389 protein-coding genes, 3 tRNA genes and 3 pseudogenes (2 of these 395 running past the window's edge) are annotated in these 461,373 nt (G+C 74.3%); 196 read left to right on the top strand and 199 right to left on the bottom strand.

Annotated features, from left to right (window positions below; genetic code table 11):
- On the top strand, positions 1–166 hold the 3' portion of the coding sequence (locus tag ACA361_RS11360; protein ID WP_375011816.1) for a glucokinase. It extends 794 nt beyond the left edge of the window; 166 of the gene's 960 nt are visible here — the last part of the coding sequence; its start codon lies off the left edge, out of view; it ends in the stop codon at positions 164–166.
- A complete protein-coding gene (gene eda / locus ACA361_RS11355) occupies positions 163–792 on the top strand; it encodes a bifunctional 4-hydroxy-2-oxoglutarate aldolase/2-dehydro-3-deoxy-phosphogluconate aldolase (protein WP_375011815.1) in 630 nt (209 codons plus the stop codon). The genes ACA361_RS11360 and eda overlap by 4 nt, the downstream gene beginning before the upstream one ends.
- A gap of 36 nt (positions 793–828) precedes the next feature.
- Here the strand turns inward: eda and ACA361_RS11350 are convergent, their stop codons facing one another.
- The 3 genes from ACA361_RS11350 to ACA361_RS11340 are packed head-to-tail and all read right to left on the bottom strand — an operon-like array spanning position 829 to position 3,298.
- Positions 829–2,067, bottom strand: a complete 1,239-nt coding sequence (locus ACA361_RS11350; RefSeq protein ID WP_375011814.1) for a peptidase M28 — start codon at positions 2,065–2,067, stop codon at positions 829–831.
- A gap of 41 nt (positions 2,068–2,108) precedes the next feature.
- Complete coding sequence (locus tag ACA361_RS11345) at positions 2,109–2,549, bottom strand: DUF1707 domain-containing protein (protein ID WP_375011813.1); 441 nt, start codon at positions 2,547–2,549, stop codon at positions 2,109–2,111.
- A gap of 2 nt (positions 2,550–2,551) precedes the next feature.
- The gene (locus ACA361_RS11340) at positions 2,552–3,298 is read right to left on the bottom strand and encodes a PadR family transcriptional regulator (protein ID WP_375011812.1); all 747 of its coding nucleotides are present in this window, start codon (positions 3,296–3,298) and stop codon (positions 2,552–2,554) included.
- 496 nt (positions 3,299–3,794) lie between these two features.
- On the opposite strand from ACA361_RS11340, the gene ACA361_RS11335 reads away from it, so the two are divergent.
- The 4 genes from ACA361_RS11335 (at position 3,795) to mug (ending at position 8,972) form a co-directional block, all read left to right on the top strand.
- Entirely contained in the window at positions 3,795–6,569 is a 2,775-nt protein-coding gene (locus tag ACA361_RS11335) for an aconitate hydratase (protein WP_375011811.1), read from the top strand.
- Between the two features lie 152 nt (positions 6,570–6,721).
- Positions 6,722–7,660 (top strand): aldo/keto reductase, encoded by a 939-nt coding sequence (locus tag ACA361_RS11330; RefSeq protein WP_375011810.1) that lies wholly within the window; start codon positions 6,722–6,724, stop codon positions 7,658–7,660.
- Between the two features lie 35 nt (positions 7,661–7,695).
- On the top strand, positions 7,696–8,415 hold the full coding sequence (locus ACA361_RS11325; RefSeq protein WP_375011809.1) for a sulfite exporter TauE/SafE family protein: 720 nt from the start codon (positions 7,696–7,698) through the stop codon (positions 8,413–8,415).
- Positions 8,415–8,972, top strand: coding sequence for a G/U mismatch-specific DNA glycosylase (gene mug, locus ACA361_RS11320; RefSeq protein ID WP_375011808.1), 558 nt, complete (start codon positions 8,415–8,417; stop codon positions 8,970–8,972). Before ACA361_RS11325 ends, mug begins: the two co-directional genes overlap by 1 nt.
- Positions 8,973–8,978: 6 nt before the next feature.
- Here mug and ACA361_RS11315 read toward each other — a convergent pair whose 3' ends face one another.
- The 8 genes from ACA361_RS11315 to idi form a co-directional block, all read right to left on the bottom strand.
- Positions 8,979–9,593 (bottom strand): Uma2 family endonuclease, encoded by a 615-nt coding sequence (locus ACA361_RS11315; RefSeq protein WP_375011807.1) that lies wholly within the window; start codon positions 9,591–9,593, stop codon positions 8,979–8,981.
- Between the two features lie 103 nt (positions 9,594–9,696).
- Positions 9,697–10,137: a hypothetical protein gene (locus tag ACA361_RS11310; RefSeq protein ID WP_375011806.1), complete on the bottom strand. Its 441-nt coding sequence runs from the start codon at positions 10,135–10,137 to the stop codon at positions 9,697–9,699.
- A 250-nt stretch (positions 10,138–10,387) separates the two neighbouring features.
- The gene (locus tag ACA361_RS11305) at positions 10,388–11,029 is read right to left on the bottom strand and encodes a class F sortase (protein ID WP_375011805.1); all 642 of its coding nucleotides are present in this window, start codon (positions 11,027–11,029) and stop codon (positions 10,388–10,390) included.
- Between the two features lie 6 nt (positions 11,030–11,035).
- The gene (locus ACA361_RS11300; RefSeq protein WP_375011804.1) at positions 11,036–11,860 is read right to left on the bottom strand and encodes a hypothetical protein; all 825 of its coding nucleotides are present in this window, start codon (positions 11,858–11,860) and stop codon (positions 11,036–11,038) included.
- An 89-nt stretch (positions 11,861–11,949) separates the two neighbouring features.
- Positions 11,950–12,708 carry a carbohydrate ABC transporter permease gene (locus ACA361_RS11295; RefSeq protein ID WP_375012011.1) on the bottom strand — a complete coding sequence of 253 codons (759 nt, stop codon included), beginning with the start codon at positions 12,706–12,708 and terminating at the stop codon, positions 11,950–11,952.
- A gap of 74 nt (positions 12,709–12,782) precedes the next feature.
- The gene (locus ACA361_RS11290; RefSeq protein WP_375011803.1) at positions 12,783–13,694 is read right to left on the bottom strand and encodes a carbohydrate ABC transporter permease; all 912 of its coding nucleotides are present in this window, start codon (positions 13,692–13,694) and stop codon (positions 12,783–12,785) included.
- A gap of 37 nt (positions 13,695–13,731) precedes the next feature.
- A complete protein-coding gene (locus tag ACA361_RS11285; protein WP_375011802.1) occupies positions 13,732–15,033 on the bottom strand; it encodes an ABC transporter substrate-binding protein in 1,302 nt (433 codons plus the stop codon).
- Between the two features lie 90 nt (positions 15,034–15,123).
- On the bottom strand, positions 15,124–15,702 hold the full coding sequence (gene idi / locus ACA361_RS11280; RefSeq protein ID WP_375011801.1) for an isopentenyl-diphosphate Delta-isomerase: 579 nt from the start codon (positions 15,700–15,702) through the stop codon (positions 15,124–15,126).
- 163 nt (positions 15,703–15,865) lie between these two features.
- On the opposite strand from idi, the gene dxs reads away from it, so the two are divergent.
- Positions 15,866–17,776: a 1-deoxy-D-xylulose-5-phosphate synthase gene (gene dxs / locus ACA361_RS11275; protein WP_375012010.1), complete on the top strand. Its 1,911-nt coding sequence runs from the start codon at positions 15,866–15,868 to the stop codon at positions 17,774–17,776.
- A gap of 76 nt (positions 17,777–17,852) precedes the next feature.
- On the opposite strand, the gene ACA361_RS11270 is transcribed toward dxs, so the two are convergent.
- Both ACA361_RS11270 and ACA361_RS11265 read right to left on the bottom strand, forming a co-directional pair.
- The gene (locus tag ACA361_RS11270; RefSeq protein ID WP_375011800.1) at positions 17,853–18,101 is read right to left on the bottom strand and encodes a hypothetical protein; all 249 of its coding nucleotides are present in this window, start codon (positions 18,099–18,101) and stop codon (positions 17,853–17,855) included.
- A 94-nt stretch (positions 18,102–18,195) separates the two neighbouring features.
- Positions 18,196–18,498, bottom strand: a complete 303-nt coding sequence (locus ACA361_RS11265) for a hypothetical protein (RefSeq protein WP_375011798.1) — start codon at positions 18,496–18,498, stop codon at positions 18,196–18,198.
- Positions 18,499–18,736: 238 nt separating this feature from the next.
- On the opposite strand from ACA361_RS11265, the gene ACA361_RS11260 reads away from it, so the two are divergent.
- Positions 18,737–19,831, top strand: a complete 1,095-nt coding sequence (locus ACA361_RS11260; protein WP_375011797.1) for a hypothetical protein — start codon at positions 18,737–18,739, stop codon at positions 19,829–19,831.
- 16 nt (positions 19,832–19,847) lie between these two features.
- Here the strand turns inward: ACA361_RS11260 and ACA361_RS11255 are convergent, their stop codons facing one another.
- From ACA361_RS11255 to ACA361_RS11235, 5 genes are all read right to left on the bottom strand, one after another.
- On the bottom strand, positions 19,848–20,213 hold the full coding sequence (locus ACA361_RS11255) for a hypothetical protein (RefSeq protein WP_375011795.1): 366 nt from the start codon (positions 20,211–20,213) through the stop codon (positions 19,848–19,850).
- A 71-nt stretch (positions 20,214–20,284) separates the two neighbouring features.
- A complete protein-coding gene (locus tag ACA361_RS11250; RefSeq protein WP_375011794.1) occupies positions 20,285–21,631 on the bottom strand; it encodes an FAD-dependent oxidoreductase in 1,347 nt (448 codons plus the stop codon).
- 113 nt (positions 21,632–21,744) lie between these two features.
- A complete protein-coding gene (locus ACA361_RS11245) occupies positions 21,745–23,226 on the bottom strand; it encodes an amino acid permease (RefSeq protein WP_375011792.1) in 1,482 nt (493 codons plus the stop codon).
- Between the two features lie 153 nt (positions 23,227–23,379).
- The gene (locus ACA361_RS11240) at positions 23,380–25,464 is read right to left on the bottom strand and encodes a 3-hydroxyacyl-CoA dehydrogenase NAD-binding domain-containing protein (RefSeq protein ID WP_375011791.1); all 2,085 of its coding nucleotides are present in this window, start codon (positions 25,462–25,464) and stop codon (positions 23,380–23,382) included.
- Positions 25,461–26,663 (bottom strand): thiolase family protein, encoded by a 1,203-nt coding sequence (locus ACA361_RS11235; protein WP_375011790.1) that lies wholly within the window; start codon positions 26,661–26,663, stop codon positions 25,461–25,463. The genes ACA361_RS11240 and ACA361_RS11235 overlap by 4 nt, the downstream gene beginning before the upstream one ends.
- Positions 26,664–26,811: 148 nt before the next feature.
- On the opposite strand from ACA361_RS11235, the gene ACA361_RS11230 reads away from it, so the two are divergent.
- Positions 26,812–28,563: an AMP-binding protein gene (locus tag ACA361_RS11230; RefSeq protein ID WP_375011789.1), complete on the top strand. Its 1,752-nt coding sequence runs from the start codon at positions 26,812–26,814 to the stop codon at positions 28,561–28,563.
- Here ACA361_RS11230 and ACA361_RS11225 read toward each other — a convergent pair.
- The 4 genes from ACA361_RS11225 to ACA361_RS11210 all read right to left on the bottom strand — a co-directional run bounded on the left by ACA361_RS11225 (position 28,481) and on the right by ACA361_RS11210 (position 32,790).
- A complete protein-coding gene (locus tag ACA361_RS11225; protein ID WP_375011788.1) occupies positions 28,481–29,722 on the bottom strand; it encodes a sensor histidine kinase in 1,242 nt (413 codons plus the stop codon). The genes ACA361_RS11230 and ACA361_RS11225 overlap by 83 nt on opposite strands.
- A complete protein-coding gene (locus tag ACA361_RS11220) occupies positions 29,722–30,378 on the bottom strand; it encodes a response regulator transcription factor (RefSeq protein WP_375011787.1) in 657 nt (218 codons plus the stop codon). The genes ACA361_RS11225 and ACA361_RS11220 overlap by 1 nt, the downstream gene beginning before the upstream one ends.
- A 41-nt stretch (positions 30,379–30,419) precedes the next feature.
- Positions 30,420–31,313: an SMP-30/gluconolactonase/LRE family protein gene (locus ACA361_RS11215; RefSeq protein WP_375011786.1), complete on the bottom strand. Its 894-nt coding sequence runs from the start codon at positions 31,311–31,313 to the stop codon at positions 30,420–30,422.
- Positions 31,314–31,377: 64 nt separating this feature from the next.
- Positions 31,378–32,790 (bottom strand): arylsulfotransferase family protein, encoded by a 1,413-nt coding sequence (locus ACA361_RS11210; RefSeq protein WP_375011785.1) that lies wholly within the window; start codon positions 32,788–32,790, stop codon positions 31,378–31,380.
- Positions 32,791–32,986: 196 nt separating this feature from the next.
- Between ACA361_RS11210 and ACA361_RS11205 the strand changes: the two genes are divergently transcribed.
- From ACA361_RS11205 to ACA361_RS11180, 6 genes are read left to right on the top strand one after another with little or no spacing between them, the layout of a single operon-like run.
- A complete protein-coding gene (locus ACA361_RS11205) occupies positions 32,987–33,505 on the top strand; it encodes a hypothetical protein (protein ID WP_375011784.1) in 519 nt (172 codons plus the stop codon).
- On the top strand, positions 33,502–34,554 hold the full coding sequence (locus tag ACA361_RS11200) for a peptidoglycan-binding protein (RefSeq protein ID WP_375011782.1): 1,053 nt from the start codon (positions 33,502–33,504) through the stop codon (positions 34,552–34,554). The genes ACA361_RS11205 and ACA361_RS11200 overlap by 4 nt, the downstream gene beginning before the upstream one ends.
- On the top strand, positions 34,547–35,212 hold the full coding sequence (locus ACA361_RS11195; protein ID WP_375011781.1) for an ABC transporter ATP-binding protein: 666 nt from the start codon (positions 34,547–34,549) through the stop codon (positions 35,210–35,212). The genes ACA361_RS11200 and ACA361_RS11195 overlap by 8 nt, the downstream gene beginning before the upstream one ends.
- Positions 35,209–36,399 carry an ABC transporter permease gene (locus ACA361_RS11190; protein WP_375011780.1) on the top strand — a complete coding sequence of 397 codons (1,191 nt, stop codon included), beginning with the start codon at positions 35,209–35,211 and terminating at the stop codon, positions 36,397–36,399. Before ACA361_RS11195 ends, ACA361_RS11190 begins: the two co-directional genes overlap by 4 nt.
- A 60-nt stretch (positions 36,400–36,459) precedes the next feature.
- On the top strand, positions 36,460–36,822 hold the full coding sequence (locus tag ACA361_RS11185) for a hypothetical protein (RefSeq protein WP_375011779.1): 363 nt from the start codon (positions 36,460–36,462) through the stop codon (positions 36,820–36,822).
- 35 nt (positions 36,823–36,857) lie between these two features.
- Positions 36,858–37,178, top strand: coding sequence for a tetratricopeptide repeat protein (locus ACA361_RS11180; RefSeq protein ID WP_375011778.1), 321 nt, complete (start codon positions 36,858–36,860; stop codon positions 37,176–37,178).
- An 8-nt stretch (positions 37,179–37,186) separates the two neighbouring features.
- Here ACA361_RS11180 and ACA361_RS11175 read toward each other — a convergent pair whose 3' ends face one another.
- The 3 genes from ACA361_RS11175 to ACA361_RS11165 all read right to left on the bottom strand — a co-directional run bounded on the left by ACA361_RS11175 (position 37,187) and on the right by ACA361_RS11165 (position 39,711).
- Positions 37,187–38,386 (bottom strand): ribonuclease D, encoded by a 1,200-nt coding sequence (locus ACA361_RS11175; RefSeq protein WP_375012009.1) that lies wholly within the window; start codon positions 38,384–38,386, stop codon positions 37,187–37,189.
- A 262-nt stretch (positions 38,387–38,648) separates the two neighbouring features.
- Positions 38,649–39,215: a DUF3000 domain-containing protein gene (locus ACA361_RS11170; protein ID WP_375011777.1), complete on the bottom strand. Its 567-nt coding sequence runs from the start codon at positions 39,213–39,215 to the stop codon at positions 38,649–38,651.
- A gap of 232 nt (positions 39,216–39,447) precedes the next feature.
- On the bottom strand, positions 39,448–39,711 hold the full coding sequence (locus ACA361_RS11165; protein WP_375011776.1) for a hypothetical protein: 264 nt from the start codon (positions 39,709–39,711) through the stop codon (positions 39,448–39,450).
- Between the two features lie 164 nt (positions 39,712–39,875).
- Here ACA361_RS11165 and hemE point away from each other — a divergent pair, with 164 nt between their 5' ends.
- Positions 39,876–40,940, top strand: a complete 1,065-nt coding sequence (gene hemE / locus ACA361_RS11160) for a uroporphyrinogen decarboxylase (RefSeq protein ID WP_375011775.1) — start codon at positions 39,876–39,878, stop codon at positions 40,938–40,940.
- 15 nt (positions 40,941–40,955) lie between these two features.
- Here the strand turns inward: hemE and ACA361_RS11155 are convergent, their stop codons facing one another.
- Positions 40,956–42,056, bottom strand: coding sequence for a DUF4349 domain-containing protein (locus ACA361_RS11155; RefSeq protein ID WP_375011774.1), 1,101 nt, complete (start codon positions 42,054–42,056; stop codon positions 40,956–40,958).
- Between the two features lie 189 nt (positions 42,057–42,245).
- On the opposite strand from ACA361_RS11155, the gene hemG reads away from it, so the two are divergent.
- The 3 genes from hemG to ACA361_RS11140 all read left to right on the top strand — a co-directional run bounded on the left by hemG (position 42,246) and on the right by ACA361_RS11140 (position 45,027).
- Positions 42,246–43,670 carry a protoporphyrinogen oxidase gene (gene hemG, locus ACA361_RS11150; protein WP_375011773.1) on the top strand — a complete coding sequence of 475 codons (1,425 nt, stop codon included), beginning with the start codon at positions 42,246–42,248 and terminating at the stop codon, positions 43,668–43,670.
- Between the two features lie 2 nt (positions 43,671–43,672).
- On the top strand, positions 43,673–44,365 hold the full coding sequence (gene hemQ / locus ACA361_RS11145; protein ID WP_375011772.1) for a hydrogen peroxide-dependent heme synthase: 693 nt from the start codon (positions 43,673–43,675) through the stop codon (positions 44,363–44,365).
- Positions 44,366–44,442: 77 nt separating this feature from the next.
- The gene (locus tag ACA361_RS11140) at positions 44,443–45,027 is read left to right on the top strand and encodes a hypothetical protein (RefSeq protein ID WP_375011771.1); all 585 of its coding nucleotides are present in this window, start codon (positions 44,443–44,445) and stop codon (positions 45,025–45,027) included.
- Positions 45,028–45,088: 61 nt separating this feature from the next.
- Here ACA361_RS11140 and msrB read toward each other — a convergent pair whose 3' ends face one another.
- On the bottom strand, positions 45,089–45,493 hold the full coding sequence (msrB, locus tag ACA361_RS11135; RefSeq protein ID WP_375012008.1) for a peptide-methionine (R)-S-oxide reductase MsrB: 405 nt from the start codon (positions 45,491–45,493) through the stop codon (positions 45,089–45,091).
- Between the two features lie 65 nt (positions 45,494–45,558).
- Between msrB and ACA361_RS11130 the strand changes: the two genes are divergently transcribed.
- The gene (locus ACA361_RS11130) at positions 45,559–46,614 is read left to right on the top strand and encodes a DNA polymerase domain-containing protein (protein WP_375011770.1); all 1,056 of its coding nucleotides are present in this window, start codon (positions 45,559–45,561) and stop codon (positions 46,612–46,614) included.
- A 79-nt stretch (positions 46,615–46,693) separates the two neighbouring features.
- On the opposite strand, the gene ACA361_RS11125 is transcribed toward ACA361_RS11130, so the two are convergent.
- Positions 46,694–48,649: a Xaa-Pro dipeptidyl-peptidase gene (locus ACA361_RS11125; protein WP_375011769.1), complete on the bottom strand. Its 1,956-nt coding sequence runs from the start codon at positions 48,647–48,649 to the stop codon at positions 46,694–46,696.
- A gap of 153 nt (positions 48,650–48,802) precedes the next feature.
- On the opposite strand from ACA361_RS11125, the gene ACA361_RS11120 reads away from it, so the two are divergent.
- Complete coding sequence (locus ACA361_RS11120) at positions 48,803–49,057, top strand: DUF4236 domain-containing protein (protein ID WP_375011768.1); 255 nt, start codon at positions 48,803–48,805, stop codon at positions 49,055–49,057.
- Positions 49,058–49,213: 156 nt separating this feature from the next.
- Here ACA361_RS11120 and ACA361_RS11115 read toward each other — a convergent pair whose 3' ends face one another.
- Positions 49,214–50,917, bottom strand: coding sequence for a 2-isopropylmalate synthase (locus tag ACA361_RS11115; RefSeq protein WP_375011767.1), 1,704 nt, complete (start codon positions 50,915–50,917; stop codon positions 49,214–49,216).
- 177 nt (positions 50,918–51,094) lie between these two features.
- Between ACA361_RS11115 and ACA361_RS11110 the strand changes: the two genes are divergently transcribed.
- The 3 genes from ACA361_RS11110 to ACA361_RS11100 are packed head-to-tail and all read left to right on the top strand — an operon-like array spanning position 51,095 to position 52,931.
- Positions 51,095–51,772 carry a FadR/GntR family transcriptional regulator gene (locus ACA361_RS11110; RefSeq protein WP_375011766.1) on the top strand — a complete coding sequence of 226 codons (678 nt, stop codon included), beginning with the start codon at positions 51,095–51,097 and terminating at the stop codon, positions 51,770–51,772.
- 20 nt (positions 51,773–51,792) lie between these two features.
- Positions 51,793–52,290, top strand: coding sequence for a GNAT family N-acetyltransferase (locus ACA361_RS11105; protein ID WP_375011765.1), 498 nt, complete (start codon positions 51,793–51,795; stop codon positions 52,288–52,290).
- Positions 52,291–52,307: 17 nt separating this feature from the next.
- A complete protein-coding gene (locus ACA361_RS11100) occupies positions 52,308–52,931 on the top strand; it encodes a maleylpyruvate isomerase N-terminal domain-containing protein (RefSeq protein ID WP_375011764.1) in 624 nt (207 codons plus the stop codon).
- Positions 52,932–52,994: 63 nt separating this feature from the next.
- Here the strand turns inward: ACA361_RS11100 and ACA361_RS11095 are convergent, their stop codons facing one another.
- A complete protein-coding gene (locus tag ACA361_RS11095; RefSeq protein ID WP_375011763.1) occupies positions 52,995–55,415 on the bottom strand; it encodes a HelD family protein in 2,421 nt (806 codons plus the stop codon).
- 266 nt (positions 55,416–55,681) lie between these two features.
- On the opposite strand from ACA361_RS11095, the gene ACA361_RS11090 reads away from it, so the two are divergent.
- Positions 55,682–57,385 (top strand): alkaline phosphatase D family protein, encoded by a 1,704-nt coding sequence (locus tag ACA361_RS11090; protein WP_375011762.1) that lies wholly within the window; start codon positions 55,682–55,684, stop codon positions 57,383–57,385.
- A 57-nt stretch (positions 57,386–57,442) separates the two neighbouring features.
- Here ACA361_RS11090 and ACA361_RS11085 read toward each other — a convergent pair whose 3' ends face one another.
- Positions 57,443–58,516: an ATP-dependent DNA ligase gene (locus tag ACA361_RS11085; protein ID WP_375011760.1), complete on the bottom strand. Its 1,074-nt coding sequence runs from the start codon at positions 58,514–58,516 to the stop codon at positions 57,443–57,445.
- 88 nt (positions 58,517–58,604) lie between these two features.
- Between ACA361_RS11085 and ACA361_RS11080 the strand changes: the two genes are divergently transcribed.
- The gene (locus ACA361_RS11080; RefSeq protein ID WP_375011759.1) at positions 58,605–59,300 is read left to right on the top strand and encodes a dihydrofolate reductase family protein; all 696 of its coding nucleotides are present in this window, start codon (positions 58,605–58,607) and stop codon (positions 59,298–59,300) included.
- On the opposite strand, the gene ACA361_RS11075 is transcribed toward ACA361_RS11080, so the two are convergent.
- A complete protein-coding gene (locus ACA361_RS11075; RefSeq protein WP_375011758.1) occupies positions 59,282–60,028 on the bottom strand; it encodes a pyrimidine reductase family protein in 747 nt (248 codons plus the stop codon). The two genes, ACA361_RS11080 and ACA361_RS11075, sit on opposite strands and share 19 nt — an antisense overlap.
- A gap of 134 nt (positions 60,029–60,162) precedes the next feature.
- Here ACA361_RS11075 and ACA361_RS11070 point away from each other — a divergent pair, with 134 nt between their 5' ends.
- The gene (locus ACA361_RS11070) at positions 60,163–60,570 is read left to right on the top strand and encodes a hypothetical protein (protein ID WP_375011757.1); all 408 of its coding nucleotides are present in this window, start codon (positions 60,163–60,165) and stop codon (positions 60,568–60,570) included.
- A 25-nt stretch (positions 60,571–60,595) separates the two neighbouring features.
- Here ACA361_RS11070 and glgX read toward each other — a convergent pair whose 3' ends face one another.
- From glgX to ACA361_RS11020, 10 genes are all read right to left on the bottom strand, one after another.
- Entirely contained in the window at positions 60,596–62,698 is a 2,103-nt protein-coding gene (gene glgX, locus ACA361_RS11065) for a glycogen debranching protein GlgX (protein WP_375011756.1), read from the bottom strand.
- A gap of 44 nt (positions 62,699–62,742) precedes the next feature.
- Positions 62,743–63,228 (bottom strand): ATP-binding protein, encoded by a 486-nt coding sequence (locus ACA361_RS11060; protein ID WP_375011755.1) that lies wholly within the window; start codon positions 63,226–63,228, stop codon positions 62,743–62,745.
- Between the two features lie 125 nt (positions 63,229–63,353).
- On the bottom strand, positions 63,354–63,875 hold the full coding sequence (locus ACA361_RS11055) for a GNAT family N-acetyltransferase (RefSeq protein ID WP_375011754.1): 522 nt from the start codon (positions 63,873–63,875) through the stop codon (positions 63,354–63,356).
- Between the two features lie 10 nt (positions 63,876–63,885).
- A complete protein-coding gene (locus ACA361_RS11050; RefSeq protein WP_375011753.1) occupies positions 63,886–64,446 on the bottom strand; it encodes a DUF4262 domain-containing protein in 561 nt (186 codons plus the stop codon).
- A gap of 102 nt (positions 64,447–64,548) precedes the next feature.
- Complete coding sequence (locus ACA361_RS11045; protein WP_375011752.1) at positions 64,549–65,172, bottom strand: MSMEG_1061 family FMN-dependent PPOX-type flavoprotein; 624 nt, start codon at positions 65,170–65,172, stop codon at positions 64,549–64,551.
- Positions 65,173–65,219: 47 nt separating this feature from the next.
- Positions 65,220–67,547, bottom strand: a complete 2,328-nt coding sequence (locus ACA361_RS11040; protein WP_375011751.1) for an ATP-binding protein — start codon at positions 67,545–67,547, stop codon at positions 65,220–65,222.
- A gap of 80 nt (positions 67,548–67,627) precedes the next feature.
- On the bottom strand, positions 67,628–68,545 hold the full coding sequence (locus ACA361_RS11035) for a potassium-transporting ATPase subunit C (protein ID WP_375011750.1): 918 nt from the start codon (positions 68,543–68,545) through the stop codon (positions 67,628–67,630).
- 1 nt (position 68,546) lies between these two features.
- Complete coding sequence (gene kdpB, locus ACA361_RS11030; protein WP_375011749.1) at positions 68,547–70,715, bottom strand: potassium-transporting ATPase subunit KdpB; 2,169 nt, start codon at positions 70,713–70,715, stop codon at positions 68,547–68,549.
- On the bottom strand, positions 70,715–72,376 hold the full coding sequence (kdpA, locus tag ACA361_RS11025; RefSeq protein WP_375011748.1) for a potassium-transporting ATPase subunit KdpA: 1,662 nt from the start codon (positions 72,374–72,376) through the stop codon (positions 70,715–70,717). The genes kdpB and kdpA overlap by 1 nt, the downstream gene beginning before the upstream one ends.
- Positions 72,376–72,465: a potassium-transporting ATPase subunit F gene (locus ACA361_RS11020; protein ID WP_375011747.1), complete on the bottom strand. Its 90-nt coding sequence runs from the start codon at positions 72,463–72,465 to the stop codon at positions 72,376–72,378. Before ACA361_RS11020 ends, kdpA begins: the two co-directional genes overlap by 1 nt.
- A 351-nt stretch (positions 72,466–72,816) precedes the next feature.
- On the opposite strand from ACA361_RS11020, the gene ACA361_RS11015 reads away from it, so the two are divergent.
- The 5 genes from ACA361_RS11015 (at position 72,817) to ACA361_RS10995 (ending at position 74,478) form a co-directional block, all read left to right on the top strand.
- The gene (locus tag ACA361_RS11015) at positions 72,817–73,380 is read left to right on the top strand and encodes a redoxin domain-containing protein (RefSeq protein ID WP_375011746.1); all 564 of its coding nucleotides are present in this window, start codon (positions 72,817–72,819) and stop codon (positions 73,378–73,380) included.
- Entirely contained in the window at positions 73,380–74,207 is an 828-nt protein-coding gene (locus ACA361_RS11010; protein ID WP_375011745.1) for a cytochrome c biogenesis CcdA family protein, read from the top strand. The genes ACA361_RS11015 and ACA361_RS11010 overlap by 1 nt, the downstream gene beginning before the upstream one ends.
- Before the next feature lie 27 nt (positions 74,208–74,234).
- A tRNA-Glu gene (locus ACA361_RS11005) sits at positions 74,235–74,309 on the top strand.
- 18 nt (positions 74,310–74,327) lie between these two features.
- Positions 74,328–74,401, top strand: a tRNA-Glu gene (locus ACA361_RS11000).
- Between the two features lie 5 nt (positions 74,402–74,406).
- Positions 74,407–74,478, top strand: a tRNA-Met gene (locus tag ACA361_RS10995).
- Positions 74,479–74,505: 27 nt separating this feature from the next.
- On the opposite strand, the gene ACA361_RS10990 is transcribed toward ACA361_RS10995, so the two are convergent.
- From ACA361_RS10990 to ACA361_RS10975, 4 genes are all read right to left on the bottom strand, one after another.
- Positions 74,506–74,907, bottom strand: coding sequence for a YccF domain-containing protein (locus ACA361_RS10990; protein ID WP_375011743.1), 402 nt, complete (start codon positions 74,905–74,907; stop codon positions 74,506–74,508).
- Positions 74,908–75,023: 116 nt separating this feature from the next.
- A complete protein-coding gene (locus ACA361_RS10985; protein ID WP_375011742.1) occupies positions 75,024–75,584 on the bottom strand; it encodes an OmpA family protein in 561 nt (186 codons plus the stop codon).
- A complete protein-coding gene (locus ACA361_RS10980) occupies positions 75,581–76,126 on the bottom strand; it encodes a hypothetical protein (protein WP_375011741.1) in 546 nt (181 codons plus the stop codon). Before ACA361_RS10980 ends, ACA361_RS10985 begins: the two co-directional genes overlap by 4 nt.
- 358 nt (positions 76,127–76,484) lie before the next feature.
- A complete protein-coding gene (locus ACA361_RS10975) occupies positions 76,485–78,113 on the bottom strand; it encodes an acyl-CoA dehydrogenase family protein (protein ID WP_375011740.1) in 1,629 nt (542 codons plus the stop codon).
- Between the two features lie 150 nt (positions 78,114–78,263).
- On the opposite strand from ACA361_RS10975, the gene ACA361_RS10970 reads away from it, so the two are divergent.
- Positions 78,264–78,914, top strand: coding sequence for a DUF1707 domain-containing protein (locus ACA361_RS10970; RefSeq protein ID WP_375011739.1), 651 nt, complete (start codon positions 78,264–78,266; stop codon positions 78,912–78,914).
- A gap of 12 nt (positions 78,915–78,926) precedes the next feature.
- Here the strand turns inward: ACA361_RS10970 and ACA361_RS10965 are convergent, their stop codons facing one another.
- The 5 genes from ACA361_RS10965 to ACA361_RS10945 are packed head-to-tail and all read right to left on the bottom strand — an operon-like array spanning position 78,927 to position 82,516.
- Complete coding sequence (locus tag ACA361_RS10965) at positions 78,927–79,169, bottom strand: hypothetical protein (protein WP_375011738.1); 243 nt, start codon at positions 79,167–79,169, stop codon at positions 78,927–78,929.
- A 46-nt stretch (positions 79,170–79,215) separates the two neighbouring features.
- Entirely contained in the window at positions 79,216–79,974 is a 759-nt protein-coding gene (locus ACA361_RS10960; protein ID WP_375011737.1) for a sirohydrochlorin chelatase, read from the bottom strand.
- Positions 79,956–80,666 (bottom strand): phosphoadenylyl-sulfate reductase, encoded by a 711-nt coding sequence (locus tag ACA361_RS10955; protein WP_366616876.1) that lies wholly within the window; start codon positions 80,664–80,666, stop codon positions 79,956–79,958. The genes ACA361_RS10960 and ACA361_RS10955 overlap by 19 nt, the downstream gene beginning before the upstream one ends.
- On the bottom strand, positions 80,663–80,833 hold the full coding sequence (locus tag ACA361_RS10950) for an Insertion element protein (RefSeq protein ID WP_375011735.1): 171 nt from the start codon (positions 80,831–80,833) through the stop codon (positions 80,663–80,665). The genes ACA361_RS10955 and ACA361_RS10950 overlap by 4 nt, the downstream gene beginning before the upstream one ends.
- Before the next feature lie 12 nt (positions 80,834–80,845).
- Positions 80,846–82,516, bottom strand: a complete 1,671-nt coding sequence (locus tag ACA361_RS10945; RefSeq protein WP_375011734.1) for a nitrite/sulfite reductase — start codon at positions 82,514–82,516, stop codon at positions 80,846–80,848.
- Between the two features lie 574 nt (positions 82,517–83,090).
- Here ACA361_RS10945 and ACA361_RS10940 point away from each other — a divergent pair.
- The 4 genes from ACA361_RS10940 (at position 83,091) to ACA361_RS10925 (ending at position 86,644) form a co-directional block, all read left to right on the top strand.
- On the top strand, positions 83,091–84,125 hold the full coding sequence (locus tag ACA361_RS10940) for a YihY/virulence factor BrkB family protein (protein WP_375011733.1): 1,035 nt from the start codon (positions 83,091–83,093) through the stop codon (positions 84,123–84,125).
- 61 nt (positions 84,126–84,186) lie between these two features.
- Positions 84,187–85,146: a phosphotriesterase gene (locus ACA361_RS10935; protein ID WP_375011732.1), complete on the top strand. Its 960-nt coding sequence runs from the start codon at positions 84,187–84,189 to the stop codon at positions 85,144–85,146.
- Positions 85,147–85,235: 89 nt separating this feature from the next.
- Complete coding sequence (locus ACA361_RS10930) at positions 85,236–85,958, top strand: phosphoribosyltransferase (protein WP_375011731.1); 723 nt, start codon at positions 85,236–85,238, stop codon at positions 85,956–85,958.
- Entirely contained in the window at positions 85,955–86,644 is a 690-nt protein-coding gene (locus tag ACA361_RS10925; RefSeq protein ID WP_375011730.1) for a dienelactone hydrolase family protein, read from the top strand. Before ACA361_RS10930 ends, ACA361_RS10925 begins: the two co-directional genes overlap by 4 nt.
- Before the next feature lie 222 nt (positions 86,645–86,866).
- Here the strand turns inward: ACA361_RS10925 and ACA361_RS10920 are convergent, their stop codons facing one another.
- From ACA361_RS10920 to ACA361_RS10905, 4 genes are all read right to left on the bottom strand, one after another.
- Entirely contained in the window at positions 86,867–87,163 is a 297-nt protein-coding gene (locus ACA361_RS10920; protein WP_156215350.1) for a WhiB family transcriptional regulator, read from the bottom strand.
- A 187-nt stretch (positions 87,164–87,350) separates the two neighbouring features.
- Positions 87,351–88,292: a sucrase ferredoxin gene (locus tag ACA361_RS10915; RefSeq protein ID WP_375011729.1), complete on the bottom strand. Its 942-nt coding sequence runs from the start codon at positions 88,290–88,292 to the stop codon at positions 87,351–87,353.
- An 89-nt stretch (positions 88,293–88,381) separates the two neighbouring features.
- Positions 88,382–89,950 carry a glycerol-3-phosphate dehydrogenase/oxidase gene (locus ACA361_RS10910; protein ID WP_375011728.1) on the bottom strand — a complete coding sequence of 523 codons (1,569 nt, stop codon included), beginning with the start codon at positions 89,948–89,950 and terminating at the stop codon, positions 88,382–88,384.
- Complete coding sequence (locus ACA361_RS10905) at positions 89,947–90,546, bottom strand: TetR/AcrR family transcriptional regulator (RefSeq protein ID WP_375011726.1); 600 nt, start codon at positions 90,544–90,546, stop codon at positions 89,947–89,949. Before ACA361_RS10905 ends, ACA361_RS10910 begins: the two co-directional genes overlap by 4 nt.
- Before the next feature lie 17 nt (positions 90,547–90,563).
- Here ACA361_RS10905 and ACA361_RS10900 point away from each other — a divergent pair, with 17 nt between their 5' ends.
- The 7 genes from ACA361_RS10900 to ACA361_RS10870 all read left to right on the top strand — a co-directional run bounded on the left by ACA361_RS10900 (position 90,564) and on the right by ACA361_RS10870 (position 99,996).
- Complete coding sequence (locus ACA361_RS10900) at positions 90,564–92,195, top strand: FAD-binding oxidoreductase (protein ID WP_375011725.1); 1,632 nt, start codon at positions 90,564–90,566, stop codon at positions 92,193–92,195.
- A 3-nt stretch (positions 92,196–92,198) separates the two neighbouring features.
- On the top strand, positions 92,199–93,119 hold the full coding sequence (locus tag ACA361_RS10895) for a diacylglycerol/lipid kinase family protein (RefSeq protein ID WP_375011724.1): 921 nt from the start codon (positions 92,199–92,201) through the stop codon (positions 93,117–93,119).
- Between the two features lie 486 nt (positions 93,120–93,605).
- On the top strand, positions 93,606–93,932 hold the full coding sequence (locus ACA361_RS10890; protein WP_375011723.1) for a DUF485 domain-containing protein: 327 nt from the start codon (positions 93,606–93,608) through the stop codon (positions 93,930–93,932).
- Positions 93,929–95,590 (top strand): cation acetate symporter, encoded by a 1,662-nt coding sequence (locus ACA361_RS10885; RefSeq protein ID WP_375011722.1) that lies wholly within the window; start codon positions 93,929–93,931, stop codon positions 95,588–95,590. The genes ACA361_RS10890 and ACA361_RS10885 overlap by 4 nt, the downstream gene beginning before the upstream one ends.
- Positions 95,591–95,798: 208 nt before the next feature.
- Positions 95,799–97,367 (top strand): metallophosphoesterase family protein, encoded by a 1,569-nt coding sequence (locus ACA361_RS10880; protein ID WP_375012007.1) that lies wholly within the window; start codon positions 95,799–95,801, stop codon positions 97,365–97,367.
- Between the two features lie 171 nt (positions 97,368–97,538).
- On the top strand, positions 97,539–98,045 hold the full coding sequence (locus ACA361_RS10875; RefSeq protein ID WP_375011720.1) for a DUF4234 domain-containing protein: 507 nt from the start codon (positions 97,539–97,541) through the stop codon (positions 98,043–98,045).
- Between the two features lie 103 nt (positions 98,046–98,148).
- Positions 98,149–99,996, top strand: coding sequence for a bifunctional 3'-5' exonuclease/DNA polymerase (locus ACA361_RS10870; RefSeq protein WP_375011719.1), 1,848 nt, complete (start codon positions 98,149–98,151; stop codon positions 99,994–99,996).
- A gap of 81 nt (positions 99,997–100,077) precedes the next feature.
- Here ACA361_RS10870 and ACA361_RS10865 read toward each other — a convergent pair whose 3' ends face one another.
- Genes ACA361_RS10865 through ACA361_RS10845 form a run of 5 tightly spaced genes read right to left on the bottom strand, consistent with a single transcriptional unit; the run spans position 100,078 to position 104,950 of the window.
- A complete protein-coding gene (locus ACA361_RS10865) occupies positions 100,078–100,920 on the bottom strand; it encodes an ABC transporter ATP-binding protein (protein WP_375011718.1) in 843 nt (280 codons plus the stop codon).
- Between the two features lie 17 nt (positions 100,921–100,937).
- Complete coding sequence (locus ACA361_RS10860; protein ID WP_375011717.1) at positions 100,938–102,272, bottom strand: flavin-dependent oxidoreductase; 1,335 nt, start codon at positions 102,270–102,272, stop codon at positions 100,938–100,940.
- A gap of 31 nt (positions 102,273–102,303) precedes the next feature.
- Positions 102,304–103,197 (bottom strand): ABC transporter permease, encoded by an 894-nt coding sequence (locus tag ACA361_RS10855; RefSeq protein ID WP_375011715.1) that lies wholly within the window; start codon positions 103,195–103,197, stop codon positions 102,304–102,306.
- Positions 103,194–103,973, bottom strand: coding sequence for an ABC transporter permease (locus tag ACA361_RS10850; protein ID WP_375011714.1), 780 nt, complete (start codon positions 103,971–103,973; stop codon positions 103,194–103,196). The genes ACA361_RS10855 and ACA361_RS10850 overlap by 4 nt, the downstream gene beginning before the upstream one ends.
- Positions 103,973–104,950, bottom strand: a complete 978-nt coding sequence (locus tag ACA361_RS10845; RefSeq protein WP_375011713.1) for an ABC transporter substrate-binding protein — start codon at positions 104,948–104,950, stop codon at positions 103,973–103,975. Before ACA361_RS10845 ends, ACA361_RS10850 begins: the two co-directional genes overlap by 1 nt.
- Before the next feature lie 455 nt (positions 104,951–105,405).
- Here ACA361_RS10845 and ACA361_RS10840 point away from each other — a divergent pair, with 455 nt between their 5' ends.
- The 5 genes from ACA361_RS10840 to ACA361_RS10820 all read left to right on the top strand — a co-directional run bounded on the left by ACA361_RS10840 (position 105,406) and on the right by ACA361_RS10820 (position 111,260).
- On the top strand, positions 105,406–108,798 hold the full coding sequence (locus ACA361_RS10840; protein ID WP_375011712.1) for a nitrate- and nitrite sensing domain-containing protein: 3,393 nt from the start codon (positions 105,406–105,408) through the stop codon (positions 108,796–108,798).
- The gene (locus tag ACA361_RS10835) at positions 108,795–109,247 is read left to right on the top strand and encodes a roadblock/LC7 domain-containing protein (RefSeq protein ID WP_366616913.1); all 453 of its coding nucleotides are present in this window, start codon (positions 108,795–108,797) and stop codon (positions 109,245–109,247) included. Before ACA361_RS10840 ends, ACA361_RS10835 begins: the two co-directional genes overlap by 4 nt.
- A gap of 30 nt (positions 109,248–109,277) precedes the next feature.
- Positions 109,278–109,706 (top strand): DUF742 domain-containing protein, encoded by a 429-nt coding sequence (locus ACA361_RS10830; protein WP_366616914.1) that lies wholly within the window; start codon positions 109,278–109,280, stop codon positions 109,704–109,706.
- Entirely contained in the window at positions 109,687–110,379 is a 693-nt protein-coding gene (locus ACA361_RS10825; RefSeq protein ID WP_375011711.1) for an ATP/GTP-binding protein, read from the top strand. Before ACA361_RS10830 ends, ACA361_RS10825 begins: the two co-directional genes overlap by 20 nt.
- 107 nt (positions 110,380–110,486) lie before the next feature.
- Positions 110,487–111,260 (top strand): SGNH/GDSL hydrolase family protein, encoded by a 774-nt coding sequence (locus ACA361_RS10820; RefSeq protein WP_375011710.1) that lies wholly within the window; start codon positions 110,487–110,489, stop codon positions 111,258–111,260.
- Between the two features lie 44 nt (positions 111,261–111,304).
- On the opposite strand, the gene ACA361_RS10815 is transcribed toward ACA361_RS10820, so the two are convergent.
- Positions 111,305–111,667 (bottom strand): STAS domain-containing protein, encoded by a 363-nt coding sequence (locus tag ACA361_RS10815; protein ID WP_375011709.1) that lies wholly within the window; start codon positions 111,665–111,667, stop codon positions 111,305–111,307.
- Between the two features lie 154 nt (positions 111,668–111,821).
- Here ACA361_RS10815 and ACA361_RS10810 point away from each other — a divergent pair, with 154 nt between their 5' ends.
- Positions 111,822–115,463, top strand: a complete 3,642-nt coding sequence (locus ACA361_RS10810; protein WP_375011708.1) for an AAA family ATPase — start codon at positions 111,822–111,824, stop codon at positions 115,461–115,463.
- Positions 115,464–115,547: 84 nt separating this feature from the next.
- Here the strand turns inward: ACA361_RS10810 and ACA361_RS10805 are convergent, their stop codons facing one another.
- The gene (locus ACA361_RS10805; protein WP_375011707.1) at positions 115,548–117,518 is read right to left on the bottom strand and encodes an ABC transporter ATP-binding protein; all 1,971 of its coding nucleotides are present in this window, start codon (positions 117,516–117,518) and stop codon (positions 115,548–115,550) included.
- A gap of 195 nt (positions 117,519–117,713) precedes the next feature.
- On the opposite strand from ACA361_RS10805, the gene ACA361_RS10800 reads away from it, so the two are divergent.
- The 6 genes from ACA361_RS10800 to ACA361_RS10775 all read left to right on the top strand — a co-directional run bounded on the left by ACA361_RS10800 (position 117,714) and on the right by ACA361_RS10775 (position 121,391).
- The gene (locus ACA361_RS10800; protein WP_375011706.1) at positions 117,714–118,793 is read left to right on the top strand and encodes an LCP family protein; all 1,080 of its coding nucleotides are present in this window, start codon (positions 117,714–117,716) and stop codon (positions 118,791–118,793) included.
- A 31-nt stretch (positions 118,794–118,824) separates the two neighbouring features.
- Complete coding sequence (locus ACA361_RS10795) at positions 118,825–119,157, top strand: hypothetical protein (protein WP_375011705.1); 333 nt, start codon at positions 118,825–118,827, stop codon at positions 119,155–119,157.
- A gap of 96 nt (positions 119,158–119,253) precedes the next feature.
- Complete coding sequence (locus ACA361_RS10790) at positions 119,254–119,409, top strand: hypothetical protein (protein WP_366616926.1); 156 nt, start codon at positions 119,254–119,256, stop codon at positions 119,407–119,409.
- Positions 119,410–119,632: 223 nt separating this feature from the next.
- Positions 119,633–119,791, top strand: coding sequence for a hypothetical protein (locus ACA361_RS10785; protein WP_375011704.1), 159 nt, complete (start codon positions 119,633–119,635; stop codon positions 119,789–119,791).
- Between the two features lie 72 nt (positions 119,792–119,863).
- Positions 119,864–120,355, top strand: coding sequence for a glutathione peroxidase (locus tag ACA361_RS10780; protein WP_375011703.1), 492 nt, complete (start codon positions 119,864–119,866; stop codon positions 120,353–120,355).
- A gap of 124 nt (positions 120,356–120,479) precedes the next feature.
- A complete protein-coding gene (locus ACA361_RS10775) occupies positions 120,480–121,391 on the top strand; it encodes an oxidoreductase (RefSeq protein WP_375012006.1) in 912 nt (303 codons plus the stop codon).
- A 9-nt stretch (positions 121,392–121,400) separates the two neighbouring features.
- Here ACA361_RS10775 and ACA361_RS10770 read toward each other — a convergent pair whose 3' ends face one another.
- The 4 genes from ACA361_RS10770 to ACA361_RS10755 all read right to left on the bottom strand — a co-directional run bounded on the left by ACA361_RS10770 (position 121,401) and on the right by ACA361_RS10755 (position 127,333).
- Positions 121,401–121,943, bottom strand: coding sequence for a methylated-DNA--[protein]-cysteine S-methyltransferase (locus ACA361_RS10770; RefSeq protein ID WP_375011702.1), 543 nt, complete (start codon positions 121,941–121,943; stop codon positions 121,401–121,403).
- Complete coding sequence (locus ACA361_RS10765; RefSeq protein WP_375011701.1) at positions 121,940–123,259, bottom strand: MFS transporter; 1,320 nt, start codon at positions 123,257–123,259, stop codon at positions 121,940–121,942. The genes ACA361_RS10770 and ACA361_RS10765 overlap by 4 nt, the downstream gene beginning before the upstream one ends.
- A gap of 79 nt (positions 123,260–123,338) precedes the next feature.
- Complete coding sequence (locus tag ACA361_RS10760; RefSeq protein ID WP_375011700.1) at positions 123,339–125,966, bottom strand: DUF6493 family protein; 2,628 nt, start codon at positions 125,964–125,966, stop codon at positions 123,339–123,341.
- On the bottom strand, positions 125,963–127,333 hold the full coding sequence (locus ACA361_RS10755) for an SWIM zinc finger family protein (RefSeq protein ID WP_375011699.1): 1,371 nt from the start codon (positions 127,331–127,333) through the stop codon (positions 125,963–125,965). The genes ACA361_RS10760 and ACA361_RS10755 overlap by 4 nt, the downstream gene beginning before the upstream one ends.
- A gap of 142 nt (positions 127,334–127,475) precedes the next feature.
- On the opposite strand from ACA361_RS10755, the gene ACA361_RS10750 reads away from it, so the two are divergent.
- The 4 genes from ACA361_RS10750 to ACA361_RS10735 all read left to right on the top strand — a co-directional run bounded on the left by ACA361_RS10750 (position 127,476) and on the right by ACA361_RS10735 (position 130,065).
- On the top strand, positions 127,476–127,838 hold the full coding sequence (locus ACA361_RS10750; RefSeq protein WP_375011698.1) for a hypothetical protein: 363 nt from the start codon (positions 127,476–127,478) through the stop codon (positions 127,836–127,838).
- Between the two features lie 82 nt (positions 127,839–127,920).
- A complete protein-coding gene (locus ACA361_RS10745; protein WP_375011697.1) occupies positions 127,921–128,316 on the top strand; it encodes a DUF3817 domain-containing protein in 396 nt (131 codons plus the stop codon).
- 703 nt (positions 128,317–129,019) lie between these two features.
- A complete protein-coding gene (locus tag ACA361_RS10740) occupies positions 129,020–129,532 on the top strand; it encodes an SRPBCC family protein (RefSeq protein WP_375011696.1) in 513 nt (170 codons plus the stop codon).
- Positions 129,529–130,065 carry a TetR/AcrR family transcriptional regulator gene (locus ACA361_RS10735; RefSeq protein ID WP_375011695.1) on the top strand — a complete coding sequence of 179 codons (537 nt, stop codon included), beginning with the start codon at positions 129,529–129,531 and terminating at the stop codon, positions 130,063–130,065. Before ACA361_RS10740 ends, ACA361_RS10735 begins: the two co-directional genes overlap by 4 nt.
- Before the next feature lie 42 nt (positions 130,066–130,107).
- On the opposite strand, the gene ACA361_RS10730 is transcribed toward ACA361_RS10735, so the two are convergent.
- The 4 genes from ACA361_RS10730 to ACA361_RS10715 all read right to left on the bottom strand — a co-directional run bounded on the left by ACA361_RS10730 (position 130,108) and on the right by ACA361_RS10715 (position 133,436).
- On the bottom strand, positions 130,108–131,550 hold the full coding sequence (locus ACA361_RS10730) for an FG-GAP repeat protein (protein WP_375011694.1): 1,443 nt from the start codon (positions 131,548–131,550) through the stop codon (positions 130,108–130,110).
- Positions 131,551–131,623: 73 nt separating this feature from the next.
- Positions 131,624–132,337 (bottom strand): hypothetical protein, encoded by a 714-nt coding sequence (locus tag ACA361_RS10725; protein WP_375011693.1) that lies wholly within the window; start codon positions 132,335–132,337, stop codon positions 131,624–131,626.
- A gap of 96 nt (positions 132,338–132,433) precedes the next feature.
- Positions 132,434–132,556, bottom strand: a complete 123-nt coding sequence (locus tag ACA361_RS10720; RefSeq protein WP_375011692.1) for a hypothetical protein — start codon at positions 132,554–132,556, stop codon at positions 132,434–132,436.
- A 79-nt stretch (positions 132,557–132,635) separates the two neighbouring features.
- A complete protein-coding gene (locus ACA361_RS10715) occupies positions 132,636–133,436 on the bottom strand; it encodes an aminoglycoside phosphotransferase family protein (RefSeq protein ID WP_375011691.1) in 801 nt (266 codons plus the stop codon).
- Positions 133,437–133,659: 223 nt separating this feature from the next.
- Between ACA361_RS10715 and lon the strand changes: the two genes are divergently transcribed.
- The 4 genes and pseudogenes from lon (at position 133,660) to ACA361_RS10695 (ending at position 137,946) form a co-directional block, all read left to right on the top strand.
- A complete protein-coding gene (gene lon, locus ACA361_RS10710; protein WP_375011690.1) occupies positions 133,660–136,062 on the top strand; it encodes an endopeptidase La in 2,403 nt (800 codons plus the stop codon).
- Between the two features lie 104 nt (positions 136,063–136,166).
- A pseudogene (locus ACA361_RS10705) lies at positions 136,167–136,562 on the top strand (AfsR/SARP family transcriptional regulator); the annotation flags it as partial.
- A gap of 283 nt (positions 136,563–136,845) precedes the next feature.
- Positions 136,846–137,349 (top strand): NB-ARC domain-containing protein, encoded by a 504-nt coding sequence (locus ACA361_RS10700; protein ID WP_375011689.1) that lies wholly within the window; start codon positions 136,846–136,848, stop codon positions 137,347–137,349.
- Positions 137,350–137,478: 129 nt separating this feature from the next.
- On the top strand, positions 137,479–137,946 hold the full coding sequence (locus ACA361_RS10695) for a VanZ family protein (RefSeq protein ID WP_375011688.1): 468 nt from the start codon (positions 137,479–137,481) through the stop codon (positions 137,944–137,946).
- Positions 137,947–137,992: 46 nt separating this feature from the next.
- Here the strand turns inward: ACA361_RS10695 and ACA361_RS10690 are convergent, their stop codons facing one another.
- A complete protein-coding gene (locus tag ACA361_RS10690; RefSeq protein ID WP_375011687.1) occupies positions 137,993–139,567 on the bottom strand; it encodes a nitroreductase/quinone reductase family protein in 1,575 nt (524 codons plus the stop codon).
- Positions 139,568–139,788: 221 nt separating this feature from the next.
- On the opposite strand from ACA361_RS10690, the gene ACA361_RS10685 reads away from it, so the two are divergent.
- The 8 genes from ACA361_RS10685 to ACA361_RS10650 are packed head-to-tail and all read left to right on the top strand — an operon-like array spanning position 139,789 to position 148,262.
- Positions 139,789–140,862 carry a Gfo/Idh/MocA family oxidoreductase gene (locus ACA361_RS10685; RefSeq protein ID WP_375011686.1) on the top strand — a complete coding sequence of 358 codons (1,074 nt, stop codon included), beginning with the start codon at positions 139,789–139,791 and terminating at the stop codon, positions 140,860–140,862.
- Positions 140,859–141,722, top strand: a complete 864-nt coding sequence (locus tag ACA361_RS10680; RefSeq protein WP_375011685.1) for a TIM barrel protein — start codon at positions 140,859–140,861, stop codon at positions 141,720–141,722. Before ACA361_RS10685 ends, ACA361_RS10680 begins: the two co-directional genes overlap by 4 nt.
- Positions 141,719–142,696 (top strand): 5-dehydro-2-deoxygluconokinase, encoded by a 978-nt coding sequence (gene iolC, locus ACA361_RS10675; protein WP_375011684.1) that lies wholly within the window; start codon positions 141,719–141,721, stop codon positions 142,694–142,696. The genes ACA361_RS10680 and iolC overlap by 4 nt, the downstream gene beginning before the upstream one ends.
- Positions 142,693–143,565 (top strand): 5-deoxy-glucuronate isomerase, encoded by an 873-nt coding sequence (iolB, locus tag ACA361_RS10670; RefSeq protein WP_375011683.1) that lies wholly within the window; start codon positions 142,693–142,695, stop codon positions 143,563–143,565. The genes iolC and iolB overlap by 4 nt, the downstream gene beginning before the upstream one ends.
- Positions 143,562–145,412, top strand: coding sequence for a 3D-(3,5/4)-trihydroxycyclohexane-1,2-dione acylhydrolase (decyclizing) (gene iolD / locus ACA361_RS10665; RefSeq protein WP_375011682.1), 1,851 nt, complete (start codon positions 143,562–143,564; stop codon positions 145,410–145,412). Before iolB ends, iolD begins: the two co-directional genes overlap by 4 nt.
- 56 nt (positions 145,413–145,468) lie before the next feature.
- A complete protein-coding gene (locus ACA361_RS10660; RefSeq protein ID WP_375011681.1) occupies positions 145,469–146,437 on the top strand; it encodes a sugar ABC transporter substrate-binding protein in 969 nt (322 codons plus the stop codon).
- The gene (locus tag ACA361_RS10655) at positions 146,434–147,492 is read left to right on the top strand and encodes an ABC transporter permease (RefSeq protein WP_375011679.1); all 1,059 of its coding nucleotides are present in this window, start codon (positions 146,434–146,436) and stop codon (positions 147,490–147,492) included. Before ACA361_RS10660 ends, ACA361_RS10655 begins: the two co-directional genes overlap by 4 nt.
- Positions 147,489–148,262, top strand: coding sequence for an ATP-binding cassette domain-containing protein (locus tag ACA361_RS10650; protein WP_375011678.1), 774 nt, complete (start codon positions 147,489–147,491; stop codon positions 148,260–148,262). Before ACA361_RS10655 ends, ACA361_RS10650 begins: the two co-directional genes overlap by 4 nt.
- Positions 148,263–148,286: 24 nt before the next feature.
- Here the strand turns inward: ACA361_RS10650 and ACA361_RS10645 are convergent, their stop codons facing one another.
- From ACA361_RS10645 to ACA361_RS10625, 5 genes are read right to left on the bottom strand one after another with little or no spacing between them, the layout of a single operon-like run.
- A complete protein-coding gene (locus tag ACA361_RS10645; protein WP_375011677.1) occupies positions 148,287–151,652 on the bottom strand; it encodes a hypothetical protein in 3,366 nt (1,121 codons plus the stop codon).
- Positions 151,653–151,678: 26 nt separating this feature from the next.
- Positions 151,679–154,909 carry a chromosome partitioning protein ParA gene (locus tag ACA361_RS10640; RefSeq protein WP_375011676.1) on the bottom strand — a complete coding sequence of 1,077 codons (3,231 nt, stop codon included), beginning with the start codon at positions 154,907–154,909 and terminating at the stop codon, positions 151,679–151,681.
- Complete coding sequence (locus ACA361_RS10635; RefSeq protein ID WP_375011675.1) at positions 154,906–155,574, bottom strand: hypothetical protein; 669 nt, start codon at positions 155,572–155,574, stop codon at positions 154,906–154,908. Before ACA361_RS10635 ends, ACA361_RS10640 begins: the two co-directional genes overlap by 4 nt.
- Positions 155,571–156,158: a hypothetical protein gene (locus tag ACA361_RS10630; RefSeq protein WP_375011674.1), complete on the bottom strand. Its 588-nt coding sequence runs from the start codon at positions 156,156–156,158 to the stop codon at positions 155,571–155,573. The genes ACA361_RS10635 and ACA361_RS10630 overlap by 4 nt, the downstream gene beginning before the upstream one ends.
- On the bottom strand, positions 156,155–157,372 hold the full coding sequence (locus ACA361_RS10625; RefSeq protein WP_375011673.1) for a hypothetical protein: 1,218 nt from the start codon (positions 157,370–157,372) through the stop codon (positions 156,155–156,157). Before ACA361_RS10625 ends, ACA361_RS10630 begins: the two co-directional genes overlap by 4 nt.
- Positions 157,373–157,637: 265 nt before the next feature.
- Here ACA361_RS10625 and ACA361_RS10620 point away from each other — a divergent pair, with 265 nt between their 5' ends.
- From ACA361_RS10620 to ACA361_RS10610, 3 genes are all read left to right on the top strand, one after another.
- Complete coding sequence (locus tag ACA361_RS10620) at positions 157,638–160,136, top strand: tetratricopeptide repeat protein (RefSeq protein ID WP_375011672.1); 2,499 nt, start codon at positions 157,638–157,640, stop codon at positions 160,134–160,136.
- Between the two features lie 116 nt (positions 160,137–160,252).
- Positions 160,253–161,815: a class I adenylate-forming enzyme family protein gene (locus ACA361_RS10615; protein WP_375011671.1), complete on the top strand. Its 1,563-nt coding sequence runs from the start codon at positions 160,253–160,255 to the stop codon at positions 161,813–161,815.
- Between the two features lie 65 nt (positions 161,816–161,880).
- On the top strand, positions 161,881–162,834 hold the full coding sequence (locus ACA361_RS10610; RefSeq protein WP_375011670.1) for an AMP-binding protein: 954 nt from the start codon (positions 161,881–161,883) through the stop codon (positions 162,832–162,834).
- On the opposite strand, the gene ACA361_RS10605 is transcribed toward ACA361_RS10610, so the two are convergent.
- Positions 162,812–164,836, bottom strand: coding sequence for a SpoIIE family protein phosphatase (locus tag ACA361_RS10605; protein ID WP_375011669.1), 2,025 nt, complete (start codon positions 164,834–164,836; stop codon positions 162,812–162,814). The genes ACA361_RS10610 and ACA361_RS10605 overlap by 23 nt on opposite strands.
- Before the next feature lie 100 nt (positions 164,837–164,936).
- On the opposite strand from ACA361_RS10605, the gene ACA361_RS10600 reads away from it, so the two are divergent.
- Together ACA361_RS10600 and ACA361_RS10595 are read left to right on the top strand one after the other, a co-directional pair.
- Positions 164,937–169,670 (top strand): HAMP domain-containing protein, encoded by a 4,734-nt coding sequence (locus ACA361_RS10600; RefSeq protein WP_375011668.1) that lies wholly within the window; start codon positions 164,937–164,939, stop codon positions 169,668–169,670.
- Between the two features lie 53 nt (positions 169,671–169,723).
- Positions 169,724–170,374: a two-component system response regulator gene (locus ACA361_RS10595; RefSeq protein WP_375011667.1), complete on the top strand. Its 651-nt coding sequence runs from the start codon at positions 169,724–169,726 to the stop codon at positions 170,372–170,374.
- On the opposite strand, the gene ACA361_RS10590 is transcribed toward ACA361_RS10595, so the two are convergent.
- Positions 170,371–171,810, bottom strand: a complete 1,440-nt coding sequence (locus ACA361_RS10590; protein ID WP_375011666.1) for an aldehyde dehydrogenase — start codon at positions 171,808–171,810, stop codon at positions 170,371–170,373. The genes ACA361_RS10595 and ACA361_RS10590 overlap by 4 nt on opposite strands.
- A gap of 133 nt (positions 171,811–171,943) precedes the next feature.
- On the opposite strand from ACA361_RS10590, the gene ACA361_RS10585 reads away from it, so the two are divergent.
- The gene (locus ACA361_RS10585; RefSeq protein ID WP_375011664.1) at positions 171,944–172,555 is read left to right on the top strand and encodes a disulfide bond formation protein DsbA; all 612 of its coding nucleotides are present in this window, start codon (positions 171,944–171,946) and stop codon (positions 172,553–172,555) included.
- A 48-nt stretch (positions 172,556–172,603) separates the two neighbouring features.
- On the opposite strand, the gene ACA361_RS10580 is transcribed toward ACA361_RS10585, so the two are convergent.
- Together ACA361_RS10580 and ACA361_RS10575 are read right to left on the bottom strand one after the other, a co-directional pair.
- Positions 172,604–173,056 (bottom strand): dCMP deaminase, encoded by a 453-nt coding sequence (locus ACA361_RS10580; protein WP_375011663.1) that lies wholly within the window; start codon positions 173,054–173,056, stop codon positions 172,604–172,606.
- Positions 173,049–173,738, bottom strand: a complete 690-nt coding sequence (locus ACA361_RS10575; RefSeq protein ID WP_375011662.1) for a RibD family protein — start codon at positions 173,736–173,738, stop codon at positions 173,049–173,051. Before ACA361_RS10575 ends, ACA361_RS10580 begins: the two co-directional genes overlap by 8 nt.
- Before the next feature lie 165 nt (positions 173,739–173,903).
- Here ACA361_RS10575 and ACA361_RS10570 point away from each other — a divergent pair, with 165 nt between their 5' ends.
- Positions 173,904–175,034 (top strand): exonuclease SbcCD subunit D, encoded by a 1,131-nt coding sequence (locus ACA361_RS10570; protein ID WP_375011661.1) that lies wholly within the window; start codon positions 173,904–173,906, stop codon positions 175,032–175,034.
- A 66-nt stretch (positions 175,035–175,100) separates the two neighbouring features.
- Positions 175,101–178,127 carry an AAA family ATPase gene (locus ACA361_RS10565; protein ID WP_375011660.1) on the top strand — a complete coding sequence of 1,009 codons (3,027 nt, stop codon included), beginning with the start codon at positions 175,101–175,103 and terminating at the stop codon, positions 178,125–178,127.
- Between the two features lie 28 nt (positions 178,128–178,155).
- Here the strand turns inward: ACA361_RS10565 and ACA361_RS10560 are convergent, their stop codons facing one another.
- Both ACA361_RS10560 and ACA361_RS10555 read right to left on the bottom strand, forming a co-directional pair.
- Positions 178,156–178,938 (bottom strand): SAM-dependent methyltransferase, encoded by a 783-nt coding sequence (locus ACA361_RS10560; protein WP_375011659.1) that lies wholly within the window; start codon positions 178,936–178,938, stop codon positions 178,156–178,158.
- A gap of 98 nt (positions 178,939–179,036) precedes the next feature.
- On the bottom strand, positions 179,037–179,249 hold the full coding sequence (locus ACA361_RS10555) for a hypothetical protein (RefSeq protein WP_375011658.1): 213 nt from the start codon (positions 179,247–179,249) through the stop codon (positions 179,037–179,039).
- A 63-nt stretch (positions 179,250–179,312) separates the two neighbouring features.
- On the opposite strand from ACA361_RS10555, the gene ACA361_RS10550 reads away from it, so the two are divergent.
- Positions 179,313–180,308, top strand: a complete 996-nt coding sequence (locus ACA361_RS10550) for a helix-turn-helix transcriptional regulator (protein WP_375011657.1) — start codon at positions 179,313–179,315, stop codon at positions 180,306–180,308.
- Positions 180,309–180,396: 88 nt separating this feature from the next.
- Here the strand turns inward: ACA361_RS10550 and nhaA are convergent, their stop codons facing one another.
- On the bottom strand, positions 180,397–181,716 hold the full coding sequence (nhaA, locus tag ACA361_RS10545; RefSeq protein WP_375011656.1) for a Na+/H+ antiporter NhaA: 1,320 nt from the start codon (positions 181,714–181,716) through the stop codon (positions 180,397–180,399).
- 300 nt (positions 181,717–182,016) lie between these two features.
- Here nhaA and ACA361_RS10540 point away from each other — a divergent pair, with 300 nt between their 5' ends.
- On the top strand, positions 182,017–183,672 hold the full coding sequence (locus tag ACA361_RS10540; protein WP_375011655.1) for a penicillin-binding transpeptidase domain-containing protein: 1,656 nt from the start codon (positions 182,017–182,019) through the stop codon (positions 183,670–183,672).
- Positions 183,673–183,704: 32 nt separating this feature from the next.
- Here the strand turns inward: ACA361_RS10540 and ACA361_RS10535 are convergent, their stop codons facing one another.
- The 6 genes from ACA361_RS10535 to ACA361_RS10510 form a co-directional block, all read right to left on the bottom strand.
- The gene (locus ACA361_RS10535) at positions 183,705–184,961 is read right to left on the bottom strand and encodes an NAD(P)/FAD-dependent oxidoreductase (protein ID WP_375011654.1); all 1,257 of its coding nucleotides are present in this window, start codon (positions 184,959–184,961) and stop codon (positions 183,705–183,707) included.
- Positions 184,958–186,370 (bottom strand): NAD(P)/FAD-dependent oxidoreductase, encoded by a 1,413-nt coding sequence (locus tag ACA361_RS10530; RefSeq protein ID WP_375011652.1) that lies wholly within the window; start codon positions 186,368–186,370, stop codon positions 184,958–184,960. Before ACA361_RS10530 ends, ACA361_RS10535 begins: the two co-directional genes overlap by 4 nt.
- The gene (locus ACA361_RS10525) at positions 186,367–187,800 is read right to left on the bottom strand and encodes an FGGY family carbohydrate kinase (RefSeq protein WP_375011651.1); all 1,434 of its coding nucleotides are present in this window, start codon (positions 187,798–187,800) and stop codon (positions 186,367–186,369) included. Before ACA361_RS10525 ends, ACA361_RS10530 begins: the two co-directional genes overlap by 4 nt.
- Positions 187,797–189,359, bottom strand: coding sequence for an amino acid permease (locus ACA361_RS10520; RefSeq protein ID WP_375011650.1), 1,563 nt, complete (start codon positions 189,357–189,359; stop codon positions 187,797–187,799). The genes ACA361_RS10525 and ACA361_RS10520 overlap by 4 nt, the downstream gene beginning before the upstream one ends.
- A gap of 78 nt (positions 189,360–189,437) precedes the next feature.
- Positions 189,438–190,205 carry a DeoR/GlpR family DNA-binding transcription regulator gene (locus tag ACA361_RS10515; RefSeq protein ID WP_375011649.1) on the bottom strand — a complete coding sequence of 256 codons (768 nt, stop codon included), beginning with the start codon at positions 190,203–190,205 and terminating at the stop codon, positions 189,438–189,440.
- 123 nt (positions 190,206–190,328) lie between these two features.
- A complete protein-coding gene (locus ACA361_RS10510; protein WP_375011648.1) occupies positions 190,329–191,219 on the bottom strand; it encodes a hypothetical protein in 891 nt (296 codons plus the stop codon).
- Between the two features lie 219 nt (positions 191,220–191,438).
- Between ACA361_RS10510 and ACA361_RS10505 the strand changes: the two genes are divergently transcribed.
- The gene (locus ACA361_RS10505) at positions 191,439–192,056 is read left to right on the top strand and encodes a hypothetical protein (protein ID WP_375011647.1); all 618 of its coding nucleotides are present in this window, start codon (positions 191,439–191,441) and stop codon (positions 192,054–192,056) included.
- A 14-nt stretch (positions 192,057–192,070) separates the two neighbouring features.
- Here the strand turns inward: ACA361_RS10505 and ACA361_RS10500 are convergent, their stop codons facing one another.
- The 5 genes from ACA361_RS10500 to ACA361_RS10480 all read right to left on the bottom strand — a co-directional run bounded on the left by ACA361_RS10500 (position 192,071) and on the right by ACA361_RS10480 (position 196,779).
- Positions 192,071–192,391: a co-chaperone GroES gene (locus tag ACA361_RS10500; RefSeq protein ID WP_366622754.1), complete on the bottom strand. Its 321-nt coding sequence runs from the start codon at positions 192,389–192,391 to the stop codon at positions 192,071–192,073.
- A 9-nt stretch (positions 192,392–192,400) separates the two neighbouring features.
- Positions 192,401–193,327, bottom strand: coding sequence for an NAD-dependent epimerase/dehydratase family protein (locus tag ACA361_RS10495; protein WP_375011646.1), 927 nt, complete (start codon positions 193,325–193,327; stop codon positions 192,401–192,403).
- 38 nt (positions 193,328–193,365) lie between these two features.
- Positions 193,366–194,325, bottom strand: coding sequence for a DMT family transporter (locus ACA361_RS10490; RefSeq protein ID WP_375011645.1), 960 nt, complete (start codon positions 194,323–194,325; stop codon positions 193,366–193,368).
- A 170-nt stretch (positions 194,326–194,495) separates the two neighbouring features.
- Positions 194,496–195,272 carry an SDR family NAD(P)-dependent oxidoreductase gene (locus ACA361_RS10485; RefSeq protein ID WP_375011644.1) on the bottom strand — a complete coding sequence of 259 codons (777 nt, stop codon included), beginning with the start codon at positions 195,270–195,272 and terminating at the stop codon, positions 194,496–194,498.
- A 22-nt stretch (positions 195,273–195,294) separates the two neighbouring features.
- Positions 195,295–196,779: a flavin-containing monooxygenase gene (locus ACA361_RS10480; protein ID WP_375011643.1), complete on the bottom strand. Its 1,485-nt coding sequence runs from the start codon at positions 196,777–196,779 to the stop codon at positions 195,295–195,297.
- A 156-nt stretch (positions 196,780–196,935) separates the two neighbouring features.
- On the opposite strand from ACA361_RS10480, the gene ACA361_RS10475 reads away from it, so the two are divergent.
- From ACA361_RS10475 to ACA361_RS10465, 3 genes are read left to right on the top strand one after another with little or no spacing between them, the layout of a single operon-like run.
- On the top strand, positions 196,936–198,858 hold the full coding sequence (locus ACA361_RS10475; RefSeq protein WP_375011642.1) for a DUF4132 domain-containing protein: 1,923 nt from the start codon (positions 196,936–196,938) through the stop codon (positions 198,856–198,858).
- Positions 198,855–201,128, top strand: a complete 2,274-nt coding sequence (locus tag ACA361_RS10470; protein ID WP_375011641.1) for a DUF4132 domain-containing protein — start codon at positions 198,855–198,857, stop codon at positions 201,126–201,128. The genes ACA361_RS10475 and ACA361_RS10470 overlap by 4 nt, the downstream gene beginning before the upstream one ends.
- On the top strand, positions 201,129–201,521 hold the full coding sequence (locus ACA361_RS10465; RefSeq protein WP_375011640.1) for a hypothetical protein: 393 nt from the start codon (positions 201,129–201,131) through the stop codon (positions 201,519–201,521).
- Between the two features lie 30 nt (positions 201,522–201,551).
- On the opposite strand, the gene ACA361_RS10460 is transcribed toward ACA361_RS10465, so the two are convergent.
- Entirely contained in the window at positions 201,552–202,220 is a 669-nt protein-coding gene (locus ACA361_RS10460) for a DNA-binding response regulator (protein WP_375011639.1), read from the bottom strand.
- A gap of 97 nt (positions 202,221–202,317) precedes the next feature.
- On the opposite strand from ACA361_RS10460, the gene ACA361_RS10455 reads away from it, so the two are divergent.
- Positions 202,318–203,193, top strand: coding sequence for an oxidoreductase (locus tag ACA361_RS10455; protein ID WP_375011638.1), 876 nt, complete (start codon positions 202,318–202,320; stop codon positions 203,191–203,193).
- 49 nt (positions 203,194–203,242) lie between these two features.
- Positions 203,243–203,842: a PadR family transcriptional regulator gene (locus ACA361_RS10450; protein WP_375011637.1), complete on the top strand. Its 600-nt coding sequence runs from the start codon at positions 203,243–203,245 to the stop codon at positions 203,840–203,842.
- Between the two features lie 9 nt (positions 203,843–203,851).
- On the opposite strand, the gene ACA361_RS10445 is transcribed toward ACA361_RS10450, so the two are convergent.
- Together ACA361_RS10445 and ACA361_RS10440 are read right to left on the bottom strand one after the other, a co-directional pair.
- A complete protein-coding gene (locus tag ACA361_RS10445) occupies positions 203,852–204,556 on the bottom strand; it encodes a maleylpyruvate isomerase family mycothiol-dependent enzyme (protein ID WP_375011636.1) in 705 nt (234 codons plus the stop codon).
- A gap of 97 nt (positions 204,557–204,653) precedes the next feature.
- The gene (locus ACA361_RS10440; RefSeq protein WP_375011635.1) at positions 204,654–205,655 is read right to left on the bottom strand and encodes a diacylglycerol/lipid kinase family protein; all 1,002 of its coding nucleotides are present in this window, start codon (positions 205,653–205,655) and stop codon (positions 204,654–204,656) included.
- A gap of 183 nt (positions 205,656–205,838) precedes the next feature.
- On the opposite strand from ACA361_RS10440, the gene ACA361_RS10435 reads away from it, so the two are divergent.
- The gene (locus ACA361_RS10435) at positions 205,839–206,828 is read left to right on the top strand and encodes an alpha/beta hydrolase (RefSeq protein ID WP_375011634.1); all 990 of its coding nucleotides are present in this window, start codon (positions 205,839–205,841) and stop codon (positions 206,826–206,828) included.
- Between the two features lie 225 nt (positions 206,829–207,053).
- On the top strand, positions 207,054–207,929 hold the full coding sequence (locus tag ACA361_RS10430) for an amidohydrolase family protein (RefSeq protein ID WP_375011633.1): 876 nt from the start codon (positions 207,054–207,056) through the stop codon (positions 207,927–207,929).
- Between the two features lie 24 nt (positions 207,930–207,953).
- Here ACA361_RS10430 and ACA361_RS10425 read toward each other — a convergent pair whose 3' ends face one another.
- From ACA361_RS10425 to ACA361_RS10415, 3 genes are read right to left on the bottom strand one after another with little or no spacing between them, the layout of a single operon-like run.
- Entirely contained in the window at positions 207,954–208,967 is a 1,014-nt protein-coding gene (locus tag ACA361_RS10425; RefSeq protein ID WP_375011632.1) for a cation diffusion facilitator family transporter, read from the bottom strand.
- Positions 208,964–209,353 carry an ArsR/SmtB family transcription factor gene (locus ACA361_RS10420; protein WP_375011631.1) on the bottom strand — a complete coding sequence of 130 codons (390 nt, stop codon included), beginning with the start codon at positions 209,351–209,353 and terminating at the stop codon, positions 208,964–208,966. The genes ACA361_RS10425 and ACA361_RS10420 overlap by 4 nt, the downstream gene beginning before the upstream one ends.
- A gap of 22 nt (positions 209,354–209,375) precedes the next feature.
- Positions 209,376–210,170 (bottom strand): DUF6777 domain-containing protein, encoded by a 795-nt coding sequence (locus ACA361_RS10415; protein ID WP_375011630.1) that lies wholly within the window; start codon positions 210,168–210,170, stop codon positions 209,376–209,378.
- A gap of 248 nt (positions 210,171–210,418) precedes the next feature.
- Between ACA361_RS10415 and ACA361_RS10410 the strand changes: the two genes are divergently transcribed.
- Positions 210,419–212,179: a serine/threonine-protein kinase gene (locus ACA361_RS10410; RefSeq protein ID WP_375011629.1), complete on the top strand. Its 1,761-nt coding sequence runs from the start codon at positions 210,419–210,421 to the stop codon at positions 212,177–212,179.
- Here ACA361_RS10410 and ACA361_RS10405 read toward each other — a convergent pair.
- The 6 genes from ACA361_RS10405 to ACA361_RS10380 all read right to left on the bottom strand — a co-directional run bounded on the left by ACA361_RS10405 (position 212,171) and on the right by ACA361_RS10380 (position 220,797).
- The gene (locus tag ACA361_RS10405) at positions 212,171–213,340 is read right to left on the bottom strand and encodes a VWA domain-containing protein (protein WP_375011628.1); all 1,170 of its coding nucleotides are present in this window, start codon (positions 213,338–213,340) and stop codon (positions 212,171–212,173) included. The genes ACA361_RS10410 and ACA361_RS10405 overlap by 9 nt on opposite strands.
- Positions 213,337–215,760 (bottom strand): DUF5682 family protein, encoded by a 2,424-nt coding sequence (locus ACA361_RS10400; protein WP_375011626.1) that lies wholly within the window; start codon positions 215,758–215,760, stop codon positions 213,337–213,339. The genes ACA361_RS10405 and ACA361_RS10400 overlap by 4 nt, the downstream gene beginning before the upstream one ends.
- On the bottom strand, positions 215,757–216,839 hold the full coding sequence (locus tag ACA361_RS10395) for an AAA family ATPase (RefSeq protein ID WP_375011625.1): 1,083 nt from the start codon (positions 216,837–216,839) through the stop codon (positions 215,757–215,759). The genes ACA361_RS10400 and ACA361_RS10395 overlap by 4 nt, the downstream gene beginning before the upstream one ends.
- Positions 216,836–218,386: a DUF5691 domain-containing protein gene (locus ACA361_RS10390; protein WP_375011624.1), complete on the bottom strand. Its 1,551-nt coding sequence runs from the start codon at positions 218,384–218,386 to the stop codon at positions 216,836–216,838. The genes ACA361_RS10395 and ACA361_RS10390 overlap by 4 nt, the downstream gene beginning before the upstream one ends.
- A complete protein-coding gene (locus ACA361_RS10385; protein ID WP_375011623.1) occupies positions 218,383–219,732 on the bottom strand; it encodes an SWIM zinc finger family protein in 1,350 nt (449 codons plus the stop codon). The genes ACA361_RS10390 and ACA361_RS10385 overlap by 4 nt, the downstream gene beginning before the upstream one ends.
- Before the next feature lie 249 nt (positions 219,733–219,981).
- A complete protein-coding gene (locus ACA361_RS10380) occupies positions 219,982–220,797 on the bottom strand; it encodes a M50 family metallopeptidase (protein ID WP_375011622.1) in 816 nt (271 codons plus the stop codon).
- Between the two features lie 44 nt (positions 220,798–220,841).
- On the opposite strand from ACA361_RS10380, the gene ACA361_RS10375 reads away from it, so the two are divergent.
- The 4 genes from ACA361_RS10375 to ACA361_RS10360 all read left to right on the top strand — a co-directional run bounded on the left by ACA361_RS10375 (position 220,842) and on the right by ACA361_RS10360 (position 226,005).
- Positions 220,842–221,570, top strand: coding sequence for a hypothetical protein (locus ACA361_RS10375; RefSeq protein ID WP_375011621.1), 729 nt, complete (start codon positions 220,842–220,844; stop codon positions 221,568–221,570).
- 30 nt (positions 221,571–221,600) lie between these two features.
- On the top strand, positions 221,601–222,587 hold the full coding sequence (locus ACA361_RS10370; protein WP_375011620.1) for an AAA family ATPase: 987 nt from the start codon (positions 221,601–221,603) through the stop codon (positions 222,585–222,587).
- Positions 222,588–222,673: 86 nt separating this feature from the next.
- The gene (locus tag ACA361_RS10365; RefSeq protein ID WP_375011619.1) at positions 222,674–223,807 is read left to right on the top strand and encodes a DUF58 domain-containing protein; all 1,134 of its coding nucleotides are present in this window, start codon (positions 222,674–222,676) and stop codon (positions 223,805–223,807) included.
- The gene (locus tag ACA361_RS10360; protein ID WP_375011618.1) at positions 223,804–226,005 is read left to right on the top strand and encodes a transglutaminaseTgpA domain-containing protein; all 2,202 of its coding nucleotides are present in this window, start codon (positions 223,804–223,806) and stop codon (positions 226,003–226,005) included. Before ACA361_RS10365 ends, ACA361_RS10360 begins: the two co-directional genes overlap by 4 nt.
- Positions 226,006–226,078: 73 nt before the next feature.
- On the opposite strand, the gene ACA361_RS10355 is transcribed toward ACA361_RS10360, so the two are convergent.
- Positions 226,079–226,717, bottom strand: a complete 639-nt coding sequence (locus ACA361_RS10355) for a hypothetical protein (RefSeq protein ID WP_375011617.1) — start codon at positions 226,715–226,717, stop codon at positions 226,079–226,081.
- 18 nt (positions 226,718–226,735) lie between these two features.
- Here ACA361_RS10355 and ACA361_RS10350 point away from each other — a divergent pair, with 18 nt between their 5' ends.
- Positions 226,736–226,912, top strand: coding sequence for a hypothetical protein (locus ACA361_RS10350; RefSeq protein ID WP_375011616.1), 177 nt, complete (start codon positions 226,736–226,738; stop codon positions 226,910–226,912).
- A gap of 120 nt (positions 226,913–227,032) precedes the next feature.
- The gene (locus tag ACA361_RS10345; RefSeq protein WP_375011615.1) at positions 227,033–229,177 is read left to right on the top strand and encodes a fibronectin type III domain-containing protein; all 2,145 of its coding nucleotides are present in this window, start codon (positions 227,033–227,035) and stop codon (positions 229,175–229,177) included.
- Positions 229,178–229,190: 13 nt separating this feature from the next.
- Here ACA361_RS10345 and ACA361_RS10340 read toward each other — a convergent pair whose 3' ends face one another.
- Positions 229,191–230,879 (bottom strand): serine/threonine-protein kinase, encoded by a 1,689-nt coding sequence (locus ACA361_RS10340; protein WP_375011614.1) that lies wholly within the window; start codon positions 230,877–230,879, stop codon positions 229,191–229,193.
- A 178-nt stretch (positions 230,880–231,057) separates the two neighbouring features.
- On the opposite strand from ACA361_RS10340, the gene ACA361_RS10335 reads away from it, so the two are divergent.
- The 3 genes from ACA361_RS10335 to ACA361_RS10325 all read left to right on the top strand — a co-directional run bounded on the left by ACA361_RS10335 (position 231,058) and on the right by ACA361_RS10325 (position 235,862).
- Complete coding sequence (locus ACA361_RS10335; RefSeq protein WP_375011613.1) at positions 231,058–232,452, top strand: carotenoid oxygenase family protein; 1,395 nt, start codon at positions 231,058–231,060, stop codon at positions 232,450–232,452.
- Between the two features lie 102 nt (positions 232,453–232,554).
- Positions 232,555–234,600, top strand: a complete 2,046-nt coding sequence (locus tag ACA361_RS10330; RefSeq protein ID WP_375011612.1) for a hypothetical protein — start codon at positions 232,555–232,557, stop codon at positions 234,598–234,600.
- Positions 234,601–234,713: 113 nt separating this feature from the next.
- Entirely contained in the window at positions 234,714–235,862 is a 1,149-nt protein-coding gene (locus ACA361_RS10325; RefSeq protein ID WP_375011611.1) for a CaiB/BaiF CoA transferase family protein, read from the top strand.
- Between the two features lie 82 nt (positions 235,863–235,944).
- Here ACA361_RS10325 and ACA361_RS10320 read toward each other — a convergent pair whose 3' ends face one another.
- The 6 genes from ACA361_RS10320 to ACA361_RS10295 all read right to left on the bottom strand — a co-directional run bounded on the left by ACA361_RS10320 (position 235,945) and on the right by ACA361_RS10295 (position 241,351).
- Complete coding sequence (locus ACA361_RS10320) at positions 235,945–237,084, bottom strand: acyl-CoA dehydrogenase family protein (protein ID WP_375011610.1); 1,140 nt, start codon at positions 237,082–237,084, stop codon at positions 235,945–235,947.
- 68 nt (positions 237,085–237,152) lie between these two features.
- Positions 237,153–238,406 (bottom strand): aspartate aminotransferase family protein, encoded by a 1,254-nt coding sequence (locus ACA361_RS10315; RefSeq protein ID WP_375011609.1) that lies wholly within the window; start codon positions 238,404–238,406, stop codon positions 237,153–237,155.
- A 116-nt stretch (positions 238,407–238,522) separates the two neighbouring features.
- Positions 238,523–239,185, bottom strand: coding sequence for a GntR family transcriptional regulator (locus ACA361_RS10310; protein WP_375011608.1), 663 nt, complete (start codon positions 239,183–239,185; stop codon positions 238,523–238,525).
- Between the two features lie 16 nt (positions 239,186–239,201).
- On the bottom strand, positions 239,202–240,023 hold the full coding sequence (locus ACA361_RS10305) for a maleate cis-trans isomerase (protein ID WP_375011607.1): 822 nt from the start codon (positions 240,021–240,023) through the stop codon (positions 239,202–239,204).
- Between the two features lie 70 nt (positions 240,024–240,093).
- Positions 240,094–240,855 (bottom strand): Asp/Glu racemase, encoded by a 762-nt coding sequence (locus tag ACA361_RS10300; protein WP_375011606.1) that lies wholly within the window; start codon positions 240,853–240,855, stop codon positions 240,094–240,096.
- A 13-nt stretch (positions 240,856–240,868) separates the two neighbouring features.
- Positions 240,869–241,351, bottom strand: a complete 483-nt coding sequence (locus ACA361_RS10295) for a DUF3830 family protein (RefSeq protein ID WP_375012005.1) — start codon at positions 241,349–241,351, stop codon at positions 240,869–240,871.
- A 333-nt stretch (positions 241,352–241,684) separates the two neighbouring features.
- Between ACA361_RS10295 and ACA361_RS10290 the strand changes: the two genes are divergently transcribed.
- The gene (locus tag ACA361_RS10290; protein ID WP_375012004.1) at positions 241,685–242,596 is read left to right on the top strand and encodes a D-2-hydroxyacid dehydrogenase; all 912 of its coding nucleotides are present in this window, start codon (positions 241,685–241,687) and stop codon (positions 242,594–242,596) included.
- Between the two features lie 26 nt (positions 242,597–242,622).
- Positions 242,623–244,014: an amidase gene (locus tag ACA361_RS10285; protein WP_375011605.1), complete on the top strand. Its 1,392-nt coding sequence runs from the start codon at positions 242,623–242,625 to the stop codon at positions 244,012–244,014.
- Here the strand turns inward: ACA361_RS10285 and ACA361_RS10280 are convergent.
- The 4 genes from ACA361_RS10280 to ACA361_RS10265 form a co-directional block, all read right to left on the bottom strand.
- Positions 244,011–244,661: a DUF1707 domain-containing protein gene (locus ACA361_RS10280; RefSeq protein WP_375011604.1), complete on the bottom strand. Its 651-nt coding sequence runs from the start codon at positions 244,659–244,661 to the stop codon at positions 244,011–244,013. The genes ACA361_RS10285 and ACA361_RS10280 overlap by 4 nt on opposite strands.
- 9 nt (positions 244,662–244,670) lie before the next feature.
- Positions 244,671–246,947, bottom strand: coding sequence for an FdhF/YdeP family oxidoreductase (locus ACA361_RS10275; RefSeq protein ID WP_375011603.1), 2,277 nt, complete (start codon positions 246,945–246,947; stop codon positions 244,671–244,673).
- Positions 246,948–246,990: 43 nt separating this feature from the next.
- Positions 246,991–248,109, bottom strand: coding sequence for a S1C family serine protease (locus ACA361_RS10270; protein ID WP_375011602.1), 1,119 nt, complete (start codon positions 248,107–248,109; stop codon positions 246,991–246,993).
- Between the two features lie 84 nt (positions 248,110–248,193).
- On the bottom strand, positions 248,194–249,183 hold the full coding sequence (locus tag ACA361_RS10265; protein WP_375011601.1) for a phosphotriesterase: 990 nt from the start codon (positions 249,181–249,183) through the stop codon (positions 248,194–248,196).
- 122 nt (positions 249,184–249,305) lie between these two features.
- Here ACA361_RS10265 and ACA361_RS10260 point away from each other — a divergent pair, with 122 nt between their 5' ends.
- Positions 249,306–249,923 carry a TetR/AcrR family transcriptional regulator gene (locus tag ACA361_RS10260; RefSeq protein WP_375011600.1) on the top strand — a complete coding sequence of 206 codons (618 nt, stop codon included), beginning with the start codon at positions 249,306–249,308 and terminating at the stop codon, positions 249,921–249,923.
- Between the two features lie 30 nt (positions 249,924–249,953).
- Here the strand turns inward: ACA361_RS10260 and ACA361_RS10255 are convergent, their stop codons facing one another.
- From ACA361_RS10255 to ACA361_RS10210, 10 genes are all read right to left on the bottom strand, one after another.
- Positions 249,954–250,880: an LLM class flavin-dependent oxidoreductase gene (locus tag ACA361_RS10255; RefSeq protein ID WP_375011599.1), complete on the bottom strand. Its 927-nt coding sequence runs from the start codon at positions 250,878–250,880 to the stop codon at positions 249,954–249,956.
- A gap of 19 nt (positions 250,881–250,899) precedes the next feature.
- A complete protein-coding gene (locus ACA361_RS10250; RefSeq protein ID WP_375011598.1) occupies positions 250,900–252,156 on the bottom strand; it encodes a multidrug effflux MFS transporter in 1,257 nt (418 codons plus the stop codon).
- A gap of 94 nt (positions 252,157–252,250) precedes the next feature.
- A complete protein-coding gene (locus ACA361_RS10245; protein WP_375011597.1) occupies positions 252,251–252,862 on the bottom strand; it encodes a malonic semialdehyde reductase in 612 nt (203 codons plus the stop codon).
- 133 nt (positions 252,863–252,995) lie between these two features.
- Positions 252,996–253,676 (bottom strand): PASTA domain-containing protein, encoded by a 681-nt coding sequence (locus tag ACA361_RS10240; protein WP_375011596.1) that lies wholly within the window; start codon positions 253,674–253,676, stop codon positions 252,996–252,998.
- A gap of 111 nt (positions 253,677–253,787) precedes the next feature.
- A complete protein-coding gene (locus ACA361_RS10235; protein ID WP_375011595.1) occupies positions 253,788–255,539 on the bottom strand; it encodes a hypothetical protein in 1,752 nt (583 codons plus the stop codon).
- Between the two features lie 4 nt (positions 255,540–255,543).
- The gene (locus tag ACA361_RS10230; RefSeq protein WP_375011594.1) at positions 255,544–257,772 is read right to left on the bottom strand and encodes a hypothetical protein; all 2,229 of its coding nucleotides are present in this window, start codon (positions 257,770–257,772) and stop codon (positions 255,544–255,546) included.
- A 4-nt stretch (positions 257,773–257,776) separates the two neighbouring features.
- Positions 257,777–259,048: a hypothetical protein gene (locus ACA361_RS10225; protein WP_375011593.1), complete on the bottom strand. Its 1,272-nt coding sequence runs from the start codon at positions 259,046–259,048 to the stop codon at positions 257,777–257,779.
- A 40-nt stretch (positions 259,049–259,088) separates the two neighbouring features.
- Positions 259,089–261,725, bottom strand: a complete 2,637-nt coding sequence (locus tag ACA361_RS10220) for a hypothetical protein (protein WP_375011592.1) — start codon at positions 261,723–261,725, stop codon at positions 259,089–259,091.
- Positions 261,726–261,777: 52 nt separating this feature from the next.
- A complete protein-coding gene (locus ACA361_RS10215; protein WP_375011591.1) occupies positions 261,778–263,361 on the bottom strand; it encodes an Hsp70 family protein in 1,584 nt (527 codons plus the stop codon).
- Between the two features lie 93 nt (positions 263,362–263,454).
- A complete protein-coding gene (locus tag ACA361_RS10210) occupies positions 263,455–264,204 on the bottom strand; it encodes a nucleotide exchange factor GrpE (RefSeq protein WP_375011590.1) in 750 nt (249 codons plus the stop codon).
- Between the two features lie 171 nt (positions 264,205–264,375).
- Here ACA361_RS10210 and ACA361_RS10205 point away from each other — a divergent pair, with 171 nt between their 5' ends.
- Positions 264,376–265,086, top strand: coding sequence for an ACT domain-containing protein (locus ACA361_RS10205; protein ID WP_375011589.1), 711 nt, complete (start codon positions 264,376–264,378; stop codon positions 265,084–265,086).
- Between the two features lie 83 nt (positions 265,087–265,169).
- Here ACA361_RS10205 and ACA361_RS10200 read toward each other — a convergent pair whose 3' ends face one another.
- Positions 265,170–266,105 (bottom strand): carbohydrate kinase family protein, encoded by a 936-nt coding sequence (locus ACA361_RS10200; protein WP_375011588.1) that lies wholly within the window; start codon positions 266,103–266,105, stop codon positions 265,170–265,172.
- A 73-nt stretch (positions 266,106–266,178) separates the two neighbouring features.
- Between ACA361_RS10200 and ACA361_RS10195 the strand changes: the two genes are divergently transcribed.
- Both ACA361_RS10195 and ACA361_RS10190 read left to right on the top strand, forming a co-directional pair.
- The gene (locus tag ACA361_RS10195; protein ID WP_375011587.1) at positions 266,179–266,838 is read left to right on the top strand and encodes a class II aldolase/adducin family protein; all 660 of its coding nucleotides are present in this window, start codon (positions 266,179–266,181) and stop codon (positions 266,836–266,838) included.
- 186 nt (positions 266,839–267,024) lie between these two features.
- Positions 267,025–267,303, top strand: a complete 279-nt coding sequence (locus ACA361_RS10190) for a TIGR03668 family PPOX class F420-dependent oxidoreductase (protein WP_375011586.1) — start codon at positions 267,025–267,027, stop codon at positions 267,301–267,303.
- Between the two features lie 3 nt (positions 267,304–267,306).
- Here the strand turns inward: ACA361_RS10190 and ACA361_RS10185 are convergent, their stop codons facing one another.
- A complete protein-coding gene (locus ACA361_RS10185) occupies positions 267,307–268,311 on the bottom strand; it encodes an ADP-ribosylglycohydrolase family protein (RefSeq protein ID WP_375011585.1) in 1,005 nt (334 codons plus the stop codon).
- A 25-nt stretch (positions 268,312–268,336) separates the two neighbouring features.
- The gene (locus ACA361_RS10180) at positions 268,337–269,437 is read right to left on the bottom strand and encodes an acyl-CoA dehydrogenase family protein (protein ID WP_375011584.1); all 1,101 of its coding nucleotides are present in this window, start codon (positions 269,435–269,437) and stop codon (positions 268,337–268,339) included.
- 175 nt (positions 269,438–269,612) lie between these two features.
- Between ACA361_RS10180 and ACA361_RS10175 the strand changes: the two genes are divergently transcribed.
- The gene (locus ACA361_RS10175) at positions 269,613–270,191 is read left to right on the top strand and encodes a Uma2 family endonuclease (protein ID WP_375011583.1); all 579 of its coding nucleotides are present in this window, start codon (positions 269,613–269,615) and stop codon (positions 270,189–270,191) included.
- Here ACA361_RS10175 and ACA361_RS10170 read toward each other — a convergent pair whose 3' ends face one another.
- Genes ACA361_RS10170 through sbnA form a run of 3 tightly spaced genes read right to left on the bottom strand, consistent with a single transcriptional unit; the run spans position 270,192 to position 272,460 of the window.
- Complete coding sequence (locus ACA361_RS10170) at positions 270,192–270,425, bottom strand: hypothetical protein (protein WP_375011582.1); 234 nt, start codon at positions 270,423–270,425, stop codon at positions 270,192–270,194. It abuts the gene before it with no gap.
- Positions 270,426–270,448: 23 nt separating this feature from the next.
- Entirely contained in the window at positions 270,449–271,465 is a 1,017-nt protein-coding gene (sbnB, locus tag ACA361_RS10165) for a 2,3-diaminopropionate biosynthesis protein SbnB (protein WP_375011581.1), read from the bottom strand.
- Entirely contained in the window at positions 271,462–272,460 is a 999-nt protein-coding gene (gene sbnA, locus ACA361_RS10160) for a 2,3-diaminopropionate biosynthesis protein SbnA (RefSeq protein WP_375011580.1), read from the bottom strand. The genes sbnB and sbnA overlap by 4 nt, the downstream gene beginning before the upstream one ends.
- A 260-nt stretch (positions 272,461–272,720) precedes the next feature.
- Between sbnA and ACA361_RS10155 the strand changes: the two genes are divergently transcribed.
- The 7 genes from ACA361_RS10155 to ACA361_RS10125 all read left to right on the top strand — a co-directional run bounded on the left by ACA361_RS10155 (position 272,721) and on the right by ACA361_RS10125 (position 297,522).
- On the top strand, positions 272,721–274,247 hold the full coding sequence (locus tag ACA361_RS10155) for an amino acid adenylation domain-containing protein (protein ID WP_375011579.1): 1,527 nt from the start codon (positions 272,721–272,723) through the stop codon (positions 274,245–274,247).
- A gap of 445 nt (positions 274,248–274,692) precedes the next feature.
- On the top strand, positions 274,693–284,271 hold the full coding sequence (locus ACA361_RS10150; RefSeq protein ID WP_375011578.1) for an amino acid adenylation domain-containing protein: 9,579 nt from the start codon (positions 274,693–274,695) through the stop codon (positions 284,269–284,271).
- Positions 284,268–291,917 carry an amino acid adenylation domain-containing protein gene (locus ACA361_RS10145; protein WP_375011577.1) on the top strand — a complete coding sequence of 2,550 codons (7,650 nt, stop codon included), beginning with the start codon at positions 284,268–284,270 and terminating at the stop codon, positions 291,915–291,917. The genes ACA361_RS10150 and ACA361_RS10145 overlap by 4 nt, the downstream gene beginning before the upstream one ends.
- Positions 291,914–295,849 (top strand): amino acid adenylation domain-containing protein, encoded by a 3,936-nt coding sequence (locus ACA361_RS10140; RefSeq protein ID WP_375011576.1) that lies wholly within the window; start codon positions 291,914–291,916, stop codon positions 295,847–295,849. Before ACA361_RS10145 ends, ACA361_RS10140 begins: the two co-directional genes overlap by 4 nt.
- Positions 295,850–295,925: 76 nt before the next feature.
- Positions 295,926–296,135 (top strand): MbtH family protein, encoded by a 210-nt coding sequence (locus tag ACA361_RS10135; protein ID WP_375011575.1) that lies wholly within the window; start codon positions 295,926–295,928, stop codon positions 296,133–296,135.
- Positions 296,132–296,785: a GNAT family N-acetyltransferase gene (locus ACA361_RS10130; protein WP_375011574.1), complete on the top strand. Its 654-nt coding sequence runs from the start codon at positions 296,132–296,134 to the stop codon at positions 296,783–296,785. Before ACA361_RS10135 ends, ACA361_RS10130 begins: the two co-directional genes overlap by 4 nt.
- The gene (locus ACA361_RS10125; protein WP_375011573.1) at positions 296,782–297,522 is read left to right on the top strand and encodes a thioesterase II family protein; all 741 of its coding nucleotides are present in this window, start codon (positions 296,782–296,784) and stop codon (positions 297,520–297,522) included. The genes ACA361_RS10130 and ACA361_RS10125 overlap by 4 nt, the downstream gene beginning before the upstream one ends.
- Positions 297,523–297,556: 34 nt before the next feature.
- Here the strand turns inward: ACA361_RS10125 and ACA361_RS10120 are convergent, their stop codons facing one another.
- Entirely contained in the window at positions 297,557–298,636 is a 1,080-nt protein-coding gene (locus ACA361_RS10120) for a S1 family peptidase (RefSeq protein ID WP_375011572.1), read from the bottom strand.
- A 298-nt stretch (positions 298,637–298,934) separates the two neighbouring features.
- Here ACA361_RS10120 and ACA361_RS10115 point away from each other — a divergent pair, with 298 nt between their 5' ends.
- The 3 genes from ACA361_RS10115 (at position 298,935) to ACA361_RS10105 (ending at position 302,089) form a co-directional block, all read left to right on the top strand.
- On the top strand, positions 298,935–299,927 hold the full coding sequence (locus tag ACA361_RS10115) for an ABC transporter ATP-binding protein (RefSeq protein ID WP_375011571.1): 993 nt from the start codon (positions 298,935–298,937) through the stop codon (positions 299,925–299,927).
- Positions 299,928–299,991: 64 nt separating this feature from the next.
- Positions 299,992–300,945, top strand: coding sequence for an ornithine cyclodeaminase family protein (locus ACA361_RS10110; RefSeq protein WP_375011570.1), 954 nt, complete (start codon positions 299,992–299,994; stop codon positions 300,943–300,945).
- 79 nt (positions 300,946–301,024) lie between these two features.
- The gene (locus tag ACA361_RS10105) at positions 301,025–302,089 is read left to right on the top strand and encodes a dihydrodipicolinate reductase (RefSeq protein ID WP_375011569.1); all 1,065 of its coding nucleotides are present in this window, start codon (positions 301,025–301,027) and stop codon (positions 302,087–302,089) included.
- A 24-nt stretch (positions 302,090–302,113) separates the two neighbouring features.
- Here ACA361_RS10105 and ACA361_RS10100 read toward each other — a convergent pair whose 3' ends face one another.
- Both ACA361_RS10100 and ACA361_RS10095 read right to left on the bottom strand, forming a co-directional pair.
- Positions 302,114–305,017: a helix-turn-helix transcriptional regulator gene (locus tag ACA361_RS10100; protein ID WP_375011568.1), complete on the bottom strand. Its 2,904-nt coding sequence runs from the start codon at positions 305,015–305,017 to the stop codon at positions 302,114–302,116.
- 67 nt (positions 305,018–305,084) lie between these two features.
- Positions 305,085–306,344: a glycosyltransferase gene (locus tag ACA361_RS10095; RefSeq protein WP_375011567.1), complete on the bottom strand. Its 1,260-nt coding sequence runs from the start codon at positions 306,342–306,344 to the stop codon at positions 305,085–305,087.
- Positions 306,345–306,568: 224 nt separating this feature from the next.
- Between ACA361_RS10095 and ACA361_RS10090 the strand changes: the two genes are divergently transcribed.
- Entirely contained in the window at positions 306,569–307,225 is a 657-nt protein-coding gene (locus ACA361_RS10090) for a histone deacetylase (protein WP_375011565.1), read from the top strand.
- A 24-nt stretch (positions 307,226–307,249) separates the two neighbouring features.
- Positions 307,250–307,729: a peroxiredoxin gene (locus ACA361_RS10085; protein ID WP_375011564.1), complete on the top strand. Its 480-nt coding sequence runs from the start codon at positions 307,250–307,252 to the stop codon at positions 307,727–307,729.
- On the opposite strand, the gene ACA361_RS10080 is transcribed toward ACA361_RS10085, so the two are convergent.
- A complete protein-coding gene (locus ACA361_RS10080) occupies positions 307,730–309,385 on the bottom strand; it encodes a CocE/NonD family hydrolase (protein WP_375011563.1) in 1,656 nt (551 codons plus the stop codon).
- 278 nt (positions 309,386–309,663) lie between these two features.
- Here ACA361_RS10080 and ACA361_RS10075 point away from each other — a divergent pair, with 278 nt between their 5' ends.
- The gene (locus ACA361_RS10075; protein WP_375011562.1) at positions 309,664–310,722 is read left to right on the top strand and encodes a mechanosensitive ion channel family protein; all 1,059 of its coding nucleotides are present in this window, start codon (positions 309,664–309,666) and stop codon (positions 310,720–310,722) included.
- 81 nt (positions 310,723–310,803) lie between these two features.
- On the opposite strand, the gene ACA361_RS10070 is transcribed toward ACA361_RS10075, so the two are convergent.
- Together ACA361_RS10070 and ACA361_RS10065 are read right to left on the bottom strand one after the other, a co-directional pair.
- Positions 310,804–311,205 carry an ankyrin repeat domain-containing protein gene (locus ACA361_RS10070; RefSeq protein ID WP_375012003.1) on the bottom strand — a complete coding sequence of 134 codons (402 nt, stop codon included), beginning with the start codon at positions 311,203–311,205 and terminating at the stop codon, positions 310,804–310,806.
- 99 nt (positions 311,206–311,304) lie between these two features.
- Positions 311,305–311,688: pseudogene (locus ACA361_RS10065) on the bottom strand (ATP-binding protein); the annotation flags it as partial.
- A gap of 166 nt (positions 311,689–311,854) precedes the next feature.
- On the opposite strand from ACA361_RS10065, the gene ACA361_RS10060 reads away from it, so the two are divergent.
- Positions 311,855–312,268: an Ohr family peroxiredoxin gene (locus ACA361_RS10060; protein WP_375011561.1), complete on the top strand. Its 414-nt coding sequence runs from the start codon at positions 311,855–311,857 to the stop codon at positions 312,266–312,268.
- Between the two features lie 16 nt (positions 312,269–312,284).
- On the opposite strand, the gene ACA361_RS10055 is transcribed toward ACA361_RS10060, so the two are convergent.
- The 7 genes from ACA361_RS10055 to ACA361_RS10025 all read right to left on the bottom strand — a co-directional run bounded on the left by ACA361_RS10055 (position 312,285) and on the right by ACA361_RS10025 (position 322,172).
- Positions 312,285–313,811: a hypothetical protein gene (locus ACA361_RS10055; RefSeq protein ID WP_375011560.1), complete on the bottom strand. Its 1,527-nt coding sequence runs from the start codon at positions 313,809–313,811 to the stop codon at positions 312,285–312,287.
- A gap of 22 nt (positions 313,812–313,833) precedes the next feature.
- Positions 313,834–315,432, bottom strand: a complete 1,599-nt coding sequence (locus tag ACA361_RS10050; RefSeq protein ID WP_375011559.1) for a DHA2 family efflux MFS transporter permease subunit — start codon at positions 315,430–315,432, stop codon at positions 313,834–313,836.
- 126 nt (positions 315,433–315,558) lie between these two features.
- Positions 315,559–316,182, bottom strand: a complete 624-nt coding sequence (locus tag ACA361_RS10045; protein WP_375011558.1) for a GPP34 family phosphoprotein — start codon at positions 316,180–316,182, stop codon at positions 315,559–315,561.
- 3 nt (positions 316,183–316,185) lie between these two features.
- Entirely contained in the window at positions 316,186–316,464 is a 279-nt protein-coding gene (locus ACA361_RS10040; RefSeq protein WP_375011557.1) for a hypothetical protein, read from the bottom strand.
- 3 nt (positions 316,465–316,467) lie between these two features.
- Positions 316,468–317,391, bottom strand: coding sequence for an SPFH domain-containing protein (locus tag ACA361_RS10035; protein WP_375011556.1), 924 nt, complete (start codon positions 317,389–317,391; stop codon positions 316,468–316,470).
- Positions 317,392–317,443: 52 nt separating this feature from the next.
- Entirely contained in the window at positions 317,444–319,024 is a 1,581-nt protein-coding gene (locus ACA361_RS10030; protein WP_375011555.1) for an MFS transporter, read from the bottom strand.
- Positions 319,025–319,127: 103 nt separating this feature from the next.
- The gene (locus tag ACA361_RS10025) at positions 319,128–322,172 is read right to left on the bottom strand and encodes a BTAD domain-containing putative transcriptional regulator (RefSeq protein WP_375011554.1); all 3,045 of its coding nucleotides are present in this window, start codon (positions 322,170–322,172) and stop codon (positions 319,128–319,130) included.
- Between the two features lie 49 nt (positions 322,173–322,221).
- Here ACA361_RS10025 and ACA361_RS10020 point away from each other — a divergent pair, with 49 nt between their 5' ends.
- Positions 322,222–322,644 carry a limonene-1,2-epoxide hydrolase family protein gene (locus tag ACA361_RS10020; RefSeq protein WP_375011553.1) on the top strand — a complete coding sequence of 141 codons (423 nt, stop codon included), beginning with the start codon at positions 322,222–322,224 and terminating at the stop codon, positions 322,642–322,644.
- A gap of 8 nt (positions 322,645–322,652) precedes the next feature.
- Here the strand turns inward: ACA361_RS10020 and ACA361_RS10015 are convergent, their stop codons facing one another.
- Positions 322,653–323,564 carry a LysR family transcriptional regulator gene (locus ACA361_RS10015; RefSeq protein ID WP_375011552.1) on the bottom strand — a complete coding sequence of 304 codons (912 nt, stop codon included), beginning with the start codon at positions 323,562–323,564 and terminating at the stop codon, positions 322,653–322,655.
- A 108-nt stretch (positions 323,565–323,672) separates the two neighbouring features.
- On the opposite strand from ACA361_RS10015, the gene ACA361_RS10010 reads away from it, so the two are divergent.
- The 5 genes from ACA361_RS10010 to ACA361_RS09990 all read left to right on the top strand — a co-directional run bounded on the left by ACA361_RS10010 (position 323,673) and on the right by ACA361_RS09990 (position 327,341).
- Complete coding sequence (locus tag ACA361_RS10010) at positions 323,673–324,287, top strand: ATP-dependent Clp protease proteolytic subunit (protein WP_375011551.1); 615 nt, start codon at positions 323,673–323,675, stop codon at positions 324,285–324,287.
- 838 nt (positions 324,288–325,125) lie between these two features.
- A complete protein-coding gene (locus ACA361_RS10005) occupies positions 325,126–325,443 on the top strand; it encodes a DUF6317 family protein (RefSeq protein ID WP_375011550.1) in 318 nt (105 codons plus the stop codon).
- A 52-nt stretch (positions 325,444–325,495) separates the two neighbouring features.
- Entirely contained in the window at positions 325,496–326,299 is an 804-nt protein-coding gene (locus ACA361_RS10000; protein ID WP_375011549.1) for a hypothetical protein, read from the top strand.
- Between the two features lie 164 nt (positions 326,300–326,463).
- Positions 326,464–326,667, top strand: coding sequence for a hypothetical protein (locus tag ACA361_RS09995; protein WP_375011548.1), 204 nt, complete (start codon positions 326,464–326,466; stop codon positions 326,665–326,667).
- A gap of 194 nt (positions 326,668–326,861) precedes the next feature.
- Positions 326,862–327,341 (top strand): excalibur calcium-binding domain-containing protein, encoded by a 480-nt coding sequence (locus ACA361_RS09990; protein ID WP_375011547.1) that lies wholly within the window; start codon positions 326,862–326,864, stop codon positions 327,339–327,341.
- A 19-nt stretch (positions 327,342–327,360) separates the two neighbouring features.
- Here ACA361_RS09990 and ACA361_RS09985 read toward each other — a convergent pair whose 3' ends face one another.
- On the bottom strand, positions 327,361–327,711 hold the full coding sequence (locus ACA361_RS09985) for a nucleotide pyrophosphohydrolase (RefSeq protein ID WP_375011546.1): 351 nt from the start codon (positions 327,709–327,711) through the stop codon (positions 327,361–327,363).
- A gap of 9 nt (positions 327,712–327,720) precedes the next feature.
- Entirely contained in the window at positions 327,721–329,814 is a 2,094-nt protein-coding gene (locus tag ACA361_RS09980; RefSeq protein WP_375011545.1) for a protein kinase, read from the bottom strand.
- Positions 329,815–329,972: 158 nt separating this feature from the next.
- Between ACA361_RS09980 and ACA361_RS09975 the strand changes: the two genes are divergently transcribed.
- Both ACA361_RS09975 and ACA361_RS09970 read left to right on the top strand, forming a co-directional pair.
- Entirely contained in the window at positions 329,973–331,958 is a 1,986-nt protein-coding gene (locus ACA361_RS09975) for a class I SAM-dependent DNA methyltransferase (RefSeq protein ID WP_375011544.1), read from the top strand.
- 68 nt (positions 331,959–332,026) lie between these two features.
- A complete protein-coding gene (locus ACA361_RS09970) occupies positions 332,027–332,557 on the top strand; it encodes an NUDIX hydrolase (protein WP_375011543.1) in 531 nt (176 codons plus the stop codon).
- Between the two features lie 114 nt (positions 332,558–332,671).
- On the opposite strand, the gene ACA361_RS09965 is transcribed toward ACA361_RS09970, so the two are convergent.
- Together ACA361_RS09965 and ACA361_RS09960 are read right to left on the bottom strand one after the other, a co-directional pair.
- On the bottom strand, positions 332,672–333,364 hold the full coding sequence (locus ACA361_RS09965; protein WP_375011542.1) for an SGNH/GDSL hydrolase family protein: 693 nt from the start codon (positions 333,362–333,364) through the stop codon (positions 332,672–332,674).
- Positions 333,361–333,909: a TetR/AcrR family transcriptional regulator gene (locus tag ACA361_RS09960; protein WP_375011541.1), complete on the bottom strand. Its 549-nt coding sequence runs from the start codon at positions 333,907–333,909 to the stop codon at positions 333,361–333,363. The genes ACA361_RS09965 and ACA361_RS09960 overlap by 4 nt, the downstream gene beginning before the upstream one ends.
- A gap of 92 nt (positions 333,910–334,001) precedes the next feature.
- Here ACA361_RS09960 and ACA361_RS09955 point away from each other — a divergent pair, with 92 nt between their 5' ends.
- The 5 genes from ACA361_RS09955 (at position 334,002) to ACA361_RS09935 (ending at position 339,155) form a co-directional block, all read left to right on the top strand.
- Positions 334,002–334,556, top strand: a complete 555-nt coding sequence (locus ACA361_RS09955) for a TetR family transcriptional regulator (RefSeq protein WP_375011540.1) — start codon at positions 334,002–334,004, stop codon at positions 334,554–334,556.
- 71 nt (positions 334,557–334,627) lie between these two features.
- Complete coding sequence (locus ACA361_RS09950) at positions 334,628–335,062, top strand: RrF2 family transcriptional regulator (RefSeq protein ID WP_375011539.1); 435 nt, start codon at positions 334,628–334,630, stop codon at positions 335,060–335,062.
- A gap of 76 nt (positions 335,063–335,138) precedes the next feature.
- Positions 335,139–336,344, top strand: coding sequence for a globin domain-containing protein (locus ACA361_RS09945; protein ID WP_375011538.1), 1,206 nt, complete (start codon positions 335,139–335,141; stop codon positions 336,342–336,344).
- A 40-nt stretch (positions 336,345–336,384) separates the two neighbouring features.
- The gene (locus ACA361_RS09940) at positions 336,385–338,457 is read left to right on the top strand and encodes a hypothetical protein (protein ID WP_375011537.1); all 2,073 of its coding nucleotides are present in this window, start codon (positions 336,385–336,387) and stop codon (positions 338,455–338,457) included.
- Positions 338,370–339,155: a DUF4132 domain-containing protein gene (locus ACA361_RS09935; protein WP_375012002.1), complete on the top strand. Its 786-nt coding sequence runs from the start codon at positions 338,370–338,372 to the stop codon at positions 339,153–339,155. The genes ACA361_RS09940 and ACA361_RS09935 overlap by 88 nt, the downstream gene beginning before the upstream one ends.
- 2 nt (positions 339,156–339,157) lie before the next feature.
- Here the strand turns inward: ACA361_RS09935 and ACA361_RS09930 are convergent, their stop codons facing one another.
- Together ACA361_RS09930 and ACA361_RS09925 are read right to left on the bottom strand one after the other, a co-directional pair.
- Positions 339,158–341,464: a protein kinase gene (locus ACA361_RS09930; RefSeq protein WP_375011536.1), complete on the bottom strand. Its 2,307-nt coding sequence runs from the start codon at positions 341,462–341,464 to the stop codon at positions 339,158–339,160.
- 639 nt (positions 341,465–342,103) lie between these two features.
- Complete coding sequence (locus ACA361_RS09925) at positions 342,104–343,021, bottom strand: ribonuclease HI (protein WP_375011535.1); 918 nt, start codon at positions 343,019–343,021, stop codon at positions 342,104–342,106.
- A gap of 166 nt (positions 343,022–343,187) precedes the next feature.
- Here ACA361_RS09925 and ACA361_RS09920 point away from each other — a divergent pair, with 166 nt between their 5' ends.
- Positions 343,188–344,714: a protein kinase gene (locus ACA361_RS09920; RefSeq protein ID WP_375011534.1), complete on the top strand. Its 1,527-nt coding sequence runs from the start codon at positions 343,188–343,190 to the stop codon at positions 344,712–344,714.
- Here the strand turns inward: ACA361_RS09920 and ACA361_RS09915 are convergent.
- The 3 genes from ACA361_RS09915 to ACA361_RS09905 all read right to left on the bottom strand — a co-directional run bounded on the left by ACA361_RS09915 (position 344,711) and on the right by ACA361_RS09905 (position 347,213).
- Positions 344,711–346,786: a UvrD-helicase domain-containing protein gene (locus ACA361_RS09915; RefSeq protein ID WP_375011533.1), complete on the bottom strand. Its 2,076-nt coding sequence runs from the start codon at positions 346,784–346,786 to the stop codon at positions 344,711–344,713. The two genes, ACA361_RS09920 and ACA361_RS09915, sit on opposite strands and share 4 nt — an antisense overlap.
- A 140-nt stretch (positions 346,787–346,926) precedes the next feature.
- A complete protein-coding gene (locus ACA361_RS09910) occupies positions 346,927–347,067 on the bottom strand; it encodes a hypothetical protein (RefSeq protein WP_375011532.1) in 141 nt (46 codons plus the stop codon).
- A gap of 8 nt (positions 347,068–347,075) precedes the next feature.
- Complete coding sequence (locus ACA361_RS09905; protein WP_375011531.1) at positions 347,076–347,213, bottom strand: hypothetical protein; 138 nt, start codon at positions 347,211–347,213, stop codon at positions 347,076–347,078.
- Positions 347,214–347,537: 324 nt separating this feature from the next.
- On the opposite strand from ACA361_RS09905, the gene ACA361_RS09900 reads away from it, so the two are divergent.
- On the top strand, positions 347,538–348,362 hold the full coding sequence (locus tag ACA361_RS09900; protein ID WP_375011530.1) for an SGNH/GDSL hydrolase family protein: 825 nt from the start codon (positions 347,538–347,540) through the stop codon (positions 348,360–348,362).
- A 1,255-nt stretch (positions 348,363–349,617) separates the two neighbouring features.
- On the opposite strand, the gene ACA361_RS09895 is transcribed toward ACA361_RS09900, so the two are convergent.
- Both ACA361_RS09895 and ACA361_RS09890 read right to left on the bottom strand, forming a co-directional pair.
- Positions 349,618–350,505 (bottom strand): phosphorothioated DNA-binding restriction endonuclease, encoded by an 888-nt coding sequence (locus ACA361_RS09895; RefSeq protein WP_375012001.1) that lies wholly within the window; start codon positions 350,503–350,505, stop codon positions 349,618–349,620.
- Between the two features lie 24 nt (positions 350,506–350,529).
- Positions 350,530–350,853 carry a hypothetical protein gene (locus tag ACA361_RS09890; RefSeq protein WP_375011529.1) on the bottom strand — a complete coding sequence of 108 codons (324 nt, stop codon included), beginning with the start codon at positions 350,851–350,853 and terminating at the stop codon, positions 350,530–350,532.
- 174 nt (positions 350,854–351,027) lie between these two features.
- Here ACA361_RS09890 and ACA361_RS09885 point away from each other — a divergent pair, with 174 nt between their 5' ends.
- The 3 genes from ACA361_RS09885 (at position 351,028) to ACA361_RS09875 (ending at position 354,164) form a co-directional block, all read left to right on the top strand.
- Positions 351,028–351,612, top strand: a complete 585-nt coding sequence (locus tag ACA361_RS09885; RefSeq protein WP_375011528.1) for a YdcF family protein — start codon at positions 351,028–351,030, stop codon at positions 351,610–351,612.
- An 80-nt stretch (positions 351,613–351,692) separates the two neighbouring features.
- Entirely contained in the window at positions 351,693–351,938 is a 246-nt protein-coding gene (locus ACA361_RS09880) for a hypothetical protein (protein ID WP_375011527.1), read from the top strand.
- Positions 351,939–351,998: 60 nt separating this feature from the next.
- A complete protein-coding gene (locus tag ACA361_RS09875) occupies positions 351,999–354,164 on the top strand; it encodes a molybdopterin-dependent oxidoreductase (protein WP_375011526.1) in 2,166 nt (721 codons plus the stop codon).
- A gap of 42 nt (positions 354,165–354,206) precedes the next feature.
- On the opposite strand, the gene ACA361_RS09870 is transcribed toward ACA361_RS09875, so the two are convergent.
- Both ACA361_RS09870 and ACA361_RS09865 read right to left on the bottom strand, forming a co-directional pair.
- Positions 354,207–354,437, bottom strand: coding sequence for a DUF5999 family protein (locus tag ACA361_RS09870; RefSeq protein WP_375011525.1), 231 nt, complete (start codon positions 354,435–354,437; stop codon positions 354,207–354,209).
- Between the two features lie 110 nt (positions 354,438–354,547).
- On the bottom strand, positions 354,548–355,069 hold the full coding sequence (locus ACA361_RS09865; RefSeq protein WP_375011524.1) for a hypothetical protein: 522 nt from the start codon (positions 355,067–355,069) through the stop codon (positions 354,548–354,550).
- A gap of 237 nt (positions 355,070–355,306) precedes the next feature.
- On the opposite strand from ACA361_RS09865, the gene ACA361_RS09860 reads away from it, so the two are divergent.
- From ACA361_RS09860 to ACA361_RS09805, 12 genes and pseudogenes are all read left to right on the top strand, one after another.
- Positions 355,307–358,537 carry an FtsK/SpoIIIE domain-containing protein gene (locus ACA361_RS09860; protein ID WP_375011523.1) on the top strand — a complete coding sequence of 1,077 codons (3,231 nt, stop codon included), beginning with the start codon at positions 355,307–355,309 and terminating at the stop codon, positions 358,535–358,537.
- 63 nt (positions 358,538–358,600) lie between these two features.
- Positions 358,601–358,855, top strand: a complete 255-nt coding sequence (locus tag ACA361_RS09855; protein ID WP_375011522.1) for a hypothetical protein — start codon at positions 358,601–358,603, stop codon at positions 358,853–358,855.
- Positions 358,852–359,874, top strand: coding sequence for an AAA family ATPase (locus ACA361_RS09850; RefSeq protein ID WP_375011521.1), 1,023 nt, complete (start codon positions 358,852–358,854; stop codon positions 359,872–359,874). The genes ACA361_RS09855 and ACA361_RS09850 overlap by 4 nt, the downstream gene beginning before the upstream one ends.
- Positions 359,875–360,074: 200 nt before the next feature.
- A complete protein-coding gene (locus ACA361_RS09845) occupies positions 360,075–360,959 on the top strand; it encodes a DUF58 domain-containing protein (RefSeq protein ID WP_375011520.1) in 885 nt (294 codons plus the stop codon).
- Positions 360,956–361,903 (top strand): VWA domain-containing protein, encoded by a 948-nt coding sequence (locus tag ACA361_RS09840; protein ID WP_375011519.1) that lies wholly within the window; start codon positions 360,956–360,958, stop codon positions 361,901–361,903. Before ACA361_RS09845 ends, ACA361_RS09840 begins: the two co-directional genes overlap by 4 nt.
- A 17-nt stretch (positions 361,904–361,920) precedes the next feature.
- Positions 361,921–362,868, top strand: coding sequence for a S1C family serine protease (locus tag ACA361_RS09835; RefSeq protein ID WP_375011518.1), 948 nt, complete (start codon positions 361,921–361,923; stop codon positions 362,866–362,868).
- Positions 362,869–362,898: 30 nt separating this feature from the next.
- Positions 362,899–363,582, top strand: a pseudogene (locus ACA361_RS09830) (response regulator transcription factor); the annotation flags it as partial.
- Between the two features lie 79 nt (positions 363,583–363,661).
- On the top strand, positions 363,662–364,921 hold the full coding sequence (locus ACA361_RS09825; protein ID WP_375011517.1) for a sensor histidine kinase: 1,260 nt from the start codon (positions 363,662–363,664) through the stop codon (positions 364,919–364,921).
- Between the two features lie 66 nt (positions 364,922–364,987).
- A complete protein-coding gene (locus ACA361_RS09820) occupies positions 364,988–365,233 on the top strand; it encodes a hypothetical protein (protein ID WP_375011516.1) in 246 nt (81 codons plus the stop codon).
- 117 nt (positions 365,234–365,350) lie between these two features.
- Positions 365,351–366,259 carry a DedA family protein gene (locus tag ACA361_RS09815; protein WP_375011515.1) on the top strand — a complete coding sequence of 303 codons (909 nt, stop codon included), beginning with the start codon at positions 365,351–365,353 and terminating at the stop codon, positions 366,257–366,259.
- Between the two features lie 13 nt (positions 366,260–366,272).
- Positions 366,273–367,439: a sensor histidine kinase gene (locus ACA361_RS09810; RefSeq protein WP_375011514.1), complete on the top strand. Its 1,167-nt coding sequence runs from the start codon at positions 366,273–366,275 to the stop codon at positions 367,437–367,439.
- The gene (locus tag ACA361_RS09805) at positions 367,430–368,080 is read left to right on the top strand and encodes a response regulator (RefSeq protein ID WP_375011513.1); all 651 of its coding nucleotides are present in this window, start codon (positions 367,430–367,432) and stop codon (positions 368,078–368,080) included. The genes ACA361_RS09810 and ACA361_RS09805 overlap by 10 nt, the downstream gene beginning before the upstream one ends.
- Before the next feature lie 81 nt (positions 368,081–368,161).
- Here the strand turns inward: ACA361_RS09805 and ACA361_RS09800 are convergent, their stop codons facing one another.
- On the bottom strand, positions 368,162–368,317 hold the full coding sequence (locus ACA361_RS09800) for an LPFR motif small protein (protein WP_366618444.1): 156 nt from the start codon (positions 368,315–368,317) through the stop codon (positions 368,162–368,164).
- A gap of 174 nt (positions 368,318–368,491) precedes the next feature.
- Between ACA361_RS09800 and ACA361_RS09795 the strand changes: the two genes are divergently transcribed.
- Positions 368,492–369,145: an HD domain-containing protein gene (locus tag ACA361_RS09795; RefSeq protein WP_375011512.1), complete on the top strand. Its 654-nt coding sequence runs from the start codon at positions 368,492–368,494 to the stop codon at positions 369,143–369,145.
- On the opposite strand, the gene ACA361_RS09790 is transcribed toward ACA361_RS09795, so the two are convergent.
- Positions 369,127–370,227, bottom strand: a complete 1,101-nt coding sequence (locus ACA361_RS09790; RefSeq protein ID WP_375011511.1) for an FAD-binding protein — start codon at positions 370,225–370,227, stop codon at positions 369,127–369,129. The two genes, ACA361_RS09795 and ACA361_RS09790, sit on opposite strands and share 19 nt — an antisense overlap.
- Before the next feature lie 16 nt (positions 370,228–370,243).
- Positions 370,244–370,711 carry a MarR family winged helix-turn-helix transcriptional regulator gene (locus ACA361_RS09785; RefSeq protein WP_375011510.1) on the bottom strand — a complete coding sequence of 156 codons (468 nt, stop codon included), beginning with the start codon at positions 370,709–370,711 and terminating at the stop codon, positions 370,244–370,246.
- A 97-nt stretch (positions 370,712–370,808) separates the two neighbouring features.
- On the opposite strand from ACA361_RS09785, the gene ACA361_RS09780 reads away from it, so the two are divergent.
- The 4 genes from ACA361_RS09780 (at position 370,809) to ACA361_RS09765 (ending at position 374,802) form a co-directional block, all read left to right on the top strand.
- On the top strand, positions 370,809–371,282 hold the full coding sequence (locus tag ACA361_RS09780) for a DoxX family protein (RefSeq protein ID WP_375011509.1): 474 nt from the start codon (positions 370,809–370,811) through the stop codon (positions 371,280–371,282).
- 73 nt (positions 371,283–371,355) lie between these two features.
- Positions 371,356–372,246, top strand: a complete 891-nt coding sequence (locus tag ACA361_RS09775) for a PCRF domain-containing protein (protein WP_375011508.1) — start codon at positions 371,356–371,358, stop codon at positions 372,244–372,246.
- Between the two features lie 290 nt (positions 372,247–372,536).
- Entirely contained in the window at positions 372,537–373,217 is a 681-nt protein-coding gene (locus ACA361_RS09770; RefSeq protein ID WP_375011507.1) for a DUF6348 family protein, read from the top strand.
- A 163-nt stretch (positions 373,218–373,380) separates the two neighbouring features.
- Positions 373,381–374,802 carry a trehalose-6-phosphate synthase gene (locus ACA361_RS09765; protein WP_375011506.1) on the top strand — a complete coding sequence of 474 codons (1,422 nt, stop codon included), beginning with the start codon at positions 373,381–373,383 and terminating at the stop codon, positions 374,800–374,802.
- Positions 374,803–374,839: 37 nt separating this feature from the next.
- Here ACA361_RS09765 and ACA361_RS09760 read toward each other — a convergent pair whose 3' ends face one another.
- On the bottom strand, positions 374,840–375,463 hold the full coding sequence (locus ACA361_RS09760; protein WP_375011505.1) for an ATP-binding protein: 624 nt from the start codon (positions 375,461–375,463) through the stop codon (positions 374,840–374,842).
- A gap of 196 nt (positions 375,464–375,659) precedes the next feature.
- Here ACA361_RS09760 and ACA361_RS09755 point away from each other — a divergent pair, with 196 nt between their 5' ends.
- The 3 genes from ACA361_RS09755 to ACA361_RS09745 all read left to right on the top strand — a co-directional run bounded on the left by ACA361_RS09755 (position 375,660) and on the right by ACA361_RS09745 (position 378,199).
- The gene (locus ACA361_RS09755) at positions 375,660–375,890 is read left to right on the top strand and encodes a DUF397 domain-containing protein (protein ID WP_366615645.1); all 231 of its coding nucleotides are present in this window, start codon (positions 375,660–375,662) and stop codon (positions 375,888–375,890) included.
- Positions 375,891–375,963: 73 nt separating this feature from the next.
- Entirely contained in the window at positions 375,964–377,532 is a 1,569-nt protein-coding gene (locus tag ACA361_RS09750) for an acyl-CoA synthetase (RefSeq protein ID WP_375011504.1), read from the top strand.
- Between the two features lie 127 nt (positions 377,533–377,659).
- On the top strand, positions 377,660–378,199 hold the full coding sequence (locus ACA361_RS09745; RefSeq protein WP_375011503.1) for a GNAT family N-acetyltransferase: 540 nt from the start codon (positions 377,660–377,662) through the stop codon (positions 378,197–378,199).
- Here ACA361_RS09745 and ACA361_RS09740 read toward each other — a convergent pair.
- Complete coding sequence (locus tag ACA361_RS09740; protein WP_375011502.1) at positions 378,154–379,455, bottom strand: hypothetical protein; 1,302 nt, start codon at positions 379,453–379,455, stop codon at positions 378,154–378,156. The two genes, ACA361_RS09745 and ACA361_RS09740, sit on opposite strands and share 46 nt — an antisense overlap.
- 177 nt (positions 379,456–379,632) lie before the next feature.
- On the opposite strand from ACA361_RS09740, the gene ACA361_RS09735 reads away from it, so the two are divergent.
- The 6 genes from ACA361_RS09735 (at position 379,633) to ACA361_RS09710 (ending at position 381,474) form a co-directional block, all read left to right on the top strand.
- Complete coding sequence (locus tag ACA361_RS09735; protein WP_375011501.1) at positions 379,633–379,866, top strand: hypothetical protein; 234 nt, start codon at positions 379,633–379,635, stop codon at positions 379,864–379,866.
- Positions 379,863–380,105: a hypothetical protein gene (locus tag ACA361_RS09730; RefSeq protein WP_375011500.1), complete on the top strand. Its 243-nt coding sequence runs from the start codon at positions 379,863–379,865 to the stop codon at positions 380,103–380,105. Before ACA361_RS09735 ends, ACA361_RS09730 begins: the two co-directional genes overlap by 4 nt.
- Positions 380,105–380,404 carry a hypothetical protein gene (locus tag ACA361_RS09725; protein ID WP_375011499.1) on the top strand — a complete coding sequence of 100 codons (300 nt, stop codon included), beginning with the start codon at positions 380,105–380,107 and terminating at the stop codon, positions 380,402–380,404. Before ACA361_RS09730 ends, ACA361_RS09725 begins: the two co-directional genes overlap by 1 nt.
- Positions 380,401–380,694: a hypothetical protein gene (locus ACA361_RS09720; RefSeq protein ID WP_375011498.1), complete on the top strand. Its 294-nt coding sequence runs from the start codon at positions 380,401–380,403 to the stop codon at positions 380,692–380,694. The genes ACA361_RS09725 and ACA361_RS09720 overlap by 4 nt, the downstream gene beginning before the upstream one ends.
- Before the next feature lie 409 nt (positions 380,695–381,103).
- Positions 381,104–381,355 (top strand): hypothetical protein, encoded by a 252-nt coding sequence (locus ACA361_RS09715; RefSeq protein WP_375011497.1) that lies wholly within the window; start codon positions 381,104–381,106, stop codon positions 381,353–381,355.
- A complete protein-coding gene (locus ACA361_RS09710) occupies positions 381,352–381,474 on the top strand; it encodes a hypothetical protein (RefSeq protein WP_375011496.1) in 123 nt (40 codons plus the stop codon). The genes ACA361_RS09715 and ACA361_RS09710 overlap by 4 nt, the downstream gene beginning before the upstream one ends.
- 151 nt (positions 381,475–381,625) lie before the next feature.
- Here the strand turns inward: ACA361_RS09710 and ACA361_RS09705 are convergent, their stop codons facing one another.
- Positions 381,626–383,089 carry a DHA2 family efflux MFS transporter permease subunit gene (locus ACA361_RS09705; RefSeq protein WP_375011495.1) on the bottom strand — a complete coding sequence of 488 codons (1,464 nt, stop codon included), beginning with the start codon at positions 383,087–383,089 and terminating at the stop codon, positions 381,626–381,628.
- A gap of 378 nt (positions 383,090–383,467) precedes the next feature.
- On the opposite strand from ACA361_RS09705, the gene ACA361_RS09700 reads away from it, so the two are divergent.
- The 3 genes from ACA361_RS09700 to ACA361_RS09690 all read left to right on the top strand — a co-directional run bounded on the left by ACA361_RS09700 (position 383,468) and on the right by ACA361_RS09690 (position 387,323).
- Positions 383,468–384,544, top strand: coding sequence for a CdaR family transcriptional regulator (locus ACA361_RS09700; protein WP_375011494.1), 1,077 nt, complete (start codon positions 383,468–383,470; stop codon positions 384,542–384,544).
- Between the two features lie 156 nt (positions 384,545–384,700).
- The gene (locus ACA361_RS09695; RefSeq protein WP_375011493.1) at positions 384,701–385,828 is read left to right on the top strand and encodes a glycerate kinase; all 1,128 of its coding nucleotides are present in this window, start codon (positions 384,701–384,703) and stop codon (positions 385,826–385,828) included.
- A 67-nt stretch (positions 385,829–385,895) separates the two neighbouring features.
- On the top strand, positions 385,896–387,323 hold the full coding sequence (locus ACA361_RS09690; RefSeq protein WP_375011492.1) for a GntP family permease: 1,428 nt from the start codon (positions 385,896–385,898) through the stop codon (positions 387,321–387,323).
- Between the two features lie 51 nt (positions 387,324–387,374).
- Here ACA361_RS09690 and ACA361_RS09685 read toward each other — a convergent pair whose 3' ends face one another.
- From ACA361_RS09685 to ACA361_RS09670, 4 genes are read right to left on the bottom strand one after another with little or no spacing between them, the layout of a single operon-like run.
- The gene (locus ACA361_RS09685) at positions 387,375–388,523 is read right to left on the bottom strand and encodes an acyl-CoA dehydrogenase family protein (protein WP_375012000.1); all 1,149 of its coding nucleotides are present in this window, start codon (positions 388,521–388,523) and stop codon (positions 387,375–387,377) included.
- Between the two features lie 2 nt (positions 388,524–388,525).
- A complete protein-coding gene (locus ACA361_RS09680; protein WP_375011491.1) occupies positions 388,526–389,446 on the bottom strand; it encodes a hydroxymethylglutaryl-CoA lyase in 921 nt (306 codons plus the stop codon).
- Positions 389,447–389,449: 3 nt separating this feature from the next.
- Positions 389,450–391,411, bottom strand: coding sequence for an acetyl/propionyl/methylcrotonyl-CoA carboxylase subunit alpha (locus tag ACA361_RS09675; protein ID WP_375011490.1), 1,962 nt, complete (start codon positions 391,409–391,411; stop codon positions 389,450–389,452).
- An 8-nt stretch (positions 391,412–391,419) separates the two neighbouring features.
- On the bottom strand, positions 391,420–393,027 hold the full coding sequence (locus tag ACA361_RS09670; protein ID WP_375011489.1) for a carboxyl transferase domain-containing protein: 1,608 nt from the start codon (positions 393,025–393,027) through the stop codon (positions 391,420–391,422).
- A 98-nt stretch (positions 393,028–393,125) separates the two neighbouring features.
- Between ACA361_RS09670 and ACA361_RS09665 the strand changes: the two genes are divergently transcribed.
- From ACA361_RS09665 to ACA361_RS09655, 3 genes are all read left to right on the top strand, one after another.
- Positions 393,126–393,734 (top strand): TetR/AcrR family transcriptional regulator, encoded by a 609-nt coding sequence (locus tag ACA361_RS09665; protein ID WP_375011488.1) that lies wholly within the window; start codon positions 393,126–393,128, stop codon positions 393,732–393,734.
- Positions 393,735–393,818: 84 nt separating this feature from the next.
- Positions 393,819–395,381, top strand: a complete 1,563-nt coding sequence (locus ACA361_RS09660) for an AMP-binding protein (protein WP_375011487.1) — start codon at positions 393,819–393,821, stop codon at positions 395,379–395,381.
- Positions 395,382–395,459: 78 nt separating this feature from the next.
- On the top strand, positions 395,460–396,716 hold the full coding sequence (locus ACA361_RS09655; protein WP_375011486.1) for a chromosome segregation ATPase: 1,257 nt from the start codon (positions 395,460–395,462) through the stop codon (positions 396,714–396,716).
- A 54-nt stretch (positions 396,717–396,770) separates the two neighbouring features.
- Here ACA361_RS09655 and ACA361_RS09650 read toward each other — a convergent pair whose 3' ends face one another.
- From ACA361_RS09650 to ACA361_RS09630, 5 genes are all read right to left on the bottom strand, one after another.
- The gene (locus ACA361_RS09650) at positions 396,771–397,517 is read right to left on the bottom strand and encodes an adenosylcobinamide amidohydrolase (protein WP_375011485.1); all 747 of its coding nucleotides are present in this window, start codon (positions 397,515–397,517) and stop codon (positions 396,771–396,773) included.
- Entirely contained in the window at positions 397,514–398,284 is a 771-nt protein-coding gene (locus ACA361_RS09645; RefSeq protein ID WP_375011484.1) for an ABC transporter ATP-binding protein, read from the bottom strand. Before ACA361_RS09645 ends, ACA361_RS09650 begins: the two co-directional genes overlap by 4 nt.
- The gene (locus ACA361_RS09640) at positions 398,281–399,303 is read right to left on the bottom strand and encodes a FecCD family ABC transporter permease (RefSeq protein WP_375011999.1); all 1,023 of its coding nucleotides are present in this window, start codon (positions 399,301–399,303) and stop codon (positions 398,281–398,283) included. The genes ACA361_RS09645 and ACA361_RS09640 overlap by 4 nt, the downstream gene beginning before the upstream one ends.
- 53 nt (positions 399,304–399,356) lie before the next feature.
- Positions 399,357–400,277 (bottom strand): helical backbone metal receptor, encoded by a 921-nt coding sequence (locus tag ACA361_RS09635; RefSeq protein ID WP_375011483.1) that lies wholly within the window; start codon positions 400,275–400,277, stop codon positions 399,357–399,359.
- 204 nt (positions 400,278–400,481) lie between these two features.
- A complete protein-coding gene (locus ACA361_RS09630; protein WP_375011482.1) occupies positions 400,482–401,120 on the bottom strand; it encodes a hypothetical protein in 639 nt (212 codons plus the stop codon).
- A gap of 128 nt (positions 401,121–401,248) precedes the next feature.
- On the opposite strand from ACA361_RS09630, the gene ACA361_RS09625 reads away from it, so the two are divergent.
- The 3 genes from ACA361_RS09625 (at position 401,249) to ACA361_RS09615 (ending at position 403,896) form a co-directional block, all read left to right on the top strand.
- A complete protein-coding gene (locus ACA361_RS09625) occupies positions 401,249–401,989 on the top strand; it encodes an alpha/beta hydrolase (RefSeq protein WP_375011480.1) in 741 nt (246 codons plus the stop codon).
- Between the two features lie 73 nt (positions 401,990–402,062).
- Entirely contained in the window at positions 402,063–402,893 is an 831-nt protein-coding gene (locus tag ACA361_RS09620; protein ID WP_375011479.1) for a type IV toxin-antitoxin system AbiEi family antitoxin, read from the top strand.
- 118 nt (positions 402,894–403,011) lie between these two features.
- A complete protein-coding gene (locus ACA361_RS09615) occupies positions 403,012–403,896 on the top strand; it encodes a hypothetical protein (RefSeq protein ID WP_375011478.1) in 885 nt (294 codons plus the stop codon).
- Here the strand turns inward: ACA361_RS09615 and ACA361_RS09610 are convergent.
- The 8 genes from ACA361_RS09610 to ACA361_RS09575 form a co-directional block, all read right to left on the bottom strand.
- Positions 403,850–404,839, bottom strand: coding sequence for a lysylphosphatidylglycerol synthase domain-containing protein (locus tag ACA361_RS09610; protein ID WP_375011477.1), 990 nt, complete (start codon positions 404,837–404,839; stop codon positions 403,850–403,852). The genes ACA361_RS09615 and ACA361_RS09610 overlap by 47 nt on opposite strands.
- A gap of 256 nt (positions 404,840–405,095) precedes the next feature.
- Positions 405,096–405,962 carry an oxygenase MpaB family protein gene (locus ACA361_RS09605; protein WP_375011476.1) on the bottom strand — a complete coding sequence of 289 codons (867 nt, stop codon included), beginning with the start codon at positions 405,960–405,962 and terminating at the stop codon, positions 405,096–405,098.
- Between the two features lie 158 nt (positions 405,963–406,120).
- Positions 406,121–407,308 (bottom strand): lipid-transfer protein, encoded by a 1,188-nt coding sequence (locus ACA361_RS09600; protein WP_375011475.1) that lies wholly within the window; start codon positions 407,306–407,308, stop codon positions 406,121–406,123.
- A gap of 113 nt (positions 407,309–407,421) precedes the next feature.
- Positions 407,422–408,447 carry a threonine aldolase family protein gene (locus ACA361_RS09595; protein WP_375011998.1) on the bottom strand — a complete coding sequence of 342 codons (1,026 nt, stop codon included), beginning with the start codon at positions 408,445–408,447 and terminating at the stop codon, positions 407,422–407,424.
- Between the two features lie 22 nt (positions 408,448–408,469).
- The gene (locus ACA361_RS09590; RefSeq protein ID WP_375011474.1) at positions 408,470–409,168 is read right to left on the bottom strand and encodes an SDR family NAD(P)-dependent oxidoreductase; all 699 of its coding nucleotides are present in this window, start codon (positions 409,166–409,168) and stop codon (positions 408,470–408,472) included.
- A 36-nt stretch (positions 409,169–409,204) separates the two neighbouring features.
- Positions 409,205–409,768, bottom strand: coding sequence for a hypothetical protein (locus ACA361_RS09585; RefSeq protein WP_375011473.1), 564 nt, complete (start codon positions 409,766–409,768; stop codon positions 409,205–409,207).
- Positions 409,769–409,956: 188 nt separating this feature from the next.
- Positions 409,957–410,667, bottom strand: a complete 711-nt coding sequence (locus tag ACA361_RS09580; RefSeq protein WP_375011472.1) for a histidine phosphatase family protein — start codon at positions 410,665–410,667, stop codon at positions 409,957–409,959.
- Between the two features lie 65 nt (positions 410,668–410,732).
- Positions 410,733–411,563 carry a maleylpyruvate isomerase family mycothiol-dependent enzyme gene (locus tag ACA361_RS09575; protein WP_375011471.1) on the bottom strand — a complete coding sequence of 277 codons (831 nt, stop codon included), beginning with the start codon at positions 411,561–411,563 and terminating at the stop codon, positions 410,733–410,735.
- A gap of 136 nt (positions 411,564–411,699) precedes the next feature.
- On the opposite strand from ACA361_RS09575, the gene ACA361_RS09570 reads away from it, so the two are divergent.
- Entirely contained in the window at positions 411,700–412,065 is a 366-nt protein-coding gene (locus ACA361_RS09570; protein ID WP_375011470.1) for a hypothetical protein, read from the top strand.
- A gap of 106 nt (positions 412,066–412,171) precedes the next feature.
- Positions 412,172–412,537: a hypothetical protein gene (locus ACA361_RS09565; protein WP_375011997.1), complete on the top strand. Its 366-nt coding sequence runs from the start codon at positions 412,172–412,174 to the stop codon at positions 412,535–412,537.
- Between the two features lie 115 nt (positions 412,538–412,652).
- On the opposite strand, the gene ACA361_RS09560 is transcribed toward ACA361_RS09565, so the two are convergent.
- Positions 412,653–413,414 (bottom strand): NERD domain-containing protein, encoded by a 762-nt coding sequence (locus ACA361_RS09560; protein WP_375011469.1) that lies wholly within the window; start codon positions 413,412–413,414, stop codon positions 412,653–412,655.
- A gap of 303 nt (positions 413,415–413,717) precedes the next feature.
- Here ACA361_RS09560 and hrpB point away from each other — a divergent pair, with 303 nt between their 5' ends.
- The gene (gene hrpB, locus ACA361_RS09555; RefSeq protein ID WP_375011468.1) at positions 413,718–416,240 is read left to right on the top strand and encodes an ATP-dependent helicase HrpB; all 2,523 of its coding nucleotides are present in this window, start codon (positions 413,718–413,720) and stop codon (positions 416,238–416,240) included.
- An 18-nt stretch (positions 416,241–416,258) separates the two neighbouring features.
- Here the strand turns inward: hrpB and ACA361_RS09550 are convergent, their stop codons facing one another.
- On the bottom strand, positions 416,259–417,023 hold the full coding sequence (locus ACA361_RS09550) for a TetR/AcrR family transcriptional regulator (RefSeq protein ID WP_375011467.1): 765 nt from the start codon (positions 417,021–417,023) through the stop codon (positions 416,259–416,261).
- A gap of 80 nt (positions 417,024–417,103) precedes the next feature.
- Here ACA361_RS09550 and ACA361_RS09545 point away from each other — a divergent pair, with 80 nt between their 5' ends.
- Together ACA361_RS09545 and ACA361_RS09540 are read left to right on the top strand one after the other, a co-directional pair.
- The gene (locus tag ACA361_RS09545) at positions 417,104–418,081 is read left to right on the top strand and encodes an ATP-binding cassette domain-containing protein (protein ID WP_375011466.1); all 978 of its coding nucleotides are present in this window, start codon (positions 417,104–417,106) and stop codon (positions 418,079–418,081) included.
- Complete coding sequence (locus ACA361_RS09540) at positions 418,078–418,932, top strand: ABC transporter permease (RefSeq protein ID WP_375011465.1); 855 nt, start codon at positions 418,078–418,080, stop codon at positions 418,930–418,932. The genes ACA361_RS09545 and ACA361_RS09540 overlap by 4 nt, the downstream gene beginning before the upstream one ends.
- 4 nt (positions 418,933–418,936) lie before the next feature.
- On the opposite strand, the gene ACA361_RS09535 is transcribed toward ACA361_RS09540, so the two are convergent.
- The 4 genes from ACA361_RS09535 to ACA361_RS09520 are packed head-to-tail and all read right to left on the bottom strand — an operon-like array spanning position 418,937 to position 421,739.
- Complete coding sequence (locus tag ACA361_RS09535) at positions 418,937–419,647, bottom strand: hypothetical protein (RefSeq protein ID WP_375011464.1); 711 nt, start codon at positions 419,645–419,647, stop codon at positions 418,937–418,939.
- Positions 419,648–419,677: 30 nt separating this feature from the next.
- Positions 419,678–420,403, bottom strand: a complete 726-nt coding sequence (locus ACA361_RS09530; protein WP_375011463.1) for a zf-HC2 domain-containing protein — start codon at positions 420,401–420,403, stop codon at positions 419,678–419,680.
- Entirely contained in the window at positions 420,400–421,011 is a 612-nt protein-coding gene (locus ACA361_RS09525) for a sigma-70 family RNA polymerase sigma factor (protein ID WP_375011462.1), read from the bottom strand. The genes ACA361_RS09530 and ACA361_RS09525 overlap by 4 nt, the downstream gene beginning before the upstream one ends.
- Positions 421,012–421,061: 50 nt before the next feature.
- Complete coding sequence (locus ACA361_RS09520; protein ID WP_375011461.1) at positions 421,062–421,739, bottom strand: hypothetical protein; 678 nt, start codon at positions 421,737–421,739, stop codon at positions 421,062–421,064.
- A 348-nt stretch (positions 421,740–422,087) separates the two neighbouring features.
- Between ACA361_RS09520 and ACA361_RS09515 the strand changes: the two genes are divergently transcribed.
- From ACA361_RS09515 to ACA361_RS09500, 4 genes are all read left to right on the top strand, one after another.
- Complete coding sequence (locus ACA361_RS09515; protein ID WP_375011460.1) at positions 422,088–422,783, top strand: hypothetical protein; 696 nt, start codon at positions 422,088–422,090, stop codon at positions 422,781–422,783.
- A gap of 106 nt (positions 422,784–422,889) precedes the next feature.
- A complete protein-coding gene (locus ACA361_RS09510) occupies positions 422,890–423,318 on the top strand; it encodes a PPOX class F420-dependent oxidoreductase (RefSeq protein ID WP_375011459.1) in 429 nt (142 codons plus the stop codon).
- A gap of 71 nt (positions 423,319–423,389) precedes the next feature.
- Positions 423,390–424,271 (top strand): DUF4429 domain-containing protein, encoded by an 882-nt coding sequence (locus tag ACA361_RS09505; RefSeq protein ID WP_375011458.1) that lies wholly within the window; start codon positions 423,390–423,392, stop codon positions 424,269–424,271.
- A 121-nt stretch (positions 424,272–424,392) separates the two neighbouring features.
- A complete protein-coding gene (locus tag ACA361_RS09500) occupies positions 424,393–426,423 on the top strand; it encodes a CehA/McbA family metallohydrolase (RefSeq protein ID WP_375011456.1) in 2,031 nt (676 codons plus the stop codon).
- Here the strand turns inward: ACA361_RS09500 and ACA361_RS09495 are convergent.
- The gene (locus tag ACA361_RS09495) at positions 426,399–427,244 is read right to left on the bottom strand and encodes an MBL fold metallo-hydrolase (protein ID WP_375011455.1); all 846 of its coding nucleotides are present in this window, start codon (positions 427,242–427,244) and stop codon (positions 426,399–426,401) included. The genes ACA361_RS09500 and ACA361_RS09495 overlap by 25 nt on opposite strands.
- Before the next feature lie 48 nt (positions 427,245–427,292).
- Between ACA361_RS09495 and ACA361_RS09490 the strand changes: the two genes are divergently transcribed.
- The gene (locus tag ACA361_RS09490) at positions 427,293–427,706 is read left to right on the top strand and encodes a MerR family transcriptional regulator (RefSeq protein WP_375011454.1); all 414 of its coding nucleotides are present in this window, start codon (positions 427,293–427,295) and stop codon (positions 427,704–427,706) included.
- 111 nt (positions 427,707–427,817) lie between these two features.
- On the opposite strand, the gene ACA361_RS09485 is transcribed toward ACA361_RS09490, so the two are convergent.
- The 8 genes from ACA361_RS09485 to ACA361_RS09450 form a co-directional block, all read right to left on the bottom strand.
- Entirely contained in the window at positions 427,818–430,199 is a 2,382-nt protein-coding gene (locus ACA361_RS09485) for a GMC oxidoreductase (protein ID WP_375011453.1), read from the bottom strand.
- Position 430,200: 1 nt separating this feature from the next.
- Positions 430,201–431,322 (bottom strand): alpha/beta fold hydrolase, encoded by a 1,122-nt coding sequence (locus ACA361_RS09480; protein ID WP_375011452.1) that lies wholly within the window; start codon positions 431,320–431,322, stop codon positions 430,201–430,203.
- A gap of 224 nt (positions 431,323–431,546) precedes the next feature.
- Entirely contained in the window at positions 431,547–434,642 is a 3,096-nt protein-coding gene (locus ACA361_RS09475; RefSeq protein ID WP_375011451.1) for an AAA family ATPase, read from the bottom strand.
- A 313-nt stretch (positions 434,643–434,955) separates the two neighbouring features.
- The gene (locus ACA361_RS09470) at positions 434,956–436,404 is read right to left on the bottom strand and encodes a rhamnulokinase family protein (protein ID WP_375011450.1); all 1,449 of its coding nucleotides are present in this window, start codon (positions 436,402–436,404) and stop codon (positions 434,956–434,958) included.
- Between the two features lie 56 nt (positions 436,405–436,460).
- Positions 436,461–437,084 (bottom strand): lactate utilization protein C, encoded by a 624-nt coding sequence (locus tag ACA361_RS09465; RefSeq protein ID WP_375011449.1) that lies wholly within the window; start codon positions 437,082–437,084, stop codon positions 436,461–436,463.
- A complete protein-coding gene (locus tag ACA361_RS09460) occupies positions 437,081–438,511 on the bottom strand; it encodes a LutB/LldF family L-lactate oxidation iron-sulfur protein (RefSeq protein ID WP_375011996.1) in 1,431 nt (476 codons plus the stop codon). Before ACA361_RS09460 ends, ACA361_RS09465 begins: the two co-directional genes overlap by 4 nt.
- A gap of 50 nt (positions 438,512–438,561) precedes the next feature.
- The gene (locus tag ACA361_RS09455; protein WP_375011448.1) at positions 438,562–439,302 is read right to left on the bottom strand and encodes a (Fe-S)-binding protein; all 741 of its coding nucleotides are present in this window, start codon (positions 439,300–439,302) and stop codon (positions 438,562–438,564) included.
- Positions 439,299–440,366: a LacI family DNA-binding transcriptional regulator gene (locus tag ACA361_RS09450; protein ID WP_375011447.1), complete on the bottom strand. Its 1,068-nt coding sequence runs from the start codon at positions 440,364–440,366 to the stop codon at positions 439,299–439,301. The genes ACA361_RS09455 and ACA361_RS09450 overlap by 4 nt, the downstream gene beginning before the upstream one ends.
- A gap of 302 nt (positions 440,367–440,668) precedes the next feature.
- Between ACA361_RS09450 and ACA361_RS09445 the strand changes: the two genes are divergently transcribed.
- From ACA361_RS09445 to ACA361_RS09390, 12 genes are all read left to right on the top strand, one after another.
- Entirely contained in the window at positions 440,669–442,219 is a 1,551-nt protein-coding gene (locus ACA361_RS09445; RefSeq protein WP_375011446.1) for a sugar ABC transporter ATP-binding protein, read from the top strand.
- A gap of 4 nt (positions 442,220–442,223) precedes the next feature.
- Positions 442,224–443,390, top strand: a complete 1,167-nt coding sequence (locus ACA361_RS09440; RefSeq protein ID WP_375011445.1) for an ABC transporter permease — start codon at positions 442,224–442,226, stop codon at positions 443,388–443,390.
- Positions 443,380–444,381: an ABC transporter permease gene (locus tag ACA361_RS09435; protein ID WP_375011444.1), complete on the top strand. Its 1,002-nt coding sequence runs from the start codon at positions 443,380–443,382 to the stop codon at positions 444,379–444,381. Before ACA361_RS09440 ends, ACA361_RS09435 begins: the two co-directional genes overlap by 11 nt.
- A 58-nt stretch (positions 444,382–444,439) precedes the next feature.
- Entirely contained in the window at positions 444,440–445,522 is a 1,083-nt protein-coding gene (gene rhaS, locus ACA361_RS09430) for a rhamnose ABC transporter substrate-binding protein (protein WP_375011443.1), read from the top strand.
- A gap of 145 nt (positions 445,523–445,667) precedes the next feature.
- Positions 445,668–445,985: an L-rhamnose mutarotase gene (locus ACA361_RS09425; protein ID WP_375011442.1), complete on the top strand. Its 318-nt coding sequence runs from the start codon at positions 445,668–445,670 to the stop codon at positions 445,983–445,985.
- Between the two features lie 20 nt (positions 445,986–446,005).
- Positions 446,006–447,172: an L-rhamnose isomerase gene (rhaI, locus tag ACA361_RS09420; protein ID WP_375011441.1), complete on the top strand. Its 1,167-nt coding sequence runs from the start codon at positions 446,006–446,008 to the stop codon at positions 447,170–447,172.
- Between the two features lie 61 nt (positions 447,173–447,233).
- Positions 447,234–449,285: a bifunctional aldolase/short-chain dehydrogenase gene (locus ACA361_RS09415; protein ID WP_375011440.1), complete on the top strand. Its 2,052-nt coding sequence runs from the start codon at positions 447,234–447,236 to the stop codon at positions 449,283–449,285.
- A gap of 125 nt (positions 449,286–449,410) precedes the next feature.
- Positions 449,411–450,817, top strand: coding sequence for an arabinose isomerase (locus tag ACA361_RS09410; RefSeq protein WP_375011439.1), 1,407 nt, complete (start codon positions 449,411–449,413; stop codon positions 450,815–450,817).
- A 123-nt stretch (positions 450,818–450,940) separates the two neighbouring features.
- On the top strand, positions 450,941–453,769 hold the full coding sequence (locus ACA361_RS09405) for a family 78 glycoside hydrolase catalytic domain (RefSeq protein ID WP_375011438.1): 2,829 nt from the start codon (positions 450,941–450,943) through the stop codon (positions 453,767–453,769).
- 38 nt (positions 453,770–453,807) lie between these two features.
- Positions 453,808–456,792 (top strand): glycosyl hydrolase, encoded by a 2,985-nt coding sequence (locus tag ACA361_RS09400; RefSeq protein WP_375011437.1) that lies wholly within the window; start codon positions 453,808–453,810, stop codon positions 456,790–456,792.
- 106 nt (positions 456,793–456,898) lie between these two features.
- On the top strand, positions 456,899–458,953 hold the full coding sequence (locus ACA361_RS09395; protein ID WP_375011436.1) for a trehalase family glycosidase: 2,055 nt from the start codon (positions 456,899–456,901) through the stop codon (positions 458,951–458,953).
- Between the two features lie 8 nt (positions 458,954–458,961).
- Positions 458,962–461,373: the 5' portion of a beta-L-arabinofuranosidase domain-containing protein gene (locus ACA361_RS09390; RefSeq protein WP_375011435.1), read on the top strand. The gene runs 111 nt beyond the window's last position; only the first 2,412 of its 2,523 coding nucleotides appear in the window; the start codon lies at positions 458,962–458,964; its stop codon lies off the right edge, out of view.

The following is a 461,373-nucleotide window of genomic DNA, read 5'->3' as shown; positions in this document are numbered from 1 at the left end:
GCGCATCACCGACGCGCTGCGGAGCAGCGACTTCCGCCGCCGCTTCGAGGACAAGCCCCCGGTCGAGGACTACCTGCGGGCCATCCCCACCGCCCTGATCGTCCACCCGTACCCGGCGCTGACCGGCGCCGCCGCCCGACTCGAACAGAACATGAGGCACGCATGAAAGCCGACGAGCTCCTGGACCTCGCCCCCGTCGTCCCGGTCGTGGTCCTGGACGACCCGGACGCCGCCGTACCGCTGGCGCGGGCGCTGGTGGCCGGGGGCCTGCCGGTCATCGAGGTCACGCTCCGCACCGCGACCGCGCTGGAGTCCATCGAGCGGATCGCGTCCGAAGTGCCGGACGCCGTCGTCGGCGCGGGCACGGTCGTGCACCCCGAGGACGCCCGCCGCTCCGCCGCCGCCGGGGCGCGGTTCCTGGTCAGCCCGGGATGCACCCCCGGCCTCCTCGACGCCATGACCGCGTCCGGGGTCCCGTTCCTGCCCGGCGTCTCCAGCGCCTCCGAGGCCATGGCCCTGCTGGAGCACGGCGTCACCGCGATGAAGTTCTTCCCGGCGGGCCCGGCCGGCGGCCCCGACCACCTGAAGGCGCTCGGCGGCCCGCTGCCGCGGATCCGCTTCTGCCCCACCGGCGGCGTCACCCAGGACAACGCCCCCCGCTACCTGGCCCTGCCGAACGTCGCGTGCGTGGGCGGCACCTGGCTCACCCCGTCCGACGCCGTACGGGACGGCGACTGGCCCCGGATCGAGGCCCTCGCCGCGAAGGCCGCCGCCCTGCGCGGCGCCCCCTGACGTCCGTGGCGCGGCGGGCCGCCGCGGCGCCGCGGGTCAGTGGGCGGCGAGGGCGCGGGCGACCGCCTCGGTGAGCCGGGCGGCGTCGGCCACGCAGCGGTAGTCGACGTGCTCGGGCAGGTCGGACGGCAGGCGGTGGTGGGGCACCAGCCGGTCGCCGTCGAGGGAGACCAGGCGGGCGGTGCGGTAGCCGTGCCGGTGCGGGACGATCGCGTCGCTCGGCGCGCGGGCGCGCAGGCCGCGGTCGACGGCGATGTCCTGCTCCAGCGCGCAGCGCGCGACCAGGTCGCCGAAGCCCGCGTCGTACCGTTCGGTGCGGAACGGGCCCTCCGCGTCCGGCAGCACGAGGTCGCCGGAGCCGACCGCGCCCAGGTGGAGGAACCAGGTGCTGTTCGTCGGCAGGTCGTGGAAGTGGCGGTGGGCGAAGCCGCGGGCGCCCTCCTGGAGGGCCTCCTCCGCGCCCGCCGAGACGAGGAGGACGCGCAGGCCCGGCAAGGGCCGGCGTTCCAGCGACTCGGCCAGCGCGACCAGGACCGAGACGCCGCTCAGGCCGCCGTTGGCGCCGGGGACGGCGCGGCGGCGGGCCCTGTCGGCCATCGCCGCGGCGCTCAGCGCGCTGAGGACCGTACCGGCGCGGCGCAGCCAGGACAGGCCGGCCGCGCTTCCCGCGGCGACGCACAGCGGTCCCGCCACCACCGGCCACCACACGGGCCACCACGCGGCCGGCGTCTCGGACAGCGGCTCCACCAGGTAGGGGAAGCGGCGGGCCAGGCGCCGCGCCGCCCGCCGGCCGAGGCCCCGGCCGGCCGGGGCGGCGTCGTGGTGCGCCATGACGACCAGCGTGCGCGGCGCGTCCGGGGCGCCGAGCCCGGCCACGACGTTGCAGGCCGTGCGGCGCACGCTCAGCACCGAGCGGGCGTACTGGCGGCCGTACCGGTGGCCGAACGAGATCTCGTCGGCGATCCCGGCCGCGGCCAGCGCGCCGCCCAGGGCGCCGAGCGGCCGCAGCCGCCCGCCCGCGGCGCCGGCCAGCGCCGCCAGCCCGGCCAGCGCGCCCACCGGCCGGGCGTACGACCCGTACGCCGGCACCTCCTCGACCTCGGCCGCCGCGCCCGCCGCGCGCAGCCGGTCCGCGATCAGGTGGGCGGCCTCGCGCTCGCCGGGCGAGCACGGCGGCCGCTCGACGGCCGCGAGCCGCTCGACGGTGGCGCGCAGCGCCGCCTCGTCGGGCCCGGCCACGGGCGAGACCGGATGCAGGAACCGCTCGGGGTTCATGCTGCGACGATCTCACCCCGGCCGGGTCCGGTCCACCCTCCTCAGCGGGGACGCGGGCGCCCCGCCCGCACGGCGAACAGCACCGCGCGGACGATCCACACCAGCACCGCGAACTGGAGCACCGCCAGCATCGCGGTCGCGGGCCCGGCCGCGACCGCCAGGAAGGCGAACAGCCCGATCATGAGCGGGAACGCCGGGAAGCGGTGGTGGTGCCCGTGGCGGTGGTGCCGTAGGTGGTGGCCGTGGGCGTACGCCCAGTGGCCGGGCACCGGCGTCCGGGCGGGCTCCGGCAGGCCGCTGGGGCCCGGCAGGTCCCGGACGATCGCCTTCAGGTCGCCCTGCGTCTTGGCGGCCAGCGTGGTGCCGAGCCGCTCGTCGAGCTCCTCGCGGTCGAGCCGGCCCGCCGCGAAGTGCTCGTGCAGGGCGGTGGTGACGGCGTCGCGCTCGGCGTCGCCGACGCGCATCTCGTCGGTGCGGGTCACGTTCACTCCTCGGCGGCGCCGGCCGCGTCCGGGCCCGGGTCGTCGTCGGCCAGGATCAGGTAGAGCCGCCGCCGGGTCTCGGCGATCACCTCTTTGGCCCGGTCGACCTGCCGCGGCGAGCCGGAGTGGACGATCTGCATGACCGCCGCGCCGGTCTGCGCCACCTGCTTGAACAGGTCGGGCACGCCCTCGCCGAAGTCGGGCGCCATCTCCGCCCAGGGCTCGGCCAGCTCCTCGGCGTGCTCGCCGACGTACGCGCGGCCCGCGTCGGTGAGGTGGAACGTCCGGCGGCCCTCGCCCTCCTCGCCGCGGATCAGCCCCTCGTCGGCGAGCTGCTGGAGTGCCGGGTAGACGGCGCCGGGGCTCGGCTTCCAGCCCCCGCCGCTGCGCTCGTTGATCTCCTGGATGATCTGGTAGCCGTTGCGCGGCTCCTCGGCCAGCAGCGCGAGGATCGCGGCGCGCACGTTCCCCTTGCGCGCCCGCGGCCCGCGGCCGCCCGGCCCGCGCCCCCAGGGCCCGCGGCCCCACGGCGGGCCGCCCGGCCCCCACGGCCCGGGCCCGCCGCCGAACATCCACGCGAACTGCGGCCCGCCGCCGGCGTGCGCGCGCGGCCCGCAGCCGCCCTCGAACCTGGGCCCGTGCCCGTGCTCGCGGGCCCGGTGCGCCGCCAGGTGGGCGGCCTTGGCCCCCAGCGCGGCCGCGGCGAAGGCCCAGCGCAGGTCACCCCCGTGGCCATGCGTCGTCCCCATGTTCTCCACCGCCTTCCAAGATCGTTCGTTGATCTCTCGCGATACGACAACGATATATCGGAAACGCGTGACCGGGCCAGGGGGTTCCCATATCCGGCCAACGGCCGGGAAGCGGCGGTGGTGCCGGGTCAGAGGAGTTCGGGCGAGGGGAGGGAGGCCCGCCGGTGACGATCACGCGGTCCACCCGCCCAGCCTGGCGAGACCGGTGATCGTTCCGGCCGCGGCGGCGAGCCACCGGGCTACCCGAAGGTAACTTGATGTCGAGATAAATCGGGGATAGCTTGACGTCAAGAGAAAAGGTGGCGAAGTTAGGCGGCCCCGGATCCCGAGCAGGACGACCGTTAGGGCAGGATTCAAGGTACGTTCCGCCCGCCCGGGCCCGCCGCTGCGGCCCGCCGAGCGGGGACGGCCCGGTGGGCCGTATCAAACATATGACGCAAGCGTCGCGCGCATCACGTCCCGGACCGGACGCGCGACGGTGACGGAGGAGGAGTCCGTGTCCGCGAACAGCTTCGGCAGCCGTAACACGCTGCAGGTGGGCGAGAAGTCGTACGAGATCTACCGGCTGGACGCCGTGGAGGGCTCGGCCCGGCTGCCGTACAGCCTCAAGGTGCTGCTGGAGAACCTCCTGCGCACCGAGGACGGCGCCAACGTCACCGCCGACCACATCCGCGCGCTGGCCGGCTGGGACTCCCAGGCGCAGCCCAGCAAGGAGATCCAGTTCACCCCCGCCCGGGTGATCATGCAGGACTTCACCGGCGTGCCGTGCGTGGTCGACCTGGCCACCATGCGCGAGGCCGTACGCGACCTCGGCGGCGACGCGTCCAAGATCAACCCGCTCGCGCCGGCCGAGATGGTCATCGACCACTCCGTCATCGTCGACTACTTCGGCTCGCCCGACGCGTTCGAGCGCAACGTGCAGCGCGAGTACGAGCGCAACGGCGAGCGCTACCAGTTCCTGCGCTGGGGCCAGACCGCGTTCGACGAGTTCAAGGTCGTCCCGCCCGGCACCGGCATCGTCCACCAGGTCAACATCGAGCACCTGGCCCGCGTGGTCTTCGACCGCGACGGCGTCGCCTACCCCGACACCTGCGTCGGCACCGACTCGCACACCACGATGGAGAACGGCATCGGCGTCCTCGGCTGGGGCGTCGGCGGCATCGAGGCCGAGGCCGCGATGCTCGGCCAGCCGATCTCGATGCTCATCCCGCGGGTCGTCGGCTTCAAGCTGACCGGCAAGCTGCCCGCCGGCACCACCGCCACCGACCTGGTGCTCACCATCACCGAGATGCTGCGCGAGCACGGCGTCGTCGGCAAGTTCGTGGAGTTCTACGGCGAGGGCGTCGCCGCGCTGCCGGTCGCCGACCGCGCCACCATCGGCAACATGAGCCCCGAGTTCGGCTCCACCTGCGCGATCTTCCCGATCGACGGCGAGACCCTGTCGTACCTGCGCCTGACCGGCCGCAGCGAGGAGCAGATCGCGCTGGCCGAGGCGTACGCCAAGGAGCAGGGCATGTGGCTCGACCCGTCGGTCGAGCCGGAGTTCTCCGAGTACCTGGAGCTCGACCTCAACACCGTCGTGCCGTCCATCGCCGGCCCCAAGCGCCCGCAGGACCGCATCTCGGTGTCGGAGGCCAAGCAGACCTGGCGCCGCGACGTCCGCAACTACGTCGCCGGCGACGGCATCAAGGGCCCGGTCGACGAGGCGTCGTCCGAGTCGTTCCCGGCCTCGGACTCGCCGGCGGTCTCGCACGACGGCAACGGCGACAAGCCGCGCGAGCACGGCGCCAACGGCGGCGGCCGGCCGCACGACCCCACCCCGGTCACCCTGGCCGACGGCACGACGTTCGAGATCGACCACGGCGCCGTGGTGATCGCCGCGATCACCTCGTGCACCAACACGTCCAACCCGTACGTCATGGTCGGCGCCGGCCTGCTGGCCAAGAAGGCGGTCGAGAAGGGCCTGACCCGCAAGCCGTGGGTCAAGACCTCCCTCGCCCCCGGCTCCCAGGTCGTCACCGGCTACCTCGAGCGCTCCGGGCTGGCCCCGTACCTCGACAAGATCGGCTACAACCTGGTCGGGTACGGCTGCACCACCTGCATCGGCAACTCCGGCCCGCTGCAGGAGGAGATCTCCAAGGCGATCAACGACGCCGACCTCGCGGTCACCTCGGTCCTGTCGGGCAACCGCAACTTCGAGGGCCGCATCAACCCCGACGTGAAGATGAACTACCTGGCCTCGCCGCCGCTGGTGGTCGCCTACGCGCTCGCGGGCACGATGGACGTCGACATCCTGAACGACCCGATCGGCGAGGGCGCCGACGGCTCCCCGGTCTACCTCAGCGACCTCTGGCCGTCCACCGAGGAGATCAAGGAGATCGTCGAGGGCTCGATCGGCCAGGAGATGTTCCTCCAGGACTACGCCGACGTGTTCAAGGGCGACTCCCGCTGGCAGGAGCTGGCGATCCCGACCGGCGACACCTTCGAGTGGGACCCGAACTCCACCTACGTCCGCAAGGCCCCGTACTTCGACGGCATGGGCATGGAGCCCGCCCCGGTCGCCGACGTCCACGGCGCCCGCGTGCTGGCCCGCCTGGGCGACTCGGTCACCACCGACCACATCTCCCCGGCCGGCGCCATCAAGGTCGGCACCCCGGCCGCGCAGTACCTCCAGGACAACGGCGTCACCGCCAAGGACTTCAACTCCTACGGCTCCCGCCGCGGCAACCACGAGGTCATGATCCGCGGCACGTTCGCCAACATCCGGCTGCGCAACCAGCTCCTGGACGGCGTCGAGGGCGGCTACACCCGCGACTTCACCCAGGAGGGCGCGCCCCAGTCGTTCATCTACGACGCCGCGCAGAACTACGCCGCGCAGGGCATCCCGCTGGTCGTCATCGCGGGCAAGGAGTACGGCTCCGGCTCCTCCCGCGACTGGGCCGCCAAGGGCACCGCGCTGCTCGGCGTCCGCGCCGTCATCGCCGAGTCGTACGAGCGGATCCACCGCTCCAACCTCATCGGCATGGGCGTCCTCCCGCTCCAGTTCAAGGACGGCGAGTCCGCGGACTCCCTCGGCCTCACCGGCACCGAGACGTTCGACATCACCGGCGTCACGAAGCTGAACGAGGGCGGCGTCCCCGACGAGGTGACCGTGAAGGCGGACGGCAAGGAGTTCACCGCCGTCGTCCGGATCGACACCCCGGGAGAGGCGGACTACTACCGCAACGGAGGCATCATGCAGTACGTCCTCCGCAACCTCCTCCGCAAGTAAGCACGACCCCGAAGCGGGCCGCCTCCCCTCAGGGGGCGGCCCGTTCCGCTTTCCCTGGCGCGTTCCACACGTTCGCATCGGGAGCGTCCGGCGCTGGTCAAAGGCGAGGGGGCGGCCGCGCGGGCGCGGCGGCGGCGCGATTGGATCCTCACATGACCAACACGAACAGGATCGGGGCGCTGGAGGTCTTCCCGCTGGCGCTGGGCGGCAACGTCTTCGGGTGGACCGCCGACCGGGACGGGTCGTTCGCCGTCCTGGACGCCTACGCGGCCGGCGGCGGCAACTTCGTCGACACGGCCGACGTGTACTCGGCGTGGGTCGACGGCAACCACGGCGGGGAGTCGGAGGAGCTGATCGGGGAGTGGCTCGCCTCCCGCGGCGTCCGGGACCGCATGGTGGTGGCGACCAAGTGCGGCGCGCACCCGGCGCACAAGGGGCTGCGGCGGGAGACGGTCAAGGCCGCGGCGGAGGACTCGCTGCGCCGCCTGCGCACCGACCGCATCGACCTGTACTACACGCACTACGACGACCCCAGCGTGCCCGCCGAGGAGATCGTCGGCGCGCTGGACGAGCTGGTCCGCGAGGGCAAGGTGCGGGAGATCGCCGCGTCCAACATCGAGCCCGGACGGCTGGAGGAGCAGCTGGCCGTCAGCGACCGGGAGGGGCTGGCGAAGTTCGTGGCCGTCCAGCCGCAGTACAACCTCGTCTCGCGCGACACCTACGAGGGCGAGCCGATGCGGATCGCCGAGCGGAACGGGCTCGCGGCCGTCCCGTACTACGCGCTGGCCTCGGGCTTCCTGACCGGCAAGTACCGGCCCGGGAGCACGGTCGAGAGCGCGCGGGCCGGGAAGGCGGGCGCGTACCTGAAGTCCGACCGCGGCCCCCGGGTGCTGGCGGCGCTGGACGGGATCGCCAGGGAGCGCGGCGTGTCGGTCGCCACCGTGGCGCTGGCCTGGCTGCGCGCCCGGCCCACCGTGGCCGCGCCGATCGCCAGCGCCCGTACCGTCCAGCAGCTGCCCGCCCTGATGGCGATCGCCGAGCTGGAGCTGACCGCGGAGGAGGACGAGAGGCTCACCGCAGCCTCCGCATGAACGATCGGGAATGTCGGGATGTAACGTTCCAGCACGTGCCTGGACTCGACTTCCTCGTCATCGGCGGCCTCGCCGCGCTCGTCGGCGCGATCGTGCAGAGCAGTGTGGGGCTCGGCGTGGGGCTGGTCGCGACGCCCATCGTCACGATGCTGTTCCCGTCGCTGATGCCCGGCTCCATCCTCGTCGCCGCGACCGTCCTGCCGCTGGCCACGCTCGCGCAGGAGGTCCGGCACGCCGATCTGAAGGGGCTCGGCTGGGCCTTCGGCGGGCGGCTGGCGGGCACCCCGCTCGGCGTCTGGGTGGTCGCGGCCGTCCCGGTCCGCACCCTCGGCGTGTTCATCGGCGCGATGGTGCTGGCCGCGCTGGGCGCCGGGCTCTGGCACGGCCGCGTCCCCCGCAACCCGGGCACGCTCGCGACCGCCGGCCTGGTCGCGGGCGCCACCGGCACCGCCTCCGCGATCGGCGGGCCGCCCATCGCGCTCCTCTACCAGCACGAGAGCGGCCCCCGCGTCCGGGCCACCCTCGCGGTCTTCTTCACCGGCGGCGCGCTGATCTCCCTGCTGACCCTCGCCGCCGCCGGCCAGCTCCCGGCCGAGCAGGTGACCGCCGGGCTGGCGCTGACCCCGCCCGTCCTGGCGGGCTTCCTCCTGGCGGGCCCGGTGCGCAGGTACGTCGACGACGGCCGCATGCGCACCGCCATCCTGGTCGTGGTGGCCGCGTCCGCCGTCACCCTGATCGTGCGTAGCCTGGTCTGATGCGCCCTACCAAGGCCGATCTGGAGGCCGCCCGCGATCGCCTCGTCCCCGACGTCCTGCCCGCCGGCGGCGCGCCCCTGCGGGTGCTGTTCTCCGGCATCAACCCCGGCCTGTACTCGGGCGCGACCGGCCTGCACTTCGCCCGCCCCGGCAACCGCTTCTGGCCCGCCCTGCACCGCTCGGGCTTCACCGACCGGCTGCTCTCGCCCGCCGAGCAGGACCTGCTGCCCTCGTACGGCCTCGGCATCACCAACCTCGCCCACCGCACCACGGCCCGCGCCGACGAGCTCACCGCCGAAGAACTGCGCGAGGGCGGCCGCCGCCTCCGGGACCTGGTCGACCGCCACCGCCCCGCCTACCTGGCCGTCGCGGGCGTCACCGCGTACCGCACCGCGTTCGGCAAGCCCCGCACGCGGATCGGCCCGCAGGACGAGACGTTCGGCCCGGCCCGCCTCTGGGTCCTGCCGAACCCCAGCGGCCTGAACGCGAGCTGGCCCCTCGACCGCATCGCCGCCGAATTCGCCCGCCTCCGCGAATCCGCCGGCACCGACGCCTGACCGCCCTCAGAACTCGATCATGAGGCGCGGATCGAACCGGACCCGAAGCGGCTTGTCCGCCTGGACGGTGACGTCCAGCGTCTCGCCCTCCGCCACCAGGGCATCGGCCCGGTAGGCGGCGGCGTCATCGTCCAGGACCATGACCTGGACACGGGGGCGCGGGGTGAACTCGGCCAGCCAGTACTGGGGTATGCCGAGCCCCGCGTACTCCCGCAGCTTGCGCACCCGATCGCTGCGCTCACTGCCGCTCCCCGGGGAGATCACCTCCACCGCCAGCAGGACCTCACCGCCCGGAATGGTGATCGGACTGCGGTCCACGATCGACGCCCGTGCCACTTCGGACGGAACCAGGAAGACGTCCGGCTTACGAATCCCCGCCGGGGTGCTGATCTCCCATTCACCACCGCCCGCGATGAAGACGGCGGCGCCCGCCTCCTCGGCGGCGTGCTCGAGGCGGCGGCGCAGCCGCTCGGCCGCCCAGTTGTGCGCCGCGCTCGGAGACCATTCGATCAGCCACCCGTCCTCGAGCTCCAGGCCCTTGCCGTCGTCTTCGCGAGCGTGCAGGTCCTCGATCGTGTACGGGCCGAATCCGCCATGGTCATGCGTCGGCGCAATGCTCATGGCCCGCTCCTGTCCGTGGCGTGGGAAGGTCGACGTGGGACCACGTTACCCCGGCCGCCGCGGGGACTCAGCGTAGCCGTGCGGGGACGCCGGGGGCAGGGGATCAGGTCAGGCGGTCGGTGGTGGCCGCGGCGGTGGCGAGCATGGTGCGGACCTCCGTCATCAGGGTGGCGGAGGGCTGCCAGGGCTCGGTGCGGCCGAGGGCGATGATCGGGCGGGGGAGGGCGCGGACGGAGGTCAGGCGCCAGTGGTGGAAGCCCGGCTCGCCCCAGGGGCCGCAGTCGCAGGAGCCGTCCAGGCCGGCCGAGCAGACGTCGTCGAGGTCGGCCATGGCGATGACCGCGCCGATCGTGGCGAGCGGGTGGCCGGGGTCCCAGCCGGCGGACCGGATGAGGGGGGAGTCGCAGGCTTTCAGGTCGACCCGCATGGAGGCGTGGATCAGCAGCGGGCCGCGGTGGGCGGTCGGCAGGTCCTGGTTGGAGACGGCCTTGCCGCCCCGTGCGATCGCGAAGGCCCAGGGCTGCTGAACACTGATCGCCTGCACGCGGTCACCTCCGTGCTCCGCCGGTCTCCGGTTGGCCGGACCGTCCGGGCGTGGTGCCCGGTTTCCCATGGAGTATCCGGCCGGGGAGCGGATACCGCCGTTCTGCCAGGGGACCGTGACCCTGGGGCCAGCCGGTCCGGGTGAACGGTCCAGTTAGTGATTTTCCCCGATTTGTCGTGATCGGCAACCCGGCCACGCTGATACGGACCGTTCCCGTTCCGAAAAAGGGACGGGAACGGTCCGTGCAGGATCAGACGGGCTGGACGAGCTTCGCGAAGACGATGAGGTTGTTGCGGTAGTGCCCCGTCGCCGCGTCGAACGCGCCGCCGCACGTGACCAGGCGCAGCGAGGAGTAGTCGATGTCCTCGCCGAACACCTTCTGGTGCGGGAACGCGTCCTTGTCCACGCTCTGCAGCCGGTCCACCGCGAACGTGGCGGTGGAGCCGTCCTGGCGGACCACCTGGATGGTGTCGCCCGCCTTCAGTTCCTTGAGCCGGTAGAAGACGGCCGCCTTCTTGTTGGCGTCGACATGGCCCAGGATGACCGAGGGCCCCATCTCGCCGGGCGTGACGCCCTCCTTGTACCAGCCGGTCAGGTTGGGGCGGCTCAGCGGCGGCTCCTCGATCCGCCCGTCCGGGCGCAGACCGATGAGGGACACCGGCGCCGAGACGCCGATCTTCTGGATCTTGATGGTCTTCGGCTGCGACTCCTTCATGGGTGCCGCCGCCCGCATCGCCCGTTCGGTGGCGGTGGCCTGCGGGGAGCCGCCCGTGGCGGGCGGCGCCGCGGTGTCCCCGCCGTCATCGCCGCAGGCGGTCAGCAGCATCCCGGAGAGCAGCACGCCGGCCGCCGCGGCGAGCGCGCGGCGGCCGGCGGGCATGGTCGAACGCACGGGCGATTACCGCTCCTGCCCGGCCCGGCGGCGCAGCAGCACGGTGCCGAGGCCCGCGCCGGCCAGCGCGGCGGCCGCGCCGCCCGCCAGCAGGCCCGCACCCGGGCCGCCGGCCACGGTGCTGCCGTCACCGGTGTCGATCCGCCCGGTCGGGATCTTGCCGGTCGGCTTCTTCGGCGACAGGTCGCCCTTCTCCGGGCTGGTGGAGTACTTCACCGAGCCGTGGCCCTTGCAGGTCACGGTGGCGACCGTGGGGTCGGGGAGCGAGGACTTGAACGTCCCCTTCGCCTTCCAGGCGTTCTCGCCGTCCTTCTCCACGGGCAGCGGGTTCTTGGTGTACCCGTTGCTGGTGATGGTCACGGAGGTGGGGCAGCGGATGGCGAACGTGGTGGTGCCGTTCGGGACGACCCTGGTCGTCGACAGCTTCACGTCGTCATACCCGAAGTCGAACTTCGGCGGCTCGGGCTCCTCGTCCTTCTTCGGGTTCACCGTGAGGCTGAGGGTCGCCGTGCCGTTCTCGACCTTGCAGGTGAACTTGGCGGTGTAGGTCTTGCCGGGGGCGACCTTGTTCGTCTTGGCCGGTGCCTTCCAGGTGCCCTCGGGCGTGGCGGCGGTCCAGGACGGGGGGCTGGCGAAGAGGCCGTCGTCGGAGACGTTGACGGGCTTCTCGTCGCACTCGGTGGCGGTGAGGGTGAGGACACTGCCGGGGACGAACGGGTTCGGGCTGGCGGAGATGCCCGGATCCGCGAATGCGGGGCCGGCGGTGAGAGCGAGGGTCGCGAGGCCCATGCCCGTCGCGGCGCCCACGGCGGCCAGTCGTCTGAGGGTCATTGACGTTCCCTGTGGTGAGGCGGGGTGCGGTTTCTGGCCTTTATGTGACGCTTACGCGCCGCCGGTGGTTGCCGTGTTCCGTGTTCTTGTCATCCCTTGAGTGCTCCGGCCATCAAACCGCGCATGAAGAAGCGCCCGAGTAGCAGATAGACGAGCAGGGTGGGCAGCGAGGCCAGGAGAGCGGAGGCCATCTGCTGGTTGTACTGGACGGCCACCGCCCCGGAACCGGCGAGGTTGTTCAGCGCCACGGTGACGGGCCAGCTGTCGGGGGTGCCCAGGAAGACGGCGAAGAGGAAGTCGTTCCAGAGCGACGTGAACTGCCAGATGAGCGTCACGGCGAAGGCCGGGCCGGAGACCGGCAGGACGATGGAGGCGTACGTGCGGAGCATTCCGGCGCCGTCGACGCGGGCCGCCTCGATCAGCTCGGTGGGGATCGTGACGTAGTAGTTCCTGAAGATCAGCGTGCAGATCGGGATGCCGTACACGACGTGGGCCAGGACCAGGCCGCGAATGGTGCCGACCAGTTCCATCTCGGTCAGCAGACCGGCCAGCGGGATCATTACCGCCTGATAAGGGATGAACATCCCGAAAAGGAACAGGGTGAACACGGCGTCGGCGCCGGGAAAGCGCCATTTGGATAGGACGTAGCCGTTCAGCGAGCCCAGGACCGCCGCGATGACCGAGCCCGCGACGGCGATCCTGAGGCTGTTCTCCAGGCCCGGCCGCAGCGTCTCCCAGGCCGCCCGCCAGCCCTCGGTGCTCCACTGGGCCGGCAGGTTCCAGGCGGTGCTCGGATCGGCCTCCTGGAACGACTTGAAGCTGGTCACCACCAGCACGTACACCGGCATCAGGAAGACCAGCGCGAAGGCCAGCAGGAAGGCGAACCGCACCGTCCGCAGCGTGCGGGGCTCCCGGAGAGCGCTCAAGCCCGGTCCCTCCGATCCGCGCGGACCGACCAGACCAGGTACGGGATCACCAGCAGCGCCACCGCCAGCAGCAGGTAGGTGGCGATGGTGGCGCCGTTGGCCGGGTCGTGCGAGTCGAACACCTCGACGTACGTGGCGATGGCCGGCACGTACGTGATGATCTGCTTGCCCGCGATCGCCATGATCAGGTCGAACACCTTCAGCGAGATGTGGCCGAGGATGATCAGCGCCGACAGCGTCACCGGCCGCAGCTGCGGGATGACGACGTGCCGGTACACCTTCCACTCGGAGGCGCCGTCCACCCGGGCCGCCTCCCGCAGCTCCTCCGGCACGGCGCGGAAGCCGGCGAGGTACAGCGCCATCACGTACCCCGACATCTGCCAGATCGCGGGCAGCGCCATGGCGGCCATGCCCCACCGCTGGTGCTGCCACCAGTCGTTGGCGAGGGCGTCGAGCCCGATCCGGCCGAAGAACTGGTTGAGGCCGACGGCGCGCTCGGGCGGGGCGGGGTTCATCAGCCAGCGCCACACGACGCCGCTGGCGATGAACGAGATCGCCATCGGGAACAGGTAGATCGCCCGGAACCCCGCCTCGGCCCGGACGCCCTTCTCCATCAGGAACGCCAGGAACGCGCCCAGCAGCAGCGCGCCCCCGACGAACACGGCGGTGAACAGCAGGGCGTGCCGGACGGCGGGCGGCCAGCTCGGCTCGTCCCACAGGTCGACGAAGTTCCTTCCCTTGTCGAACCCGTACGGCGTGATCTCGTCGTGCCGGCCGCTCACCGCGACCCGGGTGTTCCAGAAGATCAGCCCGTACACGAACAGGCCGATCGCCACGATCGACGGCGAGACCAGCAGCAGTCCCGGGAGCCACCGCCGGGCGCGGCGCGGCGTCCAGCGGCGGCTCACTCGGTTGCCCTCCCTCCGCCGGGAACGGGCGGTGCCACTACTGGGCGCTGTTCTTGGCGGCGGCGGCCAGGCCCTGCTGGAGCTTGGCCACGTCCTTGTTCTGGAGGAAGAGGCCCACCGCGGTGTCGATGTCGGTGTGCCACTTGTTGCTGGCGTACACGCCGTGCCAGAACGAGCCCGCCAGCTTGGTGTCGGGGCTGGTCCACTCGTTCAGCGCGTACTCCAGGTAGCCCTTGTAGAGGCTCTTGTCGGCGTCCTTGCGGGCCGGGATGGAGCCCTTCTTCGGGTTGAAGAGGTCCTGGCCCTCCTTGCTGCCGGCGACCTTGAGCCAGGCCAGCGCCCCGCCGCGGTGCGGCGCGTTCCTGGGCAGGGTGAAGCTGTCCGACAGCCACATGTACGTGCCGTCCGTGCCCGGGGCGGCGGCGTACTTGAAGTCGGTGTCGAGCTTCTTGCCGAGCCCGTTGGGGCCGGGGTTGACGTAGTAGCCGTAGACCCAGTCACCCATGATGTTGAACGCGGCCTTGCCGTCCACGACGGCCTTGGCGGCGTCCTGCCACTCGCTGGAGGCCGACTCCTGGGTGGTGTACTTCATGATCTCGGCGAAGTCGGTCAGCGCCTTGGTGACCGCGGGGCTGCTCCAGTCGGCGCCCGGCTTCCACAGCGCGTTGTACGCGTCGGTGCCGAGGTCGCCGAGCAGCACGTTCTCCAGGAGATGGTCGGCGGTCCACTGGATGCCGAGCGACAGCGGGACCTTGTCGGTCCTGTCGTCGACGGCCTTGAGCGCGGTGATGAACTCGGCGATCGTCTTGGGCGGGCCGTCGATCCCGGCGTCCTCCAGGATCTTCGGGTTGTACCAGAGCATGTTGGACCGGTGGATGTTCACCGGCACCGAGTAGATCTTCCCCTGGTGGGAGATCTGCTCCAGGAGCTGCTGCGGGTACGCCTGCTTGAGGTTGTTGTCCTCGTAGAACGAGTCCAGCGGCTCGATCTGGCCGGCCTTGATGTAGTCGAGCAGCTCGGCGCCCGCGTGGCCCTGGAACGAGTCCGGCGGCTTGCGGTTCTGCAGGCGGCTGGCGAGCACCGCCTTGGCCTGCGTGCCCGAGCCGCCGGCGACGGCCGCGTTCACGAACTTGGTGCCCGGGTTCGTCTTCTCGAAGTGCGCCTGCATCGCCGCCAGCCCGTCGGCCTCGCCGGGGCCCGTCCACCACGAGAAGACCTCCACCTGGGAGGCGTCCCCGCCGTCGTCGCCGCCACCGCAGCCGGAAACGGCCAGCACGCCGGCCAGGGCCGCGGCGGCGAGCGCCTTCCACGTACCACGCATCGCCAGTCCCTTCGTCACCCGGGAAAGCAAGCGTCCGTTCGGATCAGCGGAGGGTCAACAGCGGGAGACGAAACGAGATCTCGTGGTTACCCGGCGGGCGCGGCGGGGTCACCACCCCAGCGACGGCGGCAGCTCCTCCGTACCGGTGTCCGGCCAGCTCAGCGGGTCTCCCAGCGGGGCCAGCTCGGCGATCTGGAGGCGGTACCAGGGCGACGACTCCGGCCGGCCGGCGAGCTCGACGCAGCGCTCCCACGGCCACCACTCGGCGTCCTCGACCTCCTCCGGGTTGGGCCGCACCGGGGCGCCGGCCGGGACGACGGCGCGGACGACCGGGCAGCGCTCGTTCTCCAGCGTCCCGTCCGCGGCGGTCGCCTGGTAGCGGAACCGCGGCAGCACCGGGGTGATCGTGCTCCCCGTCACACCCAGCTCGTCGCGGAGCCGCCGCGCCACCGCGTCGCGCAGCCCCTCGCCCGGGCCGGGATGGCCGCAGCAGCTGCCGGTCCACACGCCGGGGAACGTGCGCTTGCCGAGCGCCCGGCGGGTGATCAGCACCCGGCCGTCGGCGTCCGCGAGGAAGCAGGAGAAGGCGAGGTGGTACGGCGTGTCACGATGGTGGCTGGGAGCCTTGGGCGCCGTGCCGATGGCCTCGTCCGCCGAGTTGAGCAGCACGATCTCTTCGATCACCATGCTCTCCTTACTACCCCACCGCCCCATGGCCCTCGCGTGTGGGTTTCGTGGCGAAGGTGTGAGGAAGGAACGACCCCTGGCGCGTGCCGGGCCAACCGGGACTAAACTCGGAACGGCCCGACGACCAGGGGCAGTGGAGCCCCTGATGGAGGAGTTGACGCGCGTGACTCTGCTGGAGTCGATCAAGGGTCCGGGGGACCTCAAGCGACTGGACGCCACGCAGATGCCGCGGCTCGCCGGGGAGATCCGGGAGTTCCTGGTGGACGCCGTGGCCAAGACCGGCGGTCATCTGGGCCCCAACCTGGGGGTCGTCGAGCTCACGATCGCGCTGCACCGGGTCTTCGACTCGCCGCGCGACAAGATCCTTTTCGATACCGGCCACCAGGCGTACGTGCACAAGCTGCTGACCGGCCGGCACGACTTCGGCCTGCTCAAGCAGCGCGGCGGCATCTCCGGCTACCCGAGCCGGGCCGAGTCCGCCCACGACATCATCGAGAACTCGCACGCCTCCACCGCCCTGTCGTACGCCGACGGGCTGGCCAAGGCGTTCGAGCTGAACGGCGAGGGCGACCGCGTGGTGGTGCCCGTGGTCGGCGACGGCGCGCTCACCGGCGGCATGTGCTGGGAGGCCCTCAACAACATCGCCGAAGGCCGCGACCGTCGCGTGATCATCGTGGTGAACGACAACGGCCGCTCGTACTCCCCGACCATCGGCGGGCTGGCCAGCCACCTGGCCGACCTGCGGGTCACGCCCACCTACGAGCACGCGCTGGAGCTGGTCAAGAAGACCGTCCCGCGGGCCCCGGTCGTCGGCAACGTCGCCTACGAGGCGCTGCACGGCATCAAGAAGGGCCTCAAGGACATGCTGCAGCCGCAGGCCATGTTCGAGGACCTCGGCCTCAAGTACATCGGCCCCATCGACGGCCACGACGAGCAGGCCGTCGAGCACGCCCTGCGCAAGGCGCACGACTTCGGCGGCCCGGTGATCGTGCACTGCATCACCAGGAAGGGCCACGGCTACGCGCCGGCGGAGAACGACGACGAGGAGCAGTTCCACTCGCCCGGGCCGTACGACCGGGAGACCGGCGTGCAGAAGCCCAAGGGCCGGATCTGGACCAACGTCTTCAGCGAGGAGATGGTCGCGCTCGGCGCGGAGCGGCCCGACATCGTCGGGATCACCGCGGCGATGCTGCACCCGGTGGGGCTGGCCGAGTTCGCCGCCGCCTACCCCGACCGGTGCTACGACGTGGGCATCGCCGAGCAGCACGCGGTCACCTCGGCCGCGGGGCTGGCGATGGGCGGCATGCACCCGGTGGTGGCGATCTACGCCACGTTCCTCAACCGCGCGTTCGACCAGGTCCTGATGGACGTGGCGCTGCACCGGCAGCCGGTCACGTTCGTGCTGGACCGGGCCGGCGTCACCGGCGACGACGGGCCCAGCCACAACGGCATGTGGGACCTGTCGATCCTGCAGCTGGTGCCGGGCATGCGGATCGCGGTGCCGCGCGACGGCGCCCGCGTCCGGGAGCTGCTGCGCGAGGCGGTGGCCGTCGACGACGGGCCCACCGCGCTGCGCTTCCCCAAGGGCCCGGTCGCCGAGGACCTCGACGCGATCGACACCCTCGGCGGGATGGACGTGCTGGCCCGCCACGACGGCGCCAACGGCGCCCGCGTCCTGGTGGTCGCGGCGGGCGCGATGGCGACGCCCGCGGTGGAGGTCGGCGAGCGGCTGGCCGCGCAGGGCATCGGCGCGACCGTGGTCGACCCGCGCTGGGTCAAGCCGCTCGACCCCGCCCTGGTGGAGGCCGCGGCCGAGCACAGCATGGTCGCGGTCGTGGAGGACAACGGCCGCGTCGGCGCGGTCGGCGACGCCGTGGCCCGGCTGCTGCGCGACGCCGGGATCGACACCCCGGTCCGCACGTTCGGGATCCCGCAGGAGTTCCTCGACCACGCCAAGCGCGCGATGATCCTGGCCGACATCGGGCTGACCCCGCAGGACCTCGCCCGCGACATCATCGAGGCGGTGTCCAAGGCGACCTCCGTGGAGGCCCGCGAGACCGCCCCGTCCGACTGACCGGCGGCGAACGGCGACGGCGCCGCCCCCGGCCGAGGCCGGGGGTGGCGCCGTCTCGCGTCCGCGGGCCCGCCGGTCAGCGGACGCCGGACGTGACCTCCTGGATGCCGGCCCCCTTGGAACCGGCCCAGTAGAGGGTCTCGTGGTAGTAGACCCGGCCGTCCTCGCCCACATGGGTGGTGTGGACGCGGAGCACGGCCTCTCCATGGGCCACGCTCGCGAACTTGTGAGTCTGGGAGACGTCGGCCGAGGCCACTGCCGGGGCCGCCGCGACGAGGGCGAGTGCGGTGGCGCCCGTCAGGGCGATCCGGCGGGTGTTGTTCATGGATGTTCCTAGCTCTGATGTCGGATGGGACCGAACGGATGGTCCCGCCCGCGGCCGCGGGCGGGACCGTCTTCAGATCAGGTGGCGGTCGGCGTCACTTGGCGACGCTCTTGGCGTCCTTCAGGAACGCGCCGTCGCGGCCGGCGCCCTCGATCGACTTCTTGTAGAACGCGACCTTGTCGTGGCCGTGGTGCTTGCCCTTGTGGTGGCCGTGGCACTTGTGGTCGCAGTCGTCGTGGACCGTGCCGGCCTTGATGTTCTTCTTGAAGGCGCCGTCGGGGCCGGCCGCCAGGAAGTTGTGCTCGTGGTACGTGTCGGCCATCGCCGCACCGGCCCCGAACAGTGCCATCCCCGCGGTGGCGAAGCCGACGATCGTGATGCGCTGCATCGTGTTCATGAACGTGTCTTCCTTCCTTGCCCGCGCCCCGGCGAACCCGGGGTGGCGGGGCAAGATCCGTTGATTTTCCACGGGCTCAATTACCCTGGGTGTGACAGTGAACACAGTGTGTGATTAAAGGTGCTTTTGCGTGTCGGTGGTCGAGGCGTGGTCCGCGGATCCTCGCCCGGAGCGCGCCACTCTGGTAACTGTGAGTAGTCATCGAGGTGATCACGTTCTGGAGTGACGGGGGACGACCATGCGACACACGTTCGGGAACGGAAGAGCCCTGCGCCGCGGGGCGGTGCCAGCGGCCGCGCTCGCGCTGGTGGCGGCGCTGCCGGCGGTGGCGGTGGCGGCGCCCTCGGCCCCGGTGCCGTGCCCTGACGGCAAGGGGGACGAGGCCGCGCTGGCCCGCGCCTTCCGCGCCGGCGGGACCATCACGCTGGAGCCCCGCTGCGTCTACGCCATGACCAGGAAGCACGGCACCGACTCCGTGCTGCCGGCGGTCACCAGGGACACCCGTGTCGAGGGGAACAAGGCCACGATCGTCTGGCGCGGCACCGAGCGGGTGCGGACGATGATCGAGTTGGCGGGCGAGCCCCGCGTGCGGTTCGAGATGCGGGACGTGCAGATGCGGACCGGGCGCGGGATGTCGAACATCAGGATCCGGCCGGGCACGAGCGCCTCGATCTCCAACGTCAGCGGCGGCGACTCGTCGTTCTGGAAGCGGTTCTTCGGTGTCGGCCGGGACGATGACGACAGGGCCGGGACCAGGCCCGCGGCCGGCGCGCCCGCGCCGCGCACGGCCGACCGGCCGGCGGCCGGCACGTCCAGGGAGGGGGCGCCCGCGCCCACCGGCGGCGTGCCCGAGGCCCCGGTGCGCAGCGACCCCGAGCCGGGCGCTCCGGCCGCCGGCGCGCCCGCGCCCGCGCCTCCCGCACCCGAGGCCGCGCCCAACGCGCCTGCGGACGGTGCGCCGGCCGCACAGCCCAAGGCGGTGCAGCCCAAGGACCAGCCGCAGGATCAGCAGGCACAGCAGCAGCCGTACGCGCCGCAGCCCTACGCCCAGCAGCCGTACGCCCAGCAGCCGTATGCGCCGCAGCCCTACGCCCAGCAGCCGTACGCGCCGCGCCCGTACGCGCCGCAGCCCTACGCCTACGACCCGTACGCCTACGACCCGTACGCCGACAGGGACCTGGTCAACAAGGACGGCTTGAGCGACGAGGAGGAGCGCAAGTTCGCCGCCGCGTTCGTCCCGGCGCTCCTGAACGGCCCGCTCGCCAACCTCACGGACCTGGGCGGCCTGCTCGGGTTCCTCGGCGGGCCGCAGAAGGGCCGCGGCGGCCGGTAGCGCCCGCCGCCGCTCCTCACACGCCCTCGGCGGCCACCAGCTGCCAGAAGTGCGTGATGGAGGCCGCGGCGGTGCCGAGGTCGCGGCCGGAGTACGTCCACCGGCCGCGCAGCCGCCAGGGTCGGCCCGCGCCGTCCTGCACGAAGACCTGCAGCGGGAACGTCGCGTCGTGCGCCCGGATGACGCCGGACGGATCGACCGTCGGCCGCAGTTCCGGCTCGCCCTCGCACCGCACGCCCATGACGCGCGTTCCCGGATCCTGGCGCAGGAGGCCCTGCGTCAGGTCGTAGACGAGGACGGACACGTAGTCGGGGCCGAGCCACCTGAGGTCGGGCAGCCGGGCGGGCGGGGGGAATCCGTACAGCTCTGGACCGCCGGTCACACGCGCACCGTAGCGCCCCGGTCAGGTCTGCGTCACTAGTTCGCCACGGGGTTCTCTGGCGCGGCGGCGGCTCAGCCCGGGTGGCAGGCCGACCGCATGGCCTCCCACCGGGCCAGCTTGACCCGCTCGCCGCGGCCGAGCGAGCGCGCCAGCTCGATCTCCGCGGCGTCCAGGTTGAGCCAGTCGGCGTAGGTGACCACGCGCAGGCCGCGCGACTCCAGCAGCTCCTCGATCGTCCGGGCGGGCCGGGGCCCGTCCGGGTGGAGGTCGGCGAGCAGGTTCCGCACGGTCTCGGCCGCGTCGGACTTGTTGGTGCCGACGACGCCGGTGGGGCCGCGCTTGATCCAGCCCGCCACGTACTCACGCGGGACGACGCCGTCCGGGCCGACGATCCGGCCGCCCTCGTTGGGGACGACGTAGGACCGCTCGTCGAACGGGACGCCCTCCAGCGCCACGCTCTGGTAGCCGACGGAGCGCAGCACCATGCCGACCGGGAGCGTCTCGAACTCGCCGGTGCCGGTGACGCGGCCCGACTCGTCCAGCCGGGTGCGCTCCAGCCGCAGCCCCTCGACCCGCCCGGTGCCGACGATCTCCACCGGGGCCCGCCAGAACCGCACGTCGATGCGGCGCGGCCGGTCCCCGGCGGGCTCGCCGGTCCAGCCGTTCAGGACCTTGACGTTGCCGCGCACGTGCCGGTCGGACTCGGCCAGCTCCGCGCTCGCCGGGTCCAGGTCCATGTCCTCGGGCCGCACGTGCACGCTCACCCCGGGCAGCTCGCCCAGCTCGCGCAGCTCCTTGGTGGTGAACTTGGCCTGCGCGGGCCCGCGCCGCCCGACCATGTGGACGCGCCGCACCTTGCTCGCCGCGAGCGCCTCCATCACGTGCTCGGGGATGTCGGTCTGGTGCAGCTCCTCGACGGTCTTGGCGAGGATCCGCACCACGTCCACGGCCACGTTGCCGACGCCGATGACCGCGACCTCCTCGGCGGTCAGGTCGAAGGAGTGGTCGGCGGCGTCGGGGTGCCCGCAGTACCAGTTGACGAAGTCGGTGGCGGCCACGCTGCCGGGCAGGTCCTCGCCCGGGACGCCGAGGTGCCGGTCGACCATCGCGCCGGTCGAGTAGATCACCGCGTCGTAGCAGTCCAGCAGGTCCGTGCGGGTCACGTCGCGGCCCAGCTCCACGCAGCCGAAGAACCGCACCGCCGGGTTCTCCAGCACGCGCTGCAGGTAGCGGGCGATCGACTTGATGGACTTGTGGTCGGGCGCCACGCCGTACCTGACCAGCCCGTACGGGGTGGGCAGCCGGTCGAGGACGTCGACCCGGACGTTGTCGTCGGTCTGCTTGACCAGGGCCTCGGCGGCGTAGAGGCCCGCGGGCCCGGAGCCGATCACTGCGACGTGCGGGGGTGCGGTCGTCATGCGCGCCATTGTGCCCATCCGATGTGGGAAACGACACACGGACCCCGCACGTCCGGGAGAATCCGCAGGTCACGGCCCGTTCGCGGCGCCGCCGCGGCCCGGCCCGCGTCCCGTCACGGGGCCTTGTGCCGGTGCGCGGCGCGCAGCCGGCTGTGCCGGTGCCCGTACGCGAAGTAGATCAGGAAGCCGATCGCCATCCAGGCCAGGAACCGCAGCCAGGTCTCCAGCGGCAGGTTGAGCATCACGAACAGGCAGCCGAGCACCGACAGCGCGGGCACCAGCGGGACCAGCGGGGCGCGGAACGCGCGGGGCAGGTCGGGCCGGGTCCGGCGGAGGATCACCACCGCGATCGAGACGACCAGGAACGCGAACAGCGTGCCGATGTTGACCAGCTCGGCCAGCGCCGCCAGCGGGATGAACCCGGCCAGCGCGGCGGCGATCACGCCCATCACGATCGTGGAGCGGTACGGGGTGCCGAAGCGGGGGTGGACGGCCGACAGCCAGCGCGGCAGCAGCCCGTCCCGGCTCATGGAGAAGAACACCCGGCTCTGCCCGAGCAGCAGGATCAGCACCACGGTGGTGAGCCCGGCGACGGCGCCGATGCTGATGACCGTGGCGAACCCGGGGTGCCCCGCGGCCTTGAACGCGTCGGCCAGCGGCGCCGACTCGCTGAGCTCGCTGTAGTGCTGCATGCCGACCACGACCAGGGAGACGGCCGCGTACAGCACGGCGGTGATCGCCAGCGAGCCGATCAGGCCGATCGGCATGTCCCGCTGCGGGTTGCGGGCCTCCTCGGCGGCCGTGGCGACGATGTCGAAGCCGATGTAGGCGAAGAACACGATCGCGATGGCGGCGAAGATGCCGAGCCAGCCGAAGCTGACCGGCTCGATCCCGAAGAGCACCTGCATGAGCGGCGCCTTGGCGCCCTCGACCGCCGGGGTGGGCTGGGACTCGGGGATGAACGGCTTGTAGTTGGCGCCCTTGATGAAGAACAGCCCGGCGACGATCACCAGCAGGACGACGAAGACCTTGATGGCCACGACGACGGCGTTCACCCGCGAAGAGATCTTGATGCCGAGGACGAGCACGGCCGTCACGGCCAGCACGAGGAGGATGGCGGGGACGTTGACGACGCCGCCCTCCCCGGGCGGGTTGGCTATCTTCTCGGGCAGGGTGAGGCCGAGGGTGTCCAGCAGCGAGGCCGCGTAGCCCGACCAGCCGACCGACACCACCGCGGCCGCGAGCGCGAACTCCAGGATGAGGTCCCAGCCGATGATCCAGGCGGGCAGCTCGCCCAGCGTGGCGTAGGAGAACGTGTAGGCGGACCCGGCCACCGGGACGGTCGAGGAGAACTCGGCGTAGCAGAGCGCGGCCAGCCCGCAGACGACGGCGGCCAGGATGAACGAGATCGCCACCGCGGGGCCGGCCTTGTCCTTGGCCACCTGGCCGGTCAGCACGAAGATGCCGGTGCCGATGATCACACCGACCCCGAAGACGACCAGGTCGAGCGCGCCGAGGTCGCGGCGCAGGCGCTGTTCGGGCGCCTCGGTGTCGCGGATCGAATCCTCGACGGACTTGGTACGGAACAGGCTCACGCCGTCCTCCTCGGCGGGGGTGATGGTACGGGATGATGATCACCGAATGCGCCCGGCCGAAACCGGTCCGTAGGGGATCGGGAGGGATTCACGAGAAAGGCGTTCCCAGATTGCTCCGGGAACGCCTTTTTCGTCCGTTCTGTGGCCCGCGGGCTAGGCGAGCGACGCCGTCCCCGGCTCCAGGAAGCGGCGGCCGTTCACGGCCTCGCTGATCCCGGCCCGGTCCAGGTACGGCGTGATGCCGCCCAGGTGGAACGGCCAGCCCGCGCCCAGGATCATGCACAGGTCGATGTCCTGCGCGGCCGCGACCACGCCCTCGTCCAGCATGATCCCGATCTCCTCGGCCAGCGCCCGCAGCGCCCGGTCGAGCACCTCGGCCTCGGTGGACGGCGCGGTGCCGCCCTCGAAGAACGCGACCGCCTCGGGGTCGAGCGTGAAGTCGGGCCGGTAGACGCCCGTCCTGCCCGCCTTCACGAACGCGGCGAACTTCTCCGACAGCGGGAACCGCTCGGGGAATGCGCCGTGCAGCGTCTCGTTGACGTGCAGCGCGATCGCCGGGCCGACCAGCCCCATCAGCACGAACGGCGGCATCGGCAGCCCCAGCGGCGCGGCGGCGCGCTCGGCGACCTCGACCGGCGTGCCCTCGTCCACGGTCTGGATGATCTCGGCCATCAGCCGCAGCAGGATCCGGTTGACCACGAACGCGGGCGCGTCCTTGACCAGCACGCACGACTTCTTGAGCTTCCTGCCCGCCGCGAACGCGGTGGCCAGCGCCGCGTCGTCGGTCTTCTCACCGCGGACGATCTCCAGCAGCGGCAGCACCGCGACCGGGTTGAAGAAGTGGAAGCCCACCACCCGCTCGGGGTGCCTCAGCTCCGCGGCCATCTCGGTGACCGACAGCGAGGAGGTGTTGGTCGCCAGCACGCACTCGGGGGAGACGTGCTCCTCCAGCTCGGCGAACACCTTCCGCTTGACCGACATCTCCTCGAACACGGCCTCGATGACGAAGTCGGCGTCCGCGAACGCGTCCTTGGTCAGCGAGCCGCCGATCAGCGACTTGAGCCGGTTGGCCTTGTCGGCCGACACGCGGCCCTTGGCCAGCAGCTTGTCGATCTCGCCGTGCGCGTACCCGACGCCCCTGTCGAGGCGGTCCTGGTCCAGGTCGGTCAGCACGACCGGGACCTCCAGCCGGCGGGCGAACAGCAGCGCGAGCTGCGAGGCCATCAGGCCCGCGCCGACCACGCCGACCTTGGTCACCGGGCGCGCCAGGTCCTTGCCGGGGGCGCCGGCCGGGCGCTTGGCGCGCTTCTGGGTGAGGTCGAACGCGTACAGCCCGGCGCGCAGCTCGTCGCTCATGATGAGGTCGGCCAGCGCCTCGTCCTCGGCGGCGAAGCCCTCGTCGCGGGTGCGGTCCTTGGCGGCGGCGACCAGGTCCAGGGCGCGGACGAACGATGGCGCGGCGCCGTGCAGCTTGCCCTCGACCGTCCAGCGGGCCTGCGCGACCGCGTCGTCCCACGCCTTGCCGGTGTCGATCTCGGGCCGCTCGACCTTGGCCGCGCCGGTGAGCACGCGGGCGGTCCAGGCCAGCGACTCCTCCAGGAAGTCGGCCGACTCGAAGATCGCGTCCGCGATGCCCAGCTCGTACGCCTGCCGGCCCTTGAGGGTGCGGTTCTGCGCCATCGGGTTGTCGATGATGACCTTGAGCGCCTTCTCCGCGCCGATCAGGCGGGGGAGCAGGTACGTGCCGCCCCAGCCGGGCACCAGGCCCAGGAACGCCTCGGGCAGCGCCAGCGCCGGGACGCCCGCGGAGATCGTCCGGTACGTGCAGTGCAGCGCGATCTCGACGCCGCCGCCCATCGCCGCGCCGTTGACGTACGCGAACGAGGGCACGTCCAGCTCGCCCAGCCGCCGGAACACGTCGTGGCCCAGCCTCCCGATCGCCTGCGCGTCCTCGCGCTTCCCGATCAGCGGCACGCCCTTGAGGTCGGCGCCGACGGCGAAGATGAACGGCTTGCCGGTCACGCCGACGGCCGCGATGTCGTCGCGGGCGGCGACGGCGTCGATGGCGGCGTTCAGCTCGGTCAGGCCGTTCGGGCCGAAGGTGTTCGGCTTGGTGTGGTCGTGCCCGTTGTCGAGCGTGATCAGCGCCAGCGTCCCGGCGCCGTACGGCAGCGCGACGTCCCGCACCAGCGCGTGCGTGACGACCTCGTCGCCGAAGATCTCGTTCAGGCCGCTCACTTGGTGCCCTCCCAGTTCACGTTCTCCCAGAGGACCGTGCCGCCCATGCCCATGCCGACGCACATCGTGGTCAGGCCGTAGCGGACGTCGGTGCGCTCCTCGAAGAGCCGGGCCAGCTGGTTCATCAGCCGGACGCCGGACGAGGCCAGCGGGTGGCCGAGCGCGATGGCGCCGCCCCACGGGTTCACCCGGGCGTCGTCGTCGGCGATCTTGAAGTGCTCCAGGAACGCGAGCACCTGGACGGCGAACGCCTCGTTGATCTCGATGAGGCCGATGTCGTCCATGGTCAGCGCGTTGCGGGCGAGCAGCCTCTCGGTCGCGGGGACCGGGCCGACGCCCATGACCTCGGGCTCGACGCCGGCGAAGGCGAAGTCGACCAGCCGCATCCGCGGGGCCAGGCCCAGCTCGCGGGCGACGTCCTCGGCGGCGAGCAGGCAGGCGGTGGCGCCGTCGTTCAGCCCGGCGGCGTTGCCCGCGGTGACGTTGCCGGCGACCCGGAACGGGGTCTTCAGCCCGGCCAGGCTCTCCATCGTGGTGCCCGGGCGCGGCGGCTCGTCCTCGGTCGCGAGGCCCCAGCCCTTCGCGGCGGACCGGATCGCGGTCGGCACCAGGTCCGGCTGGATCTTCCCGGCGGCGTACGCGGCGGCGACCTTCTGCTGGCTGCGCACCGCGTAGGCGTCGGCGCGCTCCTTGGTGATCTGCGGGAACCGGTCGTGCAGGTTCTCCGCCGTCGAGCCCATGACCAGCGCGGACGGGTCCACCAGCCGGTCGGTCATGAACCGCGGGTTCGGGTCGACGCCCTCGCCCATCGGGTGCCGGCCCATGTGCTCGACGCCGCCGGCGATGACGACGTCGTACGAGCCGAACGAGATCCCGGCGCCGGAAGTGGTCACGGCCGTCATCGCGCCCGCGCACATCCGGTCGATCGCGTACCCGGGCACGCTCTTCGGCAGCCCGGCCAGGACGGCGGCGGAGCGGCCGATGGTCAGCCCCTGGTCGCCGGTCTGGGTGGTGGCGGCGATCGCGACCTCGTCCACCCGCTCCGGCGGGAGGGACGGGTTGCGGCGCATCAGCTCGCGGATCGCGCGGACCACCAGGTCATCGGCGCGGGTCTCCGCGTACAGGCCCTTCGGGCCCGCCTTGCCGAACGGCGTGCGTACGCCGTCGACGAACACGACGTCACGTGCGGTACGGGGCACGGGTCGTCCCTCCTCTACTCGTCAGTAACAAGCAATCCTACTCGTCAGTAACCACTGACGAGTGCGGTCGCACGCCCCGGATGCGGCTCTTGTCCGCCTACGGGCCCGTAGGTAACGTGACCGGAAATCACCGGAGGAGGGCACGGTGGTGCATGCGAGACCCGTGTACCGCCCGGGGATGCGGCGGCGGATCGGGCACGTCCGCGACCTGACCTCCCTCTTCCTGCGCACCGGCCTGCTCTTCGGCGGCGCGCCGCACCGCGCGTTCGCCCAGGCCGGCGCGCTGCGCCGGTGGGGCACCACGCTCGCCGGGGCGGTCGCCGCCGCCGTCGCCCGCGCCCCGCACCGGCCCGCCGTGATCGACGAGCGCGGCCGGATGAGCTTCGCCGAGCTGGACGACCGCAGCACCCGGCTCGCCGTGGGCCTGCCGCTGGACGGCCCGCGCGCCCGCGTCGGCGTGCTGTGCCGCAACCACCGCGGGATGGTGGAGACGCTCGTGGCCTGCAGCAAGCGCGGCGCCGAGGTCGTCCTGCTGAACACCGGGTTCGGGCCCGGCCAGGTCCGGGCCGTGCTGGGCGAGCTGCGGCCGGACCTCATCGTCGCCGACGCCGAGTTCGCGCCCGTGCTGGGCGGCGTGCCGATCGCGCTGCGCCGCGCCGTCGTCTGGGCCGACCGGCCGCCCGGCCTGGCCGGGCCGGACGGCGCCGGGCCGACCCTCGACCAGATCGTGCACTCCGCGCCCGCGCCCCCGCTGGCCCCGCCGCGCGTGCAGAGCCGCACCATCGTGCTCAGTTCCGGCACCACCGGCCGGCCCAAGGGCGCCCGCCGCCCGCCCCGCCCCGGCCTGTGGTCGCTGGCCTCGATGACCTCCCGGATCCCGCTGCGGTCCCGGCACACCGTGATCATCGAGGCGCCGCTCTTCCACACCTGGGGGTACGCCGCGCTCCAGATGGCCTGGGGCCTGCGCGCCCCGATCGTGCTGCGCCGCCGGTTCGACCCCGAGGCGACGCTGCGGTCGATCGCCGCCCACCGGGAGACCGCCGTCTTCCTCGTCCCGGTCATGCTCCAGCGGATCATGGAGCTGCCCGAGCAGGTCCGCCGCCGGTACGACGCCTCCTCGCTGCGCGTGGCCGCGCTCAGCGGCGCCGCGCTCCCCGGCGACCTCGCCACCCGGTTCATGGACGCGTTCGGCGACGTCCTCTACAACGTGTACGGGTCCACCGAGGTCTCCTGGGTCGCCATCGCCACCCCGCGCGACCTGCGCCGCGACCCCCGCACCGCCGGCCGGCCGCCGCGCAACACCTCGCTGGCCGTCCTGGACGAGGCCGGCCGCCCGGTCGGCCGCTCCACCCGGGGCCAGATCTTCGCCGCCAACGAGCTGCTCTTCGAGGGCTACACCAGCGGCGACCCCATGGAGGTCAGGGACGGGATGCTCGGCACCGGCGACCTCGGCCACATCGACCACCGCGGGCTGCTGTTCGTGGACGGCCGCACCGACGGCATGGTCGTCTCCGGCGGCGAGAACGTCGTCCCCCGCGAGGTCGAGGACGCCCTGCTGGCGATGCCCGGCGTCCAGGAGGCCGCGGTCGTCGGCGTCCCCGACCCGGCCTGGGGCCAGCGGCTCGCCGCCTACATCGTGCTCCGCCCCGGCGCGCGGCCGGACGCCGACGGCGTCCGCGCCCACGTCCACGACCGGGTGGCCCGCTACGCGGTGCCGCGCGACGTGCACTTCATCGGCGAGCTGCCGCGCAACGCGACCGGCAAGATCGTGCACCGCTGGCTCACCGCGCGGCCCTCGACCGCGCCCGAGGGCCGGGTCAGCTGGGCGCCGCGGCCGCTGGACGCGGCTCCCGTACCGCAGGACCGGGAGCCCGGCCCGCCGCGGGAAACCGCACGGTGATCGCCAGCCCGCCGCCGTCCCGCGGCACCGTCTCGATCGTCCCGCCGTGCGCCTCCACCACCGCCCGGACGATCGACAGCCCCAGCCCGGCGCCGTCCGCCGAGCCCACCCGGTCGGCCCGCAGCCGCCGGAACGGCTCGTAGATCCGCTCGATCTCGTACGACGGGACCGGCCTGCCGGTGTTGGCCACGCGCAGGACCGCCCGGCCGTCCCGCTCCCCGGTGCGGACCCAGACCCGGCCGCCCTCGACGTTGTACTTGAGCGCGTTCTCCAGCAGGTTGGCCGCGCAGCGTTCGAGCAGCACCGGATCGCCGTCGACCACCGCGTCCCCGAGCCGCGCCTCGATCTCGACCTCGGCGGGCCCGTGGTCAGCCGGCCCGTGCGCCTCGACCTGGTCGAGCGCGCTGCGCACCACGTCCGGCAGCGGGGTCGGCGCCGGGTTCTGCGGCTCCCGCTCGGACCGGGCGAGCAGCAGCAGCCCGTCCACCAGCCGCTCGTGCCGGGCGGTGTTGCCCAGCAGGACGTCCGCCAGCGCCTTCGTCTCCGGCGGGTTCTTCCGGCTCGCCAGCGCCACCTCCAGCACCGTCCGGTTGATCGTCAGCGGCGTGCGCAGCTCGTGCGAGGCGTTCGCGACGAACCGCCGCTGCGCGTCGAACGCCCGGCCGAGCCGGTCCAGCATCCGGTCGAAGGTGTCGGCCAGGTCCTTGATCTCGTCCTGCGGGCCGTCCAGCGCGATCCGCTCGTGCAGGGTGCTCTCCGACAGCCGCCGCGCGGTCGCGGTCACCCGGTGCAGCGGCCGCAGCATCCGGCCCGCCACCAGGTACCCGATCACCACCGCGACCACCCCGAAGACCACCAGCATGAGCAGCGAGGTCTGCAGCAGCTGCGCCAGGACCTCCCGCTTCTGCGCCTCGATCTGCCGGTCGTACGCGGCCTTCGCCTCGGTGATCGCCCGCACCCGGTCGGCCGCGGTGAGGATCTGCTCCGCGGTGATGCTCCGGCCGGTCGGGACCGTCCCGAGGCGGTCGTCGATCGCCCGCGCCGCCAGCGCGTAGCTGGCCGCGACCAGCACCGCGATCGACGCCAGGAACAGCGACCCGTACACCAGTGTCAGCCGCGCCCGCAGGTTGAGGCGGGGCCGCACGCCCGGCCGCGCCATCACGCCTCCAGCCGGTAGCCGGCGCCGGTGACGGTCTCGATCAGCCGCGGCTCGCCGAGCTTCTTCCGCAGCGTCGCCATCGTGACCCGGACGATGTTGCTGAACGGGTCGATGTGCTCGTCCCACGCCCGGTCCAGCAGCGTCTCGGCGCTCACCACCCCGCCGTCGGCGCGCAGCAGCTCCTCCAGGACGGTGAACTCCTTCTTCGTGAGCCGGACGGGCCGGCCGTCCCGCAGCACCGTCCGGCGGTGCGGATCGAGCCGTACCCCGGCCCGCTCCAGCACCGGCGGCACGGCGGGCGCCGACCGCCGGCCCAGCGCCCGCACCCGCGCCACCAGCTCGGCGAACACGAACGGCTTGGGCAGGTAGTCGTCGGCGCCCAGCGCCAGCCCGTCCACCCGCTGCTCGACGTCCCCCGCCGCGGTCAGCATCAGGATCCGGCCCGGATGGCCCCCGGCCAGCTCCCGGCACACGTCGTCGCCGTGCACGCCCGGCAGGTCCCGGTCCAGCACGACCACGTCGTAGCCGGTGCACGCGGCGCGCTCCAGGGCGGCGTCCCCGTCGTACGCGACGTCCACCGCCATCGCCTCCTCCCGGAGGCCCTCGGCGATGGCGTCCGCGAGCACCCGCTCGTCCTCAACGATCAGTACGCGCATGCCGGAAGCATGCCGGGACGGGCGTTAAACGGCGGTAAGCCTCAGGGCCGGACGGCGACCGCGTCGTACGGCGTCGTGGGCGTCGGGGGAGTGGTGAACCGGGCGTTCGGCAGGTACAGCCGGTGCCCGAACCGCGCGACCGTCGCCGGCACGTCGAACCGCGGGTCGGTGATCCGCTCCACCACCCGCGCGCTCGACCCGTCCCGGGCGACCTTCAGGACGGCCACCGCGTCGAGCCGGTTCTGGACGACGTACAGCGTGCTCCCCTCGATCAGCATCCCGTCGCCGAACTGGAGGGACTCGCCGCCGAGGTCCACGGCCTTCGCGTGCCCCGTCCGGGGGTTCACCTTGAAGAGCCGGCCGGTGTTGGACTGCACGACCAGCAGCGACCGGCGGTCGGGCGACTGCACGATCCCGTTGGCGTTGGTCCCGGTCTGGTACTGGATGTCGCCCTTGAGGGGGACCGTCTTCGCCGCGCCCCTGGTGCCGAGCGGCAGCCGGTACAGGACGGGGTTGGCCGAGTCGGTCACCCACGCGGCGTCCCGGGTCAGGACCAGATCGTTCACGAACGCGGTCCCGGTGGCCAGGACGTGCCGCTTCAGCACCCGGCCGCTCCTCAGGTCGACCAGCCGGGCGTCGCCGCCGGTGCCGCCCGCGACGTACAGCAGCCCGTTCCCGGTCTTCAGCCCCAGCGACGGGGTCCCCGGGCCCGGGCTGAAGACGCGGCCCTCGCCCGTGCGCAGGTCGGCGCGCCAGATCCGCCCGTCGACCCGCGACCCGAAGTACGCCACCGGGCCCGGCCCGGTGGCGATGCCCTCCGGCTGGAACCCGTCCGGCAGCGCGAGGCGGTCGGGGAACGCCTTCGCCTGCGCCGTCCCGCCCAGGGGGACCAGCAGGCCCACGGCCATCGCCACACCCAGAATTCGTGATCTCATGCCCTCCAACATCGCAAGAGCGGGCGCGGCCCGACAGACCCAGCGTGATCGGAATCTTGCCGGATCAGGCCACCGCCCGCGCCGCCGAGCGCGCCAGCACCGCCCCGTCCGCGCCGAGCGCCTCCACGGCGACGCACCTCGCCCGCCCGATCACCGCGGACGTCTCGAACCCGGCCCGCCGAACCGTCGCCGCCGTCGCCAGCGAGCCCTCCGCCGCCCCGGACAGGAACCGCCAGCCCGCCACGCCGGTCGCGCCGTTCCAGCTGGCGTGGACCTCGATCCGGTGCCCGTCCAGCGGCCCTGCCGCGACGTCGGGCCTGGTCGCGGGCCTGCCCTCCCACTCCATCCGGTACGCCCGGTACGAGGCGCTCTCGCCCAGCGCTAGCTCCATGACGACCGTGCCGTCCGGCGCGAACTCGGTCGCCCCGGTCGTGGAACCCCAGCCGACCAGCAGGTTGCCGCCGGCGAGGCTCTGCAGGTTGCCCATGTACTGGCCGAAGCGCGAGCCGACCGCGAACGTGCTCGCCAGCGACGCCCGCCGCCGCTCCTCGTCCACGTCGAGGACGATGCCGCGCGACGGCCCGTCCCCGACGTTCGCGATGTGGTTGTCGAACAGCGAGAGGCGCCCGCCGGCGACCCGCCGGGCGTCGTGCTGCCAGGCGAACGAGGCCGCCGCCCCCATCGCGAAGTCGCTCCTCCTGCCGCCCAGCCGCCACCGCACCGCGCCCGTCCGGCGGTCCAGCGAGTACACGGTGTGCGTGTTGCGGGCCGACACCAGCAGCGTCTCGCCGTCCGCCTCGACCGAGTTCACGTGGAACGGGTCGAGCGTGCCCTCCCCGGCCCGCACGAAGCTCTCGTCCAGCGCCAGATGCCGCCGCGCGCTCCAGTCCAGCAGCACCCGGCCGGTGCGGACGTCGACCTCCTGGATCCGGTTGTCGACCATCTGCCCGTCCCGGGCCCCGCCGAGCGCCCGCAGGTCGGCGGTCACCTTCGGGTACGCGATCAGCAGCGCCGTCCCCCGGCCGGTGAGCCGGAACTCGTGGAAGTCCGTCTCCACCCCGTTCCCGGTCCGCACCGTCGCGATCCTCCGGTAGCTCCGGTCCAGGACGATCCCGGCGCCCCGGCCGTGCCCGCCCTCCAGGCGCTCGCCCTCCCAGTACGTCAGCACCGGCTCGCCCCGGTAGGTCTGCACCCGCAGATCGGTGATCAGCCGCTCGGAGCGCTGGAACCAGACCGGCCGCCCGTCCCCGTCCAGGATCAGCGCGTCGCTCTGCCCCGTGCCCCGGTGCGGGGTCAGGAACAGCGCGCCGCCGGCCGTGGCCCCCGTCCGCCGCACCGTGATCTCGGGCAGCTCGATGTCCGGCCGCGTCGCGTACCGCTCCGGCCCGCTCACCGGCGCGCTCCGCGCCGGCTCCTGCCGGAACGCCGCGGCCCCGCCCGCGACCGCGGCCGCCCCCGCCAGGCCGGCACCTGCCATGAATCCCCGTCGTGTCAGCCCCATGACCCCCGTTGTAGGCCCCGTACCTGCAAGGACCCCGAGACCGACCTGAAGATCTCCCCCGAGCCGCTCGACGGCCTCTCCGGGCCGTGAGCCCCGGTTAACGCTCGTCTAACCTCGGCGGCGGTCTCATTGGCTCCGCTGGAGGCAGGGTGCCTTCGGCGGAGAGGACGGGATGAGGCTTCGTGGATGGGTCCTCGCGCTGGCCGCAGGGCCGGTGCTGGCGGGGCTCGCGGCGTGCGGGGGCGAGGAGCGGGGGAGCGGCGTCGCCAGTGCCGGGGGAGGACGGGCGGCGCAGGCGTCGGCCTCGCCGTCGCGGTCGCTGAGCCCCGAGGACGCCCAGCTGCGGTTCGCGCGGTGCCTGCGGGACAACGGGGTGGACGTTCCCGACCCCAAGCCCGGCCGGGACTTCCGGATGGAGATCCCCAGGCGGGGCGACACGAAGAAGCTCCAGGCCGCGATGGAGAAGTGCCGGCACTTCCTGGAGGCCACCGGGAAGCTGCCCGACCTGAACGATCCCGAGACCCGGGACAAGCTCGTCCGGTTCGCGCGCTGCGCCCGCCAGAACGGGATCGACATCCCCGATCCGGTGGGCGAGGACGGCCTCAAGGGCGTCATGCAGAACGTCGACCGGACGGAACTGGAGAAGGCGCGCGAGCTGTGCGGGCACCTGCTTCCGGGGAGGAACGGGTGAGGCGGGCGCTGGCGGCCGGGGCGGCCGTGACCGTCGTCGCGGGCGGCGGGGCCGCGTGGGCCCTGGCCGGGGACGGCGGGCGGGCGCGGGCCAACGGGAAGCCGGAGCCGGCCACGGCCGCGGTCACCAGGGGCGACCTGGTGGACACCGAGAAGGTCGACGGGACGCTGACCTACGGCGGGGAGCGGTCCGTCTGGACCGGCGCCTCGGGTGTCGTCACCTGGGCGCCGGCGCAGGGGGCGACCGTACGGCGGGGGAAGCCGCTCATACGGGTGCGGGGCGAGCCCGTGGTGTTGCTGTACGGGGGAACGCCCATGTACCGGACGCTGCGGCAAGGCGTCTCCGCCGGGGCCGACGTCCGGCAGCTGGAGAGCAACCTCGACGCCCTCGGGTACGGGGAGGGGCTGACCGTCGACAGGGAGTTCACCGGGGCGACCGACGCCGCCGTCCGGGAGTGGCAGGACGATCTGGGCCTGGACGTCACCGGGAGCGTGGACGCGCGCCAGGTCGTCTTCCTGCCGCACGCCGTGCGGGTGAAGGAGGTCGAGGCGCCCGAGGGCAAGCGGACGGGCGCGGGGCAGCCGGTGCTGACCGTCGCGGGGACGCGGCGGGTCGTCCACGTCGACCTGGACGCCGACGAGCAGGACATGGCGCGCGAGGGCGCGCGGGTGTCGGTGGAGCTGCCCGGCGGGAAGGTGGTGCGGGGCCGCGTCGAGAGCGTGGGGACGGTCGCCGAGCAGACCGGCACCGAGCAGAACCCCGCGACGACCGTGGACGTGGAGATCTCGCTGGACGGCGGCGGCGGGACGCGGCTGGACCAGGCGCCGGTGACCGTGGAGCTGGAGAGCGAGCGGCGCGCGGACGTGCTGTCGGTGCCGGTCGAGGCGCTGCTGGCCCTGAAGGAGGGCGGCTTCGGGGTCGAGGCCGTCGAGGGGGCGGGCCGGCGCGTGGTCCCGGTGCGGATCGGGGCGTTCGGCGGCGGCCGGGTCGAGGTCGGCGGGACCGGCCTGGCCGCGGGCATGAGGGTGGGGGTGCCGTCCGGTGGGTGAGCGCATCGTCGAGCTGGCGGGGGTCGCCAAGCGCTACGGCGGCGGTGTCGCGGCCCTCAAGGGCGTCGACCTGGTCATCGAGCGCGGCGAGCTGGCCGCCATCGTCGGCCCCTCGGGGTCGGGGAAGTCGACCCTGCTGCACATGATCGGGACGCTGGACCGGCCGAGCGCCGGCACGGTGCGGATCGCCGGGCACGAGATCGGGGCGCTGGACGACCGGGAGCTGTCGGCGCTGCGGGCGCGGCACATCGGGTTCGTCTTCCAGCAGTTCCACCTCGCCCCGGGCGCCGCCGCGCTCGACAACGTCGCCGACGGGCTCCTCTACGGCGGCGTCCCCCTGAAGGAGCGCCGGGAGCGGGCCCGGGCCGCGCTGGAACGGGTCGGGCTCGCGCACCGCGCCGGGCACCGCCCGGCCCAGCTGTCGGGCGGCGAGCAGCAGCGGGTGGCGGTGGCGCGGGCCGTGGTCGGGGAGCCGGACCTGCTCCTCGCCGACGAGCCGACCGGCAACCTCGACTCCGCGGCGGGCGCGGAGGTCCTGGAGCTGCTGGACGGCCTGCACGCGGCCGGCACCACCGTCGCGATCATCACGCACGACATGGAGGTGGCGGGGCGGGCGCCGCGGCGGGTCCGGATGCGGGACGGGGAGGTCGTCCGATGAGCGGGCTCGTGCCGGCGCGGCTGTCCGGGCCGGACGTGGTGCGCGTCGGCCTGGCCGGGCTGCGCGCCCGGCCGGCGCGGGTGGTGCTGTCGGCGCTGGGCATCGCGATCGGGATCGCCACCATGGTCGCCGTCATCGGGATCTCCGCGTCCAGCAAGGAGGACCTGCTGCGGCGGCTGGACCGGCTGGGCACCAACCTGCTGACCGCCGAGCCCGGCGACACGCTGTTCGGCGAGCGGGCCCGGCTGCCGCGCGGCTCGGCCGCGATGGTCGCGCGGATCGGGCCGGTCACCGCGGTCGGCGCCACCGGGACGGTCGACGCGACCGTCCGCCGCACCGACCGGATCCCCGCGGAGATCACGCACGGGATCGGCGTCGCGGCCGCGTCCCAGGAGCTCCTCGGGACGCTCGGTGCGACCGTCCGGCAGGGGACCTGGCTGAACGCCGCCACCGCCCGCTACCCGGGCGTGGTCCTCGGGGCCGAGGCGGCGCGGCGGCTCGGCCTCGACCGGCCCGGCGGACGGGTGTGGATCGGCGGGCGCTGGTTCACCGTCCTCGGCGTCCTGAACGCCGCGGAACTCGCGCCCGAGATCGACCGCTCCGCCCTGGTCGGCTGGGAGGCGGCCGAGCGGTACCTCGGCTTCGACGGGCACCCGACGCGGCTGTACGAGCGGTCCACGGACGCCTCGGTGGCCGACGTCCGGGCCGTCCTCGCCCGTACGGTCAACCCGGAGAACCCCGAGGAGGTCGAGGTGAGCCGGCCCTCGGACGCCCTGGAGGCCAAGGCCGCCGCGGCCGGGGCGTTCACCGGCCTCCTGCTCGGCCTGGGCGCGGTCGCGCTGCTGGTCGGCGGCGTCGGGGTCGCCAACACCATGGTGATATCCGTGCTGGAGCGGCGCCGCGAGATCGGCCTGCGCCGCTCGCTCGGCGCCACCCGCGGGCAGGTGAGAGTCCAGTTCCTGGCCGAATCGCTGCTGCTGTCGGCCCTGGGGGGCGCCGCCGGGACCGTCCTGGGCGCGGCGGTGACGGCCGGGTTCGCCCTGTATCGCGGCTGGCCCCCGGTCGTCCCGCCGTGGGCCCTCGGCGGCGCCCTGGCGGCGACGCTCGCGATCGGAACGGCGGCGGGCCTCTACCCGGCGATGCGGGCGGCGCGGCTGTCGCCGACGGCGGCTCTGGCCACGGTCTGAGGAAGCGGTGCATGATTGGGACGGCCGACGACGCCCCGTTCGCTGGAGGTTCCCGCCGCCATGCCGGTCCCACGCCCGCTGCGCGACCGATGCCGCGAGTTCCTGGGCATCGAGGGGGAGATCCGCTACATCTTCCCCGCGATGACGTACGGCGGCGGCGCCGGTTTCGTCTTCGTCGTGACCGACGAGCAGATCGCCGTGATCTCCACCGGGTCGCTCAGCGGCTCCAAGCCGCGCAGCGTGTGGGGCAGCTACCCGCGCGGCACCCGGATCGGCCCGGTGGAGACGGGGAACGGGGCGTCCTTCGAGTTCGCGGGCGCGTTCTTCGAGGTCGACGACGAGTACGTGCCGGTCGTGAACGCCGCCGACGCGGAGATCTTCGACCGCGACAGCCTGCCCCGCGACCCGCTGCCCGACCTGTGACGGAATAGCCGGGGGCGGCCGCGCGTTCCGCGGGCATGGCGATTCAGCAGCACTTCGAGACCTTCGAGAGGGCCCGCCTGTACTTCGACATGCGCGACCCCGCCGAGGCCGCGCGGATCCTGGCGCCCCTCGCCGACGAGCACCCCGGCAACCGCGAGGTCGTCGAGCTGCTCGGCCGCGCCTACTTCCACTCCGCCCAGCTGGCGCGGGCCGAGGAGACGCTCCGCCACCTGGTGGACCTCGACCCGTGCAACGCGTGGGCGCACGAGGCCCTCGCCCGCACCCTGGAGCGGCGGAACCGCCCCGCCGAGGCCGCCCCCTTCCGGAAGCTGGCCCAGGCGATGGGCGGCGTGTGAGCGCGGCCCTACAGGCCGCCCTTGCACTCCAGGCGGAGTAGCGCCTTCGCCAAGGGCTTGGCCACCAGGTCGAGCTGCCAGGCGCGGGCGCCCAGCGCGCGCAGGGCGGCCGCGATGGCGTCCGGCGTGGTCTCCTGGGGAGGGGACCACGCCAGGCGCCGTACGGAGTCGGGCTGGAGCAGGTTCTCCGTGGGAAGCGCGTGCTCGTCGGCGAGCGCCGCGACCACGGCGCGGGCCGCGGTGAGGCGCTTGGCGGCCTCGGGGTCGCGCTCGGCCCAGCGGTGCGCCGGCGGCGGGCCGTCACCGGGCAGGTTGGACTCGGGCAGCGCCTTGTCGGGCAGCCCCCTGGCCCGCGACACCGCCCGCAGCCACGCGGTCGAGTGGCGGCGGGCGCCCCGGTTGCGCATCGTCGGGAGCGCGTGCAGCTCCGCCGGCGTCTTGGGGGTGGTGAGCGCCAGCTCGATGATCGCCGCGTCCTGGAGGACGCGGCCGGGGGACAGGTCGCGCTCCTGGGCGATCCGGTCGCGGGCCTCCCAGACCTCCCGGACGACGGCCAGCGCGCGGCGGTTGCGCACCCGGTGGATGCCGGACGTGCGGCGCCACGGATCGGGCCTGGGCGTCTTGGGCGGGGTGGCGAGGATCGCCGCGAACTCCTGCAGCGCCCATTCGAGCTTGCCCGCTTCGGCCAGCCGCTCCTCCAGGGCGTCGCGCAGGTCCACCAGCAGCTCGACGTCCAGCGCGGCGTAGCGCAGCCAGTCCTCCGGCAGCGGGCGGGTCGACCAGTCGGCGGCCGAGTGCCCCTTCTCCAGCGCGAAGCCGAGGACGTTGTCGACCATGGAGCCGAGCCCGACCCGGGGGTAGCCGAGCAGCCGCCCGGCCAGCTCGGTGTCGAACAGCCGCCGCGGCGCCAGGCCGACCTCCGCCAGGCAGGGCAGGTCCTGGTTGGCCGCGTGCAGCACCATCTCGGTGTCGGCGAGCGCCGCGTCCAGGGCGGACAGGTCCGGGCAGGCGATCGGGTCGATCAGCGCCGTGCCGGCCCCGTCGCGGCGCAGCTGGATCAGGTACGCCCGCTGGCCGTAGCGGTAGCCGGAGGCGCGCTCGGCGTCGACCGCGACCGGGCCGGTGCCGGCGGCGAACGCGGCGATGACACGTTCCAACCCCGCCGCGTCGGCGATCACCGGGGGCACGCCCTCGCGGGGTTCGAGCAGCGGGACCGCGGCGCGGACGGCGGGCTCGACGGCCGCGCCGGCGGCGGTCGTGGCCGCGGCGGCGGCCGTGGCAGGCGCGGGCCCCGCGCCGGCGGGCGCCGGGGCGGGTGTGGCGGACTCGGGCTCGGTGGCCTGGTCGGTCGTGGCGGACTCCTCGGACGCTGATTCGGACCGGACGGCCGCCGGACCGGTCGCTCGCGCGCCGCCGCCGGCCGTCTCGGTCTCGGACGCTGTGCTTCCCACGCCCCCTACCGTACGTCGCTCAGCCGGTCGCGCCGCCGGGGCGGTCCGGCAGCGCGCTGACACCGGAGGGCGGCAGGCCCGCCGTGGTGCACATCACCTCGCACCACGCGCGCACGTGCCCCTCCAGGTCGTCGCCCGTCGGGGACCACGAGGCGCGCAGCTCCAGCTCGGTGGTGGACGGCTCGTCGCGCTTGTCGCCGAAGCTCTCGGAGACCGCGCGGGTGATCGTGCCGGACTCGCCCGCGTACCCGGCCGGCTCCAGCGCCTCCAGCAGCCAGCTCCAGGCCACCGGGCCGATCAGCTCGTCGGCGGCGATCTCCGGCTCCAGGTCGGCCCGGATGTAGGCCACCACGCGGAACCCGCCGGTCCAGCCGGAGCGGCCCTCGGGGTCGTACAGGACGATCAGCCGCCCCATCGCGACCTCGGTGTCGTCCTCGCGGTAGACGCTGCCCGACATGGCCGTGGCGTACGGCGCCAGGCGCTGGGGGGCGGGCATGTCCTCCAGGTCGAGCTCGGGCCGCAGCGGCGGGCCGTCGATGATCGCGCGCAGCGTCTCGACCGCCTTCTGGAACGGCGCCGGGGTCACGGGCGCACCGGCCGTGAGGTCGGCATCGCCGCCGGGGTCACCGGGGAGGCCGCCGGGAAGGTCGGCGGGGAGTGGGTCGGGGAGGTCGGCCGTGGCGCCGGCCGCGGGCGGCGGCGCGGGGCGGTAAGGCCGGTGGGGGCCGTTCGGGTGCCCGGGAGGGCAGCCCGTGAGGCCGGGGGGCGTGGAGGAGACAGGCACAGCACAGGTGATTTCGTTTCGGGGGCCGGGCCGGTCAGGCCACGGCCCGCTGGGACGCGGTCCGGCCGGACCCCGGAGGGCCGGGGGCCGGAGCGGGCGCCGAGGGGGCGGCGGAGCCGGCGCCGGCATCGGAGTCGGCATCGGCATCGGAGGCGGGGCCCGGGGTGCCGGCCGGGAAGCCGGTCAGGACGGCCGAGCCGCACTCGACGCACGCCAGCTCGGGGCAGTCGGGGCCGTGCCCGTCCTGGCAGGGCGGCCGCTCGAATTCGCGCTCGTCGCCGCAGGTGGAACAGTACAAGGGGGACCTCCCTCGGCTATGACACGGATCACGTTCGCACGAGCCACCGACAGAATGCGGGACTTCGCTCGGCGTGTCCGGAACTTCGTGGACGGCCGGGGCGGCCGTACGGGCACCAGGGGACCTGGTGCGCGGGTCCGGCGAGGCCGTGGGACCATCGTGGGGTGGTCACCGACGCTGATGTTCCGCAGGACTCCGCCGGGCTCCGCGAGAGCGCCTTCCTGAAGGCGTGCCGCCGCGAGCCCGTTCCGCACACCCCGGTCTGGTTCATGCGCCAGGCCGGCCGGTCGCTCCCGGAGTACCTTAAGGCCCGCGAGGGCGTGGCGATGCTGGAGGCGTGCGCCCGGCCGGACCTGATCGTGGAGATCACGATGCAGCCGGTGCGGCGGTACGCGGTGGACGCCGCGATCTTCTTCAGCGACATCATGGTGCCGCTGCGCGCCATCGGGATCGACCTGGACATCAAGCCGGGCGTCGGCCCGGTGATCGCCGACCCGATCCGGGACCGCGCGGACGCGGCGCGGCTGCGCCCGCTGGAGCCCGACGACGTGCCGTACGTCACCGAGGCCGTGCGCGGCCTGGTCGGCGAGCTGGGTGGCACCCCGCTGATCGGGTTCGCGGGCGGCCCGTTCACGCTCGCCTCGTACCTGATCGAGGGCGGCCCGTCCAAGAACCACGACCGCACGAAGGCCCTGATGTACGGGGAGCCCGAGCTGTGGGCGGAGCTGATGGAGCGGCTCGCCGACATCACGATCGGGTTCCTGAAGGTCCAGGTGGCCGCGGGCGCCAGCGCGATCCAGGTGTTCGACTCGTGGGTGGGCGCGGTCGCGCCGGAGGACTACCGGGCGTCGGTGCTGCCGCACACCCGCCGCATCTTCGCGGCGATGGAGCCGCTGGGCGTGCCCCGCATCCACTTCGGCGTCGGCACGGGCGAGCTGCTCGGGCTGATGGGCGAGGCCGGGGCCGACGTGGTGGGCGTCGACTGGCGGGTGCCGCTCGACGAGGCCGTCCGCCGGGTCGAGGCCGGCAAGGCCCTCCAGGGCAACCTGGACCCGGCGCTGCTGTTCGCCCCCTGGGAGGTCGTCGAGCGGCGGGCGCGCGACGTCCTGGAGCGCGGCCGTACCGCCGAGGGCCACGTCTTCAACCTGGGGCACGGCGTGCTGCCGGCGACGAACCCCGACATGCTCGCCCGCCTCGCCGACCTGGTCCACGAGGCGAGCGCGCGCTGACGGGCCCGCCGGCCGCTACCGGGGCGCCTCGGGGGCGCCCTCCCGGGCCGGTTCCGCGGGCTTCGCGGCCTCTGCGGCCTCTGCGGCCTCTGCGGCCTGTTCGGACTCTCCCGTTTCCATGCTCTCCATGCTCTCCATGCCGGGGACGACCTCCCGGGCCGGGACCCGGACGGGGGCCGGCGGCTTCGGCGGGGCGGGGTGCGCCCTCCGCCACCGGCGCCGCAGGAGGTACGCGGGGACGCCGACGGCGGCGGCGAGCGCCAGGAACGGCAGCAGCCAGCCCGTCACGAGCGCCAGCCCGGACAGGAAGCCCGTGAACGCCTCCCAGCCGCTCTTCAGGCCGCCGACGAAGCCCTTGGGGTCCTCGTCGCGCCTGGGGGCGTCCTCGGGCGACTGGACGACGAGCGACACGGTCGCGTAGGCCGTGCTCGCCTTGAGGGCCTTCTGGCGCGCCTGGAGGGCCTCCAGATCGGCCTGCCGGGTCGCGATCTGCTCCTCGACGTTGATCACCTCGCCGACCGTGTCCGCCCGGTCCAGCAGCTTGCGGAACGAGGCGAGCGTGGCCTCGGCCGACCGGACCCGGCTGTCGACGTCCGCGACCTGCTCGGTGACGTCCTCGGCCTCCTGGCGCAGCGAGAGCTTCTCGCCGAGCTGCCGGGCCAGCCGGTCCAGGACGCCGGCGTACCGGTCCGCGGGGACCTTCAGGGTGAGCCGGGCCGTCGCGGGGTCGGTGGACGAGGACTCGTTCGCCACGTACCCGCCCGCCGCGCCGGCCAGCTGCTTGGCCTTCGCCGCGGCCTCCTCGACGCCCTCGGCCTCCACCCGGAGGTCGGCCGAGTAGACGACGGCGCGCCCGGCCGGCACGGGGAGCCGTCCGGGGGCCCGGGCGCCGCCCTGGCCGCCCGAGGCGGAGCCGCCGGAGCCGGTGGAACCGCCGCCCGAGTAGCGGTTGGTCGTGGTGTCCCGGGCGCCCCCGCCCTCCTGGGCCGCCGTGGCGGGCGCGGGCGCCCCGGCGGAATCGCTGCCGCCGCCTCCGCCGCAGGCGGCCAGGGCGCCGGCCAGCAGCAGTACGGCGAGCACGCACACGGCGTGTCTGACGGTTCTGACGGTCACCATGGCCGGTCTGACGGTATGACGCAGATCACCGTTCCGGCCGCCGGATCGCGATCCGGCCACGATGAGGCCGCGCCCAGGTCACGTCCCAGGTCATGTCCCGGGCCGGGCCCGGGGGCGGGGGCCGCCGGAACGGTCCCGTGCGGTGGGGTGCCGCCGGGTCCGCCGGGGGTGTCTGGGATCGTTGAAGGCATGAGCACCTCCCATGTCGTGGTCGTCGGGGCCGGCATCGCGGGCCTCGCGGCGGCCCGGATCCTGGCCCGCGGCGGCGCGCGCGTGACCGTACTGGAGGGCTCCCCGCGCATCGGCGGCAAGCTCCAGGTCAGCGAGATCGCCGGGGTACCGGTGGACGAGGGCGCGGAGTCGATGCTGGCCCGCCGCCCGGAGGGCCTGGACCTGGTCCGGGACCTCGGCCGGTCCGGCGAGCTGGTGCACCCGGGGACGACCTCGTCCGCGATCCTCAGCCACGGCGCGCTCCGCCGGATCCCGTCGGGGCAGGTCATGGGCGTCCCGTCCGACCTGCGCGCGCTGGCGGGCTCGCACGTGCTGTCCGCCGCGGGGACGGCCCGCGTCCCGCTCGACCTGCTGCTCCGCGAGACGCCGCGCGGCAGCGACGTGTCCGTCGCCGACTACATCGGCGCCCGGATGGGCCGGGAGGTCGTCGACCGGCTCGTCGAGCCGCTGCTGGGCGGCGTGTACGCGGGCCGCGTCGAGGAGCTCTCGTTCGAGTCGACCCTGCCCGCCGTGGCCGCCGCCGCCCGCTCGCACCGCTCGCTCATCGCCGCCGTGCGCGGCATCCGGGAGTCGGCGCCCGACCCCGCGCGGGCCGGGCCGGTGTTCGCGACGCTGCCCGGCGGGCTCGGCACCCTGCCGCACCTGGTCGCCGAGGACCTCGCCGCCGCCGGCGGGTCGGTCCGTACCGGGACGGCGGTCCGCGAGCTGCGCCGTACCCCGGAGGGCTGGCGCCTCACCCTGGGCTCCGCCCGGGACCCCGAGCGGATGGACGCGGACGCCGTCGTGCTCGCCGTGCCGGCCGCGCCCGCCGCGCGCCTCCTGGACGCCGACGTCCCGGCCGCCGCGCGCGAGCTGGCCCGCATCGACTACGCGAGCATGGCCATCATCACGCTCGCCTACTCGGCGACCGCGTTCCGCCGCCTCCCGGCGGGCAGCGGCTACCTGGTGCCGGCCGTGGAGGGGCGCGAGGTCAAGGCGGTCACGTTCAGCTCGATCAAGTGGCCGCACCTGCGCGACCGGGAGCCCGGCGTCATCGCCGTGCGGTGCTCCATCGGGCGGTTCCGCGAGGAGGAGGCGCTGCAGCGGGGCGACGAGGACCTCAAGGCCGCCGCGATGACGGAGCTCGCGGCCACCTGCGGGGTCTCGGAGCTTCCCCTGGAGAGCAGGGTGACCCGCTGGGGCGGGGGGCTGCCGCAGTACAACGTGGGCCACGCCGACCGCGTGGCGCGCGTCCGCGCCGCCGTCCTCCAGGAGCCGGGACTGGCCGTGGCGGGCGCGGCGTACGACGGACTGGGGATCCCGGCCTGCATCGCGAGCGCGCGCGCCGCGGCGGCCAGGGTGCAGGAGTTTCTGGAGAGCCGGGCGAGAGCCGGGAGGGAATGAGCATGGCAGAGGGCAAGCCCAAGGCGCGCGACCTGAACCAGGTCATCCGCTACACGATGTGGTCGGTGTTCCGCGTCAAGGACACCGGCGTCGTGGGGGAGAAGGACGCGGGCGAGGTGCAGGACCTGCTCGACCAGGCCGCGCAGAAGGACGTGACGACGCGCGGCCTGTACGACGTAGCGGGCCTGCGCGCGGACGCCGACTACATGTTCTGGTGGCACGCGCCGACGTCGGAGGACCTTCAGGAGGTGTACTCCCGCTTCCGCCGCACGGCGCTGGGGCGGGCGAGCGAGCCGGTGTGGTCGCAGATGGCGCTGCACCGCCCCGCCGAGTTCAACAAGGGGCACATCCCGGCGTTCCTGGCCGACGAGGAGCCCCGCGCGCACGTGTGCGTGTACCCGTTCGTGCGCTCGTACGAGTGGTACCTGCTGCCCGACGACGAGCGCCGCGCGCTGCTCGCCGAGCACGGCATGATGGCGCGGGACTACCCCGACGTGCGGGCCAACACGGTGCCGTCGTTCGCGCTGGGCGACTACGAGTGGATCCTGGCGTTCGAGGCGGACGAGCTGTACCGGATCCTGGACCTGATGCGGCACCTGCGCGGCTCGGAGACGCGCCGGCACGTCCGGCTGGAGATCCCCTTCTACACCGGCCGCCGCAAGCCGGTCGCGGAGCTGGTGGCGGGCCTTCCCTAGCGGCCGCGGCCCCGGCCCGCGCGGCGGATCGCGCGATGCGGGCCGGGTCCGGCCGAAAGGCCAGTAAAGTGCTGGCCGTGACCAAAGCTCCTCCCAGGCACGGCCGCGGCCGGCACGCCAAACCGCCGTCCCAGATCAGCGTCCGGTGGAACCGGCTGGCCGGGGCGGCGCGGGGGAGACGCGGGCTGGTGGCGGCGGGCACGGGCACCGCCACGGTCGCGCTCGCCGCGGTGGTCGCCGGGGTCGCGTTCGCGGCGGCCGACGGCGGCGGCGGGCACGACGCCGCGGCGGCCGCGCAGAAGAAGCGCCCCTCCGCCTCCGCCACCCCGGCCGCGAGCGATCCGGCGGCGCCGCCCGGGGACGACACGGCCGACGTCCTCCCCTACATCCAGACCAAGGACCCGGACAGGAAGGTCGCCAAGTACGTCAAGGACGTGCAGCGCACCGGCGACTTCCTGCGGGTCTACACCGATCTGGAGGAGGGCGACGAGAACTCGAAGCCGGCCGTCTCCCTCTGCGAGTGGACCCTCGAGTTCCTGAAGAACGGCGGGGACACCGAGCCCCGCGTCTTCGTGCACGGCAAGAGCTCCGGGAACGGCAGCGTCGTCCTCGCCAACAAGCAGAGCGACAAGGACGACTGCGAGGTCGGCGAGACCCGCTGAGCCCTTTCCCCGGATTCCCCCCGGATTCCCCGGAGCGGCCCCCGGGACCGGCGCCGGCTGGTCAGCCGGCGGCCGGTTCGAGGGCCAGCGACACCGAGTTGATGCAGAACCGCTTGTCGGTCGGGGTGTCGTACCCCTCGCCCTCGAAGACGTGGCCCAGGTGCGAGTCGCAGTTCGCGCACCGCACCTCGGTCCGGACCATGCCCAGCGACCGGTCCTCGATCAGCACGACCGCGTCGGACTCCGACGGCTGGTAGAACGACGGCCAGCCGCAGTGCGAGTCGAACTTCGTCTCGGAGCGGAACAGCTCGGCCCCGCAGGCCCGGCACCGGTAGACGCCCACCGTCTTGGTGTCGGTGTACTCCCCCGTGAACGGCCGCTCGGTGCCCGCCTCGCGGAGCACGTGGTACTCCTCGGGGCTGAGCTGCGCCCGCCACTCTTCCTCGGTCTTGTGGATCTTCCCCATGCTCATGACGTTACCTCGTGCCGGGCTTTCCCGACTCTGTCCGACGCGTGGGTTAACGTGCCAGCATGGCCTCGCCGTTCATCGAGATCCCGGTAGGGGATCGGCTCGTCAAGGTGACCAATCCCGACAAGGTGTACTTCCCCGAGCACGGCTACACCAAGCGGCAGCTCGTGGAGTACTACCTGGCCGTGGGGGAGGGGATCCTGCGCGCCACCCGCGACCGCCCCACCACGCTCGAACGGTGGCCGTCCGGGGTCTTCGAGGGCGCCCGCCTCGCCACCCGCGACAACCCGCACGGCGCCGACGCGTTCTACCAGAAGCGCATCCCGAAGAACGCGCCCGACTGGGTCAAGTCCGCCCGGATCGACTTCCCGAGCGGCCGGTCCGCCGACGAGGTCTGCCCCACCGAGGTCGCCGCCGTCGCCTGGGCCGCCAACCTCGGCACGCTCACGTTCCATCCCTGGCCCGTCCGCGCCGGTGACGTCGACCATCCCGACGAGCTGCGCATCGACCTCGACCCGCAGCCCGGCACCGGCTTCGAGGACGCCGTCCGGGTCGCCCTCGGCCCCGCCCGCGACCTGCTGGACGAGCTGGGCTACACCGGCTTCGTCAAGACCTCCGGCAAGGGCGGCGTCCACATCTACGTGCGGATCGAGCCGCGCTGGACCTTCACCGAGGTCCGCCGGTCCGCCCTCGCGTTCGGCCGGGAGATCGAGCGCCGCGTCCCCGAGCAGGTGACGACGAAGTGGTGGAAGGAGGAGCGCGGCGAGCAGATCTTCGTGGACTTCAACCAGAACGCCCGCGACCGGACGATCGCCTCCGCCTACAGCGTCCGCCCGGCCCCGCACGCGCCCGTCTCCGCGCCGGTGACCTGGGACGAGCTGGGCGACGTCCGGCCCGAGGACTTCACCATCGTGACGATGCCCGAGCGCTTCGCCAAGGTCGGCGACCTGCACGCGGCCATCGACGACCGGGCGTTCTCGCTGGAGCCGCTCCTGGAGATGGCCGACCGGGACGAGAGCGACCACGGGCTCGGCGACATGCCGTACCCGCCGAACTACCCGAAGATGCCCGGTGAGCCCAAGCGCGTCCAGCCCAGCAAGGACCGAGACGGCCACTGACGAGCGCTGACGGGCACGGCCGTGCGGAAAGCGGCGAGCCGCCGGCCCGGGCGGACCGGCGGCTCGCGGGATCAGGCCGTCAGCGGAACTCGCGCGGCTGGACGGGGAGGACGACGTCCGCCGGGCCCCGCCAGGTGTCGCGGGCCTCGGGCGCGGCGAACGCGGAGGCGTCCGCGGAGTCGAGCACGACCGGAACGCGGACGGAGCTGCCCGCCAGGTCCACGGTCACCTGGGCGCCGGTGGGCGTCTCGGTGGTGTAGTCGGCGTCGGTGCCCGCGATGATCAGCGCGAGCCGGTGGCCCTTCTTGACGACGTACTCCTGGCTGAGGGTCTCCCAGCGCACGCCGTAGTACTCGCCGGGCCTCAGGGGGCGCGGGTCGCTGAGCGAGGCGTGGTTCTGGGCGTCGAGCCAGCCCCGTCCGACGACGTTCACCGGCGCGGTGACCGTCTTCGTGCGGGTCTGCCGGTAGCAGGCGTCGTCGGTCGCGGTGCTCTCGCCGTGGCAGCTCTCGGTGGCCAGGGTCTCGATGCCCTCGCCGCGGCCGAGGTAGTCGATCCGGGTGTCCTCGCCGTAGTCGACCAGGAGGGCGGTGAGGTTGGCGGTCGGCCGGTCGAGCCTGACCCTGAGGCTCGCGGACGGGGTGCCCGAGATGCGCGCCGTCCGGGGCACCGGGCCCGAGACGTACGCCAGCCGGTAGGGCTTGGCCGCCGTCGGGTCGCTGACCAGGTCGCCCTCGCTGTAGCCCGTGCCCTCAGGGCCGGGCGCGTCGGTGAACGTGCCGGTGCCGCGGCCGCGGTCGCCGCCGAGCGAGCCGTCCTCGCCGGGGCGCAGGGTCAGCGCGCGGGCGCCGGGGGAGGGCCAGTCGCGCTGGGTGATCCACTGGTCGGGGCCCACCTCGATGTCGGCGCGCGGCTCCCGCAGCGCGCCGTTCCTGATCTTGTGCAGCTCGTGGTCGAACCACTGGTGCAGCGTCGCGATCCACTTCTCCCGGCGGGTGTCGAACGGGTCGACGTGCCCGCGCTGCGACAGCCACACCTTGCGGGTGACGCCGCGCTTCGCGAGCCCCTCCCACCAGAGCGAGAAGTGGTTGGTCTTGACGTTCAGGTCGTTGACGCCGTGGAAGGCGAAGACGCTGGCCCGGACGTTCCCGACGTTCCCGACCGTGCCGTGCCGGTAGTTCGACTCCGCCCAGTAGGCGTTGTAGTTCCCGGTCGCGTCGTCCTCGCCCCGGTCCAGCTCGGCGCGCACGGCGGCGCACTTGGCGGGCGGGTCGGTGTCGACGTAGTCGGCGAGCCAGGGCTGCTCGTCGTTCCAGTACTTCACGCCGTTCATGCGGCTGTAGTCGTACCAGCCGCTGATCGCCGAGATCGGGACGATGGTCTCCAGCCCGCGGACCCCGGTCGCGGCCACGCCGTTGGCGAGCGTGCCGTCGTACGACTTGCCGATCATGCCGGTGCGGCCGGTGCTCCAGCCGGCCCGCACCTGGGAGCCGTCCGCGCGGTACGCCTTGGCGCGGCCGTTCAGCCAGTCCACCACGGCCTTGGCGCCGAGGACGTCCGGCGCCCCGCCGGAGGTCGGGCAGCCGTCCGACCGCGTCGTCCCGATCATGTCGACGGCGAGGAACGCGTAGCCGCGCGGGACGAAGTAGTTGTCGTAGAAGAGCGGGAACTTCACCGGGTTCCCGTTCGCGTCGTAGGTCTTGCGCTCGGCCTCGTTGCCGCGCCCGGAGTTGTCGTAGTACGGGCTGGCGTCCATGATGACCGGCACCTTCAGGCCCCGGTCGGACTCCTTCGGCCGCACGATGTCGGCGCGCACCCGGTCGCGCCTGCCGTCCCGGTCGCTGTCGACGGGCGACTCGACGTAGACGTGCTCGCGGATGGCGTCCTTGTAGGAGAAGGCGGGCTGGGTGAGCCCGTCCTTCACCACGATCCTCGGCACGGCGGCACGCGCCTCCGCGGCCCCGCCCGCCCCGATCAGGGCGGCGGCGGCCAGCGTGGCGATCGTGGCGCTGCGTCGCAGGGGTCTCCTGGTCAACCCGCACCTCCGGTGTAGTTGATCACTGTCAGAGGCACAGGCTCCTCGCCCGGACGGGGCGGGTAAAGGTCGCCGCCTTGGGGAAAACCGGCCGCTTTTGGTCGGAAGATGCCCGTAACGCGGTTTCCGGTCGGACCCTGAGGAGGACGGGGAATGGACGGCCGCCGCGCGGGCACGGTCGCGGCGAACCGTCTGGAGGAGACGATGGGCTGGAGCTACCGGAAATCGATCAAGATGGGGCCGTTCCGCCTCAACCTGTCGAGGTCGGGTGTCGGCCACAGCGTCGGCGGCCGCGGCGCCCGCTACACCCGCACCGCCGACGGCCGCAAGGAGATGACGTTCCGCATCCCCGGCACCGGCCTCTCCTGGCGCCGTCCCATGGGCCCCCGGCGCCGCCGGCGCCGGTGACCGGCGGCGGGCCGCCGGCCGACCGGGGCTGCGGCACCGGCGGCCCGCCGCTGTCTTACCGCATCGCAGGCCCGCTGCGCTCGCCTGGCGGCTCGCTACGTGACCGTGAACGGGCGAGCGCGCCCGCGCGGTGGCTGAGGTCCGCGCGGGGCGGCTCTACCAGCGCGCGGCCTGGTTGGCGGCCGACAGTACGGCCCGTACCGGGTCGTCGCCCGCGCCCCACCGCGTGACGCCGTCCACGCGACACCGGACGTACGCGGTGCCGGCGCGTTCTTCCAGGTCCAGGACTTCTACCTTCACGCCCGCCGCGTCCAGGGCATCGGCGACGGCCGAAACGTCGTTCTCGCCGGTGCCCCTGTACGTGCGGCCCGCGATGGCGATGTCGGTCGTGAAGTCCTCTCGGGCGGGGCCGGTGTGCGCCGTGCGCCGGGCCTCCAGGACGATCGGGCCGCCGTCGAGGTACGTCGCCCGGAACAGCTCGTGCAGCTGTTCGGCGGTCATCTCCTCGCCGCTGCCGTCGGTCGCCTCCTGGACGATCCGGGAGAACTCGACGCGCAGCCCGCGCGGCAGGTCCAGGCCGTACGCGGTCTCCAGCAGGTAGGCGATGCCGCCCTTGCCGGACTGGCTGTTGACGCGGATGACCGCCTCGTAGTCGCGGCCCACGTCGGCCGGGTCGATCGGCAGGTACGGGACCTCCCACGGGGCCTGGTCCGCCGGGACGCCCAGCTCGGCGGCCCGCCGGGCGTGGTGCGCCATGCCCTTGCCGATCGCGTCCTGGTGCGTGCCGGAGAAGGCGGTGTAGACCAGGTCGCCGCCGTACGGGTGCCGGACGTGGACGGGGATCCGGTTGCAGTGCTCGACGGTGCGGCGGATCTCGTCGATGTCGGAGAAGTCGATCATCGGGTCGACGCCCTGCGCGTGCAGGTTGAGGGCCAGCGTGACCAGGTCCACGTTGCCGGTGCGCTCGCCGTTGCCGAACAGGCAGCCCTCCACCCGCTGCGCCCCGGCCAGCATCGCCAGCTCCGCGCAGGCCACGCCGGTGCCGCGGTCGTTGTGCGGGTGCACCGACAGGATCACCGAGTCGCGGCGGTCCAGGTGGCGGTGCATGTACTCGATCTGGTCGGCGTACACGTTCGGGGTGGCGATCTCGACGGTGGCGGGCAGGTTGTGGATCACCGGCCGGTCGGGCGAGGCGTCCCACAGTTCCGTCAGCCCGTTGCAGACGCGCAGGACGAAGTCGGGCTCGGTGAGATTGAAGACCTCGGGGGAGAACTCGAAGCGCCACCCGGGGCGGTCGCCGGCCAGCCGCGCGACGTGCCCGGCCGCGTCCCGGATCAGCTCGTACAGCGCGTCGCGGTCGTGGCCCAGGACGATGTCGCGCCAGGTCGGGGCGGTCGCCGTGTACAGGTGGACGACCGCGCGCGGGATGCCCTCGATCGCGGCGAAGGTCCGGTCGATCAGCTCCCGGCGGGCCGGGGTGAACACCACGACCGTCACGTCGTCCGGCAGCCCGGGCGACCCGGCCAGCTCGCGGACGAAGTCGAAGTCGGTCCGGCTGGCCGACGGGTAGCCGACTTCGATCTCCTTGAAGCCCATCGCCACCAGGAGGTCGAACATGCGGCGCTTGCGGGCCGGGTCCATCGGCTCGGCCAGCGCCTGGTTGCCGTCGCGCAGGTCGACGGGCACCCACAGCGGCGCCCGCTCGATGCGGCGGGCGGGCCAGGTGCGGTCGATCCCGGGGATCGTGACCCGCTCGTGGGCGGGCTTGTAGCGGTGGGACGGCATCGAGCCGGCGCGCTGCGGGTTCCACGCGTCGGGGCCCGCCGGGCCGGCCGGGGTGTTCAGGGTCGGGAAGTTCATGCTGGCTGTTCCTCGCCGTCGTCGGACGACCGGCAGCACCGGACCCCGCGGCGGGGTGCCGGTCGGAATCAGGCCCCGCCGCGGCGGCCGAGAAGCAGGCTGCGCGACAGCATGGTCACGTAGGCTAGGGCTTGTCAGCTTCTCAGACAAGTTGGTGCCCGGTGTGAAGGACTCCGCATGCTCACCCCCAGCCCCCTCGCCGAGCAGGCCGCCCGCAACCTCCGCGACCGGATCGCGGCGGGGGAGTGGCCGGTCGGGAGCCGCCTGCCGGGCGAGACGACCCTGGCCGCCGAGCTGGGCGTGGGGCGCTCGACCGTGCGGGAGGCGATCCGCGCGCTGGCCGGCGCGGGCCTGCTGCGGACCCGGCAGGGCGCCGGCGTCTTCGTCGTCGCCACCGAGCCCGCCGGGGAATGGGCAGCCCGGCTGCGCCGCGCCTCGGTCGCCGACGTGTACGAGATCCGGATGATGATCGAGGTCAGGGCCGCCGAGCTGGCCGCCGCCCGCCGCACCGACGCCGACCTGGCCGCCCTCGACGTGGCGCTGGCGGCCCGGGACGCGGCCATCGGCGGGCCGGTCGAGCCGTTCGTGGACGCCGACATCGCCGTGCACCGGGCCGTCGTCGCGGCGGCCCGGAACCCGCTGCTGACCGACCTGTTCGCCGAGTTCCTCCCGGTCCTGCGGGAGGGCCTGCTCGACCTGGTGCGGATCATCGACGTGCACGAGCACGAGGAGGAGGCGGGCACCGACGCGCACGCCGCGCTCGTCGAGGCGGTCCGCGACCGCGACCCGGCCGCCGCCGGCCGGGCCATCGGCGCCGAGCTGGCCCGGACCCTGGCGCATCTCCAGCACTCCTGACCACTCCTTAGAGTGGTGGGGTGGAGATCCTTCCGATGCTGCCCGAGCACGCCGGCGAGGTGCTGGCCATCTTCCAGAGCGGGATCGACGGCGGCAACGCGACGTTCGAGACGGCCGCCCCGAGCTGGGACAGATTCGACGCCGGCAAGCTCGCCGCGCACCGCTTCGTGGCCCGCGACGCCGACCGCGTGCTGGGCTGGGCGGCGCTGTCCCCGATCTCCGAGCGCGCCTGCTTCGCCGGCGTCGCCGAGGTCTCGATCTACATCGACCCCGCGGCGCAGGGGCGCGGCGTGGGCCGGGCCCTGCTCGGCGCCGTGATCGACTCCAGCGAGCGCGGCGGCCTCTGGACGCTCCAAGCCGGGATCTTCCCCGAGAACGTCGCCAGCATCCGCCTGCACGAGGCCCTCGGCTTCCGCACGATCGGCGTCCGCGAGCGCATGGCGCGGCACGAGTTCGGCGGCACGAGCCGCTGGCGCGACGTGGCGTTCCTCGAACGCCGCAGCCCCGTGATCGACTGACCGACCGACAGGACCGCATGCCCCTCGCCGACGATCTCGACCGGGCCGTCCGGCTCGCGCTCGACACCCTCCGCCCCGCCGCCCCGGACGCCTGGGACCGCAAGGCCGGCTCCCTCGACTGGACCTGCTGGGAGACCGCCGAGCACCTGGCCGACGACCTCTTCTCGTACGCCGCGCAGCTCGGCCCCGCCGCGCCCGCCGTGGACGGCCCGGTGCCGTTCGGCTGGGAGAGCCGCCGGCCCGGCGGCCCCCGGAACGCGATCCACGCCGACCGCGCGGCCGGCCCGGCCGGCCTCCTCCAGGTGCTGGAGGCGAGCGGCGCGATGCTGAGCGCCCTGGTCCGCGCGGCGCCGCCGGAGCTGCGCTCGTACCACAGCTTCGGTGTCGCGGACCCGCCCGGCTTCGCGGCGATGGGCGTCGTGGAGACGCTGGTCCACACCCACGACATGGCCGCCGGCCTCAGTCTCGGCTGGACGCCGCCCGCCGGCCTGTGCGCCCCGTCCCTCGCCCGCCTCTTCCCGGACGTGCCCCAGGACGGCGATCCCTGGACGGCCCTGCTGTGGGCGACCGGCCGCGCCGAACTGCCGGGCCGCCCGCGCCGCACGCGCTGGCGCTGGCACTCCGCTCCCCTGAAGGGCTAGGCCGCGCGGGCCCCGCCGGCGCCCTCCCCCGGCGGCCGGGGGAGGACGCCGCGCCGCGGCGGGTCAGTCCGCCGGGGTGAGGGCGGCGAGGACCGGGGGCAGGTCGCCGTCGTGGACGACCGTGAGGCGGCGGGTGGCGCGGGTGATCGCGACGTACAGGTCCTGGCCGCCGCGCGGCGACTCGGACATGATCCCGGCCGGATCGACGACGATCACCGAGTCGAACTCCAGGCCCTTGGCCTCGTCGGTGGTGAGCACCACCACGGGGGAGTCGAGCGCCTCCGGGGTCGCGCCGTACTCGGCGTCCGGCAGGGCCGCGCGGACCCCCGGGTAGCGCCGGCCGGACGAGATCACCGCCAGCCGGCCCGCGTCGCGCTCGCCGGTGTCGATCTCGGCCAGCTCCGCGCCGACGAGGCCCGGCAGGTCCGCGGGACGGAGCCGCAGCGCGCGCGGCGGCGGGCCGTCGTCGCGGACCGGCTCCGGCGGCACCTGGTCGGGCGCGACCGCGGCCAGCACGTCCGCGGCCACCCGCATGATCGCCGCCGGGGTGCGGTAGTTGACCATCAGCCGCTGCTCGCGCCACCGGCCCGGGACGTACCGGTCGAGCATCTGGCCCCACGACCGCGCCCCGGCCGGGCTGCCGGTCTGCGCGATGTCGCCGACCACCGTCAGGGAACGCGTTGGGACGCGGCGCATCACCGTCCGCCACGCCATCTCCGACAGCTCCTGGGCCTCGTCCACGATCACGTGCCCGTACGCCCACTGCCGGTCGGCGGCGGCGCGCTCGGCCGTGGTCAGCGGCGGGCCGTCGTCGTGGTGGCGCCCGGCGAGGGTGGCCGCGTCGACCCAGTCCGCCGCGTTCATCCAGTCCACCCCGGTCTGCCCGGTGGACTCGATCGCCTCGCGGGCGTAGCGCTCCTCCTCGGCCTGCTCGGCCGCGGCGGCGCGGGCCCGGATCCGGTCGGCGGTGTCGTCCTGGCCCAGCCACTCGGCCGCCTCGTCCAGCAGCGGCACGTCCGACACCGTCCAGTCCGCGCCGGCGGGGCGGTGCAGCAGCCGCCGCTCGGTCGCGGACAGATGGCCGCCGGCCCGGTCGAGCGCGGCGGGGTCGGCGTACAGGTCCGCGAGCAGGCGCTGCGGGGTGAGCTCCGGCCAGAGCGCGTCGATCGCCGCCCGGACGGACGGGGTCTGCCAGAGCGCCTCCTTGGAGAGCTTCAGATCGGCCTCGTCCAGCAGCGGCTCGTCCTCGGCCTCGTCGATCAGCTCCTGGAGCCAGTCGGGCACGCCGCCCTCGGCGATCATCTGCTCGAGCGGCTCGTCGGCCAGCCGGTCGTACTGCTCGGCGCGGTTCAGCGCGAGCGCCTCCAGCAGGTCGTGCACGTAGAGCCGGCGCTGGATGTTGTGCGGCGCGCGCAGTGCCCGGGCGCGGTCGCGGGCGCGGACGCAGTCCTCGTGGGAGACCCGCAGCACCATGTCGTCGGCGGCCACCTCCAGGTCGCCCTCGGGGACCGCCTGCCGGTCCCGGACGGCGGCCTCCACCAGCTTCGCCATCCGGATGTCGCCCTTCAGCACGGCCGCCGCGGGCGTCTCGTACTCGGTGGCGCGCACGCCCGGGTAGAGCGTGCCGACGGTCGCCAGCGCGACGTCGGTCTCGCCGAGCCCGGGGAGCACCTGCTCGATGTAGCGCAGGAACGTCGCGTTCGGCCCCACGACCAGGACGCCGCGGCGTTCGAGCACGCCGCGGTGGGTGTAGAGGAGGTACGCGGCGCGGTGCAGCGCCGCGACGGTCTTGCCGGTGCCCGGGCCGCCCTGCACGACCAGGACGCCGTGCAGCCCGGACCGGATGACCTGGTCCTGCTCCTCCTGGATGGTGGCGACCACGTCGGTCATCCGGCCGGTGCGGCCGCGGCGCAGCGTCGCCAGCAGCGCCGCCTCGCCGACGATCGTCGTGCGGTCGTCCTCGGCCAGGCCCTCCAGGTCGAACACCTCGTCGTCGAGCCGGACCACCGAGCGCCCGCGCAGGTGGAGGTGGCGGCGGCGGGCCAGCGTCCCCGGCGAGCCGGGCGTGGCGGTGTAGAACGGGCGGGCCGCCGCGGCCCGCCAGTCGATCAGCAGCGGCTCGCGGTCCTCGTCGCGCAGCCCGATGCGCCCGATGTAGAAGGTGTCGCCGGGCTCGCCGCCCTCGGCGCGGTGGTCGATGCGGCCGAAGCACAGGGCGCGCTCGACGGCCGACAGCCGGGCCAGCCGGCGCGCCGCCGCCTCGGCGGCCGCCTGCCGCTCGACCCTGGCCTGGAACGCGCTGCCGCCGCCGGTGCGGGCCGGCCCCGACCGCATCTCGGCCTCGGCCCGCTCGCGCTCGGCGTCGAGCCGGTCGTACACACGCGTGACGTACTCCTGTTCGGTGCGCGTCGCGGCCTCCCGCGCGCCGTCGGCGTCCGGCTGGGAAATCGGTTCCGGTACGGACTTGACTTGACGGGCTCGCATGCGTCCGGTAGTCTCCTGTTCGTAAGGTGGAGGTGTTGTACGCCTGTTTGCAGGCGGAAGCCTACCATCCTTCGTGCCGCCCCGGTGCCCGCCGCCCGGGGTTTTCTTCTTTTACCGGCCCTTCGCGCGTCCCCCGCCCGCCCGCCCGCGCCGGGCGGAAAAGATCGGGTTCTGTTGGAACGCGTGTCATCTGCGCGGAACGCCGCGGTCACCGGCCTCCGTGAGGCTTTCCGGCGATCATCACCGACCGTTCGAAGGGTCACGCCATGGCCGACGCTCCCCAGCCGCTCGCCCGGAGATCGTTCCTCGTCACCACCGGTCTCGCCACCACGGGCCTCGCCACCACGGGCGTCGCCGCCGGCCTGGCGGCCGCGCCCGCGCACGCCGCGGCCCGCCGCGCCCCCGGCGGCCTCGCCGGCGACCCGTTCACGCTCGGCGTCGCCGCCGGCGACCCCGACCACGAGGGCTTCGTCCTGTGGACCCGGCTCGCGCCGCGGCCGCTCGCCGAGGACGGCCTCGGCGGCATGCCGGACGCCACCTTCCCGGTGCGGTGGGAGGTCGCCGCCGACGAGCGCTTCCGCCGGATCGAGCGGCGCGGCACCGCCGCCGCCCGGCCCTCCTCGGCCCACAGCGTGCACGTCGAGCTCAGGGGCCTGCGCCCCGGCCGCGAGTACTGGTACCGCTTCCGCGTCGCGAACTTCGTCTCGCCCGTCGGCCGCGCCCTCACCGCGCCCCGGCCGTCGTCCTTCGGGCCCGCGCTGTCCATGGCGTTCGTGTCCTGCTCGCAGTACGAGCACGGCCTGTTCACCGCGTACCGCCGGCTGGCCGAGGAGCACCCCGACCTGGTCCTGCACCTGGGCGACTACCAGTACGAGTACCGGAAGGGCGTCTACACCATTCCGGGCGGCAACGTCCGCGACCACGAGGGCCCCGAGACCGTCACGCTCGCCGGCTACCGCCAGCGGCACGCCCAGTACAAGTCCGACCCCGACCTCCAGGCCGCCCACCACGCCGCGCCCTGGCTGGTCGTCTGGGACGACCACGAGACCGAGAACAACTGGGCCGGCGCGGTGCCCGAGGCCGGCTCCGACACGCCCGACCCGGCGGACTTCCGCGCCCGCCGCGCCGCCGCGTTCCAGGCGTACTACGAGAACATGCCGCTGCGCCGCAGCTCGGTCCCGCGCGGACCGCAGATGCAGCTCTACCGCCGCGTCCGCTGGGGCCGGCTGGCGAACTTCCACATGCTCGACACCCGCCAGTACCGCGACGACCAGGCGTGCGGCGACGGCTACAAGGACTGCGCCGCCGCGGGCGACCCGAAGCGCTCCATCACCGGCGACGCCCAGGAGAAGTGGCTGCTGGACGGCTTCCGCCGCTCGGCGGCGCGCTGGGACGTCCTCGGCCAGCAGGTCTTCTTCGCCCAGCGCGACAACGACTCCGGCCCCGCCAAGGTCACCAGCATGGACGGCTGGGACGGCTACGTCGCCTCCCGCGACCGCATCACCAAGGGGTGGCTGGCCGCGAAGGTCCGCAACCCGGTCGTCCTCACCGGCGACGTCCACGCCCACTGGGCCAGCGACCTGAAGGCGGACTTCGACGACCCGGACTCGAAGACGATCGGCGCCGAGCTCGTCTGCACGTCGATCACCAGCGGCGGCGACGGCGCCGACTCCGACCCGGCGAGCCACCCGTTCCTGAAGATCAACCCGCATCTGCGCTTCTACAACAACCAGCGCGGCTACGTGATCAGCCGGCTGGACCGGGACGAGATGCGCTCGGACTTCAAGACGCTTCCCACCGTCCGCACCGCCGGCGCCGAGGCGTCCACCAAGGCCACGTTCGTCGTCGAGGACCGCGTCCCGGGCGTGCAGCAGACCTACCTGCGCCCGTACGTCGGCATCAAGTCCGACACCCGAGCCGACCGCGACCGGATCCGCGAAACGATCGAGAACGAGACGCGCCGCCCCTAGCGGCCGCTCCCGCCCGCCCCGCGTCCCGGTGCCGTCCGGGACGCGGGGTGCCGCGGCTCAGGCGCCGGGGCCCGCGAAGATGTTGTCCAGGTCGTACGCCACCGGCACCTCGAGCTGCTCGTAATCGCAGGACTCGGGCGTGCGGTCGGGCCGCCAGCGGCGGAAGCGCGCCGTGTGGCGGATGCGGGTGCCCTCCATGCCCTCGTAGGCGACCTCGGCGACCAGCTCCGGCCGCAGCGCGACCCAGGTCAGGTCCTTCTTGCCGCTCCAGCGGGACACCGCGCCCGGCATCCGGTCGGCGGTGGCCTCGGTCTGGCGGGCCCAGCCCTCCCACGGATGGCCGGTGTAGTCCTCCATCCGGTACGGCCGCAGCTCCTCGACCAGCTCGGCGCGGCGCTTCATGGTGAACGAGGCCGCGACGCCCACGTGCTGCAGGGCGCCCTCGGCGTTGTAGAGGCCGAGGAGCAGCGAGCCCACGACCGGGCCGGACTTGTGCCAGCGGAAGCCCGCGACGACGCAGTCGGCGGTGCGCTCGTGCTTGACCTTGAACAGCACCCGCTTGTCGGGCTCGTACGGGAGGTCCAGCGGCTTGGCGATGACGCCGTCCAGGCCGGCGCCCTCGAACTCCTCGAACCAGCGCAGGGCCGTGTCGTAGGAGTCGGACGCCGGGGTGACGTGGATCGGCGCGCCCACCTTGCCGAGGGTGTCGACCAGGCGCCGGCGGCGCTCGCCCAGCGGCACCTCCATCAGCGACTCGTCGCCCAGCGCGAGCAGGTCGAAGGCGATGAACGACGCCGGCGTCCGCTCCGCCAGCAGGTTGATCCGGGACGCGGCGGGATGGATCCGCTGCTGGAGGCGGTCGAAGTCGAGCCGCGAGCCGCTGCGCAGGACGATCTCGCCGTCCACCACGCAGCGCTCGGGCAGCTCGCGCTTCACCGCCTCGACCAGCTCGGGGAAGTAGCGTGTCAGCGGCCGCTCGCCGCGGCTGGACAGCTCCACCTCGTCGCCGTCGCGGAAGACGATGCACCGGAAGCCGTCCCACTTCGGCTCGTACAGCACCTCGCCCTTGGGCATGGTCTTGACCGCTTTGGCCAGCATCGGCGACAGCGGCAGGCTGATCGGCAGGTCCATCCCCCCATCCTGGCCCCCGCCACCGACATCGCGGGAGACCGGCCCCCGCCCTCGGCCCGTGCCGGGGGCGCCGCGCTAACCTGCGGGGATGCGCCGACTGCTGCCCGAACCCGCCGCCGACGCCGATCCTTACGAGGCGTACGGCGACGCGCCCGCCCTGCGGATCGGCATGGTGATGAGCGCCGACGGGTCGGTCACCGACGACGAGGGCTGGACCGACCGGCTGGGCGGCGAGGCCGACTTCCGGGTCTTCCGCACGCTGCGGGCGCTGGCGGACGCGATCCTGGTGGGGGCGGGCACGGTCCGCACCGGGCGGCTGGGGCCGGCCCGGCTGCGCGCCGACCTGCGCGAGCGGCGCGGCGGCCCGCCCGCGCCGATCGTGGTCGTGAGCCGCACGCTCGACCTGGACTGGTCGCTGCCGCTGTTCACCGCGGCCGAGACGCCCACGATCGTGGTCACCTCGCGGGCCGCGCTGGCCCGGCACGCCCCGCCGGTACGGGCCGTCGCGGCGGGCGAGGAGGAGATCGACCTCCCGGCCGCGGTGCGGCTCCTCCGGGAGGAGTTCCCGCGGCTGCTGTGCGAGGGCGGGCCCGCGCTGACGACCTCGCTGATCCGGGAGGGCCTCGCCGACGAGCTGTGCCTGAACGTGGCGCCGACGCTGTACGGGGGAGGCCCCCGGCACACGCGGCTGCTCGGGGAGCTGCCCGCGGAGGTGCGGCTGCGGCCGGCGGCCGTGTACGAGGACGAGGGCGTGCTGTTCCTGCGCTACCGGCTGCGCACGTAGCGCAGGAACAGGAAGCCCTCGTCGTCGGAGTCCTCGATCACGTGGGCGAGCCGCAGCCGGCCCGCCGGGGGCAGCGCCGTCCCATTGAGGACGCGGGGCGCGTCCCCGGAGGCGAGCACGGGGCTGACGGTCAGGCACAGCTCGTCCAGCGCGCCCGCGGCGGCCACCTGGGCGAGCAGGTGCGGGCCGCCCTCGCAGAGCACCCGCCGGTGGCCCATCTCCGCGAGCCGCGCGAAGGCCGGGGCGAAGTCGCAGCCCGCCCGGCCCACCGTGATCACCTCGGCGTGCTCGCGGGCGGCGCGGAGCCGGTCCGGGTCGGCGTCCCGGACGGTCAGCACGATCGTCCGCGCGTCCGGAGCCGCCGCCGTGAAGATCGGCGCGGTGAAGTCCAGGTCCAGGGAGCGGGACACGATCGCGATCGCGGGCGTCCCGGGGCGGCCGACCCGGAGCCCCTCCCAGGACGCGTCGGGCCGCGCGGGCCCGTACCCCTCGGCGCGGACCGTTCCGGCGCCCACCACGATCACGTCGGCGAGGCCGCGCAGGAACTGGAACAGGTGGCGGTCGGCCTCCCCGCCCAGCCCGCCGCTGCGGCCCTCCCAGGTCGCGGCCCCGTCCGCGCTGGCCACCATGTTCGCCCGCACCCAGGGGCCGTCGAGGTCGGGCGGGTAGGCGTACGCCTCCGCCAGGTCGGCCTTGCCGTTCTCGGGGGTGAGTCGCCGCATGAGCATGCCGCCAAGCTACTGCACCCGGCCGGGGGACCCGATAACGGGCGGTACGCGATTCGGCCGTTTCCGTCACGCCCGGCGGCCGCGCGGGGGACACTACGCCCGGGAGGGAAGAACTGCGCCGAAAGGAGCGGGGGGTGGAGTTCGCCGCACTCGGGGCCTGGCTGCTGGCGGCGGTCGCGGGCACGTACCTGATGGCGACCTGGATCACCGCCGGCGGGCTGCTCGGGCAGGCGACCAAGGTGACGCGCTACCCGGTCCTCGTCCTGGTCGGCCATCCCCTGGCGGCGGTCGCGGGCCTGCTGGTCTGGGTGGCGTACCTGGCGACCGGGCAGGCCGTGTACGCGTGGGGGGCCTTCGCGGCGCTGCTGGTCGTCATGCTGCAGGGGTTCGTGCTGTTCACGCGCTGGCTCGTCGGGCGGGGCGGGCGGCACGCCCGGGACGCCGGGCAGGAGTTCCCGGCCAAGGCCGTCATCCTGCACGGCGCGGTCGCGGCCGCGACGTTCGTGCTGGTCCTGCTGACCGCCGTGCGGGCCGGCGGGTAGGCGCCGGCCCGGCGGTGCTCCGCCGCTAGACGATCCGGCGGAGCACCGTCAGCGAGCGGCTCACCACCGTGACCTGGTCGCGCGCCTTGACGCGGGGCCGCTCGCCGACCGCGCGCGGGTCGGCGGTGTCCAGGGCGTACCCCCAGCGCTCGCCGTACTCCGGCCCGGGCAGCTCGAACCCGACCGGCTCCGAGTGGGCGTTGATCAGCAGCAGGAACGAGTCGTCCCGGATCCGCCGGCCGCGCGGATCGGGCTCGGTGATCGCGTCGCCGTTGAGGAAGACGCCCAGCGACTTCGCGAACCCGGCGTTCCAGTCGTGGTCGGTCATCGGCTCGCCGCCCGGCGTCAGCCAGGCGATGTCGGCGGGCGCGGCGCCCGGGGCGCCGCCGGTGAAGAAGCGGCGGCGCCGGAAGACGGGATGGTCGCGCCGCAGCCGCGACAGGACGCGGACGAACTCCAGGTCGCAGCCGCCCGTGTCCTCCCAGGAGACCCAGGCGATCTCGTTGTCCTGGCAGTAGGCGTTGTTGTTGCCGCCCTGCGTGCGGCCGAACTCGTCGCCGTGCGACAGCATCGGCACGCCCTGCGACAGGAACAGCGTGGCCAGGAAGTTGCGGCGCTGGCGCGCCCGCAGCGTCCGGACGTCGGTGTCGTCGGTCGGGCCCTCGGCGCCGCAGTTCCAGGACCGGTTGTCGTCGGTGCCGTCGCGGTTGCCCTCGCCGTTGGCCTCGTTGTGCTTGCCGTTGTACGCGACCAGGTCGGCGAGCGTGAAGCCGTCGTGGCAGGTCACGAAGTTGATCGACGCGAAGGGGCGGCGGGCGCTGTTCTCGTACAGGTCGCTGGATCCGGTCAGCCGGGACGCGAACTCCGGCAGCGTCGCCGGCCGGCCCCGCCAGTAGTCGCGGACGGTGTCGCGGTACTTGCCGTTCCACTCCGTCCACAGCGGCGGGAAGTTGCCGACCTGGTAGCCGCCCTCGCCCACGTCCCACGGCTCGGCGATCAGCTTCACCTGGGACACGACCGGGTCCTGCTGGACGAGGTCGAAGAACGCGGCCAGCCGGTCGACGTCGTGCAGCTCGCGCGCCAGCGCCGAGGCCAGGTCGAACCGGAACCCGTCGACGTGCATCTCCAGCACCCAGTACCGCAGCGAGTCCATGATCAGCTGGAGCGCGTGCGGGCTGCGCACGTTCAGCGAGTTGCCGCAGCCGGTGTAGTCGAGGTGGTAGCGCTTGTCGTCGTCGCGCAGCCGGTAGTACGAGTTGTTGTCGATGCCGCGGAACGACAGCGTCGGGCCCAGGTGGTCGCCCTCGGCGGTGTGGTTGTAGACCACGTCGAGGATCACCTCGATGCCGGCCGCGTGCAGCGCCCGCACCATCGCCTTGAACTCCAGCACCTGCTCGCCGCGCTGCCCCGACGAGCTGTAGGCGTTGTGCGGCGCCAGGAAGCCGAGGGTGTTGTAGCCCCAGTAGTTGGTCAGGCCGCGCGCGACCAGCGCGTGCTCGGGGACGTGCTGGTGCACCGGCATCAGCTCGACCGCCGTCACGCCCAGCTCGGTCAGATGGTCGATCATCACCGGATGGGCCAGCGCGGCGTACGTGCCGCGCTGCTCCTCGGGGATCGCCGGATGCAGCTTCGTCAGGCCCTTGACGTGCGCCTCGTAGATGAGGCTCTCGTGGTACGGCACGCGCGGCGGCCGGTCGTCGCCCCAGTCGAAGAACGGGTTGATCACCACGTTCTTCGGCATGTAGGCGGCGCTGTCGTCGTCGTTGAGCGCGTCGGGATCGGCGAACCGGTACGAGAACAGCGACTCGTGCCACCGGATCCCGCCCTCGACGGCCTTGGCGTACGGGTCGAGCAGCAGCTTGCTCGGGTTGCAGCGGTGCCCGTTCCGCGGCTCGTACGGGCCGTGCACGCGGTACCCGTACCGCTGGCCGGGCCCGACGCCGGGCAGGTAGCCGTGCCAGACGAACCCGTCGACCTCGGGCAGGACGACGCGCTCCTCGTTCCCTCCGGCGTCGAACAGGCACAGCTCAACGCGGTGCGCCACCTCGGAGAACAGTGCGAAGTTGGTCCCGGTGCCGTCCCACGTGGCTCCCAGGGGGTAGGCCTCGCCGGGCCAGACCTCCCGCATCTCTCCACCCCTCGGCTCGTCGCGCGCGAGCCTCCGATTTTCCCTTACCCATCGGGGCGGCGGGTCCCGCACCCGGAGATCGGCTCCTCACCTGGGCGGGCGAAGTCGGCCCACACGACCGTGTGCCGGTCCCGGCGTTCCGATCCCCAGCCCAGGCTCAGCGCCTCGACCACGTGCAGGCCGCGCCCGCTCTCCCCATTGTCGTCGGGCGCGCGCAGCCGCGGCGCACCGCCTCCCCCCTGGTCGGTGATCTCCAGCCGGACGACGCCGGCCCCCACCAGGAACGACACCGTCACGTGGCCGCCCCGGCGGTCGCCGGGACGGGGCCCCGACCGGGAGTGTCGCACGGCGTTGGTGAAGAGTTCGCTCGCCACGACGGTGAGCTCGTACAGATCGGGGAAGCCGGGGCCGAGGAGCGCCCGCGCGTACCGGCGGACGAGCGCGACGGCCTGCTCGGTGCCGGGGAAGACCACGGCGCCGAGGACGGTGAGGGGAAGCTCTGTCGGGACGCCTTCCGCACGCGACGCCATGCGCCTGCTCCTTCCCGCGAACGGGTCCTGGCCGTAAACCGGTCCACAGGGAGGTACGGGCGGATCGCCGGCCGGCGCCGTCTCCGGAAGGAGAAAACTCGGTGAACGCGGGGGATTTTTCGAGCTCAGTCGCCCCGCCGGTCGCTCCAGACCGCTTCGTCGCCCGCGTACCGGCCGGTGGGGGAGAGGCCGGCGCGGCGGGCCACGGCCGCGGAGGCGCGGTTGGCCGGGTGCACGTTGGCGGTGATCTCGCGGACGCCGTGCCCGGCGAGCCAGGACACCAGCGCCCGGGCGGCCTCGGTGGCGAAGCCGAAGCCCTGGTACGGCATCCCGACCACCCAGGCGACCGCGGCGCGCGGGCCCGCCTCGCCCGGGGTGACGGTGGCCTGGACGGTGCCGACCGCGCGGCCGTCGCGGCGCCGCCGGACGATCCAGTTGAGCCACTGCTCCTGGTGGAACGGCGCGGGCCCGGCGGCCAGCCGCGCGTACCGGGCGCGCAGCTCGTCCAGGGTGAGGGGCTCGCCGCCGGTGTAGCGGTGCAGCCGGGGATCGCCGAGCACGTCGGCCATCTCGTCGGCGTGGTGGGCGCCGAGCGGCTCCAGCGTGAGGCGCCGGGTCTGGATGGCCTCGGTGATCGGTACGGGCATCCGCCCGACTCTACGCCGGGGCGGCGAGGCGCTGCGTCCAGACGCCGTCGGGATGCTGCCGGGGGTTCAGCCACAGCCACGGCTGGGAGCGCCGGAAGGGCAGTTCGGTGCCGGGCTGCCACGGGTAGAGGCCGTTCTGGTCGGGCCACACGACCTGGAGGAACGGCAGCGGCCGGCCGCGGTAGAACGCCACCGCCCCGTGGAAGGCGCGCTCGTGCCAGCCGGGGTCGACGCCGCGGAACGCGGCGGGCCGGCCGCGCACGACGTCGTCGCGGCGCTCGCCGTCGGCTGGCGGCCCGGTCCGGCCGGCCTCCCGCCCGAGCGCGTTGAGGATCTCCTCCATCTCGTACACGTCGCCGCCGAACATCGCCAGCTCGGGGGAGCGCAGGCTGTGCCAGAGCCCGACGGTGTACGCCCAGCCGGGGCCGTCGCCGACCGGGGGGACCAGCACCATGCTCCAGCCGTACTGGCTGATGTGCACGATGGTGCGCAGCTGGAAGTTGTCCAGCCGGCCGCGATCTCCGTAGTCGCGGCAGATGATGCACTCGCAAGCGGGGCGGCCCTCGGACATGACCGCCAGCTTACGGCCAGTTGATCGCTTAACGAGAGTGATCCGGCGCCCGCGTGCACGTGCGTTTGCCTTGTGCAGGCCGTTGCCGGGCGCCGCGGACGGTCAGGTGCCCGCCGGGAGCGCCGCCGCCCGCTCCCGCTCCACCGCCGCCCTGCGCGCCTCGATCATCTCCTTCAGCGAGGGCGCGCCCTCGGGACCGAGCCACTCCGCCGGCTTCCAGGCGTTGGAGAACGTCAGCGAGCGCGGGCAGTGCAGGTACACCTCCTCCGGCTCGACCAGCAGCGCGGAGACCGGCGGCTTCCCGTCCACCCGGAGGCGGTCGAGCAGCTCCGGCCGCATGCTGATCCGGGCCCGGCCGTTCACCCGCATCGTCTCCGCGCGGCCCGGGACGAGGAACAGCGCCCCGACGCGGCCGGTCTCGGCGACGTTCAGCAGCGTGTCGATGCGCCGGTTGCCCGCCAGGTCCGGCAGCGCGATCAGCCGCTCGCCGAGGACCCGCACGAAACCGGGCGCGCCGCCGCGCGGGGTGACGTCCATCCGGCCGTCCCGGCCACGGCTGCCGATCATGACCAGGGAGGCGGCGCCGATGAAGCGCGCCATCGTCGCGTCGACATGGTCGGCGACCTTGTCGATCACGATCTGGGACGGCTCGCCGTAGGCCGCCCGGAGCCGTTCGGCCGAGTCGACGGCATCGTGCTCGTAGTCGGACAGCGACTCGTTCGGCATGGGGGCTCCCTTGGACGGGCCGGGCGCGCGGCGGGGCTAATTGATCTTTAGGTTAGCCTCACCTCAGCAGCCCCCGGCCCGGCGGCCACCAGCGGCATCGAGACGATCATGGTGAGGCCGCCGCCGGGCGTCTCCTCCGTCGTCAGCGTGCCGCCCATCGCCTCGGTGAGCCCGCGGGCCAGGGCCGGCCCGAGCCCGGCGCCGGTGCGGTCGTCGCGGTCGCCGAGCCGCTGGAACGGCTCGAAGACGCGGTCCCGGTCGGCGGGCGGGATGCCCGGGCCGCGGTCGACGACGCGCAGCTCCAGCCGGTCGCCGTGCGCGCTGGCGGTGACCAGCACCGGCGCGCCCGGCGGGTTGAGGCGCGCGGCGCTGGCGACGAGGTTCGCCAGGACGCGTTCCAGCAGCATCGGGTCCGCGACCATCTCCGGCAGCCCGTCCGGGACGCGGATCTCGGCGTCGGCGTCCCCGACCGCGCGCGGCACCACGTCCTCGGCGGCGGCCAGCGGCCGGACCCGCCCGGCGGTCTCGGCGAGCCGCTGGTGCCGCAGCGCGACGGCGGCCTGCGCCGCGAACGCCTCCAGCACCCGCCGGTCGGCGGCCGGCAGCGGGCGGCCGCGCAGCACCAGGGCGAGCGCGCCCTCGTCGACGAGGACGTCGGTCTCGCCCGCGTCCGGGCTGGTGCACGGCCGGGACCCGGCGGTGGCGACGATCGTCCACGCCCGCGGGTCGCGCAGGCCGCCGGGCGCCGCCGGGACGCGCGGGTTTCGTTCCAGCAGCGTCACCGCGTCCAGCGCGTACGTCTCGCGGAGCCGCTCGATGATGCCGGTGAGCGGCCGCCGCGCGCCCATCGGGGCGTCGCCGCGCAGGATGTCGCCGGCGAGCGTGGACAGGATCTCCGCGTCGGCGCGGGCCCGCGCCGCCTCCCTGCCGCGCCGCGCGGTGACGTCCACGATCGTGCTGACCGTGATGCCGACGACGACGAACACCACCAGCTGGAAGAACGCCTCGGGCGCGTGCACGGTGAACTCGTGGACCGGCGGGGTGAAGTGGTAGTTCAGCAGCAGCGACCCGGCGATGGCCGCGAACAGGGCCGGGTAGAGGCCGCCGATCAGCGCGACGCCGATCACCGCCGCCTGGAAGAACAGGATGTCGCTGGACAGCGTGATCTGGCCGCGCGCCTCGGTCAGGGCGAACGTCAGCAGCGGCAGCCCGAGCGCGGCGGCGGCGAACCCGGCGCCGCGCCGCTTCGCCGGCACGCCCCACGCCGCCCGCAGCGCCTTCCAGCGGCGCCCCTGGCCGGTCTCCTCGTGGGTGACCAGGTGGACGTCGATGGAGCCGGACCGCGCGGTCGTGGTGACGCCGACGCCGCGCGAGAACAGCTGCGCCGCGCGGCCCCGGCGGGACGCGCCGAGCACCAGCTGGGTGGCGTTGACGCCGGCCGCGAAGTCGAGCAGGGCGTCGGGGACGCTGCCGCCGACGACCTGGTGGTAGCTGCCGCCCAGATGCTCCACCAGCGCGCGCTGCCGGGTGAGGTGGGCGGGCGCGGCGCCGGTCAGGCCGTCGCTGCGGGTGACGTGCACCGCCAGCAGGTCGGTGCCCTTGGTGCGGTCGGCGATGCGCGCCGCCCGGCGGATCAGCGTGTCGCCCTCGGGGCCGCCGGTCAGCGCGACGACGACGCGCTCGCGGGCCTCCCACGTACCGCGGATGTCGTGGTCGGCGCGGTACCGGCCGAGCTGGTCGTCGACCTTGCCGGCCAGCCACAGCAGCGCCAGCTCGCGCAGCGCGGTGAGGTTGCCGACGCGGAAGTAGTTGCCGAGCGCGGCGTCCACCTTGTCGGGCGCGTAGACGTTGCCGTGCGCCATCCGCCGCCGCAGCGCCTGCGGGGTCATGTCGATCAGCTCGATCTGGTCGGCCCGCCGCACCACCTCGTCCGGCACGGTCTCGCGCTGCGGCACGCCGGTGATCCGCTCGACGACGTCGTTGAGGGAGTCCAGGTGCTGGACGTTCACGGTCGACACCACGTCGATGCCGGCGGCGAGGATCTCCTCGACGTCCTGCCAGCGCTTCTCGTTGCCGGCGCCCGGCACGTTGGTGTGCGCCAGCTCGTCGACCAGCGCGACCCGCGGCGCCCGCGCGATGACGGCCGCGACGTCCAGCTCGGTGAACTCGGCGCCGCGGTGCCGCAGCGTCCGGCGCGGCACGGCCTCCAGGCCGTCGAGCAGCGCGGCCGTGCGGGGCCGCCCGTGGGTCTCGACGAGGCCCACGACCACGTCGGTGCCGCGCTGCCCGCGGCGCGCGCCCTCGGCGAGCATCGCGTACGTCTTGCCGACCCCGGGCGCCGCGCCCAGGTAGATGCGGAGGCTCCCGCGTCCCATCGTGCCTTCCTGTCGTGTGTCGCCGCGGCGGGCCGCCCGGCCGTCCGGCCGTCCAGGGCCGGCGGTCCGCCGCGCCCGCGTCAGCCGCGGTACGGGTGCGCCTCGTCGAGGGCGAGGTTGAGCTCCAGCACGTTGACCGCCGGCTCGCCCATGAACCCGAGCGCTCGCCCGGCCTCGGCGTCCCCGATCGCCTGTTCCACCTGCTCCACGGGGACGCCGCGCGCCTTGGCGACCCGCGCGGCCTGGAGATCGGCGTACGCGCGGGAGATGTGCGGATCCAGCCCGCTGCCGCTCGCCGTGACGGCGTCGGCGGGCACCGCGGGCTCGTCCGGCGCGCCGCCCTTCACGGGGACGACCAGGCCCTCGGCGTAGTCCTCGCCGTACCTGGCGAGCTCGACCCGCACGCCCCGGTACGCGGCGACGAACGGCGCCTTCACCACGCCCTGCTGCTCATTAAGGCTGACCACCCGGACCGGGCGCGGTACGGAGCCGTCCGCCGCGCGCTCGCCGAACACCGCGAGGACGGCCCCGGTCCCGCCGGGGGTGCAGTACGGGCGGCGCCCGTCCACGCCCTCCAGCGCGCCGGCGTCGCGGCTGCGCTCGCACACCTGGGTGAGCAGGCTCTTGCGGGCGTTCCCGTCCTCCCTGCCGGCGGCGGTGAGCGACGGGTCGGGCAGGGTGTCGACGACGTCCTCGGGGCCGAGGTTGCTCGCGCCGGTGGAGGTGGGGTCGTAGCCGTCGCCGGCGTTGGACGGGCGGCTCTGGAAGTACTGCCGGAGCGGCGCGCCGTCCCGGTCGGTGAACGGCTGGCCGATGAGCGAGCTGCCGACGACGCGGCCGTTCCGCTCGACGAGGGACCCGTCGGCGCGGTCGCTCAGCCCCGGCAGCCGGCCGGCCGCGAAGACGGCCAGCGGGTACAGGACGCCGAGCAGGACGGTGAGGACCAGCAGCGCGCGGAGCGCGGCCAGGTGCTGTCGGATCCAGCTTGGTGCGTGCATGTCAGGACATCCCCGGAAGGAACTGGACGATGAGGTCGATGAGCTTGATGCCGACGAACGGGGCCACGAGCCCGCCCAGCCCGTAGACGCGCAGGTTGCGCGACAGGAGCCTGGACGCGCCGCCCGGCGTGTACCGCACGCCGCGCAGGGCCAGCGGGATGAGCGCGACGATGACCAGCGCGTTGAAGATCACCGCCGAGAGGATCGCCGACTGCGGGCTGTGCAGGCGCATGATGTTGAGCGCGTCCAGCCCGGGGAACAGCCCCATGAACATCGCCGGGATGATCGCGAAGTACTTGGCGATGTCGTTGGCGATCGAGAACGTGGTGAGCGCGCCGCGCGTGATCAGCAGCTGCTTGCCGATCTGCACGACCTCGATGAGCTTGGTGGGGTCGGAGTCGAGGTCCACCATGTTCCCGGCCTCCTTGGCGGCCGAGGTGCCGGTGTTCATCGCGACGCCGACGTCCGCCTGGGCGAGGGCCGGGGCGTCGTTGGTGCCGTCCCCGGTCATCGCGACCAGCCGGCCGCCCTCCTGCTCCTTCCGGATGAGCGCGAGCTTGTCCTCCGGCCTGGCCTCCGCGAGGAAGTCGTCCACCCCGGCCTCGTCGGCGATGGCCCTGGCGGTGAGCGGGTTGTCACCGGTGATCATGACGGTGCGGATGCCCATCCGGCGCATCTCGGCGAACCGCTCCCGCATCCCGTCCTTGACGACGTCCTTGAGGTGGATGACGCCCAGCACGCGGGCGGTGCCGCCCGTCACCTCGCCCACCACCAGCGGCGTGCCGCCGGACGCGGAGACGCCGTCGACGATCCGGCCGAGTCCGGGGGAGACGTCCCCGCCCCGCGCGCGGACCCAGTCGGCCACCGCGGTCGCGGCGCCCTTGCGCAGTCGCCGCCGGCCGCCGTCCCCGGCCAGGTCGACGCCGCTCATCCGGGTCTGCGCGGAGAACGGCACCCACGTCGCCTGCGCCAGCTCGCCGGGGGTGCGCTCGCGCAGGCCGTGCCCGCGCTTGGCGAGGACGACGACCGAGCGGCCCTCCGGGGTCTCGTCGGCCAGGCTGGACAGCTGCGCGGCGTCCGCCAGCTCCGCCTCGCTCACCCCGTCCGCCGGGATGAACGCGGCGGCCTGCCGGTCGCCGAGCGTGATCGTTCCGGTCTTGTCCAGCAGCAGCGTGCCGACGTCGCCGGCCGCCTCGACCGCGCGGCCGCTCATGGCGAGCACGTTGCGCTGGACGAGCCGGTCCATGCCGGCGATGCCGATCGCCGACAGCAGCGCCCCGATCGTGGTCGGGATCAGGCACACCAGCAGCGACACCAGCACGATCCCGGTGACGCCGTTCCCGTCGAGGGCGGGCGAGTCCGGCACGCCCGGGAGGCTGTTCTTGGAGTAGACCGCCAGCGGCTGCAGCGTCGCCACCGCCAGCAGGAACACGATCGTCAGCGCGGCCAGCAGGATGTTCAGCGCGATCTCGTTGGGGGTCTTGCGCCGGTCGGCGCCCTCCACCAGCGCGATCATGCGGTCGATGAACGACGCGCCCGGCCGCTGCGTGATCCTCACGACGATCCGGTCCGACAGCACCTTCGTGCCGCCGGTGACGGCCGAGCGGTCGCCGCCCGACTCCCGGATGACCGGGGCGGACTCGCCGGTGATCGCGGACTCGTCCACGCTGGCGATGCCCTCGACCACGTCGCCGTCACCGGGGATGATCTCGCCGGCCTCGACCACGACATGGTCGCCCCGCTCCAGCTCCGGCGCGCCGACGCGCTCCTCCCGGACGGCGGCGCCGCCGGGCGCCCAGCCGAGCAGGCGGCGGGCCACGGCGTCCGCCTTGGCCTTGCGGAGCGCGTCCGCCTGCGCCTTGCCGCGCCCCTCGGCGACGGCCTCGGCCAGGTTGGCGAACAGCACGGTCAGCCACAGCCAGCCGACGATGAGCCAGCCGAACACGCTCGGGTCGAGCACCGCGAGCACGGTGGTCCACACGGCGCCGACCTCGACGATCAGCATCACCGGGTTGCGCCACAGCGTGCGCGGGTCCAGCTTGCGGAACGCGTCGGGCAGCGACCGCACGAGTTGCCTCGGGTCCAGGAGGCCGCCCTGGACCCTGCCGCCGCCCCTGCCCGCCGGCGCGGGCGGCTCTGCCTGCCTTCCTGGAACGGTCTGGACGGCCATCAGCCGATCCCTTCGGCCAGCGGCCCGAGCGCGAGCGCCGGCAGGAACGTGAGAGCGACGAGGACGACGGTCACCCCGGCGACCATGCCGACGAACTGCGGCCGGTGCGTGGGCAGCGTGCCCGCCGACTCGGGCGTGCGCGCCTGGCGGGCCAGCGAGCCGGCCAGCGCGAGCACGAAGATGATCGGGACGAACCGGCCGAGCGCCATGCACAGCCCGAGCGCGGTGTCGTAGAAGACCGTGTTCACCGTCAGGCCGGCGAACGCCGACCCGTTGTTGTTGGACGCGGACGTGAAGGCGTACAAGACCTCGCTCAGCCCGTGCGGGCCGCTGTTCAGCATGCCCTCGCGGCCGCTCTCGGTCGCCATCGCCACGGCCGTCCCGGCCAGCACCAGGACCGGCATCACCAGGAAGTACAGCGCGGCGAACTTGATCTCGCGGGCGCCGATCCGCTTGCCGAGGTACTCGGGGGTGCGGCCGACCATCAGCCCGGCCACGAACACCGTGATGACGGCCAGGACCAGCATCCCGTACAGGCCGGCGCCCACGCCGCCGGGCGCCACCTCGCCCAGCATCATGTTGACCATCGTCATCATGCCGCCGAGGGCGGTGTAGGAGTCGTGGAAGGAGTTCACGGCTCCGGTGGAGGTCAGCGTCGTGGCCGCGGCGAACGTCGCGGAGTCGGCCACGCCGAACCGCGACTCGACGCCCTCCATCGCCGCGCCCGCGGCGGCCGGGACCGTGCCGTGGCCCATCAGCTGGAACGTGGTGGTCAGCGCGACGCTGATGACCGCGATGGTCGCCATGACGGCGGCGATCGCGTACCCCTGCCGGTTCTGCCCGACCATCCGGCCGAACGTGCGCGGCATGGCGAACGGGATCACCAGGATGAGAAAGATCTCCAGCCAGTTCGTCCAGGACGCGGCGTTCTCGAACGGGTGCGAGGAGTTCGCGTTGTAGAACCCGCCGCCGTTGGTGCCCAGTTCCTTGATGGCCTCCTGGCCGGCCACGGGCCCGCCGGTGATGGTCTGCGAGCCCCCGGTCAGCGTGCTCGCGGTGGTGCCGCCGTCGAAGTTCTGCACCAGGCCGCCGGCGATCAGCGCGATCGCGGCGGCGAAGGCGATCGGCAGCAGGATCCGGATCGAGCCGCGCGTCAGGTCGACCCAGAAGTTGCCGAGGTGCTCGGTCCTCGCGCGGGCGAACCCGCGCACCAGCGCGATCGCCACCGCCATGCCGACCGCTGCCGACACGAAGTTCTGGACGGCCAGCCCCGCCATCTGCACCAGGTGGCCCATGGTCGACTCGCCCGGGTACGACTGCCAGTTGGTGTTGGTGACGAAGCTGACCGCGGTGTTCCATGCCTGGTCCGGCTTGACCGGGTCCATGCCCAGGCTCAGCAGCAGGTGCTGCTGGACGCGCTGGAAGGCGTACAGGAACAGGATCCCGACCACCGAGAACGCCAGCACGCCGCGGGCGTAGGAGCCCCAGGTCTGCTCGTTCTCCGGGCCGGCCCCGATCAGCCGGTACACGGCGCGTTCGGCGCGCGTGTGGGAGGTACCGCTGTAGACGCGGTACATGTAGTCGCCCAGCGGCCGGTACGCGGCGGCCACGGCGAGCGCGAGGGACCCGATGAACAGGATCCCCGCGACGGTCGTGCTCACTAGAAACGCTCCGGAAGTACGAGGGCGATGACGAGGAAGACGATCAGCAGCACGGCCAGCACGAGGCCGGCGATGTTCTCGGCGCTCACAGCCGCTCCACGCCCTTCACCAGCAGGCCGAGCGCGACGAAGATCGCCACGGTCAGCAGGATGAACGCCACGTCGCTCATGGTCGGTCGGTCACCTCTGTGTCGGATTCATGGCTGTACGTTCTGGGCCCGTCTGGGAGTAAAGCGCGGATTCGAGGGGGTTCCGCGGTTCGTTGACGCGTTCTTGACGCCGGCCGCGCCGGTCTTGACGCCGTCCTGACACCGCGACCTCCCGCACCCCCGAAAGAGCGCCGTCCGACGACCCGGACAAGGCCCTCGGCCGTCCGCGGCGGCCCCGGACGTCACCGGCCTGTAAGATCTCGCGGCCGTTTCCCGGTCTAGTGTCGGCGCCATGAGAAGGCACATCGCCGCGCTCGCCGTGGCCGCCCTGTCCGCCGCCGCGTGCGGTGGCGGTGGCGGCACGGCCGCGGGATCCGACCCCGCCGCACCGTCCGCCCCCGCGACCGCGCCGGCCGTTCCCACCGCGTCCGCGAACGGCGCGAAGGTGGCCGGACCGCTGAAGTTCACGGGGACGACGCTGGACGGCAGGCAGTACGACGGTGCCGCGCTCGCGGGGAAGCCGGTGGTGTTCTGGTTCTGGGCGCCGTGGTGCCCCAAGTGCCAGGGCGAGGGCCCGGCCGTGGCGAAGAGCGCCGCGAAGTACGGGGACGAGGTCGCCTTCGTCGGCGTCGCCGGGCTCGACAAGAGCAAGGCGCAGATGGACCGGTTCGTCCGCCGGACGGGCACGACCGGGCTGATCCACCTCGACGACCGCGACGGCGCCCTCTACCGGCACTTCAAGGTGACCTCGCAGTCCTCGTACGTCTTCGTGGACCCGTCCGGCGCGAGCCACCGGGCCACCGGGCCGCTCGGCGAGGCGGAGCTGTCGAGGCTCGTCGCCGCCCACGCGAAGTAGTGGACGGCGTCGCGCTCGCCCTGGCGGCCGGGCTGGTCGCCGCGTTCAACCCGTGCGGGTTCGCCCTGCTCCCGTCCTACCTGGCGCTGCTGATCGCCGGGCCGGGCGGGGTCTGGCGGGCGCTGCGCCTGGCGGCCGCCATGACGGCCGGGTTCGTCACCGTGTTCGGCGCGTTCGGCGTCGTGATCTCGCTGGCGACGGCGCCCATCCAGGAGCACCTGCCGTGGGCGACGATCATCATCGGCGCCGCCCTGCTGGTCCTCGGCGGCTGGCTGCTGTCCGGCCGCGAGCTCCTCGTCCGCGTGCCGCGGCTGAACGCGGGCGGCCCGGCCGGCTCGTTCGCCGCGCTGTACGGCTACGGGGCGTCCTACGCGGTGGCATCGCTGTCCTGCACGATCGCCCCGTTCCTGGCCGTCACCGGGCTCGTCTCCGGAGGCGGCGGCGTCCTGCGGGGGATGGCGGCGTTCGTGGCGTACGCGCTGGGCATGGGCCTGGTCGTCGGCCTGCTGTCGATGCTCGTCGCCCTGACGCGGGAGGGCGCCGTGCACCGCATGCGCCGCGTCCTGCCGCACGTCTCCCGCGCCAGCGGCGGGCTGCTGGTGCTCGCCGGCCTCTACATCGCCTATTACGGCTGGTACGAGCTGCGCGTCCTCGCCGGGGCCGCCGCCGACGACCCGGTCGTCGGCGCGGTCACCGGCGTCCAGGGCAGGGTCACCGGCTGGCTGGACGCCGTGGGCGTCCTGCCCGTGACCGCCGCTTTCGCGGCCGTCGCCCTCCTGGTCGTGCTCCGCGCGCGGCGCCGGACGAAAAACAAGTTGCCCCAATAGGACGCTTTCCCGTTTCCTAAAGGGGATGGCCCGTTGGTCTAGTCGGTCAAGGACATCCGGTTCTCAGCCGGAGGGACGCCGGTTCGAATCCGGCACGGGCTGCGCGGCACAACTGAACAGGGCGCAGTGGACGAATGGTAGAGTCGCCTGCCTTTCAAGCAGGATACGTGCGGGTTCGAGTCCCGTCTGCGCTTCTCGGTGCGCGGTGGTGTAACGGGAACACGCCGGCCTCATAAGCCGGGCGATCGAGGTTCGAATCCTCGCCGCGCCACTTTTTCCGGCGATTCCGGGACCGGGCTCAGCCGGCGGCGTAGAAGCTCCGCGGGTCGTCCGCCGGCACGATCTGCCTGCCCAGCGGCGTCAGCGAGACGGGGATCAGTTTGAAGTTCGCGATGCCCAGCGGAATGCCGATGATGGTGATGCACAGCGCGACTCCGGTGACGATGTGCCCCAGCGCCAGCCACCATCCGGCGAAGATCACCCAGATGACGTTGCCGATGGTCGACGCGAATCCCGCGTCGGTGCGCCGCACCAGCGTCCTGCCGAACGGCCAGAGCGCGTAGTTGGCGATCCGGAACGACGCGATGCCGAACGGGATCGTGATGATCAGGACGCAGCAGATGACGCCCGCGATGACATAGGAGACGGCCAGCCAGACCCCGGCCAGCACCAGCCAGACGACATTGAGCAAGGTGCGCATCGCCTCACCGTAGCGAACTCCCCTCACGGCGGACGTGAGGCTCCACCGTAGTTGCTCATTGAGCGCCTTTCGCGGCTCGTTCGATTCGCTCGTCATGGCGGCGTGCGAGTGATCGTTCAGCGGCTTTGGAAGGTGATCTCCACTCGCCGGTTCTCGGCGCGTCCTTCGGGGTTGTCCTCGCCGTTCTCGGTGTTGGGCCGGACGGGGTCGGCCTCGCCCCGGCCGGTCGCCTCGATCCGGAGCGCTCCGGCGGTACGGGCCAGCTCGGCTCGGACGGATTCGGCGCGATCGCGGGACAGCCGCATGTTGTCGGCCTCACTTCCCAGCGAGTCGGTATGGCCGGTGACGCGTACGGTACCGGTGGCGCCGCGCAGGCGCCCGGCGACCGCGGCGATCGCTCCGCGCGCGGCCGGGGTGAGATCGTGCTTTCCGAACTCGAACAGCACGTCGGCGTTGATGCGCAGGGTGGTGGTCGAGCCGTCGGTGCGTTCCTGGCGGAGCGGGACGATCGAGGCGGCGAGGCCGACGTCCTGGATCGACCCGGCGTGGCCCAGGTCCTGGACGGACGCGGCGATCTCCTGGTCGGTCGGTTCCGGGGCGGCGGCCGCCGCCGGCGCGGGGGCGAGCACGGTGCTCACGAGGACCGCCGTCGCGACGCTGCGGGCGCGGCGGTTCACCGGGTCACCGGTACGTTGCGGAACGGGGCCCACTGCCCGAAGGAGACGTCCACGGCGCGCACGGATTCGGGCGGCGCGGCGAAGGTGTAGGTCTGCACGTTGGGCTGGCCGTTGCGGACCTTGTCGAAGATGTGGTGCGGCTGCAGCTGGCGCTCGCCCGCCCGGACGACTCTGTAGCGCTTGAGGTTGACGGTGTCCAGGAGCGCGACGTCGGGGGCGCTTCTGCCGTTGAGCTGGGAGACGCTGACCTGGTCCGATCCCGCGTTGCGGGGGGTGAGCACCAGCGTGAGGTGGGCCAGCCGCCCGGAGACCTTCAGCTCGATGATGCCGATCTCCAGCGTGGCGCCGTCGGCGATCGGCGAGCCGAACGTCTGGCGGGCGATCGTCCTGTCCGGGTCGGCCGTGCCGATCTCGCCGCCGGGCGGCCGGGCCCCGGTTTCGCGGCCGGGCCCATCCTCGCCGTCCTGGCCCGTTCCGAGGCAGCCGGTCAGGCTCATGGCGGTGAACACCGCGACGGCGGCTGTTTTGTGCGCGCTGGGCAATGCGTGCTCCCTGTGGCGTGCTCGTCGGGTCGGGGTGGCTCGGCGCGCGGGGCAGCCCAGCGCGCGGGCGCAGCCGTGACGGCAGGCCGCCGTTGTGCCGCCACCATCCGGCGAAGCCGTCCGTAGATCTAAACGTATCGTCCGTTATTCTCAACAAGTTGTCAAAGGAGGACCGCCTCACCTCCGGCGGCCGCGCTACGGAAGGGACCGGGCGGAGACGGCCATCGCCGTGACCGCCGACCGTCGGTTCACCACGGCGTGCCTGGCCGGGCGGCTTCAGGTGCCGATCACGATCGACCACCGCGACATGCCGGTACGCGACGATGGCTGGAGCCGGCGGCGGGGGCTTGCCGGTGGTTCAGAGGGGCTTCGGGATCGCCCGGTCGATGATGGGGGCGAGGTCCAGGCCGGGCGGGAGGGTGCCGAAGGCGTGGCCCCAGTCGCCGGCCAGGCGGGTGGCGCAGAAGGCGTCGGCGACGGCCGGGTGACCGTGCCTGACCAGCAGGGACGCCTGCAGCGTGAGGGCGAGGCGTTCGACGACGCGGCGGGCGCGCAGCTCGATCGTCGCGACGTCGGTCAGGGAGTCCTTGGCCTCGGCGATGGCGGCGTCCAGGCGGGGGTCGGCGCCGGCGGCGAGGCCGATCTCGTCGAAGAGGGCCTCGACCGAACCGGGCTCCTTCAGCATGGCCCGCAGGACGTCGAGCGCGGCGACGTTGCCGGAGCCCTCCCAGATGGAGTTCAGCGGGGACTCGCGGAAGAGCCGGGGCATGCCGGACTCCTCGACGTACCCGTTCCCGCCCAGGCATTCGAGGGACTCGGCGGCGTGCGCGGGCCAGCGCTTGCAGACCCAGTACTTGCCGACGGCCAGCCCCAGCCGCTTGAACGCTGTCTCGGCCGCGTCGCCGCGCACCGAGCGGTCGGTGGCGCCCGCCAGGCGGAGCATCAGCGTGGTGGCGGCCTCCGACTCGATGGCCAGGTCGGCCAGCACGTTCCGCATCAGCGGCCGGTCGATCAGGTACGCGCCGAACGCCTTGCGGTGGGACGCGTGGTGCGCGGCGGTGGTCACGCCCTGCCGCATCCCGGCGGCGGCGCCGATCACGCAGTCGAGCCGGGTCATGTTGACCATCTCGATGATGGTGCGCACGCCGCGGCCCTCGTCGCCGACGCGCCAGGCGACGGCGTCCTCGTACTCGACCTCGGACGAGGCGTTGGACCTGTTGCCCAGCTTGTCCTTGAGCCGCATCAGGCGCATCGGGTTGAGCGTCCCGTCGGGCAGCACGCGGGGGACCAGGAAGCAGGTGAGGCCGCCGGGCGCCTGCGCCAGGGTCAGGAACAGGTCGCACATCGGGGCGCTGGTGAACCACTTGTGGCCGCGCAGCCGGTACGTCCCGTCCGCCGCGGGCGCCGCCTCGGTGGTGTTGGCGCGGACGTCGGAGCCGCCCTGCTTCTCGGTCATCGACATCCCGGCCAGCAGCCCGCCCTTGCCGGCCGGCTCGCGCAGCCCGAAGTCGTACACCGGGCGGGCCAGCAGCGGCTCGAAGCGGGCGGCCAGCTCGGGGCTCTGGCGCAGGGCGGGGACGGCGGCGTACGTCATCGAGATCGGGCAGCCGTGCCCGGCGTCGACGCGCCAGGCGTAGAACTTCGCGGCGCGCGCGACATGGGCGCCGGTGCGGCCGTCCGCCCAGGGGGCGCCGTGCAGGCCGTGCTCGACGGCGGTGCGCATCAGCTCGTGCCAGGCCGGATGGAACTCGACCTCGTCGATCCGGTGCCCGTAGCGATCGTGGGTGCGCAGGACGGGCGGGTGCTCGTTCGCCAGCCGCCCCCACTCCTGGGCCTCCTCGGTCCCGGCGAGCCGGCCCAGCGCGTGCACGTCCTCCAGGGCCCAGCCGGCGCCCTCCCGCTCGACCCCGTCGAGCAGCGCCCGGTCGTCGGCGGTGTCGTGGCCCGCGAGCGGGGGAACCTGATTGAACACCTGGTGGGTCGCCATCCGCCACTCCGAACGCTCGGGAACAGGGCCGCCACCAGGCAGGATACCGAACCTCGTTCGGAACGGTGGCGAGGGTCCTCCCAAAGGCTCGGAGTGATCTCGTTCGCGCGGCGGATTGCCCGGAGGGCCGGAGGGCATACCTTCGGAACCATGAGTCAGCCCACCCCGCATCACCGGCCGCGGATCCCGCCCGATCCCGGAGTGCGCGCCTCCGACGCCGAGCGCGAGACCGTCGTCGAGCGGTTGCGGGTGGCCTCGGTGGAGGGCCGGCTGACCTTCGAGGAGATGACCGAGCGCACCGAGGCCGCCTACCTGGCGGTGACCCGCGGCGACCTGGACGCGATCACCAGCGATCTGCCGGGCATGGGCGCGCCGGGCGCCGAGCCCGCCCCGCTCCAGGTCCAGCGCCGCTTCACCGCCGTGATGGGCGACTGCAAGGAGCGCATCGTCGGCCGCGTCGACCAGCCCTTGGAGGTGCTGTCGGTGATGGGCGACGTCGTCCTGGACCTGCGCGGCGCCCAGGTGCCCAGCGGCGAGGTCTCGGTGACCGCGACCGCCGTGATGGGCGACGTCAAGGTGATCGTCCCCGACGGCGTGCTGGTGGAGATGACCGGCCACTCGATCCTGGGCGACCGGCGGATCCTCGTCCGCGAGGCGAAGCCCGGCCTGCCCGTCCCGGTGGTACGGATCCAGGCGACCGCCGTCATGGGCGACGTCAAGATCGTCGACGACGAGCACCACGCCCCCGTCCGCCGCGCACTGGCGACCTGGTGGGAGGAGCGCCGGGCGCGGCGGGAGTGAGGCGGGGGCGGGTCAGTCGGGCGGGGCCGCGTCGGGGTGGCCGACGTCGACCCCCGGTGTGGCGGTGCCGCCGGCCTCGTCCTCCTGGCGGGACATGCCCTCCTCCTCGGCGGGGACGGTCTGCCCCTCGTCCGGGGCTCCCTCGCCGCCCGGGGGCACGGTGCGTCCCCGCCCGTTCGCGTCCCGGTTCACCGGGGCGAAGCGCTTGTCATCGGTCTCTTCGGGCTCGTGCCCGAGGTCTTCGCGATCGGCCATACGTTCCGCATACCCGCTGGGGGGCGGGTATGCGGAACGCGGACGATCAGACCGCGGCGGCCGCCGCCGGGGCGAGCGCCTCGGTGTAGCGGAGCAGGACCAGATCGGCGAGTTCGGGAGCCGCGCCGAGGGCGGCGGAGACCGCCGTGGCGCCGGCGGCCAGGGTCTCGGCGCGGACCTTGTCGGCGAAGTGGCCGGGGGCCATGAAGTACGAGGCGACCGCGACGCGCGGCGCGCCCGCCTCGTACAGGGCCCGCACCGCCGACGCCGGGTCGGGACGGGCCGCGGACGCGAAGGCCGGGACCGCGCCGTACCAGCCGCGCCCCCGCCACTCCCGGGCCAGCCGGCCGATCGTGGCGTTGGCCGACGGGTCGCTGGACCCGGCCGACACCAGGACGACGGCCGTGCCGGGATCGCCGGTCTCCACGCCCGCCTCGGCGAGCCGGCGTTCCAGGGCCGCCATCAGCAGCGGGTGCGGCCCCAGCGTGGCGGCCGTGCGGACGTCGAACAGCGGGTGCCGCCGCCGGATCGGCGCCAGCACGCCGGGGATGTCGGACTTGCTGTGGTAGGCGGCGGTGAGCAGGAGCGGGAGGACGACGGCCCCGCCCGCTCCGGTGGCGGCCAGCCCGTCCAGCACCCGGTCCGGCGCGGGCGGCGCGTGGTCCAGGTACGAGGTCAGGACGGGCACGTCCGGGCGGCGCGCCCGGACGGCGTCCAGCAGCTCCTCCACGGTGGCGGCGGCGCGCGGGTCCCTGCTCCCGTGCGCCACCGCGACCATCGGCTGCGTCACAGGTGGATACCGCATTCCGTCTTGCCCATCCCGGCCCAGCGGCCGCTGCGCGGGTCCTCGCCGGGCGCGACGCGGCTGGTGCACGGCTCGCAGCCGATCGAGGGGTAGCCGTCGTAGTGGAGCGGGTTCACGATGACGCCGTTGTCGGACATGTAGTTGTCCATGTCCTCCTGCGACCAGTCCAGGATCGGGTTGACCTTGACCATCCCGCGCTTGCGGTCCCACTCCACGACCCGGCGGTCGCGGCGGCTGGTGGTCTCGTCCCGGCGGATCCCGCTGAACCAGGCCATGTAGCCCTCCAGTGCCCGGCCCAGCGGCTCCACCTTGCGCAGGTGGCAGCACAGGTCCGGGTTGCGGCCGTGCAGCCGGGGGCCGAGCGCGGCCTCCTGCTCCTCGACCGTGCGGGACGGCGTCACGTTGATCACGTTCACCGGGTACACGGCCTCGACCGCGTCCCGGGTGCCGATCGTCTCGGCGAAGTGGTAGCCGGTGTCGACGAACAGCACGTCGATCCCGGGCTTGACCTTCGAGACCAGATGGATCAGTGCGGCGTCCGACATCGAGGAGGTCAGGCAGATCCGGTCGCCGAACGTGGCCGCGGCCCAGCGGATGACCTCCAGCGTGGAGGCGCCCTCAAGGGCCGCGGCGGCCGATTCGACGATGTCCTCGAGATCGAGAGTAGGTCTGTCGGTCTCCAGCAGCGTCACCGGTCGTTCTCCTTGCTCGCGTTCGTTCGGGGGGCTCCGACGCCGAGGAATTTCAGCCGGAAGGAGCGGACGCAGTCGGCGCAGTACCACGTCCCCATCTCCTCGAGGGGCTCAAGGTGCTCCTCACCGCAGTACGGGCAGTAGAAGGGCGCCGCGCGCTCGCTCATTCCCGCCCGTCCCTACTTCAGGTCGGCGTCGTCGGCGCGGTGCACCCAGGCGGCGAACGTCTCGCCCTCGGTGCGCTGCTCGTCGAACTTCCGCACGACCCGCTCGACGTAGTCGGTGAGACCGGCCGAGGTGGTCTTCAGCCCGCGGACCTTCTTGCCGAACGTGGCGCCGAGCTGCCCGCCCAGATGGATCTGGAAGCCCTCCACCTGGTCGCCGTTCTCGTCCACCACCAGCTGGCCCTTGAGGCCGATGTCGGCGACCTGGATGCGGGCGCAGGCGTTGGGGCAGCCGTTGACGTTGATGGTCAGCGGCTGGTCGAAGTCGGGCAGCCGCTTCTCCAGCTCGTCCATCAGGTCCATCGCGCGCTGCTTGGTCTCGACGATCGCGAGCTTGCAGTACTCGATGCCGGTGCAGGCCATCGTCTGGCGGCGGAACGTGGACGGCCGGACCTGGAGGTCGTGCTCGGCCAGGGCGGCGGCCAGCGGCTCGGTGTTCTCCTCGGGGACGTCGAGGATCACCATCTTCTGCTCGATGGTGTTGGCGACCCGGCCGGACCCGTACCGCTCGGCCAGGTCGGCGATCGTGCCGAGCAGCTCGCCGTTCACCCGGCCCACCCGCGGGGCGAAGCCGACGTAGTAGTTGCCGTCGTTCTGGAGGTGGACGCCCACGTGGTCGCGCTGGCGGACCGGCGGCGCGGGCTCGGGGCCGTCGGGCAGCGCGTACCCGAGGTACTCCTTCTCCAGCACCTCGCGGAACTTCGCCGCGCCCCAGTCCTTCACCAGGAACTTCAGCCGGGCGCGGCTGCGCAGCCGCCGGTAGCCGTAGTCGCGGAAGATCGAGGTGACGCCGTGCCACACCTCGGTCGCCTGCTCCGGCTTGACGAACACGCCGAGGCTCTGCGCGAACATCGGGTTGGTGGACAGGCCGCCGCCGACGAACACCTGGTAGCCGGTCTCGCCGGCCTCGTTCACCACGCCCACGTACGCGATGTCGTTGATCTCGTGGACGGTGCAGTGCGCGGTGCACCCCGACATCGCGGTCTTGTACTTGCGGGGCAGGTTGGAGAACTCGGGCGAGCCGATGAAGCGGTCGTGGATGTCGCGGAGCTGCGGCGTCGGGTCGATGACCTCGTCGGCCGCGATCCCGGCCAGCGGACACCCGATGATCGTGCGCGGGACGTCGCCGCACGCCTCCATCGTGTGCAGGCCGACGGCCTCCAGCGCCTCCCAGATCGCCGGGACGTCCTCGATCCGCACCCAGTGCAGCTGGACGTTCTGCCGGTCGGTGATGTCGGCGCTGCCGCGCGCGTACCGGGTCGAGACGTCCGCGATGGTGCGCAGCTGCGCCCCGGACAGCTGCCCGCCGTCGATGCGGACCCGCATCATGAAGTAGCGGTCCTCGAGCTCCTCGTCCTCGAGCGCGCCCGTCTTGCCGCCGTCGATGCCGGGCTTGCGCTGAGTGTAGAGGCCCATCCAGCGGAACCGGCCGCGCAGGTCGGCGGGGTCGATCGAGTCGAAGCCGGTCTTCGAGTAGATCTCGATGATCCGGTTACGGACGTTGAGCCCGTCGTCGTTCTTCTTGTTCTCTTCGTTCTTGTTGAGCGGTTCCCGGTAGCCGAGGGCCCACTGGCCCTCGCCCTTCTTGCGTTTGGTCGCAGGTGGCACGGCGCGATCCTCATCCATCGGGTGGTGGGGACGCGTAGCGCACCGGCAGTCATGAGCAGCCGGCTCGACGCTGAGCAGGAGTGGGTGGAACGTGACGCCGATGCACCACGCGCCTGTCTAATACAGGGGGCGTGGTCGGGGCGTCACGGACAGATCGCGCTGCGGACGCGCAGGAAGTCCACGTGCCGGCGCATCACCAGCAACGGATCCGCAGCAGTCATACCTGAACTCTGACATGCCGTCTCGCGGGCTGTCCAGTTCCGTCCGGCATGCGGACAGGTGAGATGCGTCATCCTTGACGCCTCCAGTTCACCCGCGGCTCGGGCCGCTCCGCCTCGTCCGGCCGCTCTTCGCCGGGCTCGCCGCCCGGTTCGCGCCGCGCGGACGGCCTGTGCTGGCAGTCGCACCACGAACCGCCACGGCACTCCTCGTGGCGGTCGTCCTGGCACGCTGGGCAGATCACCCCTCCATTGTCGCCGACGCCGCGCGGTGCTCGTGTCGCGGCCCCGGACCGGACGTGATCTTGGGCCGGGGGCCGGTTCCCTACGTCAAAGCGGGTATGAACGCGGACGACGCCCTACGGTGTATCGGTGTGACCACGGTTTCGGACACCACGGGCACCACCGGCACCCCGGCGGAGGAGGGCGACGCGGAATCGGGGCGAAGGGGGACCGCGCTCCGCGCTCTGTCCCTGAACGGGCTGCGCGGGTGGCTGCGCGCCGTGCGCGGGTGGCTGCGCGCCGTCCCGCGGACCTGCTGGGAGCTGGTCCGCGCCACCGCCGTGGCCGCGTTCCGCTACCGGGTGACCGGGCTGGCGGCCGAGGCCGCGTTCTTCGCGCTGCTGTCGCTCCCGCCGCTGGTGATCGGGCTGATCGGCACGATGGGCCACTTCCGCGGGATCCTCGGGCCCGGCACGGTGACCGAGATCCGCGGCTGGCTGATCGAGCAGGCGCGCACCGTGCTCACCGGGCCGGCGGTGGACTCGGTCGTGGTGCCGCTGATCGACGACGTCATCCGCGGCGGCAGCCCTGACATCGTCTCGATCAGCTTCCTGATCTCGCTGTGGGCCGGCTCCCGGGCGACCAACGTCTACATCGACACGATCACCATCGCGTACGGGCTGTCGGGCATCCGCGGCGTGATCCGCACCCGGCTGCGCGCGTTCGCGCTCTACCTGATCGGGCTGCTGATCATGATCGTGCTGATCCCGCTGCTGGTGGCCGGGCCCGCGCTGGTCCGGCAGGCGCTGCCGAAGAGCGCCGGGTTCATCCCGGTGGCGTACTGGCCGGTCGTGGTGACGCTGTCGATCGCGTTCCTCGCGCTGCTCTACCACATGAGCGTCCCGGTGCGGAGCTCCTGGCTCCGGCAGGTCCCGGGCGCGGTGATCGCGCTGCTGATCTGGATCCTGGGCAGCTTCGCGCTCCGGCTCTACCTGGCCGGATCGCTGGCCGGGGTGTCGGTGTACGGGTCGCTGGCCGCCTCGATCGCGGTGCTCGCCTGGCTGTACGTGGCGGCGCTGGCGGTGCTGATCGGGGCCGCGCTGAACGCCGAGATCGACCGCCGCTGGCCCAGCCCCGGCACCGCGCTGGCGCGAGCCCGGCGGGACGAGGCGGCCGCGGGAGACTGAAGGTAAAAACTGTCCGGATTTGCGGTCGGAAAACACTAAATGTGTCGTAACCTCGCGTTCCATGACCCCCCGCGAGGAGCCCGCGCGGCTGCGCACCGTGACCGGAACGATCTCGACGTCCGACATCACCGGACCGGTGCTGCCGCACGAGCATCTCCAGCTCGACCTGCGCTGGCCGGCCCGCCCCGCCCTGCTGGACGACGACCCGCGGCGCTGGCTGGACGAGGAGAAGCCCGTCACCCGCGAGCTCCACGCGCTGCGCGCCGGGCACGGCCTCGGCCTCGTCGTCGACCTCACCTGCACCGGCATGGGCCGCAACGCCGCCGCGCTGGCCCGGATCGCCGCCGGCGCCCGGGTCGCGGTGGTCGCCGGCACCGGCTTCTTCGCCGAGCCGTTCCACCCCGCCTACGTCGCCGAGTCGAGCACCGAGCAGCTGGCCGAGCGGCTGCTGGCCGAGATCGGCTTCGGCATGGACGGCACCAACGCGCTGCCGGGCGTCATCGGCGAGATCGGCACCTGGGGCGAGGCCCCGTCCGCCGCCGAGGAGCGCTGCCTGCGCGCCGCCGCCCAGGCCGCCCGCTACTCCGGCCTCGCGGTGGCCACCCACGGCCGCGCCGGGCTGACCCAGCTGGAGATCCTCACCGCCGCCGGGCTGCCCCCGCACCGGGTCGCGGTGGGCCACCAGGACCTGGTGGACGAGCCGGCCGCGCACCGCAAGATCGCCGAGGCGGGGGCGTACGTGTCGTTCGGCTCCCTCGGGCTGGCGGCGGGCGACCGTGACGCGCTGGACCGGCGCGTCCGCGACGTCATGGAGTTCCTGGACGGCGGGCACGCCGACCGGCTGCTGCTGAGCACCGGCGTCTCCCGGATGCACCAGATCACCCGGTACGGCGGCACCGGCTTCGGCTACCTGTTCGAGACCTTCCTGCCCGCGCTGCGGGCCGCCGGGGCCGACGAGGCCACGCTGAGCGCGATCGTGCGCGACAACCCCCTCCGCTGGCTGGCCGCCACCGGTTCCTGACCGCGCGGGCGCAGGGCGGGCGCGGCGTAATTGGGTAGGGCTCACGGCGACAGGTGTTCCGTCGCGTCCCCAGAAGGGGGTGACGCCCGATGCGCTGGAACAGGACGGCGCACGAGACCGATCTGCCCGTCCGGCTGCCGTTCGCCGACCGCGCCGAGGCGGGCCGGGTACTCGCCGAGCGGCTGGTGCCGCTGGGCCTGGACGGCGCCGTGGTCCTCGCGCTGCCGCGCGGCGGCGTCCCGGTCGGGTACGAGATCGCCCGCCGGCTGACGGCCCCGGACCGGCCCGTCCCGCTGGACGTGCTGGTGACCCGCAAGATCGGCTATCCGCCGCAGCCGGAGCTGGGCGTGGGGGCCATCGCCGAGGGCGGCGAGCCGGTGTTCGACGAGGACCTGCTGGCGCGGGTCGGGCTGGACCACGCCGCTCTCGCCCCGACGGTGGCGGCCGAGCGCGCCGAGCTGGAGCGCCGCGTCCTCGCCTACCGGGGCGGCCGGCCGCTGCCCGAGGTGGCGGACCGGCCGGTGATCGTGGTGGACGACGGGCTGGCGACCGGCGGCACCGCCCGCGCGGCGCTGCGCGCCCTGCTCGGGCGCGGGCCGGGCCGGCTGGTGCTGGCGGTCCCGGTCGGCGCGGCCGAGACCGTACGGGCCATGGAGCGGGAGGTGGGCGAGGCCGGCGAGGTCGTCGTCCTGGCGGCGCCCTGGTCGTTCCGGGCGGTCGGCCAGTGGTACGGCCACTTCGGGCAGCTCGCCGACGCGGACGTGACCGGCCTGCTGGAGCGCGCCGCGCGGGAGCGGGAGGCGGGCCGGTGACGAGCGTCCATCTCCCGGCCGGCGACGTCCGGCTGGAGGGCGACCTGGTCGAGCCGGCCGGGGCCCGCGGCGTGGTCGTCTTCGCCCACGGCAGCGGCAGCGGGCGGCACAGCCCGCGCAACCGGCGGGTCGCCGCCGCGCTCAACGCGCACGGCTTCGGCACCCTGCTGTTCGATCTGCTGACGGCCGAGGAGGAGGAGAGCGACCGGTGCAGCGCCCGGCTGCGGTTCGACGTCCCGCTGCTGGCCGGGCGCCTGGGCCGGGTCGTGTCCTGGGTGCGGGCCGAGGAGACGGCGAACGTGGCGAACGTGGCGAACGCGGATAACCCGCCAGGCCCCGCACGCGGGCCCGTGGGGCTGTTCGGGGCGAGCACGGGTGCCGCGGCCGCCCTCGTCGCCGCCGCGGCCGCGCCGGACGACGTGGCGGCGGTGGTGTCGCGGGGCGGCCGGCCGGATCTGGCGGCGCACGCGCTGGAGGAGGTGCGGGCGCCCACGCTGCTGCTGGTCGGCGGCCGCGACCTGGAGGTCCTGTCGCTGAACGAGCGGGCGCTGGAGCGGCTGGACCCGGCCGGCGGGCACGCGCTGGCGCTGGTCCCGGGGGCCGGGCACCTGTTCGAGGAGCCGGGCGCGCTGGAAGAGGTGGCCCGGCGGAGCGCGGAATGGTTCACCGCGAATTTGCGGAAATAGCCCGCATTGCCGTGCCGGGTGCGGTATCAGGGAAGGTTCCGCGCGCCATTCCCGCATTGGCGGCCGTGATCGGATTCCCCGGTTCGGGGAAAGTGCGCGCGGAGAAGCGGCCGGAGTGGTAGTGGGGACGGTTGTAGAACGGTCCGGCGGGGCCGTACGTTTGATTCCGGTGGCGTGCCGGGGTGCGCGAGGGGAGCCCTTGCGGCGCCTGGTCAGGCGGCGTCAGGCGGCGTTGGCGCGGCGCATGCGGCGCCGGCGCTCGGACGCGCGCTCGTCTTCGTTGAGGCCGCCCCACGTGCCGTACTTCTCGGGCCGGGACACCGCGTAGTCCAGGCAGTCCGAGCGAACGGGGCAGCCCATGCAGATCTGCTTGGCCTTGCGCTCGCGAATCTCGCGCTCGGGCTGACGCTCGCCGTCGGGGCCGAAGAAGAGCACGAGGTCTTCCCCCCGGCACGCCGCGGCGTCCTGCCAGCCCCAGCTGGGACGAGGGAGGTTTGCCTGCCGACGTACCTGAGCCATGGAACACCCACCTTGGTTGGTTTACGAACAAAAAACGACATGGACGCCCGACTGCTCCGAAGACAGGTGTCTGAAGCGCCGAATGGTCCAACGTCTGGAGTTGCCGCTCTGTTCCCCTCCGCCCGGTTCGCCGGGCGACCGAGGGGCCGTGCGACAGGGAGACCCTCTAAATGGGGCCTTGGAGAGATTACACGAGGGCCGCTTCGTTGAGAAGGGTGATGTCCCTAACAATGTAGGTCCGGAGGTTCTCCCGGCACTCGGAGCCGTACTCCTGGCCGCACGGATCGGGCGGTACGACGCTCTGAAAGATCACTCGGTAACGGTTCCGCCGAGCGCGCACCAGCGCCTCGTACGGTCCCGTTCCGGTGACCGATTCCACGGTCACGGCGTCGATGTCGAAGATCTTCGAATGCTCCCGCACGAAGTGCTCGGCCGCCTGCACGGGCTCGGGCCGCCCGGCCCGGCCGCGCAGCCGGTGGGTGGTGACCTGGCCGTTCAGGTACGCCTCGATCGCCGCCGTGGCCTCCTTGGGGCCAAGGTCGCCGTAGTACAGAGCGTGGGGAAGGCATACGAGATTTGCTGCGTAGCGGTCACCGCCGACGTGGGTTGTTTCCCACACAAAAGGGTCGAAACGCGCGGACAGATACCGGGCCAGCGGCGCCCCCGTGCGGGCGCAGCAGGCGTTGCGGCGGCCGTGCGTGCAGACCAGCAGGACCGGGCCGTCCACCGGGTCGCCGAAGCCCGGCCGCTCCCCGGCGGCCAGGGCGGTCAGGTCCAGGTCCGCCAGCGCGGCGGGATCGTCCAGCTCCCGGCCCTCCAGCCACACCCGGTCGGCGCCCGGACCGCCGCCCGAGAACCCCGCGTACACCTGGACGGGCGGGACGCGCCGCCGCCGGCCCGCCCTGCGGATCAGCTGCGGCCGGACCCCGGCGGCCAGGGCGGCGCGCACGGTCTCGGCGATCGGGGCGGGGCAGGCCGCGGAGTCGGCCAGGTGCTCGACCCGCTCGGGCCACGGCCCGGGATGCTCGATGAGCAGCCAGCTGTGCGCCTTCACCGTGGCACTGGCCAGGCACGGCCGTTCGCCCGCGTGGCTGCCCGGGCAGTGCTCGCAGCTGTTCCGGCGCGTCAAGCCGTCCCCCCAGCTCCCCGTCGAGTCATGGCGATTATTAGGTTAGGGTAACCTAACTCACTCTGCCGGGTGGCGCCAGGTGACGATCGTCATACCGAATCCGGGACGATTCCTTGCCTGGTGAGTGCGGCTCCGGCCGCCGGGAGGGCGGCGTCCCGGTCGGCCGCGACCAGCCCGATCCGGGTCCGCCGGTCGAGCAGGTCGCCCGCGTCCAGGGCCCCCTCGTGCCGGACGGCCCAGTCCAGCTCCGCGCGGGTGACCGGCAGGCCCGGGACCACCGGCTCCAGCGCCCCGGCGCCCTCCTCCCGCGCGAGCGCGGCCAGCAGCGGCGCCTCCGTCCCGTACCGGCGGACGAGGCGGCGCGGCGCGTCCAGCCGGGCCAGCCGCTCCGGCGGCGCGGCGCCGACCAGGGGGATCCGCGCCGTGCGGCTCGGCCGCGCGCACGCCACCCGGCCGCCCGCGACCACGGCGTCCACCGCGTCCTGCGCCATCCGCCGGTACGTGGTGAGCTTGCCGCCGACGACGGTGACGACGCCGTCCGGCGAGGTCAGCACCCGGTGCCTGCGGGAGACGTCGGCGGTCGCGCCCCGGCCGTCGTCCAGGAGCGGGCGCAGGCCGGCGTACGCGCCCACGACGTCCGCGCGGCGCACCGGCAGGTCGAGCGCCGATCCGAGGATGTCCAGCAGGAACCCGATCTCGCCCTCGGACGGCACGGGCACGTCGGGGATCGGGCCGTCGGCCGGCTCGTCGGTGAGGCCCACGTAGACCCGGCCGTCGCCCTGGGGGAGCACCAGCAGGAAGCGGGCCGTCGCGCCGGGCACCGGCACCTGCACGCCCGCCGCCAGGCCGCCCAGGGTCTCGGCGCGGACCACCAGGTGGGTGCCGCGCGAGGGGCGCAGCCGCACGCCGTCCACCAGCCCGCCCGCCCACACCCCGGCCGCGTTGATCACCGACCGGGCGCGGACGGTGAGCGTCCGCCCGGTGAGCTCGTCGCGGACCTCGGCGCCGTCGCCGGTGATCGCCAGCGCCCGGCAGCGGGTGAGGATCCGGGCCCCGTGCGCGGCGGCGGTACGGGCGATCGCCGTCACCAGCCGGGCGTCGTCGGCGAGCTGCCCGTCCCAGGACAGCAGGCCGCCGCGCAGCCCGTGCGGGCGCAGCGCGGGCGCCAGCCGGAGCGTCTCGACGGCCGACAGGGCGCGCGGGCCGGGCAGCAGGGCGCGCGGGGTGCCGGCGGCCGCCCGCAGCGCGTCCCCGGCGGCGAGCCCGGCACGGGTCAGCGCGGCCTGGCGGCGCGGCACCAGCGGGGTCAGCGGCAGCACGAACGGCAGCGCCCGCACCAGGTGCGGGGCGGTGCGCCCCATCAGGACGCCGCGCTCGACGGCGCTCTCGTACGCCACGTCCACCTGCCCGGAGGCCAGGTAGCGCAGCCCGCCGTGGATCAGCTTGGAACTCCACCGGGAGGTGCCGAACGCCAGGTCGCGGGCGTCGATCGCGGCGACGCTCAGGCCGCGCGCGGCGGCGTCCAGCGCGGCCCCGGCGCCGGTGGCGCCGAGCCCGACGACCAGGACGTCGACGACCTCGTCCGGCAGGGCGGCCAGCTCGCGCCCGCGCCGGGCGGCGTTCAGGGAGGAGCGCCCGGGGGCGGCGGGAGGGGTCATGGGGCGAGGGTCCTCTCCAGGATGTGCGCGAGCTCGGTGTCGAACGCGGCGTCGTCCAGCTCCGGATCGGTGCCGCCGCCGGTCATCGTCGGCACGGAGAGGGCGAACGACTGGACCACCAGCAGCAGCGCGCGGGCCTGCCGGGCGGGGTGGCCGGGCCGGACGGAGCCGTCGGCGTGCCCTTCCCGCAGCGTGCCCTCGAACATCTCCAGGAAGGCCAGCTGGCTGGTGCCGAGGCGGTCGAGCACGTACGGCAGCAGCAGCTCCGGATCGACTTCGATGATCTTGCGGAGCAGCGGGTGGGCGCGGAGCGCCCGCACGCCGTCGACCAGGCCCGCCACCAGCCGCGCCCGGGCCGGGCCGGCGGCGGCGGGCGGCTGCGCGGCGAGCGCGGCCGCCAGCCACTCGCGGGTCATCAGGTCGCCCACGATCGTGCGCACGTCCGGCCAGCGGCGGTAGAGCGTCATGCGCGAGACCCCGGCGCGCCGCGCGATGTCGGTCAGCGTCGTGCGGCGCACGCCCACGGCCAGCACGCAGTCCCGGGCCGCGTCCAGCACCCGGTCGTCGTCCGTCCTCTTGTGACGTTCTGACGTCATATGTCACAGTGTAAGCCATGGAGACGCGGGACATGCTGTGGAGCGGGTGGGGCGACCCCGCCAAGGCCGCGCCGCTGCCGGAGACGGTGGTCGGGCTGCTGCGGGAACTGCTCGGGGTACGGCCCGCGGCCGCGCCGCCCGTCCCGCTGGAGGACATCGCCGTGCCCGCGCCGCGCCTGCCGGACGCCGTCCTGGCGGCGCTCGCCGGCGCGGCCGGCGGGCCCGGGCACGTGCGGGCCGACCCCGAGGCGCGGATCCGGCACACCCGCGGGAAGTCCACCCCCGACCTGCTGCGCATCCGCGCGGGCGAGGTCGCGGACGCGCCCGACGCGGTCGTGCTGCCCGGATCGCACGACGAGGTCCTCGCCGTTCTGGCGGTCTGCGCCGAGCACGGCGTCGCGGTCGTCCCGTTCGGCGGCGGCACGTCCGTCGTCGGCGGTCTCGCACCGGAGGGCGGCAACGCGTTCGTCGCGCTCGACCTGCGCCGCATGGACGCGCTCGTGTCGGTCGACCCCGTGTCCCGCACGGCCGTCCTCCAGCCCGGGCTGCGCGCCCCCGACGCCGAGCGGCTGCTGCGCGAGCACGGCTTCACGCTGGGGCACTTCCCGCAGTCCTACGAGTGGGCCACGATCGGCGGGTTCGCCGCCGCCCGGTCCAGCGGCCAGGCGTCCGCCGGGTACGGGCGCTTCGACGACATGGTCGCCGGGCTCACCGTCGCCACCCCCGAGGGCACCCTCGACCTGGGCCGCGCGCCCAAGTCCGCCGCCGGCCCCGACCTGCGGCAGCTCGTGCTGGGCTCGGAGGGCGCGTTCGGCGTGATCACGTCGGTGACGGTGCGGGTCCGGCCCGTGCCGGCCGCGGCGGAGTACGAGGGGTGGCGCTTCCCGTCGTTCCGGGACGGCGCCGCGGCGCTGCGCCGGCTCGCCCAGGACGGCCCGCTGCCGGTGGTGCTGCGGCTGTCGGACGAGACCGAGACCATGATCGGGCTGGCCGATCCGGCCGCCATCGGTGCCGGGTCCTCCAGCGCGGCGGGCTGCCTGGCGGTCCTCGGATACGAGGGGACGCCCGCCGAGATCGAGGCGCGGCGGGCGGCTGCGGGCGCCGTGCTGGCCGCCGAGGGCGGCGAGCCGCTGGGCGCCGGGCCGGGGGACAAGTGGCGGCACGGCCGCTTCAACGCCCCGTACCTGCGGGACTCCCTCCTGGACGCCGGGGCGTTCGCCGAGACGCTGGAGACCGCCGCGTTCTGGTCCGCGATCCCCGGCCTGTACGAGGAGGTGCGGGCCGCGCTCATCCGCGAGCTGTCGGGCGCGGGCACGCCGCCGCTGGTCATGTGCCACATCTCGCACGTCTACCCGGCCGGCGCCTCGCTCTACTTCACCGTGGTGTCCGCGCAGGGCACCGACGACGCCGTCGCGCACTGGGCGCGCGCCAAGCACGCCGCCAACGACGCGATCATCGCCGCCGGCGGCACGATCAGCCACCACCACGGGGTCGGGACCGACCACCGCGACTGGTACGCCCGCGAGATCGGCCCGCTGGGCATGGAGATGCTGCGGGCGGTCAAGGCGCGGGTCGACCCGCGCGGCATCCTCAACCCGGGCATCCTGGTGGAGCCGGGTCCCGCGCCCGCCGACCCCGGCAAGGAGTGAGCCGTGCCGTTCCCCCGTACGTTCACCGCGCTCGTCAACCCGTCCGCCGGCGGCTCGGCCGCCGCGGCCCGGCTGGTCCCGCTCGCCCGGCTGCTGCGCGACGCCGGCGCCGAGGTCGTCGTCGAGTACACCCGCGGGCTGGAGCACGCCACCGCGCTCGCGCGCGGCGCGGCCGGCGCGGGGCACGTCGTGCTCGGCGTGGGCGGTGACGGCATGGTCGGCTGCGTGGGCGGCGCGCTGGCGGGGACGGACGCCGTGTTCGGCATCGTCCCGGCGGGCCGCGGCAACGACTTCGCCCGGCAGCTGCGCGTCCCGTCCGGGCCGGCGGAGCTGGCGGCGCTGCTGCTGGAGGGCGAGCCGCGCCCGGTGGACGCGATCGAGGCCAACGGGACGCCGGTGCTGGGCAGCGTGTACGCGGGCGTCGACGCGGTGGCCAACGACAACGCCAACAGGTCGCGGCTGCTGCGCGGCCGGGCGTCGTACTACGTCGGCGCGCTGCGGGCGATGGTCACCTGGCGGCCCGCCGCGTACCGGATCACGGTGGACGGCGAGGTGCTGGAACGGCGCGGGTACACGGTCGTCGCGGCCAACTCGGGTTACTACGGGTTCGACCGGCGGATCGCCCCCGGCGCTCGGGTGGACGACGGCCTGCTCGACGTCGTGGTGATCGGGGACGCCCCGCGCCCGCTGTTCTTCGCGGTGATGCGGGAGCTGTCGGACGGCTCGCACGTCCGCCGCCCGCAGGTGGAGGTGGTGCGCGGCCGCGAGGTGCGGATCGAGCTGGCCGAGCCGGGCCGGACGCTCCCGTACGGCGCGGACGGCGAGCTGCCGGGAACACTCCCGGTGACCGCCCGGGTCATGCCCGGCGCGCTGCGGGTGCTGGCCCCCGCGGAGCCGCCCGGGGAACCCGCCGCGGATCTTTGAGAGGGCGTATGGGGCGATTTACGCCCGCATTACGGACGCCCGGATAGCGTGGACAGCGTCCCTCTTCAGGGACCCTTCGGGTCGTCTGCGGAGAGCATCATGAGAAGGCGAGAGCTTCGCCGTTCTGGGGGGACTCATGATGCCCGCGGGCACCCGGGTCGTGAGGGCGCCGGTGTCCATGGGGGTTGGCACCGGCGCCCGTCCGCGGCCCCGCGGCCGTCACGCTGAGTGAGATCAGGATCTCGGTCCGGCATCGGACCCGCATCGACCGGATCACCTCCTCTATTGGCACGGGCCAACTTCTTGGTCAAATGGCCGCCCACCGGCCCCGCCGGTACCGCCCTGCCCACGGCTCCCGCGATGGCATGGCGGGATGACGCATGGCAGGACTGCCGGACGGGGCGACGCTCGCCGGAGGTGTGTGTGAAAGCCGACTCTCCCGAGTCTCCCGACTCCCCTGGCCTTGACCATGAGGCCTTCCTGGAGATGAACCGGAGCCCGGAGTTCCAGAAGCTGAAATCGAGCTTCCGCCGCTTCGTGTTCCCGATGACCGTGGCGTTCCTGGCCTGGTACCTGCTGTACGTCGTGCTGTCGGCGTACGCGCGCGGGTTCATGGGCACCAAGGTCGTCGGCGAGATCAACGTGGCGCTGGTCTTCGGGCTGCTCCAGTTCGCCTCCACCTTCCTCATCGCCTGGGCGTACGAACGGCACGCCAGCCGCAGGCTCGAACCGCTCGCCGCGGCGGTCGGGCCGGCCGCCCCCGCCGCCGGTCCCGCCGAGGGCAAGGACGAGAACGAGGAGGAGGGCAAGTGACCGGAGTGCTCGCCGCGCCCCAGCTGCTGGCCGCGCCCGCCGAGAACGAGCACCGCACGTTCTCCCTGATCCTGTTCGCCGTCTTCGTCGCGCTCACGCTCTGGATCACGATCTGGGCGAGCCGGCAGACCCGCACCGCCGCCGACTTCTACGCCGGCGGCCGCCAGTTCAGCGCCGTGCAGAACGGGCTGGCGATCGGCGGCGACTACATGTCGGCCGCCTCGTTCCTCGGCATCGCCGGCATGTTCGCGCTCTCGGGCTACGACGGGTTCCTGTACTCGATCGGCTTCCTGGTGGCCTGGCTGGTCGCGCTGCTGCTGGTCGCCGAGATGCTGCGCAACTCCGGCCGGTTCACGATGGCCGACGTGCTGGCGTTCCGGATGCGGCAGCGGCCGGTACGGGCCGCCGCCGGCATCTCCACGATCGTCGTCTCGATCTTCTACCTGCTGGCCCAGATGGTCGGCGCGGGCGCGCTGGTCGCGCTGCTGCTGGGTGCCGAGGGCGAGGCCGCCAAGATCTGGACGATCGTGGTCGTCGGCGCACTGATGATCTTCTACGTCACGGTCGGCGGCATGAAGGGCACCACCTGGGTGCAGATCGTCAAGGCCGTGCTGCTGATGACCGGCGCCGCCGTCATGACCGTGTGGATCCTGGCCAAGTACGGCTTCAACCTGTCCTCCCTCCTGGGCGCCGCCGCCGACGCCAGCGGCAAGGGCGACGCGTTCCTGGAGCCGGGCCTGAAGTACGGCGCCACCGACCTGTGGTCCAAGCTCGACCTGCTGTCGCTCGGGCTGGCGCTGGTGCTGGGCACCGCCGGGCTGCCGCACATCCTGATCCGCTTCTACACCGTCCCCAACTCCAAGGCCGCCCGCGCCTCGGTGAACTGGGCGATCGGCATCATCGGCGTGTTCTACCTGATGACGCTGGTCATCGGGTTCGGCGCGGCGGCGCTGGTCGGCAGCAAGGCGGTCGCGGCGCAGGACAAGGGCGGCAACACCGCCGCCGTCCAGGTCGCCGAGCATCTCGGCGGCGGCCCCGGCTCCACCGGCGGCGCGATCTTCCTGGCGGTCATCGCGGCGGTGGCGTTCGCGACGATCCTGGCCGTGGTCGCCGGGCTGACGCTGGCGTCCTCGTCGTCGTTCGCGCACGACCTGTTCGCGAACGTCTTCAAGCGCGGCCAGGCCAGCGAGCGCGACGAGGTGCGGATGGCGCGGATCGCCGCGCTCGTCATCGGCGCGGTCGCGATCGTGCTGTCCATCTTCGCCCGCGGCCTGAACGTGGCGTTCCTCGTCGCGCTGGCGTTCGCGGTCGCCGCGTCCGCCAACCTGCCGACGCTGCTGTTCTCGCTGTTCTGGAAGCGGTTCAACACGGCGGGCGCGGTCGCCGGCATCTACGGCGGGCTCGTCTCGGCCGTCGCGCTGGTGATGTGCAGCTCGATCGCGTGGGGCGGCAAGTCCGACACCCTGCCCAAGGGCAACCCGGACGCGCTGTTCAGCGAGACCATCGTGGCGCCGTTCCCGATGCAGAACCCGGGTCTCATCTCCATTCCCCTCGGGTTCCTGTGCGCGTACCTGGGAACGGTTCTCTCCAAGGAACGCACCGACGACAAGTACGCCGAGCTGGAGGTCCGCGCCCTCACCGGCAAGGGCGCGCACTGACCGTCCCGTAAGCTGCGGCACCGCCCCACCCCGGGCGGTGCCGCGGCTGTACGATCACACCGTTACCAGCGTGTCCCCCCCACGGAGGTAGTGAGTGCGCGCCGAGGACGCGACGGCACCGGCACCGGAGCCCGCACCGGACAACTCGCGCACCTCGGAGGAGGGGGCCGGCTGGGCGTGCCGGACTCGCGGGAGCTTCTGGGACCTCATGCCCGACCGCGTGCCGCGGTTCTCCTGGCGGCGCCCGCTGGTGCTGTGGCGCTCCCGCAACGACGTCGTCGCCGAGGTGTTCGGCGACCCGTCCAACGGCATCCGGCGCCGCTGCGTCGCCGCCCTCGCCGAGCGCGGCACCCGCGCCGGGTTCACCATGCACCGGCCGGACGAGTCGTTCTCGTTCGTCGTGCTCGGCGACCCGGGGGAGGGCGACCGCTCGCAATACGCGGTCGTGCCGGCGATGCTGAACGCCGCCGGCGGCACCGACTTCATGGTCGTCGCCAGCGACGTCGTCTACCCGGCCGGCGAGGCGGCCGACTACCCGGACAGGTTCTTCCGGCCGTACCGCGACTACCCCGGGCCGATCTACGCCGTTCCGGGCAACCACGACTGGTACGACGGGCTGCGCGGCTTCCTGCGGGTGTTCTGCGACCTCGACATGAACTGCCGGCCGGACCCGTGGCGCGGGCCGTTCGGCTTCGTCCCGCGGCTGCTGTGGCGGCGGTCCGGCCCGGTGGACGAGGCGGCGCTCGCGGAGGCGCGCGCGAAGTACCGGGGCGCTCCCGGGCAGCGCGCCGTGCAGCCCGGCCCGTACTGGGCCATCGACACCCCGGCGCTGCGGATCGTCGCCATCGACACCGGGATCACGGGCGGCATCGACCGCGACCAGGGCGAGTGGCTGCGCGAGGTGTCCGCCGGGCCGCGGCCCAAGCTGCTCATCACCGGCAAGCCGCTGTACGTCGACGACCGCTCCAAGCCCGGGAAGATCGAGGGCGGCGGCACCGTGGACGCGATCGTGAAGGACCCGGCGCACAACTACGTCGCGGCGATCGGCGGCGACATCCACAACTACCAGCGCTACCCGATGCGCGTCGGCGACCGGACGGTGCAGTACGTGGTGGCCGGGGGCGGCGGCGCGTTCATGCACGCCACCCACACGATTCCCAAGACGCGCCTGGTGGACGAGGACGACTTCCGCTGCTACCCGCTGCGCGGCGACTCGCTGTCGCGTTACAGCAGGCTGTACGGCCGGGTGCTGCGGATGCCGAAGCTGTTCGAGCTGACGCCGGAGGAGGCGACCCAGGCCGTCCGCCACCGGCTCGGCATCAACCCCGGGCGCGGCTACGGCGGTTCCGGCGGGTCGATCGCGTCGTCCGCCAAGGGCCTGGCCGATGAGGGCGCGCGCCACGCACCTGCCGGGGGGCCCGGGGGGGCGTCCCCCCGGAATGACGCCGAGGGCGGCGCGCCCGCCGCGGGGCCTGCCGGGAGGCCGGCCGCGGGTTCCGCGAAGCCGTCCCTGCGGGTGCGGTTCGTCGCGTGGCTGCTCGGCGTGCCGCGCGACGGGCGGTGGCGGCCCGGGATGACGCGGCTCCCGGTGCGCAAGATGCCGCAGCGGTTCCGGTCGGAGATGGCCGACTGGGACCGGCCGCCGTTCTTCAAGAGCTTCCTGCGCGTGGACGTCACCCCGGCGGAGTTGCGCATCCGGTGCTACGGCGTGACCGGGTGCGGCGACCACGAGGCCCGCCCGCCGTGCGAGGACGAGGTGACGATCGCGCTGCGCTGAGCCCGACAGAACGCTGTTCTCGGGATAAGTACCGATGAACTCGGGAAAATCTGGTGTTTCGCCGCATCTGACGCGGTCCTTCTGCCGTACAGTCGAACGTCATCAATCAAGGATCTTCGAAACGGGGCGCCGCGCCGCGCGCGCGGCCACGCCCCCGGGAGTGAACACGCGATGAGCTACCCCCAGCAGGGCCAGGCGCAGCCGTACCAGCAGCAGCCCCAGTACGGCGGCCAGCAGGCGCCCGTGCCCGCCCAGCAGCACGCCCCCGCGGCCGCCGCGGCCGGCTACAACATGAAGCGCCGCAATCCGGTCGGCGCCTGGCTCGGCCTGCCGATCATCACGTTCGGCATCTACGGCCTGGTCTGGTTCTTCAAGGTCCACGCCGAGCTGTTCAACTACGACCGCCGGGTCGGCGACGCCGCCACCAACGCGCTGCTGTCGATGATCTTCGGCTTCGTCACGCTCGGCATCTGGCCGCTGATCATGTACGTCAAGCTGGGCGGCCGCATCGCCCAGGCGCAGCGCGCGGCCGGCCTCCAGCCGTCCTGCAGCGGCGGCATCGGCTTCCTGCTCGGCATCCTCGGCTTCGGCGTGCTCTACTACCAGATCCAGCTCAACAAGATCGTGGACCGGTACGGCGACACCCAGCCCGGCCAGCAGGTCTCCCTGGCCGCCTGACCGGCCCGGGCGCACGTCCGAGCCCGACTCACCGAAGCCCCTCCGCGCTCCCTGGCGCGGAGGGGCTTCGCGTTCTGTCGGTGCGCGCGTCCACAATGGGCGGGTGAGGATCGCGGTGGCGGCAGGGCCGGACGGGGGCGGCACGCTGCGCCGCCTGTCCGAGGACGGCTCGCCCGCCGCCCCCGCCGAGACCGTTCCCGACCTGGTGGCGGCCATCGCCGCGCACGAGCGCGCCGCGTCCCCGCGCTGGGTGTGGCCCGCCACCGCACGCCTGTACCCGCGGCTGCTGGAGGTGGGCGTGCGCGTCGGCCGCTGCCATGACCTGGAGCTGGTCGAGACGCTGCTGCTCGGGCACGCGGGGCGTTACGGGGAGCCGCGCTCGGTACGGGCCGCGTGGGCGCGGCTGCGCGGCGAGCCCGTTCCCGACGACCCGCCGCCCCCGGCCGAGGCCGGCCCGCAGGGCTTCCTGTTCGACACCGACGACCTGCTCGCGGCCCCGGCGCGCGCCGGAGGCGACCACCCGGACGAGGGAGGCGAGGGCGACGACGAGGACGGCGCGTTCGGCGACAGCGTGACCGGTGTCGCGGCCGCGCGGGAGCCCGCCGCCGCGCCCGGCGCCGGCGCGGACGATCCCGAGCCCGGCGGCGCGGGCGACCTGGAGCGCATCCTGGCCGTGCACGCCGAGCAGCAGCGGCGGATCGCCGGGCTGCCGGGGTTCGCGCTGCTGGCGGCGGCCGAGTCGGCCGGCGCGCTGGCCGCTGTCGAGATGAGCCACGACGGGCTGCCCTGGTCCGCGGAACGGCACGACGCCGTCCTCACCGGGCTGCTCGGCCCGCGCCCGTCCGGCGGGATGCGCCCGCGCAGACTGCAGGACCTGGCCGACCGCATCAGCGCCGCGTTCGGGCTGCGCCGCCCGGTCAACCCCGACTCGCCCGCGCAGATCCTCAAGGCGTTCGCCTCCGCCGGGCTGCCCGTCGACTCCACCCGCGCGCACGTCCTCAAGCGGCTCGACCATCCGGCCGTCCCGCTGCTGCTGGAGTACAAGGAGCTTTCCCGGCTGCACACCGCGCACGGCTGGGCGTGGGCCGACACGTGGGTGCGGGGCGGGCGGTTCCGGCCCGAGTACGTCGTCGGCGGCGTCGTCTCGGGGCGCTGGGCCACCAACGGCGGCGGCGCCCTCCAGATCCCGCGCGTGCTGCGCCAGGCCGCCGTCGCCGACCCCGGCTGGTCGCTGGTCGTCGCCGACGCCGCGCAGCTGGAGCCTCGGGTGCTGGCCGCGCTGGCCGGCGACCGGGCATTCGCCGCGGCCGCCGCGCAGGGCGACCTGTACGCCGCGCTGTCCGACGCGTTCAGCGGCACCGCCGGCGGCGGCATGAGCGCCCGCGACAAGGCCAAGATCGCCCTGCTCTCCGCGATGTACGGCGGCGGCACCGGCGAGGCCGTCCAGCTGCTCGCGGTGCTGAAGAGCCGGTTCCCGCAGGCGTTCGGCTACGTGGAGGCGGCCGCCCGGGCGGGCGAGCGCGGCGAGCTGGTCCGGTCCCGGCTGGGCCGCACCTGCCCGCCGCCGTCGGCGGGTTGGCGGCGGCTGACCGCGGGCGGCGAGGGCGGCGGCGAGCCCGGCGCGGGCCGCTCCGGCCAGGCCACCGCGGCCCAGGCGCTGCGCGCCCGCGGCCGCTTCACCCGCAACTTCGTCGTCCAGGCCACGGCGGCCGACTGGGCGCTGGCGCTGCTGGCCGCGCTGCGCCGCCGGCTGACCGTCCTCGGCCCGCCCCGCCTGGTCTTCTTCCAGCACGACGAGGTCATCGTGCACACCCCCGACGGGCTGGCCGACCAGGTCGCCGAGGCGATCCGCGCCTCGTCGCGGGAGGCGGCCCGGCTGCTGTTCGACCGCACCCCGGTCGTCTTCCCCATGGAGATCGCGACCGTGACCTCCTACGCCGACGCCAAATGAGCGGCGTCCCGAGCGGGGCGCGGCGCGCACGAGAAAGCCGCGCCCGCCGGGACCATCCGGCGGGCGCGGCTCTCTCGGGTGCTACTTGGTGACGTCGACGCCGGTTTCCGCGGCGCCGCTCTCGTCCTCGTTCTCGCTCTTGCTCGCGTTCCCGGTCTCGTTCTCACTCGCGTTCTGCGCGCTGCCGCGCACGAGCCGGCCGACCTCGGCACGCAGCCGGACGAACTCCGGGAGGCCGCGCGTCTCGATCTGGTCGCGGGACGCGGGCAGCCCGACCGGCAGCTCCGCGCGCACCCGGCCCGGGTTGCGCGCCAGCACCACGACCCGGTCGCCGAGGTAGACGCTCTCGTCGATGTCGTGGGTGACCAGCAGGATCGTCATGCCGCCGTCCCGGTGCACCCGCAGCACCAGGTCCTCCAGGTCCTCGCGGGTCTGCGCGTCGACCGAGCCGAACGGCTCGTCCATCAGCAGCAGCGTCGGCCGGTACGCCAGCGCGCGGGCGATCGACACCCGCTGCTGCATGCCGCCCGACAGCTGCCACGGGTACTTGCGGCCGGCGTCGGCGAGGCCGACCTGCTCCAGCGCCTCCTGCGCGGCGGCGCGCCGGTCCTTCTTGCCCTTGCCGCGCCGGCGCAGCGGCAGGGCCACGTTGTCGCGGACGGTCAGCCACGGCATCAGCGACCGGCTGTAGTCCTGGAAGACCACCGCCAGGTCGTCGGGGACGCCGTCGATCGGCGTCCCGTTCAGCACCACCTTGCCGCCGGTCGGCGGGACGAGCCCGGCGATGGCGCGCAGCAGCGTGGACTTGCCGCAGCCGGACGGGCCCACGATGCTGACCAGCTCCCCGGCCGCGACCTTGAGGTTGAGGCCGGACAGGACGGTGTGGTCGCCGTAGCGGTGCGTCAGTTCGTTGATCTCTAGCATGGTGTTCACCTGCTGCCTCAGCGCGTGCGCGCCGGTGGGGGAGCGGCCGAGACCGCCCACGGCGAGTCTCGGTTCATGTCGTCGGTGTGGGTGATGGACCGGTAGCCGTCGGCGAGCGGCGCGAGCTCGTCCGGCGTCAGCACGTCCTCGATCCGGGCGAAGCCGTCCGGGGCGCGCTCGGCCACGGTGTGCAGGATGGCGTCGCCCGGGTTGACGCGGTTCCCGATCACGATGGCGTTCACGGTCTCCCGCCGAGCGGCGTCGTACGCGGCCAGCCCCTCCGCCGGGGTGGCGGCCCGGGCCAGCTCGTACGCCAGGGCCCGGGCGTCGAGGACCGCCTGCGAGCCGCCGTTGGAGCCGAGCGGGTACATCGGGTGGGCCGCGTCGCCGAGCAGCGTGACCCGTCCCCGGGTCCAGAACGGCAGCGGCGCGCGGTCCACCATCGGGTACTCCAGGATCTCGCCGGCGCCCTTGATGAGCCCCGGCACGTCCAGCCACGGGACGTTCCAGTCCTCGAAGTACGGCATGACGTCCTCGATGCGCCCTTCGCGGTTCCAGTCGGGAACCTCGGTGAGCGCGCCTTCGATGCCGCCCGAGCCGCCGGTGCCGGTGCCGTCCGGCCCGGCCGTTTCCATGGGGCGCTCCTGCACCTCGCCGAGCCAGTTCACCAGCGCGCGGCCGCGGTCGGCGGCCTCCCGGGAGATCGGGTAGCAGATGAACTTGGCCACGTGCTTGCTGCCGAGCACCGCCATCGTCTTTCCGTCCAGGAACGGGTCGGCCTCGGTCGTGCCGCGCCACAGCCGGACGCCGTTCCACAGCGGGCCGCCCTCGTCCGGGTGCAGCGCCCTGCGCACCACCGAGTGCAGCCCGTCGGCGCCGACCAGGACGTCCGCCCTGATCTCGGACCCGGCGCCGGTGTCCTGGTCGCGGACCCGCGCGGTGACGCCGCCGGCGTCCTCGGTGAAGCCGGTGAGGGACGTCCCGGTACGGACGGCGTCCGCGCCGAGCCGTTCCCGCACCGCCTCCAGCAGCAGCATCTGCAGCTCGCCGCGGTGGACGAAGATCTGCGGCCAGCGGTGGCCGAGGGCCGTGCCGCGGCCCTCGCCCCACACCCGGTTCCCGTGCCGGTCGAAGTGCACCAGCTCCTCGGCCGGCAGCCCGGTCCCGGCCAGCGCCCCGCCGAGACCCAGCTCGGTCAGCTCGCGCACCGCGTGCGGCAGCAGGTTGATGCCCACGCCCAGCGGTCGCGGCCGCCGCGCGGACTCCACCAGCTCCGCCTCGATGCCCGCGGCGTGCAGGCTCAGCGCGGTGGTGAGCCCACCGATGCCGGCCCCCGCGATCAGTACGCGCATGCCCTGCCTGTCTCCGTTCGTGTCTCTCTCGTCAGTCCGCGAGCCTCTTGGCCCCGACGTGCCAGCCCAGCACCCGGCGTTCCACCAGCAGGAACACCATGTTGAAGAGGCAGCCGAGCACGCCGAGCAGCACGATGCCGGCCCACATCTCGGCCAGCTCGAAGCTCTGCTGGGCGAGGATCAGGTGGGCGCCGATGCCGGAGGTCTGGCCGATCAGCTCGGAGATCACCATCAGGATCAGCGCGAAGCCCAGGCTGACCCGCAGCCCGGCGAAGATCTTCGGCGCCGCCGCGGGCAGGATGATCCGCCGCAGCCGGGTGAGGCCGGTGATCCCGAAGACCCGCGCCGTCTCCAGCTGGAGCCGGTCCACGGTGTGCATGCCGTCGATGGTGTTGAGCAGCACCGGCCAGACGACCCCGAACGCGATCGTGGTGATCTGCAGCGGGCCGTCCAGGTCCAGGATGACCAGCAGGAACGGGATCATCGTCGGCGGCGGCACCGCCCGGAGGAACTGCAGGAGCGGGTCGAGCAGGTCGCCCAGGAAACGGGACCTGCCGATGACCAGCCCGAGCAGCACGCCGCTCACCGCGGCGATGGCCCAGCCCGTGAACAGGTTGGTGAAGCTGGGCTTGAAGTCCTCGATCGCCTTCTCGGTCAGGAACAGGTCGCTCGCCGGGCCGGAGAACCAGATCTCGTGCAGGGCCGCGACGATCTCCGAGGGCGGCGGGAAGAACGACCCGTTCGCGATGCGGGTGACGACCTCCCAGAGCACCATCAGCAGCGCGAACAGCCACAGCCGCCCGATACCGGTCCCGAGCAGCCGCAGGCCGCGCCCGGCGCCCGGCTTCCGGGCGGCCTTCCGCCCGGTGCCGGGCGCCTCGCCGGCCCCCGGCTCGTGGGTGCCGATCGACTTGACGTCGGTCATGCCGCCTCCGTTCCGGCCGCGTGCCAGCGGAACGCGCGGCGTTCCGTGCCGACCAGCACGGCGTTGGCGAGCAGGCCGAGCAGCCCGGCCCAGACCGCGCCGGCGAGCATGAGATCGGTCTGGCCGCCGCCGGTCTGGCTGTCCATGAGGAAGCCGCCGATGCCCTCGCCGCCGCCCACGACCAGCTCGGTGCTGATGACGACGACGAGGCCGACCGAGAGCGCGATCCGCACGCCGGTGGCGACGAACGGCGCGGCGCTCGGCAGGCTCACCCGCAGCAGCACCGCGAGCTTGCCGAAGCCGAAGCTGCGCAGCGTCTCCTTGGCGACCGGGTCCACGTCGCGCAGCGCGTACAGCGTGTTGATGAGGATGGGCCAGGTGGACGCGTAGAACACCAGCGACATCTTGGACTGGGTGACCGAGCTGAACGTGACGGTCGCCAGCGGGATGAGCGCCAGCGACGGGATCGGCCGCAGCAGCTCGACCACGACCCGGGCGGCGCTGTTGAGCCAGGGGGTGGCGTTGAGCAGCAGGCCCAGTGCCACCGCCACCACCGTGGCCAGCAGGAGTCCGCCCAGCCAGGCGCGGACGGTGTCGGCCACCGCGGTGAGGAATTCGATGTCGGCGAAGAGTTCGGCGGCGCGCAGCAGCACGGTCGAGGCGGGCGGGACGTCCTCGGCGTCGACGAGACCGGTCCGTACGACCAGTTCGGCGAGCGCGATGGCCCCGGCCACCCCGGCCGTGCCGCGCGCGACGCGCACCAGTTGGGGCTTCATCAGCCGTTCTGGACGACGAACGGCTTGACGTCCAGGTCCTGCTGCAGGTACCCGAACTGCCGCATGACGTCGGCGACCCGCTGGACCCGGGTGGCGCTCGTGGAGGTCGGGAAGCCGTTCAGGGCGATCACGCTCACGACCTTGGGGTCGAGCTTGGTGAACTTCGGCATCGCCTGCTGCAGCACCGCGCGGTCACCGGCGATCGCCTGCGCCTTCACCAGCGCGCGCTGGAACGCGGCCACCGTCTTGGGGTTCTCGGTGGCGAACTTCTCGCTCGCGGCGAAGCCGGTGATCGGGAAGTCCTTGGTCGGGCCGCTGGAGAAGTCGGTGAGGATCCGCGCGCCCAGCGACTGCTGGATCTGGGTGACGAACGGCTCGGGGACGATGATCGCGTCCACCTTCTCGTTCTTCAGCAGCGCCTCCTGCTGCGGGAACGGCGCCACGACGACGTCCTTCTTCTCGTCGATCGTCACGTTGTGCGGCTGGAGGGTGGCGCGCAGCAGCAGGCTGTTCTGGTTGTTGATCGCGTTGGTGCCGATCTTCTTGCCGGCCAGGTCCTTGGGGGACTTGATGGGGGAGTCCTTGGGGACCAGCACGCCGTTGAGGTTCTTGGTCATCGAGGACGCCTCGGCGACGATCTTCAGCTTGACGTCGCCGCTGGCCTGGGCCTGGATGAGGCCGACGTGGCCGCCGTGGGCGATGTCGAGCTGGCCGCCCTTGAGCTTGGGCAGCGCGTCGGCCGACCCGGTGACCGTCTGCATCTTGACCTCGAGGCCCTCGTCCTTGAAGAAGCCCCGGGAGATGGCGATCTGCACGCCCGCGCCCTCGGTGATGGGCATGACGCCCACCGTGATCTCGGACTGCTCGAGTCCGTTGGCCGACTTCTCGCCACCGCCGCCGCAGGCGGTGAGCGCCAGGGCGAGCGAGCCGGCGAGTGCGCCGGCGAGCCACTGGCGCCGGCTGTGAGCGAACCTCATCGAGGGCTCCTTCAAAGGGGGATATGGGAGTTATGCCGTCCAACGGCATGATCGTGGCGGACTCTAGCGCAGTAACCCTCGGTAACTCTCAAACGTTGCCTCGATGTTTATGTACGTGATACGCGAAGCGGACAAATAGGTTCAAAGTGCGCAGAGACATCCAAATAGGCGGAAGTTCGAAATGGTCCGTCTTGGGGTTTGTTCTAGGGATTACTCTGTGCTGCAATGACCCTCGCCCCAGAGGTATCGACAGGTCACGGGAACCCCGCGAGGTGCGGGGCGGCGATCGGTGGGCGAGCCGACGCGGACCCGTGAATAGGTGATGGAGGGACGTGCGACCAGCGATGGAGCAGGACCGCGTGCGAGGTCCGGATGCTCGCTCCCTCACGCCGGACGGCGACGGCAACGCAGGTCGGAACACGGGCGGGCGCCGATTCAGGCTCGCCAACACCCGTGTGACCACCCGGCTCGTGGTGCTGATCCTCATCCCCGCGGCCGTGGCCGGCATCCTGGCCGGCCTGCGGGTGCGCGACGGCGTGGCCGAGGCCGGCGTCTATACGCGAATCGAACGGCTGGCTACGCTCAGTGAGCGAGTGTCCGGGCTCGTACAGGAGCTCGAGGACGAACGAGACCTTACGGTCCAGTTCCTCACGACGCCCCGGCCCGGCCAGACCCAGACGCTGAAGGACCAGCAGGCGGTCACCGACCGTGCGGCCGGCGAGGTCCGGGAGGCGCTCGGCGGCATCGGCGAGGACTACTCCTCCCTGGTGCGCGCCAAGATCGGCGACGTCCGCTACCGGCTCCAGACGCTGCCCGGCGTGCGCGAGATCGCCGGGCAGAACAGCGCCTCGGCGTTCTCCACCCTGGACATCTACAGCCAGGTGATCGTGGCGCTGCTCGACCTGAACGACCTGGTAGCCCAGGGCAGCCCGAACGCCGAGGTGGCCGAGAGCACCAGGGCCTTCGCGGCCCTCGCGCGCGCGAAGGACAACGCGTCCCAGGAACGCGCGCTCGTCGCCGCGGTCATCCTGAACCGGCGCTTCGCCACCCCGGCCGACCGGGAGCGGCTGCTGGCCACCCGGTCGCAGCAGGACAGCCAGATCGCCCTGTTCCGCACGACCGCCACCACCGCGCAGCGGCAGGCGTTCGAGGACACCGTCACCGGGCCGGAGATCGGCCAGGTCGAGGGCATCTACCAGCAGGTCCTGGTCCGCTCCGGCGCGTCCCCGACGCTGTCCGTCGGGCTGCGCCCCTCCCAGGCGATCGCCTGGGAGAAGGCGGCCACCGTACGGCTCGGCCAGATGCGCGAGGTCGAGCGGAGCATGGCCGGCTCGATCGTGCGCGACAGCCGCGAGCTGAAGGACGCCGCGTACGTCGGCGTGGGCATCGACGCCGCGCTGCTGCTCATCGGGCTGCTCGTGGCCGCGCTGGCCACCGGTGCCGTGGCGCGCTCGCTGGTGCGGCCGCTGCGCCGGCTGCAGGTCGGCGCCCTGGAGGTGGCCGGCACCCGGCTGCCCGGGCTGGTGGACCGGCTGCGCGATCCCGAGGCGGCCGCCGAGGGCATCGAGGTCGACCCGATCGACGTCGACTCCTCCGACGAGATCGGCCAGGTCGCGCGGGCCTTCGACGAGGTCCACCGGGAGGCGGTCCGGCTGGCGGCCGACGAGGCCGTGCTGCGAGGCAACATCAACGCGATGTTCGTCAACCTGTCGCGGCGCAGCCAGTCCCTCATCGAGCGCCAGCTCAAGCTGATCGAGGACCTGGAGCAGAGCGAGCGCGACGAGGAGCAGCTGAGCAACCTGTTCCGGCTGGACCACCTCGCCACCCGCATGCGCCGCAACAACGAGAACCTGCTGGTCCTCGGCGGCCAGGACCAGGTCCGCCGGTGGAACCGGCCGGTCCCGCTGATCGACGTGGTGCGCGCCTCGCTGTCCGAGGTCGAGCAGTACGAGCGGGTCCAGCTGCGCGTGCACGGCGACCTGACCGTCGCCGGCCCCGTCGTCAACGACCTCGTCCACCTGCTGGCCGAGCTGGTGGAGAACGCCACGGTGTTCTCCGCCGACCACACGCGGGTGACCGTTTCCGGCCAGCAGCTCAGCGGCGGCGGCGCCATGCTGCAGATCACCGACGCCGGCGTGGGCATGTCGCCCGAGGAGCTGGAGCAGGCCAACTGGCGGCTGGCCAACCCGCCGGTCATCGACTTCTCGGCGGCCCGCCGCATGGGCCTGTTCGTGGTCGGCCGGCTGGCCGTCCGGCACGGCGTCCGGGTCGAGCTGCGCGCCGCGCAGGGCGGTGGGCTCACCGCGTTCGTGGTGCTGCCCGACGTGGTCATCGCCCCGGCGGGCGGCGGCGGCGTGGGATCGCGCGGGTTCGGCGTGCTGGAAGAGGGCGCCAGGTCCGCGGAGTACGCGGCGATGGCCGCCCCGCCCGCGGCCGGCCAGCCCCCGGCGGCGCCCGGCGACTTCCGCCAGGGCGAGGGCACCGGCGAGTTCGGGGTCCCGCGCCCGCGCCTGGGCAACACCGGGCCGATGCGCGCCATCCCCGGCGGCACCGGCCCGCAGCCGATGGCGGGGGACGAGTCCGGCCCGCACGGCATGCCCCCCGGCCGGCGCTCCGGCGGCAGCGGCCGCACCGGCCCGCAGCCGATCCTCGGCGGCACCGGCCCGCAGCAGCCGTACGGCGGCGCCACCGGCCCGCAACCCGCGTTCGGCAGCAACGGCCAGTACCCCTCGCCCGGCGGGACCGGGCCGGTCCCGCCGCTGCAGCCGCTGGACCAGGGGCCGCCGGAGGAGGCGCCGCGCGGGCTGCGCGACCCGTACGGGATGCGCGGCCGGCACGCGCCGGCCGAGCCGGAGCGGCCCGAGCCGGCGATGGACGAGTCCCCGTACGAGCAGCAGTACGACCAGCCGTACGATCAGCCCTACGACCAGCAGTACGAGCAGCCCTACGAGTCCCAGCACGGGCCTCAGCACGGGCCTCAGCACGGGCCTCAGCACGGGCAGCCGCACCCGGACCGGCCGCTTCCGCAGCGGCAGCCCGGTGCCCAGCACCCGGCGCGCGGTGCCACGCCGGAGCCCGCCGACGCGGGCGACCCGAACCGCACCAGCCCGATCCCGCCGATGCCGGCGGTGCCCGAGGCGCAGCCGGCCGTACCGGACGCGGGGCCGCCGAACGCGGGGCGCCCGGCCAACCCGTGGGAGACCGGGCCGATGCCGATGGTGTCGCAGCCCGAGCCCGGACTGGCCGAGCCGGGCGTGCCCGGCCACGGCGGCGCGGCCAACGGGATCGCGCACGGCGCCGGCACCGGCCCCGACCGGGGCTTGCCCGGCCGGCCCCCGGCCGACCATGATCATGACCGGGCCGCCCCGCCCGGGGTGCCTCCGCGCTCGCCCATCTTCGACGCGATGAGGTCGGAGTGGTTCCAGCGCCGGACCGACCAGACACCGAGCGAGGATCCCGTGAAGGGTTGGGAATCTCCGGCCGACGCCGGTTTCCGGGCCGCCGAGGCGGTACGGGAACCGGTGGCCGGCAAGCGAACGTCGGCGGGACTGCCCAAGCGCGTGCCCGGAAAGAACCGGGTGCCGGGCGCGGTCGGGGCGCGCCCCGGGGCGCAGTCGCCGCCGCAGGTACCCGGGCCGCAGCCCGGGGCCCCGGGCGCGGCGGCACCGCCGTCGGCGCCCGCTCCGTCGGCCGATACCGTACGGAACCGGTTCGCCAGCCTCCAGCGCGGCGTCAGCCGGGGGCGTAACGAGACGCGTGGCTCGGAGGGCCCGGGCGACCCGTCCGGCTCCGGCACGACAGGTGAGGGCTCCTCGCAGGGCGACGGAGAGAACGGAGGAACCCGGTGAGCGGGCAGGATCTCAACTGGCTGGTGACCAACTTCGCGGATCGCGTCCCCAAGGTGGCACACGCGGTGGTGGTCTCCTCGGACGGCCTGCCGATGGCGTACTCGGCGGGCTTCCCGCCCGAGCGGGCCGACCAGCTGTCGGCCATCGCCTCGGGCCTGATGAGCCTCACCCAGGGCGCGGCGAAGATCTTCGACGCCGGCGGCGTGGCCCAGACGGTCGTGGAGATGGACCGCGGGCTGCTGTTCGTCATGTCGATCGCCAACGGGTCGGTGTTCGCGGTGCTGGCCGCGTCCGACTGCGACCTCGGGCTGGTGGCGTACGAGATGACCCTCCTGGTGGAGCGGGTGGGTCGGGTCCTGACCCCGGCGCTGCGCGGGACCGCCGAGCAGCAGCCGCCGTACGGGGGAGGGGCCGTTCCGGAAATGGGCACCGGACCGGCTCGTTATTGACCTTGACTGACTCTGACGGAGGTCGGCGAGATGGATCGAGGCAGTCCCTGGGGAGCCGGTCCGGGCGGCCCGCCGCGGTGGCACGGTGATCCGCGCGGGAGACCCCCGGTGGAGGAGCCCGAAAGCAGTTCGCTGGTGCGCCCGTACGCGGTCACGGGCGGGCGCACCAAGCCGCGCTACGACCTCGCGGTCGAGGCGCTGGTCACGGCGGCGCCCTTCCCTCCGCGCGACGTGGCCCAGCTGACCCCGGAGTATCGGGCGATCATGGACCTGTGCCGGTCCGCCCGCTCGGTGGCCGAGGTCTCGGCGCTGCTGCGGCTGCCCCTCGGGGTGGCCCGGGTCCTCATCGCCGACATGGCACTCGAAGGGCTGCTGCGTTTGCACCAGTCGCGTCCCTCCGGCCAGCAGCCGGACATGCGTCTCCTAGAAAGGGTTCTCAGTGGCCTTCGGAACCTCTGATCAGGCGCCGCCGCCCGGCGCGTCGGGCGGAGACGCCGAGCTCACCTCGGTGAAGATCGTCGTCGGTGGCGGCTTCGGCGTGGGCAAGACCACCTTCGTCGGGTCGGTGTCGGAGATCATGCCGCTCACCACCGAGGCGGTGATGACCGCCGCCAGCGCCGACGTCGACGACCTGTCGGCGGTGCCGGACAAGACGACGACCACGGTCGCGATGGACTTCGGCCGGGTGTCGCTGGACTCGGAGCTGATCCTCTACCTGTTCGGCACGCCGGGCCAGCACCGCTTCTGGTTCATGTGGGACGACCTGGTCAAGGGCGCGATCGGCGCGGTGGTGCTGGTCGACACCCGGCGGCTGGAGGACTGCTTCGCCGCGGTGGACTACTTCGAGGAGCTGGGCCTGCCGTTCGTCGTCGGCGTGAACGGCTTCAACGGCGAGTTCCCGTACGGCGCCGAGGACATCCGGGACGCGCTGTCGATCAGCGCGCACGTGCCGATCATGCAGTGCGACGCGCGCAGCCGCGAGTCCACCAAGCAGGTGCTGATCGCGCTGGTGAAGCATGCGATGACCATGCACGCCGCCGGGGTCCCGATGCCGGGCGTCCCGGCCGCGGGCTCGCAGCCGCCGCCGCAGCCCGGCGGCCAGCTCGGAACCGCCTCGCCGACCTGGACGTAGCCGCCGGCGCCGGGCCGCCCGGCGCCGGCCTTCCTACGGTCGCGTAGGAATGCGTGCATAATGCATACTTATCCCCCGTGAATCCTGGAGGCGTTCGAGGGGGAGCGATGGAGTCCCTGGGGCAGATCGGTACGTACGTCGCGATCGGTGACAGCTTCACCGAGGGCCTGAACGACCCGTACCCGGGCGAGGCCGACCGCTTCCGGGGGTGGGCCGACCGGCTCGCCGAGCACCTGGCCGAGCGCGACCCGGGGCTGCGCTACGCCAACCTGGCGGTGCGCGGGAAGCTGCTGCGCCAGATCGTGGCGGACCAGGTGCCGCGGGCGGTCGAGCTGGAGCCCGGCCTGGTGACGTTCTGCGCCGGCGGCAACGACATGATCCGGCCGGGCGCCGACCCCGACGCGCTGGCGGTGCTGTTCGACGACGCGGTCCGGCGGCTGCGCGGGACCGGCGCCCGGGTGGTGGTCTTCACCGGCTTCGACACCCGGAACCTGCGCTCGGGGCACCGCATCCGCGGCAAGGCGGCCACGTACAACATGCACCTGCGCGCCATCGCCGACCGGCGCGGCTGCGACGTGGTGGACCTGTGGTCGATGACGATGTTCAACGACCCGCGGGCCTGGTACGAGGACCGGCTGCACCTCTCGCCCGAGGGGCACCGCCGGATGGCGCTGCTGGTGGCGCACACGCTGGGCGTCCCGGCGGGCGGCGACTGGCGCGAGCCGTGGCCGCCGGCGGAGGCGGCCCGCTGGCTGGAGCTGCGCCGCGAGGACCTGCACTGGGCGCGGACGTACCTGCTGCCCTGGATCGGCCGCCGGGCGACCGGCCGCTCGTCCGGGGACGGCCGCGGGCCCAAGCGCCCCATCCCGTCGCGGCTCTGAGTCCGGTCCGGGCCTCCGTCCGGTCTCGGTCCCGGGCGTCCGGGTCAGCTCGCGGGCGCCCCGCCCGCCCGCGCGGCGACGGCCTCCGCGACGGAGCCGACCATGGTGATCCGGCGGTGCAGCCCCATGACCTCCAGGGCGCGCCGTACGATCGGCCGCGGGGCGGCCAGCGCCAGGCTGCCGCCCTTCGCACCGACCGCCTTGTAGCAGTCGATGATGATCGACAGTCCGTGCGAGTCCATGAACATCAGGTCGGCGAGGTCCAGGACCAGGTGGTCGCCGTGCGAGGCGCGGATCTCGCGCAGCCGGTCGATGAGCACGTCACCGGTCGCGATGTCGAGCTCGCCGGTGATACGCACGACGGCGCAGCCGTCGTGCGGGTGCGCGGTCACGTCCAGTGGGGGCACGCGGGGGCCTTCCCGGTCGGGGATCATCCACGGACGCCCCGCGAATGTTTTCCATGCGACAACTATCCACGAGGATCATGCATCTGCCAACCCGGCGCCGGCCGCGGCCGCACGGCAGGTGTGCCGGGAGCTGCGGCGCCGTAGGGTGCATGCCGTGAGTCCCCCACGGTTGCCCGACCACCTCCAGCCGCTGCTGACCGACGAGCCCGTCCTGGACGTGTACGCGTACGGCCCGTGGCGGGTGCCCGACGGCCTGTACGAGGACATGCGCGAGCGCGCGCTGGAGTTCAACCGCGACCCGCGCGCCGCCGTGCTCGCCCGGCGGCTGAGCGAGTTCTACGGGGACGGCACCTCGGCGACCGGGGCCGAGCAGTGGTCGCTGCTGACGTTCCTGCTGGGGGCGTCGGCGCTGCGCGGCGGGTCCCGCGGCGACGTCGACTACGAGCTGCTCGGCGACTTCCTGGCCACCCCCGAGCCCCCCGTCCGCGACCCGCTCGCCTGGTTCACCCAGGGCGGGCGCTGGCGGCCGCCCGGCCTGTGGCTGCCCGAGCCCGCCGGGGACGACCGCGAGCGCCGAGAGGTGATGTACGAGCTGGCCCGGGCCGGGCTCGACGTGTTCGCCGGGCTGGAGCCGCTGGAGGAGCGCCGGGCCGCGCTGATCGAGGTCTTCGACCGGCGGCTCGGCGATCCCGCGCTGCGCGAGGAGGCGCTGACCGTACCGCTGGACCGGCTGGAGGCGGTGTGGACCGCCGATCTGCCGGAGGCGACGCTCGCGGTGCTGCCCGAGCTGGCCGGGCCGCTCGGCTACCTCGGCTGGGTGTGCGAGGGGCTGGCCGCCGCGCACGAGCGGCTGCTGGAGGCCGCCGGGCCGGGGGACTCCCTGGAGGCGGCGCTCGCCAAGATCATGCTGGCCGCCGAGGTGACCGCCGCGCCCGCCGAGCTGGCGGTGGCACTGGGCACCGCGCGCTACGAGAGCCTGGCCGGCCGGCTGCGGGCGCTGGGGCCGGGCTTCGCCGCCGAGCCGTGGCAGCTGGAGGTCCGCGCCTGGCTCGCGCGCGGCCTGGTCGCGGGCGAGGCCGACGCCTGCCGCGCCTGGCTCGACATGGCGGTGCGCGCGACCGGGGCCGTCCAGGGGCTGCCCGAACCGGCCGCGAGTTCGCGGTGCCGGGTGCCGGTCCGCGCGTTCCAGCAGGATCTGCGGCGGCTGTTCGACCACCGCCCGGTCGCCAACCCGCTGGCCGCGAAGCTGCGGAGGCCGGCCGCCGGCCCCGAGCCGGAACGGGACGAGGACCGGGACCGGGACGCGGGGGGCGAGCGGCCGGCGGCCGCGCCCGACCTGGCGCAGGTGGCGGCGGACCTGCTCGTCGGCCAGCCCGAGCTGAGCCGGGCGCTGCGCGACGCCCTCGCCGCGCGGCTGGCGGGGGAGCGGCCCGCCCGCCTGCTCGTCGCCGGCTCCGAGGGCACCGGCAAGGGCACCGCCGCCGAGGTCCTGGAGCACGTCCTGCGCGAGCGGGGCCTGATCCGGGAGGCGCTCTGGATCTCCGACCAGGTGTTCGCGACGCTGGGCGTCAGCGACGCCGTGCTGTGGCTCCAGGCCCGCGTCCGCGACTGCGTCGAGGGCCGCATGCTGCTGGTCGTGGACGACCTGGAGAAGCTGGCCGGGTACGAGCGCTGCGGCCCGGCCGCCCTGGAGGAGCTGCGCCGGCTGATGGCCCGCTCGCCCGCCCTGGACGTCGTCGCGCTGTGCCGCCCGGGCGGCGACCGGCGGCTGTTCGACGCCAACCCGGCCCTGGTCCGCGCGTTCGAGGTGGCCCGGACCCGCGAGTTCGGCGAGGAGGACCACGCCGAGCTGTTCCACCGGGCCGTGACGGCGCGCGGCGCCCGCGTGACCCGCGAGGTCGCCCGTACCGCCGGGCTCCTGATCACCCGTACGCCGCCGCTGCACAACCTGCGCGGCGCCCGGCTGGTCGAGCACCTGGCCGGGCAGAGCGTCGCCGCGGCCCGCCGCCGGGCCGCCGGGGAGACGGCGCAGGCGGGGCCCGGCGAGGGCGCGGACGCCGTCCCCGAGGTCACCGCCGCCGACCTGCCGCACCGGGTGATCACCGGCCGCGCGGCCGACGCCGACCCGCTGGCCGAGCTGGCCGCGATGGCCGGCATCGAGCCGGTCAAGCGGGAGGTGGACGCGCTGGTCGCCGAGGCCAAGGCGGCGCGGCTGCGCCGCGAGGCGGGGATGGCGGTCGCCGCGCGCCCCCGCCACCTGGTCTTCACCGGCAACGCCGGGACGGGCAAGAGCAAGGTCGCGCAGATCCTCGGCCGGGTGTACGCCGACCTCGGCGTGCTGTCCAACGGCCACCTGTTCGAGGTGGACCGCGCCGACCTGCTGGGCGACTACTCCAGCGAGAGCGCGGTCAAGGTGCGGCGGGCGGTCGAGCGGGCGCTGGGCGGCGTGCTGCTCGTCCGGGACGCGCACGCGTTCGCCTCGGCGGAGGCGGCGCGCGGCCGGGAGATCGTGGACGTGCTGCTCGGCGCCGTCCAGGCGCACCCCGACGACCTGGTGGTGGTGCTGACCGGCCCCGAGGCCGAGCTGAACGGCCTGCTGAAGTCCCACCCCGACCTGGCCGCGTACTTCCCGCGCACGGTCCGCTTCCCCGACCTGACCGAGGACGAGCTGGTCGAGGTCTTCCGGATCAAGGCGGCCGACACCGGGTTCGCGCTGGCCGAGGGCGTCCTGGAGCGGGTCGCGGCGCTGGTGCGGGCCGCGCCGCGCGGCCGCGGGTTCGGCAACGCCCGCGTCATGCACGGCCTGCTGGACCGCGCCGTGGCCATGCAGGGCCGCCGCGTCCTGGCCGACGGCATCGTGGACGAGACCGAGTCGCTGGACGAGATCCTGCTCGCCGACGTGCCCGACACCCTGGCGCCCGGCCGGGACGCGGTCCCCGGCGACCCGCTGGCCGACGTCGCCCGCCTGATCGGCCTTGAGGAGATCAAGCGGGAGATCGGCGCGCTGGTCGCCGAGGCGCGGGCCGAGCAGATGCGCCGGGACGCGGGCGTGCCGCTGGCGTTCCCGGCCCGGCACATGGTCTTCATGGGCAACCCGGGCACCGCCAAGACGACCATCGCGCGGCTGGTCGCGGCCGTGTACGCCCAGCTGGGCCTGCTGTCGTCCGGCCATCTCGTCGAGGTCACCCGCGGTGACCTGGTCGCCGAGTTCATCGGGCAGACCGCGCACAAGGTGCGGGCGGCGGTGGACCGGGCGCTCGGCGGCGTGCTGTTCATCGACGAGGCGTACGCGCTGAGCGGCGTCGGCGGCGACGGCCGCGACTTCGGCCACGAGGCGGTGGCCGAGCTGCTGAAGCTGATGGAGGAGCACCGCTCGGACCTGGTGGTGATCGTCGCCGGGTACGACGCCGAGATGGAGCGGTTCCTGCGCTTCAACCCCGGGCTGGAGTCCCGCTTCCCCAAGGCGCTGCGGTTCCCCGACTACACCGACGACGAGCTGGCGACGATCTTCGAGTCGATGGCCGCCGAGGCGGGCTTCGCGATGGCCGACGGCGTGCTCGCCGCGCTGCGCCGCCGGCTGGCCGCCGAGCGGCGCGGCGCCTCGTTCGGCAACGCCCGGCTCGTCCGCAACGTGCTGGAGGAGGCGATCTCCCGGCAGGCGCAGCGGATCACCGCGGCCGAGGACGCCCGGCCCGGCTCCGTCGACCCGTCGGAGGTGCGGACGCTGCGTCCGGAAGACGTCCCCGCCGAGCCGTCGAGACGCGAGCCCGACCTGCCCACGGGCCCGTACATCTGACGCCCCGGCGGCCGACTCGTGGCGTGTCGCCCCGCGGCACGGCGCGGGCGGGCGGGACACGCCACGAGCCGGCGCGGCCGGGGCTCAGCCGGCGGTGCGGTACGCCTGGGCCTGGAGGCCGTAGAGGTCGGCGTAGAGGCCGCCGCGCGCCATCAGCGCGGCGTGGTCGCCCTCCTCGATCACCTTGCCGTGCTCCAGCACGTAGATCCGGTCGGCGTGCCGGACGCTGGCCAGCCGGTGGGTGATCAGCAGCACCGTCCGGCCGTCGGCGTGCGTGCGGATCCGCTCGAACAGGTGGTGCTCGGCGCGCGCGTCCAGGGCGGCCGTCGGCTCGTCGCAGATCAGCAGCGGCGCGTCCCGGAAGAAGCCGCGGCCCACCGCCAGCCGCTGCCACTGCCCGCCCGACAGCTCGGCGCCGCCCTCGAACCGGCGGTCCAGGAGCGTGTCGTAGCCGCGCGCGAGGCCGTCCACCACCTCGTCGGCACCGGAGGACCGGGCGGCGGCCAGCAGCTTCTCCTCGGGCGCCGGACGGCCCATCGTGATGTTCTGCCGGGCGGTCATCGGCCAGTGCGTGTACTCCTGCGCGATCACCGCGACGCGCTCCCACAGCCGCTCGGGCGGCACCCGGCGCAGCGACACGCCGTCCCAGCGGACGTCGCCGGAGTCCGGGTCGTACAGCCCGGCGAGGATCTTGGCCAGGGTGCTCTTGCCCGAGCCGTTCTCGCCGACCAGCGCCACCACCTCGCCGCGGTCGACGCGCAGCGAGACGCCGTTGAGGGAGGGCGCGTCCGCGCCGGGGTAGGTGAACGTGACGTCCTCCACGGTGATCCGGCCGAAGTCGTCCGGCAGGGCGACCGGGGCCTCCCCCTCGGGTAGCAGGCGGACGCGCTCGGGCGTCCGCGCCTCGGCCTCGGCGCAGAACTCCAGGTAGTCCCCGAAGTACAGGCCCTCCTCGTAGCACCGGTTGACGGCGAACACGAGAGTGGCGAGCGAGGTCTGGCCGGTGCGGATCGCCAGCACGGCCGTCCCCGCCACGGCCAGCGGCACCGCGCCCTTCCAGAGCATGAACCCGAGCGCGACGTACACGCCCGCCGTGGCCAGGCCCTTCATCATGTCGCCGAGGACCCGCACGACCGTCTGCCGCCGGGCCAGGTCCAGTTCCAGGGCGCGCTGGTGCGCGGCGACCTGGTCGTACTGGTCCAGCAGGAAGCCCCGCATGGTGAACGACCGGATCTCCGGGGCCTGCCCGCGGTCGGCCATCAGGTCGGACAGGATCCACTTGCGCCGCATCGCGCCGATCATCCGCAGTTCGGCGACGTAGCGCATCCGCGCGGCCCGGACGGCCGCCCAGCCCTCCGGCATCGCCGTGAGCAGCAGCAGCGGCAGCAGCAGGGGATGGAGCACGCCCAGCGTCCCGGCCGCCGCGGCCAGCCCGACCGCGCCGGTGAGGACGTCGACCGCCTGCTGGACGACCATGGTCGCCGACCGCATCCCGCGGCCCTCGGCGCGCTTGAGGTCGTCCAGGAACTCCGAGTCGTCCAGCGCGGCCAGCTCCACGGCCGTGGTCGCCTCGTACAGCCGCAGCTCGACCAGCCGCTCCACCTGCGGGTCCAGCCGGGCCTGCGCCCAGCCGGCCGCCGCCTGGAGCCCGGACCGCAGGGTGATCGCCCCGGCCACCAGCGCCAGCGACGGCAGCGCCGCGCGGACCCGGTCGGGGGTCGGGCCCGCCGCGAGCAGCGCGGTCAGCACGCCGGTGGTGGCCAGCAGCCCGAACGCGGTGAAGACCCCGGCGATCAGGTTGAACGCGATGGTCACGGTGGTGTCGACCTTGTTGGCGCGCCAGGCCAGCCGGGCCGAGCGCCCGATCACGGCGGGCAGTCGCCGGGCCATCGTCCGCATTCCGGTCGAGTTCAGCTCACCGGTCCGGGCGTACCAGACCGGCGCCGTCATCTCCGGCAGGCCGGAGTCGTCCGGGGCCGCGTCCGCCCCGGTCCGCCGCCGGTTCCGGAAGGCGCGGACGAATCCGCGCAGGAAGAATCTCGGTGAAACACCCATCCGCCGCCCCTCGCCCGCACGTACCACCGAAGGGAAGTGTGCCCCGCCAGGGGGACGGCGACCGCTGCATTCATCACAAAGCGTGCTGATACGGAACGGCAGACAAATCATGCACTGGATGGACGCGCTGGGTAGTCGGCTTCCCCTAAGGTCTACGGCATGACCGACGCCTGGCCAGGACGGGAGGGACACCGGATGGCGCGCAACAGGCCCGCTCCGGCGGAGTACGCGTACGAGCGCGACCCCTACGGCGACCCCTACGCGGACCCGTACGCGGGCGACCAGTACCGGGGCCGCGACCCCTACGACGACGGGCACCGGCGCCGCCGGCGCCGCCGCTGGCCGCGGGTGCTCGCGATCCTCCTGGTGATCCTTCTGGTCGTGGCGGCCGGCGGCTACTTCTACCTGGACTCGCGGCTCAAGCGGGAGGCCGTGCTGGACCAGCCCGGCCGGCTCGCCGACACCCCCGGCACCAACTGGCTGATCGTCGGCTCGGACAGCCGCGAGGGGCTCGACAGCGCCGACCGCAAGAGGCTCGCCACCGGCAAGGCCGCGGGCCGCCGGACGGACTCGATGATGCTGCTGCACTACGGTTCCGGCGGCACGTCGCTCACCAGCCTGCCGCGCGACTCCTACGTCCCGATCCCGGGCCGGGGCTCGAACAAGCTGAACGCGGCGTTCGCGTTCGGCGGCCCCAAGCTGCTGGTCAAGACCGTCGAGCAGGCCACCGGCGTGCGGATCGACCACTACGCCGAGATCGGCCTCGGCGGGTTCGTCGGCATCGTGGACGCCGTCGGCGGCGTCGACATGTGCATCAAGGAGCCGATGCGCGACCCCAAGGCCGGGCTGAACCTCAGGCCCGGCTGCCAGACCCTCGACGGCGCCTCGGCCCTCGGGTACGTCCGCACCCGCGCCTCCGCCCGCGCCGACCTCGACCGGGTCGAGCGGCAGCGGCAGTTCTTCGGGGCGCTGATGAAGAAGGCGGCGAGCCCCGGCGTCCTGCTCAACCCGTTCCGCGGCGTCCCGCTGGCCCTCAACGGCACCGGCAACTTCCTGGTGGACGAGGACGACCACCTGCACGACCTGGCCCGGATGATGTGGGCGATGAAGGGCGTCAGCGGGGGCGGCGGCGTCACCACCTCGGTCCCGATCGGCGGCAGCGGCAGTTCCCCGGGCGTCGGCGCGTACATCACCTGGGACAAGCGGAAGGCGGCCGCGCTGTTCGAGGCGCTGAAGAACGACGAGAAGATCCCGGGCAGCGTCGTCTCGAAGTAGCGGCCGGCCCCGGACGGCTAGAGTCGGGGGCATGCCGGAAGCGACGCGGCTGGACGAGCTGCCCTCCAAGGAACTGCACGACCGGGCGATGGCCCTGGCCAGGGAACGGCGCGACGTGGGCTTCCTGTGGGAGCTGCTGCGCGCCATCCCGGCGGCCGCGGCCTCGCTCGGCGAGGTGGACCGGGCCACCTTCGACATCCTGCACGGGCTGTCGCTGCTGGAGGAGTTCACGCACGCGGGCGACAGCGACCTGACCGAGGCGCTGCGCCCGCTCTACATCTCCTACCTGGCCGAGCACGGCCCGGCGGACGGCGACGGGACCGGGGGCGGGGGCGCCGCGCCCGGCGGCCGCACCGCGGACTGATCTCCGGCACGGCGGTTCTTTGCCCTCCCGTGACTTCTGTTCGCGTTCACTGGGGAAGCACTCTCCGTGAGCGACCGACCTCAGAAGGTAGGGAACGTGAATAAGAAGCATATGAAGATCGCCGCGATCGCCTTCGCGGTGTGGTACGTGATCACCAGGCCGGAGGGCGCCGCCACCCTGGTCAACAGCACGCTGGGCGGGCTCGGCGGCGCGGCGGAGTCGATGTCGCAGTTCGTCAGCGCGATTCCCTGACGTGTGACACCTCCGGGTGAAGGGCCGCGGCCCCGTACCTGCATCGGGTACGGGGCTCTTCCACGCCTGGGGATCAGGCCCGAGATCGGGCCCGGATCATGCCGGGGGGATCAAGCGCTGGCCGTCCCGCCACAGTAAAATGACGCTTTGCGTGCGTACGCAGATGGGCACAAATGAGTCGGGTCGTTTGTGTCGCTGTGCTACTGAGGGATGGCTGTTTCGGATGAACAAGAAGAACCTCCAGCGTGTCGCCATCGTCTTCGTGATCTTCTACTTGCTCACCTCGCCGCGTGACGCGGCCAACGTGGTCAACAACGCCATCTCGCAGCTGGGCGACGCGGGCAACGCGCTGGCGGCGTTCGTGAACGCGTTGGGGACGTGAGGGCGGGCCGTCCCCGCTCCCACGGGACGGCCGGTAACGGGCAGGCCCGATCTCTCTTCTAGGATCGGGCCCATGTCTGTCTACGAGGTAGAGATCGGTGGTCTGCGCGGCGGTTCCGCGGACCTCGGCCAGTACCGCGGCAAGGCCGTGCTGATCGTGAACGTCGCCTCCAAGTGCGGCCTCACCCCCCAGTACACCGGCCTCGAGCGGCTCCAGGAGCGCTACGCCGGGCGCGGCTTCACCGTCCTCGGCGTCCCGTGCAACCAGTTCATGGGGCAGGAGCCGGGCACGCCGGAGGAGATCGAGCAGTTCTGCTCGACGACGTACGGCGTGACGTTCCCGCTCACCGAGAAGGTCGAGGTGAACGGGGAGGGCCGGCACCCCCTGTACGACGCCCTCACGCCCGCGGCCGACGCCGAGGGCCACACCGGCGACATCCGGTGGAACTTCGAGAAGTTCCTCGTCGCCCCGGACGGCACCGTCGCGGCCCGCTTCGCGCCGCAGGCCGAGCCCGAGTCGGACGAGGTGGTCGCCGCCATCGAGAAGAACCTGCCGGCCGCCTGACCCCCGGCCCCCGGTGGCGCCGGCCGCCGCCGTCCCGCCGCCCCGTGTGGGGTGCGCCACACTCAGGTTGTCGCTGTTGGACGCTGGGTCTAGCGTGGGACCCCGCGACGACGTGGAGGTGACCATGGGCGGCTGGAGTGCGGCCGACATCCCCGGCCTGAGCGGGCGGCGGGCGATCGTCACCGGGGCCAACAGCGGCATCGGCTACCACGCCGCGCTGGAGCTGGCCCGGCACGGCGCCTCGGTCGTGCTGGCGTGCCGCAGCGCCGAGCGCGGCCAGGCGGCGCACGACCGGATCAGGGCCGCCGTCCCCGCCGCGGACGTGGAGCTGGGCATCCTCGACCTCGCCGACCTGTCCTCGGTACGGGAGTTCGCGGCCCGCCAGGAGGGCCGCCCGCTGGACGTCCTGGTCAACAACGCGGGCGTGATGGCGCTGCCCAAGCGCGCGACCGCCGACGGGTTCGAGATGCAGTTCGGCACCAACCACCTCGGCCACTTCGCGCTCACCGGCCTGCTGCTGCCGGCGCTGCGGTCCGCCGAGGCCCCGCGCGTGGTCAACGTGACCAGCGGGTTCGCCTGGGCGGGCAAGCTGAACTTCGGCGACCTCCAGAGCGCCCGCAAGTACCGCAAGTGGACGGCCTACGCCCAGTCCAAGCTCGCGAACCTCGTCTTCACCCGGGAGCTGGGCCGCCGCGTGCCGGAGATCACCGCCGTGGCCGCGCACCCGGGCTTCGCCGCGACCAACCTCCAGCAGACCGGGCCGCGGATGGAGGGCAGCCGCGCCCAGGAGCGCCTCATGGGAGCGGTCAACGCCGTCGTCGCGCAGTCCGCCGCCGCCGGGGCCCTGCCCACGCTGTACGCGGCGACCGCGCCCGGCGTCGAGCAGGGCGCCTGCTACGGGCCGCGGCTCGCCCAGTACCGCGGCGCCCCCACCAAGGTCGTCGTGAACCCGGCGGCCAAGCGCCCCGAGCTGGGCGCGCGCCTGTGGGAGGTCTCGGAGTCGCTGACCGGCGTCGCCTACGAGACCTCGGTCTAGCCGCGCGGGCTACGGGGCGGTGGCGAGGTCCCAGTCGAGCGTGGCCGGGATGGAGCCCTCCATCGTGAGCAGCCAGCGCTTGACCTCGACGCCCGAGCCGCCGCTGTAGCCGCCCAGCCCGTTGGACGCCACCACCCGGTGGCACGGCACGATCAGCGGGACCGGGTTCGAGCCCATCACCTGCCCGATCGCCTGCGCCGGCACGCCCGCGCCGCTGAGCTCGCCCAGCTCGCTGTAGGTGACGACCTTCCCGTACGGGACGGACTCGTACAGCGCCGCGAGCACCTTCCGCTGCACCGGCGACGTCAGCCGCCAGTCGACCGGCAGATCGAACGCGTGCTCCGTACCGGTGAAGTAGGCGCGCAGGCTCTCCAGCGCCGGCGCGACCCGGCCGGGGTCGTCGACGACCGGCAGCCCGAACCGGGTCGCCGCACGCGCCCGGGTGCCGGGGGTGTCCTTCCAGCCGAGCCAGCCGACGCCGGCCTCGGTGGCGCCGACCAGCAGCCGCCCCAGCACGGTGCCGACCGATCCGAACGCGAGTGTCTCCGTCATGTCCGCTCCCTTCCGCCCAGGATGAGCGCCGCCGTCATGGGCAACACCAGGGCCATCGCGCAGGTTGCGAGGACACCGTAGGAGAACGCGGTGACGATCGCCCCGGCCGCCACCCCGCCGACCGCGGCGCCGCCGTTCATCAGCAGGTCCGACAGGCCCTGGACGGCCGGCCGCCGCTCCAGCGGGACCGACTCGGTCAGCAGCGCCGACCCGGCCACCAGCCCGAACGACCAGCCGAGCCCGAGCAGTACCAGCGCGACCGACAGCCGGGTCACGTCCCGCGGCGCGGAGACGGCCGCCAGCGCGGTCGCCGCGGCCAGCAGGGCCATCCCGATCAGCAGGACCGGGACGCGCCCGTACCGGTCGGCGAGCCAGCCGGGCAGCGGCGACAGCGCGTACATGCCGGCGATGTGCAGGCTGATGACCACGCCCACGATGGACAGGCTCGCGTGCCCGTGGTTGAGGTGGACCGGCGTCATCACCATGACCGAGACCATCACCATGTGGCTGACCGCGATCGCCGCCACCGCCAGCCGCGCCCGCGGCGACTCGCGCAGCGCCCGCCAGCCGCTCACCTTCGCCGCCCGCGCGGGCGGATCGTCGGCCGCACCCTTGCCGCCGGCCGTGCCCTTGCCATCGGCCGTGCCCTTGCCGCCGGCGGCCGGCATCCCGGCGGCGTGCAGCGGGTCGGGCCGGAGCAGCGCGAAGATCCCGAGCAGGGTCAGCCCGAACGCGATCGCCGCCATGGCGTACGGCCCCGCCCAGGCGGCCAGGCCCAGGTCGCGGCCGATCGCGTCGGCGGGCTCGGCCAGGTTGGGGCCCGCGATCGAGCCCACGGTGGTCGCCCACACCACGATCGAGAGGTCCCGCGCGGTGCGCCCGGGACCGGACAGGTCGGTGGCCGAGTACCGGGCGGCCAGGCCGCCCGCGCTGCCGCCGCCGGCCAGGAAGAGGCCCAGCATCAGCAGCGGCCACGAGGGGATCGCGGTGCCGATCATCGCGACGACCGCGCCGGCGGTGGCGGCGCCGTACGCCAGCGACAGCCCGGCGCGGCGGCCGTGCCGGGCGGCGGCGCGGGCCATCGGGACGGCCAGCACGCCGGCGCCCGCGACCGCGGACGTCTGCGCCAGCCCGCCGATGGCCTCCGAGCCCGACAGCGTCGCCGCCGCCAGGGTGCTGATCGCGACACCGGTGCCGACCCCGATGCCGCCGAGGATCTGGGAGGCGGTCAGCACCGCCAGGATGCGCCGCTGGGCGGGATGCCGCCCCGGCGGTACGGCCCGTTCCGCGGCCTCGTCCGCGAGCGTCATCGGCATGGTCCTGTCAGTAGTGAATAGCGGCGATGTTCGTGATTTGGCCCGATCACTGTACGGGACGGGGGTATCGAGGGAAACCTCACGGCCGGATGAGGAACGCGTGCAGCCGAGCCGCCTCCTTCACCACCCGGCTCGACCCGCCCCTGGCGGCCGCCTCCGCCAGCCCCGGCACGCCGTCCCGCGCCCCGGTGGCCTCGGCCGTGCGGGCGCCCAGCGCGATCAGGTCGGCCAGCCCGGCCGGCTGCTTGATCGTCTTCTCGGCGACGGCCGCGAGGACCACCGGGAGCGCCGCCGCGACCGCCGTCCACACCTGCGCGTGCGCCCCCGCGTCGGCGGCCTCGGCCAGCGCCCCGGCCACCCGGGCCGGCTTGGCGATCCGGTGCTCGGTCAGCGTCCCCACGGCCGTGCCCAGCTCGGCGGCGGGCAGGCGGCCGCGCGCCGCCATGTGCAGGAGCGCGTCCACGGCCCCGGCGCGCTGCCGCGCGCTCTTGACCGTCAGCCCGTACGCGAGCGCGGCCCCCGCCGCCGCCCCGGCCGGCCCGTCCGCCTCGGCCAGCCCGAGCAGCGCGGCGCCCTGCTCCGCGCTCGTCTCGACGAACGGCGCCAGGTGGGGGAGGAGGTGGGCGGCGGCCGTCTCGGTGTGCGACGGCAGCATCGCCGGCCACCAGTGGATCTCGGACGCGCCCCTCAGATGCCTACCTTCCGGGTGGTGCTTCCACGTGCTGCCCCGGGGGAACGCGAACAGCGGCGCGATCGGGTCCGGCACGTCCGCGCGCGGCGTCACCGCGGCGGCGAGCCCGCTGCCGGAATCGCCGGCCGGCCGGGCGCCCCAGACGAGCACGCGCTCGACGGCCGGGTCGGGGACGGGCCCGGCGGCGAGCCGGTCCGCCAGCGCCCGGCCCGCCGGCGACGCCAGCCGTCGGGCGCGGGCCAGGGCGCCGGCGCCGGTCTCGCGGGGGAGGCGCAGGAGGGCCTGCTGGAGGTCGTACGGGCCCGGCCCGGCTCCGGCGGCCTCGGCCCGTTCCAGGCGGGAGACCAGCTCATCCGGGTCGATGTGGCCGGTCGACGACGTCGGCGTCCCGAGCACGACCGGCGACCGCCCGGCCAGCGCGGCGATCTCGCGCATCCGCAGCACCAGGAAGCGGCGCAGCGGCGCGTAGAAGGTGCCCTTGACGCGGTCGATCTCCGGGAACGGGTCGTCCGGGCGGACGATCGCCCGTGCCGCGAGCGTCGGCCACAGGACCGGCCAGTCCGCGAACCAGCCCCGGTCGTTCGACAGGTTCCAGAAGTCGAGCTCGTCCTCGAAGAACGGTCCCAGCGCGGTCCTGACGCCGTCCGGGTCGCGGTACGCGAACTCGACGATCCCGGCCAGCACGCGCTCGACGTCCTGCCAGGCCGGTTCCGTGCGTTCCAGGGCGGCGTACTGCTCGGCCAGCTCGGCGAGGGAGGCGATCGGCCCGGGCAGCGGCGCGGGCGGGGGCGGCGGCGCCAGGACGGCCGGCGCGGCCGGCGCGGGCGCCGCGACCGCGCCGAACGCGGCGGCGATCCGGTCGCGGAGGTCGGCGGGCAGCGCGGCCGCCGCGTCGCGCACGGCCCCCCGGGCCTCCTCGCCGCCCTCGGCCGCGTGCTTGACGGCCACCGCGACGGCGCGTTCCTGCAGCGCGTGCGCGTCGCCGCCGAACGCGACGGTCAGCGCGGCGAGCGTCGCGTCCACCCGGGATCGCTCGCGGGCGCTCGCGCCGAGCCACGCGATCGCGGCCCGGACCAGCTTCTTCTCGGGGCGGAACAGCAGCGCCTCGGCCGCCTCGGTGAACGCGCCCCCGTCCAGCGCGCCGAGCCGGTCGGCTGCCCGCACCTGCGCGAGGGCGGCCTCGGCGACCCCGGCCGGTGCGGCGGGCAGCAGCCGCAGGTAGTCGCGGAGCCGCGCGGCGGCCTCCTCCGGGGTGACGGCGAGCGCCTCGTGCAGCCGCACGTACCAGCGCAGGTCGGCGAGGTCCCCGCCGCGCAGGAAGCGGCGGAGGCAGCCGTCCAGCAGATCGGCCCGCGCGATCCCGCCCCCGGCGGCGAGCGCGGTGAGCGCGTCCACCCACGGCCGCCCCTCGTAGACGGCGCCGAGCACCCGGCCGATGCTCTCGACCTCGAACAGCCGCGGCAGCATGGCCCCCAGGAACGGGTCGCCGGCCAGCTCCTTCGGGTCCGTCCAGTGGGCCCAGCCGACGGCGAACGCGTCGTCGCCCGGCGGCGCGGCGCCCGCGTCCAGGCACATCAGCGCGCAGAGCCTCCAGGCAGCCGCGTTCCCGTCCCAGTCCGCCTGGTCGGTGACGGACAGCCGGCCGGCCAGGCGCCGCGCCACCTCGGCCCGCCAGGCGGCCGGACGCCCCGCCATCGCGGCGACCACCCGGACGGCATGCCTGGGGTCGGTGCGCGAGGAGACGCGCAGGTCGCGGCGGGTCAGCCAGGTCGCCGCCGCGGCGGCCCCGCCGATGCTGCCCGCCCCCGCCGCCATGAACGCCCACTTGTGCGGTTCCATCCCCCAGGCCCAGCCGAACCGGGGCTGCCGCCCCTGGAGACTCTGCAGCAGGCCGGGCAGGTCCTTGGCGAGCCGGCGGCGCTCCCCGTCGTCGAGCCGCGTCATGAGCGCGGCGACCATCCGGAGGTTGCCGGCGTCGAGCTGCCTGCGCAGCATCTCCGCCGTGGTCCCGCTCATCGGGCGGTCTCCTTCGCGGCGTCGCGGACCATGCGCGCGGCCAGGACGTGCTTGCACGGGCCCCGCCCGCCCCGGTGGTCGATCCACCAGGGACAGGTGCAGGACGCCGTCCCCTCCGGGCCACCGGCGAACCGCACCTGCCAGGGCCGCCCGCCGGTGTCCACGGCCGCGACGCCGGGACCCGTGAACGTGACGCGGCCCTCGTCCACGAGCGCGCGGGCGTTGCGCAGGCGCGGGTTCATCGCGAGGACCCGGCCGGCGTCGTACGGCAGCTCGCGGTGGAAGAACCCGGCCTCGGCGGTGTCGTAGCCGACGCGCCCGGCCGTGCCGAGCTGGGTGAGCGCGGCGCGTGTCCGGGGGAGGTCCAGCCCGGCCCGTCCGGCGATCAGGTCTGGCTCGACGCGCGGCTCGAACGACAGCAGCGCGCCCACCAGCTCCGCGTCGTCGGCCGCCTCGTCGGTGGCCAGGGCGTCCAGGACGGCGCCCTCGCCGGAGAACCCGCGGTGCGGTTCGGGGGAGAGCGCCAGCACGTACCGCATGCCGGGCAGCTCCAGCTCCCAGACGCTCGCCACCGGCCCGTTCCCCGGGCGCACCGCGGGACCGTACGCGCGCAGCGCCCGGGCGAAGCGGAGCAGCGGCAGCATGGTCCGCAGCCGGTCGGGGCCGGGCAGGCACACCGCGCCCGGCACGGGCCGGGACGTGACGCGCAGGCCCCGCCCCGCCGGGACCGCCCACAGCGCCGCGCGGGACCGCGCGCCCGGCAGGCCGCGCAGGAAGCGCACCGCCTCGGCCGCCCCCAGCTCGGCGCGCGGATCGAACCCGGACGTGATCACCTGCACCTCGGCGAACCCGCGCAGCCACCGCTCGGGCAGCGGCACCTTCTTCTCCACCACCGCGCCGTCCGGCGTCGTGACCGCCAGCTCCTCCGCGCCCACGGCCAGGTGCAGCGGATCGTCGCCGCCGACCCGGGCGAGCGCCTCGCGGAGCGGGCCGTTCACGTCCACGTTGGTGGTGCCGCGCTCGTGCACCTCCCCGTCCAGTGCCTGTTCCAGGACGTCCAGCCGGGCGTACACCCCGCAGCACGCGGAGAACGACTCCAGCCTCAGCCGGTCGCCGTTGCACGTGACGACCGGATCCCGGAACGCCGTCGGGCGCGGCTGGTGGTAGCGGGTCTGCGCGACGTCGGCGAGGGCGAGCAGCGCCGCCGCGGCCGGTGCCGCCCGGGTGAGGAGCCCGCTGAAGAAGTACGGATGGGCGCTGGGGCCGGCGGCGGTGGTGCCGCCGGACGTGGAGAGGCCGAGGACGTCCCCGGCCAGCCCCGAAGGGCGCGAATACGTGTAAACCTGAGCCGTGCCGCTGCTCGCCATGCCGCGAACCTAGGCGCGGACTCCGACAAATTCCCGGAAATGGCGCACACGGCGGGCCGTTCATACCAGGCCAAGACTGGCGAACCCGGCATAGTACGGGGTAGGGCTCGGGCTCGCGGAGGGCGGGGGTAGGGTTTGTGACGTGCGAAGGTTCCTCACCCCTGGCTGGCTCGGGCTGCATGCGATCGCGATCACGCTGTGCGTCGCGTTCCTCGGCTTCGGGTGGTGGCAGTACGACCGCGCGCAGGCCGGCAACGACCGCAGCTGGGCCTACACCTTCGAGTGGCCCATCTTCGCGCTCTTCGTGGTCGTGATGTGGATCAAGATGATGCGGGACGAGCTGTCCGACGACCCCTCGACCAAGGCGCCCGCCCGCATCGAGGAGCCCGCGGAGGCCGCCGTCAAGCGGTCGATCATCGCGCAGCAGGAGGAAGAGGATCCGCAGCTGGCGGCCTACAACCGCTATCTGGCGAGGCTCAACTCCGAGACGCACCGGCGCGACTGAGGGCGCCCCCCGGGTTCCCGCGACGTACCCCACGACCATGCGACCTCGCCGGAGGTCCGACCCCGTCCAGAAGAGGTGACCCGTGGAAGCGGCCATCAACCGGTACCGCGTCATGGCCATCATCGTCGGCGTGATGCTGCTGATGGTGGTCTTCGTCGGCATGCCGATCCGCTACATCGGCGGCAACGGCACCCCGTCGGCGATCATCTCCCCGATTCACGGCGCGCTGTACATCGTCTACCTGGGGATTGCGTTCGACCTGTACCAGAAGGCGTCCTGGCCCCTGAAGCAGATGGTGCTGATGGTGACGGCCGGCCTGATCCCGTTCCTGGCCTTCTTCATCGAACGCAAGATCGTCGCACAGGCCCGCGCCGACCTGGCCGCCCGCGAGGCCGCCGCCGCGCCCGCCGGGCAGACCGAGCAGGCCGGGCAGGCCGGGCAGGCCGAGGGCGAGAAGCCCGCTCCCAACCAGGCGTGATCCGCGGCCGGGCCTGACCCGCCGCCCGGGTACGGCCTCGGCCCGTGGGGCGGGTCGCCTCCACGGGCCGGGCTCAGCAGCGGTCATCGGCTGCTTACTGGGCGGCCTGGGACGGGGGTCGGGTCTGAGTCACCGGGCCGCCCGGCTTCTTAACGGCTCACACGGTGCGTCTGGATCCGGCACTCACCTCGCTCTCCCCTGGGACGGTCGCTGGCGGCCGGTCCGGTGGCGCGGCTCCGCGAAGCCGCCGGTCCGGCGGTGAGGCGTCCGGTGCCGGGAGGGCGTCCGGCACCGGGCCCTGGGCCCGGATCGTGACGGTGTGCCGGGCCGGGACGGCCGAGGACCCGAGGTGTATCCCGGCGCGTTGCGGTCGCCGCCGGCACCTGGGCGGAAGGGGGGCGGTGCCGGAAGCGACGCGACGTGCCGGGAACGCCCTCGGCCGTCCGGACCGGGTCGCCGGGAAGGTCGCGCAGTGCTGTCTTCCGCATGATGACCCTCCCTGGTCCGTGGGTGCCGGGACTTGGTTCCGTCCTTCACCCTGCGTCACGATTACGTTGCGTTAAGTACCCCGGCTTCACGTCGGCGTAAACCCAGGTCAACGAAGAAACGCTGGAGGTAAACCCGGGCGCCTCCGGGTCTTGCGGAGGCTAACGCTGTTAGCTAATGTTCTGGCTAACGCCGTTAGCCGCCCTCGGAGGTCGACATGCTCGTCCGCGCCACCATCACGATCGCCGTACTGCTCGCCGTCGCCATCGCCGGCCTGTACGTCTGGACCAGGACCCACCCCACCCGGCTGCGCTCCCAGACCGAGATCAGCGCCCCGCCCGCCGCGGTCTGGAAGGTGCTGACCGACTTCGCGTCCTATCCCGAATGGAACCCGTTCATCGTCAGCGCCGAAGGCGAGCCCCGCGCCGGCGCGCGCCTCACCAACAAGCTGTCCAACCGCGGTGGCACGATGACGTTCAAGCCCAAGGTCCTCGTGGCGAAGCCGGGCGAGGAACTGCGCTGGATCGGCCGCTTCGGCGTCCCGGGCATCGTGGACGGCGAGCACTACTTCCTGCTGGAGGAGATCGAGGGTGGCCGGACCCGGCTCGTCCAGGGCGAGACGTTCACCGGCGTGCTGGTGCCGTTCGCGGGCGGCGCGATCCAGGTCGAGGACGGCTTCGCGGCCATGAACGCGGCCCTCAAGGCCAGGGTTGAGAAGATGGCCGGATGACCGTCGAGCAGCCGGCGCTCACCGCGCTGACCCCGCGGGCGGCCGAGATCGTCACGGCCGCCCGCACCCTGCTGGAGGAGGAGGGCCGCGAGGCGCTGACCATGCGTGTGCTCGCCGACCGCATCGGCATCCGCGCCCCCTCCCTCTACAAGCACTTCCCCGACAAGGAGGGCGTCGAGGTGGCGCTGATCGAGCGCGGCCTGGCCGAGATGGGGGCCGCCCTCCGCGCGTCGCTCGGCGAGCCGGAACCCGTGCCCGCACTGCTCCGGGCGTACCGGGAACGCGCCCGCGCCGGCCCCAACCTCTACCGGCTGAGCACCGCCGGGCCGCTGCCCCGCCACCGCCTGGCCCCCGGCCTGGAGGACTGGGCGGGGGAGCCGTTCTTCCTGGCGGCCGGCGAGGCGTACCTGGCGCAGGCGCTGTTCGCGTTCGCCCACGGCATGGTCATCATGGAGATCGACGGCCGCTTCCCGCCGGGCTCGGACCTGGACCGCACCTGGTCCGAGGGCGCCAGCGCCTTCGCCGGCGGCTAGGAGGCCGGGCGTGACCCGGCCTCCCGGCCGTACCGGCCCGCGCTATCCGGCGGCCTCGGCGGAGGTGTCCGCGGCGACGCTCGACCCGAACGCCGAACCGTCCGGCACGCCGTCCCGGCCGGCGAACCAGTTGTCCGCCACCACGGTCGTGCCGAACAGCGCCCGCCAGGGCACCACGTGCGCGGCGCCCTTGCCGCCGTGCCCCGGAGCGCCGGCCACGACGCGGGCCGCGCCCGGCCCGAACGCCACCGCCGCGCCGAAGCGGGCGCGCGCCCGCGCCTCCCCGCCCAGGCCGTCGGTCCCCTGGGAGACCGTCCCGTCGACCCGCGGGTCCGCGCCGACCTGCACGCCGTGCACCCGGCCCGCGTCGGCCAGGCCGGCCACGTCCTCGCCGGGCGCGCCGATCGCCACCGACACCTCCGGGCCCGGCGCCGACGCCGACCGGACGGCGCCGGCCGCCACGCTCGCGCCGAACCCGTCGCCGGTCTCGTTGGCCCCCGGGACCCCGGCCGTGCCCTGGTGGACGGCCAGCACCTCGGCCGCCTGCCGGCCGTCGTAGCCCAGCACGGTCACCATCCCGGCGTCCGCCGCGTCCCCGAGGTCCTCGCCGGGCGCTCCGGCGGCGACCCGCAGCGGCAGGGCGGCCTCCCACGCCGCCGCGACGCTCGTGCCGAAGCCGTCACCGGCCTCCGCCGTGCCGCTGACACCGGCGGAGTCCTGGCCGATCGCCATCTCCTCGATCGCCGTGATCGGATCCTCGACGATGTGGATCAGCCCGGCGTCCCGCGCGGCGCCGACGTCCTCGCCGGGCACCCCGATCACCGCGGTGGGCTTGTCGAACGAGCCCGCCGCCAGCGCGGCGCCGAACCGGTCGCCGGCCTCCACGGTGCCGTCGAAGTCCTGCCGGTCCTGGTGCAGTTCCGTGACGCCGGCGACCCGGCCCCCGGCGACGGACACGACATGGACGGCGCCCGCGTCCGCCGCGGCCTCGCCGTCCCCGAGGTCCTCGCCCGGCGCGCCCGCGAGGACCGTGCCGGGCATCGCGGCCACGGCGGTCCCGTAGCCGTCGCCCGCCTCGGCGCGGTCGGGCACGCCGCCCGCGCCCTGCCGCAGCGTGAGCGGCGCGGGCCGCCCGTCCCGTCCCGGAGCGAAGATCACATGGACGGCGCCGGCGCCCTCGTCCTCGCCGGGCGCGCCGACGACCAGGTCGGCGGCGCCGTCCCGGTCGACGTCGGTCATCGCGACCGACGCGCCGAACCGGTCGCCGCCCTCGGGCGCGTCGCCGAGGGCGCCCTGCTCGATCGTCAGCCAGCCGTCACCGCACCGCACCCGCACGGCGCCGGCCCCGGCCTGCCCGTCGACGGCCGCGGCGGGATCGCCCGCCGCCACCGCGCAGTTCTCCGCCGCGGCGGCCGCACCGGCCGGCAACGGCGCGACGAGCGCGGCCGCCGCCACCACTCCCACGATCCTTCGAGGTCTGCTCATGAACGCCTCTCCTGCGGGGGAAGACCGCCTACGTGGTGGAGACGCCCGATGACCTTGAACGGGTTACCGCCGGCTAGGGGCGCACGACGGGGGCGCTGAACGGGAACACGAACAGCGGCCCCGTGACCACGGCGTTCTCGCTGCCCGGGCCGTACGGAAGATCGGCGGTCTGCCGGCACGTCCCGCGGTCCTCGATCCAGTACCGGCCGTTCCGGTACCGCCCGGTGAGCGAGATCCGGTCGCGGATCCGGCCCTTCCCGTCCACGAAGAACCCGTGGATCGGCGCCGCCGAGGAGAACCCGCCGGCCGCGCTCTCATGCACCAGGTCCGAGATCAGGAAGCGGAGGGTCTCGCCCCGCCCGTCCGTGACGGTGCCGTCCAGCACCCCGACGAACGGCGTCAGCAACCCCGGGAACGCCGTCGCGAACCCCGCCGGGTAGGGCGCCGGCCGCCGCTCGAACACCGAGATCCGGAACGTCCGCTCGAACGTCCCGCCGGTGATCGTGTACGTGCCGTTCGCGCACTCGAACGGCCGCAGCGCGGCCCCCGCGAGGTCGATGACCTGCCGCTGGACGGGGTTCCCCGTCCCCGGATCACCGAACCTGTCCTCGTCGATCGCCGTCCGGATCCCGTGCCGGGTGAGCTTCAGCGTGAACCCCGCCCCGGTCGCCGTGACCCGCCCCTTGCTCTCCCTGACGACGATGCCGCCCCCGCCCGCGGACGCCGGCGCCGGCACCAGCCCCACCAGAGAAACGACCCCTGCGACGATCGCGATTCGAGCCCTCATGACTGCAAACAATCACCCAGAACCCCCGCACCGCCCACCCCGCCGACCACATTCAGCCACCCGGACCCGCACCCGGAGCAATCCCAGAGGCGGACCCTAGCCGTCCGCCGCGCGCCAATCTCGGTTGATCGCTCCGGCCGCGAGTGTCGTGTAGAGGACGCGCTCTCGCCATTGGCCCCGGATGTGGACGTGGTCGCGCAGGTGGGCCTCGCGTCGCATGCCGATCTTGGTGAGGACCCGGACCGACGCGGCGTTGGCGGGGTCGCAGGTGGCCGAGATCTTCCGCAGGCCGAGTTCCTCAGGGGGCGATCGCGTTTTCGAGGAGGTTCCGGTGGCGGAGCATCCAGGCCGCGGAGCGTGCGCGCCAGGCGAGCGCCCAGAGCGGTTCGGGGTCGGTGCTCTCGGGGGTGATCCGTGCCGTGACGGCTTCGGCGGCGCAGTCGCGGACGGCGTACTCGATCATGCGTGTCACGAGGTGCCGCCGGTCGCCGGCGGGCAGGCCGTAGCCGTCCAGGAAGTGGCGCAGCTGGGCGGCGCGGGTCGCGGCGCCGGGCAGGTTCTGGCGTTCGGCGACGTCGTCGTCGTGGAGCTGGGCGTTCAGCCAGCCGGTGGCGGCGATCTCGTCGAGGCGGTCGATGGGGCCCGCGGTCGGCCAGTCGATGAACGCGACCGGCAGGCCGTCGCGCGCGACGATGTTCCACGGGCCGGTGTCGCGGTGACCGATGATGGCGCCGGGCGCGCCGGAGTGGAACGGCCACGGATGCCACTCGGCGTCCCGCGGCGGGCGGAAGGTGGCGGTGGCGTCGTGGAGGTCGCGTAGCAGGCGGCCGACCTGCCGGATCCCTTCGTCGCTCCAGGCGTGCGGGTGGACGAAGTCGCCGTCGATGTAGGTCAGGACCTCGCGGCCGTGGCCGTCGTGGCCGTCGCCGACCACGCGGGGGCTGCCGGTGAAGCCGACGCTCTCCAGGTGGCCGAGCAGGGCGTGGACCGCCGGGGTCCATGGTCCGGCGGGGCGCAGCACGGTGTCGCCGTGGCGCAGGACCGGCGCGGGCTGGTTCTTGGTGCCGGTGGGCGGCCCGAAGGAGGTGGGGGAAGACACCGGTGCTCCTTGAGGTTCGAAGCCGTGAGGCGGCCTCCGGCGGTCGGGTCGGCGACGTCGACGCTGTCACGGGCGCCGAAGGCCCCGCAACACCGTTTCCGGGGCCTTCCCTTGATCGCTGTGAGCGAACGAGGGTGCGGGAACAGATTCGTGCTCCGTTTTCTTGAGTGAGTATGACTCAACTTGAGGTTGGTCAGATCGCTACAGACTTGGAGCTGAGAGCATGAGCGAGACCCTGACGCTGCCGGTCCTGCCCCTGGACGACGGGGCCGTTCTGCCGGGCATGGTCGTGCCCCTCGATCTCTCGGAGAACGAGGTGCGCGCGGCGATCGAGGCGGCCCGGGCGGTCGCGCGGGCCAAGGGGCCCGGGATCCGGTCGGCGGCCAAGCCGCGGGTGCTGCTGGTGCCGCGGCTGAACGGTCAGTACGCGGCGGTCGGCACGCTCGGTGTGATCGAGCAGGAGGGCCGGCTTCCCGGGGGCGAGCCCGGGGCCGTGGTGCGCGGCGTGGACCGGGTGCGGATCGGGACCGGGACGACCGGGCCGGGTGCGGCGCTGTGGGTCGAGGGCACCGTGGTCGAGGTGCCGCCGGCGTCCGGGCGGGCGCAGGAGCTGGCCAAGGAGTACAAGAGCCTGGTCGCGGTGATCCTGCAGAAGCGCGGCGCGTGGCAGGTCGTTGACGTCGTGCAGGCCATCGACGACCCGTCGGCGCTGGCCGACAACGCCGGGTACGCCCCGTACCTGAGCGACGAGCAGAAGATCGAGCTGCTGGAGACGCCCGACCCGGTCGAGCGGCTCACGCTGGTGATCGGCTGGGCCCGCGACCACCTGGCCGAGCTGGACGTGCAGGAGACGATCCGCAAGGACGTCCAGGAGGGCATGGAGAAGACGCAGCGGGAGTTCCTGCTGCGGCAGCAGCAGGAGGCCATCCGCAAGGAGCTGGCCGAGCTGAACGGCGACCCGGCCGACGAGGAGGACGACTACCGCGCCCGGATCGAGGCGGCCGACCTGCCGGAGAAGGTGCGGGAGGCCGCGCTCAAGGAGGTCGACAAGCTGGAGCGGTCGTCGGACGCCTCGCCGGAGGGCGGCTGGATCCGCACGTGGCTGGACACCGTCCTGGACATCCCGTGGAACGAGCGCACCGAGGACGCGTACGACATCGCGGGCGCGCGGGAGATCCTGGACGCCGACCACGCCGGGCTGGACGACGTCAAGGAGCGCATCATCGAGTACCTGGCCGTGCGCAAGCGGCGCGCGGACCGGGGGCTGGGCGTCGTCGGCGGGCGGCGGTCCGGCGCGGTGCTGGCGCTGACCGGCCCTCCCGGGGTCGGCAAGACGTCGCTGGGCGAGTCGGTGGCGCGGGCGATGGGCCGCAAGTTCGTCCGGGTGGCGCTGGGCGGCGTGCGGGACGAGGCCGAGATCCGCGGCCACCGGCGGACGTACGTCGGCGCCCTCCCGGGACGGGTCGTGCGCGCGATCCGCGAGGCGGGCTCGATGAACCCTGTGGTGCTGCTGGACGAGGTCGACAAGGTCGGCGCCGACTACCGGGGCGACCCGACGGCGGCGCTGCTGGAGGTCCTGGACCCGGAGCAGAACCACACGTTCCGGGACCACTACCTGGAGGTCGAGCTCGACCTGAGCGACGTGCTGTTCCTGGCGACCGCGAACGTGGTCGAGGCGATCCCGGGGCCGCTGCTGGACCGCATGGAGCTGGTGCAGCTGGACGGCTACACCGAGCACGAGAAGGTGACGATCGCCCGGGACCACCTGCTGCCGCGCCAGCTCGACAAGGCGGGCCTGGAGGCGTCGGAGGTGTCCTTCGGCGACGACGCGCTGCGGCTGCTGGCGTCGGAGTACACCCGGGAGGCGGGCGTGCGGTCGCTGGACCGCTCGATCGCCCGGGTGCTGCGGAAGGTCGCGGCGAACGTCGCGCTGGAGAAGGCCGAGCTGCCGGTGCACGTGAGCGCCGACGGCCTGAAGGACTACCTGGGGCGGCCGCGGTTCACGCCGGAGGTCGAGCTCAGCAGGTCCGAGCGCCGTACGGGCGTTCCGGGCGTGGCGACCGGCCTCGCGGTGACCGGCGCGGGCGGTGACGTGCTCTACATCGAGGCGTCGCTGGCCGACAAGGAGACCGGCGACACCGGCGTGACGCTGACCGGCCAGCTCGGCGACGTCATGAAGGAGTCGGCCCGGATCGCGCTCAGCTACCTGCGGTCGCGGGGCGCGGAGCTGGAGCTGCCGGTCGGCGACCTGAAGGACCGCGGCGTGCACGTCCACGTGCCCGCCGGGGCGATCCCGAAGGACGGGCCGAGCGCCGGCATCACGATGACGACGGCGCTGGCGTCGCTGCTGACGGGCCGGCCGGTCCGGTCGGACGTGGCGATGACCGGCGAGGTGTCGCTGACGGGCCGGGTGCTGCCGATCGGCGGGCTGAAGCAGAAGCTGCTGGCCGCCAGCCGGCTGGGCATCACGACGGCGATCGTTCCGAAGCGCAACGAGCCGGACCTGGAGGACGTGCCGGCCGAGGTGCTGGAGAACATGACGGTCTTCGCGGTCAGCGACGTCCGCGAGGTCCTGGACCTGGCGCTGGAGCCGGCCAGCAGCGAGGCCGCCACCGTCGCCGCCTGACCCGAGGAGAGGGGGACGCCCGCGCTCCGGCGCGGGCGTTCCCGCGTTTAGCGGATTCTTAGCGGTGTCCGGCATGCTCCGAGACGCGCCCGCCCGGCTACCGGCTGCGCGTCGGCGAGGGCCAGCTGGACGTCGCGGACTTCCGCAGGGAGGTCCAGGAGGCGCGCGAGCGGCTGGCGGCGGGGGAGCCGGGGCCCGCGGCGGCGCTGCTGCGCACGGCGCTGTCCCGGTGGCGGGGGCCCGCGTGCTCGGGCATCGCGTCCCCGTACGTGCTGCACGCCGCGGCGGACTGGGAGGAGCTGCGGCTGGCGGCGGTCGAGGACCGGATCGACGCCGACATCGCGCTGGGCCGCCTCGACGGGCCGGCCGTCGAGCTGCGCGGGCTGGTCCGCGAGCATCCGCTGCGGGAGCGTTGCCGGGGCCGGCTGATGACGGTCCTGGCACGGACCGGGCGGCCCGCCGACGCGCTGCGCAAGTTCCGGGAGCTGCGCGAGCGGATGGCGGACGAGCTGGGCATCGAGCCGTCCACCGGGCTCCAGCAGCTGCACCGCGCGATCCTCACCGGCGTGCAGGGGCCGGACGGGGAGAGGCCGTGCGGGGCCGCCCGTACGCCGTGCCGCGGCAGCTTCCGGCGGACGTGCCCGGCCACGTCGGCCGCGAGGGGCTCCTGGACGAGCTGTCGGCGCTGCTGGTCGACCCGTCCCGGACGGCGCCCGCCTGCGTCGCGATCACCGGGCCGGGCGGGATCGGCAAGACGGCGTTCGCGCTGCGGCTGGCGCACGCGTGCCGGGACCGTTTCGGCGACGGCCGCTGTACGCGCGGCTGCGCGGCCGGTCCGGCCGGGCGGAGGTGCTGGCCGGTTTCCTGCACGCGCTGGGCGTGCCGCCGGCCGGGGTGCCGCCGGAGCCGGACGAGCGCGCGGCGCTGTTCCGCGAGCTGCTGGCGGCCCGGCGGGTGCTCATCGTGATCGACGACGTGTCCGGCGCGGCGGAGATCGAGCCGCTGCTGCCCGCCGAGCCGCGCTGCGCCGTCCTGCTGACCAGCCGGCAGCGGCTCTCGGCCGCGGGACCCGTCCGCGTGGTGCCGCTGGAGGCGCTGCCGCCGGACGCGGGAACGGAGCTGTTCCGGTCGATCGCCGGCGACGGCGATCCGGCGGGCACGGCGGAGGCCGTCCGGCTGTGCGGCGGCCTGCCGCTGGCGATCCGGGGACGCGGTCATCGACGCCCATCTGCGGGCGCCGGCGGTCTGGCGCCGGCTCGGCGTCCGGGTCCGCGCCGCGCACGATGAACGCGCCGGCCCGGCTCTGCGAGGAGATCGGCGACACCGACGCGGCGGCGCTGTACCGCTCCGATCCGCTCCTCGCGCGCCCCTGACGCGGCGCGCATACACGCCGCCGGATCGGGGACATGCACCGGCATGGTCGAGTCGGTCGGTCGAACCCCCTGGTACGTGCTGGCACTGCGCGCTCTTGCGGTCATGACCGCGCTCGCGGCGCTCGGCGTGTTCTTCTACTTCGCGTTCCAGCTCACGCTGACGCCCGTCGAGGACAACGGCCAGGCCGGCGGGAACACCGACCCGGGCGACTCGCTGCGCTTCTACATGGACCAGCCGCTCGACCGGGCGCTGCTCCAGGTCGGCGGGAACCTGATCCTGCTGGCGCCGCTCGGCGTGCTGCTGCCGGTGGCGAGCGTACGGCTGCGCGGCCCGGTCCGGCTGCTGCTCGTGGGGGCGCTGGTGTCGCTGGCGATCGAGACCGTCCAGGGCCTGGCCGTGCTGGGCCGCGCGTTCGACGTCGACGACGTGATCCTGAACTCGCTGGGCGTGCTGCTCGCGTACGCGCTCCTCGGCCGCGCCCTCTCCCGCACGCTCCGCGGAACGGACTGAGGTGGCGCGGCCGGCGGGCTTGACGGACAGAGCGGACAGAGCGCGTTCAGGAGGCCGGGGTGAGCCGGAAGACGCGCAGCTCGCGGTCCACGCGCTCGACGTACCGGTCGTACACGGGCCAGACCCGCACCAGCCGCGGCCACACCTCGGCCCGCTCGGCGGCGTCGAGCAGGTGCGCGGTGACCTCGGTGGAGCGGCCGCGGAAGCTGACCTCGGCGCCGGGGTGCTTGAGCAGGTTGCCGGTCCAGGCGGGGTGCTTCTCGCGGCCGAAGTTGGACCCGACGACGATCCACGAGCCGTCCGGCTCGGGCATGCACGCCAGCGGCGTTCGCCGCCGCAGCCCGCTGACCGCCCCGGTGGTGGACAGCACGAGGCTCGGCACCAGGAGCTGCCCGAGCAGGAAGCGGCCCCCGCTCGCCTTGTGGAGGGCGCGGTCCAGCGGCGGAACGATCTTCGGCCCGATCCGGGCGAACCGCGGCGAGCCCGAGATCTTCTGGAAGGCCGGGCCGAACGTGCGCTGGATGAGGGTCGGCATCGGGTGCTCCTGAGGCGTACGAGAGGTGGGGGCGAGCCTTCCGGCCCGGCGGAGGTGGCCGGTCGCGGCCAGCCAGCGCAGGCCGTCGGTGACGGTCTCCTCGACCGGCCGGAGCGTCAGCCCCAGGGCGTCCAGGGACGGCCCGTCGTCGGTCGGCACGAGCTTGACCATGAACTCGGCGGCGTCGCGAGTGAGTGGGTAGTCGAAGTCCCGGATCCGCTTGGCGGCGTCCAGGGCGCTTCCGGCGCCGAGCATGACGGCGCCGGGGACGCGGAAGCCGCGCGGGCGCAGGCCGGTCACCTTCTCGCACAGCCGGGCGTACTGCGGCCAGGTCAGGTAGTGGCCGCCGAGCATCAGCCGGTTCGGGGCCGGGGTGGCGACGGCGCGGGCGAGGGCCTCGCCGAGGTCGCGCACGTCGATCACCGAGACGCCGCCGGGCGGCAGCGGCCAGACCTGGTCGAGCGCCGCGCTGAGCCCCTCCATCAGCGCGTCCAGGACGGGCTGGTCCGGCCCGCACACGCCGCCGGGGTAGACGATGGTGACGGGCGCGCCCTCTTCCTGGAGGTCGCGGACGTACCGTTCGGCGGCGAGCTTGGAGCGGCCGTAGTCGGTGCGGGGCGACGCGAGCGGCCCGTCGGTGGTGATGCGGGGCCCGGCGGGCGGCACGAACACCGCGACCGTGGACACGTGCACGACCCGGTCCAGGCCCCGGGCGACGGCGCCGCCGACGACGTTGCGGGTGCCGGACACGTTCACCTGGACGAGCGCGCTCTCGGGGTCGCGGCCGGACCCGGCCCCGGCGGCGAGCGGGCCGCGCGGCCGGTCGGGCGCGGCGGTCACGCCGATCGCGGCGGCGGCGTGGATCGCGGCGTCGCAGCCGTCGAGGGCCGTATTCACCGCGCCCTTGTCGAGCATGTCGCCGGTGACGAACTCGACCTCGCCGGTGTCCACGTCCAGGCCGGTGAGGACCTTGCCCGCCTTGGCGGGGTCGCGGACGAGCGCGCGCGGCCGGTGCCCCGCCTCCAGCAGGGCACGGACGGTATGGGACCCGACGAATCCGGACGCGCCGGTGATGAAGACCCGCATGCGGTTAAACCTAACGCTTGTTCAACGTCGGGGGAAAGCGCGGTCCCGCCGAGAACGGGCCCATTGCGGACAGCCCGTAAGGGACGGGACGCCCGCCGGGCCGTTGACGCGCCTGGAACGCTCCAGCACACTCGGGGCTCACCTGGCCGCAACCTGACCGCGGGGGCCGGGGCGGCGTCCTGCCCGGCGCCGGTCCCCAGCGCACCGAACGGGAGGGATCGATGAGGATCGGGCTGGCCGGCGCGGGGCGCATAGGGGCGCGCCACGCCGCCGCACTGTGCGAGGCGCCGGACGTCGAGGCGCTGTTGGTGGCGGACGCCGATCCGGGCCGGGCGCGCGAGCTGGCCGCGAGGCTGGGCGCGCGCTCCCTGGACGCGGTGGACGACCTGTTCGCCGCGGGCCTGGACGGCCTCGTGGTGACCGCCGCCACCGGCGCGCACGCCGCCCTGGTGCGCCGCGCCGTCGCGGCCGGGACACCCGTCTTCTGCGAGAAACCGCTCGCGTCGGATATTGATGGAACGTTCCAAATCATGCGGGAAGCCCGATCCGCCGGGATCCCGGTGCAGGTCGGCTTCCAGCGCCGGTTCGACGCCGGGTACGCGGCGGCCCGCGAGGCGGTCGCCGCCGGGCGGCTGGGCCGGCTGCACACCGTCCGCTCGTGCAGCTTCGACCCGGCGCCGCCGCCCGCCGCGTACATCCCCGGCTCGGGCGGGCTGTTCCGCGACTGCGTCATCCACGACCTGGACTCGATCCGGCACGTCACCGGGCGCGAGGCCGTGTGGGTGGTGGCGGCGGGCTCCGACACCGGCGACGAGATGTTCCGCGCGTCCGGCGACGTGCACACCGGCGCCGCGCTGCTCGCCCTGGACGACGGCACGCTCTGCACGGTCGGCGCCACCCGCTACAACGCCGCCGGGTACGACGTCCGGCTGGAGCTGTTCGGCTCCAAGGACAGCCTGGTCGCGGGCCTGGACGACCGCACCCCGGCCACCCCCGTGCCGGACGCGCCGCCCGGTTCCGGCGCCGCCGCCCGGCCGCCCGCGTACGGCGGGTTCCTCGACCGGTTCGCCGCCGCGTACGACGCCGAGCTGGGGGCGTTCATCGAGCTGGTCGCCGGCCGCCGCGGCAACCCGTGCCCGCCCGAGGACGCACTGGAGGCTTTCTACCTCGCGGAGGCGTGCGAGCTGTCCCGGCGGGAACGCCGGATCGTCGAGATCGCAGAGGTGCGAAGCGAAGAAGCACGGAGCGAAGAAGCACGGAGCCAGGAAGCGGCACGGGAAGGGGTGCGGAGATGAGGGTGGCGGGCGCGCCGATCTCCTGGGGCGTGTGCGAGGTCCCCGGCTGGGGGCACCAGATGGCACCGCGCCGGGTGCTCGGGGAGATGCGCGATCTCGGGCTGACCGCGACCGAGCTGGGGCCGGCCGGGTTCCTGCCGCCCGATCCGGCGGCGCGCGGCCGGCTGCTGGCGGAGTTCGGGCTGGACCTGGTGGGCGCGTTCGTCCCGGCCGTCCTGCACGACCCGGGGCGGGACCCGCTGCCGGACGTCGAGCTGGCCATGGACGGCCTGGGCGAGGAGACGGTGCTGATCCTGGCCGCCGCCACCGGGACCGACGGCTACGACCGGCGGCCCGAGCTGGACACCAAGGCGTGGCGCACGCTGCTGTCCAACCTGGACGCCGTCACGGTGCGCGCCGCCGACCGCGGCCGCCGGGTCGCGCTGCACCCGCACGTCGGCACGGTCGTGGAGCGGCGCGCGGAGGTCGAGCGGGTGCTCGGCGAGTGCGGCGTCCCGCTCTGCCTGGACACCGGCCACCTCCTCGTCGGCGGCACCGACCCGCTGTGGCTGGCGCGGTTCGCCGCGCCGCGCGTCGCGCACGTCCACCTCAAGGACGTGGACGTGCCGCTCGCGGAGCGGGTGCTCGGCGGGCGCGTCCCGTACACCGAGGCCGTGCGGGACGGCCTGTACCGCCCCCTCGGCCGGGGCGACATCGACATCGCCGCCGTCATCGCCGCCCTGGAGGGCTCGGGGTACGAGGGCTGGTACGTGATGGAGCAGGACGCCGTCCTCGCCGCCGAGCCGCCGGAGCCGCCCGGCGCCGGCCCCTACGCCGACGTCCGCGCGTGCCTGGACTACCTCGCCGGGGTGGCGTCGTGACCGGGCCGCCGCGGCCGCCGCACGAGCCGTTCGACGTGGTCACGATGGGCCGGGTCAGCGTGGACGTCTACCCGCGCGAGATCGGGGTGCCGCTGGAGGACGTGGAGACGTTCGGCAGGTACCTGGGCGGCAGCCCGACGAACGTGGCCGTCGCCGCCGCCCGGCACGGCCGCCGGACCGCCGTCGTCACCCGGACCGGCGACGACCCGTTCGGCCGGTTCGTCCGGACGGCGCTGCGGCGGTACGGGGTGGACGACCGGTACGTCACCGCCGTGCCGGGGCTGCCGACGCCGCTGGCGTTCTGCGAGATCTTCCCGCCGGACGACTTCCCGCTCTACTTCTACCGCTACCCGAAGGCGCCCGATCTGGAGATCCGCGCCGAGGAGCTGGACCTGGACGCGCTCGCCTCGGCGCGGATCCTGTGGGCCACGGTCACCGGCCTCTCGCAGGAGCCGAGCCGCACGGCGACGCTGGCGGCGCTGGCCGCCCACCCGGGACGGACCGTCCTCGACCTGGACCACCGGCCGATGCTCTGGACGTCGCCGGCGGACGCGCGGCACTGGACGCGCCGCGCGCTGGAGCACGTGACCGTGGCCGTCGGGAACCTGGAGGAGTGCGAGGTCGCGACGGGCGAGCGCGACCCGCGCGCCGCCGCGGGCGCGCTGCTCGACGGCTTCGGCCTGGACCTGGCGATCGTGAAGCGCGGCCCGGCCGGCGTCCTGGCGGCGGCCCCCGGCGAGATCGTGGAGTGCCCGCCGGTCGAGGTGGAGGTCGTGAACGGCCTCGGCGCGGGCGACGCGTTCGGCGGCGCGGTCTGCCACGGGCTGCTGGCGGGCTGGGACCTGGACCGGGTCCTGGCGTTCGCGGGCGCCGCCGGGGCGATCGTCGCGTCCCGGCTCGCCTGCGCCGACGCGATGCCGGACACGGCGGAAGTGGAGAAGGCCATGGCGGGGACGGCGGGAGGCACGGCATGAAGCACCATCTGCGCGCGGGCTCCACGGCGGACGGGCCGTACCGCCTGGTGATCACGCCCGAGTCGGCCGGCTGGACGTACGCCTCGCTCCGCGTCCTGGAGCTGCCGGAGGCGGGCGAGGCGGCGTTCGGCACGGGCGAGTACGAGACGATCGTGCTGCCGCTGGCCGGATCGTGCACCGTGACCTGCGACGGCGAGCGGTACGAGCTGCGCGGCCGCCGCGACGTCTTCGCCCGCGTGAGCGACTTCGCGTACGTGCCGCGCGACGCGCGCGTCACCGTCGCCGGCCGGGGCCGCTTCGCGCTCGCGGGGGCCCGCTGCGCGCGGCGCCTCGCCCCGCGGTACGTGCCCGCCGAGGACGTCCCGGTCGAGCTGCGCGGCGCGGGCCACGCCAGCCGCCAGGTCAACAACTTCGGCACGCCCGAGGGCTTCCCGCACGCCGAGAAGCTGATCGCCTGCGAGGTGCTGACGCCGGGCGGCTGCTGGTCCTCGTACCCGCCGCACAAGCACGACGAGGAGACCGCCGCCGAGGCCGTCCTGGAGGAGATCTACTACTTCGAGGTCGCGCCGGGACCGCAGGGGCGCCCCGGCATGGCCTACCAGCGCGTGTACGGGAGTCCGGGGCGGCCCATCGACGTCCTGGCCGAGGTGCGGGACGGCGACGCGGTCCTCGTCCCGCACGGCTGGCACGGCCCGTCGATGGCGGTGCCGGGCCACGACCTGTACTACCTCAACGTGATGGCGGGACCGTCGCCGGAGCGCGCCTGGCGGATCAGCGACGACCCCGCGCACGGCTGGATCCGCGGCACCTGGCCCGGGCGGCCGGTCGACCCGAGGCTCCCGCTCACCTCCCCCAAGGAGCGATCATGAGGCTCACCGTCGGGCAGGCGCTCGTCCGGTTCCTGTCGGCCCAGTACTCCGAGCGCGACGGGTCGCGCCGCCGGTTCTTCCCGGGCTGCTTCGGCATCTTCGGGCACGGGAACGTCGCCGGGGTGGGGCAGGCGCTGCTGGAGTACGGCGGCGCGCTGCCGTTCCACATGGCGCGCAACGAGCAGGCGATGGTGCACACGGCCGCCGGGTACGCGCGGGCGAGCGACCGCCTGGCGACGTTCGCCTGCACGACCTCGATCGGCCCCGGCGCGACGAACATGGTGACGGGCGCCGCGCTGGCGACCATCAACCGGCTGCCGGTGCTGCTGCTGCCCGGCGACGTGTTCGCGACCCGTACCGCCAACCCCGTCCTTCAGGAGCTGGAGGACGCGCGGTCGTACGACGTGTCCGTGAACGACTGCTTCAAGCCGGTCTCCAAGTACTGGGACCGCGTCAACCGTCCCGAGCAGCTCGAACCGGCGCTGCTGGCCGCGATGCGCGTGCTCACCGACCCGGCCGAGACGGGCGCGGTCACCCTGGCGCTGCCGCAGGACGTGCAGGCCGAGGCGCACGACTGGCCGGAGGAGCTGTTCCGGGACCGGGTCTGGCGGATCCCCCGGCCGCTGCCCGAGCCCGCCGCGCTGGAGGAGGCCGCCGCCCTCCTCGCCGGCGCGGACCGGCCGCTGATCGTCGCCGGGGGAGGGGTCGTCTACTCGGGCGCGGCGGCCGAGCTGCGCGCGCTCGCCGAGGCCACAGGGATCCCCGTCGCCGAGACGCAGGCGGGCAAGGGCTCGCTCCCGTGGGACCACCCCTGCGCGGCCGGTGCGATCGGCGCCACGGGCAGCGCGGCCGCCAACCGGCTCGCCCGGGACGCCGACGCCGTGCTCGGCGTCGGGACCCGCTACAGCGACTTCACGACCGCGTCGCGGACCCTGTTCGCCCGCCCCGGCGTACGGTTCGCCAACCTCAACGTGGCGCGGTTCGACGCGGCCAAGCACGCGGGGACGCCGCTCGTCGCCGATGCCCGCGAAGGGCTGCGCGGCCTGCTCGCCGCGCTCGGCGACCACTCCGTGCCCGACGCGTACCGCGCGGAGACGCGCGACCTGGCGGCGCGCTGGAACGCCGTCACCGACGGCGCGTACCGGCTCGGCCACACCCCGCTGCCCGCCCAGACCGAGGTGATCGGCGCCGTGAACGCGGCGGCCGGGCCCCGCGACATCGTCGTCTGCGCCGCCGGGTCCATGCCCGGCGACCTGCACAGGCTCTGGCGGGCCGGCGGCCCGGGGACGTACCACGTGGAGTACGGCTACTCCTGCATGGGGTACGAGATCGCGGGCGGGCTCGGCGCGAAGCTGGCCGTGCTCGACTCCGCCGACCCCGGCCGCGAGGTGTTCGTCCTGGTCGGCGACGGCTCGTACCTGATGATGGCGCAGGAACTGGTCACCGCGGTCGCCGAGGGCGTCAAGCTGATCGTCGTGCTCGTGCAGAATCACGGTTTCGCGTCGATCGGCGGCCTGTCGGAGTCGGTCGGCGCCGCGCGATTCGGCACCCGGTACCGCGACGCCGCAGGTGAGGTGCTCCCCGTCGACCTGGCCGCCAACGCCGCCAGCCTCGGGGCCGCCGTGGAGCGGGCCGCTACGATCAGCGATCTACGGTCCGCACTCGCGCGGGCCCGCACCGCGACCACCACCACCCTCGTCCACATCGAGACCGACCCGCTCGTGCCCGCTCCGGACGGCGGGGCCTGGTGGGACGTCCCGGTCGCCGAGGTCTCGGCCCTGGACGCCACCCGCGAGGCCCGCGCGCGCTACGACAAGGAACGCATGGCCCGGCGCCGGCACCTGTGAACCCGGTTCCCACCCCATCCCCTCCGGAGAGAACGGAGCCTCCTATGAGGAAGCGCATGACGAGCAGGGGCCTGCTGGCCGTGGCGGCGACGGGAGTGCTGGCACTCGCCGCGTGCAGCGAGTCGGGGGGCAAGCAGGCCGAGCAGGACGCCGGTGCCAAGACCGAGCGGATGACGGTGGCCATGGTCACCCACTCCGGGCCCGGCGACACGTTCTGGGACATCGTCCAGAAGGGAGCCCAGGCCGCCGCGGCCAAGAGCAACGTGGACTTCCAGTACTCCGCCGACCCGGACGGCGGCAAGCAGGCGCAGCTCGTCCAGGCCGCGATCGACAAGAAGGTGGACGGGATCATCGTCACGTTCGCCAAGCCGGACGCGCTCAAGGACGTCGTCGCCCGCGCCACCGCCGCGAAGATCCCGGTGGTGTCGATCAACTCGGGCGCGGACGTGTCGGCCGGGTTCGGCGCCGTCGCGCACTTCGGCCAGGACGAGACGATCGCCGGCGAGGCCGCCGGCCGCGAGCTGGCGAAGATCGGCTCGAAGCGGGCGCTGTGCGTGATCCACGAGCAGGGCAACGTCGGCCTGGAGGATCGCTGCGCCGGCGCGAAGAAGACCTTCGGCGGCGAGCTGGAGAACCTCTTCGTCCAGGGCACCAACATGCCCCAGGTGAAGTCGTCCATCACCGCCAAGCTCCAGGCCGACAAGGACGTCGACGGCATCCTCACCCTCGGCGCCCCGTTCGCCGCCACCGCCGTCGACTCGGTGAAGGAGACGAGCAGCAAGGCCAAGGTCGCCACGTTCGACATGAACAAGGACCTGGTCGCCTCGATCAAGGCCGGGACCATCCACTTCGCCGTCGACCAGCAGCCCTACCTCCAGGGGTACGGCGCCGTCGACCAGCTGTGGCTGCTGAAGAACAACGGCAACGCCGTCGGCGGCGGGCGCCCCGTCCTGACCGGGCCCGCGATCGTGACCAAGGACAACGCGGCGGCGATCGAGCAGTTCGCAGTGAAGGGGACGCGGTGAGCCGGACGGCCGCCGCACCCTCGCCCGCTCCGGTCGCGGCCGACGAGCGGCTGGGACGGAAGTCCCCGCTGCGCCGGCTGCTCGGCCGCCCGGAGCTGGGCGCGCTGCTCGGCGCGGCCGCGGTGTTCGCGTTCTTCGCGGTCGTCGCGGACGCGTTCCTGCGGGCAAGCTCGTTCTCGACCGTCCTGTACGCCAGCTCCACGTTCGGGATCATGGCGGTCGGGGTGTCGCTGCTGATGATCGGCGGCGAGTTCGACCTGTCGGCCGGGGTGATGGTGACGTCCTCGGCGCTGATCGCCGCGCTGACCAGCTACCAGCTCACGCTGAACGTGTGGGCCGGAGTGGCGATCTCCCTCGCCCTCACCCTGGCGCTGGGCGCCCTCAACGGCGTCCTCTACAACCGGACCGGGCTGCCGAGCTTCATCATCACGCTCGCCACGTTCTTCATGCTGGCGGGCCTCAACCTCGGCGTCACCAAGGCCGTCACCGGCAACGTCGCCTCCGACTCGGTCCGCGACATGGACGGCTTCGCCTCGGCCCGCGCCGTGTTCGCCTCCGACCTCCAGTTCGGCGGCGTGAACGTCAACATCACCGTGCTGTGGTGGCTGCTGCTGGTCGCGGCGGCCACCTGGCTGCTGCTGCGCACCCGGGCCGGCAACTGGATCTTCGCGACCGGCGGCGACGCCGCGGCCGCCCGCGCGGTCGGCGTCCCCGTCGCGCGGGTCCGGATCGGGCTGTTCATGGGCGTGGCGTTCTGCGCCTGGGTGTCGGGCATGCACCTGGTGTTCGCGTTCGCGACGGTGCAGTCCGGCGAGGGCGTCGGCAACGAGTTCTTCTTCATCATCTGCGCGGTCATCGGCGGCTGCCTGCTGACCGGCGGCTACGGCTCGGCGATCGGCGCCGCGATCGGCGCGTTCATCTTCGGCATGACCAACAAGGGCATCGTGTACGCCGAGTGGAACCCCGACTGGTTCAAGTTCTTCCTCGGCGCGATGCTGCTGATCGCCACCGTGGTGAACCTGGTGGTGAAGCGGAGAGTGGAGCGGACGCGATGACCCTCGTACGGCTCACCGGGGTGAGCAAGCACTACGGCAACGTCATCGCCCTCCGCGAGGTGTCCATGGACGTCGCGGCGGGCGAGGTCGTCTGCGTCCTCGGAGACAACGGCGCCGGCAAGTCCACCCTCATCAAGATCGTCGCCGGGCTGCACCGGCACGACTCCGGGACCTACGAGGTGGCGGGCGAGCCGGTCGCGTTCGGCTCACCCCGCGAGGCCCTCGACCGGGGCATCGCGACCGTCTACCAGGACCTCGCGGTCGTCCCGCTGATGCCGGTCTGGCGGAACTTCTTCCTCGGCTCGGAGAAGCGCCGCGGCATCGGCCGGCTCGACATCCCGTACATGCGCCGGGAGACCCGCGACGCGCTGCTGAACATGGGCATCGACCTGCGCGACGTCGACCAGCCCATCGGCACCCTCTCGGGCGGCGAGCGGCAGTGCGTCGCCATCGCCCGCGCCGTCTACTTCGGCGCCAAGGTCCTCATCCTGGACGAGCCCACCGCCGCCCTCGGCGTCAAGCAGGCGGGGGTGGTCCTGCGCTACATCGTGCGGGCGCGCGAGCAGGGCATCGGCGTCATCTTCATCACCCACAACCCGCACCACGCGTACCCGGTCGGCGACCGCTTCCTCGTCCTCAAGCGCGGCCGGAGCATCGGCTACCACCCCAAGTCCGAGATCACGGTCGCCGACCTGACCGCCCTGATGTCCGGCGGCGCCGAACTGGAGGAACTGGCCCACGAGCTGGAACGCGAGTCCGCGGAGGGCTGACCCGGCCGGGCCGCCCGGCCGGGCTCACTCGGAGGCGGTGCGGACCGTGTTCGCGAAGTAGGCGACGTCGGGGTGCGGGTGCGCGCGGAGGCGGCGGAGGACGTCCCGCCAGGGCTCCGGCCAGCCGGTCAGCTCGCCGTGGTGCGCGGTGAGCGCGCCGGCGAACAGGCCGGGCGCGAGGTCCGCGCGCGCCGCCAGCCGCTCGGCGTGCGGCAGCACCACGGCGGCGTCGGGACCGTGCGGGCCGCCGTACGCGCGGTACGGCGTCGCGTCCAGATCGCCCAGGTAGCGGCCGTTGGCGAGGGAGCGGGCCACGCGCAGGACCGCGAGCGTGGAGCCGATGGGCCGGGCCGCCAGCGCGTCCAGGTCCGCCTCCGTGCCCGGCGCGTCCCAGGAGATCGTCGCGGCGAGCAGCTCGGCGGCCAGCGGCTCGGGCAGCCTGCCGGAGAGGGCGCGGACGAGCGGCTCCACGGCCGCGGCGCCCTCCCGGCCGTGGTCGAGCCGGACGCTCTCCACCAGCGCGACGAGCCGCTGCCGGGCGGGCCGGTCCCGCTCGGCCCCGGCGTCGGGCGCGTCCGCCGCGGCGGCCAGCGCCTCCGCGGCCGCCCCGAGCTCGGCGAGGCCGTGGCCCGCCCGCCCGCAGATGCGGAGCGAGTTGAGGGCGGCGCGCCAGGTGAGGGTGTCGTCGAGGCGGGTGAGATGGCTCGCCAGCAGGGCGGCCGCTCCCGGAGCCCAGGGCGCCCACTGCTGGAGCGAGTGCAGCCCTTCGGACACCGCCTCCCGGTCGGTGGAACGGGCCACGTCCATGAGCAGGGCGGCGTAGGCGGGCCGGTGCCGCTCCTCGACCATGACCGGGCTCATGCCGGTCACCTGGAGGGCCAGGTCGCGCGGGCCGCGCGCGGCCTCGCCCAGGATCCGCAGCGCGCGAGGGTCACCGAGACGCTCCCGTAGGGCGGAGGCGATCGCCGCCCGCACGTCGCGGTGCTGCCCGGGATCGTCCCAGGCCGCCGCGACCGCGCCCATCGCGTCCGGCGCGTGGTTGCGCAGCAGGATGCGCAGCGCCTCCTTGCGGGCGGTGATCTTGCCGTCGGCGATCACCGGCGCGAGGGCCGCGTGCAGCGTGGACGGCGCCGCGAAGCGGGCGGCGCGGGTCGCCGCGTACAGCGCCACGTGCGCGTCGTCGGAGGACGCCAGATCCAGCAGCCGGGGCAGCGCGTCCTGCGGGGACGCCACCCAGACGGCGCTGGTCAGCGCGACCCGGCGCAGCAGCGGCTCGTCCGAGTCCAGGTACGGGCGCAGCGCCTCGGCTTCGACCCCGGGGATCGTGCCGATGGACCGGACGGCCTGGGCGCGGGCCGAGTCCGTGGCGCCCGCGTCGCGGGCCAGCCGGTGCAGGAGCCTCAGGTACGCGGCGCGCTGCTCCGCGGTCCAGCGGCGCATCCAGGACCTTTCCGGGCTCGGGACGTGCGCCACGTCCGGACGCCGGAACCGGCCGGCGGGCATGCGGCCGTCCAGGACCGGGCGCAGCAGGTCGGTGCGCTCCCGGGCGACGACCGCGAAGACCCGGTGCAGCACGATCATCGACGGGTCCTTCGCGAGGACCCGCTCGACCCGCTCGGCCCGGGTCCGCGGGTCGGCGAGCCACAGCCGGGCCGCCGAACGGATGTCGCCGTCGTCGCGGGCGTCCAGCGCCTTCTCCAGCGCGTCCTGCAGCACGGGAACGCCGTACGCGCGCCGGCCCAGCGCGTGGGCGAGGGCGAGCGCGAGGCGGTGGTCGTCGCGGCGTCCCGCCGACCTCAGCCGCCGGCCGAGCGTGCGCACCAGGTCGTGCTCCTGCCCGCGGCGGAGCACGCCGTCGAGGGACGGGAACGGGAGCGAGCCCCCGCGCCCGGTGAGCTTGTCCAGCATGCCCAGGCCGGCCCGCAGCAGTGCGCCGTCGTCGCTGATCGCACCCTGGCGGCACAGGCCGGTGGCGAGGTCCATCAGGTACCGGCGGGTCGTGTACGAGCAGTCGCGGGCGCCCAGCGCGTCCTCGGCCAGCCGGGTGATCGCGGCGGTGTGCCCGTCCCGCAGCAGGGCCGTCGGGACGGCGGCGAGCGCGCCCAGGGCGTTCATCCGCACCGGGTCCTGCTCGTTGCGAAGCCGGTCCAGGTCGTCCAGCAGCCGGGTGAGCACCTCGGGGTCACGGGAGCGCCCCGCGCACCGCACCAGCAGCCGGTACCCGGCCGCGCGGTCCTCGGCGTCGGGCCGCCGCGTCACCTCGTACAGCGCCGGCCGGGCCTCGTCGTAGGGAAGGAACGAGGTGACCTCCCGCAGCCGGTGCGGGTCCCCGGCGACGCGCGTGAGGGCGAGCATCCGCCGCGCCTCGCGGGCCCTCGCCGCCCAGGGCAGCACCTCCATGACCCGCTCGTCGTGCTCGGCGGTGGCCGGGTCGGTGCCCGCCAGCGCGGCCGCGTGGATCCCGTCGCGGCGGCTCGGCGGATACGCCTTCAGGAGCAGGGCCAGCGTGGCCGCGTCGTCCCGGACGGCCCGCGCGACCTCTGCCGCCGCCGCGTCGCCCAGCCGGACCAGCCGGTCGCGGATCGACCGGCGCCGCAGTATCGAGGCCAGCCCATGGCGGTGCTCGTCGGCGAGCAGCAGCCGCAGCGCGCGGCCGGGGTCGGCGTCCAGGAGGAGCCCGAACCGGCCGTTCAGCTCGTACGGCAGGGGACCGGCGGGGCAGTGGCGTTCCAGCAAGGCGATGACGCGGCCGGGATCGTGCGGCACCGCAGCGGCGACACCGGTGCCGTGCCGCCGCCACCACGCGGGAAGCATCGGGCCGGGAACGCCGGGGAGCCGGTGTTCGGCGAAGTCGAGCATCGCGTCCGGGTGGGAGAGGGCGAACGCCTTCCAGTTGGCGACCGCGTGCGCCAGGCCGTCGAGCCGGGCCCGCGCGGCCTCCTCGCCGCACGCGGGCAGCAGTGCCGCGGCCTCCCCGTCGCCCCAGCGCTCGGCGACCTGGTCGATGAGGCGCTCGGCCAGATCGCGGCGGCGACGGCGGCGGATCGCCTCGTACGCCGCGGCCCGGATCGCCGCCGGGGCGTCGGCCAGCAGCTCCTCCAGGCGCTCGGCGGGGAGGCCGAGGCGGACGGCCCCGGAGACGGCACCGAGCGCCAGGTCGAACGCCGGATCGCGCAGCGCCCGGCCGACCTGCTCCAAGGACGCCTCGTCCCGCACGGCGGAGGCGATGAACAGCGCGAGTTCGCGCTCGTAGTGGCCGCGGCCGTTCAGGTCGTCCAGCAGGGCGCGCAGTTCCGGGGTGCCCGCGAGGCGGCGCAGGTCCGCCAGGCGGCGGCAGCGGTCGGAGAAGCGGAGCGGCTCGATCTCGGCCAGGAGCGCGTCGGCGTGCATGCCCGGCATCCTCCCGTGAAGGCTGGTCAGGACGCATCCGATATATCGGGCCGCGCGGCCGTGATCTGCTCCGCGAGCCGCCGGACCCGCGCCTCGTGCTCGTCGTAGCCGACCACGACCGGGGGCTCGTTGTACGGCATCGTGTCCGACGACCGGCGCAGCTTCACGTACTGCCCGCACGCGTCGATCGCGTACGGCTCCATGTCGTCCTGGAGCGCGCCGATCACCGTGATCCCGTGCGTCTCGCCGATCTTGCGGAACAGCGCGACGGCCTCCTTGCGGTGCTCCTTGCCGAGGTTGCGGCCCAGCTCGTCCAGCACCAGGCACAGGCGGCCGCCGCCCGAGCTGGCCAGCGCGGCGGCGCAGACCAGCTTCACCGCCTTCTCGTCCATCAGCGCGGTGTTGGCGCGGCGGTTGTACGGCACGTACCGCTGCCCGTCCGAGCGCCGCCACTTCGGCGTCACCCGCCAGCGCCACTCCTGCTCGGGGTCGCCGGGCGGCTCGGGCGTGGGGAACTCCAGCGTCGCGCCGTACCCGCCGTACGCCACGTCCAGCTTCTCGAACTCCTCGGCCACCCGCTGCAGCCGGGCCCGGATCGCGGCCGTCAGCGCCGTGCGGTGCGCCTCGGCCGCGCCCGCCGCCTCCGTCGCGCCCTTCTGCGCCTTCTCCAGGTCGGCGCGGCGCGCCGCCAGCTGCACCTCGATCTGCCGCCGCTGGTGCCGCTCGTAGTCCTCCTGCCGGCGCAGGTACCCCTCCAGCGCCTTGACCAGGCGGGGGAAGGTGGACTGCTCCCGTTCGGTACGGCGCCCCTCCCCGTCGGCGCGCTCGCGCAGCAGGAAGCGGACCTCCTCCGGCATGTCCTCGTCGGCAGGGCCGTCCGGGAACACCCGCCGCAGCCCCTCCGACAGGTGCTTCTCGGCGCTGTGCCACCACTCGTCGGGCGTCCACGTCCGCTCGTCCTCGCCGAGCGTGGCCAGCCACTCCGCGGCCGCGTCGCGGGAGGCGCCCCACTCCCGCTCCAGCTCCGCCAGGCCGAGCGCGGCGCGCCGGTCGGCCAGCGCGGCGATCTCGGCGCGGATCCGGTCCCGGTCGCGCTCGTGCGCCTCGCGCCGCCCGCGCAGCCGGTCGACCTCCAGCGCCCGCGTGTCCGCCTTGGCCTGCAACCGGCGCAGCGTCTGCTCGGCCGCGCCCAGCCGCGGGCCCAGCCGGGACTCGCCGCCGGCCAGCTCCTCCAGCCGCTCGCGGAGCCCGGCCATCCGCTCCCGCACGCCGTCCAGCTCGGCCGCGGCCCGCGCCGCCGCCAGCCGCCGCCCGGCCAGCGCCACGTCGGCCGCCGCGTCGTCCGCCCGCCGTCCCGCCTCCTCCAGGGCCTCGCGGGCGGTCTCCAGCGCCTCCCGCGCCGCCCGCACCCGCGTCTCCCGCCCGGTCACGGCCTCGGGGAACCCGCCGACGACCACGACGCCGGTGCCGTCGCCGCCGTCCAGGGCGCCGAAGAAGCGTCCCAGCGGCAGCGTGCACCGCACCCCGGCCGGGCCGCCGCTCCCGGCGCCGGACGGCTCGCGGGCGGCGTCCGCGCGCAGGGCGGCGTCGGCGGGGACGATCATGGAGCCGGGGAGCCCGCGCAGCGCCCCGGCCGCCGCGGCGAGATCGTCCGGGCCCACCACCACGGCCTCGCGGTACGGCCACAGCGCGGCCTCCCAGCGCTCGCGGACGTCCTCCGCCAGCTCGACCGCGTCCAGGAGGCCCACCGCGGCGATCCCGGCGCCGGCCAGGGCGCGGATCTGGGCGGGGGCGCTGCTCTCGCCCGCCTCCGCCTCGGCCAGCGCGCGCTCGGCCCGGGACACCGCGCCCTTGGCCATCCCGAACGCCTGCTGCGCCTCGTCCCGGCGCACCTCGGCCTCGGCCAGCTCCCGGCCCGCGGCCTCGGCGTCGCGGCCGTCCGCCTCGCGCAGCCGCTCCTCCAGGCCCGACACCCGGCGGCGCAGCTCCTCCAGCCGGTTGCGGGCGACCGCCTTGTCGGCGCCCAGCTCGTCGGCCTGGCCCTTCAGCTCGGCCAGGGCCGCGCCCGCCTCGCCCAGCCGCTCCTCCAGCGCGCCGCCGGTGAGCTGCTCGATCTCCTTCCCGGCCGCCTTCACGGCCGCCAGGATCTCCTCGTTCTCGGCGTGCAGGCGCTCCTGCTCGGCGGCGTGCGCGCCGTCCGCGCGCGCCGCGTCCACCAGCAGCCGCGCCTGCCGGGTGTGCCAGAACCGCAGCGCCGCCGCCACCTCGTCGCGGGCGCGGTCGCGCCGGTCGAACGTCTTCAGCAGCGCGGCCGCCTCGCGCTCCCAGCCCGCCAGCCGCTCGGCCGCCTCGGCGGCGCGGGCGCGCTCGCGGTGCTCCTCGGCCCGCGAGGTGCGCTCGGCCTCCAGCTCCCGGTCCAGGCCGGTGAGCGCGGCGATCGCGCTGAAGATCCGTTCCGGGGTGATCTCGTTCAGCGGCTGGGAGAGGAGGTTGGTGGCGACCTTGGACCGCACGGACGTCGACAGGAACGACACGCAGCGCACCTGCCCGCCGTACAGGACCCGGCCGAGGTCCTTGGCCACCAGGTCGCGGCGGCCCGCGCTGCGCGGCAGGGCCGCCCACATCCGGTCGGCCAGCGCCACCCGCTCGGCCTCCGAGGGGGCCGCGGCCAGGTGGACGCCCTGCCGCCAGCGGATCTCCAGGTGAGGAGCGTCCACGTTGACCCGCAGCCACACCGTCAGCGCCGTCTCGGCCGCCGAATTCCCCGCCTCCGAATTCCCCGCCTCCGGATTCCCCGCCGCCGAATTCCCCGCCTCCGGATTCCCCGCCTCCGGCTCCACGGCCTCCGGTTTCCCAGCCGCTGGCCCTCCGCCGGCCGTCCCGGCGGCGTCGTGCTCGTCGAACACGCCGACGATGTAGCCGTGGCCGGCGCTGGCCCACTGGCTGTCGCCCTGCGCCGCCAGCTCGGCGTTGAACAGCAGCTCCGCCACCGCCCGCGCGCCCGACGCGAACCGCCACTGCTCGTCCCCGAGCAGCGCGGTGATCGCCGCGATGAACGACGACTTCCCGGCCCCGTTGGAGTCCTTGGGACCCTGCCCGGCGACGACGATGAGCGTCCCCGGCACGGTCGGCACCGGATGCGTCGACAGGCGGGAGATGTTCACCGCCTGGACCGCGACGAGCGTGCGGTCGCCGACGATGTTCTCCCCGCCCGCGCCGGCACCGGCGGGCACCAGCGGTTCCAGAACGGCGGTCAAGGGGCCTCCCCGTGATCGTTCTCCCGGCCGCGGCGGCGCGCCCGGATCGCCGCGGCCAGCGGCGACCCCGGGCCGGCGGCCAGGATCAGCTCCTCCTGCAGGCGGCGGCGCGCGGCCGGCGTGAGCCGCTGGAACTGCGGCCCCGGCACGAACCCGCCCGACTCCTCGCCGCCCGCCTTCACCTGCGACACCAGCCCGGCCGCGCGCAGCCGCCGCAGCGACGCCTCCAGCTCCCCGACCGGCAGCTGCGAGCGCCGCCGCAGCTCCTCCAGCGGCGCCGGGTACGGCGACATCCACGAGTCGTCGGCCAGCAGCCCGGCCGCCCGCGGGATCGCCACCGCGTGGATCAGTACCAGCACCAGCGCGGCCCGGTCGCCGGCCGGCGGCACGCAGTCCGGGTCGGCGCCCAACTCGGCGGTCACGTCGTCCCGGTAACCGGAGATCCACTCGCCCTTCCCGGTACGGATCAGCGTCCGCCCGCCCAGCGCCAGCATCTGCTCCAGCGTCCGGCGCGGCGCGGGCTCGCGCAGCGCCGGGAACCGCACCTCGGGAACGGGCGCGGCGGCGTGCTCGACGGCCATGTACGCCGCCACCAGCTCCGCCCGCCGCTTCTCGTCGTACGACCGCAGCAGCCCCTCGAACACCGCGTCCCCCGGAAGGCTCATGAGGGCGCTCCCTCGGGCGGGGGCTGGGGGAGGCGGCGCAGCAGGTCGCGCAGGGAGGCGAGGGTCTCCTCGCGCCACAGGGCCGTGCGCGGGCCCGGGCGGACGTCGCCGGCCGCCTCGTCCACGAGCAGCCAGCCGGTGTCCGACAGCCGCCGCAGCTCGCCGGTCGCCCAGCGGCGGGCCAGCTCTGGATCACCGCGCGACATGCCGGCGTACACCTCCAGGACGGCGGCGACCGGAGCCGGTTCGCCGGGCCACGGCGCGTCGTCCAGGCGGGTCCAGCAGCAGCGCAGCGCCGCCGCCAGCACGCGCCGGGCCTGGCCGGTGCGGTCCAGCGGCATCGGGGCGACCTCGTACTCCTCCAGCATCGCCGGGGTCGCCCCGTCGGGCCAGGACGGCAGCAGCCACACCCGCTCCCCGTCCGCCGCCCCCGTCATCCCGGGCGGCACCGGCTCGGTGACCGGGACCGAGGGGACACCGAGGACGCGGGCGCGCGCCCGGGCCAGCACCTGCGGATCGACCCCCGGCGGATCCGCCACGGGCTGTCCGGCAGGTCCGGCCGGTTCGACGGGATCGGCGCTCACGGGCCCGTCCTCTCGAAGACGCCCGGGGTGACCCACGACGGCAGGCCGTCCGGGCGGGCCGCCAGCCCGTCCGACCAGACCAGCCGGTACGGCAGCTCCGGGTGCAGGTGGACCGAGGACAGGTCGGCGAGCACCCGGCGCGCCGCGACCCAGTCCTGCGCCAGCAGGTCCTCGACGGCGACCCGGTCGCGGCCCCGCAGCACCTGCTCGGCCACCGCCCGCAGCCGCTCGGCGGCGGCCGCGTCGCCGCCGGGGTCGTCCGACAGCCCCGGATCCGGTACGGACGCGCGCGGCGGCGCCGGGCGCGGCGGCGTGGTGCGCGGGCCGTCCTCCACGGCCGTCACCACCGCCGACGGCTCGTGCCAGGGCGCCGGGGCGTCGAACACGAAGCCGTCCAGGACGCCGGCCAGCTCCTCGCGCGAGGCCGTCCGGGCGAACGTCCGCCACGTCTCGGGCGGCAGGAGAGTCAGATTGCGAGTCATGCCGGCGGAGTCCGACAGCCGCGCGGCGGCCCGCCGGGACGCGTCGCCGTAGGCGTAGATGGCGGCGCGCAGGTCGGTGCAGGCGCGGTCGAGCTCCGGCCAGCGCCGCAGGATCGCCCCGTGCAGCCGCTCGGCCCGCAGCAGGATCTCCTCGGTGCCCCACAGCTTCGGCGCCTGCTCGCGCAGCTCCTCGATGGTGCCGTTCGTCAGCGTCAGCAGCTCCACGCTCCACAGCCGGAACGCCCGCGCCAGCCCCTCGGCCCCGGCCCGCGCCTGCGCCGCCGTCATCCGCGGGTCCGCAACGTTCAGCTGCTCCAGCGCCAGCAGCCGGTGCATCTCGCTCTGCCCGCCGTCCAGCATCATCCGGCGGACGAACATCAGCCCGACCACGCTGGTGAACGAGGCGCGGTAGCGCAGCTGGTTGGGCTTGGGGAACACCTCGCGGACCGCGCCGAGCCCCTTGAGCACGCGCAGCCGGTTCTCGAAGACCTCGGTGGAGTAGCGGCGGCACACGTACCGCATCTGCTCGCGGCTCAGCCCCTCCTCGCCCGCGTCGGCGAAGGCGGCCAGCAGCGTCTCGGCGACGTCGACCAGTTCCGGGTCGTCCACCACGGCGCCGCTGTCGCGCGCGAGCGCCGCGAACATCTGCCGGTACACGCCCAGCACGGCCTCGCCGACGAGCACGTCGTCGAGGCTGGCCGGGGCGCCGGCGTTTCCTGAGGTGGGGGACACGGCGCACTACGGTACGGCCAGCGGGCCGCAAGGGTGGAATCGGGCACCCGGCGGCGTGTTCTTGTGGCCTTCCGGACCGTTGACGGGCGCGAGTGACGGGTGATGAGGTCCTGGTGAGGGGTCAAGACCGGAGTCAGGGGTCCGTCGCGGAGGATTGTCAACAGGTGTCAAACGCCGCGCGCCGCACGGACGGCGATGTCACACTCGCAGGTATCGCACGGGGGAACGGGCCTGACCATCGGACACTTGTGGGCGCATGACATCCATGAACAGCGCTGTGGAGACGAACGCCGTCAAGAGCAACCTGCCCGTTGAGCCGAACACGTTCGTCGGGCGGGAACGGGACGTGGGGGACCTGCGGGTGCTCCTCGAGAGCATGCGCGCGGTGACGCTGTGCGGGGCGGGCGGCATCGGCAAGACGCGGCTGGCCCTGCACGTCGCGCACTCCCTCCGGGACGCCTACGCCGACGGGGTGTGGCTGGCCGAGCTGGGCGACCTGCCCGCCGACGGGCCGCCCGAGCCGGTCGCCCGCCGGGTCGCCGCCGTCCTTGGGGTGGCGGCGGAGGAGGGACGGCCGCTGCCGGACACGCTGGCCGACGCGCTGCGCGGCCGCGAGACGCTGCTCGTCCTGGACAACTGCGAGCACCTGGTCGGCGACTGCGCCGGGCTGACCGGGCTGCTGCTGGCCCGCTGCCCCGGGCTGCGGGTGCTGGCCACCAGCCGCGAGCCGCTGCGGATGCCCGGCGAGAACGTCTGGCGGGTCCCGCCGCTGGAGCCGCGCGAGGCGGCGCTGCTGTTCGAGGAGCGCGCCCGCGCCGCCCGGCCGGGCTTCACCGGCGGCGACGCCGTCGACCGGATCGGCCGCGCGCTGGACGGCGTGCCGCTGGCCCTGGAGCTGGCGGCGGCCCGGGTGCGGGTGCTGTCGGTCGACCAGATCGCGCACCGGCTGGCCGACCGCTTCCGGCTGCTGAACGCCGGCGACCGCACCGCCCCGCCCCGCCAGCGGACGCTCCGCGCGGCCATCGACTGGAGCCACGAGCTGCTCGGCGACGAGGAGCGGGTGCTGCTGCGCCGGCTGTCGGTCTTCACCGGCTGGACGCTGGAACAGGCCGAGGTGGTGTGCGCCGACGAGCTGCTCGGCGCCGACGAGGTCCTCGACCTGCTGACCGCCCTGGTCGACAAGTCGCTGGTCGTGGTGGGCGGCGAGGTCGCCGGCGAGGTCCGCTTCCGGATGCTCGACAGCATCCGCCGGTACGCGGCCGACCGGCTGGACGCCGCCGGCGAGGGGGCGGCGCTGCGCGGCCGGCACCGCGACGCGCTGCTGGAGCTGGCCGAGCGGCACGGCGAGATCGGCATCGCCGAGCGGCCCGCGCCGTGGGCAGCCCGGGTCGACCTGTTCCGCCGGTACGACGCCGAGACCGGCAACGCCCGCGCCGCGCTGGCCTGGTCGCTGGAGCACGGCGACATCGAGGAGGGCCTGCGCATCTGCACGGCGCTGCGCACGTACTGGATCGTCCGCGGCCAGGCCGCCGAGTGGGCCGAGTGGACCGACCGGTTCCTGGCCCGCGGCCACGACCTGCCCGCCTCCGTGCGCGGGCCCGCGCTGGCGGGGCGGGCGCAGATCGCCGTCGGGGACCGCGACTTCGTCCAGGCGGGCACGTTCGCGGCGGCGGCGCTGGGGCCGTGCCGGGAGGCCGGGGACGCGTTCATGACCGCGACCGCGCTGGTCACGCTGGCCGAGGCGTGCACCCGCGCGGGCCGTGCCGAGGAGGCCGCCGACCGGCTGGACGAGGCCGACGCGATCACCGCCGAGCCGGGCCAGGAGTGGAACCGCGCGTACGCCTCCATCGCGCGCGGCTACCTGCGGATCCGGCAGGGGCGGCTGCGCGAGGCGCGCGAGCCGCTGGAGTCCGGGCTGGCCACGATGCGCGGCATCGGGCAGCTGTGGGGCGCCGCGCACGCGCTGATCGGGCTGGGCCGGCTGGCCGAGTCGCGCGGCGACCGGCCCGCCGCCCGCGCGCACTACGGCGAGGCGCTGCCGATCCTGCGCGAGATCGGGGCCCGGCCGGAGATCGCGCGGGCGCTGGCCGGGCTGGGCCGGGTCGCGCTGGACCTGGACGACCTGCCGGCCGCGCGGGCGGCGCTCGCCGAGAGCCTGGCGCTGAGCCGCTCCACCGGCATCCGGCTCGACGTGGCCCGCGCGCTCGACACGCTCGCCGAGCTGGTGGCGCGCGAGGGCGACCCGCGCCGGGCGGTGCTGGTCGGCGGTGCCGCGGCGGCGCTGCGGGACGCGGTGCTGGAGACGGCCGGCCGGCGGCCCGGCGGCGCCCGCTTCGAGCGGACGCTGGAGCCGATCCGGCGCCGGCTGGGCGAGCCGCTGGTCGCGCAGCTGTGGGGGCAGGGCCGGTCCACCGCGCTCGACGACGCGGTCGCGGCCGCGCTGCGCGCCCCCGAGCCCGTGGCGGACGCCGGGCCCATGGCGGACCCGGAGCGCGCGGCGGTGCCCGTACAGCGGCCGGCGCCCGAGGCGTCGCGGTCGGCGGTGGCCGCGCCGGTGACCCCGCCGGCCACCCTCACCGCCCGCGAACGGGAGATCGCGGTGTTGGTGGCGCGCGGCCTCAGCAACCGCGGCATCGCCGACGAGCTGGTCATCAGCCCGGCCACCGTGGCCCGGCACGTCACCAACATCCTCACCAAGCTGGGCTTCGGCTCGCGCGCCCAGGTCGCGGCCTGGGCGGTCGACCACCTGGACGACGCCACGTAGCCGACCGTGTGTACACAGCGCGGCCGCGGCGGCCATATCGACGCACCGCCGAATACGAGCCCGGATCCGCAGACCGGCGCATGCGCGGGCGCACCGCCGCGATCTAGATTCGGGGCATGATCCCCATCGGTGGCGACGGTGACCCGCTGGCCGCGTTCCCCGCGGTGACGCTGACGGAGGCGGTCATCACGGCACGCGCCGCCGATCCCGGCCGCGCCGCGGTGGTGGACGCCGTCTCCGGCCGCACCCTGACGCACGCCGCGCTCGCCGCGGAGGTCGCGGCCGCGGCCGCCGCCCTGGCCGCCGCGGGCGTACGGCCGGGGACCGCGGTGGGGGTGCACCTGCCCGACGGACCCGAGTTCGCCGTCGTCCTGCACGCCGTGGCCGCCGCGGGCGCCGTGCCGCTGCCGCTCCGGGTGACGGCCCCGCAGGACGAGCTGGCCCGCCTGCTGCGCGCGGGCGGCGCCGAGGCGCTCATCACCTGGCCCGCCCTGCGGAAGGTCGCCCAGGAAGCGGCCGCCGCCGCGGGCGTCCCGCGCCCACTCTCCGCCCCCGACCTCGTCGCGATCCCGTCCCACCCGGCCCCCGCCCGCGACCTGCCGCACCCCGGACCGGCAGGCGGAGGGGGCGCCCGCGGGGGCGGTCGGCCTGTCGCGGGGGCGGTGGATCTCGCGGCGGTGGCGGTGCTGGCGTGCTCGCGGGGGACGGCCGGGCCCGCGCGGGTCGTCCCGCTCTCGCACGCCGAGATGGTCGCCGGACTCGTCCGGGCGGCGGACTCGGGGATGATCGGGCGGGCCGACACCGTCCTGTCGGCGCTGCCGTTCAGCGGCCTGCTCGGGCTGAACGGCGCGCTCAACCCCGCGCTGCGGCTCGGCGCCACCGTCGTCGCCGCGCCCGGCGGCGGGCGGCACGACCTGCTGCGCGCCCTCCAGGACCGCGCGGTCACGGTCGCGCTGCTGCCGCCCCGGCTGATCGAGACGCTCGCGTACGACCGCGTCGTGCCGCGCTACGCCCTGGACGCGCTGCGCTCGGTCGTCGCGGCGGGCGGCCCGCTGCGCGCCGAGACCGCGCGCGCCTGCGCCGCCCGGCTCGGCTGCACGGTACGGCAGGCGTACGGGCTGACCGAGGCCGCCGGGCTCACCCACATCAACCTGCGCGGCGCCGAGGAGGGGACGCTCGACTCGGTCGGCCGCGGCCTGCCCGGCGTCGCCTGGCGCGTCGTGGACGCCGCCACCGGCCGGGAGCAGGCGTCGTACCAGCCCGGCGAGCTGTGCGTCCGGCTGCCCGCCACGGGGACCGCCCGGCCGGGCCCGGTGCGGTGGTCGGCCACCGGCGACGCCGCGTTCCGCGACGACCACGGCCGCGCGTACATCCTCGGCCGGCTCGGCGAGGGCCGCCCCGAGCCGCCCGCCGAACCCGAGACGGTGCTCGCCGTCCACCCCGCGGTACGGGACGCGGTGGTCGCGCCCGCCCCCGACCCCGAGCTGGGGCTGGTCCCGTACGCGTTCGTGGTGCTGTCCGAGCCGGCCGCCGCCGGCGACATCCTGGAGTACGTCAACGACCACGTGCCGCCGTACAAGGGCGTGGTCGCCGTGCGCGTGGTGGACGAGATCCCGCGCACCGAGGCGGGTGCGGTGCGGCGGCGCGCCCTGCTGGCGAGAGCGGGCTTGCCGGGCTGAGCTACATACCTGTCTACACACATCTTCTGATGTGACGGGCCGTGCGCGCGGCGTACGGTCGTGCCATGTTCGACGGGGACACCGGCCGGCCGGCCGTTTCCGACGCCACGGTCACCGCGACCGTGCTGGACGCGGCGCGCCGGAACGCGCTGCGCGGCGGCGGCCGCCCCGCGATGGTGGGCCCCGGCCGGGAACTCGGCTACTCGCGGTTCTCGGTGGTCGTCCCCGCGGCCGCCGCGGGGCTGGCCCGGCACGGCGTCCGCCCGGGCGACGTCGGCGCGATCCACCTCGCCGACGCCTGCGACACGGCCCTGGCCGTGCACGCGGTGAGCGCGGCCGGCGCGATCCCCGCCCCGCTGCCGCCGCACTCGTCCGCCAGGGAACTGGCGCAGATGCTGAACGAGAGCCGGGCGCGGTTCCTGATGACCGGGTCCGGCGAGGAGGCGGTCCTGGCCCTGGCCGCGGCGGAACGTTCCTACGTGCGGCAGGTGTTCGCGTTCGGCGACCTGCCCGGGGCGACGCCGTTCGCCCGCCTCGTCGACAACCACGAGCTGCGCGCGCCGCTCCCCGACCCGTCCCCGCCGGTCGACCTCGCCCGCGACGTCGCCCTGAGGCTGTGCGACCCGCCCGCGCAGCCGACGCACGCCGAGCGGCTCGCCGAGCTGCACCGGCTCGCCGCCCGCGCCGGCGTCGAGCAGGGCGACGTGCTCGCCTGCTGCTCCTGGGACTGCACGGCGTCCACCTGGCTCGCGCTCATGAACCTGTGCCTGATCCAGGGCGCGACGTTCGCCGGGGTGGCCGAGTCCGACACCGAGGCGCTGCTGCGGGACGTCCGCGAGCACGGCGCCACCCTCGCCGTCGTCACCCCCGACAAGCTGCGCGCGCTCGCCCGCGAGGGCGACCCCGGGCCCGGCCGGCCGCGGCTGCGGCTGCTGGTGACCGGCACCGCCGACGCCGAGGACGTGCGGGCCTGCCGCGCCCGCCTCGGCTGGACGGTCACGGATCTGGGGCGACCCTGAGTGCCATGATCGCCATGTCGTCGTCCGGCGGCGCGGCGGTGAACTCCCGCACCGCCGCCTGAACGCGCCGCGTCACCGCCCGCGCCGGCAGCCCCGCGCAGCCCGCCAGGATGCGCGCCAGCCCGTCGTCGTCGTCCAGCAGCCGCCCGCCGTGCCGCCGCTCGGTGATCCCGTCGGTCACGCACAGCACCAGGTCGCCGCGGCCCAGCCGCACGCTGTCGAGCCGGTACTCGCTGTCGCGGACGGCGCCGAGCAGGATCTGCGAGTCGCCCACCGGGCTCACCGCGCCGTCCGGCCGCAGCCGCAGCGGCAGCGGATGCCCCGCGGCGGCCACCGACAGCCGCGCCCCGCCGGCCGCCGCCGGCTCCAGCTCGCCGTGCAGCACGGTCAGCATCCGGCTCCACGCGTCATCGATGATCGTCTCGTTGAGCAGGTCGAGCGCGCCGGACGCGGTGCGCCCCTCGCGGGCCAGCGCCCGCAGCGTGTGCCGGGCCAGCCCCGTCACCGCCGCGGCCTCCGGGCCGGTGCCGGCCACGTCGCCCAGCATGAACCGCCACCGGCCCGGGCCCGCTGGGAACAGGTCGTAGAAGTCGCCGCCGGCCGCCGCGTTCCGGCCGGCCGGCGAGTAGACCACGTCGTAGTCGATCCCCGGGACGGACGGCAGCCGCGCCGGCAGCAGGCTGCGCTGCAGCACCCGGCTGGCCGCCTCCTGCTCGCCGTAGCGGCGCGCGGTGAGCAGCGCCTGCCCGACCCGGTCGCCGAGGTCCTCGGCCAGCCGGACCGGCTCGGAGCGGAACCCGGCGCCCTCCGGCCCGCCCAGCAGGATCGTGCCGAGCCGCCGGTCGCGGCAGGCGAGCCGCATCTCCAGCACCAGCGGCCCGCACACCGCGCGCCCGGCCGGGCCGATCGACTCCAGCCCCGGCCAGGGGCGCGGCGCGCGCGGCCGCGCCGGGCCGGGGTCGCCGGCCGCCGCCAGCGCCTCGCGCAGCGGGCCGATGAGCCGCTCGTCGGCGTGCCACACGTGCGCCAGGCGCCCGTGCCCGGCCGGATCGTCCAGGTAGACCGCGCACCAGGTGGCCAGCCGCGGCACGTACAGCTGCGCCGCGAGCGCCAGCACCGTCCGCTCGTCCAGGGTGCCCGCCAGCAGGTCGCCCGCCTCGGCGAGGAAGCCCAGCCAGCTGCGGTAGCCGCGGCGCGCGGTGTCGCGCTCGCGGGCGAGCACCGGCGCCAGCGAGCCGGCGGCGTCCTGGATGCGGGAGATGTCGCGGGAGCTGAACCGGTCCGCGCCGCGCGCCGCCGCGACGAGCAGGCCGAGCCGGCGGCCGCCGGCGGTCAGCGGGACGCGCGCCACCGAGCGGTAGCGGGCCGCGGGCGCCGCCTGCCCGTCGCCGCCGCGGGCCGTCCTCGGCGCCGCGTCCTCGGCGCGCACCTCGATCCCGTCCTCGTCGTTGGCCACCAGGACGTACGCGGCGTCGGCGCGGGTGGTCAGCCGCACCCAGCGGGCGACGTCCTCGTACAGCCGCTCGGCGTGCGGTTCCTCGTGCCCGGCGCGTTCCGGGACGACCGGCTCGGGCGCGGGCTCGGGCGCCGCGGCGAGGGCCAGCTCGAACCAGACCGTCTTGGCGGCCCTGGTGTACGTGACGCCCCAGCTGTCGGCCAGCGACTGCGTGAGCAGCAGGCCCCGCTCGCCGTCCTCCTCCGCCGCGGCGGCGGACCCGCCGGCCCGGCGCGGCGGGTGCGCGCCGACCTGGCGCATGGGCAGCAGGTCGCGGACCTCGATCCGGAGCCGGCCGGCCGCCTCGTCCAGCGCGCAGTCGACCGCGATCTCGGTGCCCGCGTGCATCACGGCGTTGGTGACGAGCTCGCTGGTCACCAGCACCGCGTCCGCGGCCCGCTCGGCCGGCGGCGCCCACGCCCGCAGCGCGGCGCGCACCAGCTCGCGCGCCGCCGGCACCGCCGTGCGTTCGGGCGGGAAGACCGCGGATCTGTGCGAAGCCGACACGGTGACCCCCTTGAGGCAACATGCTGATTCGCGGGGTGTGTGACGCAACATAGTGACACTATGAACGGGCTCAGACACGCCCAGTCGGCAAGGTTCGCCTATGAGTGGATCCTCGAGCACCACCTCCCCGGCCGAGCCGGCCGCGGAGCCCGCACCGGCCGGCCCGGTGGCGCCGGCCGCGGAGCCCGCGCCGCCGCCCGGCACCGAGGCCGGGCTGCGTTCCCTCCTGGAGGCGCTGCGGGCGCTGCGCGACGGCGACTTCCGGCCGCGCTTCAACGCCCCGCCCGAGGGGACGCTGGCCGAGGTCGGCGAGGTGCTCGCCCAGATCCTCGACCGCAACCGGCACCTGGCCGACGAGCTCGAACGCGTCTCCCGCCAGGTCGCCCGCGAGGGCCGGCTCGACGAGCGGCTCGCCGCGGGCCCGGGCCAGGGCCGCTGGCACGCCGGCGTGGAGTCGGCCAACACGCTGCTCGACCACATCGCGACCCCGCTCACCAACACCGCCCGGGTGCTGGAGGCGGTGGCCGCGGGCGATCTGTCGCAGCGCGCCGACCTGGAGGCCGGCAACCGGCCGCTGCACGGCGACCTGCGGCGGCCCGGCCAGGCCGCCAACCGGATGATCGACCAGCTGGCGCTGTTCACCTCCGAGGTGACCCGGGTCGCGCGCGAGCTGGGCACCGAGGGCCGGCTGGGCGGCCGGTCCAAGGCCCGCGGCCTCACCGGCAGCTGGGCGCACGTCACCGAGGCCGTCGACGACATGGCCACCCGGCTGACCGCGCAGGTCCGCGACATCGCGGCGGTGACCACGGCCGTCGCCCGCGGCGACCTCACCCGTACGGTCACGGTCGAGGCGACCGGCGAGATGCTGGAGCTGAAGCTGACCGTCAACACGATGGTCGACCAGCTGTCGGCGTTCGCCGACGAGGTGACGCGGGTGGCCCGCGAGGTGGGTACGGAGGGGCGGCTGGGCGGCCAGGCGCAGGTGCGGGGGGTGTCGGGCACCTGGAAGGACCTGACCGAGTCGGTGAACGTCATGGCCAGCAACCTGACGTACCAGGTCCGCAACATCGCGCAGGTCGCCACCGCCGTCGCCAAGGGCGACCTCAGCCAGAAGATCACCGTGGACGTCAAGGGCGAGCTGCTGGAGCTGAAGGACACGCTCAACACGATGGTCGACCAGCTGTCGGCGTTCGCCGACGAGGTGACCCGGGTGGCCCGCGAGGTCGGCACCGAGGGCCGGCTCGGCGGCCAGGCCCAGGTGCGCGGCGTCTCCGGCACCTGGAAGGACCTCACCGAGTCGGTCAACGGCATGGCCAACAACCTGACCTCGCAGGTGCGCAACATCGCGCAGATCACCAAGGCGGTGGCGGACGGCGATCTGTCGAAGAAGATCACGGTCGACGCGCAGGGCGAGCTGCTGGAGCTGAAGGACACCCTCAACACGATGGTCGACCAGCTCTCCGGCTTCGCGGGCGAGGTGACGCGGGTGGCGCGCGAGGTCGGCACCGAGGGGCGGCTCGGCGGCCAGGCCCAGGTACGGGGCGTGTCGGGCGTCTGGAAGGACCTGACCGACAACGTCAATTCCATGGCGAACAACCTGACGTCGCAGGTGCGGAACATCGCGCAGATCACCAAGGCGGTGGCGGACGGCGATCTGTCGAAGAAGATCACCGTTGACGCGCAGGGCGAGATCCTGGAATTGAAGGACACGCTCAACACGATGGTCGACCAGCTGTCGGCGTTCGCCGACGAGGTGACCCGGGTGGCCCGCGAGGTCGGCACCGAGGGCGAGCTGGGCGGCCAGGCCCAGGTGCGCGGCGTCTCCGGCACCTGGAAGGACCTCACCGACAACGTCAACTTCATGGCGAACAACCTGACGTCGCAGGTGCGGAACATCGCGCAGATCACCAAGGCGGTGGCGGACGGCGACCTGTCGAAGAAGATCACCGTCGACGCGCAGGGCGAGATCCTCGAACTCAAGGACACCATCAACACGATGGTCGACCAGCTGTCGGCCTTCGCGGGCGAGGTGACCAGGGTCGCCCGCGAGGTCGGCACCGAGGGGCGGCTCGGCGGCCAGGCGCAGGTGCGCGGCGTGTCGGGGGTCTGGAAGGACCTGACCGACAACGTCAACGGCATGGCCAGCAACCTGACCAACCAGGTCCGCGAGATCGCCCAGGTGGCGACCTCGGTGGCCGGCGGCGACCTGACCAAGAAGATCACCGTGGACGCGCGCGGCGAGATCTTCCAGCTGAAGACGACGATCAACACGATGGTCGACACGCTCTCGGCGTTCGCCGACGAGGTGACCCGGGTGGCCCGCGAGGTCGGCACCGAGGGCGAGCTGGGCGGCCAGGCGCAGGTGCGCGGCGCGTCCGGCGTCTGGAAGGACCTCACCGACAACGTCAACGCGATGGCCAACAACCTGACCTACCAGGTGCGCAACATCGCGCAGGTCACCACCGCCGTCGCCGAGGGCGACCTGACCAAGAAGATCGACGTCGACGCGCAGGGCGAGATACTCAAGCTGAAGACGACGATCAACACGATGGTCGACACGCTCTCGGCGTTCTCCTCGGAGGTGATCCGGGTCGCCCGCGAGGTCGGCAGCCGCGGCCAGCTGGGCGGCCAGGCCCAGGTGCCGGGCGCGACCGGCGCGTGGAAGGACCTCACCGCCAACGTCAACCTGCTGGCCAGCAACCTCACCACCCAGGTGCGGGCGATCGCCGAGGTGGCCAGCGCGGTCAGCGGCGGCGACCTGACCCGGTCGATCTCCGTCGAGGCGCGCGGCGAGGTCGCCGAGCTGAAGGACAACGTCAACCTGATGGTGGCGACGCTGCGCGAGACCACCCGCGCCAAGGACTGGCTGGAGAGCAACCTCGCCCGCATCGCCGGGCTGATGCAGGGCCACCGCGACCTGGTCGAGGTGGCCGGCCTCATCCTCAGCGAGCTGACGCCGCTGGTCGCCGCGCACTACGGCGCGTTCTTCCTCGTCCAGCGGGAGGGCCGGGACGAGCCGGTGCTGCGCCTGATCGCCGGGTACGGCTACCGCCGCCGCCAGGGCGGCTCGGCCGAGGAGATCCTGTTCGGCGAGGGCCTGGTCGGGCAGGCGGCGGTCGAGCGCAAGCGGCTGATCCTGACCGACACCCCGGTCGACTACCTCAAGATCTCCTCCGGGCTGGGCGAGGCGCCGCCGGCCTGCGTGGTGGTGCTGCCGATCGTGTTCGAGGACGCGGTGCTCGGGGTGATCGAGCTGGCCGCGTTCAGCCGGTTCAGCGATGTCCACCTGGCGTTCTTCGACCAGTTCGTCCACACGATCGGGGTCGCGATCAACACGATCCTGGCCAACGCCCGCACCGAGTCGCTGCTGGCGGAGTCGCAGCGGCTGACCCGGCAGCTGCGCGAGCGCTCCGGCGAGCTGCAGCGCCAGCAGGAGGAGCTGCGCCGCTCCAACGCCGAGCTGGAGGACAAGGCCGCGCTGCTGGCCCGGCAGAACCGCGAGATCGAGGTGCAGAACACCGAGATCGAGCAGGCCCGGCGGGCGCTGGAGGAGCGGGCCGAGCAGCTGGCGCTGTCGTCGCGCTACAAGTCAAACTTCCTGGCCAACATGTCCCACGAGCTGCGCACCCCGCTCAACAGCCTGCTGCTGCTGGCCAAGCTGATGTGGGCCAACCCCGACGGCAACCTGACCGCCGAGCAGGTCGAGTTCGCCCGGACGATCTACGGCGCCGGCCGCGACCTGCTCCAGCTGATCGACGACATCCTCGACCTGTCCAAGATCGAGGCGGGCCGGATGGAGATCCATCCGGAGGAGATCCGGCCGGCCGACCTCGTCGACTACGTGAACGTGACGTTCCGGCACGTCGCGCTGGAGCAGGGCCTGGAGTTCGAGGTGCGGCCGTCGCCCGACCTGCCCGCCGTGCTGTACACCGACGAGCAGCGCCTGCAGCAGATCCTGCGCAACCTGCTGTCCAACGCGATCAAGTTCACCACCGAGGGGTCGGTCCGGCTCGACATCGCCCCGGCGACCGGCGCGTACTTCGCGCTGGAGCCGCTGCGCGAGGCGGAACGGGTGATCGCGTTCACCGTCACCGACACCGGGGTGGGCATCCCGCCGAGCAAGCTGGAGGACATCTTCGCCGCGTTCCAGCAGGCCGACGGCACCACGAGCCGCAAGTACGGCGGCACCGGGCTGGGCCTGTCGATCTGCCGGGAGATCGCCGAGCTGCTGGGCGGCGAGATCCGGGCCAGCAGCCGGCCGGGCGACGGCAGCACGTTCGCCCTCTACCTGCCCGAGCGCGCCGCGTCCCCGCCCCTGCCGGCGCCCGCCGGGGAGCCGGGCGCGCCGGCCGGCGGGGGGCGCCCCGCGGCGGGCACCGGGACGCTGGTCAGGGGCGGCCCGGAGACGGCCGACGCCGCCGATCCCGGCCCGGTGGTCGCCCGCGACGAGCTCTTCGAGGGCCGCACGGTGCTGATCGTCGACGACGACATCCGGAACGTGTTCGCGCTGAGCACGGTGCTGGAGCGCTCGGGCCTCAAGGTGCTCTACGCCGCCGACGGCCGCCAGGGCATCGAGAGCCTGGAGCAGAACGAGGACATCGCGCTGGTGTTCATGGACGTGATGATGCCCGGGATGGACGGCTACGCGACCACGCGGGCGATCCGCGCGACGCCGCGGTTCGCGACGATGCCGATCGTCGCGCTGACGGCCAAGGCGATGAAGGGCGACCAGGAGAAGAGCCTGGAGGCGGGGATGTCGGACTACGTGACCAAGCCGGTCGAGATCGAGCACCTGTTCGCGGTGCTGCGCCGCTGGCTGGAGCGCGGCCGTTAGGAGCGCCGGCGGGCGCCCGGCGACGGACGCCGCGGACGGGAACGGGGAGCGGGATGGACGGTGACGAGGCCAGGATCCTGCTGGTGGACGACCAGGAGGAGAACCTGCTGGCACTGGCGGCGATCCTCCGGACGGTCGAGGCCGACGTGGTGTCGGTACGGTCCGGCGAGGATGCGCTGCGGGCGCTGATGACCGGCGACTTCGCGGTGATCCTGCTGGACGTGCTGATGCCCGGGATGGACGGGTTCGAGACGGCGTACCACATCAAGCGCAAGGACCGTACCCGCGACGTCCCGATCATCTTCCTGACCGCCGCCCGCAGCGAGCCCGACCTGTCGTTCCGCGGATACGCGGTCGGCGCCGTGGACTACCTCGTCAAGCCGTTCGACCCGTGGGTGCTGCGCTCGAAGGTCGACGTCTTCATCGAGCTGCGCCGCGAGCGCCGCCGGTCCATGGAGCGCGCGGCGATCCTGGACGGCGTGTTCCCCGGCGCGACCGGCCTGTCGCGCGGCACGCTGCTGGCCGGCGAGCTGGCGGAGCGGCTGGCGGCGGTCGAGGCGGCCCGGGACGCGCTGGCGGGCAGGGTGGAGGACGTGGCCGCGAAGGAGGCCCTCCAGGTCCTGGACCAGGAGCTGGAGGGCCTCCGCGCGGCGCACGAGTCCCTGTTCGGCCGCCGCGGGCCGGACGGGTCCGCGGCCGGCTAGCCGGCGGCGGGGCGGGGGATGGCCTTGTGCTCCAGGTACGGGGAGAGCCCCTCGGGGCCGAGCTCGCGGCCCAGGCCGCTGTCCTTGTAGCCGCCGAACGGGGTGTTCGGCTCCATGATGTACATGTTGACGCCGCAGCTCCCGGTGCGGATGCGCCGCGCGACCTCGACGCCGTGGTCGACGTCGGCGGTCCACACCGAGCCGCCGAGGCCGTAGTCGCTGTCGTTGGCGATCCGGATCGCGTCCTCCTCGTCCTCGTACGGCAGCAGCGCCAGCACCGGGCCGAAGATCTCCTCGCGGGCGATCCGCATGTCGTTGGTCACGCCGCCGAACACGGTGGGCCGCACGTACCAGCCGCGGTCGTGCGGGCGGTCAAGGCCGCCGGTGATGAGCTTGGCGCCCTCGTCCTGGCCGATCCGGATGTAGTTCTCGACGCGCTCCTGCTGGCGGCGGGCGACGAGCGGGCCGATCTCGGTGGTGTAGTCGGCCGGGTCGCCGACCGACAGCCCGCCGACCATGGTGGCCAGCGCGTCGGCGACCTCGTCGTAGCGCGAGCGCGGCGCGAGGATGCGGGTCTGGGCGGCGCACGCCTCGCCGTTGTTCATCAGCGAGGCCAGCTTGAAGCCCTCGACGGTGGACGCGAGGTCGGCGTCCTCCAGGATGATCGCGGCGGACTTGCCGCCCAGCTCCAGCGTGACCGGGCGCAGCCGCTGCCCGCAGGCCGCGCCGATCTGCCGGCCGGCGGCGGTGGAGCCGGTGAACGCGACCTTGTCGACGCCGGGGTGCTCGACCAGGTACATGCCGGCCTCGCGCCCGGCCGGGACGATGTTGACGACCCCGTCCGGGATCCCGGCCTCCTCGATCCACTCGGCCAGCAGGTAGGCGTCCAGCGGCGCCTCGGGGGACGGCTTGGCCACGACCGTGCAGCCCGCGATGAGCGCCGGGGCGAGCTTCATCATGAGCGTGAACTGCGGCACGTTCCACGGGTAGATCGCGGCGACCACGCCGACCGGCTCGCGGGTGACGGTGACCGGGCCGAGCATGCCGGGCCGCTCCTCCTCCCAGGTGAAGGAGGCGGCGAGGTCGACGTAGTACTGCAGCGTCATCTGCGGGATGGCGGCCTGACCGAAGATCGAGAAGCCGATGGGCGAGCCCATCTCCGCGGTCGCCAGGTCGGCCATCTGCTGCTGCCGCTCGGCGTAGATCGCCGACAGCCGGCCGAGGACCTCGGCCCGCTCGGCGGGCGTCATCCGGGGCCAGGGGCCGCGGTCGAACGCCTCGCGGGCGGCGGCGACGGCGGCGTCCATGTCGGCGGGGGTGCCGTCCGGAACCCGCCCGATGACCTCCTCGGTGTGCGGCGAGATCACATCGATCGTGCCGGTGCCCGAGGGGGTGGTCCACTGGCCGCCGATGAACAGCCGATCGTGCTCGCGCATGCTGCCGTACCTTCCCCAGCGCAGGAAAAACTTTGACCGAGTGCTTGCTTGGCACAGCATCGCATGCCGCCCCCCGGCGTTGGCAAGAGCTGATGAGACTACAGTCTCATTCCGGTCGTGGGAGCATGGCCCGATGACGATCGCGGACTTCTGGTTCGACCCCGCCTGCCCGTACACCTGGATCACCTCCCGCTGGCTGCTGGAGGCGGCCGAGGTGCGGCCGATCGAGGTGCGCTGGCACGTGCTGAGCCTGTCGGTGCTGAACGAGGACCGCGAGGACGACCCGGAGAACGACCCCGAGGGCTACCTGTGGCTCCCCGTGCGGGTCTGCGCGGCCGTCGCCGTCGAGCACGGGCAGGAGGCCCTCGGCCGCTTCTACACCGCGCTCGGCCACCGGCTCCACGAGGGCGACGGCGAGTGGGACCCCGACGCGTTCGCCACCGCGCTCGCCGAGGCCGGCCTGCCCACCGAGCTCACCCGGGCCGCGCTGACCGAGGAGTACGACCCCGCCGTGCGCGCCTCCCACTGGGAGGGCATCGCCAAGATCGGCACCCATGTCGGCACCCCGATCATCGTGGCGACCGGCGCGGACGGGGCCGAGTCGGCGTTCTTCGGCCCGGTCGTCTCGCGCGTCCCGCGCGGCGAGGAGGCCGGCCGGCTCTGGGACGGGACGCTGCTGGTCGCCGGGATCGAGGGATTCCACGAGCTGAAGGGCGCGCCGCACGCGCCGCCGGACTTCAGCTGAGACCGGTGCCGCCGCCGGAGCCGCGGACGCGGGCCGGGGCGCGGTCGTTCAGCGGGAGAGCAGGTGGGCGTTGGGCTCGCGGGCGAGACCGGCCAGCGCGGGGATCTCGACGACCTCGACGCCGTGCGCGCGGAGCCGCTCGGCGCCCGTCCCCGGGACGAACAGCGCGGGCTCCCGCCAGGCGAACACCACCCGGGCGAGGCCCGCCGCGATGATGCGGTCCGTGCAGGACAGCGGGCGCGACTTGCGCTCGCCGCACGGCTCCAGTGAGCTGTAGACCGTCCCGCCGGCGAGCGCCGGGCGGTCCGCCCCGGCGAGCGCCGCCTCCTCGGCGTGGTCGTGCGGATCGGACTCGCGCGAGTACCCCCGCGCGACCTCGCGGCCGTCCGCGCCGACGATGACCGCCCCCACCGAGAACGCGGTGTCCGACGGAGGGCAGCGCCGGGCCAGCTCGCAGGCGAGCCGCAGCCACCGCTCGTCGTCCGCTGTGCTCTCAACCACGGGCGGCCGCTCCGATCAGGTAGCGCAGCAGGACCAGGTCGCCGATCCGCGTCGACTCGGCCAGCCGCATCGGCCGGGCGGGCGACTGCGGGAACACCCCCGGCCCGGCGAAGCGCGGCGCGGACGGGTCGCCGATGAAGAACGGCGCCACGACCAGCTGCAGCTCGTCGGCCAGCCCGGCGGTCAGGAAGCGGGTGTGGACCCCGCCGCCGCCCTCCACCATCAGCCGCCGCACCCCGCGCGCCGCCAGGTCGGCGAGCAGCGCCGGCAGGCTCACCGGGTCGCCGGCGTCCAGCACCTCCGCGCGGCCGGCCAGCCGCTCCGCCAGCTCCGGGACGGCGGCGGGCGGCGCGTACACCAGCTTGGGGGAGTCGCCGGTGGTGAAGAACCGCGACTCCGGGTCGACGTCGCCGCTCGCGGTCAGCGTCACCTTGGTCAGGTCGGCGGGCAGCCCGCGCGCCGCGCGCCGCTCCCGCCGCGCCGCGGACCGGATCAGCAGCTTGGGGTCGTCGGCCCGGATCGTCCCGGCACCGACCATGATCGCGTCGCAGGACGCGCGCACGGCGTCCACCCGGTCGAAGTCGGCCGGGGTGGACAGCCGCAGCCGCTCCGGGCTCGCGTCGTCGATGTACCCGTCGACCGACATCGCGCAGCTCAGCAGCACGTAGGGGCGCTCGCTCACGCCCGCAAGCCTAGGGGAACCGGGAACGGCGCCGGTCCTGGGGAGCGGGATGGCGGGGGCGGGATGGCGGGGGCGGGAATCGTCCGGAGATATCGGAGATCATCCGGGTGCCCCCGGCGTTTCTGCGCCGCGGGTGTCGGAGGCGACCCCTAGGGTGGCTGCGACATGCGACTCCTCCACACCTCCGACTGGCATCTGGGCCGGTCCTTTCACCGCGAGGGGCTGCTGGGCGCCCAGGCGGACTTCATCGACCACGTGGTCGAGACCGTGCGGTCGGAACGGGTCGACTGCGTGCTCATCTCCGGCGACGTCTACGACCGCGCGCTGCCCGGCGTCGACGCCGTGCGGCTGTGCAACCAGGCGCTCGAACGGCTCGCGGAGCTGACCCGGGTGGTGCTCATCGCGGGCAACCACGACTCGGTCCAGCGGCTCGGCTTCGGCTCCTCGCTCATGGACGCCGGCGGCGTGCACATCCGCACCGACCCGTCCCGGGTGGGCGAGCCGGTGATGGTCGGCGACACCGCCGTGTACGGCATCCCGTACCTGGAGCCCGAGCTCGTCCGCAACGACTGGGAGCTGGACGAGCGCAGCCACGCCGCCGCGCTGACCGAGGCCATGGCCCGCGTGCGGGCCGGCATGGCGGCGCGGCCCGGCACGCGGTCGGTGGTGATGGCGCACGCGTTCGTCACCGGGGGAGAGGCGAGCGACAGCGAGCGCGACATCTCGGTGGGCGGCGCGTCCAGCGTCCCGGCGGCGGTGTTCGAGGGCGCCGACTACGTCGCGCTGGGGCACCTGCACGGGCGGCAGGCGATGACCGACCGGGTGCGCTACTCCGGTTCCCCGCTGGCGTACTCGTTCTCCGAGGAGCGCCACGTGAAGGGGTCCTGGCTGGTCGACCTGCGCGGCGGGGAGCCGCACGCGGAGTTCGTCGAGGCGCCCGTGCCGCGCCGCGTCGGCCGCCTGCGCGGCCGCATCGACGACCTGCTGGCCGACCCGCGCCACGAGGCGTACGAGGACCGCTGGCTCCAGGTGACGCTGACCGACCCGCGCCGCCCGTCCGGCGCGATGGAGCGGCTGCGCCGCCGCTTCCCGCACACGCTCGTGCTGGGCTTCGAGCCGGAGGGCGCTGGCGACGACGGCGGCCGCACCTGGTCCGAGCGGGTCAAGGAGCGCTCCGAGCTCGACATCGCGGGCGACTTCGTGGCCGAGATGGGCGACGCCCCCGCGACCGCCGCCGAGCGCGACCTGCTGCACGAGGCGTTCGAGGGCTGCCGCCTGAAGGAGGCGCGGCTGTGAGGGCGGCGCGGGGCGCCGTTCCCTCACCCGAGTACAGAGAGGCGCTGGCGTGAGGGGCGTGCCGGCATGAGGCTGCACCGGCTGGAGGTCACGGCGTTCGGGCCGTTCTCGGGCACCGAGGAGATCGACTTCGACGCGCTGTCGGACGCCGGGCTCTTCCTCATCCAGGGCCAGACGGGGGCGGGCAAGACCAGCGTGCTCGACGCCGTCTGCTACGCGCTGTACGGGCAGGTCCCCGGGGCGCGCAACGCGGTGAAGGGCCTGCGCAGCGACCACGCGGCCGACGGCGCGGCGCCGCGCGTGGTGCTGGAGACGACGATCCGGGGCCGCCGGCTGCGCGTCACCCGGTCGCCCGGGTGGGAGCGGCCCAAGCTGCGCGGCACCGGCACCACCTCCGAGAAGCCCAAGGCGCTGCTGGAGGAGCTGGAGCACGGCGCGTGGGTCGGGCTGTCCAACCGGATCGACGAGGCGAGCGACCTGATCGGGCAGCTGCTCGGCATGACGGCCGAGCAGTTCTGCCAGGTGGCGATGCTGCCGCAGGGCGAGTTCGCGGGCTTCCTGCGCGCCAAGGCCGAGGAGCGCCGCAAGGTGCTCGAACGGCTCTTCACCGCCGAGGTCTACACCCACGTCGAGAAGTGGCTGGCCGACCGGCGCGCGGCGACCGGCCGGGACGCGGGCGAGCTGCGCGCCGGCGCCGAGGCGATCGCCGAGCGCGTCGCGGAGGCGACCGGGGCCCGCCCGCCGCGCGGCCTCACCCCGGGGCCGGTGCCGCGGCCGCGGCAGGGCGAGCCGGAGGACGAGCCGTTCGACGAGGTCGAGGTGCTGCCCGCGTGGGCGGCCGAGCTGGCCGTCCAGCACGAGGCGATCCGCGCCTCGGCCGCGGAGCTGAGCGGTGCGGCCGCCGCCGCCGAGCAGGCCGCCCGGGCCGCGCTGGACGAGGCGCGCGCCCTGGCCGACCGGCGGCGCCGGCACGCCGACGCGCTGCGCCGCCGCGACCTGCTCCAGGAGCGCGCGGGCGAGCGCGCCGAGCTGACGTCCCGGCTGGACGCGGCGGCCCGCGCCGACCGCGTCGTCCCGCTGGTCCGCAACCTGACCGACCGCACCCACCGTGCCAAGGCCGCGCGGGACCGCGCGAGCCTCGCCCGGTCCCGGGTCGCGGCCCTGGCCGGCCCGAGCGCGGCCGAGGACGTCCTGGCCAAGGCCGAGCGGTCCCGCCGCGACGACATCGCCGCGCTGGACGCCATGCGCGAGACGGCGCGGCGGCTCGAACAGGTCACCGGCGAGCGGCGGGAGCTGGCCGCGGAGCGCGACCGGCTGGAGCCGCGGGAGGCCGCGCTCGCCGCGACGCTGGACGAGCTGCCCGGCGTGGTGGCGGAGCGGCGGGCGGCCTGCGAGGACGCCCGGATCACGGCGGCGGGCCGGCCCGGTGCCGAGGCCGCCGTCCAGGACGCCCGGCGCCGCCTCGACGACGCCGGGCGCCGCGACCGGCTGGCCGTCCTGCTGGACGAGGCCGAGGACGGGCGGCGGCGGGCGGTCGACGCGGCGCAGGAGGCCCGCGACCGGCTGCAGGAGCTGCGGCAGGCGCGGCTGGAGGGCATGGCCGCGACGCTCGCGGCCGACCTGGCGCCGGGGGAGCCGTGCCGGGTGTGCGGGTCGGCGGAGCATCCCGCGCCCGCCACCGCCCTCGGCCTGATCCCCGCCCAGGAGGACGAGGAGCGCGCCGAGGCGGCCTACGAGCAGGCGCAGGAACGGCGCGACGAGGCGTCCAGGCAGGTCGAGTCGCTGCGCGCCCAGCGCGACGCGGCGCTGGAGAGCGTCGGCGAGACGCCGGTCGCCGACCTGGCGGCCGACCTCGACGCGGCCGGGGAGGCGCTGGCCGCCGCGGCCGCGGCGGCGGCCGAGGCCGACCGCGTGGAGGCGCTGCTGCACCAGGCCGAGCGGGAGCTGGACCAGGCCCGCGACGGGCACGCCGATCTCGTGCGGCGGCTCACCGCCGGCCGCGCGCGCGACGAGGAGCTCGCCGGCCAGGAGCAGCGGATGCGGGCCGAGCTGGACGAGGCGCGCGGCGACGACCCGTCGCTGGAGGCCCGCGTCCGGCGGCTGGCCGCCGAGGCCGACGCGCTCGGCGAGGCCGTCCGCGCCATCCAGGACGCCGACCGCGCGGCCGAGGAGCTGGCCGCCGCCCGCGCCGAGGCCAGGGCGGCCGCCACCAACGAGGGCTTCCGCACGCCCGACGAGGTCGCCGCCGCCGCGCTGGCCGACGAGGAGCAGGCGGGGCTGCGCGACCGGGTGCGCTGGTTCGACGACCAGGAGGCGACGGTCCGCGCCGACCTCAAGGACCGCGAGCTGGCCGCCGCGGCCGCCGCGCCCGAACCCGACCTGGACGCGCTGGCGGCCGCCGTCGATGCCGCCGAGTCGGCGCACGCCGAGGCCGCCTCCGCCGCCGCGGCCGCGCGCCGCCGCTGCGAGCGGCTGGCCGAGCTGCGCCGCGACCTGGCCGCCGCGGTCCGCGACTGGCGCCCGGCCGCCGAGCGGCACCGGGTCGCCGCGCGGCTTGCCGGCCTCGCGTCCGGCAAGTCGCCCGCCAACCGCCTCGGCATGTCGCTGTCGGCGTACGTGCTGGCCGCCCGGCTGGAGCAGGTCGTCGCCGCGGCCAACGAGCGGCTCGACCGGATGTCGGCGGGCCGCTACGAGCTGGAGCACACCACCGCCAAGGCCGCCGGCGACCGGTCCAAGAGCGGCGGCGGGCTCGGCCTGCGCGTGGTGGACGGCTGGACGGGCGTGCGCCGTGAGCCGGTCACGCTGTCGGGCGGCGAGTCGTTCATCACCTCGCTGGCGCTGGCGCTGGGCCTGGCCGACGTGGTCACCGCCGAGGCCGGCGGCACCGAGATCGGCACGCTGTTCGTGGATGAGGGCTTCGGCACCCTGGACGAGGAGACCCTCGACGAGGTCATGGACGTCCTGGACGGCCTGCGCGACGGCGGCCGCGCGGTCGGCATCGTCAGCCATGTCGCCGAGCTGCGCACCCGCATCCCGGCGCAGCTGCGCATCACCAAGCGCCGCACCGGATCCACCGCCGCGATCGCCCTCTGACCCCGGGCGGTCAGAGGGCGGTGGCGGTTCACGGTTTGCGGCCGACGCCTCCCAGGAGCCAGCCGGTGGCGGGCTCGTGCGGGCGGTCGGGCCGCCAGTCCGGCGCGTACACCAGGCCGGGCTCGGCCAGCTCCAGGCCCTCGAAGCAGCTCGCGATGAACGCGCGCGGCCGCAGCGTGATGATCACTCCGTTGCGCTCGATCAGCTCGTCCCGGATCCGCGACTCCTCGGGGGTGAGGTTCTCGTCGGTGAGGTCGCTGAGCGCCAGCCGGCTGCCGGGCGCCATCGCGTCGCGGAACGCGCGGACGGTGGAGCCGGGGTCCTCCTCGTCGGTCAGATGGCTGAGCACGGCGCACATCAGCACCCCCACCGGCCGGTCGAAGTCGATCAGCTCGGTGACCTCGGGATGCTTCAGGATGCCCTGCGGGTCGCGGGCGTCGGCGCGGACGGCGGTCGCCGCGCGCACGGAATGGAGCAGCGACTGGTAGTGCACGACGGCGACCGGGTCGTTGTCGACGTAGACGACGGGCGCGTCCGGGGCGACGCCGTGCACGACCTGGTGCACGTTGCCGTTGCCGGGCAGGCCGCAGCCGACGTCGACGAACTGCCGGACGCCCTCGTCGAGCAGGTGCCGCAGCGCGCGCCGCATGAACTTGCGGTTCTCGCGGGGGAGCAGGCGGGCGGCGGGGAGCGATTCGAACGCTTGCAGGGCGACGTCACGATCGGGGGTGTAGTTGTCCTTGCCGCCGATCGAGAAGTCGTAGATGCGGGAGCTGGCGGGGCCTTCGAGGCCGTGGGGGTCCTTGACCACGCGCAATATCCTGGCATCGGAGCGCGACGAAATCAGTACTCTGCGCACGGCGTTTTCCGGGTTTTTCCCCCATCGCGCCCGTCCGGCCCCCGCCGCGGTCAGCCCAGCTTGCGGAAGAACGCGCGCACGTCCTCGATCAGCGGCTCCGGCCGCTCCATCGCCAGGAAGTGCCCGCCCTGGCCCGCCTCGTTCCAGTGCACGACGTGGTGGTCGCGCTCGGCCCCCGGACTCGCCGCCCCACTCAGGTCGTCCAGCCGGGACTGCGGGATGTCGATGCGGAACGGGCGGATGCCCGCTGCTGTGTCGGTCATGGGAACCACGCTAGAAAGCCCTTAGGACGCTTCCGGTCCTAAGTCGCTGGCATTCTTGTCCCCATGCTGGAGACCTCGGCCAGGCTGCTCAAGCTCCTCTCCCTGCTGCAGACCCACCGCGACTGGTCGGGCGCCGAACTCGCCGGACGCTTGGACGTCACGACCCGTACCGTCCGCCGGGACGTGGAGCGCCTGCGCGAACTCGGCTACCCGGTGCACGCCGTCCAGGGCACCGCCGGCTACCGGCTGGGGGCGGGCGCGTCGCTGCCGCCGCTGCTGCTGGACGACGACGAGGCGGTCGCCGTCGCGGTGGGGCTGCGGTCGGCGGCGGGCGGCGCGGTCACCGGGATCGAGGAGACCTCGCTGCGCGCGCTGGCCAAGCTGGAGCAGGTCCTGCCGTCCCGGCTGCGGCACCGGGTGAACACGCTCCAGGCGGCGACGGTGCGGGTCGGCGCGGCGGGGCCCGCGGTCAGCCCCGACACGCTGATGACGATCGCCGACGCCTGCCGCCGGCACGAGCGGCTGCGCTTCGACTACACGAACCTGGGCGGCGAGGACACCGTCCGCTCCGTCGAGCCGCACAGCCTCGTGAGCTTCGGCCGGCACTGGTACCTGGTCGCCTGGGATCCCGGACGCGACGGCTGGCGGACGTTCCGGGTGGACCGGCTGCGGCCGCGCACGCCGTCCGGGCCGCGGTTCACGCCCCGGCCGCCGCCGGACGGCGACGTCGCCACGTACCTGACGTACCGGCTGTCGTCGCGGAGCTGGCCGGTCCGGGCGACCGTCGCCCTGCACGAGTCCGCCGAGGCCGTGGCCGACCGCGTCTGGCCGGGCATGGGCGTCGTCGAGGCCGTCGACGACCGCGGCTGCCTGATGCACACCGGCGCCGACACCCCGTGGGCGCTGGTCTGGATGATCACGTCGGTGAACGCCGACTTCACCCTCGTCAGCGGCCCGCCGGAGCTCCACCAGGCCCTCCGCGACCAGGCCGCGCGCTGCCTGAACGCGGTGGACCCGGCCGGTCCGGCGGATCGGCCGGGCTCGCCGGATCCGCGATGACCTCCGCGGCGGTCACGCCGTCCACCTCGCCGAACGGCATCGGCCGCGCTCGGCCGGACCGGCCGCCGCGAGGCGCACCGCGCGGGGGTCAGCGGTCGCCGGTCTGGTAGACGTCGGGGATGCCGTCGTGGTCGAGGTCGGCCGTCTCCTCCTCGTGGATGCGGCGGTACACCCGGTTGCGGGCCCGCAGCACCACCGCGGCCAGCGCGCTGGCGGTCAGCGAGCCGGCCAGGACACCGATCTTGACATGGTCCTCGGCCGGGGTGCCGGTGCCGAACGCCAGCTCGCCGATCAGCAGCGAGACCGTGAAGCCGATGCCCGCCAGCATCGATAGGCCCAGGACGTCCACCCAGGCCAGGCCGCCGTCCAGCCGGGCGCGGCCGACCCGGCCGACCAGCCAGGTGGCGGCCATGATGCCGAGCGGCTTGCCGAGGACCAGCCCGGCCACGATCCCCAGCGCGATCGGGTCCGACAGGGCCGTGCCCAGGCCGGCGAGGCCGCCGAACGCCACGCCCGCCGACAGCAGCGCGAACAGCGGGACCGCGACGCCGGCCGACAGCGGGCGGAAGCGGTGCTCGAAGTGCTCGGCCAGCCCGGGGCCCGCGTCGGGGCCGCCGGCCTTCTCGCTGCGCAGGACGGGGACCGCGAAGCCCAGCAGCACCCCGGCCACGGTGGCGTGCACGCCGGACTCGTGCACCAGGACCCAGGTGACGGCGGCCAGCGGCAGCAGCAGCCACCAGGACCGGACCCGGCGCTGCACCAGCAGGGTGAACAGCGCCAGCGGGACCAGCGCGCCGAGCAGGGCCGGGACCTTGAGGTCCTCGGTGTAGAAGACCGCGATGATCGTGATGGCGATGAGGTCGTCGGCGACCGCGAGCGTCAGCAGGAACGTGCGCAGGGCGGCGGGCAGGAAGCGGCCGATCACCGCCAGCACGGCCAGCGCGAACGCGATGTCGGTCGCGGACGGGATCGCCCACCCCTTGGCGGCGCCGTCGGCGCCCGCGGTGACCAGCAGGTAGATCAGCGCGGGGGCGATGACGCCGCCGAACGCGGCCGCGACCGGCACCGCCGCCCGCCGCGGGTCGCGCAGGTCCCCGGCCACGAACTCGCGCTTGAGCTCCAGCCCGGCCACGAAGAAGAAGATCGCCAGCAGGCCGTCCGCGGCCCAGGTCGCCAGCGAGAGGTCCAGGTGCCAGGCGGCCGGCCCGACGGTGAACGAGCGGAGCGACTCGTACGCCCCGGACCAGGGGGAGTTGGCCCACACCACCGCGATGACCGCGCCGGCCAGCAGCAGCGCGCCGCCGATGGTCTCCTGCCGCAGGATCTCCGCGATCCGGCTCGCCTCCGGCCAGGATCCGCGGCCGAAGAGAACCCTCCTGCGGCCAGGCGTGCCGAACTCCGAACCCACCGGGCCCCCCAAAAGTCGACGTAAAGGACAAACAATCGCCGACCAGACTTCCCGGCACACCGAGGACCACCTTACGCGAAGTGCCGATCGCCGTCCGCCACCGGGGGGCGCGCCGCCTGCCGCCGGCCCCGCCGCCGGCGTGACCCCGGCCACTCCGAAGCCTTCCCCGGCTACTGCGGAGAACTCTCCTCATCTGCGACGATATGCGTTCCCATATCGCTGCCTCCGCGATATCCGTCTTGGACGCGCGGCCGGGGGAGTGGTGTCCTGTGGGCAGTTCGGCACGACAGGGGGGACGGCATGCGCAGAACGCACGCCATCATCGCGGCCGTCACGGCGTTCGCCGTGCTGGCCGTGGCGGGGATCGTCTGGTTCCTGCGCTCGGGGGACGGCCCGCGGGACACCGGCGAGGAGTTCCTGGCCGCCTGGCAGCGCGGCGACGCCGCCGCCATGCGCGCCCTCACGGCGGGCGCGCCCGCCGACTTCGAGCAGCGCGTCACCCGGGTGCGCGACGACCTCGGGGTCGTGAAGCAGCGGTTCTCGGTCAGCTCGGTCGGCGACCCGAAGGACGGCCGGGCCGGTGGATCGTTCCGCGCCGAGTACACGCTGGCGGGGAACCGCACCTGGGCCTACGACGGGACGCTGCCGTTCGTGGAGCGCGACGGCGAGTGGCGGGTGGCGTGGTCGCCGCGGCTGTTCCACCCGTCGCTCGCCGAGGGGCAGCGGCTGCGCGCCAGCCGCTCGTGGCCCGACCGCGCCGCCGTCCAGGCCGCCGACGGCACCGACCTGCGCGGCTCCTCGTCCGGCTCGGTGGCGCAGCTGGTCGGTCCGACCGGCCCCGCCTCGGCCGAGGCCGCCGGGAAGCTCGGCGCCCCGTACCGGCAGGGCGACCCGGTGGGCACCGACGGGCTGCAGAAGCAGTACGAGAAGCGGCTCGCGGGCACGCCCGCGATGGCCGTGCAGATCGTCGACGCCGAGGGGAGCCCGGTGAAGACGCTCCAGCGGTTCGGGGGGACCGAAGGGCAGCCGCTGAGGACCACCCTCGACCTGAAGGTCCAGGAGGCGGCAGGGAAGGCGCTCGGCGACGTCGGCAAGCCCGCCTCGCTGGTGGCCGTCCGGCCGTCCACCGGCGAGATCCTCGCCGTGGCCAACAAGCCCGGCGGCTACAACCGCGCGCTGATGGGCCGCTACCCGCCCGGCTCGACGTTCAAGGTCGTCACCGCCGCCGCGCTGGTGGCGGGCGGCCTGGGCGTGACGACCCCGGTCGGCTGCCCCGCCACCACGACCATCGGCGGGCGCACGTTCAAGAACTCGGGGAACGAGGCGTTCGGGACCGTGCCGTTCCGCGAGGCGTTCGCGCACTCGTGCAACACCACGATGGCCGACCAGACCGTCAAGCGGCTCGACCAGGAGCGGCTGGCGCAGGTGGCGGGCCAGTTCGGCTTCAACGCGCCGATCATCGCCGGGCTGCCGGCGGTGCGGGCCTCGTTCCCCGGCACCAGGGACGACACGGCGCTGGCCTCGGCGTCGTTCGGCCAGGGCGAGGTGCTCACCAGCCCGCTGAACATGGCGAGCGTCGCCGCCGCGGCCGCCTCCGGCACCTGGCGCTCGCCGCGCCTGGTGGACGCCGCGCTCGCGTCCCAGGCCGTGGACGCCGGCGGCCGCCGGCCGGAGGCGCCCAAGCGGCTGGAGCCGGCCGTGCGGAAGGCGCTGCGGACCCTGATGCCCGCCGTCGTCAGCGAGGGCACCGCCGCCGGCGTCGACTTCCCGTCCGGTACGGCCGGGAAGACCGGCACGGCCGAGTTCGGCACCGCCGCGCCCGGCCAGGACCCGCCCACGCACGCCTGGTTCATCGGCTACCGCGGCGACGTGGCCTTCGCCGTGATCGTCGAGGACGGCGGCACCGGCGCCGGCGCGGCCGCCCCCATCGCCGCCCGCTTCCTGCGCTCCCTCTGACACTCCGGCACGGGTCCCGGGCGGCGGACCGCTCAGCGGCGGAGCGAGACGCGCACGTCGCCGCCGTCCGGGCGGGCCCCGTCCAGCATCCCGGCGGGGACGCGGAACACCCGCCCGGGCGCCGCGGGCCACGGCAGCCGCCGCTCGGCGAGGGTGCGGCCGTCCTGGGAGACGGTGACGCGGGGGAACGGCACGTACTCGTCCGCCCACGCCAGCAGCCGACCGCGGGCGGGGCCGCGCCCGCCGGGCCGGTGCGTCCCCGGGGAGATCCAGCGCAGCGGCGCCTCCGCGACGACCCGGACCGCGCCGCCGGGGCGGGGCAGGCCGGCCAGGTGGTCGAGGACGCTCCCGGCCACGTGCGCGCCGTCGAGGGCCGCGACGTCCGCGGTGTCCACGGGGTGCAGCAGGTTGCCCGCGGCGAAGACCTCCGGGCGGCTGGTGCCCAGCGCGCCGTCCACGGCCGGGCCGAGGGTGCCGGGGTCCAGGTCGAGCCCGGCGGCGCGGGCCAGCTCGTTGTCGGGGATCCAGTCCCCGGTGAACACGACCGTGTCGCAGGGCACGTTCCACCGCCGGCCGCTGCCGGCGTCCTCGATCTGGACGGCCTCCACGCGGCCCTTGCCGATGATCCGGACCACCCGGGTGCGGGTGCGCAGCGGCACCCGCAGCCCGGCCCGGCCCGCGAGGGGGAGCAGCGCGTACGCCTCGCCCCGCGGCCGCTCCGAGGTCATCAGGACGGTCCGGCAGCCGGCCTCGCGGAGGGTCAGCACGGCCGACCAGCTGACCAGCTCGCTGCCGACGACGACCGCGCGCCGGCCCGGGCTGCGGTGGTGCAGGTGGACGAGGTTCTGCAGGTGGCCGGTGGTGTAGACGCCGTCCGGGCGGTCCCCGGGGATCAGCCGTGCCGTCCGGGGGCGCTCGCGGGCGCCCGTCGCCAGCACGATCGCCCGCGGCCGGACCTCGAACAGGCCGTCGGGCGCGGTGACCTCCAGGCCCCCGTCCGGGGACCAGCCGGTCACCATCGCGCCGGTGCGGATCTCGGCGCCCGCCCGCTCGGCGGCGCGCACCATGCGGCGGGCGTAGTCCGGGCCGGTCAGGACCCGGTGCAGGTCCCGGACGCCGAAGCCGGTGTGGGCGCAGTGCCGCGGGATGCCGCCGGCGTCCCGCTCGCGTTCGAGGACGAGGGTCCCGCCGGGGACGGCCGGGGCGAGCTCCGCGGCGGCGCGGAGCCCGGCGGGCCCGCCGCCGACGATGGCCACCGCGGGCGTCAGCCGGGTGCGTGTCGTGCTCATTCGTCGCCTTCCTCGTTGCCTTCCCCGGTGGCGGCCAGCATCCCGGTGACGTTCGCGCCGCAGTAGAAGCCCTGGCAGCGGCCGTTCATGGCGCGGGTGCGGCGGCGCAGCCCGTCCAGGTCGCACGGCGGGATCGTGCTCGCGAGCGCGTCGCGGATCTCGCCGCGGGTGACCCGCTCGCAGAAGCACACGACGGTGCCGTACTCCGGGTCGGCGGCGATGCGCTCCGCGTCGGCGTACGGCCGCGGGAACGCCTCGCCGATGTTGGGCATCCGCGGCGGGTCCGGCAGGCCGGCGCGCTCGCGCAGCTCCAGGCCCGCGTCGCCGAGCAGCCCCCGCAGGTGCTCGGCGACCGCCATGGCCGCCGTCAGGCCGGTGGACCGGATCCCGCCGGCGACCGCGTAGCGCCGCGCCGCGTCGACCTCGACGGTGTAGTCGGGGACGTCGCTCGCGGCGCGCAGCCCCGCGTACGTCGCGGTGACCTCCTCCCGCAGCAGGGCCGGCATGATCCGCTCCCCGCGGTCGAGCAGGAACGCGTAGCCGTCCTCGGTGGTCGCGGTGTCGGTGCGGTCGGTCATGTCCTCGGCGGTCGGGCCGAGCATCACGTTGCCGTAGATCGTCGGGCTGATCAGCACGCCCTTGCCGAGCCTGGACGGCACCGGCAGCACGATCCGGTCCACCAGCGGCCGGGCCTGCTTGTCGTACACCAGCAGCTCGCCGCGCCGGGGGTGCAGGTGGAAGCGGTCGTACCCGAACATGGCGTCCAGCACGTCGCCGCCGAGCCCGGCCGCGTTGACCACCCACCGCGCGCGGACGTCGCCCCGGCCGGTGTGCAGGACGGTCGCGTCCGGGCCCCGGGTGACGGACTCGACGCGGTGCGAGCGCAGCAGGCGCGCGCCGCGCCGTACCGCGTCGGTCGCCAGCGCGAGGGTGGTGGTCCAGGTGCAGATGATCGACTCGCCCGGCACGGTCAGGCCGCCGAGGGCGCCGGGGCCGAGGGACGGGACCTGCCGGTACACCTCGTCGGGGCCGACGATCCCGGCCTCGGTGTAGCCGTTCTTCCCGGCCTTGTCCTTCAGGCCCGGGAGCGCGGCGAGCTGCTCGTCGTCCCAGGCCACCAGGAGCGCGCCGGTCGGCTCGTACGGGATGCCGGTGCGGTCGGCGTAGTCCTTGAGCAGGCGGTACCCCTCCGCGACCAGCCGCGCCTCCAGGGTGCCGGGGGTCGCGTCGAAGCCGGTGTGCAGGATCGCCGTGTTGGCCTTGCTGGTGCCGTCGCCGACGTCGGCGCGGGCGTCCAGCAGGACGACGTCGAGCCGGTGGCCCGCCAGGACGCGGGCGATGGCCGAGCCGACGACACCCGCGCCGATCACCGCCACGTCGGCGGTCCGCGGGGTCTCGGATGGTGTCACTTTCTCTCCTTACCGATCGCGGAGTCCTCGACGGCCGCCGTCCACCGGGCCCGGAACTCGGCCGCCTCGCCGGCGCCGATCCGCGGGGTGTAGCCGGTGGCCGGCGCCCAGCCGACGACCGCGTCCGCCGGCGGCAGCGCCGGGTCGGCGGCGCAGCGGGCGAACGCGACGGCCCCGAGCGCGGTCGCGTGTTCGGACGGGTACACCTCCACCCGGGCCTGGAGCAGGTCCGCGACGGCCTGCATCAGGACCCGGCTGCGGGTGAGGCCGCCGTCGACGCGCCGCGTCGACGGCCGGGCCCCGGTGTCGCGGGCCGTGCAGTCCGCCAGCTCGGCGACCTGGGCGGCGATGCCGTCCAGGACCGCCCTGACCAGGTGGCCGGACGTGGTGGACAGGGTCATGCCGGTGAACGAGGCGGTGGCCTCCGGCGCCCACCACGGCGCCGACAGCCCGGCCAGCGCGGGCACGCACAGCACCCCGCCGGCGCCGTCCGCGGCGGCCCGGTCGAGCTCCGGCGCGCCGCCCACCAGGCCGAGGTCCTGGAGCCAGCGCACCGCCGAGGCGGCGGTGGGGACCTGGCCGTCCAGGCAGTACGACGTCGTGCCGCGCACCCGCCACGCCACCGACGCGGCGAGTCCCGAGCCGGACCGGGCGGGCCCGGTGCCCATGTTGGCCAGCAGGAACGCGCCCGTGCCGAACGTGCACTTGGCCTCGCCGGGAGCCAGGCAGCGCTGGGCGAGCAGCGCGGCCTGCTGGTCCACCACCAGTCCCCCCACCGGCGTGCGGGCACCGAACGCGGCCGTCTCGCCCACGATCTCGTCGCAGGCCGCGATCCGCGGCAGCGCCTCGTCCCCGAGGCCGAACACGTCCAGCAGCTCGGGGCTCCACGCCCCGGTGTCCAGATCGGTGACCAGCGACCGGGACGCCGTCGCGGCGTCGGTGACGAACTCGCCGGTGAGCCGGTGCAGCAGCCAGGTGTCGGACGTGGTGACGACGCCGCCGCCGGTGAGCCGGTCCCGGATCCAGCGCATCTTCGGCGCCGAGAAGTACGGGTCCAGCACGAGCCCGGTGCGCCGGGCCACCAGGTCCGCCCATTCCGCGCGCTCGGCGCAGATCTCCGCGGCCCTGCGGTCCTGCCACACGATCGCGGGGGTGAGCGGCTCGCCGGTCGCCGGATCCCAGGCCAGGACGGTCTCGCCCTGGTTGGCGAGCGTCACGCAGCCGATCGCCGCGCCCGCCTCGCGCACCGCGCGGCGGCCGGACTCCAGGACCGAGTCCAGGAGCTCCTGGGGGTCCTGCTCGACCCCGCCGCCGGGCAGGTAGCGGGGCCGCACCGGCAGCTCCACCACGCTCAGCACCCGGTCGGAACCGTCGACGACCATCGCCTTGGTGCCGGACGTGCCCTGGTCGATGGCCAGTACGGTCGTCACGGCCGGCCTCCGGAGGCCGGATCGGGCCGGGCGGGCGCGTCGTCGTCCAGGACCCGGTCGATGTCGTGCAGGTCCGGCATGGAGAGCCCCTTGGTGCCGTGCCGAATCAGCAGGTACGCCAAGTAGACCGCACCGATCGCGGACATCACCGCGACGTACCGCCAAGGTTCGGCGAAGGACGCGTCACGGAAGATCAGCAGTTCGTAGACCAGCCAGACGACGGCCAGCACCAGCACCGGGACCTCCCAGCGGCCGAGCTGGAAGCCGCGCGAGGGCGGCAGGCTGCGGCGCTTGGCGATGTAGAGCGCCGTCGTCGCCGCGTAGATGATCGCTGGCAGCAGGGTCGCCGCCGAGAACAGCGAGAACAGCGCCTGGGTGGAGCGGGCGAACGTCGCGAGCAGGATCTGCGCGATCACGAAGACCAGCACGGCGGCGTTCATCGGCGTCCCGGTGGAGCCGTTGATCCGGCGCAGCAGCTGCCAGCCCGGGAAACGCCGGTCGCGCGACATCGCCCAGACCAGCCGGGTGCCGCTGAGCAGGATCACCAGCCCGCAGGAGAAGATCGAGATCACCACGAGGACCAGCAGGCCCTTGCCGACGTACGAGCCCAGCACCCGCGCGATCACGTCCGCCACCGGGGTGTCGGACCGCGCCAGCGCGGCGGGGTCCTCGGCCAGCGCGGTCACCGCGATGAGGAACAGCATGCCGAGCACGCCGAGGCCGACCACGGCCCGGGCCATCGCCCGCGGCACCACCCGCGCGGGGTCCTTGGTCTCCTCGGCCAGGTTCGCCGCGGACTCGAAGCCGACGATGGTGAACGCGCCGAGCAGGAAGCCCATCGCCCACGGGCCGACCGAGGCCGCCCCGCCCAGCGAGAAGTACCCCTCGGCCGGGACGTCGCCGCGGCTGAACAGGGTGCCGAAGTCGAGCTGGCCGGTGAACGCGCCGACGGCGAACAGCAGCACGGTCAGCGCCACCATGCCGATCAGCTGGACGGTGACCGCGACGGTGTTGACCCGCTGCGTCGCCCGGGTCGAGAGGGCGACCAGAATCGCCTGGAGGAGCACCACCACGCCGGTGATGACCCAGGCGTTCTGGTTGGTGCCCTCGTACTGGAACAGCACCGGCAGGATCGTCGCGGCGATCGTGTAGTCGACGGCGACGACCACCACCGCGAGGAACATGAAGGAGACCCAGCCCATGATCCAGCCGAGCACCGGGTTGGCCAGCCGCGACGTCCACTGGTAGGCGTAGCCGCTGACCGGGATGCGGGCGGCGAGCGAACCGAAGATCAGCGCGACGCACAGCTGGCCGACCACCACGACCGGCCAGGTCCAGATGCCCATCGGCCCGGACGACTGGAGCACCGACCCGTAGGCGGTGAAGATGCCCGTCGCGATCGACACGAACCCGAACGCCACCGCGAACGAGGCGTACCAGCCCAGCTCCCGCTCGACCTCCTGCTCGTAGCCGAACTCCGACAGGCCCTCGCCGGCCGGTCTCCCGCCGGCGGCCGGACCCGCCGCCGCGCTGCGCGGCGGCGTGGAAGAATCGGTCATCGGTCGTCTCCTTGCGTGTTCCATGAGGGGTTGGCGATCCGGCCGGGCGGCGTGGCAGCGCCGCCCGGCCGCTCTGGTTCAGCCGGCCACCGTGACGAGGCCGCCGGATCCCTCCAGGGCCTCGCGCAGCGCCGGGGACGGGGTCCCGTCGGTGACCAGTCCGTCGATCCCGTCCAGCCCGCACACCCGGTGCGCGGCGACGCGGCCGAGCTTGCGGGAGTCGGCGAGCACGTAGGAGCGCACCGTGTTCGCGATCATGACGCGGCGGGTCGCGACCTCGTCCAGGTGGTAGTCGGTCAGCCCCGCGGCGGCGTCCACCCCGCCGGAGCCGAGGAACGCGACGTCGGCGTTCAGGTCGGCGAAGAACCGCACCGCGGGGTCGCCCGAGCAGGCCAGGTCGCCCGCCCGCAGCCGGCCGCCCGACACCAGCACCTCGACCCCCGGCCGGCCGGCCAGCTCCGCCGCCGCCAGGAGCGAGCACGTCGCGACGATGCCCTGGTGGTCCTGGGGGAGCGCCCGGGCCACCTCCAGCGCGGTGGTGCCCACGTCGATGATCACGGTCTGCCCGGGCCGTACCAGCGCGGCGGCCGCGCGCCCGATGGCCGCCTTGGCGTCGCGGTCGGCCCCGGCGCGCTCGGTGAACGGCGCCTCCTCGCCCGACCCGCCGGCGACGGTGGTCGCGCCTCCGTGCACCCGCACCAGCGAGCCGCGCCGTTCCAGCAGCAGCAGGTCGCGGCGGACCGTCTCCGCGGACACGCCGAGCATCCCGGCGAGCTCCTCGGTCCTGACGACGGACCGGTTCCGGAGCGCCTCGCGGATCCGGCGGTGCCGCTCAGCCGCGAGCACGGTCGCTGACCGAAACTGTGGAAGATTGCCCGAACATGTGGGTAAGTCTGTACAAAGTTGGAACCCACGTCAAGTGGTGACGGGTCAAGAAAACGCCGAGGTCAGCCGGGGGTGCGCGCCCGTTCAGAAGGTGCCGCCGGCCCCGCCGTCCGTCACGCCCGGGTTCCCGTAGGTGCTGGACGGCCCGTGCCCGCCACCGGCGGACTCCTGGCTCCCGTGCGGCCAGGGCAGCCGGTCCGGCCGCCGCGGCGGCAGCGGGAGCCGCGCCCCGGTGAGGCGCCGCCACGCCTCCTCCGGGGAGTCCCGCCCCGCCCATTCGCTCAGCGCCTCCGCGCTGCCACGGCCCCAGGTGTACTGGACCTCGGGATCCCGCGCACGCGCGGCGTCCAGTGCCGCCCGCACGTCCCCAGGGGGCAGGCCGGTCCTGGTGGCGCCGTCGTACGGTGAATCCTCCAGAACCGGGACGAAGATGTGGAACCGCGGCCGCATGTACGCGGCGGGAGCGCCGAGCACCTGGCCCCGCACCTCGTACTCCGTGCACCCCCACACGGCCCCGTCCAGGCCGGCGAGCGCGGTCTCGCGCTCGTGCGCGTGCCGCTCGCGTTCCGCGGGAAGCCGCTCGGTCAGATCGCCGGCCCGGTCACGGAACTCCCGGTAGGCGCCCAGCATCTCGCCGCGCAGCCGTTCCACGGCGGCATCGCGCCGCGCGCGGATCCACGGCCTCCGGGCCCGCCAGGCGATCCGCCGCCACCCGCCGCCCCGGGGCGGTTCCAGCAGATCGTCCGCCTCGCATTCGGCCGCGTACGCCACGTGCAGGGCGTGCAGAACCCTTTCGGTCGCGTCGCACCATCGTTCGGCGTCGGCGGCGGGGACCAGCAGGTACTCGCACCGGAACTCCCGCGGCCGGCGCAGGGCGCACCACAGCCCGCGGATCTCGCCGGCCTCGGGCCCGGCCGCCTCGCTCAGCGGCAGCCCCACGTCCCCGAGCCGGATGACATGGACGCCCGCACGCACACCCCCATCTGAGCAGATTCCGCTCCGCGGCGAAAGGCGAAAGGACCGGCACGGCGATTAAAGCGGCGAAACTGACAACGCATCCAATTAAATGTCGGGCCGGGTCCGGCCCCAATGCCGATTTCTGTGTTCGGCGCATGGCCTTTGCAAGGGGCGTGCTTGTAGTCTTTCCTCGTTTCTCATAGCGCCCGCACCAGACCGCTAGGAGAGGGCCGCTCTATGGCAGGACGGCGCCGCCCCGGTTCCGCGCCAGGACGCCATGCGCTGCCCCAGGCCAGGAGGCGCGGAGCGGGACCGCTGGGCACCCGATCGCTGCTGGCCGCGATCCTGCTCACGACCGTGGCGGCCGCCCTCGTCCTCCAGATGGCGGTCGACAGCGCGCTGCCCGGCCGGGAGCCCCGCGAGGCCCGCCTCGCCCAGCCCGGCCCGCCCGAGCCGTCCCCGTCCGTGCCGGCCCTGCCCGCGATGAAGGACCCGACCGCCGTCCAGAGCCGGCTGCTGTCCCCGGAGCCGGAGGAACCGGAGGAGCCGCCGCCCTCCCCGTCGACCACCGAGCCGGACGCCCCCGGGGCCGTGCCGCTGCAGCGGGTGCGCGAGGTGCTCGGCGACGTGGACCGGTCGGTGGAGGAGGGGCTCGGCCGGCGGCAGATCCGCGGCGACGTCGGGACCGACCTCGTCCAGACGATCCGGGGGCTGCGCGCCCAGTCCGACCGCGACCGCCTGCGGCGCGGCGTCGGCGGCCTCCGCGACAAGATCAGGAAACGTGCCCGGGAGGACGGCATCTCCCCGGAACGGGCCGGCGAGCTGCTGCGGATCCTCGACCGCAGCCCGCTCTGACCGGCTGCGGCGGGTCAGAGGTAGAGGCCGGTGCCGTGCTCGGGGCGCTCGCTGGCGATGGCGTGCAGGTCGCGCTCGCGCATGACGAGGTAGTTCTCGCCCTGGATCTCGACCTCGTACTGGTCGTCGGGGTGGAAGAGGACGCGGTCGCCGACCTTGACGGCGCGCGCGTGATGCCCGACGCCGCAGACCTCGCCCCACACGAGCCGGTTCGATTGCTCGACCGTGGCGGGGATGACGATGCCGCCGGTGCTGCGGCGCTCGCCGGCCTCCTTCTCGACCTTGATCATGACGCGGTCGTGGAGCATCTGGACTTCGAACTTGGGCTGGGACACGCTGGGATTTTATCCGCCCGCGGAGGGCAGGGCGGCCCAACCGTCGGCGATGATCTCCCGGAGGGCGGACCGGGCCGGGCGCCAGCCCAGGTCGCGGCGGGCGGCGCGGGCATCGCAGACCAGCAGCGGCGGCTCGGGCTCGGGCGGCCGGCGCACGGCCGGCACCGGCCGGCCGGTCACCTCCTCGACGGCCGTGATCACTTCGAGGACGGAGGCGCCGGCGCCGGTGCCGATGTTGTAGACGCGGTCGAGTCCCGGCTCGGTGGTCTCCAGGGCGCGGACGTGGGCGGCGGCGAGATCGTCGACGTGGAGGTACTCGCGGACCGCGGAGCCGTCGCCGTTGATCTCCAGGTGCGGGGCCCGGCCGGCGGCGACGGCGAGGGCCGCGGGGATCAGCCGGGTCCCGTCGGGATCGGGACGGCCCGCGACCGACCCGGCGACGTTGAACGTCCGCAGGACGGTGGCCCCCGCCGCGCCGGTGCGGGCGTGGAAGCGGACCACCTGCTCGGCGGCCAGCTTGGACGCGCCGTACGGGCTGCTCGGCGCGGGCGGCTGCGACTCGGGGATCGGCTGCCGGTCCGGGGTGCCGTACACGGCGGCCGTGGAGCCGTACACGATGCGGGCGGTCTCCGGGGGCAGCGCCTCCAGGAGGTTGACCGTGCCCTGCACGTTGGCGGTGAAGAAGCGCAGCGGGTCGGCGAACGACTCCCGCACGCGGGTCAGCGCGGCCAGGTGGCAGACGGCGTCGTACGGCTCGTCCATGACGGCCCGCAGGCCCGCCGGGTCGAGCAGGTCCCCGATCACCGGGCGGACGCCCGGCGGGACATCCCGGCCGGCGTGGCGGACCAGGCCGGACACCCGGTGGCCGGCGGCGAGCAGCCGCAGCCCGACCGCGTACCCGACGTACCCGGCCGCGCCCGTCACGAGGATCCGCATGCGCCCCAGCATCGCGGGGCGCGGCGGCGGAGGCAACGTCAGGCGGTGGTGGAGCGGCGCGACAGGGCGGAGGCCGGCTGGACGGCGGCGGCCTCGGCGGTCTCGGGCCGCTCGTAGCGGGGGAAGACGGCCAGCGCGATGAGGGCGAGGGTGAAGCCGGTGGCGCGCAGCGCGAACGAGCCGCTCTCGCGCGGCCATTCCTCGCCGAACAGGACGACGCTGCTCAGCACGAGGTACGCGCGGCCGATCACGGTGAGCACGGTGGCGACGATGGCGACCCGGCAGCGCTGCAGGGCTATCTGGAGCTGGAGCAGGGCGAGCCCGGCCATGCCGAGGGTGAGGTACGGGTAGGGGGAGGCGAGGACGCTGACCACGCTGCCGGTGTCCTCGTAGACCAGCGAGATGCCGCGGATGCCGGCCTCGGCCAGGCCGGCGCAGGCCCCCGCGCCGATCCCGTACGCGACGCCGGCGAGCTTGCGGGCGTGCCGGCCGCCGGCGCGGCGGTCGCCGACCAGCCACACCAGCGCGGCGACGATGAGGGCGGGCGCCATGACGGCGAGCATCAGCCAGGGGGCCTTGAGCGTGTCCAGCAGCGAGGTCTCGGCGGTGAGCGGGCTCTCGGAGCCGGCGGACAGGCCGATCAGGATGGTGGCCAGGACGAACAGGGCGACGCTGAACCACTCGCGGACGTTCAGCCGCTCGCCCAGGAACCACACGGCGTACACCACGAGCAGGACCAGGCTCAGCGCGAAGATCGGCTGGGCGACCGCCAGCGGCATCGCGGTGAACGCGACGACCTGGTACGCGAGCCCGAGGAACAGGATCAGCCCGCCGGAGAACCAGACCGGGTCGGTGATCATGTGCCAGGCGACGTGGAACGGGCGGCTGCCGCGCAGCGGCGGCATCCGGGCGGCGGCCAGCCGGAAGACCAGGAAGGCGACGTAGTAGGCGGTCGTCGACAGTAGCGCCAGGGCGGCGTAACCGAGGTCGTGACCCATCGGGTGAGGGACCTTTCAGCAGCGGGAGGCAGGGGTCCGATGCGCCGGCGCGCCCCCACGCCGGTGATCAGACACCCTGCCGCGTTCCCCGGCCTGTGACAAGACCGTAACGCTGGATTAGCGTGACCGTTACCGGATGTCCTGAGCGGTGCGCGGAGCGTGCCCGGGCGTCAGTCATAGCTGCGGCCGGTCCGCGAGGAGAGCCGGCCGACCAGATCGCGCGGCATCAGCCGGCTGATCCCGACGATCGCCTTGTACTGCGGGCTCGGCACGCTGACCCCCACGCCCCGGCGCAGGTCGCGCAGCGCCGCGTCGACGACCTTGTCGCGGTCCAGCCACATGAACCCGGGGACCCCGGAGACGTCCATCCCGGCCCGCTCGTGGAACTCCGTCCGCACGAACCCCGGGCACAGCGCCATCACGCGCACCCGGCCGGCCGAACGCGCGGCGATGTCCTGCGCCACGCCCTGGCTGAACGACACCACCCACGCCTTGGAGGCGCCGTAGGTGCCGCGCGTCGCGAACGCCGACACCGACGACACGTTGACGATCGCGCCCCGGCCGCGTTCCAGCATCCCCGGCAGCGCCGCGTGCGTCAGCCGCAGCACGGCCTCGCAGTGCACCTTCAGCATGGTCACCTCGGCGGCGACCGGGACGTCGAGGAACGTGCCCTTGTTGCCGAACCCGGCGTTGTTGACGAGCAGGTCCACGTCCCGGGGGCCCTTGCGGCAGCGTTCCTCGACCGCGGCGAGCCCCTCCTCCGCGGACAGGTCCGCGGGCAGGGTCTCGGCGCTGATCCCGTACGCGGCGCCGAGGTCGCGGGCGGTCTCGTCGAGCCGCCCGGCGTCGCGGGCGACGAGCACGAGGTCGAATCCGTCGGAGGCCAGGCGGCGGGCGAAGGCGGCGCCGATGCCCGCCGTGGCCCCGGTGATGAGAGCGGTCGGCATGGGACGAGCCTAGGTCGGCGCGCTACCAGGTGGTAGTTCCGGATGCGGACGCGGCGCGCCGCGCGACGAAGTGCCGCGGGTCGGGGCGGCGGGTGGCGCGGCGGTAGGCGAAGGTGAACCCGGGCCAGTTGTTGACCACCTTGCCGTCGGCGTTCATGTACCAGCTGTCGCAGCCGGACGCCCAGACGGTGCCGCGCAGCCGCTCCTGCATCTCGCGGCCGAACGCGTCCTGGACGTCGGGCCGCACGTCGATCCAGTCGAGCCCGGCCTCCAGCATCGCGCGCAGGCAGCCCAGCACGTACCGGAACTGCGACTCCAGCATGTAGATGATCGAGTTGTGGCCGAGGTTGGTGTACGGCCCGTACAGCAGGAACAGGTTCGGGAAGCCGCTGACGGTGATGCCGAGATGGGCCTCGGCGCCGCCGCGCCACGCCTCGTTCAGGTCCCGGCCGCCGCGCCCGGTGACCTTCATCGGGGCCAGGAAGCCCGAGGTCGCGAAGCCGGTGGCGTACACCAGCACGTCCGCCTGGAACTCCCGCCCGTCCCGGGTCCGCACGCCGGCCGGGACGATCTCCTCGATCGGGTCGGTGACCAGCTCCACGTGCGGCTCGGCGAGCGCCGGGTAGTAGTCGCTGGAGATCAGGATGCGCTTGCAGCCCATCGGGTAGTCGGGCGTCAGCTTGCGGCGCATCTCGGGGTCGGGGACCTGCTCCTCCAGCTGCTGCCGGAACCGGCGGCTCAGCAGCTCCATGAGCCGCGGGTACTTGACGAAGCCGAGCGCCCGCGACTCGTACAGCGAGTAGATCCGGGCGCGGCTCAGCTCCCAGGTGCCGGGGACGCTCCTGAGCAGCGCCTTCTCCCAGCTCCTGTACGCCCGGTCGGGCTTGTCGATCACGTACGGCGCGGACCGCTGGAACACCGTCAGCCGGCGCGCCTCCCGCGCGATCTCCGGGATGATCTGGATCGCGCTGGCGCCCGTGCCGATCACCGCGACCCGCTTGCCGGCGAGGTCGGTGCCGTGGTCCCAGCGGGCGGAGTGGAACGCGGTGCCCCGGAACGATCCGCGTCCGGGGATCGGCGGCGGCACCGGCCGGTTGAGCTGCCCGCACGCGGAGACCACCACCCGCGCGGCGAGCTCGCCCCGCGTGGTGGAGAGCCGCCAGTACCCGGCGTCCTCGTCGAAGCGGGCCTCGGTCACCTCGGTGCCGAACCGGATCCAGGGCAGCACGCCGTGCTCGCGGGCGGTGTCCCGCAGGTAGTCGAGGATCTCGTTCTGGGGCGGGAAGCGGCGGGACCAGTCGGTCTTGCGGTCGAAGGAGAAGGAGTAGAGGTGCGAGGGCACGTCGCAGGCCGCGCCCGGGTAGGTGTTGTCGCGCCATGTGCCGCCGAGCCCGCCGGCCTTCTCCAGGACGACCACGTCCCGGTAGCCGTGCTGCCGGAGCCGGATCGCCATGCCGATCCCGCCGAACCCGCTTCCGATGATCACGACGTCGTGCGGAGAGCCCATGCTGCCGTCCTGCCGTCTCGGATCCGAACTACGTTCTGTTTGCTGCGTCGAGCGTAGGTGACCCCTGGGTCAGTTGAACAGGAGGCAACTTCGGAAGCGCCGCGGAGTAAGGGGAAACGGTCGGGTTCTGTCCGACCTGCGTGCCAAGATCCACGCATGCCGAACGACAACGCCCCCCAGGACGGCGCCTCCCTGGACGCGGCGCCGCCCCTGGCCGACACGCTTCCCCTGGCCGACGCCAAGGCCCTCGACGCGCACCTGACCCGGCTCCAGGCCCCGCGGCCCGGCCGCAGATGGCGCGACCGCACGCTGGAGCTGCTGCAGATCCCGGGGGCGCGCGACCACGTTCGGCGGCAGGTGCGCCACTGGGCGGCCGCGCCGGTCGCCGGCCTGGAGCGCGGCCACGTCCACCACGGCGACGTCCTCATGGGGGACGACCACGCGGCCGGCCGCGGGTACCTGTGGGCCGCCGCCCTGGCCGGCGGCGAGGACACGCTCGGCGATCTGGTGGCGGTCGTCCGGCGCCTCGGGTACGCCACCGACGAGGGCATCTGGGACATCGCGCTGGCCAACGCGGGCATCAACGCGCTCGGCGCCTTCCCCGGCCCCGGCGCCCTGGACGCGCTGCGCGGGCTGGAGAGGGAACTGCGCTACCCGGGCGCGCGCAAGCAGGTGCAGAACGCGATCGAGGCCGCGGCCGGGCGGCAGGGCATCACCCCCGGCCAGCTCCTCGAACGTGCCGTACCCGACCACGGGCTGGGGGCGTCCGGGTCGCTGGCGCGCGAGTTCGGCGAGCACCAGGCGGTGCTGGAGATCGCGGACCCGATGACCGCCCGGCTGATCTACGTCGGCTCCGAGGGCCGGGCGCTGCGCACCGTTCCGGCAGCCCTCAAGGCCGGCCACCCGGAGCAGATCAGGGAGCTGAAGGCGCTGGCCAAGGCGGTGCGCGGCACGCTGGCCGCCGAGCGCGCCCGCGTCGAGGGGCTGATGTCGGCCGACCGCTCCTGGCCGTACGCCGAGTGGTGCCGCTACTACCGCGACCACCCGGTCACCGGCGCGATCGCGCGCAACCTGATCTGGGAGTTCGAGGGCGCCGACGGGGTCTGGCGGGCCGCCACCCCGGGCGACGGCGTCCTGGTCACCGTCGGCGGCGACGCCCTGTCGGTCCCGGCAGCGGGCGCCCGGGTCCGGCTCTGGCACCCGCTGCGGGCGACGGCGCCGCAGGTGCGGGCCTGGCGGGCGTTCGTGACCGACAACGAGATGCGCCAGCCGTTCAAGCAGGCGTTCCGCGAGATCTACCTGCTCACCCCGGCCGAGGAGGCGACCGCGGCGTACTCCAACCGGTTCGCCGCCCACGTGGTGCGCTACCCGCGGCTGTACGCGCTGTTCAAGGCGCGCGGCTGGCGGTCCAACTTCCTCGGCCGCCACCACGACGGCCTCGAGGGCCGCGCCAAGGGCACCTTCGCCGAGGGCGCCTGGCAGGCGGTCCTCTTCCACGAGAACGCCGACGAGGAGGCTCCGCACCGGCCCGAGTACGCCACCACCGACCAGGTGCGCTTCGAGCGGCGCGAGGGGAGCCGGTGGCGCGCGACCCCGGTCGCCGAGGTGCCGCAGGTCGTGTTCAGCGAGGCGATGCGGGACGTGGACCTGTTCGTCGGCGTCACCTCGATCGCCGCCGACCCCGAGTGGTCCGACCGGGGCGAGGACCGGTACGAGGCGTACTGGCGGCGGGCGACGTTCGGCGACCTGACGGCGAACGCCGAGGTGCGGCGGGACGCGCTGGCCCGGATCCTGCCGCGCACGAGGATCGCCGGCCGCTGCTCGATCGAGGGCCGCTACCTGGTGGTGCGGGGCGACCTGCGCACCTACAAGATCCATCTGGGCAGCGCCGGCATCCTGATGGAACCGGACGACGCCTACCTGTGCATCGTCCCGTCCGCGCGCCGCTCCCCGGGCAGGGTGTTCCTGCCGTTCGAGGACGAGCGCCTGTCGCTGATCCTCAGCAAGGCGCTGCTGCTGGCGGCCGACAGCACCATCACCGATGAGACGATCATCAGGCAGATCAAGGGGGACCGGTGAGCGGCACCGCGGACGGCCTCGGCGACGAGGAGCTCGCGACCCTGCTGCCCGAGGCGTACGCGGGCGGCCTGTTCCAGCGGACGTCGCTCCAGGAGGAGTTCGCCGCGCGCCCGTTCACGGTCGGGCCGGGCACGTGCGAGCGCCTCTACGCGTCCCTCGTGTTCCACGCCGAGGAGCGCGACCGCGACCCCGACCTCCGCCTCGGGCTGAGCGCGCTGCTGCGCTGCGAGGGCCCGCTGCCGGACGGGATCCCAGGGCGGGCCCGCGCGCTGGTCCGGTACGTCCTGGACCGGCGCGACCCCAAGAGCGCCTCGTACGCGCTGCTCGGCACCGCCGCCCTGGCCGGCCCGGACGCCTACCGCGAGGTCGTCGAACGGCTCACGTCCGGCGACGGCGCGATCCGGGCGGACGAGCTGGCCTGGCTGGAGGGGTGGGGCGCGGAGACGGTGGAGGGGTTCGCCTTGCTGTCAGAGGTGGGCGACAAGGTGTGGAACTACCAGGACTGGTTCCCTTCGTTGCGGGACGCCTGGAAGCGGCTGGCCGGGCGCGGCTACCTCGCGTTCTCGCGGCGCGCGCTGGAGGCGGCCGAGGCCCGGGTCGCGGCGATCCACTCGGGGGAGATCCCGTTCCGGGCGGACAAGGCGTTCACGTCCCGGGAGGTGGCGATCCTCGGGCGGGCGGCGCGGCTCGCGCTGGAACGCGACGAGCCCTGGCTGCCGGACCTGCTCGACCGGCTGCTGCGCGGGGTCGCGGTCGCGCCGTCCCCGGACGTCCGGAACCTGCCGTCCCAGGCGCTGCTGTTCGAGCTGGCCCGCGCCGCCGAGGAGGTGCCCACCCCCGAGCTGGTCACCGCGCTGCGCGAGGCCCGCGGGATCGTCCGGCACGCGGGCGTCCGCAAGCAGCTCGACCGCAAGTGGAAGAAGATCGACGCGGCGCTCGCGGAGCGCGCCGACGTCGCGCTGCGGCTGCCGGACCTGGGCTTCGCCCCGGACGGCACGCGCACGGTGCGGCTGGGCGAGTACGAGGCGGTGATCACCGTCGGCGCGGGCGGCGCCGAGCCGGCCTGGCGCGGGCCCGGCGGCAAGCCGCTGAAGTCCGTCCCCGCCGCCGTGCGGCGCGACCACGGGCCCGCCGTCAAGGAGCTGCGCGAGCTGGTCAAGCGCACCGGCGTCCATCTCGCCACGCTGGCCCGCGTCCTGGAGGGCGGGCTGCCCGGCGAGGTCGCGATGCCGTACGGCGAGTGGCGCGACCGGCTGGGCGCCCACCCGGTCGCCGCGGCGGTCGCCCGGCGGCTGATCTGGGAGGCCGAGACCGCCCCCGGCGAATGGCGCGCCTGGCTCCCGGCCGAGGAGGAGCCGGTGTGCGAGGACGCGGCGGCACCGGTCCGGCTCTGGCACCCGATCCGCGCCACCGTGGACGAGGTCCGCGCCTGGCGCGACCTGATCACCGAGCGGCGGGTGCGGCAGCCGTTCAAGCAGGCGTTCCGGGAGATCTACCTGCTGACCCCGGCGGAGGAGGAGACCGGCACCTACTCCAACCGGTACGCCGGCCACCTCCTGCGCTACAAGCAGCTGTTCGCGCTGTTCCGGGGGCGCGGCTGGACGAGCCGCATGCTCGGCCCCTGGGACGGCGGGCAGGACGACGTCGCCCACCGGGTGCTCGCCTCGGGGGAGTGGCGGGCCTCGTTCTACCACGAGTACGTGGAGGATCTGCACGACATCGAACTGTGCGCCACCGACCAGGTGCGGCTGTCGCGGCGCGCGGGCGACGAGTGGCGGCCGGTGCCGCTGTCTGAGGCGCCCGCCGTGGTGTTCAGCGAGGTCATGCGGGACGTGGACCTGTTCGTCGGCGTCACCTCGGTGGCCGCCGACCCGGCCTGGGACGACCGGGGCGAGACGCGGTACGCGGACTACTGGCACCGCGTGGGCTTCGGCGACCTGACGGCGTCCGCGGAGGTCCGGCGGGACGCGCTGGCCCGCATCCTGCCGCGCACGAGGATCGCCGGCCGCTGCTCGATCGAGGGCCGCTACCTGGTGGTGCGGGGCGACCTGCGCACCTACAAGATCCATCTGGGCAGCGCCAACATCCTGATGGAGCCGGACGATTCCTACCTGTGCATCGTCCGCTCCGCGTCACGCGCCCCCGGCAAGGTCTTCCTGCCGTTCGAGGAGGACCGCCTCTCGGTGATCCTCAGCAAGGCGTTCCTGCTGGCCGCCGACACCGAGATCGACGACCCGTCCATCACGGGCCAGATCAAGCGAGGAGCCTAGATGCCCGCCGTGACCTTCCGCGACGGGACCGCGACCGGCACCGGGCCGGCCGCGTTCCGGGTGGCGGACCTGCCCGCCGCGATGACCGCCCGTGAGCTGATCAGGCTGCGCGTCCGCGAGGAGGTCGCCCGGTTCAACGCGCGGCCGACCGACCGCTTCAACGGCCTGGTCCGGCCGGAGGACGCCGAGATCGAGCTGAACGGCTACCGGCTGCGCGAGCCGCGCACGCTGGACTGGGAGCGGCAGGCCGCGGTCGCCGAGAAGGCGTTCCTGTCCAACGGCTTCTTCATGCTGGCCGGCGACCGCCAGGTGGAGGACCTGGACGAGGAGATCGACCTGTCCGGCGACCCGGAACTGGTGTTCATCAAGCTCGTCCCGCTCGCCGGCGGCTGACCGGACGGGCGGCCGGGTCGGCGGCCGGGGTCAGTTCAGCAGGCCCAGTTCGTGCGCGCGGCGGCCCGCCTGGAAGCGGGACTCGGCGTCCAGCAGCGTGAGGATCTCCGCGACCCGGCGGCGGTAGGTGCGCAGCGACATGCCGAGCCGGCGGGCGGCCGTCTCGTCCTTGTAGCCGCCGCCCAGCAGCCGCAGGATCTCCAGGCTCTCCTCGCCGAGCGCCGGCGGCCGGCCGCGGCGGAAGTCGGCCAGCTCGGCCGACGACTCCCAGGTGGCCCAGTAGAGCGTCCGCATGCTCGCGACGACGTCCGGCGAGCGGACCACCGTGTACGTCCGCACGCCCTGCACGGGCGGGCCCGCCAGCACCGCCACCCGGCGGTCGATGATGATCGTCTCCTGCCGCAGCCGGGCGGTGCAGATCCGCACCTCGACCCCGCGCGCGGCCATCTCCAGCACGTGCCGCTCGGACTCCTCGGCGGCCAGCGCCGCCGGGTTGTAGATCTTGCAGACGCGCAGCCCGGCCGGCTGCTCCCAGCGCATCTTGACGATCTGCTCCCGGACCTCGGGCAGCACCCACGTGTTGAGGTCGGTCGCCGCGCAGACGAACTCCTCCCGGGCGCGGCCGAACAGGTGCCCGGCGCGCTCCGCCAGCTCCATCTCGCCGCGCAGCGTGACGTTCACGTCCTGATCAGCGCTCATCGCCCTCCAGTCTGCCCAACCGCGGGGACCCCGGCAATCCTGGCAGCAAGCTGCCAATCGCCCGGGACCGGGCGGCCGGCCCGGCACAGTGGACGCCATGAGCGAACGACCGAACGACACTTGGGAACTGGGCGGCGAGCTGCGGATCGGCCGGATGGGCTTCGGCGCGATGCGGCTCCCGGCGAGCGCGATCGACGGGCCCGCCAACGACCGCGAGAACGGGCTCGCGGTGGCGCGCCGCGCGGTGGAGCTGGGCGTGAACCACATCGACACCGCCGCCTTCTACGAGCGCGGCGGGCTGGCGGCCAACGACATCCTCCGCGAGGCGCTGTCGCCGTACCCGGACGGCCTGGTGATCGCGACCAAGGTGGGCCCGTACAAGGGCCCGGACGACCCCGTCCCGACGGGCCAGGTGGCGACCGGGGAGCTGCGCGGCGAGGTCGAGCGGAACCTGCGCGAGCTGGGCCTCGACCGGCTGGACCTGGTCAACCTGCGGGTCGGCGGGCTGGAGCCGCCGAACGACGACTCGATCGCCGAGCGGTTCGAGGTGCTGGCCGGCCTGCGCGAGGAGGGGCTGATCCGCCACCTCGGGGTCAGCCACGTGAGCCTGGCGCAGCTGGAGGAGGCCCGCCGGATCGCGCCGGTCGCGGCCGTGCAGAACTGGTTCGACGTGACCAAGCCGCAGGACGCGGCGATGCTGGAGCTGTGCGAGCGCGAGGGCATCGCGTACGTGCCGTACTTCCCGCTGGGCGGCTTCGGGATCCCGGACGCGCCGGAGCTGAAGGAGGTCGCCGGGCGGCACGGCGCCACCGTGGCGCAGGTCCTGCTGGCCGGGCTGCTGGCGCTGTCCCCGGTCATGCTGGCGATCCCCGGCACCTCCTCCCTCGCCCACCTGGAGGAGAACGTCGCCGCCGCGGGCCTCCGCCTCACCCCGGAGGACCTCGCCGAGATCGACCGGATCGGCGCCGCCTGACCCGGCCCAATACCCTGTCCCGGACGGATCCGTACGGGACAGGGGAGCGATGTCGGCGACGCGGCTGCTGGTGCTGGGAGGGGTGCGCGGCGCGGGCCGGGCGAACGGTTACGAGATCCGCCGGGAACTGCTGTCGTGGGGCTCCGACGAGTGGGCCAACGTCAACCCCGGTTCGATCTACCACGCGCTCAAGCAGCTCACCAAGGAGGGGCTGCTGCGCTCGTACGAGATCCCCGACAACGACGCCGGCCCGCCCCGCGTCGACTACGAGATCACCGAGGCCGGCGCGGCGGAGTTCCTCCGGCTGCTGCGCGGCGCGATCACCGAGGTGGACACCCGGCGCCCCGAGCTGTTCTCGGCGGCGCTGGGCTTCCTCACCGAACTCCCCCGGGACGAGGCGATCGCGCTGTTCGAGCGGCGGCTGGAGGGGCTCGCGGAGTGGCGCGCCGCGGTCGCGCCGCACATCGGCGAGAGCGGGGACCGGCCGCTCGACCACCTGAACGAGCTGCTCGGCTGGTGGGTCCACTCGGCCGACACCGGCGCCGAGTGGACCCGCGGGCTCGTCGAGCGCCTGCGGAACGGCGCGTACGTCATGGCGGGGGAGCGGCCCCCGGCCTCGCCCCCGCCCCCGGCCTCGCCCACGGGCTGACGGCGCGGCTCAGGCGAGGGCGACCAGCGCGCCGCGCAGCTCGGGGTCCAGCGTGTGACCGGCGTCCAGGCGGGCGGTGGTGGCGTCCACGAAGTCGGCCGCCGACAACTCCGCCGACCGGCCGTCCAGCTCCACCCGGTACCCGCCGGCGATCTCCGTCACCCGGACGGGGGAGTCCCGCTCCTCCAGCGCGAAGATCCCGACCTTGGCCCGCCAGGCCGTCCGCTCGGGCTCCTCGCCCGGCTCGACCGGGACGTTCACGTCGTCGGCGTGCGTGGCGTACTCCGAGGCGTAGTGCAGGGTCTGGAGGGCCACCGGGTACGGGCCCGCCATCGTGGCGAGCGTCGCGGTGCCGCCCAGCTCGCGCATCCGGCGCCGGGTGTCGCCGTTCTCGCGGCGCCACTCCGCCAGCACCTCCTCGACGGGCAGCCCGCGCCGCTGCCGGACGCACCACTCGTTGAACGCGCCGAGATCCTGGATCCCCTCCTTCTCCAGGCGGGCGAACAGGCCGTCGAGATCGTCGTCCAGGCAGGCGTGGTTGTACATCTCCTCGCCGGCCAGGTGGGCCAGCACGTCCCGCACCGACCAGCCCGCGCAGCGCGAGTCGTGGTCCCAGTCGGGCCCGGTGAGGCCGCCGAAGTAGGCGTCCAGCCGGGCCGCCTCGGCATCGAAGATCGCGAAGGGGTCCAGCCCTGAGAGAGTCGTCGGCTTCATGCCGGTATGCCTGCCCCGTTCCGGGCGGGCGAACCGGCCCGGAATCGTCGCCCGGGCCTGTCGCACGGCCGGTCACGCGGGCCGGCCGTGCGCCGGCTCAGGTGTCGACGAAGCCCTGCGGGACGATCACGCGCAGCGCGTTGCCGAGCAGCCGCACCGTGATCGGCGTCCGGCCCCTGATCTCGCCGTCCACGTCCACCGACAGGGGCGGATCGGTGGTGATGTGCACCTGGTCGGTGGTCAGGAACTCCTCCTCCGCCAGCGTGCGCCGCGGCCCGGTCAGCACGTGCCGGGCCGTCGCCGACGCCAGCCGCAGCCGCCGGTGGTCGCCCAGCCGGTACACCGCCAGCAGCCGGTCGTCGGGGCTGGCGTCGCGGGCGATGCGGGTGCCGCTGTGGTGGGCGCCGTTGGCCACGTTCAGCTGGTGGGTGGCCATCTCGTACGTCTCGTCGCCGATCCGGATGGTGGCCTTGAACGCCTCGTGCCGGGGCAGCAGCCGGGCCGCCGTGACCGCGTACGCGGCCCGCCCGAGCACCCGCTTCAGCTCGTGCGGCACCTGCTCGGCCACGTTCACCGACAGGCCGAGGCTCACCATGTTGGCGAAGATGTGCGTGGACCCGGGCTCGCCGTCGGCGTCGGTCGTGCCGGCCGGGTCCGCCGCGCTCGCGCCGCCGGGCGGGGTGCCCTCGAACAGGCCCACGTCCACGTCGGCGACCTTGCCGTCGCGCAGCTCCCGCACCGCCCCCGCCAGATCGAGCGGCAGCTCCAGGCTGCGCGCGAAGTTGTTGGTGGTGCCCAGCGGCAGCACGCCGAGCGCGATGTCGCGGTGCGCCAGATGGCCCACCGCCTCGGCGATCGTGCCGTCGCCGCCGCCCACCACCACCAGGTCGGGGTCCCTGGCCAGCACCTTCTCGAACAGCTCGCCCAGCCGGTCCGGCTCGCCCACCGGGTGCACCTCGGCGAACTCCAGCCCGGCCTCGTCCAGCAGGGCGCGGGCGGTGTCGTACAGCCGGCGGCCGCGCCGCGACCGGACGTTGACCATCAGGACCGCCCGGCCCGCCCCGCGGATCGCCGCCTCCAGCTCCGCTTTGCTCCGCATCTCGACCGGTCGTCTCCCTCCAGCGTTCCGGGCACACCCTACCGGTCGCCCGGAATCCGCCTGTGACAGGTATTTTATATTCCGTTACCGTGCGTTGGTCCGCCGCCGATCCTGGGGATATTTCGGTTAATACGGCGAGCGAAAGCGCGGGGCGAAAATATGTGGCGACCAGGTCTGCTCGGAGTGGGATTCCTTGCCGGGGCGGCGGGCCTGCTGGCCTCCATCGCGCCCGGCGGACCCGCGCCCGCGGCCGCCCCGGCCGCCGACGACGGCGCCACCGTCGTCGGCGAGCGCAGCCCCGGGCCGCGGCTGCTCGACCTGACCGTACGCTCGCCCGTCCTGGCCGGAATCGCGCACGTCCGGTTGCTGCTCCCGCCCGGCTGGTCCCGCGACGCGGCCCGCACCTGGCCGGTGCTGTGGCTCCTGCACGGCAGCGGCGCCGCCGCCGACCACGCCTCCTGGAGCGTGCACGCCGACCTCGAACGGATCGTCGGCGACCACGAGGTGCTCGTCGTCATGCCGGACGCCGGCCCTTGCGGCACCTATTCGGATTGGTGGAACCGCGGCGCCGGCGGGCCGCCCAAGTGGGAGACGTTCCATCTGGCCGAACTGCGCCAGATTCTCGAACGCGGATATCGCGCCGGCCCCGAACGCGCCGTCGCGGGCGCCGGAATGGGCGGGATGGGCGCGCTCGCGTACGCGGCGCGGCACCGCGGGCTGTTCCGGGCGGCCGCCTCGTTCAGCGGGGCCCTCAACACCCTGCACCGCGACCCCGCCCGGCTGGACCTGCCCGATCTGGTGCAGCTCTCGGTACAGATCGGCGGCGGGCCCGCGGACTGGACCGACCTGTGGGGCGACCCGGACGCCCAGCGCCTGGTGTGGCGCCACCACAACCCGTACGACCTGGCCGACCGGCTGGCCGGCGTCCGGCTGTACGTCGCCTCCGGGGACGGCACCGCCGGCCCGTACGACCCGGGGCCGGGGGCGGGCGCCGGTACGGGCCCCGACCGCGTCGAGGCGCTCGCCCACCAGGTCGGCCAGGACTTCGCCGGCAAGTGCAGGAAGCTCGGCATCCCGGTGTCGACCCACTTCTACCCGGGCACGCACCGCTGGCCGTACTGGGGCCGCGAACTCCACTCCGCGCTCCCCGTCCTGCTGGCCGAGATCCTCTGAGGCGCCCCTGCGGGAGACCGGCCGGTCCGGCGGCCCCGGGTCCCGCTGACCGGACCGAGTCCCGTTCAGTGGGCCCCGGAGTCCCGGTCAGCGGGCGCCGTCCCGGTGAGCGGACGCGGCCGGGGGGCGGGATCCGCGAGGCACTAGTGTCGAAACGTGGCTGAATCTCGTTCTGCTCGCGGTCCGGGGTCTCTCCCGCCTCCCCACCCCGCTTCCGACGCCGAGGTGCCCGCCTTCTGGCGGTCGCTGGGGCTGCCGGGCGTCATCGACGTCCACGTCCACTTCATGCCGCCGCGGCTGATGTCGCGGGTCTGGGAGTACTTCGACTCGGCCGGGCCGCTGATCGGGCACGAGTGGCCGATCCACTACAAGGTCCCCGAGGAGGAGCGGATCACGCTGCTGCGGGCGCTCGGCGTCCGCGCGTTCACCTCGCTGGCCTACCCGCACAAGCCCGGCATGGCCGAGACCCTGAACGAGTGGACCGCCGCGTTCGCCGCCCGGGTCCCCGAATGCGTCCCGACCGGCACGTTCTACCCCGAGCCCGAGGCGCTGTCGTACGTCCGCCGCGCCATCGACGCCGGCACCCGGATCTTCAAGGTGCACCTCCAGGTCGGCGGCTTCGACCCCCGCGTCCCCGAGCTGGACGAGGTCTGGGGCCTGCTCGCCGACGCCGGCGTGCCGGTCGTCGTGCACGCCGGCTCGGGCCCGGTCGCCAACGGCTTCACCGGGCCCGGCCCGTTCGGCGGCGTGCTGGCCCGGCACCCCCGGCTCGCCGCGATCATCGCCCATCTCGGCGCCCCCGAGTTCGAGGGGTTCTTCGACCTCGCCGACCGGTACGAGCGGGTCACCTTCGACACCACGATGGCGTTCACCGACTTCTTCGGCGGCCTCGGCCACTTCCCGCCCGAGCTGATGCCCCGCCTCCGCGACCTCGGACTGGCCGGCCGGGTCCTGCTCGGCACCGACTTCCCGAACATCCCGTACGAGTACGCCCACCAGCTGGAGGCCCTCGCCCGCCTCGACCTCGGCGACGACTGGCTCCGCACCGTCTGCTGGGACGCCTCCGCCAAGCTCCTCGACCTGAGCCCCGCGCTCAGCTGACCGGCGCGCTCGACCGGCCCGCGGTCAGTGGCCGCAGCGGCTCTCGCCGGCGTGCTCGTGCGGCTCGCCGCCGGACACGTGCCGGGGGCCGTGCGGGTCCTCGCAGTGGAACTCCTCGTCCGCGTGGTCGACCTCCAGCGTGGTGTGCGTGATGCCGTACGAGTCGCGCAGCACCTCCTGGAGATCGCGCCGCACCGCGTGGCAGTCGCCCTTCGGCTCGACCAGCACGTGCGCCGACAGCGCGGGATAGCCGGAGCTGACCTCCCACACGTGCAGGTCGTGGACCTCCTCCACGCAGGGCCGCTCGGCCAGCCGGGCGCCCAGCTCGCTCGGGTCCAGTCCCGCCGGGGCCGCCTCCATGAGCACCCGCCCCGCGTCGCGCAGCAGGCCGTACCCCGCCTTGAGCATCAGCGCCGCGACCACCAGCGAGGCGATCGCGTCGGCCCGCGCGAAGCCCGCCGTCCACACCAGCAGGCCGGCGACGGCGGTGGAGATGAACGCGTACAGGTCGTTCAGGATGTGCTGGAACGCGCCCTCGACGTTCAGGCTGCGCCGGTCGGCCTTGCTGATCAGCCAGGTCGCGGCGACGTTGACCGCGACCCCGGCCAGCGACGTCCAGAACACCAGCGGCCCGTTCACGTCGGGCGGGTGGATCAGCCGCTCGACGCCCTCGTACACGAAGAACGCCGCCAGCAGGATCAGCGTGAGGCCGTTCAGCTGCGCCGAGAGGATCTCCGTGCGGCGCAGCCCGTAGGTGTAGCCGCCGCGCGGCGGGCGGGCCGCGATCCGCATCGCGATCAGCGCCAGCGCGATCGCGAACGCGTCGGTCATCATGTGCGCCGCGTCGGTGATCAGCGCCAGCGACCGCGCCGCCAGGCCGATGACGACCTCGACGCTCATGTAGCCGAGGATCAGCGCCAGCGCCGCCGCCAGATACCGCCGATCGGCCTGCGCGGACACCCCGTGCCCATGCCCGTGCCCGTGCCCGCCGCTCACCGTGCCCCCCGCTCGCCCGCGTGCCGCCTCCGGCTCGCTCATTCGGCCGCCTCCTCGTGGCCGATGTGCGCGAGCGCCACGTCCAGGAGCATCCGCACGTGCGAGTCGTCCAGCCGGTAGTACGCGCGCCGCCCGGACCGCCGTACCCGGACGACGCGGTTGGCGCGCAGCAGGCGCAGCGAGTGCGACACCCCGGACTCGCTGTGCCCGCAGGCGGCCGCGATGTCGCACACGCACATCTCGCCGCCCTCGAGCAGCGCGGTGATCACGCGCAGCCGGCCCGGATCGGCCAGCAGCCCGAAGATCTGCGCCAGCTCAGAGATCTTGTCCGGCTCCGGCATGGCCGCGGTCACCATGGACACCTTGGCCGGATCCACGACGCGGACGGCGCACGCGTCGGCGGTCCTAATGTCTGAAGCACTGCTCATATGAACAGACTAACATCGCCGATCAGGTCGGGCCGACCTGCCCCGTCGGGCTGTTCTCCGGGACCTGGCCGCCCTCGGGGGTCGGCGGGACCTCCCCGCCATCGGACGGCTGGGGGTCGACCGGGGGCTGCGTACCCGGTTCTCCGGTCGGAATGCCCGGGGTGCCGGAATCGGTCGGCGGCGCGCTCGGATCCGCGCTGCCCGAGTCCGACGGATCCGGCGACGCCGACAGCTCCTCAGGGAGCGCCTGCGGCGGGCCGTCCGCCCCGCCGGTCGTCGCGACCGGCCGCTCGAACCCCATGGTCGCGTCCGGGTCCACCAGAACGAACACCTGGACGGTCGTCTTCACCTGGATCTTGGTGACCGCGCGCTTGGAGAATCCCGGCCACGAAGATCCTTTGTACTTCGCCTTCCCGGTGGAGATCTTTTTGTCCGGCTGTGTCAGTGGATTGCCGCAATTGCACTTCACCACCGGAACGCCGTATTCGTTCACCAGGACCCCTATACCGGCCTGGAGCACCGCCGGGATCCGGGTCGGCTTCCCCGCCTTGAACCCGTGGTTGGTCACCAGCGTGTCCGTGCGCAGCAGCACCGGCGTGAGCCGCCCCACGAACCCCGGGATGTCCCCGGCCCCGATGCGGTGCACCCTGGCCCACGCCTTCGCCTTGGCCGGGTTGGCCTGCAGGAACGCGATCAGCTTGGCCGGGTCGCAGCTCGCCGCCTGCCGGGTGCCCCCGTACAGGCCCGGCGTGCTCCCGTCCTTCGTGCCGCCCCTGGCCGGGCTCCGCTCGATCCGCTGCCGGTCGGTGTTCGACATCAGCGTGTACGGATCGGGCCCCGCCGATCCCACCGTCAGGCGCGTGATCGTTTCACCCGCGTCCCCGCAACCTCCCAGGAGCGAGGCCCCGAGAACCAGCACGGGGACGAGGCCGCCCCCGAGAATTCGAGAATTGATCTCCGGCATGTGTCTCTCCCGCCCGTGGCCGGTCGAACCTATACTCTTTGATGCCACGGCGGCGGGTTTTGTGCCTGGTCAATTGTTCGTATTTTCGTAACGGGGACCCGATGACACAGCCACTCAGCCCCGCCGACCCCGCCCGGCTGGGCGCGTACGAGATCCTCGCCCGGCTCGGCACCGGCGGCCAGGGCGTGGTGTACCTGGGCCGGGCCGGCGACGGCGAGGTCGCCATCAAGCTCCTGCACGCCCGCACGATCGCCGACGCCGGGGCCCGCGCCCGCTTCGTCCGCGAGCTGTCGCTGCTCCAGCGCGTCGCCGGCTTCTGCACGGCGCAGATGCTGGAGGCCGACATGGCCGGCGACCGCCCCTACATCGTCAGCGAGTACATCCCCGGCCCGTCCCTGCGGCAGCTCGTGGACGACCGCGGCCCCCGTACCGGCGCCGACCTCGACCGCCTCGCCATCAGATCGGTCACCGCGCTCACCGCCATCCACCGCGCGGGCATCGTGCACCGCGACTTCAAGCCGCAGAACGTCCTGATGGGCCCGGACGGCCCCCGCGTCATCGACTTCGGCATCGCCCGCGCGCTGGACTCCGAGGCCACCCTCACCAGCCAGATCATCGGGACCCCCGCCTACATGGCCCCCGAGCAGTTCGCCGGCACCGACATCGGCCCGGCCGCCGACCTGTTCGCCTGGGCGCTCACCCTCCTCTTCGCCGCCACCGGCCGCGACCCGTTCAGCGGCCCGTCCGTCCCGGTCGTGATGTACCGGATCATGAACGAGACCCCCGACGTCTCCGTCCTCCCCGACGAGATCGCCGACGTGGCCCGCGCCTGCCTGCGCAAGGACCCCGCCGGCCGCCCCACCGCGGAAGAGGCCCTCCTCTGGCTCCTGGGCGAGAGCAAGCCCCCGCCCCCCGCGCCGCACAAGAACCCCGACCCGGGCCCCCACCCCTGGAGCCCGCCACAGGAGGCGGGGCCGCCGCCTCCGACTCCCGGCGCGCCCGGCCGTTCCGATACGCGACATCCGCCCTGGAGCCCCCCGCAAGGGCAAGAGCCCCCGCCTGCCGGTCCCGGCGCGCCCGAACCTGCCTCGCCGGGAGGTGCGGGTTGGAGCCCGTCGCAGGGGGAGGGGGCTCCGTCTGCGGGTCCCGGCGGGCCTGGAGCTGGCTCGCCGGGAGGTGCGGGCTGGAGTCCAGCGCAGGGTGAAGGGGCTTCGCCTGCCGGTCCTGGCGGGTCCGGAGTTGCTTCGCCGGGGGGTGCGGGCTGGAGTCCAGCGCAGGGGGAGGGGGCTCTGCCTGCTGGGCCCGGCGGGCCCGGGCCCGTTTCGCCGGGGCATCCGGGCTGGGGGGCGTCGCAGGGGGAGGCTTCGCGTGCGCGGCCGGGCGTTCCTGGGCGGGCCGAGCCGGGGAGGCCGCCGCCCGAGGGCGCGGTGCCTCCGCATGGGCGTTCCGGTGACTCTGAGGCCGGGGCGGGGGAGAGCGGTGGCGGTTACCGGCGGCTGCCGCGGAGCGCGGCGGTGGTCGTGGGGCTCGTTCTGGCGGGGCTGCTGGCCGCGCTGGACGTGGCGTCGCTCGCGATCCTGGTCGCGCGGCCGGAGCTGAGCGAGGGGCCCGGCGGGCGGTGGCTGCCGGTGGTGGCGGGATCGTTCGTGCTGCTCGCGGTGATCACGCTGGTGGGCGTGGTGCTGGCCTGGCGGGGGAGCCGGGCGGCGGCCTGGACGGTCCTGGTGGTGCGGGTCCTGCGGGTCGCCCTGTGGGGGGCCTGGAGCCCGCTCGTGGCGGTGCAGGTCTCGGCGCTGGCCGTGCACGCCGGAGTGACCGCCCTGGTCGTGGTGCTGCTGGCCATGGGGCTGCGGTCACGCTGACGGCCGGTGGCGTTCGGACCACTCCTTGAGGTCGCGGCGTTCTATGGCGGCGGCCATGAGGCCGGGGAAGGCGTCGGGCGTGCAGGCGAACGCGGGGACGCCCATGGCGGCGAGCGCGGCGGCGTTCTCGTGGTCGTGGGCGGGGGCGCCCTCGTCCGACAGCGCCAGCAGGACGATCACCTGGACGCCGGCGGCGGTCAGGGCCGCGACGCGCCGCAGCATGTCGGCGCGGACCCCGCCCTCGAACAGGTCGCTGATCAGGACCAGGATCGTGTCGCCGGGGCGGGTGACGAGGCCCTGGCAGTACGCGAGCGCGCGGTTGATGTCGGTGCCGCCGCCGAGCTGGGTGCCGAACAGCACCTCGACCGGGTCGTGCAGCTGGTCGGTGAGGTCCACGACCGCGGTGTCGAAGACGACCAGGGACGTGCGGAGCGAGCGCACCGACGCCAGCACGGCCGCGAAGACACCCGCGTGGACGACCGAGGCCGCCATCGAGCCGCTCTGGTCCACGCACAGCACCACGTCCCGCTCCACGCCCTGCCGCCGGCGGCCGTACCCGATCATGCGCTCGGGTACGAGGGTGCCGTGGTCGGGGAGGTAGTTCCGCAGGTTGGCGCGGATCGTGCGGCTCCAGTCGACGTCGGCGAGGCGGCGGGGGCGCCGGACGCGGGCCGAGCGGTCCAGCGCGCCGCCGACCGTCGAGCGGGTGCGCTGGGCGAGCCGGCTCTCCAGGTCCTGGACGACCTTGCGGACGACGGCGCGGGCGGACTCGCGGGCCCGGTCGGGCAGCACCTGGTTGAGCGAGAGGAGCGTGCCGACCAGGTGCACGTCCGGTTCGACGGCGTCCAGCATCTCCGGCTCCATGAGGAGGCGGGTCAGGTTGAGGCGTTCGATCGCGTCCTTCTGCATCACCTGGACGACGGTGGACGGGAAGTACGCGCGGATGTCGCCGAGCCAGCGGGCCACGGCCGGCGCCGAGTCGCCGAGGCCCGCGCCGCGCCGCCCGGACCGGGAGCGGCCGTCGTCACCGGCGCCGTACAGCTTCTCCAGGGCGCCGTCCATCCGGGCCTCCTCGCCGGAGAGCTGCGCGCCGGTTCCCTCGGCGCCGCCCTCGCCGCCGAGGACGAGCCGCCAGCGCTTGAGGCGTTCGTCGGTGTTCACGGCACTCTCCAGCCGAGGATGTCCAGGGCGGTCGCGGTGGCCGCGGCGGCCCGTTCGGGATCGTGGTCGAGGTCGCCGGGACGGGCGGGGCCGCGCGGCGCGTCCAGGTGCCGGACCCGCTCGCCGATGGTGCGGCGCTCGGCGGCCGCGTAGCCGCCGAAGGTGCGGCGGAGCAGCGGCAGCACGTCGGTGAACGAGTCGCCGGGCAGGCCCGCGATCCAGCCGTCGACCAGGCGGAGCAGCTCCTCGTCGTGGACGAGGATCAGCCCGCCGCCGGACAGGAAGCCCTCGACCCAGGCGGCGGCGCGCTCGGGGGCGGCGCCGGCCGAGACCGAGCGGGCCATCCGGCCGGCCGCGTCCGGCAGCAGGCCGGCGTCCAGCAGCAGCCGCGCCAGCCGCCCCTCCAGGAGGCCGTGCAGGTCGCGGCGGTCGATGACGGCGGCCAGGGTGCGCCGCCACCGGCCGAGGTGCTCGTCGTCGCCGAGCAGCGCGAGGGCGCCGTGGACGGCGTCGATCCGGGCGAGCGTCTCGCGGGCCGCGTCGTCGTCGAGCGCGGTGACGGCGGGCGGCAGGCCGACGCAGATCCGCACCACCAGGCCGTCGACGACGGTGCGGAGCGGGCCGGTCGCGGTGCCGCGCACGTCGCCGTACCGCAGCGCCCGGACCAGCGCGGGCAGCGCCGCCATCAGGTGCGCGACGTCGGAGTCGACGGCGGCCCGGTCGGCGAGGGCGCGCATCACGGCGGGCAGCGCGCCGCCCAGGTCGGCGAGCAGGCAGCGTTCGGCGACGGCGGTGAGGTCGGCGAGCGCCGCGGCGTGCCCGGCCATCGCCTCGGCCCGCGCGGTCGCGGCGCCGAGCACGGTGGTGCCCCACGCGCTCGCCTCGATCAGCTCCACCTCGAACTCCGGCCGCCACATCAGCGTCCAGGTCTCCCGGAACGTCCCCTTCGACCGGCCGCCGCCGTCCTCGGGGACGCCCCAGTCGACGTCCAGCAGCCGGAGCCGGTGCAGCAGCCGGCTGCGGTCCAGGTCGACGGGCCGCCGCAGGTCGAGGACCTGCTCCCGGTCCAGCGGCGACCGGGTGAGGCGCAGCCGCTTCGTCTGCGCCTCCAGATCGCGGGCGAGCGGCACCATCGGCGTGCTCTCCGGTACGGCGCCGAGCCGCTCGCCGACCACCATGCGGCGCTGGATCAGCTCCACCGGCAGCTCGTTGCCCTCGCAGAGCACCGCGCGGGTCGCCTCGGTGATCTCGTCGAGCCCGGCCAGCGGCCGGCCGCGCAGCGCGGCGAGGGCCTCCGCCAGCCGGACGCCCTCGATCACGTGCGCGGACGAGACGTGCAGGTCCTCCTCCCGCAGCACCCGGGCCGCGTCGGTCAGCCACCGCTCGACCGGCCGGTCGGGGGCCGTGAACAGGTGGTGGTACCAGCCCGGCGAGCGCACCCCCGCCCCGTACCCGGACCTGCCGGCCAGCCGCCCGTGCGTCCACGGCACCCAGGTCATCGCGACCTTCGCCTTGGGCAGCCCGCGCAGCGTCCGGTCGTCGCGCGCCGCCGGGACCTCCCGGAGGAGGGCGGGCACGTGCCAGGCGCCGCACACCACCGCGACGCTCTCGTGGCCCTCCTTGAGGGTGCGCCGCAGCGTCCGCCGCATGTACGCCTCGCGCTGCTCCTCCCGTTCCAGGTAGGCGTCCGGGAGGCCGCCGGCCCCCTCCGCGGGCAGCCCCTCGCGCAGCTCGGCCATCGCCTCGGCGATCGCGGGGAACGGGGAGGGCCCGCCGTGGCGGTGCTCCACCACGTCGTCCCACCAGCGCTCGGCGTCGTCGTACCCGGCCGCCTTGGCCAGCCACCCGAGCGGGTCCATCCGGATCTCCCGCTCGCCCGCCCCCTCCGCCCCGTCCGCCCCGTCCGCCCCGTCCGGCCCGTCCGGTACGTCTGGTACGTCCGGCCCGCCCGGCGCCGCGGCTCCGGCGGGCTCGCCAGGCTGCTGCTCCGGTTCCGGCACGGCGGTGTCACCGGGCTCGCCGGGCTCGCCGGGTTCGCCAGGCCCGTCGGGATCGGCCAGCTGGTGGGCGGCGGGAAGATCGCAGAAGCGGACCGGGACGCCCGCGTCCAGGGCGTACCGGATGGCCTGCCATTCGGGGCTGAACTCGGCGAACGGCCAGAACGCCGCCTGGCGGTCGGTCGCGCCGGCCGGGGCGGTCGCGGGACGGCCCGGGGCGTACGCCAGCAGCGCCACCGGCGGGACCATCCCGGGCTCGCCGGCCAGCCGGACGATGGCGTCGGCCTCCGGCGGGCCCTCGATCAGGACCGCGCCCGGCCGGAACTCCTCCAGGGCCCGCCGCACGGCCCGGGCCGAGCCGGGGCCGTGGTGGCGGATGCCGTAGACCTCGACCCGGGCCTTCGCGCCGCGGTCGGCGGTCAAGACACCTCCCGGCAGGCGCGGTAGAAGTCATGCCATTCGGGACGGTCGCGGACGACGGTCTCCAGGTACTCCTGCCAGACGACCCGGTCGGACACCGGGTCCTGGACGACGGCGCCGACGATGCCGCCGGCGACGTCGGCGGCGCGCAGCACGCCGTCGCCGAAGTGGGCCGCCAGCGCCAGCCCGCTGGTGATCACGGAGATGGCCTCGGCGGTGCTGAGCGTGCCGCTCGGCGACTTGAGCCTGGTGCGGCCGTCGCTGCTGAGCCCGCCGCGCAGCTCCCGGAACACGGTGACGACGCGGCGGATCTCCTCCAGGCCGGCGGGCGCCTCGGGCAGTTCGAGGGCGGCGCCGATCTGGTCGACGCGGCGGGCCACGATGTCGACCTCGTCCTCCACCGACTCGGGCAGCGGCAGCACGACGGTGTTGAAGCGCCGGCGCAGGGCGCTGGACAGCTCGTTCACGCCGCGGTCGCGGTCGTTGGCCGTGGCGATCACCGTGAAGCCCTTCGCGGCCTGGACCTCGGTGTTCAGCTCGGGGACCGGGAGCGTCTTCTCGGACAGGATCGTGATCAGCGTGTCCTGGACGTCGCCCGGCATCCGGGTCAGCTCCTCGATCCGGGCCACCGAGCCGGTCCGCATGGCCCGCATGAGGGGGCTCTCGACCAGGGCCTTCTCCGAAGGGCCCTCGGCGAGCAGGCGGGCGTAGTTCCAGCCGTACCGGATCGCCTCCTCGGGAGTGCCCGCGGTGCCCTGGACGAGCAGCGTGGAGTCGCCGCTGACGGCGGCGGCCAGATGCTCGGAGACCCAGGTCTTGGCGGTGCCGGGGACGCCGAGCAGGAGCAGGGCGCGGTCGGTGGCCAGCGTCGCGACGGCGACCTCCATCAGCCGCCGGGCGCCGACGTACTTGGGCGTGACGGCCGTGCCGTCGGGCAGCTCCCCGCCCAGGAGGTACGTGGTCACCGCCCACGGCGACAGCCGCCAGCCGGGCGGGCGGGGCCGGTCGTCGTGCTCGGCCAGCCGGGCCAGCTCGTCGGCGTACTGCTGCTCGGCGTGCGGCCGGAGAACCGTCTCGGTCACGGGGTGAGCTCCTTCAGCATGTCGCGGCGGAAGCGCAGCGTCTCGGTCAGATCGGTGAGGGCGGCGGCGTCATGGCGGCCGGCCAGCGCCTCCAGGCGCGGCGCCGCGTCCGGCGCGAGCCGCTGGTCGGCCAGCCGGCACAGCTGGGTGAGGGCGTGCTCGTGGCGGTACGAGGAGCGTTCGGCGGCCATCGCGACGCTGGCCACGACCGCCTCGGCGAGCGCGCCGGTCCAGGGGCCGGGGATCCGTTCCAGGACGCGCAGCAGGTCGGGCCGGCCCTCGGCCCAGCGGATCAGGTCGGCGGCGGCGGTGCCGCGCTCCTCCTCGGGCAGGACGGCGAGCAGGTCGGCCAGGGCCTCGGGCTCGTCGACGGCCACGCCGCCCCGCAGCAGCGCGCGGGCCCAGCCGACGTCGCGCTGGCGCAGCGCGGCGCGGGCCCAGCCGATGTGCACCGAGCCCGCCATGGACGCCTCGCCCGCCTCCGCGGGGAGGCCGGCCGCGGCGGCCGGGGCGACCGGCAGGCCGACGATCTCCCGCGGCGGCAGGCCGAACAGGTCCGTCCAGGTCGCCAGGGGAGTGCGGGCGAGGATCTCGCGCAGCCAGGCCGCGCGGGTGCCGACCGGCCCGCCGGCGCGGCGGCCGGGCGCGAACGACCCGGTCGGATGGAACGGGACGCCGTCGCGCGCCAGGTCCTCGCCGTGGCCGCGCGGCGGCTCGACGACGATCCAGGTCCGCTCGCGCTCCCGCACGGTCCGGGTCTCGGGCCGCAGGCACTCGCGCGCCCGCACCGCCATCCGCCGCCCGTACGCGGAGCCGGGCAGCCGGGCCAGCAGGTCGGAGGCCAGCTGCCGGACGTCCTTGCCGCGGTCCTCCAGGGCCTTCTCCAGGAAGTCCTCGTCGGCGGCGGACAGGCCGGTCTCGAACGTGGCCAGGAACGCGGCGCGGTCGGGGGCGGGCTCGCGGGCCCAGGTGCCGCCGAGGGCGTCGCGGGCGGCGGCCGGGTCGGTGCCGCGCAGCCGCGTCAGGTGGGCGACGCGCTGCTGCCGGGTGCCGGTCTCCCACACCCCGGCGTCGCCGCCCGGATCGTCGCCCGAGCCGACCAGGTAGGCCCAGTCGGTGTTCTGCAGCGCCAGCCAGACGCCGCGCCGCCCGGCGGCCCGGGCGATGGCCGGGCGCAGCATCCGGTCGCTGCGGCCCTTCTCCAGCAGCTCGGGCAGCAGCCGCGACGGTACGCGGCGGCCGTGCGCGGCGGCGGCGTCCAGCCATTCGGGCAGTACCCGGATCTGCTCGCCGGCCAGGATGCGGCCCAGCCGCCGGCCGGCCGCGGCGGGCACGACCGGGGCGTCCTCCTGCGGCGCCGGGGCGATCGGCTCGGCGCCGGTCAGCGGCCGGCGGCCCGCCCGCCGGCGCAGCGCCAGGACGGCCGCCTGGTCCAGCAGCCGCCCCGCCGGATCACCGCCGCCCGGCGGAACGCCGGGCAACTCGGGCGCCGGCCGCCGTTCCGTGCCCAGCAGTGCCGCGCTGACATGCTCGCTCCATCCGCTCACAGGATCACCACCCCCTCGTCCCCGTCTTCCCCTCCGGCGCCCTCTCCCTCGCCCCCGGCCGCCCCTTCGGCCCAGGCCGCCAGGGGGAGCAGGCCCCGCGGCGACCACTCGCCGGCGAACGTCACCGGCGCGCCGCCCGAGACCGCCAGCAGCCGCCACGGCTCGGCCGACAGCAGCGGCAGCGCGTCCCCGTGCGCGTCGACGATCCGCGGCCCGCCGTTCCGCGCGAGCCGCACGCCGCTCAGCAGCGCGGGCCAGCGGTCCAGCCACGGGTCGCGCCCCAGGGCCGCCGCGTACTCGTCCAGGAACGCCCCGACCGTCAGCCCCGCCGGCACGCCCGCGCCGGCGCCCGCGGGCGTCGTGGCCAGCCGGTCGGCGACCAGCGCCCGCAGCGGCTGCGCCCCCGGGTAGAACGCCAGCTCCGCCTCGACCCGGGCGCCCGCGGGCAGCGAGGCGTCCAGCGGCCGTCCCGGGGCGGCGAACGACAGGACCAGCGCGGGCCGCCCGCTCTCCCGGCCGCGCAGCCACACCCGCCGCGTCGTGAGCTGGTCCTGCGCCACGTCCCGCGAGCCGATCACGTGCCAGGAGTCGCGCACCCGCTCGCCGTCGCGCAGCACCTCCTCCTGCTGCACCGTGAACCCGACCCGCGACCGGACGGTCTCGCGCAGCCCCGGCGGCAGCTCTTCGCGCCGCTGGTAGGCCCGTACGAGCAGCCTGAGCAGCGCGTACTCCTCCAGGAGCCGGTCGGGCCAGCCCGCCTGCCGGGGGATCGCCGCCAGCCCCTTCACCTGCCCGGCCAGCGCCCCGGCCTGGGCGTCGACCAGCCGCCGCGCGGCGTCGTCCCACAGCCGGTACGGCGCCTTCTCCGCCTGCGCGAGCCCGTGCGCGACCTGGTCGCGCAGCCACTGGTCGAGTTCGGCGACGCCGCCGTCGACGCGCTGCTCGCGGCGCTCGGCCGTCCGGGGATCCCTGGCCTTCGCGGCCGCGGCCTGCCGGCGCTCCCGCGCCTTCTCCGCCCGGTCCCGCCGCTGCTCGATCCACTCGGCGGCCCAGCCCGGCCGCGGCCCGCTCTCGACGGCGCCCTCACTCCACAGCAGCAGCAGGCCGAGGGCGTGCTTGCAGGGGAACTTGCGGCTCGGGCAGGAGCACCGGTACGCGGGCTCGTCGAGGTCGACGGCGGCGCGGTAGGCGGTCCTGCCGCTGCCGGCGCACTCGCCCCACACGGCCGCGTCGTCGCAGCCCGTCCCGGCCCACGACGCGGCCCTGGCGACGCCCGCCGCGGCCTTGGCCGCGGCGGCGTCGGGCGCCACGGCCAGCACCCGCTCCCGATCCCATCGACCGCTCACACCCTCGAAACTATCGACCGGGTCGGACAGTGACCGGCCCTTCGCGGGATCGGCGGGCGAACCGGCGGGGAACGCTCAGCGCCCCCGGCCCTTGCCCACGGTGGGGCGGCTGCGGTGGCGGGCCCTGCGCAGGCGTGCCTTGCGCTTGCGGTGGTACTTGGCGCGGTCGAGCCTCTTCTTCGGTGCCATGAGCCATCGTGGGCCCGTCCCGTCCGGGACGGGCAGGCCCATGACCGCATCCGGCCCGCGCTACTGCCCGGGCGCAGACGGCAGGGTGGGCAGGTCCGGCACGGACGCGGAGTCGGGCACCAGCAGGAGGCCGCCGACGAGCAGCGCGCCCAGGGCGACGGAGGCGAACAGCGTCACCCAGGCCAGGCCCGGGACGCCGGTGAGGTGGGCCAGCTGGTCGGCGTCGGAGCTGGGGGCCATGTGCCGGGTCCGCATCCGCTGGAGCTCGACGACGGGCCGCGCGGCGGCGAACAGCAGGAACAGCGCGGCCAGGTAGGCGAAGCCCGCCTGGATCTTGGCGCCGCCCAGCCAGGAGACGCCGAAGATGATCGCTCCGGTGGCGACGATGGACAGCACGCCGTACGCGTTCCGGATCATGACGAGCATGGCGGCCAGCAGCGCGAGCGAGAACCACAGCATCAGCGTGATCCGGCCGCCCGCCAGGAGCGCGGCGAACAGCAGGCCGAGCAGCGGCGGCGTCATGTACCCGGCCATCGCGGTGAACACCATGCCGGGCCCGTGCGGCTTGCCGCGCGAGACCGTGACGCCCGAGGTGTCGGAGTGCAGCTTGATGCCGTCCAGCTTGCGCCCGGTGACCAGGGCGATCAGCGCGTGGCCGCCCTCGTGCGCGATCGTGACCACGTTGCGGGCCACCCGCCAGGTCGGGCCGTGCAGGACCGCGCCGAGCGCGATCAGCCCGACCAGGATGACCAGCCACCACGGCGGGTCGGGCTGCGTTCCCGTCACCCGGTCCCACAGGTCGGCGATGCTTACCGTGTCCACGTCCACCTCGAAGTCGTCCTCGTCCGCGCTGCCCCAGGTTAGGACGTCGGACATAAGCGTCGCGTTCAGTTCTTTCCGGTACGTGTCCGCAGCGTGACATGAGTCACTCCGCGCCGGCGGGTCGGGCCCGCGGACCGCCGGATCGCGGGGCGGGGCAGGGGCGGTTCGCCGTCACGGGCGGCGGTTGCGAGAAGACCTACAGCTTCTCGGTCGCCGTCCGGTACAGGGACCCGGACGGAAGGAACGCCGAGAAGGCGTCCGTCCCGAGCGCCCCGGTGCGGCCCTGCACCGTCCCGGGCACCCCGGCCGGTTTCGCGGCTCGGCCCAAGAACAAGGGCGCCACGCTCACCTGGACCGGGAGCGGCGCGGACGTCACGTACATGCTGAGCGTCGACGGCGGCGCCCCCACGCCCGTGACCAGCCCGCACTCGGTCACCGGCCTGCGGAACGCCCGGAAGCACCGCTTCGAGCTCACCGCCCGGAACGCGGCCGGGACCGCCCCCGCGAAGGCCGCCGCGGAGGTCGACCTCGCCTATCCCACGAGAAAGATCGACAACCAGAACAACGGCGAGACGAACACGCTGATCCGGGCGGCGCCCACCAGGAACTCGCCCCAGACCGGAAGGATCCCGCAGAACGAGATCATCTCCATGACCGTGGTCTGCCAGGTCAGGAGCGAGAACTACCGCGACGGTGAGAGCGGCACGTCCAGCGACATCTGGAACAGGGTCCGGACGAGATACGGCGACGGCTACCTCAATGACACTCTCGTGGCAACCACGAAGGGCCCTTACCCGTCGAATGGTCTCTACGAGTGCGAGATGTGAGCTGATGGCCGTCCCGCGGGGGAGTGAGCGATGACCGAGAATCAGGCGATGGTGGACGCGGACGCCGTGGCGGGCCGCTTCGCGCAGCTGTTCGGGGCCCTGGCCGGGGCGATCGAGCAGGTCGTGCGGGGCAAGCGGGACAAGATCGAGCTGGCGCTGGTGTGCCTGCTCAGCGAGGGGCACCTGCTGGTGGAGGACGTCCCCGGCGTGGGCAAGACCACCCTCGCCCGCGCGATCTCGGCGACGGTGGACGCCAAGTGGACCCGCGTCCAGTTCACCCCCGACCTGCTGCCCAGCGACATCACCGGCGTGTCGATCTTCAACCAGGGGGCGAACACGTTCGAGTTCCACCCCGGCCCGATCTTCGCGAACCTGGTGGTCGCGGACGAGATCAACCGCGGGTCGCCCAAGACGCAGTCGGCGCTGCTGGAGGTCATGGAGGAGCGCCGCGTCACGGTCGAGGGGACGCCGCATCCGGTGCCGCGCCCGTTCATGGTGATCGCGACGCAGAACCCGGTGGACATGGACGGCACCTACCCGCTGCCGGAGGCGCAGCTCGACCGGTTCCTGATGCGGATCTCGATGGGGTACCCCGACCACCGCTCCGAGGTGGCGGTGCTGGCCGGGGCGCCGACGGGGACGGCGATCGACCGGATGCAGCCGGTGGCGGGCCGCGAGGACGTGTCGCGCATGGTGGAGTTCGCCGAGCGGCTGCACGTCGCGCCGCCGCTGTACGACTACGTGGTGCGCCTGGTCGCCGCGACCCGCGACCACGCGGAGCTCCGGCTGGGCGCGAGCCCGCGCGCCAGCCTGGCGCTGCTGCGCGCCGCCCGGGTGCGGGCCGCCGCGGCGGGCCGGTCGTTCCTGGTGCCGGAGGACGTCAAGGCGCTGGCGGTGCCGGTCATCGCGCACCGCCTGATCGTCACGCCGGAGGCGGAGCTGCGCGGCCGCACAGGCGCGGACGTCGTCGGCGAGGTCCTGGCGAACGTGCCGACGCCGCAGGCCGCCGGAGTCTGAGCCGTGCCGAATCCGCTCGGGCGGGACGGGGAACCGCCTTCGTGGCGGCGGCGTCGTGTGATGGTGGAGTTCTCGAGGGTGGCGTCGTGCTGACGCCGTTGGGGTGGGGGACGGCCGCCGGCGCGGTCCTGCTGTACGCGGCGGGCTGGTGGCTGGGCTACCCGGAGCCGGCCGCGCTGGCGGTGGCCGGGCTGGCCGCCGTGCTCGGCGCCGTGCTGTGGACGCTGCCGAGGCCGCGGCTGGAGGTGTCCCGGGAGATCGCGCCGCTGAAGGTGGCCAGGGGCGAGCCCGCCGTCGGGGTGCTGCACGTGACCAGCGCGGGCCGCGCCGGGGTCCGGGGCCTGACCGCCCATGACGCCGCCGGGTCCACCGAGGTCGCGGTGGAGATCCCGAGGCTGCGGCCGGGCGGGCGGCGGACGGTGACGTACCGGCTGCCCACCGCCCGCCGCGGCGAGATCCCGGTCGGGCCGCTGCGCCTCGTCCGGGCGGACCCGCTGAACCTGGCGCGCCGCGTCCGCGAGTACGGAACCCCGCGGACGCTGCTCGTCCGCCCGAAGACCGTCCCGCTGGCGCTCCTGCCGTCGGGCCGGGCGTACCACCTGGAGGGGCCGACGAGCGACCGGTCCCCGGCGGGCACGACGACGTTCCACGCGCTCCGCGAGTACGTGATCGGCGACGAGATGCGGCACATCCACTGGAAGTCGTCCGCCCGCACCGGGACGCTGATGGTGCGCCGGCTCGTCGACGCCAGCCTGCCGACCACGACCGTCGTGCTGGAGGCGCGGCCGGACGCGTGGGCCGATCCGGACGACTTCGAGCTGGCCGTGGACGCGGCGGCGTCGGTGGCGGCGGGCGCGGCGGCGGCGAACTTCCCCGTGCGCGTCCTGACCGGGAACGGGCCGGTCGCCGAGACGCGCGGCGGCCCCGACGACGTCGAGGCGCTGCTGGACCGGCTGACCGCGGTCGTGCCGGCGGACGGGCCGCGGTCGCTGCTCGACGCCGTGCGGCGGGTGCGCGCGGGCGGTTCCCTGGTCGTCGTCGCCCCCGGCGGCGCGGACCTCGGCCGGATCGCGGCCGTGCGGAGCCGCTTCGACCGGGTCGTGGTGCTGCGCGTGCGGCCCGGCGAGCCGGCGTCCGCGCCGCCCGGCGTCCACCTGCTCGACTTCGGCGACCTGGACGCGCTCGCGGCGGCGTGGCACCGCCTGGGGCGGGCCCGGTGATCCGCCGCTACCTCTCCCTGCCGGTCACCGCGGCGCTGGCGGCGGTGGCGGGGCTGGCGTTCCACCGGGTGTTCGGGTACGGCCCGGTGCTGCCGGTCGTGGCGGCCGCCGCGGTGGTGCCGACGCTGCTGTCCGCGGCGCTGTCGGGCCCGCGGAAGGAGGGCCGCTCCTGGCCGCTGTGGATCTCGCTGGTCCTCACGGTCGCGGCGTGGGCCGGCACGGTCGCCGTCACCGTGCTGCGGCCCGCGCTCGCGGACGGCACGTTCCCGCACGCGCTCCGCGAGGGCGTGCTCGGCTCGTGGAAGTCGATCCTCACCACGCTGCTGCCCGCACCCGCCGAGCCGCGCCTCCTGGTCCTGGTGCACGTGCTGGTGTGGCTGGCCGCGTTCGGGTCGGCGGAGCTGGCGTTGCGGACCTCCCTGCGCGCCGCGCCCTGCCTGCCCGCGCTGGCGGTCTTCGGGACGGCGCTGCTGCTCGGCGTGGACGGCCCGGGCTCCAACCTGCCGCCGGCCGCGGCCGCCGTCGTGCTGATCGCGGTGCTCGTCCTCGTCCGCTCCCCGTCCCGGGGCGGTGCGGCGTGGCGGCCCCTGCTGCTCGGGGTCCCGGCCGCCGCCGCGCTGGGCGGGCTGGCGCTGCTGGCCGGGCCGTACGTGCCGGTCGGCGCCGACCCGTACGACCCGCGCGAGCAGGTGCAGGCGCCCCCGCCGCAGCAGCGGGACGGGGTCAGCCCGCTCGACCGGGTCGGCGGCTGGCTGCTGACGCCCGACCAGGTGCTGTTCACCGTGAAGGCGTCCCGCCGGGAGAACATGCGGCTGGCGGTGCTCGACCGCTTCGACGGCGTGACATGGTCGTCGGCGGCCCGGTTCGTGCCGACCGGGAGCCGGGTGCCGCGGGCGCCCGAGGACGGCGGCGCCGGGAAGCGCCGCACGGCCGTCCAGGAGATCACCGTCCGCGACCTGCCGGGCGTGTGGGCGCCGGCCGCCGACCGGCCCCGCCGGGTGGACGGCCTGGGCGTCGTCGTCGACCCGGCCGGCGGCACGCTCGCCGTGGCGGGGGAGCTGCGGAAGGGGCAGACCTACCGCGTCACCTCCGAGATCAGGGAGTTGACGGCCGGCGACCTGGCCGCCGCGCGCGTCGCCACCGACGCCGAGGCCCGCGCGGCGACGCGGCTCCCGTGGGGGCCGGGGGCCACGCGGGCTCCCGTGCAGCTGGCGGAGTTCCGGCGCTTCGCCGAGGGTGCGACGGACGGGGCGTCCTCGCCGGTCCAGCGGGCCGCGATGCTGGCGGTGCACCTGAAGTCGTACGCCAGGTACGACGTGACCGCCCCGCCCGGGCACAGCTACCGGCAGCTCGACTACTTCCTGTCCGAGGGGCGCCGCGGGACGCCCGAGCACTTCGCCGCGTCCTACGCCGTGCTGGCGCGCTCCCTCGGCCTGCCCACCCGCGTCATGGTCGGGTTCAGCGGGGGCAAGGCCGCCGGGACGGCCGGGACCGGCGGCGTGCGGGAGATGCGCGCCGGCGACGTGATGGTCTGGCCCGAGGTGAAGTTCGAGGGGCTCGGCTGGGTCCCGTTCAACCCGACCCCGCAGCAGGCGAGCAGGTCCAGGCGGTCGGACTCGGTCGCGGCCGGGGACACCCAGCAGAAGCTGGAGCAGCTGCAGAAGAACGCCGCCTCCCAGCAGCGCGGCGCGGGCGCGGGCAAGACGCCGCAGGCGCCGCCCGCCGCCGCGCCCGCGCAGGAGGAGCCGCCGCTGCCCTGGTGGGTGTACGCGGCGTCCGCCGCCGGGCTGCTCGTCCTCGCCTACGTGGCGGCCGCGCTGCTGGCCCCGGCCCTGCGGCGGCGCCGCCGTCGCCGCGGCGGCACGCCCGCCGCGCGCATCGCGGGCGCCTGGCGGCAGGCGCTGGACCATCTCGGCGATCTCGGGCTGGCGACGGCCCGCACGCTGACCGCCCACGAGGTGGCGCGCTTCGGCACCGGCCGGCTGGGCGACCCGGCCGCGCGGCACCTGGGGCCGCTCGCCGACCTCGTCAACCGCACCCGCTTCGCCCCCGCCCCACCGCCCGAGCAAGCCGCGGAACGCGCATGGGAACACACCGACGAGCTGGGTCGCCTGGTCACGGCAAAGACCGGCCGCCTACGCCGCCTGCGCCGCCGCCTCCACCCCCGCTCCCTACGCCGCGACCGCCCCCCGGGTTGACTCGTGGCGTGTCCCCCCTCGGCGGGTGCGCGAAGAGGGGGACTCGCCACGAGTCGACCTGTCGGGCGGGCGGTCAGGCGGGGGGTACGCGGACGGAGATCTCGCCGCCGAGGCGGGCCCCGGCCTCCAGTTCCAGGTCGTCCCCGCTCCAGAAACGGCCGGGGTCGAACCAGTTGGGGCGGCGGCCGCGCGGCAGCAGCCCCATCGACTGGTACGTGACGGCGACGATCTCCGCGCAGAACGCCGTCTCCAGGTTCATGTCCCGCTCGGCCGGGCGGCGGAACGGGACGCGGCCGCGCAGCCACCGCCCGGCCAGCCGGGACGTGGACGGGAACGGCGTCCCGTCCAGCCGCGCCACCGCCTTCAGGGCCGCGTTCTCCATCTCCCGGGCCGCCGGCGGGTCCAGCTGCCGCAGCCAGGCGCGCTGCCCGTACCGGGTGCCCCACGCCACCACGGCCTCGCGCAGGTCGTGCAGCTGGGCGCCGCGGTGGTGGCTGCCGGACCACATGTCGCGCAGCGACCGGCCCAGCTCCGCGTGCCACATCAGCGGCGGCAGGTCCTCGATCACGATCGACATGCCCACGTGGTTGACCGGGCTGTTGGTGGTCATCTGGATCGCCCGGTCGGCGACGGTGCGGCCGCGGAACAGCCACACGTCGCCGGTACGGGTCAGGTCGGCGGCCTCGTCGAGGCCGATGCTCGTGCCGGACATGATCGGTACCCTAGGCGGATGCGGTGGTGGAAGGTGCTGGGAGCGGCCGGATTCGTGGGTGTGGCGGCGACCGGGGTGGTGATCGCCCGGGCGGAGCGGCGGCGCCGCTCGTACACGCCCGACGAGATCCGGGAGCGGCTGCACCGGCGCGCCGCCGAGGCCCCGGGGACCAGCGGGGAGAACGGCGGGAGCTGACCCGCGCCCCTGCCTGCTGTCCGGATCCGGCCACACCGGTCCATTTCCCGTCATAGCGCGTCTCACTCCGGGCGGTGCTCGTTACCTTGGCCGCTCGTCGGCGACGGGAGGTGGCGGGGCGTGGGACAGGCGGGCTTCCGCGGGACGGTGCGCGCGCTCTTCCGCCGCGACCGGGTGACGGGCCAGATCGCGATCGGCCTGGTCGGCGTCCTCGGCGTCACGGCACTGGTGTACGGCGTCGGCGTGGCCGGCGCCCGGTACGACCTGGCCGACGTCGGGGCCTGGCTGGCCGCGCCCGCCAAGGGCCTGGTCGTGCACGCCAACGGCCCGGCCGCCAAGGTCGACGGCAAGGCGGCGCTGCCCGCCGCGATGCGCGGCCACCGGATCCAGGTCGTCCAGGACGGCTCCACCGTGCTGATCGTCGACCTCGACACCGGCGTGGTCAGCCGCATCGACCCGTCCCAGCTGAAGATCGAGCAGAACCGCCGGCTCGGCACGGCGGGCCTCCAGGTGCTGGCCGGCGCGGGCCGCGCCTACACCGTCGACTCCGTCAAGGGCACGATCCAGCAGCTCGACCCGTACACGCTCGCCGCCTGGGGGAAGCCGGCCCAGGTCACGCCGCCGCTCGGGCAGGCCGGGATCGACGCCAAGGGGACGCTGTGGGTCCCGGCGCCGCAGCACGGGCAGCTGGTCCCGTTCCGGGACGGCGCCGCGCGGCCGCCGGTCGCCGTGGCGCGGCCGGGCGCCCGGCTGGCGCTGGCCGTCGCCGCCGGGGAGCCGGTCGCCGTCGACTCCACGGCCGCCACCGCCACGGTGGTCAAGGAGTCCGGCGCGCACCTGACGGTGACGCTGCCGTCGACCGTGCGGGCGGCGGGCCGCGGCGGCGTCCTCGTCCCGGCGCGCACCGAGGGCCGGACGGTGCCGCTGTTCGTGCCGGGCCGCGCCTCCCTCATGCTCCTCGACACCGGCACCGGCCGGGTCACCAGCTCCAGCGGAACCGCGTCGATGGCGCGGCACCGCTTCCGCGCCCCGCAGATCCTCGGCTCGAAGGTCTACCTCCCCGACGAGACCGCCGGCGCGCTCTGGGTGTACGACACGGTGGCGCAGCGGTTCGAGCGGACCATCGCCGTCACGGGCCGCCCCTCGACGCTGGAGGTGTTCGTCAAGGACGGGCTGCTCTGGGCGCACGACCCGGACGACCACCGCGCGGTCGTGCTGGACGGCCGGGGCGCCGTCAAGCGCGTCGAGAAGTACGACGACCGGGTCCCCGGCGGGCAGAACCGGCGCCCGCTGCCGCGGCCCGGGGGCGGCGGCGGAGGCGGCGGCGCGGACCAGGGCGGCGGCCGCGGCGGCTCCGAGGCGGATCCGCGGCCGCGGCCGCCGGAGCGCACGCCGGCGCCGCAGGAGCCGCCCCTCGCGCCCGGCGGCCTCACCGTGACGCCGGGCGCGGGCACCATGCGGGTGGACTTCCAGCCTTCCGTGGGCGGCACGCCCACGGGGTACGTGCTCAAGGACGTCCCGGCGGGGCTGACGGTCTCGCCGCCGAGCGTCGGGCCGGGCGCGGGCCCGTACACGTTCACGATCAGCGGCGGGGAGTGCTCCCGTGAGTACCGGTTCCGCGTCGCGGTCCGGTACCGGGACGCCCAGGGCCGGACGGCCGAGCAGGCGTCCGCGCCCAGCGACCCCGTCCGGCCGTGCGTGCCGCCGGGCGCGCCGAGCGGCGTTCGGGGGACGGCCACGGCGTCCGGCGCGCGGGTGACGTGGAGCCCGGCCGCGGGCGCCGAGCCCGGGACGACGTACCGGGTGGCCTGGAGCGGGCCGGTGACCGGCAGCCGCGCCGGGGTGGCCGGGACGTCGGTCACCCTCGCCCAGATCGGGATCAACGGGCGCTACACGTTCACCGTCACCGCCGCCAACGACGCGGGCGCGGGCAACGCCTCGTCGGCCACCGCGCAGCTCACCGGCCCGAACCGGAGCTACAAGGTGGAACGGAACGGCAACTCCAACGCCTACATTCACAAGACCCCGAACTCCAACGCCGACGACGTCGTCGCGACCATGCACGACAACAACGGCACGTCGGTCACCGTCCACTGCCAGCTCAAGGGCACTCCCTACAGCCACCCCAGGGACAAGAACCTCAGCGGGGACATGTACGTGAAGATGACCTACGGCGGCGAGACCGGCTACATCATCGGCTACCTGATCGACACCCCGGGCGACTGGAAGGCGTACGCGGGGCTGCCGCTGTGGCGCTGCAAGTAGCGGCGGCGGGCGGTCAGTTCTGCACGCGGGCGCCGCGGACGCAGGCCGCGGGCTTGGACCACGACATGGTCGCGGGCTTGTCCTGGTTGAGCCGCAGCAGCGCGCCGACGCGGAAGCAGTAGCCCTTCCGCGGGTCCAGCGCGGTGACCGTGGCCGACCGGGCGCCCTTGCCCGCCGACACCGCCGGGGCGCTGCCCGCCGGGAGCACCTGCACGATCATCGGCAGCTCGCGGGCCGCGGGCGGCACCTGCCACACCAGGACGGCACGGGGGCCGACGGCCTTGACCTTGACGCCGCGGGGCCGGGTCGCCCGGTACTGCGCGGCCGGGATCGGTGCCTGGTCCGCCGCGCCCGGCGCCTGCGCGCCGGCGGAGGGCTGCGCGGCCTGGGCGCCGGCCGACCGGCCGTTCCGCGGGTCCTCGGGCGGTCCGCCGCGCAGCGCGAGCGCGCCGATGCCCAGGGTCAGGCCGCCGACGACCGCGACGGACGCGGCGAGGAGCAGGCCGCGGCGCGGCCCGTCCCCCTTCCGGGCGGTTCCGTCGGGGCCCTGCTCCGGCGGCGGCCAGCCCGGCGCGGGCGGCGCGGGCTGTGCCTGCGGCATGGCGGGCGCGGGCGCCGGTGCGGCCGGTGGCGGGCCGGACTGCTGGGCGGCGGCGGCCGGGTGCCAGGGCGACGGCGGCGCGGCGCCCGCTCCCGTGGCCCCCGCCGTGCCGGGCTCGCCGGTCAGCGTGGGCGCCCAGTCCGGTACGGGCGGCGGCTTCGGATGCGTGAACGCGGGCGGCGTCGCCTCGTCCGCCGGCGGGGGCGACAGCGTGGACGCCGACGCGGACGGGGACGGGAAGGCCGCGGCGGCCGCCCCGCTGTGCGCGATCTCGGTGACGGGGAGGCCCAGCTCGCCCTGCACCCGCTGGAGGTGCCGCGCGAACTCGACCCCGCCGGCGTACCGCTGCTCGGGCGCCTTCGCCATCGCGCGGGCGACGGCCTCGGTGACCGAGGGGGGCACGTCCCGGCGCCGGATCGGCGGGGGCGGGTCGTTCAGGATCCGCAGCATCAGCGGCGCGATGCCCTCGCTCGGCGGCCCCTTGAACGCCGGCTGCCCGGCCAGCAGCTGGTAGAGCGTCGAGCCGAGCGAGTAGATGTCGGCGCCGACGCCGGGCGTGCGGCCCTCCAGCACCTCGGGCGCCGCGTGGTGCGGCGTGAACGCCTGGGTGTGGGAGGCGTCGAAGGAGTCGACCAGCCGGGCGATGCCGAAGTCGGCCAGGGCGGGCTCGCCGTACCCGGAGACGAGGATGTTCTGCGGCTTGACGTCGCGGTGCAGCACGTCGGTGTCGTGCGTGGCGGCCAGCGCCCCGGCCATCTTGACGCCGATCCGCAGCACGTCGGCGACCGGCAGCGGGCCCTCGCGGGCGAGCCGGTCCGACAGCGCGCCGTGCTCGAAGTACTCCATCGCGATGTACGGGCGGCCGGACCGCGTGGAGCCGGTGTCGAGCACGGTCACCACGTTCGGGTGCCCGGACAGCCGGCCGGTGATCTTGCACTCGCGCTGGAACCGGCGCATCGCGCCGTCGTCGACCGCGCTGATCGACAGCACCTTGAGCGCGACCATCCGGTCCAGCCGCTCCTGGTGGGCGCGGTAGACGACGCTGAAACCGCCCTCGCCGACCTGCTCGAGCACCCGGTAGCCGGGAACGTCCTCGGTCATGGCTGGGGGGATCCTTAGCGCGCGGAGAGCCTGTCGGGGGCACCTGGGAGGCCGGGGCGCCCGGGAGTACGACGCCGGGCCGCCTGCGGAGGTTCCGTCCCCCCGCGCCTCCAGGGTAGTGCGGCCGCGATAGTCGTTAGGTATTGAACTACGTCCGTTCCGCGTGTCACCCTGCGGCATGTACACGATGTACGAGGCGCTGGACGGCGAGCACGACTACACCGTCGAGGGGAGCGGCGTCCCCGAGGGGCTGCGCGGCACGCTCTACCGCAACGGGCCGGGCCGCTGGCAGGTCGGCGAGACGCTGCTCGACCACATCTTCGACGGCGACGGGATGCTGTCGATGTTCGCGTTCCCGGGCGACGGCCGGGTCCACTACCGCAACCGCTACGTGCGGACGCGCCACTACCGGTACGGGCAGCGCAAGGGCCGGGTGGGGCTGCGCGGCCTCGGGACGCAGCGGCCGGGCGGCGTGCTCGGCAACATGCTCCGGCGCCCCGCGAACGTGGCGAACACGGGCGTCGTCCTGCACGGCGGGCGGTTGCTGGCGCTGTGGGAGGGCGGGCGCCCGTTCCGGCTCGACCCCGACAGCCTGGAGACGCTGGGGGAGCACTCGTTCGGCGGGCGGCTGAGCATGGCGGCCGCGTTCTCGGCGCACCCGTCCCGCTGCCCGGACACGGGCGAGCTGTTCAACTTCGGCATGGACTTCACGCGGGCGCGCAGCCTGCGCTGCTACCGCGTCGACCCGGGCGGGCGGCTCCACCACCTGCCGCGGGTGCCGCTGCCTTACACGCCGTGGAACCACGACTTCGCGCTGACCCGCCGCCATCTCGTCTTCGTCGTCAACCCGGTGATCCCCAAGGCCGGGCGCATCCTGGCGGGCACGTCCTCGATCGCCGAGGCCCTGGTGTACGAGCCGCACCGCCCGACGTGCTTCACGATCGTCCCGCGGTACGGGGGCCGGGCGCGCGTCATCGAACACGAGGCGCTGCTCGGCTTCCATTTCGTCAACGCCTTCGAGGACGGGGACGACATCGTGGTGGAATTCGTGCGTTTCGCCGACTGGACGGAGGTGTCCACGGCCTTCCGCGAATTCCGCACGCGCGATTTCCCGTGGGGCTGCGCGCTGATGCGCTACCGGATCACGCCCGCCTCGAAGATCGAGGGCGAGGAGCTCTGCGCCTTTCCGATGGAACTGCCGCACGCGGACGTCCGCCGGGCCGGCCGCCCGCACCGCTACACCTACTTCGCCGGGCGAGCGGGCGGCGGGCGCGGGGACCGGATCGGGATCCACGCGTACGACCACCGCACCGGGACCCGCAAGGCGCACGAGCTGCCGCCCGGCCACGGCTTCGGCGAGCCCGTCTTCGTCCCCCGCGCGCCCGGCGCGCCCGAAGGCGACGGCTGGCTGCTCGTCGTCGCCTACGACCCGGACGCGCACCGCTCCCGGCTGCTCGTCCTCGACGCCCGGGACGTCGAGGCCGAGCCCGCCGCGACCGTCCCGCTGCGCCACCACATCCCGATGGGATTCCACGGCTCGTTCACCGAACGCGTCGCCCATATCGGGAGATAATGGCCCCGCCGGTTAATCGTTCCGCCAAATTCCCCGCCGGAACGGAACGCCGATCTCTAATGTCTGCTGCTGCATCGGTCGCAGCGGAAGCGGGGGATCGGCATGAAGGCGCACGAGCAGGAACTGGTCCGGATGGCGTATTTCGTCCTCCCGGGAAAGGGGAAACGGGTCTACCGGCTGGCGGTCGCCCGCCGGATCGTCGACACCACCGCCATACGCGAGCCGGCGCGCCGCCGCACCCGCGTGCTGCGCCGCGCCATGCGGCCGTCCCGCCGCCTCCACATCGGGCTGGGGCCCTGGCTGCGCGTCATGCCCGCCCGGCTGCCCGACCCCGTCCTCACCGCCGCGCTGTCCCGGCTGGAGCCGCCCGTCCGCGTCGCCTACGTGCTGCTGTACGTGAGCGGCGTGCACCGGTACGCGGTGCGCGACCAGCTCGTCCGGCTCCGCGTCCGCGACCCGTGGGCGGCGATCGAGGCGGCCGAGGGGGCCCGCGCGGCCGGGACCGTGCCCGCGCCGCCGGAGGCCGCGCCGTTCGGGCCGGACGCGCTGCGGCCGGTGCACGCCCGCCCGGTCCTCCCGGTGACGGTCGCCACCGCGCTCACGGTCGTCCTGATCGGCGCGCTGGTGGTGAGCGAGAACGACCTCGGCGGCCCGTCCGCGGCCGCCGCCCGCAACGTCCGCCTGGTCACCGCCGACCCGGACGCCTGGAAGAGCGCCCCGCGCAGCCTGGACGTGTGGCCCGCGCGCGGCGACCTGGCGGGCGACCGGGCGTTCACCGGGCGGGTCCTGCGCGCCTGGATCAGGGAGACCGAGGCCGGCCGGACGGGGTCGCCCGGCAACCCCCAGCTGCTGTTCGCGGGCCATGTCGACGGCCGCCCGACCGCCCTGCTGCGCCGCGCCGACCGCATCGCCCGCTTCACCGGCCCGCACGGCCCGATGACCGTCTCCGCCGCCGCGACCGACGCCGAGCACCCCGTCGCCGCCGGGAACGGCCGCTACCTGCTCGCCCCCTGGCAGCGGGCCGAGACCCTGGACGGCGACCGGATCCCGGTGGCCGGCGGGCTCACCGGGCCCGCGATCGCCCGCACCCGCTGCCGCCGCGGACCGGTCCTGCACGTCGTCGGCGACGGCCGGGCCCGTACGGTCGGCGAGTTCGGCGGCCCCCGCACGGTCACGCTCGCCCACCGCCCCGCCACGGAGGCCCGCGCGGGCGCACCGGCGGCGGACACGGTCGCCGCCGCCGAGGCCGCCGCGCCCGAGAAGGGCACCGCCGCCGGGAAGCCCGCGCCCCGGCCCCCCGCCCAGGCCCAGGCCCCGGCCTCGGGTCCGGCCCCGGCCACGGTGACGCGGAAGCCGGCGCCCGCGCCCAAGGCCGCTCCCCCCGACAAGCGCCCCGAGGCCCCGTCCCGGCCCGTCGCCGTACTGCCCAGGCTCGTGGAGAAGCTCGCGGGCGTACGGCCCCCCGTCTCCGCGCGCGGCGGCGAGGCCCTGCGCGAGCGGAACGACAGGGCCCCGGCCGCCGAACCCCGGCGCACCCGCCCGGCGCCCGAGAAGCAGCGCTCCGCGGAACCCCGCCCCGCCCCCGCGCCGGAACGTCGCGTCGCGGCCCGCAAGCCGTCGCCCTCGTCGCCCTCGGTGCCGCCGAAGCCCTCGAAGACCTCGAAGACCTCGAAGCCCGGGTCCCCGAGGACGGCCGGTCCCGGGGACGGTGGCGGGCGCCTGGACGAGGCCGCGGTCCGTACCTGGGAGCGCCTCGCCTGCGCGACCGCGCGCCCGGCGCGGCCGGTGACCGAGGCGACGGCCTGGGAGTTCTGGTCGGGACGGCTGCCGCACGGCGGCGGCGCGGCGCGGTGGGTGTGCACCGGCATGGCGTTCGCCGGCGGCGGCCGGGCCGGGCAGGCCACCCTGCTGACCGGCCGGGAGGCGCGGGACACCGGCTGGTGCGACGACCGGCGGCCGGTCAGCGGCACGTGGTGGCGCGCGCCCGAGGGGGACTGGTACTACCTCGCCGCCGCGGCGCGCGGCCTGGCGCCCAAGGCCGACGGCCCGTTCCGCTCCACCAAGGTGCGGTCCCGGCTGCTGACCGCGCGGGGCGAGGGCGAGGGGCGGCCCGCCGAGCCCGTCACCCTGTCGGCCCGCCCCTCCTGACCAGACTGGCCAGTCAGACCAGTCAGATCAGACCTGGGTCAGCGGCCGCTTACCTCGATCGGGCACACTAGGACCCGAACAACGTTCAGTGAGCCGTCGAAAGGGGCGCTGGAATGGGCAAGGGGCCGCTGTCCGGGGTACGCGTGATCGAGCTGGCCGGGATCGGGCCGGGGCCGTTCGCCGCCATGCTGCTGGCAGACCTGGGCGCCGACGTGATCAGGGTGGACCGGGCGTCGGCCGCCAAGCCGGGCCGCGCCACCGGCGGCTCCGACTTCACCAACCGCGGCAAGCGCTCCATCGCCGTCGACCTCAAGAGCGAGCGCGGCAAGGAGGTCGTCCTCGGCCTCGTGGAGAAGTCCGACATCCTGCTGGAGGGCTTCCGGCCCGGCGTCACCGAGCGGCTCGGCATCGGCCCGGACGACTGCCTGGCCCGCAACCCGAAGCTGGTGTACGGGCGGATGACCGGCTGGGGCCAGCAGGGCCCGCTCGCCCAGAGCGCCGGCCACGACATCGGCTACATCGCCATCACCGGCTCGCTGCACGCCATCGGCCGGGCCGGCGGCCCGCCGCAGGTCCCGATGAACCTGCTCGGCGACTTCGCCGGCGGCAGCATGTACCTCGTGGTCGGCGTCCTGTCGGCGCTGCTGGAGTCCAAGACCAGCGGCAAGGGCCAGGTCGTGGACGCCGCCATCGTCGACGGCACCGCCCACCTCACCACGTTCATCCACGGCTTCCTGGCCGGCGGCATGTGGCAGGACGAGCGCGGCACCAACATGCTCGACACCGGCGCCCCCTGGTACGACGTCTACGAGACCGCCGACGGCAGGCACATGGCCGTCGGCGCGATCGAGCCGCAGTTCTACGCCGAGTTCGTCCGCCTGCTCGGACTGGAGGACGAAGAGGGCCTGCCCGGCCAGCACGAGCAGCAGCGCTGGCCCGAGATGCGCGACCGCTTCGCGGCGGCGTTCAGGACCCGCACCCGCGACGAGTGGGCGAAGATCTTCCTGCCCAGCGACTCGTGCGTCGCGCCCGTCCTGTCGCTCAGGGAGGCGTACGACCACCCGTTCAACACCGAGCGGGACGTCTTCGTCGAGCGCGGCGGCCGGCGGCAGCCCGCGCCCGCCCCGCGCTTCTCCCGCACGGCCGCTGAAACGGACGGCATCCCCGTCCTGCCGGGCGGGCAGAGCCGCGACGTCCTCACCGACCTGGGCTTCGACGACGTCGACGGCCTGCTGGAGAGCGGCGCGGTCGTCCAGAGCTGACCGCGCCTCGCCGCGATGCGGGCGCGGCCCGGGCTCGACGGCGCGCGGAAGGCGCTCGCCCGGCTGCGGGAGTACTTCGCCGCTAGAGACCGAGGCGCTTCCCGACGATCTCGTTCATGATCTCGTTGGTGCCGCCGCCGATGCCGAGGATGCGCGCGTCCCGGTAGTGCCGCTCCACCTCCGACTCGCGCATGTAGCCCATGCCGCCGTGCAGCTGGACGGCCTCGTGGACGACGTGCTCGACCGCGTACACGGCGGTGTTCTTGGCGTACGCGGTCTCGGTCAGCACGTCCTCGCCGGCGGCGTACCGCTCGGCGACGGAACGGGTGTACGCGCGCGCCACGTCCACCTGCCGCGCCATCTCGGCGATCTTGTGCCGGACGACCTGCCGGGACGACAGCGGCCGGCCGAACGTCTCGCGGTTCCGCGCCCACTCCAGCGTCAGGTCCAGGCAGCGCTGCGCGGTCGCGTACGCCTGGACGGCCAGCGACAGCCGCTCGGTCACGAAGTTCATCATGATCTGCAGGAAGCCCGAGTCCTCCGCGCCGACGAGGTTGGCGGCGGGCACCCGGACGTCGGTGAACGACAGTTCGGCGGTGTCGGAGCAGAGCCAGCCCATCTTGCTCAGCGACCGCGACACCGCGAAGCCCGGCGTGCCCTTCTCGATGACCAGCAGCGAGATCCCGCCCGGGCCCGCCTCGCCGGTGCGGACGGCGGTGGTGACGAAGTCGGCGCGCACGCCCGAGGTGATGAAGAGCTTGGAGCCGTTGACGACGTAGGAGTCGCCGTCGCGGACGGCCGTGGTGCGCAGCCCGGCGACGTCGGAGCCCGCCTCGGGCTCGGTGACGCCCAGCGCGCCGATCCTCTCGCCGGCGAGCGTGGGCCGGGCGAAGCGTTCGATCAGGTCCTCGTCGCCGGACGCGATGATGTGGGGGATGGCGATGCCGTGCGTGAACAGGGAGGCCACCAGCCCGCCGGACCCGCCCGCCTGGATGATCTCCTCGGCCACGATCAGCGCGTCGAACACGTCCCCGCCGCCGCCCCCGGCCTCCTCGGGGAAGCCCGCCCCCAGCAGGCCCGCGGCGGCCGCCTTGCGGTGCAGCGCGCGGGGCAGCTCGCCGGCCTCCTCCCAGGCGGGCAGGTGCGGGACGATCTCCCGCACCGTGAAGTCGCGGACGAGTTCGCGCAGGGCGGCGCGTTCGGGGGTGTTCCAGACGTTCATGGACGCGGAATCTAACAGTGGGCCGCGGGCGGGGGCGGACCAGGGCCCGCCCCCGCCCCCTTCCCCTCTCAGGAGGTGGCCTCCGCGACCGCGTCGGCCCACAGCGCCAGGGCCTCGTCGACCTGGGCGCCGTCGACGATCAGCGGCGGGATGAAGCGGACGACGTTGCCCGCCGCGCCGCAGGTGAGGAGCAGGAGCCCGCGGTCGGCGGCGGCGCGGTGGGCACGCTGGGCGGTGGCCGCGTCGGGCTCGCCGTCCGGGCCGGTGAACTCGCTCGCCTGCATCAGCCCGAGGCCGCGGACGTCGCCGATCGCGGTACGGTCGGCGGCGACCTTGCGCAGGCCCTCCTGGAGGCGGGCGCCCATCTCGGCGGAGTTCGCGACCAGGCCCTCGTCCCGGATGACGTCCAGGGTGGCGAGCGCGGCGGCGCAGGCGACGGCGTTGCCGCCGTACGTGCCGCCCTGCGAGCCCGGCCACGCCCGCTCCATCAGCGCGGGCCGGGCGGCGATCGCCGACAGCGGGAAGCCGCTGGCCAGGCCCTTGGCGGTGATGACGACGTCGGGGACGATCCCGGCGTGCTCGTGGCCCCAGAACCGGCCGGTACGGCCGAAGCCCGTCTGCACCTCGTCGACGATCAGCAGGATCCCGTGCCGATCGGCGCGCTCGCGCAGCCCCTCCAGGAACGCGGGCGGCGCCGGGATGTAGCCGCCCTCGCCGAGCACCGGCTCGACCAGGAACGCGGCGGTGTCCTGGACGGGCCCGGTGGTGGCGAGCACGTAGTCCAGCTCCCGCAGAGCGAACCGGGTCGCCTCCTCCTCGCTCCAGCCGTACCGGTAGGACTGCGGGAACGGCGCGACGACGGCGCCGGGCATCAGCGGGCCGACGCCCGCGCGGAACTTGGTGCCGGCCGTGGTGAGCGCGGCGGCGCCCATGGTGCGGCCGTGGAAGCCGCCGTGGAAGACGACGACGTTCGGCCGGCCGGTGGCGTGCCGGGCGAGCCGGACGGCGGCCTCCACGGCCTCGCTGCCGCTGTTCATGTAGAACAGCGAGTCGACGCCCTCGGGCAGCACCTCGCCGAGCCGGTCGGTGAGGTCGAGCAGGGGCCGGTGCATCACGGTCGTGTACTGGCCGTGGACGAGGGTGCCGACCTGCCGCCGCGCCGCCTCCACCACGCGCGGGTGGCAGTGCCCGGTGGAGGTGACGCCGATCCCGGCGGTGAAGTCGAGATGGCGGCGGCCCTCGCCGTCGTAGAGGTACACGCCCTCGCCGCGCTCCGCCAGCACGGGAGTGGCCTGCTTGAGCACGGGGGACAGCTGCGCCATTCCGGCCTCCTCTGGTGTTCCGCCGGCCCGTGGCCTGCGCTCGTAGGATTGTCGACAATCTACAGGACATGGCAGCACGCCCGGGGGCGTGCTGTCCAGTCCCGCGAGGGGAAGACTCACATGGGTCGGCGGAGGCGTTCGATGGAGTCGGTCATGTGCTCCTCGATGAGCACCAGCAGCCGCTCCTCCTCGCCGTCGGAGATGGCGTCGACGAGGCGGCGGTGCTCCTCGACCAGCTCCTCCGGCTCGGGGTAGGTGTCCTGGAGGGCGTTCAGGCACATCCGCGTCTCGACCAGGAGCGTCTGCGCCATCCGCTCCAGCCGGGGGCTGCCCGAGGAGCTGACCAGCACCTCGTGGAACGCCTGGTCGGCGTCGCTCATCGCGACCCGGTCGCGCTGCCGGGCGGCCTCGACCAGGCGGTCCAGCGCGTCGGTGAGCCGGGCCACGGCCTCACCTCGGTTGCGCTCCATGACCAGCGTGCAGGCGGCCCGCTCGATCGCCAGCCGGGCCCGGTAGACGTCCTCGACGTCGCCCTGGTCCAGGGTGATCACGAACAGCCCGCGGTGCGGCTCGCTGTGCAGCAGGCCCTCCTGGACGAGCCGCTGCATCGCCTCGCGCAGCGGGCCGCGGCTGATGCCGAGCCGGCCGGCCAGCTCGGCCTCGCCCAGCTGCTCGCCGGGCGCCAGCGAGCCGTACATGATCGCGGAACGGAGCTCGTCGTAGACGATCTCCACGGTGGACTTGCGGGGGACGGGTTCCAGCTCACCCAATCGGCCCATCGGCAGGGCCCCTCTCTCATAGCGTGCGTTGGCCCGCACCCGGTACCGGCTCGGCGGCGGGATCACCGGGACTCCCGGGATCCCCGGAGACCCCGGAGTGACCGGCGGCGAACAGCGCGCCCAGGCCCGCGCGCGGGCGCAGCGCGGAAGCGGCTCCGTCGCCGCTCGCCGCCGCCAGCCGCAAACCCTCCCACACGCTCACCTGGTTGGCGGTGAGCACGGGCTTGCCGAGGCGCGCCTCCAGGTCGTCCAGCCACGCCACCGTGTGCAGCGCGGTGTCGGGGACCAGGACGGCCTCCGCGTCGGGATGGTCGTTGGCCGCCACGAAGTCCAGGACGTCGTCGCGGCCCAGCGTGCCGACCTCGGCCGCGGTGACGATCCCGCGGGAGGTCAGCGCGACCACCTCGATGCCGGCCGCGCCGAGGAACGCCACGAAGTGCCCGGCCACGTCGGCCGGGTACGTCGCCGCGACCGCCACCCGGCGCAGGCCGAGGTGGCGGGCCGCGTTGACGAACGCGAACGACGTGCTCGACGCGGGCGCGCCCGCGGCCTCCCGCACCCCGGCGACCTGGCCGGCGGCGCCGTCCCAGCCGAAGACGAAGCTCCCGCTGGTGCAGGCCCACACCGCCGCGGCGACCTCCAGCTCCCGCAGCCTGCGGGCGCCTTCGGCCAGGACGTCGGCGCCGCCCACGTCCAGCAGCGCGTCCACCCGGTGCGCGTCCTCGCGCATGAGAGTGTGGACGACGGGGAGCCGCACGTCACCGAGGATCCGCTCGATGACCGGGTAGTCGTCCTCGGCACTGAAACCGGGGTACAGGAATCCAACGCTGGCGGCCATCCGGCCCTCCGTTCCGACCGATCCGATACGAGTGCGTTGGCAGATTGTTTACAATCTTACCAGTGGTCGTTCAAGCCGCGTCGGCGCGGCCGAGCTGGACGAGCCACTGCCCGTCCCCCGCCGCCTGGCAGCCCATGGCGCGCAGCGCCGAGCACATGGTGACCTGGTTCGCGGTGAGCACGGGCTTGCCGAGCATCCGCTCCAGCGGGGCGATGATGTCGTACGTCGGCACGTTGGTGCAGCTGATGAAGACCGCCTCGGCGTCCGGGCTGTCGACGGCCGAGACGGCGTTGACCACCTCGCCGTAGCCGACCTTCCAGATGTGGTTGAGCAGGCCCATCCCGACCGACGACACGACGCCGATGCCGTGCGCGCCGAGGAACGACACCAGCCGGTCGGTCACGCTGTCGATGTACGGCGTGACCACCGCGATCCGGGTGGCGCCGAGCAGTGCCAGCGCCTCCACCAGCGCGCCGGAGCTGGTCGTGGCCGCCGGCGCCCCCGCGCCGAGCATCGCCTGGCTGAGCTCGCGCTCGCCGCGCGCGCCCCCGATGAAGCTGCCGGAGGTGCACGCGTAGGCGACCGCCAGCGGCTCGGGGGCGAGCACGTCGCGGGTGGCCTGGCGGACGATCGAGTGGTCGGCCAGCGCGGAGGCCATCTCGACCGTCACCGGGACGGGGACGTACGGCAGCCGGGTCATGAACAGCGACACGTCGTCGGGCGTCCAGCGCCACAGCTCCCGGTCGAGGGCGAAGTCGAACGGCGCGACCACGCCGATGCCGTGCTGGGCCGTCAGCTCCGGACCGACGATCAGCTGAGGGTCGAAAGCCATTCCCGGCCGCCGTTCAGCCGCCGTGCCGGCGGTACACCAGGCGCTCGCCCACGCCGCCCGAGCGCCACACGTCGTTGCACGCCTCGGCCATCGGGCCGAGCCCCTCGACGATCGTGGCGTAGACGTTGCCGGGCACCCAGCCCACGTCCCCGTTGAGCAGCAGGTTGTTGCGCCCGTAGAAGATCGCGAGATCGATCACGCCGGGCAGCGCGTCGATGCCCTTCTCCTCCTTGAAGCCCCGGTCGAGCATCCCGCCGGGAAAGGAGAAGTAGACGACGTCGCCGGGGATGGGGGTCACGGTCGGGTTCTCCAGCCCCACCTCCTCGGCGGCGAACCGCTCGACCATCGTGTACACCTCGTTGCGGGCGTACTTCGCGTGGTACGCGTCGCCGCCCTGCGGCAGCGCCTCCCAGACGGCCTCGCAGGTCCTGGGGGCGTCTTTCTCGAGCAGCTCGGCGACGCAGGAGACGCCGCGGCGCTCCAGCGTGATCGTCATGAGCTTGGGCATGCCGGCCTCCCCGGGCACAGGGGTAAGCGACGCGTCGCTCACCCGAGAGGACTCTTCCGATTAGAGCGCCTTGGGATCCGCCCTGGCCTGTGGAACGGTTGCGACGGTCTTGCAGCACGATCAGTGCGGTCACCTGGCTCTTTGATGCCCGCGCTGATTGTTGACAATCCTACGAGGGGTTCCTAGCGTGTCAATGCCCCCACACGTTGCGCGTCGGTTAAATGACCGCGCGGAAAGCGAGGTCCGTTGGAGCGCGTACCGCACCCGCCGGAAGGAACGCCCGACGTGGTCGTGCTGCGCGGCGACGCCGACCCGCCGGGCATGGACGCGGTCGAGCGGATCGCCAAGGTCCGCCACGTGCGCGAGGACGGACTGGCCGCGGCGCTGCCCGGCGCGGACGTGCTGTTCGTGTACGACTTCTGGTCCGAGGCGCTCGCCGGCGCCTGGCCGGCCGCGGGCGGCCCGTCCTGGGTGCACATCGCCAGCGCCGGGGTGGACCGGCTGCTGTTCCCGGCGCTGGTCGAGAGTGACACCACCGTCACCAACTCGCGAGGGGTCTTCGACGAGCCGATCGCCGAGTACGTCCTCGGCCTGGTGCTGTGCTTCGCCAAGGACCTGCACACCACGCTGCGGCTCCAGGCCGCCGGCGAGTGGCGGCACCGCGAGACCGAGCGGCTCGCGGGGGCGCGCGCCCTGGTCGTCGGCACCGGCCCGATCGGCCGCGCCATCGGCCGCAAGCTGGCCGCCGCGGGGCTGCGGGTGACCGGCATCGGCCGGACGGCCCGTACCGGCGACCCCGACCTCGGCGAGGTGCTGCCCGACGGCCGGCTGCGCGAGGCGCTCGCCGAGGCCGACTACGTGGTGCTGGCCGCGCCGCTCACCGACCGGACCCGCGGCATGGTCGACGCGGCCGCGCTCGCCGCGATGCGGCCCACGGCCCGGCTCGTCAACGTCGGCCGCGGCCCCCTGGTGGTCGAGGACGACCTGGTCGCGGCGCTGCGCGCGGGCACGATCGCGGGCGCGGCGCTGGACGTCTTCGTCGACGAGCCGCTGCCCGTCCCGTCCCCGCTGTGGGAGCTGCCCAACGTCATCGTGTCCCCGCACATGTCCGGCGACGTGGCCGGCTGGCGGGACGAGCTGGTCCGGCTGTTCGCCGACAACCTCGGCCGCCGCGTCCGCGGCGAGCCGCTGCTCAACGTCGTCGACAAGCGCCTCGGCTACGTCCGTTCCTGATCTCTTCTCACCCTGAGGGGGTGGCGATGACCGCGATGGCGGACCTCTCCGCGACCGAGCTGCTGGCGGCCTACCGCACCGGGGAGCTGTCCCCCGTGGAGGTCACCGAGGCCGTCCTGGAGCGCATCCACCGGCACGACCCGGAGATCAACGCGTTCTGCCTGGTCGATCCCGAGTGGTCGCTGGCGGCGGCGCGGGCCTCGGCGGAGCGCTGGCGGCGCGGCGAGCCGGCCGGCCTGCTGGACGGCGTGCCGGTGTCCATCAAGGACGTCCTGCTGACCAGGGGCCGCCCCACGCTGCGCGGCTCCCGGACGATCGACCCCGGCCAGGAGTGGGCGGACGACGCGCCCTCGGTCGCCCGCCTGCACGAGCACGGCGCGGTGCCGATCGGCAAGACGACCACGCCGGAGTTCGCGTGGAAGGGCGTCACCGACTCCCCGCTGTACGGCGTCACCCGCAACCCGTGGGACCCGTCCCGCACGCCCGGCGGCTCCAGCGGCGGCGCGTCCGCCGCGGTCGCGGCCGGGATGGGGCCGCTGGCGCTGGGCACCGACGCGGGCGGCTCGGTGCGCATCCCCGCCGCGTTCAGCGGGATCTTCGCGCTCAAGCCGACCTACGGCCGGATCCCGCACTTCCCGGCCAGCCCGTTCGGCACCCTCGCGCACGTCGGCCCGATGACGTGGACGGTCGAGGACGCGGCGCTGCTGATGGACGTGGTCTGCGGCTTCGACGGCCGTGACTGGTCGGCGCTGCCGCCGCCCGCGGCCCCGTTCGCGGGCGGGTCCGGGGACGTGGCCGGGCTGCGCGTCGCGTACAGCCCCACCCTCGGGTTCGCCTCCGTCGACCCGGAGATCGCGGCGCTGGCCGCGGCGGCCGCGGAGACGTTCGCCGAGCTGGGCGCCAAGGTGGAGGAGGTCGATCCCGGCTTCGCCGACCCGGTCGAGGAGTTCGAGGTGCTGTGGTTCGCCGGCGCCGCCAAGGTCGTCGAGCATCTGACGGAGGAGCAGCGGGCCGGGCTGGACCCGGGCCTGCGCGAGGTCTGCGAGCAGGGCGCCCGGTACTCGGCGGTCGACTACCTCACCGCCACCGCCCGCCGGATGGAGCTGGGCCGCCTGATGGGCCGCTTCCACGAGGAGTACGACCTGCTGCTCACGCCGACGATGCCGATCCCGGCGTTCGAGGCGGGCCGCGAGTCGCCTGGCGGGGGGCGCTGGACGGGCTGGACGCCGTTCACCTACCCGTTCAACATGACGCAGCAGCCCGCCGCCAGCGTCCCGTGCGGGTTCACCGCCGCCGGCCTGCCGGCCGGCCTCCAGGTCGTCGGGCCCCGGCACGCGGACGCGGCGGTGCTGGACGCCTGCCTGGCGTTCGAGCGGGCCCGCCCCTGGCACTCCCGCCGCCCGCCGCTGGTGAGCTAGTCGAGTTCCTTCCGCCGCTGCTCCTTGCGGAGCTTGCGGGCCTTGCGCCTGGCGGTGACGCCGCCCCAGAAGGAGAAGCCGGAGATCACGACGCGCGGCGCCCCGGGCTCGCCGGGGCCGCTGGCGCGGTGCTCGAAGCCGCCCATGATGCCGATGCCCTTGACGTGCACCGTGATGTCGTCGGGGACGATGATGTCGACCCCGCCCATGATCGCGTACGCGCGGATGCGGACCTCGGCCGCCGTGAAGTGCGCCTCGCGCAGGTCGATCTTGCCGCCGCCCCAGAACGCGAACGCGGTGAACCTCTCGGGCACCGACCACACGCCCTGCCGCCGGAACTCGCTCATCACCGCGATGCCGGTCTTCCACGCGGGGGCGTCCGCGGCGCCGCCGGGCGCGTACGCCGGGGCGTACGACGGCGCGGGGGAGACGCTGCCCGGCGCGGGCAGGTCGCGGGTGAGCGGCGCCAGCTGGGCGTACGTCTTGGCCGCGTACACCGCGCTGAGCCGCTCGTCCAGCTCCTCCAGCGTCAGCCGCCCCTCGCCCGCCGCCTCGCGCAGCACGTGCGCGACCTGGTCGCGATCGGCGTCGGACGCCCGCATTTCCTGGGGTTTGGGGGAGTCCTGACGGTCGGGCAAATTTGTCATGGTCTGAGCCTAATCCCGTCCGGCACCGGCCAAGCGGATCACGACCGACTTCGACGTCGGGGTGTTGCTGATGTCGGCCGTGCTGTCGAGCGGGACCAGCACGTTCGTCTCCGGGAAGTACGCGGCGGCGCAGCCCCGGGCCGTCGGGTACGCGACGATCCGGAAGTCCGGCGCGCGGCGCTCGCGGCCGTCGGACCACTCCGACACCAGGTCGACCGTGGCGCCGTCGGCCAGGCCCAGCTCCGCCAGGTCCGCGGGGTTGACGAAGACGACGCGGCGCCCCGCCTTGATGCCCCGGTACCGGTCGTCCATCCCGTAGATCGTGGTGTTGTACTGGTCGTGGCTGCGCACCGTCTGGAGCAGCAGCCGCCCCTCCGGCACGCGCAGCACCTCCAGCTCGTTCACGGTCAGGTTGGCCTTGCCGGTGGCGGTCGGGAAGCGGCGGGCGTCGCGCGGCGCGTGCGGCAGCGTGAACCCGCCCGGCTCCCGGATCCGCTCGTTGTAGCGCTCGAAACCGGGCACCACGCGCGAGACGTGGTCGCGGACGACGTCGTAGTCGCGCTCCATCCCCGCCCAGTCGACCGTCGAGCCGGGCAGCGCCGCGCGGGCCAGCCGGCACACGATCGCGACCTCCGACAGCAGGTCCGGCGAGGCGGGCGCGAGCCGGCCGCGGGAGGCGTGCACCATCCCCATCGAGTCCTCGACCGACACGAACTGCGGCCCGGACGCCTGCACGTCCCGTTCGGTACGGCCCAGCGCCGGCAGGATCAGCGCCTGCTCCCCGGTCACCGCGTGCGAGCGGTTGAGCTTGGTGGACACGTGGGCGGTCAGCCGGCACCGCCGCACGGCCGCCTCGGTCACCGCCGAGTCGGGGGTGGCGCGGACGAAATTGCCGCCCATCCCCAGGAACACCTTCGCCCGGCCGTCGCGCATCGCGCGGATCGCCTCGACCGTGTCGTACCCGTGCTCGCGCGGCGGCTCGAACCCGAACTCCGCGCCCAGCGCGTCCAGGAACGCGGCCGGGGGCTTCTCGTAGATGCCCATCGTCCGGTCGCCCTGCACGTTGGAGTGCCCGCGGACGGGGCACACGCCCGCGCCGGGCCGGCCGATGTTGCCGCGCAGCAGCAGGAAGTTGACGACCTCGCGGATCGTCGGGACCGAGTTGCGGTGCTGGGTGAGGCCCATCGCCCAGCACACCACGATCCGCTCGGAGCCGACCACGTCGGCCAGGACGGCGTCGATCTCGGCGCGGGACAGGCCGGTCGCCTCCAGCACGTCGTCCCAGTCCAGGCCGCGCAGGTGCATCTCCAGCGCCTCGTAGCCGGCCGTGTACTCGTCCAGGAACGCGCGGTCGACCGCGCCCTTCTCGACCAGCAGCCGGTTGAGCGCCTGGAAGAGCGCGAGGTCGCCGTTCAGCCGGATCTGCAGGAACCGGTCGGCGAGCGCCGTGCCGCGCCCGGCGACGCCGCCGGGCCGCTGCGGGTTCTTGAACCGCATCAGCCCGGCCTCCGGCAACGGGTTGACCGCGACGATCCGCGCGCCGGCCTTCTTGGCCTCCTCCAGCGCCGACAGCATGCGCGGATGGTTGGTGCCCGGGTTCTGCCCCACCACGAAGATCAGGTCGGCCCGGGGGAGGTCCTCCAGGCGCACCGAGCCCTTGCCGACGCCGATCGTCTCGGTCAGCGCCGACCCCGACGACTCGTGGCACATGTTGCTGCAGTCGGGCAGGTTGTTGGTGCCGAAGGACCGCACGAACAGCTGGTACGCGAACGCCGCCTCGTTGCTCGTCCGGCCCGAGGTGTAGAAGACGGCCTCGTCCGGCGAGTCCAGCCCGGCCAGCTCCCGGGCCAGCAGCGCGAACGCCTCGTCCCACGACACCGGCTCGTAGCGCGCCGACCCGGACCGCTTGATCATCGGTTCGGTCAGCCGGCCCTGCTGCCCCAGCCAGTGGTCGCTCATCCCGTTCAGCTCGTCGACGGTGTGCCGGGCGAAGAACTCCCGGGTGACCCGCCGGGTCGTGGCCTCCTCGGCGACGGCCTTGGCGCCGTTCTCGCAGAACTCGGCCACGTGCCTCTTGTCGCCCTCGGGCCACGCGCAGCCGGGGCAGTCGAAGCCCTGCTTCTGGTTGACGCGCAGCAGCGTGAGCGCGGTGCGCCCGACGCCCATCTGGTCGTACGACCGCTTGAGCGCCGCCGTGACCCCGGGCACCCCCGCGGCCCACTCCTTCGGCGCGGAGACCCGGAGGCCGGTGTCGTCGTGGTCGTCCCGGGGGGCTTTGCGGCTCATCGTTCACATCCTCGTGCTCGTCCTGCCCCTCCACTGTCGCACGCTACTGGGGCGGACCTTCCGCCAGGCGGACGGGCGTGGTGAACCGGCGGCCGGCGGAGTCGACCCAGCCGAGCCGCACGGTGTCGCCGGGATGGTGGCGCAGCAGGAAGCCGGTCAGGGTGCCGGGGGAGTCCACGGGCCGGTCGTTCAGCGCGACGATCACCGCGCCCTCGGGCAGGCCGGCCGCCTCGGCGGGGGTGCCGGGGAGGACCCCGGCGATGAGCGCGCCGCTGGCGGCGGGCGGCGCGGTGCCCTGCCCCGGGGTACGGGTCACCGAGCGGACCTGGACGCCGAGCATCGCCGTACGGCCGATGTGGACGGTGTCGGAGGCGCGCCCCTCCTGGATCTGGCGGGCGACGGCCAGCGCCCGGTTGGACGGGATCGCGTACCCGCGGTGGGCGCCCTGGTTCATCGTGAACCCGGCGGACGCGGCGGTGTTCACGCCGATGACCTGCCCGGAGGTGTTGAGGAGGGGGCCGCCGGAGTCGCCGGGCCGGATCGGCGCGTCGGTCTCGATCATCGAGGTGAGCCGCTCGGAGCTGCCGTCGCTCTGGTCGGTGGCGGTGACCTGCTGGTCCAGCGCGGTGATCCGGCCGGTGACGACCTTGGGCTGCCCGCCCTTGCCGCCCTCGTTCCCGACCGCGGTGACCGGGTCGCCGAGCTGGACGAGGCCGGAGTCGCCGAACGCGGCGGGCTTGAGCCGGGCGGCGCCGCGCAGCCTGATCACCGCGATGTCGCCGGACTTGTCGTACCCGAGGACGTCGGCGGGGAAGCGGCGCCCGTTGTCGGTGACCGTTCCGCGGATGGTGGTCGCGCCCTGGATGACGTGGTTGTTGGTCAGGACCAGGCCCGAGGCGTCCAGCAGGATCCCGGTCCCGGCGGCGCGGGTGCTGCGCAGCCCCTGCTCGGTGTCGATGTTGACCACCCCGGGCCGGCGGCCGCTGGGCTCGGCCGGCACCGTGCGGGCGGGCGCCGGTAACGCGCTCTCCGGCGCCGACCGGACATCGCCCGACCGGCCGTCCCAGAGGGGGCGGCCGGCCAGGACGGCGACCAGGGCGGCGAGGGCGGCCAGGAGGAGCAGGCAGCCGCCGCATCCGCGCCCTTCGGGTTCCTCGTTCACCTGCGCCCTCCTCCGGCCGTCTCCCTTGCCGGGGAGCAACGGTCGCGCACTATGAACGATCTTCCCCGTTCGTCCGCTCCGGAACTACCCCCCGTTTCCACCCGTGAAGTACCGCCGCGGGTTCTCCACGAGCATCTGGTCGAGCTGGGCCTCGGTGACGCCGAGCGCGCGCAGGGCGGGCAGGACGTCGTCGCTGATGTGGCGGTAGTTCCAGTTGGGCGCCATGCCGCGCAGCGTGTCGGGGTCGGGGCCGAACCAGTCCATGTAGCAGCTGGCGTCGTGGCTGAGGACCATCCGGTCGGCGTAGCCCTCCTCGCACAGGGCGGCGATCGTGCTGACCCGGTCGGCGGTCGAGTTGATCACGTCCAGGCCGAACCGGTCCATGCCCAGGATCGCGCCGGTGTCGGCCAGCTCCTTGAGGTAGTCGCGGTCGTTGCTGTCGCCGGCGTGGCCGATCACGACCTTGGTGAGGTCGACGCCCTCCTTCCCGAGCACCTCGACCACGGCGCGGCCCGCGTGCACCGAGCTGTCGGTGTGGACGGTGATGGGCGCGCCGGTCTCGCGGTGCGTCGCCGCCACGGCCCGCAGGACGCGCTCGACGCCGGGGAGCAGGCCGCCGTGGTCCACGGCGCACTTGAGGAAACCGGCGCGCACGCCGGTCCCGGCGATGCCCTCGGTGAGGTCGCGGGTGAAGTCGGCGATCATCGGTTCGGGCCCGCCCAGGAGCGTTCCGGGGCCGCGGTAGTGGAACTGGAACGGGACGTCGTTGTAGGTGTAGATCCCGGTGGCGACGATGATGTTGAGTTCGGGCACCTGCTCGGCGATCCGCTGGATGCGGGGGATGTAGCGGCCGAGGCCCCACACGGTGGGGTCGGCGATGGTGGTGACGCCGCGGTCGACCAGCTGGCGCAGCTTGGCGACCGCGTCCGCCACCCGCTCCTCCTCGTCCCACCAGGCGCCCGCGCCGTAGTTCTCGACGTGCTCGGTGGACAGGACGAAGACGTGCTCGTGCATCAGGGTGGTGCCGAGGGCGGCGGTGTCGACCGGGCCGCGGACGGTCTGGACTGAGGGCATGGGTACTCCTGGGGCATACCGACCGGTCGGTTTTCTGGCAAGCTATGACCGGGCCGGGCCCGCGTCAATGGCCCGGGCACGGCGGCGGGACGGGTCCGGCGGTCAGGGAGGAGCGGGTCGGCATGGTGGCTGGCGGGCGGTCCGCCGAGGTGCGGCGCAGCCCGGTGGAGCGGCGGATCCTGGACGCGGCCGTACGGCTGTTCGCCGAGCGCGGCTTCGCCGGGACCTCGGTGCAGGAGGTCGTGGCGGCCGCCGAGGTCACCAAGGGCGCGCTCTACCACTACTTCGACTCCAAGGACGACCTCCTCTACGAGATCTACCACTCGCTGATCGGCCGCCAGCTCGCCGACCTGGACCGGATCCTGGCCGCCGGGGAGCCGCCCGCCGCCACGGTGCGGGCGGTCATCACGAGCCTGATCGAGAGCACCGCCGTCCACATCGACGAGGCCAAGGTCTTCACCCGGGAGATGTACCGGCTCGACCACGACCGGATGCACGCCGTGCGGGCCGACCGGCGCCGCTACCACGTGCGCTTCCGGGCGCTGATCGAGCAGGGCCAGCGGGACGGCGCGTTCGCGGCGGACGCGTCGGCGGACACCGTCACGATCGTCGCCCTGGGCATGGTCAACCAGATGCCGTACTGGTACCGCGCGGACGGCCCGAAGACGGCCGCCGAGCTGGCCGCCGAGGTGGCGGCCTTCGTGCTGGCCGCGCTCCGCCCCGCCGAGCCGCCGCGTTGACCCGTGGCGTGTCGCCATGTCCGGAGCGCTCTACGGGCGGGACACGCCACGAGTCGACGTCTGGAGGTGCAGGACGGCGTCGCGCACCTCCGCCAGTTCGGCGTCCCAGTCCGCGGGCGGGCCGCCCAGCGGGATCAGCACGAACTTCGACAGGCCGGCCTCGACCAGGCGTTTGAGGTGGGCCTCCAGGGCGTCCAGGGGCGGGGCCACGTCGTCGGGCGCGGCCGGGCCGTGCACCCGGCGGGCGGCGCCCATGATCCGCTTCTCCAGCTCGGGGGTGAGGGGGCCGGTCCGGTACGGGACGACCGCGCCGAAGTGCTCCTCCTCGATCTCCCGCCCGGCCTCGGCCGCGGCGCGCTGGACCGCGAGCCGGCCGCGCTCCCCCTCGGCGGGCGTGGTGAACGAGGCCAGCCAGCCGTCCGAGAGCCGCCCGGTGCGGCGCAGCTCGGCGTCGGACGCGCCGCCCAGCCACACGTCGAAGCCGCCCTTGGAGGGCCGCGGGTTGATCCGGACGCCGTCGTAGGCGTAGTACCTGCCGTGGTGGACGACCTCCTCCCCGGCCCAGAACCGCCGCAGCAGCGGCAGCGCCTCGTCCAGCATGGGGGCGCGGTCCTCCCGCCGGATGCCGTACGCCTGCTGGTCGCCGGCGTGCCGGACGCCGAGGCCGAACGCGGGCAGCAGCCGCCCGGCCGACAGCCGATCGAGCGAGGCCAGCTCCTGCGCGACCAGCGCGGGCGGCCGGCCGGGCAGCGCCATGACCGCCGGGCCGAGCTTGATCCGGGAGGTGAGCGCGGCCGCGAACGTCAGCGCGACGACGGGGTCGCCCGCCGGCCCGGTGGGGCGCTCGGACACCCAGAGCGAGTCGAACCCCTCGCGTTCCAGGCCGAGGACGAGGGCGGTGAGGTCGTCCCGGTCGGGCGTCGCGGCGGCGGGCATGAAGCCGATTCTGACGATCACCTCTCGACCGTACGGGGTGTCAGTCCTGTGAAGCAACCTTTCTCGGGCGGGCGATGACCGCCGCCGCGAGGACCGCCGCGACCATCAGCGCGCCGATCGAGACCGCCATCGGAACCGCCGTGCCGGAGCCGCCGAGCCCGGCCAGCGGGGCGGCCGCGCCGCCCAGCCCGAACTGGGCGACGCCGAGGAGGGCGGACGCGCTGCCCGCCACCCGGGGCGGCCGCCCGGACAGTCCGAGCGCGGTGGCGTTCGGCAGGATCAGCCCCTGCGCGGCCACCACCAGGAAGAGCGCGGGCAGCACGACAGCGAGCCCGCCGCCCGCCAGCGCGCCGGCGGCCAGCGCGGCGCCGCCCGCGGTCGCGATCCCCAGCCCGGCGTACAGGATCCGCTCCAGCCGGACCCGACCCGCCAGCCGCCCGCTGACCTGCCCGGCGACCACGATGCCGATCGCGTTGGCGCCGAACACCAGGCTGTAGGTCTGGGCGGACATGCCGTAGATGTCCTGGAGCACGAACGACGAGCCGGAGATGTAGGTGAACATCGCGGCGAACGACAGCCCCAGCGTCAGCGCGTACCCGAGGAAGACGCGGTCCGCCAGCAGCCCGCGGAACGTGCCCAGCGTCGCCCGCACGCCGCCGGACGCGCGCGCGTCCTCCGGCAGCGTCTCGCGCAGCCCGAACAGCACGCCGATCAGCAGCAGCGCGCCGAACGCGGACAGCACGGCGAAGACCCCCGGCCAGGGGACGACGCGGAGCAGCTGCCCGCCGACGACCGGCGCCAGGATCGGCGCCAGCCCGTTCACCAGCATCAGCGCCGCGAAGAACCTGGCCGCGGCCACGCCGTCGTAGCGGTCCCGGACGATGGCCCGGCCGATCACGATCCCGGCCGCGCCGGTGGCGCCCTGCACCAGCCGCAGCGCGATCAGCGCCTCCACCGTCGGGGCGAACGCGCACAGCAGGGACACCACCGCGAACGCCGCCATCCCGATCAGCAGCGGGCGGCGGCGGCCGAACGTGTCGCTCAGCGGCCCGGCGATCGCCTGGCCCGCGGCCAGGCCGACCACGTTGGCGGTCAGCGTGAGCTGGATCTGCATGGTGCCGGTCGACAGGTCGGCCGGCATGCCGGGCAGCGCCGGCAGGTACATGTCGGTCGTCATCGGCGCGATCGCGGCCAGCGCGCCGAGCAGGACGATCAGCCACAGCCGGCGGGGGAGGGACTCGGTCCCCGGCGGCGCGGTCGCGGGTGCCGATTCGGCGCGGGTGTCCGCCTGGCTCATCTGGGGGTCTCCGTTGGACGGGGGTGAACGGGCCGGGCGCACCGCCGCGCGCGGGCGACCGCGCGGCGGGGCGCCCGAGGGGCGGGGGCTCGGGTCAGAGGGTGGTGACGACCTGGTCGTACTCCAGGCGGGGGTTGCGCGGGAAGAACGCGTCCGGGCCGGGGCGGCCGGCGTTGACGACCGCGATGACCTCCTGGTTCGTGTCGCCCAGGAACTCCTTCTTGATCCCCTCGGCGTCGAACCCGGCCATCGGCCCGGCGGCCAGCCCGGCCGCGCGGATCCCGAGGATCAGGTAGCCGAGCTGGATCGTGGCGTTGAACCGCGCCATCCGCTCGCGGCCGGGGCTGGCGGCCAGCGCCTCCCGCGCGCCCGGCTTGTGCGGGAACGTGGTCGGCAGGTGCTCGTGGAAGTCGGCGTCGGCGGTGACGATCAGGGTCAGCGGCGCGCCGGCGGTCTTGGCCCGGTTGCCCTCGGCCATGAGCGGCAGGAGCCGCCGCCGGGCCTCCTCGGAGCGCACCGCGACCAGCCGCAGCGGCTGCGCGTTCATCGCGGTCGGGCCCCACTTGATCAGGTCGTACACGGCTCTGAGCTGCTCGTCCGTGACCGGTTCGCCGGAGAAGGCGTTCGCGGTGCGGGCGTCGCGGAACAGCAGGTTCCCCGCCGCCTCGTCCAGGATTCCTGCGTTCTCGGTCGCGGGCGTGGCCATCTCGTCACCTCTCTGTCGCGGGGCGGCCCAGGGGTCGGGCCCGACCGCTGCAACACGATGACGGTACGTTATCTGCCGCGTCAGGGAGTGGGGTGCCTCACATTCGCCCTCGGCCCCGGCCGGGCGCGGGGGCTCAGCGCAGCGTGAGCGTGACGGTCGCGGCGCGGGGGAGGACCGAGCCGGGCGCGGGCCGCTGCGCCGCGACGGCCGTCCCCGAGCCCTCGACCGCGACCCGCAGGCCCAGCGCCGCGGCGGTGCCGCGGGCGCGCTGCTCGTCCAGCCCGACGAGGTACGGGACGGTGACCTCGCCGCCGGTCACCGAGCCGCCCATGCCCGCCGACACGTACAGCGTCACCGGCGCCCCGCCCCGCACGACCGTCCCGCCGCCCGGGTAGCTGCGCACGACCAGCCCCGCGTTCCGCGACGACGGCACGCGGATCACGCCCCCCAGCGGGATGCGCCGCACCGCGAGCCGGTTGACGGCCGCCGCGACGTCCAGCCCGGCGACGTTCGGGACGGCGACCGGCGGGCCCTGCGCGGCCCCGGACACCGGCGCCCGCGGCACGGACGCGTCCGGCGGCGGCGATCCGGCGGTGCCGCCGCTCCCGCCCGGCGCGACGAGCAGCGTCAGGCCGAGGACGGCCACGGCCACGACCGTGCTGACGCCGCCGAGCAGCAGCATGGTGCGCACCGAGATCTCGGCGTAGCCGGAGCCCTCCCGCCCCGCCTCCGCGGCCTCCGGCGACTCCGCGGCTCCGGTGGCCGCCGCGGCCGCCGCCTCGGTCGTGCCTGGTCGTACCTCGCGCTCGGGCATCGGATGCCCCCGATCATCAGGCGGGGTTCCGTCCGCTCCTGCGGTATCCCCCTCTTGCGCGTTGGGACGCCCGCGGGCGGGTGAGAGTTCGAGATCCGCACCGGAACGGCATCAGAACGGCAGGTTCCAGTACTGGAAGTGGAACGGGTAGCGCGCGGCCACGGCGACGGCCACCGCCGTCACGGTCGCGGCGGTGAGCACCGACAGCCCCGCCAGCACCGCCCACCGGCCCGCCTGGTAGCCGGCCGGCACCCGGGCGTCCCCGCGTCCCCGGACCGGCCAGGGGGCGCGCAGCGGCGCCGTGCCGGGCAGCGACCCGGACGGATCGCGGCCGGGCCCGCCCGCCGCCTGCCGCCGGTCGGCGGGCAGCCCGGAGACCCAGCCGAGCAGGTCGGCCACGTCGTCGGGCGGCGTCTCCAGCCCGGAGCCGAAGTAGCGGACCTGCCCGGCGGCCTGGTCGAGCGCCCGGACGGTGTTGCCCAGCCCCACGTCGTCGAGCCAGCCGCGCAGCTCCGCGTCGCCCGCCCCCGCCGTACGGCCGATCTCCGTGCCGCCCAGCAGGTCGACCTTGGTCACCACGACCGCCACCCGCTTCCGCCTGCCCCGGTCGGGCCGCGAGCGCAGCTCGTTCAGCACGCGCTGCAGCGTGTCGGCCGGATCCTCGCCGGACGGCGCCGCCGCCCGGTCGACGCGCCGCCGCTCGTCCCCGGTCAGCGCGCGGTGGACCTGCGGCAGCGCGAACGGGTCCACGACGAACAGCAGCGCCTCGCCGTGGTCCAGGTAGCGCAGCGACTCCACCTCGGTCGCGCCCGTGTAGTGCTCGCCCGCCGGGTCGAACATGTAGAGGATGCGGCGCGCGCGTCCCGGCAGGTCCACGTCCACCATGGTGGCCAGCGGCAGCTCCGGGCCCGTCTTGGCCGGCCGGCCGCCGCGCCGGAACTCGCCGATCGCCCGCGCGTACGCCAGCGCGTGCCGCTGCTCCACGAACGCCAGCCGCCCTTTGAGCGCCTCGGCGCGCGCGTGCAGGGCCCGGATGCCCAGCACCATGAACGTCGTCTTCCCGGCCGCCGGGCCGCCCACGAACGGGAGGGGCTCCACCCGCACCCGCCCGATCCGGTCCGGGAGGCGGCCGGTGCAGTGCGGGCAGTACGCGGCGAGCCGGAAGCGGCCGAGGAACACCGCCGTCGGCAGCCGCGCCCCGCACCGGCAGACATGGCGGAACGCCCCGGCCGGACCGGGCGTGAGCCGCGGATGGCGGGCGTCGCAGCCGGGGCACTCGTACACCGGCAGGGCGATCTTCTCGTAGCAGAACGGGTGCGGGCAGGTCTGGAGGATCCGCCCGTACGCCATGAACAGCCGCTCGACGGCCGCCAGGACGAGCACGCACGCCAGCCAGGCCGCGAGCCCGACGGCGGCGACGGCGCCGTACAGGATGGTGAGGGCCGCGCCGATCACGGCGGCGGGGAGCGCCGCGGCCGCGATGCCCGCGCACAGCGCGAGCCAGACCGGGAAGGCGAAGAACCCCCACACCCCGCCGAGCAGCGTGCGGGTCAGCGCGACGACGACGCCGGACGCGGCCGTCCACACGCGCGGGACGACCGTGCGCGTGATCGTCCACCAGTCCCACCACACCTGCGACAGCAGGTAGTGCCGGTAGGACACCTCCGGCTCGGCCACGGGGGAGGGCCCCTTGAGGGTGGACGGCCCCAGCGTGCGGCACGCGTGCAGGTAGTAGAGGCCGAGCGCGGCGGCGCCCGCGGCGATCAGCGTGACCGGGAACAGCACCGGGAACACGATCACGAACCCGAGCCACATCGCGGCCAGCCAGACCGCCGCCAGCAGCACGATCACGACGACGTGCATCGCCTCAGTCCCCCCGCGCCTCGGCGACCAGCTCGCGCAGCGCCGCGCGCAGCTCGGGCGCCCGCGAGAAGTGCGCGTCCAGCTGCCGCGCCGACAGCCGGCGCCCCGCCGCCGACCGCGCCCAGGTCTCCAGCGCGGGCTCGGCGGCGCCGCCGCGGCGCAGCCGCAGGACGACCTCCATCAGCTCGTTGCGCCGCGCGATCTCCTCGCCGCGCAGCGGCGCCCGGCCGGACCGGGCCCGGCCCGGCAGCGCGGCGGCCCACAGCGCGCCCAGCCGCGAGCGCGGCGCGCCGTCGAGCGCGGCCAGCAGCGCGGCCCGGAAGCGCGGCGGCCGCTCGGCCAGCCGCCCGGCCGCCGCGGCCAGCAGATCGTCGGCCAGCCCCGCCGACGCCGCGGTCGCGGCGAGCGCCTTCGCGGCGCGCTCCGGGCGCTCGGCGGTGACCGCCTCGGCGTACGCCTGGATCACGGCCGCGTCCCCGCCGTCCGGCAGCGCCTCCCGGACCCGCGCCGCCAGCCGCAGCGCGTCCGGCGCCATCAGCGCCCGGTCCCCCTCGGCGGCCAGGCGCGCGAACGCCCGGGACGGCAGCGCCGCCAGGGCCGGGTGCTCCGCGAACGCGCCGGCGTGCAGATCCAGCAGCGCCAGGCACTGCGCGGCGGTCGGGGCGGTGACCCAGACCCGCGCCAGCGCCCGGTCGGCGCCGGCGGCCCCGAGCGCCCCGAGCGTCCCGAGATGGAGCAGCTCCCCGGTCACGGTGAGCCGGCGCTCGGACCGGCGGCGGCCGACCGACACCAGCACGGGCACCAGCACGGCGCCCGCGATCTCGGGGACGCCCCTGAGCCGGTCGACGTCCTCGTACAGCAGGTCGCACGCCTCCGGCGTGAGCACCGCCCGCCGCACCTCGCCCTCTGCGCCGGCCAGGCCCGCCAGGCACCCGTCCAGCAACGCCCCGCGCACCCCCGCCGGAACACCGCCGAGCGCCCGCGCGACATCAGCGTCCCCGCCCCGCACGCACCGCGCCGCCGCCTCCCGGACCGCCACCTCGACCCCGCCCCCCACCACGCCGTCCGGGCCGTCGGCCGCCGCCGCTATCCGGGCCACCTCGGCCAGGTCGGGGGCCGCCGCCAGCGCCGCTTCGATCGCCGGGCCGCTGCCCGCGGCGCCCGCCTCGCGCGCGTGGCGGTGCACCGCCAGGGCCAGGTCGACGCCCATCGCGGGCGCGCTCTGCGCCAGGTCGCGCCAGACCCAGTCGGGCATCGCGCCGCCGCGCCGGGCGAGCAGCCGGGTGACCGCCTCCTCCTCCCGCGGGGTGACCGTCCGGTCGCCCCGGCACAGCGCCAGCAGCGCCGCGGCCTCGTCCAGCGCCTCGGGCGGGGCGGCGGCGCCGGGCGGGGCCAGCTCGCCCAGCGCGTCCAGCCCGGCGAAGTCGAAGTCGCGCCAGCAGGCCGCGACCGTCCGGGCGAACCGGCTCGCCTCGCCGTCGCCGGGCCCGCGCCCGCCGGGGAGGTGGAACGCGTGGCCGGCGAGCCGCTGGGCCGCCGCCCACACGTCCGGCGTGGTGCCCACCAGCCGCTGCGCCGCGGCGTCCGGGTCGGCGCTGTAGGTCACGAACGACATCCGCGCCGCCGCCGCGACCGGCAGCGAGTACGACACCACCGCGATCCACCGCGCGATCGGCTCCACGTCGCCGGCGACCAGCACGACCCGCCCGTGCCCCTTCGCCAGCACCCCCGCGACGGCGTCCATCAGCCGCCCCAGGAGCGTGAACGCGCCGTCCTGCGCGTGCAGCCAGTGCGCGAGCGACTCGGGATCGGAGCCGTCCCCCGGGGCGAGATCGTCCAGGACGGGCAGCTCCCCGACCCGCGCCGGCCCGTCGCTCCACAAGGGGGAGTGCCACAGCTCTGCGGGACGCAGCCCCTCCAGCTCCTCCTCCTCGGCGACGACCGCGTGCGCGAAGAAGTTGCCGTACCGGCCCGAGTAGTCCTGGCCCAGGTAGCGGCAGCGCAGCAGCAGCGGCCGCTCGGCGACCCGGTCGTACAGCAGCGCCACCGGGAAGCGGCCGAGCTCGCCGTCGTCGGGGGAGAGCGGGGCGTCCGGCGGCGGGCGGTACGACAGGTACGGCGTCACCCCGGCGCGGGCGCCCTCCGGCAGCCCCGGCGTCTCCGCCACGAACTGGAACCCGGCCCGGCCGGTGGGCCCGCGCCTCGCCGACGTGTAGTGCAGCTGCCACGCCACCCGCTCACGCTCCCCGGGACGGGGCGTCGTCGCCGGGACGCAGCCCGTCGAGCATCCCGAACCTGTAGAGCAGCCACAGCAGCGGGTCCTCCGCCCGGTACGGCCGCACGCCCCCCGCCCCCACGCGCCCGCCCTCGGGGACGCCGCCGAGCGCGGAGACGCCGAACAGCGCGTGATCGGCGTACTGCTGCCCGAGGAACGTGTCGAGCTGCCCCGCCTCCCAGTCGTGCAGCAGCGCCCGGACCTGGGCGTCCACGGCCTCCCTGTCGTCCAGGTCGAGGACGCCCGTGCCGCCGCGCGAGCGGTGCAGCGCCGACTGCCGCAGCAGCGCCGGGCGCAGCATGTCGATCTTCGTCAGCGCCACCGCGATCGGCACCGGCAGCGGCTCGCCGGGCCGGGACCCGTGCCGGGCGCGCAGCGCCTCGGTGACCCGGGCGATGACGTTGATCGGCTCGCTGTCGGGGTCGTCCGCCGGCGTCCCCGGCGGGCCCGGCGCGCCCTCCAGCAGCGCCGGCCTCGCCCCCGGCAGCTCCAGCGGGTCCACCAGGAAGATGACCGCGTCGGCCGCCTCCAGGTAGCGCAGGTGCAGGTCGCGGACCTCGCGGCTGCGCAGGTCCTCGCCCGCCGTGTCGAACAGCACCAGCGCGAGCGAGTCGTTGCGCGGCCGCGCCAGCCGGCCCGGCGCGAACCGGGACCGGCGGGTACGGGTCAGCAGGTAGACCAGCGGCTCGCGCGGGCTCGTCGCCGCGCTCGCCGTCGTCGGCAGCAGCCGCCGCTGCTCCAGCAGCGGGCGGGCGAAGTCGCGCTTGTAGCGCTCGATCGTCCGGTCGTCGCAGGCCACCAGAGAGGCGTCCAGCTCGGTGCCGACGCGGTTCATCAGCTCGTGCAGCAGCACCGCGATGTAGGTGCTCTTGCCCGCGTTCTTCGCGCCGACGAGGGCGACGATCCGGCCGGGGGAGTCCACGTACGCCGGCGGCAGCGGGTTGTGGCACTCCGGGCACACCCGGTTGCCCGTGGGCTGCCCGCAGTCGGGGCACTCGGCGCGCCCCTTGCGTCCCGGGGCGGGGAAGACCGGCGGCAGCGAGGCGCCCGCCGCCGACCCCAGGTAGTCGGCCAGCGGCCGGTCCAGCACCGGCTCGCAGCCCTGCCGGCGGCCCGCGCGCCCCCGGCACCGGAACGGGATCCGCTGCCGCTCCACCACGGCGAAGCAGTACGGGCAGGTCAGCCCCTGCCGAGCGCGCCCGCTCGGGAGCTGCACCCGGGACGCTAGCGACACGGTCTCCTCCTCCGGTACTGCCCCGCGGCCACCGGCCCGGTCACCTCGCGCTCCGCAGGCGCCGCACCGGCGGGTCGCGGAGCTCGATGACATCATCCTCGGCGAAGCACCGCAGCCACTGCCCGTCGGAACCCTTGGGCAGCGGCACCGACAGCTCGCCCGGCACCGGCACCTCCGCCCAGTCGCCGACCGTCTCGCCGTCCGCGGCCCGGTGCGGCATCACCCGCCCGGCCCGCCGGACCAGCACCAGCCGCCGCACGCGCAGCGGCCGCGCGCACGCCAGCCGGATCGTCAGCGACCGCCGCCAGGGCGGGCCGGTGCGCTCCACGTCGTAGTGGACGAGCACGCGCGCGCCCACCTCGGCCGTCACCGGCGGCCCCGTGACCGGCGCGCCGTCCAGCGTCCCCGCCGCCGCCACCGCGATCTCCACCGGCAGCTCCTCGGGCACCGGCACCCGGATCCCGCCCTGCGTGTCGTACGCCGCCCGCGTCACGATCTCCCGCCGCGGCTCGCCGCCGCCGTCGGCCGGGCCCGGCACGGCAGACGGGGCGGCCCCGACCCGGTACGCCAGCTCCACCTCCGCCACGTCCGGCGGCCAGTCGAACCCCACGTGCACCTGCGCGCCGCGCCGCTCGGCCACCAGCCGCTCCGGCGGCGGCAGATGGACGTGCCGGTGGTACGCGCCGATCGCGGCCGTCCCCCCGGACACCGTCACCGCCAGCAGCCAGCCGCCCGCCGGTGGCCGCACCACCAGCCCGCCGCCCGCCGCCGCGGCCGCCGGCACCCGCCGGCTCGCCCGCCGCACCTCCTCCAGCGGCACCACCGCGCTGCGCGGCCACGGCGGCGAGCGGTCCACCAGCACCAGCTCCGCCGTCCCGTGCGCGGGCGGCGCGAACCGCACCAGCAGCGCCGCCGGATCGGCCGGGTCGGGCCCGGCCGACAGCTCGTACACCGGGTCCGGCGGCGCGCTCGGCGTGACCGACGCCCGGACGCCCGGCGTGGCCACCTCGCGGCCGTCCCCGTCCAGGTAGACCGCGCGGACGCTGTAGTGCACCGTCGTGCCGTTCGGCACCCGCTCCTGGAAACCCTCGCGGTCCGCCGCGACCGCACGCCCGTCCCGGACGACCTCGACCCGCGCCGCCTCCGCCGGGCACCGCCACCGCCCCGTCACCGTCCCGTCGCCCGGGACCAGCTCCACCTCGGCCGGCTCCGGCCGTACCAGCACCGGCCCCGCCACCGCCGGCTCGGCCGCCGCCCCGCCGCGCACCGCGGCCACGCCGTAGAACAGCGGCACGTTGACCGGCGGGCGGTCGTCGCGCTCGCCCGCCGGCTCCCCGTCCGACGCCGTCCGCGGCGGGCGCCCGGCCCGCCGCACGACCCGGTACGTCACCTCGCCCGCCGTGGACGGCGACGGCGGCCACGACAGCCGCACCACCGTCCCGTCCACGTCCGCGCGCACCGCCGGCACCGGCCGCGGCGGCAGCCGCTCCTGATGCTCGCGCGCCCCCGGCAGATCGCGGACCAGCCGCAGCGCGTCGGCCAGCAGCAGCCACGCCCGGTCCGGATCGGCCTCGGCCGCCGCGTGCTCGCGCAGCCGCACCGCCGTGTCCACCCGCCGCCGCGCCTCCGCGGCCAGCAGCGCCGCCTCCTCGTCCGCCGGGCCCTCCGGACCGGCCGCCTCCGCCAGCTCCGCCGCCGCGTACACCTCGCCCGCGTCCAGCAGCGCCCGCAGCCGGCCCGCCGGCCCGCCGCCCGGCCCCGCCTCCCGCAGCACCGCGAACACCAGCCGGCGCGCGTCGCCCGGCTCCACGCCCAGATCCTCGACCGCGTACCGCAGCAGCGCCCGGTCCGAGGCCCGCTGCCGCAGCCGCTCCCGCAGCCGCTCCACGATGTCGAACCGCACCAGCTCGGCCGGCCCCGCGTCCGACCGCAGCGCCGACTTCAGCGCCGCCAGCACCGTGTCCGCGTGCGTGGTGCTCGTGTCGCGGCTGCGCTTCGCCCACGCCGCCGTCGTCGCCGCGACCGCCGCCGCGTCCAGCCGCAGCGCCTCGCCGTTCGGCCCCGGCGCCGCGAACCCGGCGGCCACCCGCATCGGCCCGCGCAGCCGCCCGCCGAACACGAACTCCGCCAGATGCCGCCGGCCCAGCACCTCCAGCGACTCGCGCACCGTCCGGTACGCCGCGTACGGCGGCGACACCGGCAGCCGGTCCGGCTCCCGCACCTCGATCCGGTCGGCCTCGGCCAGCGACTCCAGCTCCGCCCGCGTCACCCCGGCCGTGCGCGCGATGCCCTCCAGCTCCGCCGGCGCCACCATCCGCAGCGTCCCGGCCGCGTCCGCCAGGCGCGCCCGCGCCTGCCCGCGCCGGGCCGCGGTCCGCTCCTCGCCGCCGCGCAGCCGCTCGGCCAGCGGCCGCAGATCGCCCCGCTCGGCCGCCTGGAACAGCGGCGCCAGCTCCCGGTGCTCGGCCTCCAGCCGGTCGATGAGCTTGCGGTACTTCAGCTGGCCGCGCGCCCGCCGCCAGCACTGCCGCACCTCCTTGACCCGCGCCGCCACCGCCGCCGAGGTCAGCGGATCGGGCAGCGCGTACCGGACCCGCAGATCCTCGGGCGGCCGGTCCCCCGCCGCCCGGGCGGGCTCCAGCACCCCCCGCTGATACTCGGCATCGTCCATGCCCATTGCCTCGCCTCCGCTCGGCGGCTCCCGGTCCCTTGCGCGTCGCGCACGAAGATCAGGTGATCTGGACGCGGGAGAGGGCGCGGCGGGACTTCTCGACCTCCTCCTCCGACATGCCGCCGACGTCGACCTTCAGCTCCAGCCGCTCGCCGGTCTCCTTCTCCACCGCGGTGACGTTGAGCAGGCCGGAGGAGTCGAGGGCGAAGGTGACCTCGATCGGCCAGCCGGCCTTCTTGCCCGCCGGGACGCGGATGTCGCCGGTGGCGATCTCGGTGTTGTCGATCAGCTCGGCGGACTCCACGCTGCCAGCCTGCTCCATCACCCGGATGTCGGCCGATGTCTGGTCGTCGTAGACGGTGAAGAAGTCCTCGGACTTGGCGGCGGGCAGCTCGTCGTTCGCGTGCACCAGGTGGGCGACGTGCTCCGCCCCGGACTCGCGGTCGACCACGACGATGCCGAACGCGTGCGAGGCCACCGTCCTGATCTGGCGGGCCGCGATCTGCTTCTGCTGGTCGGTGGACAGGCCCGCCTTGCCCGCCATCTCCTCGGCGCGGTCCTGCTCGCCCGAGGCCAGCAGCCGCCGGTAGGTCTCCTCGAACGCGTACAGCGCCGCCCCCTTGGCGACCGCCAGGTCGGGGTCCTGGAGGCGCGGCGGCAGGTCCAGCTCGGTCTGGAGGCGGGCGGCGACCGCGGGCATCTTGGTCGACCCGCCCACCAGCACCAGGTCGTCGTAGTCGTGGACGCCCTTGTCGGCGGCGGCGCCGAGGGTACGGCCGGTGATCTCGACGGTGCGGTCCAGCAGGTCGCGGGTCAGCTCCTCCAGCTTCTCCCGCGTCACCTCGACCGCCGACACCCGGCCGCCGTGCATCACCCGCACCGTGTGCGCCGTACGGGTCGTCAGCGCCTTCTTGGCGTCCTCGGCGTCGCGGCGCAGCTGCTGCTCGGTCTGCTTGTCCTCCAGCGGGTCGCCCGCGTCGGGATGCTCGGCGCGGAACCGCTCCACCAGGTACAGCACCAGCCGCTCGTCCCAGTCGGCGCCGCCCAGCTCGTGGTCGCCGTCGGTGCAGACGACCTCGATGTGCCCGCCCCGCAGCGTGATGACGGTCGTGTCGAACGTGCCGCCGCCCAGGTCGTACACCAGGATCGTGCGGTCGCTCTCCGGGTTGAGCACCCCGTAGGTGATCGCGGCGGCGATCGGCTCGGAGACGATGTCGATGACGTTCAGCCCCGCGATCCGGCCCGCCTTGCGGGTGGCGTCCCGCTCGGCCGCGCCGAAGTACGCCGGCACCGTCACCACGACGTCGCGGGCCTCCTCGCCGGTGCTGGTCCGGGCGTCGGTCGCCAGCTTGTGCAGGATGAACGCCGAGATCTCCTCCGGCGTGTAGTCGAACTCGTTGATCCGGCGGCGGACGTCGCGCCCCATGTCCCGCTTGATCAGGCTGACCACGTTGTCGGGCTCCAGTACCGCGGTGTCCTTGGCGGTCGCCCCCACCACCACGTTCTCGCCGCTCTCGAAGTAGACGACGGACGGCGTGGTGTCGGTGCCCTCCAGGTTTCGCAGGACCGCGGGCCGTCCCACATCGTCGATGGAGGCAATGCAGGAGTAGGTCGTTCCCAGATCGATCCCGTAGACGGCCATCAGAGTCGCGCGGCGGCACGGCGGGGGCCGTGCCGGATGCTCGCGCTCGCTCCCTTCCTGGTATCGGTGTCGCGGGCTCGGCGGGGGCGAGCCCTACGGACCGGGCTTCTGCTTCTCGACCGTTATCGTCTCGCCCCGGCCGCCTTCGTGCAGGCCGCTTGGCCTGTCCGTGGTACGAGTTTCGGGAAGGGGGTCCCGTTCGGGCGCCTTGCCGACGGCGACCTCCGCCTTCCGGACGACCCGCCCGTCCCGCTCGAACCCGTGGGTCCGCACGGACACGACGGTCCCGGCCGCCTCCGGGTCGCCGACCGGCTCGACGGCGACGGGGCGGTGCCGGGTGGAGTCGTACGGCTCGCCGGGCGCCACCGTGAAACGCTCCACGCCGGTGCGGGCGAGCGCGTCGGCGACCTCGTCGGCCACCGCGCCCAGCAGCGCCGCGGCGTGCTCGGGGGCGGGCGGCTCGGGGGAGGCCCAGCGCTCGGCCTCGCGGCGGGCCATGTCGTGCAGCCGGTACAGCGCGGCGCGTACCGGCTCGAACGCCGACTGCAGCTCGCCGCGGCGCAGGGTCTGGTTCTCCTCGTGCAGCCGGTCGATGACCGACTCGCGGTGCGCGGCGCGCTCGTGCTCGCGCTCCAGCCGCTTGGTGAGCGCCGCCAGCGCCTGCGCGATCTCGTCCAGCGCCTCCGCGTCCGGCCCAGTGGCCGGCCCGGCGTCCGGTCCGGCGTCCGGCCCGGGCGCGGGCTCCGCCCCGGGCTCGTCCGCCGCCGGATCGGCGGCGTCAGGGGGCGGGGCCTCCGCGGGGGCGGGGCCCTCGTTGACACTGCTGTCCCGGGCGCTCGACACGTGCAGTTACCTTAACGGCCCGCCCGTGGCGAGGATAGGGCCGCACGGCGCCGTTTCACAGGTGTGTCCCCACCGGTCATGGGGTTTCTTGGGGGCGTCACCCGTGGGTAACACGATGGAAACGCGGGTGTCGGACCGTGGAACGGCACCGTTCGACTACAGGAGGTGGCCGTGTTGCTGAGGATTCGGGTGAGGCTGCCGGACCGGCCGGGATCGCTGGGCAAGGTGGCCCGCACTCTGGGGGCCGCGGGGGCGGACGTGGTGCAGATGGCGGTGCTGGAACGCGACAACGGCCGGGCGCTGGACGACTTCACCGTCGCCTGGCCGGCCGGGGCGGGCATCGACCGGCTCTGCGACGGGCTGGCGTCGGTGCCGGGGGTGGACATCGTCGGCATCTGGCCGACGGCGGAGCCGCAGGGCGCGTTCCCCGACGTGGCGCTGATCGGCCAGCTGGCCGCGGCTCCGGAGCGGGGCGCGGTCACGCTGGCGGACGCGGTCCCGGCGCTGCTGAGCGCCGACTGGGCGGGCCTGGCGGAGACCGGCGCGGGCGGGGGGCTGGCGCACGCGAGCCTCGGCGGCCTCGCCGGGGTGGAACTGCCGGACCTGGAGCCGGTACGGCCGCGCGCGTTCACCGCCGGGGACGGCACTCAGTACGCGATCTGCCCGATCGCCGGGCGGGTGCTGGTGGTCGCCCGCACCGGGGCGCCGCCGTTCCATCGGAGCGAGGTCTTCCGCTTGGAGCAGCTGGTCGGCGCGGCCGAGGCGGTCATCGGCGGGCGCGCCGGCGCGACCGGCGCGACCGGCGCGCCCGGTACGACCGGCACGGGTGGTACAGGAGGTGCCGGAGAGCCCTCTGACGGCGATCTGGTACGTAGCTCTTAACAAGGATGAAACCGGTTAGACGCCCCGAGCGTCTACTTTGAGGGACATGGCCCCTGGGTGCGGCGGCGCGGTCGCACCGGGGGTCATTCCCCTTCCCGCCCGCCGTCCACCAGCGCGAGGACGGCGTCCAGGTCGGTGAGGCCGGCGTCCGAGCCGAGCCCCTGCGCGACGATCGACGCGGCGGCGGTGCCCCAGCGGGCGCACTCCAGCGGCGCCTTCCCGTGGACGAGCCCGGTGATGAAACCGGCGCAGTACGCGTCGCCGCAGCCGGTGGTGTCGACGACCTCGACCTTGCGGGCGGGGAGCCGGTGCGCGCCGGAGGCGTCCACGAGCAGGCTGCCCGCGGCGCCCAGCGTCACCACCACCGACGCCGGTCCCTGCGCGAGCAGCGCGTACGCGGCCCGCTCGGGGTCGTCCTCGCCGGTCATGGCCAGCGCCTGCTCCTCGTTCGGGAGGAAGTGGTCGACGACCGGCAGGAACGCGCGGGCGGCCTGGATCAGGTCCGGCATGCCCGACAGCAGGTCCATCGTGATGACCGTCCCGGCGTCCCGGGCGGCCGCCAGCGTCACCAGGAACGCCGGGTCGTTCAGCCCGAACGTGACGTCGGGACCGCCCAGGTGCACCACGTCCGCGGCGGCGAGCAGGCCGGGCTCGACGGCGCCGGGGGTCAGCGTGAGGTTGGCGCCGGGCGCGTGGAACGAGGGCCGCCCGCCGTCCGGCCGGATCGGCAGGATCGAGGCGGCCGTCTGCTCGCCGGACCGCCGGACCAGGCCGGACACGTCCACGCCGTGCCGGGTCATGACGGCGACGAGCAGGTCGCCGAGGTCGTCCTCGCCGATGGCGCCGACGGACACGACCTCGTTGCCGAGGCGCGCCAGCGCCACCGCGGTGCCGGCCGCCGCGCCGGCGGCGGTCGCCCGGATCCGGTCCACCACGACGGTGTCCTGGCCGGGCGGGATCGCGGTCACCGGGCGGGCGAGCACGTCGACGATGTGGGCTCCGAGCGTCACGACGGCCATGGCGCGTCCCCTTCTTGATCGTGAGGGCCGTAGCGTACGCCCTGGAGACCGCTGGATGTGAAAGGTGTTCGCGATGTTGCTGGGGGAAGAGCGGGCGCGGCTGTGCGCGATCGGCCGGAAGATGGCCGGGACGGGGCTGGTGTCGGGGGCGAGCGGCAACATCAGCGTGCGCGCCGGCGACCTGGTCGCCGTCACCCCGTCCGGGATCATGCTGGACCGGATGGAGGCCGGGGACTGCCCCGTCCTGGACCTGGACGGCAACCTGGTCGACGGTGAGTCGGTGCCGTCCTCGGAGACGCCGATGCACATGGCGATCTACGAGGCCACCGGCACGACCGCGGTCGTCCACACCCACTCGACGTACGGCGCGGTGGTCGCGACCACGATGACCGAGCTGCCGCCGATCCACTACAACACCCTGGCGCTGGGCGGGGTGGTGAAGGTGGCCGAGTACGCCACGTACGGGACGCCCGAACTGGCCGCGAACGTCCGCGCCGCCATGGAGGGCGGCATCGGAGGCGGCGGCATGCACGCCGCCCTCATGGCCAACCACGGCGGCGTCACCATCGGGCGCGACCTGGAGCACGCGTACGAGAACGCCGTCCTGCTGGAGTGGCTGTGCGGCGTCTACGTCCGCGCCCGGAGCATCGGCGAGCCCCGCGTCCTGACCGAGGAGGAGCTCCTGCGCGTCGTCGAGCGCGGCCTGAACCCGCCGGCCTACCCGCGCAAGTAGCCGCGAAGACGTGGACCGCGCGCCGGGGGAGTGGCAGGCTGCGGACGTGCCCCGGCTCTCTCCCGACGACGCGCTGCACCGCCTGGCGGCGGCGCCGGTCGTCCGGCTCGCGACCACCGACGGACGCGACCGCCCGCACCTGGTGACGGTCACGTTCGCGGTGGACAGGGCACCGTCTACACCGCCGTGGACCACAAGCCCAAGAGCAGCCGCGACCTCAAGCGGCTGGCCAACGTCCGCGCCAACCCGCACGTGTCGCTCCTGGCCGACCACTACGACGACGACTGGGACCGCCTCTGGTGGGTGCGGGTGGACGGCCACGCCCGCGTGATCGAGGACGCCGCGGGCATGGCCGGGCCGGTGGCGCTCCTCGCCGGCCGCTACCGCCAGTACCGCGAGCGCCCGCCCGAGGGGCCGGTCATCGCGATCGCCATCGACCGCTGGACGGGCTGGTCCGCCACCTGACCCTCAGTCCCAGGCCCGGCCGATCCGCTCGAGGACGTCGGCGTACTCGATCCGGGACGCCCACTCGGCCGGCCACGCGTCCATCCCGAGGTGGGCGCCCGCGAAGGCGCCCGCGAGGCAGGCGATCGAGTCGGAGTCGCCCGAGCTGGCGGCGCCGCGCCATATCGCCGAGACCGGGTCGTCCGGGAACAGCAGGAAGCTGAGCAGGCCCGTCCCGAACGCCTCCTCCGCGACCCAGCCCGCGCCGGTCGCGTCGCACGGGTCGGCGTCCCGGTTCGGGAACACGAGCGCGGCGTCCAGGCGGTCGAGGACGCCCAGGCACTCGTCCCACCCGTACGAGATGAAGTCCTCGGGTGTCCGCACGCCCCAGCGCGACCACAGGTCGCCCAGCCATTGCTCGTGGTACGCGGTGCGCTGCGCGCGGGCCCGCTCCCGCAGCGCCTCCGGCAGGTCGGCCGGGGCCATGCCCTCGCGCAGCCACCACACGGTGAACGCGGTCAGCTCGCTGGCGGCCAGGCCCGTCGGGTGCCCGTGCGTCATCGCGGCCTGGAGCTGCGCCGCGCCCGCCCGCTGCTCGTCGGTCAGGCCCGGCGCCAGCCCCACGGGAGTGACCCGCATGTTGGCCCCGCAGCCCTTGGAGTTGTGCTGCGTCGCCTCCGGCCAGGGGCGCCCGTCCGCCAGGCCCCGGCAGGCCCGCAGGCACGTCCCGCCCGGCGCCCGGTCGTTGTCCGGGCTGACCAGCCAGTCGACGAAGCGGCGCCGCCACATCGGCGTGATCAGGTCCGGGGTGAACGGCGGGTTCTCCAGGGCGTCCAGGAGCCCGAGCGCCACCGCGATCCCCATCTGGGTGTCGTCGGTGACCAGCGCCGGGTTCCCGGTCAGGTCGCGGGGGCCGGCGTCGCCGAACCGCTTCCGGATCGCCTTCATGTCGAGGAACTCGGTGGGCGCGCCCAGCGCGTCCCCGTACGCCAGCCCGAAGATGCTCCCGCTCGCCAGTGAACTCCGCATCGCCCCAGCCTAGAGGCCGGATGCGTCAGATCCCCACGAGATCGGCCAGCCGGGCCCGGTGCCGGGCCGGGGGGCCGAAGAGCTCCTGGGACGACCTGGCCCGCTTGAAGTACAGGTGGGCGTCGTGCTCCCACGTGAAGCCGATCCCGCCGTGCATCTGGATGGTCTCGGCGGCGACCTGGAAGCAGGCGTCCGAGCAGTACGCCTTCGCCAGCGCCGCGGCGGCGGGCAGCTCCGCGGGCCGCTCGTCGGCGACGTACGCCGCCTGGAGGACGGCCGACCGCGCCGACTCCACGAGCACGAACATGTCCGCGCACCGGTGCTTGATCGCCTGGAACGAGCCGATCGCCCGCCCGAACTGCTTGCGGACCTTGATGTAGCCGACGGTCATCTCCAGCGCCCGCTCGGCCCCGCCGAGCTGCTCGGCCGCCAGCGCGACCGCCGCCACGTCGAGCGCGTGCGCCAGCACCGGCCCGGCCGCGGCGTCGATCGGCCGCGCGGGCGTCCCGGCGAACTCCAGCCGGGCCAGCTTGCGGGTCTGGTCGAGCGTGGGCAGCGCGGTACGGGTGAGGCCCGCCGCTTCGCCGTCCACCGCGAACAGCGCAAGCCCGTCCTCGCCCTGGGCGACCACCAGGATCAGGGCCGCGACATGCCCGTCCAGGACGTACGACTTCGTCCCGTCCAGGACCCAGCCGTCACCGTCGCGGCGCGCGGTCATGGCGATCGACGCAGGGTCCCAGCTCTCGCCCTCGCTCCACGCGAGCGTCGCGATCGTCCCTTCGGCGATGGAGGGCAGCAGCTCTGCCTTGGCGTCCTCGTCCGCCGAGGCCAGCAGCGCGGCCGCGGCGACCAGCCCGGACAGGTACGGGGCGCACACCACCGCCCGCCCCATCTCCTGCATGATGATCGAGACCTCGCGCATGCCGAAGCCCGCGCCGCCGTACTCCTCGGGGATCGCCATCGCCTGGAGCCCGAGCTGCCCGGCCATCTGCTCCCAGACCGCCGGGTCGTACCCCTCGGCGGTCTCCATGAGGCGCCGCACCTCGGCACCGGACGACTTGTCGCCGAAGAAGCGCCGCAGCGCGTCCCGCAACTCTTCCTGCTCCTCGGTCACCGCGAGCTTCATGTGTGGCTTCCCGTTCTGCCTAACAGATGTTTGTTAGATGAGTCTGCCCTACACCTTCCCCCACCTGCCAGCCCGGGTCCCGTAGGCTGAAACCGCACGATCCGATAACCACGTTCTGTGAGCGAAGGGTGGCGCTCTGTCCCTAAAATCGTCCTCACGAGGAAGGGAGCAGGGCATGGCAATGATGGCTCTTGAACCGGAAACGCAGGAGGACGTTCTCCTCGAAGGCTTCCTCGCCCTTGAAACCCCCGAGGGCTTCCGAGCGGAGCTGATCGATGGAGAGATCGTCGTGACACCACCCCCCGCAGGCGACCACGAGGACACGATCGACCTGATCGCCGAACAGGTCTACACGAAGGCGGCCGTCAGGTTCTCGTTCTCCGGGCACAAGGGGCTGCTGTTGCCCAGCGGAGGCAAGTGCCCGAAGGCGCACCTGATCCCCGACGGGACGTTCGCTCCGAGGGAGTCGCGCCTGTTCCGGGGCGCCGAGCCCTGGATGCCCCCGGACGGGGTGGTGATGGTCGCCGAGGTGACCTCCTCCAGGCCGGAGGTGGACCGAGGTGCGAAGCGGCACTGCTACGCGCGGGCGCTCATTCCCTTCTACCTCCTGGTCGACCAGGAGGAGAAGCAGGTGACGCTGTTCAGCGAACCAGAGCGCGACGACTACCACCAAGCCGTCTGGGCGCCTTACGGCAAGCCGCTCACGCTGCCGGAGCCGTTCGACTTCGAGCTGGACACCTCCGAGTTCGTCTGATCACGGAGCCCAGTCGTGGGGGCCGAGGACGAAGCCCTTGCCGGTGCTGTGGAGGTGGTTGGCCGAGGTCAGGTGGCTGAGGGCGGCCCAGATGTCCTCCTCGGGACCCTCCACCAGGCGGTTGAGGGTCTCGATGTCGGCCGCGCCGCCCTCCTTGTCGATCTCGGCGACCGCCTCGTACACGGTCAGCTCGAAGTCCGACAGCTCCTGTACATCGCCGCGTTTCTCATCCATACGGGCGGCATGCCCGTTCTGCGTCAGCCGTAGCGCTTTAGCTCGTGAAAGAAGCCCGGAACGGCCTGGAGTCCGCCGGACGCGGCGACCTCGTCGTAGACGTACTTGGCCACCGCCAGGTCCAGGACGCCCAGCCCGAACGGGGAGAAGACCACCGGCCGGTCGGCCGGCGGGGTGATGGCGCCGGTGAGGACGTCGTAGAGGGTGCCGGCGACGAAGTCGCGGTTCCCGGTGCGCTGCTCGGCCAGGTGGGGGGACGTGTTCGCCTTCAGGCAGTGGTCCACGTCGTCGACGACGTTGTACGCGGACAGGATGATCTCGGGGGAGAGGTCCCGCAGCGAGATGTGCAGCACCAGGGGGTTGTGCTCGAACCAGGCCGGGTCGGTGACGTGCGGCTCGCCCGCGACGGTGGCGAAGACGACCAGGTCGGACGAGCGGACCAGGTCCTCGGCCTTGTCGTGGATCGTGACGGGGGCCGTTCCGGTGCGCTCCAGGTAGCCCTTGAAGCCGGCGGCGTGCTCGGCGTTCAGGTCGTGGACGCCCACCTCGGTGAACGTGAAGCCGTTCCCCGCCAGGTACGTGTGCAGGTAGCGGGCGATCAGGCCGACGCCGAAGAAGCCGGCGCGCAGCTCGCGGCGGCCGGTGAGCGCGGTCGCGGCCAGCGCGGCGGACGCGGCCGTGCGGGCGGCGCTGATGATCGAGCTCTCCAGGCAGGCGAACGGGTACCCGGTCTCGGCGTCGTTCAGGACCAGGACGGCGGAGGCGCGCGGCAGGCCGTTCGCCACGTTCTCCGGGAAGCTGGAGATCCACTTGATCCCGTGCACGCCGACCGTGCCGCCCACCGAGGCGGGCAGCGCGATGATCCGCGAGGAGGGCCGGTCGGGGAAGCGCAGGAAGTAGGAGTCGGGGTTGACGGTCGCGCCCTCGCCGTGCAGCCGGTACGCGGCCTCGACCATGCGGGTGACCCGCTCCTCGCGGCCGCCGATCGCCTCGTGCACCTGGGCACCCGGGATGACGGCGAAGGATGGGGGCTGGGTCATGGGACCGTGATCTCCTGGATGTCGGTGGCGGGCAGGTCGAGGTCGGCCACGATCGGGCCGAAGTGGGTGCGCAGCCAGGTCTCGTCGTAGATCGAGTCGAGGTAGCGCTCGCCGAGGTCGGGGGCGATGGCGACGGCGACCGGGTGCTCGCCGGGGTACTTCTCCTCCAGCCAGCGGGCGGCGCCCGAGACGACGGTCCCGGTCGAGCCGCCGAACAGGAAGCCGCGCGACGACAGCCGGTGCACGGTGCGGATCGTGTCGGTCTCCGGCACGTGCACCACGTCGTCGATGAACGACTCGTCCACGAGCTGGGGGCGGGTGCTGGTGCCGAGGCCGGGGACCATGCGGCGTTCCGGGATGCCGCCGAACGTGACCGAGCCGACCGCGTCGACGGCGACGATCGTGACCGGGCGCCGGTGCTCGCGGAACCAGCGGGCGCAGCCCATCAGCGTGCCGGTGGTGCCGGCGCCGACGAACAGCACCTCCAGGTCGGGGAAGCGGCCGGCGATCGCTGGAGCGGTCCCGGCGTAGTGCGCGCGCCAGTTGCCGGCGTTGCCGTACTGGTTGAGCCACACGTAGCGGTCGCTGGACGCGCACAGGTCGCGGACGTACCGGATCCGGCTCTCCAGGAACCCGCCGTTCGCGTCTTGCGCGGCCACCACCCGCACCTCGGCGCCCAGCGCCCGCATCAGCCGCATCGACGCCGGGTTGCAGCGCGGATCGGTGATGCAGAGGAAGCGGTGACCCTTCGCGGCCGCGATGATGCTCAGCGCGATGCCGAGATTTCCGGACGATGATTCGACGATGGTCTTGCCGGGCGTGAGCAGGCCATCACGCTCCGCCGCGCCGACCATCTCGGCGGCCGCCTTGAGCTTGACCGATCCGGCGAAATTGAACCCCTCGCACTTGAGGTAGAGGGGAGTGCCGAGGATCGCTCCGAGGTCCACGTAAAGGTCCTCGACGTTGAATTCCTGCGGCGCGGTGATGATGGGCACGCTGCCACCCTCGCACGAATGCCATTTTGGTGGGGCCGGTGGAGTTCGCTAGCCATTCCCCACTTCCCCCCGATGATTCTCCGCACGGTTCTCAACGAACGCGGCGGAGCCTCACCGTACCTTCGGGCATCGTGCCCCGCAACCCCCCGATTACCGACTGGTAGTGCAGAATCGGGGGCTTCTACATAAGCTATGCCGACCGGAGTCGGGTGCAGTTTTCGCGATGACGGTGGAGAATTTCTAGATCACGGAGAGTAATGATGAATGCTCGTGGACGGGTCGCCGGGCGGCTGCCGGCCCGGGACGCGCTGCCCGTGCTCGGCATCGCGGCGGCGGAGGCGGCGCGGGCCGCCGGGCTGGCCGAGCGGCACGGCATGGTCCGCGAGCCGGCCGGTGACCTGGCCGATCCCCTCATCGCCCGGGTGGAGCGGTTCGCCGCCGAGCGGGACCGCCCGGCGGTGACCGACGCCGGGCGCACCCTGACGTACGGCGAGCTGGCCGCCGAGGCGCGCCGGCTGGCCGCGCTGCTGGAAGGGGAGGGCGCCGGGCCGGGCGTCGTGGTCGGCGTCGGCGGCGAGCGCCGCGCGACCGTGGTCGCCGCGTTCCTGGCGATCGAGCTGGTCGGCGCCCTGTACGTGCCCGCCGACGCGACCTGGCCCGCGGGCCGCGTGCGCGACGTCCTGGCGCAGGCGGGGGCGCCGCTGCTGCTGGTCGTGGACGAGGGGGAGACCGCCCCCGCACTGCTGGACGGCGCGGCGGAGGCGGGCGCGCGGGTCGTGCGGGCGCGGGACGCCGCGGGCCGGGCGCCGTGGGCGGGCCCGGCCCGGCTGGAGGCGCCGGACCAGCCCCGGTACGTACTGTTCACCTCGGGTTCGACCGGCCGTCCCAAGGGCGCCGTGGTGGAGCACCAGGGCATGGTCAACCACCTCTACGCCAAGATCGTCGACCTGGGCCTGACCGGTGCCGACGCGGTCGCGCAGACCGCCCCGCTGGGCTTCGACATCTCGGTCTGGCAGATGCTGTGCCCGCTGCTGCTGGGCGGCCGGGTGGTGGTGGTCGGCGACGACGCCGCGCACGACCCAGCGGCGCTCGCGCGCACGGTTGCGGCGGAGGCGGTCACGGTCGTGGAGCTCGTCCCGACCATGGTCCGGCACCTGCTGGACGACCTGGACGGCGAGCGCGCGGCCCTGTCCGGCCTGCGGTGGATGATCGCCACCGGCGAGGAGCTGCCCGCCGAGCTGGCGCGCCGCTGGCTCGCCGCGATGCCGCACGCCCGGCTGCTGAACGCCTACGGCCCGACCGAGTGCTCCGACGACGTCACGCACCACACCGTCACGGCCGCCGACCTGGACCTCCTCCGCCTGCCCATCGGCACGCCGATCGCCGGCACGCGGCTGTACGTGCTGCGCCGCGACGACGAGGAGGCCGGCGGCGACGGCACGTGGGCGGCGTGCGACGTCGGCGAGACGGGCGAGCTGTTCGTCGGCGGCGTCTGCGTCGGCCGCGGCTACCTGGGCGACTTCGAGCGCACCCGGGACGCCTTCTACCAGGACCCCTTCGAGGACGGCCCCACCGGCCGGCTCTACCGGACCGGCGACGCGGTGCGGCTGCTGCCGCCGGGCGCGGGCGGCGAGGACCGCCCCGTGCTCCAGTACCTCGGCCGGGTGGACCGCCAGGTGAAGATCTCCGGCGTGCGGATGGAGCTCGGCGAGATCGAGGCGGTGCTGCAGCGGCACCCGTCGGTGGGCGCCGCCGCCGTTGTGGTGCACGAGTACCCCGGGCGGTGAGCGTTTCGTGTACGGAGCGTGACCGCACTGGCCGAAATCGGTTGTCAACCGTTGTCACTTCCGGAGCGTCCGGCGCTCCCGTCGCGCGTTCCAGGCCCCGATTCTTTGTCACGGCCGTGAGTAATTCCGGGTGTCAACTTCTACTTACGGGGGGATTGCGGTGCATGTGGCCTGCTGGTTGACTGTGGCCCCGCTACTCCTGAGTAGAGACGTGAACGAGCGGGGTCCGCGTCGGTAGCGGAAAGCGGCATGCCGCGGTGGCCGGCCCTCGTGCCCGGCCGCGGGACGGGGCTCGCTTCCGGCCGGCGCGCCGGCGGCACCCCCGGGGAAAGGGGCGGGGACTGTCCGACATTTGCGGGTCACTCTTCATTTCCTGTTCCGGGGTCCGGCCCGCAGCCCGTCCCCGGGTTAAGAATTACGCCTCTGATCGGGAAAGTACTGCGTGATGTCGTTGAGCGAGTTCCTTCCTCTTTCCGCCGCCCAGCGCAGCGTCTGGTACGCGCAGCAACTCGCGCCGGAAACGCCTTTCCACATCGCCCAGTACATCGAGATCGAGGGTCCGGTCGACCCCGCGCTGCTCGACCGGGTGGCCCGCATCGCCGCGCACGAGGCCGAGTCCCTGAATGTGCGGCTGGCCGAGCGGGACGGCGTTCCGGGGCAGATCCTGGACCCCGCCCCGTCCGCCGCCATCCCGCTGGTCGACCTGAGCGCCACAGGACCGGACGCCCCAGGACCGGACGCCACAGGACCGGACGCCGCGACGGCGGCCGACCCGCGGGCCGCCGCGCGGGCGTGGGTCCGCGACCGGATGGCGCGGCCTTTGCCGATGGACGGCGACCGCCTCTACGACACCGCGCTGCTGCGGCTGGCGCCCGACCTGTACTGGTGGTTCATCCGCGCGCACCACGTGATCGGGGACGCCAGCAGCGGCTCGGTCATCAGCCGCCGGGCCGCCGAGATCTACACGACGCTGGCCGGGGGCGGCGAGTACGTCCCCGCCGAGCGCGGCTCGTACCGGACGGTCCTGGCCGAGGAGGCCGCCTACCGCGAGTCGCCCGGCTACGAGCGCGACCGCGCCTACTGGACGGAGCGGTTCGCCGACCGCCCGGTCGCGGCGAGCCTGGCCGACGAGACCGCCGCGCCGACCGCCGACTACCTGAGCCGCATCGTCACGGTCCCGCCGGACGAGACCGCCGGGCTGGAGGCCGGGGCCCGCCGGCTCCGCACCGCCGCCCGCGGCCTGGCGCTCGCCGCGACGGCCGCGTACACGGCCCGGATGACCGGCACCGAGGACGTGATCCTGGGGATGGCGGTCAGCGGCCGCACCTCGGGCCTGGCCATGGAGACGCCCGCGCAGCTGGCCACGGTGCTGCCGCTGCGGGTGGCCGTCCGGCCGGACATGACGGTCGAGGAGCTGGTGCGCGCCACGACCCGGGCCGCGGCGCGGGCGCTGCGGCACCAGCGCTACCGCACCGAGGACCTGCTGCGCGACCTGAAGCTGCTGGGCGAGCGCCACCGGCTGTACGGGCCGGTCATCAACATCATGGCGTTCGACTACCGGCTGGACTTCGCGGGCGTCCCGGCCCGCATGCACGCCCTCACCACCGGGCCGATCACCGACCTGTCGGTCAACATCTACGACAACCTCGACGGCGCCGGGATGCGCGTCGACTTCGAGGCCAACCCGGCGCTCTACACCGCCGAGCAGGTCGCGGCCCACCAGGACCGCTACGTCCGCTTCCTGCGCGCCCTCGGCGACGCCGACCCGGCCACCCCGCTGCACGCGGTGGAGCTGATGGACGAGGCCGAGAAGCGCCGCGTCCTGGAGGAGTGGAACGACACCGCGCTGCCCGTCCCCGCGACCGTCGTCCCCCGGCTGGTGGAGGAGCAGGCCGCCGCGACCCCGGACGCGACCGCCGTCGTCGCGGGCGCCGGCCGGCTCACCTACGCCGAGCTGAACGCGCGCGCCAACCGGCTCGCCCGCCACCTCATCGCCCGGGGCGCCGGCACCGAGGACTTCGTCGCGCTGGCGCTGCCCCGCACGGCCGACCTGGTCGTGGCGGCGCTGGCGGTGCTGAAGGCGGGCGCCGCGTACCAGCCGATCGACCTGGCCTACCCGCCCGACCGCGTCGCCTACATGCTCGCCGACGCCGCCCCCGCCTGCGTGATCACCACGTCCGGCGCGGACCTGCCGGGCGGGACGCCGCGCGTCGAGCTGGACCGCCTCGACCTGTCCGGGTACTCCGGCGCCGACGTCACCGACGCCGACCGGCTCCGCCCGCTGCTCCCGGCGAGCCCCGCGTACGTCATCTACACCTCCGGCTCCACGGGGCGGCCCAAGGGCGTGGTGATCTCGCACGCCAACGTGGTCGACTTCTGCGCCGAGTCGATGGCGAGCTACGGCCCGGACCGGATGGCCCGGGTGCTGTTCTCCACCTCGCTCAACTTCGACGTGTCGGTCTTCGAGTGGCTGGTCCCGCTGACCTGCGGCGGCGAGATCGAGGTCGTCCGCGACCTGCTGGAGATCGGCGAGCGCGGCGGCTGGACGGGCACCCTGGTCAGCGGCGTGCCGTCGGCGGTGGCGGCGCTGCTGGCCCGCGGCGGCCCGGACCTGCGCGTCGGCGACGTCGCGCTGGGCGGCGAGGCGCTGCCGCCGCACCAGGTCCGGGACGTGCGGGCGCTGCTGCCGGACGCGCGGATCTCCAACATCTACGGCCCCACCGAGGCGACGATCTTCGTCACCGGCTGGTTCGACGACGGCAACCCGCGCGGCGTCGCGCCGATCGGCCGCCCGATGGCCAACACCCGCGCGTACGTCCTGGACGCCGCGCTGCGCCCCGTCCCCGCCGGGGTGCCGGGCGAGCTGTACGTGGCGGGCGACGGCCTCGCCCGCGGCTACCTCCGCCGCCCTGGCCTGACCGCCGACCGGTTCGTGGCCTGCCCGTTCGGCGGGCCCGGCGAGCGCATGTACCGCACCGGCGACCTGGTCCGCTGGAACGCGCAGGGGAACATCGAGTACCTCGGCCGCCTCGACCACCAGGTGAAGGTCCGCGGCTTCCGGATCGAGCTCGGCGAGATCGAGTCCGCGCTCGCCGCCCACCCGGGCGTCGCGCAGGCGGTGGTCGTCGCCCGCCGCGACGCGGCCGGCGACACCATGCTCGCCGGCTACGTCACCGGCGCGGGCGCCGCCCTCGACCCGGCCGCGCTGCGCGCGTTCACCGCGCGGACGCTGCCCGAGTACATGGTGCCGGCCGCGGTCGTCGTGCTGGACGCGATGCCGCTCAGCCCGAATGGCAAGCTGGACCGCGCGGCCCTGCCCGCGCCCGACTTCACCGCCGCCGCCGGCTCCCGCGGCCCCCGCGACGCCCGCGAGGAGATCGTCTGCGGAATTTTCGCCGAGGTCCTCGGCCTGCCCCGGGTGGGCGTGGACGACGGCTTCTTCGACCACGGCGGCGACTCGCTCAAGGCCACCCGCGTCGTCGCCCGCGTCCGCGCCGCGCTGGGCGTCGAGCTGGCCGTCCGGGCGCTGTTCGAGTCGCCGACGCCCGCCGGGCTCGCCGAGCACATCGGCGCGACGGCCGGGGGCGCCGCGCGTCCCCCGCTGGCGGAACGGTCCCGGCGCCCCGACCCGCTCCCCGTCTCGTACGCGCAGGAGCGGCTCTGGTTCCTCAACCGGCTCGAGGGGCCGAGCGCCACGTACAACATGCCGATCCCGCTGCGGATCACCGGCGAGCTGGACGAGGCCGCGATGCGGGCCGCGCTCCGGGACGTCTCCGCCCGCCACGAGTCGCTGCGCACGCTGTTCGCCGACCGCGACGGCGAGCCGTACCAGCGGATCCTGCCGCCCGAGGAGGCCGCCCCGCGGCTGGTCACCGGGACGCTCGCGGCCGGCGACCTCCGCGAGGCGGTCTTCGCGGACGCGACCCGCGGGTTCGACCTCGCCGCCGAGCCGCCGCTGCGCGCCCACCTCTACCGGGTCGCGCCCGGCGAGCACCTGCTGCTGCTCGTCCTGCACCACATCGCGGGCGACGGCTGGTCGATGGCGCCGCTCGCGAACGACCTCATCACCGCCTACCTGGCCCGCCGCGACGGCGCCGCGCCCGGCTGGGCGCCGCTGCCCGTCCAGTACGCCGACTACGCGATCTGGCAGCGGGAACTGCTGGGCGCCGAGGACGACCCGGACGGCCTGGCCGCGCAGCAGCTCGCGTACTGGACCAAGGCCCTGTCCGGGCTGCCCGACCACCTCGCCCTCCCCGCCGACCGGCCGCGCCCCGAGCGGGCGTCCTACCGGGGCGCGCAGGCCCGCTTCGAGGTGCCCGGCGCGGTGTACGGGCGGCTGACCGCCGTCGCCCGCGCGCACCAGGTCAGCGTCTTCATGGTGCTCCAGGCCGCGCTCGCCGCGCTGCTCACCCGGCTTGGCGCCGGCACGGACGTGCCGATCGGCTCGCCGATCGCCGGCCGCACCGACCAGAGCCTCGACGACCTGGTGGGCGTCTTCGTCAACACGCTCGTGCTGCGGACCGACACCGCCGGGAACCCCGACTTCGCCGAGCTGCTCGGCCGCGTCCGGGAGACCGACCTGGCCGCGTACGCCAATCAGGACGTGCCGTTCGAGCGCGTCGTCGAGGCCGTCAACCCGGCCCGCTCGCTCTCCCGCCACCCGCTGTTCCAGGTCATGCTCACGCTGCAGAACAACCCCGAGGCCGTGGTGGAGCTGCCGGGCCTGACCGTCGCCGCCGAGCCCGTCGACACCGGGGTCGCCAAGTTCGACCTGGAGTTCCTGCTGGAGGAGGACGGGGACGGCCTCGCCGGGACGCTGGAGTACGCGCTCGACCTGTTCGACCCCGCGACCGCCGGACGGCTCACCGCCTGGTACGTCCACGCCCTGGACGTCCTCACCGCCGACCCCGCCACCACCGTCGAGGCGCTCGACCTGCCCGGCTTCGTCCCGGACACCGCGCGCACCGCCGCGCCGGCCGCACCCGCCGCGACGGGGGTCAAGCGGCTGGTCGCGTACGTCGTCGCCGCGCCCGGCCGGACCGTGGACCCGGAGGAGCTGCGCGCCCACGTCCGCGCGAGCCTGCCCGAGTCGATGGTGCCCGCCGCCGTCGTCGTCCTCGACGCGATGCCGCTCACCCCCAACGGCAAGGTCGACACCAAGGCGCTGCCCAGGCCGGAACTCGCCGCCCCCTCGGCCGCGGCGCCCTACCGGGCCCCGCGCGACGCCCGCGAGGAGGCCGTCGCCGCCGTCTTCGCCGACCTCCTCGGCACCGACCGGGTCGGGATCGACGACGACTTCTTCGAGCTGGGCGGCAACTCGCTGATCGCGATGCGGGTGATCAGCCGGATCCGCCGCGTGCTGGACACCGAGGTCCCCGTCCGGGCGCTGTTCGAGGCCCCGACCGTCGCCCGGCTGGCCGCCCGCCTGGACGAACTCGCGGCCGCCGGCGCCGGCCGCCGCCCGCCGCTGGAACGCCGCGAGCGCCCGGCCGTCCTCCTGCCGTCGTACGCGCAGCAGCGGCACTGGTTCCTCAACCACTTCGAGGGCCCGTCCGCCACCTACAACATGCCGATCGCGCTGCGGATCCGCGGCGAGCTGGACCCCGCCGCGCTGCGCGCCGCGCTCGGCGACCTCGTCGAACGGCACGAGACGCTCCGCACGATCCTGCCCGACAGCGGCGGCGTCCCGCGCCAGCGGATCCTGGACCCGGCCGCCGCCCGGCCCGCCCTGGAGATCGTCGACACCACCGCCGCCGCGCTGCCCGCCCGCCTCGGCGCGGCCGCCGGCCACGCGTTCGACATCTCCGCCGAACCGCCCCTGCGCGCCCACCTCTTCCGCCTCGCCCCCGGCGAGCAGGTCGTGCTCCTGCTCCTGCACCACATCGCGTGCGACGGCTGGTCGATGGCGCCGCTGGCCCGGGACCTGATCGCGGCGTATGCGGCGCGGGTGGGGGGTGGTGCGCCGGGGTGGGGGGCGTTGCCGGTGCAGTATGCGGATTATTCGTTGTGGCAGGAGGAGTTGTTCGGGTCGGAGGATGATCCGGAGAGTTTGGTGTCGCGGCAGATCGCGTTCTGGAAGGGGGCGCTGGAGGGGCTGCCGGAGGAGCTGGTGCTGCCGGTGGACCGGCCGCGCCCCGCCGAGGCGTCCTACCGCGGCGGCACCACCCGCTTCCGCCTCGGCCCCGAAGCGCGCGACGCCCTCCTCGCGCTCGCCCGCGAGACCGGCGCCAGCCCCTTCATGGTCGCCCAGGCCGCCTTCGCCGCGCTGCTGACCCGGATGGGCGCGGGCACGGACGTGCCGGTGGGGTCGCCGATCGCGGGGCGGACCGATGAGGCGTTGGACGATCTGGTCGGCATGTTCGTCAACATGCTCGTCTTCCGCACGGACACGTCGGGGGATCCGACGTTCCGGGAGCTGGTGGCGCGGGTGAAGGAGGCGGACCTGGCGGCGTACGCGCACCAGGACGTCCCCTTCGAGCGCCTCGTCGAGGTCCTGAACCCGCCCCGCCACCTCGGCCGCCACCCGCTGTTCCAGGTCGGCCTCACCTTCCAGAACAACCCCGAGGCGAAGCTGGAGATGCCCGGCTTCACCGCCGAGTTCGAGCCGCTGCACGCCGGCGTCGCCCGCTTCGACCTGCTGATGGTCCTCACCGAGCGGGACGACCATCTGGACGGCGAGCTGGAGTACGCCCTCGACCTGTTCGACCCCGCCACCGCCGAACGGCTGACCGCCCGCTTCGAGCGCTACCTGACCGCCCTCCTCGCCGACCCAGGCGCCCGCATCGGCACCCCCGACGTCCTCGACCCGGCCGAGCGCGCCACGCTCCTGGACGAGTGGGCCGGCGGGCGGGAGTCGTTCGGTACGGGGACGATCGTCGGGGTGTTCGAGGCGGTGGCGGCGGAGCGTCCGGGTGCGGTGGCGGTGTCGTTCGAGGGGCGTTCGCTGACGTACGGGGAGCTGAACGCGTGGGCGAACCGCCTCGCGCGTTCCCTCGTGGCTCAGGGGGCCGGGCCGGAACGATTCGTCGCGCTGCGGCTGCCGCGCTCGGTCGAGCTGGTCGTGGCCGTGCTGGCGGTGCTGAAGAGCGGGGCGGCCTACGTCCCGATCGACCCCGACTACCCGGCCGACCGCATCGCCTCCATGCTGGAGGACGCCGACCTGGTCATGACGGCCGACTCCGTGCAGAGCTGCGACCGCTACCCGGACACGAACCTCGGCGTCCCGATCTCGCCGGACAACCCGGCGTACGTGATCTACACGTCGGGTTCGACGGGGCGTCCGAAGGGAGTCGTCGTACCGCACGGGAACGTGGTGCGGCTGTTGCGTTCGACGGAGGGCTGGTTCGGGTTCGGTCCGGATGATGTGTGGACGTTGTTCCACTCGTACGCGTTCGATTTCTCGGTATGGGAGCTGTGGGGCTCGCTGCTCTACGGTGGCCGCTTGGTCGTCGTTCCCTACCTGACTTCGAGATCGCCGGAGGATTTCCTGCGGTTGCTGGAGTCTGAGAAGGTCACGGTCTTGAATCAGACGCCGTCGGCGTTCTACCAGCTGATGGCCGCTGACCGGGACGACCCGGGTACGGATCTGTCGGCGCTGCGGTATGTGGTGTTCGGTGGTGAGGCGCTGGAGCTGGGTCGTCTGGAGGACTGGTACTCCCGGCATGGCGACGATGCCCCGGTGCTGGTGAATATGTACGGCATCACCGAGACGACCGTGCATGTGTCGTACATCGAGCTGGACCGCGCCTACGCGGCCAACGCCCCCGGCAGCGTCATCGGCACCGGCATCCCCGACCTGCGCGTCTACGTGCTGGACGACCGTCTCCAGCCTGTTCCGGCCGGTGTGGTCGGTGAGCTGTACGTCGCGGGTCCCGGTCTGGCGCGCGGCTACCTCAACCGTCCTGACCTGTCGGCCGAACGCTTCATCGCCGATCCGTACGGCGTGCCCGGTTCTCGGATGTATCGCACGGGCGACCTGGGGCGTTGGTTGGCGGGCGGGCGGCTGGAATACCTGGGGCGCTCTGACCAGCAGGTGCAGTTGCGCGGGTTCCGGATCGAGCCGGGCGAGATCGAGGCCGTCCTGGCCCGCCACGCAGCCGTCAACGACGTCGCCGTCATCGTCCGCGACGAACGCCTGATCGCCTACGTCGTCGGCACCGACAGCGATCTGCGCTCGCACGCGGCCCGGTTCCTCCCCTCGCACATGATCCCGGCCGCGATCGTCGAAATCGACGCGCTGCCCCTGACCCCGAACGGGAAGCTGGACCGCAGGGCGCTCCCGGATCCCGACTTCTCCGCCAAGGTCTCCGGCCGCGCCCCGCGCAACGAGCAGGAGGAGACGCTCGCCGCGCTGTTCGCCGAGGTCCTCAACCTCGAACGGGTCGGCATCGACGACGGGTTCTTCGACCTGGGCGGCGACTCCATCATCGCCATCCAGCTCGTCTCCCGCGCCCGCCAGGCCGGACTGGTCATCTCACCCCGCGAGGTCTTCCAGCACCAGACCGTCGAGGAACTCGCCGCCATCGCCCGTCCGGCGGGCGAGGACGAGGCCGTCGAGATCGAGCCCCCGGGGACGGCGGTGGGGCCGGTGCCGCTCACGCCGATCGTGGCGTGGCTGCGGGAGCGGGTCGGCGGTGACGCGTCGCTGATCAAGGGCTTTCACCAGTCGATGCTGCTGCGCACGCCGCCCGACCTCGGCACGGACCGCCTCGCGGACGCGCTCCAGGCGCTGCTCGACCACCACGACGCGCTCCGGCTCCGCCTGGAAGTCGCGGACGGCTGGGAGCCGGTCGTCCAGGAGCCGGGCACGGTCGACGCCCGCGAGCTGGTCACCCGGATCGACGCCGCGGGCCTGGACGCGGACAAGCTCGCCGCGATCGTCGCCGAGCAGGCGGCCGCCGCCCGCGACCGGCTCGACCCGGCGGCCGGGACGATGGCGCAGCTGGTGTGGTTCGACGCGGGGGAGGCGCAGGGGCGCCTGCTCGTCCTCCTGCACCACCTGGTCGTGGACGGGGTGTCGTGGCGGATCCTGCTGCCCGACCTGGTCACGGCGTGGGCGGGGCGGGAGCTCCAGCCGGCCGGCACCTCCTACCGGCGGTGGGCGCAGCGGCTCCGGGCCGCCGTCCGGCCGGACGACCTGGACGACTGGCTCGACATCGCCGACGGCCCGGAGCAGCGCCTCGCCGCCCGCCCGCTGGACCCGCGCGTCGACATCGCCGCCCGGGCGCGCTCGATCAGGCTGGAGCTGCCCGCCGACGTCACCGGCCCGCTGCTCACCGACGTGCCCGCCGCGTTCCACGGCCGCGTGAACGACGTGCTGCTCACCGGCCTGGCCCTCGCCGTGAACCAGTGGCGCAGGCACCACGGCCGCGGCGGCCGCGGCACCGGCGTGCTGATCGACCTGGAGGGGCACGGCCGCGAGGACGTCGTCCCCGGCATGGACCTGTCCCGCACGGTGGGCTGGTTCACCTCGATCCATCCCGTCCGCCTGGACGCGGGACCGGCCGACTGGAGCGAGGTGCGCGCCGGCGGTCCGGCGGCCGGCGCCGCGCTGAAGAAGGTCAAGGAGCAGCTGCGCGCCGTCCCCGAGGGCATCGGGTACGGGCTGCTGCGCCACTTCGGCGACGGTGACGCCGGGGAGCTGGCCGAGCTGCCGCCCGCGCAGATCGCGTTCAACTACCTGGGCCGGATCGTGCCGGGCGGCGGGGACGGCGAGAGCGGCGACTGGACGGTCGCGCCCGAGGAGCCGCCGCCGGGCGAGGACCCGCGGATGCCGGTCGCGCACGTCCTGGAGATCAACGCGATCGCGCACGACGCGCTGGCCGCGACATGGACCTGGCCGGACGGGCTGCTGGCCGAGGAGGAGGTGCGGGAGCTGGCCGAGGACTGGTTCGCGGCGCTGCGCGGGCTGGTCGCGCACGTCGCCGCGGGGGACGGCGACGGGTTCACCCCCTCCGACCTGCTGGTGGAGCTGGACCAAGCGGAGATCGACAAGCTGCAGGACGCCTGGAGGGAACGGAATTGAACCGGGGGGACCTCGAGGACATCCTGCCGCTGTCACCGCTCCAGCAGGGCTTCTTCTTCCACGCGCTGTTCGACCGCGCGGACTCCGACGTCTACACGGCGCAGATCGTCCTGGACCTCGAAGGCCCGCTGGACGTGCCGGCGCTGCGCACCGCCGCCGCGACGCTGCTGCGCCGCCACTCCAACCTGCGCGCCGCGTTCTGGCACGAGGACCTGTCGCGTCCCGTCCAGGTCGTCCCGCGCGAGGTGGAGCTGCCGTGGGAGGAGACGGCCGCGGCGTCCGAGGCGGAGGCGGACGCGGTCGTGGCGCGGGAACGGGCCCGCGGGTTCGACGTCACCGACCCGCCGCTGCTGCGGTTCGTGCTGGTCAGGACGGCCGCCGACCGGCACCGGCTGATCCTCACCAACCACCACATCCTCCTCGACGGCTGGTCCACGCCGATCCTGGCGACCGAGCTGTTCCTGCTGTACGTGCAGGGCGGCCACGACACCGGGCTGCCGCGCGTCACCCCGTACAAGAACTACCTCGCCTGGCTCGCGAAGCAGGACCGGGGCGCGGCGGAGGAGGCGTGGCGGCGCGCGCTGGACGGCGTGGACGAGCCCAGCCTGGCCGCGCCCGAGGCCGCCGGCCGCCCGCCGGTGCCGCCGCGCGCCGTGACCGCCGCGCTGGACGAGCGGCTGACCAGGCGGCTCGAACGGGCCGCCCGCCGGCACGGCGCCACGCTCAGCACCGTGCTGCAGGGCGCGTGGGGCCTGGTGCTGGGCCGGCTGCTCGGCCGCGACGACGTCGTCTTCGGCGCCACCGTCTCCGGCCGCCCGCCGGAGCTGCCGGGCATCGAGCAGATGGTCGGCCTGTTCATCAACACGCTGCCGATCCGGGTCCGGTACCGGGCCTGGGAGTCGCTCGGCGCGCTGATGGAGCGGCTCCAGGACGAGCAGACGGAGCTGCTGCCGCACCACCACCTCGGCCTCACCGAGATCCAGCGGGCGGCGGGCCAGCGCGGCGCGCTGTTCGACACGATGACGGTGCTGGAGAACTACCCGTTCGACCCGGCGTCCATGGACGGCTCGCTCAACGGCGTGCGGATCGCCGCCGCCGACTCCTACGACGCGACCCACTTCCCGCTGTCGTTCGTCGCCGTCCCCGAGGCGGAGCTGTCGCTGCGGCTGCACTACCGGCCCGACGTGGTCGAACGGGACGTCGCGGCGGCGCTGCTGGCCCGGGTCCGCGCGTTCCTGGAGGCGTTCGCCGCGGACTCCTCCCGCGCCATCGGCTCGGTCGAGCTGGGCGGCGCGGACGAGCGCGCCCGGCTCGCCGCCTGGAACGGTACGGCCGCCGCCCCCGCTCCCGCCGCGCCCGGCGGCCGTGATCGCACGGTGGTGTCGCTGTTCGAGGAGCGCGCGGCCGCGGCACCGGACGAGGTGGCGCTGGTCTGCGGCGCCGAGACGCTCACGTACGCCGACCTCAACGCCCGCGCCAACCGGCTCGCCCACGACCTCGCCGCGGACGGCATCGGCCCCGAGGACCGCGTCTCGCTGGTCCTCCCGCGCACCCCCGAGATCGTCGCCGCGATCCTCGGCGTGCTCAAGGCGGGCGCCGCGTACGTGCCGATCGACCCCGAGTACCCGGCCGCGCGGATCGCCGGCCTGCTGGACGACTGCCGCCCCGCCCGCACGATCCGCCCCGGCGAGGCCGCGGCCGCCACCGGGCCGGACCACGACCCCGCGCCCGGCCGGGCCCGCCCCGGCAACGCCGCGTACGTCATCTACACCTCCGGGTCCACCGGCCGCCCCAAGGGCGTCACCGTCCCGCACGAGGGCCTCCTCAACTACTACGAGGCGCACCGGGACGCGTTCTTCGCCCCAGTGATCGCCGAGCACGGCGCGGGCCGCCGGCTGCGCTTCGCCCACCTGGCGTCGTTCTCGTTCGACACCTCGTGGATGGGCCTGCTGTGGATGCTGCACGGCCAGGAGCTGCACCTCATCGACGACGAGACCCGCCGCGACGCCGCCGCGTACACCGCGTACGTGGAACGCGCCGGGATCGACCTGGTGAACACCACCCCGTCGCACTTCCGCGCGCTGCGCGAGGCGGGCCTGCTGGACGGCGCCGGGGGCCGCCACCGCCCGTCCCAGCTGCTCCTCGGCGGCGAGCCGATCGACGGCGCGCTGTGGGAGGAGCTGCGCGCTCTGCGCGGCGTGACCGCGCGCAACTTCTACGGCCCCACCGAGTCGACCGTCGACACCATGAACGCCCCCGTGGCGGCCGGCGGCACGCCCGCGGTCGGCGCCCCGCACCGCGGCACCCGCGCCTACGTCCTCGACGCCGCGCTCCAGCCCGCCCCGGCCGGCGTCCCCGGCGAGCTGTACCTGGCGGGCGCGCAGCTCGCCCGCGGCTACCTCGACCGGCCCGGCTTGACCGCCGAGCGGTTCGTGGCCGACCCGTTCGGCGCGCCCGGCGACCGCATGTACCGGACCGGCGACCGCGCCCGGTGGCGGCCCGACGGCACCATCGAGCACCTGGGCCGGGTCGACGACCAGGTCAAGATCCGCGGCTTCCGGATCGAGCCGGGCGAGATCGAGAGCGTCCTCGGCGCGTACCCGGGCGTGAGCCGGGCGGCCGTCGTCGTCCGCGACCAGCGCCTCGCCGGCTACGTCGTGCCCGCCGGGGTGGACCTCGCCGCGCTGCGCCGGCACGCCGCCGACCGGCTGCCCGCCCACATGATCCCGACGCTGACCGCGCTGGACGAGCTGCCGCTCACCGTGAACGGCAAGCTCGACCGGGCCGCGCTGCCCGAGCCCGGCGGCGCCACGGCCGTCACCCGCGCGCCGCGCTCGCCGCAGGAGGAGATCCTTTGCGGGCTGTTCGCCGAGGTCCTGGGCGTGCCCCGGGTCGGCGTCGACGACGGGTTCTTCGACCTGGGCGGCGACTCGCTCACCGCGACGAGGCTGGTCGGCCGGATCCGCTCCGCGCTGGGCGTCGAGCTGCCCGTCCGGGCGCTGTTCGAGGCCCCGACCGTCGCCCGGCTGGCCGGGCGGGCCGCCGCGGCGTCCGGCGCCGTGCGCCCCGCGCTGGAGGCCCGGCCCGACCGGCCCGCCGCGATCCCGCTGTCGTACGCGCAGCAGCGCCTCTGGTTCCTCAACCGCTTCGAGGGCCGCTCCGCGACGTTCAACATGCCCGCCGCGCTCCGCCTGAACGGCGCCCTCGACCACGACGCCCTCCGGGCCGCGCTCACCGACGTCGTCGAACGCCACGAGACGCTCCGGACCATCTTCCCGGACACCGCCGGCACGCCCCGCCAGCTCGTCCTCGACACCGCGACCGCCCGCCCCGCCCTCACCGTCACCGCGACCGACGAGGCCCGGCTGCCCGCCGCGCTCGCGGCCGCGGCCGGCCACGGCTTCGACCTGTCGATCGAGCCGCCGCTGCGCGCCGCCCTGTTCTCGCTCGCCCCCGACTCGCACGTCCTGCTGCTGGTGCTCCACCACATCGCGTGCGACGGCTGGTCGATGGCGCCGCTGGCCCGCGACGTGATCGCGGCGTATGCGGCGCGGGCAGGGGGTGGTGCGCCGGAGTGGGGGGCGTTGCCGGTGCAGTACGCGGATTACACGTTGTGGCAGGAGGAGTTGTTCGGGTCGGAGGATGATCCGGAGAGTTTGGTGTCGCGGCAGATCGCGTTCTGGAAGGGGGCGCTGGAGGGGCTGCCGGAGGAGCTGGTGCTGCCGGTGGACCGGCCGCGCCCGGCCGAGGCGTCCTACCGCGGCGGAACCGTCTCCTTCGAACTGGACGCCGAACTGCACGCCGGACTCCTCAAACTGGCCCGCGAGACCGGCGCCAGCCTGTTCATGGTGACGCAGGCCGCCTACGCGGCACTCCTGACCCGGATGGGCGCGGGCACCGATGTGCCGGTGGGGTCGCCGATCGCGGGGCGGACCGATGAGGCGTTGGACGATCTGGTCGGCATGTTCGTCAACATGCTGGTCCTGCGCACGGACACGTCGGGGGATCCGACGTTCCGGGAGCTGGTGGCGCGGGTGAAGGAGGCGGACCTGGCGGCGTACGCGCACCAGGACGTCCCCTTCGAACGCCTCGTCGAACTCCTCAACCCGGCCCGCTCGATGGCCCGGCACCCGCTGTTCCAGGTCGTGCTGTCGTTCCAGAACAACCCCGAGGCCAAGCTGGAACTCGACGGGCTCAGCGGCGGCGCCGAACCGCTGCCCGCCACCGTCGCCAAGTACGACCTGTCCCTCTACCTGGAGGAACGGCACGGCGAGGACGGCGCCCCGGCCGGGATCGAGGCCGGTCTCGAATACGCCCTCGACCTGTTCGACCCCGCCACCGCCGAGGCGCTCGCCGCCCGCTTCGAACGGCTCGTCCGCGAACTCGTCGCCGACCCCGACGCCCCGATCGGCACCGCCGAGATCCTCGACCGCGCCGAACGCCGCACCCTGCTGAAGAAGTGGGCCGGCGGGCGGGAGTCGTTCGGTACGGGGACGATCGTCGGGGTGTTCGAGGCGGTGGCGGCGGAGCGTCCGGGTGCGGTGGCGGTGTCGTTCGAGGGGCGTTCGCTGACGTACGGGGAGCTGAACGCGTGGGCGAACCGCCTCGCGCGTTCCCTCGTGGCTCAGGGGGCCGGGCCGGAACGATTCGTCGCGCTGCGGCTGCCGCGCTCGGTCGAGCTGGTCGTGGCCGTGCTGGCGGTGCTGAAGAGCGGGGCGGCCTACGTCCCGATCGACCCGCAATACCCCGCCGACCGGATCGCGTACGTCCTGGACGACGCACGCCCCGTGCTGACCGTCGACGAGGTGGGCCCGTGCGAGGAGTACGCCGGGACCGACCTAGGGGTACCGCTGTCACCCGACAATCCGGCGTACGTGATCTACACGTCGGGTTCGACGGGGCGTCCGAAGGGTGTGGTGGTTCCGCACGGGAACGTGGTGCGGTTGCTGCGTTCGACGGAGGGCTGGTTCGGGTTCGGTCCGGATGATGTGTGGACGTTGTTCCACTCGTACGCGTTCGATTTCTCGGTATGGGAGCTGTGGGGTCCGCTGCTGTACGGCGGACGCCTGGTCGTCGTTCCCTACCTGACTTCGAGATCGCCGGAGGATTTCCTGCGGTTGCTGGAGTCTGAGAAGGTCACGGTCTTGAATCAGACGCCGTCGGCGTTCTACCAGCTGATGGCGGCCGACCGGGACAACCCGGGTACGGATCTGTCGGCGCTGCGGTATGTGGTGTTCGGTGGTGAGGCGCTGGAGCTGGGTCGTCTGGAGGACTGGTACTCCCGGCATGGCGACGATGCCCCGGTGCTGGTGAATATGTACGGCATCACCGAGACGACCGTGCATGTGTCGTACATCGAGCTGGACCGCGCCTACGCGGCCAACGCCCCCGGCAGCGTCATCGGCACCGGCATCCCCGACCTGCGCGTCTACGTGCTGGACGACCGTCTCCAGCCTGTTCCGGCCGGTGTGGTCGGTGAGCTGTACGTCGCGGGTCCCGGTCTGGCGCGCGGCTACCTCAACCGCCCTGACCTGTCGGCTGAGCGTTTCGTGGCGGACCCGTACGGGACGCCTGGCACCCGCATGTATCGCACGGGTGACCTGGGGCGTTGGTTGGCGGGCGGGCGGCTGGAATACTTGGGGCGTTCCGATCAGCAGGTGCAGTTGCGCGGGTTCCGGATCGAGCCGGGAGAGATCGAGGCCGTCCTGGCCCGCCACGCAGCCGTCAACGACGTCGCCGTCATCGTCCGCGACGAACGCCTGATCGCCTACGTCGTCGGCACCGACGACGATCTGCGCGCCCACGCGGCCGAGCATCTGCCCGCCCACATGGTCCCGGCGGCCGTCGTCCGGCTCGATGCCCTGCCGCTCACCGCCAACGGGAAGCTGGACCGCAGGGCGCTTCCGGACCCCGACTTCTCCGCCAAGGTCTCCGGCCGCGCCCCGCGCAACGAGCAGGAGGAGACGCTCGCCGCGCTGTTCGCCGAGGTCCTCAACCTCGAACGGGTCGGCATCGACGACGGGTTCTTCGACCTGGGCGGCGACTCCATCATCGCCATCCAGCTCGTCTCCCGCGCCCGCCAGGCCGGACTGGTCATCTCACCCCGCGAGGTCTTCCAGCACCAGACCGTCGAGGAACTCGCCGCCATCGCCCGCCCCGCCGACCAGGACGAAGCGGTCGAGGCGGAGCCGCCCGGCACCGGGATCGGGCTCGTCCCGCCGACGCCGATCATGCGGTGGTTCCGGGAGGACCTGACCGGGCCGGTCGACGGCTACAGCCAGCGGATGCTGCTCCAGGTCCCGCCCGGCCTGGACCTCGCCGACCTGACCCGAGCGCTCCAGGCGCTGCTCGACCATCACGACATGCTCCGCCTCCGCGTCCGCGGAGCGGAGTTCGAGGTGACCGAGCCGGGCACGGTGGACACCGCCGCGCTCGCCGAGCGCGTCGACATCACCGGCCTGGACGGCGAGGAGCTGCGCGCCACGCTCGCGGAGCACGCCGCCGCGGCCCGCCGCCGCCTCGATCCCGCCACCGGTGCCATGGTCCGGATGGTGTGGTTCGACGCGGGGCCGGAGCGGTCCGGACGGCTGCTGCTGACCCTGCACCACCTGGTCGTGGACGGGGTGTCGTGGCGGATCCTGCTGCCCGACCTGGTCACCGCGTGGGCCGGCGGCGCGCTCGACCCCGTCCCGACCTCCTTCCGCCGGTGGGCGCAGCGGCTGCTCGCCGAGGCGTCCAGCCCGGAGCGGGCCGCCGAGCTGCCGCTGTGGAGGGAGATCCTCGCCACCCCGGACCCGCTCCTCGGCGACCGGCCCCTCGACCCGGCCGCGGACACGTTCGGGACGGCGCGGCACCTGACCGTCGAGCTGCCGCCGGAGGTGACCGGGCCGCTGCTGACCGACGTGCCCGCCGCGTGGAACGCCCGGGTGAACGACGTGCTGCTCACGGCGCTCGCGCTGGCCGTCGCGGGCTGGCGGCGGGGGAGCGACCAGACGGCCGTGCTCGTCGATCTCGAAGGGCACGGCCGGGAGGAGATCGTCCCGGGCGTGGACCTGTCCCGCACAGTGGGCTGGTTCACCACGATCCACCCCGTCCGGCTGGACCCGGGAACGGTCGACCCGGCCGAGATCGGCGAGGGCGGGCAGGGCGTCGGCACGGCGCTGAAGAAGGTCAAGGAGCAGCTCCGCGAGATCCCCGACAGCGGCATCGGGTACGGCCTGCTGCGCCCGCGCCTCTCCGAGGTCGCGCGCACGCCGCAGATCGCGTTCAACTACCTGGGCCGCAGCCCCGCCGCCGAGGCGACCGACTGGGGCCCGGCGGACGCGGCGGAGAGCCGGGCGCTCGGCGGCGGCCAGGACGGCGCGCTCGCGCTCGTCCACGCGGTCGAGGTCAACGCCCACACCCGCGACCTTCCCGGCGGCCCGGAGCTGTCGGCCACCTGGACGTGGGCGCCGGGCCTCCTGGAGGAGGCGCGCGTCCGGGACCTGGCCGGGCGCTGGTGCGCGGCGCTGCGCGGGCTGGTCGCGCATGTGGAGGAGGGGGCGGGCGGCGGCTTCACGCCGTCCGACCTGGAGCTGGTCTCGGTGAGCCAGGACGAGATCGACGAGCTGGCCGCGGAGCTGGCCGCCGAAGAGGAGTGGGATTGACCGCGCAGCAGAAGAGGTCGCCGCTGGAGGACATCCTGCCGCTGTCGCCGCTGCAGGAGGGGCTGTTCTTCCACGCCCTCTACGACGACGCCGGCGGGGACGTCTACACGGCGCAGATCGTGTTCGACCTGCGCGGGCCGCTGGACACCGCGGCGCTGCGCGCGGCCGCCGCGACGCTGCTGCGCCGGCACGCCAACCTGCGGGCCGGGTTCCGGCAGCGCAAGGAGGGCGGCGCCGTCCAGGTCGTGCACCGCCAGGTGCGGCTGCCGTGGGAGGAGATCGACCTCACCGCCGCCGCCGACCGGCACGGTGAGGCGGCGCGGATCGCCGGCCGCGAGCGGGCCCGCCCGTTCGACATGGCGAAGCCGCCGCTGCTGCGCTTCACGCTCCTCAAGCTGGGCGCGGACCTGCACCGGATGGTGTTCACCCACCACCACATCCTGCTGGACGGCTGGTCGATGCCGGTGCTCCAGACCGAGCTGTTCGCGCTCTACCTGGCGGGCGGCGACGACACCGGGCTCCCGCGCGTCGCCCCGTACAAGAACCATCTGGCCTGGCTCGCCAGGCAGGACCGCGCCGCCGCCGAGGACGCCTGGCGCCGCGCGCTCGCCGGGGTGGACGAGCCGACGCTGGCCGCCGGGCGCGCCGCCACCGGCGCCGTCCCCGACCCCGGTGCCCCGCCCGAACGCGTCCGCGTCCGGCTGGACGAGGAACTGACCGCCGCGCTCACCGCCCGCGCCCGCGCCGAGGGCGTCACGCTCAACACGGTCCTCCAGCTCGGCTGGGGCCTGCTGCTCGGGAGCCTCACCGGCCGTACCGACGTGGTGTTCGGCGCCGCCGTCTCCGGCCGCCCGCCGGAACTGCCCGGCGTCGAGCAGATGATCGGGCTGTTCATCAACACCGTCCCGGTCCGGGTGCGGGTGCGGCCCGGCGACACGGTCGCGGCGGCGCTGGCCCGGTTGCAAGGCGAGCAGGCCGACCTCCTCGCCCACCACCATCTCGGGCTGGCCGACATCCAGGGGCTCACCGCGGCCGGCGGGACGCTGTTCGACACGATGACGGTGCTGGAGAACTACCCGTTCGACCCGGAGTCGGCCGGAACGGACCTGGGCGGGCTCACGATCCACGGCGTGGACGGCTACGACGCGAGCCACTACCCGTTCACGTTCGCGGCCGTGCCGGGGCCCCGGCTGGCGCTGCGCATGGACTACCGGCCCGGCGTGTGCACGGCGGCCGAGGCCGAGACGATCATGCGGCGGTTCGTGCGGATCCTCGGCTCCATCGCGCACTCGCCCGACCTGCCCGTGGGACGCGTCGACGTGCTCGACGACGATGAGCGCGCCGCGCTGCTGGACCGCTGGCAGGGGACGGCGACCGACCGCGCCCCGGCCACGGTCACCGGCCGCTTCGCCGAGCAGGTGGCGCGGTGCCCGGACGCCCCCGCCGTGCGCGCCGCCGACGGGACGGCCGTCACCTACGCCGAGCTGGACGAGCGCGCCGGCCGGCTGGCCCGCCGCCTGACCGCCCTCGGCGTCCGCGCCGAGACGCCGGTCGCGCTGCTCCTCGAACGCTCCCCGGACCTGGTCGTGGCCACCCTCGCCGTGCTGAAGGCGGGCGGCTGCTACGCGCCCCTCCACCACGGCTACCCGGCCGACCGGACGGCCTGGGCGATCGCGGAGGTGGGGGCGCCGGTCCTGATCGTCGACCCCGCCACGGCCGGCCAGGTCGAGGGCCTCGACACCGGCGCGCACGTCCTCGTCCTGGACGGCACCGGCACCGGCGGCGACCCTCTGCCGGAGGCGGCGGCACCCGTGCCGCCGCCGCACCCCGACCAGCTCGCCTGCGTCTTCTTCACCTCCGGATCCACCGGACTGCCCAAGGGCGTCATGCTGCGGCACCGCGACGCCGTGGACCTGGCCACCGACTCCCGCCTCCGCACCGGCGCGCACGAGCGGGTCCTGGTCCACTCCGCGCACGCCTTCGACGCCTCCGTCTACGAGCTGTGGACGCCGCTGCTGCGCGGCGGGACGGCCGTCCTCGCCCCGCCCGGCCGGCTGTCGGGCGAGGACATCGAGCGGGCCGTCGCCGCCGGCGGCGTCACCGGCCTCTTCATCACCACGACGCTGTTCAACCTCGTCGCCGAGGAGCGCCCGGAGGCGTTCGCGGGACTCCGGGAGGTGCTGACCGGCGGCGAGGCGGGCTCGCCCGCGGCGATGCGCAGGATCCTGGCCGCCTGCCCGGACACCGAGGTCGGCCACGTGTACGGCCCCACCGAGGCGACCACGTACGCCACCTGGGAACCGCAGCGGGCGCGGCTGGCCGACCCGGCGGAGAGCGCCGCGGTGATCGGCGGGCCGCTCGACGACATGCGGGTCCACCTCCTGGACGCGGGACTGCGGCCGGTGCCGCCGGGCGTCCCGGGCGAGGCGTACATCGCGGGCGCCGGCGTGGGCCGCGGCTACCTGCGCCGCCCGGGGCTCACCGCCGCGCGGTACGTCCCCGACCCGTTCGGCGCGCCGGGCGAGCGCATGTACCGGACCGGCGACCTGATGGTGCGGCGGCCCGACGGGACGCTGGAGTACCTCGACCGCGCCGACCTCCAGGTGAAGATCCGCGGGTTCCGGATCGAGCCGGGCGAGATCGAGGAGGCCGTGGCCGGGCATCCCGCCGTCGCCGGTGTCGCCGTCGTCGCCCGCGAGGACGCCCCCGGCGTCAAGCGCCTGGTCGCCTACGTCGTCCACCGTCCCGGCGCGGCCGCCCCGGCCGCGGAGCTGCGGGCGTTCGCGGCGGAGCGGCTGCCGGAGTACATGGTCCCGGCCGCGTTCGTCGCGCTCGACGGGCTGCCGGTCAACCCCAACGGCAAGCTCGACCGGGACGCGCTGCCCGCGCCGGACTTCGGCGCCGCCGCCCGCGTCGGCCGCGACCCCCGCACGCCCGAGGAGGAACTCCTGTGCGGGCTGTTCGCCCGCGCCCTCGGCCTGGAGAAGGTCGGCGCCGACGTCGGGTTCTTCGACCTCGGCGGCGACAGCATCAGCGCGCTGAGGCTCGCCGGCCTCGCCCGCCGCGCCGACCTGGAGATCACGCCCCGGGACGTCTTCACCCACCAGACCGTGGAGGCGCTGACCCGCCTCGGCTCGCCGGAGGACCGGCTCGGCTTCGAGGTGCTGCTGCCGATCCGCACCGCCGGCACCCGCCCGCCGGTCTTCTTCGTGCATCCGGCGGGCGGCCTCGCCTGGGGCTACTTCCAGTTCCAGCGGCACCTGGGCGCCGACCGCCCCCTCTACGGCCTCCAGGCGCGCGCGTTCACGCAGTCCGAGCTGCCCGGCTCCGTCGAGGAGATGGCCGAGGACTACCTCGCGCTGATCCGCTCCGTCCGGCCGTCCGGGCCGTACCACCTGGTGGGCTGGTCGCTGGGCGGGCTGGTGGCGTACGAGATGGCGGTGCGGCTCCAGGCGGCGGGCGACGAGGTCGGCCTGCTCGGCCTCATCGACGCCTACCACGGCCAGGACCTGGAGTCGGAGCGGCGCGAGGTGCTGCCCGAGCTGCTGGAGGGCATCGGGATCGACGTCCGGGTGATCGCGCCCGACGGGAACCCCGACATGGGGCAGATCATGGCGGTGCTCGCCGAGCGCGGCGACGCCCTGGCCACCCTCGGCGAGGACGACCTCGTCAACGTCTACCGCAACTACGAGAACGGGCTCCGCCAGGCCGAGGCGTACCGTCCCGGCCGCTTCCGCGGCGACCTGCTGTTCTTCACCGCCCTCCGGGGCCGGACGGCCGCGTCGCCCACCGCCGCCGGCAACTGGGGGCCCCTCGTCACCGGCGAGGTCGAGGACCACCCGATCGACTCCGAGCACCACCAGGTGACCGAACCCGGCCCCGTCGCCGAGATGGGCGCCGTCCTCGCCGCCCGCCTCGACAAACTCGACTGAACCCACCACGCCCACTGAACCCACCACGCCCACTGAACCCGCTGCACCCACCGGACCGCGTGAAAGGCAGGACCCGATGACCAACCCGTTCGAGGACCCCGACGGCACCTACCTGGTGCTGGTCAACGGCGAGGGCCAGTACTCCCTGTGGCCGTCGTTCGCCGAGGTCCCGGCCGGCTGGACGGTCGCCAAGGACGAGGACACCCGGCAGGCGTGCCTCGACCACATCGAGGAGCACTGGACGGACATGCGCCCCAACAGCCTGATCGAGGCGATGGGTGAGTGACCGCCACCGCGCCGGTTGAGGTCGCGGCCGTCACCGAGTGGACGATGGAGATGCTCGACGCCGCCGACCTGCGGCCCGCGCCGCTGCCGGCCGTCGAGATGACCTTCAGCCTGGCCCGCCGCCCGTCCGCCGAGGTCAGCCGTGCCCTGTACGCGGCGGTCGGCGCCCCCGTCTGCTGGACGGACCGGTTCCCGTGGTCGTACGAGGACTGGCGGGCGTGGGTGGAGCGGCCGGAGCTGGCGACCTGGCTGGCGATGGCCGAGGGGACGCTGGCCGGGTTCTTCGAGTTGGAGGCCCAGCCCGGCGGCGACACCGAGGTGCACCTGGTGGGGCTGACCCCGGCGTTCGTGGGGGACGGCTACGGCGGCTACCTGGTCGAGCAGTGCGTGCGGCGCGCCTGGCAGCGCGGCCGGCTGTGGGCCGAGGGCGGCGGCCCGGCTACCCGGGTGTGGCTGCGGACGAGTACGCTCGATCACCCGAACGCCATGGCCAACTACCGGCGGCGCGGGTTCACGGTGGCCGCCGAGACCACCGCGCCCAAGCTCGTCCCGGACCCCCGGCTGGCCCCGTGGCCGCTGCCCCGCGACCCCCGGCCGGCGCCGGGCGGCTCCGCGCCGCGGCCGGCCGCGAAGGAGGAGTTGATCTCGTGACCTGGTTCCGCTGCGTGGAGACGCGTCCCTGGGCCTCGATGCGGCTGTTCTGCCTGCCGCACGCGGGCGGGTCGGCGGTCTTCTACCGGAGCTGGGCGCGCGAGCTCGGCCCCGCCGTGGAACTGCACACCGTGCAGTACCCGGGCCGGGCCGACCGGATGTCCGAGCCGCTCGTCACCGACGCGGCGCAGCTGTCCCGGCTGATCGCCGCGGCGATGGCGCCGCTGCTGGACCGGCCCGCCGCGCTGTTCGGGCACAGCATGGGCGCGGTGCTGGCGTACGAGGTGGCGCGGCTGCTGGAGGAGCGGGGGACGCCGCCCGTCCACCTGTTCGTGTCCGGTGCCCGGCCGCCGCACGACAGGGGGGACGAGCGGATCGCGGACCGCGACGACGACGGCCTGGTCGCCGCGCTCGAGGACCTCGGCGGCACCGACGCCGAGGTGCTGCAGGACCCGGAGCTGCGGGAGCTGGTCCTGCCGTACGTGCGGAACGACTTCGCGCTGATCGAGGACTACGAGCACCGGCCCGAGCCGCTGCTTAACGTGCCGGTCACCGCGCTCGTCGGGGACGCCGACTCGCACGTGGACCCGGCGACCGCCGCCGGCTGGGCCGAGGCGACCGGTGCCGGGCCCGTCCCGGTGAAGGTGTGGGAGGGCGGGCACTTCTACCTCGTGGAGCGGCGGCGCGAGGTCATCGCCGAGATCCTGCGGACCCTCGAAGTGCCCGTCGGCCCCTGACCCGGTGCCCGGCGGGGCCGACGGACTCACGCGATCAGTACACCTCGACGCCGTACGCGCTGAGCGCCTCGCCGACCGGCTGGAAGAACGTCGTCCCGCCGGTGGTGCAGTTGCCGCTGCCGCCCGAGGTCAGCCCGAGCGCGGTGGAGCCGGCGAAGAGCGAGCCGCCGCTGTCGCCGGGCTCGGCGCACACGGTCGTCTCGATGAGGCCGCTGACGGTGCCCTCGGCGTAGTTGACCGTCTGGTTCAGGGCGGTCACCTCGCCCTCGTGCACCTGGGTGGTGCTGCCGCTGCGGGTGACGGACTGGCCGACGGCCGCCTCGCCCGCGCTCGTGATGTCCTGCGTGCCGCCGTACAGGGACACCGTCCCCCGGGAGTCGGCCGGCGTGCCCGAGTACTTCACGATGCCGTGGTCGTCGCCGGGGAAGCTGGATCCGCCGGTGTCGCCCAGCTTCCGGGTGTTGCCCTGGTCGGCGTACCAGGCGCCGCCGATCTCGGTGCAGTGCCCGGCGGTCAGGAAGTAGTACTCGCCGCCCTTCCGCACGTTGAAGCCGAGCGAGCAGCGCCCGCCGCCGGCGTAGATGGCCTCGCCGCCCGCGGTGAACATGCGGTACTCGCCCGCGACGCGCTCGGTCCGTACGGCGGCGCCGTGCTTCCGCGCCGCCTCGCGGACCTGGCCGAGCCTGCCGCCGGTGACGGTGGAGTCCATGGACAGGACCACCTGGTTGGCGGCGGGGTCCACGGCCCACGCGGTGCCGGGCACGGTGGCGTCGCGCTTGAGCGCGGCCATGACCTTCTCCAGGTCGTCGCCGCCGCGCTCGACCGTGCGCGCCTCGGCGCCGGCGGCGCGCACGGTGCGGGCCGCGGCGGCGTCGGTCACGGTGACCACCAGCCTGCCGGTCGCCCGGTCGATGTACGACCCGGCGGTGGCGTCGCCGAGCGTTCCCGCGAGCGTGCGGGCGGTCTCGGCCGCGCTCGCCTGCGGGCCGGGGGAGGGGGCCGGCGGCGCGGCCGCGCCCTGGGCGGCCGGCGCGGCGACCAGGCCGGTCGCCACGAGCCCGGTGGCCGCGCCGAGGGCCGCGGTGCCGCGGATGCGGGCATGACGGTGTTTCACGGAGCCTCCAGTGGGGGTTGGGCGCGCCCTTCTGGCGCGCCGGAGGTCACCGCAAATGGTGGGAGATGCGTGATCCTTCGTGAAAGTCGAGAAAGTGCCGAAGATCCTGTCACCGGTTGGGCACAATGGGTGCGGGACGGCCCGGTTACCGCCGGGTAGTCAGGGCTGGACCGATGGTCCAATAAGGCCACCCGCTGGGCCTCCCGCGCGCGGCACGCCCGTCGTACAGTCGAGAGCGGCGGGGGCCGGCAGTGCGCCGCGGACCTCCCGCCCCCGGACGCCCCGCCTGGGAGAGGCCATGGGCGTCGAGATCCGGGTCGAGGGGCTGCGGAAGTCGTTCGGGCGGCAGGTCATCTGGGAGGACGTGTCCTTCACCATCCCGGCCGGCGAGATCTCCGCGCTGCTGGGCCCGTCCGGCACGGGCAAGTCGGTCTTCCTCAAGAACCTGGTCGGCCTGCTGCGCCCCGACCGCGGCCACGTCTACGTCGGCGACGGCGACGTCCCCCGCCTCAGCGAGCACCGCCTGTACGAGATGCGCCGCAAGTTCGGCGTGCTCTTCCAGGACGGCGCCCTGTTCGGCTCCATGAACCTCTACGACAACATCGCGTTCCCGCTGCGCGAGCACACCAAGAAGAGCGAGTCGGAGATCCGGCGCATCGTGCTGGAGAAGATGGAGATGGTCGGCCTCAGCGGCGCCGAGAGCAAGCTGCCCGGCGAGATCTCCGGCGGCATGAAGAAGCGCGCCGGCCTCGCCCGCGCCCTCGTCCTGGACCCCGAGGTGATCCTCGCCGACGAGCCCGACTCCGGCCTCGACCCGGTCCGCACCGCCTACCTCAACCAGCTGTTCGTGGACCTGAACAACGAGCTCGGCGCCACGTTCCTCATCGTCACCCACGACATCGGCACCGCCCGCGTGCTGCCCGACAACCTCGGCCTGCTGTTCCGGCGCGGCCTGGTCATGTTCGGGCCGCGCGAGATGATCCTGTCCAGCACGCACCCGGCCGTGAACCAGTTCTTCAACGCCCGCCGGCAGGGCCCCATCGGCATGGCCGAGGAGAAGGACGCCGCCGAGATGGAGAGCGAGGGCGATGCCCCGCGCGCGATGCCCGCCCCGATCCCGCCGCAGCTCATGCCGAGCGACGGCGGCCTGCGCCCGACGATGCGGCGCCCGGGGGAGTGGCTGCGCGCCCACAACGTCAAGCCGCCGCCCGGCTCGTTCATCGACGACGAGGGCCGCAACTGGCTCACCGAGTGGGACCGTCTGGTGCTGTCCCGCCAGCGACCCCAGTGACGCGTTTCCGAGTATGTGAGATTCTCACTCGACGCGCCGGACGGCGGACCCCGAGAATGGTCGGGTGACCCTACTGCTGAACCGGTCGGCGCTGGAGGGCCTGCTCGACCCGGCCGAATGCGCCGCCGCGCTGCGCCGCGGCTTCACCGCCGAACCCGCCGCGACCGGCCCGCTGCGCGCCGTCGCCCCGCTGCCGGGCACCGGCACCGCCACGGCGCTGCTCCCCGGCCTGATCGAGGGCGTCCCCGCGTACACGGTGAAGGTGAACGCCAAGTTCCCCGGCGGCCGCCCGGCGCTCCGCGGCGTGGTGTGCCTGCACGACCTGGAGACGGGCGAGCTGCTGGCGCTGCTGGACTCGGCCACCGTCACCGCCTGGCGCACCGGCCTGGCCGCCGCGCTCGGCACCCACGCGCTCGCCCGTCCCGACGCCCGCACGGTCACGGTCATCGGCGCGGGCGCCCAGGCCGAGCTGGTGATGGCCGGGCTCGCCGACCTCCGCGAGCTCGACTCCCTCACGGTCTGCGACCTGGACGCCGGCCGCGCGGCCGCGTTCGCCGACCGGCACGGCACCCGCCGCGGCCGCCCCGCCACGGTCTCCGCCGACCCGCGCACGGCGGTCAAGGGCGCGGCCATCGTGATCGTCGCGACCTGGTCGCGCCGCCCCCTGCTGCACGCAGCCGACATCGCGCCCGGCACCCAGGTGACCGCGCTCGGCGCCGACCAGCCCGGCAAGTGCGAGCTGTCGGCGGACCTGCTGGAGAGCGCCCGCGTGGTGGTCGACGACATCCCGCTGGCCCTGGAGATGGGCGTCCTCGGCAGCGCGGGCCTCGGCGTCGAGCACGCCGCGGGCACCATGGCCGACCTGCTGCGCGGCCAGGTCGTCGGCCGCGTCCAGGCCAAGGAGGTCACCGTGTACGCCCCCGTCGGCCTGCCCTGGCAGGACCTCGCCGTGGCGTGGACCGCGTACCGCGCGGCCCGTGCCGGGGAGGCCGGCCCGGCCTTCGACTTCCTCGCCTGAGAGGCTCATTGAAACACGTTCTAGTTCTGGCTAGGCTGACCGGACGCCCGGTCGGCCTGACCTCTACTAGGAGAGCCGGATGCCCCTTCGCGTCGTGCAGTGGACCACCGGAAACGTCGGCCGCAACGCACTGATCGGCATCGACGCCCACCCCGAGCTCGAACTCGCCGGCGTCTGGGTCAGCGACCCCGCCAAGGCCGGCCGCGACGCCGGCGAGCTGGCCGGGCTCGACCGCTCCCTCGGGATCACGGCGACCGGCGACGCCGACGCCCTCCTGGCCCTGCGGCCCGACTGCGTCGTCTACACCGCGATGGCGGACGTGCGCATCCAGGAGGCCCTGGACGACCTGTGCCGCATCCTCCGCTCCGGCGCGAACGTCGTCTCCAGCAGCCCCGTCTTCCTCCAGTTCCCCGACGGCGTCGTACCGCCGGAGATGTCGGACCCGGTACGGGCCGCGGCCGCCGAGGGCGGCGCCTCCCTCTTCGTCAACGGCATCGACCCGGGCTTCGCCAACGACGTCCTGCCGCTCGCGCTCACGGGCATCAGCGAGCGCATCGACGAGATCCGCTGCCAGGAGATCCTCGACTACGCCACCTACGACCAGGGCACGGTCCTGTTCGACATCATGGGCTTCGGCCGGCCGCTGGACGAGACGCCGATGCTGCTGCAACCCGGCGTGCTCACCATGGCCTGGGGCAGCGTCGTCCGCCAGCTGGCCGCCGGCCTGGGCGTGGAGCTCGACGAGATCGGGGAGTGGCACCACCGCTTCCCCGCGCCCGAGACGTTCGAGATCGCGTCCGGCGCGATCGAGAAGGGCACCGCGGCGGCGCTGCGCTTCGAGGTGCGCGGCATGCGCGGCGGCAAGCCCGTCATCGTCCTGGAGCACATCACCCGGCTGCGCGGCGACCTCGCCCCCGCCTGGCCCCAGCCGTCCGGCGCGGGCTGCTACCGGGTCGAGGTGCGCGGCGAGCCGAACTACACCCTGGACCTGCAGCTGCTCGGCGGCGACGGCGACCACAACACCGCCGGCCTGAAGGCCACCGCGATGCGGCTGGTCAACGCCGTGCCCGCGGTCGTCGCGGCGCCGCCCGGCCTGCTGACGGCCCTCGACCTCCCGCTCGTCCCCGGCCGCGGCCTCCTCTGAGCCGCCCGCCCCGGTCCACGGGCGTCAGTCCAGCAGGCCCTCGGTGTGCGCCTTGGTGGCGGCCTGGGTACGGCTCGTCACCTCCAGCTTCGCGAGGATGTTGGAGACGTGCACGCTCGCGGTCTTGGGGGAGATGAACAGCGCCGCGGCGATCTCCTTGTTGTTGCGGCCCGCCGCGACCAGCGCGAGGACCTCCCGCTCGCGGGCGGTGAGTCCGGCGCCGCCGCCCGCGGGCCGGGCCTGGCCGCCGAGGCGGGCGCGGGCGCCGAGGTCCCGGAGGGCCCGGACGAGCGGCGCCGCGCCCAGCGACTCCGCCTCGTCGAGGGCGGTGCGCCATTCGGCGGCGGCCTCGTCGCGGTCGCCCCGTTCCGCCAGTGCCTCGGCCAGGCGCCACCGGGAGCGCGCGACCTCGTAGGTGAAGCCGTACGAGAAGGCGTCCAGGGACTTGCGCCACAGGCCAGGGTCGTTCGCGCCGCGGGCGCGGGCCGCTTCCGCCTCGGCACGGGCGAGCCAGGCGTGTCCCTCCAGGCCCAGCCAGGCGCGCGGCCGGCCGTCCGGGGTCGTGGACGCGGCGGTGCGGGCGCGCTCGACGAGGTCGCCGGCCGCCTCCGCGGCCGCCTCGGCGGCCCCGGCGTCGCCCGCGGCACGGGCGCGCGCGGCCAGGTCGGCACGCGCCCACAGCGTGGTGGCGGCGGTCCTGATGACCTGGGGGTCGCGCGGCTCCACGACCGCCAGCACGGCCGCGATCTCGGCGAGCCCGGCGGCGGTGTCGCCGCGCCAGAGGGCGTGCTCGGCGGCGAGGGACCGGGCGACGAACGTGATGTACGCGTCGCCCTCCCACAGCGGCTCCAGCCAGCGGAGCCGCTCGGCGACGGTGTCCTCGCCCTTGGCCACCTCAGTGAACAGGGCGTACGCGGAGACCTGGGCCTCGCCCGGCCGCGCGACCCGGACGGGGAAGTCCGCGGCGAGCCGGGACGCCTCCGCCCAGTCGCCCGCCGTGTAGTGGATGAGGTACTGGAGGCAGCGCAGGGTGGTGCCGTACGAGCTCCAGCCGAGGCCGTTGGCGCGGGTGAAGTCCAGGATCTCGGCGGCGGCGGCCGCGGCGCCCGCCAGGTCGCCGCGGTCGAACAGGGAGCGGGCGTGGTGGAACGCGGCGCGCAGCCCGATCTGGTACTCGCCCGCCTCGATGGCGAGGTCGCGGGCGCGGGCGAACAGGCCGACCACCGACGGGTCGGCGTCGCGGGACTCGCGGTGGATCGCCAGCGTCACCATGGCGCTGGCCTCCGCGTCCGGCGCGCCCGAGGCGCGGCCCGCCGCGATGGCCTCCTCCGCGATGCCGGCGATGTCCGGCCGGCGCTCCCTGATCAGCAGGGTGCGGGCGTACGTGGCCAGGGCGGCGGCGCGCTCCCGGGTGGGCGGGTCCGCGGGGAGCATCGCGATGGCCTCGCGGCAGATCTCGGCGGCCTCGTCGTCCTGGTCGATGTCGCTCAGGTAGTAGGCGAGGTGCTCGCGCAGCGAGACGCCCATGCGGACGTCCGTCTCGGCCGCGATGAGGCGGCGGAGCCGGGAGATGGCGCGGCGCGGATCGCCGGAGCGGCCGGAGGTGCGGACCGCGGCCAGCTCCATCCGGACGCGGTCCGTCCCGGCGGCCCGCTCGGGGTCGGGGACGGCGTCCCAGAGGGACAGCGCGCGGTCGTAGTGGTCGTGCGCCTCGTCGGGGGCGCCCATCCGCTCGGCCTCCCGCGCCGCCTGCACGGAGGCGGCGAACGCGGCGGGCAGGTCGTGCGCGGCGAGGGAGTGGTGGGCCAGCTCGGCGGCGGTGCCGGAGTCGGCGAGCAGGGCCGCGAACGCGGCGTGCAGCCGGGTCCGCTCGCCCGGCAGCAGGTCCGCGTACACCGCCTCGCGCAGCAGCGCGTGCCGGAACGTGTACCCGGCGTCGTCGGGCACCAGCAGCTGGTGGGAGACGATCTCGCGCAGGGCCTCGCCGACCGCGGCCTCGTCCAGCCCGGAGGCCCGGCGGACCAGCTCGTCGTCGACCCGGCGGCCGGCGACCGAGGCGGCCCGCACCACGTGGGACGCGTCCGCGGAGAGCCGCTCGACGCGGGCGAGCAGCAGGTCGGCGAGCCCGGCGGGCAGCTCCTCGCCGGTCCGCGCCGCGCTGTAGAGCTCGCCGGCGTAGAACGGGTTGCCCTCCGAGCGCCGGTGCACCCGCTCCACCAGCTCGGCGGCGGGCGGGGCGCCGTCGCCGGAGAGGGCGGCCAGGTACTCGGCGGTCTCGCCCGCGCCGAACGGGGCCAGCTCGATGCCCCGCACGTCGGGCAGCCGGAGCAGCTCGGCGACGAGCGGGCGCAGCGGGTGGCGGCGGGGGAGATCGTCGGAGCGGTACGTGCCGACCAGGCAGACGCGCTCGCGCTGGAGCACCCGGCTGAGGAACGTCAGCAGGTGGCGGGTGGAGGTGTCGGCCCAGTGCAGGTCCTCCAGGACGAGCACGACCGGCGCGCGCCGGCCCAGCTCGCCGAGCAGGCCGAGGACGGCGCCGAAGAGCTGCTGCTGGCCCAGCTCGCCCGCCGGGACCGCGCCGCCGTCGCCGTCCGGAAGCAGCCGCCGCAGCACCGGGCGCGCCTCCAGGGCCGCGGCGAGCGCGTCGCCGGCCGCCCCGGCGGAGGAGCCCGCCGCGCTCCAGAGCGCGTCCGCCAGCGGCAGGTACGGCATGCTCTCGCCGAGCTCGGCGCACTGGCCGACCAGGACCGTGCAGCCGCGCTCGCGGGCGGTGCGGGTGAGGGCGCGGACGAGGGTCGTCTTGCCGACCCCGGCGTCGCCGCTGACGAGGACGATCCCGGCCGATCCGGCCGCGGCCCGGTCGAGCGCGCCGGTGAGCGCGCCGAACTCGGCGGTGCGGCCGACCAGCACCTTCGCGTCATCCCCCATGGCGACGATTATCCCATCCCGGGCAAAGCGCAGGCCCCCGGACGGATCCGGGGGCCTGCGGGAGGGGTCAGCGGGCGAGGGCGGGCACCTTCTCCTCCGCGCTCTCGCTCTCCGCGGCCTCCGCGGCGGACGCGACCTCGGGCTCGGGCACGATCTCCGGCTCCGGCTCGGGCGGCAGCACCTTCACGTACGTGCGGGCCGTCTCGGCGGCGATCCGGTCCCAGGAGAACCGGGAGTGCGCCCGGTCGGCGGCGGCGATCGCGTACCCGTGCAGCGTCGTCTCCTCGCCCAGCAGCCGGCGGATCGTCCGGCCGATCGCGACCGGCCGGTCGCCCGGGACGTGCAGCCCGGTGATGCCGTCCAGGACGCTGTCGGCGTTGCCGCCGGCCCGGGTGGCGATCACCGGCACGCCGCAGGCCATGGCCTCCAGCGGGACGAGCGGGGACGGCTGGTGCGGCGACAGGCACAGCGCCAGCTTCGCGGTGCGCAGCAGCCGGGGGAGCGTCTTGCGGGGCATCCGGCCCAGGAAGATCACCCGGTCGGCGACGTGCAGCTCCTTGGCCAGCAGCCGCAGCCGGTGCACCGACGGGTCGTTCTCCAGCTCCTCGCGGGGCGGGCCGCCCGCCACCGCCAGCTCGGCGTCCGGGGCGTGCGCCAGGGCGCGGATCGCGGTGGCGGCGCCGCCGTCGGACAGGTCGGCGGCCACGACCACCAGCCGGTCCCGGTCGCCGCGCGGCATCGCGGGGCCGACCTGGGCGAAGTGGTCGCCGTCCACGCCGTACGGGACGACCGCGATCTTCCGGCGCGGCACGCCCATCCGGACGAGGGTGTTCGCCTCGGCGTCGCAGCCGGCCAGCACCGCCGCGGCCCCCCGGCCGATCGCGGTCTCCAGCCGGCGCCGCGCGGGGTGCGCCGCGCGGCCGGCGCGCTGCTCGGTCACCGCGAGCCCGTGCGGGCTGAAGAGAAAGGGGACGTCCAGCTCGCGGGCCACGGCGCAGGCGGCGAGCCCGCCGATCCAGCCGTGCGCGTGGACGACGTCGGGACGGCCCGCGCCGCTCCAGCGCTCGCGCAGCCCGTCGGCGAAGTCGCGGACGTGGTCGAGCAGTTCCTCGTCGGGCAGCGGCCGGGCGGGGCCGGCGTCGATCTGCTGGACCACGGCCCCCGGGCCGAGCCGGCTCCGGGACCGCGCCGCGGCGTCCTGGCGGCGCGTGTAGACCGTGACGCGGTGTCCGTCCTTGTCATCGGAGACCGGCCGGCCGAGCGCACGAGCGATCTCCCGCGTGTGCAGCGACTGAACGTGCTCGCCGTCGAGGTCGGAGGCGGACACGAGAGCGATGTTCAAAGGACGGTGCATGACGAGACCTCCGGGTTTAACACAGCAACAACCTGGAGGTATCTGCGTCGTAGACACCTGCTCGATCTTTTGTGTTTCCGGCCGGAGCCGGATGAAACGTCCCCGCGGCAGAAAACACCCCGGACTAGGGGAACCGTGACCGCCGTCATACCGTCCGGGCGGGATGCGCGGGGTGCGCGCTCGTAAGGTCGGTACGGATGGTTACCGCAGATCACAGGGCCGGCGGGGCCGCCAGGGCCGCCAGGGAAGATGTCTGGTACGTGGCGTACGGCTCCAACCTCTACCGCGAGCGTTTCGCCTGCTACCTCGCCGGCGGGCGGCCGGCCGGCAGCGCGCGCACGTACGCCGGCTGCCGCGACGCCGCCCCGGCGCGCGCCGAGCGGCCGGTCACGCTGCCCGGCGGCATCTACTTCGCGCACGAGTCGCCGGCGTGGGGCGGCGGCATCGCGTTCTACGACCCGGCGCTGCCCGGGCGCGCCGCGGCCCGCGCGTACCTGCTGACGCGGCAGCAGTTCTGCGACGTGATGGCGCAGGAGATGCACCGCGAGGTGGGCGCGGACCACGACCTGTCGGACGCCATCGACCTCGGCCGCCAGACGCTCGGCCCGGGACGGTACGAGACGGTCGTCAAGGTGGGGGAGCGGGACGGGCGCCCGATGCTGACGTTCACCTCGCCGCACGGCGCGGGCCCGGCGCGGCTGAACGCGCCGACCGCCCCGTACCTCACCATGCTCGGGAACGGGCTGCGGGAGGCGCACGGCTGGACGGCCGAGCGCGCCGCCGCGTACCTGGAGGCCCGTCCCGGCGCCCGCGAGAAGTGGTCCGCGCCACAGATCCGCGCCCTCCTGGACTGAGGGGCGCTGATATACGTTCGGCGCATGAACGTGGGCGACGTGGTCGACGATTTCGAGCTGCCGGACGAGACGGGACGGCCGCGCACGCTGAGCGGCCTGCTGGAGGAGGGGCCGGTGGTGCTCTTCTTCTACCCGGCGGCGCTGACGCCCGGCTGCACCGCCGAGGCGTGCCACTTCCGCGACCTCGCCGGGGAGCTGGCCGAGGTCGGCGCGCACCCGGTGGGGATCAGCGCGGACGAGGTCGGGAAGCAGAAGGAGTTCGCCGACCGGCACGCGCTCGGCTACCCGCTGCTGTCGGACGCCGACGGCGCGGTCCGGGCGCGGTTCGGCGTGAAGCGGGGCATCGCGCTCGCGCCGACCAGGCGGCAGACGTTCGTCATCGGCACCGACCGCCGGGTGCTGGAGGTCGTGAAGAGCGAGATCCGGATGAACGTCCACGCCGACCGGGCGCTGGCCGCCCTCCGCGCCCGCGCCGCGAAGGACGGACCGGGCCGGGAAATGTGATCATCCGGGCGCGGGCGGCATCTCCGGCAGCACGATCGCCGACGGACGGCCGGGCTCGTGGAAGATCTCCTGCTCGGCGGCCAGCATCCGGGACGCGGTGCCGATCGGCTCGCCGGTGCCGGGGTTGCGCGCCACCCGCGGGTACGCGCCGCTGGCCACCTGGACGCGGATCCGGTGCCCGGCCGCGAACCGGTGCCCGGCCGGCCACAGCTCCACCGCGACGCGCCGCACGCCCTCCTCGTCGGTTTCGGGCGAGCCGGGCACGAGCCGCCGCATTCCTTCGCAGAGGTTGAGCGACACGCCGTCCGGATCCACGTCGCACAGCCGCACGACGAAGTCGGTGTGCGCGCGGTCGGACCGGACGAACAGCTCGGCCGTCACCGGCCCGATGATCTCCAGGTCCGCGGCCAGCGGCTCGGAGGTGTAGGTCAGCACGTCCCGGCGCCGCTCCAGCCTCCGCTGGTCGGCGACCGGGCGGTTGTCGCCCAGCAGCGTCGGCCCGCCGATGAACGGCGTCGGGTGCGCGGGGTCGTACCGGTACCGGTCGGGCTCGGAATCGGCGGCCCGCCCGTGCGCGAGGCCGCCGTCCGGCTGCAGATGCCACCGCCGCTCCCGCATCCCCGGCACGGGCCAGTCCGGGAACTCCCGCCACTCCTCGGCGGCCCCGGTCACGAACACCCGCACCGGCTGGTCGCGCAGCTCGCCCGGGTCGTCCAGCAGGTGGGCGCGGAACCACTTCAGCGACTCGCCGATGGAGCCGCGCATCATCCGCTGGTCGGCGTGGAACCAGGGGCCGATCGTGAGGTACGGGCGGTGCCCGGCCGCGCGCAGCGCCGCGTAGTCCTTGAGCTGCCAGGGCAGGAAGATGTCGTACCAGCCGCCGGTCATGTTGACCGGCGCCCGCACCTCCGAGACCGTCGGGCTGAAGTCGCGCCGGTCCCAGAACGGGGTGTCCGGGCCGTTCACCAGCAGGTCCTGGAAGAACCGCTGCTGCTCGCCGGTGGCCAGCACGTCCAGCTCGCCCAGCGGCCGGCCCGACAGCGCCGCGCGGCGGGCGCGCCGCGGCGACATGATCCCGGTGGTCAGGCCCGACAGCGGGTGCTTCATGCGGGACGTCAGGTCCACCCAGATCAGCGTGGACTCCAGCGCGAACGTGCCGCCGACGTTGATGGCGTCCCGGAACTGCGACGCGGTGACCTGCATCGACAGCGCCTTCAGCTCGGGCCCGGCGTCGGCGGCGACCGCCCACTGCACGTACCCGAGGTAGCTGGGCCCGTGCATGGCGAACGTGCCGCCGAACCACGGCTGCTCCTTGAGCCAGGCGATGGTGGCCAGGCCGTCCTCGCGCTCGTCCAGCGGCTCGAACACGCCGCCGGAGCCGAAGCCGCCGCGCACGCTCTGCACCACGGCCTGGAAGCCGTGCGAGGCGAACGCCTGCCCGCACATGAGCCCGAACGGGCCGCGCCGCCCGTACGGCGAGCGCACCAGGATCGTCGGCGGCCGCTCCAGGCCCGCCGGCGCGTAGTGGTCGGCCAGCAGCGTGACGCCGTCGGCGGCCGGCACCTCCAGGTCGCGCCGTACCGTGACTCGGTGGGGGCCGTTGCGGAGCCCGAGCGCCGTGGTCCCCAGGCGGCGCATGAGACCGAGATCTACCACCCGATCGATCGTATCGGGACGGCCGGAACGGTCCCGTCCCGGCCCGCGTCCTGACCGTGCGTACTGACCCGCGTGCTTCACGTCAGCCGCCGCTGGTGGCGGCGCCTGACCCGGCGGGGAGGGGTTTTCCAGTCTCCGCGGAACGGCCCGGGCACCGTTCCGAGTCACTACGATCGGGCGATATCGGGACCGGTGCCGCGAAGGTGATCTTTTACCGCGGACCGGTGGGAACGGAGCGGCAGGCCGCTGAGCCGCCGCCCGGAGGGAGAGAAACACGCATGCCTGAATCGCTGGACCTGGCGCGGGTCATCGCGGCCGCGGTGGTGCTCGCCGTGGCGCTGGTCGTGGCGATCGTCCTGCGGATGCTGTCGGGACGGCTGAACAAGCGCGCGGGGGACACCCGCTGGGCCTGGGACGACCTGGCCGCCCGGCTGCTGCACGATCTGGCGGTGCCGCTGTCCCTGCTCGCCGGCGTCTGGGGCGCCGCGAACGCCCTGAGCCTCAAGGCCGGCACGCTCTCGGGCACCGCCAACGTGCTGACCGCGATCGCGATCATCGTCATCACGCTGGCCTGCGCCCGGATGTTCGCCGGGGTCGTGGCCTCGATCGCGATGGCCCGGCAGGGCGTGGCCGCCAACGTCACGATCTTCGCCAACATCACCCGGGTGGTGGTGCTCGGCATCGGCATGCTGGTGATGCTGCAGAGCCTCGGGGTGTCGATCACCCCGCTGCTGGGCGCGCTGGGCGTCGGCGGCCTCGCGGTCGCGCTGGCCCTCCAGGACACCCTGGCCAACCTGTTCGCGGGCGTGCACGTGCTGGCGTCCAAGACGATCGAGCCCGGCGACTACATCCGGCTGAGCAGCGGCCAGGAGGGCTACGTCGTCGACATCAACTGGCGGAACACCTCGATCCGCACGCTCTCGGACAACATCGAGGTCATCCCGAACCAGCGGTTCTCGGACACGATACTGACCAACTACCACCGCCCTGCCCAGGACATGTCGCTGCTCATCCAGGCCAAGGTGTCCTACGGCGCCGACCTGGAGTACGTCGAGAAGGTCGTGGTCGAGATCGGCGACGCGGTGATGGCCGAGATCGAGGGCGCGGTGAAGGAGGGCCAGACGCTGGTCCGCTTCCACACCTGGGGCGAGTCGAGCATCGATTTCACGGCCATCCTGCGGATCACCGAGTTCGGGGAGCAGTTCCGGATCAAGCACGAGTTCCTGAAGCGGCTGCACCGCCGGTTCGACTCCGAGGGCATCGAGATCCCGCTGCCCACCCGCCGCGTCCTCCTCCCGGAGAACGGCCGCGCCGCCGACGACCTCGTCCTGCGCTAGCCCGCGCCCCGCCGCGCCGGCTCGTGGCGTGTCCCGCCCCGCGCACGCCCGCCGGAGGCCGGCACGCCGCGAGCCGGCCGGTCACCCGGCGGTGGCCGCCTCGTCGAACCAGGCCAGGAACTCGGTGTTGCCGAACATCTGGGCCGTCTCGTACGCCGACGGGCGGCCGGCGCGCGGATCGGCACCGGCCTCCAGCAGGGCGCGGACGACCTCCGGCTCCTTCTTGAACACGGCGCCGGCCAGCGGGCGCTGGCCCCGGTCGTTCTCGCGCTCGGGGTCGGCGCCGCGGGCCGTCAGTGCCCGTACCGTGTCGGCATGCCCGTGGTAGGCGGCCAGCATGAGCAGCGTGTCGCCCTTGTCGTTGGTCAGGTTGGGCGGGATCCCCGCGTCCAGGTAGGCGATCATCTGCTCGGTCCCGCCCCGGCGGGCGAGGTCGAACAGCCTGGTCGCGAACTCCCGCAGTTCGGGATCGGCCTCGTTCATGAGTCGCACCCTACTTCCGGGCGGCGGGCCGTCCAGCCAGCCGTGGTCGGCGAGCCTGCTGCCCAGCGTGTCGCCTCCGTAGTGCAGCTTCTTCTCCAGGGACACCAGCGCGCCCTGCTCGGGGAACGACCGCAGCTTGACCTCGTCCGCCAGCGTCTGCATGATCATCATGCCCCGGCCGTGCTCGGCGGTCAGGTCGGCGACCGGGCCGTTCGGCAGCGCCCGGCCCGGCTGGAAGCCGAGCCCGCGGTCGATGACCTTGATGACGCAGCGCTCGTCCATGATGAGCACCCGGACGGTGTACGCGTCTCCCTCGTTGGCGTGCTGGATCACGTTCCCGCAGGCCTCGGTGAGCATGAGCCTGATGTCCCCGCGTATGGGCTCCTCGACCCCCAGGACGTCGAGCGACGCGTCCAGCAGCCGGCGGACCGCCGGTACGCTCGCGGCGTCCCTCGGGAACCGAAGATCAAGATTGATCTCCACGTCATCTCCGTTGCTCTCTGTCCCCCATAGCTCTGGTCTGCCCGTCGCAGGGAGGGCAAACCGCCTTGTTGTGGGACGAAGTGCGGTGAATAGTTGCGCACAACTTAGTTGTGCTAGATTCAGTTGCGAAGGCGGGACGGGCCCGCCCGGCGCGGAGGAGGAACCGATGGCGGCGCACTACACGGCGGTGGCGACGGCGAACGGGCGGGACGGCCGCGCGGTCAGCTCGGACGGGCGGCTCGACCTGCCGCTGGCGCCCCCGCGCGAGATGGGCGGCAGCGGCGACGGGACCAACCCCGAGCAGCTCTTCGCCGCCGGGTACGCGGCGTGCTTCGCCAGCGCGCTGGCCGCCGTCGCGAGGGCGGGCAAGCACGATGTGAAGGACGTCTCGGTCACCGCCGAGGTGGGCATCGGCGGTGACCTGGAGTCGGGCTTCGGGCTCAGCGTGGTGCTGCGGGTCGAGCTGCCGGACGCGCTGGCCGGGGAGACCGGCCGGGCGCTCGTCGACCGGGCCCACCAGGTCTGCCCGTACTCCAACGCGACCCGCGGGAACATCCCCGTCGAGCTCGTCCTGGAGTAGGCGGACAGCGGGCGGGTCAGTCGACCGGGCGGCCGTCCAGGAGGGCTTCGAGGCGCTTGCGGACGCCCTCGTCCGGCTCGCGGGCGAGGGCGGCGGCGGCCTCGTCCCGCGTCCCGGCGGGCCAGGCCGCCTCGCCCCAGGCGTGCAGCGTCCGGACGGCCATGTTGCGGTTGCGGACGACCGGGCTCGCCAGCGCGGCCGAGACCAGCGGGGCGCCCGTGCCGGGCAGGCCGCCGAGCGCCGGGAGCAGGTGGTCCAGGCAGCGGTGCGGCTTGAACGCGTCGCCCGTCCCGGCCTCGTCGGCGGGCCCGGTGGCGATGCGGTCCAGGGGCAGCAGCTCGGCGGCGAGGGCGGCGACCGTGCCGGTCTCGCCGCGCCGCCCCGCCTCGTCGGCGGCGTACCACCAGACGGTGGAGTCGAGCGGGTCGGCGGTGCGCAGCCGGTCGAGGAAGGCGTCCAGCGCGGGCACGTCCAGGATCCGGCAGGCCCGCGCGGCCCGGCCGAACTCCGCGCTCCCCTCGGCGCGCAGGCCCAGCCGGGCCAGGTCGGCCCAGAGCGGGCGGCCGAGGATCTCGGCGCAGCGGGCCGCCACGTCCGGCCAGGCGCTCTCGGCGTACCCGCGCACGGCGTCCAGCGCCAGGAAATGGCGCAGGTCGTTCGCCCGGGTCGCCATATGGTCCACGAAAAGGCCGGCCGCGCGCTCCCCGTCCGCGTAGCCGGACATTCCCTCCACGGGCCCGCCCTCTTCCGTGAGGGCGGCGAGAATGTCGCCCGCGGCGTAGAGGAGTTCGTCGTCGGCGCCGGCCGTGTCGCGCGCGAGCGCGCCGGCGAGGTCGCCCGCCTCGGCCGCGATTCCGGCGAGGTACTCGTACATCACGTCGTTGCGGAATCCCTCGCGCAGGATCCATTCCCGCAGCCGCGGATTCTCGCTGCCGGCGAGCCGTTCCACCAGGTGGATCCGGCCCCAGCCCGCCACCTGGCGGGCGAGGTCCCACAGGACGTCCTCGGCGCCGGCGTCGCCGTTGCCGAGCGCCACCATCGCGAAGAGGGTGAACTCGTCGTGCCGGCCCAGCACCAGCAGCTCGTCGCGGTGGTGGCCGGCGTCGAACAGGCCGAGCAGCGCGATGCCGAGCTTGACCGGCTCGCGGCGCCGTTCCGTGGTCGCCAGCGCGTAGGCCAGCTCGTACACTCGCTCCGCGTCGACGTCCGAGGAGGCCACCCGGCCGAGGAGCTCGTCCACCAGCGCGACGACCGACAGCCCCGCGGCGGCGTCGGCCACCGCCTCGGGGCCGGACCGGCCGGCGGCGGCGTCCATCAGGGCCGCCGACAGGCGTTCGACCTCCGCCGCGTCGGCGCCGCCGCCCCAGTGGTGGGTGAGGACGCCGTCGCGCGCGCCCGGCGCCCACGGCGTGCCGTCGAGGTCGGCCTCGTCCGGCAGCGTCTCCCCGCCTTCGGCCAGCCCCGGACCCTCCGGTGGAATGTGGGCGCGCAGATGGTCGAAAATCGAGGGGGAAGAGTCCTTCTTGCGCTTCCTGGTGAACATCCGGACACTCTATGGGCGGCCATTATCGGCGGGCATGCGATTTTCTTTCCGGTGCCCGTTCGGGCCCTTCCTCCGGCGCGACCGGAACGGGCGCCCCGGCGTCGCCGCCGGGCCGTTCCCGGGTGCGCCGGTTCGTCAGCGACATGAGCGTGGCGATCACTGACGCCGCCAGCAGCAGCGCGAACGCGCGCCGGTAGCCGTCGACCAGGTCGCCGAGCGAGCCCCGCGACAGCGCGCCGGCCGCGCCCTCGTACAGCAGGTGCCGTTCGGTACGGGCCAGCGCGGAGGCCGCCAGCGCCAGGCAGAGCGCGGCGCTCATCACGTTCCCGGCGTTCTGCAGGGTCATCCGGAGGCCGTTGGCGATGCCGAGCCGCTCGGCGGGGACCCGCGCCAGGATCGCCGAGGTGTTGCCGGTGGCGAAGAGGCCGCTGCCCGCCGAGACCAGCACCAGGCAGAGCGCGACGAGCCAGTACGGCGTGTCCGCGGCCAGCAGCGGGAGCGTCACCGCCAGCCCGGCGCAGACGGTCGCCGACCCGGCGACGGCCAGCGTGCGGGGCGCGACGCGGCGGCCGAGGAAGCCGCCGGCGGGCGCGGCGACCATGCCGGCCAGCGGCCCGGGGAGCACGGCCAGGCCCGCCTGGGCCGGGGTCATGCCGCTGACGGCCTGGAGGAACAGGGCGAGCAGCAGCAGCGTGCCGAACCGGGCGAGGGTGTTGAACAGCGCGGCGACCGACCCGAGCGTGAAGCCGCGGTCGGCGAACAGCGCCAGGTCCACCAGCGGGTGCCGGGTCCGCAGCTGGCGAAGCGTGAAGACGGGGAGCAGCAGCACGCACGCGGCGGCCCCGCCGATGGCGAGCGGCCCCGTCCAGGCGCCCGCGCCGCCCTCGGAGAACGCCACGACCAGCCCGCCCAGCCAGCCGATCAGCAGCACCGCGCCGAGCACGTCGATCGGCTCGCGCGGCCCGCGCGGGACCGCGGGGAGGGAGAAGGAACCCCAGGCCAGCGCCAGCAGCCCGAGCGGGACGTTGAACCAGAACACCCACTGCCAGCCGGCGGTCTCGGCCAGGTAGCCGCCGATGGACGGCCCCAGCAGCGGCGCCGCGCCCAGGACGCCCAGGTAGACGCCCATGCCCTGGCTGAGCCGGGCGGGCCCGAACGCCCAGGCGATGACGGCGGTCCCGTTCGCGAGCAGGACCGCGCCGCCGACGCCCTGCAGGACCCGCATCGCGATGAGGACCCCGACGTTCGGAGCGAGGCCGGCGAGCAGGCTCGCCAGCGTGAAGACCGCCAGCCCGCACAGGTAGGTGCCGCGCCGCCCGAACACGTCCGCCAGCCGGCCGAACACCATGAGCAGCCCGGTCTGGGCGAGCATGAACGCCAGCAGCAGCCAGCTCGCCGCCGCCGCGCCCGCCTCGAAGTGCCCGACGACGACCGGGAGCGCGATGTTGAGCGTGCTGACGTTGACGACCAGGAGGACCGTGCCCAGGCTCACCGCCGACAGCACCCGCCACGGGTGCGGCGCCGGCGATGCCGGGGCGGCGGGCGTGGCGGGCGTGACGGGCGCGGGCGGCTCGGCCGGGGTGTCCGGCTCCGGGCGGTCGCATCCCGCGTTCCCCGGCACCGGCGGCCCTCCCGTGCAGATCGTTAGGTCAGGTAACTAACTTGTTCAGGGTCGCGGCTCCGGGCCGGGCCTGTCAATCCGCGGGGCGGTGAGGGCGACCGGCCCCCTCGGGAAGGAGGCGGCCGGTCAGCCGGCGGCGGCGCCCCAGTAGTCGGCCAGCGCCTTCTTCACCGCGGGGGCGGCCGGGCCGGACCGGGCGGTCAGCTCCGCGATCCGCCGCTTGTGCCGGCGCCGGTCGGGCCTGGGCAGCACGGTCCGCAGCTCGCCGGCGGCGGCCAGCGCGACCGCCGCCGCGTCGTAGCTGTTGACGTGCGCCACCGGCTTGCCGCGCAGCGCCGACGAGGCGCCGCCCCACAGCGTCTTCACCACGCGCGGATCCCGCACGCTGACCTCGTCGGCCGGGAACACCCCGAGCACCCGGCGCGGCCGCACCCGGATCCAGCCGGCGCCGGCCAGCTCGTCGCGGACGGTCCGCACCATGGCGCGGCTGTCCTTGCGGACCCAGTACTTCCAGGACCGCGGCTTGGAGGCGGTGATCTGGGCCAGCAGCCCGTACGGGTCGTCGCCCGGGGTGTCGGCCTTGGGCCGCTGCCGCTCCTCGGTGAGCCGCCCGTCCAGGTACAGCTCGGTGAGGGCGGCGGCCCGCAGCAGGTAGCCGAGCCGTTCGCCGCTCAGCGCCATGCGCTGCTTGTTGAGGTCGTATGCCAGCAGGTACATCCGGGCGGGGAGGGACTCGGGAACGTCCACCATGACCTACTCCTCGTTCTGGGGAGCGCCGCTCGGCGGCGGCTCGGGACCATCGTCGCCCGCCGCACCGCGCGGCGCGGCATCGGGGTCGCTGCGGGACGGGCGGCCGGGGCGCCGCATCCGCCCGGCGGCGCGGGGCATCCGCCCGGCGTCCGCCAGCGCCGCCCGCAGCAGGAACTCGATCTGGGCGTTGGTGCTGCGCAGCTCGTCCGCCGCCCAGCGGGCCAGCGCGTCATGGACGGCGGGGTCGAGCCGCAGCAGGATCTTCTTACGCTCGGAGGCCACGGGTCACTGGTAGAGGGAACCGGTGTTGACCACCGGCTGCGCGTCCCGGTCGGCGCACAGGACCACCAGCAGGTTGCTGACCATGGCGGCCTTGCGCTCCTCGTCCAGGTCGACGACGTTCTCCTCGTCCAGCCGGTCCAGGGCCAGCTGCACCATGCCGACCGCGCCCTCCACGATCCGCTGCCGCGCGGCCACCACCGCGCCCGCCTGCTGGCGGCGCAGCATCGCCTGCGCGATCTCGGGGGCGTACGCCAGGCCGGTGATCCGGGACTCGATGATCTTCACGCCGGCGGAGGCGACGCGCAGCGACAGCTCCTCCGACAGCTTCCCGGTGATCTCGTCGGCGTTGTCGCGCAGCGACAGCTGCTCGTGCGAGTCGTACGGGAAGCTGCCGGCGATGTGGCGGACCGCGGCCTCGGTCTGGAACGCGACGAACTCGACGAAGTCGTCCACCGCGAACACCGCCCGCGCGGTGTCCTCGACCTGCCAGACGACCACGGCCGAGATCTCGATCGGGTTGCCGTCCAGGTCGTTGACCTTGGCCAGCCCGGTCTCGTGGTTGCGGATCCGGGTGGAGACCTTCTTGCGGTCGGTGATCGGGTTGACCCAGCGGAGGCCGTCGGTGCGGACCGTCCCGCTGTAGCGGCCGAGCACCTGGAGCACCCGCGCCTCGCGCGGCGCCACCGCGGTCAGCCCGGCCATGACCACCAGGCCGGCCAGCGCCAGCACCGTGCCGAGCACGATGCCGACCGCGATCCCGGCGCCGCCGGCGGCGATGCCCCCGGCGAGCACCGCGGCGGCGACCAGGATCAGCAGCAGGCTCAGCCCCAGCATGGGCCAGCCGTTGGCGTCCCTGGCGGGACGCTCCTCGATCTCCAGCTCCGGCATCTCGACCGGGGGTTCGGCGGGGTTGGTCACTTCGCTCATCGGTGCCTCCTCTGTCGTATGGCACCAAGTTAGCAAAGTGATATCACTTTTTCTAGTCGGATTTCGCGGCGCCCGCCGGGACCGCCCCGGCGGCCTCCTCGTACTCGGCCGCGTCCGGGATGACCTTGGGCACCCCGCGCAGCGCGACCAGCGCGAACACCGCGACCGCGGCGGCGAGCCCCGCACTGCACAGCAGCGCGGCCTGAAGACCGTCCGTGAACGCCTCCCCGGCCGCGCCCGCGACCTGCGCCGCCAGCCGTTCCGGCAGCCCCGCCGCCACCTGCATCGCGCCGCTCAGCGAGTCCCGGGCGGCCTCCCCGGCCGCGGGCGGCAGCCCCGCCGGCAGGTCCACGCCGTCGCGGTACACCGCGTTCATGACGCTGCCCAGCACCGCCATGCCGAGCGAGCCGCCCAGCTCCATGCCGGTCTCGGAGATCGCCGACGCGGCGCCCGAACGCTCCCGCGGCACCGTCGCCAGCACGGTGTCGCTGGTGACCGTCATGGCCATGCCCATGCCGAGCCCGGACAGCAGGATCGGTCCCACCAGCACCAGGTAGGAGGTGTCGGTCCCGGCCTGGGAGAGCATCGCGTACGCCACCGCCCCGAAGACCAGCCCGGCGGCCACGACCCGCGCCCGGCCGACCAGCGAGATCAGCGGCGGCGCCAGCGCGGCGCCGCCGATCATCGCGCCCAGCGCGCCCGGCAGCCCCGCCAGCCCGGACTGGAGCGGCGACCAGCCCAGCACCAGCTGGAAGTACAGCGAGAAGATCAGCGACTGGGCCACCAGCGCGAACATCGCGAACATGTTCGCGATCACCGAGCCGGAGAACGCCGCCAGCCGGAACAGCCGCACGTCGATCAGCGGCTCGGCGACCCGCACCTGCCGCACCGCGAACGCCACCAGCCCCGCCGCGCCGACCGCGAGGGCCGCCCCGGCCGCCGCGCTCGCACCGTGCGCCGCGAACTCCTTCACGGCGTACACCACGCCGATCATGCCGGCGATCGACAGCGGCACGCTGAGCAGGTCCACCCGGAACCGGCGCGCGCTGCGGCCGGCGGGCAGCACGGCCGCCCCGGCGGCCAGCACCACCAGCATGACCGGCACGTTGATCAGGAACACCGAGCCCCACCAGAAGTGGTCGAGCAGCGCGCCGCCGACCACCGGCCCGAGCCCGACCGCCAGCCCGGCGACGCCGCTGAACGCCCCGACCGCCATCGTGCGCTCCTTCGGGTCGGTGAAGACCCGGCGGATCAGCGACAGCGCGGACGGCATCAGCGTCGCGCCCGCCACGCCCAGCAGGAACCGCGCCGCGATCAGCGTCTCGGCGCTCCAGGCGTACGCGGTCAGCGCCGAGGTGGCCGCGAACAGCCCGGCGCCGATCAGCAGCAGCCGCTTGTGGCCGATCCGGTCGCCGACGCCGCCCATCGTGATCAGCAGCCCCGCCAGCGCGAACCCGTACGCGTCCGCGATCCACAGGATCTGGGTGGCCGACGGCCGCAGGTCGGCCGTCAGATGCGGGATGGCCTGGTTCAGCGCCGTGAGGTCCAGCGCGGGCACCATCATGACGAGCAGGCACAGCCCGAACGTCGCCCATTTCCGGGCGGGGGAGTATGCGGGTATCGAGTCGTTCATGGCCGCCACGATCGGCGGCGGCGCTGACCGTCCGCGCACCGTCCGCTGACCGGGGCCGGCGCGGCCCGGTCAGCGGACGATCAGCGGACGGACGACGATCGACTCACCGGTCGATCAGCTCCTCCAGCGGCGTCGCCGCGCCCCGCTTCCGGGCCGCCTCGTACGCGGCGTCCCCGAGCAGCGCGCGGGCCCCGGCCGCCACCCGCCCGGCGTCCGGATCGCCGTCGATGCGCGCCCCGTTCAGCGAGGCGGTCGCCCCCAGCAGCAGCGCGGCCAGTTCGCCGTCCCCGTCCACCAGCGCGGCGCCCGCCAGCCCGACGACCGCCCTGACCCGGTTCATGAACACCGGATGCTCGATGCTGATCTCCAGCGCCCGCCGCAGCAGCGGCCGGGCCCGCGCCACGTCCGCCTCGGCGATCGCGATCCAGCCCTGCCCGACCAGCGCCGCCACCCGGGTCGCCGAGGCGATGAACCGGGCGGTGGTGAACTCGTCCCCGGCCTGCGCGTACAGCCGCCGGGCCGCGTCCAGGTCGCCGCGCAGCCGGGCGACGTCGCCGAGGCCGCAGCGGGCGGCGGCGACCTTGTCCGGCGCGCCCGTACGGTGTGCCGCCTTCAGCGACTCCTCGAAGTCGGCGTGCGCGGCGTCCAGGTCGCCCTCCTGGATGTACAGCTCGGCGCGGCGGCACAGCAGGTCGGCCTGCTCCTCCAGGGCGCCCAGCTCCAGGACCAGCGCGAGCGCCTCGTTCAGCAGCTCCATCGCCCGCGGCCGGTCCCCCTGCCAGGCGGCGAGCTGGGACATCGGGTCGAGCGAGTTCGCCATCCCCCAGCGGTCGCCCAGCGCCCGGAAGCCCTCCAGCGCCACCTGGCACGACTCGGCGGCGCCCGCCAGGTCCCCGCGGAACTGCCGCAGGAACCCGTCGCTCATGTGGAGCAGGGCGGACGACCAGGGATCGCGGCCCGACTGCAGCTCGTGCGTCTCGATGTCGGTCCGGTCGGGACCGGCCGTGAGCGCCCACTGCACCAGCGTCGCCGGGTAGGTGACCTGCCACTGCATCGCGGCCATCCGCTGGGTGGCCAGGTCCAGCGCCGCCGTCGCCAGCGGGCCCGCCGCCCCTGCCGAGATCGCGTTCGAGACGCACAGGACGTACTCCTCGTCCAGCCCGGGCGGCGGGTCCACCCCGACCCGGTCCAGCAGCTCCCGCGTCAGCGGGCCGCCCTCGACCCGCCCGCGCAGCCACCAGTACCAGGTCAGGACCGCGACCAGCCGCAGCGCGGTCGCCGGATCGTCCCGGACGGAACGGCGCAGCGCCGCGTGCAGGTCGGCGTGCTCGGCCGCCAGCACCGCCAGCCACTCCAACTGCTCCCCGCCGCGCAGGTGCGGGTCGGCGCGCCGCGCGAGCGCGAGGAAGTGCGCCGTGTGCGCCGCCCTTAGCCGGTCGCCCTCGCCCGCCTCCTCCAGCCGCTCGGCGCAGAACGCGCGCACCGTGTCGAGCATCCGGTAGCGGGTGCCGTCGGTCTGCAGCAGCGACTTGTCGACCAGCCCGACCAGCAGCTCGTCCGCGTCGGGCACGTCGCAGACCGCCTCGACGCCCTCCAGCGTCGCGCCGCCGGCGAACACCGTCAGCCGCCGCGCCAGCGTCCGCTCCGCCTCGTCCAGCAGGTCCCAGCTCCACTCCACCACCGCGCGCAGCGTCTGGTGCCGCGGCGCCGCCGACCGGTCGCCGCGCGACAGCAGCCGGAACCGGTCGTCCAGCCGCCGCGCCACCTCCTCGACGGGCAGCGCCCGCAGCCGCGCCGCCGCCAGCTCGATCGCCAGCGGCAGCCCGTCCAGCGCCGCGCAGATCCGCAGCACGGCACCGGCGTTCGCCGCGGTCACCGCGAACCCCGGCCGCACCGCCGCCGCCCGGTCGACGAACAGCCGCACCGCCGGATACGCCGCGGCGTTGTCGCCCTCCCGCTCCGGCAGTGCCAGCGGCGGCAGCGGCAGCAGCGACTCCCCGGTGATGCCCAGCGGCTCGCGGCTGGTGGCCAGGACCCGCAGCCCCGACCGGGCGGCCAGCAGCCGGTGCGCCAGCCGCGCCGCCGCCTCGATCAGGTGCTCGCAGTTGTCGAGGACGAGCAGCATCCGGCGGGCGCCCAGCGCCGTCACGATCCGGTCCACCGGATCGACGGCCTCGGCGCCGGGCCGCATCCCGCTCTCGCGCAGGCCCAGCGCGCCCAGCACGGCCTTCGGCACCTCGGCGCCGTCGCCCACGGGGGACAGGTCGACGAAGCAGACCTCGCCCTCCTCGCGTCCCGCCGCCTCCAGCGCCAGCCGCGTCTTGCCGACCCCGCCGGGCCCGAGCAGCGTCACCAGCCGCCCCTCCGCCAGCGTCTTGCCGACCCGTTCCAGCTCCTCCTCGCGGCCGACGAAGCTGGTCAGCTGCGCGGGCAGCGCGGGGGGCGCCTCCCGCCGCAGGCCCGGATCGCCGCGCAGGATCGCCACGTGCACGTCCGCCAGCTCGCCGGACGGGTCGGCGCCCAGCTCCTCGGCCAGCAGCGCCCGCGCCTCCTCGTACACCGCCAGCGCCTCGGCCTGCCGCCCGCTCCCGTACAGGGCCCGCATCAGCAGCCCCCGCGCCCGCTCCCGCAGCGGATGCTCCGCGACCAGCCGCCGCATCCGGGCCGCCGCCGTCCCGTACTCGCCCGCGGCGATCTCGGCCTCGGCGCAGTCCTCGGCCACCCCGGCGCGCCGCTCCTCCAGTCGCGCCACCTGCCCCGCCGCGAACGGCGCGGTGACCCCGGCCAGCGCCGGACCCCGCCACAGCTCCAGCGCCTCCCGCGGGCGCCCCTCCCGCGCCAGCCGCTCGAACCGGTGGACGTCCACGTCCTCGCGGTCGACCGCCAGCAGGTACCCGGCCGCCCGCCCCTCGACGAGCGACGCGTCCCCCAGCCCCCGCCGCAGCCGCGACACCTGCGACTGGAGGGCGTTCGCGGCGTTGTCGGGGGGATCCTCCCCGTACAGGCCGTCGATGAGGCGCTCCGTCCCCACCACGTTGCCCGCGTCCAGGAGGAGCATCGCCAGCAGGGCCCGCACCAGCGGCCCGCCCACCGCGACGGGCTCCCCGCCGAGCCGGGCCTCGACGGGCCCCAGAACGCCGAACTGCATGGGGACGATTGTCCCGTATAGCGTGGGGCTCCCCGACATCGGAGGAGTCATGTCCACCGCGATCGTGACCGGTTTCCTCACCGCCCTCGAAGATCTCGACATCGACCGGGCCCTCACGTACGCCGACCCCGGGATCGTCTACCAGAACGTCCCGCTCCCGCCCGCCCGCGGCATCGAGGCGTTCGAACGCCAGATGCGCGCCATGGCCCGCTACGGCACCGGCTTCGAGGCCCGCGTCCACAACATCGCCGCCAACGGCGACATCGTCCTCACCGAACGCACCGACGCCCTCGTCATCGGCGCGTGGCGGGCCGAGTTCTGGGTCTGCGGCACCTTCGAGGTCCGCGACGGGAAGATCGTCCTCTGGCGCGACTACTTCGACTGGCCCACCGTCATCGCCGCCGGTGCCAAGGGCCTGATCCGCGCCGCCCTCGGCACCGCCTCGCGCCGCTCATCGAACGCCAAAGCCTGACAACGGTCTCATAGGCCCTCCAGATCGGCCCGGTCCTCGGCGGGCAGCCACACGCGCGCGGAACCGGGCCGTTCCGCCCGCGGGAGCGCCCGCAGCAGCCGCTGCAGCCGCGGGTCCCGGTCGTCGCGCCGCCACACGATCGACCACACGTGCAGCGGCGTCGGCTCCACGATGCGGATCTGCCGCATCTCCGGATCGTTCGGCAGGTCCGTGCCGGACTCGCTGAGCACGACGGCGCGCTTCTCCTCGCGCATCAGCCTGCCGTAATCCCGCACGCCCAGGGCGGGCGCGGTGAACCGTACCGGCACTCCCAATTCGTCGCGGAACCGCTCCAGCCACGCGCGCCATTCCGGGGAACCCCCCGTATCCGGCATCGCGACCCCGAAACCCCGCAGCTCCTCCACGCTCACCGAGGCCCGCCCGGCCAGCGGATGCCCGTTGACGACAAAGGCGTCCACGGAAACCACGTGAACGGGCCGCCGCGCCAATTCCTCCGGCCAGGCCCCCACATCCCGCGCGCGCCCGAAAGCCGCGTCGAGCTCACCATTCCGAACGGCCGGAAGCGCGTTTCCCAGCCCCTGCCGCATGCTGGTCTCCACCTGTACGCCCGCCCCTTCGACGGCGGCGCGCAGCACCTTCAGCGGCGTGAAGCGCTCGGCGTAAACATCGACGCGCAGCGGCTCTACGCTGAAAGCGGACACCGCCCGGTCATAGGCGTCCACCACGTCCCGGGCCAGCGGCAGGAACCGCCGCCCCGCCGCCGTCAGCTCGACCCGCCGCGTCGTCCGCGCGAACAGCGAGACCCCCAGTGCCTCCTCCAGCCGCCGCACACGCTTGGACAACGCCTGCTGAGTGACGAACAGCCGCTCCGCCGCCCGCCCGAAATGCAGCTCCTCCGCGGCCGCCACGAACGCCCGCATCCCGTGGAGATCCGGTTCCATGGCCCCACCCTATTGGCAACCGCCGGTTGTCGAACCGGCCTCCGAAGCTGTTGGACGTCCCGCCGAACGCCTGGGTTACCTGGGCCCATGACGTTCCAGATGCTGCTCGAAACCACCTCCCGTACCGCCGAGGCCCCGCCCGCCCCGCCGAACGAGGTCTTCCAGCGCCTCCTCAGCCAGCGCATCATCGTCCTCGGCCAGCAGGTCGACGACGAGATCTCCAACAGGATCTGCGCCGAGATGCTCCTCCTTTCCGCCGAGGACCGGAACCGCGACATCCACCTCTACATCAATTCCCCCGGCGGCTCGGTCACCGCCGGAATGGCCATCTACGACATCATGCAATTCATCCCGAACGACGTGGCGACCCTTTCCATGGGCTTCACCGCGTCCATGGGCCAGTTCCTCCTCTGCGCCGGCGCCCCCGGCAAGCGCTACGCCCTCCCGCACGCCTCGATCCTCATGCACCAGCCCTCCGGCGGCATCGCCGGAACGGCCTCCGACATCCGCATCCAGGCGGAGCACATGCGCGCCACCAAGCGCCTCATGCAGGAGCGCATCGCCTTCCACACCGGCCAGCCCGTCGAACGCATCGAGGCCGACTCCGACCGCGACCGCTACTACACCGCCGAAGAGGCCCGCGCCTACGGCTTCGTAGACCACGTCATCACCTCCGCGAACCACCTCCTCACCCCCCACTGACCCCGACCGGACGGGTGACGCAGGGCGAAAGCCGGCGCAACGGCACTCAAGCACCGGGCAAGCAAGTAGTGGAGCCTCTGGCTCGGACGATGGATCTTGATAGATCCTCTGTCCTGCCAGGGGCTTCTTGGTGTTTCCCGGCCACCGCCCCCGCATGCGACCAGGCCGTGCCCCGCCCCGAGGAGGCCGCCGACAGAAATCGCTCGAAAAGTGACCTTATGTGGGAACTTCCATGAAAGACGATATGAAACGGAAGAATCTAGTCATCAAGTAACCTGTCCGGTCATTCGTACCGGATTTCGAGAAGATTCCGTGCCGCTTGTGTATGGTGGTAGGGCGGTGCTGGTCACCTTGCGACGAATGGTTTGGAGATCGGCAAGATGGAGCCACGAAGAGTGTCCGCTCTAGCGGCCAAACTGAACGAGAATACCCCTCACGCCCCCGGGGATTCTGATGAGGTCGCGAAACGGCGAGCTGCCAGATCCCAAGAGGCATCAAATGCGGGTTCTGAGGACATTGCATCTCGCGCTTTCTCGAGCCCCGGTGAATCCGCCCGCGAAGGCTTGGCCACCGCCTATGTCTCCACGGTTCGCCCGGTAGGGCCAGGTGGTAGGCCGGAGTACGAATTGCGCCTGATGGAGGACGGTACCGCGGGAATCGCGGTGTACACCTCCGTAGAGCTCCTCCAGGAGTGTCTCGGCCGTGATCAGCCTTGGTCGGAGGTATCACTGCTGGAGCTTCTCTACCTGGTCGGCAAGCGACGTATAGGAGTCGCCCTGAACCCGCGGCTGGATGCCAGGGCTGCCCCGGGGAGTCGGGCGCACCCTGGGATGGACTCATGAGCGGGGAGATCGAAGTCGTCTTCAAGCACATCCTCAAAGCGTCGAGTGTGTTCGAGCAGAGCGGCAGGAAATATGCTGACGTCGTCCCGAAGGACATCGGCCCGCCGCCCAAGGTCACCGAAGGGTCGCTCGAACAGGCGATGTGTGCAGTTCTCGAGGCGATCGAAGTGATGCACGACGTACTGGGTGCGTCCATGCAGACACACGGGCGCAAACTCAAGTACGTGCACGACACGTATCGGCGTGCCGAGCACGACGTGAAGAGGCTCCTCGACAGGGTCGATGACCCGAAAGGCATCCAACCCCGGTTCTGAATCCTCGCCGAGTGCAACGATGGCGAGATTGTCGAGAGTGCGGAGGCAAGGGATGGCTCCAAGGCAGGCGGCACCGATTCCGGTCGGCGTGCAACCGGTAGGAAGCTTTTTCAGTCTTGATGTGGATATTCGTGGGCTCGCGGCCCTGGCGAACAAGCTCTACGGATACGTGTCACCCGGCGAAGCGATCATTGATGAGGTTGAGGAAACGATAAAGAGGCTGGTCAGGCATGCCGGATGGAGGGGATCCGATGCCAACGAATTCCAGGATGCCTGGACCGTCGATGCGGGCGACGCCAGGAAGCTTTCGATGTTTATCGACGACGTGGCCAAGATGATGGACGATCTGGCTTCGGCACTGGCGGAACTCCAGATCGCGGCGAATAATCGCCAACTCGACTATGAGCAGAAGAGTAGCCTGTCGCCCAATCATCCAGAGCGCATTCGGGACCTCAGTCTCATCCTCCGAGACGCCCAGGGAAAGTCGAGAATGATGCAGGCGGAGGTTGCGCAACGGCTGGTGGCGCTTTATTCGGGGAAGGCGCAGGAATCGTGGTCGGTCTTAAGTGCAGTAAAGGATCGGTCCAAGGGTGGTGATATCTCGCGGGACCTTCGGGAGAAACTTGAGGCCGTCGACGACGAACTCGACGATGCCCTCTCCGATGACGACTTTCCGTGGACGGACTTCGTCAGTTGGGCAGGAGGGGTCGCTGGAATCGGTGGAGTCCTCGGTTCGTTCGCCGGCGGGGTCGGAGCCGTACCTGGCAGTGCCCTTGGTGGTGGAATCGGTCTTGCCGTCGGCGCGGTGGTCGGCGGAGGAAGATGGACTATCGACCAGATTGACGACTGGTTCTAGGGGGTGTTGTGTCCGCGGTATTCGTCGGCGCTCTAGGGTACGGGCTTCTGAGTTTCGCGTGTGTTGTCGCAGCCATTAGGGTGCGCAGAGGTATCGGAAATTACAAGCTTTCCCTCGGAGGGAAACTGGGGTACGCGGAACTGCCAACCCAAGATCGGGCTCGTGTGTTCAGGGCGCTTCTGGTGCTCGGGGCGGCGGCGGCCTTGTGTGTTCCCTTCGGCTTCTATCCGCAGTCCCTGGTTGTGGTGCTGTTCTTGGCGCTGCTGGCTGCTTCGCTTGTCTATGTGGTCGCGCAGTGGCGGCTCCACGGTGCCGCACGGGTGATCGTGCGGGCCAGGGTGGCGGAGCGAGATGGGATCGGCCGCTGAAGCCGGCCGTCAAGGCTCGTTCAGGTTCTTCCGAACTGGCGGCAAAGGCTTGCTGGAAAGGTGGGGGTTGTCTGGAACGTGTGCTTTGGTGGGGATGTGATGGACCACCTTGTACGGGGTCGTACGGGTGGAGCCGGCGGAACCCGCTGACGTGCCGGTGGCGGCCCCTGCCTTCAGGGAAAGCCGGATGACCCATGTTCCGTTGCCGCAACCCGCGTTCTCTGCGGCTGGCCGCCGCGGCCTTACTCCTCGCCGGAGGCGGTGCCGCCTGCGCGGAGACGTCCGAACCCTCCCGCCCGCCCGAGGGCGGGAGAACGACCGTCACCGAGACGGCCGCGCCCGAGGCCACGGAGACCGTCACGGAACGTCCGCAGAGGCCGCAGGAGAGTGTCACGCCGTCCGAGGAGCCGCCTCGGCTTCCCATCGAGGAGAGCGAGGAGCCCGTTCCGGTCCCGCCGCCCGCCGAGGAGTCCGTTCAGGAAGGGCCATCTCCGGAGGACTCCCTGTCCGAGGGGCCCTCGCCGGGCGGCCCGTCGGAGGGGGTCGATCCTCGGTACGACACGTGCGCCGAGGCCAACGCCGCGGGGTACGGCCCGTATCTCAAGGGGGCCGATCCGGAGTACGAGTGGTACATGGACCGCGACGACGACGGTCTCGTCTGCGAACGCCGCTGAGACCGCCGTCCGCCTCCCGTCAGGGCAGTGGAGGGGCCTTGCGGGCCGTGCCTCGGTACGTTTCCGCGTCGTAGCGGCGCTCGCCCTCGTCGAGTTTTTCGTGGGCGGCCTGGACGAGGTCGACGCCGAGGACGTCGGCGAGCCGGGTGAGGTAGAGGTACACGTCGGCCATCTCGGCGCGCACGCGGCGGCCGGCCTCGGGGTCGGACATGACGTCCGCGGACTGCTCCGGGGTGAGCCACTGGAATTCGGCGGCGAGTTCACCGGCCTCGCCGGTCAGGGCCATGGCCAGGTTCTTGGGCGTGTGGAACCGCTCCCAGTCCCGTTCGGCCGCGAACGTGCGGAGCCGGGCCGCCAGATCTTCGCGCATCGCGCCAGGCTAGTCCTCCGGGAGGGGGCGGCCGGACCAGATGTCGGCGAGGTCGAGGAGGGTGTGGACGCTCGCGTAGCGGTCCTGCAGGGAGGTGGCGATGCGTTCGGCGCGGTCGGGATCGCGGGTGCTGAGGGCGATGGCGATCCGGCCCAGCGCGCGTTCGCGGCGGCTCTGCTCGCTGATGGAACGGGCGATGCGTTCGGCGTTGGCGACGTCCTCGGAGGCCATTCTCGTAACGACCCAGGCGAGGCCCGACCCGTCGCCGGACAGGAGACGGCCGATGCGTTCCGCCTCGTCGGGGTACGTGCCGGCGATGTCGCCCGCGATCGAGTGGAGGACGCGGTGCCAGCGTTCCCTGTGCATGATCCGGCGGCCGGCGCGGATGGCCTTGGCGAGCATGCGCCCGGCGCGGTCGGGGTCGCCGGCGGCGACGCGGGCCGCGGCCGCGGCGCGGGCGCGGATCCGGTCGTCCTTGGCCGGGATGAGGTCGAACATCCGCTCCGCGTGCTCCGGGTACGCGGCGCTCAGGCCGACCGCGAGGGCGTAAGCGGTGGCGGGGGAGGGGCGGCGGAGTTCGGCGGCGATCCGGGCGGCGCGGGCCGGGTCGGTGTCGACGGCCGCGGCGGCGAGCACTCCCAGGGCGGGTTCGGGGTCGGTCAGCGAGCGGGCGACGTGTTCCGCACGGTCGGGATGGTCCGCGGCGAGTGCCTCCACCAGTGCGGTCTCGCGGCCCACCGCCCGCAGGAGCTCCTCGGCGCGGCCGGGGTCGGCCGGGGCCACCGCGCGTCCGAGCAGGACGACGGCCTCGACGCGGTGGTGGGGGTTCCGGATCGCCTCGATGATCGTGGTGGCGTCCCGGGCGGGGATGCGGGCCATGGCCTCGGCGAGCGGGCGCAGCGTGGCGGGATCGCGGAGTTCGTGCAGGAGGCGCGCGGCGCGGTACGGGTCGGCGGCGGCGACCGCGGCGGCGACGCCGGCCTTGGCCCGGGCGCGCTGGGCGTCGTCCTCGATGGTGCGGGCGGCGTCCTCGGCGCCGTCCGGGTCGAACGCGGCCAGCGCGACGACGACGTCGCACACCGCCTCGTCGCGGAAGAGGTACGGGCGGCGGGCGTCGCGGAGGGCGGACTCGAAGAGGCGCGCGGCGCGCTCGGGGTCGGTGTCCGCGTACGCGGCGGCGAGCCTGCACAGCACGCGGTGGTCGCCGTCGAGTTCGGACTTCAGCAGTACCGCTCTGTAGAGCCGTTCGGCGCGTACGGGGTCGAGGGCCGACGCGGGGGGACGGGCCGCGCCGGCCCAGGGGTACGCCTCCAGCGTGTCGGCCAGTTCGGCGGCGGTGGCGGGACGTGCGGCGGGGTCCTTGGCGAGCAGGTCGAGGACGAGCCGGTCGAGTTCAGGGGAGAGGTCGGGGCGCAGCGCGCGGGGCCCGGCCGGGCTCTCGTCGCGGTGCGCCAGCAGGAGGGCCAGGGCGGGCCGGCCGGTGGGGAACGGCGGCCGGCCGGTGAGCAGCTCGTGCAGGACGCAGCCCAGGGAGTAGAGGTCGGAGCGCTCGTCGGCCGTTCCGCGCGCCTGCTCGGGCGCCATGTACGCGGGCGTCCCGAACACCTCGCCGGTGACCGTGAGGGCGGACGCGGCGTCGGCGGCGCGGGCGAGGCCGAAGTCGCAGATCTTCAGCCGTCCGGCGGCGGTGAGGAAGAGGTTGGCGGGTTTGAGGTCGCGGTGGACGACGCCGTCGGCGTGCGCGGCGGCGAGCCCGCGGGCGGCCTGGGCGGCGAGCGCGACGGCCTCGGCGGCGGGCAGGCCGCCGGGGGCGCCGGCCAGCCGCGTGGCGAGGTCGGTGCCGTCCAGGAGCTCCATCACGATGAACGGCCGGTCCTCGTGGACGCCGACGTCGTGCACCGTGGTGATCGCGGGGTCGCGGAGCCGCGCGGCGAGGGCGGCCTCGCGCTGGAACCGGCGGATCGCCCGCGCGTCGCCGGTCAGGTCGAGCAGCAGTTTCACGGCGACCGGCCGGCCGAGTTCGCGGTCGTGGCCGCGCCAGACCTCGCCCATTCCGCCGCGCCCGATCCGGTGCTCGAGGAGGTAGCGCCCGTTCAGCTCCATGGATCCCTCCGGTAGGTGGGCAGTACCGTAGCGGGCTTCCGGGCTTGTTGTTGATTAAATCAACCATCACGGGCATGGCGCTGGCTCGTTACAGTACGCTGCGGTAGCGTGTGCCTCGCGCGTGACCTCCGGAGGTGGCGCCTGACCTGGGAGTTGACGTGCAGTCTGATGCGACGGTGACCGCCGCCGACATCGCTCGTCTCGCCGGTGTGGGACGGGCCGCCGTGAGCAACTGGCGGCGCCGGCACGACGACTTCCCCGAGCCGGTCGGCGGCACCGCGACGAGCCCCTCGTTCTCCCTGCACGAGATCCGCGAGTGGCTGAACGTCCAGGGCAAGCTCCACCGGGAGTCGTCCGGCGAGCAGCTCTGGCAGGAGCTGCGCCGGGCCGCCGACGAGGTGGCGCTGGCCGACGTCCTGCTGTTCGCGGGCGCGTTCCTCCTCTTCGTCCACCGCGAGCCCGGCCGGTGGCGCGAGCTCGCCGCGCGGCCCGACGACGGGCTCGCCGCGGAACTGCCCGCCGCCGTACGGTCCGCCGCGACCGGCCTGCCCGCCGACGAGGTGTTCCCGCCCGCGCTGGAGCCGGCGCACGTGCCGCTGGCGCGCGGCCTGGCCGACCTGGCCGGGGAACGCGGCGCGCCGGAGGCGTTCGAGTTCCTGCGGCAGCGCTACTTCGAGCTGCACAAGCGGCGCGTGTACGAGACGCCGGAGCCGATCGTCCGGCTCGTCCTCGCCCTGGCCGGCGAGGAGGCGGGGACGCTGTTCGACCCCGCCTGCGGATCCGGCGGCTTCCTGCTCGGCGCGCTGGACGCGCTGAGCGCCACCGAGCTGCTGGGCCAGGAGGCCGACGAGGCGACGGCGCGGATCACCGCGGTGCGGATGGCCCTGCGGACGCGGAACGCGGTCGTCCGCGCGGGCGACTCCCTGCGCGAGGACGCGTTCCCCGGCGTCCGGGCCGACCTGGTGGTGACGAACCCGCCGTTCAACGACCGAAACTGGGGCTACGACGAGCTGATCGCCGACCCGCGGTGGGAGTACGGCCTGCCGCCGCGGATGGAGTCCGAGCTGGCCTGGGCCCAGCACGCGCTCGCGCACGCCCGCCCCGGCGGCACCGTGATCATGCTGATGCCGCCGGCGGCGGCGAACCGGCGCTCCGGCCGCCGGATCCGCGGGCAGCTGCTGCGCAGCGGCGTGCTGCGCGGCGTGTTCGGCCTCCCGGTCGGCGCGGTGCCCAACATGGCCGTGCCGCTGGCGGTGTGGGTGATGCGCCGGCCCGCCCCCGGCGATCCCCGCGTCGACCACATCCTGATGGTGAGCACCGCCGACCGCGAGGACTTCGCCGAACGGACCGTGGACGCCTGGCGCGCGTTCCGGCGCGACCCCGCCGCCGAGTACGACGAGCCCGGCGTCGGCCGCGCCGTCCGCATCATCGACCTGCTCGACGACGAGGTGGACCTCGATCCCGGCCGGTACGTGCAGCGCGTCGCCGACAAGCGCTTCGCGACGGTCCGTACCGAGGCGGAGGACCTCCTGTCCGCGCTCCGGGACGCGCTCCCGTCCCTGGACGAGTCGGACGGCCGGCCGCCCGCGGCGGGCACGTTCGGCGACCACGCCAAGGCCGGGATCCTCGCGCTGCACCAGGCCCCGATGAAGATGGAGACGGAGTCGGGCGGCGTGCCGGTCCTGACGCTCCAGGACATGGTGTCCGGGAGCGCCCCGTCCGGCCGTACGGAAGAGGACCCCGGCCACATCCTGCTCCAGGAAGGTGACGTGGTCGCCACCACCGTGGCCCGCGGGGCCGTGCCGCGCGTCATCGCCGCCGGCGAGGCGGGCGCCGCGCTCGGCCCGCACCTCTACCTCGTCCGCGCCGACCCCGGCCACTTCGTCCCGGAGTTCGTCGCGGGCCACCTGCACGTGGCCGCCCGCGCGGTCGCGGCCCGCGGGTCCGGCGCGTCCAACCGGCTGGACGTCCGCCGCGCCCGCCTGCCCCGCATCTCCCTGGACGACCAGCGCCGCCACGGCGAGGCGTTCACCGCCCTGGCCGCGTTCGAGGCGACCCTCCGCGAACTCGCCGAGACGGGCCGGGAGCTGCTGGGCATCGGCCTCGACGGCCTCGGCGACGGCTCCCTCCACCCGCCCGCCTGACCCGCCGTCCCGCGGGCGGCCGGCCCGCCATGCTCGGAGTGCCGGCCAAGCGAGAGGAGGGTGTTGCCGTGGCCCGGCGTGCGAACCTCATCCGGTACCGGGATGCCACCGAGGACATGGGCTTCTTCCTGGTCTGCTCGGGATACCTCGTCGAACGGGGGCGCGTGCTGCTCGTCCACCACAACATGTTCGACAGGTGGGTGCCGCCCGGCGGGCACCTGGATCCGGGGGAGACCTTCGCGGCCGCCGCGGTGCGGGAGGTCACCGAGGAGACCGGCCTGCCGGTCGAGGCGCTCTCCGCCCAGCCGGCGGTCCACCCGGACGACCCCGGCGCCGTGCCCGAACCCGTCCCGTTCTACGTGGACATCGAACGCCTCGAAGGCTTCCCGCTCCCCGCCCTGACCCAGTTCTTCTACGTCAGGCGGGTGGACGGCACCGGGCACCGGTCCGTCACGCCGCAGCTCGCCGAGGTCCACGAGGCCGCCTGGTTCGGCCTGGACGAGCTGGCCGCCCTGCCGACGTTCGACCAGGTCCGGTCCCTCGCCCGCTTCGCGCTGCTGAACTACCCGATCGCCGCGGAACGAGCCACGACCGCCTGAAGCCGTCCGCGTGACCCGCCGCCTCGCGGCGAGCCGGCCGAACGCGCCGGAGCCCGGCTCCGCGGCGTCACCGGGAACGGCCCCTGACCGGTCCCGGCCTGGCCGTACGCGCCCTCAGCGCGCGAGCGCGTCCGCGATGAGCTCCGCCCAGCGGCGGTAACCGGAGGCGGAGGGGTGGAAGCGGTCCCGGGCGAAGAAGTCCGGGCCCACGGGGGCGATGCCCGCCGAGCCGACCCACGTCGCGCGCGGCCGTTCGGCGCAGACCCGCCGGGATTCGGCGTCGAGGGCGTCCGCGCGCCCGGCCAGGTAGCGGCGCAGCGTGCCCGGAAGCGACGGGAACGCCCCGAACGGCGGTACGCCCGCCACCGCGACCCGCTCTGCCCGCTCACCGAGCGCGTCGGCGATGGCCGCGAGGTCGGCGCCCCAGGCCGCAGGAGAGCGCAGGTGCAGCACGTCCCCGACGCCCGCGAGGAGCACGGCGACGTCCAGGTCCTTGCCGACCCGGGGGAGGAGCTCGCGCCGGATCACGTCCGAGGTGACGGAGTTCCGCCCGGCCGCCTCCCAGCTCACGGGACGTCCGGACCGCTCGGCCAGCTCGCGCGCCAGGCAGCCCGCGAACCCTTCCTCGTGGGTGCCGACCCCGCATCCGGCGGCGGTCGACTCGCCCAGCACGGCGACGCGCAGGGGCGCGCCGTCGCCGGTGCCGGTGCGTCCCTCGGCCGGTCCGCCGGCCTCGGGAAGCCGCTCGGTCCTCAGCCGGACCCACGCGCCCTGGACGGCGATGACGGGCAGCAGCAGCGCACTCATGAGATCGTCCCCTCTCGACGCAGCGATCGGACGGCGGCGCGGCTCCCGCCCGACAGGTCCGCGCCGATCGCCTGCAGCAGCACCACGAGGGCGCCGTCTCCCATGAACCGTGCGATGCCGTCGGGCCCGACCCCGGTCAGCCGCCCGACCTCGTCCAGTACGGCCCCCAGCAGCGCGCGGCAGCGCGCCGCGACCGCCTCGTCCCGGCGCGCGGCGGCGCACGCCTGCAACCACAGGCCGGTGACGACACCGTCGGCGACCATGTCCCGGAACGCCGCGCCCATCGCCCGCAGCGGGTCGTCCGTTCCCGCCTCCGCGGCCGCTCGGAAGACCTCGACGACCCGGCCCTCCAGCTCGTCCAGGCACGCCAGGAAAAGCGCCTGCTTGCTGCCGAACAGCCGGAAGACGTACGGCTGTGACACCCCGATGTCGTTCGCGACCTGCTGCACCGCGGCCATCGTGAGCCCGTGGTCGGCGAAGACCCGCATCCCCGCTCCGACCGCCTGCCCTCGCCGCTCCGCGGCCGTACTTCGCACGGCTCCCATGCCGGGGAAGCTACATTAGTTACCACTTACTAACAAGAGCGCCACAGGTCAACGATTGTAGGCCAACGATTGTTGGCAATAGGGTGGGCGGCATGCGCAGATCCTCGACCGAGACCAAGGCCGTGATCCTCAAGGCGGCCCGCGAGCGGTTCGCCGCCGACGGCTACGACCGCGCCACCATCCGGGCCATCGCGGCGGACGCGGCCATCGACCCGTCCATGGTCATGCGCTACTACGGCAGCAAGCAGCAGCTCTTCGCCGCCGCCGCCGACATCGACCTGCGCCTGCCCGACCTCACCGCCGTCCCGCGCGACGAGATCGGCCGCGTCCTGGCCGCCCACCTGGTCGACCGCTGGGAGGGCGACGCCCTGCGGATCCTCCTCCGCACCGCGGTGACCGACCCCGACATAGCGGAACGGATGCGCACCATCTTCGCGGCGCAGCTCGGCCCCAAGGTCGCCGATCTCACCGGCGATCCCGCCGAGGCCCCCGCCCGCGCCGGACTCGCCGCCACCCAGGCCCTCGGCTTCGCCCTGTGCCGCTACGTCCTCCGCCTCCCGCCGGTCGTCGCGTTGGAACGTGACGAGGCCGTCGCCTGGCTCGCTCCCACGTTCCAGCACTACCTGGCCGGCCCCCGCCCCTCCTGACCCGGTTCCTCGCCGTCCCTGGACGCTGGGTGCGATCAAATTCACATCTCGGTTACCAGTAAAGTGGGTGGATGCGGCTGACGAAGTTCACTGATCTGGCGTTGCGGGTCGCGATGCGGCTGGCGGTCGCGGGCGAGGGGGAGACGCCGACGTCGCGGGAGGTCGCCGAGGCGGTGAACGCGCCGTACACCCATGTCGCCAAGGTGGTGAGCCGGCTGCGGGGAATGGGGGTGCTGGAGGCGCGCCGCGGGCGCGGCGGCGGGCTCGTGCTGACCGAGGCCGGTCGGGCGGCGTCGGTCGGGCACCTGGTCAGGGCGCTGGAAGGGCACGGCGACGTGGTCGGCTGCGAGGACGACCCGCCCTGCCCGCTGCGGTCGGCGTGCCGGCTGCGGATGGCCTTGCAGACGGCGCAGGAGGCGTTCTACCAGGCGCTCGACCCGATCACCGTGCGGGATCTGGTGGACGAGCCGGTACGGCCCGTGCTGGTCCGGCTGCTGCGCGGATAGCGGTGCCCCCGGATGGGGTCCGGGCGACCCCGGCGAGATAATAAGAATCTCAGATGCCGATTTTGGAGGTCGTTCGATGCTGTCCGAACCGTCCGCCGCCATCGTCCGCGCCACCCTGCCGGCCGTCGGCGGCGCGATCGACCGGATCACCCCGCTGTTCTACGGCCGGCTGTTCGAGGCCCACCCCGAGCTGCTCCGCGACCTGTTCAACCGCGGCAACCAGGCCGACGGCACGCAGGCGAAGGCGCTCGCCGGATCCATCGCCGCGTTCGCCACACTCCTCCTGGAACGGCCCGACCAGCGGCCCGACGCGATGCTCGCGCGCATCGCGCACAAGCACGCCTCCCTGGGCATCACCCCGGACCAGTACACGATCGTGCAGCGGCACCTGTTCGCGGCCATCGCCGACGTGCTCGGCGACGCCGTCACGCCGGAGGTCGCCGCCGCCTGGGACGAGGTGTACTGGCTCATGGCCGGCGCCCTCATCGCCATGGAGGCGCGGCTGTACGCGCGGGCCGGCGTGGAGAACGGCGACGTCTGGCGGGACTGGAAGGTCGTCGGCCGCCTGGAGGAGACCGCCGACGTGGCCACGTTCATGCTGCGTCCCGCTGACAGGGCGCCCAGCCCGCCGTTCCAGCCCGGCCAGTACGTCTCGGTCCGCTGCCCCCTGCCGGACGGCGCCAGCCAGATCCGCCAGTACAGCCTCTCCTGCGCGCCCAACGGCACCGACCGCTGGATCTCGGTGAAGCGCGTCGCCGGTACGGACGGCGCCCCGGACGGCGAGGTCTCCAACTGGCTGCACGCGAACGTCCGGGAAGGGGACGTGCTCACGGTCAGCGCCCCGTTCGGCGACACGGTCCTGGACGAGGGGGAGTCCCCGGTGCTGCTGGCGTCCGCCGGTATCGGCAGCACCCAGACCATCAGCATGCTCGCCCACCTCGCCGCCACCGGCTCGGAACGGCCCGTGACCGTCGTCCACGCCGACCGCACCGAGAGCACCCACCCGTTCCGCACGGAACTCGACCTGCTGGCGGGCAAGCTGCCGCACGCCGACGTCCACGTCTGGTACGAGCGGCCCGAGAGCCCCCGCGCTCCCGAGTACACGGGCCTGGCCGACCTGGCCGGCGTGGAGGTCCCGGACGGCGTCCGCGCCTACCTGTGCGGGCCCGTGCCGTTCATGAAGTCGGTCCGCGGGCAGCTCCTCGCGCGCGGCGTCCCCGCGTCCCGGATCCACTACGAAGTCTTCGGCCCCGACCTCTGGCTGGCCGGCGCCGCCGGCTGAGCCCGCGGAGTGTCGGTGGCGGGCCGTAAGGTCGCCTGCCATGGACGAGCCGCCCGCCGAAGACGCCCTGGTCATCCCGGACACGTGGCGCCGGGTCCTGCATCCGAGGCGGGGCGGCGTGCCGGGACCGCCGATCGAGATCGACGCCCGGGCGGGGGCCGTCCTGCGCGAGCACGCCGCCCGGAAGCGGGCCGAACTCGGCCGGGTGCGTCCCGGGACGGGCGGCGATCCGGAGATCGTCGCGGCGGTCCGGGACCATCTGGACGGCCGGCCCTGCCCGCTGGGAGCGGCGGCGGTCGCGTACGTGCTGTTCTCCGGCACGGCCGGCCCTCCCGGTCCGCACGAGGGCCGGCCGCCGCGGTGGCTGGCGGACGCCTGGGTCTCCGAGCACGGCGTCCCGTTCGCCGCGGCCGCCTGCGCGGAGGCGTGCGCGCTGGAGACGGCGGCGAACCGGAGCGCGGACACGCGGACGAACCCGGCCTCCGCTATCGCCCGCGCGACCGCGTTCTCCTCCCGCGATGACGGCTTCCTGCAGCTGGCGGCCCGGATGCGCGCGATCCTGGCCGCCGCCGACGAGCACGACTACCAGGAGGCCGTCGCCCGCCTGGCCGGCCACCGGCGGACCGAGCCGCAGCGCGTCATCGTCTCGTTCCTGGTGCCCACCCGGCAGGACTGGACGGACGAGTGCCGCGTCGTCACCGAGCCCCGGAGCCCGTACGCCTGGATGCTCTGGTGCTCCTTCGGCGACGCCCGGCAGGCCGGCCGGATGCGCGGCTGGCCCCTCGACGGGAACGGCGCGCTCAGCCTGGACGTCCTGGCCACCGCCGCCGAGGGCATCGGCGCGCGCCTCGTCCCGGTGCTGCTGCGGGCTTTGAACGCGCACCCCCACCCGGGCCCGGACCGCAGGGTCCTCCTTGAGGTGCTGAGCGCGATGCCGTCCGACGAGGCGCTCGCGGCACTGATCGAGCGGCGCGGGGAGACCCTGGCGCTTGAGGCGCTCACGGCGGCGATGGACCGCTACCCCGTACGGGCCCTGCGCCTGCTCGCCGACACGGCCGCGGCAGAACAGGCGAGCAGGCGCACGGCCAAGGACACCCAGCTGTCCGACCTGCTGGCGGACCTGCTGACCTGGCACCTGAGGGCCCATCCCGAGCCGGCCGCCGCGGAACGGCACCGGCCCGCCGTCGCCCGCGTCCTGGACGCCGAGACGCGCGCCGAACCGGCCGCCCCCGGCGACCTCCCGCGGGTCCTCGCCGAGCCGCCCTGGACCCGCGAACGCGAGAAACGCGGCGACCCCCGCGTCATCGAGCTCGACCCGCCCGGCGAGCGCGCCCTGGTCTGGGCGCCGGGCGAGCGGGAGTCCTGGGCGCGCGCCGCCTCCCCGAGCGGCCGCTGGTACGCGGGCACCGGCCACGACTGGCCGGCCGCCGTGAAGTCCTGCCGCGAGGAGCCCGCCGGGTACGCCATCGGCCACCTGATCGCCGAAGGCCCCGAGGACCTCGTGCGGCCGCTGCTGTCCGAATGGCACTGGCACGCCAGGGACTGGGAGGCCGCCGACGGCGTCTGGATGCGGGCCGTCGTCGCCCGCCACGGATTCGACGCCCTCCCGGCGGCGCTGCACGCCGCCCGCGCCAACCCCGGCGGCTGCGGGAAACCGCTCCTCCCGTACCTGGACGACGAGGTCGCCGCCCTGATGGCCGGCCGCCTCGCCCGCCTGAAGAGCGCCCGCCCCACGGCCGTCGCCTGGTTCGGCCGCCACGGCGCGGCGGCCGCCCGCGCCCTGATCCCGTACGCACTCGCCCCCGCCTCCAAGCCCCCACCTCGCCCGGACGCCGCCGCGGCCGGCCGTGATGTCGATCGCCGCGACGCCGAGCGGGCGCTCCGCCTCATCGCCTCGGACATCGGCACCGAGGCGGTCGTCGACGCCGCCCGCTCCTACGGCCGCGAGACCGCCGGCGCGATCGCGGCCCTGCTGTCCACCGACCCGCTCGACATCCTCCCGCCCCGGATCCCCAAGCTCCCCGCCTGGGCCGACCCGGCGCGTCCGCCGGGGACGACCGGCAGCTCGCCACCGCCGCCCGGCAGCGCTACACCGCCCTCAGGAAGGAGGTGAAGGCGGTCGCCGAGGCGCAGATCCGGCGCCTCGAAGCGGCCATGGTCGACCGCCGCCGCTGGAGCGCCGCCGAGTTCCGCGACCTGTTCGCGGCGCACCCGCTGCTGTGGCACATCGTCCGCCGCCTCGTTTGGCTCAGCGAGGACGGCGGCAAGACCACCGCCTTCCGCCTCGCCGAGGACCGCACCCTCGCCGACGCCGACGACGCCGTCCTCACCCTCGCCGAGTCCGCCGCGATCGGCCTCGCGCACCCCGCCGGCCTCGGCGACCGCCTCGACGACTGGCGCCAGACCTTCGACGACTACGAACTCCTCCAGCCGTTCCCCCAGCTCGACCGTCCCGTCGCCGCCCTCACCCCCGCCGAGCGCCGCGCCACCCGCCTGGCCCGCTTCGAGAACCTGCTCGTCGACCCCGCCGGCCTCGCCGCCCTCCGCGCCCGCGGCTGGACCCGCCGCACCCCGGACGGCGCCTACGTGGACGACTGCCTCTTCCGCCCCGCGCACCCGTCCGGCTTCGTGATCCTCAACCTGTCGCAGAGCCACGACCGCACGGAGAAGGTCACCGGCATCTGGCACGGCGCCCGCCCCGGCCCGTACTCGCCCGGCCCGGCCCGCCCGCTGAGCGACCTCCACCCCGCCACGGCCTCCGAACTCCTCACCGCCCTGGCCGCACACGTCCGGCGCCCCGAGCCGCCATGAGGTCAGTCCTCCAGCAGCGCCTTGTCCCGCCAGTTGGGCTCGTGGCCGCCGAGCACATGGGCCAGCCGCGCGAGCGCCTTCGCCCGGGCCGGCACGCCCTCGATGTCACGGGCCCAGCGTTCGGCGCGCCCGGGATCGGCCGCCCCCACTCCGAGGGCCAGCCGGGTCAGCGCCCGGTCCCGCAGCTCCTGGTCCGCGATGCCCCGGGCGACGCGCTCGGCCCGGTCCGGCGCCACGGGGACCAGCGCGACCGCGATGGCGTGCAGGGCCTCGTTCCTGCCGAACGGCAGGGACCGCGACCGCAGCGTTCCGGCCACCTCCTCGGCCCGGTCCGGGCGCACCGCGGCGATCTCGGCCGCCGCGATGCCGAGGGCCTCGACGCGCTTGGCGGGGCGCACGTTGCGGCCGGCCGTGCGGAACGCCTCGTCGATGAGGCGCCCGCCCCGTTCGGGATCGGTGGCGGCCAGCGCCGCGCCGACCGCGGCCAGCGTGCGGATCCGCTCCATGCGGAAGACCACGTACGACGGCGCGGCCCTGGCGATCTGCTCGGCGCGCAGCGGACGGGCCGGGGCCAGGGCCACCCCCAGCTCGCGCGCCCGCCAGAGGTCCGCGCCCATGTAGAGGACCGAGCCGACGATCCGGTCGGCCCGCTCCGGGTCGGTGGGCGCGACGGCAGCGGCCACCGCCTCCAGCGCCGTGTGCGGCCCGTGGACGTCGAGACCGCGGGACACATCGGGGACGGAACGGGCGATCCGCTCCGCGTCGTCGGGACGGGCGGTGGCGAGCGCCGCCGCGAGGGCGGTCAGCATCTCGGCGCGCCGCGGTTCCGCGGCGATCGACCGGGCCACCCTCTCCGCGTGCTCGGGCCGCTCGGCCGCCGTCGCGACGGTCACGGCGTGGGACGCCTCCGCGCGCCACCCGGGATCGTCGATGGCGCCGAGGAACTCCTCCGCCACGTCCGCGTCGACCGCCGGCCCCAGCACGTCGAAGATCGCGCGCCGGTACAGCGGGTATCCGGACGAGTCCGCCGGGACGGACTCGCCCGCCTCGCCCGCGATCCGCCCGGCCCACGCCGGATCGGTGCGGGCGACCCCGGCGGCGACGAGCCCGAGCAGGATCGCCCGGGTCGGCGGGTACTCGGTCGCCCGCGCCCACTCGACGGCCAGTTCCGCGTCGACTCCCGCCATCGTGACGGCGAACGTCTCGTCGTCCGGCGGGAGGAAGCCGGCGGGGGAGTCCCGCGCGACCTCGCGGAGCAGCGCGCGGGCCCGGCCCTGGTCGGTCTCCAGCATCGCCGCGCCCACCATGCCCACGGTCCCGGGACGTTCCAGGTCCTCCGTCACCGACAGCACGACCGCCTCGTCGAACAGCCGCAACACCAGGTCGCCGGGCGCCGGGTCGGCGGGCCCCTCGTCCACGTCCACGTCCACGTCGACGCCGGCCCCGGCCGCCACGCCCTCGTCCCGGTCGTCCACCGGGGCGGGGCCCGAACGCCCGAGCCCGCGCAGCAGCAGAGCGAGGTGCGCGGCACCCGCCGGACGCTCCGCGGGCTCCTTGGCCAGGAGCGCCAGCACGAGCCGGTCCAGTTCCGGGGGAACCTCCTGCCGCAGCGCCCTCGGCCCCTCGGGAACCGAATGCAGATGGTGCAACAGCAGCACGTGCGGCGGCCCCGGCGGGAAGGGCGGCACGCCCGTCAGCATCTCGTGCAGCACGCACCCCAGCGAGTACAAATCCGAACGCTCGTCGACGTCCTCCCCGCGGCACTGCTCCGGGGACATGTACGCCACCGTCCCGACGACCGACCCCTCCGCGGTGAGGCGCCCGCCGGCGTCGGCCGCCCGCGCGATGCCGAAGTCGCAGATCTTCAGCCGCCCGTCGGTGCCGAGGAACAGGTTCGCCGGCTTGAGGTCGCGGTGCACGATCCGTTCACCGTGCGCCGCGGCCAGCGCGTCCGCGGCCTCGGCGGCCAGCGAGACGGCCCGCCCGACCGGCAGCCCCTCCGGCGCCCCGGCCAGCACCGCCGCGAGATCGGTGCCCTCCAGCAGCTCCATCACGATGAACGGCCGGTCCTCGTGGCGCCCGGTGTCGTGCACCACGGTGATCCCCGGATGCCGCAGCCGCGCCGCGATCATCGCCTCGCGGCGGAACCGTTCCTGCGCATCGGGCACGTCCTCGATCGCCGGCAGCACCTTGACCGCCACCGCCCGCCCGAGCCGCAGATCCTTCGCGCGCCAGACCTCGCCCATCCCGCCGCGGCCGATCCGCTCCGCCAGCCGGTACCGCCCGTCCAGCTCCATGCCAGCCCGCACCACGGCCTCCACCCAGGCTCGCCCCGAACGACTGATCATAAACCGCCCGACACCACCGAAAACAGCCCGAGCCAGACCCCACTCAAACCGCCAATATCACCCACCAACCGCAACCCTCCAGCGAGGACCGCCCCACCCCTCTCCAGTACGCCAGATGACCGACACCCCGAACGCCTGGTCGAGCATCTCGGCGACCCACTCCTCTCCGGGCTCGCGCGCGCCAGGACCACGAACGCGTGATCGGCCTTCACGCCCTCGGCACGCCGAACCTCCAGAAGCCGCAGCACCGCCGGCCGCAAATGCGAATAACCGTGAGCCCCGTCCCTGACCACCTCCGTACAGCAGCCGCCCGTTCCGCGTATCGCAGACGACGTCCGCTGTGGGAGAGCCCGTCTCCGGCAGCAGCCGCGCCCGGCACAGGTCGGCGATCAGGCTGCGCCCGACGTGCTCGTGCACATGACCGCGCCGTTCCTCGCGCACGGCCTCCTCCAGCGCGGAATGTACGCCTGGAACGGTTCCGTGCGCGTGGCCGTCATCGTCGAGGGGCTCAGCTCGCCGGGGAGCGGCTCGGCGTGCACGATCGTCAGCGACTGGGTGCAGGGGAGTCGGTGGTGCCGCTCGGCGTTCTGCGCTCGCCGTTCAGGCGGCCGCGGCGGTGGTGCCGAGGGCGGGGGCGGGGGCGTCGTGCCAGGTGTGGAGGAAGGCTTCGACCAGGCTTTCGGCTCGGCTCAGGGGGACCGGCTCGCCGGCGGTGCGGCGGCGGGCCATCGAGGCGAGGGAGTCGGCGATCTCGTTGAGGGGATGGCCCGAGTGGGCCTTGACGTGCGCGGTCCGCAGGGCGGCGGGGCGGGCCGCGACGCGTTCGGCCAGCCGTACGAGGGTGGGCGGGCGGCCGTGCCTGCGGGGGCGCAGGTCGTATCCGTGCGGCATGTACGAGACGTCCCCGCGCTGCCAGGCGCGGAGGAAGCGCAGCGCGTACAGGCTGTCCATCATCAGGAGCAGCACGCGGTCGTTCGCCACGCGGTCGTTCTCCAGGCGGTCGTTCTCCAGGCGGTCGAGCAGGAGGGCGACGGCGCGCAGTTCGCTGACGAGGACCTTGCTCTTCCCGGTCGGGTCCTGCGGGGCGGGCCGCCAGCCGCGCATGCCCCAGCGGCCGTCGCCGACGACGTACCCGAGACCGCCGGTGCCGCGCTTCCAGGCGGCGTCCGTCGCCGCCACCAGCGGGCCGCCGCCGGTGAAGCCCGCGACGCGCCCTTGCCAGGGGGAGGCCTTCACGGGTCTTTTCGGCTGCGGGGGAAGCTGGGGACAGGACGCTCGGTGGGCGCCCGCGTCCACGTAGTGCTCGGCCTCGGCGAGCAGGTCGCCGGCGAGGCGCTCGCGGCCGGCCGCGGCGGCCTCGAAGCAGAGCCGCAGGGCGCGCCGGGCGATGCGGCAGCAGGTGCAGCCGTACGCCCTGGTGGCGCACGCGCGGAGACGCTGGGCGCGGCCGGCGAGGTCGGGCGGGAGGAGGGCGCGGGCGGTCTCGAAGTCGTCCGGCCGCATCGTCGTGAACGTCATGGGGCATCAACTCCGCGTCGGGGGTGTGCCGGTATACGTATAAGCTAACCACACAGTCGACTGTGAACGCAATCAACCACGTGAACGGTCGAAGGAGGGGTGTGGCGCGGAAGCCGGGCGGGAGAGGAGACTGGGGCACGGGGTCGGCGGGCCGAAGGAGGCGGATGTGCGGCGGGGGCTCGTGCTGGCGGGACGCTACGAACTCGACCAGGCGATCGGGCGCGGCGGCATGGGCGAGGTCTGGCGGGCGTACGACCAGCTCCTCGACCGGCGGCTGGCGGTCAAGTTCATCCTCGTGCACCCCGACGACGCCGGCGGCGACCTGATCGCGCGGTTCGAGCAGGAGGCCCGCAGCACCGCGCGGCTGGACCACCCCGGCGTCCCCACGGTGTACGACCTGGGCGAGCACGACGACGAGGTGCGCGGGCACTCCCTGTACCTGGTGATGCAGTACGTCGAAGGCATGACCGTGGACCACCTCGTCGACCTGCACGGAACGTTGCCGGTCTCCTGGGCCGCGCTGATAGGAGCGCAGGTCTGCGCCGTGCTGGCGGTCGCGCATCAGCGGCCCCTGGTGCACCGGGACCTCAAGCCCAGCAACCTCATGCTGTGCGCTGACGGTTCGGTGAAGGTCCTCGATTTTGGTGTCGCCGTCGGGCTCGCGCCGGATGACGTACGGAGGACGTCGACAGGAGCGGGCGCCCCGTACACGCCGGGTTACACCGCGCCCGAGCAGATGTACGGCAGCCCAAGCCCGCAGAGCGACCTCTACTCGCTGGGCTGCGTTCTCTACGAGCTGCTTACGGGACGGCAGGTCTTCCCAGGGGACACACCGTACGAGGTCATGCGCCGGCACGAGGACGACGTACCGGTGCCGGTGCGTGAACTGCGGCCGGAGGTCCCGGCCGCGTTCGACGCGCTCGTCCTGCAGATGCTGGCCAAGCAGTCACCGGACCGCCCCAGCGGCGCGCACGAGGCGTACGAGCGCATGCTGGAGTTCGTCACGGGGCTGGAGCCGCTCCCGGGCGCCGTGGACATGGCGCCCGCGCCGTCCCGCCTGTACGGCCGGGCGCAGGCGCGCATCCGGATCGCCGACACGCCGCAGCCCCCGCCGCCGCCCTCGCGGCGGGCCGCCGGGCCGGTACGGCTGCCGTCCCACGGCGAGGTGGCCCAGGCACGGGTCGAGGCCGCCGACCTGGCGTCCGCCGGCCGCTTCACCCAGGCCGCCGAACTGCTCTCCGACCTGGCCGAACCCGCCCAGCTCTCCCTGGGCGACGACGACGCCGAGGTCCTGCACCTGCGCCTCGACCTCGCCGAGGTGCTCTACCAGGGCGGCGATTACCGCCGTGCCATACCCGCGTACCGCGTCGCGGCCAAAGGACTGTCCGAATGGTACGGCCCGCACGACGACAAGGTCCTGCACTGCCGCGAGCAGGAAGCCGTCTGCGAGGCCCAGCTAGGAGAGACCGACAAGGCCATCCGCTTGCAGGAGGCCCTGCTCGCGGACATCTCCGACCCGTACGACGACCTCTCCCTACGCCTCCGCGTACGCACGGGACGCTTCCGCCTGGCCGCGGGCACCGGAACCAGGGACGAACTCTCCGCCCTCCTGGCCGACATCCGCGCCCACTACGGCGACGACCACCCGCACGTCCCGGAACTCGTGGAACTCCTGGCCGAACTCCCCGGCTAGGAGGGCAGGAACGCGCTGGGAGCCTCCGCGTACGACACGTACAGATGGTCGCGCGCCCGCGTGCACGCCACGAACAGCAGGCACCGCTCCATCTGCAGGTCCTGCGCGTGCGCCTTCGGATCCTCCTCCTCGGCCGCGATGGCCGACGGCGACGGAACGGACGCCTCGTCCACCCCGATGACCGCGACGCACCGGAACTCCAGCCCCTTCATCCGGTGCATGGAGCCGATCTGCACGCCGTCGGACTTGCTCGGAGCCTGGTACGCCGTGATCCCGGCGGCCTTCAACCGGCCCGCGGCCTTCTTCACCAGGTACGTGTAGCGCGCCGCGACACCGATCGCGCTCGGCTCGACGCCGTCGTCCAGCCACGCCCGCACCTGCTCGACCAGCCCGTCCAGCTCGCCGTCCACGTCCTCGTACCGCCTGACCACCGGCCGCCGGCCGTGCATGGGGGAGCGGTAGCCGTCCAGGGTGTCGGCGGAGTCGTCCAGCCCCTGCGCCGGAACGAGCCCGAGCAGCGGCACCGCCCAGCCGAGGATCTCCTGCGTCGTGCGGTAGTTGAGCCTCAGCTTGGCGCTGCGCCCCCGCACGTTGATCCCCAGGCCGGCCAGGGAGACGTGCCGGTCGTAGATCCGCTGGTGCGGGTCCCCGACGATGAACAGGTCGTCCGGCCCCTGCGCCACCAGCCGCCGCAGCAGCCGCCACTGCGTCGGGTGGATGTCCTGCGCCTCGTCGATGATCACGTGGTCGTACTCGGGCGCCCGCACCAGATCGGCCGCCTCGTTCGCCAGCTGCGGGAACGTGGACTTCCCCGCCGCCCTGAGCGCGGCCACCACCCGGTCGATGGCCTTCCACACCACCGCCCGCTGCGCCTTTCCCAGCGGGACGCCGCGGCCGGTGCGGCTGCACGCCAGATACTCCTCCTCGCTCGCCAATTCCTGAGCCAGGACGACGTGCTCCCATTCCCGCCGCAGGAACGTCGGCGAGAAGGGCAGCCCTTCGGCCGCCTCCTCCCACAGCGGGTCCACCACGTCCGCGCCGGCGATTCCCGGCCGGTGGTGCCGCGCGACGATTCCGTACGCGACCCGGTCGACGTTCACGACCTCGATCCGGTCCCGTACCCTCGCGTCCTCGATGAGCAGGGCGAGCTGCTTCTCCAGCGCCTGCGCGAGATTCTTCGTGAACGTCGTCAGCAGGATCCGCGCCCGCGGATCGGCCTGCGCCAGAAAGCGCGCCCGGTGGAGTGCGGTCACCGTCTTTCCCGTACCGGCACCCCCGGTGACCTGCGCCGGGCCGCTGTACGACGGCCGCAGCGCCACCTTCCGCTGCACCGGATGGAGGAAGATGCGCCAGGTGTCGAACGGGTGCGCCAGGATGTCCCGCAATTCCTCCGGCCCGTTCACGAACACGACCCGCTCCGGCGTGCGGCGCATCGCCGTGACGATGTCCTCCGGATCCACCGCCGGCGGCGGCTGCTCGGTCGCCAGGCATTTGGCGACCTCTGCCCACGCCTGGTCCACCGTCATTCCCTGCGCCAGCGCCAGCAGCGCGATGTACTGCGGTTCCGGCAGGTATTTCTCCAGCGCCTGCAGATGCGCCTCGGTCGTGATCAGCCGCACCAGCGGAATGAGTTCCGGGTCCACTCCCAGCTTGGTCAGGTCCTTGTCGAAAAGGTGCTCGAAAAGCCGGTACTCGCTGCTCTCCGCCGCCTTCTCCAGCGCCGGCGAAATGTCGTCCAGCGCCTTCTGGTCGCGGACCTCCAGCACGCCGATCGCCTGGTTGACCGTGAACTTCCTGCTCTTCGCGTACGCGATCGCCTCATCGTGCCCGAGCACCGACAGCAGGCAGTAGACGTCGCCCTTCTCGGGCGCGAGCACCACCCCGCGCCAGAACAGGTCGATCCTGATCGTCCGGATCCGCGGGTCCTTCGCCCCGCTGAGCTTCTCCAGGTGCAGCCCGGCGTGCGAGTGCTCCGCGAACTTCGCGAACGCCGCCTCGACCCCCTTGCGCACCTTCGGCTCCAGCTTCGCGTACTGCGGCATGAACGAGTCCGCGACAGCCAGCTGCGCCACTACGCGCGCCTCCTCCACCACCTGACCGGATGTCGCTCACATCCTAGAAGCGAAGATAAGCACGAACTTCCTGCCGGCCTGCGCCACCGTGTCCACCCCTGGACAAAAAGAACGCGCGGACTGGACGCCTCCGTGCCGCGTCAGCGCTTGACCATGATGCCGCCGCATTCGTACAGGTCCGAGCCGAATCTGGAGGCTCCGGGGAACCGGGCCGGTTCCTCATCGGAGACCAGGCCACGAAGTGGGCCTGAGAGGCCGCCGAGGTCGGGCTTGCCGGTCATGGTGCGGTTCATACGGCGGGCAGTGTGTCCTGGCCGTACGGTGGCCGGCCGTTAGCGGCGAAGGCGATCGTCGCACCCCACGCGAAGACGTCGGCGGCCGCGGTGACGGTCAGGCCGGCGAGCTGCTCGTCGTGCCCCATGTCCACCGTCGGGCGGTGCGGAAAGGTGCCACCTTCCGGGCGGCCCTGACCTCTCTGAGGGCGTTCGTGCGCGCGTCCCGGTGCAGCACTTTGACGGCGACGCGCGCGGCGGCACGGTCCGGCCTTTGCGGGGAAAACGGAACGGCGAAGTGGATCGGTGTGGTCGGTCGGCATTGCTTCGAAGCTGCGAACCAGTGATCGACTTGCAGGGAGAATAGGGGATATAAACGGCGATACTTGACAAAACTTGCTGATCAGCTTGGGGTATCGGTATTTGGCGGCACGGGTATAAGTGAGGAAGAGAAATCGTCCCGTCCTCATGGAGCCTCGATGTACGCCTCCCGCCTGACTGCCGTTACCGTGAGTGCTTTTATGCTCACCGCTGGTTCCGCCGTCATGTCCGAGTCCGCGTCCGCGGCCGTGACCAACTATGTCGCGTTGGGTGATTCGTACTCTTCGGGAACGGGGGCGGGGAGCTATGACCCGGGGGCCGGTGCGTGCAGCCGCAGCGCCAACGCGTACCCGAAGAAGTGGGCGGCGGCGAATTCGCCCGACTCGTTCAAGTTCGTGGCCTGTTCGGGGGCGACGACCTCGACCGTCACCAGCGGCCAGCTGGGGGCGCTCAGCTCGTCCACGACCTTCGTGAGCATCACCGTCGGCGGCAACGACGCCGGGTTCGGCAAGGTGATGGAGGCGTGCGTGCTCCGGTCGACCGCGTCCTGCGAGTCGGCCGTGAAGAAGGCCGAGGGCTTCATGGAGGACACGCTGCCGGGCCGGCTCGACACGCTGTACGGGAAGATCCGTTCCCGGGCGTCGTCGGCGCGCGTCGTCGTGCTCGGCTACCCCCGGCTGTACCTGAAGAACAGCGCGGGATGCGTCGGGCTCAACCAGACCAAGCGGAACGTCCTCAACCGGGCCGCCGACACGCTCAACACGTCCATCGAGAAGTCCGTCGCGCGCGCCGGATTCGTCTTCTCGGACGTGCGGGACGACTTCTCCGGGCACGAGCTGTGCTCGGGCGACGGCTGGCTCAACGCGGTCACCTTCCCCATCGGCGACTCGTACCATCCGACCGCGCGCGGCCACGCGAAGGGCTACCTGCCCGCCCTCAAGTCCGCCGTCCGCCGCTCGCTGGCTCTCCGTCAAGACTCCTAAACTGCCGCCACTCCAACGCCTCGGGCGTCGCGTAGGGTCCCGCGACCGCACGGTGTGCGTCCACTGTGTGGGCGCTGAGTCGAGCCGACTTGCCCGCCAACGTTCAGTCCAGGATCGTCCAGATCGTCTGCGTCGCGGTGAAGACGAGACCGGCGGCGGTGAGTAGGAGCATCGACTGCTGTTTCGGCTCAACTGTCGGGTTGGCCTGTGCCTGCGGCTCCATCGTGTGGGACGCCTGATGGGAAGACCCTGGCCGAGCCGGTGCGCCGGGCGTTCCGTGCCTGAGTCCCATGAGGCGAAGCAGCGCGTCGGCCTTTAGCGCGCGATGGGCCGCCTGCGCCCTGCATGCGTAGAGGCGCCCGGAAGCCGGCTGCCGGCAGGGATGCCCGCGGACGGTCTGAACGCCGCACGTTGTGGGGCAGTAGCACAGTTCGTACACCACCCAGGCGAGTACGGGCAGGAGCCACAGTTGCATGCTTCCGTTCTGCCAGGCGAGGGCGCAGAGGAGGACGATTGCCGCCCACCAGCCCAGTGCGGTGTTCCGGCGCTTCTCGTATTGTGTCGGGCGTCGAGCCATCGCAGTCTTCCTCCCCGCGTCGATGACCGCTGCTGGGGACGATATGCCCTCCGCGGAGGCCCGGAGAATGCAGAAGTTCACATTCCAGGCTACGAGGCTCCGGTCATTTTCGGTCGCCTATAACATGCGATTGATGCTACGACTTCGCTGTGACTTGGGGAACGGATTGCGACCCGTGTTCGGTCTCGAGTGACAAGGGGGCGAGCGGAGCCGGTTCCGGCCGCATTCGCGAGGTGGTCTTACCCTTGCAGTCCGTTGCGTCGGTGCCCATCGATGTGGGACGCCCGATCTATGTTGCGTGCATGCGGCTGTCCGGCGCAGTGGAGGAGGGAGTGCTGGTGCCGTGTTCCTGGTGGTGGAAGGTGCTGCCAACACGAATACGGACCGGTTCCGACGATGGTCGGCCGAAGAAGTCGAGAAAGCTTCGAGAAAAATACGAGCGAGCCTGGCGGTGTGGAAAAAGCGCGCCTCGAGAGGAGTGGATGCGGCCACGGCTCGTCCGTGCGCTCGGAGACGATTCTTTGCGCGAGATTGAGAGCAAGTGGCACGTGCTGGCCTGTCGAGAGCTAGCGAATATCGCCAGGGCCATCGAGGGGGTCGAGATTCGGCACGATATCCCGCCCCAAGATCGTTCTGCAAGAGGCAAGCGAGCCGAACGGGGACGTCGCGGTGGGTGGGTCAGGCGGCGGGTTGTCGGGCGGGGGCGCGGAAGACCTGGTCGGTGTGCCAGCCGATGTGGGCGGGGCTGGGGGAGGGGAGCCCGGGCTGCGGTTCGCGTACGGGGCGGCCCGACAGGTCGTGGACGAGTGACACGGCGGAAGGGGCGCGGCCGACGAACTTGCGAGAGACGGCGACCGTACGGTCCGCGGCCACGCCCAGCACACCGCGGTCCAGGAGCCGGTGGTGGAGGGCGCACAGGCACAGGCCGTTGGCGACATCGTCGGGTCCGCCGTACGCGCGCCACTGGAGGTGCGCCGCGTCCAGTCCTACGGCCGTGCCGTTCAGCCAGCCTTCGTAGCCACAGAACGCGCAGCAGAACTCGTACGCCTCCAGGACCTCCATGCGGAACGCCGGATCGCGTGAGGGAAGGACCTTTCCCGCAGGGGCCGCGTCCAGTTCCAGCCCGACCTCCTGGCAGATGTCGTCGTGCAGGGACGGTTCGAAGTTGGCGTCCAGGAGGGCGCGGGCGAGGTGCCCTAGGAGAGCGGGGTCGGCGGTCAGCGCCGCCGTGAGGTCCGGGTGCAGGCGGCCCTGGACGCCCGGTGTACGGAGCGCGCCCAGCGCGGGACCGGGGCTGCCGGGTCCGGCGGGCGTGTCGACGACCCAGATCGTGTCGTCGTTGGTCAGGTGGTGGAACGGGTAGCCGGGGCTGGTGGGACGCGGCGGCCCGAACTCCCGGAGGAGGCGCCGCAGGGGCTCCTCGGCGGCGGAGAACTCCATCGGGCGCGCCCCGTCACGCTGGAACCGGCCCAGGGCGAGCAGGAGCAGCAGCGGCTTGTGCGGGGCGCGTTCACCGTGCCTGGCGTGCCGGCGGATGCGCAGCACCCGATCGATCCAGGGGTCCAGTTCCACGCGGCAAGGATAGGCGGGTCAGCGGCATAGGCCGCCGCCGCAGTCGCCGTCGCCGTCGTGGTCGAGGGTGTGCTCCAGGTCGAGGTACTCGTCCTCGGGCCACAGGTGGTCGGCCAGGCAGGCGAGGTACTCCTCCTCCCAGGGCTCCAGCTCGGCCGTCATCGACTCGGGGTACGGGCCGAGTGGCTCGGGGCCGGGTTCCGGGTCCGGCGGTACGGGCCGCGGGGCGGGGACGGGGCGGGCCGCGCCGGTCTCGCGGGAGCGGCGGAGCCGGCGGAGCCGGCGTGGCAGGCTCAGGACGGCCAGGCCGGCCAGAGAGGTGAGAACGAGGACCGTGATCACACCACGCTGTCCTTCCGTAAGAGCCTTTCGTAAGGAGCAAAGCAGTTGAAAGCTACTAGCCGGATGTTTCGGAAGGGCAACGACATGCCGCGTGCGGGGAAGAGTGATGCCGGGAAGTTTTCTCCCGCTTGGCGGGAGGCGCGCGAGCTGGGGCGCCTCGTTTGGGACTACCTGGTGTTCGTGACCCCCATGGCGCGCGCGGAGGTGATCCTCGCGATGGGCTGCCACGACGTGCGCGTCGCCGTCCAGGCCGCGCGGCTCTGGCACGAGGGGTGGGCGCCGCTGGTCGTGGTGTCGGGCGGGCGCGGGAAGGTGACGTCGGGCTGGGCCGAGACGGAGGCGCGGGTGTTCGCCCGTGCGGTGCGCGAGCACGGCGTGCCCGCGGACGCGCTGCTCCTGGAGGAGACCGCGACCAACACGGGCGAGAACATCACCGCCACCCGCCGCCTGCTGGAGGGGCGGGAGATCCGCCGCGGCATCCTGGTCGCCAAGCCGTACATGACGCGGCGCTCGCTGGCGACGGCGCGGCGCCGGTGGCCGGACGTCGAGTGGCTCGCGTCGGCGCCCGAGGTCGGGTACGAGGCGCACGTGGACGGCCCGGACGGCCGGCGGTTCCTGGAGCTGATGGTCGGCGACCTGCGGCGGATGGCGGTGTACGCGGAGCGCGGTTTCCAGGTGCCGGTGCCCGTGCCGGAGGAGGCGTGGGCGGCGCACGAGGAGCTGGCACGGCTCGGCTACGGGCGCTACCTCACCGGGTGAGCGCGGTCGGGCGCCCCCGAGAATGTCAGACCCTCCGGATAGCGTTCCGGGTAGAGCGAACGCCACGAGAGAAGGCCACCATGAACGCCTCGGATCTGGCACAGGTGCTGTTCACGACGACGCTGCAGGCGTCCGAGCACCCCACCGACGAGCGGGTGCGCGAGGCCATCGGCGAGCGGCTCCGCGCCGGCGACCCGGCCCGCTTCGCCGCCTGCGTCGCGCAGGAGGCCGGCGACCACCCGCAGGAGTACGCCGAACGCATGCGCTGGGCCCTCGACGCCGTCGACCGCGCCTACGCCCCGCGCCGCCGGCTGATCGCCGCCTGACCCGCCCGATACGTCGCCCGGCCCTGGCGGGCGAGGGGCGGGGCGGGCACAATCGGCGGCATGGGGACGAGGCAAGCGTTCACTTACTGCCGGATCTGCGAGCCGCTGTGCGGGCTGGAGGTGACCATCGAGGACGGCGCCGTCGAGCGGATCCGGCCCGACCGCGGCCATCCGCTGTCCAAGGGGTTCGCCTGCCCCAAGGGCATCGCGATGACCGAGATCCAGAACGATCCGGACCGCGTGGTGCGGCCGCTGCGCCGGCGGTCCGACGGGGAGTTCGAGGAGGTGGGCTGGGACGAGGCGCTGGACGGCATCGCGGCGCGGCTGAACGCGCTGCGCCGGCGGCACGGGGGTGACGCGATCGGATGGTACTTCGGCAACCCCGCCACGTTCTCCTACAGCCATCCGCTGTGGCTGAACTCGTTCATGGCCGCGCTGAAGTCGCCGCACATCTACTCGGCCGGATCACAGGACGTCAACAACAGGTTCGCGGCGAGCGCGCTGCTGTACGGGGCGCCGACGCTGGTCCCGATCCCCGACCTCAAGCGGACCGACCTGCTGCTGATGCTCGGCGCGAACCCGCTGGTCTCGCACGGCAGCATCATCTCCGCGCCGCGGATCAGGGAGGACCTGGCGGCGATCGTGCGGCGCGGCGGGCGCGTCGTGGTGGGCGATCCGCGCCGTACCGAGACCGCGCGCGCCTTCGAGCACCTGCCGGTACGGCCGGACGGCGACGCCTGGCTGCTGCTCGCCCTGCTCAACGTCATCTTCGCGGAGGGGCTGGCGGACCGCGCCGCGTGCGAGCGGCAGGCGAGCGGCGTCCGGACGCTGCGGCGGCTGGCGGCGGACTTCACGCCGGAGGCCACGCAGGAGCACAGCGGCGTGCCGGCCGGCGACGCGCGGGCGCTCGCGCGGGACCTGGCGGCGGCCGGGCGCGCCGTGGTGTACGGGCGCACCGGCACCTGCCTGGGCCGGTACGGCACGCTGACCGCGTTCCTGATCGACGCGGTGACGCTGGTGACCGGCAACCTCGACCGGCCGGGCGGCGGGATCTTCGGCGCGGCGCCGCTGCGCGTCGACGAGATCCTGCGGCTGTCCGGGCTCGCGACGTACGGCAGGACCCGGTCGCGCGTCGGCGCGTACCCGGACGTGCTGGGCACGTTCCCGGCCGGGGTGATGGCCGAGGAGATCACCACGCCGGGGCCGGGGCGGCTGCGGGCGCTGGTGGTCTCGGCGGGCAACCCCGTCCAGAGCGTTCCGGGCAGCGCCGCGCTCGACGCCGCGCTGGACGAGCTCGACCTGCTCGTCTGCATCGACCTCTACGTGACCGACACCGCGCGCAAGGCCGACTACGTCCTGCCCGCCACGACGTTCCTGGAGCGCGAGGACTTCCCGCTGCCCTTCCTGCAGAACCACCTCACGCCGTACGTGACCTGGACCGAGGCGGTCGTGCGGCCGCGCGGCGAGGCCCGCCAGGAGTGGGAGATCATCGAGGCGCTCGCACGCCGGATGCGGCTCGGCCTCGGCGCGTTCCCCGCGCAGCGGCTCGCGCACCGGCTGGGCGTCCGGCCGTCGCCCCGGTTCCTGGCCGACGTGCTGCTGCGCACGGGACCGCGCGGGGACTGGTACGGCCTGCGCCCCGGCGGGCTGAGCATCCGCGCGCTCCGGAAGCGCCCGCACGGCGTCGTCCTGGCCGACCACCACCGGACCGGGACGCTCCGCCGCCGGATCGCGCACGAGGACCGGCGCGTCCACCTCGCGCCGCCGGAGATCGCCGCGGAGATCGGACGGCTCGCGGCCGCGCCCGCCCCGCCGCCCGACCGGCCCCTGCGGCTGATCGGCATGCGGGAGCTGCGCTCGCACAACTCGTGGATGCACAACGCCCCCGGGCTGATGAGCGGCCGGCGCGAGCACGCGGCGCGCGTCAACCCGAAGGACGCCGCCGAGTACGGGATCCGGGACGGTGCGCGGTGCCGCATCTCCTCGGCGTACGGGGAGATCGAGCTGACCGCCAGGGTCACCGACGAGATGGCCCCCGGCACCGTCGCCGTGCCGCACGGCTGGGGCCACCAGGGCGGCTGGAAGCTGGCCAACGCGTCCGGCGGGGCGAACGTGAACCTGCTCGCCTCCCCCGACCCGCACGGCCTCGAACCGCTGGCGGGCATGGCCCATCTGAACGCAGTCCCGGTCGCCATAGCCCCGGCGGGCGGCGATCGAGCCGGCTAAAGGGGAGGCGAGGCGTAGCGCGGCGCGGGAGCGAGGCCGGGCTCAGGCGGGCTGGATGGGACGGTGCGGGGCGATCACGCGGCCGTCCGGGAGCAGCTCGCCGGTGTCCTCGAAGAGTACGGTGCCGTCGCAGAGGAGGCTCCAGCCCTGCTCGGGATGGCTGGCGACGGTGCGGGCGGCCTCGCGGTCCCGGCCGTACGGCGCGGGGCACGGCGGCTGGTGCCGGCAGGCGGCGGATGCGGTTGCGGAACGATCGAACGGTCGGGTCGACATCGGATGAACCTCCACAGCGTCCTAATTTAGGACACAAAGCAGCATGCCTACGGGTGACCGTAATATGCAAGTGCATGGGGAATTCTTTACTTTCCCCGCTGTGAGAACGATCAACGGCGGAGATCGTCGTCGGCCTCGTCGCCATGGTCGACGTCGAGTCCCACGATCGACAGGCAGCCGGTGCAGATCCATTCGGCGATGACGGCCTCGGGATCCGGCGCGTGCGTGCGGTACGGGTGCGCGAGGCGGCGCCGGCGCATGCCGTGGCCGCAGGAGGAGTGCAGGAGCCGGCCGCACTGGGGGCAGGGCCACACGTCCTCGCGGCGGAGCCGGCACTGCGGGCACAGCGGCTCCTCGTAGCCCTCGGGAAGCTCGGTGGAGGCGTACTCGTTCCGCCACTCGAGTTCGAGGTCAAGGTACTCGTCCGCGGGCCAGAGGTGGTCGGCGAGCCAGGCGAGGTACTCCTCGGAGCCCGGATCGAGGACCGCGGTGAGCGACTCGGGGTGCTCGGCGGCGCCGTCCGCGGCGGGCGCCGCCGGGGGGCGGGCCGCCTCCGCTCTGCGCCGTGCCGTGGCCAGCAGCACGAGCAGGCACAGGAGCGCGGTGGCGGCCAAGCCTGTCGCCGTGGCCATCGTGGCTTCCTTTCATGATCTTGTCGTGGGCGGGGTCGGATCATGAATTCCGTTCACAAAACGCTGCGAACGCTACAAGAAAGGCTGTTTACGGAAAAGTCGATCTCTCCAGGGTCTTCGGCGGGGTGGTGGTGTTAGGGGTGTCCGAAACCTCGGGTTCGCGATGTCGGGTGTCCATGATCACGTTGACCTCTACGCTGTGGGGGCGGACTCGGACGATCTTCGACAGGGGCGTGTGTGAACCAGGAGGCGGGACGGCCGCGGATCGATGATCTGGAGGCGGCGCTGGCGTCGGTCTCCACCGCGGCTCGGCTGGGCGGGCTGCTGCTGGAACTGCGGCATCGCGCCGGCCGGTCGATGCGGGAGCTGGAGACGGGCAGCGGCCTGCCGAGGCAGGCGATCTCGGACCTGCTGACCGGGCGGCGGTTCCCGGACGAGCCGGGCCTGGCGGCGTTCCTGCGGGCGTGCGGCGTACCGGACGGCCGGATCGGCCCCTGGCTCGCGGCGGTGGCCCGCTACGGAACGGTCCACACGATGACCGGAGGGCGGCCGGGTGCGACGCCCGACATGACCCTCCCGCTGCCGCCCGAGCTGGACCCGGACGCCACCGTGAACGACGCCGTGCGCGGCGGCGGCGCGCTGCACGGCGACAGCACGGTGGTCCTCCCCGGCCCGGTGCAGGAGACGATCGCGAAGGTCCGGCAGGAACTGCTGGGGAAGGTCCGCGAGGAGTTGCGCGGCGAGGTCCGCCAGAAGCTGCTGGCGGAGGCGCGCCAAGAGCTGCTGACCGGGGCCCGCGAAGAGCTGCTGGAGTCGGTGCGCAAGGAGCTGCTGGTAGGAGCCCGCAAGGAACTGCTCGCGGGAGCGCGCCAGGAACTGCTGGCCGGGATCCGCGAGGAACTCGTGGCGGAGGTCCGCGAAGAGCTGCGGACGGACGCGCCTCAGGAGCCGGCGAAGGCAGAGGCGCACCGGAAGTCGCTCGCGGAAGCCCGCGAGGAGCTGCTGGAGGGGTGCCGCCAAGAGCTGCTGGCGGACGTCCGCGGCCAGGCCGCGGCGATCATCAGTGCGGCCGAGCGGCAGGCGCAAGCGGTCCTGGACGCGGCGGCCGGCCGGGCCGACCTGACCAGGACGGCGCCCGGATGGGACGAGCGGACCGAACGAGCCGAGCCCGCCGGCCGGCTCGGGCGGGAGACCGGAGACGAGGCTGAGGGGAACGAGCAGGCGGGACCGCGCGACGCGCACCGCGAGCCGGAGGAGACGTCCCTCGCCCGGCTGCTCGGGGTGGCCGCGGCCGGCCGGGCGGGCTGGTCGGCGGAGCGGCGGCCGGTGCCGGTCGGGGTGGACGGGCAGGGCCGGCCGACCGAGGTCGTCCTGGAGGAGCACGGGCTCGTCGTCGGGGCGGGCAACACGGAACTGCTGCGCGCCGTCGTCCTCGGGCTGGCGATGACCCGCCCGCCCGAGGCGCTCAACATCCTGCTGCTGGCGGAGGACGGGCTGTCGGCGACCGCCGGGATGGACGCGCTGCCGCAGGTCACGGCGCGGGTGACGGTCGGCGACGCGAACGCCGCGCGGCTCTGCGAGGCGCTGTCGGGAGAGCTGGCGCGCCGCCGGGAGGCGCTGCGCGCGGCCGGTGACCTGCCCTCCGTCCGGGACTACGCGAAGGCCCGCGAGACGGACGCGTTCCTGGACCCGCTTCCCGACCTGCTCGTGGTCGTCGAGGACCTCGCGGCGACCGTCGAGGGCAGGCCCGGACTGGGCGAGCTGCTCGCGCTGATCGGGCGGACCGGCGCCGCGCTGGGCGTCCACCTGCTGGCGGGCACCGAGCGGTACGACGAGGACCGGCTGCACGGCGTCCACCGCCATCTGGGCAACCGGATCGCCTTGCGCAGCGCGTCCGGAGCGGACACCGAGGCGCTGCTGGGCGGCCCGCCACCGGAGCGCGCCGCCACCGGCACCGACGCCCCCGCCGATGCCGCCGAGGGCTTCCTCAAGCACGGTACGGGCCCCGCCACGTGGTTCAGGGCCGTGTCCGCCCCGGGCGGCCTGCTCGGCACCCTCGCGGAGGAACTGTCCGGGCACGGGGCGGAGGAGCCGTACCGGATCTGGACGCCGACGCTGGACGAGACGCCGCCGCTGCACGAGCTGCTCGACCTGCTCGACGCCGCGGACCACGACCACGGCACGGGCGAGGGCCTGCGGGCGCTTCTGGGACTGGTCGATCGGCCCTTCCGGCATCGCCGCGACCCGTACTGGCTGGACCTCTCGGGCGACGGCGGGAACGTGGCGGTCGTGGGCAGGGCCAGGAGCGGCAAGTCCACCGCGATCCGGGCGCTGGTCACCTCGCTGGCCCTGACCCGCGGCCCGGACGAGGTGCGCTTCCACTGCGTCGACCTCGGCGGCGGCGCGCTCGCGGACCTGGACGTGCTGCCGCACGTCGCCGGCGTCACGACCGGCTTCGATCCCGAACGGCTGCGGCGCACGGTCAAGGAGGTCTGGACCGTCCTGGAGTCCCGGGAACGCGAGAACGCCCGAGGAAGGAACGACGACGACACGGCCGGCGACGCGAACGGCGGCGGCGACCGCGGGCCGGACGTGTTCCTGGTGATCGACGGGTGGCCGACGCTGCTCCGCGACTTCGAGCCCGTCGCGAAGACGGTGGCCGACCTGGCGGCGTGCGGCCTCCCGTACGGTGTCCACGTCGTCGCGTCGGCGGCCCGCTGGAGCGACTTCGGGGAGGACGCCCGGAAGCTGTTCGGCTCCCGCGTCGAGCTGCGGCTGCCCGACCCCGACGAGTCCGCCGTCGACGCGGAACGGGCGCGGGACGTCCCGGCCGGGCGTCCCGGCCGCGGGCTGGCGGCCGACGGCGCGCACTTCCGCGTCGCGACCGCCGACGTCGAGGAGCTGTGGAAGCCGTCGGCGTCCCCGACGGCGATCCCGCTCGGCGGCACCGGCCGGCCGGTGTACGCGGACTTCGCCGAGGACCCGCACCTGCTCATCGAGGGAAGCGCCGGGCCGAGCAGGACCGCGCTGCTGCGCCGGGTCACGGCGGGCATCACCGAGCGCTACGCCGCCGACCGAGCCAAGATCGTCTTCATCGACTACGACCGAGCGCTGGTGGACGAGGCGGGCACCGAGCACCGGCTCGGGTACGCCGCGACCGCGAACGGCGCGGCGTCGCTGGTGAACGACATCCGGGCGTCGATGGAGCGGCGGCTGGCCGCGTCCGGCGAGGAGGCGTGGACGGGCGTCGAGCTGTTCGTGGTCGTCGCCGACCGCGACCGGGTCGCCGCCCCCGAAGGCGATCCGCTGGAGCCGCTGGCCGGGCTGCTGCCGCACGCGCGGAGGATCGGCCTGCACCTGGTCGTGGCCGCCGCCGGGGGCGACGACGCGTTCGCGGCGATCAGGCCCCGCCTCCGGGCCGGCCGGCCCGATCCTTCCGGCCGTCCCGACCGTCCCGACCGTCCTTAAGTCCGCTTTCGCTCCCGCTTGCTGTGATCGTGCCTGTCGTTCCGAAGACGGAAGGAAACGGGCATGGCTCTCAGGACGCGTACGAGGATCGCCATCGCGGTGGCGGGGGTGGCCGGTGCGGCGGCGATCGGGACGGGCGGCGCGGTGGCGTTCGCCGACCCGGGCGACGGCGGCCGGGTCGAACTGCAGATCGTCAGCGGCCACCGCGACGCCCCGCGGACCGGCGCCGAGGCGGGCTGGACGGCGCACGACCCGGGTAAGGACTGCCCCGAGCGGACCGCGACCCCAGAGCCGGCGCAGGCGGCCGACGGCCGATGAACCGGCCGGAGGTCGCCGAGAGCGCGCTCGCCGAGCGGGCCCTCTTCGAGATGAAGAGGATCATCGTCGGCCAGGACCGCATGATCGAGCGCATGCTGGTCGCGGTCCTGGCCGGCGGGCACTGCCTGCTGGAGGGCGTGCCGGGCGTCGCCAAGACGCTCGCGGCGCAGACGCTGGCGACGGTGGCCGGCGGCACGTTCGCGCGGCTCCAGTTCACCCCCGACCTGGTGCCGGCGGACATCATGGGCACCCGCATCTACCGGCCCTCGACCGAGAGCTTCGACATCGAGCCCGGGCCGGTGATGGCGAACGTGGTGCTCGCCGACGAGATCAACCGGGCGCCGGCGAAGGTGCAGTCGGCGCTGCTGGAGGTGATGGCCGAGCGGCAGGTGAGCATCGGCGGGCGCACGTTCCCGGTGCCGGCGCCGTTCCTGGTGCTGGCCACGCAGAACCCGATCGAGTCCGAGGGCGTCTACCGGCTGCCGGAGGCGCAGCGCGACCGGTTCCTGCTGAAGATCGACGTCGGCTACCCGACGGAGGAGCAGGAGCTGGCGATGCTCTACCGGATGAGCGTGCACCCGCCCGCGCCGACCCCCGTCCTGGACACCGAGCTGGTGACGGAGCTGCGGCGGGCGGCGGAGCGGGTGTTCGTGCACGACGAGGTCGCCCGGTACGCGGTACGGCTGGTGGCCGCCACCCGCGACCCGGCCGCGTACGGCGTGGACGGCGTCGCACGTCTGATCGCGTACGGGGCCGGGCCGCGCGCCACGCTGGGGCTGGTGGCGGCGGCGCGGGCGCTGGCGCTGCTGCGCGGCCGCGACTACGTGCTGCCGCCGGACGTGCGGGACCTGGCGCAGGACGTGATGGCGCACCGGCTGGTGCTGTCGTTCGACGCGCTGGCCGACGGCGTCGACGCCCGGACGATCGTCGCCCGGGTGACGGCGGCGCTGCCCGCGCCGCGCATAGCCCCCCAAGAGGACGACGACCTCGACGGTCTGAACAAGGACGAAGCGGCATGACCGAGCGAAGCGGAGCCTGGGGGCGAGGGCGCAGCCCAAAAAGGGGGGACGAGGGGGCGAAGCCCCCAGCAGGGGGTGCGGGGGGCGGAGCCCCCTGCCCCGGGGAGGACGCCCGGAGCGAGGAACGAGCGCAGGGCGCCCTCCCCGGGCTCGGGGGGCGAGGGGGGTCGTCCCCCCTCACGGCACTAGAGCTGCTGATCGTGCGGCGGCTGGACGGCCTCCTCCAGGGCGATCACCTGGGGCTGCTGCCCGGTCCGGGCACCGAGTCCGCCGAGAGCCGCGAGTACCTGCCGGGCGACGACGTGCGGGCCATGGACTGGAACCTCACGGCCCGCACGGCGGTGCCGCACGTCCGCGACCGGATCGCCGACCGCGAGCTGGAGACGTGGGCGCTGGTCGACGCGACGCCGAGCATGGACTTCGGCACGGGACGCGTGGAGAAGCGCGACCTGGCCGTGTTCGCGGTCGGCGCGGTCGCGTTCCTCACCGAACGCACCGGGAACCGCATGGGCGCGCAGATCCTGCACGGCGGCGGGCTGCGGAACGTGCCGGCGCGGTCGGGGCGCCCGCACACGCTGCGGCTGCTGCGCACGCTCCTGGAGGTCCCGCGCGGTGAGCCGGGTCCGGCGGACCGGCCGAGGCTCGGTCCGGGCGCCGAGCTGATGCGGCGGACGACGCCCGCCCGGCACGGGCTGGCCGTGGTCGTCTCCGACTTCCTGGAGCCGGTGGAGTCGTGGGAGCGGCCGCTGAAGCTGCTGGCCCACCGGCACCAGCTGCTGGCCGTCGAGGTCGTCGACCCGCGCGAGCTGTCCCTGCCGGACGTCGGGGTGCTGTCGGTCGTCGATCCCGAGACGGGCCGCCGCCGCGACATCCCGACCGCGAACCCGCGGCTCCGCGAGCGGTACGCGCGGGCCGCGGCCGAGCAGCGGTCGCTCATCGGCGCGGCGCTGCGCCGGGCGGGGGCGGCCCATCTGCGGCTGCGGACCGACCGCGACTGGATCCGCGACATCGCCGAGCACGTGCTCGCCCAGCGCCGCACGGCCGCGGCCCCCGTCCCGGCACCGCTTCAGGGGGGTGCGGGGTGAGCTTCCTGGAGCCGGGCCGCCTGCTGTTCCTGATCGCGCTGCTCCTCCTCCTGGCGGCCTACGTGGCGGTGCAGGTGCGGCGCGGCCGGTACGCGGTGCGGTTCACGAACCTGGCCCTGCTGGAGAAGGTGGCCCCGGTGACGCCGGGCTGGCGGCGGCACCTGCCGGCGGCGGCGTTCCTGCTGATGCTGGGGCTGTTCGTCACCGGGTTCGCGCGGCCGTCCACCGAGGTGCGGGTGCCGCGCGAACAGGCGACGATCATGGTGGCGGTGGACGTGTCCCAGTCGATGGAGGCCGCCGACGTGCAGCCGAACCGGCTGCAGGCGGCCAAGCAGGCGGCCGGGACGTTCCTCGACCGGCTTCCGGCGCGGTTCAACGTCGGGCTGGTGTCGTTCTCCGGGACGGCGACGGTCGCGGTCCCGCCGACCACCGACCGGCGCGCGCTGCGGGCCGGGATCGACCGGCTGGCGCTGGGCCCGCGGACCGCGATCGGCGAGGGCGTCATCGCCTCGCTGGAGGCGATCACGGCGTTCGGCGCGCAGTACGGCGAGTCCGCCCCGCCGGGACGGGTCGTGCTGCTGTCGGACGGCACCAACACCGCCGGCCGCACCCCGCAGGTGGCGGCGGAGCGGGCGCGGCAGGCGCGCGTCCCGGTCTCGACGATCGCGTACGGGACTGCCGAGGGCGTCTTCTACCAGAACGGCGCGGCGGTCCCCGTACCCGTGGACGGGCCCGCGCTGGAACGGCTCGCGCGCGAGACCGGCGGCCGCTTCTACGAGGCCGCGACGGGCGGCGAGCTGCGGCAGGTCTACCAGGACATCGGCAGCAGCGTCGGCTACCGGACGGAGCGGCGCGAGGTCTGGACGTGGTTCATCGCGGCCGGGCTGCTGCTGGCGTGCGTGACGGCGGGGGCCTCGCTGCTGTGGTTCTCGCGGCTGCCCTGAAAGGACTGAGGAGTCAGATGAACGACTACGGCGCCGACCCGATGTTCGGGCTGGGGGAGCCGCGCGGCCCCGACTTCGCGCCGTCCCCGCCGCCCGATCCGTGGACGCCCCGTTCCGGGGACACCGACCCGTTCCTCGCGCCGCCCGTGCCCTCTGCCCCGTGGACGGCACCGGCGGCGTTCCGGAAGGGCGGCCGGCCGGGGGGACCGGGGGGCGCGAGGGGTCCGCGGGTGCTGGTCGCGGCGGTCCTGCTGGCGGCGCTGGCGGGCGGTGCCGCCGGGGCGGGAGCGGGATGGCTCGCCGGCGACCGCACCGCGGCCCCGATCGCGCGGTCGGGCGCCGGCCCGGTGAACGGGCCCGGCGACCTCAGCGACGTCGCGGCGCGCGTGCAGCCGAGCGTGGTGTCGGTGGAGGTGCGGTCCGGGTCGGGCCGCGGCGGCGGCTCCGGCTTCGTCTTCGACCGCGGCGGGCACATCCTGACGAACGCGCACGTGGTGGAGAGCGGCGGCGAGGTCGAGGTGATCCTGGCCGACCGGCGCCGCGTCCCCGCCCGCGTGCTGGGCACCGACCCGGCGCAGGACCTGGCGGTGCTGGCGATCGCGCCCGGCGACAGCCCGTCCCCGCTGGTCTTCGGCCGCTCGGCGGACGTGCGGGTCGGCGATCCGGTGATGGCGCTGGGCTCCCCGCTCGGCCTGGCCGGGACGGTCACCGGCGGCATCGTCAGCGCGCTGAACCGGGAGGTGCGGCTCGGCGACGGCGAGCGCCGCACGGCGCTGCAGACCGACGCGTCCATCAACCCGGGCAACTCCGGCGGACCGTTGGTCAACGCGCGCGGCGAGGTGATCGGCGTCAACACGGCGATCGCGACGCTGAGCCGGAGCGGCGGTGGCGGCGGATCGATCGGCATCGGGTTCGCGATTCCCGTCGACCGGGCCGTGGACGGCGCGCGCCGCCTCATTCGCTGACAGGATCGAACCGACCGAAAGGGGGCGCCCATGCGTGTTCTGGTGGTGGAGGACGAGGAGGACCTCGTCGAGGCGCTCCGGTACGGGCTCGTCCGCGCCGACTACGCCGTCGACGTCGCCTACGACATCGCGCAGGCGTCGGAGAAGCTCTACGCCGCCGCGTACGACCTGATGATCCTCGACCTGAACCTGCCCGACGGCGACGGCATGGACCTGTGCCGCTCCATCCGGCGCGGCGAGCTGGACGGGCAGAGCGGCCCGCACCTGCGGATCCTCATGCTGACGGCGCGGGACCGGCTCGCCGACCGGGTGCACGGCCTCGACCTGGGCGCCGACGACTACCTGGTGAAGCCCTTCGCGTTCCCCGAGCTGCTCGCCCGGGTCCGGGCGCTGCTGCGCCGCGACGCCGGGACGGCCGCCTCCGCCGTGTGGGACGTGGGGGAGCTGCGCCTGGACACCGGGCGGCACGAGGCGTTCCGCGGCGACCGGCGGCTCCAGCTGACGCCGAAGGAGTTCGCGGTGCTGCGCTACCTGATGAGCCGGCCCGGCGAGGTCGTCTCCTCCGAGGACCTCCTCGAACACGTCTGGGACGAGCACGCCGACCCGTTCACCAACACCGTGCGGGTGACCATCGGGACGCTGCGCCGCAAGCTCACCGTGGAGCCGGAGGAGGAGCAGCTGATCGAGACCGTCGTGCGGCAGGGCTACCGGCTGCGCGAGAGCGACGGGGGCACGAAGGACACGAGGGAGACCAGGGTCGCGGGGGCCGGGACTTCAGAGATGAGCGACTGACATGCGCAGGATGCCGGGGTTCGTGCACTCGATCCGGTTCCGGCTCACGGTGATGTACTCGACGCTGCTGTTCGTGCTCACCGCGCTGGTGCTGGGCGGGATCTACGCCGGGGTGGCGGCCAGCACCGACGCCCAGCCGATCACCGAGACCGCCAAGGCCGACAAGCTCTACCGCTTCCCGGACGGCACCACGACCAAGCTCGGCGAGGTCGACGTGGTCAAGGTCCAGCAGGTCGAGCAGGCGGTCAACTACGAGACCCAGCAGGCGCTCCAGCAGTACTCGCTGATCATGCTGGCCGGGCTGTTCGTGGCCAGCCTCGGCATCGGCTGGGTGCTGTCGGGGCGGGCGCTCAAGCCGGTCCGGTCGATCGCCCGTACCGCCGCCGAGATCCAGGCCACCGACCTGTCCCGGCGGATCCGGCTGACCGGCCCCAAGGACGAGCTGCGCGACCTCGCCGACACCATCGACTCGATGCTGGACCGGCTCGACACCGCGTTCCGGGCGCAGCGGCAGCTGATCGACGACGCCTCGCACGAGCTGCGCAGCCCGCTGGCGATCATCCGGGCGAACCTGGACACCGTGCTGACCGCGCCGGACGCCGACGACGCCGACCGCCGCCGCGGCGTCCAGGTGGTGGACCGCGCCACCACCCGGATGACCCGCCTCGTCGAGGACCTGCTGGCCACCGCCCGCCGCTCGGCGCCCGCGTTCGACGACACCGACGTCGACCTGGCCGTGGTCGCCCGGGAGGCGGCCGAGGAGTTCGACTCGCTGGCCGCCGCCCGCCGCATCGCGATCGACCGCGAGCTGCGCCGCGGCCTGGTGGTCATCGGTGACCACGACGCGCTGCGCCGCGCCGTCGGGAACCTGCTGTCCAACGCCGTGCGGCTCGCCCCGGCCGGCTCCCGCATCACCGTCGCCGCCGACCGCCTCGACGGCTGGCAGTGGATCGCGGTCCGGGACGCCGGGCCCGGCATCGGCGAGGAGGAGCAGGCCCGGGTGTTCGACCGGTTCTGGCGCGGCGGCGAGACCCGCCGCTCGCGCGAGCGCCGCACCGGCCTCGGCCTGGCCATCGTCCGGCACATCGTGGAGGCCCACGGCGGCCACGTGCGGCTGTTCTCCACCCCGGACGTCGGCAGCACGTTCGTCCTGTGGCTCCCGGTCTCGGCCGGCGAGGCCGCCGCCCCGCAGGTCCCGCCGGCCGCGGATCCGCTCGCCCGCCGCGATGACCCGGCGTTCGGCGGCGCGTCACCACGGTGACACGGGACCGTCACACGGGCATGAGGGAATGAGGGGGACCGGCACGGCGAGCACGGAGGGCCCCTCATGCGCGAGCAGACCTTCCCGCACGACCACCAGGTCCTGGCGCGCTTCCCTGGCGCCCGGTCGTACGAGCACGACGGCGAGCGCATCACCTACCTGGCGGAACGCGGCGGCGTCCCGTACCTTCTGGTCGTCCCCGCCGGGACCGGCGGCGGCGCCGGGACGGTCACCGTCCTGGAGTTCGCGGACGAGAACGAACGGGGCACGTTCCTGACGACACGCGACCGCGCCCGCCCCGCGCACGCCTGAATCGCAGGCGCCCGCGGGGGTGTGGTTTCCCGCAGGGTGACGGGTGCGGTGTGCGCCCGGTCACATCGGCGGCGGGCTTCGTGGTGAGCGGTCCCGGCATCTCATAGTTTGCTATCCATGCTCACTACGACACAGATGGCGGTCGCCGCCGCGGCCAACGGCGGTGAACCGGTCGGAGGGATCGCGGGCTGGGCCACCGATCTGATGGAGAAGCTCGGTGCGCCCGGCGCGGGGCTGGCCATCGCCCTGGAGAACATCTTCCCGCCGCTCCCCAGCGAGATCATCCTGCCGCTGGCCGGGTTCACCGCCTCGCGCGGCGACATGAACCTCATCGCCGCGCTGCTCTGGACGACGGCCGGCTCGGTGGTCGGCGCGCTCGCCCTCTACTGGATCGGCGCCGTGATCGGCCGCGACCGCGTCCGCGCGCTGGCGGCCAAGCTGCCGCTGGTCAAGCTGGAGGACCTGGACCGTACCGAGGCGTGGTTCCAGAAGCACGGCGGCAAGGCGGTCTTCTTCGGCCGGATGATCCCGATCTTCCGCAGCCTGATCTCGGTGCCCGCGGGAGTCGAGCGGATGCCGGTCGGGCTCTTCCTGCTGTACACGACGCTCGGCAGCGCCATCTGGAACACGATCTTCGTGATGGCCGGGTACGGCCTCGGCGACCAGTGGCACAAGGTCGAGGAGTACGTCGGCGTCTACTCCAAGGCGATTCTCGCGCTGGTGGCGCTGGCGGTCGTGGTGTTCATCGTCATGCGGGTGGTGAAGTCGCGCCGCAAGGGGCCCGGCGGCCCTGACGGCGGCGACCAGTCGGCCGTGGAGACCCGCGTCGACGGCATCCCGGCGGTCCGGCCCGACCAGGGCATGCCGCCCCGGCACGGCCAGCAGGGGCCGCACGGCCAGAGCGGGTACGGGCAGGCCGGCTACGGGCAGCAGGCCCAGTACGGCGGGCAGCCCGAGCCGTACGGCGGCCGGAACGCGCCGCCCCGCGGCGGCGGGCGAGAATGGGAAGGCGACCGGACCTGGTGACGGGCGCGACGGCATGTCCCGGCGCCTGCTGAAGCCGGCGGCCGGGCTGCTGCTGGGCGCCGCGTCGGCCGCGGTCGAGCTCGTCCTGCTGGGGGTCGCGGCGCTGTTCATGGCGTTCGCGTTCGCCCTGCCGTTCTCCAAGGACCGCCGGAAGGTGCCGGGCGCGGTGGCGTCGGCGGCGATGGCGGCGGCGCGGCTGGAGCGCCGCAGGCTCGCGGCGTTCCACGGGTACCGCGAGGCCGCCGAGTACGGGCCGCCGCGGGCGCTGGCGTACCTGGCGCAGCGGGTGCCGGTCGGGCTGCTCGGCGGCGTGATCATGATCCTGATCGCGTACGGCGCGGCGATGACGGCCGGGCTCGCGGCCAGCTGGTGGATCACCGGCGACTACCTGGACGGCATCCCGCCCGAGCCGTGGATCGTGGCGTACACGGGGATCTTCGGGGCCGTCCTGCTGTTCGTCGCCGTGCAAGGGCTGGTGGGCGTGGTGGCGCTGGAGCGCAAGGCGGCCCGCCGCTGCCTGGGGCCGAGTCCGCTGGCCGAGTACGAGCGGCGGATCGCGGAGCTGTCGGTGTCGCGGGCGGAGGTCGTGGACGCGGTCGACGGCGAGCGCCGCCGGATCGAGCGCGACCTGCACGACGGCGTCCAGCAGCGGCTGGTGGCGCTCGGCATGCTGATCGGGCGGGCCCGGCGGGCCGGAGACGGGGAGCGCGGCCGCGAGCTGCTCCGCCAGGCGCACGAGGAGTCGCAGCGGGCGCTGGCGGACCTGCGCGAGGTGGCCTGGCGGGTCTATCCGGCGGCGCTGGACGGCGAGGGCCTGCGGGCGGCGCTGGAGACGGTGGCGGAACGTTCCGCGCTGCCGGTCGCGATCGAGTACGGGCCGGCGGGCCGGGCCCCGCACGCGGTGGAGACCGCCGCGTACTTCGTGGTCTGCGAGGCCGTCACGAACGCGGCCAAGCACTCCGGGGCGACGCGGGTGGCGGTGCGGGTGACCGAGGACGAGGGGGAGGACGGCAGGATGATCGGCGTGCGGATCGAGGACGACGGCGGCGGCGGGGCGGACCCCGCGGGCGGCGGGCTGGCCGGGCTGGCGCGGCGGGTCGCGGCGCTGGACGGCGCTTTCCGGGTGGACAGCCCGCCCGGCGGGCCGACCGTGGTGGCGGCGGAGCTGCCGTGCGCCTGATCCTCGCCGAGGACTCCACGCTGCTGCGCGAGGGCCTCGTCCGGCTCCTCGCCGAGGAGGGCCACGAGATCGTCGCGGCGGTCGGCGACGCCGAAGCGCTGCTGGAGGCGGTCGCCGCCGCGCCCGAGCCGCCCGACGTGGTGATCGTGGACGTGCGGATGCCGCCGACGCACACCGACGAGGGCCTGCGGGCGGCGCTGGAGATCCGCCGCGGCCATCCGGGCGTGGGCGTGCTGGTGCTGTCGCAGTACGTGGAGAAGCGCTACGCCACCGAGCTGATCACTGCCGAGACGACCGGGGTGGGCTACCTACTGAAGGACAGGGTGGCGCAGGTGGACGAGTTCCTGGACGCCCTGGACCGGATCGGCGCCGGCGGCGCGGCGTTCGACCCTGAGGTGGTGCGGCAGCTGCTGGTGCGCAGCTCGCACGCCGACCCGCTGAGCCGGCTGACCCCGCGCGAGCGCGACGTCCTGGGCCACATGGCCGAGGGCTGCACGAACGCGGCCGTGGCCGCCCAGCTGCACATCTCGCAGAGCGCGGTGGAGAAGCACGTCAACGCGATCTTCGACAAGCTCGACCTGTCCCACGCCACCGGCTACAGCCGGCGGGTCCTGGCCGTCCTCCGCTACCTGGGCTCCTGAGGGCCGCCCTGACCGGTACCGCCCGGGCATGGGCCGGCCCCCGCCGAGCGAACGGCGGGGGCCGGGGCCGGGCGACGGACGTCAGGCCACCGTGCGGCGGCGCGGCCGCGAGGTGCGGCGCGCGGCCGGACGGCCGCGGCCCCCGCCGATCAGCTGCGAGAGCACCCGGAACGGCAGGGTGATGACACTGACGATCGTCCCGATCACTGACTGGAGTGCGGCGGCGATGCGTCCCATGTTCGTCTCCTCCTTGGTCCATCGCTTGCACGGGGATCCCTACCCGTTGCACGCGCTTTACACGGATCGGCGGCGATCGCGTCGTACGACACAGCCGGAGGCGCCCGATCCGTGGCATTGTGGAACGCTGCGACGGCCGACGAGGAGGGACGCCGATGGGGGCGGGAAGCGCCGGTGGCGACCTGGACCGGCGGGCCTGACATGGCCGCCGAGATGTCCGCGGACCTGCGGCGGGCGCTGGAGGCGCCGGGGCCGCGCCCGCTGCCCGGGCCGGCCGCCGTGCTGCTGGAGGCCGTCCAGGCGCCGCCCCGGCTGGCCGCCCACCTGCGCGCCGTCCACGACGTCGCCTGCGAGCTGGCCGACTGGATCGGCTCCCGCTACCCGGGGGCGGGCGCCGACCCGCTCGCCGTGGCGTTCGGCGCCGCCACCCACGACATCGGCAAGGCCCTGCACCCCGAGGAGCTGTCCGGCCCCGGCGCGGCGCACGAGGAGGCCGGGTACGGGCTGCTGCTGTCCTACGGGGTGGAGGAGCGCCTCGCCCGCTTCGCCCGCACCCACTCGTCCTGGAACGACGACGGCATCGGGATCGACGACCTGCTGGTGAGCCTGGCCGACAAGGTCTGGAAGGCCAAGCGCGTCCGGGACCTGGAGCAGCTCGTGGTGGACCGGCTCGCGGTCGCGTCCGGCGAGGCGCCCTGGCAGGCGTTCCTGGCGCTGGACGACGTGTGCGGCCGGATCGCCGAGGGCGCCGACGACCGCCTGTCCTTCCAGAACGCCTTCCCGGTCGGGCCCCAGGGCCGGCCCGGCACTCAGCAGGACGCTCGGTAGGGCACGGCGGGGTACGGGACCGCGCCGAGGGCGGTGGCCTCGGCGAGGAAGCGGCCGTTGGCGTCGAGCATGTCCGCGGCGGGGGTGTAGCCGGGCGAGGCGGTGCGCAGCAGGCCGAAGAGCACGGGATCGGCGGGGGCCCGGAGCGCGGGCGTGCGCGGGACCGCCAGCGCCTTGATCAGGACCAGGCCGCTGAGGCCCAGGTCGGCCGGGCCCGTGGCGTCCAGCGTCCGCTCGATGAACGCCGCCGCGCGCGGGCCCGGCAGGAACGCCATGGCCCAGGGGTGGGCGCGGTCCCACTCGCCGAGGACGATCAGCTCCTCGACGTCCGGGCGCATCCGGTCGGCGAACTCCGCGAACGGCAGCCGCTCCACCTCGGCCTCGGCGCCGGCGGGCAGGCCGGGCGGCGGGGCCTCGCCCTCGTACAGGACGGCCCGGAGCTCGTACCGCCGGCCCGCCTCCGCCGCCTTGGCCTGGCCGGAGAGGTGGTCGGCGCGGACGCTCCCCTGGAGGCCGAGGAGCTCGGCGGCGGACTCGCAGGACACCTTGCAGGACAGGACGTGCCGCGGCGCCGGTACGAGCCGCAGCGTGGCCCTGGTGATGACGCCGTGCCGGCCCATGCCGCCCCGCACGGCGTCGTACAGCGGCCGGTTCAGGGCGGGGGAGCAGCGGACGATCTCCCCGTCGCGGGTGGCGACGTCGAGGTCGAGCGCGTTGCACGCCTGGGTCCCGTGGACGTGCGAAGCGCCGCCCACGCCGCCCGCCGAGAGCGTGCCGCCGACGGTGAGGTCGAGGTAGTCGGTGAGGACGGGCGGCGCGAGGCCGCGCGGCAGCGTGGCGGCCAGGACGTCCCGCCAGGTGGCGCCCGCGCCGACCGAGATCCGGTCGGCGCCGATCGCGTGGACGGCGGCGAGCCCGCCGGTGTCGAGCGAGACGCCGCCGGTGAGGGACTGGCCGCCGGTGGAGTGGCCGCGGCCGCGGGGGACCGCGCCGCGCCGCGCCGCCGCGGCGGCCTCCCGGTCGATGGCGGGGCGCACGACCTCGCGCGGCGTCCGCCGTGCCAGCCCGCCGAAGTCGCGCATGCCGCCGCCCGCCGCCCTACCGGCCGCGGAGGCGGTCGGCGACTCGCCCGAGGGTCTCGCCCAGCGTCCGGAGCTCGCCGGGCGTCAGGACGTCGATGAGGTTCTCGCGGACGACCCTGCGGTGCCCCGGCCGCACCCGGGCCAGCGTCTCGGCGCCCGCCTCGGTCAGCTCGGCCCACACCGCGCGCCGGTCGGTGGCGCAGGCGGTGCGGCGGACCAGCCCGGCCCGTTCCAGCTGGGTGATCTGGTACGTCAGCCGGCTCTTGGAGATCATCACCTTCCGCGCCAGGTCGGACATCCGCATCCGGCCCGCGTCCGCCACCCGCAGGTTGATCAGCACGTCGAAGTCGGCGTGCGAGAGCCCGCCGTCCCGCTTGAGCTGCCGCTGGATCTCGTGCTCGACCAGGTGGGACGCCTCCAGGAACGCCACCCAGGCGCGCATCTCGAGGGGCTCCAGGGCCCCGGGGTCCCCGGGTTCGTCCATGCGTCCAGTGTAGTTGGTTTGAATTTGAACTACTTCTGGTAGCCTCGGCTGAGATTTGAACGTTCAAGCAACTCTCGGCTCCCGGAGGACCACGCATATGAACCTCGCCCGCCGTCTCCCCGTACTCCCCGACATCGGGCTGCTGATCGGCCGCCTGGCGCTCGGCGCCGTCTTCGTCGCGCACGGCTGGCAGAAGTTCGCCGACAACGGCCACGCCGGCCAGACCAAGGCGTTCGAGGCCATGGGCATCCCGGCGCCGAGCCTGTCGGCGCTGTTCGCCACCTGGGTGGAGCTGCTCGGCGGCCTCGCGCTCATCATCGGCGTGCTCACGCCGGTCGCCGGGGTGCTGCTCGCGCTGAACATGGCGGGCGCGCTCTGGTTCGTCCACCTCGACAAGGGCCTGTTCGCCGCCGACGGCGGCTACGAGCTGGTGCTGGTCCTCGGTGCCGGCGCCCTCCTGCTGGCCCTCGCAGGCGCCGGCCGGATCAGCGTGGACGGCGTCCTGTTCGGCGGCGGCCGGAACGCCTCCGCGAGCGGACGCGAGCGCGAGCGCGAGAAGGTCGGCGCCTGACCCGTCGCCTCCCTACCTGGCGAAGCCCCCGTACGGGCCTGCTCCGTACGGGGCTTCGTGCTTTCATGGCCGCATGCTGGACGTGGAGGACGAGTGCGCGCGCCTTGAGGCGCGGCTGGCGGATCCCGCCGTGCTCCGCGACTTCCTCCTCGCCCGCTGCCTCCGCCGCTCCCTGCGGGCCCTGGAGCCGCTGCGCGAGACCGCCGCGCGGCTGCGCGCCCTGCGGGAGGACCTCGCGGCGGCGCGCGAGTTCGCCGCCGGCGACTCCGCGTGGACGGCCGAGGCGGACCGGCTCGCCGCCGAATGCCGCGCCCTGGAGGGCGGGCTGGCGGCGGAACTGGCCGGCCGGGACCGGTACGACCCGTACGACGCCGTCCTGAGCATCGAGGGCGAGGAGCGCGGCAGGCGCGCGGTCGCCGCCTTCTACCTGGCCCTCGCCGGGCGTCACGGCCGGCGGATGCGGCCCCTGGACGGCGCGGCGGGCGCGCTGGGCCGTGACACGTACGCCGTCGCCGGGGGAGGGGACGGCGATCCCGGCGTGTGGGCGGACCTCAAGGCCGACAACGGCGTCCACCTCGTGCGCGCGCAGGGGGAGCGGGGAGAGCCGGGCGGGCACGGAGAGCAGGGTGCGGAAGACCTCGCGGTACGCGTGACCGTGCTTCCCGACGCGGGCACCGGCGCGTCCCTGCCGGGGAGGCCGGAGGACTGGCGGATCGACACGGTGTGCACGCGGGATCCCGATCAGCCGCCCTCGTTCTTCATCACGCACGTCCCGACCGGCACCTCCTGCTTCGGGACCGGCGCCGATCAGCGCGAGGCGAGGGGGAACGCGCTGCGCCAGATCGCGGCCCGCGCGCTGGCGGCCGCCGTCCCTGAGGGCGAGCCGGCGCATCGCTTCCTGAACCCGGGAGCGGACCCCGTCCGGATCCATGTCGCGGAAGCCCGCCCCTCCGGCGGGACGTGAGCGGGCGGCACCGCGACCCGGGCCTCATTTCCGGACGCGCCATAACCCGGGGCTTCCCTGCGGTGGAAGCGGGGGCGGCGCGCCCTGCGGCGGCATAAAGGGCTTTTCTTACTTTTTGTCGCGTTTGCCGTCCAATGATGGCCGATAAGTGGTGATCCGCATCACGAGAATCGGGGGACCGTAATGCAAGATCGCTGGTCGGGGGCGGTATGACGCGAATGTCATGACCGCTCCGGGGCCGTCCCGCTACCGTGAGCCGTCCCGCGCGAACGGGCCGGTGAGGAGGTCGCATGGAGATCGGTGCGCACGAGGTGGCGGCCTTCCTGGCCCGCATGCTCGGCGAGGGGCACGGCCTGGCGGTGCGCGCGGAGGGCGCGTTGGTCCATCTCCCGGACCAGAAAATGCGCATCGCGGTGGACACGCCCGAGATCCAGCACAACGGAATGAGCATCCGGGTGCCGATCGGAGTCAACCATCCGAGTTGGGGCGAGCCCTTCGCGTGGGACCAGGCGGTCGGCGTCGCCGTCGACGAGCGGCATCCCGTGACCCAGGCGCTCGACGCCTGGACCCACAACGTCCTCCCGGTGTTCGCCGCGATGGCGATGCCCGGCGGCGATCTCGCCGCCCGCGCGGCGGCGTTCACGGTCGCGAGCGCGGGCCGGACCGCCGACGTCTACTACGGGCCGCTGGCGATCCGGGACTTCGGCGGCCTCGGCGAGGAGCTCAAGCGGGCCGCGGCGGGCCGGCCGCCGACGATGGTGGTGGTCGAGGAGCTGTTCGACGGGTACGCGCTGCCCGAGCGGCCGCTGTGGGTGTACACGTTCTGCGCCCGGATGCCGGACGGGCCGATCACCGAGGTGACGCTGCTGAACGGCGACAGCAGCGACGCCTTCGGGCACGTCGCCGACCACCTGCCGTGGGCGGGGCACGGTTCGCTCAAGTCCTGGGCGCTGGTCGTGCCGCGCGGATGACGGCGGCCCGTACCCTGACATCGGCCGCCGCGGGGATCTGACCAGGGCGGCCCCGGGATCTCGGCACCTGGCCGAGGTGGGTTCCCGTCAACCTGACACAATGGCCTAACTCGGGTTTTTCTGGGCATGTGATCACCAACGCTGTTCAGGAGGCTGGTAGCTGGTGTCGCAAGGTAGTGAATTCGTCGTCGTGGCCAACCGGCTTCCCGTCGACCGGGTCCCCGGCAACGGGAACGGCAATGGCAATGGGAACGGGAACGGGAACAACGGAGGGGCGGCCTGGAGGCGCAGCCCGGGCGGGCTCGTCAGCGCGATCGTCCCCGTCATGCGGCGCCGAGAGGGCACCTGGGTGGGCTGGCACGGCGCCCCGGACGAGGTCCTGGAGCCGTTCGAGACGGACGGCATGAAACTGCTCCCGGTCCCGCAGTCGTCGGAGGACGTGGAGCTCTACTACGAGGGCTTCTCCAACGCCACACTCTGGCCGCTGTACCACGACGTCGTCGCTCCCCCCGTGTACAGCCGGCAGATGTGGGACGCCTACGTCCGGGTCAACGAGCGGTTCGCCCGCGCCGCCGCCGAGGTGGCGGCCGAGGGCGCGATCGTCTGGGTGCAGGACTACCAACTCCAGCTCGTCCCGGCGATGCTGCGCAAGCTGCGCCCCGACGTGCGGATCGGCTTCTTCCTGCACATCCCGTTCCCGCCGCTGGAGCTGTTCTGGCAGCTGCCGTGGCGGCGCCGCATCCTTGAGGGTCTCCTGGGCGCCGACCTGGTCGGCTTCCAGCTGCCCGGCGCGGCCAACAACTTCGTCCGGCTGTGCCGGCGCCTCCTGGACGCCCGCTACAACAAGCAGGACGTCTTCTGGGAGGACCGGGTCGTCCGGGCCCGCTCGTTCCCGATCTCGGTGGACGTCGGCGAGCTGAACGACCTCATCGCGGCCCCCCACGTGCGCGAGCGGGCCGAGGAGATCCGCAGGGACCTGGGGGACGCCACCGTCCTGCTCGGCGTGGACCGGCTCGACTACACCAAGGGCATCACGCAGCGGCTGGAGGCGTTCGGCGAGCTGTTCGGGGACGGCCACCTCAAGCCCGGCCAGGCGGCGTTCGTGCAGATCGCCACGCCCAGCCGGGAACGCGTCGAGCAGTACCAGCTGCTGCGCGACGAGATCGAGCAGCTGGTCGGCCGGATCAACGGCGAGTACGGCGAGATCGGCTTCCCGGTCGTCCACTACATGCACACCTCGTACACCCGGGACGAGCTCGCCGCGCTCTACCTCGCCGCCGACGTCATGGTGGTGACGCCGCTGCGGGACGGGATGAACCTGGTCGCCAAGGAGTACGTGGCGTGCCGGGCCGACCTGCGCGGCACGCTGGTGCTCAGCGAGTTCGCCGGCGCGGCCGCCGAGCTGCGCCGGGCGTTCCAGGTCAACCCGTACGACATCGACGGCCTCAAGGAGACCCTCCTGGCCGCGCTGAACGCCGAGCCCGCAGAGCAGGCGCGCCGGATGCGCGCGATGCGCAAGCGCGTCATCGAGCACGACGTCGACCGCTGGGCGCAGGACTTCCTCAGTTCGCTGGAGGAGGTCTGACCGGGCCCGCCCGGGGCGGCCGGGACCCGCGGGCCGCCTAGGCGGCGGTCCGCAGGTCGAAGGCCGCCCAGACGGCCTTGCCCCCGGTCGCGAGCGGCGCCCAGCCCCAGGCGCCGCTGACCGCGCCGACCACCAGCAGCCCGCGGCCGCCCTCGCCGAACCGGCCGGGCTCGGGCGCGACCGGCTCGGGGGGCCGGCTGCCCGGGTCGGTCACCGTCACCACCAGCCGCCGCGGGTGGCCCAGCAGCACCAGCTGGATCGGCCCGGCGGGCAGCGGGCGGGGCTGCTCCCGCACGCCGTGCTGGATCGCGTTGGTCACCAGCTCGGAGACGGCGACGAGCACGTCGTCGGCGGCGTCCCCGGCCAGCCCCCACTCGCGCAGCGTGGCCTGCGTGAAGGCGCGGGCCTCCTTCGGCGAGGTGTTCTCGGGCGGGAGGACGGTGCGGGCGGTGCGCGGGGCGCCGGCCGCCGGGGCGGGCCAGAGGCCGGCCAGCCCGGGTACGGCGGCGGGCGCGCCGGGCGCGGGCGCGTCGGGGGCCGCGGCGGCGTGCGCGCGGGCGGCCGACCGGGCCGGGTGATCCGGCGCGACGTGCCGGCGCGGGTGCCGCCGTCCGCTGGGGACGGCCGGAGCCGCCACGTCGTCTGCCTGGTCAACGATCATTGTCAAACCCCAGAGGCGTGCGGGTCGGTACGTGGGCGGGCGTTCGCTATCTTGCTCCCCATGTCGTGCAGATGCAAGACCGTCTGCATGAACGAATGCAAGAACGAATGCACGTGCATCTCGTACCATGACGTTGGGGTGGGGCGAGATCGCGGCCTCCCGAGAGGGAGGCGGTAACGCCTAGAGGGGGCAGAAGATGGACGGTGCCGAGCTGTCGGACGTCCGGCGGACCGAACTCGCCTGGCTGAAGAGCCGAAGGAGCAATCCGAGCGGTAACTGCGTCGAGATGGCCGAGCTCCCGACCGGAGAGATCGCCGTGCGCAACTCGCGGTACCCGGACGGCCCGGTCCTGATCTACACGCGAGAGGAGGTCGAGGCCTTCGTCGGCGGCGCCAAGGACGGTGACTTCGATCACATGCTGGTCTGACGGTAAACCTCGGGCCGGCCAGTAAACCGAATCCCATTCCATATCGGCGTTCCGCCCGGTAGCGTGCGGTTTCATGCATCTGGGGCAGATCGCTGAACGGACCCCCGGCAAGCCCGCCGTGATCATGGCGGGCTCCGGGCGGGTCATCACGTACCGAGAGCTGAACGAGGAGTCGAACCGGCTCGCGCAGTTGCTCCACGCGGAGGGGCTGCGCCCGGGCGACCACATCGCCTTCATGCTCGAGAACCACCCGCTGTTCCTGGCCATCGCCTGGGCGGCGCAGCGTTCCGGGCTCTACTACACCGCCATCAGCTCCCGCCTCCAGGCCGACGAGCTGGCCTACATCGTCGACAACTGCGGCGCCAAGGCGTTCATCGCCAGCGCCGCCGTGGCCGGACCGGCCGAGGCGATCACCGGCCGGACGCCGAACGTCGGCCTGCGCCTCATGCTCGACGGCACCGCGCCGGGCTTCCGCTCGTACGAGCAGGAGGTCGCCCGCCACCCGGCGACGCCCATCGAGAACGAGTGCGAGGGCATGGACATGCTCTACTCGTCGGGCACCACGGGCCGTCCCAAGGGCATCAAGCCGAAGATCTCGCTGGCCCCGATGGGCGAGCAGGGCCCGCTGTTCCAGCTGCTCTCGCTGCTCTTCCAGCCCGACGAGAACTCGGTGTACCTCTCGCCGGCCCCGCTCTACCACGCGGCGCCCCTGCGCTACTGCATCAACTTCATCCGGTTCGGCGCCACGATCGTCGTGATGGAGAGGTTCGACCCCGAGCAGGCGCTCGCGGCCATTGAGAAGCACGGTGTCACCCACTCCCAGTGGGTGCCGACGATGTTCATCCGGATGCTCAAGCTGCCCGAGGAGACGCGGGCGAAGTACGACCTGTCGTCCCTCCGCTGCGCCGTGCACGCGGCGGCCCCGTGCCCCATCCCCGTCAAGGAGCAGATGATCTCCTGGTGGGGGCCGGTGCTGCACGAGTACTACGCCGGCACCGAGGGCAACTGCTTCGTCTACACCAACTCCGACGACTGGCTCGCCCACAAGGGCACCGTCGGCCGCCCCCTCCTCGGCAGGATCCACGTCTGCGGGGAGGACGGCGCCGAACTGCCGCCGGGCGAGTCCGGCACCCTCTACTTCGGCGAGGGGCCGGAGTTCGAGTACCACGGCGACCCGGCCAAGACCGAGGCGTCCCGCGACCCCTGGGGCCACGGCTGGACGACCCTCGGCGACGTCGGCTACGTGGACGAGGACGGCTTCCTCTACCTGACCGACCGGAAGTCGTACATGATCATCAGCGGCGGGGTGAACATCTACCCGCAGGAGGCCGAGAACGCGCTGGCCGTCCACCCCAAGGTCGCCGACGTCGCCGTGTTCGGCGTCCCCGACCCGGAGATGGGCGAGGCGGTCAAGGCCGTCGTCCAGCCCGTCGACCCTGCCGCGGCGGGCCCGGACCTGGAGGCCGAGCTGATCGCGTACTGCCGCGACCACCTGGCGCACTACAAGTGCCCCCGCTCGATCGACTTCCGGGACGAGCTGCCGCGCCACCCGACCGGCAAGCTCTACAAGCGCCTCCTGAAGGACGAGTACTGGAACCGGCCCGGGGAGGGCCAGCGGAGTAAGACCGGATCCTCGGCCTGAGCCGGCGGAACACTTCCCTAGAGTTCCCGGAGAGCTCACCGCACTTCCCGGCCTCATGTGCACTCGATGTGCACGGCCGGGAAGGCTTCGGGAAGTCTTCAGGATGTCTCTGTGATCTCATGGCCGGATGGACGTTGAGCATCTCGACGGCGCGGGCGTCCGGACGCATCTCGCCGAGATAGAGGCTGTCTACGCCGCGGCGTTCCCACACTACGACCTCGGCGACTACCGGGCCCGGATGCGGCGCCAGATCGAGTCTCCCGGCTTCGAGGCGGTGACGGCCCGGGACGGCCGCGCGCTGGCCGGTGTCGCCTACGGCCTGCCGCTGTCGGCCAGGACCGGATGGTGGGATGACCTGGAGCCCGCGGCACCCCCCGAGTTCACCGCCGAGACCGGGCGGCGCACCTTCGCCGTGATCGACCTGGCCGTCCGCCCCGCGCACCGCGGCAAGGGGCTGGGCCGCCGCCTGCTGCAGGAGCTGCTGGCCGGCCGCGCCGAGGAGCGCGCGACCCTGGCGACGGGGCCGGATGAGCGGACCCAGCGGATGTATCGGCGATGGGGCTGGCGCCACGTCGGCGGCACGCCCGGGGGAGCGGGCGAGACCCAGCCGTGGTACGACCTCTACGTGATCGACCTGGGTGCGCCCGCGGCCAGCAGCTCGCCGTAGGCGGCGACGACAGGCTCGCTGCGGCCCGCCTCGGGCACGGCATCCATGACCTGGCGGGCGAGGCTGGTCACCATGGCGGTCCGATGGTCGGCGGGCTGGGCCTCGTAGACGGTGTGGGCGTGCCGGACGCCTTCGGTGGCGTCGCCGGCCCGCACGTGGCCGGCGGCGCGCAGCAGGCTGAGCTGGGCGCGCACGCGCGGGTCGTCGGCGGGCAGGACCTGGCGGGCGCGCTCGACGGCGGCGTCCAGGCGGTCGCGGTCGCCGGTGTGCGCGTGCACCCACGCCTCGGTATAGCGGATCCGGTCCTCGGCCCACCCCGCTACCGAGCGCACGTCCCGGGTCACCGACCCGGGCAGCCGCTGCAAGACCGTCTCGCTGGCGCGCAGCTCGGCGGCCGCGGCCGTGACGTCGCCCTGGAGCGCGAACAGCTGCGCGCGGACGGTGCGGACCTGTGCCATGCCGCGGCCCGGCGCGCCTGTGGAGTGGGCGAGGGCCTCGTCGGCCCGGCGAAGCAGGATCGCGGTGGGGCGCTGCTCGTACAGGCCGTGCACGAGCCGCTCCCCGGTCACCCACAGACTCAGGTCGATGTCGCCTGAGGTGAGGGCGGCGTGCTGCGCGGTGGACCACCACTCCCGCGCCAGCCGTGACTGGCCGGCGTTGCACAGCGACTTGGCCATGAGCATGGACAGGCCGCTGGTCACCCGGCACCAGGCGGGGTACAGGCGGCCGCCGGCGTGGCGCGATGCGGCCTGCTGGACGATCACCAGGTCGGCGGCGAGGTCGCGGAGTAGCCGGTGCGGAGGCAGCAGCAGGTAGCTGTATCCGTACTCGGCGACCGTCTCCTCCCACTCCTCCAGGTGGCTGCCCTCGTCCCGGCCGATGGCGCGGTCCACGCCGCCGCGGATCTGCTGGAGGGCGTCGGCCGCCGGGGAGGAGGCGGCACCGAGCGTGGCCAGGGCCTGCAGAAGGCGGCGTCGGTGCATCTCGTCGTCATCCTCGCGAGTCGGGTGTTCCTCGCCTTCAACGCTACCCGCCTGATCCGCGCTGTCCTGCGCTGCCTGCGCGAGGGCAATGAGCCGGCCGCCCGCCTTGAGTGCGGCGTCGACGGCCTGGGCGACGTCGGCCGATGGGATGCGCACGTCGCGCGAGATCCGCGAGAGGTAGCCGTCGGTGTAGTGGACGTCCCTGGCCAGCTTGCGCAGGGACAGGCTCTGCTCGGCCATGAGTGCGCGCATCTCGGTGCCGAACGTCGACATGTCCGATTCCTACCCGTTGGGGGGCGCTGCCTGTGCTGCCTGCCGCAACGGGCAGCAGACAGCATCTACAACGCTAACCGCGACGAGGCTTGCATGGCCGGTGAACAGCAAAGCGGCCCCGGCCCGGTGCGCGAACACCGGGGGCCCGGGGCCTTGGCCGGAAGTGAGGTCCGACCCATGGACGATGCTATGACGCGGGACCCGATGGACGCCCTCACCGCGTTGAGAGCGGACTTCGCCGACTGGGAGTTCTCACTGCACCGGGACGGCCCGCACACCTGGGTCGCCCAGCGTTATCTCGGCAGGGAGGGGACCTTCGTCACCCGCCTGGTGAGTCATGACGCCGAGGAGATGCGCATCGCGCTGGACGCGGCGATGCGGATCGACCGGCCGGTGGGGAGCCCGGCATGAGCTCCGTCAGGCTCTACAGCTGGAACGTCTTCAGCCGTCGCGCCGCGGGCGTGACCGACAGCCCGGCGCGGGCGGCCGGGCACGTCGCGGTCGAGCTGGCCGAGGCGCCCGCCGGCGCGGTGGGTTCGGTGCGCCGGGTGACGCTGTCGTCGGCCGGGCACGCGCGGTACGTCGATCTCGGCGAGGTCGCCCGCGCCACCCGGGAGGACGACGGCGGCGTGCACTGGGAGGTCGTGTGATGGGTGACACCGAGTCGCTGGAAGCGCTCGGCCAGGCCCTGGCCGCGGCGGGCTGGCGGGCGGTGCCCCGCTACGACGAGATCCCGGTGCGGCTGCGCGTCTTCCATCCGACGCTGCCGGTCGTGGGCGAGACCGTGAACGTCACCTCCGAGCGGACCGGCCCGTGGTTCCGCTCCAGCACGGGCAGGCCGCTGGCGCGCTGCGACGACCTGCCGCGCGCCGTCGCCGCCATCGACCAGTTGCTCGGCCGGTTCCTGCCGGCACGCGAGCCGATCACCGAAGGAGCGCTCACCCGATGAGCCTGCCCCCCGTCGCCCCCGAGCGGAACCGCGAGATCTTGGCCGAGCGGCTCGGCTGGCCGGACGGCGCGCTGGAGGCGTGCCGGGAGCTGGAGCAGCGGCATCCGGGCTGGAGCCTCTGGTACGACATCGGCGGCCTGCCTGCCAGCCCGGTCCCGCGCTACCGGGCCGAGTGCGACTACGGCTGGCGGTACCGCGAGATGGGCCGGCCGCGGCAGAAGGAGGAGGTGTGCGCGGCCGCCGCCGAGGAGGTCTCGGCCCTGATCGCCGAGACCGAACGGCGGACCTGAACACCCGCGGCCCGGGGTCCGAGACAGCCCCGGCCGCGGGACCAGAAGTGGGGCGGGCCGGCCGGGCGGCGTGACAGCCGTGCGCCCGCCCCGCGCGATCGCCGGGCGGCGGCAGGGCCGCGCTGCCGCCCGGCCGTGAGGGGGGAACGTACGGCCGGTGCTCTGATCCCCTCGGGTGCACCGGCCGTACGCCCCCCGAACAGGAGGACCGGTGGTCATGGCGATCTGGGACGCGGTGCAGGGCACGGCTGCGTGGGTGATCTCCCAGCGGGCGGTCGCGGTGACGTTGCCGGTCCTGCTCGCCGCGGCCGCCGCGGCCATGGCTCGGCAGCGGTGACCACACCGCCGTCCTCGGCTCCGGGAAGGCGCGATCCGGAGTCGTGCACACAACAGCGCGCAGGAGGTTCCGATGACCCTCACCGCCGCGGCCGTCAAGGACCCGCGTGAGCTGATCCCCGACTGGGCGTTCAGCCTGCTGGTCTACGACTTCCGCAAGAAGCACCACACCTCGCACGCCTACCCCGAACACCTCGACCTGTTCTCGAAGGTGTTCGCCGCCAAGTGGCGGGACCACAGCCAGGCCAACGCGGCCGGCTGGGTGCACCTGCACGCCGACCTCACCGGCCGGTGGGCCGAATACCGGCTCGGGGCGCGACCGTGACCGGCTGGGTCCAGCATTACCCCGCCGTGCCGATGACCACGCCGGACGGCGGCACGGTGGACGTCGACGTGCAGATCGCTCCACTCATCGAGCAGTACTGGAAGACCGCCGCCACCTGAGCGGCCCCGGGCGGCCGGGACGCTGGACGGCTCCGCGGACGAGGCGCCCGAGATGGACCTCTTCGTCGGCGTCGCCCGCAAGCCCTGAAACGGCGAGCGCCCCGGCGCGGACTCCGGGGAGTCCGTACCGGGGCGCTCGGCGTGCCGTCCGTCAGTGCATCGGCATGGGGGCGTCGACCGGGGCCTCCGGCTTCCTGCGCGGCAGGAAGAGGGCCGGAACGAAGGCCAGGACGAGCAGCGCCAGCGACCACCAGTAGGTGGTCTGGAAGGCGTCCGCCATGTTGCCGATGAGCTTCTCGATGACGCCCGGCGGCACCTGGGCGGCGCCGGCCGGCGGCTCGGCGGCCATGCCGTGTCCCATGTCGAGGCCGCGGTCGCGCATCTGGGTGGCCAGCATGACGGCGATGAACGCGGTGCCGATGGAGCCGGCGACCTGCTGGATGATGTTCAGCGCGGTGCTGGCCCGCGGGACCTCGTCGTGCTTCAGGGTCTGCATCGCGGCGGACATGGTCGGCATCATCGTCATGCCCATGCCGAGGCCCATCACGAACAGCGCCACGCCCAGCGTCCAGTACGAGGCGTCCGGGGTGAGCTGGGCCGCGAAGCCCGCCACGCCCAGCACCACGATGGAGAGGCCGACCAGGACGACCTTGCCGGGGCCGAGCTTGTCGGTCAGCTTGCCGCCGATCGGCATGGTCACCATCGCGCCGAAGCCCTGCGGCGCGAGCAGCAGGCCCGCGGCGAAGGCGGTCTCGGCCCGTACCGTCTGGTAGTACAGCGGCAGGACCAGCATCGCGCCGAAGAAGGCGCAGGCGAACAGCACCATGGTGCCCGCGGCCGCCGCGACCGAGCGGCGCTTGAACAGCCGCAGGTCGATCAGCGGGCTCGTGTTGCTCTTGCGCAGCGCGTGGAACGCGAACGCGATCACCAGGGCGGCGCCGCCGATCGCGGTGATCAGCACGTCGGTGCGGGCGAAGTCGTTCTTCTCGGCGCCGGTGGCGAGGCCGTAGATCAGCGCCGCCAGGCCGGGCGACAGCAGGATCAGCCCGAGGAAGTCCAGCCGCTCGGCCGGCCGGGGCTCGTCCTTCTTGAGGATCTTCCAGGCGAGGAACAGCGCGACCGCGCCGATCGGCACGTTGATGTAGAAGATCCAGCGCCAGGACACGTCGTCCACGAGCCAGCCGCCCAGGATCGGGCCCGTGATCGGGCCGAGCAGCATCGGGATGCCGACGATGCTCATCACCTGGCCGACCCGCTGCGGGCCGGCCGCCTGGGTCAGGATCGTCATGCCGGCCGGCATGATCATGCCGCCGCCGAGGCCCTGCAGGACCCGGAACGCGATCAGCGACTCGGCGCTCCACGCCATCCCGGCCAGGCCGGACCCGGCCACGAACAGGATGATCGAGATGATGTAGAGCCGCTTGGTGCCGAACCGGGCGGAGGCCCAGCCGGTCACCGGGATCACGGTGGCGAGCGCGAGGGTGTAACCGGTCGCGACCCACTGGATCGTCGCGAGCGGGGCGTTGAAGTCCTCGGTGAGGTGCTTGAGTGCGACGTTGACGACCGTCACGTCCAGGATGGACATGATCGCGCCGAGCACCACGACCGCGGCCACGGCGAGTACGCCGCGATCTAGCCCTCCACCTGAGTCCGCGGCCTGGGGGCCGTCCGCCGCCTTGGCGGTAGCGGGAGCGGTCAACTGAGTCTTCCAATCGTCGGGCCCGGGCATGCAGGCATGCGGGCATGGTCAAGAGGGCTGGGGTCCGAAGCAAATTACTGCAGCGACTGACACTTCGGCGAACGATTTAACCGCGCCAGATCAAGGAGTATTCCAGCGAGGTCCGACAAAATTCCCTCGTCCTGGCAGGTCCGGTACGTCCACCCTCGAACCTCCACCGCGCTGGAGGTCAACCGGATGTGACGCACGCGACACCTGATCCGGGCCGTTCCGCGGTACGGCCGCGGGGCCTGGCCGTCGCCTACGCTGGCAGCCGTGATCGCCGGTACCGACGCGCAGGCCATCGTGGACGAGATCATGCGGCGGCTCGGCCGGAACGTCAATCTCATGGACGGCCGCGGCGTGATCATCGCCAGCGGCGACCGGGACCGCGTCGGGGAGGAGCACGACGGCGCGGTCCGGGTGCTGCGGAGCGGCGCCCCGGTCGCGGTGACCGGGGCCGAGGCCCGGTCGATGCGCGGCACCCGCGCCGGGGTCAACCTGCCGGTCCGGATCGGCGCGGAGATCGCCGGGGTGGTGGGGGTGACCGGCGAGCCGGCCGAGGTCGGCGACCTGGCCGGCGCCGTCGCGCTGATGACCGAGCTGATGATCACCCAGCAGGAGATGCGGGCCGAGGCCGAGTGGCGCGCCCGCACCCGCGACCAGATCGTCGCCGACCTGGTCGCCGGCCGCCTCACCGCGGCGCAGTGGCGCCGCCGGCTCCGCCTGGTCGGCGCCCGCCCCGCGGCCCCGTTCGCGCTGTTCGCGCTGCGCCCAGGACCCGGCGCGCCCGACGCCCCCGGCGCCGCCGCGCTGCTCTACCGGCGGCTGGGCGGCGGTGAGGAGCAGGTGCTGGCGTCGGTCGACGTCACCGGCACCCTGTGGGCGGTGGCCGGGGCGGCGGCGCCCGCGTCGCTGCGGGGACGGCTGCGCGAGATGCGCGGCGAGCTGCCCGGGGCCTGCCTCCTGGACGCGGGCGCCGCCGCCGACTTCGGCGCCCTCCTGGAGAACGTGCGGCGCGGCCGCCTGGCGCTGCGGCGCCGGACGCTGCCGCCCGAGACGACGCTGCGCGACCAGGAGGTCGCCGTCCTGCTCGCCGAGCTGCCCGGCGAGGTGGCCGACGCGGCCGGGCGGCGCGTCCTCGGTGCGCTGCCCGCCGACCTGCGCCGCACCCTGCGGACCTACTTCGCGCACGACCGGCACGTCACCGAGGCGGCCCGGGCGCTGAACGTGCACCGCAACACCCTCGTCTACCGGCTCGGCCGGATCGCCGAGCTGACCGGACGCGACCCGCGCGCGTTCGACGACGCGGTGGCCCTCCAGGCCGCCCTGTACCTCGCCGACCTCGGTTAACGGGCCCGAGCCTCGGGCCCGGCCGGCTTGGCGTCCCGCACAAAAGGGGTGGCCCCCCGGGGGCCGGACTTTGTGCGCGCGGCCGGTGCCCGCGCCCGCCGTTCGCTCCTAAGGTCTCCTCAACCCGCGTGACCAGGGACAACAGGAGGAGCAGCCGTGCGGATCGTCGTCGCGCCCGACTCGTTCAAGGGCGGCCTCAGCGCGCCCGACGTCTGCGCGGCCGTGGAGACCGGCGTCCGCCGCGCGCTGCCCGGCGCGGCGGTGACCGCGGTGCCGATGGCCGACGGCGGCGAGGGCACCCTGGACTGCTTCCTGCGCGCCCGCGGCGGCCGGGAGATCGTCCGTACCGTCGCCGGGCCGCTCGGCCGCCCCGTCGAGGCCCGGTACGCGCTCGCCGGCGACGGGCGGTCGGCCGTGGTGGAGCTCGCGGCCGCGTCCGGGCTGCCGCTGCTGGCGGAGGACGAGCGGGAGCCGGCGCGCGCCGACACCACCGGCACCGGCGAGCTGATCGCCGACGCCGTCGCCCGCGGCGCCCGCGACGTCCTGGTCTGCGTCGGCGGCAGCGCCACCACCGACGGCGGGACGGGCCTGCTCCGCGCCCTCGGGGTGCGGTTCACCGGCGCGGACGGCGCCGAGCTGCCCCCGGGCGGCGGCGCGCTCGCCGGGCTCGCCGCGATCGACGACTCCGGCGTCCCGGAGGTGGTGCGCGAGACGCGGTTCCGCGTCGCGTGCGACGTCACCAACCCGTTCGTCGGCCCGTCCGGGGCGGCGGCGGTGTTCGGGCCGCAGAAGGGCGCGACGCCCGCGCAGGTCCGCGAGCTGGACGCCGCGCTGGCCCGCCTCGCCGACGTCCTGGCGGACCGTTACGGCGTCCGCGTGCACGACCTTCTCGGCGCCGGCGCGGCCGGCGGCACCTGCGGGGGCATGGTCGCCGTCCTCGGCGCCGAGCCCGCCCGCGGCGCCGAGCTGGTCGCCGAGCTGGTCGGGCTGCCGGCCGCGCTGGACGGCGCCGACCTGGTGATCACCGGGGAGGGGCGGCTGGACGGCCAGAGCGCCGGCGGCAAGGCGGTCTCGGTGGTCACCGGGCTGGCCCGCGACCGCGGCCTGCCGGTCGTCGCGCTGGCCGGCTCGGTGGCCGGCCCGCTGGACGACATGTACGCCCTCGGCCTGACCGCCGCGTTCAGCCTCGCCGACGGCCCCCGCACGCTCGGCGAGCTCATCGGCGCGGCGGGCCCCCTCCTGGCCGATCTGGCCGAGCAGGTCGTCCGGCTGCGGGCGGCCTGATCGCGCCGCCCACGTCTTCCCCACCCCGTCCCACCCCCGTATCGAGCACGTCTAGGAGTTCTGTTCCATGGAGACCACCGGCCCCTTCCTGCTGCTCGCGCTCGCCGCGAGCATCGGGCTGATCATCTTGCTGAGCGGCCGGTTCAAGCTGCACCCGTTCCTGGCGATCGTCGTCTCGACCTTCGCCTTCGGGCTGGCGGCGATGGGCATCGGCGCCGCGGCGGGATCGGACAAGCCGTACGTCGACGACCTCGGCGGCACCGTCGCCGACGGCTTCGGGTCGATCCTGATGAGCATCGGCCTGGTGATCATCTTCGGGACGATCATCGGCAAGGTGCTGGAGCGCACCGGCGCCGCCGTCACGCTGGCCGAAGCGGTGCTCAAGGTCATCGGCCGCCGGCATCCGGCGATCGCGATGTCGCTGATGGGCTGGGTCGTGTCGATCCCGGTGTTCTGCGACTCGGGGTACGTGGTGCTGTCGCCGCTGCAGCGCTCGATCGCCCGCAAGACCGGCAAGAACCCCGTGGTCCTCGGCACCGCGCTGGCCACCGGCCTGTACGCCTCGCACACCTTCGTCCCGCCGACCCCGGGCCCGATCGCCGCCGCGGGTAACGTCGGCATCGGCTCCGACGGCCTGATCTGGGTGATCCTGTTCGGCATCCCGGTGTCCCTCGTCGCCACCATCGCCGGCCTGGCGTGGGCGCTGCGCCGTACCGGCAACCTGGAGAGCGCGCTGCCGCAGGCCGAGCAGTCGTTCGAGGAGTACAAGGCGCAGTTCGACCGCATCCCCGGCCTCGGCCGCGCGGTGACGCCGATCCTGGTGCCGATCCTGCTGATGGCGGCCGGGTCGGTCGCCGCGTTCCCGTCCGGCGGCGGCACCCTCGTCGGCGGCATGCTCGGCGACGTCCTCACCGACCTGGGCGCGCCGGTGAACGCGCTGCTCATCGGCGTCGTGCTCGCGCTGGCGCTGCTGCCCACCCGCCGGGACGCCGAGGTGCTGACCACCTGGGTGGGCGAGGGCCTGTCGGACGCCGCCGTCATCCTGGTCATCACCGGGGCCGGCGGCGCGTTCGGCGCCGTGATCAAGGCGACGCCGATCGCCGACTACATCAAGACCCTCATCGGGGACGGCTCCGCGGTCGCCGGGCCGGTCGCGCTGCTGGTGCTGTTCGCGCTGGCCGCGCTGCTGAAGACCGCGCAGGGCAGCACCACCGCCGCGCTGATCATCACCTCCACGCTGGCGCAGCCGCTGCTGCCCGCGCTCGGCCTGGACACGATGATGGGCGGGATCCCGATCGGCCAGGTCCTCGCGGTCATGGCGATCGGCGCCGGCGCCATGGTGGTCAGCCACGTGAACGACTCGTACTTCTGGGTCGTCACGCAGTTCTCCGGCATGAGCGTCTCGACGGCGTACCGCGCCCAGACCGCGGCGACCCTCGTCCAGGGCCTCTCGGCGCTGGCGGTGGTCCTCGTCCTCGGCGTGGCCCTGCTCTGACCGGGCGGCCCGCCGGGCTGTGCCGCCCGCCCGGCCGGGACGCCGTCCCGGTCAGGCGGGCGGCAGCCCCAGGGCGCGGGCGATCAGCATCCGCTGCACCTCCGAGGTGCCCTCGCCCACTTCGAGGATCTTGGCGTCGCGGTAGAAGCGGCCGACCGGGTACTCGTTCATGAAGCCGTAGCCGCCGAAGATCTGCGTCGCCTCGCGGGCGTTGTCCATGGCGGCGTTGGACGCGGCCAGCTTGGCGATCGCCGCCTCCTTCTTGAACGGCTCGCCCGCCAGCATCCGCGCGGCGGCGGCGTAGTAGGCCAGCCGGGCGGTGTGGGCGCGCAGCTCCATGTCGGCGATCTTGAACTGGATGGCCTGGTAGCGGCCGATCTCCTTGCCGAACGCCTCGCGCTCGCGGACGTACCGCAGGCACTCGTCCACGCAGCCCTGCGCCAGCCCGACCGACAGCGCGGCGATCGCGACGCGGCCCTCGTCCAGGATGCGCAGGAACTGGGCGTAGCCGCGGCCGCGCTCGCCGACGAGGTTCGCCGCCGGGACCCGGACGTCGTCGAACGACAGCTCGCGGGTGTCGGAGGCGTTCCAGCCGACCTTGGAGTACTTCCGGCCGACGGTGAAGCCCGGCGTGCCGTTCGGGACGATGATCGTGGAGATCTCGCGCTCGCCGGTCAGCGCCGTCACGGTGACGAACGAGGTGATGTCGGTGCCGGAGTTGGTGATGAACGACTTCGTCCCGTTGATCACCCAGTGGTCGCCGTCCAGCCGCGCGGTGGTGCGCATGCCGCCGGGGACGTCCGAGCCGCCGCCCGGCTCGGTGAGGCCGAACGCGGCGAGGTTCTCCCCGGAGGTGAGGCGCGGCAGCCACTCGGCCTTCTGCGCCTCCGACCCGAACCGGTAGATCGGCATCGCGCCCAGCGAGACGCCGGCCTCCAGCGTGATCGCCACGGAGGAGTCCACCCGGGCCAGCTCCTCCAGCGCCAGGCACAGCGCGAAGTAGTCGCCGCCCATGCCGCCGTGCTCCTCGGGGAACGGCAGGCCGAACAGCCCCATCTTGCCCATCGCGGACACGATCTCGTACGGGAACCGCTCCTGCTCGTACAGCTCGCCGATCACCGGCGCCACGGTCTCCCGCGCGAACCGCTCGACCGTGCGGCGCAGCTCCTCCTGCTCGTCCGTGAGCGTGAAGTCGATCATCATCAATCCTTCGATGTCAGCGCCTGGACGACGCGGGACGGGCTGGGGCGGCCGAGGCGGTCCGCCATCCAGCGGCTGGTGGCGGCCAGCGCGGCGAGGTCGACGCCGGTGTCGATGCCGAGGCCGTCGAGCATCCACACCAGGTCCTCGGTGGCGAGGTTGCCGGTGGCGCTCTCGGCGTACGGGCAGCCGCCGAGGCCGCCGGCGGAGGCGTCGACGGTGGTGACGCCGGCGCGCAGGGCGGCGAGGGTGTTGGCGAGGGCCTGGCCGTAGGTGTCGTGGAAGTGGACGGCCAGCCGCTCGGTGCCGATCCCGGCCTCCACGAGGGCGGTGATGAGGGCCGTGACATGGCCCGGGGTGCCGACGCCGATGGTGTCGCCCAGGCTGAGCTGGGAGCAGCCCAGGTCCATCAGCCGCTTGGCGACGGAGACGACCTGCGCGATGGGCACGTCGCCCTCCCACGGGTCGCCGCACACCATCGAGATGTACGCGCGCACCCACAGGCCCTCGGCGCGGGCGCGCTCCACGACCGGGGCGAACATCGCGATCGACTCGTCCACGGTGCGGTTGAGGTTGCGGCGCGCGAACGTCTCGGTGGCGCTGCCGAACACGGCGATCTCGGTGACGCCGTTGTCCAGGGCGCGGGACAGGCCGCGCTCGTTCGGGACGAGGACGGGGTAGCGCAGGTCGGGGCGGCGCGGCAGCACGTCGAGGAGCTGCTCGGCGTCGGCGAGCTGCGGCACCCACCGGGGATGGACGAAGCTCGTCGTCTCGATCGTGCGCAGGCCGGCGGCGGCCAGCCGGACGACGAACTCGGCCTTGTCGGCGACCGGGACGACCGCCTTCTCGTTCTGCAGCCCGTCGCGCGGGCCGACCTCGTAGACGGTGACGCGCTCGGGCAGCCCGTCCAGCGGTGCGCGCATGGCTCAGCCCTCCTCGATCACGGCCAGCACCGCGTCCAGGGCGACCTGCGCCCCGGCACGGGCCGGCAGCCGGGCGACCACGCCGCCGACCGGCGCGGTGACGGTGTGCTCCATCTTCATCGCCTCGACCACCACGAGCGGTTCGCCCGCGGCGACGCGGTCGCCCTCGGCGGCCTTGACGGCCAGGACGGTCCCCGGCATCGGGCTGCGCAGGACGCCGTCCCCGGCGACGGCGGCGTCGGCGCCCCGTCCGGCCCGGACGTGCTCGGCGAGCGCCCAGGCGTGCCCGCCGCGGCCGAGCCACAGGGTGTCCCCCTGGCGGGCGGCCCGGAAGGTGAGCGTCCGCCCGCCGTACGTCAGGGCGAGGTCGCCGGCGCCGCCGCGGGCGAGGGACGCGCGGACGGGCTCGGCGCCGCCGACGGCCACGAGCGCGTCGCGGGCACGGCCCTGGACGCGGACCTCGGCCGGGTCGCCGCCGGCGGGGGTGATGATCCACGGCGTCCAGGCGTGCGCTCCGGGCCGCCAGCCGTCCGGTACGGCCCACGGGTCCGGATCGTCGGATTCGAGGGCGAGCATGCGTTCCAGCGCGGCGGCGGCGAGGACCTCCGGCGGTACGGGGACGGCGGGGGACAGCTCGTCCAGGGAGCGTTCGACCAGGCCGGTGTCGATGCGGCCGGCCGCCACCTCCGGATGGGCGAGCAGCGAGCGGAGGAACGCTATGTTCGTCGGCACGCCCAGCAGCGTGTACGAGGCGAGCGCGCGGTCGAGCCGGTGCAGGGCCTCGGCGCGGTCCGCGCCCCACGCGACCACTTTGGCGAGCATGGGGTCGTACGCGCCGCCCACCTCGGTGCCCTCCGCGAGCCCGGAGTCCACCCGGACGCCGGCACCGTCGCCGGCGGGCTCGTCCAGGAGCAGGACCTCGCCGCCGGTCGGCAGGAAGCCGCGGGCCGGGTCCTCGGCGTACACGCGGGCCTCGACGGCGTGGCCGTCCAGCGGCGGGGCCTCGGTGAACGGGAGCGGCTCGCCGGCGGCCACCCGCAGCTGGAGCTCGACCAGGTCCAGTCCGGTGACCATCTCGGTGACGGGGTGCTCGACCTGGAGCCGGGTGTTCATCTCCATGAAGAAGTACTCGCCGGGCCGGTCGGCCGAGACGATGTACTCGACCGTTCCTGCGCCGGTGTAGCCGACCGCGCGGGCGGCGGCGACGGCGCTGGCGCCCATCCGCCCGCGGGCCTCGGCGTCGAGCAGGGGAGACGGGGCCTCCTCGACGATCTTCTGGTGGCGGCGCTGGAGGCTGCATTCGCGCTCGCCCAGGTGGACGGCGTTGCCGTGGGAGTCGGCGAAGACCTGGATCTCGATGTGCCGCGGGTTCTCGACGAACCGCTCCACCAGGAGGGTGTCGTCGCCGAACGACGCGCGCGCCTCGCGGCGGGCCGAGTCGATCGCGCCGGCCAGCTCGGACTCGGCGCGCACCAGCCGCATGCCCTTGCCGCCGCCGCCCGCCGACGGCTTGATCAGCACGGGCAGGCCGGTGGCCAGCGCGGCCTCGGCCAGCGCGGCGTCCGGCAGGCCCGCCTCGTTCCGTCCCGGCACGACCGGGACGCCGGCCGCGGCCACCGTCCGCTTCGCCCGGATCTTGTCGCCCATCGCCTCGATCGCCTCGGCGGGCGGGCCGACGAAGGCCAGGCCCGCGGCGGCGCAGGCGCGGGCGAACGCGGCGTTCTCGGCCAGGAAGCCGTAACCGGGGTGGACGGCCGCGGCGCCGGTGCGGCGGGCGGCGCCGACGACGGCCTCGATGTCCAGGTACGACGGGATCAGCACCGCCTCGTCGGCCGCGCGGACGTGCGGGGCGCCGGCGTCGGCGCCGGTGTGCACGGCCACCGAGCGGACGCCGAGGCGGCGCAGTGTGCGGAAGACCCGGATCGCGATCTCACCCCGGTTGGCCACCAGAACGCTCTCGAACATCGGGCTCCTCACATCCGGAAGACGCCGTAGCCGACCGGCTCCAGCGGCGCGTTGGCGGCGGCGGACAGGCCGAGGGCCAGGACGCGGCGGGTGTCGCGCGGGTCGATGACGCCGTCGTCCCAGAGCCGGGCCGTGGAGTAGTACGGGTTGCCCTGCCGCTCGTACTGGTCGCGGATCGGCGCCTTGAACTCCTCCTCGTCCTCCGCGGACCAGGCGTCGCCGAGCTGGTCGCGGCGGACGGTGGCCAGCACGCTCGCGGCCTGCTCGCCGCCCATGACGGAGATCCGCGCGTTCGGCCACATCCACAGGAAGCGCGGCGCGTACGCCCGCCCGCACATCGCGTAGTTCCCGGCGCCGAACGAGCCGCCGATCACCACCGTGAACTTCGGGACGCGGGCGCAGGACACGGCCGTGACCATCTTGGCGCCGTGCTTGGCGATGCCGCCCGCCTCGTACTCGCGGCCGACCATGAAGCCGGAGATGTTCTGCAGGAAGACCAGGGGGATCGAGCGGCGGTCGCACAGCTCGATGAAGTGCGCGCCCTTGAGGGCCGACTCGGCGAACAGGATGCCGTTGTTGGCGACGATCCCGACCGGGTGCCCGTGGATCCGGGCGAACCCGGTCACCAGCGTCGCGCCGTACTCCTTCTTGAACTCCTGGAAGCGGCTGCCGTCGACGACGCGGGCGATGACCTCGCGGACGTCGTACGGGGTGCGCGGGTCGGGCGGGACGACGCCGTACAGCTCGGCGGGGTCGTGCGCGGGCTCCTCGGGCGCGGCGACGTCCCAGGGACGCGGGGAGCGCGGGCCGAGCGTGCCGACGATGCCGCGGACGATCGACAGCGCGTGCGCGTCGTCCTCGGCGAGGTGGTCGGTGACGCCGGAGACGCGCGAGTGCAGGTCGCCGCCGCCCAGCTCCTCGGCGGTGACGACCTCGCCGGTGGCGGCCTTCACCAGCGGCGGGCCGCCCAGGAAGATCGTGCCCTGGTCGCGGACGATCACGGCCTCGTCGCTCATCGCCGGGACGTACGCGCCGCCGGCCGTGCAGGAGCCGAGGACGGCCGCGATCTGCGGGATGCCCTCGCGGGACATCGTGGCCTGGTTGTAGAAGATCCGGCCGAAGTGCTCGCGGTCGGGGAACACCTCGTCCTGGCGGGGCAGGAACGCGCCGCCGGAGTCGACCAGGTAGAGGCACGGCAGCCGGTTGTGCAGGGCCACCTCCTGCGCGCGCAGGTGCTTCTTGACCGTGACGGGGTAGTACGTGCCGCCCTTGACGGTCGCGTCGTTGGCGACGACCACGCACTCGCGGCCGGCGACGCGGCCCACGCCGGTGATGATCCCGGCGCCGGGCGCCTCGCCGCCGTACATCTCGTGCGCGGCCAGCGGCGACAGCTCCAGGAACGGCGAGCCGGGGTCGAGCAGCGTGTCGACGCGGTCGCGGGGGAGCAGCTTGCCGCGCGCGAGGTGCCGGTCGCGGGCGCGTTCCGGCCCGCCCCTCCCGGCCCGGTCGATGTGCTCGCGCAGCTCGGCCGCCAGCGCCTCGTTGGCCGCGGCGGCGCTCTTGAACGCCGCGTCGCCGGGATCGGCCCGCGACACCAGCTCGGGCGGTCCGCTCATCCCTCGCTCACCCGTCCCCGCTTGTTAAGAGTCATTAACAATTCACTTCAGGATGCAGATGTTAGTCCTCATTAACAATGCCAGTCTAGACTGCCGCCATGACGCACGCCAGCAGCGAGCCGGCCGGGCCGGGGCCCGCCAACCCGCGCCGGGCCGAGATCCTGGGCGCCGCCGCCGAGCTGTTCGCGCGGCGCGGCTACCACGGCGTGTCGATCGGCGACCTCGGCCGCGCCGTCGGCCTCACCGGGCCCGCCCTCTACCGGCACTTCCGCGGCAAGGAGGCGGTGCTGGCCGAGATGCTGCTGGACATCAGCGGGCGGCTGCTCGCCGAGGGCGCCCGGCGGGCCGCCGACCCCGATCCGGCCGCGGCGCTGGACGCCCTGCTGCGCGGCCACATCGCGTTCGCGCTGGACGAGCCCGCGCTGATCACCGTGCATGGCCGCGAGCTGGACAACGTCCCCGAGGCCGACCGCCACCGGATCCGCCGCCTCCAGCGCGCCTACGTGGAGGAATGGGTCGGCGTCCTGCGCCGGCTGCGCCCGGGCGAGCCCGCCGACCGCACCCGCGCGGCCGTGCACGCCTGCTTCGGGCTGCTCAACTCCACCCCGTACAGCGCCGCCGGCCTCGACCGCGACGCGATGGCCGAGCTGCTGCACGCGATGGCGCTGGCCGCGCTGTGCCACCGGGGCGGCGCGTCACCGATGTAACTCGATACTTACGCAGCTCTTGACATCTCCCCGCCCGGCATAGCTCGATGGACCGGACAGCAGCCGCGGGCCGGAGGAGTACGCATGGGATTCCAAGGGGTCAGCTTCTACGAGATCGCCGCCGCTCATCCGGACCGGCCCGCGTTCCTGAGCGACGCGGGCACGGTCTCGTACGGGGAACTGCACGCCGACGTCAACCGCATCTCGCACGCGCTGCGCGCCCTCGGGCTGGAGCCCGGGGACGCGATGGCGACCGTGCTGGGCAACCGGGCCGAGTTCCTGGCCGTCCTGCTGGCCGCCATGCAGAGCGGCGTCTACCTCGTCCCGGTCAGCCGGCACCTCACCGCGCCCGAGATCGGCTACATCCTGTCCGACAGCGGGTCCAAGGTGGTCGTCACCGAGGCGGCGTTCGCGGACGCGGTGACGGCGGCCGCCGCCGAGGCCGCCGTCAAGCCCGAGGGGCGCGTCTCGATCGACCCGGCCGAGGGCTTCGAGCGGCTGGACGCCGTGCTGGAGGGGCGGCCGGCCGATCCGCCGGACGAGCGCAGGATGGGCTCGGTCATGCTCTACACGTCCGGGACGACAGGTCGGCCCAAGGGTGTGCGGCGGCCGCTGCTGGACTTCCCGCCCGAGCTCGCGATGGCCGTCCTGCGCGAGACCCTGGCCAGGAACCTGGAGATCGAGCCCGGTGACGAGGTCCATCTGGCGGTCGGCCCGCTGTACCACTCGGCCCCGTGCGTGCACGCCCTGCTGTCGCTGAACCTCGGGCACGCGGTCGTGGTCGGCGACCACTTCGAGCCGGAGCGGACGCTGGAGCTGATCGAGCGGTACGGCGTCACCAACGCGTTCATGGTGCCGACGATGTTCCACCGGATGCTCGGGCTGCCCGCCGAGGTGCGCGGCCGCCATGACCTGTCGTCGCTGCGGCAGGTCTACCACAGCGCCGCGCCGATCCCCGTCGAGACCAAGCGGCGGATGCTCGACTGGTGGGGGCCGGTGCTGTACGAGTACTACGGCTCCACCGAGAGCGGGCCGGTCGTGGTGGCCAGGCCGCGGGAGTGGCTGGAGCACCCGGGGACGGTGGGCCGCCCGGTCGAGGGCGTGGAGATCAAGATCTTCGACGAGTCGGGCGCGGAGCTGCCGCCCGGCGAGCCCGGCCTCATCTACGCGCGCGGCCAGGCCGGCTTCGAGTACCACCGCGATCCGGACAAGACCGCGGCCAGCATGATCGGCGACTTCTACACGCCCGGCGACATCGGCCACCTGGACGAGGACGGCTGGCTCTACATGAGCGACCGCCGGACGGACCTGATCATCACCGGCGGGGTGAACATCTACCCGGCCGAGATCGAGGCGGCGCTGCTCCAGCATCCGGCGGTGGCGGACGTGGCGGTGATCGGCGTCCCGGACGAGGACTGGGGGCAGAGCGCGGTCGCCCTCGTCGAGCCGGCGCCCGGCAGCGAGCAGGGCGAGGCGCTCGCGGACGAGCTGCTGGCGCACTGCGCGACGCTCCTGGCCAGGCTCAAGCATCCGCGGCGGATCGAGTTCCGCGACTCGCTGCCGCGCACCCCGTCGGGCAAGCTCAGCCGCCGCCGCGTGCGGGAAGGGTACTTGCGCGAGCAACGAGAGCAGGGTGAGAGTTCATAGCGGCGGTAGGGGATAAAAGGGTGGAAAATGCCGTGAGATACGTCGAACGCTTCGCGGCGCGCGTGCGTACAACGGCACATGACGGACCAGAAGGTCGCTCCACTCGGTGATCACAAGGTCATCCACCGTCCCGGCGGTGGCGAGACGACGGCGGGCGCCCGGCACGCCCGGAACCGGACGGGCGGCCCGGCGGCCGGTCCGGCGGCCGGTCCGGACCGGCGGGCGCCCGCCCCCGCCGCAGAGCCCGCCGCCCCCGCACCGGCCGTCAGGGCGGCGCCCGACACGCTCCCCGACCTGGACATCGCGCGGATCGGCGACCCCGTCGCCGTCTGGCCGTGCGCCAGCTGCGGGCGGCCCGTGCCGCAGCCCGTCAGCGGCGCCCGCACCCTCCGGTACTGCGCCGACAACGACGGCGCGTGCGGCCGGGAGGCGCGGCACCGGCGCGAGCGCGGCAAGGAGACCCCCGGGCTCACCGGGCAGGTGGCCTGGGCCTGGGAGATGGTGGAGCGGCTGGAGTCGGCCGCCGACCGGCTGGCCGGCTCGCTGGCCTCCGAGCTGAGCGTCGCGGGCGTCGAGCGCCGGGTGGCGGCCGCCCAGGCCGAGGCCGCCTCGCACGTGGCCGTGGCCCAGGAGGAGCGCGACGCCTCCCAGCGCCAGGCCGAGCACGCCTGGCGGGAGGCGGCCTCGGCCCGTGCCCGCGCCGAGGCCGCCGACCGGGACGCCGCCGCCGCGCGCGAGCGCGCCGAGCAGGCCGCCGCCGACCGGGACGCGGCCCGCGCGGAGGCCGCCCAGGCCAAGGAGACCGCCGACCAGGCCATCGCGAGCCGGATGGCCGCCGAGCGGGAACGCGACCACGTCGTCGGGCGCGAGGGCGAGCTGCTCGCCGCCCTGGAGGCCGCCCGCTCCGAACTGGTCACGCTGCACGCCCGGCTGTCGGAGTCCGAGACGATCGTGGAGGGCCACCGGATCGAGGCCGCCGCGACCCGCCGCGCCACCGACGACCTGCGCGCCGCCGTCCGGGAGGCCGAGACCAAGCGCGGCCAGGCGGTCGCCGACCGCGACCAGATCCAGGCCCGGATGCACGAGTTCGAGCAGGCCAACTGGCAGCTCACCCAGACCGCCGAGGAACTGCGCGCCGCCGTGTCCGCCCTCACCGGCGAGCGGGACGCCGCCCGCGCCGAGGCCGAGCGCGCCCGCCGGCGCGTCGACGCGCTCACCCAGATGGCCGCCCCCCGCCAGGGCGCCCGCCGGCCGGTCGAGCAGGAGCCGCCGACCGGGCTGCATCCGCTGAACGGCGTGCAGCTGCCGGCGACCGGCCGACCGGGCGCCCCCTGAGGAAGCGAGGACGAGACGGCGAGGAGGTGGTCGCCTTCCACCACACCACTGGCCCTACCGGCCGCCGTGCCGCACCGGGGTGGCGCGGCGGCCGGTGCCCGCCAGGTACTCGGAGTAGTCGAGCGCCCCGGCGTGGACGGCCGCGTGGACGGCCCGCGCGATCCGCGCGCCCCACACCGAACGCGGCCCCGCGAACGGCTCGGTGCCCTCCGCGTTCCCGATGCCCCCGCCGTGCCCGTTCCCGGCGGGGATCGGCGCGGCGACGCAGACCGCGTCCGAGGCGGTGCCCGTGCACGGGTAGCCCGCCTCCAGGAGCGCCTGCGTCTTGGCCTCGGTCACCGTCATGACCGCGTTCACCAGCGCCGCGTCCGACAGCGGCGCCGGCACCTCCACCACGATGTTGATCGTTCCCGGCCGCCGGCCGTCCGCGGTCACCGGCGCCAGCTCCGGGTCCGCCGCGCCCGCCGGGGCGGCCGCCCAGGTCGGGACGCGCAGCCCGACCGTCGCCGCGGCCGTCACCCCCTCGTCCCGGCGGCGCATCGTCCGGTCCACCGAGGCGGCGGTCAGCAGCCCGACACCGGGACCGCGCAGCCCGCACGCGGCGGCCAGCTCCGCGATGTGCGCGGCCGGGTCCGTGCGCGCGTAGTCGCTCGCGACCTGGGCGTTCAGGACCCAGTTCCGCGGCCCGATCCCGCCGCCCGCCATCCCCGAGGAGATCATCCGCAGCCCCGGGCCGGGCCGCCACACCGTCGCGCAGAAGCGCGCGCCGTCCTCCTCGCGCCACACCAGATCGAGTCTCACGGCCGCTCCAGGGAGAGGATCGGGCGGCCGCCCGCGCCCGGCGTGACCCGCACGCGCGCGTCGAAGTGCGCCGCGACCGCGTCCCGGGTGAGCACCCCGGCGGGCGGCCCGGCGGCGGCGACCCGGCCGCCCGACAGCAGCACCAGGTCGTCGGCGTACTGCCCGGCCAGCGTCAGATCGTGGATCGTGGTCACCACGGTCAGCCCGTCGGCCAGCCGCAGCCGGTCGATCAGCTCCATGACCTGCTGCTGGTGGCCGATGTCGAGCGCGGTCGTGGGCTCGTCCAGCAGCAGCACCGACGTCTGCTGCGCCAGCGCGCGGGCCAGCACCACCCGCTGCCGCTCGCCGCCCGACAGCCGGTCCAGCGTGCGGCCCGCCAGCCCGGCCAGGTCCAGCCGCTCCAGCACCTCGGCGGCGACGGCGCGGTCCCGCGCGCTCTCCCGCCCCAGGTGCGGGATGTACGGGGAGCGGCCGAGCAGCGTGTAGTCGAGGACGGCCATCCCGGCGGGCAGGTTCGGGTTCTGCGGCGCGTACGCCACCAGCCGGGCCCGCTCCCGCGGCTTCAGCGCGCGCGGGTCGGCGCCCGCGATGGAGATCTCGCCCGCGGCGCCGCGCAGCCCGAGGACCGCCCGCAGCAGCGTCGACTTGCCCGCGCCGTTCGGGCCGATCACGGCCGTCCAGGAGCCCGCCGGCACCTCCAGGGACACGCCGTGCAGGACCGGCCGGCCGTCCAGCGCGACGTCCAGATCGCGCACCGTGATCGTCATGCGTCCACCTGCCTGCGGGTCGCGCGCAGCACCAGCACGAAGAACGGCCCGCCGACGAACGCGGTCACCACGCCCAGCGGCAGCTCCCCGGGCGCGACCACGCTGCGCGCGACCAGGTCCGCCAGCCCCAGGAACGCCCCGCCGCCCAGCAGCGACAGCGGCAGCACCACCCGGTACGACGACCCGGCCAGCCGCCGCACCACGTGCGGCACGACGATGCCGACGAACCCGATCAGCCCGCTGACCGCCACCGCGCAGGCCGTCGCCAGCGACGCGGCGACCAGCACCACCAGCCGGACCCGGGCCGCCGACAGCCCCAGCGCGGACGCCTCCTCGTCGCCCACGCCCAGCACGTCCAGCAGCCGGCCGTGCAGCAGCAGGACCACGGTGGAGACCAGCGCGTACGGGGCGACCATGGCCAGCTGGCGCCAGTCGGCCGAGCCGACCCCGCCCAGGATCCACGAGTAGATCCGCTGCAGCTCCTCCGCCTTGGCCTGCTGGAGGAACGTCTGCACCGCGGACAGGAAGCTGGACACCGCCACGCCCGCCAGCACCAGCGTCGCCGCGCCCGAGCCGCCGCCGCGTCCGGCCATGTTGCCCAGCGCGTACGCCAGGAACACCCCGCCGATCGCGCCCGCGAACGCCGCCAGCGGCACGCTGTACGCGGGGTCGCCCGGCGTCACCACGATGATCAGGGTGGCGCCGACCCCCGCCCCCGCGGCGGCGCCCAGCAGGTACGGGTCGGCCAGCGGGTTGCGGAACACGCCCTGGTAGCCCGCGCCGGCCATCGCCAGCAGGCCGCCGACCAGCGCGCTCATCAGCACCCGGGGCAGCCGCAGCTCGAACAGCACGTTCCGCTCGACCACGCTGAGCCCGGAGTCGACCGACACGAACGGCAGCCGGTCCAGCAGCGCCTTGAGCACCCCGCCGAGCGGCAGCCCGGCCGCGCCGACGAGCAGCCCGGCCACGAGCGTGGCGGCCAGCAGCGCCACCGCCACCGCCAGCGGCACGGGCCGCAGCCGCGCGGGCGCCGGGACCGCCGGGGCCCCGGGCGCCCCCGCGAACGGCTTGCTCACTGAGCCGCCGGGGCCTTCCGCACCGCGTCGCCGATGGCCTTGACGAAGTCGGGCAGGCGCGGCCCCCAGCGGGAGGCGATGTCGTCGTCCAGCTCGACCACGCCGTTCTTCCGCACCGCCGTGAGGTCCTGCCAGCCGGGCCGCTTGCCGACCGTCGACGCGTTCTGCCCGCAGCACTTCGTGTCACCGAGGAAGATCAGCGCCGGGTCGCTCCTGACGAGGTACTCGCGCGACAGCTGCGGGTAGCCGCCGGCGGCCTTCTCGGCCTTGTCGGCGATGTTCTCGAGGCCGAACATCCCGTACACCTGCCCGATGAACGTCTTGGACGTCACCGTGTGCAGCTGGTCGTCCAGCTCGTGGTAGTAGGTCAGGCCCTTGCCCTTGGACGACGCCGCGACGGTCTGCTGGATCTTCGCGCGCATGTCGTCGGTGAGCTTCTTCGCCTGGTCCGCGCGGCCGGTGGCGGTGCCCAGGTCCATGATCTCGTCGTACGCGTCGTCCAGCTTGGCGGCCGAGGGCTCCAGCAGCACCGGGACCTTGACCTTCTCCAGCGCCTTGACGATGCCGTCCATGTCGTCGGACAGCACGACCAGGTCGGGCTTGTGGGCGATGATCGCCTCGGCGTTCGGCTTGAACCCCGACAGCTTGGTCTTCGGCGCGTTCGCCGGGTGGTTGGAGTACTCGTCGACCGCCACCACCTGCGGGCCGGCGCCGATGGCGAACAGCGTCTCGGTGTGGGTGGGGGAGAGGGACACGATCCGCTTCGGCACGGCCGGGATCGTGACGGCGCCGTTGGCGGCCTGGACGGTGACCGCGCCGCCCGCCGCCGCCGGCTTCTCGTCGCCGGAGCCGCAGCCGGCCGCCAGCGTCAGGACACCGGCGATCAGGGCCGCGCCGAGGGCACGTACGGGTCTCAAGGGAGCCTCCATGGCTACGGGAGGGCAGGCCCGCCGCACCGGAGTGACGGCCCGCCCTTCCACGAGGTCGGGGAACGTCGCGCGGGCGGAGGCGACCTGGCTCGGCCCGGGACGGGCATCACAGTTGCGGGACAGCGCCGGGATCACACCGGACTTCGCTCCAGAGCGCGCGTGAACTGCACGTTATCAGGCGGCCTGAGCGGTTCAGCCCTCGCGTACGGGGTCGGCCGCCGCCCGGTCCCGGCCCTCCATGAGGAAGTCGAGGATCGCCGTCGCGCCCGGCAGCTCCCCCAGCGGCCGGGCCGCGCCGAACGGGGCGTTCCAGAACGACCCGGCGCGCGGCTTCCACGGCGCGGCGTACGCGTACGGCTCGCCGAGGTAGGAGTCGCCCGGCGAGACGCCGTAGTTGACCTCGCCGACCGCGATGCCGACGTCGAAGTGCTCGGGCCACAGGACGGGCGTCACCTCCGGCGCGAGCCGCCGCAGCGCCTCGTCGCCGCGCGCGAAGGCGGTGTGCACCACTCCGGCCGCGCCGGCGTCGACCCCGATGAGGTCGTCGAGCCCGGCACCGCTGCCGTCGCGGTAGAGGTCGCGGGGGCCGCCCGGGTCCGCGACGTCGGCCGCGGCGGCCAGCTCCCGGAACGTGGTGCCGTTCATCGGGATCACCCGGTCGCCGGCGACCAGCTCGGTGCCCGCGACGCGCAGCCGCGGCGCGGCGGTCGTCGCGAAGCCGTCCGGGGTGACCGCCAGCCGGATCGTGCCGCTCTCGCGGTGCTGCGGCCCGGCCAGGAGCAGCTCGGCGACACCGTGCAGCGCGCGGCGGGTGGTGGTCGATTCGTCCATGGGGCCACGCTATCCGGGCCGCCACCGGGGCGCGAGGGCCGCCGGGCGGGGGCGGCGGCGGCCGGGCGCCACCGTCCGGTGTCACGTCCGTTTCGTCCGGCTTTCCTGGTATCGGGAATGATGTGAGGGTGCGCGAACCCGATCCGCTGACCCTGTTCACCCGGGACGGCGTCCGCATCGACGCCGGCCACAGCCCCGGCGACCGCGGGCTGTGCTTCGTGGTGGCGCACGGGTTCACCTGCTCGTGGCGGCAGCCCGTGCTGCGCCGGATCTCCGCCGCGCTCAACGCCCACGGCGGCGTGATCGGCCTCGACCTGCGCGGCCACGGCCGCTCCGGCGGCCGCTCCACCGTCGGCGACCGCGAGGTGCTCGACGTCGACGCCGCGGTGGCGGCCGCCCGGCGGCGCGGGTACGGGCGCGTCGCGGCCGTCGGGTTCTCCATGGGCGGCGCCGTCGCGGTACGGCACGCGGCCCTGTGCGGCGGCGTCGACGCCGTGGTCTCGGTCAGCGCCCCCGCCCGCTGGTACTACCGCGGCACGGTGCCGATGCGCCGCGTCCACTGGGTCATCGAGCGCCGGATGGGCCGCCTGGCCGTACGGCTGGCGCGCGGCACCCGGGTGGCCCCCGGCGGCTGGAACCCCGAGCCCGCGGCCCCGCACGAGGTCGCGTCCCGCATCGCCCCCGCCCCGCTGCTGGTCGTCCACGGGGACGCCGACCCGTTCCTGCCGCTGGAGCACGCCCGCCAGCTGTACGGCGCGGCGCGCGAGCCGCGGGAGCTGTGGATCGAGCCGGGGTTCGGGCACGCCGAGGTGGCCGCCACCCACGACCTCATCAAGCGCATCGGCGAGTGGGCCGTGACGGCGCCCTAGGCGCCCGCGGCCGTTTGTCCACAGTTCCCGCGACCCCTCCCGCGCGCCCGCCGGCGGCCGTCACGCTCGTGGGATGACCACCCGACTCAGCTGGAGCCACGCCGGGACGGCCGTCACCGCCGGCGCCGAGGACTCCCCGCCCGCCCGCGCCGCCCTGATCGCCCGCCTCGCCCCCGCCGGCGTCGTGGCCGGCCGCGCCGCCGCCTGGATCTGGGGCCTGGACGTCCTGCCGCCCGGCCGGAACGCCTCCGAGTGGGAGGTCGACCTGGCCCGCAGCCCGCCCGCGGCGCACGTCACCGAGGAGGCCGGCGTCCGCGTGACGACCCCGGCCCGCACCGCCCTCGACTGCGCCCGCCGGCTCCCGCGCGGCGAGGCCGTCGCCGCCCTCGACCAGTTCCTGCGCGCCGGCGTCTCCCTGGACGCCCTCCGCCTCATGGCCCGCGACCTCCCCGACTGCCGCGCCTCGGCGCGCCTCCGGGACGCCTTCCGCCTCGCCGACCCGGGCGCCGCGTCCCCCGGCGAGACCCGCACCCGGCTGCTGGTCGTGAGCGCCGGCTTCCCCCGTCCCCGCACCCAGGTCCGGGTCCCCGGCCCGCGCGGCGAGCCGCTCGCCGTCGACCTCGGCTACGAGGAGTTCCGCGTCGGCCTGGAGTACGACGGCGAGGAGCACCACACCGGCCCTGCGGCCCGCGCCCGCGACACCGCCCGCCGCCGCTGGCTCGCCCGCGAGCACGGCTGGGAGGTCATCCCCGTGACCCGTGACGTCCTGCCCGCCCCCGGCCCGTACCTGGAGGCCCTCCTGACCTCGCTCCTGCATCGCGGCTGGAGCCCGGACGAGCGGACGCTGCACCGGGTCACGACCCATCTGGCCCACCTCCGCCGCCGAGGCCGCCGATGTTTATGATCTACAATGTAAAGGCGTGCGGCCGCGCGCCCCCATGCTCCCCCTGACCGCGTTCGCCTATGCCCGTGTTCGCCGCATCGCCCGTTCTGTCAGAGGGGGGACTCTAGGCTGGCCACCCATGGACGCGATGTCGGACGACCCCCTGCTGGGGCTGGTGTGCGCGATCATCGAGCACCACGGGTACGTGGCCCGGGTGGTCGACGAGGACCAGGTGGAGCTGCGCCGCCCGGACCAGGACGCGCCGGGCCTGATCTATCTCACCAACCTGCGGCAGTGGGCGGCGCGGGAACCGCGCGACCAGTGGCCGGCGATCGCGGCCGACTTCGTGGGCTCGGTGATCGCCACGGCGGCGGACGACGGTGACGACGCGCTCGACTTCGAGGACCTCGCGCTGGTCCGGCCGCTGCTGCGGACCCGGCTGTACGGCGACGACTTCGGTACGGGCGTCAAGGCCGGGACCGAGCCCGTCCGGCGGCAGGTGGCGCCGGGGCTGGCGGAGGTGCTGGTGGTCGACAAGCCGACCGCGATGATGATCGTGAACGCCGACCTGCGGGAGAAGTGGGGGACGGAGGCCGGCGAGCTGTTCGCCGCCGCCGAGGAGAACGTCCGGCGGGACGGGCCGCTGGAGCTGGCGGCCGGCGACTACGAGGGCGTGCGGCTCTTCTCGCTCGGCGGCGACTACGCCTACGCGACCGCACACGCGCTGTGGGTGGACGACTATCCGGTGACCGGTCCGCACGGGGCGCTGGTCGTGGTGCCCGCGCAGGGGATGGTGCACGCCGTGCCCGTCCACGGCGGGGAGGTGGCCGCCGCGATGAACCTGCTGGTCCGGGTCGGGTGGGGCGGTTTCCAGGAGGGCCCCCGCTCGATCACGCCCAACGTCTACTGGTGGCGGGACGGTGCGCTGCGGCTGGCGGGCGCGGTCGAGGCGCGGGAGGACACGCTGGCGGTCTCGATCAGCGCGGAGTTCCAGGAGCTGCTGGAGGAGCTGGTTCAGGGGTGACCCGGTGGCGCAGCGTGCGCCAGGTGAGCAGGCCGATCGGGACCGGCGCCCAGAAGGTGACGGCGCGGAACAGGAGCACGGCCTGGAGCGCGGTGCCGGCGGTGATGCCGACGGCGGCGAGCGCGGCGACCAGCGCGGCCTCGGTGGAGCCGACGCCGCCGGGCGCGGGCAGCGCGGCGCCCGCGGCGGCGCCGACGAGGTAGGCGGCCAGCAGCGGCAGCACGTCGCCGGTCGTGGCGGCGCCGGGTACGGCGAGCACGCTGAGCGCGAGGGCCAGCCCGAGGACGAGCGTGGTCGCGGCGGACGCGGTGAGCGTGACCGCGAGGTCGCCGGGGCGGCGGCACAGGTCGGTCATGCCGGTGAGCACCCGCCCGGCGGCGGGGGAGCGCAGCGCGCGGCGGATCAGCAGGACGGCGGCGGGGAGGAGGAGCGCGGCGCCGATCAGGGCCGGGGCGGGCGGCAGGAGCGCGACGGCGCGCGCGGCGTGGTCGCCGACGGTCTCCAGCATGCGCGAGTCCTGGGCGATGAGGAGCACGATCGCGAGCAGGATGAGGTCGGCGGGGGCGCCGGCGACCTGGAGCGCGGCGACGGCGACGGCGGCCTTGCGGAGGGGCATGCCGCGGCAGACGAGGTAGCGGGTGTTGACGGCCACGGCGCCGAGGCCGCTGGGCGTGACGCGGTTGGCGGCGGCCGCGGTGAACTGGGTCAGCGTCGTCTCGTACAGCGGCAGCCGGAGTCCGGCGGCGCCGCGCAGCGCGATCGCGGCGAGGACGTAGTGCAGGACCGACAGGACGGCGAGGGCGGGGAGGAACTCCCATCGCACGTCCTGGAACGCGGTGGCGGCGGAGCGGAGCGGCGCGTCCCCGTACAGCGCGAGCAGGGCGGCCGCGGCGGCGACCGGCAGGGCCGCGAGGAGCGCCCACCGTGCCGGACGCCGTCGCATGGGTCGCCCTCGCATGGGCCGCCACCGCACCGGCCGTCCTCGCGCGGGCGCCGCGGCGCCGGCTTGGGGACCCCGCGTCGCCGGGGTCTCTGGACTGCGTGCCGCGGCGTCACCGCCGGGGGCCGTGGGCCCGGCGGGCGCCGCGCGTTCGGCGCCGGCGGCGATCGTCTCCACACCTTTGTTGTCGGCTACTCGGCTGAAGGGTATGCGACCGGGCGGTTGATGGCGGGGTAATGCGCGCGGGCGAACGGTGCGGTCAGGCGGCGGGCCGGTAGCGCTGGTCGCGGGTGTGGGAGCCGATGTAGCGCAGGGTGCTGCGCAGGGTCCAGTGGTTGAGGCGGGTGGGGACCATCCGGTAGCCCTGCCGGTTGGCCAGGGCGAGGGCGGCGAACCGGACCTGGTCGGCGGCGCTGAACGGGATGCCGAAGCGGTCGCGGACGATCGGGGGCAGGCAGCCGAAGGTGATGAGGCGCAGGGGGCGTTCGGCGACCAGGCGGCCGGCGCGTTCGATGCGGGCGCCGCCGACGGGCATGAGGGAGACGGTGTCGGAGCCGTGCCTGGCGATCTCCAGGGCGCGGGCGGCGGCGGGGGTGAGTTCGAGGGTGCGGGCGCAGACGTGCCAGAACTTGGACTGGAACGCGGCGTAGTCCGGCGGTACGGGGCGCATGCTGACGCCGTAGCGGGAGTACCAGGTGACGGTCTCGGCGTACATGCGCTCGCGGTCCTCGGCGGTGAGGGCGCGGGGGTGGAAGACCTCGGCGGCCTTGAAGATCTCCCAGGTGAACGTGGCGTGGGCCCACCAGTAGGTCTCGGGTTCGAGGGCGTGGTAGCGGCGGCGGTGCTCGTCGGTGCCGGCGATGGTGCGGTGCAGGTCGCGGATCTCGTGGCCGCGGCGGTCGGCGTCGTCGGCGAGGATGGTGGCCCAGATCTGGGGGACCGAGCGGTAGATGCGGTCGAACGGGGCGTCGAAGAAGGCCGAGTGCTCGGCGACGCCGGCGCCGATGCCGGGGTGCATGAGCTGCATCAGCCCGGCGGCGGCGCCGGGGAGCAGGGAGCGCAGGTCGCCGGCGTACGTCCAGAGCAGGGATCCGGGGCCGAGGGGGGCGCGCGTGGGGGTGGGCATCGCGTCGGGTCCTCCGGTGGTGGGCGCTTCTCGCGCCATGATGAGACAAGACGCAGGTTTTGTCTAATGTCTACCCACCGTGCCGGGTGCGGACGCGCCCCCGCGGGAACGCGGCTGCGCCTGCGGCGTGCCCGCCGTGGCGGGCACGCCGGGGACGGTCAGGACGCGGGCTTGTAGACGGCGACGGCGCAGGCGCTGCCGAGGCCGATGTTGTGCTGGAGGGCGACGCGGGCGTTCTCGACCTGGCGCTTGCCGGCCTGGCCGCGCAGCTGCCAGGTGAGCTCGGCGCACTGGGCGATGCCGGTGGCGCCGAGGGGGTGGCCCTTGGAGATGAGGCCGCCGGAGGGGTTGACGACCCACTTGCCGCCGTAGGTGGTGGCCTCGTCGTCGATGAGCTTGTGGCCCTCGCCGACGGCGGCCATGCCGAGCGCCTCGTAGGTGACGAGCTCGTTGGCGCTGAAGCAGTCGTGCAGCTCGATGACGTCGACGTCGTCGATGCCGATCTGGGCCTCGTCCATGGCCTTCTCGGCGGCGCGCTGCGAGCAGCCGAAGCCGACGACCTGGATGGAGGAGTTGTCGGCGAAGCTGTCGGGGGTGTCGGTGGCGATGTACTGCCCGGCGATCTCGACGGCCTGGTCCCACAGGTCGTGCTCGTCCAGGAACCGCTCGCTGACCACGATCGCGGCGGCGGCGCCGTCGGAGGTCGGCGAGCACTGGAGCTTGGTCAGCGGGTCGAAGATCATCGTGGCGTTCTTGACGTCGTCGAGCGAGTACTCGGTCTGGAACTGCGCGTACGGGTTGTTCACCGAGTGCTTGTGGTTCTTGTAGCCGATCCAGGCGAAGTGGTCGGGCGTGGAGCCGTACTTCTCCATGTGCTCACGGCCGGCGTTGCCGAACATCTGCGGCATCGGCGCCTTGTCGAGCTCCCACTCGCGGCCGGCGGTCATCGACCTGAGGTGGTGGTCGATGATGGTGACCTTGGAGTCCATGCCCGCGCCGAGCGAGCCCTTCTTCATCTTCTCCATGCCGAGCGCGAGGGCGCAGTCGGCGAGCCCGCCGCGGACGGCCTGGCGGGCCATGAACAGCGCGCTGGAGCCGGTGGCGCAGGCGTTGGCGACGGTCATCACCGGGATGCCGGTCATGCCGGTCTCGTAGAGGGCGCGCTGGCCCATCGACCCGTACATCGAGCCGGCGTACGCCTGCTCGACCTTGTCGTAGGCGACCCCCGCGTCCTCCAGGGCCTTGCCGACGGCCTCCTTGGCCATGTCGGGGTACTCCCAGTCGCGCGAGCCCGGCTTCTCGAACTTGGTCATGCCCACGCCGACGACGAACGTGCGGTTGGCCATCAGGCCCGCCTCCTCTTACCGAATGCTGTTCGGGTCACGATAACTCCGGGGGCGTCCCCGGCGCTCGCACGATCCCGATCCCCGGGATCCCGGAGGGCGGCGGGCCGGCCGGTTCAGGCGGACATCTCCTCGGCCAGCGCCTTGGCGAACGCCGCGACGTCGTCCTCGGTGGTGTCGAACGCGCACATCCAGCGGACCTCGCCGGTGCGCTCGTCCCAGGTCGAGAACGCGTACCGCCGGCGCAGCCGCTCGGCGACCGCCGGCGGGATCACGGCGAACACCGCGTTCGCCTGCACCGGCTGGGTGATCCGCACGCCCGGCACCGCCCGCACGGCGGCGGCCAGGTGCTGGGCCATCGCGTTGGCGTGCGCGGCGTTGCGCAGCCACAGGTCGCCGTCCAGCAGCGCCACCAGCTGCGCGGACACGAAGCGCATCTTGGACGCCAGCTGCATGCCCATCTTGCGCAGGAACTCGATGCCGCGCACGGCGTCCGGGTTCAGCACGACGATCGCCTCGCCGGCCATCGCGCCGTTCTTGGTGCCGCCGTACGACAGCACGTCCACGCCCGCGTCGGAGGTGAACGCGCGCGGCGGCACGTCCAGCGCGGCGGCGGCGTTGGAGAGGCGGGCGCCGTCCATGTGCAGGAGCATGCCGCGCTCGCGGGCGAACTCCGCGAGCGCCGCGACCTCGGCGGGCGTGTAGACGGTGCCCATCTCGGTGCTCTGGGTGATGGACACGATCTTCGGCTGGGCGTGGTGCGGGTCGCCCCAGCCCCAGGCGTACGGGGCGATCAGCTCGGGCGTCAGCTTGCCGTCCGGCGTCGCCACGGGGAGCAGCTTGAGCCCGGCGACCTTCTCGGCGGCGCCGCACTCGTCCACGTGGATGTGCGAGTTCTCGCCGCAGATCACCGAGCTCCACGGGTCGGCCATCGCCTGGAGGCCGACGACGTTGGCGCCGGTGCCGTTGAACACCGGGTACGTCTCGGCGCGCTCGCCGAAGTGGCGGCGCATCACCGCGCGCAGCCGGGCGGTGTCGCGGTCGTCGCCGTACGCGGGCTGGTGCCCGCCGTTGGCGGCGGTGATCGCGGCCAGCACCTCGGGATGGATCCCGGCGTGGTTGTCGCTGGCGAAGCCGCGCATGGCGGCGGTGTCGGTGGCGGGGTCAGGCGGAGAGGTCAACGCGCGTTCCGTTCAGTTCGGCGGCGGGCCGGTCCCACAGGCCCGCGATGGCCCGGCCCAGGGCGTCCACGTGGGTGAAGCCCTCGAACTTCGCGTCGGGCTTCTCGGCGCGCATCCGGTCGTCCAGCAGGGCCTTGACGACCAGGACGACGGCCGCGGCGCCGGTGCCGGCGAAGGAGTCGGCGAGCGCGAGCGTCCATGCCTCCGACGCGGCCTTGGCGGCGCCGTAGGCGGCCACGCCCTGGCCGGGGGCGCGCGCCGCGTGCTGCGACACGATCGCCATGCGCCCGCCGCCCGGCGCGGACCGCAGGTGCTCGTGGAAGGCGAGCGTGGTGTGCTGCAGGGTGCGGATCAGCATGTCGTGCAGGAACGCCCAGTCGGCCAGGTCGGTGTCGCCGAACGTCGCGCCGCCGCGCCAGCCGCCGACCAGGTGGATCAGCCCGTCGACGCGGCCGTGCCCGGCGGCGATCCCGCGGGCCCACTCGGTGACGGCGGCGGCGTCCAGCAGGTCGATGACCGCGGGGGTGACGCGCTCGTCGTCCCACTCGTGCGGGGTCCGGCCGGCGGCGATGACGCGGGCGCCGCGCGCGGTCAGCGCCCGGACGACCGCCTGCCCGGCGGCGCCGCCGGCGCCGGCCACAACGACGACGCGGTCATCGCTCTGTGTACTCGAAGGCTGCATGCGCCCATTGTCGCGCAGCCGCCGGCGGCGGCGATCTCAGGAGTGGCGGGCGTCGGCCTCGCCGAGCGGCGCGGCGGGCGCCGGGGCCGGGGCCGGCAGGGGCGGGCGGGCGCCCAGCCGCGTGCGGAGCGCGTCGACGTCGTCGCCCAGCCGCGCCATGGTGGCCTGGAGGTCGCGCCACAGCGCGGCGCGCTGCTCCATGCGGGCGAGCTTGCCGCGAAGGTCGGTGACGCGGTTCTCGACCGCCTCCAGCCGGGACCGGTGGGCGGTGGTCTCCCGGCCGGCCCGCACCAGCCCGGTGGCCAGCGAGGTCAGGTCGCGCTCGGTGTCGTCCATGCGCTCGTCGATGCGCGGCAGCAGCCGGTCGTTGAGCTGGCCGACCAGCGAGTCCAGCTCGGTGCGCAGCGCGCGCAGGTCGCGGTCCTGGCCCTCGATGACCTGCTCCAGCCGGCGGATCCGCTCGTCGCAGGCGGCGATCCGGTCGCGTCCGGCCTGGCGTTCCCGATCCTCGGTGATCGCGGAGAGCAGGTCGAGCCCGTTCCGCAATCGCAGCTCCGCCTCCGCGGCGGCGCGTCGGACGAGGGCCGAGAACATGGTCATGGATGCTCCTCATGGGGCGTGAGAGATAGGACCGGGGCTCCTTAAAACTGTAGGCGAACAGGAGGAGAACAGTGCGTGTCGCGGGGGTGTTCTTTGCATGAATCGCGCCGCTGTCACCTGGTCACACGCCGTGTCGCGCGGCACGGCCGGGCGGCGCGCGGGGCGGCCGGTGCGCTCCGGGGCGGCCGTCAGGCGGAGGCGGCGCCCGCGCCGGTGAGGTGCGCGCAGTCGTTGTAGGTGACGGCGGCCAGCCGGCCGCCGTCCTGCCGCCAGCGGGACACCGAGCAGTTGGCGATCGGGGTCTTCTCGATCTCCAGGACCTCCCGCTCGGAGAGGTCCTCCACCAGGTACCGGGTCACCACCACGATCGCGTCATGGGCGGCGATCAGCACCCGCTCGCCCGCCGCGTCCTGCTGCAGGTCCCGGTACAGGGTGCGCAGCCGCAGCGCCAGGTCGCACCAGGACTCCCCGCCGGGCGGGCGGTAGTAGAACTTGCCGAGGCGGCGCGCCCGGTCGGCCTCCTCGGGGTGGCGGCGGCGGACGCCGGTCGGCGTCAGCCCCTCCAGGATGCCCTGCTCGCGGTCGCGCAGCCGCTCGTCCACCCGGATCTCGGCCTCGAATGGCGCCTGCTCCAGCGCGATCCGGGCGGTGTCGACGGCGCGGACGTACGGGGAGGCCAGCACCAGGGTCGGGCGCTCGTCCGCGGGCAGCGCGGCCAGCCACCGGCCCAGCGCCGCGGCCTGCGCGCGGCCCGTCGCGGTGAGGGCGATGTCGGCGTCGCGCTCGGTGATGCCGCTCTCTTCGGCGGCGGTGCCCTGCACCGATTGGTAGGCCACGTTGCCGGTGCTCTCACCGTGCCGGACGAGGGTCAGCGACTGGAGCGCGTTCACGCGAGCCATGATCCCATGCCGTACGGGGTGGGACGTCCAGAATGCGCGGTCCGGCGCGGAAACGGGGGCGCGCGCTAGGCGATGACCGCGAGCAGGGCCGTGACGGCGGCGGTGAGCTCCGGATCGCCGCCGGCCGTCGCCCGGCGGCGGGCCTGCTCCACGGTGATGCCCCTGGTCGCCAGCCGCCAGAAGGCGTCCTGGTCGATCGAGACGTGCGCGGCGGGCTCGCCCTGCGGTTCGGCCATCCGCCATCGCCCCTCGGCCCGGATCGCACCCCACCGGCCGCCGGCCGGGCCGCGCACGGTCAGGTGGACGGTGCTGCCCTCGGGGCGGTCGTGCATGCGCAGGGCGTGCGGCAGGGCGCGGGCGAAGACGTCCAGCACCGGGGCCATGAGGTCGGGCTCGTCGGCGCCCGGGACGGAGACGGCGTCGCGCACCTGCTGCTGGTGGACCCAGAACTCGGTGTACTCGCGGCCGATGTCCAGCCACGCGGGGCTGCCGATGTCGTCGGCGGCCCAGGAGACGTTCAGGTCCGCCGGGGCGTGCAGGTCGCGCGCCGCCCACAGGGCGTCGAGCCGCGGCCCCAGGTGCTCCAGCAGCTCGATCATCAGCCGGGGGCTGAGCTGCCTGGCCGCCTGGACGAACGTCTCGTTGGTGCGCGCCAGGTAGGCGGGCAGCGTCTCGTCGTCGGCGAACACCGCGCCGCCGTGCCCGTCGCGGCTGCCCGACAGGCGACGCATGTAGTCGTTGAGCACGTGGCCGACGACGTCGTGGACGTCCCAGCCCGGGCACACCGTCGGCCTGGCCCAGTCGGCCGGGCTCAGCGCGCCGAGCAGGTCGAGCAGGGCCCGCCGTTCCCGCGGGAACAGGGGGCGGACGTCGACGGCGGGACCGAAGATCATCATGCCGTGCAACCCTAGGGGCCCGCCGCCGGGCACGCGCGGCATTTTCGCGCCGCCGGGCCAGGCCGGCCCGGCGGCGGGTCAGCGCCGCCCGCCGGCTCGCTTAAGAACTACAGCCGGTAGTACTCTGCGGAGTGCTATGACGAACGCCCTCGCCAATGTGATCATCGTGGCGTCGCTGCTGGCGGCCGCGTACAGCCTGGTCAGCTCGCTGCGCGACCGGCCGATGGACTACTGGCATCTGGGCGCGCTCGGCGTGCTGGAGGCGCTGCTGATCGCGCAGGCCGTGCTCGGCTTCGTGAAGCTGGGCGGTGACGAGGGCCCGGCCGACTCGGCCACGTTCGTCGGCTACCTGATCGGGGTGCTGCTGATCCCCGCGGCGGGCGCCGGGTGGGGGCTGCTGGAACGCTCGCGCTGGGGGCCGGGCGTGATCGTGGTGGCCAGCCTGTCGGTCGCGGTGATGATCGAGCGGATGCGGCAGATCTGGGAGGGCACCGTTGCCTGAGCCGGCCGCGTCCGAGCCCGCCGAGCCCGCCGAGCCCGCCGAGCCCGCCGAGCCCGCCGAGCCCGCCGAGCCCGCCGGGCCCGGCACGGGGAGCGGGCCGGGCCGGCTGCTGGTGGCCGTCTACGCCGTCTTCGCGCTGGCGGCCGGGGCGCGCGCCACCGTGCAGATCGCCACCCGCTTCGGCGAGGCGCCGGTCGCGTACGCGCTGTCGGCGTTCGCGGCGGCCGTGTACGTGCTGGCGACCGTGGCGCTGGCGCTGGGCGGGCGGACCTCGCGGCGGGTCGCGCTGGTCGCGCTGTCGATCGAGCTGGCCGGCGTGCTGGTCGTCGGGACGCTGAGCCTGGCCGATCCGGCGGCGTTCCCGGACGCGACGGTCTGGTCGGCGTACGGGCGCGGGTACGGCTTCATCCCGCTGGTGCTGCCGGTCGTGGGCCTGTACTGGCTGCGCCGCACGGCGCGGAACGAGGGCTGACGCGGCGGGCCGCCTCCGGCGGGGACGCCCCCTTTGGGGGTCGCGCTCTGTGTTCCGGGCATCCCCGCTGGAGGAAGCTCCCTCTCCTGTCGCGCCCTCCTCTCGCGCCCTCCTCTCAGGCGGCGGTCATCGTCCGCCCGCCGATGGGCAGCGCGTGCACGGCCGCACGCGCGATCGTCTCGACGTCGTCCTCGGAGTAGTCGGCCACCGGGTTGCGCAGGATCCACCGCACGGTCTTCAGCGGCGGCGCGAACGTGATGCCGTCGGCGCGGAACGGGGCCTTGCGCAGCTTCCCGCCGTGGACCACCAGCACCGGGACGACCTTGACCTCGATCTGCGCGCGCTCGGCGATCAGGGCCCCGGCGGTGGCGGCGGACTCGACCAGCTCGCGCACCATCGCGGACTTGGTGCGGCCGTCGACGAACAGCTGCCCGCCGTGCGCGCCGATCTCGGTCTCGGGGTGCCATGCCTCGTTGCGCAGCAGCCACAGCCCGCCCTGGCCGATCACCAGCTGGTCCAGCTCGCCGTGCCCGGGGACGACCCGCGCGTGCAGCACCCGGTGCCCGCGGCGCTCCAGGGTGTGGCGCAGCAGCCGCCCCATCCGCTCGTCGCCGCGCAGCCCGCGCCGCCACACGCTGGAGGCGTTGTAGCCGCGCCAGTGGAAGTAGGTGTCGCCGGCCGCAACGAGAAGTGCCGCCACGACTCCGAAAGCGACGTTGACGAGCGCGCTGCACGACAAAAGCGTCAGTGCGGTCAGAATGGCGCGGGTGCGGAGCCTGCTCTTCCGGCCGCGCTGCCACAGCTCCTCATAGACGGCCTGCGGGGACCCGCCGGTGAACGCGTCCCTGCCCCGGAGATAGATGGAGCTGCCGAACATCCCGACCTCCCTTGCGACAAGCTTGCTGCTGCTCATTATGAGATACCCGTTCCATTGCCGGGAGGCGACCCCCGGTGAGGTAAGTGCACCCGAAAGGCAATGGCGGGTGAAAGAGATATTGCCGGGCCCGCGACCTGCCGGAGCTTCTCTTGCGGGCCGATGAAGTGCGCCTTAGAACGTGCTCCGGCTAAAGCCGTAAAACACGGTGCAAATTTCACCGCAAGGGTCGGCGGCGAATCGGGCAGTGGCATTTATCACATGCGGCGGTCCGGATGGGGTGCCGCGGTCGGCCAGACTGGTCGGATGGACCTCCCCGTGCGCGCCGCCGTCCCCGCGCTCCGGGCGGCGCTGGCCGAGCGGGGCACGGCCGTGCTGGCGGCCCCGCCCGGCACCGGCAAGACGACGTTCGTCCCGCTCGCGCTCGCCGGGCTCGTGCCGGACCCGCCCCCGGCCGGGGCGGGCGGGAAGGTGGTCGTCGTGGAGCCCCGCCGGCTCGCCGCCCGCGCCGCGGCCCGCCGGATGGCCTGGACGCTGGGGGAGCGGGTCGGCGGCTCGGTCGGCGTCACCGTCCGCGGCGAGCACCGGCCCGGCTCGCTGGTCCAGGTCGTCACCACGGGCGTGCTGCTCCAGCGCCTCCAGCACGAGCCGGAGCTGGCGGACGCCGGCACGGTCATCCTGGACGAGTGCCACGAGCGCCACCTGGACGCCGACACGGCCCTGGCGTTCCTGCTGGACGTGCGTGCCGCGCTGCGACCCGACCTGCGCGTGGTCGCCGCCTCCGCCACCGCCGACACCGCGCCCTGGGCCCGCCTGCTCGGCGCCGGCGACGACGGCGGGCCGGCGCCGATCGTGGAGACCCAGGCGGCGCTGCACCCCGTGGACGTGGTCTGGGCGCCGCCCGAGCGCCCGCTTCCCCCGCCGCACGGCATGCGCGTCGACCCGGCGTTCCTGGCCCATGTCGCGGCGACCGTCCGCCGCGCCCTCGCCGAACGCGACGGCGACGTCCTGTGCTTCCTGCCCGGCGCCGGTGAGATCGCCCGCGTCGCCGGGATGCTGCGCGACGCGGGTCCCGAGGTGCTGCAGGTGCACGGGCAGGCGCCGCCCGCCGTCCAGGACGCCGTCCTCGCCCCGGGCGAGCGCCGCCGGATCGTGCTGGCCACCTCCGTCGCCGAGTCGAGCCTGACCGTTCCCGGCGTGCGGATCGTCGTGGACGGCGGGCTGGCCCGCGAGCCCCGCACCGACCACGCCCGCGGGCTGGGCGCGCTGACGACCGTTCGGGCCTCCCGCGCGACCGCCGACCAGCGCGCCGGCCGCGCGGGCCGCGAGGCGCCCGGCACGGTCTACCGGTGCTGGCCGCGAGCCGAGCACGACCGGCTCCCCGCCCGTCCCCGCCCGGAGATCGAGCTGGCCGACCTGACGGCGTTCGCGCTGCAGATCGCCTGCTGGGGCGACCCGGACGCCGGCGGCCTGGCGCTGCTCGACCCGCCGCCGGCCGCCGCGCTCCGCGCCGCCCGTACGACCCTGCACGCCCTGGGCGCGATCACCGGCGACGGCGTCACCGCCCGCGGCCGCCGGCTGGCCCGCGTCGGCGTCGAGCCGCGGCTGGCCCGCGCCCTGATCGACGGCGCCGCCGCGGTCGGGCCGCGCACCGCCGCGCAGATCGTGGCCCTGCTCTCCGAGCCGCCGCCGCGTTCGGCCGGGGACGACCTGACCGCCGCCTGGCGCGCGCTGCGCCGCGAGGGCCCGCCCGCCGACGCGCACGCCGCCCGCTGGCGCGACGAGACCCGCCGCCTCCGCAAGGCGCTCACCGGCCTCGAACCCCCCGCACACGCGGCCGGCGCCCCCACCGCGAGCCCGGGGCTGAGCGACGACGCGGCCGCCGGGACGGTGGTGGCGCTGGCGTTCCCCGAACGGGTCGCGCGGGCGCGGGACGGCAGCGGCTACCTGATGGCGTCGGGCACCGGCGCCGTCCTCGCGGCCGGGTCGGCGCTGGCCTCGGCGCGGGCGCCGTGGCTGGCGGTGGCGATCGCCGACCGGCCCGCCGGGTCGGCGTCCGCGCGGGTCCGGCAGGCCGTGGTCATCGACGAGGACACCGCCCGCTCCGCGGCCGCGCCGCTGCTGGAGCGCGCGGACGAGGTCGCCTGGCGGGACGGGGACGTGGCCGCGCGCCGCGTCGAACGGCTCGGCGCGATCGAGCTGGCCGCCGGGCCGCTGGAACGCCCGGACCCCGAGCGCGTACGGGAGGCGCTGGCCGACGGGCTGCGCGCGGAAGGGCTCGCGTTGCTGACCTGGACGCCGGCGGCCGTGGCGCTGCGCGAGCGCCTGGCGTTCTGCCACCGGGTGCTGGGCGATCCCTGGCCCGCGATGGACGACGCGGCGTTGCTGGAGCGCGCGGGGGAGTGGGCCGCCGGGGCGCGCCGGCGCGCCGATCTCGCCCGGATCGACGTGGCGGGCGCGCTGCGCGGGCTGCTGCCGTGGGAGTGCGCGGCGCGGCTGGACGAGCTGGCGCCCGAGCGGATCGAGGTGCCCAGCGGCTCGCGGATCCGGGTGGACTACTCGGACGGGCGGCCGGTCCTGGCGGTGAAGCTGCAGGAGCTGTTCGGCTGGGACGCGGCGCCGCGGCTGGCCGGCGGGCGCGTCCCGCTGGTGGTGCACCTGCTGTCGCCGGCGGGCCGCCCGGCGGCCGTCACGGCCGATCTCGCCTCGTTCTGGCGCGAGGGCTACAAGGCCGTGCGCGCGGAGCTGCGCGGCCGCTACCCCCGCCACCCGTGGCCCGAGGACCCGACGCGGGCGGAGCCGACCCGCCGCGTCAAGCCCCGCCGCTGACCCCGCCCGCCGGGGCGGTCAGCGGGAGGCGATCAGGGCCTCGATGCCGTCGAGGATGCGGGCGAGGCCGAACTCGAAGGCGTGGCCGGGGCCGACGGCGCCGCCGTACTCCTGGCCGGCGGCCGTGCCGACGCGGTGCCCCAGCGGGTAGCGCTCGGTGTCGACGACCTTGTCGACGATCGGCGCGGTGGCCTCCCACCACTGCTCGTCGGTCATGCCGGTGCGCCGCCGGGCCTCGGCGGTGTGGACCGACACGCGGGCCGAGCTCTCGGCGAACCCGTTGACCAGGGCCACCACCGAGTCCATCTCGACGTCGGTCAGGCCGAGCCCGTCGACGGCGCGCAGCTCGTACTCGTACTTCTCCACCAGGTTGGGGCCCAGCGGGGGGCGGCCGGTGGCGACCTGGAGCATCCACGGGTGGCGGTGGAACAGCGCCAGGGTCTGCCGCGCCAGGTGCTCCAGCGCGGCGCGCCAGCCCGCGTCGCCGGGCGGCGGGGTCAGCTCGCCGTAGGCGCGGTCCAGCATGACGTCGATCAGCTCGGCCTTGCCCGGCACGTAGGTGTAGATCGACATGGCCGAGACGCCGAGCCGCTCGGCGATCCGGCGCATCGACAGCGCCTCCAGCCCGTCGGCGTCGGCGAGCGCGAGCGCGGTGCGGACGATCTCCTCGGCGGTGAGCTTGGGCCGCGGCCCCCGGCGCGGGCGCTCCTGGAGGCCCCACAGCAGTTCCAGGGTGCGCACCGGATCGCCGGCCCCGCTGAACTCCGTCGTCACGTTCACCATCCTCGCAGAGGATCGGGGGATGAAACTCTGTACGACGTACGTTATAGTCTACTCCGTACAACGTACAGAGAGGAGCGGAGATGGGCGAGCCCGCGATCGCGGCCGAGGGGCTGCGCAAGAGATACGGCGGCACCGCCGCCCTGGACGGCCTGGACCTGGAGGTGCCCGCCGGAACCGTGCACGGGCTGCTCGGCCCCAACGGCTCGGGCAAGACCACGACCGTCCGCGTCCTCACCACGCTCGCCCGGCCCGACGGCGGCCGGGCCCGGGTCGCCGGGCACGACGTGGTGCGCGAGGCGGCCCGGGTCCGGTCCCGGATCGGGCTGGTCGGGCAGCACGCCGCGGTGGACGAGGTGCTCGGCGGCCGGCAGAACCTGGTGATGTTCGGGCGGCTCTACCACCTGGGCGCGCGGGAGGCCCGGCGGCGGGCCGACGAGCTGCTGGAGCGCTTCCGGCTCCGCGACGCCGCCGACCGGCCCGCCGGCACGTACTCCGGCGGGATGCGGCGCCGGCTCGACCTGGCCGCGAGCATGATCCTCGCGCCGCCGGTGCTGTTCCTGGACGAGCCCACCACCGGCCTCGACCCGCGCAGCCGGGCCGAGGTCTGGGACGCCGTGCGCGCCCTCGCCGGCGGCGGCACCACGGTGCTGCTCACCACCCAGTACCTCGACGAGGCCGACCGGCTGGCCACCGCGATCTCGGTGATCGGCCGCGGCAAGGTGATCGCCGAGGGCACCCCGGAGCGGCTCAAGTCCGAGCTCGGCGGCGACCGCGTCGACGTCGTCGTCCGCTACGCCGCCGACCTGCCCCGCGCCGCGGAGATCGTCGCGCGGGTCGCGGGCACCGAGGCTGAAACCGACCCCGACGCGCTGCGCACCGGCGCCCGCGTCGCCGACCGCGCCGGCGCCCTCACCGCGGCCGTCCGGGAACTGGACGCCGCGGGCGTCGCCGTCGCCGACATCGGCCTGCGCCGCCCCACCCTGGACGAGGTGTTCCTGCACCTCACCGACGAACCGCGGGACGAGCAGGCCGGACGCACCCAGGAGGTACGGGCATGACCAGCACCCCCATGACGCCCGCCGTCCCCACCGGCCCGACCGCCCCCGCCACCCCGGCCGGCCGGCTCCGCTGGGCCCTCGCCGACTGCCGGACGATGACCGGGCGCGCCCTGGCGCACTGGGCCCGCCGGCCGGGCGAGGTCGCGGTCGGGCTGCTGTTCCCCGTGATGGTCGTCCTGATGATGGGCTACCTGTTCGGCGGCCAGATGGACGTGCCGGGCGGCGGCAGCTACCGGGAGTTCATCATGCCGGGGATGTTCGCCCTGACCATGGCCTTCGGCATCGAGACCACGTTCACCGCCATCGCGAGCGACGCCGCCAAGGGCGTCACCGACCGGTTCAGGTCGATGCCGATGGCCTCGTCCGCCGTCGTCGTGGGCCGGGGCGCCGCCGACATGCTGCACTCGGTCGCCGCGCTGGCGGTCATGGTCGCCTGCGGGCTGGCGATCGGCTGGCGCTGGCACGAGGGCGCCGGGCGGGCGCTGGCGGCGTTCGGGCTGCTCCTGCTGCTGCGCTTCGCGCTGCTGTGGATGGGCGTCTACCTGGGCCTGGTCGCCAAGGGGCCCGAGTCGGTCGCCGCCGTCCAGATCCTGGTGTGGCCGGTCGGCTTCCTGTCCAGCGCCATGATCGCCCCCAGCACCATGCCCGGCTGGCTGGGCGCGATCGCCGAGTGGAACCCGATGTCGGCCACCGTCACCGCCTGCCGCGACCTGTTCGGCGGTCCCGGCGCCGCCGCCGGCGGCTCCTGGGCGGCCGAGAACGCCGCCCTGATGGCGGTCGTGTGGCCGCTGCTGATCGTCGCGGTCTTCCTGCCCCTGTCGGTCCGCCGCTACCGCGCCCTGGGCCGCTAGCGGGTCAGGCGTCGCCGGGAAGGATCGCGGCGCGGTGGCGGGCCAGGGCCAGGGCCGGGTAGCAGTCGTCGGGGATCGACTCCGCGCCCGCCAGGGCGGCGCGGAGGCGGGGGCCCACGGCGGCCGCGTCGTAGGGCTGGACGACGCACAGCTCGGCCTGCATCGCCTGCCGGGCCGCGGCCATCAGGGCGCGCACGTCCCCGACGATGACGATCTCGCCGGGCGCGTCGCCGTACGACAGCCGCACCGCCAGGGCGTGCAGGTCGGCGCCGCCCTCGTAGCGGAACTCGCACACCAGCCGGTCGCCGTCCAGCGGGCCCTCCTGGATCAGCCACGCCTGGCCGGGCGTCACCTGCCCGAGCGCGCCCGCCCAGGGCGGCTCGGGCAGCTCGCCCAGCTCGGCGGCCGCGCGGGCGGCGATCCGGCGCACCTCGGCGGGCCCGATCGCCGCCAGCGCCCGCAGGAACGTCTGCGCCCCGGGCGTCCCGGCGGCGCGCAGGACCGTGATCAGGTCGCCCAGCGCGGCCCGCCGGCCCTCGGCGTGCGGCGCGGCCTGCTCCAGCGCGCCGAGCTGCGCGGACGTCCACACCTCCGCCTGCAGCGCGCCGGGCAGTGCGGGCAGCTCGTCGGCCGCCCGCGCGTACGCCTCGTACACCTCGCGCAGGGCGGGCAGCGTCAGCCGCGGCGACGGGGCGTGGGGTCGGGTGGCACTCACCCTCCCAGGTTAGGGGAGACCCGGCGCGGATCAGGCGTTGGGGACGGTCAGCAGCCGCCGGTGCTCCCCGATCGTGCGCACCTCGAACCGGGCGATCTCGTCGGGAGCCAGCGCCGTGCCGCCCTGCATGACCAGCGGCGCGGGGGAGCCGGGACGGCCGTACCCCTTGGGCGGGACCGACCAGCCGGCCACCACGTGCGGGCGCCCGGCCCGGTCGACCGCGACCAGCTCGCACTCCAGCGGGCCCTGCACGCCGCCCAGCCGCAGCCCGACCCGGCTGCCCCACAGCTTGCGCTCCATGGCCACCGTGCCCTTCACGCCGGTGTCGGGATCGGTGGCCGACACGCGCCGGCCGTCCCGGAACAGCGCCTCCACGCCGTTCTCCGCGGCCGCCACCGGCGGCGCCTCCCGCTCGCCCGAGGCGACCGTGACGCCCAGCCCGGCGGCCCCGCCCATCAGGACCAGCCCGGCCGCCACCCCGACCAGGGCCTGCGACACCCGCCGCCGGCGGACGCCCGCGCGGCGCCGCCGCAGCAGGTCGCCGACCACGCCGGGATCCGGCGGGGCGGGCGGCGGCGGGTCCTCGGCGATCGGCGGCAGGCCGTCCAGGCTGGCGGCCAGGCCGCGCAGCGAGCCGAGCTCCCGGTGGCAGGCCATGCACGAGGACAGATGGCGTTCGAACGCGCGCCGGTCGGGCTCCTCCAGAAGGCCCAGGGCGTACGCGCCGACGTCGGTGTGCTGGATGGTCGCGCTCACGGTGTCACCCCCCTCTCCTCCAAGGCGACGCGTAGCGCCCGGAGCGCGTAGTAGACCCGGGACTTCACCGTTCCGACGGGGATGCCGAGGGCCTTGGCGGCCTCGTTGACGGAACGGTCCCGGAAGAAGGTCTCGTTCAGGATCTCGCGGTGCGCCGGAGACAGCGCCAGGAGGGCTTCGGAGACGACTACCGAGCGCAGGAGGTCCTCCAACCCGTCGGGGGCGCGCAGGTTCTCCAGCGGGCCCTCGCCCGCCTCCTGCGGCCGCGCGTTCTTGCGGCGCTGGTCGTCGATCACGATGCGCCGCGCGACCGTGGCCAGCCACGGCAGCAGGGACGTGGCGTTCGCGTCCAGCTGGTGGGCGCTGCGCCACGCGCGGATCATGGTCTCCTGCACCACGTCCTCGGCCCAGTGCCGGTCGCCTCCGGTGAGCCGCAGCACGAACGACAGCAGCGGCCGGCCGTACACCCGGTACAGCTCGTTCACCAGCACCTGGTCGTCGACGCCGCCGGCCGGCCGGGGGCCGCGGAACCAGCTCCAGGGGCCGGTGCCGGCGGGGCGCCCGCGTTCGCGGGCGGCCGGCACTGCGGTCGGTGTTCTGTGGGCCATCGGGGTCTCCGGCTGGTGGGGTGCGGGGGGAGGTGCGCGGTGACCGGTGCTCAGCCCGGGGGCGGGCCGGCGTTTCCGTCGCCTGTCGTTCGCAGCCGGCCGCCGCCGTCGCCGCCGCTGCCCGACCCGCCGGTACGGGGGCCGAACCCGGGCGGCAGCGGCGTCCCGCCGCCGGGGACGGCCTTGGCGCCGGTGGGGCGGACGGCGTACCAGGCGCCGTTCACGCCCTGCCCGCTCGCGTCGCCGGGGGCGGCGTCGCGGGCGTACCGGTAGAGCGGCCAGCCGCCGAGGGTGAGCTGGAGCGTGCCGTCGGGGCGGGTGACCCGGCCGACCCTGGCGCGGGCGATGCCGCCGGCGATCCGCAGCTCGGGGGAGTAGCGGACCGGCGGCCACAGGCGCGAGCAGGCGCCCGAGCAGGTGCTCGCCGAGGGGCGGGCGCGGTCCCGGTCGAACCGGTAGAGCGTGCGCCCGGCGTTGTCCGAGACGATGGCGCCCAGCGGGCCGGGGGCGCTCACCCGGATCGCGGTGACGGGGACCGGCGCCCCGTTGCCCGGCGCGCCCTCGCCCGGTACGGCCTCCGGAGGCGGCGGCGACTGCGGCTTGCCGTAGCCGTTGCCGCGCTCGGACGCGCCCTGGACGACGCCGCGGAACCCGCCGCAGCCGGTCAGCGCGAGGCTCGCCGCCGCCGTGGCGGCCAGCGCCGCCGCGGCCCGCCGCCGGGGTGTCATGGTGTGTCGTCCTCCGCGCCTCGTCCGGGGTGTCCGTCGGGTGGATGTACGCGGGCATGGAGGCGGGCGGTTCAACGCGGGCGACCGCTAGATCTCGGGAATCGCCCCGGTTTGAGCTGGTTTGTTCCAGGGCTGCCCTTACTTGTTCGCTAGCTTTCGCTTACTTCTGCGTCGGCCGCGCGTTCTCCCCACGTCCAACCGGACGTTCGGCGGCATCACAGGACACAGGAGGAGGTGCGTCCCGGCGCGTCAGCACGAGTTCTCCGTACGAGGCGAACACTCACTCCGCAGTGGAGCGAATGAGGGCACCCGGCCCGATTCGCTCGGAGAACCGAGAGGCGATCGGGAGTGAACGGCAACGGACTCGTCTACCGGCTGCTTCTGGCCGTGGACATACAGGCGTACAGCAAGCGGGACACCCGCGAGCAGCTCCTCGCGCAGCACCAGCTGAGCCGGGCGCTCGACGGGGCCGCGGCCGCCGTCGGCCTGGAGCGCGCCCGCTGGGACAAGCAGGTCGGCGGCGACGGCGAGCTGGCCACCCTCCCCGAGGACGTGGACCCGGCCCCGGTCGCCGGCGACTTCGTCATCGCCCTGGCCGGCCGGCTCCGGGAGCTGAACGGCGAGCGCGGCGACCGGCCCGCCCTGCGCGTCCGGCTCGCGCTGCACCACGGCACCATGACCGCCGGGCCGTTCGGGCCCGCCGGCGACGCCCCGATCGTGGTGCAGCGGCTGCTGGACTCGGCGCCGCTGCGCCGGCTGCTGGCCGGCGAGCCCGCCCGCGACGTCGCGTACGCGGTCTCCGAGTCCCTGTACGGCGACGTCGTGCGGACCGGGTTCTGCACCCTGCCGCCCGCGGCGTTCCAGCCCATCAAGGTCACCGCCAAGGGCGCCGCGTTCCGCGGGCACATGCTCACCGGCCCGGCCGAGGGCCGGCGGGCGCGCGACGGGCACGGCGGGCCGGGCGACCGGTCCGCCCCGCCCGGGGACCGGCCGGCCACGCCGGGCGGGCGCGTGCTCGACTTCCCGCGGCTGGCCGTCCGCTGACCGGCCCCGCGGGTGAAAGGATCACCGTGCGGGAAGCAACGCCGGGGCCCGGCGGTTGTCCGGTGCGACGGGGCCGAGAACGGTCCGGGACGAGGGAGAGAGACCGATGGCGGAGCACGCGGGACTGCTGAAACTGCTCGGCGAGCGCGACCTGGGCGTCCTGGCGACGCTCAAGAAGGACGGGCGGCCCCAGCTGTCGAACATCAACTACCACTTCGACGAGGCCGCCCGGCTGGTCCGCGTCTCGATCACCGACGACCGGGCCAAGGCCCGCAACCTGCGCCGCGACCCGCGCGCGTCCCTGCACGTCAGCTCGCCCGACGGCTGGTCGTGGGCGGTCGCCGAGGGCACCGCCGAGGTGACCGCGCCGCCCGCCGATCCGCACGACGCGGCCGTCGAGGAGCTCATCGACGTCTACCGCGCGATCCGCGGCGAGCACCCCGACTGGGACGACTACCGCCGCGCCATGGTCGCCGACCGCCGCGTCGTCGTCCGGCTGTCCGTCGAGCGCGTGTACGGCCAGCCGCCCGCCTGACGCGCGCCCGATCCTCTCTCCGGGCCGGAGCGATTCCGGCGGACCGCGCCGAACGCTCTAACATCGCATCCATGGCGGAAGTGACCTCGCGCGACGGTACGTGGACGTTCGACGGCGAGGTCGTCCGGATCGTCCCCGGCAGCGACCGCTCCGTGCACAAGCTGCGCAAGGCGCTCGGCGAAGTCGTGGTGCCGCTGCAGGCCGTGCTGGGCGTCGCGTACGAGCCGGGCCGCAAGGGCGGGCGGCTCCGGCTGCGGCTGCGCGACGGCGCCGACCCGTTCACCCAGGCCGTCGCCGGCGGGCTGCCCGACGCCGCCGACCCGTACCGGCTGAACGTGGGCGCCGACCGCAGCGGCGCGGCCGGGTTCCTGGTCGACGAGCTGCGCAACTACCGGCAGCTGTGGGAGGTCCCCGAGGGGCCCAGCGACCGCTACCTGATGCCGGGCCCCGGCGTCCCGCTGACCTGCTCGGCGGGCGACGGCACCGCGTCGTTCGACGGCGAGCGGGTGCGGCTGGAGTGGAACTGGCTCGCCGGCGGCGCCAAGACCGCCGCCGGGCCGCAGACGTTCGAGCTGAAGGACGTGGCCGCCGTCGAATGGGGCCGCCAGGCCGGCATGGGGTACGGCTTCCTGCGCTTCCGGCTGCGCGAGCCGCGGCCGGAACGGTCGCCGGAGGAGGACCCGCTCGCCCTGTCGTGGGGGATCCAGCGCGAGGGCGGCACGACGGCGCTGCTCGCCGCCGCCGTCCTGGCCCGGCTCCCGCACCCGCTCGCCGCCGCCGAGCCCGCCGCCCCGCAGGCCCTGACGGCGGGGCAGGCGCCGCCCGCGGCCGGCTCCGGCGACGACCCCGACGCCATGCTGCGGCGGCTGCGCGAACTCGGCGAGCTGCGCCGCGAGGGCGTCCTCACCGAGGAGGAGTTCGCCGCCGCCAAGCGCAAACTGCTCGAAATGTAGCCCGAGTAGGAGGATCCTCCTCCCGGGTAGGAGATATCGCCTCCCGCCCCGGCGGGCGATTCCTTTGCCCCCGCCCGCCCCCGTGTCACCCTGGCGGCACTCCGAGCCAGGGGAGGCACCCATGTGCGACGACCCCGTCCCGCCCGCCGTGCGCGACGCGCTGCGCGAGTACCGGCGGCTGCTGGACGAGCACGGCCCCGCCTGGGGCGAGGACCCGATCACCTACGTCCGGCAGATCGAGACCAGCGCCTACCTGATGGACGAGCAGGCGTTCTGGATCACCTGCCTGAACCTGGTGGTCGAACGCTTCCCCGGCGCCGGCGACGCCGAGCTCGAGGCCCGCATGGCCGAACTCGACCCGCACGAGGTCATCCGTGCCGCCCTCGCCGGCCGGATCCTCGACAACCTCGCCGCCCTGCGCCTCGCCCCCGGCGCCCCGCCCCGCCTGGAGGCCCGCCCGCAGGCCGTCCTGGACGGCCCGCCCGGCACGGGCTCGTTCACCACGGGCCTCCTGCTCGACTCCTCCCGCGACGAACCCGTCACCGTCACCGTCGGCGGCGAGCCGCACCACCTCCCGCCCCGCGGCGCGCGCCTCGTGCGCGTCACCCCGGACACCCCCGTCACCGCCGGCGGCGAGACCGTCTCCCTCGCGCCCCTCGTCCGCCCCGCCAGGCCCGCCACGCTCCGCCTGCGCGCCGGCCTGCCGTGCCGCTGGTCGGTGACCGGCGCCGACGGGCAGGGGTGGTATCCGGACGGCGCCCCGCCCCGCGTCGACGCCCACCGCCGCCCCTACTTCCACGGCGACGACCTCCTCCTGCACGTCCCCGCCGAGCCGCTCACCGTCCGCGTCACCCGCGGCATGGAGTACACCACCGAGGAACGCACCCTCACCCCCGGCCCGGACACCGTCCTCGAACTGGCGCCCCGCCGCCTCTACGACGCCGCCGCCCGCGGCTGGTACGGCGGCGACACGCACGTCCACATGAACTGGACCGGCGACATGGTCGGCACCCCCGGCCACGCCGCCGCCGTCCAGCACGGCGAGGACCTGCACGTCCTCAACCTCGTCGCCGGCAACGTCGCCTCCGAGCGCGTCTACGACCGCGCGGCACTCGAACACTGGGCCGGGCGGGACCTGCCCTGGTCGGACGCCACCCACGTCGCCCGCCTCGGCGTCGAGTACCGCAACGACCTCCTCGGCCACCTGTACGCGTTCGGCGTCGACGCGCCGCCCGGCCGGTACCACACCGGCTTCCTCGGCACCGCCGACTGGCCGCCCAACAGCGAGGCGTGCGCCGAACTCCGCGACCTCGGCGCCGTCCTCGGCTACAGCCACCCGTTCCACATCCCGATCGACGCCGCCGCCCCGCCCGCCTTCGCCCTCACCTCCGGCCGCAACTGCTCGGCCCGCGAGGTCGTCGCGGACGCCGCCCTCGGCCTGGTCGACAGCCTCGACGTCCTCAACCACTCCTCGATCCACGCGACCGCCGTCGTCTACCGGCACCTCCTCGGCGCCGGCAACCGCCTCGCCGCGACCGCCGGCACCGACGCGATGCTCTCCTTCGCCCGCCGCGGCAACCAGTCCAGCCCGCCCGGCTGGGAACGCGTGTACGCCCGCGTCGACGGCCCCCTCACCGCCGCGTCCTTCGCCGAGGCGATCCGCCGGGGCCGCACCTTCGCCACCACCGGCCCCTGGCTCGAACTCGACGCCGCCGGCCTCGCCCCCGGCGACACCCTCGACGCCGCCCCGGGTGACCGCGTCACGATCACCGCCCGCGCGATCGGCCCCGAGGTCGCCCGCCTGGAGATCCGCACCGCCGTCGGCGTCCTCGCCGAGGGTCCGCCCCCCGAACTCACCGCCGAGCTCACCGTCGGCGAGCCCACCTACGTCGTCGCCGTCGCCTCGGGCCCGCCGCACGAGCGCTCGTACCACCACACCGGCGTGTACGCCCACACCAGCCCGGTGTACATCGACGTCGCCGGCCGCCCCGTCGCCCGCGACGCCGACATCGACTGGTGCCTCGAATACCTCGACGCCTTCGAGGAGATCCTGCGCGCCCAGGCCACCATCGAGTCGCCGTCGCAGCTCACCGACCACCTCATCCTCCTCGACGAGGCCCGCGCCACCTACCGCTCCCGCCGCGCCACCTGAGGCGGGGGCGCCGGGCGCCGGGCGAGGGTCGCGAACTCCCAGGGGTCGTGGGCGGAGAACACCGTCACCTCGTCGCCGTGGTCGCGCACCAGCTCCCGCAGGCGCGCCTGGGTGCCCAGCCGCAGATCGCGGTGGACCTCCGAGGACGTCTGGACGAGATCGAGCAGCGGGTGCGGATGCCGGTCCCGGCCGGGCCGGATCTCGCGGTGGTAGTAGTACGCGTCACCGCAGTGCAGCAGCCAGCGGTCGCCGTCGCGGACGGCGACGCCGGTGTGCCCGGCGGTGTGGCCGCCGAGCGGAACGAGCCGGACGCCCGGCGGCAGCCCCTCCGGCCGCATGGAGTCGAAGCCGAACCAGCGCTCGCCGCCGCCGGCTTCGTAGGTGACCCAGTCGGGGCCGTGGGCCCAGTGCGCGGGCCGGTAGCGTGGGCTCGGGGCCTGGGCGAGCGCCGCCTCCAGTTCGGCGGCCAGCACGTGGACGCGGGCTCCGGGGAAGTCGGGCAGGCCGCCGCTGTGGTCCACGTCCAGGTGCGTGACGATGATGTGGCGGACGTCGCCGGGGGAGAAGCCGAGACGCTCGATCTGCCGGACGGCGGTCTGCCGCTCGTCCAGCACGGGCCCGGCCATCCGGATCCAGTCGGCGTCCAGGGTGGCGTGGGGGGCGCGGACGTCGTCCAGGCCCAGTCCCGTCTCCACCAGGAGCAGCCCGTCGGCGGGCGTCTCCACGAGCAGGCAGTGGTTGACGGCGCGCGCCGGGGCGGGGCCGTCGTAGGTGGCCTCGATCTCGCGCACGGACCCGCAGTCGAGGTGATGGATGTTCATGGCCGCTAGGATGCGACTTGAAGCGCACTTCAAGTCAAGGAGGCGTCCATGGACGGTCCGCTGCTCGACATCGCCGAGGTGGCCGGGCGCACCGGGCTCGCCCCCTCGGCCCTGCGCTACTACGAGCGGGAGGGGCTCATCGAGCCGGCCGGCCGCAACGGCCTGCGCCGCGCCTACGATCCGGAGACGCTGGAGCGGCTCGGCCTGATCACCTGCGCGCGCAGCGCCGGCTTCGGGATCGCCGAGATCCGCCGCCTCCTGGAGAGCGGGCCGGAGGACGGGCCCCGGCTGCGCGAGAGGATGGCCCGCAAGGCCCGCGAACTGGACGAGACGATCGACCGCCTGGCCCGCATGCGCCAGAGCATGCTGCACGCCGTCACCTGCACGCACGAGCCGCTCGTCGACTGCCCGGAGTTCAGGCGGGCCGTGCGCGGCGTCCACGCCCCCGAACCGGCGGGCTGAGCACGCTCGTCCCGCGGCGGCGATGCCCGTCGTCCGCGGGACGGAGAGACGAAAGGCGCGGACCGGGAGCACCCCGCAGTTCTCCCGGTCCGCGCGTTCGTGGGGCCCCTTTCAGGTGAGGTCGGGGCCGTAGACCTCCCACAGCTCGCCCGCGAAGAAGCGGCCGAAGTCCAGCAGGGCGGCGGGGCCGCCGGGGCCCGCCGTGCGGAACGTCGTCAGCTGGCGGGCGAAGTCGGTGAGCTGGATGTGCAGGACGCCCGCGCCCAGCACCGGGGCGTCCGCGCCCTCCTCGGCGTGACCGTCGAGGATCGTGCAGTAGAGGGTCGAGGTGTCGGGCCAGATGCGGGTGGGCGGCCCGTGCAGGACGTTCTTGCGGCCGATGAGGGTACGGGGCCGGCCCTCGCCGTCGGTGAAGTACAGGCGGTACCTCATCAGCCGGCGATCCTCGGCGCCCCCCGGCGCGAAGAGGTTGAACCAGCCCCGCTGGACCGGGCGGCGGCCCCCGTGACCGGCCGCGTCGATCCACCCTTCGGCCCGGGCGGTGTGCTCGGGCTCGGCCAGGAAGCGATCCACGTCGTCGGCGGTGATGGTGAGCCGGAACGAGAACCGCTCGCGGTCCTCGCTCAGCTCACCCGCCCGCGGATCATCGGTCCCCGAGGTGATGAACCCCTTCATCTCCTCGGTGAACGACAGTGACGTACGGCCGGAACCCCCGCCGGGCGGGGTCCCCGATCCCGTGCCGTACGCCGTGCCGCTCACCGCCCCGCCGGGCGAGCCGGTCCCCGCGACCGGCTCGGCCCCCGTGGCGGCGGGACGGGACGCGCCCTCCAGGATCCGCGTGGCCATCCGGTCGGCCATCGCGGCGATCGTGAGCGAGGGGTTCGGGCCCACCGGCCCCGGCATCGCCGCCCCGTCGGCGATGTACAGGCCGGGGAACCCGAACACCTCGCCGAAGGCGTCGCAGACGCCCTCGGCCGGGTGGTGCCCCATGGGGGCGCCGCCCAGGGGATGGACGGTGACGACGCGCTTGCGGAACCACATCGGGTTGTCGGCGTAGTCCGCGCCGAGCACGTCGGCGATGCCCTCCATCGTCTTGCGCAGCCGCTCGAAGTGGGCGGTGCTGGACGCGCTGGTCCAGTCGGCGGTGAGCCGGCCGTTCTCCAGCCCGAGCACGCCGTCGGCGGTGTCGCGGCCCATGCCGAGCAGGGGCAGCGAGCTGACCGACAGGGCGCCGTCGCCGATCAGGTCGGCCAGCTCCTCCGACAGGTTGGTGTCGGGCGCGCCGCTGAAGAACTCGGTGAACCGCGACCACAGGAACTTCACCGCGCGGTCGACCTGGTCGCCGAGGTCGAGCGGCTGGACCATCCAGTCGACGAAGCCGGGGTAGCCGCCGTCCTCGATGTAGGCGCCGCGGCCGGCGCCCGGGTGGCCGTCCAGCTCGTCCGGCAGCCGGATCGCGCTGGTGATCACCGGGCCGCGGCTGGCGTCCAGGGGCCGGACGCGGTCGCGGTCCTTGGCCCTGAGCAGGAACGTCAGCAGGTCGCCGTTGCCGCAGAAGCGGGTGCCCAGCGCCGGGCTCAGGCCGGGGAACGCCGGGCGCGACCTCAGCAGCAGGTGGGTGGTGCCGTACGTGCCGGCGCCGAGGACCAGCCGGTCGCAGGAGATGGTGCGCAGCGGGCCGCGGGTGCCGGCGTCCATGTCGTGCACGACGTAGTCGACCTCGTAGCCGCCGTCGGTGCGCGGCCGGATCGCCTTGACCTCGTGGCCGGTGCGCAGGTCGGCGCCGTGGTGGGCGGCGGCCGACAGGTAGTTGTGGTCGAGGGAGTGCTTGGACCCCTCGTTGCAGCCGATGTCGCACTCGCCGCACATCCGGCAGGTGCGGCGCGGGACGCCGTGCAGGTTGCCGTACGCGGGCTCGGCGATCGGCAGGCCGATTCCGGGGGCCGCGCCGCGGTGCGGGGCGAAGCCGACCGCCAGCGGCGGCAGCGCCCAGTTGAGGCCGAGCTCGGCGGCGGCGTCCTGCATCGCGTGGGTCTTGGGGGTGTCGGCGAACGGGGCCCGGCCCAGCGGGTACGGCACCGCCCCGATCATGTCCTCGACCCGGTCGTAGTGCGGGTCCAGGTCGGCGCGGGTGATCGGCCACGGGTCGTGGCCGCCGCCGGCGTTGTCGTTGACGAACCAGTGCTCGTCCTTGCGCAGCAGGACGTTGGCGTAGATGAGGGAGCCGCCGCCCAGGCCGGAGGCCACGACCGAGTCGCAGCCCTTGAAGCTCCACACGTCGAACATGCCGTACAGCGCCTCGGCCGGATCCCAGAACGCGCGCCCCATCTCGGCGGGGGAGCGGGGGAACGAGCCGGGCGGGTAGGGCCGGCCGCGCTCCAGCAGCACGACCGACCTGCCCGCCTCCGCCAGCCGGAAGGCGGCGACCGAACCGCCGAACCCCGAGCCCACGACGACGGCGTCGACGTGCTCGGTGCTCTGCTGGACGGTCATCTCAGGCGGCCTTCCGGTCGGTGCCGTGCTTCTTGAAGTGCTCGACGATGCGCGGGTAGACGTCCTCGTGGGCGTTCTTGCCGAGGATGGGGTCGATGTGGCCGTAGCCGGGGAGGACCTCCAGCTTGTGCCGGCCCGGAACGATCTTCGAAAGCGCCCGGTGACAGACGATGTTGGAGTCGGTGAAGATCCGGTTGTGGTCGCCGGTGGTGAACAGGATCGGCGTGGTGATCTCGGCGGCGCGGGCGAGGAAGTCGGTCGGCAGCGCCTTGAGCCTGGGGTCGCGGGGGTCGTACCGGACGGCCTTGCCCGCCTTCACCATCTTGCGGATGTGCCGGTAGTAGTGGACGGTCGAGGCGCCGTTGATGTCGGCGAGCCGGTCGTGCCGGTGCGTCTCGGGCGCGAGGTTCTCGTGCATGAAGAACCCGGGCCGCCCGGACGCCCACATGAAGCTCTGCATGTGGCACGCCGGCTCGTCGCACTCCGGGTGGAACGCCGAGATGACCTTGGCCATCAGCCACCGGCCGCTCAGCTTGGGCGCCTCGGTGAACCGCGGGTCGATGTACGGCGAGCCGAGGACGTAGTCGGCGAAGTCCGGGCCGACGGCCATCTTCACCTTGGACCAGTTCGGCACGCGGGGGGTGAGCGAGACGCTGTTGACGACCAGGCTGGCGAAGTCGTCGTCCCGCACCGCACCGCCGAACAGGCTCATGCTGAACGACAGGGCGCCCAGGCAGTGCGCGAACACGTGCACCCGCCGGTCGCCGATGTGCCGGCGCAGCTCGGTCATCGCGGCCGGGAAGTCGAACAGCGCGATGTCGTCGAGGGACCAGCGCCGCCCGCCGGTGTTGTACGGGAAGCGGTTGCTCATCCGGAAGTCCAGCGCCCACACGTCGCCGAAGCCCTCGTCCAGCAGGTGGCTCACCATGTTCCGGATCTCCGGCATGACGAACAGGTCGCTGGAGGAGGTGAGCCCGTGCATGAGCAGGACGACGTCGTCGCTGTCCTGGCGGTGGAACCGCGACAGCGTCAGCAGCAGGTCGTCCTCGGTCGTGAACGGATGCAGCGACACCGCGGCGTCCTTGACGCCCTCACCCGAGAATCGTCGGATTCGGCGTGCCATGTCTCTGTCCTCCCGGATCAATGTCGGTCCCAACCCTGCCAGCCCCCCACGTCACCGCGGCATCGTGGAAAACCCGTACTCGCGTGGTGGTCCCGTGGGGGCCGTGTGAAGTAAGAGTCCGTTTTGGGCCATCCGGTTCATTCTCGTCCGGATCTTGAGGAGGGAAGCGCGCAGGGGCGCGCCCGGTACGGCGGGGTGAGGCGGGGGCGAGGCGGGTGCGGGCGTCAGACCTCGCGGCCGGCGGCGTGCCGGTCGAGCGCGGTCGCGACGCCGACGCGCGAGGAGACGCCGAGCTTGCGGAAGACCCGCGACAGGTGCGTCTCGACCGTGCGGACGCTGAGGAACAGCTTCTCGGCGACCTGCTGGTTGGTGCAGCCCTGCGCCACCAGCGAGGCGATCTCGTACTCCCGGGGGGACAGCCCGAACGGCTCCTCGCCACTGCCGCCGGGTCGCGGCCCGGTCACCCGGACCCCCAGCCGCCGCTGCTCCCGTACGGTCTGCGCGGTCAGCGCGGCGGCCCCGCACGCCTCGAACAGCCCGGCGGCGGCGCGCAGCCGCTCGCGGGCCGGCTCCCGGGCGCCGGCGGCGTGGTGGGCCAGGCCCGCGGCCAGTTCGGCGCGGCCGGCCTCCAGCCGGCGGCCGGCGGCGGCGAGCAGCTCGGCGGCCTCGGTGGCCAGCACGGCGGCCCGGGCCGGGTCGGCCGGGCGCGCGGCGTGCGCGTGCGCGAGCCGGACGAGGCCGGCGTCGGCGGGCACCCCGATGGTGCCGAGCGCGTCGGCGATCTCCGCCCAGCGGGCCGGGTCGCCCTCCTTGCGGCCGGACTCGGTGAAGGCCAGCAGCTCGGCGCAGCTCAGCAGCGTGGACGGGTCCAGCTTGGGGTCGGACGGGTCGCCGCAGGCGTCCAGCAGCGCGGCGGCGCCCTCGTCGTGCCGGCCCGCGTTGATCAGCGCGACGGCGCGGCCGTAGCCCGCCATGGCGCCCCACCACTCGCCGGCGCCGAGGTCGCCGGCGACGGCCTCCTCACCGAACCGCAGCGCCCTGTCGTGGTCGCCGGACCAGCTCGCGGCGAGGCACTGCTGGGTGAGGCCGAACACCAGCGCCTCGCTGGAGCGCAGCAGCCGGGCGGTCTCGGTCGCCTCCTCGGCGGCGTCCGCGGCCTCCTCCAGCCGGCCCAGCAGCGTGTACGCGCGCGCCCGCGCGTTGAGCAGGTAGGTGATGAACGAAGCCTGGCCGGTGGCGCGGCAGACGGCGGTGCTGCGCTCGATGTGGCGCAGCGCGTCGCCGTACCGGCCCATCATGATCTCGGTCCAGCACAGCCAGGGGACGGTGTCGAGCGCGTCCGCGATGTGGCTGTCGGGCGCGGCGGTCAGCAGCCGGTCGGCGGCCTCGGCGTAGGCGCCGGCTTCAGCGACCCGGCCGGTGGCGTACGCGGGTAGCACCCGCAGCGAGGCGACCGCGAGGCGCAGCCCGGGCTCCCAGTCGGGGGCGTTCTCGGGCATCCGGTCCAGGACGGCCTGGGCGCCGCGGGTGTCGATGCGCATCAGCCGGTCGGCGACCAGCCGGACCCGCAGCAGGACGGCGGCGGCGGCCTGCGGGTCGGGGATGCGGTGCAGCTCGTCCAGCACCATCGCGCGGGCTTCCTGGTGGCGGTGCAGCTGCCGCTCGATCACCGCGCACATCTGGACGGCGCGGGCGCGCCGGGCGTGGTCGCCGGGCGGCAGCAGCCGCAGCAGCGTGCGGGCGGTCTCGCGGCCCTCGACCAGCCGGCCGCTGACGGTCTGGGCGTGCGTCAGCTCGGCCAGCAGCCCGACCCGGTGCGGCCCGTCCGGCCCGGCGTCCTCCGCGCCGGCGGCGGGCCCGGCGTCCTCGGGCATGAGGCGCAGCGCGGCCTCCAGCCAGTGCGCGGCGGTGGCGGGCGCCTGCGGCGCGACCGCGCGGGCCGCCGCCACCAGCGTCATGATCGCCGACCGGTCGCCGTAGCGCGCAGACCGTTCCACATGGTGGGCGCGGAGGGTGGCGGGGGCGCCGAGGCCGGCCAGGTACGCGGCGACCCGGGCGTGCGCGGCCAGCCGCCAGCCGGCCGCGGCCGACCCGTACACCACGTGCCGGACCAGCGGGTGCCGGAACCGGAAGCGGCCCGCCGAGGCCGGCCGGACGACGTCGCGGGCGACCAGGTCGTCGAGCGCGGCCAGCGCGTCGGCCTCGGGCAGCTCCGCGGCGGCGGCGGCCAGCGCGGGCTCGAACTCGTCGGCGGCGACGGCGGCGGCGCGGGCGACCAGCAGCGAGGTCTCGTGCAGGCCGCTGAGCTCGACCTGGAGCGCGGTGCGCACGGCGGGCGGCAGCTCGGTGATGTCGCCGAGGTCGGGCAGCGCGCCCCAGCGCTCGGCGCCGGTCTCCTCGGGCAGGGGACCGTCGCCGGTGCCGCGGGCGAGCGCCTCCAGGTAGAACGGGTTGCCGCCGCTGGCCTCGTAGAGCGCCTGGCAGCGGGAGCGGGCGACGCCGGGGCCGAGGAAGCGCTCGACCTCGGCCTCGGTGAACGGGTCGGCGGTGACGCTGACGCCGTGCTCGCCGGCGACGTCGACGAGCGTGGCCAGCCGCGGCGACGCCTGGGCGGGCCGGTAGGCGACGCCGATCAGCACCCGGGCGCGGGGTGGGTGGCGGACGAGGTAGCCGAGCAGCTCGACCGAGGCGTCGTCGGCCCAGTGGACGTCGTCGAGCAGCAGGACCAGGCCGGTGCCGGCGGCGAGCCTCTCCAGCAGGTGCCGGACGGCACGGTGCAGCTGGTAGCGGGCGACGCCGAGCGCGGCGTCGCCGTCCCCCGCGGCCGCGTCGGTGCGCGCGGGCGTGACCGGCAAGGCGGGCGCTGCGGGTGCTGGGGACGCTGCGGGCGCGGTGCCCGTTCCGTTGGCGGGCCCGCCGCCGAGGACCGCGGCCGGGACGTCCACGGGATCGGCCGCGGCGGTGCCCGCCAGGGCGGGGAAGACGGTGGACAGCAGCCGCGCGGTGGCCGGGTCGAGCTCGGGCCGGCGCTCCTCCAGCTGGTCGTCCAGGGCGTCCACCAGCGCGGCGAACGGCATCTGCTGCTCGAACTCGGCGGCGCGCCCGGCCAGCACCGGCAGCGCGCGCCCGCTCGCGGCGCCGGCCAGCTCGCCCAGCAGCCGGGTCTTGCCGGCGCCCGGGTCGCCGGACAGCGCGAGGAAGCGGAACGAGCCGCCGATCGCGGCGTCGAGCGCCCCGTCCAGGACACGGAGGGCCTCCCGCCGCCCGACGAGCGGAGCGCCGTCAGTGGCGGCCGGGTTGCGGGCCGCGCGACCCTCCATCAGTCTCCTTGCGGGGGGAGCACCGGCTGTCCGGTGGGGACGTCGATCCCTTGACCTCTGGTGATTCGGGCCCGTTCCGCCGAGGGCCGGCCCGGGCTGGACGGCGGGTAATACTACTGCTCCATTGGACGAGGGGTACAGTACCCGCCGTACGCCGGCCGGGCCGCCGTCCCCCGCGTCCCTTTCATGTGCTATCAACCGTCATCGCGGCCCGTGTGTCAACAGGGCCGGAGGATGACGCTGCGTGACCCATTCTCGCAGCCGCGCCCGGGATCCGCGCGGGGAACGGCGAACGGCCGGCCGCGGCGGGGGATCAGCCCAGGCGGGCCGCCGCCTCGTCCCAGGCGGCGGTGCCGGCCGGCTCGTACCGGCGCAGCGGCTGGGTGCGGGCGACCAGGTCGCGCATCTCGGCCAGGCCGTCGAGCACGCCGTGCGCGCGGGCCTGGACCAGCACGTTGCCGAGCGCGGTCGCCTCCACCGGGCCGGCCACGACCGGCAGCCCGCAGGCGTCGGCGGTCAGCCGGCACAGCAGCTCGTTGCGGCTGCCGCCGCCGACCAGGTGGACCACCTCGACCTCGCGGCCCGACAGCCGGACCGCCTCGCGCAGCGTGCGGCGGTGCGCCAGGGCGAGGCTGTCGAGCACGCACCGGACGATCTCCGCGCGCGTCCGCGGCTCGGGGAACCCGCGCCGCACGCAGTGCGCCGCGATCCGGGCGGGCATGTCGCCCGGCGGCAGGAACTCGGGGTCGTCGGGGTCGATGAGCGCGCGCAGGCCCGGGACCTCCGCCGCCTCGGCCAGCAGGGCGGGCAGGTCGGGCGCCCCCCAGGCGCGCATCGACTCCTGGAGCAGCCACAGCCCCATGACGTTGCGCAGGTAGCGGACGGTGCCGTCGACGCCGCCCTCGTTGGTGAAGTTGGCCTTGAGGCTCTCCGTTCCGAGGACGGGCTCCGGCAGCTCGACGCCGACCAGCGACCACGTGCCGCACGAGATGTAGCCGAACCGGTCCGTCGTGGCGGGCACGGCGGCGACGGCGGACGCGGTGTCGTGCGAGGCGACGGCCGTCACCGCGAGTCCTGGAGACACCCCTGTCTCTTCGGCCACATCCGGCCGCGGCCGGCCGATCAGATCGCCCGGCTCGCGCAGCGCGGGCAGCAGCGCGCCGGGCAGGTCCAGCCGCTCCAGCAGCGGCCGCGACCAGGTGCCCGCGCGGACGTCGAGCAGCCCGGTGGTGGAGGCGTTGGTGCGCTCGGCGCCGATCTCGCCGGTGAGCCAGTACGCCAGCAGGTCCGGGATGAGCAGCAGCGTCCGCGCCCGCTCCAGGCCGGGGCCCTCCGCCAGCAGCTGGAACACGGTGTTGAACGGCAGGAACTGCAGCCCCGACACCCCGTACAGGACGTCGTCGCCGAGCTCGTCGCGGACCCGGTCCATGATCCCGTCGGTGCGCGCGTCGCGGTAGTGGACGGGGTTGCCGAGCAGCGCGCCGTCCTCGCCGAGCAGGCCGTAGTCGACCGCCCACGAGTCGATCCCCACCGAGACCAGGCCGGCCGGGGCGGCGGCGCGCAGGCCGTCCAGGACGTTGCCGTACAGGCCGAGGACGTCCCAGTGCAGGGTGCCGTTGACGCGCACGGGCCGGTTGGGGAAGCGGCGGACCTCGGTGAGGTCGAGCGCTCCCGCGCCGATCCGGGCGGTGATCACGCGCCCGCTGGACGCGCCGAGGTCGACGGCCGCGAACGTCGCGCCGTCCGAGGGGGAGGGATTCATTGGGGTGCCGTTCAGATCGTTCAGGTGGCTCGGGTGGCTGGGGTGGCTCGGTTGGCTCAGACGACGAGGAGGACTTCGAGGGTCCGCGGGCCGTGCACGCCTTCCACCCGCGACAGCTCGATGTCGCTGGTCGCGGACGGGCCGGACACGAACGTGAGGGGGCGGGCGGGGTCGAGCCGTTCGAGGCCCTCGGGGACGTCGGCGGCGATCTGGTCCGCGGTGACCACGATGAGGTGGTAGTCGGGGACCAGTGACAGCGCGCGCGGCCCCTGCCCGGGGCCGTGGTCGAGCACGATCGTCCCGGTCTCGGCGATGGCGGCCGCGCAGCCGGTGACGGCGCCCGCGAGCCCGTCCAGGGCGGCGGCCGGCGGGTCGGTGACGAGCCGGTCCGCGGGCACGGCCGACAGCCAGCCGGCCGGCAGCCCCGCCGGCACCGCGTACTCGCCGCCGCGGGCGGCCAGCGCCTCGGCGACCGCGCCGGGCAGCTCGTCCTCGGACACGGTGCGGACGGCGGCGCGGTAGTCGGCGACCCGCTCGGCCAGCAGCTCCACCATCCCGCCCTCGTGGTGGCGGCGCAGGTAGGAGCGGTCGATCGCCGCGTAGTCCGCGGCGATCTCGGCCGCAGGCCGGGCCGGCGTGATCCGCTCGATCCGCCGCAGGATCTCCTCGCGCGCGTTCACTTCTCGTCCGCTCCGTTCTCCCGCGTGCCGCCCTCGGTCCGCTCCCACCAGGCGCGGAACGACTCGCGCGGCGGCGCGGGCGCGTCCCGCGTGTCGGTCCAGGCTCGCAGCGGGCCCGGCAGGCGGCGGATCCGCCCGTTGCGGCCGACGACCCAGCGGCTCGCCGACGCCGCCTTCTGCGCCAGCCCGAGCCGGGCGGGGGAGCGCAGCGTCCAGCCGGCCAGGCCCATCACCGCCCGCTCGCCCGGATGCTTGCGCGAGGACTCCACGGCGCGGGCGCGCAGGTGCACCAGCACCTCGGGGATGTCGATGGCGACCGGGCACGCCTCGAAGCACGCCCCGCACAGCGACGACGCGTACGGCAGCGAGGCGTCCACCTCCGAGCCGATCCCGCGGATCTGCGGCGACAGGATCGCGCCGATCGGGCCGGGATAGGGCGAGCCGTAGGCGTGGCCGCCGGCCCGCGCGTACACCGGGCACACGTTCAGGCAGGCCGAGCAGCGGATGCAGCGCAGCGCCTGCCGCCCGACCTCGTCCTCCAGCGTCGCGGTGCGGCCGTTGTCCAGCAGCACCAGGTGGAAGTCGCGCGGCCCGTCGCCGGGCGTGCTGCCCGTCCACGTGGAGGTGTACGGGTTCATCCGCTCGGCCGTGGACGAGCGCGGCAGCAGCTGCAGGAAGACCTCCAGGTCGCGCCAGCTCGGCACCAGCTTCTCCACGCCCATCACCGAGATCAGCGTCTCGGGCAGGGTGAGGCACATCCGGCCGTTGCCCTCCGACTCCAGCACCACCAGCGTGCCGGTGTCGGCGACGGCGAAGTTGACGCCCGACACCGCGACCTTGGCCGACAGGAACTTGGCCCGCAGGTGGCGGCGCGCGGCCTCGGCCAGCTCGGCCGGGGAGTCCGACAGCCCGTCCGGCGCGTCCGGCATCTCGCGGCGGAAGATGTCGCGGATCTCGGACCGGTTGCGGTGGATGGCCGGGACCAGGATGTGCGAGGGCCGGTCGTCGCCGAGCTGCACGATCAGCTCGGCGAGGTCGGTCTCGTACGCGGCGATGCCCTCCTCGGCCAGCGCCTCGTTCAGCCCGATCTCCTGGGTGGCCATCGACTTGACCTTGACGACCTCGGTCTCGCCGGTCGCCTTCACCAGGTCCGCGACGATCCGGTTGGCCTCGGCGGCGTCCCGCGCCCAGTGCACGGTGCCGCCGGCCGCGGTGACGTTCTCCTCCAGCAGCCGCAGGTAGTGGCCCAGGTCGGCGAGCACGTGGTCCTTGATCTGCTTGCCGGCCTCGCGCAGCGCGTCCCAGTCGTCCAGCTCGGCGACCGCCCCCGCGCGCCGCCCCCGGATCGTGGACGTGGCGTGCGCCAGGTTGTGCCGCAGCCGGGTGTCGCCGACCGCGCGGCGCGCCGCGTCCGGGAACGCGGGCATGCCGAGGTAGGTCGGCATCGCGGTGTCGTTCACCGCGGGTCTCTGTACGCTCACGCGGGCTCCTCCTCCGTGGCGGCGAGGATCTCCGCCAGGTGCACGGTGCGGACACCGGACCGGGTGCGGGTCAGCGCGCCGCCGATGTGCATCAGGCACGAGTTGTCGGCCGCGCACAGCGCCTCGGCCCCGGTCCGCCGCACGTTGGTGACCTTGTCGGCGCACATGGCGGCCGACACGTCCGGGTTCTTCAGCGCGAACGTCCCGCCGAACCCGCAGCACTCGGTGGCCTCGGGCAGCTCGACCAGGTCGATGCCGCGCACCTCGCGCAGCAGCCGCAGCGGGCGGTCGCCCACGTGCAGCATCCGCAGCGAGTGGCAGGTCGGGTGGTAGGTGACGCGGTGCGGGAAGTACGCGCCCACGTCGGTCACGCCGAGCACGTCGACCAGGAATTCGGTCATCTCGTACACCTTGGGCGCGAGCTCCTCGACCCGTCCGGCGAGCCGCCGGTCGCCGGTGCCGGCGGCGACCTTGGGGTGCCAGTCGCGGACCATCGCCGCGCACGACGCCGACGGGGTCACGACCGCCTCGTACCCGGCGAACGCGTCGGCGAAGCCGCGCACCATCGGCACGGCCTGCTTGCGGTAGCCGGTGTTGAAGTGCATCTGGCCGCAGCAGGTCTGGGCCGTCGGGAAGTCGACCTCGTGGCCGAGCCGGCGCAGCAGCCGCACCAGCGCCCGCCCCGTCCCCGGGTACATCGTGTCGTTGAGACACGTGACGAACAGGGCGACCTTCACAGCGCCTCCACCTCCGGCTCTCCCGCCATGGCCTGGTCGTTCCCCTCAAGGGGGCGGGCACGCCGGCTGGAGTCGCGGACGACCAGCTCGGGCTGGAACATCACCTGCTGGTGGGCGTGGCCGCCGGGGTCGTCGCACTCCTCCAGCAGCAGCTCGGTGGCGATCCGGCCGAGCTGGTAGGTGGGCTGGCGGACCGAGCTGAGCGGCACGGCGGCCGCGGCCGAGAACTCGATGTCGTCGTACCCGATCAGCGCGACGTCGGTCGGGACCTTGACGCCGGCCTGGAGCAGTACGCGCAGCACGCCCAGCGCGAGCAGGTCGTTGGCGCAGAAGACGGCGTCGGGCAGCGGCCCGCCGTCCAGCAGCCGCCGGGCGGCCTCCTCGCCGGCCCGCGCGTTCATCGCGGGGACGGCCAGCTCGCGCAGCGCTTCCTTGCCGAGGCCCGCCGCGCGCATGGCCCGCAGCGCCCCTTTGCGGCGGTCGGTGCACTGGCGCAGCGCGGCGGGGCCGGTCACGTACACCAGGGAGCGCGCGCCGTCGGCGAGCAGGTGCCCGACGGCCAGCTCGCCGCCGGCGACGTCGTCGACCGCGACCGAGCACTGGTTGGCGCGCGGGGTCGGATGGTCCAGCAGGACGACCGGGATGCCGCGCTCGCTGAGCCGGTCGGTGTTCTGCCCGTCGTCGCCGACCGGGGTGATGAGCACGCCGCGGACCTGCTGCTCGGCGAAGACCCGGATGTTGCGCCGCTCGCGCTCGCCGGACTCGGCGGAGGACGACAGCAGCACCGCGCAGCCGCGCTCGCTGGCCACGTCCTCGACCCCGCGGGCCACGTCGGTGAAGAACGGGTTGGCCAGGTCGAGCACCATCAGGCCGACCGTGCTGCTGTGCCCGGCGCGCAGCGTGGACGCCGAGCCGTTGCGGACGAAGCCCAGCACGCGGATCGAGCGCTCGACGCGCTCGCGGGTCGTGGCGGCCACCCGCTCGGGGCGGTTGAGCACGTTGGAGACCGTGCCGGGGGACACCCCGGCGTGCTCGGCGACCTGCTTGATCCCCACGGTGCCCACTGTGCGCCCCCGGTCTCGTTTCCGCTGGTGTGCCGCGCTCACTTTGGGACATGTCTTTAAAACGTGTCAAGCCTGTCGTCGGAAGTTTCGTCCCCGGTCACCCGTGCCGGGGCGGCTCGCGGGAGTCGACTCGAAGATCTCTTCAGCCCCGATGGCATCGGGGCTCACGGCCGCTTCCAGGGGATCTTCCGGAAAGTTGCCTCTTGACGAGTGCTCGCGGTCACATCTAGCGTCCTCCGCAACATCCTGTTAAAACGTTTTTCATCATCCGGTTACAGAACACCCCAGCGAGGAGGGTGGCCGTGAGCGCACCCGCTCGGTCGGCGCCACCGACATTGGCACTGGTCAACGTCAGCAAGTCGTTCGGAGCCGTCAAGGCCCTGCAAGGCGTCACCCTGGAGCTGCACGCCGGCGAGGTTCACGCGCTCGCGGGCGAGAACGGCGCGGGCAAGTCCACAGTCGTAAAAACGTTCGCAGGCGTGCACCGCCCCGACGCGGGCGAGGTACGCGTGGACGGCGAGCCCGTGGAGTTCGGCGGACCGGCCGACGCGCAGCAGGCGGGCGTCGCGGTCATCTACCAGGAGCCCACGCTGTTCCCCGACCTGTCGGTCGCCGAGAACATCTTCATGGGCCGCCAGCCCCGCGCCGGCCTCGGCCGCATCGACCGCCGCGCCATGCACGAGCGCACCGCCGAGCTGTTCGCGCGGCTCGGCGTCGCGCTCGACCCGCAGCAGCCGGCCCGCGGCCTGTCGATCGCCGACCAGCAGGTGGTGGAGATCGCCAAGGCCATCTCCCGGGACGCCCGGGTGCTGATCATGGACGAGCCCACCGCCGCGCTGACCGGCCAGGAGGTGGCCCGCCTCTTCAGCGTCACCCGCACGCTGCAGGAGCAGGGCTGCGCGGTCCTGTTCATCTCGCACCGGCTGGAAGAGATCTTCGAGCTCTGCCAGCGGGTCACCACCCTGCGCGACGGCACCTACATCGGCACCGAGCCGGTCGACGGCCTCACCCCCGACGACCTGGTCCAGCGGATGGTCGGCCGCGAGCTGGACGACCTGTACCCCAAGCAGGACGTCACCCCCGGCGAGGTCGCGCTGAAGGTCTCCCGGCTCACCCGCGAGGGCACCTTCACCGACGTGTCGTTCGAGGTCCGCCGCGGCGAGATCGTCGCGCTGGCCGGGCTGGTCGGCGCGGGCCGCAGCGAGGTCGCCCGCGCGATCTTCGGGGTGGACCGGTGGGACGCCGGCGAGGTCGAGGTGGCCGGGAAGAGGCTGCCCGCCGCCAGCCCGACCGCCGCGATGGCGGCCGGCCTGGCGCTGGTCCCCGAGGACCGCCGCCAGCAGGGCCTGGTCATGGACATGTCCATCGAGCGCAACATGGGCCTCACCCAGCTCCGCTCGCTGCGCAAGGCCACGAAGAAGGGGCCGCTGATCTCCCGGAAGGTCGAGCGCGACCGCGCCGCCGACTGGGCCCTGCGGCTCCAGCTCAAGTACGCCCGGCTGACCGACACCGTCGGCGTGCTGTCGGGCGGCAACCAGCAGAAGGTCGTGCTGGCCAAGTGGCTGGCCACCGAGCCCGCCGTACTGATCGTGGACGAGCCCACCCGCGGCATCGACGTCGGCACCAAGGCCGAGGTCCACCGGCTGCTGTCGGAGCTGGCCGCCCAGGACCTGGCGGTACTGATGATCTCCTCCGACCTGCCCGAGGTGATCGGCATGGCCGACCGGGTGCTGGTCATGCACGAGGGCCGGCTGACCGCCGAGATCGCCCGCGCGGACGCCACCGAGGAGTCGGTCATGGCGGCCGCGACCGGCCGCAACGGCAACGGCGACGGCGCGGGAAAGGCGGCCTGAGACGATGACCGTACTCGCCGAAACCCCCACGAAACCGCCCGCGAACGGGCGGCCCGCGAGCGGCGGGCGCCGGCTCGTCGACGTGGTGCTGCGCGCCCGCGAGATGAGCATCGTCGGCGCGCTGGTCGTGCTCGTGGTCGTCACCACGATCGTCAACCCGCGGTTCCTGTCGGCGCAGGGCGTCGAGGACATCTTCCTCAACACCTCGATCCTGGCGCTGCTGGCCGTCGGCCAGGCGATGGTCGTGATCACCCGCAACATCGACCTGTCGGTCGGGTCGGTGGTCGGCCTGGTCGCCTTCGTCACCGGCGACTTCGCCTCCGGCACCGACCGCAACGTGCTGCTGATCGCGGCACTGGGCATCGGCATCGGGCTGCTCTGCGGGCTGGTCAACGGCCTGCTGGTCAGCTTCTGCCGGGTCCCCGCCCTGGTCGTCACGCTGGGCACCCTGTACGTGATCCAGGGCCTGGACTACTACATCGCCAGCGGCGACCAGATCAGCGCCTCGGACCTGCCGTCCTCGGTGCTCTCGCTCGGCAACGACGCGATCCTCGGGGTCCCGTACCTGCCGATCATCACGGTCGTGGTGATGCTGCTCATCGGCCACTACCTCCGCTCCTACTCCTCCGGCCGCGAGTACTACGCCATCGGCTCCAACCCGGAGGCCGCGCGGCTGGCGGGCGTCCCGATCCGGCGCCGGGTGCTGACCGCCTACCTGGTCAGCGGCGCGCTCGCCGGGCTGGCCGGCGTGCTGTGGCTGGCCCGGTTCGGCACCGTCGTCGCCGACGCCGCCAACGGCTGGGAGCTCAAGGTCGTCAGCGCCGTCGTGGTCGGCGGCGTGGCGATCGTCGGCGGTGTCGGCACCGTGTACGGCGCGGTCCTGGGCGCCGCGCTCCTGACGATCATCGGCAGCGTGCTGGTGGTCCTCAAGGTCAACCCGTTCTGGCAGGACGCCATCACCGGCCTGCTGCTCCTGCTGGCGATCAGCGTGGACCGGCTCATGGCGTTGCGGACGACCCGGGCGTTGAAGGTCAAGTCCCGGTCGCGGCGGAGCCGCCGCCGCGCCAACGGCAACGGCAGGGCCACGGCCACGGGCGCGGCGGCGGCCCCCGGCGAGGGCACGGGCACCGGCCCGGGCAAGGGAGAAGGGAACGACCGCGATGAGGTTTGACGCGCGCGGCCTGGTCCGCTGGGAGACCGCCGTCACCCTGCTGCTGGTCCTGGTCTTCTTCGGCGGCGCCGGGATCTCCCCGGACTTCGCCAACACCGACAACCTGTCGTTCGCGCTCGGCGACCTGAGCGAGATCGCGCTGATCGCGCTGCCGATGACGCTGCTGGTCGTCTGCGGCCAGGTGGACCTGTCGGTCGCCTCCGTCCTCGGGCTGTGCAGCGCGCTGACCGGCGGCCTGTGGGACGCCGGCTGGGCACTGGAGACGATCATCCCGCTGGTGCTGGTCGTCGGGCTCGTCTGCGGGCTGGTCAACGGCCTGCTGGTCACCCGGCTCGGCCTGCCGTCGCTCGCGGTCACCATCGGCACGATGACCCTCTACCGGGGACTGGCGTACGTGGTGCTGGGCACCGAGGCGGTCGCCGAGTTCCCGCAGCAGTACACCGACCTGGCCACCCAGACGGTGCCGGGCACGCCGATCCCGTACCCGATCGCGCTGTTCATCCTGCTGGCGGTCATCACCGCGGTCACCCTGCACGCCACCGGCGTCGGCCGCTCGCTGTTCGCGATCGGCTCGCAGGAGGACGCGGCGTACTTCGCCGGCATCCGGGTCAAGCGGATCAAGCTGATCCTGTTCGTGGTGTCCGGCCTCATCGCCGGCCTCGCCGGGATCATCTACACGCTCCGCTACGGCAGCGCCCGCGCCGACAACGGCCTCGGGCTGGAACTGACCGTCATCGCGGCGGTGCTGCTGGGCGGCATCGACTTCGACGGCGGGAAGGGCACGCTCGGCGGTGTGATCGCCGCGGTGCTGCTGATCGGCCTGCTGCGCAACCTGCTGATGCTCAACGACGTCTCGACCGAGATCCAGTCGGTCGTGACCGGGCTGCTGCTCATCATCTCCGTGCTCACCCCGCGGCTGATCGCCGTGGTCCGGGAGGCACGGGGGAAACGGGGCGCGCGATCCGCGGCCCCGGCGGCCGCCCCGTCCTGACCCCCGGGTCACCCTCCCCGCCGAACCTTCTCAACCCACCCCCGAAAGGCACCTGACCATGACCGTTCGTCTGCGCGCGCCACGCCGCATCGCGGCGCTGGCCTCCATCAGCGCACTGGCCCTCACCCTGACGGCCTGCGGCGGCACCACCAAGGGCTCGGAGTCCGAGTCGGGCGGCTCCGCGGGCGGGAACGCGACCGCGAACCCGAACGCGCCGCTGAAGAAGGACCTGAAGATCGCCTTCCTGCCCAAGCAGGTCAACAACCCGTACCTGACGATCCTGGACAACGCCGGGATCGAGGCGGCCAAGGAGTACGGCGGCGAGGCCAAGGAGGTCGGCCCGTCCGACGCCTCCGCCTCCTCGCAGGTCTCCTACATCAACACCCTCGTCCAGCAGCGGCACGACGCGATCCTGATCGCCGCCAACGACGCCAACGCGGTCTGCGGCCCGCTCAAGCAGGCCATGCAGAAGGACATCAAGGTCGTCTCGTACGACTCCGACACCGCCAAGGACTGCCGGGACATCTTCATCAACCAGGCCAGCACCGAGGAGATCGGGCGCAGCCAGGTGAAGATGGTGAGCGACCAGCTCGGCGGCAAGGGCGAGATCGCGATCCTGTCGGCGACCGCCAACGCCACCAACCAGAACGCCTGGATCGAGATCATGAAGGCGGAGCTGAAGAAGCCGGAGTACGCCGGCCTGAAGCTCGTCGAAACCGTCTACGGCGACGACGACGACCAGAAGTCGTTCCAGCAGACCCAGGGCCTGCTGCAGGCGCACCCCAACCTCAAGGGGATCATCTCGCCGACCACCGTCGGCATCGCCGCCGCCGCCCGCTACATCAGCGGCTCCAAGTACAAGGGCAAGGTCGCGCTGACCGGCCTCGGCACCCCGAACCAGATGCGCCAGTTCATCAAGGACGGGACCGTGAAGCAGTTCGCGCTGTGGGACCCGAAGAACCTGGGCTACCTGGCCTCGTACGCCGCCGCCTCGCTGGCCTCCGGCCAGATCACCGGCGCGCAGGGCGAGAAGTTCAAGGCGGGCAAGCTCGGCGAGCGCACGATCGGCGCGAACGGCGAGGTCATCCTCGGCCCGCCGACGGTGTTCGACGCCAAGAACATCGACCAGTACAACTTCTGATCCGTATTCGGGGCGGAAGCCCCGGGGGTCTGGGGGTCCGCCCCCAGGAATGACACTGCTCCCGCCTCCCCGCCGTGGCCGGCCGCTCCCCGACAGGGCCGGCCACGGCGGGGAGGGCGGCGCCCACCACCAGAGGGAGGACCTCGTGAAGCGCGTCTGCTTCCTGCTGAAAGTCCGGCAGGAGCGCCTGGAGGAGTACCGCGAGCGGCACGAGGCGGTATGGCCCGAGATGCGGGCCGCCCTCAGCGCGGCCGGCTGGCACAACTACTCGCTCTTCCTGCGCGAGGACGGGCTGCTGGTCGGCTACCTGGAGACCGACGACTTCGCGGCGGCGCAGGCCGCCATGGCGGAGACCGAGGTCAACGCGCGCTGGCAGGCCGAGATGGCGCCCTTCTTCGAGGACCTCGACGGCCGCCCCGACGAGGGGATGCGGCCGCTCGCCGAGGTCTTCCACCTGGACTAGAGGATTCGGAGAGACAACCCGTGAGTGACATCAGCACGGTCAAGGACGCCCTGCGCCGCCAGCACATCGAGACCCCGTCCTGGGCGTACGGCAACTCCGGCACCCGCTTCAAGGTCTTCGCGCAGCAGGGGGTGCCGCGCACCCCGCGCGAGAAGATCGACGACGCCGCCCAGGTGCACCGCTTCACCGGCGTCGCCCCCAGCGTCGCGCTGCACATCCCCTGGGACACCGTCGACGACTACGCCGAGCTGGCCGCGTACGCCGAGGACCGCGGGGTGCACGTCGGCGCCATCAACACCAACGTCTTCCAGGACGACGACTACATGCTGGGCAGCGTCACCAACCCGGACCCCGCGATCCGGAAGAAGGCGCTGAACCACCTGCTGGAGTGCGTCGACATCATGGACGCCACCGGCTCGCGCGACCTGAAGCTGTGGTTCTCCGACGGGACGAACTACCCCGGCCAGGACGACGTCCGCGCCCGCCAGGACCGGATGGCCGAGGCCCTCGCCGCCGTGTACGAGCGGCTCGGCGACGACCAGCGGTTCCTGCTGGAGTACAAGCTGTTCGAGCCGGCGTTCTACATGACCGACCTGCCGGACTGGGGCGCCTCGTACGCGCACTGCCTCAAGCTCGGCCCCAAGGCGCAGGTCGTCGTGGACACCGGGCACCACGCGCCGGGCACCAACATCGAGTTCATCGTGGCGTTCCTGCTGCGCGAGGGGAAGCTCGGCGGGTTCGACTTCAACTCCCGCTTCTACGCCGACGACGACCTGATGGTGGGCGCCGCCGACCCGTTCCAGCTGTTCCGGATCATGCACGAGGTGGTCCAGGGCGGCGGGTACGACCCCGAGACGAACGTGGCGTTCATGCTCGACCAGTGCCACAACATCGAGCCCAAGATCCAGGGCCAGATCCGCTCGGTGATGAACGTCCAGGAGGCCACCGCCAAGGCGCTGCTCGTCGACGTCGAGGCGCTGAAGGCGGCGCAGGACTCCGGCGACGTCCTCGGCGCGAACGCGGTGTTCATGGACGCCTACAACACCGACGTCCGCCCGCTGCTCGCCGAGCTGCGCGAGGAGATGGGCCTGCACGCCGACCCGATCGCCGCGTACAAGGACTCCGGCTACTACGAGAAGGTCGTCGGGGAGCGCAAGGACGGCCAGGCCGCCGGCTGGGGAGCCTGACCCGCGCCGAGGCGCACGCCCCCGACCCACGCACGAAGTGATCCACGTGAGGAGAGACCCCATGACCGCCACTCCACCCGAGGTGGAGCAGCTGCTGGAGCGGGCCCACACCCTGGGCTCGGACCCGCGCAACACCAACTACGCGGGCGGCAACGCCTCGGCCAAGGGCACCGTCACCGACCCCGTGACGGCCCGGGACATCGAGCTCATGTGGGTCAAGGGCTCGGGCGGCGACCTCGGCACGCTCACCGAGGCCGGGCTGGCCGTGCTGCGGCTGGACCGGATGCGCGCGCTCGTGGACGTCTACCCGGGCGTCGAGCGCGAGGACGAGATGGTCGCCGCGTTCGACTACTGCCTGCACGGCAAGGGCGGCGCCGCGCCGTCGATCGACACCGCCATGCACGGGCTGGTGGACGCCGCGCACGTCGACCACCTGCACCCCGACTCGGGCATCGCCGTCGCGACCAGCGCCGACGGCGAGGAGCTGACCCGCCGCATCTTCGGCGACCGGGTCGCGTGGGTGCCGTGGCGGCGCCCCGGCTTCCAGCTCGGGCTGGATATCGCCGCGATCAAGCAGGACAACCCGCGGGCGATCGGCGTGATCCTCGGCGGGCACGGCATCACCGCCTGGGGCGCCACGTCCGAGGAGTGCCAGGCGAACGCGCTGGACATCATCCGCACCGCCGAGGCGTACATCGCCGAGCACGGCAAGGCGGACCCGTTCGGCGAGGTCGTGTACGCGACGCTGCCCGAGGAGGAGCGGCACGCCCGCGCCGCCGCGCTGTTCCCGCTGGTCCGGGGCCTGGCCTCGACCGACCGGCCGCAGGTCGGGCACTACACCGACAGCCCCGAGGTGCTGGACTTCGTCGCCCGGTCCGAGCACCCGCGGCTGGCCGCGCTGGGCACGTCCTGCCCGGACCACTTCCTGCGCACCAAGGTCGCGCCGCTGGTGCTCGACCTGCCCCCGGACGCGCCCCTTGAGGACGTGGCGGCGCGGCTGCGCGAGCTGCACGCCGCGTACCGCGAGGAGTACGCCGCGTACTACGAGCGCAACGCCGACGAGAACTCCCCGGCCATGCGCGGCGCCGACCCGGCGATCGTGCTGGTCCCGGGCGTGGGCATGTTCAGCTTCGGCGCCAACAAGCAGACGGCGCGCGTCGCGGGCGAGTTCTACGTCAACGCCATCAACGTGATGCGCGGCGCCGAGGCCCTCTCCACCTACGCCCCCATCCCCGAGTCGGAGAAGTTCCGGATCGAGTACTGGGAGCTGGAGGAGGCCAAGCTCCGCCGGATGCCCAAGCCCAAGCCGCTCGCGACCCGCGTCGCGCTGGTCACCGGCGGCGGCTCCGGCATCGGCGCCGCGACCGCCCGCCGGCTGGCCGCCGAGGGCGCCTGCGTCGTCGTCGCCGACCGCGACCTGGCCGCGGCCGAGAAGGTCGCCGCCGAGCTCGGCGCGAAGGCGCTCGCCGAGTCCGACGTCGCGGTCGCCGTGGGCGTGGACGTCACCGACGAGGACCAGATCGCCGCCGCCGTACGGGCCGCCGTGCTGGCGTTCGGCGGCGTGGACCTGGTCGTCAACAACGCCGGCCTGTCGGTGTCCAAGCCGCTGCTGGAGACCACCGCCGCCGACTGGGACCTCCAGCACGACGTGATGGCGCGCGGCTCGTTCCTGGTGTCCCGGGAGACCGCCCGGGTCATGATCGACCAGGCGATGGGCGGCGACATCGTCTACATCTCGTCCAAGAACGCCGTCTTCGCCGGCCCCAACAACGTCGCGTACGGCGCGACCAAGGCCGACCAGGCGCACCAGGTGCGGCTGCTGGCCGCCGAGCTGGGCGAGCACGGCATCAAGGTGAACGGCATCAACCCCGACGGCGTCGTCCGCGGCTCCGGGATCTTCGCCGGCGGCTGGGGCGCCAAGCGCGCCGCCGTGTACGGCGTCGAGGAGGAGAAGCTCGGCGAGTTCTACGCCCAGCGCACGCTGCTCAAGCGCGAGGTGCTCCCCGAGCACGTCGCCGCCGCGGTCTTCGCCCTCACCGGCGGGGACCTGACCCACACCACCGGGCTGCACGTCCCGGTGGACGCGGGAGTGGCCGCCGCCTTCCTCCGCTAGCCCGCTGGTCCGTTCAGCCCGTAACACCAACCCCGCATCCCTACCCCGCATCCCCAGAACTGGTGGGGGCGGCGCCGGTCACGCAGGAGCCGCGCCGCCCCCGCCCTCCACCCCCGGGAGTAGAAATGTCCGCGAACCCAGTGAAAGTCGGTCTGGTCGCCGGTGGGCTGGGCGCCTACTGGCCGCAGTTCCCCGACCTGCTGCCCCAGCTGAAGCGCTCGGCCGAGCGCGTGTCGGAACGGATGCGCGGCCTGGGCGCCGACGTCGTCGACGTCGGCTTCGTCTCCGACGCCGAGGAGGGGGCCGAGGCGGCGGAGAAGCTGCGCGCGGCCGGCTGCGACATCATCGTCGGCTTCCTCACCACCTACATGACCGCCACCATGCTGCTGCCGGTCGCCCAGCGGTCCGGCGCGCCGGTGTTGCTGATCAACCTCCAGCCGACCGAGTCGATGGACCACGAGACCTTCGACACCGGCCAGTGGCTGGCCTACTGCGGCGCCTGCCCGCTGCCGGAGATGGCCAACGCGTTCCAGCGGAGCGGCATCCCGTTCCGCTCGGTGTCGGGCTACCTGGAGGACGAGCGGGCCTGGGCGAAGATCGGCCGCTGGGTGCGGGCCGCCGGGGTGCGGGCCGCGCTCCGCACGGGCCGGCACGGCCTGATGGGGCACCTGTACCCGGGCATGCTGGACGTCTCCACCGACCTGACGATGGTCAGCGCCAACTTCGGCGGGCACGTCGAGGTCCTGGAGTTCGACGACCTGCGCGTCCGGGTCGAGAAGGTCACCGACGCCGAGGCCAGGGCCAAGGTGGACGAGGCCCGCGACATCTTCGAGCTGGCCGACTCGGTCAACGACGACGACCTGGCCTGGGCGGCGCGCGTGTCGGCCGGGCTGGACCACCTGGTGGAGGACTTCGGGCTCGACAGCCTGGCCTACTACCACCGCGGCCTGGACGGCGAGATCCACGAGCGGCTCGGCGCCGGGATGATCCTCGGCGCCTCGCTGCTCACCGCGCGCGGGATCCCGGCGGCCGGCGAGTACGAGCTGCGCACCTCGCTCGCCATGCTGATCGCCGACCGGCTCGGCGCGGGCGGCTCGTTCACCGAGCTGCAGGCCCTCGACTTCCACCGCGGCCATGTCGAGATGGGCCACGACGGCCCCGCCCACCTGGCCATCAGCGCCCGCAAGCCGCTGCTGCGCGGCCTCGGCGTCTACCACGGCAAGCGCGGGTACGGCGTGTCGGTCGAGTTCGACGTCAAGCACGGGCCGGTCACCGCGTTCGGCATCATCCAGCGGCGCGACGGGAGGTACGCGTTCGTGGCCTCCGAGGGCGAGACCGTCGAGGGCCCGCTGCTCCAGATCGGCAACACCACCTCGCGGGTGGACTTCGGCTGCGACCCCGGCGAGTGGGTCGACGCCTGGAGCGCCACCGGGATCTCGCACCACTGGGCGCTCGGCACCGGCCACCGGATCGCCGACCTGAGGGCGCTCGCCGACCTGATGGAGGTCGAGCTCGTGGAGGTCCGCCCCTGAGGCGCGCCTGACGCAGTCCGTTCCTGACCGGAAGTGTGATCGGGGGATCCCACCAAGGTGCCGGTGACCAGGCCCGCGGCCGCGGGCCCGGTCCGGCATGCTCGAAAACCGAAGAGGAGACCTGTGTCCTCCCTGTCCTCTCCGTTCTCGCAGTCCTCCGAACCCTTCCAGCCCTCCCGGCCCTCCCGGCCCTCCCGGCCCGTCCAGTCCGTCCAGTCCTGTCCGGCCCGCCGGCCGCGGCGCGCCCTGCTCGCCTCCCTCACCGCCGCCGCGCTGCTCGCCTCCGTCGCGGCGGGCCCCGGCACGGCGAACGCGGCCGTGCTCGCCGCCGGGCACGCGCCCGGGCCGCCCGCCCACCTCACCGTCGGCGACCGGGCCGAGCCCCTGAACGTGGAGGGGACGCCCATGTTCGGCTGGCGCCCCCGCGACACCGACGCCGGCGAGGTCCAGTCCGCGTACCGGATCCTCGTCAGGGCGCAGGGGCGGAAGGTCTGGGACAGCGGCCGGGTCGCCTCCTCGCGCCAGGAGTACGTGCCGTACGCCGGGCCCGCCCTCGCCTCCGGCGCCGCGTACACCTGGACCGTCCGCACCTGGGACCGGACCGGCAAGAGGTCCGGCTGGTCGCGGCCCGCCGCGTTCGAGACCGGCCTGCGCGACCAGGACTGGCAGGCGAGCTGGATCCGGCGCACCACCGCCGAGGCCGACGACTACACCCTCGCCCGCAAGGACATCACCGTCGGGAGGTCGCGGGTCGTGCGGGCGCGCGTCCACATCGCCGCGAGCCACCAGTACGCCCTGCACGTCAACGGCGAGGTCGTCGACCGGGGCGGCACGTTCTCCTACCCCGACGACGGCTTCTACCGGACGGTCGACGTCACCGGCAGGCTGCGCGCCGGGCAGCGGGCCACCATCGGAGCGCTCTACCACTGGTACGGCTCGGGGCAGGGCCGGCCCAAGGGCGAGCCCGGCCTGCTGATGCGGCTGGTCGTCGAGCACGCGAACGGCGAGCGCCAGGTGGTCGTCACCGACGGCACCTGGCAGGTCGCGCGCGCCCACTGGAAGACCGCGCCGCGCCGCAACGGCGACGGCGGCGACTACGTCGAGGAGATCGACGGCTCCGCCGAGCCGCGCGGCTGGGACCGGCCCGGGTTCGACGCCTCCGGCTGGGCGCCCGCCCAGGTCGCCGGCGCCCACCCGACCCCGGTGTTCAAGCGGCTCCAGGCGCAGGAGGCCGGGCTCACGTACACGAAGGTACGGCCGGAGAAGGTCACGAGACTGGCGTCGGGAGCGCTGGTCGCCGACTTCGGCACCGTCGTCCCGGCCGTGCCGGTGGTGCGGTTCCGCGACGGCGAGGCCGGCCGGCACGTGGACATGGACGCCGGGTACGTCCTTTCGGCGGACGGGTCGGTGTCACGTTCCAAAGGCGACAACCAGAGCACCGACCTCAGCTACGGCTACACCCAGCGCGACGGCGACCAGACGTTCCGCGCGTTCACCTACGAGGGCTTCCGCTACTTCGAGATCGCGCCCGGCGCGGGCGTGCGCCCCGAGGACATCGGCGCGGTCGTCCAGCACACCGACGTGGACCTGGCCAGGACCGCCCGGCTGCGCACCTCGAACCCCGGCGTGGACGCCGCGTTCGACCTGATGCGGCGGTCGGCGCTGTACGGCTCGCAGACCCAGTTCATGGACACCCCGACCCGCGAGAAGGGCCAGTTCCTCGGCGACTCGGCCGACGTGTCGCTGGCCACGATGGGCGCGTACGCCGAGCGGCGCCTCAGCCGGCAGGCGATCCGCGAGTTCATGGCCTCGCAGGCGCGCTACTGGAGCGACGGCCGGCTCAACGCCGTCTACCCCAACGGCGACGGCAAGCGCGACATCCCGGACTACACCGAGATGTTCCCCGGCTGGGTCTGGTCCTACTACGAGCAGTCCGGCGACGCCGCGACGCTGGCCGACGCGTACCCGGTGATGGCGAACGTGGCCGGCTACGTGCGCCGCCACATCGACCCCTCCACCGGCCTGGTGCGGAACCTGGAGGGCGGCTCCGGCCAGTACCGGTACGGGATCATCGACTGGCCCGCGACCATGCGGTACGGGCACGACATGGACACCGCCGCCCGGACGGTCATCAACATCCTCGGCGTCGACGCGTTCGCCTCGGCCGCCCGTACCGCCGAGGCCCTGGGCAGGAAGGACGAGGCCGCCGCGCTGCGCCGCGACGCCGCGGCCCTCACGGACGCGATCAACGCCAGGCTGCGGCGGCCGTCCGACGGCGTCTACGTCGACGGCCTGAAGCAGGACGGCTCCCAGAGCACGCACGCCTCGCAGATCGCCAACGCGTACGCGCTCGCGTTCGGCGTGGCGCCCGCCGCCGGCCGGCCGCGCGTCCTCGACCACGTCGCCTCGCTGGGCATGCGGATGGGGCCGTTCACCGCGCACCGGCTGATGGCCGCGCTCGGCGAGCGCCCCGACGACTTCGTGACCCGGCTGACCGACCGCGAGGGGCCCGGCTGGGGCAACATCCTCGCCCGCGGCGGCACGTTCACGTGGGAGTCCTGGGACGCGCCCGAGACCGGGCAGAGCCACTCCCACCCGTGGGGCGCCACCTCGCTCGCCGACGTCCAGCGGACGCTCCTCGGCGTCGCCGTGACCGCCCCGGCCGGCTCGGCGATCCGCGTCCGGCCGCCCGCGACCGGCCTGGACCGCGCCGCCGGCACCGTCCCGCTCCAGCGCGGCGACGTGTCCGTCGACTGGCGCCGGCGCGGGGACGGCCTCGCGCTCACCGTCGACGTACCCGTGAACGTCCGCGCCGAGGTGCACGTCCCGGCCCGCTCCGCCGCCGGCGTGCGGGTGAGCGGCACGGCCCGCCTCCTCGGCGTGCGCGACGGCCACGCGGTCTACGAGACCGGCTCCGGACGCGTCACCTTCGTCCGGGCCTCCGGCCACTGACTCACCGGTTCGAACAGATCACACCAGGAGAACGCACGATGAACGACGACCGCGACGGGCAGGGCGGGGTCACCCGCAGGCGGGCGCTGCAGATGGGCACCGCCGCCGGGGCGGGGGCGGTACTCGCCTCGGCCCTGCCGTACGGGGGCGCGGCGGTCGCCCATGCCGCACAGCCGGGCGGGCCGTTCCGCGGGTTCGCCCGCCCGGCGGCCCCGGTCCGGCCCCGCTTCCGCTGGTGGTGGCCGGACGGGCAGGTCTCCCCGGCCGAGATCCGGCGGGAGATCGACCAGATCGCCGCCGCCGGCTTCGGCGGCGCGGAGATCGTCGCGGTGCACCACAGCATCCGCGACAAGTCCGTCCTGGACCCCGCGACCCACGGCTGGGGCACCCCCGCCTGGAACGCGGGCGTCGAGGCCGCGCTCGACCAGGCCCGCAAGCGCGGGATCACGGTCGACCTCACCATCGGCCCGGCCTGGCCCGCGGCCGTCCCGTCGATCACGCAGGACGACGCGGCGGCGGTCCAGGAGCTCGCGTACGGCGAGGCCCGGATCGCGGGCGGCGCCACCCACGACGGGCCGGTGCCCGAGCCGGCCGTCGCGCCCGAGCACGGGGTGAAGGCCCGCCACCTGGTCGCGGTGCACGCCGTCCGGATCGACGCGGCCAACACCACCCGCAAGGAGACCGGGCTCGCCCGCGACTCGTTCACCGACCTCACCGGCCAGGTGAGGAACGAGCGCGTCACGTGGACGGCGCCCGAGGGCGGCGAGTGGGTGCTGCTGTCCTACTGGCGGCGCGGTAGCGGCCAGCTCCCCGAGTCGGGCCCGCACAGCTCCCCGGACTCGGTGGTCGTCGACCACTTCAGCCGGGCCGGGACGAAGGCGGTCACCGACTTCTGGGAGAAGCGGCTGCTCACCCCGAAGATCCGGCGGCTGATCCGGCAGGCCGGCGGGGCGCTGTTCGAGGACTCGATCGAGCTGGAGACCGACTCCCTCAACTGGACCCCGGACCTGCCCGCCGAGTTCGAGAAGCGCCGCGGCTACTCCCTCTGGCCGTACCTGCCGGTCATCGTCCGCAAGAACGAGCAGACGGTGTTCGCCTACGAGGCGTCCGTCAGCACCCACGTCCGGCACGACTTCTGGCGCACGGTCTCCGACCTGTTCAACGCCTACCACTGGCAGCCGCTGGCCGACTGGGCGCACTCGCTGGGGCTGGAGTACCGGGCGCAGCCGTACGGCCTGGAGACCGACTCGATCATGAGCGCGGCCATCCTCGACATCCCCGAGGGGGAGTCGCTGGGGTTCAAGAACCTCGACGACTACCGGGCGCTGGCCGGCGGCCGCGACATGGGCGGCCGCAAGGTGCTGTCGTCGGAGGCGGGCGCCTACCAGGGCGGCGCGTACAACACCACCTGGGACAAGTTCCTGCGCACCATGGGCGGCGCCTACGCGGCCGGCCTCAACATGACCGTCCTGCACGGCTTCTCGTACGCGACCGCCCCGGGCGTGGCGTGGCCGGGCTTCGCGGGCTTCACCCCGTACAACGGCGGCATCGGGTTCTCCGAGTCGTGGGGGCCGCGCCAGCCGACCTGGCGGCACGTCCCCGACGTCGCCGGATACATGGCGCGCGTCCACCAGGCCATGCAGGCGGGCACCAGCCGCATCGACGCGGCGGTGTACCGGCAGAAGGGCTACTCCAAGACCGGCATCGGCGCGGGCTGGTTCACCGCGAGCGGCGTGCCGCTGGGATGGACGCACCAGTTCGTCAGCACGCCCGTCCTGGAGCTGAAGAGCGCGACCGTCTCCGGCGGCCGGCTCAACCCGCGCGGCCCGGCCTACAAGGTGCTGTTCGTCGAAGGCGACCGGCACGCCGGAAAGGAGATCACGCTCCCGCTGGAGACCGCGCGGCGGCTGCTGGACTTCACCCGGAAGGGCCTGCCGCTGGTCTTCCTGGGCGACTGGTCGGCCGCAACCGTCCCCGGCATCGCCCAGGAGGGGGAGAACGAGCGGCTCCGCTCGGTCCTCGGCGAGATCTTCAAGCAGCCGAAGGTGAAGGTCGTCGCGACCGAGCCGGAGGTGCCCGCCGCGCTGGAGGCCCTGGGCGTGCGGCCGGACGCGTCGTACGCGCAGGCGTCGACGCTGCTCAACGCGCGCCGCGTCGAGGGCCGGACCGACTACTACTACCTGGTCAACGGCAAGCACGCCGAGACCGTCAAGCCGCCGGTCGCCGCCATCGACCACGAGATCACCCTGACCCGCACCGACCGGCGGGCGATCCCGTACCGGCTCGACCCGTGGACCGGCGAGGCGGAGCCGATCGCCCTCTACGAGGCCGACGGTGACAAGGTGACGCTGCGGGTGTCGCTCCAGCCGAGCGAGTCCACGATCATCGCCTTCACCGCCGGGAACGCCCCGCACGCGACCGCGTCCGAGGCCGCCGAGGTGCGCGCCGCGCACGGGAACCGGCTGGCGATCCGCGACACCGAGGCCGGCACGTACGCCACCACGCTCCCCGGCGGCCGGACGGTCCGCGCCACGATCGGCGCGCTGCCCGCCCCGCTGGAGATCACCCGGTGGCGGCTCCAGGTCGAGGACCTGCGGCCCGGGAGGACGGCGGCCGAGACGGCGACCGTCCGCCACGACCTCACCGTCGACGGGCTCAAGCCGTGGCCGCAGATCCCGGAGCTGGCCGACGTCTCCGGCATCGGCCGCTACACCGCCACCGTCGACCTCGGCCGGGACGGCTGGCCGGGCGCCTACCTGGAGCTGGGCGAGGTCTTCGACACCTGCCGGGTCACGATCAACGGCCGCCGGCTGCCCGCCGTGGACGTGATCAACCCGGTGGTGGACGCCGGCCCGTACCTGCGGCGCGGCACCAACACGATCGAGGTCGAGGTGGCCACCACCCTCAACAACCGCCTGCGGGTCTCCGACCCGGCCGTCTACGGCGGCGCGTCCCGGCAGAACTACGGCCTGATCGGCCCGGTCCGCCTCGTCCCCTACGGCGAGACGGTGATCAAGAGCTGAGCCGCAGGCCCTGACATCGACGAGCGCGGGGAGGGCGTTGGCCCGCCCTCCCCGCGGTGAACTCCCCCGACCCTGTCCTGATCATGAACCGGAGTGCGAGGAATCCATGCGACACAGCGTAGTCACCCGTTCCCGTGGGCGGGCCGCCCTGGCCCTGGGCCTGGCGGCGATCACCGTCCCGCTGGCCGTCACCCCGCCCGCGGCCGCCCATGAGCGCGGGCCGTCCCGGCCCTGGGAGGCGTACAACCTCTCGCCCGACACCCGTACGGTCCGCCCGGTGGCCGTCCACGCCACCAAGGGCCAGGTCTCCGACCCGGACGCCGTCCTCAAGGGCCGCCGCACCACCCTGAGCGGCGCCGGGGCGTCCCTGACCCTGGACTTCGGCAAGGAGGTCAGCGGCCTGACCACGCTCCGCTTCGCCGGATCGGACGGGCCGGCGAAGGTCGGCGTCGCCTTCAACGAGTCGTCGGTGTACGCCGGCGAGCCCACCAGCGACGCCTCCACCGGCGGGCCGCGCAGCCGCGACGGCGCGCTGTACGCCCAGGTGGACGGCCGCACCACCTACACCACCCCGGCCGAGCAGCTGCGCGGCGGCTTCCGCTACCTGACGATCTTCCTGGACGCGGCCGGCGAGGTGACGCTGGACGGCGTCTCGCTGCACTTCACCGCCGCCCCGAAGATGAAGGACCCCGACCGCTACGCCAACCACTTCTACTCCAGCGACGCGCTGCTGAACCGGATCTGGTACGCGGGCGCCTACACCGTCCAGCTCAACACCATCGCCCCGGACACCGGCCGCGTCTGGGAACCGCCCGCCGCGCTGTGGAACAACACCGGCAAGGTCGGCGTCGGCGACACCATCCTGGTGGACGGCGCCAAGCGCGACCGCACCGTGTGGCCGGGCGACCTGGGCATCGAGGTCCCGGCGGCGTACGCGGCGTTCAACGACACCGAGTCGGCCCGCAACGCGCTCACCACCATCTACCAGGCCCAGCGCGACACCGGCGAGCTGCCCTACGCCGGGCCCGAGCTGGACAAGTGGGGCTCGGACACCTACCACCTGTGGACGCTCGCGGCGAGCTGGGACTACTACCAGTACACCGGTGACCGCCGCTGGCTGGACGGGGTCTGGGGGAACTACAAGAAGGCCGTCGACTTCAGCCTCGCCAAGATGAGCGACCGCGGGCTGCTGTCGATCACCGGCACGTCCGACGCCGTCCGCATCCTGGCCAAGGGCGAGCACCTGCTCGCCAACGTCCTGCTGTGGCGGGTGCTGGACAAGGGCTCGCAGCTGGCCGCGGCCCAGGGCGACAAGGCGCTGGCCGCCTCGTACGCCGCCCGCGCCAAGGCCCTGCGCACCGCCGTCGACACCCACCTGTGGGACGAGGCGGCCGGGGCGTACAAGTGGTACCCGGACTCGCCGATCCACCCGCAGGACGGCAACAGCCTCGCCGTCTGGTACGGCCTCGCCCCCCAGGACAAGGCCCGCCGGATCAGCAAGGACCTGACCGGCAACTGGAACTCCGTCGCCACCACCTCGCCCGAGAACAAGGGCAACCCCGGCGTCTTCGCCGGCTCGATGGAGGTCAACGCCCACTTCGCCGCGGGCGGCCAGGCAGCCGACAAGGCGGGCGTGGACATCATCCGGCGCCAGTGGGGCTACATGCTCGACCACCCGCAGGGCACCAAGAGCACGTTCTGGGAGTCGTTCCGCAACCCCGAGGACGGCTGCGTCTTCTGCAGCGCGTACGTCAGCCTCGCGCACGCCTGGGCCACCGGCCCGACCCCGGCCCTGACCTTCTACGTCCTCGGCCTCAACCCGACCGGCGCCGGCGGCCGGACGTTCGACTTCGTCCCGCACACCGCCGACCTGTCGTTCGCGCAGGGCCGCATCACCACCACCCGGGGCCCGGTCGACGCGTCCTGGAAGGTCGCGGAGAACGGCGCGTACAGCGCCCGGCTGACCGCGCCGGGCGGCACCGAGGGCCGCGCGGGCGTCCCCACCTTCGGCAAGAAGATCAAGGTGTACGTCGGCGGCCGGATGGTCTGGGACGGCACCAGGGCGCGCGGCCACAAGGTCGGCAGCGACGGCGAGTACGTCTACGTGGGCGGGCTGCGCGGCCGCGTCTCGATCACCAGCGCGCCGGTGGGCGGCAGGTGAGCGCCGGAGTGAGCCGCCGTGCCTTCATCGGCACGGCGGGCGCCTCGGCGACCGCGCTCGGCATCGGCCTGCCCGCCACCGCTGGCCCGGCCGCCGCGGAGACCGCGGCCGGGCCGGTCGCGGGGAAGGCGCGGCTGGCACCGTTCCCGCTGTCGGACGTCCGGCTGCTGGACGGCCCGTTCCGCGCCAACATGGCGCGGACCTGCGCGTACCTGAAGTTCATCGACGCCGACCGGCTGCTGCACACGTTCCGGCTGAACGTGGGGCTGCCCTCGTCCGCCGAGCCGTGCGGCGGCTGGGAGGCGCCCGACGTCCTGCTGCGCGGGCACACCACCGGCCACCTGCTGACGGCGCTCGCGCAGGCGCACGCCAACACCGGCGACGCCGCGTACGCCGCCAAGGGCCGGTACCTGGTGGCGGAGCTCGCCAAGTGCCAGGCCGCCGCGCCCGCCGCCGGGTTCACCGCGGGCTACCTGTCGGCGTTCGGCGAGGAGACGTTCGACCAGCTGGAGGCCGGCGCCAAGCCGTGGGCCCCGTACTACACGATCCACAAGATCATGGCGGGCCTGCTGGACCAGTACCGGCTGAGCGGTGACCGGCAGGCGCTCCAGGTCGTGACCGGCATGGCCGGCTGGGCGAGTGCCCGTACGGCCAAGCTGCCGCGCGAGCGGATGCAGGCGCTCCTGCGGGTCGAGTTCGGCGGCATGAACGACGTGCTCGCCGAGCTGTACCAGGTCACCGGGGACCCCGAGCACCTGGCCACCGCCCGCCGCTTCGACCACGACGAGCTGTACGTCCCCCTCGCCGAGCGCCGCGACGCGCTGAACGGCCAGCACGCCAACACCCAGATCCCCAAGGTCGTCGGCGCCGTCCGCGAGTACGAGGCGACGGGGGAGCGGCGCTACCGCGACATCGCGGCGTTCTTCTGGAGGACGGTCGTCCGCGACCACACGTACGTGATCGGCGGCAACAGCAACCAGGAGTTCTTCGGCCCGCCCGGCGAGCTGGTCAGCCGGCTCAGCGAGGACACCTGCGAGAACTGCAACTCCTACAACATGCTCAAGCTCTCGCGGCTGCTGTTCCTGCACGACGCCGGCTCGCCCGGCTCGACGGAGTACATGGACTACTACGAGTGGACCCTGCTCAACCAGATGCTCGGCGAGCAGGACCCGGACTCGGCCCACGGGTACGTCACGTACTACACCGGCCTGTTCCCCGGCTCGCGGCGGCAGCCGAAGGGCGGGCTCGGGGCGGCGCCCGGCAGCTACAGCTCCGACTACGACAACTTCTCGTGCGACCACGGCACCGGGCTGGAGACGCACACCAAGTTCGCCGACAGCGTCTACTTCCGGTCGCGTGAGGCCCTGTACGTCAACCTGTTCATCCCGTCCGAGGTCACCTGGGCCGAGAAGGGCGTCCGGCTCCGCCAGGAGACCGGCTACCCGTACGCCGGATCGACCCGGCTGACGGTGGTCCAGGGCGGCGGGCGGTTCGCGCTCAAGGTCCGGATCCCCGGCTGGCTGGACGCCCGGGGGCGGCGCGCGAAGGTGACGGCGAACGGGGCGGCCGTTCCGGGCGCGGGCCGGCCCGGGACGTACGCCACCGTCGAGCGCCGCTGGCGGCGCGGCGACGTCGTCGAGGTCGCGATGCCGATGGAGACGGTCTGGCGCAAGGCCCCCGACAACCCGCACATCCAGGCCGCCAGCCACGGCCCGGTCGTGCTCGCGGGCGCGTACGGGGAGCGGGATCTGAACACGTTCCCGGCCATCGACCCGCGCTCGCTGCGCCCGGTGCGGGGCGAACCCCTGCACTTCACCGCGCGCGCCGACGGCGCCGAGATCCGGCTGTCGCCGTTCCACGAGATCCACCACCAGCGCTACAACGTCTACTGGGCGACCCCGGCGCCGCGGCACCGGCCCGGCCTGGTGGCGCACTACCCGCTGGACGAGGGGCGCGGCACGTCCGCCGCCGACCGCACCGGGCGGTGGCCGGACGCCGCGCTCGCCGGCTCCGCGTCCTGGAGAGGGGGCGAGCTGGCGCTGGACGGCACGGGCGGGCACGTCGCCCTGCCGAAGGGGCTGATCACCGGGCTGGAGGCGCTGACCGTCGCCGTCCGGGTGCGGCTCGACTCGCTCGTGAACAACATCCGGATCTTCGACCTGGGCTTCAACCGGCAGACGTACTTCTTCGTCACGCCGCGGACCGGGGCGGGCCGGGCGCGGTTCGCGATGAAGATCGGCGGGATGGAGGGCGAGGACCTCGCCGACGCCGCCGCCGCGCTGCCCACCGGCGCCTGGACGCACGTGGCGGTGACGGCCGGCGGCGGCTCCGCGGTCCTGTACGTGGACGGCGCCGCGGCGGGCCGCAAGGACGGGCTCGCCATGGGCCCGCTCGTCCTGGGAGCGACCTCGCAGAACTTC

The organism is Actinomadura sp. 21ATH, assembly GCF_041951345.1.
Lineage (GTDB): Bacteria > Actinomycetota > Actinomycetes > Streptosporangiales > Streptosporangiaceae > Spirillospora.
This window is presented reverse-complemented; position numbering and strand designations above follow the sequence as displayed.

Coding starts and splice junctions, on each gene's coding strand:
- eda (WP_375011815.1), top strand. CDS start 163: ATGAAAGCCGACGAGCTCCTGGACCTCGCCCCCGTCGTCCCGGTCGTG.
- ACA361_RS11350 (WP_375011814.1), bottom strand. CDS start 2,067: ATGAACCCCGAGCGGTTCCTGCATCCGGTCTCGCCCGTGGCCGGGCCC.
- ACA361_RS11340 (WP_375011812.1), bottom strand. CDS start 3,298: ATGGGGACGACGCATGGCCACGGGGGTGACCTGCGCTGGGCCTTCGCC.
- ACA361_RS11330 (WP_375011810.1), top strand. CDS start 6,722: ATGACCAACACGAACAGGATCGGGGCGCTGGAGGTCTTCCCGCTGGCG.
- mug (WP_375011808.1), top strand. CDS start 8,415: ATGCGCCCTACCAAGGCCGATCTGGAGGCCGCCCGCGATCGCCTCGTC.
- ACA361_RS11315 (WP_375011807.1), bottom strand. CDS start 9,593: ATGAGCATTGCGCCGACGCATGACCATGGCGGATTCGGCCCGTACACG.
- ACA361_RS11300 (WP_375011804.1), bottom strand. CDS start 11,860: ATGACCCTCAGACGACTGGCCGCCGTGGGCGCCGCGACGGGCATGGGC.
- ACA361_RS11295 (WP_375012011.1), bottom strand. CDS start 12,708: ATGCCGGTGTACGTGCTGGTGGTGACCAGCTTCAAGTCGTTCCAGGAG.
- idi (WP_375011801.1), bottom strand. CDS start 15,702: ATGGTGATCGAAGAGATCGTGCTGCTCAACTCGGCGGACGAGGCCATC.
- ACA361_RS11270 (WP_375011800.1), bottom strand. CDS start 18,101: ATGAACAACACCCGCCGGATCGCCCTGACGGGCGCCACCGCACTCGCC.
- ACA361_RS11265 (WP_375011798.1), bottom strand. CDS start 18,498: ATGAACACGATGCAGCGCATCACGATCGTCGGCTTCGCCACCGCGGGG.
- ACA361_RS11260 (WP_375011797.1), top strand. CDS start 18,737: ATGCGACACACGTTCGGGAACGGAAGAGCCCTGCGCCGCGGGGCGGTG.
- ACA361_RS11250 (WP_375011794.1), bottom strand. CDS start 21,631: ATGACGACCGCACCCCCGCACGTCGCAGTGATCGGCTCCGGGCCCGCG.
- ACA361_RS11225 (WP_375011788.1), bottom strand. CDS start 29,722: ATGGCGCGGCCGGGCGTGCGGCCCCGCCTCAACCTGCGGGCGCGGCTG.
- ACA361_RS11220 (WP_375011787.1), bottom strand. CDS start 30,378: ATGCGCGTACTGATCGTTGAGGACGAGCGGGTGCTCGCGGACGCCATC.
- ACA361_RS11215 (WP_375011786.1), bottom strand. CDS start 31,313: ATGAGATCACGAATTCTGGGTGTGGCGATGGCCGTGGGCCTGCTGGTC.
- ACA361_RS11210 (WP_375011785.1), bottom strand. CDS start 32,790: ATGGCAGGTGCCGGCCTGGCGGGGGCGGCCGCGGTCGCGGGCGGGGCC.
- ACA361_RS11205 (WP_375011784.1), top strand. CDS start 32,987: ATGAGGCTTCGTGGATGGGTCCTCGCGCTGGCCGCAGGGCCGGTGCTG.
- ACA361_RS11190 (WP_375011780.1), top strand. CDS start 35,209: ATGAGCGGGCTCGTGCCGGCGCGGCTGTCCGGGCCGGACGTGGTGCGC.
- ACA361_RS11185 (WP_375011779.1), top strand. CDS start 36,460: ATGCCGGTCCCACGCCCGCTGCGCGACCGATGCCGCGAGTTCCTGGGC.
- ACA361_RS11180 (WP_375011778.1), top strand. CDS start 36,858: ATGGCGATTCAGCAGCACTTCGAGACCTTCGAGAGGGCCCGCCTGTAC.
- ACA361_RS11155 (WP_375011774.1), bottom strand. CDS start 42,056: ATGGTGACCGTCAGAACCGTCAGACACGCCGTGTGCGTGCTCGCCGTA.
- hemG (WP_375011773.1), top strand. CDS start 42,246: ATGAGCACCTCCCATGTCGTGGTCGTCGGGGCCGGCATCGCGGGCCTC.
- hemQ (WP_375011772.1), top strand. CDS start 43,673: ATGGCAGAGGGCAAGCCCAAGGCGCGCGACCTGAACCAGGTCATCCGC.
- msrB (WP_375012008.1), bottom strand. CDS start 45,493: ATGGGGAAGATCCACAAGACCGAGGAAGAGTGGCGGGCGCAGCTCAGC.
- ACA361_RS11130 (WP_375011770.1), top strand. CDS start 45,559: ATGGCCTCGCCGTTCATCGAGATCCCGGTAGGGGATCGGCTCGTCAAG.
- ACA361_RS11120 (WP_375011768.1), top strand. CDS start 48,803: ATGGACGGCCGCCGCGCGGGCACGGTCGCGGCGAACCGTCTGGAGGAG.
- ACA361_RS11115 (WP_375011767.1), bottom strand. CDS start 50,917: ATGAACTTCCCGACCCTGAACACCCCGGCCGGCCCGGCGGGCCCCGAC.
- ACA361_RS11110 (WP_375011766.1), top strand. CDS start 51,095: ATGCTCACCCCCAGCCCCCTCGCCGAGCAGGCCGCCCGCAACCTCCGC.
- ACA361_RS11100 (WP_375011764.1), top strand. CDS start 52,308: ATGCCCCTCGCCGACGATCTCGACCGGGCCGTCCGGCTCGCGCTCGAC.
- ACA361_RS11095 (WP_375011763.1), bottom strand. CDS start 55,415: ATGCGAGCCCGTCAAGTCAAGTCCGTACCGGAACCGATTTCCCAGCCG.
- ACA361_RS11090 (WP_375011762.1), top strand. CDS start 55,682: ATGGCCGACGCTCCCCAGCCGCTCGCCCGGAGATCGTTCCTCGTCACC.
- ACA361_RS11085 (WP_375011760.1), bottom strand. CDS start 58,516: ATGGACCTGCCGATCAGCCTGCCGCTGTCGCCGATGCTGGCCAAAGCG.
- ACA361_RS11080 (WP_375011759.1), top strand. CDS start 58,605: ATGCGCCGACTGCTGCCCGAACCCGCCGCCGACGCCGATCCTTACGAG.
- ACA361_RS11075 (WP_375011758.1), bottom strand. CDS start 60,028: ATGCTCATGCGGCGACTCACCCCCGAGAACGGCAAGGCCGACCTGGCG.
- glgX (WP_375011756.1), bottom strand. CDS start 62,698: ATGCGGGAGGTCTGGCCCGGCGAGGCCTACCCCCTGGGAGCCACGTGG.
- ACA361_RS11060 (WP_375011755.1), bottom strand. CDS start 63,228: ATGGCGTCGCGTGCGGAAGGCGTCCCGACAGAGCTTCCCCTCACCGTC.
- ACA361_RS11055 (WP_375011754.1), bottom strand. CDS start 63,875: ATGCCCGTACCGATCACCGAGGCCATCCAGACCCGGCGCCTCACGCTG.
- ACA361_RS11050 (WP_375011753.1), bottom strand. CDS start 64,446: ATGTCCGAGGGCCGCCCCGCTTGCGAGTGCATCATCTGCCGCGACTAC.
- ACA361_RS11045 (WP_375011752.1), bottom strand. CDS start 65,172: ATGCCGAACGAGTCGCTGTCCGACTACGAGCACGATGCCGTCGACTCG.
- ACA361_RS11040 (WP_375011751.1), bottom strand. CDS start 67,547: ATGGGACGCGGGAGCCTCCGCATCTACCTGGGCGCGGCGCCCGGGGTC.
- ACA361_RS11035 (WP_375011750.1), bottom strand. CDS start 68,545: ATGCACGCACCAAGCTGGATCCGACAGCACCTGGCCGCGCTCCGCGCG.
- kdpB (WP_375011749.1), bottom strand. CDS start 70,715: ATGGCCGTCCAGACCGTTCCAGGAAGGCAGGCAGAGCCGCCCGCGCCG.
- ACA361_RS11015 (WP_375011746.1), top strand. CDS start 72,817: ATGAGAAGGCACATCGCCGCGCTCGCCGTGGCCGCCCTGTCCGCCGCC.
- ACA361_RS10990 (WP_375011743.1), bottom strand. CDS start 74,907: ATGCGCACCTTGCTCAATGTCGTCTGGCTGGTGCTGGCCGGGGTCTGG.
- ACA361_RS10975 (WP_375011740.1), bottom strand. CDS start 78,113: ATGGCGACCCACCAGGTGTTCAATCAGGTTCCCCCGCTCGCGGGCCAC.
- ACA361_RS10970 (WP_375011739.1), top strand. CDS start 78,264: ATGAGTCAGCCCACCCCGCATCACCGGCCGCGGATCCCGCCCGATCCC.
- ACA361_RS10965 (WP_375011738.1), bottom strand. CDS start 79,169: ATGGCCGATCGCGAAGACCTCGGGCACGAGCCCGAAGAGACCGATGAC.
- ACA361_RS10960 (WP_375011737.1), bottom strand. CDS start 79,974: ATGCGGTATCCACCTGTGACGCAGCCGATGGTCGCGGTGGCGCACGGG.
- ACA361_RS10950 (WP_375011735.1), bottom strand. CDS start 80,833: ATGAGCGAGCGCGCGGCGCCCTTCTACTGCCCGTACTGCGGTGAGGAG.
- ACA361_RS10945 (WP_375011734.1), bottom strand. CDS start 82,516: ATGGATGAGGATCGCGCCGTGCCACCTGCGACCAAACGCAAGAAGGGC.
- ACA361_RS10935 (WP_375011732.1), top strand. CDS start 84,187: ATGACCCCCCGCGAGGAGCCCGCGCGGCTGCGCACCGTGACCGGAACG.
- ACA361_RS10930 (WP_375011731.1), top strand. CDS start 85,236: ATGCGCTGGAACAGGACGGCGCACGAGACCGATCTGCCCGTCCGGCTG.
- ACA361_RS10920 (WP_156215350.1), bottom strand. CDS start 87,163: ATGGCTCAGGTACGTCGGCAGGCAAACCTCCCTCGTCCCAGCTGGGGC.
- ACA361_RS10910 (WP_375011728.1), bottom strand. CDS start 89,950: ATGACCCCTCCCGCCGCCCCCGGGCGCTCCTCCCTGAACGCCGCCCGG.
- ACA361_RS10905 (WP_375011726.1), bottom strand. CDS start 90,546: ATGACGTCAGAACGTCACAAGAGGACGGACGACGACCGGGTGCTGGAC.
- ACA361_RS10900 (WP_375011725.1), top strand. CDS start 90,564: ATGGAGACGCGGGACATGCTGTGGAGCGGGTGGGGCGACCCCGCCAAG.
- ACA361_RS10890 (WP_375011723.1), top strand. CDS start 93,606: ATGAACCGGAGCCCGGAGTTCCAGAAGCTGAAATCGAGCTTCCGCCGC.
- ACA361_RS10880 (WP_375012007.1), top strand. CDS start 95,799: ATGCCCGACCGCGTGCCGCGGTTCTCCTGGCGGCGCCCGCTGGTGCTG.
- ACA361_RS10875 (WP_375011720.1), top strand. CDS start 97,539: ATGAGCTACCCCCAGCAGGGCCAGGCGCAGCCGTACCAGCAGCAGCCC.
- ACA361_RS10865 (WP_375011718.1), bottom strand. CDS start 100,920: ATGCTAGAGATCAACGAACTGACGCACCGCTACGGCGACCACACCGTC.
- ACA361_RS10860 (WP_375011717.1), bottom strand. CDS start 102,272: ATGCGCGTACTGATCGCGGGGGCCGGCATCGGTGGGCTCACCACCGCG.
- ACA361_RS10855 (WP_375011715.1), bottom strand. CDS start 103,197: ATGACCGACGTCAAGTCGATCGGCACCCACGAGCCGGGGGCCGGCGAG.
- ACA361_RS10850 (WP_375011714.1), bottom strand. CDS start 103,973: ATGAAGCCCCAACTGGTGCGCGTCGCGCGCGGCACGGCCGGGGTGGCC.
- ACA361_RS10845 (WP_375011713.1), bottom strand. CDS start 104,950: ATGAGGTTCGCTCACAGCCGGCGCCAGTGGCTCGCCGGCGCACTCGCC.
- ACA361_RS10830 (WP_366616914.1), top strand. CDS start 109,278: ATGGATCGAGGCAGTCCCTGGGGAGCCGGTCCGGGCGGCCCGCCGCGG.
- ACA361_RS10820 (WP_375011710.1), top strand. CDS start 110,487: ATGGAGTCCCTGGGGCAGATCGGTACGTACGTCGCGATCGGTGACAGC.
- ACA361_RS10805 (WP_375011707.1), bottom strand. CDS start 117,518: ATGGGTGTTTCACCGAGATTCTTCCTGCGCGGATTCGTCCGCGCCTTC.
- ACA361_RS10800 (WP_375011706.1), top strand. CDS start 117,714: ATGGCGCGCAACAGGCCCGCTCCGGCGGAGTACGCGTACGAGCGCGAC.
- ACA361_RS10795 (WP_375011705.1), top strand. CDS start 118,825: ATGCCGGAAGCGACGCGGCTGGACGAGCTGCCCTCCAAGGAACTGCAC.
- ACA361_RS10785 (WP_375011704.1), top strand. CDS start 119,633: ATGAACAAGAAGAACCTCCAGCGTGTCGCCATCGTCTTCGTGATCTTC.
- ACA361_RS10780 (WP_375011703.1), top strand. CDS start 119,864: ATGTCTGTCTACGAGGTAGAGATCGGTGGTCTGCGCGGCGGTTCCGCG.
- ACA361_RS10775 (WP_375012006.1), top strand. CDS start 120,480: ATGGGCGGCTGGAGTGCGGCCGACATCCCCGGCCTGAGCGGGCGGCGG.
- ACA361_RS10770 (WP_375011702.1), bottom strand. CDS start 121,943: ATGACGGAGACACTCGCGTTCGGATCGGTCGGCACCGTGCTGGGGCGG.
- ACA361_RS10765 (WP_375011701.1), bottom strand. CDS start 123,259: ATGCCGATGACGCTCGCGGACGAGGCCGCGGAACGGGCCGTACCGCCG.
- ACA361_RS10760 (WP_375011700.1), bottom strand. CDS start 125,966: ATGAGCGGGACCACGGCGGAGATGCTGCGCAGGCAGCTCGACGCCGGC.
- ACA361_RS10755 (WP_375011699.1), bottom strand. CDS start 127,333: ATGGCGAGCAGCGGCACGGCTCAGGTTTACACGTATTCGCGCCCTTCG.
- ACA361_RS10740 (WP_375011696.1), top strand. CDS start 129,020: ATGCTCGTCCGCGCCACCATCACGATCGCCGTACTGCTCGCCGTCGCC.
- ACA361_RS10735 (WP_375011695.1), top strand. CDS start 129,529: ATGACCGTCGAGCAGCCGGCGCTCACCGCGCTGACCCCGCGGGCGGCC.
- ACA361_RS10730 (WP_375011694.1), bottom strand. CDS start 131,550: ATGAGCAGACCTCGAAGGATCGTGGGAGTGGTGGCGGCGGCCGCGCTC.
- ACA361_RS10725 (WP_375011693.1), bottom strand. CDS start 132,337: ATGAGGGCTCGAATCGCGATCGTCGCAGGGGTCGTTTCTCTGGTGGGG.
- ACA361_RS10720 (WP_375011692.1), bottom strand. CDS start 132,556: ATGCGACGCGAGGCCCACCTGCGCGACCACGTCCACATCCGGGGCCAA.
- lon (WP_375011690.1), top strand. CDS start 133,660: ATGAGCGAGACCCTGACGCTGCCGGTCCTGCCCCTGGACGACGGGGCC.
- ACA361_RS10695 (WP_375011688.1), top strand. CDS start 137,479: ATGGTCGAGTCGGTCGGTCGAACCCCCTGGTACGTGCTGGCACTGCGC.
- ACA361_RS10690 (WP_375011687.1), bottom strand. CDS start 139,567: ATGCGGGTCTTCATCACCGGCGCGTCCGGATTCGTCGGGTCCCATACC.
- ACA361_RS10685 (WP_375011686.1), top strand. CDS start 139,789: ATGAGGATCGGGCTGGCCGGCGCGGGGCGCATAGGGGCGCGCCACGCC.
- ACA361_RS10680 (WP_375011685.1), top strand. CDS start 140,859: ATGAGGGTGGCGGGCGCGCCGATCTCCTGGGGCGTGTGCGAGGTCCCC.
- iolB (WP_375011683.1), top strand. CDS start 142,693: ATGAAGCACCATCTGCGCGCGGGCTCCACGGCGGACGGGCCGTACCGC.
- iolD (WP_375011682.1), top strand. CDS start 143,562: ATGAGGCTCACCGTCGGGCAGGCGCTCGTCCGGTTCCTGTCGGCCCAG.
- ACA361_RS10660 (WP_375011681.1), top strand. CDS start 145,469: ATGACGAGCAGGGGCCTGCTGGCCGTGGCGGCGACGGGAGTGCTGGCA.
- ACA361_RS10650 (WP_375011678.1), top strand. CDS start 147,489: ATGACCCTCGTACGGCTCACCGGGGTGAGCAAGCACTACGGCAACGTC.
- ACA361_RS10645 (WP_375011677.1), bottom strand. CDS start 151,652: ATGCACGCCGACGCGCTCCTGGCCGAGATCGAGCCGCTCCGCTTCTCC.
- ACA361_RS10635 (WP_375011675.1), bottom strand. CDS start 155,574: ATGAGCCTTCCGGGGGACGCGGTGTTCGAGGGGCTGCTGCGGTCGTAC.
- ACA361_RS10620 (WP_375011672.1), top strand. CDS start 157,638: ATGAACAGCGCTGTGGAGACGAACGCCGTCAAGAGCAACCTGCCCGTT.
- ACA361_RS10615 (WP_375011671.1), top strand. CDS start 160,253: ATGATCCCCATCGGTGGCGACGGTGACCCGCTGGCCGCGTTCCCCGCG.
- ACA361_RS10610 (WP_375011670.1), top strand. CDS start 161,881: ATGTTCGACGGGGACACCGGCCGGCCGGCCGTTTCCGACGCCACGGTC.
- ACA361_RS10600 (WP_375011668.1), top strand. CDS start 164,937: ATGAGTGGATCCTCGAGCACCACCTCCCCGGCCGAGCCGGCCGCGGAG.
- ACA361_RS10595 (WP_375011667.1), top strand. CDS start 169,724: ATGGACGGTGACGAGGCCAGGATCCTGCTGGTGGACGACCAGGAGGAG.
- ACA361_RS10590 (WP_375011666.1), bottom strand. CDS start 171,810: ATGCGCGAGCACGATCGGCTGTTCATCGGCGGCCAGTGGACCACCCCC.
- ACA361_RS10585 (WP_375011664.1), top strand. CDS start 171,944: ATGACGATCGCGGACTTCTGGTTCGACCCCGCCTGCCCGTACACCTGG.
- ACA361_RS10570 (WP_375011661.1), top strand. CDS start 173,904: ATGCGACTCCTCCACACCTCCGACTGGCATCTGGGCCGGTCCTTTCAC.
- ACA361_RS10565 (WP_375011660.1), top strand. CDS start 175,101: ATGAGGCTGCACCGGCTGGAGGTCACGGCGTTCGGGCCGTTCTCGGGC.
- ACA361_RS10555 (WP_375011658.1), bottom strand. CDS start 179,249: ATGACCGACACAGCAGCGGGCATCCGCCCGTTCCGCATCGACATCCCG.
- ACA361_RS10550 (WP_375011657.1), top strand. CDS start 179,313: ATGCTGGAGACCTCGGCCAGGCTGCTCAAGCTCCTCTCCCTGCTGCAG.
- ACA361_RS10540 (WP_375011655.1), top strand. CDS start 182,017: ATGCGCAGAACGCACGCCATCATCGCGGCCGTCACGGCGTTCGCCGTG.
- ACA361_RS10535 (WP_375011654.1), bottom strand. CDS start 184,961: ATGAGCACGACACGCACCCGGCTGACGCCCGCGGTGGCCATCGTCGGC.
- ACA361_RS10520 (WP_375011650.1), bottom strand. CDS start 189,359: ATGACCGATTCTTCCACGCCGCCGCGCAGCGCGGCGGCGGGTCCGGCC.
- ACA361_RS10505 (WP_375011647.1), top strand. CDS start 191,439: ATGGCAGGACGGCGCCGCCCCGGTTCCGCGCCAGGACGCCATGCGCTG.
- ACA361_RS10495 (WP_375011646.1), bottom strand. CDS start 193,327: ATGCGGATCCTCGTGACGGGCGCGGCCGGGTACGTCGGGTACGCGGTC.
- ACA361_RS10490 (WP_375011645.1), bottom strand. CDS start 194,325: ATGGGTCACGACCTCGGTTACGCCGCCCTGGCGCTACTGTCGACGACC.
- ACA361_RS10485 (WP_375011644.1), bottom strand. CDS start 195,272: ATGCCGACCGCTCTCATCACCGGGGCCACGGCGGGCATCGGCGCCGCC.
- ACA361_RS10480 (WP_375011643.1), bottom strand. CDS start 196,779: ATGGGCTCTCCGCACGACGTCGTGATCATCGGAAGCGGGTTCGGCGGG.
- ACA361_RS10475 (WP_375011642.1), top strand. CDS start 196,936: ATGCCGAACGACAACGCCCCCCAGGACGGCGCCTCCCTGGACGCGGCG.
- ACA361_RS10465 (WP_375011640.1), top strand. CDS start 201,129: ATGCCCGCCGTGACCTTCCGCGACGGGACCGCGACCGGCACCGGGCCG.
- ACA361_RS10460 (WP_375011639.1), bottom strand. CDS start 202,220: ATGAGCGCTGATCAGGACGTGAACGTCACGCTGCGCGGCGAGATGGAG.
- ACA361_RS10455 (WP_375011638.1), top strand. CDS start 202,318: ATGAGCGAACGACCGAACGACACTTGGGAACTGGGCGGCGAGCTGCGG.
- ACA361_RS10450 (WP_375011637.1), top strand. CDS start 203,243: ATGTCGGCGACGCGGCTGCTGGTGCTGGGAGGGGTGCGCGGCGCGGGC.
- ACA361_RS10445 (WP_375011636.1), bottom strand. CDS start 204,556: ATGAAGCCGACGACTCTCTCAGGGCTGGACCCCTTCGCGATCTTCGAT.
- ACA361_RS10440 (WP_375011635.1), bottom strand. CDS start 205,655: ATGCGGAGCAAAGCGGAGCTGGAGGCGGCGATCCGCGGGGCGGGCCGG.
- ACA361_RS10425 (WP_375011632.1), bottom strand. CDS start 208,967: ATGAGCGAGCCGGAGGCGGCACGCGGGCGAGCGGGGGGCACGGTGAGC.
- ACA361_RS10420 (WP_375011631.1), bottom strand. CDS start 209,353: ATGAGCAGTGCTTCAGACATTAGGACCGCCGACGCGTGCGCCGTCCGC.
- ACA361_RS10415 (WP_375011630.1), bottom strand. CDS start 210,170: ATGTCGAACACCGACCGGCAGCGGATCGAGCGGAGCCCGGCCAGGGGC.
- ACA361_RS10410 (WP_375011629.1), top strand. CDS start 210,419: ATGACACAGCCACTCAGCCCCGCCGACCCCGCCCGGCTGGGCGCGTAC.
- ACA361_RS10380 (WP_375011622.1), bottom strand. CDS start 220,797: ATGTCCGACGTCCTAACCTGGGGCAGCGCGGACGAGGACGACTTCGAG.
- ACA361_RS10375 (WP_375011621.1), top strand. CDS start 220,842: ATGAGTCACTCCGCGCCGGCGGGTCGGGCCCGCGGACCGCCGGATCGC.
- ACA361_RS10370 (WP_375011620.1), top strand. CDS start 221,601: ATGACCGAGAATCAGGCGATGGTGGACGCGGACGCCGTGGCGGGCCGC.
- ACA361_RS10355 (WP_375011617.1), bottom strand. CDS start 226,717: ATGTCCGGCACGAGCATCGGCCTCGACGAGGCCGCCGACCTGACCCGT.
- ACA361_RS10350 (WP_375011616.1), top strand. CDS start 226,736: ATGCGGTGGTGGAAGGTGCTGGGAGCGGCCGGATTCGTGGGTGTGGCG.
- ACA361_RS10340 (WP_375011614.1), bottom strand. CDS start 230,879: ATGACCGAGGACGTTCCCGGCTACCGGGTGCTCGAGCAGGTCGGCGAG.
- ACA361_RS10335 (WP_375011613.1), top strand. CDS start 231,058: ATGTACACGATGTACGAGGCGCTGGACGGCGAGCACGACTACACCGTC.
- ACA361_RS10330 (WP_375011612.1), top strand. CDS start 232,555: ATGAAGGCGCACGAGCAGGAACTGGTCCGGATGGCGTATTTCGTCCTC.
- ACA361_RS10325 (WP_375011611.1), top strand. CDS start 234,714: ATGGGCAAGGGGCCGCTGTCCGGGGTACGCGTGATCGAGCTGGCCGGG.
- ACA361_RS10320 (WP_375011610.1), bottom strand. CDS start 237,084: ATGAACGTCTGGAACACCCCCGAACGCGCCGCCCTGCGCGAACTCGTC.
- ACA361_RS10315 (WP_375011609.1), bottom strand. CDS start 238,406: ATGGCGCAGCTGTCCCCCGTGCTCAAGCAGGCCACTCCCGTGCTGGCG.
- ACA361_RS10310 (WP_375011608.1), bottom strand. CDS start 239,185: ATGGGCCGATTGGGTGAGCTGGAACCCGTCCCCCGCAAGTCCACCGTG.
- ACA361_RS10305 (WP_375011607.1), bottom strand. CDS start 240,023: ATGGCCGCCAGCGTTGGATTCCTGTACCCCGGTTTCAGTGCCGAGGAC.
- ACA361_RS10300 (WP_375011606.1), bottom strand. CDS start 240,855: ATGGCTTTCGACCCTCAGCTGATCGTCGGTCCGGAGCTGACGGCCCAG.
- ACA361_RS10295 (WP_375012005.1), bottom strand. CDS start 241,351: ATGACGATCACGCTGGAGCGCCGCGGCGTCTCCTGCGTCGCCGAGCTG.
- ACA361_RS10290 (WP_375012004.1), top strand. CDS start 241,685: ATGGACGCGGTCGAGCGGATCGCCAAGGTCCGCCACGTGCGCGAGGAC.
- ACA361_RS10285 (WP_375011605.1), top strand. CDS start 242,623: ATGACCGCGATGGCGGACCTCTCCGCGACCGAGCTGCTGGCGGCCTAC.
- ACA361_RS10280 (WP_375011604.1), bottom strand. CDS start 244,661: ATGACAAATTTGCCCGACCGTCAGGACTCCCCCAAACCCCAGGAAATG.
- ACA361_RS10275 (WP_375011603.1), bottom strand. CDS start 246,947: ATGAGCCGCAAAGCCCCCCGGGACGACCACGACGACACCGGCCTCCGG.
- ACA361_RS10265 (WP_375011601.1), bottom strand. CDS start 249,183: ATGCCCTCAGTCCAGACCGTCCGCGGCCCGGTCGACACCGCCGCCCTC.
- ACA361_RS10260 (WP_375011600.1), top strand. CDS start 249,306: ATGGTGGCTGGCGGGCGGTCCGCCGAGGTGCGGCGCAGCCCGGTGGAG.
- ACA361_RS10250 (WP_375011598.1), bottom strand. CDS start 252,156: ATGAGCCAGGCGGACACCCGCGCCGAATCGGCACCCGCGACCGCGCCG.
- ACA361_RS10245 (WP_375011597.1), bottom strand. CDS start 252,862: ATGGCCACGCCCGCGACCGAGAACGCAGGAATCCTGGACGAGGCGGCG.
- ACA361_RS10240 (WP_375011596.1), bottom strand. CDS start 253,676: ATGCCCGAGCGCGAGGTACGACCAGGCACGACCGAGGCGGCGGCCGCG.
- ACA361_RS10235 (WP_375011595.1), bottom strand. CDS start 255,539: ATGCACGTCGTCGTGATCGTGCTGCTGGCGGCGGTCTGGCTGGCCGCG.
- ACA361_RS10220 (WP_375011592.1), bottom strand. CDS start 261,725: ATGGGCATGGACGATGCCGAGTATCAGCGGGGGGTGCTGGAGCCCGCC.
- ACA361_RS10215 (WP_375011591.1), bottom strand. CDS start 263,361: ATGGCCGTCTACGGGATCGATCTGGGAACGACCTACTCCTGCATTGCC.
- ACA361_RS10200 (WP_375011588.1), bottom strand. CDS start 266,105: ATGGCCGTCGTGACGCTCGGAGCCCACATCGTCGACGTGCTCGCCCGC.
- ACA361_RS10195 (WP_375011587.1), top strand. CDS start 266,179: ATGTTGCTGGGGGAAGAGCGGGCGCGGCTGTGCGCGATCGGCCGGAAG.
- ACA361_RS10185 (WP_375011585.1), bottom strand. CDS start 268,311: ATGCGGAGTTCACTGGCGAGCGGGAGCATCTTCGGGCTGGCGTACGGG.
- ACA361_RS10180 (WP_375011584.1), bottom strand. CDS start 269,437: ATGAAGCTCGCGGTGACCGAGGAGCAGGAAGAGTTGCGGGACGCGCTG.
- ACA361_RS10175 (WP_375011583.1), top strand. CDS start 269,613: ATGGCAATGATGGCTCTTGAACCGGAAACGCAGGAGGACGTTCTCCTC.
- ACA361_RS10170 (WP_375011582.1), bottom strand. CDS start 270,425: ATGGATGAGAAACGCGGCGATGTACAGGAGCTGTCGGACTTCGAGCTG.
- sbnB (WP_375011581.1), bottom strand. CDS start 271,465: ATGACCCAGCCCCCATCCTTCGCCGTCATCCCGGGTGCCCAGGTGCAC.
- ACA361_RS10155 (WP_375011579.1), top strand. CDS start 272,721: ATGAATGCTCGTGGACGGGTCGCCGGGCGGCTGCCGGCCCGGGACGCG.
- ACA361_RS10150 (WP_375011578.1), top strand. CDS start 274,693: ATGTCGTTGAGCGAGTTCCTTCCTCTTTCCGCCGCCCAGCGCAGCGTC.
- ACA361_RS10135 (WP_375011575.1), top strand. CDS start 295,926: ATGACCAACCCGTTCGAGGACCCCGACGGCACCTACCTGGTGCTGGTC.
- ACA361_RS10115 (WP_375011571.1), top strand. CDS start 298,935: ATGGGCGTCGAGATCCGGGTCGAGGGGCTGCGGAAGTCGTTCGGGCGG.
- ACA361_RS10105 (WP_375011569.1), top strand. CDS start 301,025: ATGCCCCTTCGCGTCGTGCAGTGGACCACCGGAAACGTCGGCCGCAAC.
- ACA361_RS10100 (WP_375011568.1), bottom strand. CDS start 305,017: ATGGGGGATGACGCGAAGGTGCTGGTCGGCCGCACCGCCGAGTTCGGC.
- ACA361_RS10090 (WP_375011565.1), top strand. CDS start 306,569: ATGGTTACCGCAGATCACAGGGCCGGCGGGGCCGCCAGGGCCGCCAGG.
- ACA361_RS10085 (WP_375011564.1), top strand. CDS start 307,250: ATGAACGTGGGCGACGTGGTCGACGATTTCGAGCTGCCGGACGAGACG.
- ACA361_RS10075 (WP_375011562.1), top strand. CDS start 309,664: ATGCCTGAATCGCTGGACCTGGCGCGGGTCATCGCGGCCGCGGTGGTG.
- ACA361_RS10070 (WP_375012003.1), bottom strand. CDS start 311,205: ATGAACGAGGCCGATCCCGAACTGCGGGAGTTCGCGACCAGGCTGTTC.
- ACA361_RS10060 (WP_375011561.1), top strand. CDS start 311,855: ATGGCGGCGCACTACACGGCGGTGGCGACGGCGAACGGGCGGGACGGC.
- ACA361_RS10055 (WP_375011560.1), bottom strand. CDS start 313,811: ATGTTCACCAGGAAGCGCAAGAAGGACTCTTCCCCCTCGATTTTCGAC.
- ACA361_RS10045 (WP_375011558.1), bottom strand. CDS start 316,182: ATGGTGGACGTTCCCGAGTCCCTCCCCGCCCGGATGTACCTGCTGGCA.
- ACA361_RS10035 (WP_375011556.1), bottom strand. CDS start 317,391: ATGAGCGAAGTGACCAACCCCGCCGAACCCCCGGTCGAGATGCCGGAG.
- ACA361_RS10030 (WP_375011555.1), bottom strand. CDS start 319,024: ATGAACGACTCGATACCCGCATACTCCCCCGCCCGGAAATGGGCGACG.
- ACA361_RS10025 (WP_375011554.1), bottom strand. CDS start 322,172: ATGCAGTTCGGCGTTCTGGGGCCCGTCGAGGCCCGGCTCGGCGGGGAG.
- ACA361_RS10020 (WP_375011553.1), top strand. CDS start 322,222: ATGTCCACCGCGATCGTGACCGGTTTCCTCACCGCCCTCGAAGATCTC.
- ACA361_RS10015 (WP_375011552.1), bottom strand. CDS start 323,564: ATGCGGGCGTTCGTGGCGGCCGCGGAGGAGCTGCATTTCGGGCGGGCG.
- ACA361_RS10010 (WP_375011551.1), top strand. CDS start 323,673: ATGACGTTCCAGATGCTGCTCGAAACCACCTCCCGTACCGCCGAGGCC.
- ACA361_RS10005 (WP_375011550.1), top strand. CDS start 325,126: ATGAGCGGGGAGATCGAAGTCGTCTTCAAGCACATCCTCAAAGCGTCG.
- ACA361_RS10000 (WP_375011549.1), top strand. CDS start 325,496: ATGGCTCCAAGGCAGGCGGCACCGATTCCGGTCGGCGTGCAACCGGTA.
- ACA361_RS09990 (WP_375011547.1), top strand. CDS start 326,862: ATGTTCCGTTGCCGCAACCCGCGTTCTCTGCGGCTGGCCGCCGCGGCC.
- ACA361_RS09985 (WP_375011546.1), bottom strand. CDS start 327,711: ATGCGCGAAGATCTGGCGGCCCGGCTCCGCACGTTCGCGGCCGAACGG.
- ACA361_RS09980 (WP_375011545.1), bottom strand. CDS start 329,814: ATGGAGCTGAACGGGCGCTACCTCCTCGAGCACCGGATCGGGCGCGGC.
- ACA361_RS09965 (WP_375011542.1), bottom strand. CDS start 333,364: ATGAGTGCGCTGCTGCTGCCCGTCATCGCCGTCCAGGGCGCGTGGGTC.
- ACA361_RS09960 (WP_375011541.1), bottom strand. CDS start 333,909: ATGGGAGCCGTGCGAAGTACGGCCGCGGAGCGGCGAGGGCAGGCGGTC.
- ACA361_RS09955 (WP_375011540.1), top strand. CDS start 334,002: ATGCGCAGATCCTCGACCGAGACCAAGGCCGTGATCCTCAAGGCGGCC.
- ACA361_RS09950 (WP_375011539.1), top strand. CDS start 334,628: ATGCGGCTGACGAAGTTCACTGATCTGGCGTTGCGGGTCGCGATGCGG.
- ACA361_RS09945 (WP_375011538.1), top strand. CDS start 335,139: ATGCTGTCCGAACCGTCCGCCGCCATCGTCCGCGCCACCCTGCCGGCC.
- ACA361_RS09940 (WP_375011537.1), top strand. CDS start 336,385: ATGGACGAGCCGCCCGCCGAAGACGCCCTGGTCATCCCGGACACGTGG.
- ACA361_RS09925 (WP_375011535.1), bottom strand. CDS start 343,021: ATGACGTTCACGACGATGCGGCCGGACGACTTCGAGACCGCCCGCGCC.
- ACA361_RS09910 (WP_375011532.1), bottom strand. CDS start 347,067: ATGACCGGCAAGCCCGACCTCGGCGGCCTCTCAGGCCCACTTCGTGGC.
- ACA361_RS09900 (WP_375011530.1), top strand. CDS start 347,538: ATGTACGCCTCCCGCCTGACTGCCGTTACCGTGAGTGCTTTTATGCTC.
- ACA361_RS09880 (WP_375011527.1), top strand. CDS start 351,693: ATGAACGCCTCGGATCTGGCACAGGTGCTGTTCACGACGACGCTGCAG.
- ACA361_RS09875 (WP_375011526.1), top strand. CDS start 351,999: ATGGGGACGAGGCAAGCGTTCACTTACTGCCGGATCTGCGAGCCGCTG.
- ACA361_RS09870 (WP_375011525.1), bottom strand. CDS start 354,437: ATGTCGACCCGACCGTTCGATCGTTCCGCAACCGCATCCGCCGCCTGC.
- ACA361_RS09865 (WP_375011524.1), bottom strand. CDS start 355,069: ATGGCCACGGCGACAGGCTTGGCCGCCACCGCGCTCCTGTGCCTGCTC.
- ACA361_RS09855 (WP_375011522.1), top strand. CDS start 358,601: ATGGCTCTCAGGACGCGTACGAGGATCGCCATCGCGGTGGCGGGGGTG.
- ACA361_RS09850 (WP_375011521.1), top strand. CDS start 358,852: ATGAACCGGCCGGAGGTCGCCGAGAGCGCGCTCGCCGAGCGGGCCCTC.
- ACA361_RS09835 (WP_375011518.1), top strand. CDS start 361,921: ATGAACGACTACGGCGCCGACCCGATGTTCGGGCTGGGGGAGCCGCGC.
- ACA361_RS09825 (WP_375011517.1), top strand. CDS start 363,662: ATGCGCAGGATGCCGGGGTTCGTGCACTCGATCCGGTTCCGGCTCACG.
- ACA361_RS09820 (WP_375011516.1), top strand. CDS start 364,988: ATGCGCGAGCAGACCTTCCCGCACGACCACCAGGTCCTGGCGCGCTTC.
- ACA361_RS09815 (WP_375011515.1), top strand. CDS start 365,351: ATGCTCACTACGACACAGATGGCGGTCGCCGCCGCGGCCAACGGCGGT.
- ACA361_RS09810 (WP_375011514.1), top strand. CDS start 366,273: ATGTCCCGGCGCCTGCTGAAGCCGGCGGCCGGGCTGCTGCTGGGCGCC.
- ACA361_RS09800 (WP_366618444.1), bottom strand. CDS start 368,317: ATGGGACGCATCGCCGCCGCACTCCAGTCAGTGATCGGGACGATCGTC.
- ACA361_RS09790 (WP_375011511.1), bottom strand. CDS start 370,227: ATGCGCGACTTCGGCGGGCTGGCACGGCGGACGCCGCGCGAGGTCGTG.
- ACA361_RS09785 (WP_375011510.1), bottom strand. CDS start 370,711: ATGGACGAACCCGGGGACCCCGGGGCCCTGGAGCCCCTCGAGATGCGC.
- ACA361_RS09780 (WP_375011509.1), top strand. CDS start 370,809: ATGAACCTCGCCCGCCGTCTCCCCGTACTCCCCGACATCGGGCTGCTG.
- ACA361_RS09775 (WP_375011508.1), top strand. CDS start 371,356: ATGCTGGACGTGGAGGACGAGTGCGCGCGCCTTGAGGCGCGGCTGGCG.
- ACA361_RS09770 (WP_375011507.1), top strand. CDS start 372,537: ATGGAGATCGGTGCGCACGAGGTGGCGGCCTTCCTGGCCCGCATGCTC.
- ACA361_RS09760 (WP_375011505.1), bottom strand. CDS start 375,463: ATGATCGTTGACCAGGCAGACGACGTGGCGGCTCCGGCCGTCCCCAGC.
- ACA361_RS09755 (WP_366615645.1), top strand. CDS start 375,660: ATGGACGGTGCCGAGCTGTCGGACGTCCGGCGGACCGAACTCGCCTGG.
- ACA361_RS09750 (WP_375011504.1), top strand. CDS start 375,964: ATGCATCTGGGGCAGATCGCTGAACGGACCCCCGGCAAGCCCGCCGTG.
- ACA361_RS09745 (WP_375011503.1), top strand. CDS start 377,660: ATGGACGTTGAGCATCTCGACGGCGCGGGCGTCCGGACGCATCTCGCC.
- ACA361_RS09740 (WP_375011502.1), bottom strand. CDS start 379,455: ATGTCGACGTTCGGCACCGAGATGCGCGCACTCATGGCCGAGCAGAGC.
- ACA361_RS09735 (WP_375011501.1), top strand. CDS start 379,633: ATGGACGATGCTATGACGCGGGACCCGATGGACGCCCTCACCGCGTTG.
- ACA361_RS09730 (WP_375011500.1), top strand. CDS start 379,863: ATGAGCTCCGTCAGGCTCTACAGCTGGAACGTCTTCAGCCGTCGCGCC.
- ACA361_RS09725 (WP_375011499.1), top strand. CDS start 380,105: ATGGGTGACACCGAGTCGCTGGAAGCGCTCGGCCAGGCCCTGGCCGCG.
- ACA361_RS09720 (WP_375011498.1), top strand. CDS start 380,401: ATGAGCCTGCCCCCCGTCGCCCCCGAGCGGAACCGCGAGATCTTGGCC.
- ACA361_RS09715 (WP_375011497.1), top strand. CDS start 381,104: ATGACCCTCACCGCCGCGGCCGTCAAGGACCCGCGTGAGCTGATCCCC.
- ACA361_RS09690 (WP_375011492.1), top strand. CDS start 385,896: ATGGAGACCACCGGCCCCTTCCTGCTGCTCGCGCTCGCCGCGAGCATC.
- ACA361_RS09685 (WP_375012000.1), bottom strand. CDS start 388,523: ATGATCGACTTCACGCTCACGGACGAGCAGGAGGAGCTGCGCCGCACG.
- ACA361_RS09680 (WP_375011491.1), bottom strand. CDS start 389,446: ATGCGCGCACCGCTGGACGGGCTGCCCGAGCGCGTCACCGTCTACGAG.
- ACA361_RS09675 (WP_375011490.1), bottom strand. CDS start 391,411: ATGTTCGAGAGCGTTCTGGTGGCCAACCGGGGTGAGATCGCGATCCGG.
- ACA361_RS09670 (WP_375011489.1), bottom strand. CDS start 393,027: ATGAGCGGACCGCCCGAGCTGGTGTCGCGGGCCGATCCCGGCGACGCG.
- ACA361_RS09665 (WP_375011488.1), top strand. CDS start 393,126: ATGACGCACGCCAGCAGCGAGCCGGCCGGGCCGGGGCCCGCCAACCCG.
- ACA361_RS09660 (WP_375011487.1), top strand. CDS start 393,819: ATGGGATTCCAAGGGGTCAGCTTCTACGAGATCGCCGCCGCTCATCCG.
- ACA361_RS09655 (WP_375011486.1), top strand. CDS start 395,460: ATGACGGACCAGAAGGTCGCTCCACTCGGTGATCACAAGGTCATCCAC.
- ACA361_RS09645 (WP_375011484.1), bottom strand. CDS start 398,284: ATGACGATCACGGTGCGCGATCTGGACGTCGCGCTGGACGGCCGGCCG.
- ACA361_RS09630 (WP_375011482.1), bottom strand. CDS start 401,120: ATGGACGAATCGACCACCACCCGCCGCGCGCTGCACGGTGTCGCCGAG.
- ACA361_RS09620 (WP_375011479.1), top strand. CDS start 402,063: ATGACCACCCGACTCAGCTGGAGCCACGCCGGGACGGCCGTCACCGCC.
- ACA361_RS09615 (WP_375011478.1), top strand. CDS start 403,012: ATGGACGCGATGTCGGACGACCCCCTGCTGGGGCTGGTGTGCGCGATC.
- ACA361_RS09610 (WP_375011477.1), bottom strand. CDS start 404,839: ATGCGACGGCGTCCGGCACGGTGGGCGCTCCTCGCGGCCCTGCCGGTC.
- ACA361_RS09605 (WP_375011476.1), bottom strand. CDS start 405,962: ATGCCCACCCCCACGCGCGCCCCCCTCGGCCCCGGATCCCTGCTCTGG.
- ACA361_RS09600 (WP_375011475.1), bottom strand. CDS start 407,308: ATGGCCAACCGCACGTTCGTCGTCGGCGTGGGCATGACCAAGTTCGAG.
- ACA361_RS09595 (WP_375011998.1), bottom strand. CDS start 408,447: ATGCGCGGCTTCGCCAGCGACAACCACGCCGGGATCCATCCCGAGGTG.
- ACA361_RS09590 (WP_375011474.1), bottom strand. CDS start 409,168: ATGCAGCCTTCGAGTACACAGAGCGATGACCGCGTCGTCGTTGTGGCC.
- ACA361_RS09585 (WP_375011473.1), bottom strand. CDS start 409,768: ATGACCATGTTCTCGGCCCTCGTCCGACGCGCCGCCGCGGAGGCGGAG.
- ACA361_RS09580 (WP_375011472.1), bottom strand. CDS start 410,667: ATGGCTCGCGTGAACGCGCTCCAGTCGCTGACCCTCGTCCGGCACGGT.
- ACA361_RS09575 (WP_375011471.1), bottom strand. CDS start 411,563: ATGATGATCTTCGGTCCCGCCGTCGACGTCCGCCCCCTGTTCCCGCGG.
- ACA361_RS09570 (WP_375011470.1), top strand. CDS start 411,700: ATGACGAACGCCCTCGCCAATGTGATCATCGTGGCGTCGCTGCTGGCG.
- ACA361_RS09560 (WP_375011469.1), bottom strand. CDS start 413,414: ATGTTCGGCAGCTCCATCTATCTCCGGGGCAGGGACGCGTTCACCGGC.
- hrpB (WP_375011468.1), top strand. CDS start 413,718: ATGGACCTCCCCGTGCGCGCCGCCGTCCCCGCGCTCCGGGCGGCGCTG.
- ACA361_RS09550 (WP_375011467.1), bottom strand. CDS start 417,023: ATGGTGAACGTGACGACGGAGTTCAGCGGGGCCGGCGATCCGGTGCGC.
- ACA361_RS09545 (WP_375011466.1), top strand. CDS start 417,104: ATGGGCGAGCCCGCGATCGCGGCCGAGGGGCTGCGCAAGAGATACGGC.
- ACA361_RS09540 (WP_375011465.1), top strand. CDS start 418,078: ATGACCAGCACCCCCATGACGCCCGCCGTCCCCACCGGCCCGACCGCC.
- ACA361_RS09525 (WP_375011462.1), bottom strand. CDS start 421,011: ATGGCCCACAGAACACCGACCGCAGTGCCGGCCGCCCGCGAACGCGGG.
- ACA361_RS09520 (WP_375011461.1), bottom strand. CDS start 421,739: ATGACACCCCGGCGGCGGGCCGCGGCGGCGCTGGCCGCCACGGCGGCG.
- ACA361_RS09510 (WP_375011459.1), top strand. CDS start 422,890: ATGGCGGAGCACGCGGGACTGCTGAAACTGCTCGGCGAGCGCGACCTG.
- ACA361_RS09505 (WP_375011458.1), top strand. CDS start 423,390: ATGGCGGAAGTGACCTCGCGCGACGGTACGTGGACGTTCGACGGCGAG.
- ACA361_RS09500 (WP_375011456.1), top strand. CDS start 424,393: ATGTGCGACGACCCCGTCCCGCCCGCCGTGCGCGACGCGCTGCGCGAG.
- ACA361_RS09495 (WP_375011455.1), bottom strand. CDS start 427,244: ATGAACATCCATCACCTCGACTGCGGGTCCGTGCGCGAGATCGAGGCC.
- ACA361_RS09490 (WP_375011454.1), top strand. CDS start 427,293: ATGGACGGTCCGCTGCTCGACATCGCCGAGGTGGCCGGGCGCACCGGG.
- ACA361_RS09485 (WP_375011453.1), bottom strand. CDS start 430,199: ATGACCGTCCAGCAGAGCACCGAGCACGTCGACGCCGTCGTCGTGGGC.
- ACA361_RS09480 (WP_375011452.1), bottom strand. CDS start 431,322: ATGGCACGCCGAATCCGACGATTCTCGGGTGAGGGCGTCAAGGACGCC.
- ACA361_RS09475 (WP_375011451.1), bottom strand. CDS start 434,642: ATGGAGGGTCGCGCGGCCCGCAACCCGGCCGCCACTGACGGCGCTCCG.
- ACA361_RS09470 (WP_375011450.1), bottom strand. CDS start 436,404: ATGAATCCCTCCCCCTCGGACGGCGCGACGTTCGCGGCCGTCGACCTC.
- ACA361_RS09460 (WP_375011996.1), bottom strand. CDS start 438,511: ATGCCCGCGTTCCCGGACGCGGCGCGCCGCGCGGTCGGCGACACCCGG.
- ACA361_RS09440 (WP_375011445.1), top strand. CDS start 442,224: ATGACCGTACTCGCCGAAACCCCCACGAAACCGCCCGCGAACGGGCGG.
- ACA361_RS09435 (WP_375011444.1), top strand. CDS start 443,380: ATGAGGTTTGACGCGCGCGGCCTGGTCCGCTGGGAGACCGCCGTCACC.
- rhaS (WP_375011443.1), top strand. CDS start 444,440: ATGACCGTTCGTCTGCGCGCGCCACGCCGCATCGCGGCGCTGGCCTCC.
- ACA361_RS09415 (WP_375011440.1), top strand. CDS start 447,234: ATGACCGCCACTCCACCCGAGGTGGAGCAGCTGCTGGAGCGGGCCCAC.
- ACA361_RS09410 (WP_375011439.1), top strand. CDS start 449,411: ATGTCCGCGAACCCAGTGAAAGTCGGTCTGGTCGCCGGTGGGCTGGGC.
- ACA361_RS09400 (WP_375011437.1), top strand. CDS start 453,808: ATGAACGACGACCGCGACGGGCAGGGCGGGGTCACCCGCAGGCGGGCG.
- ACA361_RS09395 (WP_375011436.1), top strand. CDS start 456,899: ATGCGACACAGCGTAGTCACCCGTTCCCGTGGGCGGGCCGCCCTGGCC.